This is a genomic window from Rhodococcus sp. MTM3W5.2 (assembly GCF_001984015.1).
In the GTDB taxonomy this organism is placed as follows: domain Bacteria; phylum Actinomycetota; class Actinomycetes; order Mycobacteriales; family Mycobacteriaceae; genus Rhodococcus_G; species Rhodococcus_G oryzae.
Window position 1 is genome coordinate 1 of record NZ_CP019572.1, and the last position, 461373, is coordinate 461373.

General features: G+C 68.8%; 393 protein-coding genes, 46 pseudogenes and 2 riboswitches (1 of these 441 only partly in view). Of the genes and pseudogenes, 224 read left to right on the forward strand and 215 right to left on the reverse strand.

Annotated features, from left to right (window positions below; genetic code table 11):
* Positions 1-1581, reverse strand: coding sequence for a chromosomal replication initiator protein DnaA (gene dnaA, locus BTZ20_RS00005; RefSeq protein ID WP_077044021.1), 1581 nt, complete (start codon positions 1579-1581; stop codon positions 1-3).
* Between the two features lie 591 nt (positions 1582-2172).
* On the opposite strand from dnaA, the gene rpmH reads away from it, so the two are divergent.
* The 5 genes from rpmH to BTZ20_RS00030 are packed head-to-tail and all read left to right on the forward strand — an operon-like array spanning position 2173 to position 4778.
* Positions 2173-2316 (forward strand): 50S ribosomal protein L34, encoded by a 144-nt coding sequence (gene rpmH / locus BTZ20_RS00010; RefSeq protein ID WP_077043345.1) that lies wholly within the window; start codon positions 2173-2175, stop codon positions 2314-2316.
* A 21-nt stretch (positions 2317-2337) separates the two neighbouring features.
* Positions 2338-2715, forward strand: a complete 378-nt coding sequence (rnpA, locus tag BTZ20_RS00015) for a ribonuclease P protein component (protein ID WP_077039933.1) — start codon at positions 2338-2340, stop codon at positions 2713-2715.
* The gene (gene yidD / locus BTZ20_RS00020; protein ID WP_077039934.1) at positions 2712-3089 is read left to right on the forward strand and encodes a membrane protein insertion efficiency factor YidD; all 378 of its coding nucleotides are present in this window, start codon (positions 2712-2714) and stop codon (positions 3087-3089) included. The genes rnpA and yidD overlap by 4 nt, the downstream gene beginning before the upstream one ends.
* A gap of 4 nt (positions 3090-3093) precedes the next feature.
* Positions 3094-4176 carry a membrane protein insertase YidC gene (yidC, locus tag BTZ20_RS00025; RefSeq protein WP_077039935.1) on the forward strand — a complete coding sequence of 361 codons (1083 nt, stop codon included), beginning with the start codon at positions 3094-3096 and terminating at the stop codon, positions 4174-4176.
* Between the two features lie 20 nt (positions 4177-4196).
* Positions 4197-4778 carry a protein jag gene (locus BTZ20_RS00030; protein WP_077039936.1) on the forward strand — a complete coding sequence of 194 codons (582 nt, stop codon included), beginning with the start codon at positions 4197-4199 and terminating at the stop codon, positions 4776-4778.
* A 107-nt stretch (positions 4779-4885) separates the two neighbouring features.
* Here BTZ20_RS00030 and BTZ20_RS00035 read toward each other — a convergent pair whose 3' ends face one another.
* Entirely contained in the window at positions 4886-5299 is a 414-nt protein-coding gene (locus BTZ20_RS00035) for a hypothetical protein (protein ID WP_077043346.1), read from the reverse strand.
* Positions 5300-8187: 2888 nt separating this feature from the next.
* Between BTZ20_RS00035 and rsmG the strand changes: the two genes are divergently transcribed.
* The 5 genes and pseudogenes from rsmG (at position 8188) to BTZ20_RS00060 (ending at position 11969) form a co-directional block, all read left to right on the forward strand.
* Complete coding sequence (gene rsmG, locus BTZ20_RS00045) at positions 8188-8859, forward strand: 16S rRNA (guanine(527)-N(7))-methyltransferase RsmG (RefSeq protein WP_077039938.1); 672 nt, start codon at positions 8188-8190, stop codon at positions 8857-8859.
* A gap of 67 nt (positions 8860-8926) precedes the next feature.
* The gene (locus BTZ20_RS00050) at positions 8927-9931 is read left to right on the forward strand and encodes a ParA family protein (RefSeq protein ID WP_077039939.1); all 1005 of its coding nucleotides are present in this window, start codon (positions 8927-8929) and stop codon (positions 9929-9931) included.
* A pseudogene (locus BTZ20_RS29600) lies at positions 9928-10044 on the forward strand (chromosome partitioning protein); the annotation flags it as partial. The gene BTZ20_RS00050 and the pseudogene BTZ20_RS29600, both read left to right, overlap by 4 nt.
* Before the next feature lie 71 nt (positions 10045-10115).
* Positions 10116-11057, forward strand: a complete 942-nt coding sequence (locus BTZ20_RS00055; RefSeq protein ID WP_083742437.1) for a ParB/RepB/Spo0J family partition protein — start codon at positions 10116-10118, stop codon at positions 11055-11057.
* Between the two features lie 234 nt (positions 11058-11291).
* Positions 11292-11969 carry a hypothetical protein gene (locus BTZ20_RS00060; protein ID WP_077039940.1) on the forward strand — a complete coding sequence of 226 codons (678 nt, stop codon included), beginning with the start codon at positions 11292-11294 and terminating at the stop codon, positions 11967-11969.
* 33 nt (positions 11970-12002) lie between these two features.
* Here the strand turns inward: BTZ20_RS00060 and BTZ20_RS00065 are convergent, their stop codons facing one another.
* The 5 genes and pseudogenes from BTZ20_RS00065 to nox form a co-directional block, all read right to left on the reverse strand.
* Positions 12003-13202 carry an N-acetylmuramoyl-L-alanine amidase gene (locus BTZ20_RS00065; protein ID WP_077039941.1) on the reverse strand — a complete coding sequence of 400 codons (1200 nt, stop codon included), beginning with the start codon at positions 13200-13202 and terminating at the stop codon, positions 12003-12005.
* 117 nt (positions 13203-13319) lie between these two features.
* Positions 13320-13643, reverse strand: a complete 324-nt coding sequence (trxA, locus tag BTZ20_RS00070; protein ID WP_072753054.1) for a thioredoxin — start codon at positions 13641-13643, stop codon at positions 13320-13322.
* A gap of 54 nt (positions 13644-13697) precedes the next feature.
* On the reverse strand, positions 13698-14687 hold the full coding sequence (gene trxB / locus BTZ20_RS00075; protein ID WP_077039942.1) for a thioredoxin-disulfide reductase: 990 nt from the start codon (positions 14685-14687) through the stop codon (positions 13698-13700).
* A gap of 44 nt (positions 14688-14731) precedes the next feature.
* The gene (locus BTZ20_RS00080; protein ID WP_077043347.1) at positions 14732-15352 is read right to left on the reverse strand and encodes a TetR/AcrR family transcriptional regulator; all 621 of its coding nucleotides are present in this window, start codon (positions 15350-15352) and stop codon (positions 14732-14734) included.
* A gap of 578 nt (positions 15353-15930) precedes the next feature.
* Positions 15931-17135 (reverse strand): annotated as a pseudogene (gene nox, locus BTZ20_RS00085) (4,4'-dithiodibutanoate disulfide reductase).
* A 94-nt stretch (positions 17136-17229) separates the two neighbouring features.
* Here nox and BTZ20_RS00090 point away from each other — a divergent pair.
* Positions 17230-17795 (forward strand): annotated as a pseudogene (locus BTZ20_RS00090) (helix-turn-helix domain-containing protein).
* 13 nt (positions 17796-17808) lie between these two features.
* Here BTZ20_RS00090 and BTZ20_RS00095 read toward each other — a convergent pair.
* From BTZ20_RS00095 to BTZ20_RS00115, 5 genes and pseudogenes are all read right to left on the reverse strand, one after another.
* Positions 17809-18558 (reverse strand): hypothetical protein, encoded by a 750-nt coding sequence (locus tag BTZ20_RS00095; RefSeq protein WP_077039943.1) that lies wholly within the window; start codon positions 18556-18558, stop codon positions 17809-17811.
* A 56-nt stretch (positions 18559-18614) separates the two neighbouring features.
* Entirely contained in the window at positions 18615-19166 is a 552-nt protein-coding gene (sigM, locus tag BTZ20_RS00100; protein ID WP_077039944.1) for an RNA polymerase sigma factor SigM, read from the reverse strand.
* Complete coding sequence (gene murJ, locus BTZ20_RS00105; protein WP_083742438.1) at positions 19100-23176, reverse strand: murein biosynthesis integral membrane protein MurJ; 4077 nt, start codon at positions 23174-23176, stop codon at positions 19100-19102. Before murJ ends, sigM begins: the two co-directional genes overlap by 67 nt.
* Before the next feature lie 206 nt (positions 23177-23382).
* Positions 23383-25772: pseudogene (locus BTZ20_RS00110) on the reverse strand (DUF6049 family protein).
* A 29-nt stretch (positions 25773-25801) separates the two neighbouring features.
* Positions 25802-26364: pseudogene (locus BTZ20_RS00115) on the reverse strand (NUDIX hydrolase); the annotation flags it as partial.
* A 54-nt stretch (positions 26365-26418) separates the two neighbouring features.
* Between BTZ20_RS00115 and BTZ20_RS00120 the strand changes: the two are divergent.
* Positions 26419-27866, forward strand: a pseudogene (locus tag BTZ20_RS00120) (CCA tRNA nucleotidyltransferase).
* Between the two features lie 3 nt (positions 27867-27869).
* Here BTZ20_RS00120 and BTZ20_RS00125 read toward each other — a convergent pair.
* Positions 27870-28592: a hypothetical protein gene (locus BTZ20_RS00125; protein ID WP_077039945.1), complete on the reverse strand. Its 723-nt coding sequence runs from the start codon at positions 28590-28592 to the stop codon at positions 27870-27872.
* 18 nt (positions 28593-28610) lie between these two features.
* Positions 28611-30128 (reverse strand): DUF4185 domain-containing protein, encoded by a 1518-nt coding sequence (locus tag BTZ20_RS00130; RefSeq protein WP_077039946.1) that lies wholly within the window; start codon positions 30126-30128, stop codon positions 28611-28613.
* 152 nt (positions 30129-30280) lie between these two features.
* Here BTZ20_RS00130 and BTZ20_RS00135 point away from each other — a divergent pair, with 152 nt between their 5' ends.
* The 3 genes and pseudogenes from BTZ20_RS00135 to BTZ20_RS29605 all read left to right on the forward strand — a co-directional run bounded on the left by BTZ20_RS00135 (position 30281) and on the right by BTZ20_RS29605 (position 33120).
* Entirely contained in the window at positions 30281-30883 is a 603-nt protein-coding gene (locus tag BTZ20_RS00135) for a TetR/AcrR family transcriptional regulator (RefSeq protein ID WP_077039947.1), read from the forward strand.
* Positions 30880-32082, forward strand: coding sequence for a DUF418 domain-containing protein (locus BTZ20_RS00140; protein ID WP_223263537.1), 1203 nt, complete (start codon positions 30880-30882; stop codon positions 32080-32082). Before BTZ20_RS00135 ends, BTZ20_RS00140 begins: the two co-directional genes overlap by 4 nt.
* A 40-nt stretch (positions 32083-32122) precedes the next feature.
* A pseudogene (locus tag BTZ20_RS29605) lies at positions 32123-33120 on the forward strand (alpha/beta hydrolase family protein).
* A gap of 7 nt (positions 33121-33127) precedes the next feature.
* On the opposite strand, the gene BTZ20_RS00150 reads toward BTZ20_RS29605, so the two are convergent.
* Positions 33128-33526, reverse strand: a complete 399-nt coding sequence (locus tag BTZ20_RS00150; RefSeq protein WP_223263540.1) for a nitroreductase family deazaflavin-dependent oxidoreductase — start codon at positions 33524-33526, stop codon at positions 33128-33130.
* A 141-nt stretch (positions 33527-33667) separates the two neighbouring features.
* On the opposite strand from BTZ20_RS00150, the gene BTZ20_RS00155 reads away from it, so the two are divergent.
* The 3 genes from BTZ20_RS00155 to BTZ20_RS27480 are packed head-to-tail and all read left to right on the forward strand — an operon-like array spanning position 33668 to position 34884.
* The gene (locus BTZ20_RS00155) at positions 33668-34279 is read left to right on the forward strand and encodes a TetR/AcrR family transcriptional regulator (RefSeq protein WP_223263860.1); all 612 of its coding nucleotides are present in this window, start codon (positions 33668-33670) and stop codon (positions 34277-34279) included.
* Positions 34280-34321: 42 nt separating this feature from the next.
* Entirely contained in the window at positions 34322-34714 is a 393-nt protein-coding gene (locus BTZ20_RS00160) for a hypothetical protein (protein WP_223263541.1), read from the forward strand.
* Positions 34669-34884, forward strand: a complete 216-nt coding sequence (locus BTZ20_RS27480; protein ID WP_223263542.1) for a hypothetical protein — start codon at positions 34669-34671, stop codon at positions 34882-34884. The genes BTZ20_RS00160 and BTZ20_RS27480 overlap by 46 nt, the downstream gene beginning before the upstream one ends.
* 19 nt (positions 34885-34903) lie before the next feature.
* Here the strand turns inward: BTZ20_RS27480 and BTZ20_RS00165 are convergent, their stop codons facing one another.
* Together BTZ20_RS00165 and BTZ20_RS00170 are read right to left on the reverse strand one after the other, a co-directional pair.
* Positions 34904-36208: an MFS transporter gene (locus BTZ20_RS00165; protein ID WP_145982422.1), complete on the reverse strand. Its 1305-nt coding sequence runs from the start codon at positions 36206-36208 to the stop codon at positions 34904-34906.
* A gap of 66 nt (positions 36209-36274) precedes the next feature.
* Positions 36275-37221 (reverse strand): annotated as a pseudogene (locus BTZ20_RS00170) (NAD-dependent epimerase/dehydratase family protein).
* A 137-nt stretch (positions 37222-37358) separates the two neighbouring features.
* Here BTZ20_RS00170 and BTZ20_RS00175 point away from each other — a divergent pair.
* Positions 37359-38063, forward strand: a complete 705-nt coding sequence (locus BTZ20_RS00175) for a TetR/AcrR family transcriptional regulator (RefSeq protein WP_077039949.1) — start codon at positions 37359-37361, stop codon at positions 38061-38063.
* 63 nt (positions 38064-38126) lie between these two features.
* Positions 38127-38732: a YqgE/AlgH family protein gene (locus BTZ20_RS00180; RefSeq protein ID WP_077039950.1), complete on the forward strand. Its 606-nt coding sequence runs from the start codon at positions 38127-38129 to the stop codon at positions 38730-38732.
* A 19-nt stretch (positions 38733-38751) separates the two neighbouring features.
* Here the strand turns inward: BTZ20_RS00180 and BTZ20_RS00185 are convergent, their stop codons facing one another.
* Positions 38752-39750, reverse strand: coding sequence for a bile acid:sodium symporter family protein (locus tag BTZ20_RS00185; protein ID WP_077039951.1), 999 nt, complete (start codon positions 39748-39750; stop codon positions 38752-38754).
* A gap of 85 nt (positions 39751-39835) precedes the next feature.
* Here BTZ20_RS00185 and BTZ20_RS00190 point away from each other — a divergent pair, with 85 nt between their 5' ends.
* Positions 39836-40687: a LysR substrate-binding domain-containing protein gene (locus tag BTZ20_RS00190; protein ID WP_077039952.1), complete on the forward strand. Its 852-nt coding sequence runs from the start codon at positions 39836-39838 to the stop codon at positions 40685-40687.
* 21 nt (positions 40688-40708) lie between these two features.
* On the opposite strand, the gene BTZ20_RS00195 is transcribed toward BTZ20_RS00190, so the two are convergent.
* Together BTZ20_RS00195 and BTZ20_RS00200 are read right to left on the reverse strand one after the other, a co-directional pair.
* Positions 40709-41677, reverse strand: coding sequence for a DUF1648 domain-containing protein (locus BTZ20_RS00195; protein ID WP_077039953.1), 969 nt, complete (start codon positions 41675-41677; stop codon positions 40709-40711).
* 38 nt (positions 41678-41715) lie between these two features.
* Entirely contained in the window at positions 41716-42192 is a 477-nt protein-coding gene (locus tag BTZ20_RS00200; RefSeq protein WP_077039954.1) for an SdpI family protein, read from the reverse strand.
* 129 nt (positions 42193-42321) lie between these two features.
* Between BTZ20_RS00200 and leuS the strand changes: the two are divergent.
* Positions 42322-45167: pseudogene (gene leuS / locus BTZ20_RS00205) on the forward strand (leucine--tRNA ligase).
* A 70-nt stretch (positions 45168-45237) separates the two neighbouring features.
* Here the strand turns inward: leuS and BTZ20_RS00210 are convergent.
* On the reverse strand, positions 45238-46707 hold the full coding sequence (locus tag BTZ20_RS00210; protein WP_223263543.1) for a lipase family protein: 1470 nt from the start codon (positions 46705-46707) through the stop codon (positions 45238-45240).
* A 201-nt stretch (positions 46708-46908) separates the two neighbouring features.
* Here BTZ20_RS00210 and BTZ20_RS00215 point away from each other — a divergent pair, with 201 nt between their 5' ends.
* Positions 46909-47283: a nuclear transport factor 2 family protein gene (locus BTZ20_RS00215; RefSeq protein ID WP_077039956.1), complete on the forward strand. Its 375-nt coding sequence runs from the start codon at positions 46909-46911 to the stop codon at positions 47281-47283.
* A 132-nt stretch (positions 47284-47415) separates the two neighbouring features.
* Positions 47416-48633 carry a heparan-alpha-glucosaminide N-acetyltransferase domain-containing protein gene (locus BTZ20_RS00220; RefSeq protein ID WP_077039957.1) on the forward strand — a complete coding sequence of 406 codons (1218 nt, stop codon included), beginning with the start codon at positions 47416-47418 and terminating at the stop codon, positions 48631-48633.
* Here BTZ20_RS00220 and BTZ20_RS00225 read toward each other — a convergent pair.
* Together BTZ20_RS00225 and BTZ20_RS00230 are read right to left on the reverse strand one after the other, a co-directional pair.
* Entirely contained in the window at positions 48626-48967 is a 342-nt protein-coding gene (locus BTZ20_RS00225) for a hypothetical protein (RefSeq protein WP_077039958.1), read from the reverse strand. The two genes, BTZ20_RS00220 and BTZ20_RS00225, sit on opposite strands and share 8 nt — an antisense overlap.
* Positions 48934-49236 carry a MaoC family dehydratase N-terminal domain-containing protein gene (locus BTZ20_RS00230; RefSeq protein ID WP_077039959.1) on the reverse strand — a complete coding sequence of 101 codons (303 nt, stop codon included), beginning with the start codon at positions 49234-49236 and terminating at the stop codon, positions 48934-48936. Before BTZ20_RS00230 ends, BTZ20_RS00225 begins: the two co-directional genes overlap by 34 nt.
* Before the next feature lie 241 nt (positions 49237-49477).
* Here BTZ20_RS00230 and BTZ20_RS00235 point away from each other — a divergent pair, with 241 nt between their 5' ends.
* From BTZ20_RS00235 to BTZ20_RS00260, 6 genes and pseudogenes are all read left to right on the forward strand, one after another.
* Entirely contained in the window at positions 49478-50641 is a 1164-nt protein-coding gene (locus tag BTZ20_RS00235; protein ID WP_077039960.1) for a Rieske 2Fe-2S domain-containing protein, read from the forward strand.
* A gap of 51 nt (positions 50642-50692) precedes the next feature.
* Positions 50693-51874: an acyl-CoA dehydrogenase family protein gene (locus BTZ20_RS00240; RefSeq protein WP_077039961.1), complete on the forward strand. Its 1182-nt coding sequence runs from the start codon at positions 50693-50695 to the stop codon at positions 51872-51874.
* A 41-nt stretch (positions 51875-51915) separates the two neighbouring features.
* Positions 51916-52821: a biphenyl-2,3-diol 1,2-dioxygenase gene (gene bphC / locus BTZ20_RS00245; RefSeq protein WP_077039962.1), complete on the forward strand. Its 906-nt coding sequence runs from the start codon at positions 51916-51918 to the stop codon at positions 52819-52821.
* A gap of 109 nt (positions 52822-52930) precedes the next feature.
* Positions 52931-54406 carry an FAD-dependent oxidoreductase gene (locus BTZ20_RS00250; RefSeq protein ID WP_077039963.1) on the forward strand — a complete coding sequence of 492 codons (1476 nt, stop codon included), beginning with the start codon at positions 52931-52933 and terminating at the stop codon, positions 54404-54406.
* 236 nt (positions 54407-54642) lie between these two features.
* Positions 54643-55455, forward strand: a pseudogene (locus BTZ20_RS00255) (IclR family transcriptional regulator); the annotation flags it as partial.
* Positions 55456-55501: 46 nt separating this feature from the next.
* The gene (locus BTZ20_RS00260; RefSeq protein WP_077039964.1) at positions 55502-56434 is read left to right on the forward strand and encodes an alpha/beta hydrolase; all 933 of its coding nucleotides are present in this window, start codon (positions 55502-55504) and stop codon (positions 56432-56434) included.
* A 3-nt stretch (positions 56435-56437) separates the two neighbouring features.
* Here BTZ20_RS00260 and BTZ20_RS00265 read toward each other — a convergent pair whose 3' ends face one another.
* Positions 56438-57055, reverse strand: coding sequence for a PadR family transcriptional regulator (locus BTZ20_RS00265; protein WP_083742861.1), 618 nt, complete (start codon positions 57053-57055; stop codon positions 56438-56440).
* A gap of 199 nt (positions 57056-57254) precedes the next feature.
* Here BTZ20_RS00265 and BTZ20_RS00270 point away from each other — a divergent pair, with 199 nt between their 5' ends.
* On the forward strand, positions 57255-57773 hold the full coding sequence (locus BTZ20_RS00270) for a flavin reductase family protein (RefSeq protein ID WP_077039966.1): 519 nt from the start codon (positions 57255-57257) through the stop codon (positions 57771-57773).
* Between the two features lie 9 nt (positions 57774-57782).
* On the opposite strand, the gene BTZ20_RS00275 is transcribed toward BTZ20_RS00270, so the two are convergent.
* Complete coding sequence (locus BTZ20_RS00275) at positions 57783-59378, reverse strand: AMP-binding protein (RefSeq protein WP_223263544.1); 1596 nt, start codon at positions 59376-59378, stop codon at positions 57783-57785.
* A gap of 182 nt (positions 59379-59560) precedes the next feature.
* Between BTZ20_RS00275 and BTZ20_RS00280 the strand changes: the two genes are divergently transcribed.
* Genes BTZ20_RS00280 through BTZ20_RS00290 form a run of 3 tightly spaced genes read left to right on the forward strand, consistent with a single transcriptional unit; the run spans position 59561 to position 61889 of the window.
* Positions 59561-59932 carry a nuclear transport factor 2 family protein gene (locus BTZ20_RS00280; RefSeq protein ID WP_077039968.1) on the forward strand — a complete coding sequence of 124 codons (372 nt, stop codon included), beginning with the start codon at positions 59561-59563 and terminating at the stop codon, positions 59930-59932.
* Between the two features lie 20 nt (positions 59933-59952).
* The gene (locus tag BTZ20_RS00285; RefSeq protein WP_077039969.1) at positions 59953-61617 is read left to right on the forward strand and encodes an FAD-binding protein; all 1665 of its coding nucleotides are present in this window, start codon (positions 59953-59955) and stop codon (positions 61615-61617) included.
* Positions 61618-61631: 14 nt separating this feature from the next.
* Positions 61632-61889, forward strand: coding sequence for a hypothetical protein (locus BTZ20_RS00290; protein WP_077039970.1), 258 nt, complete (start codon positions 61632-61634; stop codon positions 61887-61889).
* 85 nt (positions 61890-61974) lie between these two features.
* Here BTZ20_RS00290 and BTZ20_RS00295 read toward each other — a convergent pair whose 3' ends face one another.
* Positions 61975-62823: an alpha/beta fold hydrolase gene (locus BTZ20_RS00295; protein ID WP_077039971.1), complete on the reverse strand. Its 849-nt coding sequence runs from the start codon at positions 62821-62823 to the stop codon at positions 61975-61977.
* 425 nt (positions 62824-63248) lie between these two features.
* Here BTZ20_RS00295 and BTZ20_RS00300 point away from each other — a divergent pair, with 425 nt between their 5' ends.
* Positions 63249-64769: an MFS transporter gene (locus tag BTZ20_RS00300; RefSeq protein ID WP_077043351.1), complete on the forward strand. Its 1521-nt coding sequence runs from the start codon at positions 63249-63251 to the stop codon at positions 64767-64769.
* 192 nt (positions 64770-64961) lie between these two features.
* Complete coding sequence (locus BTZ20_RS00305; protein WP_077039972.1) at positions 64962-65840, forward strand: alpha/beta fold hydrolase; 879 nt, start codon at positions 64962-64964, stop codon at positions 65838-65840.
* Positions 65841-65985: 145 nt separating this feature from the next.
* Here the strand turns inward: BTZ20_RS00305 and dmpG are convergent, their stop codons facing one another.
* The 3 genes from dmpG to BTZ20_RS00320 are packed head-to-tail and all read right to left on the reverse strand — an operon-like array spanning position 65986 to position 68782.
* Complete coding sequence (gene dmpG / locus BTZ20_RS00310) at positions 65986-67020, reverse strand: 4-hydroxy-2-oxovalerate aldolase (RefSeq protein WP_077039973.1); 1035 nt, start codon at positions 67018-67020, stop codon at positions 65986-65988.
* Complete coding sequence (locus tag BTZ20_RS00315) at positions 67017-67961, reverse strand: acetaldehyde dehydrogenase (acetylating) (RefSeq protein WP_077039974.1); 945 nt, start codon at positions 67959-67961, stop codon at positions 67017-67019. The genes dmpG and BTZ20_RS00315 overlap by 4 nt, the downstream gene beginning before the upstream one ends.
* Positions 67958-68782 carry a 2-keto-4-pentenoate hydratase gene (locus BTZ20_RS00320; RefSeq protein WP_077039975.1) on the reverse strand — a complete coding sequence of 275 codons (825 nt, stop codon included), beginning with the start codon at positions 68780-68782 and terminating at the stop codon, positions 67958-67960. Before BTZ20_RS00320 ends, BTZ20_RS00315 begins: the two co-directional genes overlap by 4 nt.
* Before the next feature lie 69 nt (positions 68783-68851).
* Here BTZ20_RS00320 and BTZ20_RS00325 point away from each other — a divergent pair, with 69 nt between their 5' ends.
* A complete protein-coding gene (locus tag BTZ20_RS00325; protein WP_077043352.1) occupies positions 68852-69613 on the forward strand; it encodes an IclR family transcriptional regulator in 762 nt (253 codons plus the stop codon).
* Between the two features lie 115 nt (positions 69614-69728).
* Positions 69729-70406: a PaaI family thioesterase gene (locus tag BTZ20_RS00330; RefSeq protein ID WP_077039976.1), complete on the forward strand. Its 678-nt coding sequence runs from the start codon at positions 69729-69731 to the stop codon at positions 70404-70406.
* 32 nt (positions 70407-70438) lie between these two features.
* Here the strand turns inward: BTZ20_RS00330 and BTZ20_RS00335 are convergent, their stop codons facing one another.
* The 10 genes and pseudogenes from BTZ20_RS00335 to BTZ20_RS00380 all read right to left on the reverse strand — a co-directional run bounded on the left by BTZ20_RS00335 (position 70439) and on the right by BTZ20_RS00380 (position 82711).
* Positions 70439-71956, reverse strand: a complete 1518-nt coding sequence (locus BTZ20_RS00335) for an HNH endonuclease signature motif containing protein (protein WP_077039977.1) — start codon at positions 71954-71956, stop codon at positions 70439-70441.
* A gap of 118 nt (positions 71957-72074) precedes the next feature.
* Complete coding sequence (locus BTZ20_RS00340; RefSeq protein WP_077039978.1) at positions 72075-72752, reverse strand: SDR family oxidoreductase; 678 nt, start codon at positions 72750-72752, stop codon at positions 72075-72077.
* 32 nt (positions 72753-72784) lie between these two features.
* Positions 72785-73546: an ABC transporter permease gene (locus tag BTZ20_RS00345; RefSeq protein ID WP_077039979.1), complete on the reverse strand. Its 762-nt coding sequence runs from the start codon at positions 73544-73546 to the stop codon at positions 72785-72787.
* The gene (locus tag BTZ20_RS00350; RefSeq protein WP_223263545.1) at positions 73543-74511 is read right to left on the reverse strand and encodes an ATP-binding cassette domain-containing protein; all 969 of its coding nucleotides are present in this window, start codon (positions 74509-74511) and stop codon (positions 73543-73545) included. The genes BTZ20_RS00345 and BTZ20_RS00350 overlap by 4 nt, the downstream gene beginning before the upstream one ends.
* Before the next feature lie 39 nt (positions 74512-74550).
* Entirely contained in the window at positions 74551-75696 is a 1146-nt protein-coding gene (locus BTZ20_RS00355; protein WP_223263546.1) for a sulfate/molybdate ABC transporter ATP-binding protein, read from the reverse strand.
* Positions 75693-76505, reverse strand: coding sequence for an ABC transporter permease (locus tag BTZ20_RS00360; RefSeq protein ID WP_083742862.1), 813 nt, complete (start codon positions 76503-76505; stop codon positions 75693-75695). Before BTZ20_RS00360 ends, BTZ20_RS00355 begins: the two co-directional genes overlap by 4 nt.
* Before the next feature lie 23 nt (positions 76506-76528).
* The gene (gene modA / locus BTZ20_RS00365) at positions 76529-77329 is read right to left on the reverse strand and encodes a molybdate ABC transporter substrate-binding protein (protein ID WP_077043356.1); all 801 of its coding nucleotides are present in this window, start codon (positions 77327-77329) and stop codon (positions 76529-76531) included.
* A gap of 17 nt (positions 77330-77346) precedes the next feature.
* Positions 77347-77751, reverse strand: a complete 405-nt coding sequence (locus BTZ20_RS00370) for a molybdopterin-binding protein (RefSeq protein WP_077039980.1) — start codon at positions 77749-77751, stop codon at positions 77347-77349.
* A 59-nt stretch (positions 77752-77810) separates the two neighbouring features.
* Complete coding sequence (locus tag BTZ20_RS00375) at positions 77811-78392, reverse strand: hypothetical protein (protein WP_083742439.1); 582 nt, start codon at positions 78390-78392, stop codon at positions 77811-77813.
* Positions 78393-78479: 87 nt separating this feature from the next.
* A pseudogene (locus BTZ20_RS00380) lies at positions 78480-82711 on the reverse strand (molybdopterin-dependent oxidoreductase).
* 215 nt (positions 82712-82926) lie between these two features.
* Here BTZ20_RS00380 and BTZ20_RS00385 point away from each other — a divergent pair.
* From BTZ20_RS00385 to BTZ20_RS00395, 3 genes are all read left to right on the forward strand, one after another.
* Positions 82927-83139: a molybdopterin-binding protein gene (locus BTZ20_RS00385; RefSeq protein WP_027502128.1), complete on the forward strand. Its 213-nt coding sequence runs from the start codon at positions 82927-82929 to the stop codon at positions 83137-83139.
* 153 nt (positions 83140-83292) lie between these two features.
* Positions 83293-84819: a GMC family oxidoreductase gene (locus BTZ20_RS00390; RefSeq protein WP_223263547.1), complete on the forward strand. Its 1527-nt coding sequence runs from the start codon at positions 83293-83295 to the stop codon at positions 84817-84819.
* 99 nt (positions 84820-84918) lie between these two features.
* Positions 84919-86418, forward strand: a complete 1500-nt coding sequence (locus tag BTZ20_RS00395) for an aldehyde dehydrogenase family protein (RefSeq protein WP_077039981.1) — start codon at positions 84919-84921, stop codon at positions 86416-86418.
* A gap of 37 nt (positions 86419-86455) precedes the next feature.
* Here the strand turns inward: BTZ20_RS00395 and BTZ20_RS00400 are convergent, their stop codons facing one another.
* From BTZ20_RS00400 to BTZ20_RS00445, 7 genes and pseudogenes are all read right to left on the reverse strand, one after another.
* Positions 86456-87973 carry an MDR family MFS transporter gene (locus tag BTZ20_RS00400; RefSeq protein WP_077039982.1) on the reverse strand — a complete coding sequence of 506 codons (1518 nt, stop codon included), beginning with the start codon at positions 87971-87973 and terminating at the stop codon, positions 86456-86458.
* Between the two features lie 136 nt (positions 87974-88109).
* Positions 88110-88889 (reverse strand): thioesterase II family protein, encoded by a 780-nt coding sequence (locus tag BTZ20_RS00405; protein WP_077039983.1) that lies wholly within the window; start codon positions 88887-88889, stop codon positions 88110-88112.
* 2 nt (positions 88890-88891) lie between these two features.
* Positions 88892-89263, reverse strand: coding sequence for a hypothetical protein (locus tag BTZ20_RS28775; protein ID WP_262982524.1), 372 nt, complete (start codon positions 89261-89263; stop codon positions 88892-88894).
* On the reverse strand, positions 89260-92175 hold the full coding sequence (locus tag BTZ20_RS26020; protein ID WP_411269172.1) for an aminotransferase class I/II-fold pyridoxal phosphate-dependent enzyme: 2916 nt from the start codon (positions 92173-92175) through the stop codon (positions 89260-89262). The genes BTZ20_RS28775 and BTZ20_RS26020 overlap by 4 nt, the downstream gene beginning before the upstream one ends.
* Before the next feature lie 45 nt (positions 92176-92220).
* Positions 92221-93266, reverse strand: a pseudogene (locus BTZ20_RS29610) (polyketide synthase); the annotation flags it as partial.
* Positions 93263-93511: an acyl carrier protein gene (locus BTZ20_RS00440; RefSeq protein WP_077039985.1), complete on the reverse strand. Its 249-nt coding sequence runs from the start codon at positions 93509-93511 to the stop codon at positions 93263-93265. The pseudogene BTZ20_RS29610 and the gene BTZ20_RS00440, both read right to left, overlap by 4 nt.
* 83 nt (positions 93512-93594) lie before the next feature.
* Entirely contained in the window at positions 93595-95331 is a 1737-nt protein-coding gene (locus BTZ20_RS00445; RefSeq protein ID WP_077039986.1) for a fatty acyl-AMP ligase, read from the reverse strand.
* A gap of 210 nt (positions 95332-95541) precedes the next feature.
* On the opposite strand from BTZ20_RS00445, the gene ggh reads away from it, so the two are divergent.
* From ggh to BTZ20_RS00465, 4 genes and pseudogenes are all read left to right on the forward strand, one after another.
* Complete coding sequence (gene ggh / locus BTZ20_RS00450; protein ID WP_077039987.1) at positions 95542-96882, forward strand: glucosylglycerate hydrolase; 1341 nt, start codon at positions 95542-95544, stop codon at positions 96880-96882.
* A 106-nt stretch (positions 96883-96988) separates the two neighbouring features.
* Positions 96989-97863 (forward strand): annotated as a pseudogene (locus BTZ20_RS00455) (TIGR03619 family F420-dependent LLM class oxidoreductase).
* A 74-nt stretch (positions 97864-97937) separates the two neighbouring features.
* Positions 97938-98681: a glycoside hydrolase family 25 protein gene (locus BTZ20_RS00460; RefSeq protein ID WP_077039988.1), complete on the forward strand. Its 744-nt coding sequence runs from the start codon at positions 97938-97940 to the stop codon at positions 98679-98681.
* A gap of 90 nt (positions 98682-98771) precedes the next feature.
* Positions 98772-100076, forward strand: coding sequence for a DUF2254 domain-containing protein (locus tag BTZ20_RS00465; RefSeq protein WP_077039989.1), 1305 nt, complete (start codon positions 98772-98774; stop codon positions 100074-100076).
* Between the two features lie 9 nt (positions 100077-100085).
* Here BTZ20_RS00465 and BTZ20_RS00470 read toward each other — a convergent pair whose 3' ends face one another.
* A complete protein-coding gene (locus BTZ20_RS00470) occupies positions 100086-101198 on the reverse strand; it encodes a serine hydrolase domain-containing protein (protein WP_077039990.1) in 1113 nt (370 codons plus the stop codon).
* 168 nt (positions 101199-101366) lie between these two features.
* Positions 101367-103448, reverse strand: a complete 2082-nt coding sequence (locus BTZ20_RS00475; RefSeq protein ID WP_077039991.1) for a PhoX family protein — start codon at positions 103446-103448, stop codon at positions 101367-101369.
* Between the two features lie 203 nt (positions 103449-103651).
* Between BTZ20_RS00475 and BTZ20_RS00480 the strand changes: the two genes are divergently transcribed.
* On the forward strand, positions 103652-104809 hold the full coding sequence (locus BTZ20_RS00480) for a Rieske 2Fe-2S domain-containing protein (protein WP_077039992.1): 1158 nt from the start codon (positions 103652-103654) through the stop codon (positions 104807-104809).
* 72 nt (positions 104810-104881) lie between these two features.
* Here BTZ20_RS00480 and BTZ20_RS00485 read toward each other — a convergent pair whose 3' ends face one another.
* The 4 genes and pseudogenes from BTZ20_RS00485 to BTZ20_RS00500 all read right to left on the reverse strand — a co-directional run.
* Positions 104882-105622, reverse strand: coding sequence for an amino acid ABC transporter ATP-binding protein (locus BTZ20_RS00485; protein WP_189636555.1), 741 nt, complete (start codon positions 105620-105622; stop codon positions 104882-104884).
* Positions 105623-105625: 3 nt separating this feature from the next.
* On the reverse strand, positions 105626-107425 hold the full coding sequence (locus BTZ20_RS00490) for an ABC transporter substrate-binding protein/permease (RefSeq protein ID WP_077039993.1): 1800 nt from the start codon (positions 107423-107425) through the stop codon (positions 105626-105628).
* Positions 107426-107491: 66 nt separating this feature from the next.
* The gene (locus tag BTZ20_RS00495) at positions 107492-108286 is read right to left on the reverse strand and encodes an LLM class F420-dependent oxidoreductase (RefSeq protein WP_077039994.1); all 795 of its coding nucleotides are present in this window, start codon (positions 108284-108286) and stop codon (positions 107492-107494) included.
* 93 nt (positions 108287-108379) lie between these two features.
* A pseudogene (locus BTZ20_RS00500) lies at positions 108380-109510 on the reverse strand (low temperature requirement protein A); the annotation flags it as partial.
* A 249-nt stretch (positions 109511-109759) separates the two neighbouring features.
* Between BTZ20_RS00500 and BTZ20_RS00505 the strand changes: the two are divergent.
* Together BTZ20_RS00505 and BTZ20_RS00510 are read left to right on the forward strand one after the other, a co-directional pair.
* Positions 109760-110272, forward strand: a complete 513-nt coding sequence (locus tag BTZ20_RS00505) for an alpha/beta hydrolase (RefSeq protein WP_189636556.1) — start codon at positions 109760-109762, stop codon at positions 110270-110272.
* Positions 110269-110631: an alpha/beta hydrolase gene (locus BTZ20_RS00510; RefSeq protein WP_077039996.1), complete on the forward strand. Its 363-nt coding sequence runs from the start codon at positions 110269-110271 to the stop codon at positions 110629-110631. Before BTZ20_RS00505 ends, BTZ20_RS00510 begins: the two co-directional genes overlap by 4 nt.
* Positions 110632-110662: 31 nt before the next feature.
* Here BTZ20_RS00510 and BTZ20_RS00515 read toward each other — a convergent pair whose 3' ends face one another.
* Positions 110663-111082 (reverse strand): YybH family protein, encoded by a 420-nt coding sequence (locus BTZ20_RS00515; protein ID WP_189636557.1) that lies wholly within the window; start codon positions 111080-111082, stop codon positions 110663-110665.
* Positions 111072-111740: a maleylpyruvate isomerase family mycothiol-dependent enzyme gene (locus BTZ20_RS00520; protein WP_077039997.1), complete on the reverse strand. Its 669-nt coding sequence runs from the start codon at positions 111738-111740 to the stop codon at positions 111072-111074. Before BTZ20_RS00520 ends, BTZ20_RS00515 begins: the two co-directional genes overlap by 11 nt.
* A gap of 159 nt (positions 111741-111899) precedes the next feature.
* On the opposite strand from BTZ20_RS00520, the gene BTZ20_RS00525 reads away from it, so the two are divergent.
* The 6 genes and pseudogenes from BTZ20_RS00525 to BTZ20_RS00550 all read left to right on the forward strand — a co-directional run bounded on the left by BTZ20_RS00525 (position 111900) and on the right by BTZ20_RS00550 (position 119121).
* Positions 111900-112973: an ABC transporter ATP-binding protein gene (locus BTZ20_RS00525; protein ID WP_077039998.1), complete on the forward strand. Its 1074-nt coding sequence runs from the start codon at positions 111900-111902 to the stop codon at positions 112971-112973.
* Between the two features lie 146 nt (positions 112974-113119).
* Complete coding sequence (locus tag BTZ20_RS00530) at positions 113120-114397, forward strand: ABC transporter substrate-binding protein (RefSeq protein WP_077039999.1); 1278 nt, start codon at positions 113120-113122, stop codon at positions 114395-114397.
* Between the two features lie 68 nt (positions 114398-114465).
* Positions 114466-115551: a carbohydrate ABC transporter permease gene (locus BTZ20_RS00535; RefSeq protein ID WP_077040000.1), complete on the forward strand. Its 1086-nt coding sequence runs from the start codon at positions 114466-114468 to the stop codon at positions 115549-115551.
* A gap of 119 nt (positions 115552-115670) precedes the next feature.
* Positions 115671-116470: pseudogene (locus BTZ20_RS00540) on the forward strand (carbohydrate ABC transporter permease).
* Between the two features lie 10 nt (positions 116471-116480).
* Entirely contained in the window at positions 116481-116675 is a 195-nt protein-coding gene (locus BTZ20_RS00545) for a hypothetical protein (protein WP_077040001.1), read from the forward strand.
* Positions 116676-117153: 478 nt separating this feature from the next.
* Positions 117154-119121, forward strand: coding sequence for a transglycosylase domain-containing protein (locus BTZ20_RS00550; protein ID WP_411269173.1), 1968 nt, complete (start codon positions 117154-117156; stop codon positions 119119-119121).
* Here BTZ20_RS00550 and BTZ20_RS00555 read toward each other — a convergent pair.
* The 5 genes from BTZ20_RS00555 to BTZ20_RS00575 form a co-directional block, all read right to left on the reverse strand.
* Positions 119056-123396 carry a TIR domain-containing protein gene (locus BTZ20_RS00555; protein ID WP_077040002.1) on the reverse strand — a complete coding sequence of 1447 codons (4341 nt, stop codon included), beginning with the start codon at positions 123394-123396 and terminating at the stop codon, positions 119056-119058. The genes BTZ20_RS00550 and BTZ20_RS00555 overlap by 66 nt on opposite strands.
* 186 nt (positions 123397-123582) lie before the next feature.
* A complete protein-coding gene (locus BTZ20_RS00560) occupies positions 123583-124677 on the reverse strand; it encodes an inositol-3-phosphate synthase (protein ID WP_077040003.1) in 1095 nt (364 codons plus the stop codon).
* Positions 124670-125230, reverse strand: a complete 561-nt coding sequence (locus tag BTZ20_RS00565) for a PadR family transcriptional regulator (protein WP_027502104.1) — start codon at positions 125228-125230, stop codon at positions 124670-124672. The genes BTZ20_RS00560 and BTZ20_RS00565 overlap by 8 nt, the downstream gene beginning before the upstream one ends.
* A gap of 128 nt (positions 125231-125358) precedes the next feature.
* Positions 125359-126144, reverse strand: coding sequence for a DUF1707 domain-containing protein (locus tag BTZ20_RS00570; protein ID WP_077040004.1), 786 nt, complete (start codon positions 126142-126144; stop codon positions 125359-125361).
* 25 nt (positions 126145-126169) lie between these two features.
* A complete protein-coding gene (locus BTZ20_RS00575) occupies positions 126170-127033 on the reverse strand; it encodes a DUF1707 domain-containing protein (protein ID WP_077040005.1) in 864 nt (287 codons plus the stop codon).
* A 201-nt stretch (positions 127034-127234) separates the two neighbouring features.
* Here BTZ20_RS00575 and BTZ20_RS00580 point away from each other — a divergent pair, with 201 nt between their 5' ends.
* From BTZ20_RS00580 to BTZ20_RS00590, 3 genes are all read left to right on the forward strand, one after another.
* A complete protein-coding gene (locus BTZ20_RS00580; protein ID WP_027502101.1) occupies positions 127235-127663 on the forward strand; it encodes a DUF5318 domain-containing protein in 429 nt (142 codons plus the stop codon).
* Between the two features lie 518 nt (positions 127664-128181).
* Positions 128182-130368, forward strand: coding sequence for a transglycosylase domain-containing protein (locus BTZ20_RS00585; protein ID WP_411269098.1), 2187 nt, complete (start codon positions 128182-128184; stop codon positions 130366-130368).
* Between the two features lie 174 nt (positions 130369-130542).
* On the forward strand, positions 130543-132033 hold the full coding sequence (locus BTZ20_RS00590; RefSeq protein WP_223263862.1) for a glycosyltransferase family 87 protein: 1491 nt from the start codon (positions 130543-130545) through the stop codon (positions 132031-132033).
* On the opposite strand, the gene BTZ20_RS00595 is transcribed toward BTZ20_RS00590, so the two are convergent.
* Together BTZ20_RS00595 and BTZ20_RS00600 are read right to left on the reverse strand one after the other, a co-directional pair.
* Positions 132023-132607 carry a GNAT family N-acetyltransferase gene (locus BTZ20_RS00595; protein ID WP_077040006.1) on the reverse strand — a complete coding sequence of 195 codons (585 nt, stop codon included), beginning with the start codon at positions 132605-132607 and terminating at the stop codon, positions 132023-132025. The genes BTZ20_RS00590 and BTZ20_RS00595 overlap by 11 nt on opposite strands.
* A complete protein-coding gene (locus BTZ20_RS00600) occupies positions 132604-133986 on the reverse strand; it encodes a DUF2029 domain-containing protein (RefSeq protein ID WP_145982146.1) in 1383 nt (460 codons plus the stop codon). The genes BTZ20_RS00595 and BTZ20_RS00600 overlap by 4 nt, the downstream gene beginning before the upstream one ends.
* A gap of 187 nt (positions 133987-134173) precedes the next feature.
* Here BTZ20_RS00600 and rpsF point away from each other — a divergent pair, with 187 nt between their 5' ends.
* The 5 genes from rpsF to dnaB all read left to right on the forward strand — a co-directional run bounded on the left by rpsF (position 134174) and on the right by dnaB (position 137754).
* Positions 134174-134461 carry a 30S ribosomal protein S6 gene (gene rpsF, locus BTZ20_RS00605; protein ID WP_027502097.1) on the forward strand — a complete coding sequence of 96 codons (288 nt, stop codon included), beginning with the start codon at positions 134174-134176 and terminating at the stop codon, positions 134459-134461.
* Positions 134462-134526: 65 nt separating this feature from the next.
* A complete protein-coding gene (locus BTZ20_RS00610) occupies positions 134527-135051 on the forward strand; it encodes a single-stranded DNA-binding protein (RefSeq protein WP_077040007.1) in 525 nt (174 codons plus the stop codon).
* Between the two features lie 64 nt (positions 135052-135115).
* The gene (rpsR, locus tag BTZ20_RS00615; protein ID WP_027502095.1) at positions 135116-135358 is read left to right on the forward strand and encodes a 30S ribosomal protein S18; all 243 of its coding nucleotides are present in this window, start codon (positions 135116-135118) and stop codon (positions 135356-135358) included.
* 13 nt (positions 135359-135371) lie between these two features.
* Positions 135372-135827 carry a 50S ribosomal protein L9 gene (gene rplI / locus BTZ20_RS00620; protein WP_077040008.1) on the forward strand — a complete coding sequence of 152 codons (456 nt, stop codon included), beginning with the start codon at positions 135372-135374 and terminating at the stop codon, positions 135825-135827.
* A 538-nt stretch (positions 135828-136365) separates the two neighbouring features.
* Positions 136366-137754 (forward strand): replicative DNA helicase, encoded by a 1389-nt coding sequence (gene dnaB / locus BTZ20_RS00625; RefSeq protein WP_077043362.1) that lies wholly within the window; start codon positions 136366-136368, stop codon positions 137752-137754.
* A gap of 150 nt (positions 137755-137904) precedes the next feature.
* On the opposite strand, the gene BTZ20_RS00630 is transcribed toward dnaB, so the two are convergent.
* The gene (locus BTZ20_RS00630) at positions 137905-138138 is read right to left on the reverse strand and encodes a hypothetical protein (protein WP_145982147.1); all 234 of its coding nucleotides are present in this window, start codon (positions 138136-138138) and stop codon (positions 137905-137907) included.
* Between the two features lie 622 nt (positions 138139-138760).
* Between BTZ20_RS00630 and vanR-O the strand changes: the two genes are divergently transcribed.
* Entirely contained in the window at positions 138761-139453 is a 693-nt protein-coding gene (gene vanR-O / locus BTZ20_RS00635) for a vancomycin resistance response regulator transcription factor VanR-O (RefSeq protein WP_077043363.1), read from the forward strand.
* Positions 139446-140546 (forward strand): vancomycin resistance histidine kinase VanS-O, encoded by a 1101-nt coding sequence (vanS-O, locus tag BTZ20_RS00640; protein ID WP_077040010.1) that lies wholly within the window; start codon positions 139446-139448, stop codon positions 140544-140546. The genes vanR-O and vanS-O overlap by 8 nt, the downstream gene beginning before the upstream one ends.
* Here the strand turns inward: vanS-O and BTZ20_RS00645 are convergent.
* Genes BTZ20_RS00645 through vanH form a run of 5 tightly spaced genes read right to left on the reverse strand, consistent with a single transcriptional unit; the run spans position 140479 to position 144965 of the window.
* Positions 140479-141630 (reverse strand): UDP-N-acetylglucosamine--N-acetylmuramyl-(pentapeptide) pyrophosphoryl-undecaprenol N-acetylglucosamine transferase, encoded by a 1152-nt coding sequence (locus BTZ20_RS00645; protein ID WP_077040011.1) that lies wholly within the window; start codon positions 141628-141630, stop codon positions 140479-140481. The two genes, vanS-O and BTZ20_RS00645, sit on opposite strands and share 68 nt — an antisense overlap.
* The gene (locus tag BTZ20_RS00650; RefSeq protein ID WP_145982148.1) at positions 141630-142238 is read right to left on the reverse strand and encodes a hypothetical protein; all 609 of its coding nucleotides are present in this window, start codon (positions 142236-142238) and stop codon (positions 141630-141632) included. Before BTZ20_RS00650 ends, BTZ20_RS00645 begins: the two co-directional genes overlap by 1 nt.
* 32 nt (positions 142239-142270) lie before the next feature.
* The gene (gene vanX, locus BTZ20_RS00655; RefSeq protein WP_077040013.1) at positions 142271-142879 is read right to left on the reverse strand and encodes a D-Ala-D-Ala dipeptidase VanX; all 609 of its coding nucleotides are present in this window, start codon (positions 142877-142879) and stop codon (positions 142271-142273) included.
* Complete coding sequence (gene vanO / locus BTZ20_RS00660) at positions 142876-143916, reverse strand: D-alanine--(R)-lactate ligase VanO (protein WP_077040014.1); 1041 nt, start codon at positions 143914-143916, stop codon at positions 142876-142878. The genes vanX and vanO overlap by 4 nt, the downstream gene beginning before the upstream one ends.
* Positions 143913-144965, reverse strand: coding sequence for a D-lactate dehydrogenase VanH (gene vanH, locus BTZ20_RS00665; RefSeq protein ID WP_083742863.1), 1053 nt, complete (start codon positions 144963-144965; stop codon positions 143913-143915). The genes vanO and vanH overlap by 4 nt, the downstream gene beginning before the upstream one ends.
* A gap of 712 nt (positions 144966-145677) precedes the next feature.
* On the opposite strand from vanH, the gene BTZ20_RS00670 reads away from it, so the two are divergent.
* Positions 145678-146166 (forward strand): hypothetical protein, encoded by a 489-nt coding sequence (locus BTZ20_RS00670; RefSeq protein WP_077040015.1) that lies wholly within the window; start codon positions 145678-145680, stop codon positions 146164-146166.
* A gap of 3 nt (positions 146167-146169) precedes the next feature.
* On the opposite strand, the gene BTZ20_RS27030 is transcribed toward BTZ20_RS00670, so the two are convergent.
* Entirely contained in the window at positions 146170-146415 is a 246-nt protein-coding gene (locus BTZ20_RS27030; RefSeq protein ID WP_189636707.1) for a hypothetical protein, read from the reverse strand.
* On the opposite strand from BTZ20_RS27030, the gene BTZ20_RS00680 reads away from it, so the two are divergent.
* Positions 146402-147130, forward strand: coding sequence for a MerR family transcriptional regulator (locus BTZ20_RS00680; RefSeq protein WP_262982526.1), 729 nt, complete (start codon positions 146402-146404; stop codon positions 147128-147130). The genes BTZ20_RS27030 and BTZ20_RS00680 overlap by 14 nt on opposite strands.
* A 1293-nt stretch (positions 147131-148423) precedes the next feature.
* On the opposite strand, the gene BTZ20_RS00685 is transcribed toward BTZ20_RS00680, so the two are convergent.
* Entirely contained in the window at positions 148424-149080 is a 657-nt protein-coding gene (locus BTZ20_RS00685; RefSeq protein WP_077040017.1) for a hypothetical protein, read from the reverse strand.
* 776 nt (positions 149081-149856) lie between these two features.
* Here BTZ20_RS00685 and BTZ20_RS00690 point away from each other — a divergent pair.
* On the forward strand, positions 149857-150336 hold the full coding sequence (locus BTZ20_RS00690; protein ID WP_145982149.1) for a hypothetical protein: 480 nt from the start codon (positions 149857-149859) through the stop codon (positions 150334-150336).
* 651 nt (positions 150337-150987) lie between these two features.
* Here BTZ20_RS00690 and BTZ20_RS29615 read toward each other — a convergent pair.
* The 8 genes and pseudogenes from BTZ20_RS29615 to BTZ20_RS00720 all read right to left on the reverse strand — a co-directional run bounded on the left by BTZ20_RS29615 (position 150988) and on the right by BTZ20_RS00720 (position 156769).
* Positions 150988-151251: an alpha/beta hydrolase domain-containing protein gene (locus tag BTZ20_RS29615; protein ID WP_223263863.1), complete on the reverse strand. Its 264-nt coding sequence runs from the start codon at positions 151249-151251 to the stop codon at positions 150988-150990.
* Positions 151252-151282: 31 nt separating this feature from the next.
* Positions 151283-152235: pseudogene (locus tag BTZ20_RS00695) on the reverse strand (DUF808 domain-containing protein).
* Positions 152236-152341: 106 nt separating this feature from the next.
* Positions 152342-153202: a hypothetical protein gene (locus tag BTZ20_RS00700; RefSeq protein ID WP_077040019.1), complete on the reverse strand. Its 861-nt coding sequence runs from the start codon at positions 153200-153202 to the stop codon at positions 152342-152344.
* Positions 153195-154151: a YcxB family protein gene (locus BTZ20_RS00705; RefSeq protein ID WP_077040020.1), complete on the reverse strand. Its 957-nt coding sequence runs from the start codon at positions 154149-154151 to the stop codon at positions 153195-153197. The genes BTZ20_RS00700 and BTZ20_RS00705 overlap by 8 nt, the downstream gene beginning before the upstream one ends.
* Positions 154145-154717 (reverse strand): DUF4274 domain-containing protein, encoded by a 573-nt coding sequence (locus BTZ20_RS00710; protein WP_077040021.1) that lies wholly within the window; start codon positions 154715-154717, stop codon positions 154145-154147. Before BTZ20_RS00710 ends, BTZ20_RS00705 begins: the two co-directional genes overlap by 7 nt.
* The gene (locus BTZ20_RS00715; RefSeq protein ID WP_223263864.1) at positions 154707-155477 is read right to left on the reverse strand and encodes an ankyrin repeat domain-containing protein; all 771 of its coding nucleotides are present in this window, start codon (positions 155475-155477) and stop codon (positions 154707-154709) included. The genes BTZ20_RS00710 and BTZ20_RS00715 overlap by 11 nt, the downstream gene beginning before the upstream one ends.
* On the reverse strand, positions 155366-155764 hold the full coding sequence (locus BTZ20_RS27495; protein WP_223263548.1) for a hypothetical protein: 399 nt from the start codon (positions 155762-155764) through the stop codon (positions 155366-155368). The genes BTZ20_RS00715 and BTZ20_RS27495 overlap by 112 nt, the downstream gene beginning before the upstream one ends.
* A gap of 156 nt (positions 155765-155920) precedes the next feature.
* On the reverse strand, positions 155921-156769 hold the full coding sequence (locus BTZ20_RS00720; protein ID WP_083742442.1) for an alpha/beta fold hydrolase: 849 nt from the start codon (positions 156767-156769) through the stop codon (positions 155921-155923).
* Between the two features lie 107 nt (positions 156770-156876).
* Between BTZ20_RS00720 and BTZ20_RS00725 the strand changes: the two genes are divergently transcribed.
* From BTZ20_RS00725 to BTZ20_RS00735, 3 genes are all read left to right on the forward strand, one after another.
* Complete coding sequence (locus tag BTZ20_RS00725; RefSeq protein WP_189636558.1) at positions 156877-157362, forward strand: MarR family winged helix-turn-helix transcriptional regulator; 486 nt, start codon at positions 156877-156879, stop codon at positions 157360-157362.
* 192 nt (positions 157363-157554) lie between these two features.
* Positions 157555-158424, forward strand: coding sequence for a hypothetical protein (locus BTZ20_RS00730; protein ID WP_223263549.1), 870 nt, complete (start codon positions 157555-157557; stop codon positions 158422-158424).
* A gap of 395 nt (positions 158425-158819) precedes the next feature.
* The gene (locus BTZ20_RS00735) at positions 158820-159512 is read left to right on the forward strand and encodes a hypothetical protein (RefSeq protein ID WP_077040022.1); all 693 of its coding nucleotides are present in this window, start codon (positions 158820-158822) and stop codon (positions 159510-159512) included.
* Between the two features lie 460 nt (positions 159513-159972).
* Here BTZ20_RS00735 and helR read toward each other — a convergent pair whose 3' ends face one another.
* Entirely contained in the window at positions 159973-162252 is a 2280-nt protein-coding gene (helR, locus tag BTZ20_RS00745; protein ID WP_189636559.1) for an RNA polymerase recycling motor ATPase HelR, read from the reverse strand.
* Positions 162253-162511: 259 nt separating this feature from the next.
* Here helR and BTZ20_RS27035 point away from each other — a divergent pair, with 259 nt between their 5' ends.
* Complete coding sequence (locus BTZ20_RS27035; RefSeq protein ID WP_179800479.1) at positions 162512-162655, forward strand: hypothetical protein; 144 nt, start codon at positions 162512-162514, stop codon at positions 162653-162655.
* Between the two features lie 110 nt (positions 162656-162765).
* On the opposite strand, the gene BTZ20_RS00750 is transcribed toward BTZ20_RS27035, so the two are convergent.
* Positions 162766-163419, reverse strand: coding sequence for a TIGR03086 family metal-binding protein (locus BTZ20_RS00750; RefSeq protein ID WP_077040024.1), 654 nt, complete (start codon positions 163417-163419; stop codon positions 162766-162768).
* Between the two features lie 88 nt (positions 163420-163507).
* On the opposite strand from BTZ20_RS00750, the gene BTZ20_RS00755 reads away from it, so the two are divergent.
* Together BTZ20_RS00755 and BTZ20_RS28785 are read left to right on the forward strand one after the other, a co-directional pair.
* The gene (locus tag BTZ20_RS00755) at positions 163508-164476 is read left to right on the forward strand and encodes a helix-turn-helix transcriptional regulator (RefSeq protein ID WP_077043370.1); all 969 of its coding nucleotides are present in this window, start codon (positions 163508-163510) and stop codon (positions 164474-164476) included.
* A gap of 201 nt (positions 164477-164677) precedes the next feature.
* Positions 164678-164806, forward strand: coding sequence for a hypothetical protein (locus tag BTZ20_RS28785; protein ID WP_262982528.1), 129 nt, complete (start codon positions 164678-164680; stop codon positions 164804-164806).
* A 109-nt stretch (positions 164807-164915) separates the two neighbouring features.
* On the opposite strand, the gene BTZ20_RS00760 is transcribed toward BTZ20_RS28785, so the two are convergent.
* Positions 164916-166481 (reverse strand): FAD-dependent monooxygenase, encoded by a 1566-nt coding sequence (locus tag BTZ20_RS00760; RefSeq protein ID WP_077040025.1) that lies wholly within the window; start codon positions 166479-166481, stop codon positions 164916-164918.
* Between the two features lie 114 nt (positions 166482-166595).
* On the opposite strand from BTZ20_RS00760, the gene BTZ20_RS00765 reads away from it, so the two are divergent.
* Positions 166596-167039: a hypothetical protein gene (locus tag BTZ20_RS00765; protein ID WP_223263550.1), complete on the forward strand. Its 444-nt coding sequence runs from the start codon at positions 166596-166598 to the stop codon at positions 167037-167039.
* A gap of 50 nt (positions 167040-167089) precedes the next feature.
* Here the strand turns inward: BTZ20_RS00765 and BTZ20_RS29620 are convergent, their stop codons facing one another.
* Positions 167090-167212 (reverse strand): helix-turn-helix domain-containing protein, encoded by a 123-nt coding sequence (locus BTZ20_RS29620; protein WP_223263865.1) that lies wholly within the window; start codon positions 167210-167212, stop codon positions 167090-167092.
* A pseudogene (locus BTZ20_RS27505) lies at positions 167182-168107 on the reverse strand (AraC family transcriptional regulator ligand-binding domain-containing protein). The gene BTZ20_RS29620 and the pseudogene BTZ20_RS27505 overlap by 31 nt, the downstream one beginning before the upstream one ends.
* Before the next feature lie 220 nt (positions 168108-168327).
* Between BTZ20_RS27505 and BTZ20_RS00775 the strand changes: the two are divergent.
* The 5 genes from BTZ20_RS00775 to BTZ20_RS00795 all read left to right on the forward strand — a co-directional run bounded on the left by BTZ20_RS00775 (position 168328) and on the right by BTZ20_RS00795 (position 174072).
* A complete protein-coding gene (locus tag BTZ20_RS00775) occupies positions 168328-169752 on the forward strand; it encodes an MFS transporter (protein WP_077040027.1) in 1425 nt (474 codons plus the stop codon).
* Positions 169753-169766: 14 nt separating this feature from the next.
* Positions 169767-170594 (forward strand): SDR family NAD(P)-dependent oxidoreductase, encoded by an 828-nt coding sequence (locus tag BTZ20_RS00780; protein WP_077040028.1) that lies wholly within the window; start codon positions 169767-169769, stop codon positions 170592-170594.
* A gap of 73 nt (positions 170595-170667) precedes the next feature.
* Complete coding sequence (locus BTZ20_RS00785) at positions 170668-171720, forward strand: 3-keto-5-aminohexanoate cleavage protein (protein ID WP_077040029.1); 1053 nt, start codon at positions 170668-170670, stop codon at positions 171718-171720.
* 44 nt (positions 171721-171764) lie between these two features.
* A complete protein-coding gene (locus tag BTZ20_RS00790) occupies positions 171765-173387 on the forward strand; it encodes a long-chain fatty acid--CoA ligase (RefSeq protein WP_223263551.1) in 1623 nt (540 codons plus the stop codon).
* 64 nt (positions 173388-173451) lie between these two features.
* Positions 173452-174072, forward strand: coding sequence for a DUF4304 domain-containing protein (locus tag BTZ20_RS00795; RefSeq protein WP_077040030.1), 621 nt, complete (start codon positions 173452-173454; stop codon positions 174070-174072).
* An 80-nt stretch (positions 174073-174152) separates the two neighbouring features.
* Here the strand turns inward: BTZ20_RS00795 and BTZ20_RS00800 are convergent, their stop codons facing one another.
* From BTZ20_RS00800 to BTZ20_RS26460, 3 genes are all read right to left on the reverse strand, one after another.
* Complete coding sequence (locus tag BTZ20_RS00800; protein ID WP_077043372.1) at positions 174153-175535, reverse strand: MFS transporter; 1383 nt, start codon at positions 175533-175535, stop codon at positions 174153-174155.
* Positions 175536-175632: 97 nt separating this feature from the next.
* The gene (locus BTZ20_RS00805; RefSeq protein WP_077040031.1) at positions 175633-176520 is read right to left on the reverse strand and encodes a hypothetical protein; all 888 of its coding nucleotides are present in this window, start codon (positions 176518-176520) and stop codon (positions 175633-175635) included.
* A gap of 207 nt (positions 176521-176727) precedes the next feature.
* Entirely contained in the window at positions 176728-176934 is a 207-nt protein-coding gene (locus BTZ20_RS26460; protein WP_145982152.1) for a hypothetical protein, read from the reverse strand.
* Positions 176935-177235: 301 nt separating this feature from the next.
* A riboswitch (M-box (ykoK) riboswitch) is annotated at positions 177236-177409 on the reverse strand.
* A 247-nt stretch (positions 177410-177656) separates the two neighbouring features.
* Positions 177657-177830: riboswitch (M-box (ykoK) riboswitch) on the forward strand.
* A gap of 430 nt (positions 177831-178260) precedes the next feature.
* Between BTZ20_RS26460 and BTZ20_RS27510 the strand changes: the two genes are divergently transcribed.
* The 6 genes from BTZ20_RS27510 (at position 178261) to BTZ20_RS00825 (ending at position 183200) form a co-directional block, all read left to right on the forward strand.
* The gene (locus BTZ20_RS27510) at positions 178261-179025 is read left to right on the forward strand and encodes a cation-transporting P-type ATPase (protein WP_223263552.1); all 765 of its coding nucleotides are present in this window, start codon (positions 178261-178263) and stop codon (positions 179023-179025) included.
* A complete protein-coding gene (gene mgtA, locus BTZ20_RS27515) occupies positions 178983-180623 on the forward strand; it encodes a magnesium-translocating P-type ATPase (protein WP_223263553.1) in 1641 nt (546 codons plus the stop codon). Before BTZ20_RS27510 ends, mgtA begins: the two co-directional genes overlap by 43 nt.
* A 2-nt stretch (positions 180624-180625) precedes the next feature.
* Complete coding sequence (locus BTZ20_RS27520) at positions 180626-180874, forward strand: hypothetical protein (RefSeq protein ID WP_223263554.1); 249 nt, start codon at positions 180626-180628, stop codon at positions 180872-180874.
* Between the two features lie 80 nt (positions 180875-180954).
* The gene (locus BTZ20_RS00815) at positions 180955-181623 is read left to right on the forward strand and encodes an MspA family porin (RefSeq protein ID WP_077040032.1); all 669 of its coding nucleotides are present in this window, start codon (positions 180955-180957) and stop codon (positions 181621-181623) included.
* Positions 181624-181684: 61 nt separating this feature from the next.
* Positions 181685-182362, forward strand: a complete 678-nt coding sequence (locus tag BTZ20_RS00820) for an MspA family porin (RefSeq protein ID WP_077040033.1) — start codon at positions 181685-181687, stop codon at positions 182360-182362.
* A 169-nt stretch (positions 182363-182531) separates the two neighbouring features.
* Positions 182532-183200, forward strand: a complete 669-nt coding sequence (locus BTZ20_RS00825) for an AIM24 family protein (RefSeq protein WP_077040034.1) — start codon at positions 182532-182534, stop codon at positions 183198-183200.
* Positions 183201-183341: 141 nt separating this feature from the next.
* On the opposite strand, the gene BTZ20_RS00830 is transcribed toward BTZ20_RS00825, so the two are convergent.
* The gene (locus BTZ20_RS00830) at positions 183342-183599 is read right to left on the reverse strand and encodes a DoxX family protein (RefSeq protein WP_223263555.1); all 258 of its coding nucleotides are present in this window, start codon (positions 183597-183599) and stop codon (positions 183342-183344) included.
* Between the two features lie 111 nt (positions 183600-183710).
* Between BTZ20_RS00830 and BTZ20_RS00835 the strand changes: the two genes are divergently transcribed.
* Positions 183711-184343: a formylglycine-generating enzyme family protein gene (locus BTZ20_RS00835; protein WP_077043373.1), complete on the forward strand. Its 633-nt coding sequence runs from the start codon at positions 183711-183713 to the stop codon at positions 184341-184343.
* A 45-nt stretch (positions 184344-184388) separates the two neighbouring features.
* On the opposite strand, the pseudogene BTZ20_RS00840 reads toward BTZ20_RS00835, so the two are convergent.
* Both BTZ20_RS00840 and BTZ20_RS00845 read right to left on the reverse strand, forming a co-directional pair.
* Positions 184389-185062, reverse strand: a pseudogene (locus tag BTZ20_RS00840) (PaaI family thioesterase).
* Between the two features lie 47 nt (positions 185063-185109).
* Positions 185110-185703 carry a TetR/AcrR family transcriptional regulator gene (locus BTZ20_RS00845; RefSeq protein ID WP_077040035.1) on the reverse strand — a complete coding sequence of 198 codons (594 nt, stop codon included), beginning with the start codon at positions 185701-185703 and terminating at the stop codon, positions 185110-185112.
* Between the two features lie 20 nt (positions 185704-185723).
* Here BTZ20_RS00845 and BTZ20_RS00850 point away from each other — a divergent pair.
* Positions 185724-186088 (forward strand): annotated as a pseudogene (locus tag BTZ20_RS00850) (hypothetical protein).
* Positions 186089-186235: 147 nt separating this feature from the next.
* The gene (locus BTZ20_RS00855; protein ID WP_189636560.1) at positions 186236-186580 is read left to right on the forward strand and encodes a hypothetical protein; all 345 of its coding nucleotides are present in this window, start codon (positions 186236-186238) and stop codon (positions 186578-186580) included.
* A 48-nt stretch (positions 186581-186628) separates the two neighbouring features.
* On the opposite strand, the pseudogene BTZ20_RS00860 reads toward BTZ20_RS00855, so the two are convergent.
* Positions 186629-187449, reverse strand: a pseudogene (locus BTZ20_RS00860) (acyl-CoA thioesterase).
* Positions 187450-187553: 104 nt separating this feature from the next.
* On the opposite strand from BTZ20_RS00860, the gene pepN reads away from it, so the two are divergent.
* The 9 genes and pseudogenes from pepN (at position 187554) to BTZ20_RS00900 (ending at position 198208) form a co-directional block, all read left to right on the forward strand.
* Positions 187554-190043 (forward strand): aminopeptidase N, encoded by a 2490-nt coding sequence (gene pepN, locus BTZ20_RS00865; protein WP_077040036.1) that lies wholly within the window; start codon positions 187554-187556, stop codon positions 190041-190043.
* Between the two features lie 37 nt (positions 190044-190080).
* Positions 190081-191268, forward strand: a complete 1188-nt coding sequence (locus tag BTZ20_RS00870) for a winged helix DNA-binding domain-containing protein (protein ID WP_317616066.1) — start codon at positions 190081-190083, stop codon at positions 191266-191268.
* A 113-nt stretch (positions 191269-191381) separates the two neighbouring features.
* Positions 191382-191984 (forward strand): DUF1109 family protein, encoded by a 603-nt coding sequence (locus BTZ20_RS00875; RefSeq protein WP_077043374.1) that lies wholly within the window; start codon positions 191382-191384, stop codon positions 191982-191984.
* A gap of 3 nt (positions 191985-191987) precedes the next feature.
* A pseudogene (locus BTZ20_RS00880) lies at positions 191988-192245 on the forward strand (hypothetical protein); the annotation flags it as partial.
* A 184-nt stretch (positions 192246-192429) separates the two neighbouring features.
* Positions 192430-193800: a flavin monoamine oxidase family protein gene (locus tag BTZ20_RS00885; protein ID WP_077040038.1), complete on the forward strand. Its 1371-nt coding sequence runs from the start codon at positions 192430-192432 to the stop codon at positions 193798-193800.
* A 279-nt stretch (positions 193801-194079) separates the two neighbouring features.
* Positions 194080-195549, forward strand: a complete 1470-nt coding sequence (locus BTZ20_RS00890) for a DEAD/DEAH box helicase family protein (protein WP_223263556.1) — start codon at positions 194080-194082, stop codon at positions 195547-195549.
* Positions 195550-195755: 206 nt separating this feature from the next.
* On the forward strand, positions 195756-196319 hold the full coding sequence (locus BTZ20_RS00895; protein ID WP_223263557.1) for an SDR family NAD(P)-dependent oxidoreductase: 564 nt from the start codon (positions 195756-195758) through the stop codon (positions 196317-196319).
* A gap of 11 nt (positions 196320-196330) precedes the next feature.
* Positions 196331-196558, forward strand: coding sequence for an SDR family oxidoreductase (locus BTZ20_RS28790; RefSeq protein ID WP_262982530.1), 228 nt, complete (start codon positions 196331-196333; stop codon positions 196556-196558).
* A 157-nt stretch (positions 196559-196715) separates the two neighbouring features.
* Positions 196716-198208: pseudogene (locus BTZ20_RS00900) on the forward strand (stealth family protein).
* Between the two features lie 23 nt (positions 198209-198231).
* Here the strand turns inward: BTZ20_RS00900 and BTZ20_RS00905 are convergent.
* From BTZ20_RS00905 to BTZ20_RS00920, 4 genes are all read right to left on the reverse strand, one after another.
* Entirely contained in the window at positions 198232-199356 is a 1125-nt protein-coding gene (locus tag BTZ20_RS00905; RefSeq protein ID WP_077040039.1) for a hypothetical protein, read from the reverse strand.
* Between the two features lie 49 nt (positions 199357-199405).
* On the reverse strand, positions 199406-200320 hold the full coding sequence (locus BTZ20_RS00910) for a phosphodiesterase (RefSeq protein WP_077040040.1): 915 nt from the start codon (positions 200318-200320) through the stop codon (positions 199406-199408).
* 146 nt (positions 200321-200466) lie between these two features.
* A complete protein-coding gene (locus tag BTZ20_RS00915; protein ID WP_077040041.1) occupies positions 200467-201099 on the reverse strand; it encodes an MBL fold metallo-hydrolase in 633 nt (210 codons plus the stop codon).
* On the reverse strand, positions 201096-202184 hold the full coding sequence (locus BTZ20_RS00920) for an S-(hydroxymethyl)mycothiol dehydrogenase (RefSeq protein WP_077043375.1): 1089 nt from the start codon (positions 202182-202184) through the stop codon (positions 201096-201098). The genes BTZ20_RS00915 and BTZ20_RS00920 overlap by 4 nt, the downstream gene beginning before the upstream one ends.
* A 213-nt stretch (positions 202185-202397) precedes the next feature.
* On the opposite strand from BTZ20_RS00920, the gene BTZ20_RS00925 reads away from it, so the two are divergent.
* The 3 genes and pseudogenes from BTZ20_RS00925 to BTZ20_RS00930 all read left to right on the forward strand — a co-directional run bounded on the left by BTZ20_RS00925 (position 202398) and on the right by BTZ20_RS00930 (position 205113).
* Entirely contained in the window at positions 202398-202799 is a 402-nt protein-coding gene (locus tag BTZ20_RS00925) for a VOC family protein (RefSeq protein WP_077040042.1), read from the forward strand.
* A gap of 128 nt (positions 202800-202927) precedes the next feature.
* A pseudogene (locus BTZ20_RS29625) lies at positions 202928-203542 on the forward strand (thiamine pyrophosphate-dependent enzyme); the annotation flags it as partial.
* 74 nt (positions 203543-203616) lie between these two features.
* The gene (locus BTZ20_RS00930; RefSeq protein WP_411269099.1) at positions 203617-205113 is read left to right on the forward strand and encodes a transketolase C-terminal domain-containing protein; all 1497 of its coding nucleotides are present in this window, start codon (positions 203617-203619) and stop codon (positions 205111-205113) included.
* Positions 205114-205116: 3 nt separating this feature from the next.
* Here the strand turns inward: BTZ20_RS00930 and BTZ20_RS00935 are convergent, their stop codons facing one another.
* From BTZ20_RS00935 to BTZ20_RS00960, 5 genes are all read right to left on the reverse strand, one after another.
* Positions 205117-205776, reverse strand: coding sequence for a cyclase family protein (locus BTZ20_RS00935; RefSeq protein ID WP_077040043.1), 660 nt, complete (start codon positions 205774-205776; stop codon positions 205117-205119).
* A gap of 36 nt (positions 205777-205812) precedes the next feature.
* Entirely contained in the window at positions 205813-206310 is a 498-nt protein-coding gene (locus BTZ20_RS00940) for an HPP family protein (RefSeq protein ID WP_077040044.1), read from the reverse strand.
* A 27-nt stretch (positions 206311-206337) separates the two neighbouring features.
* The gene (locus BTZ20_RS00945) at positions 206338-207207 is read right to left on the reverse strand and encodes an alpha/beta fold hydrolase (protein WP_077040045.1); all 870 of its coding nucleotides are present in this window, start codon (positions 207205-207207) and stop codon (positions 206338-206340) included.
* Between the two features lie 662 nt (positions 207208-207869).
* The gene (locus BTZ20_RS00955; RefSeq protein ID WP_223263559.1) at positions 207870-208514 is read right to left on the reverse strand and encodes a rhomboid-like protein; all 645 of its coding nucleotides are present in this window, start codon (positions 208512-208514) and stop codon (positions 207870-207872) included.
* Between the two features lie 34 nt (positions 208515-208548).
* Positions 208549-208869 carry a GYD domain-containing protein gene (locus BTZ20_RS00960; protein ID WP_077043376.1) on the reverse strand — a complete coding sequence of 107 codons (321 nt, stop codon included), beginning with the start codon at positions 208867-208869 and terminating at the stop codon, positions 208549-208551.
* A 103-nt stretch (positions 208870-208972) separates the two neighbouring features.
* On the opposite strand from BTZ20_RS00960, the gene BTZ20_RS00965 reads away from it, so the two are divergent.
* Positions 208973-209794, forward strand: coding sequence for a DUF72 domain-containing protein (locus BTZ20_RS00965; protein WP_077040047.1), 822 nt, complete (start codon positions 208973-208975; stop codon positions 209792-209794).
* Between the two features lie 34 nt (positions 209795-209828).
* Here the strand turns inward: BTZ20_RS00965 and BTZ20_RS00970 are convergent, their stop codons facing one another.
* The gene (locus BTZ20_RS00970; RefSeq protein ID WP_083742864.1) at positions 209829-211163 is read right to left on the reverse strand and encodes an ABC1 kinase family protein; all 1335 of its coding nucleotides are present in this window, start codon (positions 211161-211163) and stop codon (positions 209829-209831) included.
* Positions 211164-211406: 243 nt separating this feature from the next.
* Here BTZ20_RS00970 and BTZ20_RS00975 point away from each other — a divergent pair.
* Together BTZ20_RS00975 and BTZ20_RS00980 are read left to right on the forward strand one after the other, a co-directional pair.
* A pseudogene (locus BTZ20_RS00975) lies at positions 211407-212884 on the forward strand (DUF4185 domain-containing protein).
* An 83-nt stretch (positions 212885-212967) separates the two neighbouring features.
* Positions 212968-213447 (forward strand): hypothetical protein, encoded by a 480-nt coding sequence (locus BTZ20_RS00980; RefSeq protein WP_077043377.1) that lies wholly within the window; start codon positions 212968-212970, stop codon positions 213445-213447.
* Positions 213448-213460: 13 nt separating this feature from the next.
* Here BTZ20_RS00980 and BTZ20_RS00985 read toward each other — a convergent pair whose 3' ends face one another.
* A complete protein-coding gene (locus BTZ20_RS00985; RefSeq protein WP_077040049.1) occupies positions 213461-213943 on the reverse strand; it encodes an alpha-isopropylmalate synthase regulatory domain-containing protein in 483 nt (160 codons plus the stop codon).
* 326 nt (positions 213944-214269) lie between these two features.
* Between BTZ20_RS00985 and BTZ20_RS00990 the strand changes: the two genes are divergently transcribed.
* Together BTZ20_RS00990 and BTZ20_RS00995 are read left to right on the forward strand one after the other, a co-directional pair.
* Complete coding sequence (locus tag BTZ20_RS00990) at positions 214270-214989, forward strand: hypothetical protein (RefSeq protein ID WP_223263561.1); 720 nt, start codon at positions 214270-214272, stop codon at positions 214987-214989.
* Positions 214990-215192: 203 nt separating this feature from the next.
* Positions 215193-215843 carry a hypothetical protein gene (locus BTZ20_RS00995; RefSeq protein ID WP_145982153.1) on the forward strand — a complete coding sequence of 217 codons (651 nt, stop codon included), beginning with the start codon at positions 215193-215195 and terminating at the stop codon, positions 215841-215843.
* 47 nt (positions 215844-215890) lie between these two features.
* On the opposite strand, the gene BTZ20_RS01000 is transcribed toward BTZ20_RS00995, so the two are convergent.
* The 3 genes from BTZ20_RS01000 to BTZ20_RS01010 form a co-directional block, all read right to left on the reverse strand.
* Positions 215891-216898, reverse strand: coding sequence for an NAD(P)H-dependent glycerol-3-phosphate dehydrogenase (locus BTZ20_RS01000; RefSeq protein ID WP_077043379.1), 1008 nt, complete (start codon positions 216896-216898; stop codon positions 215891-215893).
* A 99-nt stretch (positions 216899-216997) separates the two neighbouring features.
* A complete protein-coding gene (locus BTZ20_RS01005) occupies positions 216998-217636 on the reverse strand; it encodes a YdcF family protein (RefSeq protein WP_077040051.1) in 639 nt (212 codons plus the stop codon).
* A 164-nt stretch (positions 217637-217800) separates the two neighbouring features.
* The gene (locus BTZ20_RS01010; protein WP_077040052.1) at positions 217801-220023 is read right to left on the reverse strand and encodes an MMPL family transporter; all 2223 of its coding nucleotides are present in this window, start codon (positions 220021-220023) and stop codon (positions 217801-217803) included.
* A gap of 188 nt (positions 220024-220211) precedes the next feature.
* Between BTZ20_RS01010 and BTZ20_RS01015 the strand changes: the two genes are divergently transcribed.
* Positions 220212-221978 carry a cholesterol oxidase substrate-binding domain-containing protein gene (locus tag BTZ20_RS01015; protein ID WP_077040053.1) on the forward strand — a complete coding sequence of 589 codons (1767 nt, stop codon included), beginning with the start codon at positions 220212-220214 and terminating at the stop codon, positions 221976-221978.
* Positions 221979-222009: 31 nt separating this feature from the next.
* On the opposite strand, the gene BTZ20_RS01020 is transcribed toward BTZ20_RS01015, so the two are convergent.
* Positions 222010-222525: an Lrp/AsnC family transcriptional regulator gene (locus BTZ20_RS01020; RefSeq protein ID WP_077040054.1), complete on the reverse strand. Its 516-nt coding sequence runs from the start codon at positions 222523-222525 to the stop codon at positions 222010-222012.
* A gap of 121 nt (positions 222526-222646) precedes the next feature.
* Between BTZ20_RS01020 and ald the strand changes: the two genes are divergently transcribed.
* From ald to BTZ20_RS01065, 9 genes and pseudogenes are all read left to right on the forward strand, one after another.
* Positions 222647-223774 (forward strand): alanine dehydrogenase, encoded by a 1128-nt coding sequence (gene ald, locus BTZ20_RS01025; protein WP_077040055.1) that lies wholly within the window; start codon positions 222647-222649, stop codon positions 223772-223774.
* A 92-nt stretch (positions 223775-223866) separates the two neighbouring features.
* Positions 223867-224629 (forward strand): annotated as a pseudogene (locus BTZ20_RS01030) (crotonase/enoyl-CoA hydratase family protein).
* Positions 224630-224720: 91 nt separating this feature from the next.
* Positions 224721-225332 carry a ribonuclease H gene (locus tag BTZ20_RS01035; protein WP_077043380.1) on the forward strand — a complete coding sequence of 204 codons (612 nt, stop codon included), beginning with the start codon at positions 224721-224723 and terminating at the stop codon, positions 225330-225332.
* Between the two features lie 37 nt (positions 225333-225369).
* Positions 225370-226637, forward strand: a pseudogene (locus BTZ20_RS01040) (DUF6986 family protein).
* Between the two features lie 72 nt (positions 226638-226709).
* Positions 226710-227693, forward strand: a complete 984-nt coding sequence (alc, locus tag BTZ20_RS01045) for an allantoicase (protein ID WP_077040056.1) — start codon at positions 226710-226712, stop codon at positions 227691-227693.
* 32 nt (positions 227694-227725) lie between these two features.
* Complete coding sequence (gene puuE / locus BTZ20_RS01050) at positions 227726-228619, forward strand: allantoinase PuuE (RefSeq protein WP_077043381.1); 894 nt, start codon at positions 227726-227728, stop codon at positions 228617-228619.
* A gap of 10 nt (positions 228620-228629) precedes the next feature.
* Positions 228630-229349, forward strand: coding sequence for a GntR family transcriptional regulator (locus BTZ20_RS01055; RefSeq protein WP_077040057.1), 720 nt, complete (start codon positions 228630-228632; stop codon positions 229347-229349).
* A gap of 112 nt (positions 229350-229461) precedes the next feature.
* On the forward strand, positions 229462-231021 hold the full coding sequence (locus tag BTZ20_RS01060) for an NCS1 family nucleobase:cation symporter-1 (RefSeq protein ID WP_077043382.1): 1560 nt from the start codon (positions 229462-229464) through the stop codon (positions 231019-231021).
* A 9-nt stretch (positions 231022-231030) separates the two neighbouring features.
* A complete protein-coding gene (locus BTZ20_RS01065) occupies positions 231031-231765 on the forward strand; it encodes an aspartate/glutamate racemase family protein (protein ID WP_077040058.1) in 735 nt (244 codons plus the stop codon).
* Between the two features lie 14 nt (positions 231766-231779).
* On the opposite strand, the gene BTZ20_RS01070 is transcribed toward BTZ20_RS01065, so the two are convergent.
* The 3 genes from BTZ20_RS01070 to BTZ20_RS01080 form a co-directional block, all read right to left on the reverse strand.
* On the reverse strand, positions 231780-232646 hold the full coding sequence (locus tag BTZ20_RS01070) for an amidohydrolase family protein (RefSeq protein WP_077043383.1): 867 nt from the start codon (positions 232644-232646) through the stop codon (positions 231780-231782).
* A gap of 326 nt (positions 232647-232972) precedes the next feature.
* Positions 232973-233974 (reverse strand): oxidoreductase, encoded by a 1002-nt coding sequence (locus BTZ20_RS01075; RefSeq protein ID WP_077040059.1) that lies wholly within the window; start codon positions 233972-233974, stop codon positions 232973-232975.
* Positions 233971-234495 carry a MaoC family dehydratase gene (locus tag BTZ20_RS01080; RefSeq protein ID WP_077040060.1) on the reverse strand — a complete coding sequence of 175 codons (525 nt, stop codon included), beginning with the start codon at positions 234493-234495 and terminating at the stop codon, positions 233971-233973. Before BTZ20_RS01080 ends, BTZ20_RS01075 begins: the two co-directional genes overlap by 4 nt.
* A gap of 109 nt (positions 234496-234604) precedes the next feature.
* On the opposite strand from BTZ20_RS01080, the gene BTZ20_RS01085 reads away from it, so the two are divergent.
* The 6 genes from BTZ20_RS01085 to BTZ20_RS01110 all read left to right on the forward strand — a co-directional run bounded on the left by BTZ20_RS01085 (position 234605) and on the right by BTZ20_RS01110 (position 240016).
* Positions 234605-235345 (forward strand): TetR/AcrR family transcriptional regulator, encoded by a 741-nt coding sequence (locus BTZ20_RS01085; protein WP_077040061.1) that lies wholly within the window; start codon positions 234605-234607, stop codon positions 235343-235345.
* A 77-nt stretch (positions 235346-235422) separates the two neighbouring features.
* Positions 235423-236241, forward strand: coding sequence for an SDR family oxidoreductase (locus BTZ20_RS01090; protein WP_077040062.1), 819 nt, complete (start codon positions 235423-235425; stop codon positions 236239-236241).
* A gap of 44 nt (positions 236242-236285) precedes the next feature.
* On the forward strand, positions 236286-237512 hold the full coding sequence (locus BTZ20_RS01095; protein WP_077040063.1) for an acyl-CoA dehydrogenase family protein: 1227 nt from the start codon (positions 236286-236288) through the stop codon (positions 237510-237512).
* Between the two features lies 1 nt (position 237513).
* Positions 237514-238542 carry a phosphotransferase family protein gene (locus tag BTZ20_RS01100; RefSeq protein WP_077040064.1) on the forward strand — a complete coding sequence of 343 codons (1029 nt, stop codon included), beginning with the start codon at positions 237514-237516 and terminating at the stop codon, positions 238540-238542.
* A gap of 47 nt (positions 238543-238589) precedes the next feature.
* Positions 238590-239573, forward strand: coding sequence for an NADPH:quinone oxidoreductase family protein (locus tag BTZ20_RS01105; RefSeq protein ID WP_077040065.1), 984 nt, complete (start codon positions 238590-238592; stop codon positions 239571-239573).
* Positions 239574-239590: 17 nt separating this feature from the next.
* Complete coding sequence (locus BTZ20_RS01110; protein ID WP_077040066.1) at positions 239591-240016, forward strand: PaaI family thioesterase; 426 nt, start codon at positions 239591-239593, stop codon at positions 240014-240016.
* 224 nt (positions 240017-240240) lie between these two features.
* Here the strand turns inward: BTZ20_RS01110 and BTZ20_RS01115 are convergent, their stop codons facing one another.
* Positions 240241-243708 (reverse strand): indolepyruvate ferredoxin oxidoreductase family protein, encoded by a 3468-nt coding sequence (locus tag BTZ20_RS01115; RefSeq protein WP_077040067.1) that lies wholly within the window; start codon positions 243706-243708, stop codon positions 240241-240243.
* Between the two features lie 162 nt (positions 243709-243870).
* Between BTZ20_RS01115 and BTZ20_RS01120 the strand changes: the two genes are divergently transcribed.
* The 4 genes from BTZ20_RS01120 (at position 243871) to BTZ20_RS01135 (ending at position 247154) form a co-directional block, all read left to right on the forward strand.
* Entirely contained in the window at positions 243871-244383 is a 513-nt protein-coding gene (locus BTZ20_RS01120) for an Lrp/AsnC family transcriptional regulator (RefSeq protein WP_077040068.1), read from the forward strand.
* A gap of 102 nt (positions 244384-244485) precedes the next feature.
* Positions 244486-244860 carry a nuclear transport factor 2 family protein gene (locus tag BTZ20_RS01125; protein ID WP_077040069.1) on the forward strand — a complete coding sequence of 125 codons (375 nt, stop codon included), beginning with the start codon at positions 244486-244488 and terminating at the stop codon, positions 244858-244860.
* Positions 244861-244912: 52 nt separating this feature from the next.
* The gene (locus BTZ20_RS01130; RefSeq protein ID WP_077040070.1) at positions 244913-245848 is read left to right on the forward strand and encodes a DNA-3-methyladenine glycosylase family protein; all 936 of its coding nucleotides are present in this window, start codon (positions 244913-244915) and stop codon (positions 245846-245848) included.
* A 127-nt stretch (positions 245849-245975) separates the two neighbouring features.
* Complete coding sequence (locus BTZ20_RS01135) at positions 245976-247154, forward strand: hydroxylase (protein ID WP_077040071.1); 1179 nt, start codon at positions 245976-245978, stop codon at positions 247152-247154.
* Between the two features lie 70 nt (positions 247155-247224).
* On the opposite strand, the gene BTZ20_RS27040 is transcribed toward BTZ20_RS01135, so the two are convergent.
* The 3 genes from BTZ20_RS27040 to BTZ20_RS01145 form a co-directional block, all read right to left on the reverse strand.
* On the reverse strand, positions 247225-247398 hold the full coding sequence (locus BTZ20_RS27040; RefSeq protein ID WP_189636561.1) for a hypothetical protein: 174 nt from the start codon (positions 247396-247398) through the stop codon (positions 247225-247227).
* Positions 247395-247628 (reverse strand): hypothetical protein, encoded by a 234-nt coding sequence (locus BTZ20_RS01140; protein ID WP_077040072.1) that lies wholly within the window; start codon positions 247626-247628, stop codon positions 247395-247397. The genes BTZ20_RS27040 and BTZ20_RS01140 overlap by 4 nt, the downstream gene beginning before the upstream one ends.
* A 144-nt stretch (positions 247629-247772) precedes the next feature.
* The gene (locus BTZ20_RS01145) at positions 247773-248261 is read right to left on the reverse strand and encodes a nuclear transport factor 2 family protein (protein WP_077040073.1); all 489 of its coding nucleotides are present in this window, start codon (positions 248259-248261) and stop codon (positions 247773-247775) included.
* A 100-nt stretch (positions 248262-248361) separates the two neighbouring features.
* Here BTZ20_RS01145 and BTZ20_RS01150 point away from each other — a divergent pair, with 100 nt between their 5' ends.
* The 7 genes from BTZ20_RS01150 (at position 248362) to BTZ20_RS01180 (ending at position 254106) form a co-directional block, all read left to right on the forward strand.
* Complete coding sequence (locus tag BTZ20_RS01150) at positions 248362-249159, forward strand: IclR family transcriptional regulator (protein WP_083742446.1); 798 nt, start codon at positions 248362-248364, stop codon at positions 249157-249159.
* A 236-nt stretch (positions 249160-249395) separates the two neighbouring features.
* Positions 249396-250634 carry a hypothetical protein gene (locus BTZ20_RS01155; protein WP_145982154.1) on the forward strand — a complete coding sequence of 413 codons (1239 nt, stop codon included), beginning with the start codon at positions 249396-249398 and terminating at the stop codon, positions 250632-250634.
* Between the two features lie 204 nt (positions 250635-250838).
* On the forward strand, positions 250839-251759 hold the full coding sequence (bphC, locus tag BTZ20_RS01160; protein WP_077043384.1) for a biphenyl-2,3-diol 1,2-dioxygenase: 921 nt from the start codon (positions 250839-250841) through the stop codon (positions 251757-251759).
* Positions 251760-251829: 70 nt separating this feature from the next.
* Entirely contained in the window at positions 251830-252561 is a 732-nt protein-coding gene (locus BTZ20_RS01165; RefSeq protein WP_077040075.1) for a flavodoxin family protein, read from the forward strand.
* 44 nt (positions 252562-252605) lie between these two features.
* On the forward strand, positions 252606-253184 hold the full coding sequence (locus BTZ20_RS01170) for a hypothetical protein (RefSeq protein WP_077040076.1): 579 nt from the start codon (positions 252606-252608) through the stop codon (positions 253182-253184).
* Positions 253181-253582, forward strand: coding sequence for a hypothetical protein (locus BTZ20_RS01175; protein WP_223263562.1), 402 nt, complete (start codon positions 253181-253183; stop codon positions 253580-253582). Before BTZ20_RS01170 ends, BTZ20_RS01175 begins: the two co-directional genes overlap by 4 nt.
* A gap of 137 nt (positions 253583-253719) precedes the next feature.
* Positions 253720-254106 carry a VOC family protein gene (locus BTZ20_RS01180; RefSeq protein WP_077040077.1) on the forward strand — a complete coding sequence of 129 codons (387 nt, stop codon included), beginning with the start codon at positions 253720-253722 and terminating at the stop codon, positions 254104-254106.
* Between the two features lie 73 nt (positions 254107-254179).
* Here BTZ20_RS01180 and BTZ20_RS01185 read toward each other — a convergent pair whose 3' ends face one another.
* The 3 genes from BTZ20_RS01185 to BTZ20_RS28800 all read right to left on the reverse strand — a co-directional run bounded on the left by BTZ20_RS01185 (position 254180) and on the right by BTZ20_RS28800 (position 258207).
* Positions 254180-256165, reverse strand: coding sequence for an acyl-CoA dehydrogenase family protein (locus tag BTZ20_RS01185; protein WP_077040078.1), 1986 nt, complete (start codon positions 256163-256165; stop codon positions 254180-254182).
* 99 nt (positions 256166-256264) lie between these two features.
* Positions 256265-256738 carry an acetyl-CoA hydrolase/transferase C-terminal domain-containing protein gene (locus tag BTZ20_RS28795; protein ID WP_411269100.1) on the reverse strand — a complete coding sequence of 158 codons (474 nt, stop codon included), beginning with the start codon at positions 256736-256738 and terminating at the stop codon, positions 256265-256267.
* On the reverse strand, positions 256669-258207 hold the full coding sequence (locus BTZ20_RS28800; protein WP_262982532.1) for an acetyl-CoA hydrolase/transferase C-terminal domain-containing protein: 1539 nt from the start codon (positions 258205-258207) through the stop codon (positions 256669-256671). The genes BTZ20_RS28795 and BTZ20_RS28800 overlap by 70 nt, the downstream gene beginning before the upstream one ends.
* A gap of 183 nt (positions 258208-258390) precedes the next feature.
* Here BTZ20_RS28800 and BTZ20_RS01195 point away from each other — a divergent pair, with 183 nt between their 5' ends.
* The 4 genes from BTZ20_RS01195 (at position 258391) to BTZ20_RS26465 (ending at position 261971) form a co-directional block, all read left to right on the forward strand.
* The gene (locus BTZ20_RS01195; RefSeq protein ID WP_077040079.1) at positions 258391-259008 is read left to right on the forward strand and encodes a TetR family transcriptional regulator; all 618 of its coding nucleotides are present in this window, start codon (positions 258391-258393) and stop codon (positions 259006-259008) included.
* Positions 259009-259022: 14 nt separating this feature from the next.
* The gene (locus BTZ20_RS01200) at positions 259023-259910 is read left to right on the forward strand and encodes a hypothetical protein (protein WP_083742447.1); all 888 of its coding nucleotides are present in this window, start codon (positions 259023-259025) and stop codon (positions 259908-259910) included.
* A 208-nt stretch (positions 259911-260118) separates the two neighbouring features.
* Positions 260119-261321: a lipid-transfer protein gene (locus BTZ20_RS01205; protein WP_077040080.1), complete on the forward strand. Its 1203-nt coding sequence runs from the start codon at positions 260119-260121 to the stop codon at positions 261319-261321.
* Positions 261321-261971 (forward strand): PaaI family thioesterase, encoded by a 651-nt coding sequence (locus BTZ20_RS26465; protein WP_077043387.1) that lies wholly within the window; start codon positions 261321-261323, stop codon positions 261969-261971. The genes BTZ20_RS01205 and BTZ20_RS26465 overlap by 1 nt, the downstream gene beginning before the upstream one ends.
* 72 nt (positions 261972-262043) lie before the next feature.
* Here BTZ20_RS26465 and BTZ20_RS01215 read toward each other — a convergent pair.
* A pseudogene (locus BTZ20_RS01215) lies at positions 262044-264848 on the reverse strand (FAD-binding and (Fe-S)-binding domain-containing protein); the annotation flags it as partial.
* Between the two features lie 231 nt (positions 264849-265079).
* Between BTZ20_RS01215 and BTZ20_RS01220 the strand changes: the two are divergent.
* Positions 265080-265655: a hypothetical protein gene (locus BTZ20_RS01220; protein WP_077040081.1), complete on the forward strand. Its 576-nt coding sequence runs from the start codon at positions 265080-265082 to the stop codon at positions 265653-265655.
* 160 nt (positions 265656-265815) lie between these two features.
* The gene (locus BTZ20_RS01225; RefSeq protein WP_145982155.1) at positions 265816-266223 is read left to right on the forward strand and encodes a hypothetical protein; all 408 of its coding nucleotides are present in this window, start codon (positions 265816-265818) and stop codon (positions 266221-266223) included.
* A 16-nt stretch (positions 266224-266239) separates the two neighbouring features.
* Here BTZ20_RS01225 and BTZ20_RS01230 read toward each other — a convergent pair whose 3' ends face one another.
* Positions 266240-266743, reverse strand: coding sequence for a nuclear transport factor 2 family protein (locus tag BTZ20_RS01230; protein ID WP_223263563.1), 504 nt, complete (start codon positions 266741-266743; stop codon positions 266240-266242).
* Positions 266744-266974: 231 nt separating this feature from the next.
* Here BTZ20_RS01230 and BTZ20_RS01235 point away from each other — a divergent pair, with 231 nt between their 5' ends.
* Positions 266975-268606, forward strand: a complete 1632-nt coding sequence (locus BTZ20_RS01235) for an AMP-binding protein (RefSeq protein WP_223263866.1) — start codon at positions 266975-266977, stop codon at positions 268604-268606.
* A gap of 91 nt (positions 268607-268697) precedes the next feature.
* Positions 268698-269579 (forward strand): LLM class F420-dependent oxidoreductase, encoded by an 882-nt coding sequence (locus BTZ20_RS01240; protein ID WP_077040085.1) that lies wholly within the window; start codon positions 268698-268700, stop codon positions 269577-269579.
* A 31-nt stretch (positions 269580-269610) separates the two neighbouring features.
* On the opposite strand, the gene BTZ20_RS01245 is transcribed toward BTZ20_RS01240, so the two are convergent.
* Both BTZ20_RS01245 and BTZ20_RS29630 read right to left on the reverse strand, forming a co-directional pair.
* Complete coding sequence (locus BTZ20_RS01245) at positions 269611-270024, reverse strand: DUF1992 domain-containing protein (protein WP_077040086.1); 414 nt, start codon at positions 270022-270024, stop codon at positions 269611-269613.
* Between the two features lie 202 nt (positions 270025-270226).
* Positions 270227-270373: pseudogene (locus tag BTZ20_RS29630) on the reverse strand (DUF2628 domain-containing protein); the annotation flags it as partial.
* On the opposite strand from BTZ20_RS29630, the gene BTZ20_RS28805 reads away from it, so the two are divergent.
* A complete protein-coding gene (locus tag BTZ20_RS28805) occupies positions 270327-270452 on the forward strand; it encodes a hypothetical protein (protein ID WP_262982533.1) in 126 nt (41 codons plus the stop codon). The pseudogene BTZ20_RS29630 and the gene BTZ20_RS28805 overlap by 47 nt on opposite strands.
* Positions 270453-270515: 63 nt before the next feature.
* Here BTZ20_RS28805 and BTZ20_RS01255 read toward each other — a convergent pair whose 3' ends face one another.
* Positions 270516-271076 (reverse strand): helix-turn-helix domain-containing protein, encoded by a 561-nt coding sequence (locus tag BTZ20_RS01255; protein ID WP_077040087.1) that lies wholly within the window; start codon positions 271074-271076, stop codon positions 270516-270518.
* Positions 271077-271142: 66 nt separating this feature from the next.
* Here BTZ20_RS01255 and BTZ20_RS01260 point away from each other — a divergent pair, with 66 nt between their 5' ends.
* Together BTZ20_RS01260 and BTZ20_RS01265 are read left to right on the forward strand one after the other, a co-directional pair.
* A complete protein-coding gene (locus BTZ20_RS01260) occupies positions 271143-271820 on the forward strand; it encodes an AzlC family ABC transporter permease (protein WP_077040088.1) in 678 nt (225 codons plus the stop codon).
* The gene (locus BTZ20_RS01265; protein ID WP_392976582.1) at positions 271817-272140 is read left to right on the forward strand and encodes an AzlD domain-containing protein; all 324 of its coding nucleotides are present in this window, start codon (positions 271817-271819) and stop codon (positions 272138-272140) included. The genes BTZ20_RS01260 and BTZ20_RS01265 overlap by 4 nt, the downstream gene beginning before the upstream one ends.
* Before the next feature lie 12 nt (positions 272141-272152).
* Here BTZ20_RS01265 and BTZ20_RS01270 read toward each other — a convergent pair whose 3' ends face one another.
* Positions 272153-272611, reverse strand: coding sequence for a nuclear transport factor 2 family protein (locus BTZ20_RS01270; RefSeq protein ID WP_077040089.1), 459 nt, complete (start codon positions 272609-272611; stop codon positions 272153-272155).
* A 169-nt stretch (positions 272612-272780) separates the two neighbouring features.
* Here BTZ20_RS01270 and BTZ20_RS01275 point away from each other — a divergent pair, with 169 nt between their 5' ends.
* From BTZ20_RS01275 to BTZ20_RS01305, 8 genes are all read left to right on the forward strand, one after another.
* Positions 272781-274208, forward strand: coding sequence for an MFS transporter (locus BTZ20_RS01275; protein WP_223263564.1), 1428 nt, complete (start codon positions 272781-272783; stop codon positions 274206-274208).
* 61 nt (positions 274209-274269) lie between these two features.
* On the forward strand, positions 274270-275436 hold the full coding sequence (locus tag BTZ20_RS01280; RefSeq protein WP_077040091.1) for an acyl-CoA dehydrogenase family protein: 1167 nt from the start codon (positions 274270-274272) through the stop codon (positions 275434-275436).
* 13 nt (positions 275437-275449) lie between these two features.
* On the forward strand, positions 275450-276565 hold the full coding sequence (locus BTZ20_RS01285; protein ID WP_077040092.1) for an acyl-CoA dehydrogenase family protein: 1116 nt from the start codon (positions 275450-275452) through the stop codon (positions 276563-276565).
* Positions 276562-276711 (forward strand): hypothetical protein, encoded by a 150-nt coding sequence (locus BTZ20_RS27045; protein WP_189636708.1) that lies wholly within the window; start codon positions 276562-276564, stop codon positions 276709-276711. The genes BTZ20_RS01285 and BTZ20_RS27045 overlap by 4 nt, the downstream gene beginning before the upstream one ends.
* Positions 276711-277529 carry a MaoC/PaaZ C-terminal domain-containing protein gene (locus tag BTZ20_RS01290; protein WP_077040093.1) on the forward strand — a complete coding sequence of 273 codons (819 nt, stop codon included), beginning with the start codon at positions 276711-276713 and terminating at the stop codon, positions 277527-277529. Before BTZ20_RS27045 ends, BTZ20_RS01290 begins: the two co-directional genes overlap by 1 nt.
* A 5-nt stretch (positions 277530-277534) precedes the next feature.
* On the forward strand, positions 277535-278317 hold the full coding sequence (locus BTZ20_RS01295; protein ID WP_077040094.1) for an SDR family oxidoreductase: 783 nt from the start codon (positions 277535-277537) through the stop codon (positions 278315-278317).
* A 34-nt stretch (positions 278318-278351) separates the two neighbouring features.
* On the forward strand, positions 278352-279113 hold the full coding sequence (locus BTZ20_RS01300) for an SDR family NAD(P)-dependent oxidoreductase (RefSeq protein WP_077040095.1): 762 nt from the start codon (positions 278352-278354) through the stop codon (positions 279111-279113).
* A gap of 129 nt (positions 279114-279242) precedes the next feature.
* Positions 279243-279959, forward strand: coding sequence for a phosphatase PAP2 family protein (locus BTZ20_RS01305; RefSeq protein WP_077040096.1), 717 nt, complete (start codon positions 279243-279245; stop codon positions 279957-279959).
* A gap of 22 nt (positions 279960-279981) precedes the next feature.
* On the opposite strand, the gene BTZ20_RS01310 is transcribed toward BTZ20_RS01305, so the two are convergent.
* The gene (locus BTZ20_RS01310; RefSeq protein WP_077040097.1) at positions 279982-281685 is read right to left on the reverse strand and encodes an FAD-dependent oxidoreductase; all 1704 of its coding nucleotides are present in this window, start codon (positions 281683-281685) and stop codon (positions 279982-279984) included.
* 69 nt (positions 281686-281754) lie between these two features.
* A complete protein-coding gene (locus BTZ20_RS01315; protein WP_077040098.1) occupies positions 281755-282666 on the reverse strand; it encodes an AurF N-oxygenase family protein in 912 nt (303 codons plus the stop codon).
* A 149-nt stretch (positions 282667-282815) separates the two neighbouring features.
* Between BTZ20_RS01315 and BTZ20_RS01320 the strand changes: the two genes are divergently transcribed.
* Positions 282816-284111, forward strand: coding sequence for an Nramp family divalent metal transporter (locus BTZ20_RS01320; RefSeq protein WP_411269133.1), 1296 nt, complete (start codon positions 282816-282818; stop codon positions 284109-284111).
* A gap of 157 nt (positions 284112-284268) precedes the next feature.
* Positions 284269-285120, forward strand: coding sequence for a siderophore-interacting protein (locus BTZ20_RS01325; protein ID WP_077040100.1), 852 nt, complete (start codon positions 284269-284271; stop codon positions 285118-285120).
* A gap of 15 nt (positions 285121-285135) precedes the next feature.
* Here the strand turns inward: BTZ20_RS01325 and BTZ20_RS01330 are convergent, their stop codons facing one another.
* Positions 285136-286710, reverse strand: a complete 1575-nt coding sequence (locus tag BTZ20_RS01330) for an MFS transporter (protein WP_077040101.1) — start codon at positions 286708-286710, stop codon at positions 285136-285138.
* A gap of 91 nt (positions 286711-286801) precedes the next feature.
* Between BTZ20_RS01330 and BTZ20_RS01335 the strand changes: the two genes are divergently transcribed.
* The 4 genes from BTZ20_RS01335 (at position 286802) to BTZ20_RS01350 (ending at position 290340) form a co-directional block, all read left to right on the forward strand.
* Positions 286802-287524: a TetR/AcrR family transcriptional regulator gene (locus BTZ20_RS01335; RefSeq protein ID WP_077040102.1), complete on the forward strand. Its 723-nt coding sequence runs from the start codon at positions 286802-286804 to the stop codon at positions 287522-287524.
* 83 nt (positions 287525-287607) lie between these two features.
* Positions 287608-288261, forward strand: coding sequence for a peptidase S1 family protein (locus tag BTZ20_RS01340; protein ID WP_077043389.1), 654 nt, complete (start codon positions 287608-287610; stop codon positions 288259-288261).
* Positions 288262-288267: 6 nt separating this feature from the next.
* A complete protein-coding gene (locus tag BTZ20_RS01345) occupies positions 288268-289122 on the forward strand; it encodes a hypothetical protein (RefSeq protein ID WP_077040103.1) in 855 nt (284 codons plus the stop codon).
* 45 nt (positions 289123-289167) lie between these two features.
* Positions 289168-290340: an acyl-CoA dehydrogenase family protein gene (locus BTZ20_RS01350; RefSeq protein WP_077040104.1), complete on the forward strand. Its 1173-nt coding sequence runs from the start codon at positions 289168-289170 to the stop codon at positions 290338-290340.
* Between the two features lie 882 nt (positions 290341-291222).
* On the opposite strand, the gene BTZ20_RS01355 is transcribed toward BTZ20_RS01350, so the two are convergent.
* A complete protein-coding gene (locus BTZ20_RS01355; protein WP_223263565.1) occupies positions 291223-291768 on the reverse strand; it encodes a transposase in 546 nt (181 codons plus the stop codon).
* Positions 291769-292210: 442 nt separating this feature from the next.
* Here BTZ20_RS01355 and BTZ20_RS01360 point away from each other — a divergent pair, with 442 nt between their 5' ends.
* Positions 292211-294271, forward strand: coding sequence for a hypothetical protein (locus BTZ20_RS01360; RefSeq protein WP_145982156.1), 2061 nt, complete (start codon positions 292211-292213; stop codon positions 294269-294271).
* Positions 294272-294634: 363 nt separating this feature from the next.
* Positions 294635-295177, forward strand: coding sequence for a hypothetical protein (locus tag BTZ20_RS01365; protein WP_223263566.1), 543 nt, complete (start codon positions 294635-294637; stop codon positions 295175-295177).
* A 385-nt stretch (positions 295178-295562) separates the two neighbouring features.
* Here the strand turns inward: BTZ20_RS01365 and BTZ20_RS01375 are convergent, their stop codons facing one another.
* Positions 295563-296441 (reverse strand): nucleotidyl transferase AbiEii/AbiGii toxin family protein, encoded by an 879-nt coding sequence (locus BTZ20_RS01375; RefSeq protein WP_189636562.1) that lies wholly within the window; start codon positions 296439-296441, stop codon positions 295563-295565.
* 1553 nt (positions 296442-297994) lie between these two features.
* On the opposite strand from BTZ20_RS01375, the gene BTZ20_RS01385 reads away from it, so the two are divergent.
* Positions 297995-299101, forward strand: a complete 1107-nt coding sequence (locus tag BTZ20_RS01385; protein ID WP_189636563.1) for a nucleotide kinase domain-containing protein — start codon at positions 297995-297997, stop codon at positions 299099-299101.
* Here BTZ20_RS01385 and BTZ20_RS01390 read toward each other — a convergent pair.
* From BTZ20_RS01390 to BTZ20_RS01405, 4 genes are all read right to left on the reverse strand, one after another.
* A complete protein-coding gene (locus tag BTZ20_RS01390) occupies positions 299087-299884 on the reverse strand; it encodes a hypothetical protein (RefSeq protein WP_077040109.1) in 798 nt (265 codons plus the stop codon). The two genes, BTZ20_RS01385 and BTZ20_RS01390, sit on opposite strands and share 15 nt — an antisense overlap.
* A 56-nt stretch (positions 299885-299940) precedes the next feature.
* Entirely contained in the window at positions 299941-300864 is a 924-nt protein-coding gene (locus BTZ20_RS01395) for an ImmA/IrrE family metallo-endopeptidase (protein WP_189636564.1), read from the reverse strand.
* Positions 300865-300925: 61 nt separating this feature from the next.
* The gene (locus BTZ20_RS01400; protein WP_077040111.1) at positions 300926-301282 is read right to left on the reverse strand and encodes a helix-turn-helix domain-containing protein; all 357 of its coding nucleotides are present in this window, start codon (positions 301280-301282) and stop codon (positions 300926-300928) included.
* On the reverse strand, positions 301279-301557 hold the full coding sequence (locus BTZ20_RS01405; protein WP_223263867.1) for an acyl carrier protein: 279 nt from the start codon (positions 301555-301557) through the stop codon (positions 301279-301281). The genes BTZ20_RS01400 and BTZ20_RS01405 overlap by 4 nt, the downstream gene beginning before the upstream one ends.
* Before the next feature lie 73 nt (positions 301558-301630).
* Here BTZ20_RS01405 and BTZ20_RS01410 point away from each other — a divergent pair, with 73 nt between their 5' ends.
* Complete coding sequence (locus BTZ20_RS01410; protein WP_223263567.1) at positions 301631-302560, forward strand: nucleoside triphosphate pyrophosphohydrolase family protein; 930 nt, start codon at positions 301631-301633, stop codon at positions 302558-302560.
* A gap of 739 nt (positions 302561-303299) precedes the next feature.
* On the opposite strand, the gene BTZ20_RS01415 is transcribed toward BTZ20_RS01410, so the two are convergent.
* Genes BTZ20_RS01415 through BTZ20_RS27540 form a run of 7 tightly spaced genes read right to left on the reverse strand, consistent with a single transcriptional unit; the run spans position 303300 to position 307428 of the window.
* A complete protein-coding gene (locus BTZ20_RS01415) occupies positions 303300-303731 on the reverse strand; it encodes a helix-turn-helix domain-containing protein (protein WP_077040114.1) in 432 nt (143 codons plus the stop codon).
* A complete protein-coding gene (locus tag BTZ20_RS01420) occupies positions 303728-304126 on the reverse strand; it encodes a hypothetical protein (protein WP_077040115.1) in 399 nt (132 codons plus the stop codon). Before BTZ20_RS01420 ends, BTZ20_RS01415 begins: the two co-directional genes overlap by 4 nt.
* Positions 304123-305916, reverse strand: coding sequence for a hypothetical protein (locus BTZ20_RS01425; RefSeq protein WP_145982157.1), 1794 nt, complete (start codon positions 305914-305916; stop codon positions 304123-304125). The genes BTZ20_RS01420 and BTZ20_RS01425 overlap by 4 nt, the downstream gene beginning before the upstream one ends.
* 38 nt (positions 305917-305954) lie before the next feature.
* Positions 305955-306143 carry a hypothetical protein gene (locus BTZ20_RS26470; RefSeq protein ID WP_145982158.1) on the reverse strand — a complete coding sequence of 63 codons (189 nt, stop codon included), beginning with the start codon at positions 306141-306143 and terminating at the stop codon, positions 305955-305957.
* Positions 306143-306511 carry a hypothetical protein gene (locus tag BTZ20_RS29635; protein ID WP_411269101.1) on the reverse strand — a complete coding sequence of 123 codons (369 nt, stop codon included), beginning with the start codon at positions 306509-306511 and terminating at the stop codon, positions 306143-306145. Before BTZ20_RS29635 ends, BTZ20_RS26470 begins: the two co-directional genes overlap by 1 nt.
* 10 nt (positions 306512-306521) lie before the next feature.
* Positions 306522-307190, reverse strand: coding sequence for a site-specific integrase (locus tag BTZ20_RS29640; protein WP_411269102.1), 669 nt, complete (start codon positions 307188-307190; stop codon positions 306522-306524).
* Positions 307168-307428, reverse strand: a complete 261-nt coding sequence (locus tag BTZ20_RS27540; RefSeq protein ID WP_077040118.1) for a hypothetical protein — start codon at positions 307426-307428, stop codon at positions 307168-307170. The genes BTZ20_RS29640 and BTZ20_RS27540 overlap by 23 nt, the downstream gene beginning before the upstream one ends.
* Positions 307429-307480: 52 nt before the next feature.
* On the opposite strand from BTZ20_RS27540, the pseudogene BTZ20_RS01445 reads away from it, so the two are divergent.
* Positions 307481-308214, forward strand: a pseudogene (locus BTZ20_RS01445) (MBL fold metallo-hydrolase).
* 25 nt (positions 308215-308239) lie between these two features.
* On the opposite strand, the gene BTZ20_RS01450 reads toward BTZ20_RS01445, so the two are convergent.
* From BTZ20_RS01450 to BTZ20_RS29645, 6 genes and pseudogenes are all read right to left on the reverse strand, one after another.
* On the reverse strand, positions 308240-308785 hold the full coding sequence (locus tag BTZ20_RS01450) for a GNAT family N-acetyltransferase (RefSeq protein WP_223263568.1): 546 nt from the start codon (positions 308783-308785) through the stop codon (positions 308240-308242).
* Positions 308786-308964: 179 nt separating this feature from the next.
* Positions 308965-309993, reverse strand: coding sequence for an adenylate/guanylate cyclase domain-containing protein (locus BTZ20_RS01455; RefSeq protein ID WP_077043390.1), 1029 nt, complete (start codon positions 309991-309993; stop codon positions 308965-308967).
* 4 nt (positions 309994-309997) lie between these two features.
* Positions 309998-311709: pseudogene (ilvD, locus tag BTZ20_RS01460) on the reverse strand (dihydroxy-acid dehydratase).
* A complete protein-coding gene (locus BTZ20_RS01465; protein ID WP_077040119.1) occupies positions 311693-312298 on the reverse strand; it encodes a TIGR03086 family metal-binding protein in 606 nt (201 codons plus the stop codon). Before BTZ20_RS01465 ends, ilvD begins: the two are co-directional and overlap by 17 nt.
* 18 nt (positions 312299-312316) lie before the next feature.
* Entirely contained in the window at positions 312317-313096 is a 780-nt protein-coding gene (locus BTZ20_RS01470; RefSeq protein WP_077040120.1) for a VOC family protein, read from the reverse strand.
* A 273-nt stretch (positions 313097-313369) separates the two neighbouring features.
* Positions 313370-313585: a helix-turn-helix domain-containing protein gene (locus tag BTZ20_RS29645; protein WP_145982159.1), complete on the reverse strand. Its 216-nt coding sequence runs from the start codon at positions 313583-313585 to the stop codon at positions 313370-313372.
* 48 nt (positions 313586-313633) lie between these two features.
* Here BTZ20_RS29645 and cqsA point away from each other — a divergent pair, with 48 nt between their 5' ends.
* Positions 313634-314845, forward strand: coding sequence for an alpha-hydroxyketone-type quorum-sensing autoinducer synthase (gene cqsA, locus BTZ20_RS01475; protein ID WP_077040121.1), 1212 nt, complete (start codon positions 313634-313636; stop codon positions 314843-314845).
* Between the two features lie 164 nt (positions 314846-315009).
* Here cqsA and BTZ20_RS01480 read toward each other — a convergent pair whose 3' ends face one another.
* The 4 genes from BTZ20_RS01480 to BTZ20_RS01495 form a co-directional block, all read right to left on the reverse strand.
* Entirely contained in the window at positions 315010-316473 is a 1464-nt protein-coding gene (locus BTZ20_RS01480) for an MFS transporter (RefSeq protein ID WP_077040122.1), read from the reverse strand.
* A gap of 18 nt (positions 316474-316491) precedes the next feature.
* Positions 316492-317166, reverse strand: coding sequence for a hypothetical protein (locus BTZ20_RS01485; protein ID WP_077040123.1), 675 nt, complete (start codon positions 317164-317166; stop codon positions 316492-316494).
* Between the two features lie 84 nt (positions 317167-317250).
* The gene (locus BTZ20_RS01490; protein ID WP_077040124.1) at positions 317251-318099 is read right to left on the reverse strand and encodes a 3-hydroxybutyryl-CoA dehydrogenase; all 849 of its coding nucleotides are present in this window, start codon (positions 318097-318099) and stop codon (positions 317251-317253) included.
* Positions 318100-318147: 48 nt separating this feature from the next.
* Positions 318148-319767 (reverse strand): long-chain-fatty-acid--CoA ligase, encoded by a 1620-nt coding sequence (locus tag BTZ20_RS01495; RefSeq protein ID WP_077040125.1) that lies wholly within the window; start codon positions 319765-319767, stop codon positions 318148-318150.
* 272 nt (positions 319768-320039) lie between these two features.
* Here BTZ20_RS01495 and BTZ20_RS01500 point away from each other — a divergent pair, with 272 nt between their 5' ends.
* Both BTZ20_RS01500 and kstD read left to right on the forward strand, forming a co-directional pair.
* The gene (locus BTZ20_RS01500) at positions 320040-320660 is read left to right on the forward strand and encodes a TetR/AcrR family transcriptional regulator (RefSeq protein WP_077040126.1); all 621 of its coding nucleotides are present in this window, start codon (positions 320040-320042) and stop codon (positions 320658-320660) included.
* 46 nt (positions 320661-320706) lie between these two features.
* Complete coding sequence (gene kstD, locus BTZ20_RS01505; RefSeq protein WP_077040127.1) at positions 320707-322422, forward strand: 3-oxosteroid 1-dehydrogenase; 1716 nt, start codon at positions 320707-320709, stop codon at positions 322420-322422.
* An 8-nt stretch (positions 322423-322430) separates the two neighbouring features.
* On the opposite strand, the gene BTZ20_RS01510 is transcribed toward kstD, so the two are convergent.
* On the reverse strand, positions 322431-323111 hold the full coding sequence (locus BTZ20_RS01510; RefSeq protein WP_077040128.1) for a sterol desaturase family protein: 681 nt from the start codon (positions 323109-323111) through the stop codon (positions 322431-322433).
* Positions 323108-323830 carry a FadR/GntR family transcriptional regulator gene (locus BTZ20_RS01515; RefSeq protein WP_077040129.1) on the reverse strand — a complete coding sequence of 241 codons (723 nt, stop codon included), beginning with the start codon at positions 323828-323830 and terminating at the stop codon, positions 323108-323110. The genes BTZ20_RS01510 and BTZ20_RS01515 overlap by 4 nt, the downstream gene beginning before the upstream one ends.
* 169 nt (positions 323831-323999) lie before the next feature.
* Between BTZ20_RS01515 and BTZ20_RS01520 the strand changes: the two genes are divergently transcribed.
* Entirely contained in the window at positions 324000-324761 is a 762-nt protein-coding gene (locus tag BTZ20_RS01520) for an SDR family NAD(P)-dependent oxidoreductase (protein ID WP_077040130.1), read from the forward strand.
* 34 nt (positions 324762-324795) lie between these two features.
* On the opposite strand, the gene BTZ20_RS01525 is transcribed toward BTZ20_RS01520, so the two are convergent.
* The 6 genes from BTZ20_RS01525 to BTZ20_RS01550 all read right to left on the reverse strand — a co-directional run bounded on the left by BTZ20_RS01525 (position 324796) and on the right by BTZ20_RS01550 (position 330358).
* A complete protein-coding gene (locus BTZ20_RS01525) occupies positions 324796-325884 on the reverse strand; it encodes a hypothetical protein (RefSeq protein WP_077040131.1) in 1089 nt (362 codons plus the stop codon).
* Entirely contained in the window at positions 325869-327047 is a 1179-nt protein-coding gene (locus BTZ20_RS01530; protein WP_145982160.1) for a sensor histidine kinase, read from the reverse strand. The genes BTZ20_RS01525 and BTZ20_RS01530 overlap by 16 nt, the downstream gene beginning before the upstream one ends.
* A gap of 46 nt (positions 327048-327093) precedes the next feature.
* Positions 327094-327393 (reverse strand): LuxR C-terminal-related transcriptional regulator, encoded by a 300-nt coding sequence (locus tag BTZ20_RS01535; protein ID WP_083742451.1) that lies wholly within the window; start codon positions 327391-327393, stop codon positions 327094-327096.
* Positions 327394-327528: 135 nt separating this feature from the next.
* Entirely contained in the window at positions 327529-328569 is a 1041-nt protein-coding gene (locus tag BTZ20_RS01540; RefSeq protein ID WP_077040133.1) for a hypothetical protein, read from the reverse strand.
* Positions 328566-329753: a sensor histidine kinase gene (locus BTZ20_RS01545; protein ID WP_077043392.1), complete on the reverse strand. Its 1188-nt coding sequence runs from the start codon at positions 329751-329753 to the stop codon at positions 328566-328568. Before BTZ20_RS01545 ends, BTZ20_RS01540 begins: the two co-directional genes overlap by 4 nt.
* Positions 329750-330358, reverse strand: a complete 609-nt coding sequence (locus BTZ20_RS01550) for a response regulator transcription factor (RefSeq protein ID WP_223263871.1) — start codon at positions 330356-330358, stop codon at positions 329750-329752. The genes BTZ20_RS01545 and BTZ20_RS01550 overlap by 4 nt, the downstream gene beginning before the upstream one ends.
* Before the next feature lie 611 nt (positions 330359-330969).
* Here BTZ20_RS01550 and BTZ20_RS01555 point away from each other — a divergent pair.
* From BTZ20_RS01555 to BTZ20_RS01585, 7 genes are all read left to right on the forward strand, one after another.
* On the forward strand, positions 330970-331491 hold the full coding sequence (locus BTZ20_RS01555) for an alternate-type signal peptide domain-containing protein (protein WP_077040135.1): 522 nt from the start codon (positions 330970-330972) through the stop codon (positions 331489-331491).
* 252 nt (positions 331492-331743) lie between these two features.
* Positions 331744-332289: a SipW-dependent-type signal peptide-containing protein gene (locus BTZ20_RS01560; protein ID WP_077040136.1), complete on the forward strand. Its 546-nt coding sequence runs from the start codon at positions 331744-331746 to the stop codon at positions 332287-332289.
* 7 nt (positions 332290-332296) lie between these two features.
* A complete protein-coding gene (locus BTZ20_RS27050; RefSeq protein ID WP_077040137.1) occupies positions 332297-333775 on the forward strand; it encodes a signal peptidase I in 1479 nt (492 codons plus the stop codon).
* Positions 333739-334041, forward strand: coding sequence for a hypothetical protein (locus BTZ20_RS01570; RefSeq protein ID WP_077040138.1), 303 nt, complete (start codon positions 333739-333741; stop codon positions 334039-334041). Before BTZ20_RS27050 ends, BTZ20_RS01570 begins: the two co-directional genes overlap by 37 nt.
* 62 nt (positions 334042-334103) lie before the next feature.
* Positions 334104-334619, forward strand: a complete 516-nt coding sequence (locus tag BTZ20_RS01575) for an alternate-type signal peptide domain-containing protein (protein WP_077040139.1) — start codon at positions 334104-334106, stop codon at positions 334617-334619.
* A gap of 16 nt (positions 334620-334635) precedes the next feature.
* Positions 334636-335187: a hypothetical protein gene (locus BTZ20_RS01580; protein ID WP_077040140.1), complete on the forward strand. Its 552-nt coding sequence runs from the start codon at positions 334636-334638 to the stop codon at positions 335185-335187.
* Entirely contained in the window at positions 335184-335774 is a 591-nt protein-coding gene (locus BTZ20_RS01585; protein WP_077040141.1) for a signal peptidase I, read from the forward strand. Before BTZ20_RS01580 ends, BTZ20_RS01585 begins: the two co-directional genes overlap by 4 nt.
* 119 nt (positions 335775-335893) lie before the next feature.
* Here BTZ20_RS01585 and BTZ20_RS01590 read toward each other — a convergent pair whose 3' ends face one another.
* Entirely contained in the window at positions 335894-336250 is a 357-nt protein-coding gene (locus BTZ20_RS01590; protein ID WP_189636655.1) for an HNH endonuclease signature motif containing protein, read from the reverse strand.
* Positions 336224-337293 (reverse strand): annotated as a pseudogene (locus tag BTZ20_RS01595) (DUF222 domain-containing protein); the annotation flags it as partial. The gene BTZ20_RS01590 and the pseudogene BTZ20_RS01595, both read right to left, overlap by 27 nt.
* Positions 337294-337490: 197 nt before the next feature.
* Here BTZ20_RS01595 and BTZ20_RS01600 point away from each other — a divergent pair.
* Positions 337491-337892 (forward strand): hypothetical protein, encoded by a 402-nt coding sequence (locus tag BTZ20_RS01600; RefSeq protein ID WP_077040144.1) that lies wholly within the window; start codon positions 337491-337493, stop codon positions 337890-337892.
* 74 nt (positions 337893-337966) lie between these two features.
* Here BTZ20_RS01600 and BTZ20_RS01605 read toward each other — a convergent pair whose 3' ends face one another.
* Positions 337967-338860, reverse strand: coding sequence for an Ig-like domain-containing protein (locus tag BTZ20_RS01605; protein WP_077040145.1), 894 nt, complete (start codon positions 338858-338860; stop codon positions 337967-337969).
* A 344-nt stretch (positions 338861-339204) separates the two neighbouring features.
* Here BTZ20_RS01605 and BTZ20_RS01610 point away from each other — a divergent pair, with 344 nt between their 5' ends.
* Positions 339205-340353: a magnesium and cobalt transport protein CorA gene (locus BTZ20_RS01610; protein ID WP_077040146.1), complete on the forward strand. Its 1149-nt coding sequence runs from the start codon at positions 339205-339207 to the stop codon at positions 340351-340353.
* A 7-nt stretch (positions 340354-340360) separates the two neighbouring features.
* Here the strand turns inward: BTZ20_RS01610 and BTZ20_RS01615 are convergent, their stop codons facing one another.
* The gene (locus tag BTZ20_RS01615) at positions 340361-340933 is read right to left on the reverse strand and encodes a hypothetical protein (RefSeq protein WP_077040147.1); all 573 of its coding nucleotides are present in this window, start codon (positions 340931-340933) and stop codon (positions 340361-340363) included.
* Between the two features lie 132 nt (positions 340934-341065).
* On the opposite strand from BTZ20_RS01615, the gene BTZ20_RS01620 reads away from it, so the two are divergent.
* The 7 genes from BTZ20_RS01620 (at position 341066) to BTZ20_RS01650 (ending at position 347411) form a co-directional block, all read left to right on the forward strand.
* Complete coding sequence (locus BTZ20_RS01620) at positions 341066-341278, forward strand: dodecin (RefSeq protein ID WP_077040148.1); 213 nt, start codon at positions 341066-341068, stop codon at positions 341276-341278.
* Positions 341279-341371: 93 nt separating this feature from the next.
* Complete coding sequence (locus BTZ20_RS01625; RefSeq protein ID WP_083742454.1) at positions 341372-342139, forward strand: alpha/beta fold hydrolase; 768 nt, start codon at positions 341372-341374, stop codon at positions 342137-342139.
* Positions 342140-342216: 77 nt separating this feature from the next.
* Positions 342217-343263 (forward strand): ATP-dependent DNA ligase, encoded by a 1047-nt coding sequence (locus tag BTZ20_RS01630; RefSeq protein ID WP_077040149.1) that lies wholly within the window; start codon positions 342217-342219, stop codon positions 343261-343263.
* Positions 343263-344342: a DNA polymerase domain-containing protein gene (locus BTZ20_RS01635; protein WP_077040150.1), complete on the forward strand. Its 1080-nt coding sequence runs from the start codon at positions 343263-343265 to the stop codon at positions 344340-344342. Before BTZ20_RS01630 ends, BTZ20_RS01635 begins: the two co-directional genes overlap by 1 nt.
* Before the next feature lie 109 nt (positions 344343-344451).
* Positions 344452-345039: an HdeD family acid-resistance protein gene (locus BTZ20_RS01640; protein WP_077040151.1), complete on the forward strand. Its 588-nt coding sequence runs from the start codon at positions 344452-344454 to the stop codon at positions 345037-345039.
* A 5-nt stretch (positions 345040-345044) separates the two neighbouring features.
* Positions 345045-346256 (forward strand): serine hydrolase domain-containing protein, encoded by a 1212-nt coding sequence (locus tag BTZ20_RS01645; protein ID WP_077040152.1) that lies wholly within the window; start codon positions 345045-345047, stop codon positions 346254-346256.
* Positions 346257-346472: 216 nt separating this feature from the next.
* Positions 346473-347411 carry an Ig-like domain-containing protein gene (locus BTZ20_RS01650; RefSeq protein WP_077040153.1) on the forward strand — a complete coding sequence of 313 codons (939 nt, stop codon included), beginning with the start codon at positions 346473-346475 and terminating at the stop codon, positions 347409-347411.
* A 72-nt stretch (positions 347412-347483) separates the two neighbouring features.
* On the opposite strand, the gene BTZ20_RS01655 is transcribed toward BTZ20_RS01650, so the two are convergent.
* Positions 347484-347933 (reverse strand): TetR/AcrR family transcriptional regulator, encoded by a 450-nt coding sequence (locus tag BTZ20_RS01655; protein ID WP_083742455.1) that lies wholly within the window; start codon positions 347931-347933, stop codon positions 347484-347486.
* A 207-nt stretch (positions 347934-348140) separates the two neighbouring features.
* Between BTZ20_RS01655 and BTZ20_RS01660 the strand changes: the two genes are divergently transcribed.
* Positions 348141-349904, forward strand: a complete 1764-nt coding sequence (locus BTZ20_RS01660) for an ABC transporter ATP-binding protein (RefSeq protein ID WP_077043394.1) — start codon at positions 348141-348143, stop codon at positions 349902-349904.
* A 20-nt stretch (positions 349905-349924) separates the two neighbouring features.
* Entirely contained in the window at positions 349925-351304 is a 1380-nt protein-coding gene (locus BTZ20_RS01665) for a DUF2252 domain-containing protein (RefSeq protein WP_077040154.1), read from the forward strand.
* Positions 351305-351338: 34 nt separating this feature from the next.
* Here BTZ20_RS01665 and BTZ20_RS01670 read toward each other — a convergent pair whose 3' ends face one another.
* Positions 351339-353303 (reverse strand): M13 family metallopeptidase, encoded by a 1965-nt coding sequence (locus BTZ20_RS01670; RefSeq protein ID WP_077040155.1) that lies wholly within the window; start codon positions 353301-353303, stop codon positions 351339-351341.
* 82 nt (positions 353304-353385) lie between these two features.
* On the reverse strand, positions 353386-353994 hold the full coding sequence (locus BTZ20_RS29350; protein ID WP_317616067.1) for a hypothetical protein: 609 nt from the start codon (positions 353992-353994) through the stop codon (positions 353386-353388).
* A gap of 114 nt (positions 353995-354108) precedes the next feature.
* Between BTZ20_RS29350 and BTZ20_RS29355 the strand changes: the two genes are divergently transcribed.
* On the forward strand, positions 354109-354378 hold the full coding sequence (locus BTZ20_RS29355) for a hypothetical protein (protein WP_317616068.1): 270 nt from the start codon (positions 354109-354111) through the stop codon (positions 354376-354378).
* A gap of 50 nt (positions 354379-354428) precedes the next feature.
* Here BTZ20_RS29355 and BTZ20_RS26050 read toward each other — a convergent pair whose 3' ends face one another.
* The 7 genes and pseudogenes from BTZ20_RS26050 to BTZ20_RS01710 all read right to left on the reverse strand — a co-directional run bounded on the left by BTZ20_RS26050 (position 354429) and on the right by BTZ20_RS01710 (position 360133).
* Positions 354429-354773 (reverse strand): DUF4190 domain-containing protein, encoded by a 345-nt coding sequence (locus BTZ20_RS26050; protein ID WP_083742456.1) that lies wholly within the window; start codon positions 354771-354773, stop codon positions 354429-354431.
* 391 nt (positions 354774-355164) lie between these two features.
* On the reverse strand, positions 355165-356070 hold the full coding sequence (locus BTZ20_RS01685; RefSeq protein ID WP_077040156.1) for a PaaI family thioesterase: 906 nt from the start codon (positions 356068-356070) through the stop codon (positions 355165-355167).
* Positions 356071-356142: 72 nt separating this feature from the next.
* Positions 356143-356915, reverse strand: a pseudogene (locus tag BTZ20_RS01690) (pirin family protein).
* A gap of 194 nt (positions 356916-357109) precedes the next feature.
* On the reverse strand, positions 357110-357856 hold the full coding sequence (locus BTZ20_RS01695) for a pirin family protein (RefSeq protein ID WP_077040157.1): 747 nt from the start codon (positions 357854-357856) through the stop codon (positions 357110-357112).
* A 2-nt stretch (positions 357857-357858) separates the two neighbouring features.
* Positions 357859-358822: pseudogene (locus BTZ20_RS01700) on the reverse strand (pirin family protein).
* A 106-nt stretch (positions 358823-358928) separates the two neighbouring features.
* Positions 358929-359321, reverse strand: a complete 393-nt coding sequence (locus tag BTZ20_RS01705) for a Zn-ribbon domain-containing OB-fold protein (protein ID WP_317616069.1) — start codon at positions 359319-359321, stop codon at positions 358929-358931.
* Complete coding sequence (locus tag BTZ20_RS01710; protein WP_223263569.1) at positions 359297-360133, reverse strand: alpha/beta fold hydrolase; 837 nt, start codon at positions 360131-360133, stop codon at positions 359297-359299. Before BTZ20_RS01710 ends, BTZ20_RS01705 begins: the two co-directional genes overlap by 25 nt.
* Before the next feature lie 254 nt (positions 360134-360387).
* Here BTZ20_RS01710 and BTZ20_RS01715 point away from each other — a divergent pair, with 254 nt between their 5' ends.
* Together BTZ20_RS01715 and BTZ20_RS01720 are read left to right on the forward strand one after the other, a co-directional pair.
* Positions 360388-360933 (forward strand): SIMPL domain-containing protein, encoded by a 546-nt coding sequence (locus BTZ20_RS01715; protein WP_262982534.1) that lies wholly within the window; start codon positions 360388-360390, stop codon positions 360931-360933.
* Positions 360934-361009: 76 nt separating this feature from the next.
* Positions 361010-362347 carry a YhgE/Pip domain-containing protein gene (locus tag BTZ20_RS01720; protein WP_145982161.1) on the forward strand — a complete coding sequence of 446 codons (1338 nt, stop codon included), beginning with the start codon at positions 361010-361012 and terminating at the stop codon, positions 362345-362347.
* Between the two features lie 26 nt (positions 362348-362373).
* Here BTZ20_RS01720 and BTZ20_RS01725 read toward each other — a convergent pair whose 3' ends face one another.
* Both BTZ20_RS01725 and BTZ20_RS01730 read right to left on the reverse strand, forming a co-directional pair.
* Positions 362374-363234 carry a DUF6929 family protein gene (locus BTZ20_RS01725; protein ID WP_077040159.1) on the reverse strand — a complete coding sequence of 287 codons (861 nt, stop codon included), beginning with the start codon at positions 363232-363234 and terminating at the stop codon, positions 362374-362376.
* Between the two features lie 25 nt (positions 363235-363259).
* On the reverse strand, positions 363260-364198 hold the full coding sequence (locus tag BTZ20_RS01730; RefSeq protein WP_077040160.1) for a DUF5996 family protein: 939 nt from the start codon (positions 364196-364198) through the stop codon (positions 363260-363262).
* A gap of 71 nt (positions 364199-364269) precedes the next feature.
* Here BTZ20_RS01730 and BTZ20_RS01735 point away from each other — a divergent pair, with 71 nt between their 5' ends.
* The gene (locus BTZ20_RS01735; protein ID WP_077040161.1) at positions 364270-365109 is read left to right on the forward strand and encodes an alpha/beta hydrolase; all 840 of its coding nucleotides are present in this window, start codon (positions 364270-364272) and stop codon (positions 365107-365109) included.
* 8 nt (positions 365110-365117) lie between these two features.
* Here the strand turns inward: BTZ20_RS01735 and BTZ20_RS27545 are convergent, their stop codons facing one another.
* From BTZ20_RS27545 to BTZ20_RS01775, 3 genes and pseudogenes are all read right to left on the reverse strand, one after another.
* Positions 365118-368543 (reverse strand): GMC oxidoreductase, encoded by a 3426-nt coding sequence (locus BTZ20_RS27545; RefSeq protein ID WP_223263570.1) that lies wholly within the window; start codon positions 368541-368543, stop codon positions 365118-365120.
* Positions 368540-370086 (reverse strand): annotated as a pseudogene (locus tag BTZ20_RS01770) (APC family permease). Before BTZ20_RS01770 ends, BTZ20_RS27545 begins: the two are co-directional and overlap by 4 nt.
* A gap of 25 nt (positions 370087-370111) precedes the next feature.
* Positions 370112-371614 (reverse strand): aldehyde dehydrogenase family protein, encoded by a 1503-nt coding sequence (locus tag BTZ20_RS01775; protein ID WP_077043397.1) that lies wholly within the window; start codon positions 371612-371614, stop codon positions 370112-370114.
* 258 nt (positions 371615-371872) lie between these two features.
* Between BTZ20_RS01775 and BTZ20_RS01780 the strand changes: the two genes are divergently transcribed.
* The 4 genes from BTZ20_RS01780 to BTZ20_RS01795 all read left to right on the forward strand — a co-directional run bounded on the left by BTZ20_RS01780 (position 371873) and on the right by BTZ20_RS01795 (position 376142).
* Positions 371873-372529 (forward strand): TetR family transcriptional regulator, encoded by a 657-nt coding sequence (locus BTZ20_RS01780; RefSeq protein ID WP_077040162.1) that lies wholly within the window; start codon positions 371873-371875, stop codon positions 372527-372529.
* A 163-nt stretch (positions 372530-372692) separates the two neighbouring features.
* A complete protein-coding gene (locus BTZ20_RS01785; protein ID WP_077040163.1) occupies positions 372693-374084 on the forward strand; it encodes a lipase family protein in 1392 nt (463 codons plus the stop codon).
* Between the two features lie 55 nt (positions 374085-374139).
* Positions 374140-375081, forward strand: a complete 942-nt coding sequence (locus BTZ20_RS01790) for an SMP-30/gluconolactonase/LRE family protein (protein ID WP_077040164.1) — start codon at positions 374140-374142, stop codon at positions 375079-375081.
* Between the two features lie 92 nt (positions 375082-375173).
* Positions 375174-376142: an alpha/beta fold hydrolase gene (locus tag BTZ20_RS01795; protein ID WP_077040165.1), complete on the forward strand. Its 969-nt coding sequence runs from the start codon at positions 375174-375176 to the stop codon at positions 376140-376142.
* Here the strand turns inward: BTZ20_RS01795 and BTZ20_RS01800 are convergent.
* Positions 376135-376572, reverse strand: coding sequence for a 6,7-dimethyl-8-ribityllumazine synthase (locus tag BTZ20_RS01800; protein WP_077040166.1), 438 nt, complete (start codon positions 376570-376572; stop codon positions 376135-376137). The genes BTZ20_RS01795 and BTZ20_RS01800 overlap by 8 nt on opposite strands.
* Before the next feature lie 146 nt (positions 376573-376718).
* Between BTZ20_RS01800 and BTZ20_RS01805 the strand changes: the two genes are divergently transcribed.
* Positions 376719-377456: a lysophospholipid acyltransferase family protein gene (locus BTZ20_RS01805; protein ID WP_077040167.1), complete on the forward strand. Its 738-nt coding sequence runs from the start codon at positions 376719-376721 to the stop codon at positions 377454-377456.
* Positions 377457-377514: 58 nt separating this feature from the next.
* Positions 377515-377823, forward strand: a complete 309-nt coding sequence (locus BTZ20_RS01810; protein WP_077043398.1) for a rhodanese-like domain-containing protein — start codon at positions 377515-377517, stop codon at positions 377821-377823.
* Positions 377824-377835: 12 nt separating this feature from the next.
* Here BTZ20_RS01810 and BTZ20_RS01815 read toward each other — a convergent pair whose 3' ends face one another.
* The 7 genes and pseudogenes from BTZ20_RS01815 to BTZ20_RS01845 form a co-directional block, all read right to left on the reverse strand.
* Positions 377836-378210 (reverse strand): DUF5313 family protein, encoded by a 375-nt coding sequence (locus tag BTZ20_RS01815; protein WP_077040168.1) that lies wholly within the window; start codon positions 378208-378210, stop codon positions 377836-377838.
* Positions 378207-378674 (reverse strand): MarR family winged helix-turn-helix transcriptional regulator, encoded by a 468-nt coding sequence (locus BTZ20_RS01820; RefSeq protein WP_145982427.1) that lies wholly within the window; start codon positions 378672-378674, stop codon positions 378207-378209. Before BTZ20_RS01820 ends, BTZ20_RS01815 begins: the two co-directional genes overlap by 4 nt.
* A 43-nt stretch (positions 378675-378717) precedes the next feature.
* A pseudogene (locus BTZ20_RS01825) lies at positions 378718-379460 on the reverse strand (energy-coupling factor ABC transporter ATP-binding protein).
* Entirely contained in the window at positions 379457-380224 is a 768-nt protein-coding gene (gene cbiQ, locus BTZ20_RS01830) for a cobalt ECF transporter T component CbiQ (protein WP_077040170.1), read from the reverse strand. The pseudogene BTZ20_RS01825 and the gene cbiQ overlap by 4 nt, the downstream one beginning before the upstream one ends.
* Positions 380225-380226: 2 nt before the next feature.
* Positions 380227-380574 (reverse strand): PDGLE domain-containing protein, encoded by a 348-nt coding sequence (locus BTZ20_RS01835; RefSeq protein ID WP_077040171.1) that lies wholly within the window; start codon positions 380572-380574, stop codon positions 380227-380229.
* The gene (locus BTZ20_RS01840; protein WP_077043399.1) at positions 380571-381248 is read right to left on the reverse strand and encodes an energy-coupling factor ABC transporter permease; all 678 of its coding nucleotides are present in this window, start codon (positions 381246-381248) and stop codon (positions 380571-380573) included. The genes BTZ20_RS01835 and BTZ20_RS01840 overlap by 4 nt, the downstream gene beginning before the upstream one ends.
* Before the next feature lie 103 nt (positions 381249-381351).
* Positions 381352-382044: a TetR/AcrR family transcriptional regulator gene (locus BTZ20_RS01845; protein ID WP_077043400.1), complete on the reverse strand. Its 693-nt coding sequence runs from the start codon at positions 382042-382044 to the stop codon at positions 381352-381354.
* Positions 382045-382149: 105 nt separating this feature from the next.
* On the opposite strand from BTZ20_RS01845, the gene BTZ20_RS01850 reads away from it, so the two are divergent.
* From BTZ20_RS01850 to BTZ20_RS01870, 5 genes and pseudogenes are all read left to right on the forward strand, one after another.
* Entirely contained in the window at positions 382150-383352 is a 1203-nt protein-coding gene (locus BTZ20_RS01850; protein ID WP_077040172.1) for a lipid-transfer protein, read from the forward strand.
* Between the two features lie 53 nt (positions 383353-383405).
* Positions 383406-383837 carry an SRPBCC family protein gene (locus tag BTZ20_RS01855; RefSeq protein ID WP_077040173.1) on the forward strand — a complete coding sequence of 144 codons (432 nt, stop codon included), beginning with the start codon at positions 383406-383408 and terminating at the stop codon, positions 383835-383837.
* A gap of 5 nt (positions 383838-383842) precedes the next feature.
* A pseudogene (locus BTZ20_RS01860) lies at positions 383843-384740 on the forward strand (MaoC/PaaZ C-terminal domain-containing protein).
* A gap of 39 nt (positions 384741-384779) precedes the next feature.
* Positions 384780-385649 carry an SDR family oxidoreductase gene (locus tag BTZ20_RS01865; RefSeq protein WP_077040174.1) on the forward strand — a complete coding sequence of 290 codons (870 nt, stop codon included), beginning with the start codon at positions 384780-384782 and terminating at the stop codon, positions 385647-385649.
* Between the two features lie 14 nt (positions 385650-385663).
* Positions 385664-387895: an acyl-CoA dehydrogenase gene (locus BTZ20_RS01870; RefSeq protein WP_077040175.1), complete on the forward strand. Its 2232-nt coding sequence runs from the start codon at positions 385664-385666 to the stop codon at positions 387893-387895.
* Between the two features lie 4 nt (positions 387896-387899).
* On the opposite strand, the gene BTZ20_RS01875 is transcribed toward BTZ20_RS01870, so the two are convergent.
* Complete coding sequence (locus BTZ20_RS01875) at positions 387900-388469, reverse strand: TIGR03086 family metal-binding protein (protein WP_077040176.1); 570 nt, start codon at positions 388467-388469, stop codon at positions 387900-387902.
* A gap of 172 nt (positions 388470-388641) precedes the next feature.
* On the opposite strand from BTZ20_RS01875, the pseudogene BTZ20_RS01880 reads away from it, so the two are divergent.
* Positions 388642-390092, forward strand: a pseudogene (locus tag BTZ20_RS01880) (flavin-containing monooxygenase).
* Between the two features lie 97 nt (positions 390093-390189).
* Here BTZ20_RS01880 and BTZ20_RS01885 read toward each other — a convergent pair.
* Positions 390190-390846, reverse strand: coding sequence for a M50 family metallopeptidase (locus BTZ20_RS01885; RefSeq protein WP_077043401.1), 657 nt, complete (start codon positions 390844-390846; stop codon positions 390190-390192).
* Positions 390847-390921: 75 nt separating this feature from the next.
* Here BTZ20_RS01885 and BTZ20_RS01890 point away from each other — a divergent pair, with 75 nt between their 5' ends.
* Positions 390922-391932: a dimethylarginine dimethylaminohydrolase family protein gene (locus BTZ20_RS01890; RefSeq protein WP_077040177.1), complete on the forward strand. Its 1011-nt coding sequence runs from the start codon at positions 390922-390924 to the stop codon at positions 391930-391932.
* Positions 391933-391953: 21 nt separating this feature from the next.
* Here the strand turns inward: BTZ20_RS01890 and BTZ20_RS01895 are convergent, their stop codons facing one another.
* From BTZ20_RS01895 to BTZ20_RS01910, 4 genes are all read right to left on the reverse strand, one after another.
* Entirely contained in the window at positions 391954-393366 is a 1413-nt protein-coding gene (locus BTZ20_RS01895; protein WP_077040178.1) for an amidase, read from the reverse strand.
* Between the two features lie 59 nt (positions 393367-393425).
* On the reverse strand, positions 393426-395015 hold the full coding sequence (locus tag BTZ20_RS01900) for an ABC-F family ATP-binding cassette domain-containing protein (RefSeq protein ID WP_077040179.1): 1590 nt from the start codon (positions 395013-395015) through the stop codon (positions 393426-393428).
* Between the two features lie 165 nt (positions 395016-395180).
* On the reverse strand, positions 395181-395735 hold the full coding sequence (locus BTZ20_RS01905; RefSeq protein WP_077040180.1) for a hypothetical protein: 555 nt from the start codon (positions 395733-395735) through the stop codon (positions 395181-395183).
* A 147-nt stretch (positions 395736-395882) separates the two neighbouring features.
* Complete coding sequence (locus BTZ20_RS01910; protein ID WP_077040181.1) at positions 395883-396194, reverse strand: hypothetical protein; 312 nt, start codon at positions 396192-396194, stop codon at positions 395883-395885.
* 209 nt (positions 396195-396403) lie between these two features.
* Here BTZ20_RS01910 and BTZ20_RS01915 point away from each other — a divergent pair, with 209 nt between their 5' ends.
* Together BTZ20_RS01915 and BTZ20_RS01920 are read left to right on the forward strand one after the other, a co-directional pair.
* On the forward strand, positions 396404-398266 hold the full coding sequence (locus BTZ20_RS01915; RefSeq protein ID WP_077043402.1) for a penicillin-binding transpeptidase domain-containing protein: 1863 nt from the start codon (positions 396404-396406) through the stop codon (positions 398264-398266).
* A 144-nt stretch (positions 398267-398410) separates the two neighbouring features.
* Positions 398411-399682 carry a trypsin-like serine peptidase gene (locus BTZ20_RS01920; RefSeq protein ID WP_077040182.1) on the forward strand — a complete coding sequence of 424 codons (1272 nt, stop codon included), beginning with the start codon at positions 398411-398413 and terminating at the stop codon, positions 399680-399682.
* A 159-nt stretch (positions 399683-399841) separates the two neighbouring features.
* Here BTZ20_RS01920 and BTZ20_RS27055 read toward each other — a convergent pair whose 3' ends face one another.
* From BTZ20_RS27055 to BTZ20_RS01930, 3 genes and pseudogenes are all read right to left on the reverse strand, one after another.
* A complete protein-coding gene (locus BTZ20_RS27055; RefSeq protein ID WP_189636567.1) occupies positions 399842-400018 on the reverse strand; it encodes a hypothetical protein in 177 nt (58 codons plus the stop codon).
* Between the two features lie 113 nt (positions 400019-400131).
* Positions 400132-401600: pseudogene (locus BTZ20_RS01925) on the reverse strand (peptide MFS transporter).
* Between the two features lie 53 nt (positions 401601-401653).
* Positions 401654-402040 (reverse strand): DUF3054 domain-containing protein, encoded by a 387-nt coding sequence (locus BTZ20_RS01930; protein ID WP_223263571.1) that lies wholly within the window; start codon positions 402038-402040, stop codon positions 401654-401656.
* Between the two features lie 168 nt (positions 402041-402208).
* Here BTZ20_RS01930 and BTZ20_RS01935 point away from each other — a divergent pair, with 168 nt between their 5' ends.
* Complete coding sequence (locus BTZ20_RS01935; protein WP_077043404.1) at positions 402209-403753, forward strand: FAD-binding protein; 1545 nt, start codon at positions 402209-402211, stop codon at positions 403751-403753.
* A gap of 70 nt (positions 403754-403823) precedes the next feature.
* Here BTZ20_RS01935 and BTZ20_RS01940 read toward each other — a convergent pair whose 3' ends face one another.
* From BTZ20_RS01940 to BTZ20_RS01955, 4 genes are all read right to left on the reverse strand, one after another.
* Positions 403824-404375 (reverse strand): YceI family protein, encoded by a 552-nt coding sequence (locus BTZ20_RS01940; protein WP_077040183.1) that lies wholly within the window; start codon positions 404373-404375, stop codon positions 403824-403826.
* 162 nt (positions 404376-404537) lie between these two features.
* Positions 404538-406235: a 2-isopropylmalate synthase gene (locus tag BTZ20_RS01945; protein ID WP_077040184.1), complete on the reverse strand. Its 1698-nt coding sequence runs from the start codon at positions 406233-406235 to the stop codon at positions 404538-404540.
* A gap of 208 nt (positions 406236-406443) precedes the next feature.
* Entirely contained in the window at positions 406444-407655 is a 1212-nt protein-coding gene (locus BTZ20_RS01950; RefSeq protein ID WP_083742461.1) for a YbhN family protein, read from the reverse strand.
* Complete coding sequence (locus BTZ20_RS01955) at positions 407656-409110, reverse strand: adenylate/guanylate cyclase domain-containing protein (RefSeq protein ID WP_077040186.1); 1455 nt, start codon at positions 409108-409110, stop codon at positions 407656-407658.
* A gap of 195 nt (positions 409111-409305) precedes the next feature.
* Here BTZ20_RS01955 and BTZ20_RS01960 point away from each other — a divergent pair, with 195 nt between their 5' ends.
* The 5 genes and pseudogenes from BTZ20_RS01960 (at position 409306) to BTZ20_RS01980 (ending at position 415059) form a co-directional block, all read left to right on the forward strand.
* A complete protein-coding gene (locus BTZ20_RS01960) occupies positions 409306-410466 on the forward strand; it encodes an AI-2E family transporter (protein ID WP_077040187.1) in 1161 nt (386 codons plus the stop codon).
* Complete coding sequence (gene macS / locus BTZ20_RS01965; protein ID WP_077040188.1) at positions 410463-411656, forward strand: MacS family sensor histidine kinase; 1194 nt, start codon at positions 410463-410465, stop codon at positions 411654-411656. The genes BTZ20_RS01960 and macS overlap by 4 nt, the downstream gene beginning before the upstream one ends.
* Positions 411656-412303 carry a response regulator gene (locus BTZ20_RS01970; RefSeq protein WP_145982162.1) on the forward strand — a complete coding sequence of 216 codons (648 nt, stop codon included), beginning with the start codon at positions 411656-411658 and terminating at the stop codon, positions 412301-412303. Before macS ends, BTZ20_RS01970 begins: the two co-directional genes overlap by 1 nt.
* A gap of 42 nt (positions 412304-412345) precedes the next feature.
* Positions 412346-413052, forward strand: a pseudogene (locus BTZ20_RS01975) (DUF1707 domain-containing protein).
* Between the two features lie 96 nt (positions 413053-413148).
* Positions 413149-415059 carry a DUF2339 domain-containing protein gene (locus BTZ20_RS01980; protein ID WP_077040190.1) on the forward strand — a complete coding sequence of 637 codons (1911 nt, stop codon included), beginning with the start codon at positions 413149-413151 and terminating at the stop codon, positions 415057-415059.
* 30 nt (positions 415060-415089) lie between these two features.
* Here the strand turns inward: BTZ20_RS01980 and BTZ20_RS01985 are convergent.
* The 3 genes and pseudogenes from BTZ20_RS01985 to trmB all read right to left on the reverse strand — a co-directional run bounded on the left by BTZ20_RS01985 (position 415090) and on the right by trmB (position 419198).
* Positions 415090-417722, reverse strand: a pseudogene (locus tag BTZ20_RS01985) (MMPL family transporter).
* Positions 417722-418441, reverse strand: a complete 720-nt coding sequence (locus tag BTZ20_RS01990) for an NYN domain-containing protein (RefSeq protein ID WP_077040191.1) — start codon at positions 418439-418441, stop codon at positions 417722-417724. Before BTZ20_RS01990 ends, BTZ20_RS01985 begins: the two are co-directional and overlap by 1 nt.
* Positions 418438-419198, reverse strand: a pseudogene (gene trmB / locus BTZ20_RS01995) (tRNA (guanosine(46)-N7)-methyltransferase TrmB). The gene BTZ20_RS01990 and the pseudogene trmB overlap by 4 nt, the downstream one beginning before the upstream one ends.
* Before the next feature lie 366 nt (positions 419199-419564).
* On the opposite strand from trmB, the gene BTZ20_RS02000 reads away from it, so the two are divergent.
* From BTZ20_RS02000 to BTZ20_RS02020, 5 genes are all read left to right on the forward strand, one after another.
* Positions 419565-420233 (forward strand): hypothetical protein, encoded by a 669-nt coding sequence (locus BTZ20_RS02000; protein WP_145982163.1) that lies wholly within the window; start codon positions 419565-419567, stop codon positions 420231-420233.
* Positions 420230-421657 carry a hypothetical protein gene (locus tag BTZ20_RS02005; protein WP_145982164.1) on the forward strand — a complete coding sequence of 476 codons (1428 nt, stop codon included), beginning with the start codon at positions 420230-420232 and terminating at the stop codon, positions 421655-421657. The genes BTZ20_RS02000 and BTZ20_RS02005 overlap by 4 nt, the downstream gene beginning before the upstream one ends.
* Positions 421658-421730: 73 nt before the next feature.
* A complete protein-coding gene (locus BTZ20_RS02010; protein WP_077043405.1) occupies positions 421731-422030 on the forward strand; it encodes a DUF6802 family protein in 300 nt (99 codons plus the stop codon).
* Positions 422031-422250: 220 nt separating this feature from the next.
* Positions 422251-422967: a hypothetical protein gene (locus BTZ20_RS02015; RefSeq protein ID WP_077040195.1), complete on the forward strand. Its 717-nt coding sequence runs from the start codon at positions 422251-422253 to the stop codon at positions 422965-422967.
* 402 nt (positions 422968-423369) lie between these two features.
* Positions 423370-425199, forward strand: coding sequence for a phosphoenolpyruvate carboxykinase (GTP) (locus BTZ20_RS02020; RefSeq protein ID WP_077043406.1), 1830 nt, complete (start codon positions 423370-423372; stop codon positions 425197-425199).
* Between the two features lie 92 nt (positions 425200-425291).
* On the opposite strand, the gene BTZ20_RS02025 is transcribed toward BTZ20_RS02020, so the two are convergent.
* Complete coding sequence (locus tag BTZ20_RS02025; protein ID WP_077040196.1) at positions 425292-426269, reverse strand: cation diffusion facilitator family transporter; 978 nt, start codon at positions 426267-426269, stop codon at positions 425292-425294.
* A gap of 140 nt (positions 426270-426409) precedes the next feature.
* On the opposite strand from BTZ20_RS02025, the gene BTZ20_RS02030 reads away from it, so the two are divergent.
* Positions 426410-426922: a hypothetical protein gene (locus BTZ20_RS02030; RefSeq protein WP_077040197.1), complete on the forward strand. Its 513-nt coding sequence runs from the start codon at positions 426410-426412 to the stop codon at positions 426920-426922.
* Between the two features lie 64 nt (positions 426923-426986).
* Here BTZ20_RS02030 and BTZ20_RS02035 read toward each other — a convergent pair whose 3' ends face one another.
* The 4 genes from BTZ20_RS02035 to BTZ20_RS02050 all read right to left on the reverse strand — a co-directional run bounded on the left by BTZ20_RS02035 (position 426987) and on the right by BTZ20_RS02050 (position 431565).
* Positions 426987-428435 (reverse strand): aldehyde dehydrogenase, encoded by a 1449-nt coding sequence (locus tag BTZ20_RS02035; protein WP_077040198.1) that lies wholly within the window; start codon positions 428433-428435, stop codon positions 426987-426989.
* 87 nt (positions 428436-428522) lie between these two features.
* On the reverse strand, positions 428523-429725 hold the full coding sequence (locus BTZ20_RS02040) for a phosphotransferase family protein (protein ID WP_083742875.1): 1203 nt from the start codon (positions 429723-429725) through the stop codon (positions 428523-428525).
* A gap of 89 nt (positions 429726-429814) precedes the next feature.
* Entirely contained in the window at positions 429815-430726 is a 912-nt protein-coding gene (locus BTZ20_RS02045) for an ROK family protein (protein ID WP_077040199.1), read from the reverse strand.
* A gap of 83 nt (positions 430727-430809) precedes the next feature.
* On the reverse strand, positions 430810-431565 hold the full coding sequence (locus BTZ20_RS02050; protein ID WP_077043409.1) for a class I SAM-dependent methyltransferase: 756 nt from the start codon (positions 431563-431565) through the stop codon (positions 430810-430812).
* A gap of 153 nt (positions 431566-431718) precedes the next feature.
* Here BTZ20_RS02050 and BTZ20_RS02055 point away from each other — a divergent pair, with 153 nt between their 5' ends.
* Complete coding sequence (locus BTZ20_RS02055; protein ID WP_077043408.1) at positions 431719-432957, forward strand: glycosyltransferase family 4 protein; 1239 nt, start codon at positions 431719-431721, stop codon at positions 432955-432957.
* On the opposite strand, the pseudogene BTZ20_RS02060 reads toward BTZ20_RS02055, so the two are convergent.
* Positions 432880-434675, reverse strand: a pseudogene (locus BTZ20_RS02060) (hypothetical protein). The gene BTZ20_RS02055 and the pseudogene BTZ20_RS02060 sit on opposite strands and share 78 nt — an antisense overlap.
* A 33-nt stretch (positions 434676-434708) precedes the next feature.
* On the opposite strand from BTZ20_RS02060, the pseudogene BTZ20_RS02065 reads away from it, so the two are divergent.
* Positions 434709-435910: pseudogene (locus tag BTZ20_RS02065) on the forward strand (polysaccharide biosynthesis protein).
* On the opposite strand, the gene BTZ20_RS02070 reads toward BTZ20_RS02065, so the two are convergent.
* Positions 435907-436662: a Mut7-C RNAse domain-containing protein gene (locus tag BTZ20_RS02070; RefSeq protein ID WP_077040200.1), complete on the reverse strand. Its 756-nt coding sequence runs from the start codon at positions 436660-436662 to the stop codon at positions 435907-435909. The pseudogene BTZ20_RS02065 and the gene BTZ20_RS02070 sit on opposite strands and share 4 nt — an antisense overlap.
* A 101-nt stretch (positions 436663-436763) precedes the next feature.
* Positions 436764-437939 (reverse strand): DUF3068 domain-containing protein, encoded by a 1176-nt coding sequence (locus BTZ20_RS02075; RefSeq protein WP_077040201.1) that lies wholly within the window; start codon positions 437937-437939, stop codon positions 436764-436766.
* 273 nt (positions 437940-438212) lie between these two features.
* Here BTZ20_RS02075 and BTZ20_RS02080 point away from each other — a divergent pair, with 273 nt between their 5' ends.
* On the forward strand, positions 438213-439355 hold the full coding sequence (locus BTZ20_RS02080; protein ID WP_223263572.1) for an acyltransferase family protein: 1143 nt from the start codon (positions 438213-438215) through the stop codon (positions 439353-439355).
* Between the two features lie 2195 nt (positions 439356-441550).
* On the opposite strand, the pseudogene BTZ20_RS29650 reads toward BTZ20_RS02080, so the two are convergent.
* The 4 genes and pseudogenes from BTZ20_RS29650 to BTZ20_RS02100 all read right to left on the reverse strand — a co-directional run.
* Positions 441551-443700: pseudogene (locus BTZ20_RS29650) on the reverse strand (DUF3367 domain-containing protein); the annotation flags it as partial.
* Positions 443681-443851 carry a DUF2613 domain-containing protein gene (locus BTZ20_RS02090; RefSeq protein WP_077040203.1) on the reverse strand — a complete coding sequence of 57 codons (171 nt, stop codon included), beginning with the start codon at positions 443849-443851 and terminating at the stop codon, positions 443681-443683. The gene BTZ20_RS02090 and the pseudogene BTZ20_RS29650, both read right to left, overlap by 20 nt.
* A gap of 83 nt (positions 443852-443934) precedes the next feature.
* Positions 443935-445041: an isochorismate synthase MenF gene (locus tag BTZ20_RS02095; RefSeq protein ID WP_077040204.1), complete on the reverse strand. Its 1107-nt coding sequence runs from the start codon at positions 445039-445041 to the stop codon at positions 443935-443937.
* 67 nt (positions 445042-445108) lie between these two features.
* Positions 445109-445576 (reverse strand): universal stress protein, encoded by a 468-nt coding sequence (locus tag BTZ20_RS02100; RefSeq protein WP_077043410.1) that lies wholly within the window; start codon positions 445574-445576, stop codon positions 445109-445111.
* Between the two features lie 139 nt (positions 445577-445715).
* Here BTZ20_RS02100 and BTZ20_RS02105 point away from each other — a divergent pair, with 139 nt between their 5' ends.
* Positions 445716-446846: a glycoside hydrolase family 3 protein gene (locus tag BTZ20_RS02105; RefSeq protein WP_145982430.1), complete on the forward strand. Its 1131-nt coding sequence runs from the start codon at positions 445716-445718 to the stop codon at positions 446844-446846.
* A gap of 125 nt (positions 446847-446971) precedes the next feature.
* A complete protein-coding gene (locus tag BTZ20_RS02110; RefSeq protein ID WP_077040206.1) occupies positions 446972-447565 on the forward strand; it encodes a TetR/AcrR family transcriptional regulator in 594 nt (197 codons plus the stop codon).
* A 72-nt stretch (positions 447566-447637) separates the two neighbouring features.
* Here the strand turns inward: BTZ20_RS02110 and BTZ20_RS02115 are convergent, their stop codons facing one another.
* Positions 447638-448525, reverse strand: coding sequence for a MaoC/PaaZ C-terminal domain-containing protein (locus tag BTZ20_RS02115; protein ID WP_077040207.1), 888 nt, complete (start codon positions 448523-448525; stop codon positions 447638-447640).
* Entirely contained in the window at positions 448525-449871 is a 1347-nt protein-coding gene (locus BTZ20_RS02120; protein WP_077040208.1) for a 3-oxoacyl-ACP reductase, read from the reverse strand. The genes BTZ20_RS02115 and BTZ20_RS02120 overlap by 1 nt, the downstream gene beginning before the upstream one ends.
* Before the next feature lie 115 nt (positions 449872-449986).
* On the opposite strand from BTZ20_RS02120, the gene BTZ20_RS02125 reads away from it, so the two are divergent.
* From BTZ20_RS02125 to BTZ20_RS02140, 4 genes and pseudogenes are all read left to right on the forward strand, one after another.
* Positions 449987-451324, forward strand: coding sequence for an acetyl-CoA C-acetyltransferase (locus tag BTZ20_RS02125; protein ID WP_077043411.1), 1338 nt, complete (start codon positions 449987-449989; stop codon positions 451322-451324).
* Between the two features lie 102 nt (positions 451325-451426).
* Positions 451427-452422, forward strand: coding sequence for an aldo/keto reductase (locus tag BTZ20_RS02130; RefSeq protein ID WP_077040209.1), 996 nt, complete (start codon positions 451427-451429; stop codon positions 452420-452422).
* A gap of 784 nt (positions 452423-453206) precedes the next feature.
* A complete protein-coding gene (locus BTZ20_RS02135) occupies positions 453207-453809 on the forward strand; it encodes a glycoside hydrolase family 19 protein (RefSeq protein WP_223263573.1) in 603 nt (200 codons plus the stop codon).
* A 972-nt stretch (positions 453810-454781) separates the two neighbouring features.
* A pseudogene (locus BTZ20_RS02140) lies at positions 454782-456499 on the forward strand (VanW family protein).
* A 20-nt stretch (positions 456500-456519) separates the two neighbouring features.
* On the opposite strand, the gene BTZ20_RS02145 reads toward BTZ20_RS02140, so the two are convergent.
* The 4 genes and pseudogenes from BTZ20_RS02145 to BTZ20_RS02160 all read right to left on the reverse strand — a co-directional run.
* Positions 456520-457752, reverse strand: a complete 1233-nt coding sequence (locus tag BTZ20_RS02145; RefSeq protein ID WP_223263574.1) for an oxygenase MpaB family protein — start codon at positions 457750-457752, stop codon at positions 456520-456522.
* A gap of 216 nt (positions 457753-457968) precedes the next feature.
* A pseudogene (locus BTZ20_RS02150) lies at positions 457969-459803 on the reverse strand (acyl-CoA dehydrogenase).
* Positions 459804-459900: 97 nt separating this feature from the next.
* Positions 459901-460509 (reverse strand): class I SAM-dependent methyltransferase, encoded by a 609-nt coding sequence (locus tag BTZ20_RS02155; protein WP_077043413.1) that lies wholly within the window; start codon positions 460507-460509, stop codon positions 459901-459903.
* A 35-nt stretch (positions 460510-460544) separates the two neighbouring features.
* A protein-coding gene (locus BTZ20_RS02160) for a DUF4185 domain-containing protein (protein WP_411269134.1) crosses the window boundary here: on the reverse strand, positions 460545-461373 show its 3' portion. It continues 266 nt past the right edge of the window; 829 of the gene's 1095 nt are visible here — the last part of the coding sequence; the start codon falls outside the window, past its right edge; it ends in the stop codon at positions 460545-460547.

Consider the following 461373-nt stretch of genomic DNA (forward strand, 5'->3'; position numbering starts at 1 on the left):
TCAGCGCTTGGAACGCTGCTTGACCCGGGCCGTCAGCTCCTGGACCTGGTCGTATACCTTCCGGCGTTCGGTCATCTCCTTGCGGATCTTCTTGTCCGCGTACATCACCGTGGTGTGGTCACGGCCGAACGTCTGACCGATCTTCGGCAGCGAGAGGTCGGTCAGCTCGCGGCACAGGTACATCGCGATCTGCCGGGCCTGAGCGAGCGGGCGGGCCTTGCCGGGACCGCACAGGTCCTCGATGCTGATGGTGAAGTACTCGGCTGTCACCGCCATGATGGTCGCCGCGTTGATCTCGAGACTCGTCGAATCCGGCATCAGGTCGCGCAGGACCACCTCGGCCAGGGTCAGGTCGAGCGGTTGCCGGTTCAGCGACGCGAACGCGGTGACGCGGATGAGCGCGCCCTCGAGTTCGCGGATGTTGCGCTCGATCCGGCTGGCGATCAGCTCGAGGACGTCGTGCGGCACGTCGAGGCGGTCCATCCGCGCCTTCTTGCTGAGGATCGCGATGCGCGTCTCGAGCTCGGGCGGCTGGACATCGGTGATCAGGCCCCACTCGAACCGGGTCCGGAGCCGGTCTTCGAGGGTCGCCAGCTGCTTCGGCGGGCGGTCCGAGGAGACGACGATCTGCTTGTTCGCGTTGTGGAGGGTGTTGAAGGTGTGGAAGAACTCCTCCTGGATACCCTCCTTGCCCTCGATGAACTGGATGTCGTCGACGAGCAGTACGTCGGTCTCGCGGTACCGGCGCTTGAAGGCGACCTTGCGGTCGTCACGGAGGCTGTTGATGAAGTCGTTGGTGAATTCCTCGGTGGAGACGTACTTGACCCGCATCCCGGGGAACAGCCGCTGCGCGTAGTGACCGGCGGCGTGCAACAGGTGGGTCTTGCCCAGACCCGAGGCACCCCAGACGAACAGCGGGTTGTAGGCACGCGCGGGCGCCTCGGCGATGGCGACCGCGGCGGCGTGGGCGAATCGGTTCGACGCGCCGATGACGAAGGTGTCGAAGGTGTACTTCGCGTTGAGGCTGTTCCCGCCGGAGGCGGCGGGGGCGTCGGCGGGTGGCTTGGTGAAGTACGACGGCCACGACTCGTTCACACTGGCGATGGCCTCGCGGTCCTCGTCGAACTCCTCGTAGTCCAGCGTCTCGGAATCGGACGGGTCGGACTCGGCCGCGTTCATGCGCCTGCGGCGGAACGTCGGCACGCTCGGGGTGGAGTCCTCGCCCGACACCTCCTCGGCGACCGGTGGTGCCGGGGACGCGGACACGGGCGGACCCGATTCGACCGGGTCGGCGGACGGCGGCGCGATGCGGACACCGAGCCCCTCGACGCCCGCGACGATATGCCGGTTGAGTGCTTGCAGGATTGGTTCGCGCAGGTCCCGCTCGATCGCCTCCTGGACAAACGACGACGGGACCGAGAGCAACGCGAATCCCTGCGCCAGGGTCAGCGGGCGCACGAGCGCCAGCATGGCCTTCTGCGCCTTGGTCAGCTGTGGCCCGCCTTCGGGGGGTTCATCCGACGTCAACTCGGTGAGCACATCCACCCAGACCTGTTCCAGGGTGATTGCTTCCTCGGTCAACTCGTCCCTCCCCACATCGTGTGGGAGGGAGACGCACAGGGCTCATCACGATGTTGGCCGAGCTCTCCCACCCTGGGGATAACTTCCCCGCACAGTGATACGAATATGCCACCTGATCTGTAATTCCACACAATTATCCACAGATGTGGATAAAGCACAGGGCTGTGAGTAGAGGCCGCCCCTTGCGCGGTTGATCTTGATTTGCACGTACCTCACCTGCGACGATGGCGGCAGTCGGCCGATCCTGTCGTCCGGCCGAGGGTTGGCGTCCGGGCCGATTCGCGGGTTCGCTGGTGTTAGTTGCCTTACAGGGCCCGGTCGTCGTGGTTGTGGTTCGGGTGGGTGGGTCGACGGCACACTCGGGGGTCGAACACAAGCATCCTCGGGGGCGTGGCGTGTCCCTGGGCGTCCGGGTTTGACCTTGCGTCCGGCGCTGCGTACCCTCGTACAGTCACCCGAAGTCGAGGTGGCGGTTGCCTGCTGGCCATCTCGGTCTGCTGATCATCCGCCGGGATTTCGTCGCCGGGGACCACCAATTTTCAGTTACAGATGGCGTCGAACGGCGCCGATTATCTATGAGGAGTGTTCACCGTGGCCAAGGGCAAGCGGACGTTCCAGCCGAACAACCGACGCCGCGCGCGTGTTCACGGCTTCCGTCTCCGTATGCGTACCCGTGCCGGGCGCGCCATCGTTTCTGCGCGTCGCCAAAAGGGCCGCGCTACCCTCACCGCCTGATCCAGACTTCGGGAGCTCGGGGTGCTACCTGAGCCGCACCGGTTGCGTCGGAAGGCGGACTTCGCGTCCACCGTTCGGCGAGGTCAGCGGGCGGCCCGGCGAGATGTGGTTGTCCACGCTCTCGCCGGGGCGAATGCTGACGCACTGGTGAGTGACCCGGGTCCGCGATTCGGACTGGTGGTAAGCAAGGCTGTCGGGCCGGCGGTGATTCGACATCGAGTCGCACGCCGGCTTCGTCATATCTGTGCGGGCCTCGTGCACGAGATGCCCGAGGGTGTCAACGTGGTGATCCGTGCGCTTCCCGGCGCCGCGACCGCGTCCTCCGCGGACCTGGACCGGCAGCTGAGGTCCGGTCTTCGTAAACTCAACCTTCTTGTCAGCGTGGGTAATTCGGTATGACCGAAGCTTCTGGTGGCCCCCCGTCCTTGTGGACGGCGGTGCGGCGTGCCCCCGCGCGAACACTCATCTTCGTCATCGAGCTGTATCGCAGCTATGTGTCGCCCCTGCGCCTGCCGACCTGCCGGTTCACCCCCACCTGCAGCGAGTACGCGGTCGACGCCCTGCGTGAGCGCGGAGTCGTGATCGGCCTCGGACTGACCACGGTGCGCCTTCTCAAATGCGCGCCCTGGCACCCTGGAGGCTGGGATCCCGTTCCGCCACGCAGGCCCCGTCGTGAGGAAACCCTCGCGACCGTCGGAGCCGCGCGATCCGGTAGAGATACTGGCAAGCAACCCCACTGTCTGATCGAAGTGGACGAACAGAGGAGTACATAGAGCCGTGCTCGACTTCATCTACTATCCGGTGTCCGGGATCCTGTGGGTCTGGCACAAGGTGTTCGGCGCGATCCCGTTCCTGGGGCCGAACAGCGGCATCACGTGGGCGCTGTCCGTCATGTTCCTCGTGTTCACGCTGCGTGCCATCCTGTACAAGCCCTTCGTCAAGCAGGTGCGCACCACCCGCCAGATGCAGGAGTTGCAGCCCCAGATCAAGGCACTGCAGAAGAAGTACTCCAAGGATCGCCAGCGGATGGCGCTGGAGATGCAGAAGCTGCAGAAGGAACACGGCTTCAACCCGATCATGGGTTGCCTTCCGGTTCTGCTGCAGGCCCCCGTGTTCATCGGCCTGTTCCACGTGCTCCGTTCGTTCAACCGCACCGGCACCGGCTACGGCCAGCTCGGTATGTCGGTCGAGGAGAACGCCAACACCGCGAACTACTTCTTCAGCCCCGCAGACGTCCAGTCGTTCCTCGAGGCCCGACTGTTCGGCGCGCCGATCTCGGTGGCGATCACCACGCCCCAGGCACAGCTCGAGACGTTCGGTCAGTACGGCACCGTTCCGACTGTCCTCAACATCGCCGCCGTCGCGATCCCGCTGATGGTGATCGCGTCCATCGCCACGCACTTCAACTCGCGTGCCTCGGTTGCCCGGCAGAGCGAGGCGGCCGCGGCCAACCCGCAGTCCGCGATCATGAACAAGCTTGCGCTGTGGGTCTTCCCGCTCGGCGTGCTCGTCGGTGGCCCGTTCCTGATGATCGCCATCCTGCTGTACTGGGTGGCCAACAACATCTGGACCTACGCGCAGCAGCACCTGGTCTTCCGTCGCATCGATGCGGAGGAAGAGGAGAAGAAGAAGGCAGCGCTCGAACGTCGCGCCGACAACGCGCCGAAGCCCGGTGCACGACCGGACCAGGCGAAGAAGCGTAAGTCCGCGACCGTGGCCGAGTCCTCCCCCGACACCGAGCCGGCAGATGAGGCCGACGCGGGCAGCGGTACCGCCGCGGCCCCCGGCCAGGCCCCGAAGCCGGGGGCGCGCCCGCAAGGAAATCGCGGCAAGACCACCAAGCCCAAGCGCAAGCGCTGATTCAAGGAAAGTAGACGACGATGGCGAATGATCCGGAAATCGGACAGGACGGGGTAGACGAGGTCGTGTCGGACGTGGTGGTCGAGACCGAGCGCGAGGTCGTGGAGCCCGAGGTCGTGGAGTCGGAGGCAGTCGATGCCGAGGACGAGCTGATCGAGGAGGGTGAGATCGCGGGCGATTACCTCGAGCAGCTGCTCGATGTCCTCGACTTCGATGGCGACATCGATCTCGACGTCGAGGGTGATCGCGCGATGGTCAGCATCGACGGCGGTGACGACCTCTCGAAGCTGGTGGGGCGCAAGGGTGAGGTCCTCGACGCCCTGCAGGAACTGACCCGTCTGGCCGTGCAGCAGGTGACCGGTGAGCGCAGCCGGCTGATGCTCGACATCGCGGGCTGGCGTGCGGGCCGTCGGACCGAGCTCAGCGAGATCGGTGTCGCGGCGGCGAAGCGGGTGCTGGAGTCGGGTGAGCCGGAGTCGTTGACGCCGATGACCCCGTTCGAGCGCAAGATCGTGCACGACGCCATCGCCAAGATCGACGGCGTCTCCAGCGAGAGCGAGGGCGCCGAGCCCTCGCGCCGCGTGGTCGTTCTCAAGGATTGATCGGTCCGCATCGATGGATGCGGCCTGACGTTGGTGGGCCCCCGCTTCCGAGCGGGGGCCCACCGTCGTTTTGCGGCCTCCAGGTGTGGTCTGAGCGCACGAATTCCCTAGGGTGCCACCGGATCATCATCCGGGACGGCGGGCGGCATACCGGCCCCGTAGGGATCGAGAATCGCGGCGACGTGCCTCCCCCACCGCTCGTGCGCAGACTGGCGTGTCATCCCCGCCGCGCGCCCGATGGTGGCCCACGTCGCTCCGCAGCGCCGCAGGCTCATGACCGTCTCGACCGAATCGATCCCGGCGCCCAACTGGATGCGGAGACAGGCGAGTTGCCACGCGAGTTGCCTCTCGGCGGGGATGTCGGTCCCCTCTTCCGCCAGCCACTCATCGGATCCAGGAAGGGGTCCGGTCCCCACGATGAGGTCGGCCTGGCGACCGGCCTCCAAGATGCCGGCTGCGGCCACCGCCTCGGAGGCGCCCCCAACGTCTGCCGTGACCGCCCTGTCGATGAGATCGCTCATCCGTTTCCTCCCTCCCGAGTAGGTGCCTGATGTCAGGAATATCCTGACATCCATGCGGACAGCCTGTCAAGATCTACCTGACACCGTTGTGGCTCCGTGTGGCGCCCCTGTCGTGTACCAATCGGAGGCGAGCAATGTTTCGGCTCGCGCGGTCGATTTTCGGGTTCCCCTCCGACGCCTCGGCCATCGCGGCAATTTCGTCACACTGACGAATCTCGTCACGGCGGTACCATTCGCCGCTTCTCCCCTGCGGGGCATCCGGACCCGTTCGGTGCTGATCCGATCCTCGGCGAGGGTCCCACCGGTGACGCGGTGCCAGTGTCCTGCGGGGCGCGCCGGTGCACCCCACGGCCCTCGATGTGGGCGGACGATCGTCTGGTCATTTGGTCTGGCGGAGGCTCCGAGTAGAAGGTGTCACAAGTTATCCACACTCGGTGGATCAATCTGTTGGTGGATTGCGTTTCCCGTGGTCCAGGGCTCGCCTCGGATCGGGTGCGCGGTCACGAGATGCGTCGCTTGCGGTCCTTTCCGTGCATCGGGGGCGCCGTGTCCGTGGCCGGACCCGCCGACAGTTTCACGTGAAACCCGAGCGGCGCACGATCGGGGTTTCGGCCGCGGCGCCGCGCGTCGGTTCGGCAGCGGACCCCTCCCTCCCCCACCGGGAGGCGGGGCCTGGCTCCGCGGGCCCGCCGGTGTGGGGACCGCCGCCGGATGGCCGCTTCTTTCGGTCGGCCATCTCTTGGCCCCGAGTTCGACCCCGGCCGCACTCCGCCGCCCGCCGCGGGAACCACTCCCCTCCCCCGCGCTGCGGCTGCAGCTGTGCCGCTCGCGTCGCCGACCGGTCTTGCCCGACCGCAACCGTCTGTGGGCGAGCGACCCCGGTTCGTGTCCGGGACTCGTCGGGAATGGGAACCTCACCCTCCCCTCCGGGGATGTGGAGTGCATCCGATCGTGAGGTGAGGATCGCAGGACCGAAGGGCTGGATTGGATCGGGAGGCGGCGGAGCGCTCGTCGATCTCGGTCGGAGGCGGGCACCGGGCATCCGGCGCCATGCCGCGGTCGCACGGCGGCTGCCCCACGAGGAGACCTTGCGGCGCGGATCGAAAACCGCCTGCCGGCGCGATCGTTCCGACACGGCGGTGTATGGGCGACCGCGCATCGGATCAAACATCGGTCCTGCGGAGATCTCGACCGCTCGGGTTCACGTGAAACATCGGGATCGAACTCGCGGGGCAGATGGTGCGGGAGGCGGGCGTCGATCGCGGATCTAGGCCTGATGTGGCGACTCCGCGCGACGAACCGAGATGGGTCTCCCATGGACCCTTTCACCGGAGTGGCCATTCGGCGGACGGTCGGGTGGAGGTGAACTCCGCGCGGGCGTCCGGTGCGGGATGTCGTCGATACCGCGCCCGGCGTGCCACGGATGTTTCACGTGAATCCCTAAGTGCCGATTCGGAGGACGATCGGTCCCTGCACCCCATGACGAGTGATTCGTTCGCACGATGACGAGTGTCGATCGTGGAATGGCGCCGACCACTTGCGCGCGGCGCCCGAGCGCCAGGTACGTGCTCATCGTCTACAGGCCCGGCGAAGGCGGGCGTCATCATCCGCCGATGCGAACATGATCGTGCTCGGCCGGGGTGGATCGGGACGATCGCAGAATCGCGAGCGGGAGACGTTCGCCGAACGGAAACTGTGGCGTCCTAGCGCCCGGCTCGATGCGGTCGATCCGATGTTTCACGTGAATCCGGGCACGGCCGGCAATCTCAGCCGGTGGGTCGGGGCGCTGGCCGGTTCTGGACGCCCGGATCGGTCCCCGGAGTCCTCCGCGCCCGGGAGGTAGATCTCCCGGCGGATCGTGTTGGGCGCTACTGCGGGCGGTCGGGTGGATCGAATGGACCTCCCGCGCCCGGAGCTCGTGGATGGGACGGCCACCCGAGGCCGAAGTGCCGGCGGCGCAAGATGAATCCCGCACGCCTTCGCAGCCGCGTAGTCGAAGTCTGCCTCGAGCTGCGGGCGATCGCCCCGACGATCGAGGCGTCCAAGGCCGCCCGCACCGCCGGCTGCGCGTGTCGGGTGTCGCACACTCGAGTACTCGGATGTTTCACGTGAATCCACCGAAGGTCGGAATCCCCGGCCGAGGGTGAAGTGTGGGTGACAGACCAGACAGCTGTCTCCGCGACTCGGGCGGACCCGAGGCACCCAGGCAGCCGTTCACGGTTTGTCTGGCGGGCCCCTGAGGCGAACCCAGGATTCACGTGAAACATGTGAAGTGTCCAGTGGAGTGCAACGGAGGACGCGACATGACCCGCCCCACCCGGGTGAACGCCCGCGGGACACCATCGTCGGCACGCGACCAGCGATCGTGCCCGCCGCCTTCGAACCGCGATCGATTCGATCGCGGCATCTGACTTCGGTTCCGTGTCGACCGCCCGGTGTCGCGCGAGACGGCTGGCTCGTCCGTACCCGTGCCGCTGCCGGCACCGACCACCCAGTCTTACCCGGATTCCGATTCGGGGACGCGTGTGGATCAGCCCCTCCCGGAGGGATCGGCAAGCCTCCCCGTCTTGGCTGCTGTGTCGGCGGCGATCCCGGCCGGGCCAGATGACTCCAGACGCGTGATCGTCGGCGAGCGGGCCGGTCGCCCCTCCCCTCCCCCGGTCTCCGGGCGGGGTCGATCGTGGGCGGCTTGCCCGAGAATCCCGCCCGGCCCATCGGCGGCGCCGGATCCGGGGCGCCCTGGGCCGTCGCCCGAATCTCGATTCGGCGTCCGGACGGACCCGAGTGACTCACTCCCTTCTTCGGGCGGCGCGTACACCGGCCTTCGCGCCGGATGCGGTGCAGAATCACATCGTCAGGGTTTGGGGAATCGCGGGCGTCACGGGAGGATGTTTCACGTGGAACACATCGAGTCCGAGGACCTGCCTGACGCCGCTCGCACGATCTTCGGAGACCGCCTCGAACTCGCCGAGAAGTATCATCTTTCGCTCGCCACCGATGGCGTGGAGCGCGGCCTGATCGGTCCCCGGGAGGTCCCCCGGCTGTGGGAGCGACACCTTCTCAACTGCGCGGTGATCGGCGAGTTGATCGAGGAGGGTGAGTCGGTGGTGGACGTCGGCAGCGGCGCCGGGCTCCCCGGCATCCCCCTGGCAATTGCGCGTCCCGATCTCCGGATCACCCTCGTCGAGCCGCTCCTGCGACGATCGGTCTATCTCGCCGAGTTCGCCGAATCGGTGGGGTTGGACATCCTCGTCGTCCGCGGTCGCGCGGAGCAGCCGGGCGTGATCAAAGAGGTCGGGGGTGCCGATGTTGTCACCTCGCGCGCGGTCGCACCCCTGGAGAAGCTTGCGCGGTGGTCGATTCCGCTGATTCACGAGGGTGGTCGGATGCTCGCCATGAAGGGTTCCAGTGCGGCCGAGGAGATTTCCCGGGATCGCGCTTCCCTAACCCGCATGGGTGCTGGCAAGCTAGAGATCGTCGAGTGCGGTGTCGACCTTCTTCCCACTCCGACCACTGTGGTTCGGGCGGAGCGTGTCTCCCGGCGATCTCATCGCCGATGACAGAGTCACCGTGCGCTCGTGTGCGAATGCGACGATCCAGCAGGCAAGTCCAGTGAAGGAGCAATCTATGTCGGGTGGACCCGAATCAACTGTTTCACGTGAAACAGATCACGACGCCTCGAGTTCCACCACCGACAACCAAGAGAACCCGTACTCGGCCCCCGCCGCCGCGTACGCCGGCATCTCCCCGTTGGACACCCCGATCGGTGCCGCAGCACAACGGGCCAGCCAGGTTCTGCACCCGCACACGGTGACCCTCCCCCGGCCGAAGACCCGTCGGATGCTCACCATCGCGAATCAGAAGGGTGGGGTCGGCAAGACCACGTCGGCGGTGAACCTGGCGTCGGCCCTGGCCGTGCAGGGGCTGCGGGTTCTCGTCGTCGACCTCGACCCGCAGGGCAACGCCAGCACCGCGCTGGGCGTACCGCACCACTCGGGCACCCCGTCGAGTTACGAGCTGCTGATCGGTGAGGTCACCGCGGCCGAGGCCATCCAGCAGAGCCCGCACCACGAGGGCCTGTTCTGCATCCCCGCGACGATCGACCTTGCGGGCGCCGAGATCGAACTGGTCTCCATGGTCGCGCGCGAGGGTCGGCTGAAGAATGCGCTCTCCGAGAAGGCGCTCGCAGCGATCGATGCCGATTTCATCCTGATCGACTGCCCGCCCTCGCTCGGGCTGCTGACGGTCAACGCCCTCGTGGCTGCGAACGAGGTCCTGATCCCCATCCAGTGTGAGTACTACGCACTCGAGGGTGTCGGTCAGCTGCTCCGCAACATCGAGCTGGTGCAGTCCCACCTGAACCCCGATCTGCACGTGTCGACAGTGCTGCTGACCATGTACGACGGTCGCACCAAGCTGGCGGATCAGGTCGCCGAGGAGGTGCGCAGGCACTTTGGCGACCGGGTCCTGCGCGCCGTCATCCCTCGCAGCGTGAAGGTGTCGGAGGCGCCCGGATTCGGGATGACCGTCCTCGACTACGACCCGGGTTCGCGGGGTGCAATGAGCTATCTCGACGCCGGGCGGGAACTCGCAGCCCGGACCGCAACGATCAACTCGCAGGAGCAGCAGTGAGCCAGAGAAGCAAGGGCGGACTCGGGCGGGGCCTCGCCGCGCTGATTCCCACCGGTCCTGAGGCGGGACCTCGCCTCGGAAGCGCCGCCGCCGACGTCATCATCGGCAACGCGACCGCACCGATCGCGGTGAAGCCGGCGCCGGTCGTCGAGGCGCCCGAGGCCCCGGAGCCCCCGAGGCGCCGGTGAAGCAGGAGGCCCCCGCAAAACAGGAGAAGTCGGAGCCGCCCACCACGGCGACGCCGTCCACCGACGCCGCGATCACGCAGCCGGTCAACGGCGCGGAGGTGGCGGACGGACCCGACCTCTCCCCCGTCGGTGCCGTGTACCGCGAGATCGACGCGGCCCAGATCGAGCCGAACCCCAAGCAGCCCCGCCACGTCTTCGACGAGGAAGCCCTCGGCGAACTCGTCCACTCGATCCGCGAGTTCGGCCTGATGCAGCCGATCGTGGTCCGCCGGGTTGCGGCCGACCGCTACCAGCTCGTCATGGGCGAACGCCGGTGGCGGGCCAGCCAGGAGGCCGGGCTCGAGCGGATCCCCGCCATCGTGCGGGAGACGAACGACGGGTCGATGCTTCGCGACGCGCTGCTGGAGAACATCCACCGGGTGCAGCTGAACCCGCTCGAAGAGGCCGCTGCCTATCAGCAGCTCCTCGAGGAGTTCAACGTCACCCACGACGAGCTGGCCAGCCGGATCGGTCGCTCTCGACCGGTGGTGACGAACATGATCCGCCTCCTGAAGCTGCCGATCCCCGTGCAGCGCCGCGTCGCCGCCGGGGTGCTCTCGGCCGGCCACGCCCGGGCGTTGCTGTCGCTCGAGGCGGGTCCCGAAGCGCAGGAACAGCTGGCCGCCCGGATCGTGGCGGAGGGCCTGTCGGTGCGCGCCACCGAGGAGGCCGTCACGCTCGCCAACCGGGAGGGCGAGCCGGCACCGGCACCCGCCGCCAAGCGCAAGCCGATTCAGATGCCCGGCCTCCAGGACGTCGCGGAACGGCTCTCCTCCTCTTTCGACACCCGCGTGACGGTGAGCCTGGGCAAGCGAAAGGGCAAGATCGTCGTCGAATTCGGTTCGGTGGAGGATCTCCAGCGGATCGTCGAGATGATGGAGTCCCAGTCGCCCGGATAGGTCGGATTCTCCGGGTACAGACACCCGCGGTCGATACGTCACTGTGACAGTACGGTCGCCGGGCCGCGGGTGTCTGACTCCGGGTCCATCGAAATCCCTTGCGTGCAAATAGCTTTCGGATCTAGTCCCGTGAAGGACGCCGGCCGCACGCCGATCGCCTATCCTGGATGACAGAGAACGTGTCACGCGGGGGCTCACAGCCTCCGCAGTAGGTGTTTTGGAGGCGGAGTCAGGGTGTCGATGCGCATCAGCCCGCTCACCCTCGACGGTTTCGAACTACTCCCCCGTCATTCCCGGCGGTGCGTCTTCTGGGAGATGGATCCGGCCGCCGTTCGCAGCTCCCGCGACTTCTCCGATCCCGAGTTCGAGAAGGAAGCCTGGCTGTCGATGGTCATGCTGGAGTGGGGATCCTGCGGTCAGGTCGCCACTCTCGACGGCACCCCCGCCGGCTGCGCGCTCTACTCGCCGCCCGGTGTGGTGCCGCGCGCCAAGCTCTTCCCCACCTCCCCCGTCAGCCCGGACGCGGTCCTGCTGACGACGATGCGGCTCGAACCGGCCGCGGAGCTGGATGGGGTGGGCCCGAGTCTCATCCAGGCCGTGGTGGGCGATCTGGTTCGCCGTGGCGTGCGCGCCCTCGAGGCATTCGGGATCCGCGATGTGCAGGACGATCCGGTGGCCGGACGGCGCGGCCAGGAATGCACCCCTGCCGATTGCATGATCGATGCCGAGTTCCTCGCCGACATGGGATTCGAAGTGGTTGCCGCGCATCATCGCTACCCGCGGATGCGGCTGGAACTGGACCGGGATCACGGGTGGAAGGCTGACGTGGAGTCGGCACTGGAACGGCTGCTCGCGGTGGCATCGCTGACCATGACCGACATCGAACAGAAGTCGACCGTCGGAGTTCTCTGACCGCGTCGCTCACGAACGGCGACGGCGGGTTCCCTAGGCCTGGTCGGCCTTCGAGAGCTCCTCGGCCAGCAGTTCGGCGAAGGTGAATGTGCCGGTGGGCTGATCGTCCTGCCCGAGCAGGTAGAGGCGCTTCACCGCGATCAGGATGGACTCGGCGATGATGTCGCGGTTGCGCGGATTGGCGAGCACACCGACATCGGATTCGTTTGTGAGATAACCGATGTCGACCTGCACGGTCGGCATGTTGGTCAGCCGCAGCAGATCCCAGGTGCGGCCGTGGGTCCGGCAGTCCTGCAGCGAGGTCCGGGCCACGATCTCGCGCTGGATGAAGCTGGAGAGAACCTGTCCGATCCGCGAGGTGGCACCGTGCGAGTTCCCGAAGTGAAAGCTGGCAACGCCATTCGCGTGCGGGCTGGTGCTGGCCGAGCACCGCAGCGAGATCATCAGGTCCGCCTCGAACGTGTTGGACGTCTCGGCGCGCTGCGCCGGCGACGGGTTCTGATCGTGTGGGCGGGAGAGGAATGTCTCCATGCCGGTCGCCGCCATCCGGCCCTCGAGCCGGCTGGCCAGGTCCCAGAGGATGTCGGACTCGGTGATCGGACCGAACGCCGAGTCGAGCACGATGCCGGTCTCGCCGCCGCCGAGGTCGGGGTCGATCACGATGCGCTTGCCGCTGAGCTGCGGGCCGGAGCGGCGGACCAGCTCCTCCTCGGTGATGGCGTGCGGCGAGCCGCCCGTGACCCGGGTGCCGAGAAGATCGAGCGACCGCAGCGTCTGCGGGCCGCAGATGCCGTCGGAGGCGATGCCGATCTCACGCTGGAACGACGACAGGCCCTCGTGGGTCTGCGGGCCGAAGTAGCCGTCGACGCGGCCCGGGTAGAAGCCGAGGTCCTGCAGCTTGGTCTGCAGTGCCGCCACGTCGTCGCCGTAGAGCGGCGCGGACAGTTGGTAGATCAGCGTGCGAGCGCCGAGCCGGTACGAGGCCTCCTTGAGCGACCGGTAGGTCGCGGTGCCGACCACTCCGTCGACCAGCAGGCCTCGCTGCTGCTGGAAGGCCCGCACGGCGCTGTCGAGGTGGTGGTCGAACACCGCGTCGGGCGCGATCCACTGCGAACCGTTGATCGCCTCACGCGAGGTGATGGACACCCCGTTGTGCAGGAAGCCGAGCGTGGAAAGGGTGCCTCGAACCTCAGCAACGGCGGGACCGTGGTCGCCGTGACGGAGTCGATGCATTCTTCCCGGCCCTTTCGTCAGTTCCTGACGGCGCACCAAGGCGCCGCGCGTCGCACGTGTCGATCGATTGTCGCAGAAGCCCCGAGAAACAGTCAATCTCGGGGGCTGCGATGTGACCTACAGGACGTCGGACAGGTCCTTGAGCAGGGCGGCCTTGCCCTTGGCTCCGACGATCTGCTTCACCGGCTTGCCGCCCTGGAACAGGATCATCGTGGGGATCGACATGACCTGGAAGTCGCGCGCGGCGGCCGGGTTCGCGTCGATGTCGAGCTTGGCGACGGTGAGCTTGTCACCGTGCTCGCCCGCGATCTCCTCGAGGACGGGGGCGACCATCTTGCAGGGGCCGCACCAGGTCGCCCAGAAGTCGACGAGGACCGGCTTCTCGGAATCGAGGACGTCCTGCTTGAAGGAGTCGTCGGTGATGGTGATCGTGTTGGACATTGTCTGTCTCCTCGGGTGGCTGGTCGGGTACGCGGGCGAATCAGGCTCGGGACGTCACGCCTCGACGGCGACCGGTGCGCCGGCGGCCTCGAGGGTGTTCGCGGTGATGTCGCCGCGCTCGGCGAGCCAGCGCTCGGCGTCGATCGCCGCGGAGGCGCCGGTGCCCGCCGCGGTGATGGCCTGGCGGTAGGTGTGGTCGACCAGGTCGCCCGCCGCGAAGACACCCTCGAGCGAGGTCGCCGTGGTCGGCGACTGCACGCGGACGTAGCCCTCGTCGTCGATGTCGACCTGGCCCTTGACCAGCTCGCTGCGGGGGTCGTGACCGATCGCGACGAACAGGCCGGTCACGGGCAGCGTCGACTGTTCGCCGGTGACGGTGTCGCGGACGACCAGGCCGGTGACGCTGTTCTCGCCGACGACCTCGACCGGCTCCGCGTTGGTGACGAAGCGGATCTTCTCGTTGGCCTTGGCGCGCTCGAGCATGATGCGGGAGGCGCGGAACTCCTCGCGGCGGTGCACCAGGGTGACCGAGCGGGCGAACCGGGTCAGGAAGGTGGCCTCCTCCATCGCGGAGTCGCCGCCGCCGACGACCGCGATGTCCTGGTCCTTGAAGAAGAAGCCGTCGCAGGTCGCGCAGGCGCTCACACCGCGGCCGAGCAGCCGCTCCTCCCCCTCGATGCCGAGGTAGCGGGCCGCGGCGCCCATCGCGAGCACGACCGCGTGTGCGTAGTAGGTCTCGCCGTTCGCGACGACCTTCTTGACCGGACCGGCCAGGTCGATCTCGTCGACGTCCTCGGTGCGGATGTCCGCGCCGAAGCGCTTGGCCTGCTCACGCATCTCGTCCATCAGGTCCGGGCCCATGATGCCCTCGCGGAAGCCCGGGAAGTTCTCCACCTCGGTGGTGGTAATCAGGGCGCCACCGAACTGGGTGCCCTCGAAGAGAAGGGGTTCGAGCTCCGCTCGAGCGGCGTAGACGCCTGCCGTGTATCCGGCGGGTCCGGAGCCGACGATGATGAGGTCGCGGACGGAGGTCGGAGTAGTCATGCGGGCCTTCCGAGGTAGTGGACGTTATGTGCGTCAACAACAGCCTAAGGGGTGTTGTTCCCGCTGTTCGTGGGTATGCCGCGGGCGGCGGCACGCTCGACGTAGGGCGCGATCAGTTCCTCCGTGTGCTGGCGGACGGCCGCCACGTCGGCGCCCTTCTCCAGTTGACGGGTCGCGGCGTGCACCACCGCGTTGATCAGGTCCGCCATGGCGGCCGGGTCCTGCGCACCGAGTTCGGCGAGGGCGGCCGCCAGTGGGGCGATCAGCTGCCGGTGCATCGCGGCGCTGGACTCCGCGATCACATCACGGGGCGCGATCGAGGCGATGGCGGCGGCGATGGCGTGTTCGCCGTCCGCGACCAGATCGAGGTTCGCGCGCACATAGGCGAGCACCCGCTGGTCCGGGGCACCCGCCTCGGCCATCGCGGCCTCCACCCGCTCCGACCAGCGCGGGAAGGCGTCCTCGATCAGGGCGGTGAGCAGGTGCTGACGGGACCGGAAGTACTGGTACATGCTCGAGCGGGCCAGCCCGGCCCTGGCCGCGACCTCGGCAAACCCGGGGATCTCGGTGGCCCCCTCGGCGAGCACCGCCCGGGCAGCGTCGAGCAGCGCGCGCTCCTGGGCCTCGCGGTGTTCGGCGACGGTGGGCGCGGTGATCCGGGGCAACGGGTCTCCCTTCGCCCTGTGCGTCCGCTGCTGCGGGCCGTACATCAGCCGGTCACGATCTACGCCGGACATCGTAATCGTGCCGCCCCGGAGGCATGCGTCGACCGGCGACCCGGCCTCTCGCCGTCGCCTCCGTGCCCGCGCCCGCCCGTCGTCGTCGCGTCGATTTCCACCCTGTGATCTCTGTACAGGAGGCCCGGTTCGGGAGCATCCTGATCGTGAAGCCCGCTCGAAGGGTCACCGGAGGTCCGTCATTCCTTTCCACACCGCAGCTCGCGCAGTGCTCGTCTCCATCGCCGCGATCGTTCTCACCGTCGCAGGCAGCGGCGGGGCTGGGGCGGTTGTGTCCGGCACCGACCAGGCCCCGTCGACGCCTGCCCCCACCACCACCGAGAGGGCGCCAGGGACCGCCACTCGGTACGTGAGCAACCCCCGGACAACCCCGGCGATCAGGCCTACTGCAACCTGCAGGCCGACCGGGCGAACGCCATGGCCGACAGCGATCCGACGAGTGCGAGGTGGATCGTCGAGTCCGCCAACTCCAACGGTTGCAAGATCGCCGAGGCCTGACGGCCCGCTCAGCCGATCAGCTGTTGTGCCTCGCGCACCACGCAGCGGGTGCCCGAGTAGATGGTCGGCATGCACTTGTTGCAGTGGATGCAATGGCCCTCGGTGGCCGTCTCGTCACGAAACCTGTTGACCAGATCGGGTTCTCGTAGCAGTGCCCGTGCCATCGCGACGAACTCGAACCCCTCGTCGACGGCGCCGGCGATGGTGTCCATCCGATTGATGCCCCGAGCAGGATCAACGGCATCGACAGGATCTCTCGGAATTGCCGGGCGAACGGGAGGAAGAAGGCCTCCTCGAACGGGTAGGTGGGGAAGAGGTGGGGCCCGTATACCTTGAGCCCGAGTCCGACCAGCTTCGGTTGCGACGCAACGAATTCCGCCATCGGAACCTCACCACGGAAGAAGTACATGCCGTTGAGGAGGGAGCTACCGCCGGTCAGCTGCAACGCGTCGAGGTGACCGTCGGACTCGAGCAGCTTCGCGATCTGCATGCTCTGGTCGAGCCACAGTCCCTTCGGGACCCCGTCGGACATGTTGAACTTCGCGGTCACCGCGACCTTGTCCCCCGCGGCGGCCCGGACCCGTTCGAGCACCTCGCGCGGGAACCTTGCCCGGTTCGCGACGCTGCCACCGTAGCCGTCCTTGCGCTTGTTCAGATTGGGGCTCATGAAGGAGCTCAGCAGGTAGTTGTGGCCGAGGTGCACCTCGATGGCGTCGAACCCGGCCTCGACCGCAACCCTCGCCGAGCGCTCGAAGTCCGCGGTCACCTCCGCCAGCTGGTCCGATGTCGCGCCTCGCACCAGACCCATTGCGGGAGCACTGATCCGGGTGGACGGAGCCAGCGTGGGTCGCTTGTTCGACATCGTGTTGGCGACCAGGCCGGCGTGGCCGATCTGGGCGGCGGCCAACGCTCCCTCTGCGTGCACGGCGTCGGTGAGCCGGGTCAGGCCCGGCAGGCTCGACTCGTCGAGGACCAGGGTGTTGCGATGGACTCGGCCGCCCTCGGACACCGCGCAGTACGCCACCGTCGTGAGCGCCGCTCCCCCTGCGGCCACCGCTCGGTGGAACTCGATGAGCTCGTCGGAGACGGCCCCGCGTGGCATCACACCCTCGAATGTGGCGGCCTTGATGATCCGGTTGCGCAGGGTGAGCGGGCCGAGCCGGGCGGGTTCGAAGACGCGCGTCGCGCTTGGCGTCTCGTTCGGGGAGGTCATGTCGGATCCTTGCGTCGCGGAATTACGATGCCACCGGCCTCGTAATAGGACACGGTATAGCCCCGAGGCCGGAGATGGAAGAGAATTCGGGGCAATGACTAAAACCGGATCGGGTCGGCCGCGGGACCCACAGATCGATGCCGAGGTGCTCGCGGCCGCTCGCGAGCTGCTGGTCGACGTCGGATTCGACCAGCTCAGCATGCGCGCGATCGCCACGAGGGCCGGGGTGAGCCGGGCGGCGATCGACCGTCGATGGGACTCGAAGGCGCAACTCGTGCTCGACGCGGTACTGGGCGTGACCCCGGACCTGACCCCGTTCGCGGGGCCGATCGGGAGGGATGGATCAGGTGGGTGGTGACCGGGAGTTCGGAGCTGTTCCGCAGGCCTGAGGTGCGGGAGGCGGTGCCGGGACTGCTCGCCACGTTGCGCGATCAGGAGGATCTGCGTAACACGCTGTGGCGGGGTTTCAGCGGTCCGAGCAGTGCGCTGTACGCCGAGTCCTCCGGTCCGGGCGACCTGCTGGATGCGCGTGCCCTCCTGGTCCTCGGGGCCGGGGCGGCGCTGTTCCTGTCGTTGATCGCCGTCGAGGAGGACACCCCCGAGATGAGGGAGCGGGTGTTGCAGATCCTGCTGCCGGTCGCGCGGGGCGAGCAGGGGTGATCGGCGCGGCCCGTCAGCCGATGTCGCTGCGTGCCAAGGTTTCCGGGCGCGATTCCGCGCAGTCGGCACCGACCACCAGTGCGGTGATCTGCGGCGGTCGCGGGCCGGCGAACAACATCAGGATGCCGCGGATCCCCCGGATCCGCACCGGGCCGGACCCGAGCAACGGGGTGGCCGGATCGACGCCGTTGGCGCGCAGGCAACCGGCGAGTGCGTCGGGGTCGGACAGCGGGCCGAGCGACGACCGTCCCATCATGATGAGGGCGGCGCCGGGGGTCAGATCCGCACCCAGATCCGGCTCGTCGGCGCGGGGCAGGAACGGCTGGGCCATGGTCGGTGCCGGTGCTTCGGGATCCTCGTCGAGCACTCCTGCCCCGAGGACGATGCCGCCTGCCAGCAGCAGGATCGCGGCGGCCGCGGCGACGGGGATCCACGCTCGCCTGCGTCGGGGGTGGTCGGCGAGGGCCACCACAGGGATCGTGTCGACCGGGGCAGGGGCGCCCTCGGCTGCCAGCGCCGCGTGCATTCGGTCGAGAACCTCCGGGGGCGCCGGGGGTGCGGGGGTGTCGTCCGCACGGAGCTCGGCGAGCCGGGTGCTGACCGAATCGAGGGCGGCGAGGACTTGTCGGGCCTGCGGGTCGCTCGCCACCGCGGCGCCGAGGCGCGCCTCGAACGGTGGGTCGAACAGCCCTGCGTGCAGGTCGGCGATCAGTTCGGGGTCGAAAGGGGGCTGCAGGAGCGCTTCATCACCCTGACCGACCATGTCACCTCCCTGCTGAGTCCTCGAGCCTTACGGGCACGTCATTATGATTAGACCCCTCAAGGATGGATTTGGTTCCGCTCATTCTGCAAATATTTCAACTGCTGGGCCAGCTTCAGCCTGGCCCGGGCGCAGCGGCTCTTGACGGTGCCCTCCGGAACCCCGAGTAGTGCCGCCGCCTCCGTGACCGAATACCCCTCCAGGTCGACCGCCACCACGGCGGCCCGCTGCTCGGGCGACAGGGTGAACAGGGCGGCGTCGATGGCCATCGCGGTCTCGCAGTCGTCCATCGGGTCGCGGGGGCGCGCCGGCTCCTGGTGGTCGTCCTCCAGCGGCACGGTCGGTCGGGCCCGGTTGCGGCGGATCCGATCGAGACACGCATTCACCACGATTCGGTGCAACCAACTGCGCACGGCGGCATCCGCCCGGAACGACGCCGCCGTCCGATGGGCGGACAGCAACGCCTCTTGGAGCGCGTCAGCCGCGTCTTCCTGCGTGTAGCTGGTCCGCTTCGCCGTCTGCCACAAATGGTCCTGATGTCTGCTCAACAACTCCGCAAACGCGCGTGCGTCCCCCGACGCGTGCGCTGCCAGGAGCTCGGCATCAGACATGCCAGCCCCGGCGACCCCCTATAGATTCGCACGAGAAATGCTAACCGACCGTAAGGTCTGGAGTCACTCCGAGGGCTGAACCGGCGTTCAGGGGCCTTCGTGAAGCCGATCTCCGCGAGCGAGGACTGGTTCTTTCCGCCCTCGCTCGCCAGCTTGGTGATCCACACCAGGACCTTGCCGGTCTTGCCCTCGCCGGTCACCGGAATCGTGGTGACGCCCTTCCCGAGGACCGCCGAACCGATCACCTGGGTCTGGTCGAGGGTGGGGTTCGCCGTTGCGGCGGTGCGGATCTCGACGGAGGTGCCCGCGCTCGGCGAGTTGATCGAGACCTCGCGCAGCGCGCTCGGTTCGGCCAGGTCGACCATCAGGCCGACACCGTTCTTGAAGGTGGGGAACTGGTCGAAGTAGCCGTCCGTGGTCCACGCGGTTGCCGGGTTGCCGTCGATGGCCTGCTTCGCCGTTGCCGGGTTGTCCGGGGAGCCCTGCGGCGAGTACACGGCGGCGCCCGCGGGCACCACCGACGCCCCCGCCGGGACGGGCCCGGGTTCGGCGGTCGCCGACACGGAGGCCTCGGACGGGGCGGTCGTGAGGCCGAAGTTCTGGTCCGTCAGCGGTTCGCTGGAGCCGCCGCCCGCCAGGAAGTTGGCCAGCCACCAGCCGACCAGGGCCAACACGACGACGGTGAGGACACCGAGCGCGGACAGCGCGATGATCATCTTGTTGTCCTTGGCCCGCTTCGCCTCGGCCTCCTCCGGATCGAGAAGGGCGCGGCTGGTCGCCCCCGCGGGGCGCTGGCCGAGTCGCAGTGCGGGCATGAGGTCGGTCTTCTGGTCCACCACGGACGCCTGGTCCAGCACGTGCTGGACGGTCGCGGCCGTGCGGATCCCGCCACCCTGCTCGAGCGCGCGGACGGCGACGGCGGAGATCTCGAACGGCACCTCGGGCCGGAGGCGGCGCGGCTCGACCGGTAGGCCGTCGTCGCCGCGGTCCGCCAGCCGCATCCCGCCGACGGTGCCCGCCGCGTGCGGCGTGCGCGGGTCGGCGCCCGTCTGAGGGGCCGCCGCGGGGGTACCGGACTCGGGCGCCGGTGCCGGCTCGCCGAGCGGCCACCGCGCGGTGATCAACGCGTACAGCATCGCGCCGAGTCCGCGCACGTCCGAGCTGGGATCGGCGTCGGCCAGGGTGGCGGGGAAGGCCAGCACCGCGTCGCCGCCCGCGGAGATCCGGATCCGGTCCGGATGGTCGATCGACAGCGATCCGCCGCCGCGGTGGGCGGCCTCCGCCGCCGAGGCGAGCGCGCGGATCGCCCTTGCCGCGCCGATCGGAGACGGCTCGGTCTCGGCCATCTCCCGCAGCGACCGTCCTGGCGTCCACTCGGCGACGACGATGCCGCCCGAGCTGCCGCGGACCACGTCGAGGACCCGGGCGAGGCCGGGCGAGTTGATCCGACCGAGCCGCAGGGTGCGCGACAGGACCGCCTGCGGCCCCTCCGACTCGGAGGTCGAGGAACTCGCGCGCTGGTCGGCGTCGACGAAGGTCAGCGCGACCTCGCGATCGAGCTTGATGTCGTGGGCCTGCCAGAACTTGAGTCCGCGGGCACCGCCGTGCGGGGCGAGGAGGCGGTAGCGCCCGCCCGCCACCGAGGCGCCGGGGATCAGCTTGGGGCCGCGCGTGGGCTTGGCCGCCCCGGTGGAGTCGCCGCCAACCCGCAGCGGGGGCAATGTCGGCGAACCGATCGGGATGACGCCGGTGTCGACGGTCAGGTCGCGCTCGGGGCGCTCCAGGGCCGGCTTGTCGGCCTTGGCGGCAGCCTTGGCCCCGTCGCCGTCCGGGGTCACCGTGGTGGGCCCGTCGTCCGTTGCCTCGATCTTCCGCGGGGCCGATTCGGGCACGGACGCCTTAACAGCGGACACGCCGGTCTGGCCGTCGGCAACGTTCTCGTCGCTCACCCTCACTCCTTCGCGCATTTGTCCCGAAATCTCTCCTGTTGAGAACTGGTCCCCAGACCGCCGAGGATCAGCGTACGGGAGTGCAATCCCGCCGCTGAGGGGTATCTGAGCACCATCGATGACGGGGATCAACTCCGTCTCCGCCTCATAGAGTGGCACGACCTTCGGCGTATCGACGCGCGATTCCGGCGCCGACCGACCGAGAAGTCTGTTCACCACACGCCCCACCGCCACCGTGCCCGCGACCACCTCGGGCACCCGGGCGATACGCAGGAGCCCGAATGTCAGCCCGAGCATGATGACCGCGCCGATACCGACCTGGACGAAGGCACCCGGCCCGCCGAACCGGTCACCGAGACGGTCGAGACGCAGCAACTCCTCGGCCGTCAGCATCGTGATCCCGCCCGCCACCGAGGCGACGACGACCAGGAACGCGGTCTTGCCGACGTTCGCCATCCGTAGGTTACCGAGGCTCCGCCGGAGCAGGTATCCGCCGATCAGCGCGCCAACGGTGAAGCCGAGGCCGTTCGCGACACCGAGCAGGCTGACGACCTGCTCGTCGCTGGTGGCCACCACCGGCGCCAGCATCGAGAGCCCGACCTTCACCCCGGTGATGCCGAGGATGATCCAGGTCGGTGTCCATGCCTGCTCGCGGGCGTAGAACACCCGCAGGTGGATGAGCACGAGGGCGTAAGGGATCAGCGTGAACGCGGACCAGCTGACGGCGTGTCCGAGCCGCTCGGCGTCGGCCTCACCGAAGTTGCCGTATCCGAACAGGGCATGGCCGACCTGCGGGCCCGCGAAGGTGAGGAACACCACCACCGGCACCAGCGACACCATCGTCAACCGGGTCGAGACGGACAGGTCGTCGACGACCGCCGGGGTGTCCTCCGCGGCCGCGTTGCGACTGAGCCGCGGCATGATCGCGGTGAGCACCGTCACGCCGAGGATGCCGTACGGCAGCTGCAGCAAGAGCCAGGCCTGCTGGTAGATCACCGGGCCCGCCGCGTCCGCCGCGGCGGCGATCCGGGTGCCGATGCTGAAGCCGATCTGGCTGATCAGGACGTACAGGACGATGGCGACGCCCATCCCGGCGAACATCTTCAGCCTGGCGTCGATCCCCCACAGCGGCTTCAGGCTGATGCCCTCGCGCCGGATCGCGGGCAGCAGGGTCGCGGCCTGGGTCACCACGCCGAGCGTCACGCCCAGCCCGAGCAGCAGCACGCGCCCGGTGGTCATCTCGTCGGAACCGCGGGTGACCAGCCAGAAGACCGCGAGCACGCACAGCACCACGAGGTTGTTGAGCACCGGCGCCCACGCGCCGGGCTTGAACACGCCCCTCGTGTTGAGCAGCGCGGTCAACAGGGCCGACAGCCCGTAGAAGAGGATCGCGGGCAGCAGCAGGTAGGCGAATGAGGTGGACAGTTCGGCGTCGACCTTGCCGTCCTCCGGGAGGAAGATCCGGGTCAGCAGCGGGGCCGCAACGACCGCGACCACCGAGGCGACGCCGAGGATCAGGCAGGTGATGGTGAACAGCCTGCGCACGAAGGCCGCGCCGCCGTCGTCGTCTTCCTTCTCGGCACGCACCAGGACCGGCACCACGATCGCGGTCAGCACCGCGCCGAGGACCAGTTCCGAGATCATGGTCGGCAGCTGGCTGGCCACGGTGAACGAGCTGGCGGTGGCGGCGCCGAGCACGGTCAGCAGCAGCACCTGCTTGAGGAAGCCGGTGATCCGGCTGACCAGGGTGGCCACCGCGATGGAGCCGGTGGACGCGAGGAGACGGGAGTTCGAGTTCGAGCTCTGCTCCTGCGGCTCCTGCTCGGGTGTCGGATCCGGCTCAGGCGCGGGAGCCGCTGGCCTGTTGCCTGCCGGGCCGGGCACGGGCTGTGTTGGCGGTGCCCCGCGCTGATGCGAGGGCGGCGGCAGGTAGCGCTGCGGGGCGGCCCGCGGTGGCGCTGGCTGCGGTCGGTACGTCTGGGGCTGGGCGGGGCGGAACGGGCGCGGCTGGTCCGGCGGGAACGGCGGCTGCGGCCGGGGCGGGCCGGGGGGCGGCGGCATGCGTCCGGCCTGGTCGGGCAGCGGTACCGGTCGCGGGTCGGCGGGTCCGTGCGGTGTCGGGTTGGCCCGCTCCCACGGGGCAGGCGGCGCCGGTTCGGGATGCTGAGGGGCCGGATTCTGGGGTCGTTGCGCGGGCTCCGCGCCCGGATTCTGGGGTCGCCTGCTGGGGTCCGCTCCCGTGCCCGGTGGGCGACGCGTGCTCCCCGTCATCGAGCTTCGTACCCTTCATCCGCTGGGTCCGGCTGACCCCGGAACCGGTGCCACAGGCGCCGTCCCGCAAGTAGCAACAGTAGTGCGCCCGCGCAGGCGGTGATGATCGCCAGCGCCTTGCCGTACGCGTTCGTCCGGATCGACACCGAGGTGGGCTCGCCCAGTTCACGGCCGTTCGTGGTGGTCAGCGCGACATCGACCACCAGCTTGCCGGCGTTCTCGACGGTTGCGGGCACCTGGAGCGTCCGGCTGCCGCGCGGCGGCAGCTGCTGGTCGCCGATGTCGGTGACCGTCATCTCCTGTGGCGCCGAGATCTGCAGCCGCACGTTGATCCCCACCGGCAGGTCATTGCGCGCGACGAGCAGCAGCGGGCTCTGCTCCGACGCGAGGGTGTAGGCGCCGCCGGGGGAAGCACCGTCACCGACGCGTAGATCTCGGTCAGCGCCTTCTCGACGTCGCTGACCCGGGTCTCGGCGGCGGCCGTCGCGGCACCCCGGTCCCGGTCGCGTCTCCCGGACGTGCTCAGCGCCCGCAGCAGGTCCTCGCTCAGCGGCGCGGTGTAGCCGCGCGGGGTCAGCGCCGACTGCGGATCGTTCACCAGCGTCTCGGTAAGCGCATTGATCTCGGGGGCCACCGTGGCGGCTCCGGTCTGTACCCGATCGGGCGCGCCGTCCTTGGCGGCCTGCGCCGGATAGTCGAGGTCGACCGGCGGCTGTGCGGTCGGTCGATCGAGCAGGTCGGCGAGCGGGCGCGGGTTGGCCAGCCCCGAACGCATCAGCGTCGACACCGTCGAGAGAACGGCACGCGCCTCGTCACCGTCCACGGACCAGTTCTGCGGCGGCACCACGAGCAGGCCGTGGTCCGCGTTCGCGGTGGCCTTCGGCGGCGGCGTGAGTGCAGGCCAGGCGATCGCACCGAGTGCGTCCTGGAGTCGGGCGGTCCGCGAGTCGTCGGACAGGTCGTATCGAACATCCGCCGGGGTGTAGGTGGGGGTCTGCGGGGTGGCACCGACGGCGGCGAGGGCGGTGGCCGCGGGCACATCGAACAGCGCCGCGGAAAGCGGTCGATCGGCTGTCGTCCCTGCCAACGGCACCGTCGACCGTGTGGTCTCCTCGGCCACCGCGTTGTCGGCCAGCAGCGCGGTCGGACCGAGCCCCCGAAGACCCGCCGCCTCGGGGTTGAGCACACCCGCGTCCGGCCAGGTCAGGCCGCGGCGCGAGGTGATCCCCAATATGCCGTCGACGATCCCCGCCGGTGCGGACAGGGCTCGCTCCACCAGCGTCGGGTCGTCGGTCTTCTGCAACGCCGCGAGATCGACCTGCGCGAACGGCACGGCGGTCGTGCACAGTCGCGCCGTCAGCGACCGCAACCGTTCGAGCCACTCGGTGGCCGCGGTCTGTCCGGTCCCCTCGTGTGCGGGGCCGTTCGGATCCGAGGGATCGTCGACCACCAGGTATCCCCTGGTCATGTTGCTCACGGTGATCAGCAGATCCGGGTCGACGGCCAGGCACATGCTGTCGGCGAGCTTGTGGTCGCGGTCGATGCTGTCGCCGGTGGCGAACTCGGCGGCGGCGAGCAACTGCTCGAGCCGTCCCCCGTCCGCCAGCGAGTCCGCCAGCTCGTCGTCGACGAGTCGGACCTTCTCGTCCGAGGATCCCGGGATGCCGGACGCGAGCCGGGGCTTGTCGGCGAACGGCCACATCAGGGTGACGGCCACGGGGTCGGTGATGCTCGGCGGTACCGCCGCCGCGTCGGGGCGATCGGCGCCGCGGATGCTGGGGTCGCGCGGGAGCCCGAGCACCGGCAGCAGGAACCGGGCGTCGTCGAGCCGGGCCTGGCCGCCGTACTCGGGTGTGCCGTTGACGTTGACCAGCAGTGGGTACACCCCGGGCTCTTTGATGCCGAGCGACACCGAGGAGGCCGAGCGCAGCGGCATCGCCAGGGTGAACCGGCTGGACTGCCCCACCTGCAGCTTCTCGGTGACGGTGGTGAACTGCCCGACCGTGTCGTAGGCCTCCTGGTCGGCCGTGAGCATGGACCTGAGCTGCTCGGACTCGGAGATGGCCGGTGCGGCCTGGAGCCGGACCTTCACGTCGTGGACGGGACGGTCGCCGACGTTGCTGACGGACCCGGTGACCGTGACGAACGGTTCGCTGGAGGTGGTGACGGCGGTCGGGGTCACCTTGTCGATCGTCAGGCTCACGAACTCGCGCTCGTCGCTGTTCGACCGCATGCCCGAGGAGGCCGGGTCCGTTGCTGCGGACTCGGCGCCGCTGTCGGGTCCGTGTGTGGGCGCGGCGGCGGCCACCGCGGCACCCATCGGGGCGGCGGCCAACGCCAAGGCGGACAGGGTCGTCACGGCAAAGCGACGCAGGGTGGCCCTCATCCGTTCTCGCGGGACGCTTCGCCGGTGGCGGACGCCATCTGGGCGATCAGCTCCCCCGCGACTCCGGCGAGCCGGCGTTCGTCGGCGTAGGCGAGCCGGGACTCCAACTCGGCCAACGGAACCCACGCCACCTCGGTCACCTCGACGTCGGCGTCGGAGAGCTCGCCGCCCTGGAACCGGAGCAGATAGTGGTGCACGGTCTTGTGGACACGCCTGCCCTCGGTGACGAACCAGTAGTCGATGCTGCCCAGTTCGGCGAGCACCGTGCCCTGGATGCCGGTCTCCTCCGCCACCTCACGCATCGCCGTCTGCTCGGCGGTCTCGCCCTGCTCGATGTGCCCCTTGGGCAGTGACCAGAGCAGCCGTCCCCGCCGGTCGGTCCGACCGATCAGCGCGGCGCACTGCTCGTCGCGGGGCCGTCGAGGCCGTCGACCACGAGTCCGCCCGCCGACGTTTCGCGGACCGTACGCATGCGCGTGTTCGAGCGGTCGCCGTGCCCGCTTCGTCGCCGCGGGTTGCGGCGACTGCGATTCGCACGTTCGGCAGCAGACACCCAATCAATACTAGTTGCCCAGCGGGACCTGCCCCGAATCCCACACCGGCCGAGCGGCAAGCCGTCCCCCTCGCGTCGGTAAGCTGCGTACTCGTGGTTTCCCCTACTCCCGACGCCGATCGACGCGCCCGACTCCTCAAGGATGCCTCCGCGACCCTGCGGGGCCTCGCGGACGTGCTGACCCCTTGGGTGCGCGGTTCGCCGCCGCCGGGCACGAGCTGTACCTGGTTGGCGGCAGCGTGCGGGACGCGCTGCTCGGCAGACTGGGCACCGATCTGGACTTCACCACCGACGCGCGGCCGGAGCAGGTGCAGGCAATCCTCAAGGGCTGGGCCGACAACCAGTGGGACACCGGCATCGCTTTCGGGACGATCAGCGCCGCCAAGGGTGATCAGCAGATCGAGATCACCACCTTCCGCACCGACGCCTACGACGGGGTCACCAGGAACCCGGAGGTCGTGTACGGCACCAGCCTCGAGGAGGACCTGGTCCGCCGCGACTTCACGGTCAACGCGATGGCCGTCCGCATCGGCGCGGACGGATCGCAGGAATTCACCGATCCGCTCGGCGGCATGGACGCCCTGCTCAACGGGGTGCTCGACACCCCCGCCGCGCCGGAGATCTCGTTCAACGACGACCCCCTCCGCATGCTGCGGGCCGCCCGGTTCGTCTCGCAGCTCGGCTTCGCCCTTGCGCCCCGGGTCCATCAGGCGATCGTGGAGATGGCCAGACAGATCGACCGGATCACGGCCGAGCGGGTGCGCGCCGAACTCGACAAACTGATCCTCGGCGAGTTCGCGATCGACGGCATCAACGTGATGTGCGAGACGGGACTGGCGGCCCGGGTCATCCCCGAGATCCCGAAGATGAAGCTGGAGATCGACGAGCACCACCAGCACAAGGACGTCTATCAGCATTCGCTGACCGTGCTGCAGCAGGCGATCGACCTCGAGGACGGCGACCCGGACCTGGTGCTGCGCTGGGCCGCGCTGCTGCACGACATCGGCAAGCCGGACACCAAGCGCAACGAGCCGGCAGGCGGGGTCAGCTTCCACCACCACGAGGTGGTCGGGGCGAAGATGGTGCGCAAGCGGATGCGCGCGCTCAAGTACTCCAAGCAGATGATCGACGACGTCGGCCAGCTGGTGTTCCTGCACCTGCGTTTCCACGGCTACGGCGAGGGGCAGTGGACCGATTCCGCGGTCCGCCGCTACGTCACCGACGCAGGCGAACTGCTGCCGCGCCTGCACAAGCTCGTCCGCGCGGACTGCACAACCAGGAACAAGCGTCGGGCGGCGAAGCTGCAGGCCACCTACGACGACCTCGAGCAGCGGATCGCTCGGATCGCCGAGCAGGAGGACCTGGGCCGGGTCCGGCCCGACCTGGACGGCAACGCGATCATGAAGCTGCTCGGCATCCCCGCCGGGCCCGAGGTCGGCAAGGCGTGGACCTTCCTGAAGGAACTGCGTCTGGACCGCGGCCCGCTCAGTCCGGAAGAGGCCGAGGCCGAGCTGCTCGCGTGGTGGGCACAGCAGCAGTAACCGCTACCCGATCAGCCGGAGCAGCTGCGTCAGATCGAACGAGCTGCTCAGCATGGGGATCTCGAGGGTGAAGCGGACGACGTGGCCGTCGCGGGTGGCGCGGACGTTGCGGGCGTCGTTGGGCAGCGGCGGCAGCGGGATGACCGGCGCGGGCAGGTAGCGCCCCGGCACCGGGAGCCCACGCCAGCGGGCCCGGATCACCTCGATCCGCAGCACGTCGTCGGCGATCGAGGCGTCGACGACGGCCGTCAGTCGGCGGTGCCGGTGCTCGGCGCGGATCAGGCCGGATTCCTCGGCGAACAGCGTCCAGTCGAGGCCGTCCTGGAGATTGACCTGCGCCAACAGCGTCGACAGCGCGACGCGGCCCGCGACATCGATCTGTGCGGTCCTGACCCGGGTCGGCGCGCCCGGCACCAGCCGAACCCCGTTGGCGACCGCCGTCACCTCCTCCAGCGCGTGCCCGCCCCAGTCGATGCCGGTGAGCCGGGCCCGTGACTCGAAATGCGCGCCCTGACGTCGCACGCGAAACGAACCAAGCCGGGCCGTGACCGGCACGCCCTGCAGGGTGACGGTGACCTCCCGCCCGACGTACCTGCGCGCGATACCGAGGCTGAGGGCGGTCATCACGCTGTCGGGGACCAGGGCCGTCATCGTGCCCGCGCCGAGGGTCGCCACCGGGTCGACCCAGGAGGTGGTGATCGACGACAACGACCATCCGGTGCCCATGACAGGCAACGATAGGCCTCAGCGCAGCGTCGCGTGCATCAGATAGACGTTGTAGCTGTCCCACTCCGACATGGTGAAGTACACATCGTCGGCGGTGGACCACGGATGCAGGAAGCCGCCGTATAGGTCCGGGTAGTCGGCGCTGCTCACCATCGGGACGCCCGCCGACCACGCGCCCTGCGGGCTGTTCGCCTGGCGCAGCACGATGGTCTCGGCCGGTGCGTCCAGGTAGCTCATCTGCCACAGGTCGCGGGACCCGTCGTAACGCACCGACACCTCCGAGGCCACACCGTCGAGGATGGGCGTGGGTGAATGCTCGCCGACCGGGGTCCATGTCCCGTCGACCCAGTATTGGTAGGCCGACTTGTCGAGCACCTGGTCGGTGGCCACCCGGGCGAGGGCAATGGTGCCGAGCCGCCCGTTCGGGGTGCCGAACATGTAGACGTGCTCACCGGCAGGGACCATGCTCGTGACCTGGAACTGGTTCATTCCGAAAATGTTCTCCCACTTGGCATATGGGTCCTTGGTCCAGGTCTGGCCGCCGTCGTCCGAGTAGGCGATGCCGCCGTGGTTCGTGTACCACCTGCCTGGGACCATGCTCCAGCGTCGGACCGACATGTAGCTCATGTACTGCCGGTCGCCGATCGCGAAGCCGGAGGTCGGGATGGTCGTGGTCTCCCAGTTCTTGACCTTGCGGCTGCCGAGCAGTTCGGCGGCGTGGCATCGGCTGTCCTGCACCATGGAGTCGAGGGTCAGGCCGTCGGAGAGGTCGCGGTCGGTGCTGTGCCCCAACACATTCGAGCGCCAGTCCTGGCCGTTCGCGCCCGGCGGTGCCCAACCCCGGCCGAAGGTGTCGCCGAACGCGATGGCCACCTCGTCCGGCTTGCTCTCCCACATGATGCCGAGGTCGGTGCCGTTGACCTGCCACCGCTTGTCGGTGCGGTTGATCGAACCGGGGCCGGTCAGCTGGGCCACCAGGGTCACCTCGTCGACCGTCGGCGGCGCGGCGGGGGTGCCGACCGGTCCCGGCTCCCATGGTGGGAATCGAGGGACCGGCGGCGGAGGCAGCGGCAGGCCGGGCCCGGGGATCGGGATGGGGATCGGCTCGGGGTCGGGGGCGATGGAGAACCGCGGTATCGACGATCCCCAGGAGCCCGAACCCGAGGACGATGAACCGGACTCGGACGACGCGGATCCGGACGAGCCCGCGGAACCGCGCTGCTCGGGCTGTTCGGGCGCGGTATCGGTGATGTCCGGGCAGGGATCGGCGCACGGGTCGGCGGGCAGCGGGGCCTGCGGGATGCGGGTCGGGTCCTGCGGCGGGTCGGGCACCGGGACCGGGACTATCTGGGGCCAGGGCACCTTGATGTCGATGCCGGGCGGCTCCGCGGACTCGTCCTCAGCGGACGGGTCGAAACCGGTCTCCCCGCAGGCGTTGGTGGGCGCGGGCGTCGCCGTTGCGGTCGCCGGGGCGAGCACCGAGCCGGAGGCGGCAAGGGTGAGCACGAGCAGTGGTGCGCTCAGGCGACGGATCACAAAGCCCCCTTAGGCCTTCCCGATCGCCCACCGCCTCCGGACCGGCCACCGCGATCGTTGAGATGAATTTAGCAGTGGGCAACGACTCGCCGAGGAATTGATTAAGTGACCACTCAATGTATTATTGGCCACTCCGAGTACCAGGAGGACAGATGCGCACAGTCGACGTTGCCGCCAGGGCGGCCAAGCGGACCGCCCTGATGGACGCCGCGGCGCGGTGTTTCGCCGAGCGCGGCTACAGCGCCACCAGGACGGCGGACATCTGTTCGGGCGCGGGCATGAGCTCGGGCAATCTCTTCCACTACTTCCCCACCAAGCACGATGTGCTGCTCGCCCTCGTCGAACGCGACGGCGAGCAGACGAGCGAGGCGATGACCGATCTCGCGCAGGCCGGTGACCCCCTGGCCGCGCTGCTGTCGCTCCTCGACGAGATCTGCGGGCTCGCGGGCGATCCGGTGTACTCCGGTCTCGCGCTGGAGATCTCGGCCGTCGCGCATCGCGACGAGGAGGTCGCGGCCCGGTTCAAGGCGAACGACCTCACCTTCCGGTGCGGGCTGGCGACGCTGGTGGAGCGGGCAGGCGATGCCGGTCAGCTGTCCACCGATCTCACGCCGGAGCACGCCGCGACCTGGCTGGCCGCGCTCGTCGACGGCATGTTCGCCCGCGTGGCCGCCGACCCGGACTTCGACCCCTCGGCCCAGGCGCCGATCCTGCGCCGGATCGTCACCCAACTCCTCGTGGGTGGTACCGAGTGAGCCTGCGCGCCGGCACCGTGTCCGCACCGGTCGCTCCCGACCGGCTCCGCAATGTCGATGCGCTGCGCGGGTTCGCGCTGTTCGGCATCCTGGCCGTCAACATCTGGGCCTTCGCCGATCCCTACTACGCCTCGCCGGAATCGAACCCGGCGTTCGATTCCGGGCTCGATCACGTCGTCCGGTTCACGGTCTCGCTGCTCTTCGAGACCAAGTTCTACCTGCTATTCTCGTTCCTGTTCGGCTACAGCTTCACGCTGCAGATGGCGGCGGCCGAGCGGGCAGGAACGGCCTTCCTCCCGCGGATGCTGCGCAGGCAGAGCGGGCTGCTCGCCATCGGCCTCGTGCACGGGGCCGTCCTCTACTACGGCGAGATCCTGTCCACCTATGCGATCCTCGGCCTGATCCTGTTGGCCTGCAGGCACATATCGCCCCGCCGGGCCGTGCAGATCGGCGTCGGACTGGTGGCGGCGGTGGGCGTGGTGTGGATGCTCCTCGGGCTGCTGACGCTCGCGGAAGGCGGGGGCGCGGGCGTCGCCGCATCGGACGCGGCGGTCAAGCTGACGGCCTTCGGCGGTGACGCGGCCGCGACCCTCGGCTTCCATTCCGGGCACCTGCCGGAGACCATCTCGGCCCTGGTGGCCCTGCAGGCACCGAGCGCGATGGCCATGTTCTTCTTCGGATTCGCCGCAGGCCGGGTGCAGGCGTTCGCGGACCCGGACCGCTTTCGGCCGCTGGGCCGGCGGATCCTGGTCTTCGGGTTGCCGGTCGGGCTGATCGGTGCGCTCGCCTACGCGCTGGCCGCGGCCTACGCGCCAGGCGGCGGCGTGGAGACCTTCGCCTTCGGGCTCGGGCAGCTGACGGCGCCGCTGCTCACCGCGTCCTACGTCGTGGCAGGGGTGATGCTGTTCCGTACCGCCCCCGGCAGGCGGATCGAATCGGCACTGGCCCCGATGGGCACGATCGCGCTCACCAACTACCTGCTCCAGTCGCTGGTGCTGGGTGTGCTGTTCACCGGCTACGGGTTCGGCCTGATCGACCGGATGCCACCGCTCGCGGTCCTGGCGGCGGTGCCGGTGATCTTCGCGACCCAGCTCCTCCTCAGCCGCTGGTGGCTGCGCGGGCACCGGTACGGTCCGGCGGAGTGGGCGCTGCGCGCGATCACCATCGCGGGCATCCCGCCCTGGCGGCGTCGTGGCTAGCGGGTCGCCGTCGCCTCGGCGCCGATGGCTTCGACGCGGCGTGGGCGGACTCGCGGCGCTCCTGGTCCTCGTCTTGATCGGCGGGTCGGCGGTCGTCGCGGGCAACAGCTACGCACTCCGGGAGGAGCGGGTCACGATCACGACCGCCGCGGGCCCGCTCCGCGGCGTCCTCGCTCTCCCCCGCGATGCGAGAGGGCCGGTCGGACTCGTCGTCTTCGTGCACGGGGACGGGCCGGTGGAGGCGACCAGCGAGGGGTTCTATCGGCCCATCTGGGAGGCCCTGGCCGAGGCCGGCTATGCGTCGCTGTCCATGAGCAAGCCCGGAGTCAGTGGCTCCCAGGGTAATTGGCTCGACCAGTCCCTCCACGACCGTGCCGTCGAGGCCGAGACGATGATCGACTGGGCGCTCGACCGCCCCGAGATCGACGCGCGGCGCATCGGGCTCTGGGGAGCGAGTCAGGGCGGCTGGGTCCTGCCCGAGGTCGCGGTCGACCGGCCGGAGGTGTCCTTCGTCGTCGCCGTGTCACCGGCGGTCAACTGGCTCGACCAGGGCCGGTACAACCTGCTGGCCGAACTCGATGCCACCGGTGCGGGCGAGGCCGAACGTCAGGCCGCGATCGCCGAGAGCGACGCGGTCCGCGCCCTGCTCAATCGCGGCGCCCCCTACGAGGAGTATCTCGAGGCGTCGGCCGAGGCCGAGCCAATGGACCGCGACCGCTGGGGCTTCGTCCTGCGCAACCACACCGCCGACGCGACGGCCGCTCTCGGGAACTCGGGCGCAGGGACATCCCGGTGTTGCTCGTGCTCGGGGAGGACGATCGCAACGTCGACGTCGACGACACCCAGCGCGCCTACGAGCGTCTGCTCGGTGACCGGCTCACCACGGCGCGTTTTCCCGGTGCCGCGCATACCCTCGCCCGGTCAGGCGTCGAGGAATCGGAGCTGTGGGGAGTCCTGGTCGGCACGTTCGCGCCGCGCCACGTCTTCGTGCCCGGCTATCTCGACGCCCAACGCGACTTCCTCGCCGGCCTGCCCTGATCGATCGTCATTCCGCGACCAGGTCCATCCGGAGGAACTCGCTGATACGGAGCAGCCTCGGTGGGCGTGGCACGTCATCGGAGAGGGCCTGGAACGCCTCGGTTTCCCCGACGAGGCGTGGCGCGGTGAGTTCGAGCTCCCTCCCGTCGACTCGGAGCCGCGCACCGTCGGCCGCCAGGACGTTCCGCACCCAGTCCGAGCGCGATCCGTACACCAGAACGAACAGGTAGCCGCCGTCGACGGGATACGCGTCGAGCGGTGTGCGGTGGGTGGTGCCGGAGCTGCGACCCACGTGAGTCAGCACCGGCCACTTCCCGCCCGCGATCGCGCGAGGGTTGAACACCCGCTTGTTGATGTGCCCCCACCACCTCGGCATCGGCATCGGATGCTCCTTCTTCTCGTCCACTTGATCCCACCCGGGGACTCCTTACACCTGTAAGGCTGACTTACGCCTGTAAGCTTGTCAACATTTTCCGCACCCTGGAGTTGAGCCCTCGTGTCACCATCACCGCAGCAGCCACGGCAACCACTGAGCCGAGATCTCGTGTTGGAAGCCGCGATCCGGGTCGCGGATCGCGGTGGCGTGGAGGCGATCACGATGCGCCGGGTGGCGCAGGAACTCGGCGTGGAGGCGATGTCGCTCTACCACCACGTACCGAACAAGGACGCGATCCTCGATGGTGTGGTCGACGCGGTGTTCGAGGCGATCGAGCTACCCGGCGCCGCGTGCGACGACTGGCGCGACGCGATCCGCGCCCGCGCCTCCTCCGCGCGCACCGTCCTGTCACAGCACAGTTGGGCTCTCGGCCTCATGGACTCCCGTCGCAACCCGGGTCCGGCGACGCTACGCCACCACGACGCCGTCCTCGGTGTCCTCCGGGAGGCGGGTTTCGCGCTGCCGATGGCCGCGCACGCCGTCTCGCTCGTCGACAGCTATGTCGGCGGGTTCGTCCTCCAGGAGGCGAATCTGCCGGTGGCGACGCGCGGCGATGTGGAGGAAGTGGCGGGCAGCATCCTCGAGCAACTGCCTGCGGCCGAGCTGCCGTACCTCACCGAGATGATCGTCGACCACGCCCTGCAGCCGGGCTACGACCACACGAGCGAGTTCGGCTACGGCCTGGACCTCATCCTGGATGCGCTCGAAGCCCGCCGGGGGTAGGGCCCGTCGGAACCGGCGTCGCCGCTTGTGCGTCCAACACGTATGGGACTGGTGGAGTACTCGTTCGGTACCGGTGAGGGGGCGCCGCGGGACTGGGTATCCGAGGCGGACCTGGACCTCGGCGGCACCGGGGCAGCGGACGCGGTGAGCCTCGACTTCGACGGCGACGGCCTGCTCGACGACGCGATGTGGGACAGCGACGGGGACGGGGACGCGGATCGTTCGGTGCTGGACGTCGGCGACGAGGGCCGTTACTTCGAGGACGCCTCGGGTGCGGGGTCTGGGACCTCGAGGTCCCGCCGCCGCCCGCCGAGGCCGGGCACGAGCTGCGCTGGACGGACGCGCGGGGCGTGGACCGAAGGGTGCCGGGTGGCGAGGGCGCGCGACCGGTGGAGGTCGACCTCGACCTCGACGGCGCACCCGACGTCGCGGTGATCGACACCGACGGGGACTCGCTGGTCGACGTCACCCTGCTCCGGTCCGGCCCGGGCGGCCCCTACGCCGCGATCGAGGTCGACGAGCGGGCCGACGGGTCGGCCGACGTGACGCTGTCCGACACCGACGGCGACGGCCGGCTGGACACCGTCGCCCGCGGCCCCGGTTGATCGCCTGCGGGGTGGGCGCTCAGCGCGGCACCCGACGCAGCGAGTTCGCCGCCACCGCCGCGAGGCCGAGCCCGTACGCCGCGGCCCCCGCGAAGACGAGTCCCGGTGAGTGCCCGTCGGGGGCGACCACCGTCGCCGCGGCGGCCAGCGCGCCGATGAAGGCCATGTTGAACACGGTGTCCTGCAACGCGAACACCTGCCCACGCCGGGCGTCGTCGATGTCGATCTGCATCGCCGCGTCCCCGGTGAGCTTGATCGTCTGCCCGGCGAGGCCGAGCAGGAACGCGCCGACCAGCAGCATCGGCTGGGTGAGCACGGAGATCACCCCCAGTTGCACGGCGGTGGCGAACACCAGGGCGCCAACGACGGTCGGGGACCTGCCGATGCGCGGGATGAGAAACGGCGTGACGGCCGCGGCGACCAGCATGCCCGCCGCCGCGGCGCCGACCGCGACCCCGAACCCGGCGAACCCGCCCGGCAGCGCGCCTGCATACGAGGGATCCCGGAGGATCAGCACCATGATCAGCGTGTTGATCCCGAACACGATGCGGTGCACGCCGATTCCGATCATCGCGGTGGTGACGCCAGGGGCGCCCCACACGGCGGTGGCACCGGTGCGCAGGCCTGCCAGCACCGCCCGGACGGCATCGAGGCCGGTCGGACCGGCCTCGGTGAGGTCGCCGGTCGGTCCGAGGCGGTGCGCGGCGAAGCCGGCCGCGGCGAGGGCGCCGATCGCGGAACCGGCCGAGGCGAGGGCGACCGTGAGTCCGGAGCCCCGATCCCCCTCGCCGAGCACTCCGAGGAGCGCGACCGCCGCCCCTGCCCCCGCGGCGGAGACCCCGGCTCCCGCGGTCGCAAGCACGGAATTCGTTGACACCAGCCAGGATTGACGTACCACGTTCGGCAGTGACGCCGAGACCCCCGCCAGCACGAAGCGGCTGACCCCGACCGCGGCGAGGGCGAGCAGCAGCAACGGGGTCTGTGGTCCGCCGGTCAGGAGCACGGCCGCGGCCGCCAGGATCAGGCCGCCGCGCAGCAGGTTCGCCCACATCAGGACCGCGCGTCGGTCCCATCGGTCGAGCAGGGCGCCTGCGAAGGGGCCGACCAGCGAGTAGGGCAGCAGCAGCACCGCGAACCCCGCGGCGATCGCGATGGGATCGGTCTCCCGTTCGGGATTGAACAGGATGGCGCCGCCGAGCGCGGCCTGGAAGAGGCCGTCGCCGAACTGGCTCGCGAACCGGACGGTGGTGAGCCGGCCGAGTCCGGGTGACCGGCGCAGCACGGCGCGCAGGCCGCCGTGCCCAGGCGTCGGGTCGGTCGGGATCGGATCGGGTGGCGTCGGCTCCCCCGGCGTCGCGCTTCCCGGCGTCGAGTTCACCACCAGCTGACCCTATCGCGGCGCAGGCGCGAGCTCCCGTGTGCGCCACCACGCGACGGTGGCGGCCGCCGCATCGGCCAGCGGGGTCGGCGAAAGGCCCAGCAGCCGCTCGCTGCGGCCGGAGTCCAGCACGAACGGTCGCTCGAACTGGTACAGCATCTCCGCCAGTTCGCGGCTGTCGCGGTGCACGAGTCCGGCGCCGCGGAGCAGCCAGCCGGGCAGCACGCCGGTCTTCGGGTCCGGTACGCCCGCCGCCGAGGCGTAGGCGTGCACCATCGCGCGCTGGGTGATCGCGGGGCCGGTCGGCGCGTGCAGGACCGAGTTCCACAGCGAGGGGTCGGCGGCCGCGGCGATCATGGCCGCCGCGAGGTCCGGCACGTAGGTGAACGAGTGCGGGGTGTCGAGGCCGCCCATGACGCGAACGGTCTTGCCCGACAAAATGATCGGCACCATCCGTTCGCCCGCATGCGCCATCAGCACCCGCGGCCCGAAGAAGTCGGAGGCGGCCACACTGACGGTGGCGGTGTCGGAGGCCTCGCGTTGGCGCAGCAGCTGGGTACGGATGCCCAGCTTGCCGTCGCGGGCCTCGCGGGGGTGTCCTCGGTGATGGGTCCGTCGACCTGCCCGTAGGAGTACAGGCTCTCCGGGAACACCACGACGGCCCCGGCTCGGCCTGCGGCGGCGAGCACGGCCCGCTCGGTGGAGGGCAGCTCGCGGCGCCAGGCCTCGGCGGAGTACGCCGAGCCGTGGGTGCAGTGGAACACCGCCGCGGCGCCCTCGAACGCGGCGTCGAGCGCGCCGGGCACGGAGACGTCGACGCGGAGCCGCTCCACGTTGGGGCGCTCGGGTCCGGAGCCGGACCTGGTCAGCACGCGGACCCGGTGTCCCTGCGCCGCCAACTGGTCGGCGACCGTCCATCCGACGGGTCCCGCGCCGGTCACTACCTGCACTGTCGACATCGCAATCACTCCTGGGTGGTGGTTTCGGACTTTCGAGAGCACTGCTCTCGAAACAACAGTGCGCCGCCTCGGACGGAATGTCAAGAGCACTGCTCTCTTTTGTTGACAGTGCTCACGAAACCGGTCAGGCTGGGGCGGTGACCGGTACCCCGCGCGAACGCGCACGCGAGCAGACCCTGGCCGACATCACCCGGATCGGCCGGGAGCACCTGGCCAGGGAAGGGGCTGCGGCGCTCTCGCTCCGAGCGGTCGCCAGAGACCTCGGGGTGGTCTCCTCGGCCGTGTATCGGTACGTGGGCAGCCGCGACGAACTGCTCACCCTGCTCGTCGTCGAGGGGTATACCGAACTGGGTGACGCGGTGGACGCGGCGGTGGTCGCCGTGCCCGCAGGAGATCCGCGCGCCCGGTTCCATGCCCTCGGGCACGCGGTCAGGGACTGGGCGCTGGCGGAGCCGGCGTGCTACGGGCTGCTGTTCGGAAGTCCCGTGCCTGGTTACCGGGCCCCGGCCGAACGCACCACCGGGCCGGGCACCCGCGTCGTCGGCGTGCTGGTCCGAATCTTTGACGAGGCCAACCGATCCGGTGATCTCGCTGTCCCGCAGTCGATTCCGATTGATGAGTCGCTGCGCGAGAACCTGCGGGCGATCCGGGCGGAGCTGGGTCTCGACCTGTCCGAGGAGGCGCTGGCGCGCGGCGTCCTGGCCTGGTCCTCGCTGTTCGGCGCGGTGAACTTCGAGGTGTTCGGTCAGTACGGGGCGGACACCTTCGCGGACCCGCGGGCGCTGTTCGAGCACCACCTGTCGGTGCTGGACGAGTTGGTCGGGCTCGCCCGGCCGGAGTGAGGCGGCCGGCCGGGCGGCGCGTTACCCGGCACGCGTGTCGTCCGCCGGTGCGATGATTGTCCGGTGGACCACGCAGAAGAACCCGAGGACCGGATGGCGCCGACCGAACCGATCGTGCGCCCGGGCAGTCTGCTGATCTCCTCGACCGAGCTCACCGAGCCGGCCTTCCGCCGCACCGTGGTCTACGTCATCGAGCACAACGACGCGGGCAGCCTGGGTGTGGTGATCAACCGGCCGAGCGAGACCGCGGTGCAGGCGGTGCTGCCCCAGTGGACCGAGCTGTGCGCCAATCCGCGGGCGCTGTTCATCGGCGGCCCGGTGAAGCGGGACTCGGCGCTGTGCCTGGCCACGCTGCGTACCGGGGCGAACATCGACGGGGTGTCCGGGGTGCGCCGGGTGGACGGCCGGGTGGTCATGGTCGACCTCGACTCCGATCCGGAAACCGTCGGCCCGCTCATCGAGGGCGTGCGGGTCTTCGCGGGGTACTCGGGCTGGACCATGGGGCAGCTGGACTCGGAGTTGCAGCGCGACGACTGGACCGTGCTGTCCGCGCTGCCGTCCGACGTGATCGGACCGCCGCGGATCGATCTCTGGGCGCACGTCCTGCGCCGCCAGCCGCTCCCCCTCGCACTGCTCGCGACGCACCCGATCGACGTCGACCGGAACTGACGAGCCCGGCCCGAGCGGTTCACCGGCCCGGCGCCGAGGCCGCCGGTTCCTGGTCCTGGCGGCGGGCGAACCGCTGCGCCAGCGCGGCGCAGACGATCAGCTGGATCTGATGGAAGATCATCAGCGGCAACACGATCAGGCCGACCGGCTGCCCGGCGAAGAGCACCGAGGCCATCGGCAGCCCGGTCGCGAGCGACTTCTTGGACCCACAGAAGAGGATCACGATCTGGTCCGGCAGCGAGAACCCGAGCGCGCGCCCGGCGAAGGCCGTCACCCCGAGCACCGTCGCGAGGATCGCGCAGCAGACTGCGACCAGCGCCAGCACCCGCCAGGCGGAGAGCCCGCTCCATGCGTGCTCGTTCATACCCGCGCTGAACGCCGAGTACACCACCAGCAGGATCGAGCCGCGGTCGACGAGCTTGGTCGGTGCGGCGTGCCGCTGCAGCCAGCCGGTCACCCACGGCCGGATCAGCTGACCGATGACGAACGGCAGCAGCAGCTGCAGCACGATGTCGATGATCGAGGACGCGTCGACGGTCGCCTCGCCGGTGGTGTTCATCAGCAGGATCACCAGCATCGGGGTGATGAACACCCCGATGAGATTCGAGAACGAGGCGCTGACGACCGCCCCCGCGACGTTGCCGCGCGCGATCGAGGTGAACGCGATGGACGACTGGACCGTCGAGGGCACCAGGCACATGTAGAGCACGCCGGTGTACAGCTCGTCGGTGAGGACCGTCGGCGCCAGCACGCGCAGCGCGAGCCCGATCAGCGGGAACAGCAGGTAGGTCGATGCCAGCACCACCGAGTGCAGCCGCCAGTGCTTGAGCCCCTCGAGCGCCTCGCGCGGGTGCAGCCGGGCGCCGTAGAGCAGGAACAGCAGCGCGATCGCGATCTTGGTGGCCCAGTCCAGAGCCGTCTGCCCGGCACCGGATGCGGGGAAGATGCTGGCCACGACGGCCACCGCGATGATCGACAGGATGAACCCGTCGATGTAGAACCTGCTCAAGAACTTCACATCGGCAACGGTAATCGGCCACTCAGATATCGCGAAAGTCGATCGCAACGATAATTTGCATCGCAAATTGTGATAAATATGGCGGATGCTCGATCCGGTGCTGCTGCGCAGTTTTCTCGCGGTGGAGCGTTGCGGCGGGTTCACCGCCGCCGCGCATCAGCTCGGCCTGCGTCAGTCCACCGTCAGCGGACACGTGGCCCGGCTGGAGAAATCGATCGGCCGGGAGCTGTTCCGGCGCGATACCCGCAACCTGGAACTGACCGCGGACGGGTCGGCGATGCTGGGCTTCGCGCGCACGATCCTGGACGCGTCGCAGCAGGCCGAGAGCTATTTCGCAGAGTCCGAGCTGTCCGGGGTGCTGCGCTTCGGTGCCTCCGACGACCTGGTCGCGGCCGAGCTGCCGGAGGTGCTGCTGGAGTTCCGGCGCAGCCACCCGCGCATCGACCTGGAGCTGACCGTCGGTCTCAGCGAGAATCTCGGCGCCAAGCTGGCTGCGGGCGAGCTCGACATCGCGTTCGGGATGCGCAGACCGGGCGAGCAGCACGGCGAGCTGGTGTGGCGCGATCGCCTGGTGTGGGCCGGATCTCACGGCGCGGAGCCGGTGGAGGGGCCGGTGCCGCTCGTGACCTACCCGCCGCCGAGCATCACCCGCCGCGCCGCGATGGAGACGCTCGAGCGGGCGGGTCTTGTGTGGCGGACCACCTGTGTCACCGACAGCCTGCTGGGCCTGCGGGCGGCCGTGCTCGCCGGCCTGGGCTACATCGTGCACGCGGAGTCGCTGCTGCCGGACGGCCTGGCCCCGCTGGCCGATGGCGCCCTCCCCGACCCCGGTGACGCCGACTTCGTGCTGATGCGCCGGTCCCGACCGGCCTCCAAGCCGGAGGCCGCGTTGACCGCCGCGATCCTCGCCAACGAGCGTCGGCTGCGTCGGAGTTGAGCCGCCGACGCGACGCGGGCGTCAGCGGTCGGCCAGCCGCCGGTCCGCGAGGGCGTTCAGCGCGCCTGCCATCTCCTCGGCCCGCGGCGTGGTGACCGTCAGCCGCTGACCGTTCGCGGCCGTGAAGACGACCGCGGGCCCGGTCGTGGTGACCACCCCGTAGTTGCCGCGGCCCTTCAGACGCAGACCCCAGCCGCCGAAGTCCTTGGACGGGTTCACCTCCTCGACGGCGGCCCCGACCAGCTCCTCGACCCCGTACCCGACCGCGGTCATACCCAGGTTGCGCACCCACAGCCCCGTCTCGTCGAGGGTGACCCGGAAGCGCAGCAGCCCGACCATCAGCACCGAGACCGGCACGAAGACCGCCAGCGGCCACCACGAGCCCGCCCGCGCGCAGAGCGCGGCGGTGATCGCCGCGCCGATCCCGAGCAGCACCGCCGTTGCCGTGCGCCCGAGCCCGAGCCGCTGGGTGATCGGCAGGTCCAGCGGCCCGCGGGGCAGCCGCGGGTCCGGCGGCATGGTCGCCGCGGATCGTTCGCGATAGTCGCGGAGCGTCGACGCCCCGAGGATGCCGACCGCGGCGCCCGCCACGATCCCGAGCCCGATCCACGCCATCGGCAGCGTCACGTCCACGGCCGTCGCGAGATCCAGTTGCGCGGCGAGCAGCGCGATCCACAGGGTGAGCAGCAGGCCGACCACGGTCAGGCCGACGATCAGCATCGCGCGGCGCATCATCAGCAGCGCGCCCGCGAGGGCGGCGATCGCGCTGGCGCCGCATCCGACGAGGAGGATCACGATCACCATGGTCGAGGCCAGCGACCCGGGCGTGCTGAAGCCGTCGGGGCCGCTCCCGGACCAGTGCGTGGCGATGGTCTCGGGCAGGCGCGGGGACCAGAGCCGGGTGAGCGTCAGGCCCAGGGCAGCCGCGAGTACGGGCACACCGATGCCGAACAGGACGCCGGCCGGATCGAAGGTCCGGGAATTGCTCATGGGCGCCGATTCAACCAGGCGCCCGCGCGCGGACCCGTTCAGCTGGGCAGGCAGGCGCCCTTGAGGGCGCAGGATCCGCAGGAGTCCATGCCGCAGTCCGCGGCGGCCGCGGCGTCGGCGGGGTCTTCCGCGGCGGGCTCGGCGGGGCTGCCGCAGCCGCAGTCGTGGCCGCAGCCACCGGCGGGGGCGGCCGCGGCGGCGGCGCGGGCTCCCATGGATCCGCCGTACCCGGCGGTGACCAGGGCCGCGACCACGGCGACGGCGACGGCGAGAAGTCCCCCGGCCGTGCCGAAGGCGAGGGCACCGATACCGCCGATGACCAGCAACAACGCGGCCGCGGCCATGGTGGGCGCGGCGATGCGGTTGGCGAGGCGGAAGGCGTCGTCGCTGGCGAGGGCCTCGGGGGTGGTGACCCCGGCCCAGCGGTTGCGCGGCAGCCGGCCGGCGATCCCGGCGACCGCCACCACGCCGACGGCGAGGGCGACTACGAACAGCACGGTTGCGACGATGACCACGGGTCCAGGGTACGGCGGGGACCGATGACCGGGACTATTCGGGTGACACCTTAGGCTGGTCGACGGTAATCCATGCCCGAGAACCAGCGCCGAGACGCCGAGCTCAGCGCAGAGTAGATAGCGAAACACGTGACCGAGCCAGTGCAGCAGCCAGCGGACGACGCCACCCCTCAGCACCGATACACCGCGGAGCTCGCGGGTCGGATCGAGCGGCGGTGGCAGGAGCTGTGGAGTGAGCGCGGCACCTTCAACGCGCCGAACCCGGTCGGCGATCTCGTCGGGGAGCTGCCCGCGGACAAGCTCTTCGTCCAGGACATGTTCCCGTACCCGTCCGGCTCGGGCCTGCACGTCGGGCACCCGCTCGGCTACATCGCGACCGACGTGTTCGCGCGCTACCACCGCATGCACGGACACAACGTGCTGCACACCCTCGGCTACGACGCGTTCGGCCTGCCCGCCGAGCAGTACGCGGTGCAGACGGGAACCCACCCGCGCACCACCACCGAGTCGAACATCGAGAACATGAAGCGGCAGCTGCGCCGTCTCGGGCTCGGCCACGACGAGCGGCGCTCGCTGGCCACCACCGATGTGGACTTCTACCACTGGACGCAGTGGATCTTCCTGCAGATCTTCAACGCCTGGTATGACATCGACCTCAAGCGGGCCCGCCCCATCGCGGAGCTCGAGGCGGAGTTCGAGTCCGGCGCGCGCACCGCCCCGGACGGACGGTCCTGGACCGCGCTCGACGCGAGTGAGCGCCGCACGGTGATCGACTCGTATCGCCTTGTCTACCGGTCGGATTCGATGGTCAACTGGTGCCCCGGGCTCGGCACCGTTCTGGCCAACGAGGAGGTCACCGCGGACGGCCGCAGCGACCGCGGCAATTTCCCGGTGTTCCGTAAGCACCTGCAGCAGTGGATGATGCGCATCACCGCATACTCGGACCGCCTCGTCGACGATCTCGAGTTCCTGGACTGGCCGGACAAGGTCAAGGCCATGCAGCGCAACTGGATCGGGCGCTCTCACGGCGCCCAGGTCCGGTTCGGCGTGGACCCGGCGGTCGACGACGTCGCGATCGAGGTCTTCACCACCCGCCCCGACACCCTGTTCGGCGCCACCTACGTCACCCTCGCCCCGAGCACGAGCTGGTCGACCGGCTGGCCTCGGGCTCGTACGCCGACGACGTCGACCCCCGCTGGACCGGCGGCGCGGCCACCCCGGCCGAGGCCGTCGCCGCCTACCGCGCCTCCATCGCCGCGAAGACGGACCTGGAGCGGCAGGAGAACAAGGAGAAGACCGGCGTCTTCCTCGGCGAGTATGCGGTGAATCCCGTCAACGGCCACCGCCTTCCGATCTTCATTGCGGATTACGTGCTCACCGGCTACGGCACCGGCGCGATCATGGCGGTGCCCGGGCACGACCAGCGTGACTGGGAGTTCGCGACCACCTTCGGCCTCGACATCGTCGAGGTCATCGCGGGCGGGGACATCGCCGAGGCCGCCTTCACGGGCGACGGTCCGCTGGTGAACTCGGACTACCTGGACGGCCTCGGCGTCGCGGAGGCCAAGGCCGCCATCACCGCGCGTCTCGAGGCGGACGGCACCGGCAAGGGCACCATCCAGTACAAGCTGCGGGACTGGCTGTTCGCCCGTCAGCGGTACTGGGGCGAGCCCTTCCCGATCGTCTACGGCGCGGACGGCGTCGCGCACCCGCTGCCGGAATCGATGCTGCCGGTGGAACTCCCGGAGGTCGAGGACTATGCGCCGGTCTCCTTCGACCCGAACGACGAGAACTCCGAGCCGTCCCCGCCGCTGGCGAAGGCCACCGACTGGGTGAACGTCGAGCTCGATCTCGGCGACGGGCTGCAGAGCTACCACCGCGACACCAACGTGATGCCGCAGTGGGCGGGCAGCTCCTGGTACCAGCTGCGCTACATCGACCCGACCAACAACGACGAGTTCTGCGCCAAGGAGAACGAGCAGTACTGGATGGGTCCGCGGCCCGAGCTGCACGGCCCGAACGACCCGGGCGGCGTCGACCTGTACGTCGGCGGTGTCGAGCACGCGGTGCTGCACCTGCTGTACTCGCGGTTCTGGCACAAGGTCCTCTTCGACCTCGGCTACGTGAGCTCGAGCGAGCCGTACCGACGGCTCTACAACCAGGGCTACATCCAGGCCTACGCGTACACCGACTCGCGGGGTGTCTACGTGCCCGCGGAGGAGGTCACCGAGCGCGACGGCAAGTTCTTCCACGGCGACGAGCCGGTCCACCGCGAGCACGGCAAGATGGGCAAGTCCCTGAAGAATTCCGTTGCGCCGGATGAGATCTGCGAGGAGTACGGCGCGGACACCCTGCGCGTGTACGAGATGTCGATGGGGCCGCTGGACACCTCACGTCCGTGGGCGACCAAGGACGTCGTCGGGTCGCACCGGTTCCTGCAGCGCGTCTGGCGCACGGTCGTCGACGAGGAGACCGGCAAGCTCCGGGTCACCGACGCGGCGCCGTCCGACGACACCCTGCGTGTGCTGAACAAGACGATCGACGGCGTCAACGCGGATTACGCCGCGCTGCGGGACAACACCGCGGCGGCCAAGCTGATCGAGCTGAACAACCACCTGACCAAGGAGTACCCGAACGGGGCGCCGCGGTCGGCGGTCGAGCCGCTGGTGCTCATGCTCGGCCCGCTGGCACCGCACCTCGCCGAGGAGCTGTGGTCCCGGCTCGGGCACGAGACCTCGCTGGCCCACGGACCGTTCCCGCTGGCCGAGGACAAGTGGCTGGTCGACGACACCGTCGAGTACCCGATCCAGGTCAACGGCAAGCTGCGGAGCCGGCTCACCGTGGCCGCCGACGCCGACCCGAAGTCCATCGAGGCCGCGGCCCTGGCCGACGAGAAGATCGTCGCCCTCCTGGAGGGCAACGCACCCCGCAAGGTGATCGTGGTGCCGGGCAAGATGGTCAACATCGTCAAATAGGCGCTCCGCGCCCGTGCGCGGCTAGTGGGTCCAGAGACCCGCTAACCGCGCACAGGTGGCGAAGCCGCCTTCAGCACTCGGTCGGTGCCGGTTCCCCTCGCAGCCGGGCGTCGACCCAGTCGAACGCCCCGGAGTTCCCGGTGAGTTCGCCGAGGATGTGTTCCCCGGGCACCTGCCGGTACAGCGCGCGCACGCCGTATCCGCACTGCTCGTCGTACAGGTTGCGGGAGCCGAGCGCCGGGATCCAGAACTCCTGACCGCCGCTGTAGATGTACAGCGGCGTGCCGGACTTACGGTCCGCCATCTTCATCTTCGTGTAGATGTCATGTGCGACAGGTGAATCCAGCGCACTCTTGACATTCGCGAGCGCCTCGGCCGGTATGCCGAGGACGCCGGCCAGGGCGAGGGTGTTTGCGCACTGGTCCTTGATGGACGTGATGCTGAGCCGCTGACCGAGGGTGTTGATCAGCGGGAGGATCTCGGGGTTCTCCCTCGTGATCCCGAACAGCGCCGCGAGGAACAGCCCCCCGGCGAGGTTGCCGTTCATGGTGCGTCCGAGCATCTCGAAGTCCGCCGGTATCCCGCCCATCGCGGCGCCGACGATGTCGCCCGCCAGTTCGGGGGCGTAGGAATCGATCAGCTTGACCGCGCCGTGCGTCGCGATCGAACCGCCGGAGTAGCCCATCATGGCGAGCTTGCTGCTGCCGAACTCGGCGGGGAACACGGTCCGCATGCCGCGGATGGTGTCGAGGATCGCGTGCCCGGCGACGAAGGGTTCGGCGTACGCCATCCGGGGGCCCTCGTGGTCGGGGATGAGTACGGCGTAGCCGCGTTCCTCGGCCTTCGTGGTGACGGGCCGGACCAGCTCGAGGAAGTTCTCGGTCGGCGTGATCCCGTTACCGAGGGTGTGGCCTGGGGTGCAGCTCCGTCCGAGCCCGTTGATCGGGACGTTGTTGACCAGGACCGGCCGCGGACCGGGGCCGGGCCATGGCGTGGCGGGCACGACGAGAGTCGCGGTCGCGAACGACGGCGCGCCTGCCGAGTCGGTGCTCTTCACCTTGATCTGGCGCACCTCCCGCACAGGACCGCGCAGGAGCGCTCGGGCGGCAGGCGTCACATCGCGGGTCTCGATGACCTGGCCGTTGGTCATGCCGGGCAGGCCTGGCGGGTACACGTCGAAGAACGGGTCCCCGATCGGTTTGGGCAGCATCTCGGCGCGCAGCGTCTCCAGGGGTGGGGGGTCGAGATCGGGCCCCGGGATCACCGAGCCGACCACGCCCGGTATCGCGGACCCCAGCGGCGATCCGGCGGCGGAGCCGGTGCCGAGAGATCCGGTGATCAGCGTCGTCCCGTTCAAGGGCGTGCCGTCCGAGGCGGTGCCGTCCGTCAGGGACCCGGTGCCGATCGAGCCCTCACCTCCGGCGCTGCCGGAGGATTGGGCGACGGCGGTGCCGACCGACGTGCCACCCCCGATCGCGACGCTGACCGCCAAGGCGGCCACACCCATTCGTACCCAGAAACCCCCGTGCTGGATAGGCATGCGCGGCACCGTAACACCGGATTGCCGCGGCCCGAACGGCTTTCGGAGACCACGGTTATCACATCGTGAGCTGTGGTCTACCGAATCCGGACGAACCGGACTCGGGGCGGATCGATGCCGGCTCCTCGTTCCATGGAATCCCGCCGGCATCGCCGGTACCCTCGCAACTAGAACAGGTTCTAACAATGAAGGGGTACCGGCATGGCGGCATCACGCGAAGACATCCTGAACACCATCGAGAGCTACGTGAAGTCGGTGGCCGGCGGCACCGTCGACGACGTCCTGGCGCTGTACGCGCCCGGCGCCACCGTCGAGGATCCGGTCGGCACCGACCCGCGGACCACCGAGGAGTCGCTGCGCGAGTTCTACGGCATCATCGAGCCGCTCGAGCAGACCGCCGAGCTCGGCGTCGTCAAGATCGCGGCGGGCACGGCCGCCTTCAACTTCACCCTCACCACCATCATGGGTGATCAGAAGGTCGAGATCTCCGTCATCGACGTGATGACCTTCGACGACGACGCCAAGATCACCACCATGAAGGCGATCTGGGGTCCGGAGGACATGGTCGCCAGCTGACCGCTCGCCCTGGTCCCGCCTGCGGGTCATACCGCGGTCTGACCCGAGATCAGCTCCAGGCCTGACGACAACGGGTCGCCGCGGCAATACGTTCGGATCGCGACACAATCACCAGGCGACCGAAAGCGTGTGATGACCCAGATCTTGTCCCAGGCCGAGGCCCCGCCGACTCCCCGCTCACTGACCCGCATAGTGGGCGTGGACGTCGCGCGGGGCCTTGCTGTGCTCGGGATGATCGCCGTGCACACCGCCAGTGCCGAACAGATCGGCGAGTTCGCCTACTTCGCGCTCAGCGGCCGGTCCGCCATTCTCTTCGCGGTCCTCGCCGGGGTGTCGCTGGCCCTCACCACCGGCGGCACCCGCCCGCCCGCGGGGCCCGGGCTGGCCGCGGCGCGCAGGTCCATCGCCGCGCGGGCTCTCGCCCTCTTCGTCCTCGGCCTCGTCCTCACCCAGCTCGGTTCGCCTGCGATGGTCATCCTCGCGACGTACGCGGTCCTGTTCCTGATCGCGCTCCCGCTGCTGCGGCTGAGCTGGCAGTGGCTGACCGCCGCCGCGGCCGTCGCCGCCGTCGCGGGCCCGCTGCTCTCGTTCGCAATCCGTTCGCACGTGGCGGTGCCCGACACCTTCGGGGAGACCGCGCGATTCGACATGCTCACCTCGGTCGACGGGGTCCGGCACCTCGGTTCGGTGATCCTGCTGCAGGGCACCTACCCGGTGCTCACGTGGGTGCCGTTCCTGCTCGCCGGCATGGCCATCGGTCGCTGGGGTCTGCGGCGTGAGCGGGCGGGCCTAGTCCTGGTCGCGCTCGGCTCGGCGCTGGCCGTGCTCGGGCTCGGCGGGTCTTGGGTGGCGCTGAACCTGTTCGGCGGCAAGGACGCGCTGGTGGCCCACCTGGACGAGATGATGCCGGGCGAGGGCGCCCAGCTGCTCGCGGACCTGCTCCGCATGGGGAGCTTCGGCACCGTCGGCACCGATCCCTGGCAGTGGATGCTCACCAGCACCCCGCACAGCGGGACCATGTTCGAGGTCGTGGGGTCCGGCGGCGTCGCCGTCGCCGTTCTCGGCATGTGCCTGCTCGCGGCGAGGGTCGCCCCGCGCATCCTGGTGCCGCTGGCCGCGCTCGGCTCGATGCCGCTGACGATCTACGCCGGGCACATCGTCGCCCTGGCGCTCCTGCTGCGCACCGAGTCGTTCACCCCGTCGTGGGCGACCCTGCTCTGGTTCCTGGCCGTACCCCTGGTCTTCGCGACGCTGTGGCGGCGCTACCTCGGGCGGGGTCCGCTCGAGTGGGCGCTGGCCAAGATCGGTGCGGGCGCCGCCCGGCTCGGTTCCCGGCCCGCGGTCAGCTAGCGCGCGCGAACGTCGCCCAGGCCTTGGCGGCGACCGCGCCGCCGGGCCGGGTCGCGGTGAGCACCACGTCCACCCGCGGCTCGCCGTCCTGGACGTACTCCTGCAGCACCTCGCCGGCACAGGCAAGGGTGTCCCCGTCGGAAACCTGCTCGAGGAACCGGGTCCGGAACCGCCGCACCGACTCCGGGCCCAGCCAATCGGTGGCGAAGTTGGCCAGCAGGCCGGAGGCGACGGCATCGGTCGCCGAGCCGTGCGACCAGGAGTCGGCGATCAGCCTGCCCTCGGCGTCGCGGAACTCGGTCAGCTGCTCGGACTCGTTGCCGCGGGAGTGCACGTTGAGTCGATCGCCGGCCCGCGGCGGGGGCCGAAGAACCGGCAGTCCTGCTCGGCGGGCATGGCCTGCTGATCCGGCCGGGCCGATCCCGGCACGAACCCTTCGAAGCAGAGGTAGGTCGGCGGCACCACCGGGCGCTCGGCGTCGCGGTACGCGCCGTGGGTGGAGCGGATGGCCTCCGCGAACTCGAGGATCTTGCCGCGCTCCAGGTCGACGGTGATGCCGGTGAACGGCGCCCCCACCGGGCTCGCTGCGGTTGTGGTGATCATCGATCCGCACCTCCTTCGATCAGTTCGGATACCGCGACGTTAGGTCCGCGGGAGGGTTCCACGGCATCCCCTTCCCGCTGATCGGGAGACCCCGGGCACCGGCTTGCTGGGCGAGGGCGAAATCGTCCCGGTCAGCGGGAAGGCCCCATGAACTCGCATGCCGTCGCCCCGAAGTATGAGGCGCATCACATCAGTGCGTTTCTCGAGCGCGTTTGTCTCGAGAGTGAGAGAAGAGGTGGCAATGGCGCTGCAATCCAAGTCCGAAGCCGACGAGGTCAGGATGATCGAGGCGGCGGCGGCCCCTACCCGGTTTGCCCGCGGTTGGCACTGCCTTGGCCTGCTGAAGTCATTCCAGGATGGAAAGCCGCACGAGATCAAGGCCTTCGGCACCTCGCTGGTGGTGTTCCAGTCGGAGTCGGACGGCAAGATCAACGTGCTCGATGCGTTCTGCCGGCACATGGGCGGCAATCTCGCCCAGGGCACCGTCAAGGGTGACTCGATCGCCTGCCCCTTCCACGACTGGCGCTGGGGCGGCAACGGCAAGTGCACGGATATCCCCTACGCCCGCCGCGTGCCCCCGCTCGCGCGCACCCGGTCCTGGCCGACGCTCGAGCGCAACGGCCAGCTCTACGTGTGGCACGACCCGCAGGGCAGCAAGCCAACCGATGAGGTGACCATCCCCGAGATCGAGGGCTTCGGCTCCGACGAGTGGACCGCCTTGACCTGGAACTCCATGCTGATCGAGGGCTCGCACTGCCGCGAGATCGTCGACAACGTCGTGGACATGGCGCACTTCTTCTACGTGCACTACTCGTTCCCGCGATTCTTCAAGAACGTTTTCGAGGGCCACGTCGCCACCCAGTACATGCGGTCCACCCCGCGTCACGACATCTCGGTCGGCACCAGCTACGACGATCCGAACTCCACCCTCCGATCGGATGCCTCGTACTTCGGCCCGTCCTACATGATCGACTGGCTGTGGAGCGATGCCCAGGGCATGACGATCGAGACTGTGCTCGTCAACTGCCACTACCCGGTCGACGAGAACTCCTTCGTGCTGCAGTACGGCGCGATGGTGAAGAAGCCCAAGGGCATGTCGGACGAGGCGGCCGAGGGCATGGCGAAGCAGTTCGCCGAGGGTGTCGAGATGGGCTTCGAGCAGGACGTCAAGATCTGGAAGAACAAGGCGCCCATCGACAACCCGCTGCTGTCCGAGGAGGACGGCCCGGTGTACCAGCTGCGCCGCTGGTACAAGCAGTTCTACGTCGACGTCGAGGACGTCACCGAGGACATGACCAAGCGCTTCGAGTTCGAGATCGACACCGACCGCGCCGTGCAGAGCTGGGAGGCGGAGGTCGCCGAGAACCTCGCGAACGGCGTCGTCCCCATCCAGGCCAACGCCTGACCCATCCGCCCGACCTGCCCACGATCTACCGATAGACAAAGGAACACCACGATGACCAACAAGGCACTCGACAATCTCATCGAGATCGCGGATCAGATCCGCGACCAGGCGACCGAGGCGGAGCGGATCGGTCGGCTTCCCGACGAGACTGCGAAGCTGCTCAAGGCTGCCGGCCCGATCAAGCAGCTGCAGCCGAAGCAGTACGGCGGATTCGAGGCGCACCCGCGTGCCTTCTCCGAGACCGTGATGAAGGCTGCCTCGCTCGATCCGGCCACCGGCTGGGTGTGCGGCATCGTCGGCGTGCACCCGTGGCAGCTGGCCTTCGCGGACCCGAAGGTGCAGGAGGAGATCTGGGGCCAGGACGACAACACCTGGGTGGCCTCGCCGTACGCGCCCACCGGCATCGCCAAGCCGGTCGACGGCGGCTACATCTTCAACGGCCGCTGGCAGTTCTCCTCCGGCACCGATCACTGTGACTGGATCTTCCTCGGCGCCATGGAGGGCGACAAGGACGGCAACATGGCCCTGCCGCCGCGGATGCTGCACATGATCCTGCCGCGCAAGGACTACGAGATCGTCGAGGATTCCTGGAACGTCGTGGGCCTCAAGGGAACCGGGTCCAAGGACATCATCGTGCGGGATGCCTTCGTGCCCTCCTACCGGGTGATGGACGGCGACGAGGTGATCAACGGGACCGCGCAGAAGAACGCCGGAATGACCGAGACCCTCTACAAGATGCCCTGGTCCAACATGTTCCCGCTCGGCATCTCCTCCGCCGTCATCGGCATCGCCGAGGGCGCGCTGGCCGCGCACCTGGACTACCAGCGTGACCGGGTCGGAGCGCAGGGCACCGCGGTCAAGGACGATCCGTACGTGCTCTTCGCGATCGGCGAGGCCGCCGCGGACATCAACGCAGCCCGCCAGGAACTGCTCGCGAACGTCGACAAGATGTGGGACATCGTTGAATCCGGCAAGGAGGTCTCCTTCGCCGATCGCGCGGCCGGTCGTCGCACCCAGGTTCGAGCCGCCTGGCGCGCCGTCGGCGCCGTCGACCAGATCTTCGCCCGCTCCGGCGGCAACGCGCTGCGCATGGACAAGCCCTTGCAGCGGTACTGGCGTGACGCGCACGCCGGCCTGGCCCACGCCATCCACGTGCCCAGCACCGTCTACCACGCCTCTGCGGTGAGCTCGCTCGGTCTCGACCCGGCCGACAACCTCAAGTCGATGATCTGATCCGGTCCCGCACAGCATTGAAAACAGAAGAAGGACAACACATGACTGACATCAAGGGCTTGGGCTACATCAAGGTCCAGACCAACGACATGGAGCGTTGGCGCAAGTTCGCATTCGATGTGCTCGGCTTCGCCGAGGGCTCCGGTCCGGACGAGAACGCCATCTACCTGCGGATGGACGAGCGCGCCGCGCGCATCGTCATCGTGCCCGGTGACACCGACGAGGTCGTCACCATCGGCTGGGAGGTGCGCGACCACGCCGCCCTGGTCCGCGTGCAGGAGGCCGTCGAGGCCGCAGGCATCGCGGTCAAGCCGCTCTCGCTGGAGGAGGCCGACGCCCGCCGCGTCGAGGAGGTCATCACCTTCCAGGATCCGACCGGCGCCACCCTGGAGATCTTCCACGGGGCGGTCCTCGACCACAGCCCGGTCGTCACCCCGTTCGGTGCCAAGTTCGTCACCGGCGCACAGGGTCTCGGCCACGTGGTGCTGCCGGTGATGGACATCAACGGCGCGTTCGCCTTCTACACCGAGGTGCTCGGGTTCCTCCCGCGCGGCGCCTTCCGCATCCCGGCTCCGCCGGAGTTCGGCCCGATGCGGGTGCGCTTCATGGGCGTCAACGAGCGCCACCACAGCCTGGCGCTGTGCCCCGCCCCGCACGGCGGTGCGCCCGGCCTGGTGCACATCATGGTCGAGGTCGACACCCTCGACGCGGTCGGTCAGGCGCTCGACCGCGTCGTCAAGGACGGCTTCTCGGTCTCCTCGACCCTGGGCAGGCACACCAACGACAAGATGGTCTCGTTCTACGTTCGCGCTCCAGGAGGCTGGGACATCGAATTCGGAACCGAGGGCATGCGGGTAGACGAGAAGTACTACTCCGCGGAGGAGATCACCGCCGACAGCTACTGGGGCCACGACTGGTCCGGCAGCGAGCCCCTGGCGGCGATGTAGTCACACCCCCTCACTTCGCGCGCGGTTCCACCGCTCGTGTGCGCAGCAGCGCACGCGAGCACCGGAGTCGCGCGCGAGGTGTATCCAGACCCGTTCAGGAAGGAACCCGATGACGAGCAACACTGCGACTGTCCGGCCGAGGCCGGCCGTCGAGATCACGCACTGGGACCACGAGGCCGATGTGGTGGTGGCCGGCTACGGCGTCGCCGGCGCGTCCGCGGCCGTGGCCGCGGCGCAGGAGGGCGCCGACGTCCTGGTGCTCGAGCGCACAGGCGGCTGGGGTGGCGCGGCCGCGATGGCGGGCGGGTTCATCTACCTCGGCGGCGGCACCCCACTCCAAAAGGCTTGTGGCTTCGAGGATTCCGTCGAGAGTATGAAGTCCTTCATGACCGCGGCACTCGGCCCCGGCGTCGACGCCGAGAAGATCGACGCGTACTGCCAGGGCAGTGTCGACCACTACGGCTGGCTGGTCGAGTGCGGCGTGCCGTTCAAGGCGAGCTTCTGGGGCGAGCCCGGCTGGGAGCCGCCGGGCGACGACGGGCTGCAGTACACCGGCGGCGAGAACGCGGCACCGTTCGCCGCGACCATCCCGCCTGCCCCGCGCGGGCATGTGCCGCAGATGGCCGACAAGCAGTCCGGCGGCGAGCGGGGCGGCGGCTACATGCTGATGAAGCCGCTCACCGACACCGCGGCCGCTCTCGGTGTGCGCTCGGTCTACGACACCCGTGCACAGACGTTGGTCACCGACGAGTCCGGCCGAGTGGTCGGCCTGGTCGCCACTCAGTACGGGAAGGAGATCACCGTCCGGGCCCGCCGCGGTGTGGTGCTCGCAACCGGCAGCTTTGCGTACAACGACCGGATGGTGGAGGCGCACGCGCCCCGGCTGGTCGGCAGGCCGGCCGCCTCGATCGAGGAGCACGACGGCCGCGCGATCCAGATGGCGCAGGCGCTCGGCGCCGATCTGGCGCACATGGACGCCACCGAGGTCGCATTCTTCTGCGACCCGCAGCTGTTCATCCGCGGCATCCTGGTCAACGGCAGGGGGCAGCGCTTCATCAACGAGGACACCTACCCCGGCCGGGTCGGGCAGGCGACCCTGATCGAGAACCAGAACCAGGCATTCCTGGTGATCGACGAGGCCGCGTACGAGGAGGCGTTGACCACGCCAACCGCCACCCCATTCCTGCGGCATCAGCCGAAGTGGGTGTGCGAGACGGTCGAGGAGCTCGAGGCGGAGATGGGGTTGCCCGCGGGCACCCTGCAGTCCACCGTCGAGGTCTACAACAAGCACGCGGCGGACGGCCAGGACCCGGTGCTAGGCAAGAAGTCGGAATGGGTCAAGCCGATCGGGTCGCCGGTCGCGGCGATCGACCTGCGGGGCATGACCGGTGGCTTCACCCTCGGCGGCCTGCGCACCAGCGCCGATTCCGAGGTGCTGCACGTCTCCGGCGAGCCGATACCCGGCCTGTTCGGTGCAGGCCGCTGCACCGCAGGCGTGTCCGCGGGCGGCTACGCCAGCGGCGCATCACTGGGTGACGGCAGCTTTTTCGGCCGCCGCGCGGGTCGGTCCGCCGCCAAGGGCTGATCCCACTGAACGGACGATAACCGCTGGTCAACCGCAAGGGCCCCGGGTCGAGACATTCGACCCGGGGCCCTTTGCCGTCCCGTGACCGAAAACGAACCACTCGGTCGTGTGTGACAGCCGACACAAGCTCGTGCTATCAATAGTCATATTCCTAATCGAAACACCCCGGTCGGACCCCCAGCCGATCGTCGCACCAACCCGGCGCCCCCAGCCGCCAAGCACTCCCGGAGGACCCCATGACAACTTTGGTCGACGCCAGCACCCCGAGCGCCGTACTCGATCGCGTCTCGCTCGTTCTGGATGCCTTCGACGGACCGGGCCGGCTGACGCTCGCTCAGGTGGTTCGGCGCACCGGGCTGCCGCGCTCCTCGGCGCACCGGATGCTCGAGCGGCTCGTCCACCTCCGCTGGCTGCGCAGGCAGGGGCGCGACTACGAGCTGGGCATGCGCCTGGTGGAACTCGGCTCCCTCGCGGTGCACCAGGATCGGATGCACCGGGCCGCGCTGCCCTTCCTGCACGAGCTGCACCGGGTGACCGGCCACGTCGTCCACCTGGCGATCCTCGACGGTCCCGACGTCGTGTACCTCGAGAAGATCGGCGGCCGGATGGCCGCCGCCATCCCGACCCGCGTCGGCGGCCGCTACCCCGCGCACTGCACCGGGGTCGGCAAGGCGATCCTCGGGTTCGCGGGTGAGGCCCAGCTCGCGGCTCTCGACGGCGACCTTCTCAGCCGCAAGACCAAGTACTCCATCTCCACAGGGGCGCAGCTCCGCGCCGAGTTGGCCAAGGTGCGCGAGCAGGGCATCGCCTACGAGCGCGAGGAGTCCCTGCCCGGGTTCGGCTGTGTGGCTGCCCCGATCGGGAACATCGGCGAGGCCGTCGCCGCCGTCTCGATCTGCGGTCCGGTCTCGCAGATGAAGCTCGACCACCGGCTCGCCGCACCCGTCCGGATGACCGCGCTGGGCATCTGGCGCAACATCGAGGGCGGCCCGGTCCGGGTCCAGCCGACCCTGCAGCAGCAGCCGCGCCCCATCCTCGGTGGGCCGTCGGCCCACCGCCCCGCCCCGCGGCGGCGCCGACGGATCTGCAGTACGCATGAGCGTCGACGCCGAGGTGGCAGCGATTCTCGACGCGCTGGACGCCGGATTCCCGAAGGTCGAGACCATGACAGGCGCACAGGCGCGCGCCGCGATCCGGGCCAGGCTGGTGCGGCCCGATCAGCCGGAGCCGGTCGCCGAGGTCACCGAACGCGTGGTCCCCGGCCCCGGCTCTGACCTGACGGTCCGGATCTACCGGCCTGCGGTCACCGCAGGAGCGGAGATGCCGATCGTCGTGTTCGCGCACGGCGGCGGGTTCGTGTTCTGCGATCTGGACACCCACGACGGGATCTGTCGGGCGATGGCCAACGGTGTCGGGGCGATCGTGGTGTCGGTCGACTACCGGCTGGCCCCGGAGGCGCGGTGGCCCGCCGCCGCCGAGGACGTCTACGCCGTGGTGGCGTGGGCGGCCGAGCACGCGGCGGAACTCGGTGGTGACGCCGGCCGGGTCGTGGTCGCAGGGGACAGCGCCGGTGGCAACCTGGCCGCGGTGACCTCGCTCCTGGCCCGCGAGCGCGGCGGCCCTGCCCTCGCGGCGCAGCTGCTGCTCTACCCGGTGATCGCCGCGGACTTCGAGACCGATTCCTACCGGGAGTTCGCGACCGGTCACTTCAACACCCGTGCCGCGATGCAGTGGTACTGGGATCAGTACGTCGCGGTCGAGGACCGGGATCACCCCCACGCCTCTCCCCTGCGCGCGGAGCTCGCCGGCCTACCGCCGTCCGTGGTGGTGACCGCGGGCTGTGACCCGCTCTGCTCGGAGGGAGACGCCTATGCGAATGCCCTTGCCGCCGAGGGTGTTCAGGTCAACCATCGTCGATACGACGGGGCGATTCACGGGTTCATGACGATGGGCATGCTGGCCCTGGCGCGCACCGCGCAGAAGCAGGCGTGGGCGGACCTGAGGGAAATCCTCGACCCAGACCGCTAGAGCTCACTCGAGGTCGGGGTTCTCAGACTCGGTCTCGACCTCCACCTGGCGCCAGGCGCCGGGGGTCGGCTTCGGGAAGCCGGCGTCGTCGCCGTCCTTGACCTGTGCGAGGACGGCGTCGGCCTTGTCGATGTCGGCGATCAGCTGCTCGGCCAGGTCGCGCTCGGCGGCGTAGTACCGCTCGGCCCACCGCAGCACGATCTGGGAGTACGCCCATGCCGGTTCTTTGTCCGCGCCGGAGGCGTCGGCCGCGGCGCGTCGTTCCATCTTCGACACGTACTCGATGTGCTCGCGGAGGATCTCCTTGAGCCGTTCCGGCTTGTTCAGGTGTCCGAGCCAGATGCGAAGCATCACACCGTGTTTGAGGATGGGCGGGTCGATCGGAGCCTCGTTGGACCAGCGCCCGACCGCGGCGGTTCCCGACTCGGTGATCTTGTAGAGGCGGCGGCCGCGGACGCCGTTGTCGTGCTGCACCCGGGACGTGACGAAGCCGTGCTTCTCGAGCTTCTTCAGCTCCGTGTAGACCTGGCTGAAGGACGGGCTCCAGTAGAAGAACTTGATGCTCCAGTCGGCCCACTTCTTGAGCTCGTAGCCGGACAGCTCCTCGTCGAACGCGAGCATGCCGAGTACAGCCCAGCTGGTCGCGGGCAGGTTGGGTAGATCAGACTCGGAGGCCGGTTCGGTCGGTGCCACCTCGGGAGCCTAGCAACTGGACAGATGACCTGGACAAGGCAAGCTACCACTGACCGGGAACCTGGATGGCGCCACACACAGGGTGTGGCGATCCTGGTTGTTGCCCGTTTCATCAGGAGGAACCGCAATGAGCGCAGAGATCACAGCCGTCGCCGAGCAGGACGCTCTCTCGGCTCCCGACGCCGCCACACTGAGAAAGGTGATGGGGCACTTCTGCACCGGGGTCGCGGTGATCGCCGCCCACGACGGCGACCGGCCCCTCGGGTTCGCCTGCCAGTCGGTGGTGTCGGTGTCGCTGGATCCGCCGTACATCTCGTTCTGCCCCGCGAAGACCTCCACCAGCTGGCCGCTGCTGCGCGAGGCCGGGTCGCTGTGCATCAACATCCTCGCCCACGATCAGAAGGACGTCTGCTCGACCTTCGCGGTGAGCGGCGGCGACAAATTCGCCCAGGTCGATTGGAGCCCGGCGGGCAACGGTGCCCCTGCGCTCGGCGGCGCGCTGGCGAGGATCGAGGCCACGGTCGAACTCGAGCACGACGCGGGCGACCACACCATCGTGCTTGCCCGCATCACCGACCTGACCGCGGATGCCGACGGCAGGCCGCTGTTGTTCTTCAAGGGCGGATTCGGCGGGTTCTCGGAGTAGCCAAGCGCCTCAGGCGGTGCCGCGGTGCTCCGCGCGCCGCTGCAGGGCCAGCTCGCGCAGCGCCCGTCGGGACGGCTTGCCCGCGGCGATCCGCGGCATCTCGCTGAGCAGGATCACCTCGGCAGGCACCTTGTAGCCGGCGAGCGCATCGCGACAGTGCTCGATCAGCTGCCGTCCGGTCACGGTGTGGCCGGGGCGCGGGACCGCATATGCGATCCCGCGCTCCCCCAGCCGGTCGTCGGGTACCCCGACGACCGCGACCTCGCCGACCGCCGGGTGCCTGCTCAGCACCTGCTCCACCTCGGAGGGGTACACGTTGAAGCCGCCGACGATGAACATCTCGCCGATCCGGTCGACGATCCGCAGTTCCCCGGCCTCGAGCACCCCCACGTCGCCGGTGTGCAGCCAGCCGTCGCCGTCGAGGGTCTTCGCGGTGGCCGCCTCGTTCTCGAAATAGCCCGACATCACGTTGTATCCGCGGACCAGGACCTCGCCCGCGGTGCCATTCGCGACGGCGTTTCCCTCGGCGTCGACCACGCGCAGCTCCACTCCAGGTAGCGGCGGCGCGGCGAGTGAGACGGTCTGCGGTTCGGGGTGTCTCGCGGTCACGGTGCCGCTGGCCTCGGTGAGCCCGTAGCCGGTGACGATCAGCGGGATGCCAAGCACCAGGCGGATGCGGTCGAGCAGCGGGGCCGCAACCGTCGCCGCGCCGGTGACGGCGAGCCGCGGGGTGTGCGCCCGCGGGTCTCGCTCCGCGGGCGCCGCGGCGATCAGGTCGGCGAACAGCGTCGGCGGACCGGACAACACGGTGATCCGTTCGGTCGCGATCCGGGTGAGCGCGGCAACCGGGTCGAACACGTCCACGGCGACGTAGCAGCCGCCAGCGGCCAGCGCCGCCAGCAGGCCGGCGTTGAGGCCGAACGAATGCGACAGCGGGGTCACCCCCAGTACCCGGTCGCCGCGGCCGATCCCCAGCCGCTCGGACAGGGACCGGTACACGCGAACCAGTTGTCCGTGCCGGAGCACCACGCCCTTGGCCGGGCCGGTCGAGCCGGACGTCGACATGATGTAGGCGAGGTCGTCGGGCCCGGGCGGGCCAGCCCGATGGTTCGCCCGCAGGTCGACGGCGCGTGGCTTCGCCGCGCACCCGAGGAACTGCGCCCAGCTCGTGATGTGGAGGTCCGGCTCACGGTGGAAATCGACGATCCGCTCCAGATCCGGGAGGCCGAGCACCGGCCGGTCGGGTCCGGATTCGCCCGCGGCCGCCCGGAGCATCGCGGCGTAGCCGGTGCCGAGGAATCCGTCGTCCACGAAGAGCACCCGGCTGCGGGTCGTGCGCAGCTGGTGCGCGGCCTCGGCGCCTCGGGCCCTGGTGTTGACCGGCACCACCACCGCGCCGATGGAATGGGCGCCGAGAGCGACCACCGCCCAGCGAGCGGAGTTCGGCGCCCACAGGGCGATGCGGTCGCCGTGCCGGATCCCGCTGGCGGACATCGCCATCCCCGCACGGGAGGCGGCCGCCGCGAGCTGCTCGTAGGTGAGCCGCTCCCGTCCGTCCACGACGGCCTCGCGTTCGGGGTGGCGCCGCGCGGACTCGCTCAGCACCGCCCATATCGTGTCGGGGGAAATGTCGCCGACGGTCATAACCGAGGGACCGTACCGGACATCGTGGCACCTCTGTTCCGCTGGTCGGCGGCCTCCCGCTGGGCGGGAAGGCCGGGGGCACGGGCGGGCCGTTGTGGCTACCGTCACACGTACAGACCGTACCCATATGCCCGGGAGAGATCATGGCCTCAGCAGACGACATCCGTTCGACGGTGTCGAAGTACCTCGACGCGGTGGGGGGCGGAACGTCGGCCGACGTCGCCGCCCTGTACGCGGACGACGCCACCCTCGAGGACCCGGTTGGCACCGAGCCGCTGGTCGGCCGCGAGGCCATCGAGAAGTTCTACAGTGCGCTGGACGCGGTGCAGAACAAGACCGAACTGCTCTCCATCCGGGTCGCCGGCAATTCGGCCGCCTTCGCGTTCCGGGTGGTCACCGACACCGGCGAGCAGACCATCACGATCGAACCGATCGACGTCATGACCTTCGACGACCAGGCGCGGATCACCAGCATGCGCGCGTTCTGGTCGCAGGACGACATCAGCTTCGGCTGAGTATCACCAGAGAGAGAACTATGTCTGCAAGCGAACAATCCTGGGACCATGAGGTCGATTTCGTCGTGGTCGGCAGCGGTTGCGGCGGCCTGACCGGCGCCCTCTCCGCGGCCGACCGGGGCCTGGACACCCTCGTCATCGAGAAGGCCGCCGTGTACGGCGGCACGACCGCACTGTCCGGCGGCGGCATCTGGGTCCCCAACAACCCGCTGCTCGTCCGTGAGGGACTCGGCGACTCGCGCGCGGACGTGCGCACCTACCTCGACGCCGTCGTCGGGGATCGGGTGCCCTCGAAGAACCTCGACGCGTTCATCGACGAGGGCCCCCGCACCCTCGAGTTCCTGGAAACCTCGAGCCCGCACATGCGGTTCCAGTGGTGCACCGGCTACTCCGACTACCACCCCGAGCAGCCGGGCGGCCGCCCCAACGGCCGCACGATCGAGCCGCTCCCGGTCAACCTCAAGGAGCTCGGCGAGGACGAGGACCTGCTGCGTCCGGCCGCGCTGGCGACGCCCCCTGGGCTGTTCATCACCTCGAAGGACTTCGTGCAGCTCAACATGGTGACGCGGACATGGAAGGCCAAGTGGACCGCGCTGCTCACCGGGCTGCGGGCCGTCAAGGCCATCGTGCTGCGTCGGCACATGGACACCCTCGGCCGCGCGCTCATCGCCCGGCTGCGGCTGGCGCTCAAGGATGCCGGTGTCCCGCTGTGGCTGAACACCGCGCTGCAGTCCCTCGTCACCGACGAGTCCGGCGCCGTCACCGGCGTGGTCGCCGAGCGCAACGGCAAGCAGGTGCGGATCCGCGCCCGCCGCGGCGTGCTGCTGGCCAGCGGCGGCTTCGAGTACAACGAGGAGATGCGCAAGCGCTACCTCCGCGAGGGCGGCAAGGACAACTTCAGCGCCGCCGCGGTGGAGAACACCGGTGACGGCATCATCGCGGGCGAGAAGCTTGGTGCCGCTTTGGATCTCATGGACGACGCGTGGTGGATGCCGTCCTTCCGGCGCCCCGACGGCATCAACCAGGTGCTGGTCTCCGAGCGCTCGATCCCCCGCTCGATCATCGTCGACCAGCACGGCAAGCGCTTCACGAACGAGGCGTCGCCGTACGTGACGTTCGTGCACGATCAGCTCGCAGGCGGACACGAGCCCACCTGGTTCGTCTTCGACCACAAGGCCAAGGGCCGCTACCCGATCGGTGGCATCATGCCCGGGCAGAAGTTCCCCAAGGCCTGGCTGGAGAGCGGTCTCATCCAGACCGCCGAGACCGTCGAAGAGCTCGCGGAGAAGATCGACGTCCCCGTGGCCGCGCTCGCCGACACCGTCAAGCGGTACAACGGATTCGCCAGGGCCGGCCGGGACGAGGACTTCAACCGGGGCGCCAGCGCCTACGACAACTACTACGGCGACCCGACCCTGGCGCAGCCCACGCTGGACGTGCTGGACCAGGGGCCCTACTACGCGTTGCGTACCAGGGCAGGCGACCTCGGCACCAAGGGTGGACTGGTCTACAACGAGAAGGCGCAGGTGCTTCGCGCCGACGGTGAGCCCATCGCGGGCCTCTACGCCACCGGCAACACCTCGGCCGCGGTGATGGGCAACGACTACGCCGGTGCCGGCGCGACCATCGGTCCGGCAATGGTGTTCGGCTACATCGGCGCGCGGCACGCCGCCGGGGTCAACTAGGAGACGAGGCGACCATGCAGGAACTGAGCTGCACCAGCTGCGGGAACCGGGTGTTGGTGGAGAAGTACAGCCCCACCCACACCAGCATCCAGTGGCTGGCGGACGCGGAGGTGTCCTGCCCCGAGTTCGCGCGGCAGGCCGCGCTCGGCGTGGACAGCAAGTGGATCCCCACGTGCACCGCGCTGCGTGACTCCATCGAGGAGGCCGCGATGAAGGGTGTACTCGAGACCGATGCCCTCCGGAGCTATCCGGTTCCCGGTCGCCTGGACTGACCCGAGCCAAACCCGTTGACCCAATGTCACATTCGTTCAGTTCGACCGAACGAGTGTGACATTGGGTCACGGTCGTTTTCGGGGCCTAGCGCCCCAGGAACTCCAGGGTGAGGCGCTCGAAGTCCGTCTTGCGCTCGATCTGTGCCCAGTGCCCGCAGCGTGAGAACACGTGCAGTTCCGCGTTCGGCATCTGCCGGAACGGGAACAGGCTGCCCTCGTAGGGCAGCATCCGGTCGTCCCGGCCCCAGACGAGCAGCGTCTCCTGCTGCACCTGGGCCGCCCTGGCCCACAGCTGCGGCCGGTCCGCGAACCGCGGATCGGAGAACGTCTGAAAGATCTTGAAGGTGTTGGCGATCGCGCCCGGCGCCAGGGCGTTCGCCAGCCGCTGGTCGATCAGTTCGTCGGTGACCACCGCGGGGTTGCCCACCATTGTGTCCACCCACGCGACCATGCCCTCGCGCGTCGGGTTCGCCAGGAACTCGAACAGCCGGCGTGAGCCCTCGCTCACCGGCGGCGCGAAACTGTTGACCGCGAGCCCGCCGGGGCCCATCAGCACCATCCTGCGCACCCGCTCCGGGTGGGCCAGGGCGAATTCCGTACCGACGTTGCCGCCCATGGAGTTTCCGACGATGTCGACGCTCTCGATACCGAGCTCGTCGAGGAAGAAGCGGATCGCGTCGGCGGCCACCCGCGGGTACACGTCGTTCCACTCCAGTGCCGGGCTGCGCCCGAAGCCGGGCATGTCCAGGACGATCGTGCGGTGGTGCTCGGCGAAGACGGGGAGGTTCCCCGCGAAATTCGACCAGCCGCTCACCCCGGGACCGGAGCCGTGCAGCATCAGCAGCACCGGGCCGGTACCCGCCTCGTGATAGTGCAGCTCGTACTCGCCGGTGATGGTCCTGCTGGTGCTCTCGAAATCAAGGGCGGCCGTCATGGAACTCCTTCTGGTGGTCGACATCACATTCCCGGCTCCAAGGTAGCCAGCGCGCACGGCGTGCGCGGCGATCTCGTGCCGCTCATCGGGAGATACGGACGCGGGCGCGGGTGCCGCTGCCCTACGCTGCCCTGCCCCGCGGTCCTGGCTCGTGACGATCGTCTCGTGGCGGGAGTCGGCGGACAGTGCTACACGCCCGATTTGCCTATTTACCTCAGTATTTCGGCCCCAATCGGTGCGTAAAACGCGCGGATCTCCCGCTGGGCGGAACAACGGATGGTGCGGGACGGGCTCTGGGAACTGTGATGTCGATTACACATTCAGTCGGCAAGCACCTGGTGAATGTGAACACCCACCACATGCCCGGCTCGAATCCTCGTCGGTCTCCGACACCGAGTTCGCGGAACACCCGAAAGGACCCGATGATGGTCGCTCCAGCTCAACCCGGCGGATCTGTCCCGCCGCAGGTTCAGGACGCACTCCCGCAGCGGTGGACGCCGCGGCTGATCTTCTCCCTGGCCTCGATCGTGCTCGTGCTCGAGATGCTCGCGATCAGCTACATGATGATCTCGATGGCGATCCCGGCGATTGCCGGGCACTACCAGACCACCCAGGGCGCGTGGCTGCTCACGTCGTTCCTGCTCGTCGGCGCGATGACCGCGCCCCTGATCGGCAAGCTCGCCGACATGTACGGCAAGCGCAAGCTGCTGCTGGCGTGCATCGCGATCGCCGCACTGGGGTCGTTCGTCTCCGCGGTCGCGGGGAGCTACGCCGTGCTCATCGCCGGACGCGCGCTGTCCGGCCTGTTGGTGCCCTGCCTGTTCCTGAGCTACTCGCTGATCCGTGACGTGTTCCCGGCCAAGACGATCGCGCTCGCGGTGAGCATCGCGACCAGCGGCATGGGCCTGATCGCCATCCCCGCCCCGTTCATCACCGGCTGGCTGATCGACAACCACGGCTTCCGCAGCATCTTCTGGTTCTTCGTGATCGGCCTGGTGATCCTGGGCGGCATGATCTTCGTCAGCACCGACGAGTCCACGGTGCGGCTGCGCTCGCGCCTGGACTTCCTCGGCGCCCTGCTGCTCGGTGGCGGTATCGCCGGCATCCTCATCGCGATCAGCTTCGGCCCGACGTGGGGCTGGAAGGCGGGCTCGACGCTGGCGTACCTGTTCGGTGGCATCGCGCTGGTCGTGGCGTGGCTCGTCACCGCGGCCACCATGAAGGAGCCGCTGATCGACCTCAAGGTGCTGCGTCGCCGTCCGGTCATCCTGACCGCCACCGCGGCCGGGTTCATCTACGGCGTCAGCGGCCTGTACACGATGCTGCTGCCGATGATGGTCATGACACCGGCGATCATGGGTCTCGGCTACGGGTTCGGTGTCGACGCCGAGGGCTTCGCGATCTTCCAGGCTCCGATCGGCGCCATGACCGTGGTCGGCGGCCTGATCGTCGGCGTGCTGGTCGGTCGCCACGTCAAGCCGCGTCCGCTGCTGGCCATCGGCATGGTCTCGGCCGCCATCGGTTGCTCCCTGACCGCGTTCTCGCACGACTCCAAGGGCACGCTGATCGTGTTCGCGGGCCTGGTCGGTCTCGGTATGGGCATGGGCTACGCATCGATCCCCAACCTGCTGATCGAGGCGGTCCCGCCGCAGCTGCAGGCGTCCACCGCGAGCATCGTCGGCGTGTTCCAGAGCGTGTTCCCTGCCGCGCTGCCGGTGATCGCGTTCACCGTCATGAACAACTCGCACATCGCGCCGATCCCCCTGGAGATGACGCAGGGCATGGCGTTCTACACCGACAAGGGCTTCCAGATCGCCTTCCTCATCGCGGCGGCCGCCGCCGTGGCGGGCCTGGTCGCGGGTCTGCTGCTGCCGCGCCGCATCGAGCAGGTGGCGGTGCCCACCTCCGCGGCCGCGGGCGAGCCCGCGATGGCAACGGTCGACTAGTCGCCCGCAGGCGATACCTCGCCAGGTGAAGGGCATTCCTGTCCGGTCCGACCGGATGGGGGTGCCCTTCACCCGTGTCCGGGCTCGGGTTGCCCACTGACCGGAACGGCACCTGGGAGCGGGGCCGCGGCGGTGGCAGCGTGGCGGGTAATCGGCGGGCTGAGGCACCGCATCTTGAGACGGAGGTAGGCGATGACATCGGACCTGAGCTACGAGGGCACCCTGCGGGAGGTCACCACCGACGCGGGCGTCCTGCGCTATCACGAGGCGGGCGACGGTCCCCCGCTGTTGCTGCTGCACGGGTCGGGCCCCGGCGTCACCGGGTGGCGTAACTACAGGGGCAACCTCGGCTTCTTCGCCGAGCACTTCCGTTGTCTCGTATTGGAATTCCCGGGCTTCGGCGTCAGCGACGACTTCGGCGGCCACCCGATGGTCACCGCGCTGCAGTCGGTTGAGGTGTTCGTCGACGCGCTCGGGCTCGACAGCGTCGACATCATCGGCAACTCGATGGGCGGCGGCGTCGGTATCAGCTACGCGATCAACCACCCCGACAAGGTGCGCCGGCTCGTGACCATCGGCGGCATCGGTAAGAACATCTTCAGCCCCGGCCCGGGCGAGGGCATCAAGCTGCTCCAGGAGTTCACCGAGGCGCCGACCCGCGAGCGCCTCATCCAGTGGCTGCACTCGATGGTCTACGACCCGTCGATGGTGACCGAGGAACTCATCGAGGAGCGCTGGACCCAGGCCACCGATCCGGAGACCCTCGACAGCGCCCGCCGGATGTACGGCAAGGCCGCGTTCGCGCAGATGGTGAAGATGATGGAGGCCTCCGATGCGCCGCCGCCGTGGGCGATGATGCACAAGGTCAAGGCGCCGACGTTGCTGACGTGGGGCCGCGACGACCGGGTCAGCCCGCTGGACATGGCGCTGATCCCGATGCGCACCATCCCCAATGCCGAGCTGCACGTGTTCCCGAACTGTGGGCACTGGGCGATGATCGAGCAGAAGGAGGCGTTCGAATCCGCCGTCCTCGCCTTCCTGCTCCGCAAGGACGCGGCCGGCAGGCCCTGACCGTCACCATCGCGCGCAGCGCCGAGGCATCGAACGTGCCTCGGCGCTGCGCGCTTTCGCATAGCCGTCAGACACCACGCGTGAAAAACAACTCGGGCGCTGTGACCGAAACGGTCACAGCGCCCGAGGGTCGAGATGCCTGGGGTCAGGCGCTGGCGCCCTTGCCCTCGCGCTCCGCAACCAGGTTCAGAGCGATGTCGACGAGCATGTCCTCCTGGCCGCCGACCAGCTTGCGCTTGCCTGCCTCGAGCAGCAGGGTGCGGACGTCGATGCCGTAGCGGGCCGACGCCGTCTCCGCGTGCCGCAGGAAGCTCGAGTACACACCGGCGTAGCCGAGGGTCAGGGTCTCGCGGTCGACGCGCACCGGCCGGTCCTGCAGCGGACGGACGATGTCGTCGGCGGCGTCCTGCAGGGCGAACACATCGCAGCCGTGCTTCCACTCGTACAGGTCGGCGACCGCGATGAACGGCTCGATCGGGCAGTTGCCCGCGCCCGCACCGTGCCCGGCGAGGGACGCGTCGACGCGGTAGACACCCTCCTCGACGGCGACGACGCTGTTCGCCACCGACAGCGAGAGGTTCTCGTGGGCGTGGATGCCGATCTCGGTGCCCTCGTTGAGGACCTCGCGGTAGGCGCGGACCCGGTCGCGGACCCCACCCATGGTCAGGCGTCCACCCGAGTCGGTGACGTAGACGCAGTGCGCGCCATACGATTCCATCAGCTTGGCCTGCTTGGCGAGTTCCTCGGCGGGAGCCATGTGGCTCATCATCAGGAAGCCGGAGACGTCCATGCCGATTTCGCGGGCGGTCTCGATGTGCTGGGCGGAGACGTCGGCCTCGGTGCAGTGCGTCGCGATGCGCACCGACCGCACGCCCAGCTTGTAGGCGTGCTTGAGCTCCTCGATGGTGCCGACACCGGGCAGCAGCAGCGTGGTCAGCCGGGCGTTCTGGATGGACTCCGCCGCGGCCTCGATCCACTCCCAGTCGGTGTGCGAGCCGGGACCGTAGTTCACGGACCCGCCGGCGAGACCGTCACCGTGGGCGACCTCGATGGCGTCGACGCCTGCGGCGTCGAGGGCCGACACGATGCGCTTGACGTCCTCCGGCGAGATCCGGTGGCGCACCGCGTGCATGCCGTCCCGGAGGGTGACGTCCTGGACGAAGATGGTGGGGTTGCTCATCGGGTGGCTTCCTTCTTCTGTGCGATTCGCTCCGCGATCTGCTGTCCTGCGGAGGTCATGATGTCGAGGTTGCCGGCGTAAGCGGGCAGGTAGTGTCCGGCGCCCTCGACCTCGAGGAAGATCGACACCTGGTGGGTCGGGCGGTTGCCGTCGACGACCAGGGTCTCGACCGGCTGGTCGGCGGGGATCTCCGTGATCTGGACCTGCTGCTTGAGGCGGTATCCGGGGACGTAGGCCGAGACGTCGCCGACCATCTTCTCGATCGACTGGCGGATCTCGTCGTGGGTGGCCGGGTCCGGCGCGTCGACGAGGCAGAAGACCGTGTCGCGCATGATCAGCGGCGGCTCGGCGGGGTTGAGGATGATGATGGCCTTGCCGCGCTTGGCGCCGCCGACCGACACGATCGCCGCGGACGTGGTCTCGGTGAACTCGTCGATGTTGGCGCGGGTACCGGGGCCAGCCGACTTCGACGCGATCGACGCGACGATCTCGGCGTACGCCACAGGGACCACCCGGGAGACGGCCGCGACCATCGGGATGGTGGCCTGGCCACCACACGTCACCATGTTCACGTTCGGCGCGTCGAGGTGGTCGTCGCCGTTGACCGCGGGGATCACGTACGGCCCGATGGCGGCCGGGGTGAGGTCGATCATGCGCTTGCCGAGCGGGGCCAGGCGCGCGTTGTTCGCGACGTGCGCCTTCGCCGACGTCGCGTCGAAGACGATCTCGATCTCGTCGAAGTTCGGCAGGCCGACGAGGCCCTCGACGCCCTCAGCGGTGATCGGCACGCCGAGCTTCGCCGCCCGTGCCAGACCGTCGGAGGCGGGGTCGATACCGACCATCGCGCCCATTTCCAGGTGCTCCGAATGGTTGAGCACCTTGATCATCAGATCGGTGCCGATGTTGCCTGATCCGATGATCGCAACCTTGACTTTGCTCATGCTTCCTTCTCTCCCACGAAACGGGCGGTCACGGTGCCGAGACCGGACACAGTGACGGTGACGGTATTGCCGGCGGCGACGGTCGCCATCGGGCCGAGGGCACCGGACAGGATCACCTGACCGGCGAGCAGCGGCTGGCCGAGATCGCGCGCCGCGCGGGCGAGCCACACCACGGCCTCGATCGGGTCGCCGAGGCAGGCGGCGCCGTTTCCGGAGGAGACCTCCTGGCCGTCGACGGCCATCGACATGACGACGTCGACAGGCGCGACCTCGTCGAGGGTGCGGCGCTCGGTCCCGAGGACGTACACGCCGGACGACGCGTTGTCGGCGACGGTGTCGCCGAAGCGGATGTCCCAGTTCTCGATGCGGCTGTCGCAGATCTCCAGTGCGGCGACGGCGTACTCGATCGCGCCGCGGACCTGGGCTGCGTCCAGTGGGCCGTCGGCCAGGTCCGCGCCGAGCACGAACGCGACCTCGCCCTCGATCTTCGGCTGGATCAGCAGGCTCATCGGGATGTCGGCGCCATTGGCGTACGCCATGTTGTCGAAAAGGACGCCGAGGTCGGGCTGGTCGACGCCGAGCTGCTGCTGGACGGCCACCGAGGTCAGGCCGATCTTGCGTCCAACGACCTTGGCGCCTGCCTGCTGCCGGAGGTCGTTGACGCGCTGCTGGACGGCGTAGGCGGCGGCGAGGTCGTCGGCGCCGATCAGATCCCGCACCGGCGAGCAGGGCACACCGGCCGCGGCGGCGGACGCGAGGCGGTCCGCGGCGGTGGCGATGTCGGACTCGCTCGCCGCGATGGAGTTCGTGGGCTGGCTCATGGCCCCTACTGTTACGGGATCCGTGCGGCCGAACCAGCCCTTCGTCTCACTCAGCGATACGCTCGAATGATGACGGGCGCCGCGAACCTCGACACCGTGCTCGGCAAGGCGGTGACGATCCTGCGCGCCTTCCGGCCCGACGACAACGCCCTGGCCCTTGCCGAGCTGGTGCGCCGGACCGGACTGCACAAGGCGACAGTGCACCGTCTATCCGGCGAACTGGTCGCGAACCGGCTCCTCGACCGCGTCGACGGCGGCTACCGGCTCAGCGGCGGGCTCTTCGAACTGGGGATGCGGGCATCGCTCGAACGCAGCCTGCTCGAAGTCGCGATGCCGTTTCTGCAGGACCTGTACGAGCGGACCCACGAGACCGTGCACCTCGGCGTTCGGGAGGGTCACGACGTCGTGTACATCGCCAAGATCGGTGGTCACCGCCAGGCGAAATCCCCCTCCCGGGCTGGTGGTCGAAATCCGTTGCACTGCACCGCGATCGGCAAGGCCATGCTGGCGTATGCAGCTCCGGGGATCCAGCAAGAGGTGCTCTCGTCGCCGATGACCCGGCGCACGGCACACACCGTGGTGGCACCCGGATTGCTGCGCCGCCAGCTGACGCGAATCGTGGAGACCGGCGTGGCGTTCGAACACGAGGAATCCGCACTCGGCCTCAATTGTGTGGCCGCGCCGGTGCTCGGACAGGGTGAGGAGCCGCTCGCGGCCGTCAGCGTCACCGGGCCGACCGGACGGTTCCGGCCGGAGAGTCAGGTCGAAGCTGTACGCGCGGCGGCCGCAGGGCTGGGGAGTACCTTGGCGCGACGCGAGCGGCTCCGGTAGCGCGCCGAACGTCGTCCGCACCGTATGTAGAGTGCACATCGCACCGCATGACGCTCCGTGCACTAGGACCGTTGCCCTCGTGCCCGGTGTCGACTTACCGCATTAGTGAGGCACTGTGACTGACTCGATCGCTCACCAACAACAGCTCTATGTCGCCGACGGACTGTCCGACGACGAGATCGCGCAGCAGGCCGACCTGTACGGGCCGCTGACCGACAGCGTCCGAGAGCTGATCGAGATCGCGCTGCTGACCGAGGTCGACGACCAGGAGGTGCGCGCCGCGCAGGAGCACATCGAGTCCGCCAAGCGGTTGCTGCGCCAGCGGACGATCCCCGGACCGTACGGCGTGCGCTGGGGCGCCTCGGGTCAGAAGCGGGCCTGGGGCAACGCCGCGGCCGGGCTCCGCAACGCGATCGCGCCGCCGTTGTTCCTCGAGACCGATCCGGACGGGCGCGCGTGGGCCGACTTCCACCTCGGTGCCGCCTATGAGGGACCCGCCGGACTGACCCACGGCGGCGTGTCTGCCCTTGTGCTCGATCAGGTGCTCGGCGCGGCCGCCGAGGCGGGCGGTGCCCCCGGCATGACCGGGACGTTGACCCTGCGCTACCGCCGCCCCACCCCGCTCGGCGCCCTGCACGCCGAGGCGCGCATCGATCGCCTCGAGGGCGTCAAGACCATCGTCACCGGTCATCTCGCCGGGCCGGACGGGGTCTGCGTCGAGGCGGAGGGGGTTTTCATCCTGCCGCGTTGGGTTCGGGACAGGAACAGCGCCACGGTGTCCGATCCGGTCTGACCCTGCGGCGGTCGCCCCTGTCCCTCGCGCAGTTACGGCTCATCGTCGCCTGCCCTGCTGCCACCATGAGGTCTTCCACCCATTTGGCCGCGGCTGCGGGCGTGGGTTTCGTTGTGTTCCATCGCTGTTCGACCGGCGCGGTCGAGGAGTTCCCCGGGATGGTGGCGGTAGTTGACCCGCGGCCGCTGCCGCGGGTCGATGTGCGGGGGTGGGGTCCATTGGGCCTGGCCGGCGAAGGCTGTGCCGTCGGGGGCGATGCCGGTCTGCCAGCCGCCGGGCCCGTCGTGGATGAGGGCGTGGCAGGCGTCGCAGCCCAACGTCAGCTCGTCGATGTCGGTGTTGCCGCCCTTGCGCCAGTCGTGGACGTGATGGACCGCGGTCGTGGTGGCGGGGGCGTCGCAGCCAGGCCGGGTGCAACCGCCCTCGGCGGCGATCAACGCGAGGCGTTGGTCGGCGGAGGCGAGCCGTTTGACGCGCCCCAGGTGGAGCGGTCGGCCGTTGTGATCGAACAGCGCCAGCACAGGGTGGGAGCGTTCGGCCATCTTGAGTGCGTCCTTGATCGGGACCGCGCCGCCGGAGGCCGTGGTGACCACGCCGGCGGCGTGGTCCAACTGATCGAGGCGCATCGTGATGATCGTCGTGACCGGCAGCCCGCGGTGGGTGCCCAGCGCCCCGGACCCCAGTAGCCCGCGCAGGACCTGCTTGAGGGCGTCGTGATTCCGTTGTGCGGCGGTGCGGGTATCTCGGGCGGCCGCCCGACCGAGCTCGTTCCGATCGATGTTCGCGGATTCTGCGTCTCCACGGGGTGATTGGGGATCGTCGGGATTGTTCATCCCCGGTCGGGCGAGTTTGGCCAGCACCGGATCCAGCAGTGCCCTGGTTTCCGGATCCAGCCACCCGGACACGGGCGTCATGAGGTCGGAGTCCTGGCGCCCGAGGCGGAGCCCGCGGCGGCGGGCACGATCCTTGTCGTCGGTGAGCTTGCCGTCCGGGTTCAGGTACGCCAGTAGTCGTTGGCCTGCTCTCGCCACGTCCTCGGGCGTACCGTGCCGGGCCAACTCCGCCAGTACCCGCTCGGCGGTCTCGACCTCAGGAGTGGGGGTGGCGCTGGGAATCTTGTGGACCACCTCGCGCACTGCCGCGGCATGCTCGGCGCCGATGTCACCGTCGCGTTGTGCGGCGGCGGCCGCCGGGAGGGTCGCCGGTAGCTCCTCGCCGGACAGGGTGTGCCAGGTGCCGAGCTTCCTCGCGGCGGTCACTCTCCTGCTCGCGTCCCCCGCGGAGATCCGCAGCACGTCGATCAGGAGCTTGTTGACCGACGCGCAGCCGTTCTTTCCTGGGAGTCCACGCTCGACCGACTCGACGATCAGGCGGTGCCCGATCGCGGCGGCGGCGCGCAGAGTGGCCTCCATCCCGCGTAGCGCACCCAGGACGTCGGAGTCCGGTAGTCCGGTGAGATCATCCGCATCCAGTCCGTCGACAGCAGCGGCCAGTCCCGCCAGGTGCTCTGCGACCTGATCGGATCCCCCACCGCACGCGCTCGAACGCATGTGCTAATTCTAGCGAGGGGGTCCGACACGGATGTGTCGTCGACACAACGCGCGAAATTGATCCGAGCTGCCACCGGTGAAGCGACACCGGAGCCGCCGTGGCGTCCGGTAGTACGGACTACCGGACGATCGGACGAAGGATGACCTCGGTCGGGTGTGCGTCGCGCGGGGTCTCGATCGCACTCCTAACCGCGCCCGCGACCGTGCCGGCCTTGAGGAATTGGTCCGGGTCGTACTCGCCGCCCTCGGTCGTGATGATGTCGCGCTGCATGTCGGTGTCGATCCGGCCCGGGTGGATCGAGGTCACCCGCAGGGCGGGCTCCTCCAGCCGCAGCGCATCGCCGAACGCGCGTAGCGCGAACTTGCTGGCCGCGTAGGCGCCCCAGCCTGCGTTGACGCGGAGCCCGGCGCCCGAATTGATCAGCACCACATGCCCGTTCGCGGCGCGCAGTGCGGGCAGCAGCAGCCGGGTCAGCTCCGCGACGGCCACCACGTTCGTCTCGAACGTCCGGCGCCACGCCTCGACGGAGGTCTCGGCGACCGGACCGAGCTCGGCCACCCCCGCGTTGTGCACCAGGACGTCGAGGCGCTCGATTCCCGCGACCGCGGCGGCGACCGCGCCGTGGTCGGTGAGATCCGCCGGCCAGCCGACGGCACCGGGCAGCTCCGCGAGTATCGGCTGCAGGGACTCGGGGCGGCGCGCGCCGAGCAGCAGGTCGTGGGTGGGCGCGAGCTCGCGGGCGATGGCGGCGCCGAGCCCGCGGCTCGCCCCCGTGATCAGTGCAGTCGGACGCATGGGGTCGAGGCTAGCCGAACCGTCGGGGCGCCCTACGCGTTCTCCTTGGCGAAGGTGCGGGCCCCGATCAGGCCCAGCACCAGCGCGAGGCTGACGGTGACGAGGGTCCCGATGTAGACGTCGGAGGACCCGAAGTCGCCGCGGAACAGGGCACGGGCGGCATCGACGGTGTGCGAGAGCGGGTTGAGCCGCGCCAGCGTCTGCAGCCACCCGGGGCCGAGGGTCATCGGCAGCAGGATTCCCGAGAGCAGCAGCAGCGGAACCGAAACCATGTTCAGCACGGAGGCCAGCGAGTCCTCGGACCGTGTCGCCAACGCGAGCGCGTACGAGGCGGAGGACATCCCGGCCGCGATGATGGCGACCAGGATCAGCGTCAGCACGAAGCCGAGCGGGTTGGGCCGCAGGTCGAAGAGCAGCACCGCGACCAGGGTCAGGATGCTGGCCTGGACCATGAGCACCACCATGTCCTTGAGCACCCGGCCGAGCAGCAGTGCCCCGCGGCTGGCCGGGGTGACCCGCTGGCGCTCGATGATTCCGGCGCGCAGCTCGTAGACCATCGCGAAGCCCGCGAACATCGAGCCGAACAGTCCGATCTGCATGATCAGACCGGGCGTGAACACCAGCCAGGGGTCGGTGCCCGCGCCCATCGAGCCTGCGACGCCCTCGAGCAGCGGGCCGAACAGCACCAGGTAGAGGATCGGCTGGGTCAGCCCGATCAGGACCCACAGCGGGTTGCGCAGGTTCGCGCGCAGATGCGCCCAGAAGATCAGGCCGGTCTCGTTGAGGAAGCTCATGCTCGGTCTCCGTCCCGAAGGGATCGTCCTGTCACGGTCAGGAACACGTCGTCGAGGCTGGGCCGTTTGACGGTGAGCGAGCCCGGCACGATGCCGGCGCCCTGCAGCGCGTGCAGCAGCGGGATGACGGCCGCGTCGCCGTGCTCGACGGTCAGGTGCACGTGGTGGCCCTCGGTCAGCTGCGAGCGCAGGTCGAGGGCGTCGTCGGCGACCGCGATGGCGCGTGCCGCCAGCTCGGGCGCGATCTCGAGGCTGATCACGTCGCCCGAGATGCGCCGCTTGAGCTCGTCAGGGGTTCCCTCCGCGACGATCTCGCCGTGGTCCATCACCAGGATGCGGTCGCACAGCGCGTCGGCCTCGTCGAGATAGTGCGTGGTGAGCACGATGGTGGTGCCGCGGTCGCGCAGCGAGCGGATGTGGTCCCACAGGTTGGCGCGGCTCTGCGGGTCAAGGCCGGTGGTCGGCTCGTCGAGGTAGATGAGGTTCGGCTGGTGCACGAGTCCGAGCGCGATGTCCACCCGTCTGCGTTGACCGCCCGAGAGCTGCTTGCACTTTCGGCCTCCGAGGCCGTCCAGGTCGAGGGCGCCGAGCAGCGCCTCGGCGTTCGCGACGGCGGCCGCCTTGCTCAGTCCGAACAGCCTGGCCTGCAGGATCAGTTCGTCGAGGACCAGCTCCTCCTCGTTGGTGGACCCGCCCTGCGCGACGTATCCGATCCGGGAACGGACCCCGCGTGGATCCCGGCGCAGGTCCGCCCCGGAGACCGTGGCCTCGCCCGCGGTCGGGTTGATGAGGGTGCTGATCATGCGCAGCGTGGTCGTCTTGCCCGCACCGTTGGGACCGAGCAGTCCGAGGATCTCGCCCTCGTACACCTGGAAGTCGATGCCCTTGACGGCCTCGACGGGTCCTGTCTTGGTCGTGAACGTGCGCGCGAGCCCCGAGACGCTGATCATGGCTGGGATGCTCATGGGCTCACGATAAGCAGACCCACCGACATCCGCGACCGATCAAATGTCCGTCGGGCGCGCGGGCGCGGCCGGGGCCAGCGCCGGATGCAGCTCCATCTCCTGTGTCTTGACGACGAAGTAGACGTGCTGTCCCGGGGCGAGGTCGAGGTCGGCGACCGCGGCCGCCGTGACGTCCGCCGCGGGTCCGATGCTGCCGTCCGGGTGGTCCGCTCCCCTGACCCGGACGGTGGCCCCGTGTACGTCCAGTTCCGCGATGGTCACCGCGATCACGTTGCGCGGGCTGGCGTGCGGCGGCTCGAGGTGCACGGCGACCGCGCCCGGCCGGAACAGGGCGACGGCGTCGGATCCCACCGTCGCCTCTCCGATCCCGGACAGCGTTGTGCCCCAGGAGGTCCGGAGGAGTCCCGGCTCCTCGATCGTCCCGGACACCAGGTTGACCCCCGCCATCCGGGCGGCGAAGGCGCTGCGCGGCGAGGTCAGCACCTCGCGCACGCTCCCCCGTTCGACGATCCGCCCGGACTCGAGGACGATCACGCGGTCGGCGAGTGCGAGGGCGTCGAGCAGGTCGTGGGTGACGAGCACGGCGGTGCGCCGCTCCTCCCGCAGGATCCGGCGCAGCAGTCGGCGCACCGCAGGCGCCGAGCCGACATCGAGAGCCGCCATGGGTTCGTCCAGCAGCAGCAGTCGCGGGTCGGCGGCGAGGGCGCGGGCGATCGCGACGCGCTGGGCCTGGCCGCCGGACAGCTGCGACGGCCGCCTGTCCGCGAGCGGTTCGGCCTCCACCTCGCGGAGCCAGCGGTCGGCGATCCCGCGTGCCGCGGAACGGGTTTCGCCCCTGCTGCGCGGGGCGAACGCGACGTTCTCGGCGACGCTCAGGTGCGGGAACAGCAACGCCTGCTGCGACAGCATCGCCACGCCGCGCGCGTGGGCGGGTACGAACGCCCCCGACGTCGTGTCGGTGAGCACCCGCCCCTCGAGCTCGACGCGGCCCCGGTCGGGTCGGACCAGCCCGGCGATCAGCGAGAGCAGCGTCGACTTGCCTGCCCCGTTCGGGCCGAGGACGGCCAGCACCTGCCCCGGTTCGAGGTCGAGGTCGAGGTCGACGTCGCGATGGTCGAGTCGGGCATGGACCCGGAGCCCGTCGCGGCTCGCGGCCCGTGGCACGGTCTCGGTGGCTCGGTTCACAGCACACCGCCGGACCGGCGCCTGCTGGTGCCGATCACGATCAGCGCGGCGACCAGGACGAGCAGCAGCGACAGCGCCACCGCGGCCTCCGGATCGGTCTCGCGCTGCAGGTAGATCTCCAGGGGCAGGGTCCGGGTGACGCCCTGCAGCGAGCCCGCGAAGGTGAGGGTGGCGCCGAACTCGCCCAGCGAGCGTGCGAAGGCCAGCACGGCGCCGGAGATCAAACCGGGCAGCACGAGCGGGAGGGTGACCCGGCGCAGCACGGTGGTCGGCCGGGCGCCGAGGGTGGCGGCCACCGTCTCGTAGCGCTTGCCTGCCGTGCGCAGCGCGCCCTCGAGGCTGACGACGAGGAACGGCAGCGCGACGAAGGTCTGCGCGAGGACCACCGCAGTGGTGGTGAACGCGATCCGGATCCCGAAGGCCTCGAGCTGGTGCCCGAGCAGGCCCTGGCGGCCGAAGGTGTAGAGCAGCGCGATGCCGCCGACGACGGGCGGCAGCACGAGCGGCAGCAAGACCAACGATCGCAGCACCGACTGGCCGGGAAAGCTGCTGCGGGCCAGGACGAGCGCCATCGGGACCCCGATGAGCACGCACAGGACCGTGCTCGCGGTTGCCGTCTTCAGGCTCAGCAGCAGTGCGGCCCTGGATGATTCGGAGGTGACGAGCGGCACGAAGTGTGCCCAGTCGATCTCCAGCAGCATCGCCACCAGCGGCAGGATCACGAAGCAGGCGCCCAGCAGGGCCGGGAGGTACACCCATCGGGGCAGTCCCACCGCGACCTCGCCCCCGGGTCCCCGGGAGCGGGTCACGGTGCGGAGCACCCCGATGGGAGTCACGGTGCGGCGAATCCCGCCCCGGCGAGCACCTGACGGCCGGTGGGCCCGGTGACGAGTTCGACGAACTCTGCTGCGACGGGGCTGTTCTCGGAGCTCTTGAGCGCCGCGATCGGGTAGGTGTTCACGGCGCCCGCGGACTCGGGGAACGGGACCGTGGTGACGGCGGCACCGGCGCCAGCGGCGTCGGTGACGTAGACCAGCCCGGCATCCGCCTGGCCGGAGGTGACCTTCCCGAGCACGTCGGTGACGGATGACTCCTCGCTGACCGGCGTGATGTCGGTGCCGGTGGCCTCCTCGACCTTCTGGCTCGCCGCCCCGCACGGCACCTGCGGCGCGCACACGACCACCTGGTTGCCGGGGTTCGCGAGGTCGGCGAAGGTGGCGATGCGCTTCGGGTTGCCGGGCGGGGTCACGATCGTGAGCGTATTGGTGGCGAAGTTCACCGGGGCGGTGGCGGTGAGCCCGGCGTCGACGGCCTTGGTCATGTTCTTGGTGTCGGCGGAGGCGAACACGTCCGCGGGCGCGCCCTGCGTGAGCTGGGCGACCAGGTCGGAAGAGCCTGCGAAGCTGAACTCGACGTTGGTGCCGGGGTGCTCGGCCTCGAACTTCTCGCCGAGCTCGGTGAACGTCTTCTTCAGCGAGGCCGCCGCGAAGACGGTGATGTCGCCGCTGACCGGGGAGGCAGCCGCGGACGTGGTGGCCTGGCCGGCCGGCTCGGAGTCCGAGCTGGAGCAGCCGGCGACGAGTGCGGCGGCGGTCAACGCGGCGAGCGCCGCGGCCGTCGGGCCGATGCGCATCGCGCGGGAAGTGCGGGTCACGACATTCCTCCTGGGGTTTCGACGATCACGGTGGTCGCCTTGACCACCGCCACGGCAACCTTCCCGGGCTCGAGCCCGAGTTCGGCCGCGGATTCACTGCTCATCAGCGAGACCACCGTGAAGGGGCCGCACTGCATCTGCACCTCGGCCATCACCTTGTCGGCGGTCACCTTGGTGACCAGGCCGACCAGGCGGTTGCGGGCGGAGCTGCCCACCCCGAGCGGGTCCGGCGGGGGCGTCGCGTGCTCGCGCGCGAAATCGGCGAGGGCCTTGCCGTCGATGACCTTGCGGCCCGACTCGTCCTTGGTGGCGGCGAGGCTGCCGCCGTCGATCCAGCGACGGACGGTGTCATCGCTGACCCCGAGCAGTGCGGCCGCGTCCTTGATCCGTATCGACGACACGTGAATCCTTCCGTTGGAACGGCTTTCGGTGCCGTCGGTGTTCTAGAGCGTTGCGGTGGTCAGTTCACGCCGAGGTCGACCACCCGTAGCTCGGTCAGTCCGCCGACGTAGCGACCACCCTTTCCGTCACCGGGGACCACCAGTCGTGGCTGCTCCAGCGGCCGACCGTCCTCCGTGTAGGCCAGGAGTATCGGCGTTGCGGCGAACTCCGGGGCGAACTCGCCCCACGAGACGGCGGCGCGGTATCCGTCGGATCCCGTGGCCAGCACGGCCAGCCGCAGGGCCGGGTTCTTCGCGCTGCCGTCGGTGACGACGTCGAGGCCGCTGAGGACGTCTACGAGGGCGGCGCCTTCGTAGACGTGTGACTGCCTGCCCTTGCTGCTGTCGAACTCCACCGCCTGGGTCTGGGCGGGGAAGGACCGCAGCCGCTCGGCGGTCACCGTGACCGGTTCCTTGACGGCGCCGACGACCCTGACCCCGGCGGGCTGCTCGGCAGCTGCTTCCTGGGCGACGCCGGCGGAGGAAACCGGCCCCGCCGCGGACACGACGACCACGCCGTCGTCGGACGCGCAGGCGGAGCCGACGAGCGCGACGCCCACCAGGAGAATGGCAGAGCAGGCATTGTTCCGCGTTCGCGTCATGTAGTGAACTCTAGAACAGAATTTGCGCTGATTCGATACGTGATTCCCCGCAACTGCGGTTCTGTGAACCCCAGAATTGTCGATGGGTCAGTAGACATCGCGCACGTACCTCTTGTCGGCGGACAGGGATCGCACGTAGGCCTTCGCCTCATCGGGGTCGAGGCGCCCGTGCTCCCCCGCGATCTCGACGAGGGCCTGGTCCACATCCTTGGCCATCCGGCTCGCATCACCGCACACGTAGAAGTGGGCACCGCTGCGGAGCCAGTCCCACAGCTGCGCGCCGCGCTCGCGCATCCGGTCCTGGACATAGACCTTGTGCTCCTGATCGCGCGAGAACGCCAGATCGAGCTCGGTGAGGTGGCCGTCCCGGTGCATCGACTCGATCTCGTCGCGGTAGTAGAAGTCGGTCGCGGCGTGCTGCTCACCGAAGAAGAGCCAGTTCGGTCCGGAGTGCCCGAGCGCGCGGCGATCGTGCAGGAACCCACGGAACGGGGCGATGCCGGTACCGGGTCCAACCATGATCATCGGTGTATCGGAACCGCTCGGCGGTCGGAAGTGGCTCGACTTCTGCACGTAGATGCCGATCTGCCTGCCCCGCGCGTGATCGGCGAGGAACGTCGAGCACACCCCCGTGCGGGCGGCGCCCGCGACGTCGAAACGCACCGCGGAGACGGTCAGCTGGACCTCGTCGGGGTTGTGCTTGGCGCTCGACGAGATCGAATAGAGCCGTGGCTGAAGAGGTTTGAGTGCGCCCAGCCACTCGTTCGGGTCGGCGCGGGTGGGCAGCTCTGCGAGCACGTCGACCGATTGGCGCCGCCAGATCCAGCGCTCGAGATCGGCCTTGTTCTCGGGCTGGAGCAGGGCGCCCAGATTCTCGTCACCGGTTCGCTCGGACACGAAGCGGAGCAGATCCGGGGTGATCCGGGCAATCTCCAGACGTTCGGTCAGCGCCGTCCGCAACGACATCGATCCGTATCGGGGAACGTCCACCACGGACTCGCCGGTCGAACCGGTGACCGCCAGCCACTCGTCGACCAGCTGCTCGCTGTTGCGCGGCCACACCCCGAGAGCGTCGCCCGCATCGTAGGCGAAGTCGGGATCGGAGGTGTCAAAGGCGAACTGCCGCACATCCTTCGACGATCCGGCACCGCTGAGCGAGATGTTCTTGACCAGCGTCGTCAGCAGCGGGTTCTTCTTCCCGAAGGGGGCGATCTCGGGTTGCACTGCCGGTGCCGGTGCCGGAGCCGGTGCGGGTGCCGGCGCACCGACGGTGACCAGGTTTCGCTCGCGGACGGTCTCGACGGACAAGGCGGACAGGACGGTGTCGAGCCAGGCCGCGGCCGAATCCTCATAGTCGGGGTCGCAGTCCACCCGCGGGGCGATCCGGGTCGCGCCCAGCTCGGCCATCCTGGCATCGAGCTTGCGCCCGTGCCCGCAGAAGTCGTCGTAGCTCGGGTCCCCGAAGGCGAGCACCGAGAAGCGAGTCTGCGCCAGCGGTGCGGCGCCCTCGGCCGTGAGCATGGCCCACAGTCCGCTGCCGTTGTCCGGCGGATCCCCGTCGCCTGCCGTGCTGGTGATCAGCAGCAGCTCGCGGACCTCATGGAGGGCGCTGTGGTCGTACTCGTCCATGCCGTGCAGCGAGGCCGGATGGCCCGCCGCGGTCACCTGCGCGGCGCAGGCGGCGGCGAACTCCTCCGCCGTTCCGGTCTGGGAGGCCCAGAGGATCACAACCGGCGGACGCTCGGGCTCGGGGACGGCGGCCTCTTGCGGCATCAGTGCGGGTCGCGGCTCGGACCGGGGAAGCTCGGTGCCCAGGCCGCCGGAAACCGAACTGCGCGAGAACATCCCGGCCAGCAGCCCGTCGATCCACGCCCGGTTCTCCGGCTCGAACGGCGCACTGGCGGGCAGGGTCGGCACGCCGGGGGCGCTGCGTGCCCCGTCGGACCCCAGGGCCGTGAGCATGCCTGCGAGATACCGCCGTTCGAGGGCGCCGAACGCGGCTGCGGGCTCCGCGTCCAGCCCGAGGATGCGGGCGAGCGTGTCGACCTGGGGCAAGGTTGTTTCCTCCGTGCGGGGTGCCGCGGGCTCGGGGCTCGGATCCCCGGCGACCGCGAGCGGCGTTTCGTCGTCGGCGCTCGCGGACACTCGGGTGAGGGTCACGGCGCACGCCTTGAACTCGGGCTGCTGGGAGATGGGGTCGATCGCGTCGTTGGTGACCGCGTTGATGCTGAGGTATTCGCCGAACGCGTCGTTCCAGTGGAAGGGGGCGAAGCAGTTCCCCGGCCGGACCCGGTCGGTCACCACGGCGGGCAGCACGGCGCGGCCGCGCCGGGAGGCGACCTCGACCCGGTCGTCCTGCGCGATCCCGAGCCGGTCCGCGTCCTCGGGGTGGATCTCGACGAACGGCCCGGGGTTGAGCTTGTTCAGCTTGGCGACCTTGCCGGTCTTGGTCATCGTGTGCCACTGGTGCGGGAGCCTGCCGGTGTTCAGCAGGATCGGGTAGTCGTCGTCGGGCATCTCCGACGGCTCGATGTGCGGGCGGGCGAAGAACACCGCCCGGCCGGTCGCGGTCGGGAAGGCCAGCCGCGGCGTCGTCCCGTCCTCGCGCACCAACAGCGTCTGGCTGACTCCGTCGTTGAGGTAGCGGATGGGGTTGCGGTCCTCGTCGCGGCCCGGTGGAGCAGGCCACTGGACCGGGGTCTCGCGGAGCCGGTCGTAGCTGACGCCCCGCAGGTCGTAGCCGGTCTTGGGGTTCCAGAACCCCTTGATCTCCTCGAAGACCTCCTCGGCCGAGCCGTAGCCGAACGCCTCTGCGTAACCCATCTCGCAGGCCACCCTGGCGATGATCTGCCAGTCCGGCATGGACTGCCCGACGGGGTCGAGGGCCTGCCGGAACAGCGTCAGGTTGCGCTCGGAGTTGACCATCACGCCGTCGGACTCGGCCCACAGCGCCGCGGGCAGCGTGATGTCGGCGTAGTCGTTGGTCTCGGTTTCGAGGAAGGCGTCCTGCGTGATCACCAGTTCGGCGGCCTCGAGGCCCTCGATGACGGTCTTGCGGTTGGCCACCGTGGCAACGGGATTCGTGCAGATGATCCAGCACGCCTTGATCTCGCCCGCCGCCATCCGCCCGAACATCTCGATGGTGCCGCCGCCGGCCTCCGTGCGCAGTGATCCCCTCGGGATGCGCCAGCGGTCCTCGACGAACTCCCGGTCGGCGTCGGAGATCGCCGAGCGTTGCCCGGGCAGGCCGGGCCCCATGTATCCCATCTCGCGCCCGCCCATGGCGTTGGGCTGGCCGGTCAGTGAGAACGGTCCGCTGCCGGGCTCGCAGATCGCGCCGGTGGCCAGGTGCAGGTTGCAGAGCGCGTTGGTGTTCCAGGTGCCGTGGCTGCTCTGGTTCAGCCCCATCGTCCAGCAGCTCATCCAGTTCCGCGCGGATCCGATCCATTCGGCGGCCTGGCGGATCCGGTCCTCGGGGATGCCGGTGATCTCGCTGACCCGCCGCGGCGAGTAGTCGTCGAGGAAGCTCGGCATCACCTCCCAGCCCTCGGTGAACTCGTCGATGAACTCCTGGTCGGTGTGTCCGTTCGCGATGAGCAGGTGCAGCAGGCCGTTGAGCAGGGCGAGGTCGGTTCCCGGCTTGATCTGCATGAACAGATCGGACTTCTCGGCCGTGGTGGTGCGCCGCGGGTCGACGACGATGAGTTTCGCGCCGGCCTTCACCCGGTCCATCAGCCGGAGGAACAGGATCGGGTGGCAGTCGGCCATGTTGGCCCCGATCACGAAGAAGACGTCCGCGTGATCGAAATCCTGATAGGAGCCGGGCGGGCCGTCCGCGCCCAGCGACAGCTTGTAGCCGCTGCCCGCGCTCGCCATGCACAGCCGGGAGTTCGATTCGATCTGGTTGGTTCCGATGAAGCCCTTGGTGAGCTTGTTGGCCAAATACTGTGCCTCGAGCGACATCTGGCCGGAGACGTACAGCGCCATCGCGTCGGGGCCGTGCTCGTCGACGATCGACCGTAGGCGCGCCGCCGCCTCGCTGATCGCGTCGTCGACGTCGCGGGGCTGCGGAGGTTCGCCCCGTGATGGGCGTACCTGGGCGGTGTCCATGCGCCCCCGGCGGCGAGCATGTCGGCCGTGGTGGCGCCCTTGGTGCACAGGCGCCCGGAGTTGGTCGGATGCGCCTTGTCTCCTGCGGCCTTGGCGACGAGGCGCAGTCCGGTCGTGGCGTCGCGGCGGACGTCGAACGTCATGCCGCACCCGACTCCGCAGTACGCGCACACCGTCTTGACCACGGCGTCAGCCTGCTGCTCCGCCACCGCCCCTCCTTCCGGTCACAGTCGGTGCCAGGCACCCGTCAGGCGACCGCCGCGGGTCGCACACAAATCTTGATCCTCGGGTATTTCGCGGAATGGACTCCGCTGTTGCCGATACATGAACTAGTTCTCTCCGCCAATGCGGTTTCGTGTGTGCCCGGGCCCGTGCCGCCTTCGGTAGCGTGGCGTCCGTCATCCCATCGACCCGGAGGCTGTCCATGCGTCTGTCCACCCGCAACCAGCTGACCGGGGTCGTCACCGAGGTCACCGTCGGCGCCGTGATGGCGACCGTGAAGGTGCGCCTCGATGGGGGTGAGCAGATCGTGACCGCCTCCATCACCAAGGAGGCCGTCGAGGAGCTGGGTCTCGCGCCGGGGGTGCCGACGACCGTTCTCGTGAAGTCCACCGAGGTCATGCTTGCCGTCGAGTGAACGGCTGTGGCGGGGCCGAGGTGTTCCTAGACTGGGTGGTGCGATGAGACGCCCGTCACATCGCGGCGGCACGACCGAGGTCGAGGAGCATCCGTGGCTGGAGAAACCGCGTCGGAGCAGGCTGGGTTGAAACAGGCTGGGTTGGAACAAGACGTGTTCAACTACGTCATCGTCGGGGCGGGCAGCGCCGGATGCGTGCTGGCGGCCCGCCTGACGGAGGACCCGAGCGTCTCCGTGCTGCTGCTCGAGGCGGGTGGCGAGGACGACGCCGACGAGATCAAGATCCCGGCGGCCTTCCCGACCCTGTTCAAGACCAAGTGGGACTGGAACTACGAGACCACCCCGCAGAAGCACCTGGACGAGCGCCGCGCGTACTGGCCGCGGATGAAGGCGCTGGGCGGCTGCTCGTCGATGAACGCGATGATCTACATCCGGGGCAACCGCGCCGACTATGACGGCTGGCGAGACCAGCACGGTGCGCAGGGCTGGGGATACCAGGATGTGCTGCCCTACTTTGTTCGCGCGGAACACAATTCGCGCCTGACGGGCCCGTATCACGGCACCGACGGCCCACAGCGGGTGGAGGACCGCCGCTATACGCACGAGCTGACCGATGCCTGGGTCGCCGCCGCCGTGTCGGCGGGGATCAAGCCGACCGAGGACTTCAACGGCGCCGAACAGGAGGGGGCGGGCCGGTACCAGGTCACCTGCCACAAGGGCAGGCGCTGGTCCACCGCCGACGGCTACCTCAGGCCGGCGCTCGGGCGACCGAACCTCACCGTGCGTACCGGCGCCCACACGACGCGGGTGCTGCTGCGCGGGGACCGCGCCGTCGGCGTCCGCTATCTGCGCGGCGGTGTCGAGGGCACCGCCCATGCGTCCGTCGAGGTGATCCTGAGCGGCGGGGCCGTCAACAGCCCACAGCTGCTGATGCTCTCCGGCATCGGACCCGCCCGGCACCTGCGTGAGCTGGGCATCGACGTGGCGGTGGACCTGGCTGGGGTCGGCGAGAACCTGCGGGACCACCCGGTCACCCCGATGCTGTGGAACACCAGGAACACCACCGACCTGGCCGACTTCTCCACCCCGCTGCGGCTCGCGCAGTGGCAGGCCACCGGGCGCGGACCGCTGGCGTCCAACGTCGGCGAGGGCGGTGCCTTTTTCGCCAGCCGCGACGGCCTCCCGGCGCCGGACCTGCAGATCCTGGTGGCGGCCTCGGGGTTCTACGACAACGGCCTCCGGGAACCGGTGGGTAAGAGGTTCACGGCCGGGGTCACCCTGGTCGACGTCGCCAGCCGCGGCCGGCTGCGGCTACGGTCGGCGGACCCGCTGTGGCGGCCCGAGATGGACCCCGCGTACTTCGAGGAGCAGGTCGACATGGATGCGATGCTTGCCGGCTGCAGGCGCGCCGTCGACATCGCCGGTGAGTCCGCCATCGCGGCGTTTCTCGACGGGCCGAGTCTGCCGATCCGGATGGACAGCGACAGCGATCTCGCCGATCACATCCGGGCCTGGTGTCAGACCCTCTATCACCCCGTGGGCACCTGTGCGATGGGCGACGGCGAGGACTCCGTGGTGGATTCGCAGCTGCGCGTCCGCGGGGTCGAGGGACTACGGGTGGTCGATGCCTCCGTGATGCCGACCGTGCCCCGCGGGAACACCAACGCCCCACGATCATGATCGCCGAGAAGGCCGCGGACCTGATCCTCGGCAAGACGGCGATCGATAAACCGGGACCGCGATGACCATCTCTCCCACAACCAGATTCGAGGACATCACATGACCACGCTCGAGACCGACCCCACGACCGATGCGGGCGCCACCTTCGACTCGCTGGATCCCGGGACGGGTGAGGTCGTCGGCACCTATCCCGTGCAGGATGCGGAGGCGGTCGCCGCGACGGTCGAGCGCGCGCGGGCCGCGGCGAAGTGGTGGTCCGGGCTGAGCTTCGCGGAGCGCAGGACCCACCTGGACGCGTGGGCCGGAGTGCTCACCCGCCGGATCGCCCAGCTGGCCGAGGTGATGCACGCCGAGACCGGTAAGCCGCATTCCGATGCCCAGCTGGAGGCCGTGATGGCGATCGGCCATCTCGCCTGGGCGGCCAAGAACGCACCGAAGGTGCTGGGGCGCAAGCGTGTTCCCTCGGGCCTTGAGATGATCGACCACTCCGCGAGCGTGGAGTACCTCCCGCTCGGTGTGGTCGGCGTGATCGGGCCGTGGAACTATCCCGCGTTCACGCCGATGGGCTCGATCGCCTATGCACTCGCCGCGGGCAACGCGGTGGTCTTCAAGCCAAGCGAGTTCACCCCCGGCGTCGGGGCCTGGCTCGTCGACACCTTCGCACAGGTGGTTCCGGATCAGCCGGTGCTGCAGCTGGTCACCGGTCTCGGGCCGACAGGGGAGGCGCTGTGCCGCTCCGGGGTCGACAAGCTCGCCTTCACCGGATCGACCGCCACCGGTAAGAAGGTGATGGCCGCCTGCGCGGACACCCTCACGCCGGTGGTCATCGAGGCGGGCGGCAAGGACGCGCTGCTGGTGGACGCCGACGCGGATCTCGATGCCGCCGCCGACGCGGCGCTGTGGAGCGGGATGTCGAACGCGGGACAGACCTGCGTCGGCACCGAGCGGGTGTACGTGCACGAGCGGGTGTACGAGCCGTTCCTGGCCAAGCTCGTCGCGCTCGCCGATGGCGTGCGTGCGGGCACCGATCCCGAGGCGAAGATCGGCCCGATGACCATGCCGACCCAGTCCGCGGTGGTGCGCAGCCACGTGCTCGACGCCATCGAGCGGGGCGGCCGCGCGGTGGTCGGTGGCCCGGACTCGGTGGGAGACAGCCTGGTCCAGCCGACCATCCTCGTCGATGTCCCCGAGGACTCGATCGCGGTCACCGAGGAGACCTTCGGCCCGACGCTGACGGTCGCGAGGGTTCGCGACATGGACGAGGCGATCGAGCTCACCAACGCCTCGCGCTACGGCCTGGGGTCGGCGGTGTTCAGCAAGCGCCGCGGCACCGAGCTCGCCCGCCGGATCCGGTCGGGAATGACGGCGGTGAACTCGGTGATCGCGTTCGCGGCGATCCCCTCGCTGCCGTTCGGCGGGGTCGGCCAATCCGGCTTCGGTCGCATCCACGGCCCTGACGGGCTCAAGGAGTTCACCTACTCGAAGGCCGTCGCCCGCAGGCGGATGCCCGCGCTGATGGCCTTGACCAGCTTCACCCGCACGGCCAAGACCGACAAGATCCTCGCCACCATCGTGTCGCTGCGGCACGGCCGCGGGTGACATGATCCGCCGTTCGCGCCCCTGAAGGGTTACCCCTTCAGGGGCGCTGAGCGGGTACGTCCACAGGTGCGGCGGCTGTGGGGTCTACCGAGTCACCTGCCGGTTCCACCGAGTCCGCCGGCTTGCGAACGAAGAGGCATACCGCGATCAGCACGAACGACAGGATCCCGGCGACGAGAAAGACCGCCCGCACACCCTCGACGATGGCCTCGGGTGAATCGGCAGGGTCAACGGATCGCGAGGAAACCACCGTCATCACTGTGACGAACAATGCCGTACCTGCGGCACCGGCAACCTGCTGGAACGTGCCGACAACCGCCGAACCGTGCGCGTAGAGGTGCGGGGCCACCGATCCCAATCCCGATGTCATCAGCGGTGTGAACGTCGCCGACAGACCAAGGCACAGCGCCATGTTCGACAACAGCAGCCACCACAGCGAGGTCGACGTGCTCACCGCCGTCAGCATCCACACACCGATGCTGACGAGGATCGATCCGGGGATGACCAGCACGAGTGGACCCCGCCGGTCGTAGATGCGGCCCACGATCGGTCCGGCGAGACCCATGAGCAGGCCGCCGGGGAGTGTGATGAGACCCGTTTCGAACGGGTCGAGGTGAATCACCGACTGCGCGAAGTACGGGACGATGATGAAGGTGCCCATCATCGTTCCCATGCCGACCAGCATCGCGACAACGGAGATGGTGAACTGGCGGGATCCGAACACGCGCAGGTCCAGCAGGGCGCGATCTTCGCGTTGCAGCCTGGACTGTCGGGCGATGAAGCCGAACATCGCGGCCGCACCGATGAGGAACGGCAACCACACCGGGGTCGTCGAGGATCCTTGCGCCGATTCGCCGATGCTCACCAGGCCGTACACGAGTCCACCGAATCCGAGTACCGCGAGTGGGACCGACAAGAGGTCGATGCGTGCCTTCGATGTCTCGGACACCGACACGAGGAATCGTGCGCCGACGACCAGCGTCACCAACGCGAACGGGGCCACGAATCCGAAGATCCAGCGCCACCCGAAGTGGTCGAGGATGAAACCCGACACGGTGGGGCCGAGGGCGGGCGCCACCGCGATCACGATGGAGATGTTGCCCATCATCGCCCCCCGGCGAGCGGGCGGTACCAGCGTCATGATCGTCGTCATCAGCAGAGGCAGCATGATGGCGGTACCCGATGCCTGCACGATGCGGGCGATCAGCAGCACACCGAAGCCGGGTGCTGCGAAAGCGATGAGAGTTCCCGCCGTGAACAGCGACATGGCGAGCGTGAACAGGGTGCGGGTGGGGATGCGCTGGATCAGATAGCCGGTGAGCGGGATGATCACCGCCATCGTGAGCATGAACGCGGTCGTGAGCCACTGCCCCACGCTCGGAGGTACGCCCAATTCGACCTGCAGGACCGGGATGGCGATGGTCATCACCGTCTCGTTGAGGATCACCACGAAGGTGGCTACCAACAGGACACCGATCACCTGGAGGTGGCGCCGTTCGATTCGGTCGCCTGCGACGGCGACCCCGTCGTTCTCGAGACGAGTGGACTCGGTCACGGTGGACCTTTCGGATGTTGGGAACTGGGGTCACGCCGGCGGTCGACGAAGAGATTTGGGGTGGTAACCGAACTTACTGGTCCGTCGCGCTGCCTGCCACTCGTTTTTCGGCGCGTGGTTCGTGACCGTGATCCAATCACTCCTTGCTGTCGGTGGAGGCGGCGCGCGCGTAGCCGCGGAGCAGCGGCCTCAGCAGGCGGAACAGCTCGTCGGGTGACCCGTCGAGGTAGAAGTGATCGCCCTCGAGGATCTGCGGGTCGGTCGGGTGGGTGGTGTGTCGGCTCCAGGCACGGAGGTCGAGCTCGCCGACCAGTGGATCCGCATCGGCCCCGAACAGGTGCATCGGGCAGGCGAGCGGCGCCTCGCCGGGATCACGGTGGTCCGCGCACATCCGGACGTCGTCCCGGATCACCGGCAGCGCCGCGTCCAGCCAGGCCGGCCAGCCGAGGATCTCGGCGGGCAGCCCGCCGATGGCGGTGAGGAACCGCGCGAGCAGGGCGTCGTCCAGGTGGTCGATCGGCGGTAGCGGCGCAGGGAGGTGCGGGGCCGCGTACGCCGAGAGCAGCAGCGCCTCGGGCAGTCGGTGGCCGCCCGCATCGCGGCGGCGCGCCAGCCGGTACGCGACGAGTGCGCCCATGCTGTGCCCGAAGAACACGTGTGGGGCAGAGAGGTGTTCGGCGAGATGGTGTTCGAGATCGTCCAGGAGCAGGTCGAGGTCGACGAACCGCTCGTGTTCCGCCCGCCGGCCTCGTCCCGGCAGGTGCACGGGCACGACGGTGACGTGTGGGCCGAGGGCGCGATGCCACGCCCGGTACATCGACGATTCGCCGCCCGCGTGATGGAAGCAGAACATCCGCAGCGCCGTGTCGGATCCGACCCCGTCCTCGAGATAGGGCGTCAGGGGCGCGGTCTCCATGATCAGTGCCCCTCTTCCAGCAGGGCGAGCTCCTCGGCCGTGGTCTTCACGGTGTAGCGGATCTGATCCTCGGTGTGGCAGGACGTGACGAAGAAGCGCAGCCGGGCCTGGTCCTCCGGCACCGCCGGATACAGGATCGGGTTGACGTTGATCCCCCGGGCGAGCAGCGCGTTGGACAGCTTCAGTGTCTTGATCGAATCACCCACGATGCAGGGGATGACCGGGGTGTCGCAGCTGTCACCGGTGTCGAGCCCGGCCTCGACGGCCTGGGTCAGGAAGAATCGGGAGTGCCGGTGCAGGCGCTCGAAAAGCTCTGGCTCGGAACGCATCTGCCGCAGGGCGGCCAGCGAGGCGGCGGCGTTCGACGGTGTCATGCCGACGCTGTAGATGAACCCGGGGTGGTGTATTTGAGGTACTGGATCAACGCGCGGCTGCCGGCCACGTAACCCCCGCACCCCGCAAGGGCCTTCGACATCGTGCCGGACCACAGCTCGACGTCGGCACGGTCGACGGCGAAATGCTCGCCGATGCCGCCGCCGGTGGCCCCCAGCACCCCGATGCTGTGCGCCTCGTCGATCATCAGCAGGGCGTGATGCTTGCGCTTGACCGCGATCACGGCGGGCAGATCCGGGATGTCACCGTCCTGGCTGTACACGCCCTCGATGAGGATCAGCACCCGGCGGAATCGCGGCCGGATCTCGGTGAGGATGGCGTCGAGGGCAGCGTGATCGTTGTGCGGGAACGACCTTCGGGTGGCGCCGGAAAGCTTGCAGCCCTGCAGAATGCTGTCGTGGGCCAGGCTGTCGTGGATGACGAGGTCGCCCTCGCCGACGAGGTGACCGATCACGGTCACGTTGGTGGCGTGGCCGCTGACGAGCGCGATGGCGTCCTCCGTGCCGAGCAGCCCGGCGAGCTCCGCCTCGAGTTGCCCGTGCAGGGGCTTCTCCCCGGAGATCAGCCGGCTGGCCGAGCAGGAGCTGCCGTATTGGGCGACCGCGTCCTGCACCGCGGAGACGACGCGTGGGTGGCCGGACATGCCGAGGTAGTTGTAGCTGGAGAAGTTGAGGACCTCCTGCCCGTCGATGATCGAGGTGTCCCTGGTGATGCCGTCGTTGACCAGGAAGTACGGGTTGGACAGGCCGTTGGCCTCGCCGAGCGCCAATCGCTCGGCGATCTCCCTGACCTCGGGGAACTGCTCGATGAGGTAGGTCTCGGCCGCGATCTCGTCGGTTGCTGCGATCGGCGGGACGACGGGAGCCGCGGACCCGGTATCGGCGGCCCGGTCCGGCGCCGTCGGGGCGGGCGCGGCGCCGAGCTGCGCGGACACCAGGGCCACCAGGTCACCGATTGTGCTGGTCGGCGAGAACCAGGCGGGCTCTGCGGTGAGTTCGGGGAACCTGCGCGCCAGCCCGGACACTAGGTCGGCCACCATGATCGAGTCGAACCCGAGCTCACCGGACATCGTCTGGGAGGACCGCAGCGAGTCGGCGGAATAGCCTGCGATCCGGGCGATCTCGGCGCGAACCGCGGCTGTGACGGTGTCGGCGGTGACCTCGCGCACCGGGGGCACGGCGGTCGCCTGCGGCCGGATCGCCGCCGCGGCGGTCACGGTGTCGGGCCCGGCGCCCGCTGCAGCCGGGCCGGACCGGGCGGCGGCGAGCAGTGCGGTCTGTTCACGGAAGAGGGAGATCAGGTTGTCCATGGTGGTGTCCTCGGTGCGTGCGGGTATGGGGGCATCGTTGGGTGACTCTTGTTCCGGTGCTGCCGTTTTCGTCGATGGTGTGGACGCGCCGTGCGTCCAGTAGCGGTGGGTGGTGTCGAAGTCGTAGCCGCCGAGCGCCGTACGGACCCGCTGCGCCGGTTCGTACAGGGCGTCCCAGTGCGGGTTGTGGCCGTCCCGGTGCAGGGCGGCGATGACCTCCGTGAGCTCGTGCCCTGTTGCCGCCGGACCCGGGCAGGGAACGAGGCAGCTGAGTTCGGGGTTGGCGCGGGCGACCATCGGTGCGAGTACGCGCCTCGGCCCGAGCTCGATCAGGTGGGTTGGGCCGCTTTCCAGCCCGGCCGCCACCGCATCGCCGAACCGGACCGTCCCACGGATGTGCTCGGTCCAGTAGTCGGCGTCCATCGGATCGCCGAGGCCGAGGAGGCCCCCGCGCAGGGTCGAGTAGACCGGGATGCGGGGCGGCTCGAAGGTGCATTCCGCGGCGACGGCGCCGAACGCGGCCACCATCGGCTCCATCAACGGGGAATGGAACGCATGGGAGACGGACAGCGTCCGGACGGATACGGAGCGGGCAGTGAGTTCCTCGGCGATCCGCGCGAGGGTCTCGGCGGCGCCCGAGAGCACCAGCTCGCGTGGGCCGTTGACGGCGGCCACCGCCGCCATGGGCTCGTCCGCGAGGAGGTCGGTGACCTCCGTCGCGGCGGCGCGGACGGCGAGCATGGCGCCGCCGGCGGGGAGCTGCTGCATGAGCCGTCCCCGCGCGACGACCAGCCGGCAGGCGTCGTCGAGACCGAACACCCCGGCGAGCGTCGCGGCCGCGTACTCGCCGATGCTGTGGCCGGTGACCCACGACGGTTCGACGCCGGAATCGGTGAGTGTCCGTGCCAGCGCGTACTGCACCGCGAAGATGGCCGGCTGTGCGTACTCGGTCCGGTCGAGGTCCTCCCCGCCCAGCATCAGGTCCCGGATCGATCGGCCCAGGTGCACCGCCATCCGCTCGTCCACCTCGGCGAGCGCGCGCCGGTAGCTCCCGGACTCCGCGTGCAGCGCACCGGACATGCCCCGGTACTGGGATCCCTGGCCGGTGAACAGCCAGCCGGTGCTCACTCCCCCGGCCAGGCCCGCCGCGGCGGCGAACCGGCCGTCATCGGTGACCAACTCGCGTAGGTCCGAGACCGCCTGGTCGCGGTCCCGCACCGGCAGGGCCAGGCGATGGCGCCCGGACGACTTGACCTTGTTGCTGGACCAGCACATCTGCGCCAGCCGTCCCTCGGGCAGTCCGGCGAGATCGTCGGCTATACGGGTCACGTTGTGCCGCAACCCGTCCCGGCTCGCCGAGGAGATGGTGAGCACTCCACCGCCGGGGCATTCGGAGGCCGGTGCGCGTTCGGGTGCGCTACCGAGCACCAGGTGTGCGTTGGTGCCGCCGATGCCGAAGCTGCTCACACCGCCGTAGACCGCGCCCTCGGGCAGGGGCAGTGCCTCGGTGAGCAGGTGGAGTCCGTGGTCGGCGAGGCGAAGGCGCGGATTCTCCTGTGCGGCATATCGACTGGGTGGCACCATCCGACGGTGCAGGCTCAGTGCCGCCTTGATCAGTCCGGCGACACCGGCGGCGCCCTCGGTGTGGCCGAGGTTGCCCTTGATGGAGCCGATCGCGCAGGGCTGCGGCCGCGGCACCGCATGCAGATGGCCGAGTGCCTTGGCCTCGATCATGTCACCGAGCACGGTCCCCGTGCCGTGGGCCTCGACGAAGGTGACCTGCTCGGGGCGCACACCCGCGCGCCGGTACGCCTCGCCGACGACCTTCTGCTGCGCCCAGCGGTTCGGCGCGGTGATCCCGTTGCTGCGGCCGTCGGAGTTGACCGCGCTTCCCTTGATCACCGCATAGATCGGAAGTCCGTCGCGCTGAGCGTCATCCAGACGGCGCAGCGCGAGCACGGCGACGCCCTCACCGCGGCCGATGCCATCGGCATGCTCGCTGAAGGGCTTGCACCGCCCGTCGGGTGCGGACAGCCCGGCCTGGGCATAGAAGACGTTGAGGGTGGGCGTGAGGATGATGTTGACACCCCCGCGAGGGCCTGATCGCACTCGCCTGCTCGGAGGGCCGCGCAGGCCATGTGGACGGCTACCAGCGAGGACGAGCAGGCGGTGTCGACCGCCATGCTCGGGCCCCGCAGGTCCAGCTGGTAGGAGATCCGGTTCGCGGTCATGAAATATCCGTTGCCGGAACCGAGTTGGGGTGTGATCTTCGCATAGTCGCTCAGGTGCAGGTTCGCCCATTCGTTCGCCATCACACCGACGTAGACGCCGGTGTTCGAGCCGGCCTGGGCCCGCGGATCGAGCGTGGCGTCCTCGAACGCGTGCCAGGCGGCCTGCAGCAGCAGTCGCTGTTGTGGATCCATCGCCTCGGCCTCGCGCGGGGGGATGCCGAAGAACTCGGGGTCGAAGGCGTCGGCGTCGCTCAGGAAGCCGCCGCTGCGGTTGTTGACCGTGCCGGGGCCGCCTTCCGGGTCGTAGAAGTCGTCGGCGCGCCACCGCTGCGCGGGGACCTCGGTGATGCCGTCCCCGCCGTCCATCAGCAACGCCCACAACGCTTCCGCGTTCGGGGCCTGCGGGAATCGGCAGTCGAGTCCGACGATCGCGATGTCGGTCATGATGCTGCCGCCTGTGGCGCGAGCTCGCCCGCGAGGTATCCGGCAATCTCCGCGATCGTGGGGTAGTCGAAGACCAGGGTTGCATCCGCGGGGATCCGCCACCTCTCCTCGACCTCGCCGCACAGGCTCAGCGCGGATACCGAATCGATCCCGATCTCGGCGAGTGGGGTCGTCGGATCGATGTCCCGGGCGGGGACGTCGAGGTAGCAGGCGACTCGCTCGGTGAGCCAGTCCGTGATCGGCACGACAGCGCCGGCGGTGGGGTGGGGATTGCGTCGTACATGGGAGTGCTCCTCGTGATTCGGGTTGGGCCGCGACGGGACCGCGATTAGGAGACGCCGCGCAGCCGTTGCACAGTGGTGGCGATGTCTTCGTGCAGCAGCGCGTGGGTTCGGTTCTCCAGGAACGACGCGCGCATGGAGCGGCGCTGAACTTTGCCGCTGGTCGTGCGGTGCACCCCGCGGCGATCGACCAGGACCACATCGGGGGCGGGTACGTCGAAATGTCGGGACACCGCGACCTTGATCAGCGAGGTGACCTCGGCCAGGGAGGCGCCGTCGAGCAGGGCCGGCCTGACCTCCTGGATCACCAGCAGCCGTTCCTGCTGACCGGCATCGATCGAGAGCGCCACCCCGGCGGTTCCGGCGAGCGCGGGATGAACATCACGGACGACCTCTTCGATGTCCTGGGGATAGAGGTTGCGCCCGTTGATGATCAAGAGATCCTTCAGCCGGCCGGTGACGAAGATGTGGCAGTGGTGGCGCAGGCCGAGGTCCCCGGTGCGCAGGTACGTCCCCTCCCCCGCCAGCTTGGCGCCGAACCTCGCCTCGGTCTCGTCCGGGCGGTTCCAGTAACCGGCGGTGACGCTCGCGCCCCGAACCCAGATCTCGCCGACTCGATTGTCCGGCAGCGCTATTCCGGTGTCGGGGTCCACGATGCGGATGTCGAGATCCCGCGGGGGTCCGCTGCTGACCAGCCGGACGCCGGTGCCGTCGGTGGTCAGTACGGCCACGTTGCGTTCCAGGGCGGCCGCGTCGACGTCGATGCGGAACGGCGGTTCGCCTGCCCAGCTCGCGGTGGCGAGCAGCGTCACCTCGGCCATGCCGTACCCGGTGACGAACGCGTTCGGCGGGAAGCCCGCGGTCCCGAGCCGTTCGATCACGGCGTCGAGGGTGCGGGATCGGATCGGCTCCGCACCGTTGAGGGCAACCCGGAGCGAGGACAGGTCGAGGCCGGCCAACTGCTCGTCGGTCGCGCGCCGGGCGACCAGCTCGTATGCGAAGTTCGGCGCGACGGTGAACTCGGCGCGGTAGCGGTCGATCAACTCCAGCCAGCGGACCGGGCGCTTGAGGAAGGCCAGTGGGGACATCAACGCGGCATCGGCCCCGGCATAGAGGGGCAGCAGCATCGAGATCAGGCCCATGTCGTGGAAGTGCGGAAGCCAACTGACCCCGGACGAGGCGTCATCGAAGCCGACCGTCGCCGCGATGGTCGCCTCGTTGTGCAGCAGGTTGCCGTGGGTCACCATGACACCCTTGGGTTCGCTCGTCGAACCGGACGTGTACTGCAGGAAGGCCACCGTGTCTCCGTCGAGTTCTGGCATCCGCCATGCTTCGGCGTCGCCAAGGTCGTCGCCGTCGGTGCACACGCAGGACACCGCCTCGGCGTGCCCGTTGTCGGCGATCCACGCGGTCAGGAGCTCCGCGTAGGCGGAGGTGGTGAGGACGAGGCCGATGTCGGCGTCGTCGAGCATCCCGGCGACCCGCTGCGTGCTCTGCTGGTCGTGTGGCAGCGGGGCGGGCACGGCGATGACTCCCGCGTACAGGCAGCCGAGGAAGGCGGGCAGGAAATCGATGCTGTCCAGGTACAGCAGTAGGACCGGTCGGTCGGCCTCCGGACGCTGCGACAGCCAGGCGGCCATGGCCCTGGCCCTGCGGTCGATCTCGCGAAAGCTGAGAACCTCCTCGACCAGTTCGAGCCCGACCTCGCGGTGGTAGACGTAGGAACGGGTGTCGCCGTGAATGTCGGCCTGGGCGCGGACGTGTGAAACGAAATCGGGATACACGGGGGCTCTTTCCTCGGGGTGCACGATGCGGTCGAATGACGAGTTCGGGGTGCGCTGGGAACGTCCTCAACACTTGTTGGCCGCGGCCCCGGTGACTACGGACCCTTGGGGTGGTGCGACGGACCCCCTGGTGTGGGCATTTCTCACCAAGGAAGGCCCGAGACGTCACCCCGACGGGCGCAATCGGCGCGGCGGACGCAAACTAGGACGATGGCCGCCGATCCCGGATTCATCCCGACCCAGCTCGCGGCCCGGGCCGCGTACCTGCTGCGCGGCAACGACCTGGGCACCATGACCAGTGCGGCGCCGCGGCTGTACCCGCACATGTGGAGCTGGGACGCGGCGTTCGTCGCGGTCGGGCTGGCGCCGCTGAGCGTGGAGCGGGCCGTTGTCGAGCTGGACACGCTGCTGTCCGCGCAGTGGGGCAACGGGATGATCCCGCACATCGTGTTCGCGAACGGGGTCGACGGGTACTTCCCCGGACCCGCGCGCTGGGCCTGCGGCGATCTGGCGGCGACGGCCCCCGTCGTCCCGCAGACCTCCGGCATCACGCAGCCGCCGGTGCACGCGATCGCCGTCCAGCGCATCCTCGACCACTCCCGCAGACACGGTCGCAGCACCAGGGCGGTGGCCGAGGAGTTCCTCGACCGGCGCTGGGGTGATCTCGTGCGCTGGCACCGCTGGCTCGCGACCGCCCGGGATCCGAAGGACAACGGACGGATCAGCCTGTACCACGGCTGGGAGTCCGGCATGGACAACTCGCCACGCTGGGATGCCGCGTACGCCAACGTCATTCCCGGGCCGGTGCCGCCGTACCTGCGCGAGGACACCGCGATCATCTCCGACCCCACGCAGCGGCCGTCGAACGCCGAATACGACCGCTACCTGTGGCTGCTCGAGGAGATGAAGCTGGCACGCTACGACGACGCCGAGCTGGCGTCCACGATGAGCTTCGCCGTCGAGGACGTGTTCGTCAGCGCCGTGTTCTCGCTCGCCTGCGACGTTCTCGCCACCATCGGTGAGGAGCATTCGGCGCCGAAGTCCGACGTCCGGGACCTGCGGTACTGGGCCGAGAAGTTCCAGCGGGGCACCATCGCGACCACGGACCCGCGTTCGGGCGCCGCCCGCGACTTCGACCTGCGATCGGGGCGCTGGATCCCCACCGAGACGCTCGCGATGTTCGCCCCGCTGCTGTGCGGCGGGCTGGACCGCGACGCCGAGCGCGCGCTGGTGCGGATCTTCGAGGGACCGCGGTTCTGCGGTCACCCGGATCTTCGGTACGCGGTGCCGCCGTCGACCTCGCCGGTCTCGGGCGACTTCCGGCCGCGCGAGTACTGGCGCGGCCCGGTGTGGCCGGTGATGACCTGGCTGTTCTCCTGGGCGTTCGCCCGCCGCGGGTGGGCCGAGCGGGCCAGGCACCTACGGGCGGAGGGCCTGCGACAGGCCGCCGACGGCAGCTTCGCCGAGTACTACGAGCCGTTCACCGGTGCACCGCTGGGCAGCATGCAGCAGTCCTGGACCGCGGCCGCGGTGTTGGACTGGCTCGGCTGAACCCACTCGCCGATTTCGTCTCGCTGGGCGGGAGGTCGGGATTCGGTACCCCGGGTGCGTCGGGTCAGGTATGACGTAGACCACACCGGACCGAAGGAGCAGGGCTGTGCGATTCACCTATGCCGAGGCCATGACCGACCCGGCTTTCTATGTGCCGCTCGCGCAGGCGGCGGAGGAAGCCGGCTATCACGGGATGTCGATCGCGGACAGCCTCTGCTACCCGAAGGAATCCGACTCGGTCTATCCCTACACGCCCGACGGAAGCCGGGAGTTCCTCGAGAACAAGGCGTTCGTCGAGGCGTTCGTCCTCGCCACCGCGCTCGGAATGGCGACGACCACGCTGCGATTCACCACCTTCGTGCTGAAGCTGCCGATCCGTCCCCGGTCCTCGTCGCCAAGCAGGCCACCTCGGTGGCCTACATGATCAACAACCGGCTGAGCCTCGGCATCGGTCTGAGCCCGTGGCCGGACGACTTCGAGGTGCTCGGCGTGCCCTGGGAGCGGCGCGGCAAGCGGACGAACGAGGCGATCGACATCCTGCGCGGGCTGGTGAGCGGTGACTACTTCGAGTACCACGGCGAGATCTTCGACCTGCCCGCGATCAAGCTGAGCCCGGTGCCGAGCGAGCCCATCCCGATCCTCGTCGGCGGGCACAGCGACGCCGCGCTCCGGCGCGCGGTGGTCCGGGGCGACGGGTGGATGCACGCGGGCGGCGGCGACGAGGAACTCGACGTCCTGCTCGCGAAGCTGCAGCGGATTCGCCGGGAGGAGGGCACGGAGAACAGCCCGTTCGAGATCCACGTGATCTCGCCACAGGCCTACACGGTCGACGGGATCAGGCGACTCGAGGACAAGGGCGTGACCGATGTGATCGTCGGCTTCCGCGACCCCTACAGCGTCGCGCAGGACACGGAGCCGCTCGGCCAGAAGGTCGCCGCCCTGACGCACTACGCCGAGACCGTGATGTCGCACTGCGGTTGATTCGGGCGGGCCGACGCCAAAAGTTCATTCTCGGTTTCGTGGTCGTGCCCGAAATATCGGTTTAGTCTCGGGCGATGACGTCGTCGAGTCGTAAGCGTGTCCGAGCCGTCACCCGCCTGGTCCCGGTGCTGCTGGCCGGTGCCCTCGCCTTCGCCGTGCCTGGCACCGCGAGCGCCGAACCGTACAACGGTCCCGACGTCGCCTCGTGGCAACACCCAGGCGGGTCGGGCATCGACTGGTTCGCCGTCCGCGCCTCCGGCCACGAGTTCGCGATGGTCAAGGCCACCGAGGGACTCTGGTACGTCAACCCGTTCTTCGTGCAGGACGGGATCGGCATGCGCGCGGCCGGGATGTCCCGCGGCGCCTACCACTACGCCGACGTCCGGGAGTCGCCCGAGGCGCAGGCCGCGTTCTTCGCATCGACGTCGTTCCCGGTGATCGGGGGCGACGGACTGCCGCCGGTGCTCGACATCGAGGACGCCAAGGGCCTGCCGCCCGCCGCGGTGATCGACTGGACGCGCCGCTATCTCAACTCCGTCCAGGCGCTCACCGGCAAGCAGCCGATCATCTACACGTACCCGAACTTCTGGCGCACCGCGATGGCGAACACCACGGAGTTCTCCAACTACCCGCTCTGGATCGCCGACTACAACGGCAGGAACGAGCCCGGCCCGCTGCCCGGCGGCTGGCGGCACTGGACGTTCTGGCAGTACACCAGCACGGGCCGGATCCCCGGGGTGAACGGCAACGTGGACCTCAACATCTACGGCGGCGGCCTCGGCGACTTCGGCAGCTCCGCCAACCCGTTCGGTTCCTGAGGTCCCGTTCCGTTCTGAGGCCGTCGTTCGGCCCCCGAGGTCACGGATCGGCCATCCGCGTAGCGCGATCGGCGGGCGTACGCTTCGGGGGTGCGCAGGCGCGAGGCAGCCTGGGAGTATCTCCGCGGCGCGCTGTGGGTGCTACCCGCCATAGCCGTGGTGCTGGCGCTGGCCCTCGGGTCGATCCTGTCGACGGTGAACACCCGCCCCGGCACGTGGATGCACCGGTTGGCGTTCCAGGGCACCCCAGACGACGCCCGCACGCTGCTGATCGGCACGGCGGGCACGATGATCACCGTCATCGCGCTGACGCTCGGCCTCACGGTGGTGGCGCTGCAGCTCTCGTCCACCCAGTTCTCGCCGCGGATCCTGCGCAACTTCCTGCGTGACCGCCCGAATCAGGTGGTGCTCAGCGTCTTCGTCGCGACCTTCGCGTACAGCATCGCCGGGCTCTACACGGTGGGCGTGTCCGCGGGCAGCCGGACCGCGGACTATCCACGGTTCGCGGTGAGTTGGGCGATGGTGCTGCTGTTCCTCAGCCTGGGGGCGCTCGTCTACGAGATCCATCACCTGACCCATTCGCTGCAGATCGACGAGGTCATGCGCACGGTGGAGCGGAACACGCGCGAGGTGGTGCGGCACGGGCTGCCGGGCACCACGGCGCCCTCGGCGCTCCCGGACCCGCCGCCGTCGGCGACGGTGGTGCCCTCGAGCCGCACCGGATATGTGCAGGCGGTGCACCCGGACGAGCTGGTCGGTCACGCCACGCGGCACGGGGTGAGCATCAAGATCGCGCCCCGCGTCGGGGATCACATCGCCGCAGGCACCACCCCGCTTGCCTGGGTGTGGAGCGAGGCCGGTCGTCGTTTCGACCTGGTGGAGATCGGGCGCGCGGTCGAGCAGTCCGTCCGGATCGGGTTCGAGCGGACCCTCGAGCAGGACGCGGCACTCGGCATGCGGCAGCTCGTCGACGTCGCCTCGAAGGCGTTGTCCCCCGCCATCAACGACCCGTACACGGCGGTGCAGGCACTGGATCATCTCACCGCGATCATGTCCTCGCTCGCCCGCCGGGACCTCGGGTCGCTGGTCCTGACGGCCGGTCCGGCAGGCGGCATCGTCACTGTCCCCGCCTACACCTTTGTCGACTATCTCGATCTGGGGTGCGCCCAGATCCGGCGCTACGGCGCGCACGAACCCACTGTCGCGCTCGCGCTCATCCGGTTGCTGCGGGACAGCGCGGCCGCCACCACCGACGCCGGGCGCCTCACGGCGATCGGGCACCAACTCGGGCTGCTCGAAGAGGACGCGACCCGCGACATCGTGCAGCCGGCGGACCTGACCGCCGTCACGGCGGCCGCGGGCGAGCTCCGGGATCGGCTGGAGCGCGCCCGCTGACCGGGCGGGTCAGCCGCAGATGGCCGCGTCCACGATCCCGTACACGGCGTCCTCGGAGTCGGGGCCGAGACCATTGGTCACCGACGCCTCCATCCGCCTGCTGCCGTCGAGGGTGGTGAAGGCGAGGGTGGTGTAGCCGGGGATGCCGCCGCTGTGACCCCATGCCGTCACCCCGCACGGGGTATTCCTGGACTGGGCGCCCAGCCCATACCCGTGCCCGCCGGTGATGGACCGGGCCGAGGTCAGCTCGGCGAGCTGGGCGGGCCGCAGTAGACGGCCGTCGACCAGCGCGGTCAGGAAGAGGTCCAGGTCGGCGGTGGTGGAGATCATCTCGCCCGCGGCGCCGCCCCAGCTCGGGTCGAGTTCGGTGGTGTCCACGGGCACCCCCGCGACCGGGTGGTAGCCGCGCGCGTGCGGTGCGGGGATGAACACGCTGCCGCGCGGGGCGCTGGTCGCGAGCATCCCGAGCGGTGTGGTGATCCGAGCGGCGACCTCGGTGTCCCAGGATCGCCCGGTCACCTTCTCGATCAGCATGCCCGCCGCGATGTAGTTGGTGTTGGAGTAGGCCCAGTCGGTGCCCGGCGCGAAGTCCAGAGGCTTGCTCGTCGCCAGGTCCATCAGCTCTTGCGGGGTGTAGGGCCGGAACCGGATGCCGAGGAACTCGCCGTCGTCCAGCGGGAGGGAATCGGTGTAGTTGTACAGCCCGCTGGTGTGCTGCAACAGCATCCGGACGGTGATGGTGTCGCCGTCGGGCAACAGGCCGGGCAGGTACCGCGTCACCGGCGCGTCCAGCTCGACCCGTTCCTCCTCCACCAGCTGTAGCAGCACGGTGGCGACGAACATCTTGGTCACGCTGCCGATCCGGAACCGGCCGTCGTCGGGAACCGCCCACGGCGTGCCGAGCACGCTCGAACCGGCGGTGGCGGTCGCGGCCCGTCCGTCCCACGTCGTCCGGACCTGCACACCGACCGCGCCGTTCGCGAGGATGCGGTCCATCGCCTGCTGCACCGCCGCACCGGTGGCGGTGGCGGGTGCCTGCGGCTGCGCGAGCGCGGGCGTCGCGCCGACGAGCAGCGCGGTGACCGCGGCGGCGAGCCCGGAGGCTACGAGTCTGCTTCTCATGGTGGGGTTCTCCTCGATGGTCGCCCGATAACTCTCGGCACCGACGCTATTGACGCGCGACGGGTGCGACGATCCCCCTGACTACCGGATCTGAGGTACAGCCTGCCCCACCCCGGACACGAAAGGGCGCCCTCCGGAGAACCGGAGGGCGCCCAGGGTGCGTGCGGGTCAGACTCCGACCCGGCCGCCGCCCGACTTCCATGCCGCGACGACCGACGGCCGGGGCTGGCTGTCGCCGCCGTCGGGCCAGTGCGAGGCCGGCTTGTCGGCGCTGGCGCCGTCGAGCTCGCCCGGGTGCTGCACGCAGACCACGACGCGGGACTCGCCGACGATCGGTCCGCAGGTCTCACCGCCCTTCGGGACGGTGAGGAACTGCTTGGTCTCGCCGCGCCGGTCGCCGTCGAGCACCACGCTGAACAGGCCGTCGTTCGACTTCAGCGCGTTGCCGTCGGTCGAGATCCACAGGTTGCCGTGCGGGTCGAACGCCAGGTTGTCGGGGCAGGAGATCGGGCTGACCTGCGTCTTGTCGAACCCGCCGAAGTAGGTGTCGGCGGCCGCGGGATCCCCGCAGACCAGCAGCAGGTTCCACGTGAAACCGGTGCCTGCGTGCTCGTCCTCGATCTCGAGGACCTGCCCGTTCTTGTTGTTGTTGCGGGGGTTCGGCTCGTCGGCGGCGGGCTTGCCCTCCTCGCCGCGCTTGGTGTTGTTGGTCAGCGCGACGTACACCTTGCCGGTCTTCGGGTTCGGCTCGAAGTCTTCGGGGCGGTCCATCTTCGTGGCGCCCACCTTGTCGCCCGCGAGCCGGGTGAACACCGCGACCTCCTCCGCGCTCATCCCGTCGACCAGGGACTCGGCCTTGCCGTCCTCGCCGGTGCGCAGCAGCGGGATCCACTCGCCCTTGCCTGCGAAACGCCCGGAGGACGGCAGCTTGCCGGAGCCGTCGATCTGGTCCGGCTCGTCGCCGGTCAGCTTGGCGACGTACAGCGTGCCGGCGTCGAGGATGGTCAGGTTGTGCCGCATGCTGGACTGGCCGTTGCCGGGCATCATCTTTCGCGCGGACACGAACTTGTACATGTAGTCGAAACGCTCGTCGTCGCCGCTGTAGGCGACCACGGTGCCGTCATCGGTCACGTAGATGGTGGCGGCCTCGTGCTTGAACCGGCCCATGGCGGTGTGCTTGATCGGGGTGGACGCCGGATCCCACGGGTTCACCTCGACGACGTAACCGAAGCGGTTCGCCTCGTTCGGCTCCTGCACGAGGTCGAAGCGGGGATCGAAGCGCTCCCACTTCCGCTCGCTCGCCCCGCCCTCGATGCCGTATCGCTTCAGCCTGGCCGCGACGGTCGGGTCGGTGACCTGGTCGGCGTTGGCGAAGTACTGGTTGAAGTTCTCCTCGCCGGAGAGCACCGTGCCCCATGGTGTGACGCCACCGGAGCAGTTGTTGAGCGTCCCGGTCACCCGGGTGCCGGTGGGGTCGGCGGTGGTCTTGAGGAGGTCGCTGCCCGCGGCGGGCCCGGTCACCAGGAACTCCGAGTTCGCGGTGATGCGGCGGTTGTTCGGACCGAATTCCGGTGTGAGCCTACCTGTTCCGGCCTCGCCCTTGACCTGGACGACGGACAGGCCGTGCGCGGCGATCGCGGTCTGGAACTGCTGGAGGGTGGGGTTCGCGGGGTCGTAGCCGGTGAACATGAAGGGCTCGGTGGTGTACTCGTGGTTGACCACCAGCAGATAGGTGTTCGGCTGGCCCTCGACGGGGAGCAGGCCTGCGAAGTCGTTGTTGAAGCCGAACTGCATCTCCTGCGCCTGCGGCGTCTGGTTGGCGAAGTCGAACGCGGGCGCGCCGGGCAGCACCGGGTCGCCCCAGCGGATCACGACGGCCTGCTCGTAGCCCTCGGGTACCACGACGGCGTCCTCGGTGTTCGGCGCGACCGCGGTGAACGCGGTGCCGGCCGGGGCCTCGCCGCCGCCCGCCGCCGCCGTGGTGGAGCCCCCGGCCGAGCCGCTGCCGGAGTCGTCGGAGCACGCGACCAGCGCGCCGCCCGCACCGACCGCGAGCACCGCGACGGCGCCGGACTTGAGCAGCCCACGCCGCGACATCGCGGCGCGCACGATGTCGCCGAAGTACTCACCGCCGGAGGTGTTGGGCACCTCGTGCGAGCAGGCATTGCCGCACTTGTACTGGCAGGTGATCGATGCCCGCGATGATTTGCCGTCGTGATTGACAAACAGCGCGAGGGGCTTCAGCTTCACGTGGTTCTCCTGGTCGAAGGTTCAACTCGGGAGACCGTAGAAGCAGTAAGCGAGGGCAAAGGAACGGCAAAGTGAACGACCGGACAATGAGGCGACCCTAAGTCCAGTGTCTTTGCCGCCCACCGGGAAACGACCTTGTCGCGGTGTCGTAGGGGGTCGAGCATCGTTCGGATCGAAGCGAACTCAAGCCTGGAGGAACATCAATGACGCTGAACTCCACCACCGACCGCGGCGATGTCCGCGAGATCGAGGCCGTCGCGGCCCCCACCCGGTTCGCCCGCGGGTGGCACTGCCTGGGCCTGGCGCGGGACTTCCGCGACGGGAAGCCGCACTCGGTCGAGGTCTTCGGCACCAAGCTGGTCGTCTTCGCGGACAGCGCGGGCGAGCTCAAGGTGCTCGACGCCTACTGCAGGCACATGGGCGGGGACCTGAGTCAGGGCTCGGTCAAGGGCGACTCGATCGCCTGCCCGTTCCACGACTGGCGATGGGGCGGTGACGGCAAGTGCACCGGCATCCCCTACGCCCGCCGCGTCCCGCCGCTCGCCCGCACCAGGGGATGGCTCGCGATCGAGCGCAATGCGCAACTGTTCGTGTGGCACGACCCGCAGGGCAACCCGCCGCCTGCCGACGTGACGATCCCCGCGATCGACGGGGTCGGCAGCGACGAGTGGACCGATTGGACCTGGAATTCGGTGCTGATCGAGGGCTCGCACTGCCGTGAGCTCGTGGACAACGTCGTGGACATGGCGCACTTCTTCTACGTGCACTTCAACGTGCCGCGTTCGTTCAAGAACGTCTTCGAGGGCCACGTCGCCTCGCAGTACATGAGCTTCACCCCGCGTACCGACGTGAACGTGGATGTCGACTTCGGCGAGGACAGCATCACCCAGTCCGACGCGTCGTATCACGGTCCGTCTTACATGATCGACAGGTTCCACGCCGACATCGGTGCGCACGAGCCGCTCGAGGCCGTGCTGATCAACTGCCACTACCCGGTGACGTCGAATTCGTTTGTGCTGCAGTACGGGATCATGGTGAAGAAGATGGCCGGGATGTCCGCCGAGCAGGCCGACGAGATGGCCAAGGGCTTCGGGGACGGCACGATGGCGACCTTCGAGCAGGACATCGTGATCTGGAAGAACAAGGCGAAGATCGACAACCCGCTGCTGTGCGAGGAGGACGGCCCGGTCTACCAGCTGCGGCGTTGGTACAGCCAGTTCTACGTCGACGTCGAGGACATCACCCCGGACATGGTCACCCGGTTCGAGTTCGAGATCGACACCACCCGGTCCGGGAAGCACTGGGACGCGGAGATGGCCGCGAACCGGGCCGCCAGGGCGACGGAGCCGGCGAACGCGTAACGCCCGCGCCGGACCGTGCGCGAGTCTCACCCCAATGGGGGTGAGACTCGCGCACAGGCGGCGGAGCCGCTACTACAGCACCTGGGAGAGGAAGGCCTGCAGGCGCTCGGTCTGCGGGTCGTCGAAGAGCGCCTCCGGCTTGCCGGTCTCCACCACGACCCCGCGGTCCATGAAGAGCACGGTGTCGGAAACCGAACGGGCAAAACCCATCTCGTGCGTGACGACGACCATCGACATGCCGCCGGACGCGAGGTCCGTCATCAGCGCCAGCACGCCCTTGACGAGCTCCGGGTCCAGCGCGGAGGTGGCCTCGTCGAAGAACATGATCTCCGGCTTCATCGCAAGGGCCCTGGCGATCGCGACCCGCTGCTGCTGGCCGCCGGACAGGTTGCCCGGCCGGGACTGCGCCTTCGCCGCCAGCCCGACCAGCTCGAGCTGTTCGAGGGCGACCGCGCGCGCCTGCTCCTTCGACAGCCCGCGCAGCTTCCTGGGCCCGAGGGCGATGTTGTCGAGCACGGTGCGGTGCGGGAACAGGTTGAAGTGCTGGAACACCATGCCGATCCGCTGCCGCAGGGTGTCCGGGTTGTCGCCGAGCACCGACCGGCCGTCGAGCAGGATGTCGCCCTGTTCGGGCTCGTGCAGGCGGTTGAGCACCCGCAGCAGTGTCGACTTGCCGGAGCCGGACGGGCCGATGACCGAGGTGGTCTTGCCTGCGTCGACGTGGATGTCGACGCCGCGCAACACCTTGTTCGTGCCGAAGGACAAGTGCAGGTCGGTGCCGGTCAGCGAGACCGAATTGGTCGCGGTGGTCACGGGCTATCCCCTTTCCACGACGATGGCTTGTTCGAGCGGGTCGAGTGTGCCGGAGGTGTCGGCCCTGCCGGTCCGCAGGCGCCGGTCGATGTAGTTCACCAGGTGGGTGAGCGGGATTGTCAGCGCCAGGTAGAACAGGCCTGCGGCCACGAGCGGCGACAGGTTCCCGGTCTGCGCGTTGAGGTCGCGCCCGACCGCGAAGAGTTCCCGCTGGGTCGCCAACAGGCCGAGGAAGTAGATCAGCGAGGAGTCCTTGATCAGCGAGATGAACTGGTTCATCAGCGCGGGCAGCACCCGGCGGACGCCCTGCGGGATCACCACCAGGGTCATTGCCCGGCGGTAGCTGAAGCCGATCGCCCGGGCCGCCTCCAGCTGCCCCGGCTCGACGCTCTGGATGCCGGAGCGGAAGATCTCGCCGATATAGGCGGCGGCCAGCAGGGCCAGCGCGGCGGCGCCGAGCCAGTACGGGTTGTTACCGGTCAGGCCCTTGACCACCGGTCCGACGCCAAGGCCGATGATCAGGATGATCACGACCGCGGGCAGTCCGCGGAAGACGTCGGTGTACACCCGCGCAGGCCAGCGCAGCCAGCGGGTGCGCGAGATTCCTGCGACCGCGAGCAGCATGCCCGCCACGGTGCCGATCACGCCCGAGGTGACGGCGAGGATCACCGTGTTGGGCAGGCCGGTCTTGAGCAGGTCCGGAATGGCCTGGCGGTACAGATCCCAGTCGAAGAAGGTGGCGCCGAGCTGGGCGAGCGTCGACTGCTGGGCGGTCTGCGACTGCTCGGATCCCGGCGTCTCCGGCTTGGCGAGCGCGGCGAAGTCCGGCAGCTCCGGCTGCGGCGCCGCCTTGCTTCCCGGCTTCCAGCCCTCGGGCAGCTCACGGGGTACCCAGTCCGAGTACAGCGACGCCCAGGTGCCGTCGGCGATCACCGCGTCCAGCCCGGAGTTGAGCGCGTCGATCAGGGGCTGGTTGTCCTTGTTGACGGCCCAGCCGACGAAGTTGTTGAGGCTGAAGGTGTTCTGCACGATCGAGGTGGGGTCACCGGGCTTGATCGCGCCCTCCGCCTGCTGGGACGGGGCCACCCACGCGTCGATCTGGCCGGTCTTGAGGTTCGCGTAGGCGGTGTTGTAATCGGGGAACTTCACCGGGTCGAGCCCCAGCGTGTTCACGACGTAGTCGTCCTGGACGGTGCCCTGGACGACCCCGATCCGGGTGCCCGCGTTCAGGTCCGAGAACCCGTGGATGGCGCTGCCGTTCGGCACCACCAGCGAGAAGTAGCCGAAGTCGTAGCCATTGGTGAAGCCGACGGTTTTGCGACGCTCGTCGGTGGTGGTGATCGAGGACGACCCGACGTCGAATCGGTTCGTCGCGACCTGGGAGAGAAGTCCGGCGAACTCGGTACCGGAGAACTCGATCTGCAGGCCGAGCTTGGCGGCGACGGCCTTGAGCAGCTCGTTGTCGTAGCCGGTGAAGGTGCCCGAGGAGTCGACGCAGATGCTCGGCGGGGCGTCGGACAGGGTTCCGACGCTGAGCTTGCCGGGGGTGGCCAGGCCGAGCGCGCCGATGTCGATCTGGTCCAGCGGCTTGGTGCTCGGCGTGGTGTACCGATCCTCCGCGGCCGTCGCGGCGGCCGCGTCCAGGTTGGTGGGTGCGGCGGAGGCGCTGCCGACGCCGGGTGGGGCGCACAGGTCGGTGGCCGAGGTGGCCGAGTCGCCGCCGCCGCACCCGGTCAGCATCAATGCCAGCAGCGCCAGCAGGGCGATGAGCACCCGACTCTTCACGACATGTGGACGAACCATGCAGAGGAGCCTAGCGGCGCCGGGGTCCGGGACCCGGGAACCTTTCTGTTCGGTGAAGGAGGCCGCTCAGGCCAGGCCCTCGATCGGCTCGGGCAGCCGGTCGGAACGCCAGCGCAGCGCCTCCATGACCGTGGACAGGTCGTAGTCGGGTCCGCCGGTGCCGACGGTGAACAGGGTGACGCCCGCGTCGAGGAAATCCTGCGCGGCCTCCGGCCCGGGCCAGGCGACCGACCGCTCGATCCGCGCGGGTTCGCGGCCCACGGCCGCGCAGTGCTCGGCCAGCACCTGCGACTTGTGCCGCAACGCGTCGAGGTCGGCGAAGCTGTGCCACACGTCGGCGTACTCGGCGACCAGGCGCAGCGTTTTGCGCTCGCCGCCGCCGCCGATGAGGATCGGGATGTGCCGGGTGGGGGCCGGGTTGAGCTTGTCCAGTCGTGCCGAGATCCGCGACAGGGTCTCCCCGAGCAGTTTCAAGCGGTGCCCCGCGGTGCCGAACTCGTAGCCGTACTCGTCGTAGTCCTTCTCGAACCAGCCAGCCCCGATGCCGAGGATGAGCCGCCCGCCGCTGATGTGGTCGACCGTGCGGGCCATGTCCGCGAGCAGGTCCGGGTTCCGGTAGCCGCCGCCGCTGACCAGCGCGCCGATCTCCACCCGCTCGGTCTGCTCGGCAAAGGCGGCGAGCATCGTCCAGCACTCGAAGTGGGCGCCGTCGGGGTTGCCGTAGAGCGGATAGAAGTGGTCCCAGGTGAAGACGATGTCGACGCCCGCGTCCTCGGACCGCAGTACCGCGTCGCGGATCAGGCCGTAGTCGGGCGCGTGTTGCGGCTGGAGCTGGACGCCGATGCGAAATCCGTGGGTCATCTGCACTCCTGACTCGTCGAGGAAGGCCGGATCCCACGGTAGTCCGTGAGGGGCCGACCCCGCAGTCCTCCGCGACCGTTCGGGCGCAACGAGTCAGAGCTGCGTGTCGCGCCTCGCGATCCGTGGCAGGCGAAGCAGCGGGAGCGGCCGGTGGGTGGTGACGATCCAGGCCTCGTATCCGTTCAGCGCGAGCAGGACCGCGAGGACCAGCGCGGCGGTGGCGATGGCGGGCAGCAGCGGTGCCGCCCCCGCGATCACGCAGCAGGCGAGGGCCGCGGCGGACCGCTGTGCGGTGGCCGCCCCGAACATCCGCCACCGGGCGTAGCAGAACCCGAACAGGTACAGCGCCACGCCGGGAGCGAGCAGCAGCTCGGGGAACGAGTGCGGCACGGACAGCGGATAGGCGAGCAGCTTCTTCAGGCCAACGGCGATCGCGATGATCGCGGTGACGTAGATGAGGTGGGCGTAGCTGAAGACATCGGTGACGATGCGAGCCTGCTCGGGACTGTGCTCCAGGCTGTGGCGTACGGCGGGGGCGCCGTAGTGGAAGTACGTCCACCACAGCAGGACGATGATGAGGAACGCGAGCGCGAAGGCGGCGTAGGTGGGCCCGTCGAGGTCGATCCCGGCGGCCTGGCCGCCGACCGCGACCACCGTCTCGCCGAGCGCGATGATCAGGAACAGCCCGAACCGCTCCGGCAGGTGCGCGGTCTCGATGCGGACGTGGTTCAGGCCGGCTGGCAGCACCCGCGGGGCGATCAGCTCGATCAGGGCGGCCGCGGTCCACGCGGCGATCCGCCATGGCCCTTCGAGGAAGGCACCGAGCAGGAACAGCGGCGCGGCGACGAAAGCGGCTACGGCGAAGGGCTCCAACCGGAGTCGGGCGGATCCGCCGGGAAGTCGGCAGGAAAAGGCCCACAACAGGAGTCGGAGCACGACATAGCCGGCGGCGAAGACCAGGGCACGGTCGCCGAATGCTCCTCCCACGGCCACCGACATCAGGAGCCCGCAACCGGCGACGCTGAAGAGCGCCATCCGGCCCAGCGCCTGATCCACGAGGTCACCCGCCCGGTTCGCCAGCAGCGTTGCCCCCACCCACCCCCACCACAGCGGCATGAACAGCAGCATCAGGCGAGCCGCCTCGCCGATGTCGTGCGCGCCGGCCAGGGCCGTGGCGATCTGTGTGACCGCGAAGACCCAGATCAGGTCGAAGAACAGCTCGGCCCACGCGACCCGCTGCTCGTGTGGGGTTCGGTCGGAGCGTCGGCCACCGAATCGGCGCCGTCAAGTGCTGGCTGGTCCACGCGGTCTCCCCCATCGCCGACTGGTACGGCGACGAAGTTTAGGTGCCACACCTCCTGGGCGGCAACGGCAATCCGATTTGCGACGGGCGCCTACTGTGTCGGGATCAGGCCGTGCGCGAAGGGCACGGCGGGCGGATGATCGTGTCCGCAACCGATGGGGGAGGTCGCAGTGAACACGGAGCGTGTCGAGTTTCGCGCGGAGGACGGCACCAGCCTGGTGGGAATCCTGCGCCGCCCGGCCGCGGCGACCAGGGCGGTGACGTTCACCGGCCCGTTCACCGGGGTGAAGGAGCAGGTCGTCGGCACGTACGCCGAGGCCCTCGCGCGCGCCGGATTCGCCACGCTGGCCTTCGACCATCGGAACTACGGCGAGTCCGGTGGTGCGATCCGCAGGCACGAGGACGCCGCGGGCAAGGTGACCGACCTGCGCGCGGCCGTCGGCCATCTGGGCGCACTGGGATTCGGACGGATCGGCCTGACGGGCGTGTGCCTGGGTGGTGGGTACGCGCTCAAGGCCGCCGCCCAGGATCCCCGGGTGGCCGCGCTGGCCTGCGTGGCCGGTGCGTACCCCGGTGCCCCGGGCAGCTTCGCCCACCGTGGTGGGGACTACCGAGAAGCGTTGCGGGACATCTGGGATCACGCATGGACCGAGGACGGTCAGCCGGTCTATGAAAGGCGGTGACCGATGACGGCGGGCCGGCGGCGATGATGGGCGCCGAGCCGTTCGAGTACTACGGCACGGAGCGCTCCTACAGCCCCCACTGGGAGAACTCTGTCACCGTCGCGTCGGGGTATCAGACGATGACGGTCGACACCCTCGCCGCCGCCGACCTGATCTCCCCCACCCCGCTGCTCGTGGTGCACGGCACCACCGATGAGTTCTGCAGTCCCGAGGGCGCTCAGGCGGTGTACGACAGGGCCGGTGATCCGAAGAAGATCGTCTGGCTGCCGACCACGAACCACATCGACCTCTACGACGTCCCGGAATTCGTGAACCCGGCCGTCGACGAGCTCACCGCCTTTTTCTCCGAACACCTCTGACACCGGGGGTCAGCCGGTGGCGCCGTGATCGTCAGGTACCCGCGCCTTCCACCGCGTCGAAGTCGGGGAACGAGTGGTGTTCGTGGGCGATGACCCAGCCGCCGTTCTCGCGGCGCAGCCCCATCGTCACGCGCAGGCGGTTCTCGGGGCGTTCTGCGAGTTCCTGCGGTAATCCGCAGCGCAGCAGCGCGTGCGCGAACGCGACATCCTCTCCCGCGGTGACGTCGAGGGAGACGATCTCGAAAACCGCTCCCCTGGAATGCCACTCGAAGAACTGTGGCCAGGTCTCCCGGTAGGCGGGGAGGCCGCGGACGCCCTCGCACGGCGGCGGCACGTCGAACATGACGATGTCCTCGCTGTGGTCGGCGAGGACACCGCCGAGGTCCCCCTCGTGCACCGCGACGGCCCAGCGTTCGATCAGGCCTCGGATCTGTTCGGTGTCATCGGTCATGATCAGTCCTTCCGTTGAACCGCTGCGTGAACCGCGGTGCCTGCTCGCCCCGCAGCCGATCGTGTGGAAGCTTCCGTCCGCAGAGGGCGAGGAGGATGTCCTGCGCGCGTCCGGTGACGGGCTTCCCCGACCCGATGGCGAAGTCCAGGTCGGTTGCCCGCAGCTCGACACCGTGCAGGTCGGTGCCGAAGTACTTCAGGTTCTTGGTCGACAGGTCGCCCAGGACGACGCGCACACGGTCGGCGGGCACCGTGCGGTCGAGCCCGAGCCCGGTGGTGATGTCGAGGCCGTGGATCACGTCATGCGACAACGCCCCCTCGTAGCCGCCACCCGGTGGCTTCCACGGATGGTCCACGTTTTCGCGGAGCGACGCCACGAGTTGCCCTGAGGTCAGCTCCTCCGCGTCCTTCCTTGCCGCCCGGTCGGCCATCCGGTTGAAGTTGCCGCCCGCCTTGGCGATCCCGAACACCACCCGCAGCATCGAATACCGGTACGCCATGGTCATGTGCGAGACGACCTCGCGGACCCGCCAGCCCTCGCAGAGCGTCGGAGAGTCCCAGGCCGCCTCGGGCAGCCCCGCCAGCAGGTCCGCCAGCTCCATCCGCTCCGCCGCGATCATCGGGCGGATCTGCTCCTGCGTCAGGTCGCCACCGGTCATCGCACAATCTCCTGCCATCGGGCCCGGTCGGGGCGTGTGAACAGGTAGACCCGCCTCGACGGCGGAACTCATCGGCCCGCTCTGCGATACTGGCCGCGCACCACCCTCAACTCGGATCGTCCGGCACGTTCCTGCCGGTGAAGGGATCGATCGACACCCATGGCGACAGTCACCTACGACTCCACCAGCTGCGTGTTCCCCGGCTCCACCACGCCGGCCGTGGACAAGCTGAACCTGCACATCGAGGACGGCGAGTTCCTCGTCCTGGTCGGCCCGTCCGGCTGCGGCAAGTCCACCTCGCTGCGCATGCTCGCGGGACTGGAGGAGGTCGACTCCGGACGCATCCTGATCGGCAACAAGGACGTCACGGGCACCGAGCCGAAGGACCGGGACATCGCGATGGTGTTCCAGAACTACGCGCTGTACCCGCACATGTCGGTCGCCGAGAACATGGGCTTCGCGCTGAAGCTGGCTGGCACCCCGAAGGCGGAGATCCGCCAGCGGGTGGAGGAGACCGCGAAGCTCCTCGACCTGTCGCAGTACCTCGATCGCAAGCCCAAGGCGCTCTCCGGCGGCCAGCGTCAGCGCGTCGCGATGGGCCGCGCGATCGTGCGTCAGCCGCAGGTGTTCCTCATGGACGAGCCGCTCTCCAACCTGGACGCGAAGCTGCGCGTGCAGACCCGCACCCAGATCGCGCAGCTGCAGCGCCGGCTCGGCACCACCACCGTCTACGTCACCCACGATCAGGTCGAGGCGATGACGATGGGCGATCGGGTCGCGGTGCTCAAGGACGGACTGCTACAGCAGTGCGCCTCGCCCCGCGAGCTGTACTCCCGGCCCGCCAACATGTTCGTGGCCGGCTTCATGGGCTCGCCCTCGATGAACCTGTTCACCCTGCCCGTCACGGACGGCGGCGTGCTGTTCGGCGAGACCGTGATCCCGGTGCCGCGCGGCGCCCTCGCCCTTGCGCACGAGCCGGAGGTGGTCCTCGGCATCCGCCCCGAGCACCTGGAGCTCTCCGACCGGGGCATCCCGATGGAGGTGGACGTGGTCGAGGAGCTCGGCTCGGACGCCTACATCTACGGCCGCACCACCCTCGCGGGCGCCCCGCACGAGGTCGTCGCCCGCGCCGACTGGCGCAACCCGCCGCAGAAGGGCCAGCAGGTCCGGCTGCACGTCGACCCCTCCGAGCTGCACTTGTTCTCCGCTGCGGACGGCCGCAGGCTCGACTAGATTCCTGACCGATTCAGGTTCGACGTAATGTCTCGGTTCGGCGGTGTTCCGTGCCACAGTAGGCAACGACACGGGCATCGGCGTCGCGCGTTTCGTGCTGCGCCGGACCGACCGATCCGATCCACCGACTACCGGGGAGATACTCCATGGTTCTGAATACGAAGGCGGTCCGCCGTGCGGCGGTCGCGGCAACCGCCGCATCGCTGCTCGCGATCACCGGTTGTTCGAGCGACAGCGGCTCCGGCTCCGGCGACGCCTCGGCTGAGAACACCGGCGGCCGTGGTCCGATCTCGTTCGCGATGGGCAAGAACGACACGGACAAGCTCACCCCGGTCATCGCGAGCTGGAACGCCGCGCACCCGGACGAGAAGGTCGAGCTCAAGGAACTCCCCGGCGAGGCCGACGATCAGCGCGACAAGCTGGTCCAGTCGCTGCAGGCCGGCAACTCCGACTACGACGTGATGGCGCTCGACGTCACCTGGACCGCAGAGTTCGCCGCCAACGGCTGGCTGCAGCCGCTCGAGGGTGACCTGGCGATCGAGACGTCCGGCCTGCTGCCCGCCACCGTCGCCAGCGCGACCTACCGCGACAAGCTGTACGCGGCCCCGCAGAACACCAACGCGCAGCTGCTCTACTACCGCACCGATCTGATGCCGACGGCGCCGGCGAACTGGCAGGCGCTCACTGACAGCTGCGCCACGGCCACCGCCAAGTCCGTTGACTGCCTGGTCACCCAGCTCAAGCAGTACGAGGGCCTGACCGTGAACACCACCCAGGCGATCAACTCGTGGGGCGGCTCGGTCGTCGGCCCCGACGGCCAGACCCCCGAGGTCGAGTCGCCGCAGGCCAAGGCCGGCCTGCAGTCGCTGGTCGACGCCTACGCGAAGGGCCAGATCGCCAAGCGCTCCACCGGCTTCACCGAGGAGGAGACCAACCTCGCGTTCGTCGGTGGCGAGTCCATGTACGCCTACAACTGGCCGTACATGTACTCGAACGCCGAGAAGGACAGCTCCAAGGTCAAGGGCAACGTCGCGGTCGCGCCGATCGTCGGCCCCACCGGCCCCGGCGCGTCCACCCTGGGCGGCTACAACAACGGCATCAACGTGAACTCGAAGAGCAAGCAGACCGCTCGCGACTTCGTCGAGTTCGTGCAGAACCCGGCGAACCAGCAGTCCTTCGCGGACGCGTCGTTCCCGCCGGTGCTCGCGTCCGTGTACGACGACGCCGCTCTGATCGCCAAGTACCCGTACCTGCCCGCGCTCAAGGCCGCGCTGGAGAACGCCGTGCCGCGCCCGGTCACGCCGTTCTACAACGCCGTCACCAAGGCGATCCAGGACAACGCGTACGCCGCCATCACCGGCAAGATGAGCGTCGACCAGGCCACCGCGGACATGTCCGCAGCGATCTCGGCCGCGTCCAAGTAAGTCAGTAAGGCCAGGACCCGGCTCGGGCCCTGGCAGTTCGAACACGAAGAGAACCAGGTACACCAACGATGGCTGACTCTGCTGGGCCACGGCAGGCAGACGAGGCCCGCGCCGCGGCCGGAGTCCTCACCGACTCCGGCCGCGACGTCAGCGCCTCCGGGCGCGAGGTACCCGACAGCGGGTATCCGGGTCGCGACGACGTAGCACCCCCACCGCGCAAGCGAGACCTGCGGGCGGTGTGGCTGATCGCGCCGACGATGGTGATCCTGGCGATCGTCATCCTGTACCCGGTCCTGCGGGCCATCTGGCTCTCGTTCCAGGCCGACAAGGGCCTCGACCCGGTGACCGGCACGTTCACCAAGGGCGGCTTCGCCGGCTTCGACCACTACCTGATGTGGCTGACCCAGAACTGTGGTTCTGGGATGGGGTCCTGCCCGCCCGGCACCCTTGGCGCCGACTTCTGGCCGTCCGTCGGGATCACCTTCTTCTTCGCGGCCGTCACCGTCACCATCGAGGTCCTGCTGGGCCTGTGGATGGCGACGATCATGGGCCGCACCTTCTTCGGGCGTTCGCTGCTGCGGGCCGCGGTGCTGATCCCGTGGGCCATCCCGACGGCGGTCACCGCCAAGCTGTGGTTCTTCATCTTCGCGGAGAACGGCATCGCCAACAAGATCCTCGGGACCGACATCGCGTGGACGACCGATCCGTGGGCATCCCGGTTCGCGGTGATCGTCGCCGACGTCTGGAAGACCACGCCGTTCATGGCGCTGCTCATCCTGGCCGGTCTGCAGATGATCCCGCAGGACGTCTACGAGGCCGCCAAGGTGGACGGCGCCAGCGCCTGGCAGCGGTTCACCCAGATCACGCTGCCGCTGGTCAAGCCCGCGCTGATGGTGGCGGTCCTGTTCCGTACCCTCGACGTGCTGCGCATGTACGACCTGCCCGCGATCCTCAACGGCGACAGCGGCGCCACCCCGACCACCACGATGTCGATCCTGGTGGTCGCGGACATCCGCAACGGCAACTTCAACAGCGCGTCCGCGCTGTCGACGCTGGTGTTCCTGATGATCTTCGCGGTGGCCTTCATCATGGTGAAGTTCCTCGGCGCCAACGCGGTGCGCACGCAGGACGAACAGCGCAAGGGAGACAAGTAGTGATGGCGGGACGGCACCGCAGCGACGAGCTGGCGAAGTCGCCCTTCGGTCGCACGCCCGAGCAGGCCGCGCCGACCGAGCGTCGCCGGCGGTCCCCCTGGCCGAGCGTGCGCACCTACATGGGCGCGGCCATCATCCTGATCTGGGGGCTGGCCCCGTTCTACTGGATGGTCATCACCGCCTTCCGGGACGTCGACCACACCTTTGACACCACCCCGTGGCCGACCTACGTCACGCTCGACAACTTTCGGGACGCGCTGGCCACCGACAAGGGCAACGACTTCCTCGGCGCCATCGTCAACAGCCTCATCATCGGCGCCGCGACCACCGCGGTGGCGATGATGCTCGGCATCTTCACCGCGTACGCGCTGGCGCGGATCGAGTTTCGCGGCAAGTACGTCGTGACCGGCATCATCCTGGCTGCCTCGATGTTCCCCGGCGTCGCCCTGGTGACGCCGCTGTTCCAGCTGTTCGGTGACATCGGCTGGATCGGTCACTACCAGGCGCTGATCGTCCCGAACATCTCGTTCGTGCTGCCGCTGACCATCTACACGCTCACCTCCTTCCTCGGCGACCTGCCGTGGGAGCTCGAGGAGGCGGCCCGGGTCGACGGTGCCTCGCGGGGCAGGCCTTCCGGAAGGTGATCCTGCCGCTGGCCGCGCCTGCGTTGTTCACCACCGCGATCCTCGCCTTCATCGCGACGTGGAACGAGTACATGCTGGCGAACATGCTCTCCACCCGCGCGACCGAGCCGGTGACGGTGGCGATCGCCCGGTTCGAGGGCCCGGACTCCTTCTCGCAGCCGTACACCGCGGTGATGGCGGCGGGCACGCTGGTGACGGTCCCGCTTGTGATCATGGTGCTGATCTTCCAGCGCCGCATCGTGTCGGGTCTGACCGCGGGCGGCGTCAAGTCGTGAGCCGCGGCTCGTGAAGAACCGGGCGCGGCGCCGCCAGCAGGTCGAGATACTGATCGGGATCCTCGGGTTCTTCACGGTCATGGCGTTCATCACGGCGGTGGCCGGGATCGTGCGCGGAGAGGCCGGGGTCACCGAGTCGCTGGTGCTGGCCGGCTGTGCGGTGTTGCTCGGGTTGGCCGTCGCGGTGTGGCGACGGGTGCGCTGACCCTCATCCGTCGCGGGTGAATCTGGTGACCCGTCCAGTTCGGTGCGACGGAATTGTGGCGCGTCGATGGCCACGCCTGTTCACGAATGTCAGGATGCAGGGAAGACTCGGTCTCCCAGACAGGAATCCTGCATGTGAGCTCGCCTACCAGCACTGCCCCGACGACCCCGCCGCCGCCCGAAGAACCGGGTGGTGGCGACCCGCCGGGTGGTGAGCCCACTCCCCCGAAGCGGAGCAGGCGCCGCCTGTTCCTGTGGATCGCGGCCGGGCTGGCGACGCTGCTGGTGGTCGTGCCTGCCGCGGTGTTCGCGGTCGGCTACTGGCAGGCCGAGGTGCCGCATCCCTCGGACATGCGCACCAACCAGGTGGCGACGATCTTCGCCACCGACGGTTCGACCATCACGAAGGTCGTGCCGCCGGAGGGTAACCGCACCGATGTCGAGCTCGCGCAGATCCCGAGCACGTCCGGCAGGCGGTCCTGTCCGCCGAGGATCGGGACTTCTACACCAACCCAGGCTTCTCCGTCTCCGGCTTTGCCAGGGCCGCACGCGACAACATCCTCGGCAAGGCCAGCGCGGGCGGCGGTTCGACGATCACCCAGCAGTACGTCAAGAACACCCTCGTCGGCGCGGACCGGAACGTCGTCCGCAAGATGCGTGAGCTGGTCATCTCCTCGAAGATGGCCCGGCAGTGGTCCAAGGACGACATCCTCGCCGCCTACCTGAACACCATCTACTTCGGCCGCGGCGCGTACGGCATCGCGGCCGCATCGAAGGCCTACTTCAACAAGCCGGTCGAGGAGCTCACGGTCGAGGAGGGCGCCGTGCTCGCCTCCGTCATCCAGAGCCCGTCCAGCCTCGACCCCGAGACCAACCGCGCCAGGCTCGAGTCCCGCTGGCGGTACGTGCTCGACGGAATGGTCAGCCAGGGCCAGCTGTCGAAGGAGGAGCGGTCCGCGGCGCTGTTCCCGGCGGTGGTGCCGTCGAGTCAGCTGGTGGATGCGAACGCGGCGCGCGGACCGGAAGGCCTGATCCGGGCGCAGGTGCTCGCCGAGCTGGCCGCGGCCGGGATCAGCGAGCAGCAGCTGAACACCGAGGGGCTGCAGATCACCACCACCATCGACCCGAGGGCGCAGGACGCGGCGCTGCAGTCGGTGCGCGAGACGATGGCGGGCGAGCCCCCGGAGCTGCGCGCGGCGGTGGTGTCGATCGATCCGCGCAGCGGCGCGGTCCGCGCGTACTACGGCGGATCCGACGGGGCCGGTTTCGATTTCGCGCAGTCGCCGCTGCAGACCGGATCCGCATTCAAGGTGTTCGGGCTGGCCGCCCTGCTCAAGGAGGGCAAGGGCCTGCAGACGATGTTCAACAGTGCCCCGCTCACCGTCGGTCAGGTGGAGATCACGAACGTGGGCGGCGACGGCTGCGGGACCTGCACCATCGCGCAGGCGCTCAAGCAGTCGCTGAACACCAGCTTCTACCGGCTCACGCTGTCGATGGAGAACGGCTCGCAGAAGATCGCCGACGTCGCGCACGAGGCCGGCATCCCGAAGCAGATCCCCGGCGTCGAGGGCGAGAGCCTGACCCAGGACGGCGGCCCGCCGGAGAACGGAATCGTCTTGGGGCAGTACCAGTCCCGTCCGATCGACATGGCGTCCGCGTATGCGACGCTGGCCGCGTCCGGGATCTACCATCAGCCCTACTTCGTGCAGCGGGTGGTGACTGCGGACGGCGCGGTGTTGCTGGATCGTCCTGCGCCGCAGGGGGAACGGCGACTCGACGCGGCGGTGGCCGACAACGTCACCCAGGCGATGCTGCCGATCGCGGTCTACTCGAACGGGCACGCACTGTACGGAGGCAGGCCGTCGGCCGCCAAGACCGGGACCGCGCAGTTCGGCGACACCGGAATGAACAAGGATGCCTGGATGGTCGGCTACACGCCTTCGCTGTCCACCGCGGTCTGGATCGGTACCGAGCAGTCGCAGGCGATCGTGAACCAGTGGGGCGGATCGATTTACGGTTCCGGGCTGCCCTCGGACATCTGGAAGGGCACGATGGACGGCGCGCTGGAGGGCACCGACTTCGAGTCCTTCCCGTGGCCGCAGCCCATCGGCGGCCAGTCGGGTGTGCCCGCGTATTCGGGGGCGGCACCGGTGACGGTTCCCGCACCAACACGGGTGGCTCGGGGCAACAGGCGCCACTCCCGCAGGCCCCGGCGGCCCCGGCGGCCCCGCCTGTGCCGGATGGTGCACCCCGGCCGAGGCCCCGGCCCCGCCGGTGTTCGTGCCGCCCGCCCCGCTCCCACCGCCGCCCCCGCCGCGGAATGTGGAGATCCTGCCGGGAATCGTCATCCCGCTTCCGGGCTGACTCGGCCTGGCAGCGGGTCAGCCGGTTCTGTCGTCGGGGACCGGAAGATCGGGACAGGTCGCGGCGTAGTCGGCATCCGGTGAGACCCAGGCGTTCCATTCGGACTTGCTCATATTTCGAGTGAGCTTGTCGCACAGGGCTTTCGGCCACTCGGTGGGGTCGAGCGGCGGCACGGACCACAGTCGGACCGTATGGTCCGCGCCACCCGAGACGATCGACCGTCCGTCGGGGCTGAAGTCGACCGACAAGGCCTGGCCTATGTGCCCTCTCATCGGCTCGCCGATGGGTTCCCCGGTATCGGCGTTCCACAACCGGATGCCGTCGGCTCCGGCGGAGGCGAGGCGGCGGCTGTCTGGGCTGAAATCAATATTGGCGGTCCAGCCCTGGGTCGGCATCTCCCCCAGCAGCTCACCGGTCTGGGCGTCCCAGCGGCGCACTGTTGCGTCGAATCCGTACGAGGCGATCGTGCGGCCGTCGGGGCTGTACTCAACGTATATCGAACCCTTGTGCCCGGTCATGGGTTCGCCAAGGGCCTGGCCGCTCCCTGCATCCCACCTGCGGACGGTGCCGACATCGTCGCCGGTGGCGAGAGTCCGCCCGTCCGGGCTGAAGTCCGCCGATACCGCAGGTGCCTTGGGGTTCACCGTCATCGGTTCTCCGAGGCTCTTCCCTGTTGCCGCGTCCCAACGACGGAGCGTTCGATCGAGGCTGCCGGTGACGACCATTCGGCTGTCAGGGCTGAAGCCGACCAGGTTCACCCTGGCTGTGTGCGCGTCCAGTTGCTCGCTGACCTTCTTGCCGGTTCGAGCATCCCAACGTCGCACAGCGCCATCCTCGCCACCGGTGACGATCCACCTGCCGTCGTAACTGACGTCCAGGCTCGCCAGACCGGGGCTGGTGATCGGATCGCCGAGGGGGAGCCCAGAAGAATCCCAACGAAGGAGGGTCCCGTCCTTACCGCCGATCACGACCATCTGCCAATCGCGGCTCCAGGCAACCGCGACAGGGAAACCTTGGCCTGCCATGAACCCGGCTGACGTTCCGGTGTCCGCATCCCACAGCCGCGCCCCGTCCAGGCTCGCGCTGGAAATCCGGTTGCCGTCCTCATTGAATCGAACGCTGTATACGCCCAAACCCCCGCCGGAGTGGCCGGTCATCCCCACCGCTGTATTCGCATCCCAGATCCGCATGGTGGTGTCGGCGCTGGCAGAGAGTAACCGACTGCCGTCGCGGCTGAACCCGACGCTGGTCACCATTCCCCGGTGGCCGACCAGGGGGGTGCTGGCGGGATGACCGGTAGCTACGTCCCAGACGCGGATGGTGCCCGCGAGATCGCCGGAGATGATCCGTTGGCCGTCGGGGCTGAACGCCACGCTGGTGACCGGGGCCTCGTGGCCCTCCATCGGCGCGCCGATGGAGGTGTGACTGTGCGCATCCCACAACCGCACGGTCCCGTCCGCGCTCCCGGAGGCAATCTGACCGCTGTTGGGGCTGAAAGCGATGCTGTGGGCTACACCCTGGTGTCCTGCCAAGACCTCGTCTACCAGGGTGTATTCGGGCGTCGACAGGTCCGCCAGCCGAATACTGTTGTCCTCACTGCCCAGAGCGAGCCATCGTCCATCGGGGCTGAAGGCCACACTCATCACTCTTCCGCCGCGCAGTCTTTCGACGGGATCGCTGTCGAGCTTTCCGGTCGTGGTCTCCCACCACCGGAGAGTGCCGTCGAATGTCGCTGAGACGATTCGTCCGCCGTCGGCCTTGAACCCCATCCCCAGCACGGCGCTCGGATCTGTGATGTCCGGCGTATTCAGCGGCTTCTGGGTGGCCGTCTCCCAAAGCCGAACGACTCCATCGCTTCCGCCGGCTGCGATGGTCCCGCCGTCAGGGCTGAACGCCACGTTGCTCACGCCGCCGCGATCGGCCAGCATCGGTGCGCCCTCCGGTTGCCCCGTGTGCGCGTTCCACAGCCGCACCATTCCGTCGGAGCCGCCGGAGACGATCCGATTGCCGTCTCGATCGAACGCGGCACTCCCGACCAGATCAGGCGTGCCGATGATCTTGACGACATCGCGCCTCGCTACCAATGCACCGAGCATGGCATCGGCGTCGGTGTTGGGGGCGATGTGCGGCGCGGCGAGCAACTCACCGAGGGCGCGGAACTCGCCTTCCGGCCTCGCGCCCGCGAGCATTGCCTGGGCCTCCGAGTTCAGTTGCGCGGCCAGCGATTCGCGCGCGCTGTCCCTCTCCTGGAAGTAGTAGAAGACGGCAACCATCGCCGCGACCAGCGTCACCGCCAGCGCGGCCCGCAGCACTCGGGTCCGTTGGCGTAGCGCCGCCGTGTGCGCCTGCGCCTGCTCCTTGGCCTCCGTCTCCGCCTCGGCGAGGGCCTCAGCCGCCTGCTGCTTGTCCTTGGCGGCCTGCAGTTCTGCCTCCCGTCGACGCTTCTCCTCCTCGGTCCTTGCGGTCTCCCGCTCCCGCGAGGCCAACAGGAAACCCCGCGTCGGCTGCAGTCGATCGATGAAATCCGTTTTGGCCGAGAGGACCTCGGCGTCCTCCAGTCGCGTTCCCTGCAGGAGCCAGTCCTCGTCCCGGTCGCGGCGTTCCCATTCGGTGGCTGCACCCTCGAGGCGATCCGCGGCCTTGAGGTCCTCGGCCTCGGACCGCAGCCACTCGGCCAGCTCGTCCCACTGGCGCAGCAGGCTCTCCAAGGCCACCTCGACCACCGTCTCGCCGCCGCGCTCGTCCTTGACCAGCAGGCGCTTGGCCACCAGTACGTCGATCAGTGGTCGGCTCTCGGCCGGGATGTCGGACCAGCGCGCGACGCGGCGCATCGGCTGGTCGTTGTCCGGGTTGATCGTCGCCAGCCAGGGGATGAAGGCCCGGCGCAGCCGTTCGAGCTGTCGCTGCCGTTCGCCGGGGTCGGCGGAGAGCGCCGAGTCGATCTCGGTCTGCACCACGCGCGACATCCCGCCCATGGCCGTGTACTCGACCAGGGTCAGGTCGATGTCGCCGCCGTAGTCCCGGTACAGCCGCGAGAGGGTCAGCGACAGGAGCGGCAGCGTGTCCGCGCCCTGCCCGCATTCCTCCAGCAACCGGTCCACCAACGCAGGCTCCACCCGAAGCTGGCGGCCGGTCTCGCCTGCGCGCCGGACGGGACCGACGACGACCTCCTTGAACTGGGTCGGCGGCATCGGCTTCAGTTCGCCGAACACCGCGCTCTTCAGGCCGGCCAGTTCCGGCGCCGTCTGCCACGCCTCGTAGAGGTCGGCGCGGATCGTCAGCACGACGAACATCGACACCCGGTCGCCGTTCGCGTCCCGCATCAGGCGCGCGAGCAGCGAAAGAAGTTGGCGGGCTTGCGCTCCCGCATCGACGCCGAACAGTTCCTCGGCCTGGTCAACCGGCAGGACCAACGCGGGGGCGGGCGCATCGGGGGGCAGGTCCAGGACGCGCGCTCGGGCGGCCTGCTGCGCCTCGAGCAGCCACTCGCGGAGACGCTCGACGCCGTCGGGGCAGGCGGCCTTGATCTCCCCGAGTGTCGGCCGGGTGAGTCCCAGGCGCACGCGCATCGCGTGAATCGACTGGGCCAACCCGGAATCACCGGTGAGCGCGTTGCGCTCGGGCCGAACGATGTCGAGCGGTAGGTAGTTCCGGTCGTCGCGTCGCAGCCGTGGCAGGAGTCCGGCCCGCAGGAACGAGGACTTGCCGACCCCGGACGGTCCGAGAATCACGAACAGCGACTCCACACCGGTGTTGCGTATGCCACGCAGGCGGTCGAGCCCGTCGAGGATCTGCGCGTCCCGCCCGAAATAGACGGCGGCATCGACCTCTTCGAACGGCTCCCAGCCCCGATAGGGCGCCCGGTTCGGGTCACCCGGCGGCGGCCACGGGAAGTACTCCGCGCCGACCCCGGTCGCGCGCAACCCTGTGCGCAGCCGTTCAAGGCCGTCGGTGAGGAACACGACCGGCTCCGACCCGTCACCGAGCGACGCCTCCGTCTGTGGTCCGTCGCCGAACAGATCGCAGCGCTGCCATTCCCTGGTGATCTCGCCGCTCTCCATCGGCTCCAGCCGGACGACGAAGACCGGCTTGTTCAGGTCCTCCGCATGGCGGTACTCGAGCTTGCACTCGTGCGAGCTCTCCCAGGCCGAGGAGAGCAGGACGATGACCGCCTCGCACCGGTCCTTCGCCTTTCGCAGTGCGTCCTTCCACCGGATGCCCAGCGGGAGGCCGGTATCGGCGTCGACGTCGAGGAAGATCTCGCGGGCCAGGCCGGGCTCCCGCTCCGTCAGCCATCGCTTGAGTGCGATCGCCTGACGGCGGTCCCGGCTGGAGTAGGTGATGAACACCCGCGACATGACACTCCCATCGCAGGGTATGCGGCGTCCAGGTTCAGAATGAACCGGCTCGCGGTCGCGGGCACGCGTAGTCGACTACCCGATTGCTGTCGCTCGGCCCACCTGACCGTCGCCCGAAATGGCTGAAGGGCACGTTCGTTCGGATCAACCGAACAAACGTGCCCTTCACCGCATTTGGTGCGGGGACTATGCCTCGATGATGAACGCCTCGAGCTCGGCGCGGGCCTTGTCGTCGGCCATCTGGACCGGCGGGCTCTTCATCAGGTACGCCGACGCCGGGTAGACCGGTCCGCCGATGCCGCGGTCGAGCGCGATCTTGGCGGCGCGGACGGCGTCGATGATGATGCCTGCCGAGTTCGGCGAGTCCCAGACCTCGAGCTTGTACTCCAGGTTCAGCGGGGCGTCACCGAAGGCACGGCCCTCGAGACGGACGTACGCCCACTTGCGGTCGTCGAGCCACTCCACGTAGTCCGAGGGGCCGATGTGGACGTTGCGGTCGTGGACCTTGCCGGCGAGGGCACCGGTCAGGTTCGACGTCACGGCCTGGGTCTTGGAGACCTTCTTGGACTCCAGGCGCTCGCGCTCGAGCATGTTCTTGAAGTCCATGTTGCCACCGACGTTGAGCTGGTAGGTGCGGTCCAGCACGACACCGCGGTCCTCGAACAGCTTCGCCATCACGCGGTGGGTGATGGTGGCGCCGACCTGGCTCTTGATGTCGTCGCCGACGATCGGGATGCCGGCGTCCTTGAACTTGGCGGCCCACTCCGGGTCGGAGGCGATGAACACGGGCAGGGCGTTGACGAACGCGGCGCCCGCGTCGATCGCGCACTGGGCGTAGAACTTGTCGGCATCCTCGGAGCCCACCGGGAGGTAGGACACGACGACGTCGACCTTGGCCGCCTTGAGGGCCGCGACGACGTCGACCGGCTCGAGGTCGGAGACCTCGATGGTCTGGGCGTAGTACTTGCCGATGCCGTCGAGGGTCGGGCCCCGCTGCACGGTGACGTTGCTCGGCGGCACGTCGGCGATCTTGATGGTGTTGTTCTCGCTGGCGAGGATCGCCTCGGAGAGGTCGAAGCCGACCTTCTTGGCGTCCACGTCGAACGCGGCGACGAACTCGACGTCGCGGACGTGGTACTGACCGAACTTCACATGCATCAGGCCAGGCACGGTGGCCGTCTCGTCGGCGTCCTTGTAGTAGTGGACTCCCTGGACCAAGGACGAGGCACAGTTCCCCACGCCCACAATGGCCACGCGCACCGAGGTGCTGTTCTCACCCATGGTCGGGTTCTCCTTCTTTCTTGGGTACCGCTGTCGATGTTTGTTCGGCCACGATCAGCTCGTTGAGCCAGCGCACCTCGCGCTCGCTCGATTCGAGACCGAGCTGATGCAGCTGCCGGGTGTAGCGGTCGAGCGAACCGGTGGTCCGCCCGACGGCCTCACGGAGCCCCTCGCGGCGCTCCTCGACCTGACGTCGCCTGCCCTCGAGGATCCGCATCCGCGCCTCGGCGGGGGTGCGGCTGAAGAAGGCGAGGTGAACGCCGAAACCATCGTCCGTGTAGTTCTGCGGACCGGTGTCGGCGACCAGTTCGGCGAACCGCTGCCTGCCGGCAGGGGTCAGCTCGTATACGCGGCGGGCCCGTCGCATGGAGGCGCCCGTCGGCCCGGCGTCCTCGGCGATCAACCCGTCGGTCTGCATGCGGCGCAGTGTCGGGTAGAGCGAGCCGTAGGAGAAGGCGCGGAACGCGCCCAATAGGCCGGTCAGCCGCTTGCGCAGCTCGTATCCGTGCATGGGTGATTCGAGGAGCAGCCCGAGGATCGCGAGTTCGAGCATTACTGCACCTCCTGAGTCACCTATCGATTGATGCGACAGCAAACTATATCGCGCCGATATATAGGAGCGTACGGGAAGGCGCATTTGTGTGACAAGGCGTCACGTCTAGGCGTGCGGTCCGGGCTGGGCTAGTCCGTCGCGGGGTAGATCGAGAAGACCTCCCCGTCGAACCCCGCGGTTATGTGTCCGGACGTGCCCATCCGCCCGTCGGACAGGTACATCGACACCTCGGGGCCCTGGTCCCCGTTCTCGACGGACATGTGGATCGAATCCGGTGTGGCCACACCCAGCGTCTGCGGGGCGCCGAGCAGCAGCCCGACCACGGCCGGAATGTCGAGCCGGGCCAGATCGACTGGGACCGTCTTGGGATCCCGACCGGTGCGGGAATCGGGCTCCTGGAGTCCGTCCCGATAGTCGATGTCCTGGTACATGCCGGGTGCGCCCGGCTCGGCGCGCTTGATCCACGCGTACTCGGGATAGATCGTCGCCTCGTCGACCACCGCGTCGCCGTACCCGGCGCGCAGCTCGTCGATCATCTGGGCGAGCCCCGGCGCGGACAGCACGTTCTCGGGGCGGTCGGGAGCGTCCGCGTCGTCACCGCCGCCGATCGCGAAGTACACGACGGCGCCGAGCGCCGCGACGGCCCCGATGGCAATGGCGAGGCGCGGGCGGAGGCGAAGGCCGGGGCCGGTCGGCCGGATGGGCAGCGATCCCTTCAGCTTGTCCGGGATCTGCAGGTCCGACACCAGCGCGTCGAGCTCGGTGAGGGTCCGGGCGGACATCGCCGCCTTGGTGCGGTCGCGGTGCTCGAAGTCGGAGAGCTGGCCGTCGTCGTGGGCGGAGTCGAGGAGGCCGCACACGTCGACGCGGTCGGTGTCGCGGGCGCGCAGGCGCAGCGAGGAGTTGCTCGGCACCCGCCGAGCATACGAAGTGCCCCGTTTATCCGTGGGGTGAGTAGACGGACACGCGGGTTACCTCCCCCTTGGGACTCAGCTCCAGGGAGCCGCTCGCACCGGTCTCCTCGTTGTTCACGTTGATGGACACAGTCGGGTCGCCCCCATGGACCTGCATCCCGATGTAGCTGATCGTCCCGCCCGGCACCTGCACCGACTCGGCGGCGCCGAGGAGGTGGCCGGCCAGGGCGCCGAGGTCGACGCTCGCCAGGTCGAACGGCGGTTCGTCCCCGGAACGGCTGGACACGCTGTCGGGGTCGAAGCCGCCGCGGAAGGTGTAGTCCTGCTCGCTGCCCGGCTGGCCGGGCACCATCCGCGTGAGGTTGGTGTAGTCGCTGCGGAAGTACACGTCATAGACGAGGGTGTCACCGAACTTGTCCCGATAAATGCGGATGAAATCCTCGATGCCGGCCGCGGTGAGGGTGTCGATCGGCGCGACGACCCTCGGCGCGACATCGGCGTACTTGTCGGGAGCAGGCGGTGCGGGGTGATTCGGTGCCACCGGCGCGATTGGCGGGGCGGCCGCCGCGGGATCGGGGCCGTCCTGGTTGATCAGGACGAGCGTCACCGCAGCCGCGACCACGGCGGCGGCGACGCCTGCCAGCAGGACCCCACGGCGCGGCGGTGCGGGCCGGTCCGCCGCGGTGAGCGTGTCGGTCAGGGCCGTCGGCAGCTGCAGGTCGGTGACCAGTGACTCCAGCTCTCCGAGAGTTCTGGCGGACATGGCCGCGGCCGTGCGCGACTTGTGCTCGTCGAAATCGAGCTGGCCCTCGCCGTACCCGGCGTCGAGCAGCGTGCAGGTGTTCGAGCGGTCGATGTCCCGCGCTCGGGTCGTATTGCGGCTGGCCACGGTCGAAATGATAGGAGAAGCGGCGCGGCGGGGTCCGGCAGCCGGGTAGTGGCGCGATCGACAGTGCCGATTCGCGATCCGGCGCGGGCACGGCGCAGCCACTGGTGGGGCGGGGTGCGCCACGGGTGTCGGCCCGGCGTGTCGCAGCTCGCGCCGCCGCCAACCCGAGACCTCGCACGATTGCCCACGTACTCTGGTCACGTGCGATTGCAGCGGCAGGTGGTGGACTACGCGCTACAGCGGCGATCCCTGCTGGCCGAGGTCTACTCCGGCCGGACGGGTGTCGCCGAGGTGTGCGATGCCGGTCCCTACCTGCTGCGCGCGGCGAAGTTCCACGGCAGGGGCTCCGACGCGACCTGTCCGATCTGCAGGAAAGAACAGCTCACCCTCGTCTCGTGGGTGTTCGGCGACAGGCTGGGCCCGATCTCGGGCTCGGCGCGTACGTCGGAGGAGCTGGTTCGGCTGGCGACGACCCAGGAGGAGTTCTCCGTCCACGTCGTCGAGGTGTGCCGCACCTGCAGTTGGAACCACCTGGTGCAGTCGTATGTGCTCGGAGCGGCCCCCGCCCCGAAACGGGCTCGCCGCCCCTCGGGTGCGCGTGCGCCGAGTCGCCGCATTGCGAGTGAGTGAGCACCACCAACCCGCCGAACGATGTAACTGACACAGCCGTGTCTACGTGAGCACTGGAGATTCCTACGTGAGTTCCCCCTACGACAACATGCAGGGTGGTCGACCCGCCGGACAGCCGCGGCCGAGTGGCCCGCCACCGGGCGGCCGACCGCCGGGGTACTCACAGCCCAACGCTCAACCCGGATACCCGCAGGCCCGGCCCAACCAGGCGCCCGGGTACCCGCAGGGCGCGCCGCCGCGCCCCAACCAGGCCCCGGATATCCGCCGCCGAACCACGGGCAGGTCAACTATGCCGCGCGTGGTCAGGCGCCCCGTCCCGCGGCGCAGCGGCCGCCGGCCCAGCGCCCCCGGCGCAGCGGCCCGCCGCGCCCCGCACCGCGTCGGGTAGCGGCAACGGACCCGGCGGTCGTCCCCCGGCGGGCCCGCCGCCGAAGGGCAGGGGTGGCTCGTCCGGCGGTCAGCCGCCGAAGCCGCCGAAGAAGGGCGGCTCGAAGCGCTGGAAGATCATCCGCCGCACCGTGATCAGCCTTGTCGCCGTCGGACTGGTGGTGCCGTTGCTGGCGTTCATGGTCGCCTACACGGGCGCCGACGTGCCCAAGCCCGGCGACATCAAGACGAACCAGGTCGCCACGATCTACAACAGCGACGGCACCTCCGTGATCAGCACGATCGTCCCGCCGGAGGGCAACCGCACCGACGTCACCATCGATCAGATCCCGCCGCACGTGCGCAACGCCGTGCTCTCGGCCGAGGATCGGGACTTCTACACCAATCCCGGGTTCTCCGTCTCCGGCTTCGCCCGGGCCGCGCGAGACAATGTCCTCGGCAGGGAAGACGCGGGCGGTGGCTCGACCATCACCCAGCAGTACGTGAAGAACGCGCTGGTCGGTGACGAGCGCGCCCTCACCCGCAAGATGCGCGAGCTGGTCATCTCCTCGAAGATGGCCCGGCAGTGGTCCAAGGACGACATCCTTGTCGCCTACCTGAACACCATCTATTTCGGCCGCGGCGCATACGGCATCGCGGCGGCATCGAAGGCCTACTTCAACAAGCCGGTCGAGGAGCTCACGGTCGAGGAGGGCGCCGTGCTCGCGGCGAGCATCCAGCTGCCGTCGCTGCTCGACCCGGAGACGAACCCGACCGGCGCCGCAACCCGGTGGGGCTACGTCCTCGACGGCATGGTCAGTGCGAACACCCTCAGCGCCGGCGAGCGGGCGGGCGCCAAGTACCCGCACACGATCTCGCAGTCCGAGGTCGACAACGGCGTCTCGGCGAAGGGTCCTGACGGCCTGATCCGTAGCCAGGTGATCAAGGAACTCGCCGCGAACGGCATCAACGAGCAGGTCCTCAACACCGAGGGACTGCAGATCACCACGACCATCGACAAGCAGGCCCAGCAGGCCGCGGTCGACGCGGTCAACAACAACATGGAGGGCGAGAAGCCCGAGCTGCGCACTGCGGTCGTGTCGGTCGACCCGAAGACCGGCGGGGTGAAGGCCTACTACGGCGGCGCCGACGGCGCCGGCTTCGACTTCGCCCAGTCCGGGCTGCAGACCGGTTCGTCGTTCAAGGTGTTCGGTCTCGCGGCCGCGCTCGATGAGGGCATCCCCCTGTCGAAGATGTACGACAGCGGGCCGCTGACGATCGGCGGCATCACCATCACCAACGTCGAGGGCGAGTCCTGCGGCACCTGCACCATCGCCGAGGCGCTCAAGCGTTCGCTGAACACCAGCTTCTACCGGCAGATGATGTCCATCGAGAACGGCCCGGAGAAGATCGCGGACATCGCGCACAAGGCCGGTATCCCCGAGGAGATCCCCGGGGTGGTCGAGGGCATCACCCTGCAGGAGCCGAACGGGTCATCCGAGTACGGAATCGTGCTGGGCCAGTACCAGTCCCGGGTGATCGACATGGCATCCTCGTACGCGACCCTTGCCGCCTCCGGCGTCTACCGCGCGCCGCACTTCGTGCAGAAGGTCGTCACCGGCGACGGCACCGTGCTGCTCGATCGCGGGCCCGCGACCGCGGGCGAGGCCCGGCTCAAGCCCGCCGTCGCCGACAACGTCACCTCCGCCATGCAGCCGATCGCGGCCTACTCCCGCAACCACGGCCTGGCCGGTGGGCGTCCGTCCGCCGCGAAGACCGGCACCGCGCAGCTCGGCGACACCGGTGAGAACAAGGACGCGTGGATGGTCGGCTACACCCCGTCGCTGGCCACCGCCGTGTGGGTGGGCACCGAGCAGGGCCTGCCGCTGCAGAACAGCTACGGCGGACTGATGTACGGCTCGGGGCTCCCGTCCGACATCTGGAAGGCCACGATGGACGGCGCGCTCAAGGGCACCGACGTCGAGACCTTCCCGAAGCCCGAGGCGATCGCCGGTCAGGCAGGCGTGCCCGCGTACACAGCGCCGTACGTGCCGCCGAAGACCACGGCCGTCACGCCGAGCCCGACGCCTGCGCCGGGACTGACGCTGCCGCCGGTCATCATCACCCCGCGCCAGGTGGAGGTCCTGCCCGGCGTCACGATCCCGCTGCCGGGACTGGCACCGAAGCCGACCACACCGCCAGCGACGGTCGATCCGGGTCCGTCGCCGGGCCAGCCGACGCAGGAAGAGGTCGAGGCCGAGGAGGGTCTGAGCCCGGGAGCCAACGCGCAAGGGGCCGGGGGTAACCCGCAGGGAGCGCCGATCCGGCCGAACCGTTAGCCGATCGGTAACGTCACTGCGGTGGCCGAGCAACCTGACGACAGCACCGTGACGGTCGTGCCGCATGCTCCACCGCAGGAGCTTGCGGGCGGCGCGGTCATTGCCTCGCCGGGACCGTTGGCGGACGACTGCCGGTCCGTGGTGGACCGGGACCTGCCCGGGCGCACCGATCCGATGGTGGCCGAGCTCAGCGGCGTCATCGGCGGACCGGTCGGGCGGCACGCGCTCGTCGGCAGGACCCGCTTCCTCACCCCGCTGCGGGTGATCCTGCTGCTGGCGGTCGTCTTCCTCGCCCTCGGCTGGTCCACCAAGGCGGCGTGCCTCCAGCAGGCCCCGAACGGGCCAGGCGGTGCGCTCGGCCTGGACTGGAGCGGCAGCCGCCAGTACACCGCGCTGTGCTACTCGGACACGGTGCCGCTGTACGGCGCGGAACGGCTCGACGAGGGCGCCTTCCCGTACAAGAAGTCGTGGGAGGAGAAGTCCGGCGACGGGGCGACGCAGGTGCGGTACATGGAGTACCCGGTGCTCGCGGGGCTCTACCAATACGGCTCGATGAAGGTCGCCAAGGCCTGGGATGCGGTCTCCTGGTTGCCAGGGGCGCTGCAGGTGGTCCTCTACTTCAACGTGGTCGCGCTGGGATTGTCGCTGGCGTGGCTGGTCACGGTCTGGGCGACGGTGCTACTGGCAGGCAGGCGGGTCTGGGACGCCGCGCTGGTCGCGGTGTCCCCGCTGGTGGTGGTGCACGCGTTCACCAACTTCGACCCGCTGGCGACAGCCTTCGCGGCGGGCGGCCTGCTCGGTTGGGCGCGCAGGCGGCCGGTGCTGGCCGGCGTGCTGCTCGGGCTCGGCGGTGCCACCAAGATGTACCCGCTGCTGCTGCTCGGTCCGTTGCTGGTGCTGTGCCTGCGGACCGGCCGGATGCGGCCGTGGTGGCAGGCCGTGGCGGGCGCGGCCGCGGCCTGGCTGGTGGTGAATCTGCCCATCGCCCTGCTGTTCCCGGCCGGCTGGCGGGAGTTCTTCCGGCTCAACTCCGAGCGTGGCGCCGACCCGGACTCGATCTACAACGTGATCTCCTCGTTCACCGGCTGGACCGGTTTCGACGGTCCGCTGCCCGCCGGTGAGACGCCGACGAATCTGAACGCGGTGTCGCTGGTGCTGTTCGCCGCCGCCTGCGTTGGCATCGGATACCTGGCCCTGACCGCTGCCCGCAGGCCCCGCGTCGCGCAGCTGTGCTTCCTGGTGATCGCGGCCTTCCTGCTCACCAACAAGGTGTGGAGCCCGCAGTACTCGCTCTGGCTGGTTCCGCTCGCGGTGCTCGCGCTGCCGCATCGTCGAATCCTGTTGGCGTGGATGACGATCGATGCCCTCGTCTGGGTGCCGCGGATGTACTACTACCTGGGCGTCCAGAACAAGGGCCTGCCGGAGCAGTGGTTCACGGCGACGGTGATCGTCCGGGATGTAGCGGTCGTCGCGCTGTGCGTGCTGGTGATCCGGCAGATCCGCCGTCCCGAGCTGGACCTGGTGCGCGGCGGTGGGGTGGACGACCCGGTCGGCGGTGTCCTCGACGGCGCGCCGGACCGGCCGCCGGGATGGCTGCCGTCCTGGCTGTGCCCGCGGGAGCGACGCGGCACGCAGGCGTGGTCCGAGGCGCCGGCTATTCGCTGATCCGCGCCTCGAGTTGGGCGCGGGCGAGCGGCCAGTCGTCGTCGATCATCGAGAAAAGCGCTGTGTTCCGCCAACTTCCGTCCTGGCGGCGGCGGTGTTTGCGGAGCAGCCCCTCGAACTCGGCGCCGAGCTTGGCGATCGCGCCGCGCGAGTGCGCGTTGAGCTCGTCGGTGTGCCATTCGATTCGCACCGCGCCGAGGTCCTCGAAGGCCCGGCGCAGCAGCAGCAGCTTGGCCTCCGGGTTGATCCGGCCGCCCTGGGCGGAGCGGGAGAGCCAGGTGTAGCCGATCGCGAGCGACTGGTGCAGCGGGTCGATCTGGTAGTACGAGGTGGTGCCGACCACCACGCCGGTCGCGGTGTCGATCTGGACGTACGCCAGCCGCCGGGGGTCGTCGAGTGCGTGGGAGATGTATTCGGTTGCGTCCGAGACGCTTTCGATCGGTCGCCAGGTCCAGCGGAACAGCGTCGGGTCGTCCGCGGCCCGGTACAGGTCCTCGGCATGCGCGAGGGTCAGTGGCTCGAGGCGGACGTACTCGCCGGTGAGCGTGGGCTGTTCGAACCAGGGACCGGTCATGGTGCCGCCGTGAGGGCCGAATCCCGGTGACCGAGGCCGTGCCGCGGGCCCGCATCGGCGCCCGCGGCGTCCCATCGGGGGCGTGCCCGGAGGAAGACGAAGAACAGCACCACCAGCAGCGCCGCGCGGCCCCAGACGCCGAACTGCACGACGAACTCCATCACGGCCGCGTCCGATCCGGTCGCGAGCTCGTAGAAGTAGCGGAACACCCCGATCCCCATCGCCAGGTCGGCGAGCAGGTAGCCCCCGATCAGCGCCCACGGCACCCGCAGCAGCACCAGGAAGGGGATCAGCCACAGCGTGTACTGCGGCGAATGCACCTTGTGCAGCAGCATGAAGCCGCACAGCATCGCCGCGCTCACCGCGATCCACGGGTAGCTGCCCTCGCGGCGATACCGGCGCCAGCCGAGCCAGAGCGCCAGCGCGAACGACGCGGCGATGAGCAGCGGTGAGGCCACCGCGACGAAGGACGCGTAGGCGCTGTCCGGGCCCTCGACGCCGCCGAACAGCTGCCGCACACCCCAGTACCAGATCGAGTTGGTGGTGATGTCGGCCTGGCGATCGGACTGGAAGGTGAACGAGGCGAGCCACCCGGGGTAGCCGGCGAGCGCGAACGGCAGGTTGATCGCGATCACCGTGCCCGCCGCCGCGGCGGCCACCATCAGCGCGCCCTTGGGGTCGAACCGGCCCCGCACCGAGGCGGGCAGCTCGGCGCCACCGGCGCCACCGGTGAACACGAAGGCCATCAGCGGCAGCACGAACGCGCCCGGGTAGATCTTCAGGCACAGGCCGATCGCCAGCAGGACGGCGGCGCCGATCGCCCTGGTGCGCAGCGGGATCCGCTGGTAGTACACGACCACGAAGACCGCCGCTGTTGCGGCCGCGACGACCGGCAGCTCCCAGTTGTGGAAGGCGTACAGCACCAGGGGCGGGGCGGCCGCCCACAGCAGCGCAGGCCAGCCCGCGAGGCGGCCGAGCATCCACGCGGTTGCGAGGCCGAACGGCACCAGGATCAGCGCAGAGTTCAGCAGGAACTCGGCGTCGTTGTGTGCTCCGATCCCGCCGAGCCACATCAGCAGCCCGCTGAGCACGGGGTACTCGACGGTGCCGCCGGTCAGGAATCCGTCGGGCGTGATGCCGCCCGTGAGGTAGGGGAAGACGTGGTTGTCGATGTCGCGGCCGAGCCAGAGGAACTGGATGTCGGAGTAGCAGAAGTTGCTGTCCTTGATCCGGTCGAAGACGAGGCTGCGACCGTTCTCGGCGAACGGGGCGCCCGCGCACCTGGCCTTGTTCAGATAGCCGAGGGCGAGGGTGAGCCCGCACAGCAGCGTCACGGTGACCGCCACCGCCGGTGTCCCTGCCTGGGCGCGCGTCCGCATGGTTGTCAGCCTAGGTGGTCCCGGCCGCGGGAGGGATCCCTCCGCCCTCGCGGCCGTCGCCCGGACGGACGCGATTTCGCAGGTCAGGGGCCGCTCGTGTAACCTGCATGGGTTGCTGACGCAACGACCCTCCTGTCACGGATAGTCCGTGGCCGTTTCACTAGTCCATAGGAGGTGATGAGGTCTTATGCGTCATTACGAATTGATGGTCATCCTTGACCCCAGCCTGGACGAGCGCACCGTCGCTCCGTCGCTGGATACGTTCCTCAATGTTGTTCGCCAGGACGGCGGCAGTGTCGACAAGGTCGACGTTTGGGGTAAGCGCCGTCTCGCCTACGAGATCGCCAAGCACAGCGAAGGCATCTACGCGGTGATCGACATCAACGCGACCCCTGCCACCGTGAACGAGCTGGATCGTCAGCTCGGCCTGAACGAGTCGGTGCTCCGCACCAAGGTTCTGCGCCACAACAAGTGATTTCTGTCTGCGCGTGGCCCTAGGCTCGGCGCAACAGGATTCCACACACTGCAGGAGGAACCCACATGGCAGGCGACACCGTGATCACCGTCATCGGAAACTTGACGGCTGATCCCGAGCTTCGATTCACCCCCGCGGGGGCAGCGGTTGCGAACTTCACCGTCGCATCGACGCCCCGCACCTTCGACCGTCAGTCCAATGAATGGAAAGACGGCGAGGCGCTCTTCATGCGCTGCAACATCTGGCGTGAGGCCGCAGAGAACGTTGCCGAGTCCCTGACTCGCGGTTCTCGGGTGATCGTGAGCGGACGGCTCAAGCAGCGGTCCTACGAGACTCGCGAGGGCGAGAAGCGCACTGTCATGGAACTCGAGGTCGACGAGATCGGCCCCTCGCTCAAGTACGCCACGGCCAAGGTCAACAAGGCCAACCGCGGTGGCGGCGGAGGCGGCGGAGGGTTCAGTTCCTCGGGCGGTTCGGGCGGCGGACGCCCGGCTGCCAACTCCGGCGGCGACGACCCGTGGGGCAGCGCCCCGCAGGCGTCCGGCTCGTTCGGTGGCTCCGGTGGTGGAAACGACGAACCCCCGTTCTGATCCCCGCTCTGGCGACAGCGCCGGGATCTGATGCGAACGAACATTGAAAGTACGGAGAAAGACAATGCCGAAGCCGCCGTTGCGCGACAAGGTGATGAAGAAGAAGGTCTGCTCCTTCTGTAAAGAGAAGAACACGCAGATCAACTACAAGGACACGACGCTGCTGCGTAAGTACGTCAGCGACCGCGGCAAGATCCGCGCGCGCCGTGTCACCGGCAACTGCGTCCAGCACCAGCGGGACGTGGCCGTTGCCGTGAAGAACTCGCGTGAGGTCGCTCTGCTTCCTTACGTCTCGACGGCTCGCTAAGGAAAGGGAAGACATGAAGCTGATCCTCACTGCAGACGTGGACAACCTCGGTGCGCCCGGCGACACCGTTGAGGTCAAGGACGGTTACGGCCGTAACTACCTGCTGCCCCGCGGTCTCGCGATCGTCGCCACCCGTGGCGCCGAGAAGCAGGTCGAAGGCATCCGCCGTGCGCAGGAAGCCCGCGCCGTGCGCGGACTCGACCACGCCAAGGAGATCAAGGCCGCGATCGAGGGCCTCGAGAGCGTCTCGCTGACCGTCAAGACGGCCGGCGACTCGGGCAAGCTGTTCGGCTCGGTCACCGCCGCCGACGTTGCCGGCGCCATCAAGGCCGCCGGTGGCCCTGTCGTCGACAAGCGCAGCCTCGAGCTGCCGAAGGCGCACATCAAGGCGACCGGCAAGCACGCCGTGGTTGTGAACCTGCACCCCGACGTCGTTGCCAAGTTCCACCTGAACGTGGTCGCCGGCTAGTCCGACCCACGTTCGCCCTCGGGGCCCCGCGGACCTATGGTCTGCGGGGCCCCGAGTCGTTTGTGGATAACTTTCCGCCCGTTGTGACCTGGTCCCAAGACAAGCGTCCAGTTCGTGTGATCGATCACTGTGATGGAACTCATATTGCGAGGTCAGCGTGTTTCGGCAACACGCCCGGATGCCCAACCCGTGGGACACGCCGAAAGTATTTTCATCCACAGGTGTGTGAATAGGAAAAGGTACGATCACCTGCGCAGATGGAAGGTGGTCACACAGTTATCCTCAGGTTGTCCCCAGGGCGCTAACACTGGTCAACTGCGGTTTCCACAATTCATCCACAGTTGTGTACACAGTCCGTGTTGAACGAGCCGGTCCGGATGCCTAACGTCGTGCGCGCGCGTCCTGCGGCGGCGGTGCCGGACCCGATTTCTGGGGTCGGGATCAGCCTGTCGGTCCGGGCGCGTATGTATTGCGTGTGGACGCACCGGACGGCGTGGCCGACCGGGCGTCGAGGTTTGCGGGAGAGGACGGTTATCGCGTGGCGGTTGTCGATGATCGGGGTCACTCGGACTACTCGGAGCCGGCTGAGCCGCCCCGTGAGGATTTCGGGCGCCAGCCGCCACAGGACATGGCGGCCGAGCAGTCCGTGCTCGGCGGCATGCTGCTGAGCAAGGACGCGATCGCGGACGTGCTCGAGCGGCTGCGGCCCGGCGACTTCTACCGGCCCGCCCACCAGAACGTCTACGACGCGATCCTGGACCTGTATGCCCGCGGCGAGCCCGCCGACCCGGTGACTGTGTCGGCCGAGCTGGAGCGGCGTGGCGACCTGCGCCGGGTGGGTGGCGCACCGTATCTGGTGACGCTCACCCAGACGGTGCCGACCGCCGCGAACGCCGGCTACTACGCCGAGATCGTCGCGGAGAAGTCGATCCTGCGCCGCCTGGTCGAGGCAGGCACCCGGATCGTGCAGTACGGCTACGCCGGGTCCGAGGGCCAGGACGTGGCCGAGGTGGTCGACCGCGCGCAGGCCGAGGTCTACGACGTCACCGAGCGCCGCACCAACGACGACTTCGTTGCGCTCGAGGAGCTGCTCCAGCCGACGATGGACGAGATCGACTCCATCGCCAGCCGCGGCGGCCTCTCGCTCGGCGTGCCCACCGGGTTCACCGAGCTCGACGAGGTCACCAACGGCTTGCACCCCGGGCAGATGATCATCGTCGCGGCCCGCCCCGGTGTTGGTAAGTCGACCATCGGGATGGACTTCCTGCGGTCCTGCTCGATCAAGCACGGCATGGCCAGCGTCATCTTCTCCCTCGAGATGGGAAAGACCGAGATCGTCATGCGCCTGCTGTCGGCGGAGGCGAAGATCAAGCTCGCCGACATGAAGTCCGGCAAGATGAACGACGAGGACTGGACCAAGCTGGCGCGCCGGATGAGCGAGATCAGCGAGGCGCCGTTGTTCATCGACGACTCCCCCAACCTGACCATGATGGAGATCCGCGCGAAGGCGCGCCGTCTCAAGCAGAAGCACGACATCAAGCTGATCGTGCTCGACTACCTGCAGCTGATGTCGTCCGGCAAGAAGGTCGAATCGCGTCAGCAGGAGGTCTCCGAGTTCTCCCGAAGCCTCAAGCTGCTGGCCAAGGAGCTCGAGGTTCCGGTGGTCGCGATCTGTCAGCTCAACCGTGGTCCCGAGCAGCGAACCGACAAGCGCCCCATGGTGTCCGACCTCCGTGAGTCCGGCTCGCTCGAGCAGGACGCCGACATGGTCATGCTGCTGCACCGGCCCGACGCCTTCGAGCGGGACGACCCGCGTGGCGGCGAGGCCGACATCATCCTCGGCAAGCACCGTGGTGGCCCCACCGCCACGATCACGGTCGCGCACCAGTTGCACCTGTCGCGGTTCGTGGACATGGCGCGGGGCTAGCACAGACACCGAATATTGAGACAGAATTCGGACATGTTGAGATGTTGAGACAAGAACCTGAGGTTTTGTGATCCGATGAGACGGACGTGTCCCGAATGACCAGCAGGTGAGGTTGTCTCCGGTCCAGTTGCGTTGACTCGCTGATACCGGTTACGGCTGGCCGGGTGCGATCCCGAGTGCCGCCCGGAGCTGGCCATGCAGTTCGCGTGCATCTTCCTGGTATGTAACCGAGGCGCCGTAGAGCACCTCGAACGCGGCCTGCCTCGGGTCCGGCTTTGCGGCCGCGAAGATCGTGGGGAGCGCAAACGCGGGACGGCTGATCGGACCCATGTCGAACGGGTCGAACTCCCCGATGGAGTAGATCACGCCCTGTCTGTTACTCACACGGTCCGGCGCTTCTCGTCGGCGCTCGGCCTCGAAGTGTGCGGATGTTTGCCACCTTCGCCGGCGACCTCCGTTCTCCGCGATGCAGGAATCCACCCCGACGAACTGATCTCATGGCAGGCCGCACCGTTGTCTGTGAACCTCAAGCGACGTGCTCGTACACAGCTTGCTCAGTGGCCAGCATTCGCGAAGGTGTGCGCCTCGCTAGAGCTGGATGCCGTCGTTCGCGGCTGCGAGCATGGCCTGGAGTAGTGCTGGCTGAGGTTCGCTATGCCAGGGTGCTGGCCATCGAAGACTGTCGCGCCGTCGGGGAGGGCTCCGTCAGATTCAGTCATGTCGCCATCGGCATCGGTCCGCGTATCTCTGGTGCCGCCTACCTCAGACCCGCACTGCACCAGGTCCAGTCGTCCCCGATGGCGATGCCGACCGGTCGACGACGATCCCGACGGTTACAGCGAAGATGACGAGGACCAGGCCGACAATGGTCGGTCTGGGAGTCCTGCGGGTCTTCGGTCGTGCTGCGGTCTGGCCCATACTGCTCAATCAAGGTAATGCGCTGTTGCCAGCCCGAAGGCGATTTTTGATACGCCGGCGATATACGCGGCCGCCTAACATGTCGAGCATGCGTGTGTTGGTCGTCGAGGACGAGCGGTTCATGGCGGAAGCCATCCGCGATGGGCTGCGCCTGGAAGCGATCGCGGCCGACATCGCAGGTGATGGGGACACTGCCTTGGATCTGTTGGGCGTCAACGCCTACGACATCGCCGTCCTCGACCGTGATATCCCCGGCCCCTCCGGTGACGAGATCGCCCAGCGCATCGTCGCTTCCGGTGGCGGCATACCAATCCTGATGCTCACTGCCGCGGACCGGATGGACGACAAGGCCTCCGGGTTCGAGCTCGGTGCCGACGACTACCTCACCAAGCCGTTCGAGCTGCAAGAGCTCGTGCTCCGTCTCCGGGCACTCGACCGCAGGCGCGCGCACAGCAGGCCGCCCGTGCGGGAGATCGCTGGTCTGCAGCTGGACCCGTTCCGTCGCGAGGTCTACCGGGACGGCCGGTACGTCGCGCTGACCCGGAAGCAGTTCGCGGTGCTCGAAGTTCTCGTCGCTGCCGAGGGCGGTGTGATCAGCGCCGAGGAGTTGCTGGAGCGGGCGTGGGACGAGAACGCCGATCCGTTCACGAATGCCGTGCGCATCACGGTCTCGACGTTGCGCAAGCGGCTCGGCGAACCGTGGCTGATCGCCACGGTGCCGGGGGTCGGGTACCGCATCGATACCGAACCGGACGCCAGGGGCGGCGGCGACGGTGGATAGAGCGCCTGGGTTGGGCGTTCGCCTCAAACTCACTCTCAGTTATGCCGGGTTCCTCATGCTCGCTGGTGTCTTGCTCCTTGCAGCGGTTTGGGTCTTCCTGCTGAGAGGGCGGTCCACGAATTTCCAATTCCCTGATCTGGCCGACTTTGCCCGGGTCTTCGACCCGAGCAACTTCGGTCCCGTGGTGTTTGTCCCAGCAGCGATCTTGGCGCTCGGGTTCTTGCTGGTGTTCGGCCTTGTGGGTGGTTGGATTCTCGCAGGCCGAATGCTTGCCCCGTTGACGCGCATTACGCGCGCCGCGCGGGAGGCGGGGAGTGGCTCGCTGTCGTACCGGATCGAACTGGAGGGACGCAACGACGAGTTCCGTGAACTTGCCGATGCCTTCGACGCCATGCTCGCACAGCTCGAAGCACGAGACGCCGCGCAGCAGCGATTCGCCGCCAACGCCTCCCACGAGCTGCGCACCCCGCTGGCGATCACAAAAACCCTTCTCGATGTCGCCCGCAACGATCCGAACCGCGACGGCGGCGAGCTCGACGAACGCCTCCGCGCTGTCAATGCACGAGCGATCGAGCTCACCGAGGCATTGCTCCTGCTCAGCCGTACCGACCAACGGTCCTTCAGCAGAGAAGACGTCGATCTGTCGCTCATCGCGGAAGAAGCCGCCGAGACGCTCCTCCCGTTCGCGGAGAAGCACGGCGTCAGCATCGAGACCTCCGGGGACATCGCGCCGGTCATCGGCTCACACGCACTCTTGCTGCAGTTGACTACGAACCTTCTGCACAATGCGATCGTCCACAACGTCCCCGAGCACGGCAGGGTGCAGATCAGCACCGCCATCGGCCCCGAGTCCGTCATGCTCACGGTCGAGAACACCGGCGACAAGCTCAGTCCACAGTTGGTCTCGACACTCACCGAGCCGTTTCAGCGCGGCACTGCTCGCACCCGCGGGGACGATGCGAGGGTGGGCCTTGGCCTGGCGATCGTCAAGAGCATCACTCAGGCACACGACGGATCCCTCACGCTCAGCCCCCGAGCTGCCGGCGGGCTCTCCGTCGCAGTGCGACTGCCCGCCGCTCAGCGACGACCGTAAGCACGTGCCGGGCCAGCAGCGAACCCACGTCGGGTGCGCCGGCTGCCAACGCATGAGCCGACATCACCGCTCTCCGCTCGGTATCGGCGAGCAGCGGGATCAGAGTGGTTTCGATCCATCCGGCGTTGAGATCGGAATCGTCGACGATCACTGCCCCGCCGGCAGCAACGACCGCCTCGGCGTTCAAGCGCTGCTCACCGCCGCGCAGCGGCAGCGGCACATAGGCGGCCGGTAAGCCGACAGCGGCGAGTTCGGCGCACGTCATCGCCCCCGAGCGGCAGATCGCGAAGTCGGCTGCGGCGTAGGCGTACTGCATCTCATCGACGTACGGGACGACGACGTAGGGCGGGTCGCCGGGGTCGCCGTCGGGCGGCTCGACTATGCGCTGTGGCCCGGTGATGTGCAGCACCTGCACGCCGGCCGCCCGCAACGCTGTTACAGCGCCGGCCACGGCGGCGTTGATCGCTTGAGCTCCCTGCGAACCGCCAGTGACCATCAGTACCGGCTCGTCCAGGCGCAGGCCGAACCGTTGCCGAGCCGCCTCGCGCAGCGCGGCCCGGTCGAGCCTGGTGATCGCCGGCCGCAGCGGGATGCCGATCGCGCTGGCGTGAGCCAGGTGGACACGGGGCGCGGCGGTAAATACGTGGGTCGTCATCCGGGCCGCCAGTCGGTTCGCCACTCCAGGCCGGGCATTCGCCTCATGGACGACGATCGGCATTCCTCGTTGGCGTGCGGCAATATAAGCGGGCATGGCCACGTAGCCCCCGAAGCCCACCACGACCTCGGCCCGCACGCGGTCGAGTACGGCTCCGGTCGCCCGGACGGAGTCGCGCAGTCTGCCCGGCGTGTGCAGCAGGTCGCGGCTCAGCTTGCGCGGCAGTGGCACAGGCGGGATAAGTTCGAGCGAATAGCCGCGGGCAGGGATGAGCGTGGTGTCCAGGCCACGGACAGTGCCGAGCGCGGTGATCTCGGCCGTGGGCTCCAGCAGGCTCAGCGCGTCGGCGAAGTTCATCGTGGGCTCTATGTGCCCGGCCGAATGGCCGCCCGCGACAACGACGCGCGGTGCGGGTTCGCCAGCCAGCATCACGATGCCCCTCTGACCAAGATTCCTCGGTTGGCATGAAACCGCTCGAACACATGCATGGGCAGCGATGCAGAGTCTGAATTGTGGGAGTAGCCCGACGGATTATGAAACCGCACCACTCCATCATCGACTGCATAGATCAGCACAAGATGGCCTCCTCGTCGCGGCTCGTAGGTGTTGGGATCGCGAATCTCGGGTGATACCGAAGCGATCATGACCTGGCCGGGCCGCAGCTCTCGGGCCGATACCTGAATCGGGGTGTGCTCGACCAGTTGGCAGTCGAATCCGAATTGTGTGCTGACCCACGCCATGAATGGCCTGTAGAGCAGGCCGTGGACCTTGCCCGAAGGCTCCACCACATAGCAACCCCACTCGACGGCCAGCGCAAGGAGTTCGCCTATCGACAGTCGGACGTCAGTCCAGCCGTGGAGCAGCGACTGGAGACACGCCAAGCCGCAGACCTTGCGAGACCAGAACAGGTACTCCTCACGCGAGGGATATCCGTCGGAGGCCCAGTCGTGCAGTTTCGATGGATCGGTGTGTCGCAAGAAGACCTCCAGCCCCGATGGGCCAGTGCGCCGCATCACGACCTCGTCGTTGTTCGCCAAACGCCCCCACTGCGAGACACAATGGAGACCCATCACGTGATCGGAAAGTCGAAGTAGACATCTGGATATGGTTCGCGTTTCAGCGTGTAGTGCCACCACTCGCAGTCGTACCGATCAAATCCGCAGTCCTCCATGATGGAACGAAGAAGCTCACGATTCTTGGACTCGATTGGCTTGATTCCTCGCGCTCGATGACCTGAGATCGGGTCCATGAGGTCGTGGTCGCCACCCATAGGAGCAAGTTCACCGGTCGCAAGGTGATAGAGCGTCAGGTCAACGGCGCCGCCCCTACTGTGGCCCGACTGGGTTGCCACGTATCCCTTTTCGAGCATCTCGGGTCTGTCGATATTGGGATAATGCCGCTGCTTCGTCTGGCCATCCTCCGGCTGTTCTGACCAGCGTAGGAAGCTGTCGACGGCGCGTCGAGGACGGTAGCCGTCCCAGAGAAGCAATCCGAAGCCGAGGGAAGCTGCCTTCTCGCGTACTTGCGCGAGGGCCGCGCACAAAGCCCGGGTGCCGACGATCCGATTCGCGAGGTAGCCGTCTACCGGTTTGCCGGTGAAGTTGTCCCACGTGGCGTACTTGGCATCCCAGCGGACTCCGGGCACCCAGTCGTCGACGTAGACGAAGTCGTCGTTCATCGCTTCTTCCCGTGCATTGTCATCGAGATGAGCCGGTCGATCATGTCGGAGATCGGCAGTCCCGCGGCGGCCATCATCCGCGGGTACCGGCTGTACGACGTCATACCGGGCATGGTGTTGACCTCGTTGAGGACCACCCGCCCGTCGTCGGTGAGGAACATGTCAACACGGGCAAGTCCCTTACAGCCCAGGGTGCGGTAGATGACCTTTGCGGTCTCTTGGACGAGTCGGCGCGATTCGTCGGAGATGTCGGCGGGAACGATGAACGTCGAGTTCTCCGATCCGGTTTCGGGTGAGTCCTCCTGGTGGATCCTGAAGAATCCGTGCGAGAGGTCGACGCGGTCCACCTCCCCAGTGATCAGGCCGAATAGTTCACCCATGACCGCGCAGCCGATCTCGCTGCCGGCCACGGCTTCTTCGATCAGGACCTTCGAGTCGTACTGTCGCGCCGCGCTCAGCGCGTTCGGCAGCTCGTCTTCACGGGTGACCTTGCTGACGCCGAAAGATGAACCCGAACGGGCCGGCTTCACGAAGACCGGATAGCGAAGATGATCGGCGTCGACCTTCTCGTTCTCCGCGACAACCCAAAAGGTCGGCGTGGCGATTCCCGCGCTCTTGGCCACGGTGTAGGCCAGGGCCTTGTCCATGCACACAGCCGAGCCCTGGATGTCGCAGCCGACGTAGGGGATGCCGGCGAGCTCCAACAGGCCTTGGATCGCGCCGTCTTCGCCGAGCTTGCCGTGAAGTACGGGGAAGACGAGGTCGAGGCGCACGGTTTCGTAGCCCCCCTGCTCCATGACCAGCAGGCCGTGCACACTTCGATCGGGTGACAGCACGGCGGGACGGGCGCTGCGATTCTCCCAATCCGCGTCGGGGCCGTCACAGAGCTTCCACTCGCCGCCGGTCGTGATGCCGATCCAGAACGGTTCGTACTTCTCCGTGTCGAGATTTCTTGCCACCTCTCGCGCCGACTTGATGGAGACGGGATGTTCTTCGGAAGCCCCTCCGAAGATGACCCCGACCTTCAATCTGCTCATGCTGTTCTCCCACTTTCGAAGTTGAGGCAGTTGACGAGGCTGTTTTCGACGGTGTCGTTCAGGGCGTGGTCTGTGTAGTAGGCGGAGTGCGGACTGATCAGCACATTCGGCAGGCGCTGTAGCCGCACCAGGGCCTTGTTCTCGATGAGCCTTCTTCTGCAGTCGGCGTAGAAGATCCCTTCCTCTCCTTCGACGACATCGAGCGCCGCGCCGCCCAACCGGCCGCTCTCCAATGCGGAGAGGAGGGCCTCGGTATCGAGCAGCGGTCCGCGACCCGTGTTGACGATGTACGCGCCGTACTTCATCTGGTCGATGCGTTGGCGATCGAGGAGATGGTGTGTGTCCGCGGTGAGTGGAGTGTGGAGCGTGACAATGTCGCTCTGCCGCAGCAGTTCATCGAGCGGAACGTAGTCGGCGGAGGCGTGAGGCCTGCTGTCATGTGCCAGCACGTGGCAGCCAAATCCCTGCAGCCGGTCGATGACTGCTGTGCCGATACGCCCTGTTCCGATCACCCCGACGGTCAAGTCGCGCAGCTCCCTGCCGCGCGTGTCATTCAGCCGGTAATCATGCGTATCGGCGCGGCGGACAATTGATTTCGCGTGGCGTACGGTCATCAGCATCAACATCAGTGTGTAGTCGCCCACGCTGTCGGGCGAGTAGTCGACGTTGCCGACCGAGATGCCGATGCTCGCCGCGAATTCCACGTCGATGTGGTTGTACCCGACGCTTCTGGTGGAGATGTACTCCACTCCTACTCGGCTCAGCGCCAGCAGCGTGGAATTGTCGATCTGCGTCTTGTGGCTCACGCTGATGCATCGGTTGCCACGCGCCAGTTCAGCGTTGGTTTCACTGACCGCTTCCTCGGTGATGCTTGGCGTTAGCCCGAGACGGGTTCCCATCTCGCGGAACAAAACGGCTTCGTCGTGACCGCATCCGAAAACTCTGACCCCAGTGGTCGGGACGGCCGAGGGTGACGAATCGTCGAGCGCTCGGATGCGCCGCTCCGCGATCACTTCGCTGTTGATCAAACCCAGGTCGCTGTAGGACATGCCGAAAGTCAAGACAACGCGGTGTTGCCAGCGCGTATGCAATTTTCGATATGCGGACGATATGCCGCCCGTGGGGTTGCGTTCGGAAGCGGCATGCGCGGAACAAAACAGCGGCAAGATGTCCGCGCTGGCGCCGTAGCCTGAAGGAGCTCGCGCTCACGAGTTACGCTCACGAGTTTATGTGAGCGCGGCGGCGACCTCGTCAAGGCGGGCCCCGCGGGAGGCCTTGACGAGCACTACGTCTGCGCGGGCTGCGGCGTACTCCCCGACGGCGTGGTGTTCGGCCCGTGTAGACCGCGATGAATCCGCCGGCGACGAGTCCAAACGCAACCCAGCCTCACCCTGGAACGCAAGCTGTATGCCTGCTGGCGACGACGTCACCGTTTCAGCGCGCCCGCCCGCCAACTGCTCGACATCGCCACCACCAACGAACAGGCCAATAGCTAAGTCGCTCAGCCTGTTCCGGGAACGCCGAACTGACAGGTCTATGCGCTCAGATGAGCCGCGTCGGTGCATGACTATGTCGGCAGCGGTCTCGCACGGGTTTGATGCGGGGCGGTCCGGCGCTCGCCGGCAAGTTCGACGACTTCCGCGAATGGCGTGACCGCGTGGTCGCGCAGTACGCGGACGGGCGGACGGCGAGTAGCCCGCGCCAACCCGGCGGCTTCTCGATCCGGGGAACCGCCGTCCCCGGGTCGCTAGGCTGTCGCAAATGTCGATGAACTTCATGCTGGGCTTCGTGCCGAACACCGACCTCTCGGCCTTCGGAGCGGGCGCCGAATCGATCATCGATTTCGACGACGCGAGCCGCAGCACCGCGGCAGGTCCGTCGGCCGCGCAGGTCGGCGCGCACGTGGTGCTCGTGGATCCCGGTCTCGATCTCCAGCAGCTTCCGCAGCTCTCCGAGCCGCCCGCGGGAACGGTGCTCGTCACCCTCGGTGGCACGAGCGACGTCTACGTGATCCAGTCGTTCGGCGACGACCCCCGCCTCCGAGTGCTCGCCGAGCGCGAGGTCGCCGAAGACCTCGGCGCCCCGATCGACGCCGAGGCGGTGTTCGAGACCGAGGACGACCCGGAGGACGCGCACCTGGAGTTCGTCTGCCGCCTCGCCCGGATCACGGTCGATGAGCTGTGGAACCTCGAGTGGGCGCCGCTCGCGTCGGGCAGGGGCGGGTTCTTCGGTCGTCTCTTCGGTCGCTGAGGCTCAGCTCGGATCGCGCTCAGGCACGCGGCCGGCGGCTGCCCGCGGTAGTCGGCGCGAGGCGGCGATCACCTCCCGGATGACGCGGTGATGAGTCGAATTCCCGGTTGATTCGGCGCATTCCGGCTTGACCTTCACGTAGCGGCAACTTCTACGGTCGAAGACGAGGCCGGACGGACCGGCCTCACGGAAGATGGGAAGCGCCATGAGCTGGTCGATCGCGGATGTTGCGAGGATGTCGGGCGTCACCGCCCGCACCTTGCGGCACTACGACGACATCGGACTGCTCGAGCCCGCCTACGTGGGCACCAACGGCTACCGCTACTACGAGGATGAGCAACTGCTGCGCTTGCAGCAGATCCTCGTCCTGCGCGAACTCGGCCTGGGCCTTGCCGAGATCGCCGAGGCGGTCGACTCCGAGCCGGACACACTCGCCGCCCTCAAACGGCAGCACATCCGCATACTCGGAGAGCGCAACCGCCTGACGCGGATGGCCGACACCGTGGCGCGCACCATCGCCGAACTCGAAGGGAAGACCGAGATGACAGTCAAGATCAACCGCCCGGAGAACCTGTTCGAGGGCTTCGACAACACGCAGTACGACGACGAGGCCCGCGAACGCTGGCCGGAGGAGTTCGAACAGTCTCAGCGCAACGCCGCGACGATGACTGCCGAGGACGTCGAGCGCATGCAGCGTGAGATGACCGCGGCGATGATCCGTATGGCCGAGTTCATGGCCGCCGGCATCCCGGTCGTCGACGTGGCGGTCCAAACGGAGATCCACACGCAGTACCAGGGCATCTGCCGTTTCTGGACCCCGAACCGGGACGCGTACAAGTGTATGGGGCAGATGTACGTGGACGACGAGCGGTTCAAGGCGAACTACGAGAAGATTGCCGAGGGCCTGGCCGAGTACCAGCGGGACGCGATGGCTGTCTACGCGGACGAGCGGCTCGGCGAGTAGTCCTCGGCCCGGCAGCCCGGGGTATCCCGGAGATGCAGCGTTCCCTCCGCGGCCAGTGCGGAGGGGACGCTCCCATTGTCTCGGCAATCAGGCCGGAACCGACGGCGGGGGCCGTCGACATCTGGAAACCCATCCTCCCCCATCCTGCAGAACCTCCACTCTGTCCGTAACGCCAAGGCGCTCAGCAGAATCGACAAACACGCCCCCGAACTTTGTCGCCGTCAACTGAGGCGGCCAGTTGTCATCGGGTGCGTCGGAATCGCGCACCGTATAGCCCTGTTCGCGCAAGATCTTGATGACCTCGGCGAACGACGAGATCCAGTGGTGTAAGGGCGGAGGCAGCGGCAGCGCCGGTGCTGGCCGCCTCGGATTCTGACCGCCTAGGCCGTGAACAGGAGCAGCACATGAGCACAAGCGGTATTGCCCGCCGAATCGGCCGGGGCACAGCCTGTTTGAGGGCGGTGGCCGCCATGGCCGGGCTCACGGCGGCAACCACGTCGGCGGATGCGATCATGACTATCAGCACCCCCGCCGGTGGCTTCGTGGTGGGTACCGGCGTGTACATCGACGGGACGGTTTCCCCACGGTGCTGTATCTCCCGTGGGATCGGGTGACCTTCCGTGACAACGGGACCTAGTCCGGGAGCCCATACCGACCGTGTGCCTCGGCAGCGAGGGCCGGCGCCCCTCCGCCCCAGAACCATGCGGGTGGAGGGACGGCAACGATCGCTGCTCAGGTGCCCGAGAGTGTGATCCTTGGATGCTCAGTACCCGAGGGCCTGCGGTAGGACATCTACAGCCGGAATTTCTAGGGCTCTTGCCGTGGAAGATCTTGAAAACCGCAGGCCGATCGGACAAGTAGATCCGGAACCTACAATGATGCCGCGGACACCGAAACTTGAGACAAAAATCGGACATTCGACGGATTGTTGAGACGGGCGTCATGTGACAAGTCGTAGGTCTGGCTCGTTGGCCCGTGCGACCTCTCGCGCGGATCCGCATGCGCTGCAATCCCTGGCCGCACCTGGCGAGCGTTGTTCAACACGCACCGGCACCCGAAGGTCTCATCGAGCGTCCACCTCGCCTTCTGTCCTGCATGACGATCGTCAAACAGGACGCACGTTGAGGCCGCGAATCCGGGGCGTGAACAGGTGGAACCGCTACTGGTATGCGAGGCGGAGTACCGCGAGCATGCCGGCGGAGCCTTCGTCATCCGAGCTGGAAGGGACTGCGCGACAAGGCGCCCGGCGAGGTCAAAGTGTGCCATGACCGGGCATGCCCGGGGCGTCCATGGTCAGCCGACGCTCGCATAGAAGGGCTCGAGTCCCGTCAGTAAATCGTCGATCAACGCGGCAACAGCATCCACCTCGTTCAGGTGGATCACCTTTCGCGTCGTCGTCGGCTTGTCGAGCTTGTAGGTGAGTTCGGTGTAGGGATGCTTCGACATCCCCATGTAGACGCAGTACGGCCGATCTTCGATCCGGGTGTAGGTGACGTCGATGAAGAGCTTCCCACGAGTCGCCGAGAAGACCAGTTCCACGTCGTGGTGCGCAGCTTCTGTTTCAGTCAGATTGTTGACGACAACCGTCCAACTGGAGAGCCGGAGAGGAATCAGGTCCTTGTTGAGTGGGTTGAGGAACCGGGGGAGCAGGCCATAGATGGCCTCGATGTCGTGGCCGGCTGCGATCGTCGTGTGGACACTCCTGTCTTCGTCGTACATCCATCGGCCCAACGATCTCGACAGCAGAATCTGCTCGAGCGAGTAGCCGATGGCTGCGTTCTCATAGGAGAGGGAAACCGTCTCGCCGGTGATGCTGTTCACCGCGGTGAACAGCACGGTGTCATCGAACGGCACCTCCTGTGCGTTGTAGCGCTCGTCGACGAACGCATTGGAGTCGACACTCCACCCGCCGTCGACCTGGATCCCTCTTGTCCTGCTGATCTTCGTCACCGAGCTCCCTTGAGTCCGTCCTGCGTCCGCGAGCGTAGCGGCGCCCGGCGCTCTCCACGGCTGCATCGACGGTCCCACGCCTAGGGCATGCGGCGGGCGGCCTGCTCAGCGATCGTCAAACAGGACACCGCTGGGCAGTGCAGTCAGGGATCTGTGACCTTGGAGTCGGGGACCGTCCAGGCGGATCGGACGCTACCCGCACCGTGGTGACACCACCGCGTGAAGGGCACCCGGCTAGCGGTGCGACACGAAGAACGAGACATCTCCCGCGCACCGTCGACAGCTCAAAGACACGCATGACCCCAGTTCAGGGGAACGTCGGTTCGAGTACGCGCCGCCACGCCATATATGCCGGAAGTCGGCGCGTTTGCGTCGATCGCCGGGCTGCTTGAGACACGGATCAGGTGGCAGGAACCGGCACCGAGTGCCGGCGCGTCCGCGGGGTGGTTTCGTGGGGCTGCGGAACGGTGACGGTGGAGACTGAGAGTAGGCGTGGCTGTGATGATCTGCCATCGACTCAGAGCAGAGCTCTGGAAAAGGACATCTTCGCGCGGAGTTTCGTGAGACAAGTGTCGTGGAAGATCTTGAAAAACCCAGGTGGCTCGGACAAGTGGGCCCGGAACCTACATCTCGATCAGCCCCCGGTGATAGCGGATCCGATCGCCTCTGCTGCCCCGGAAATCTGGGGCAACCCGAACCAGTGGAATCTCCTCATGTCACACACTGTGAACGCTAGTGTGCCTAACGCCCCAACGGGGGCCCGAACAGGAGTTCAGATGACTGCGAGCAGGACATTCCTTCACCGGATCGGCTGGAGTGCATCGGGTTTGATGATGGTGGCCGCGGCGGTCGGCATGTCCGTCCCGTCCGCGTCGGCGGATACGTCCCCCGACGGCTGGCTGGCATTGGATGTCTCCCCGCCGCCCGGCGGATACGTCGTGGGTGTGAAGGCGAACATCACAGTGGAGGGGATCGGCGGCGCGATGTTCCCCGTCCCCCAGTCACGGGTGACCCTCAGCGACAACGGAACCTGCGTCTACTCCTTCTACCCGGGCCAGGCTCCCCCGGGATTCAGCTACATGTCGTGGGTGCCGACCACGGCCGGTACCCACACGATCAGTATCACCCAGTACGGCGCAACGGTGTCGGAGACCGTCACGGTCAACCCGGCCCCCGACGGCACCCCGGTGCCGACTCCGGAGACCCCGGGATGCTCGGGCGGCGGCAGCATCGATACCGGCAGCCTCGGATTCTGATCGCCCGGTCCTCGAACAGGGGCAGCGCATGAGCACAAGCAGCATGGCTGCGCGCTGACTCGGCGGGGGTGCGGTGGTTGATCGATGGAGGCGGCCGCCACGGCCGGGCTCACGTCGGCGACAACGTCGCGGATTCGGTCATGACCATCAACACCCCCGCCGGTGGCTTCGTGGTGGGTACCCGCGTGTACATCGACGGGTCGGTTTCCCCACGGTGCCGCATCTCCCGCGGGAGCGGGTGACCCTCCGTGACAACGGGACCCAGTCCGGGATCCCATACCGACCGTGTGCCTCGGCATCGAGTGCCAGCACCGCTCCGAGCCAGAATCCATGTGGGTCAGGGGCGGCAACGATCGCGCTCAGCTGCCAGAGATGTGAACCTCGGATCCCAGTACCCGATGGCCCGCGGAAAAGGACATCTACGCCGGAATCTTTGGGGAAGCCGTGGAAGATAGTGAAACCGCAGGCAGATCGGACAAGTAGATCCGGAACCTAGAACCACAACCACCATCATCTCCCTTAAAGAGGAGAGTTGATTTGTGCTCTTCAAAATGCACCACGTCGGGGAGTGTTTTCGTCGAGCACCAGGCGCGCAGTCACCGCCGGGCCGCCTGCCTGCGCTGAGATATCAATGCGATCATTCCTGCGTAGTTACCTCGACGATGTGAATTGAGCAGTATGGGTGGCTGCGATCTCACCGAGTCTGGCGTCGTCAGGAAGGAGGACGCCGGCGTCGACCGCTGTGGTGGTGGCGTTCTCGAAGCGCGTCAGGTAGTCGACCGGAGCGGGATAGAGCGATCGCAGTTGTTCGTCGGTGAAGGGGGCAGAGCGACCCAACAGGGTGGCGCAGACATCCGGGCCGCTGTTGTCCCGGCTGTTGGTTGCAGTCGGGACGGCGAACTCGGGCAGACGAATGTGAGGTCCTCGGGAGCGCGACTGGGACCCGTCAGTGCGCTCCGTCTGCCTTCTTCCGCTTCGGAATCAGGTGCATGACCAGCACGACGATCGCGCCGGCGACCAGTCCGACGAGGGCGGACGCCACGGTCCCCCGGTCCAGGACAGAACCCCGCCGAGGCCGCCGTGCACGAGTTCGCCGAACCAGTGCTCGAGGTCGTGGAGGCGATCGGCCGGCCAGTGGAATCCTGCCTCGCCGACGTTGACGATGAGGATGTGGCCGCCGACCCACAGCATCGCGGCGATCCCGACCACGGTGAGGAACGCCATCACCTTCGGCATCGCGGCCACCAGGCCGCGGCCGATCCGCTGACTGAACGACGACTTGCGCTGGGCGAGCGCAAGGCCCACGTCGTCCATCTTCACGATCAGGGCGACCACGCCGTACACGAGGATGGTGATGAGGATCGCGACGACGATGAGCACCGCCAGCCGGGTGAGGAACGGTTCGTCCTCGACCGACGACAGGGAGATCACCATGATCTCGGCGGACAGGATCAGGTCGGTGCGGATCGCGCCGCTGACCATCATCTTCTCGTGCTCGGGGCTGCCCAGCACCGCGTCCGAGGCCTCGTCCTCATGATGACCGCCGGTGAGCGCCTCGTAGACCTTCTCGGCACCTTCGTAACACAGGAACAAGCCGCCGGCGATCAGCAGGTACGGCAGGGCCTGCGGCAGGAACTGGCTCAGGATCATCGCCACGGGCAGGATGATCAGGAGCTTGTTGCGAATCGACCCGATCGCGATCTTGCGGATGATCGGCAGCTCCCGCTTCGGCGAGAAGCCGTGCACGTAGCGGGGGGTGACGGCGGTGTCGTCGACAACCACGCCCGCCGCCTTGATGCTGGCCTTGCCGGCCGCCGCTCCGATGTCGTCGATGGACGCCGCGGCCACTTTTGCGATCGCTGCGACGTCGTCCAACAGGGCGACGAGACCACCAGCCACGGGAACCTCCCAGTTCGGATGTGCACACCCGGTCGAACGACACGCGGTCGCGCGTCGACTGAGAACGGTACCGAACCGGTGGGCACCGCTGCCCAGCTGACGCCGCTCAGTGTTGTTCCAGGAGCCCGCGCAGGTACTCGGCGGTGTCCGGGCGCGCGGCCTTGACGGCCATGACGATGCGTTCGCGGCGATCGTCGGCGAGCGCGGCGAGCGCACCGATGAACTTCGGGAGTTCGTTCCTCCGACGCATGAGCAGCGGGTTGACGAAGTCGGGCACCTCCCGCCAGCGCGCGCCGTGGCCGAGCTCCATGATCGCGAACACGCGGTCGAAGTTGCTCGGGAAGTCCTTCTCGTTCGTCCAGGCGCGATCGACCCGACCGCTCTCGCGGAAGGCCTCGGCCGCGGATCTCCAGTCCTCGGGCCAGTCGTCCGGGATCGGATCGAGCACCGGCTTCCTGTTCGTGCCGCCGAGCGCCTCGTGGATCGGTTCCCACTGCTCGTCTTCACGGACCCAGCGGCCGAGCGTTCCGCGCACGAGCGCGCGCTGCGCATCGCTCCAGGTATCGGTCACCGTGAGGAACGCGCGGCTCGCGTCCTCGCTACCTGTGACGAACATCGAGCCGGTGCGGATGCTGTCGTGGTCCCCGCGCGACTCCAGCCAGTTCGGCAGTACCCGGGCGGTGGCGGCTCCGCTCGTTGCCGGATCAGCTTGCGAGAGCACGCCGTAGGCGGCCTCGTAGATGCCGTAGTCGTCGAGCGGGTGCAACGACCACAGGACCGCCCAGATGGTTTCCGCCCCGATGGCCTGCCCGTCGAGGGCATCGAGCATCGCGAGGTACCGATCGATGCCTGCCTGCTGGACAGCGTCCTCCTCGTCGCTGAGCGGCTCCGCGTCGTCCTGATGGATGCTGCCGCCCAGGCGGATCAGCTCGTCCCGCCACGCCTGATCGCGCCCCTGGTCACTCATCTCCGGTCCTTGTCCGATCCCGATCGATGTAGTTCTCGACCAGTGCAAGTGCGGTGTCGTCGAGCGCGCGGCCCGGCACGAAGAACGCCGCCTTCCCCGCCATGTTCCGAAACACGATGGTGTCCTTCATGCGCACCGCGCTGGAGAGCGAATCCCACGGCGCGCGCGATGATCCGAACCTGCCATCCAACCCCAGCCCGTCCGCATCGATCCGCACCGTGAGTCGCGATCCGACACTCATGCCATCTTCGACTGCCTTCGTGGCAACGCGACGAAGGATGACCCCGAAGACGACAAGCAGCAGCATGAGGGCGGCGATCACCCCGAATGCGAACACCCCGATGGGGCGACCGGACACCGCCGACACAATGCCGACGACCAGCGCGATCGGGAGCGCGATCGTGCCCGTGATCCGCAGGCGACGCGACACCGCCGCATCGACGAACGCCCGCCGGACAACCGCCTTGTCCGCAGCATCGATCGTGATGCTGTTCTCGAAAGCGGTCTGCGGTTCTCTTCCATGCATTGCCGGCCCGGTGAGCGCCGCGCGAATCCACTCGAACGCCTGCCGCGTCTCCTGCGGCGCGAGGAAGTCATCCAACGGCGCCCCACTCGCCTGGAAGTCCGCCTGCTCGAGCAGCGCGATGCCGAGTGCGGCGATCCGCTCCGGCGATCGTTCCTCCAGATGGGCGGCCCACGCCTCCAGCGCGGTGATCGCGCGCAGGAGATCCGGATCCATGTCGCCATCCGACAGATCGCCCTCGTCGATCTCCTCGATCCATACCCGAATCTGCTCGGCAGAGGCCGTACCCGCTCCGTCGGCCGCCGCGCCATCCGCTGTGAGGAGTTCCCGCGTGGCCGCGAGCCCGAACTCGGCCTGCGCCTCGGCCGTGGCGTGGGTTGCATACTCACGGACGGCGTTCTCGACTTCCTCGTAGCAGGTCACCATTCGTCGTCCTCACCTTCGGCTTGCCATGCGGATTCGAGTACATCGAGTACGGAAGGCGGCATCCCCTCGTTCCATCCGTTGGACTCCACGTATCCGCGGATGTCGACGTCGTCTCCGGTGACGGACTCGAACATCACCGGCGGGATCAACCACGCCGGGTCGTCGTCGGCGGTGAACGACTCCGCCGTCCAGTCCTCGCCGGGATGCTTCGGATTCCCGGTCGGAGTCGAGAGATCGTTCGCCGGGTCGAACGACGCACCGGCCGCTGCCGCCGTGCCGGAGGCGACACGGTCCTGCAGCGCATGCACATTCGCCCATCCCGCGCGATTGACCGACGGGACATCTGCCTCGCTGCGAAACTTCTGGTAGTAGCCGGGCTGGGAGTACCAGTACAGGGCCGCCGCGGTGGCACGATCGAGCTTCGGATGCGTGGCCATCCATGCGATCAGGTCGGACTTGCCGTCGTGGTTCATCGTGAGCGCCGTCGCCAGCCACTCGGTCGCGGACGCGCTCTCGAGGAACTCGCGCATCAGACGCAGCTCCAGCTCGTCGAAGTCAACGCCCATAGTTCACCTCCCCCAGCGGGACCGGTGTCGGGTTCGATGCGACCCACGCGACCGCGAGTTCGCCCAGGCGAAACACCTGCGCGTCATCCCCGTTGCCGGATTTCAAGTCCCGCGCGAGGCTTCGGGCCTTCTGCAGCTCGCCGGTCGGGAGCGGGGTGCCGCTCGCGTAGTGCTCGGGCAGCGCGGCGAGCATGTTCCTGAAGTCGCGGCCCCAGTTCGGGCTTCCGTTGTCGAGGATTTCCCTGGCGATTCGTCCGGTGAGGCGGACCACCTCGCCCTGCACCGTCGCCGCAGGGCCGTTCGACGGCACCAGCAACTCCCAGAGCGCCTGATGCCGGTCCTGCCACGTACCCACGGGGACCGTGATCGGCGAGATGCCGTCATGCCGCCGGCGCGGGGCAACGGGTGTGACGCCGAACAACCGGTAGAGCGTCGTGAGGCCGGCGACGGTCTCGTCGAGGAAGTCGGGGTTGAAGTTGTCCCGGTGGAATTCGAAATCGGTGCCGATCCGGGTCACCGCGGCCCGCATCTCCTCGGTCACCGTATCCCCGGCGTCGAGGAGTAGTTTCGCGACCCGCGCCATGCCCGGGATGAAGAAGTTCTGCGTGCGTCGGAGGCCGGAGAGCATCGGCGTCTCGCCCCTGCCGTTCAGGGCTTGGGCATCGGCGCCGTGTTCGAGCAGCACCCTCGTCGCGTCGGGGCGTTGGCCTCCCGTGGCTGCGTGCAGGGGCGACTCGCCATACCGGTTCGGTCGTTGGATGTCCGCCCCAGCGACAGCAGGAGTGGGATCTGCACCGCACGACCCCTCGACGCTCTCGTCCAGAGTGGGGTGTCCTCATAGAGGTCAGAGGCGTCGACGTCGAGTCCCTGCTCGACCAGCCAGATGATCAGCTCGTCCGGGCACTCGACGAATCCGATGGCGGTCTGCTTGCTGGATCCGCCGCGAGCATCGAGCATCGTCCTGTCGAACACCGCCTTCAGCTCATCAAGCGATGCGGTCTTCAGCATCGCGTCGAATTCCTTCGGCAGGGTCTTGCGCCTCGCCACCGGGGTCTCCTTGCATCGGGTCCATCTGCCGGACGGCCTGAGCGAACAGAACTTCCGTGTTCGCCGTGCCAAGAGCTTTCCAGCGTAAGGGAACTCGTGAGTCCTGAAAGGGCAGGGCCCGTGCTTGATGGGGGCTACTCCTATTGGGCTGGAAGCTCATAGGGCGTTGAGTGCGGTGCGCAGGGCGGCGGCATAAGCGCGGGGGTGCGTGGTGTTGCCGTTGTGGCCGCCGGGGAACTCGTGCAGTTCGCTGCCGACCAGGTCGGCCAGCGCGAAGGCGCACTTGTTGTCGAAGACCGTGCGTGGGGTCGTGCGCCCAACGGCCGCAACGATCCGGGTCGGGGTGTCGGCGAGCGCGGCGACGTCGAGGGTGTCGCCGATGACCGCGGTGAAGTCGTGCTCGACGAAGAAGTCGAAGTTGCGCGCCCGCTGAGGTGTCATCGGCTGCGGGGTGAGGCCGGGCTCGGCGTCGGGGTTGGCGGGGTCGATGCCGAGCACCTCGGCGACCACCTTGAAGGTGGTGGCCAGTCCGTCGCGGCGGTGGACCCGCTGGATGTGCGCCAGTTCCTGCTCGTGGTGGGCGCGCTGGTCGGCGGGCAGCAGTCGCGGGGTTACGGGCTCGTGGGCGACGAGCGTGCTGATCTGCCCGGGGTGGTCTACAGCCACGTGGAACCCGATGGAGGCGCCAAGGCTGCAGCCGAGCATGAGCACCGGCCCATCGCTCAGGTGGGACAGCAGGCGGTGCACGTCGTCGGCGTGCTCGGCCAGGCTCACGCCCTGCGCGGGGTCGTCCAGCGCGCTGCGGGACAGGCCGCGGCGGTCGTAGGTCACCACGGTGTGATCTGCGACGAGGTGGTCGACCAGGTCCTTGCTGCGCGCGGCGTCTCCCTCGCCACTCTGGGAGATCAGCAACATCGGTCCGGTGCCGCGCACCTCGTAGTAGAGCGTGGCGTCGGCAGCCCGGAGCATGCCGACCGTCGGGCCCGGGGCCGTGGTGGTGTCCATCGAAGGTCCTCTCGATTGGGGCCGACTCGGCCAGTTCGAGAACCACCGTAAAGCATCAGTTTTGATGAATCAACATTGATACATCAAAACTGATGTAGATTGTGGGCATGGATGGAGTCGAACTGTTCCTGCTGGGAAGGACCTTGATGAAGATCGGCGAGGAGGCCCTGCCCACCGACGGCATCGGGCCGCACTCCACCAGCGTTCGGTCCGTGCTGATCGTGGTCAGTGACGTGCGCGCACATCCGGGCAGTGCGGTCGGAGAAATCGCACAACGCACCGGCCTTCCCCAGAGCGCGGTCTCGGCAGCGATCGCCCGGCTCCGCGACGCGGGCGCCGTCGTCACCGCGCCCGACCCCCGCGACCGACGACGACTCCTCATCCACCCCGCACCCCAGCCCTCCGGCAGGGTGGAGGAGGTCAGGTCGAGCTCCATCGACGCCGCCCTCGCGACTGCCATCGACACCGACGACCCGCAACGGGTAGCCGAGATCGCCGGCCTCCTCGAAGAGCTCGCGCAGCACCTGACCCCACAAGCGATCACCCGCCTGCGGGGCCAGACCGGAACGAACACCCAGATGCGAGAAGAGTGAACTGAGAACAACTTCGAAGATTCCCACCGGCGAGTGGGTGGGCTCCCGAGCCAAGGGCAGTGGGGCTGGCACCACCCCCAAGTGTGCGGTGAACCCCCGTGACCGGGCGGTCGTCGGTGCGGAATGGTGATCGGGTGTCGACAGCGTCGCGGCCCACCTGCGCGCACCCTCGATCGAGCTGAAGGAGCCTCCTTGCACCGCCACGCCGCCCCGCCGAGACCCGCAGGAGTCTCCGGTCGCGCCCTCGCCCTGCTCGTCGCGCTCGCCGCGGCGCTCGTTGCCGCCTTCGTCGTCGCCCCGCGCAGCCTGGCGGCGATCGGGCCCGGCGAGGGGTTCTCCGACCAGAGCAGCCTCGTCGGCGCCGTCCGAGAGACGTTCATTGCGTATTGGAGTACCGGCCACCGGGACTTCTCCCCTGGCATGGAGGGGGTTGTCGACTACTGGGTCCGCTACCACGTGGCCAAGGGTGTGATCGCTGCGATCCTGCTGGTCGCGCTCATTGCGCTCGGCGTTCTTCTCTGGAGGGCGTTCGCGATGGCCGGCGGCACCGGGGCGGTGAGGCGTGCCGCGCTCGCGGTGGGCGGCGTTCTGGTCACCATGCTGGCGCTGTTCTCGATGGTTGTGGTGATGGCCAACGTCCAGGGCGCCCTGGCGCCCTTCTCCTCGCTGATGTCGATGTTGCCGATCGGCGAAACCGACGGAGAGCTCGCCGATACTCTCGGCCAGGTCAGGCAGCAACTGGCCGACTCCCCGAGTGCGGGTGGTGACTGGACCCCGCCTGCCCTCGACGTGATGATCAGCGACTTTTCTCGATATCACGCGGTGATGGCCGTTATCGCCGCGATGGCGGCCGCCGTCCTCATCGGCCTGAGCGTGGTGTTGTGGAAGTGGTTTGCGAGCACGGAGTCGTCGGCCAGCGGAACGAGGCGCGTGTTGGGGTCGTTCGCTGTTCTCTCGGCGGTGGTGTCGCTGGGCATGATCGTTGTCGCTTTGGCGAACACGACCACCGCGGCAGATCCGACGCCGGCACTCTTGGCGTTCTTCGATGGCGGATTCGTCTGAGCGCCAGCCAATTACCGGGTCAGTAGATCCCGGCCGAGCGTAGGCATCAGATTGCACCCGCTCGGCGGACTCTCCAGATCCCGCACGGGTATTCGACCAAACGCGCACCTTTGGTCGAATCAGGTGTGGGCCTGGTCATCCGATACCGTTTCACTTGGTACGTATGGAGGGCCGCGTTGTTCTCGCGAGCACCCGAGCGGGATCTGTCTGTGTGGGGGTGGTTAGCAATGCAAGCCGGTCAGCTCCGCAGTCGCGCAACCGAGGTCGTAAGCCGTGCACCGATCGGATATTCGCCACATCGAGTGGTCCGGTCGGCGGGATCTGTTCTCGGAGGTGGTCGTTACCGTCTACTCCGGCGTTGGGGTGTAACCGCCGATTTCGAGTTCTGGCATGCGATGGATCGGGTCCTGGATCGCGAGGTCGCGCTGACCATCATCGATGGTGTCAGTACGCAACTCGGCCGCTCGTCCGTCAACGAGGTCTTTGCGCGGACGGTGGCGCTGGGCCAGGTCAGGACTGCCGCTGTCGCTTCCGTTCTCGACATGGTCGACGGGGCTTCGTTCAGCGCGGTGGTCGCAGAGTGGATACCCAGCGTGTCAGTCGATGAGGCGTCCGCCGGCTCGACGTCGGTCCTGGGTGTGGCCCGCGCGGTCGTCGAGCTTGCCGCCGCCATGCGCGGGTTCCACGAGTCCGGGTCGGTACTGGCGATCGGAGATTCCGGGCGCGTGCGGGTGAGTCTGGATGGCATCGCGTACGTCGCCTTTCCGGGAACGCCCGCGTCCAGCGAGCGCGACAGTGACATTCGGGGCTTCTGCAGCGTGGTCCGAACGTTGGCCGCGGGAGTCCAGAGTCCCGACGCCTTGGGTCTCATGACAGGGCGGGACGGCCAGGAGGTGACTGCGGTCGCCATTACCGACACGCTGCAGGGGATCGTCGATCAGCCACTCCCCCGGAGGATCCCGTTCCCGCACCCATCACCGATGCAGAGCCTGCGACGCAGGGTGACCCGACGCGACCGGGCGCTCTGGCCGCGTTTGCCGGCATCGCAGCGGTCGCCGTGGTGCTGCTCGGCGCGATCGGGTGGCTGATCGGGACGTCCGTTGCCGATCCGCCCACGTTCGAGGCCGTTGCCTCGGCCGATGAAACGAACGGAGATGGCGCCCCGCCACCGCCGCCTCCACTGATCCCGGTCGCTCCGGGTGGAGCGGCCGTGTACTCGCCCCAGCAGTACCCGGACAACGCGCTCGCGAGCGGCCTGGCCATCGACGGGAATCTGGAGACGGCCTGGTCGACGGACACGTACATGCAGCAGTTCCCGCAATTCAAGAACGGTGTCGGGCTGACGGTGGCGCTTCCCCCGGACACCGCGCTGCGGGGGTGTGGATCGCGTCGCCCTCCGCGGGAGCCCGCGTCGAGATACGAACCCTCCCCCCGGTCGGCGGAGCCCTCGAAGAGACCGCGGTGTTGGGGGCAGCGACCCTGCAACCGGGAGTGACGCCCATTGCCCTCGTCGCTTCGGCGCCGTATTCCGGTTTGACCGTCTGGATCTCAGCTCAGGCCGGCAGCGAGGGAGGATTCCGGACTGAGCTGTCGGAGGTCGGGTTCCTGAGCTGAGGGCGCGGATGTCCCGGTTTCGTCGAGCCCGGCCAGGGCCCGCGGCAACGGGCCGTGGTGCAGGACGCCGAGACGTTGGGTTGCCCGGGTGAGGGCGACGTAGAGCTCGGCCGCACCACGCGGGCCGTCGGCGAGGATCCGTTCCGGCTCCACGACAAGGACGGCGTCGAACTCCAGGCCCTTCGTCTCCGACGCCGCCACCGTGCCCGGCATGCCCGCCGGTCCGATCACGATGCTGGTGCCCTCACGCCCGGCTTCGTCCCGAATGAATTCCTCTATGGCAGAACCCATTTGGTCCGTGGAGACCCGCCTGGACCACGGCAGGACGCCGCAGGCGCGGACGGATTCCGGGGCGTCGACTCCGGGTGCGAACTCCGCGAGCAGCGCGGCGGCCACGGTCATGATCTCCGCAGGGGTGCGGTAGTTCACCGACAGTGACCGGTAGACCCAGCGGCCGGGCACGTACGGCTCGAACATCGTGTCCCACGAGGTCGCGCCTGCCGCCGACCGGCGTTGGGCGAGATCGCCCACCACCGTGAAGGATCGGTCCGGGCAGCGCCGCATCAGCACCCGCCAGTCCATCTCGGACAGCTCCTGGGCCTCGTCGACAACGACGTGTCGGTACGTCCAGCCCCGGTCCGCCGCAGCGCGTTCAGCGAGCTCCCTGGTGTCGCGCTCCACGAATCGTTCGGCGAGGTCCTCGGCATAGAGCAGATCCGTCGCGAACAGATGGTCGTCGTCGTCCATGTGGTCCGCGCGACCGACCATGAGGTCGAGCACGCCTGCGGCGTATGCCGCCTCGGCCTCGGCCTCGGCTTTTCGTTCCCGCGCGGCGGCCTGCTCGGCCGACGGGTCCGGGCCAAGCAGGTCGACCAGTTCGTCGAGCAGCGGCACGTCCGACACTGTCCACGCGTCGCCGTCGGCGCGCAGTAGCGCCTGGTCCGCGCCGGCCGCACGCAGCCGTTCGGGGGACGTGTACAGCTGTGCCAGTAGCGTTTCCGGCGTCAGGATCGGCCACAGGTCGCCGAGCGCGGCGGCGAACGCATCGTTGTCGGCGAGCTCGGCGACCAGGTCCGCCCGCAGCTCCTCCCACGCCTGCCCGTCCTGCCGGGTCAGCCAGCCGCGGCCGATCCGGGTTATCGCCCGTTCGGTGAGTACGTAGGTCACGATCTCGCGAAACACCGCGCGGGCCTCGTTGTGCGGCAGCCCACTCGCGCGCGCCTCCTCCCTGGCCCACTCCGCGGTCTCGGCGTCGATCCGCACCGTGGCGTCCGAGAGTTCGATCGGTAGCGGATCTTCGGGAAGTCGCTGACGATCGGCGATCGCCGCGGCGATCACGTCCAGGATCTTCAGCGATCCCTTGAGCCGCGCGGCTTCCGGGGTGTCCTCGGCGGTGACGCGCAGACCGGGCACGAGATCGCCCGTGGTCATGAACACCACGTCGGACTCGCCCAGCGACGGCAGAACGCGGCCGATGTGGTTCAGGAATGCCGGGTTCGGCCCGACCACGAGCACCCCGTGGCGTTCCATCCGCTCCCGCTGCGTGTAGAGCAGGTACGCGACGCGATGCAGCGCCACCACGGTCTTCCCGGTGCCAGGGCCGCCCTCGATCACCAGCACCCCGGGATGGTCGAGCCGGATGATCCTGTCCTGTTCGGCCTGGATCGTCGCCACGATGTCACGCATCCCCTCACCGCGCGGCGCATTGACCGCCGCGAGCAGGGCGGAGTCCCCTCGGCCATCATCGTCGGCACCATCCGGGCGGCCGAGCACCTCGTCGGTGAAATCGACCACCTGACGCCCGCGGCCGTGGAACTGGCGGCGCCGGCGCATGCCTTCCGGGCTGGCGGCGGTGGCGACATAGAACGCACGCGATGCGGGTGCCCGCCAATCGAGCAGCAGCGGTTCGAACTCGTTCTCCTCGTCGAATATGCCGATCCGGCCGATGTACGACTGTTCGCCCGACAGGGCGTCCAATCGGCCGAAACACAGACCGTTGTCGGCCACCTCCAGCCGATTCACCTCCCTGGCCAGCGCGCGGACCTCGGCGTCCCGGTCCACGAGTGTCCCGCGGTTCTCGGCGTCGATCGGGCCCCGCAAAGCCGCGTTGTGCCGACCCTTCACCCGCGCGCGCTCGGTATCGAGCCGCGCGTAGAGCCCCGCCACGTGGCACCGTTCGGACCGCAACTCGTCCTCATATCCCTGAGTTGACATGTGCCCCCATTTCCGCAGTTCCTGGCTTCGGCCAGCGATTCTGCGGCACCACCCGGGTCTTGCCGCAAGCCCCCTGGTGCGCTATATATTGAAAGTGGAAAGGGGTACGGACTCCTTTCCATTCTTCGTCCGGACGGACAAATCCCCTCGAAAAGTGGCGTCGCGGTATGCGCCTGGCACGAGCAGTTTCGTGCTGTAACGGAACTCGCTTTGCTGCCGACAGTTCTGATGTATTGCAAACAAACAGGGAGGGAAGCTCATGGGTTCGGCGACTGATGCTCTGGAATGGATCCGCGAGGGATACCTGGCCGGTGATCCGCTCCGATCGGCGCTCTTCGTCGGCGCGTCGTTCATCACGATGCCGCTGCAGCTGATCGCGACGATGCTGGGCCGGCCCTTCTGACCCGCGTCAGCACCAGATCTCACAGCCGCCCCTCCCATCGCGGGAGGGGCGGCTGTTTTGACGCAGCACACTCGGCAGCCGAGTTCGGTACACGCCTGCGCCGCCTCGGGTCAGGCGCGCGGGTCGCGCCCGAGGTAACGCAGCAGCTCGGCGACCGTCGAATCGCCTGACTCGCCCTCGACCACCGCGGCATACGCGCCCCACTGACGCAGCGGCTCCACGATCTCGGCCTCGACACCACTGCCGGGCGCCGGATGCGCGGTGCGTGCCGCGGTGAGCAGGTGGCCGGCGAGTTCCTCGGTCAGCGGCGACGGCTGGCCGGTCGCGATCGCGATATCCCAGGCATGCACGGCGGCGTCCAGCGCGGCCATGACCGCGGCGACCGGGGTCGCGAGCGCGCCGTGCGGAAGCGGGGTCGGGACGGAATCGGTGTCGTCGGCGACAGTCGCCCACGCGGCGGCGGTCTGTTCGATCGCCTCGTGCACCAGTGTCGCGGCCGAGCCGTCGATGGCGCCGGAGGGGTCGAAGGGGTTGTAGGCGGGTCCGACCCCGACGCCGAGGGCCTGGGCGAAGGCGAGCTGGTCACCTGCGGCGTGCTGGATCACCTGTGTGACGGTCCATTCCGAGCACGGGGTCGGCAGCTGCCACTGCTGGTCGCCGACCCCTGCGACGACGTCTTCCAGCGCCGAGTAGGAGGTCGAGAGCACGTCGCGCCACACGGGGCGCAGGGTCGCGGTGGCGTCGGCGGCGGTGGTGAGGTTCATGGCGGACCTTTCGTCGTGCTTCCTTGGTGTGACCTGAGCCTATGGGGCCATTAGGCTGAATTCGTTCCTAATAATTTCGGAGGTGAATGTGGCGCCCACCACAACGCGCGTCCTGCGCCTGCTCTCACTGCTGCAGGACCGCGCGCACACCGGCAGGGAGCTGGCCGAGCGACTCGACATCACCGACCGCACCCTGCGCAACGACATCCAGCGACTGCGCGAGCTCGGCTATCCGGTTCACGCCGAACGCGGCGCCATCGGCGGCTACCGGCTCGGCCGCGGCTCGACGATGCCGCCGCTGCTGCTCGATGACGACGAGGCGGTGGCGGTCGCCGTCGCGATCGACCTCGCGGCGGACGGCTCCACCGGTATCGCGGACATCGCAGAAAGCGTCGCGCGGGCCCTGGCGAAGCTGGAACAGATCCTGCCGAAGCGGCTGCAGCGTCAGGTGACAGCACTGCGGAACGCCACCGCCCTCGGGCCGGCGACCACCGGTTCGCGAGAACCGGACGCCCCGGTGCCCGCCGCGGTGCTCACCGCCCTTGCGGGGGCGATCCGCGACACGACCGCGGTGTCCATCGAGAGCGAGAGCGACACCGTAGAAGTCGAGCCGTACCGCCTGATCAACTGGCAGCGACGCTGGTATCTGGTCGCCTACGACATCGGAACCCATTCCTGGCGAGCGATTCCCGTCGCGCAGGTGCGCCAGGCGACCGCGGGCCGCCGCCGCTTCGGGCCCCGCGCGCTGCCCGACGAGGACCTGGTCGCCTTCGTCATGCGCCACATCGCGAGCACCGGCTGGAAGGTGCACGCCCGCGTCACCGTGCTCGCGCCCGCCGAAACGGTGATCGCCCGCATCAATCCCGCCGTCGGCGTGGTGGAGGCCGTCGACGCGGACACCTGCGTCCTGCTGACCGGCGCGGACGCCCTGGAGACCATCGCCATCTACCTCAGCATGCTGATGTTGGATTTCCGCGTCGACGGCCCGCCGGAACTGGTCGCGCATCTGCGCACGCTCGCCCGGCGGTACTCCGCCTCGGTGGAATCGGCACCCTAGCGGGGGCCTGCGATCACAGGATGGACCGAGTCGATACGTGGCAACGTGGTCGTACGTCCAGCACATCGATGCTGCAGTGATCCTCGTAATCTCTTCCCGCTCAGTGAAATTAACGATTCCAGACTCGCCAAGAACCCAGTTCACTATCGGTGCACTGTAAGTGCACTGAAAGGCTCACTCACATCGAACAAGGAGACATCCGTGGGATCTTCCGAAGCTGACCTTGCAATGCTCGGCACCATCGCCAAGTTCGCCGGATTCGGCGCCGGCCTCCTCAGCGGCGCGGGCGCCCTGCTTGGGCTCGGCCTCTTCCTCAACTCGCAGTCCTAGCCTCCGCGCGCCGGGCCCACGCGGTGATGTGTGGGCCCGGCGAGCCGGAGCCGTCGATGGCATCTCCGGAGTTCGCGACTCCAGTTCTTGCCAATGTCTGGTCGGGCGATCAGGAGGGCCGACCGATGATCGGGACTGCCTCCTCGAGGGGTGCGCCGAACCAGGACGACAGCGCTTCCCGCAGCGCGGGTGCGGCGGCATCGGCGGATCCGTCGGCGGTCGCCGCCCAGGCGACGTGTGCGTCCGGGCGGATCAGCAGGGCGTCGGCCGGTCGATCGCCGGTCTTGGCGGTGTGGATGTCGATGCGGTGCTCCCAGTCCCGCGCGACCTCGCGGAGATCGGAGCGGTCGGCGAGGTCGAGGAGGATGGGCCGACCGGAGTGCATGAGCTCCGTGACGCTGGTGATGCCCTGGTCGGTGTGCAGGGTGAGGTTCGGAGCGAAGGTGCCTGCCAGGGCGTGGTGGTCGGAGCCCGGCATCGGGTAACGAATGTCGGTGTGGCCGACGAGGGATCCCATGCGGCGCAGTGCCGGCTCGTCGGCGACCAGTTCCTGGAAGACCTGCCGAAGCGCGTCCGCGGCTGCGTCGTGTCCGCGCCGCAGCGCCACCTGGGCTCGGGTCTGTAGTTGCGCACGTCCGCCGGCGTAGTGCCGCTCGTCGTGATATGTGTCCAGCAGGCCGGCCGGTGCCCAGCCGTGGATGTCGGCACCCAGCTTCCAGGCAAGGTTGACCGTGTCGAGCATGCCGACGTTGAGTGCCGTGCCCGTGGCGGGGAACAGGTGGGCTGCATCGCCGGCCAGCATGATCCGGCCGGAGCGATACCGTTCCGCCTGCCGATCCGTGAAGGTGTAGCGCGACAGCCGAATCGGATCTCCCAAGGGGAGATCCGCACCGAGCACTCGGCGGACGCTGTCGCCGAGCTCGGCCAAGGTCAGTGGCTCGTCATCGTCGTACTCGCTGGACTCGTCTTCGGTGGTTTGGAAGGACAGAACCCCGGATCCGACCGCGAAAGCGAACACGCCGCGGTCGGTTCGGGTGAAACCGGCATGGATCCTGCCGAGCCCGGGGACGTCGATATCGCCGTTTCCCTGCACGGTCACCGAATCGTGCACGGTGACCTGAGCGAGCCGGTTGACCTCTGGATAGGTGGTGCCGGGGAACGGGATACCGGCCATGTCGCGGATCCGGCTGCGGCCGCCGTCGCAGCCGACCAGGTAGCGGGCGGTCACCCGGAACGGCCCGTCCGGCCCGCGCACGTCCGCGGTTACCGTCGCGTCGTCCTGACTCACTCCGACCACCTCGTGTCCGCGGCGGATGTTCGCGCCGAGTTCGCGGGCGTGCTCGTCGAGCAGTTGCTCGATCTCCATCTGTGGGATCGGCAGCGCCCGCATCGGCGGATCGATCAGGTGCGTGAAGTCCAAATACATACCGCCGAAGGGGAATCGGGGTGCAATATTGGGGTCGCTACTGGCTGTTTCGAACCGTTCCAGCAGACCTCGGTATCGCAGCAGGTCCAGGATCTGCCCGCCGATGCCGCTGGCCTTCGGGATGTCGCGAATCTGTGGCTGTCGCTCCAGCACCAGAGCTCGCACTCCGGCCAGGCGCAGCTCACCGGCCAGCATCAGGCCCGCCGGGCCTGCGCCCACGATGATCACGTCGGTGTCCGTCACTGGCATTTCGTTGACTCCCGTTTCCTCAGTTCTGACTCAGGCCAGCGATTCTGCGGCATTACCCGGGTCTTGCGGCAAGCCCCCCGGTGCGCTATATCTTGAAAAGGGGAAAAGCCATGAGTGATTGTTTCCTCCTCCTTGGGGCAAAATAGGCCGGTGTTCCGCTTTGCTCGGCCCAGACGATCCGGTGGCGCTCATGCGCCCTATGAACCGCGAGACCTGTTGCGCGCCTATGAGCGTCATGCGACACGAGAGGTTCGGGCGAGCTCCGGCGAGCTGCTGATCGTGATCCCGCTCGGCGATGAGGACACCCTGGAGATCACCGTCGTCGATCCCGCCGCGGATTGGATCGAGTCGCGAATCCGCGGGCTCTGCGCCTCGCTGGCCGAGATCGACCGCCGCGCCCAACGCATTCTGCGCGGCGAGTTCCGGATCGGCTGGATCGAACTCGACTCGGCGCACCACGGTCTCATCGACTACTGGGCTACCGGGGTGAACAGTGAGTATGCCGTCGACATCTCGTGGACCGGGGATACCTGGGAGGAACTGTCGGCCGACCGCTGACCTGGCATCTGATCGTCTAGCCGACCCGAGCTCTACATGGCCGGAGGGTCCTATCTCGGCCTCGGGCCGAGTTCGCGTTCCCTGGCGGACCACGCCGTCGGACTCAGGCCGAACTGTCGACGGAACCAGCGCGAGAAGGCGCTCAGATCCGAGAATCCGAGTTCGCCTGCGATGTCGGTGAGGTTCCTGTCCCTCGCGTGATGTACCGCCGCGCGAGATCTGCGCGTACCGAATCGACTACGGACGAGTAGGTTTCGCCCGCCTGGGACAGGTGTCGATGCAGGGTCCGCCTGTCCATTCCGAGACTGCGCGCGATACGGGCCGCAGTGCACCTTCCGCCCGGCAGGAGGGCTTCGATGATGTCGCGGACACGTCCGACGGCGGAGATATCCTCCGGTGGCGCGAGGAGATCTAGGTACTGCCGTGCGTAGGGCTGGAACATCGGGTCCGACAGCGGGTTGACGGAGTCGAGATCGCTCGAATAGAGCACGAAGCCGTTGAAGTCTTGTTCGAACGCGATGTCCGTCCCGAACGCGCGGTGATGGACGTCGAGTGTGGGCGGTGCGTCGTGGACGAAGCACGTGGACAGTGGTCGCCAGTCCTCCGGAAGGAAAGCGCTGAGGATCCGGGCCAACGATGCGATGACCAGTTCGATGGACTGGCGACCGAGTGTCATCCCTGGCGCGGGCTCGATCCGCAGGGAGGCAAGCCCGTTCAACTCGGCGAGCCGAATCCGAATCGCCTCGTTGTGTACCCGCATGTGGCGCAGGATGAGCGCGATCGCGCTCCGGACGTCTGGCTCTTCCCTGGCGGCCAACCCACAGCTCCGAGAATCGACACGCCCCTTCCGTCCGCCATCATGACCGCGAAGGCCGCGCAGGACGTTGCAAGAGCAGTGCGCTCCAACAGTTCGTCAACGCGCTCCGCGGGAAGCCACGTGTTCGGCAGGGCCAAGGCCGTCGGGTCGATGCCAACCGCACGCATGAACGGATCGGGGTCCGAGCCGAGGGACTGCGTCAACTCGACGTACCCGGTCAGAGCCGAACTCCGCACCTTCAGCACCGTCATCGATTTCCCCTGTCCCAAACTGCCAAAGAATGTGTCCCAATGGGTCAAGTGATGTCGACCCAATCCGTATAGCGTGACCTGAGTCACCCGCACTTGTCGAATCCGTCACACGGTCGCTTCTCGCGGGCAGACCCCCTGGTTCGGGACCGCAGCGAGCTCTCCGAACCGGCCATATCCGAGACGCGTCGCCCCAACGCGATCTTCACGAACAGGAGCACGCATGGAACTGGAGCCCCAGGAGTCCACGCCGTCCCGAGAGGTTCCCGGCGCAGGCAACCGCTCGAAGATCTATCCATGGGTGGTCTTCGCCCTGATCCTCGGCCTGATGATGTCGGACTACATGTCCCGCCAGGTTCTCAGCTCGGTCTTCCCGGTGCTGAAGGCCGAGTGGCACCTGTCGGACTCGCAACTTGCGGGCCTGACCAGTGTCGTGGCCCTGACCGTCGGTGTGTTGGCGCTGCCGATTTCGCTTGTAGCAGACCGTTGGGGTCGCGTCAGGAGCGTGGTGGTCATGGCCGGCATGTGGAGCGTTGCCACGATCCTGTGCGCCGCGGCGGGAAACTATGCGCAGTTGTTCGGCGCACGATTTCTGATCGGGTTCGGTGAGGCCGCCTACGCGAGCGTGGGCATGGCTGTGATTCTGGGAGTCTTCTCCCCACGACTGCATGCCTCGCTCAGTGGCTCCGTCATCGGCGCAGGGTTTCTCGGCTCGGTCGTTGGTGTCGCGCTCGGCGGCATCCTCGCGGATCGGATCGGCTGGCGAGGGGCGTTCGTGATCATGGCGGCCTTCGGCCTGTGCCTGGTCGTCCTGTTCCGGATCCTCGTCAACGAGCAGCGACTGGCGCGTCATGCCGCTGATCAGCAGATTCCCGGGACGCGCGCTCCAGGGATTGGACGCGCGCCCATCTCGAGTCTGTTCACCAACGCGTCTCTGGCCTGTGCATATGTCGGTGCGGGAATGCAATTCTTCGTCGCGGGTGTGCTGCTTGCCTGGCTTCCCAGCTACTTCAACCGCTACCACGACATGGCGGCCGCGGATGCCGGCTTGACGGCCTCGGCCTTCGTGCTCTTGATCGGTGCGGGAACGGTCGCCTGTGGTATCGCTGCCGACAGGATCGGGCGACGGCGACCCGAACGCAGGTGGAGTGCCGCGATTGCGTACGGCGCCATCTCGATGGTGTGTCTGATGATCGGCTTCCAGCTCGACAACGGGCCGGCGCAGCTGACGTTGATCGGCATCGGGGCATTCTTCTGTTCCGGATTCACCGGTGCCACAACGGCGGTCGTGGCCAGCCTGTCCCACCCGTCGATCCAGGCTTCGGCTTTCGGCGTCGGAACCCTCGCGAACAACGTCTTCGGACTGGCTCTGGGCCCGCTCGTCGTCGGGCTGATGTCCGATCGACTGGGTCTGCTCGGCGCGTTGCAGTGGGTTCCGCTCGCCTCCGTCCTGTCGATCGTGGTCTTGGTCCTCGGTGTGCGGCTCTATCCCGCCGGTCTCCGCAAGCTTGCTTCGGTGGAGTTGAAGACCTCCGGCGAGATATCGGAAGCCTCGACTGACGCGCTCGCATCCCCCGTATCGATCCCACGCTCATCCGAGCCTGTCATCGCCAGGAGCGTCGAGACGGCTCGTCCATCCATCCACTGAAGGAGAGCAGAAAGTTGCAGCAGCTACTCGACAAGGTTGCCGTCGTCACCGGAGCAGCACAGGGCCTGGGCAGGTCGATTGCCCTGGCCATGGCGCAAGAAGGCGCAGACCTGGTGCTCTGCGATGTACAGGAGGACAGGCTGAACGAGGTCTCCGCGGAGATCGAGGCCCTCGGCCGCAAGAGTCTGCCCATCCGGTGCGACGTCTCCTCGCGGGAGGAGGTCTCGGAGATGTTCGCCCGCGCAGGCGAGCAGTTCGGAACCGTCCACATCCTCGTCAACAACGCCGCCCGCGTGCCGAACTCCCCGGCCGATGAGGTTCGCCGAAACAAGCACTACGCCTATGTCACCACGCCGATGGAACGCCAGTCCCTCGGTATCACCAGCAGCCTCACCGACGACGACTGGCTCAAGTGGTGGGGCGTCAACGTGCATGGCGTCTTCTACTGCACCCGTGAAGCATTGAAGTTCATGGAGCCGCAGCACTACGGGCGCATCGTCAACATCACGTCGATCGCCGGTACCTCCGCGGCCAGCACTCACAGCCCGGGCTACTCCGCCAGCAAGGCCGCCGTGGCAAGCCTCACCAAGACGGTCGCGCTCGACGTCGCAGGCGCAGGTATCTACGTCAACGCCATCGCCTGCGGAGGGGTCCTGACGCCTCCATTCCAGGAGTACCTCGACGGGGCCACCGAAGAGCAAAAGCGCAGCCTCTACCAGATCGTTCCCGTGGGCAGACTCGGTACTCCCGAGGAGTACGCCTCCCTCGCCGTCTACCTCGCAGGCGAAACCCACTACCTCGTCGGCCAGGTCATCAGTCCCAACGGAGGCGCCGTCATCTGACATTGCCGCCCGGCGGTTCTATCGAACACCCAACCCCGACAACTCTTTCCAGAGTCACCGATAGGAGCAACACATGCATTTCCACGACGACGCCCTCTTCCCGGAGAACCAGGAGAAGCTGGTCATCACGGCTGCGCCGTATGGGCCAGAGTGGGAGCCGGGCGACTTCCGTGAGGACCTTCCGCTGACCATGGATGAGCACGTCCAACAGGCCGTCGACTGCTACGAGGCCGGCGCGGCGGTGCTGCACATCCACGTGCGTGAGCTCGACGGCAAGGGCAGCAAGCGGCTGTCGAAGTTCAACGAGCTGCTCGGTCGGCTGCGCGAGGCCGTCCCGGAGATGGTCCTACAGGTCGGCGGCTCGATCTCATTCGCGCCGGAAGGTGAAGGCGCCGAAGCCAAGTGGCTCTCCGATGACACCCGGCACATGCTCGCCGAGCTCGACCCCAAGCCGGACCAGGTCACGATCGCGATCAATACCAGCCAGATGAACATCGCGGAGCTGTTGACCGCGGACGACATCGCGGGCACGTCTCTGGCGCGTCCGGAACTGCAGGAGACGTATCGGGAGATGACGATCCCGGCCGGACCGGCCTGGGTCGAGGAGCACCTGCGTCGCCTGCAGGCCGCCGGCATCCAGCCCCTGTTCGCGCTGACCGGCATCACCGGCCTCGAGAGCGTCGAGCGGCTCATCCGCCGCGGGGTCTACACCGGCCCGCTGAATGTGACGTGGACCGGCATCGGCGGCGGCATGGAGGGGCCGAACCCGTACAACATCATGAACTTCGTCCAGCGTGTCCCGGACGGAGCGGCCCTGACGCTGGAGTCCCTCATGCGCAGCGTGCTGCCCGTCAACACGATGGCGATCGCGATGGGCCTGCACACCCGCTGCGGCAACGAGGACACCATCTGGGGCCGCAAGGGCGAGAAGAAGACCTCGGTCCAGCAGATCCAGCAGTTGGTCCGCATCGCCGGTGAGCTCGGTCGCGATGTCGCCACCGGCAAGGACGCCCGCGACATCTACAAGATCGGCACCACCTATGCCGACGCCGACGAGACCCTCGCCAAGCTCGGCTACGCGCCGAACCGCCGCCCGGGCCAGGTCGGGTTCACCCACCACGCCTGATCCCAGCACGTTCGCCGAATTCTGTCCCCATCTAGGAGTGTTACGTGATCAACGGCCTGACCATGGATGACTACCCGCTGTCGCTGACCGCGGTGGTCGAGCGAGCCGAGCGATTCCACAGTGGAAAGGATGTCGTCTCACGCCGCCCCGACGGCAGCATCGCCCGGACCACTCTCGGGGCGTGTGCCCGGCGGGCGCGCCGGCTCGCCACCGCGCTGGCCGGACTTGGCGTCGGTGACGGTGACCGGGTTGCCACGCTGCTGTGGAATCAGGCGGAGCACCTCGAGCTGTACTTTGCGGTCCCGACGATGGGGGCGGTCGTGCACACGCTGAACCCGCGACTGCACGCCGACGAGCTCGCGTTCATCGTAGGTGACGCGCAGGACCGGGTGATCGTGGTCGACGAATCCCTGCTCGAGGTGCTCGAGGTGCTCGAGGGCTTCCGCGATGCTCACCACTTCGAGCACGTCATCGTCGTCGCGCACGGCGAGTCCGCGCCGGAGTGGATGCTCGACTACGAGGCCCTGATCGACGGGGCCGAGTCGATGGTGTGGCCGGTTCTCGACGAACAGCGTGCTGGCGCAATGTGTTACACGTCCGGCACCACGGGACGCCCGAAGGGCGTGGTGTACTCACACCGAGCGCTGGTGCTCCATTCGCTGACCGCGGCCCTGCCCGATGCGTTGGGGGTGTCGACGCAGGACACGCTGCTGCCGGTGGTGCCCATGTTCCACGCCAACGCCTGGGGCCTTCCATACGCCGCCGCACTCCTCGGCGCGCGGCTGGTCCTGCCCGGGTCGAAGCTGGACCCGGTCAGCGTGCTCGACCTGATCGCGCATGAGAAAGTCACCATGACGGCGGGGGTGCCGACGGTGTGGATGGCGATGCTCGACGCTCTCGATGCGCAGCCGCAGCGCTGGGACCTGCGCCACCTCGACCGGCTGATCGTCGGAGGGGCGGCGGTGCCGCGCAGCCTGCTCGAGGGATACGACCGCCACGGTCTGACGGTGGTCCAGGCCTGGGGAATGACAGAGACCGCACCGCTGGGCACCGTCAGCCGACTCCCCGCGGACCTTTACGAGAGCGAGAATGACGACCAGTACGCGTTCCGAGCCAGGCAGGGCGTTGCGATGCCGTTCGTCGACATCAGAGCCCGCAGCGAGGACGACGGGTTCATCGAGTGGGATGACCGCGCCATGGGCGAGCTCGAGGTGCGCGGACCGTGGGTGGCGGCCGCCTACCACAACGGTAAGGGCGCAGACAGTTTCACCGAGGACGGCTGGTTCCGGACGGGCGATATCGTCCGCATCGACCACCGCGGCTGCATCCGGATCTGCGATCGCTCCAAGGATCTGGTCAAGTCCGGGGGCGAATGGATCTCGTCGGTCGATCTCGAGAACCACCTCATGGCGCACCCCTCGGTGGCGGAGGCCGCGGTGATCGCCGTACCCGACCCGCGTTGGGGCGAGCGTCCCCTGGCGGTGGTGGTTCTCCGGGACGGCATGACGGTGGACCCGGAGCCGCTGCGTGAGCATTTGTCGACCGAGTTTGCGCGGTGGCAGCTGCCCGAGCGATTCGAGTTCGTCTCCGCCATTCCGAGAACGGCCACCGGCAAGTTCAAGAAGCTTACTCTGCGCGAGCGCTTCGCTACGGCTGACGTAAGCTGACAGGTCAGGCGTACCGCCGGTGGTCGACGGACCCGCCGGCCGCCGGGTCTGCGAACATGGTCGGATGGAGCATCCGTCGGCCGAAGAAGCATTCGTCACTCTCCTCGGCGCGAGTGTCGTTCCGCTCTTGAAGGAGCATGGCTTCCGGAAGCGAAAGCTGACTTTCACGCGGGAGCGGGATGGTCTGGTCGACGTCATCAACCTCCAACGGTCGGCGGGGAACAGCCACGAGTCGATCCGGTTCTACGTCAACTGCGGCGTTTACTCGGTGGAGTTCGACAGGGTCATCGGACGGACACCCCAACATCGCCCAGCCGAGGTCGACTGCCAGTACCGGCGCCGGATCGAGAGCATCGCGTCCGGGATCGGGCCGCATGTGACCGTGCACGCCGACAGTGACGTTCCCGCGGCCGCCGACGAGCTCCGCGCGGCACTCACCAGTGCGTTGGCGGTGATGGGTCAGCTTCGCGGCCCCGACGATATCGCTCAGTCCGTGGGGTCGGACATCGACTTCGACGTCCTCCGCTATCGGCTCGCCACGCGCGACGAGTCCGGTGCACGCGAGCAGTACACCAGAGCGCGGTCCCGGTTTGGTGCGGAGGACCGCTGGCCGCGCCTCGAGGAGCAGTTCCGAAAGGCGGCGGACTTCTACGACGTAGCCATCCTCGACTGCAAACTAGGGTAGAGAGCGGTCGAGGCCCGGCCCGGATCGAATGATCGTGGGCCGGGCCGGGATTCGCAGACAGGCCGGCGGATCCGGAATGGTCACGCGACCAGAGCATGCTCCCGCGCACCCTGGGTAGGCCAGCGCCGGTGCTCGGCGTCGATGACGTACACGTGGGTGTGCCGGTAGAGACGATCGCCCACGCGGTCGGCGTCGGCCAGTCGGGCGGGGTCGATGGTCCCGGCCTCGTGCAGGTGCGTGATCTCCGCCGGGTCGTGCCGCGGCCACATCCGCACGGCCACGGTGATCCCGATGCCTGCGATCACGGCCAGCGTCATCCAGGTGGTGGTGAGGCCGGCGGCGGTCAGCCACCCCGCGATCGGGTAGGTGAGCAGCCAGGCAAGGTGCGACAGCGAGAACTGGGCGGCGAAGAGCGCCGGCCGGTCGGCGGGCTGCGACGAGCGCCGCAGTACCTGCCCGGTCGGGGTGAGCACCGCCGCGGTACCCGCGCCGACCACGGCCCACACAGCGATCGCCGCGCCCCAGCGCCAGTCGCCCGCATCGGTGGCCGACAGGGCGACAGCTCCTCCGAGGCCAACGATCAGGGTGGCACCGCCGGCCAACATCACCGGCCGGGCGCCGAGGCGGTCGAGGAATCGCGGTAGCGACAACGCGACGAGCATCGTGCCGAACCCATTGGCAGACAGGAGCATTGCCACTCCCGACTGGGTACCGCCGAGCGTGTCACGGACGTAGTTGACGGTGTTGACCATGATCACCGAACCCGCGGCGGCAACCACCAGGTTCAGGCCGAGTAGACCGCGTAGCCGCGGCGTGGCGGCGAAGATCCGCATGCCCACCGCGATCCGGTCCCGGAAGGTGTCCGCCGTGGCGGAACGGGCATTCGGGATGCGGGTCGCAATCACCAGGACGGCCGATACCGCGAATCCGATTGCGGTGCCGACGAACAACCAGTGGAAGCTGATGAGGGTCAGGACCGCGGCGGCCAGCATCGGGCTCAGCAGGGTCTCCATCGTCGCGGCGAGCTGCGCGGCCGAGAGCGCTCGGGTGTACTCGCGCTCGTCCGGCAGGATGTCGGGGATGATCGCCTGGTAGGTGGGGGTGTACGCGGCCGAGGCGGTTTGCAGCACCGGGATCAGCACGTAGATCTGCCAGATCTGGTCGATGAACGGCAGTGCCAGCACGACGGCGGCGCGAACAAGGTTGAGCCCGACCAGGAAGCGCCGGCGGGGAAAGCGGTCGGCGTAGGCGGCGACTATCGGCGCGACCGTGACGTACACAAACATCTTGATTGTCAGCGCGGTGCCCAGCACGGCGGCCGCGTCGGCACCGGCGAGCTCATAGGAGAGCAGTCCCAGTGCGACGGTGGTCAAACCGGTACCGAACAGTGACGACACCTGGGCGATGAACAGTCGCAGGTAGTCGCGGTTGGTGAACAGAGACGTGATCAACGGCTTTCGCATCGCGAACACTTTCTTCGAATGTCTGAAATGGGCGGGGTGGGTCACGGGTTCGTCGACAACTGCAGGTGCACATGGGTCCTCCTCCGGGGATGGTGCTTCAGTGCTGGTGGGCGGTGGCCACGAGGGTGAACGCCGCGGTGCGGACGGTGTCGCCGTGCTTGAAATCGAGGAAGAGTCGGTAGGTACCGGGGCCGGGTACCGCGGTGTGGAAGGTGATGTCGGGGCCGGAAGCAGTGACCCCATCGCCGGGTACGCCGTTCGGGTGAACGTGGATGTAGGCCAGGTCACCGGCCCGGAGCACCACCAGGTGGCCAAAGGCGGCCAGGTAGGGCTGCAGATCGGTGACCGGCCGGCCGTCCTTGCGCACGGTGAGTGTCAGCAGTTCGCCGTCTCCGGGAGCGAGATTTCCGTCGAGGATGACCTCGTAGCCGTCGACGACCGCGGTGCGAGTCTCGCTCGGGGTCGGTCGCGGATCGTAGGCGCCCGCGACGGCGAGATCCGCGCCCAGCGTGATCGTCCGCCCGAGCAGCGTGGGCGAGATGTCGGTGAACACGCGGTAGGACCCCGCCTCCGGCAGGTTCAGTCGAACCGACCAGGTGCCGTCGGCCGCGAGTTCGGGGTGCACGTGCCAGAACCCGGTCAGCTCGCGCTGCACCACGATCAGGTGCAGGTCACGGTCGTGGATCGGGGTGTAGCCGGTGACCGGTCGGCCGTCCGGGCCGAGGACGCGGAACCGGAAGTCGACGTCGCCCCGGCCGACGATGGTCTCGGCGAGGTCGAGTGTGTATCCGTCCTGCGTGATCTGGAGACCTCCGGGCGCGCTCGCGCCGTGACCGTGGTGGTCGGCCGGGGTGTGGTGTGCGTGGGCGGTGTGGTCGCGCACACCGTGGCCTGCGTGCGCCGGGGCCGCCGGATGCCCATGGTGGTGGTGAGCAGTGTGATCGGCGTGCGCAGCCTGGTGGTCGCCGTGCGTGTTGGTGCTCATGTCTCGGCCTCTCGTCGTGTGGTGTTCCCGCCGACCAAGTTAGTACCCCCGGGGGTATGCGCAAGGAGGCAAAGTATGGCGCGGGTCACGCGGGAAGCCCTGCTGGATCGCGGATCGGAGCCGGCCGGACGGGGTCAGCCCGCTTGGCGGCCAACTCCGCTCCGCCCTGAATCGGGGCGGAGGAGCCTTCGGGCGCGATCGGCAGTGTCACCAGCTACGCGCCTCGCCCGGGTGCGGGTGCCCGCCCATCGAGGCGGTGATCACCGCGACCGGCGTTCGCGACGCGTACAGGTTGGCGCGTTCCTGCGGGGTCAGATTGCGGTGCCCCCACAGCCGGTTCGCCGCGCGTCGAATCGTGTGCAGCGCCACGGACTCGCGTGCCGACGAAATAGGTTGCGTGATAACAAAAGCCACGGTCTTCTCCTGTCGGAGGAGCCGGTCCCATGGCAGAGACGATGCAGATCCGTCGAGTTGACGCCGCGCCGGAACTCAGCCGAGGCACTGGAGTGCTCACGACGAGGCCGGGATCGGGCTACCGAGGCGTCAGGTCGCAGAATGCTGATGCTGCGCCGGGGCCGGTTCGGAACGAAATGAAAGTCGTATACGGATACGGACTATCGCTGATACTCACTCGTTCCTCACCTCCTCGCAGACAAGACGCACGCGGGCGTCGACTCACACACGGGGAGGGCGCCAGGACGGCAAATGTCCTGGTCGGGCACCCCTCTCGTCAGAGCTTCGGCACTGCACGACGTGTCTCGAGGGGATCGAGAAGCCACTTTGGATAGACCCTTAATCCGGGAATACCTGTCCTAACCTTGGGCGTCTGTCGACGTCGTCAGATCAGTGGCCTGTGTTCATGCAGGAGCCTCGCCTAGCGAGGTGCTTACGCCGACCATGGTGCCGACACCCGCGATATATGTCAAACCGCAAGCGCGGTGGCGCATCAAGATCATTCCAACGACAGAAAAGGTTGCTGCGAAATGTTTTTCGCTGACAAGATGCCTGATTGTGCAGTTACACAACCAGTTTAGATCACTTGCTCGGCTTGACACCGTGACGCCGGTGCATCGCGGAGGTCGGTGATCAGTGGATGCAGGTTGACATCCGGCCGACCGCAATGGTTGCCTGTCGGCGCAGCACCTCGTTAGGTGAGGCGTCTGCACGAACACAGGCCACTGATCTCACGACGTCGAGAGACGCCCAAGGTCAGGACAGGTCTCCCCGGCTTAAGGGGTGACCCAAAGTGGCTTCCCACAGTGGTGTGGGACACGTCGTGCAGTGCCAAAACTCGTACGTGGGGGTGTCGAATTCGGCAGGGCGACTCGTTCGTGTCGGTATTCACACGCGGTCGCGTCGCGGCCTCGATCCTGCCCTTCTGTGCTGTGGACACACCGTCGCGGAGCTTCGTCCCCCTGGACGTGCCCGCATTCGAACCCGGGAGGTGACCACCGTGGACGAACCGCCGAGTCGATATCCGGCCTCGCCTGGATTCCTCACCGCCGGTGTCCATCGCGCCCGCTAGTCGCGGACACCGTCGGACCCTTCGCGCGCGGCAACTCGCCGCGATCATTCTCGCGACAGTCACAGTCGCAGAGCTTATTTCGTCGTGCCCGGACATTAGCGAGTTCGTGTGCGACCGAGAGATCTGTCATGTCGAAAACAAGTGTCGCGGCACCCCCGGGGCGTCCGGGCAAGGCCGCCAAACGAAATAGTCAGTCTGTTCTCCCAGACCGTCAGATGGCGGAGCTCGCCGGATTCACCCGGCTGCGTCACCCGGGCGTCTACGCCGAACTGCACACCACTCCAAAGGGATTGAGATCAGACCAGATCGACCCGCTGCGCCGCAGGCACGGCAGCAACGAGGTCCGCCATGACCGACCGGCACCCGCAATTGTGCAGTTCCTCGCCACCTTCAAGAATCCGTTCATCTTGATCCTGCTGTTCATCGGCGTGATCATGTACATCACCGAGGTCTATCTGGCCGACCCAGAAGAGGGTCCCGACTACATGGGGATCAGCACGGTCGGCGTGATGATCCTGATCAGCGTCTCGTTGCGGTTCTGGCAGGAGTACCGGTCGGGACGGGCCTCGGAGGCGCTCAAGGCGATGGTGAGCACCACGGTCTCGACCACTCGCCAGATGGGCGACACTGTGGTGACCGCCGAGCTCCCCATCGAGCAGTTGGTGCCCGGAGACGTCGTCCAGCTCGCTGCCGGCGACATGATCCCCGCGGACATGCGGGTCGTGCGCGCCAAGGACCTGCAGGTCAACCAGGCGATGCTCACCGGCGAGTCGATGTCAGCGGAGAAGACGGGCGATCCGGTCGCCGGCCTCGAACCCGATCGGATCCTCGAGGCCGGGAACCTCGCGTTCATGGGCACCTCGGTGGTGTCCGGATCGGGGACCGCCGTCGTGATCCACACCGGGGACGACACCTACTTCGGTGCGATGACCGAGGGTTGGGTACGTCTCGTCCCGAGACCAGCTTCGACATCGGGGTGAAGAAGGTCAGCTTCTTGTTGATCCGCTTCATGGTCATCATGGTGCCTGCGGTGTTCATCATCAACGGACTCACCAAGGACTGGAGCCAGGCGCTGCTGTTCGGCGTCGCGACCGCGGTCGGGCTGACGCCGGAGATGCTTCCGCTGATCGTCACCGCCAATCTTGCCAAGGGCGCGCTGTACATGTCCCGGCACAAGGTGATCATCAAGCAGCTCAATGCTATTCAGAACTTCGGTGCGATGGACGTGCTGTGCACGGACAAGACGGGAACACTCACCGAGGACCGAATCGTGCTGGAGGAGCACCTGGACACGGCCGGCAGGCTCAGTACCGACACGCTGCGTCTGGCCACGATGAACTCGGTGTTCCAGACCGGGCTGCGCAACCTCCTCGATGGCGCCGTCGTCGAGGCCGCGGGCCCGGACCTGGTCGAGCGGATCCGCCGCGAGCACGGCCTGGTCGACGAGATCCCTTTCGACTTCGCTCGCCGGCGGATGTCCGTGGTCGTCAACGACGGCGACGCCGACCTGATCATCATGAAGGGCGCCGTCGAGGAGGTGCTCTCCGTGTGCACCTCGGTCGAGATGAACGGCGTAACCCGCCAGCTGACGCCGGGCCTGCTCTCGGCCCTCGACCGGCTCGTCGCCGAGCAGAACGGGCTCGGCAAGCGGGTCCTGGCTCTCGCCACCCGGCGTCTGCCGGCTGCCCCGGGCGGTACCGGGCGCGACTACTCGACGGCGGACGAGACCGAGATGACGATCGTCGGTTTCCTGACGTTCCTCGACCCGCCGAAGGAGTCGGCCGCCGCTGCGATCGAAGCGCTTCGAGCCCACGGGACCGCGGTGAAGGTGATCACCGGCGACAACGAGCTGGTCGCCGAGACCGTCTGCGGGAAGGTAGGTCTCGATGTCGGATCCATCGTCACCGGTGCTGAGATCGACCGATTGGACGATGACGGCCTCGACGCGATCGTCGGAGAGACAACGGTCTTCGCGAAGACCGATCCGCTGCAGAAGGCCCGGATCGTCGACGCGCTCAAGCGGAACGGGCACACGGTCGGATTCCTCGGTGACGGGGTCAACGACGCACCGGCCCTGCGTACCGCGGACGTCGGGATCTCGGTGGACACCGCCGCCGACATCGCCCGCGAGTCGGCCGACATCATCCTGCTGGAGAAGGACCTCGGTGTCCTCGAGCGCGGTGTGGTCGAGGGGCGCCGCACCTTCGGCAACATCCTCAAGTACATCAAGATGACCGCCAGCTCGAACTTCGGCAACATGTTCTCGGTCCTCGTCGCGAGCGCACTGCTTCCGTTCATCCCGATGATCCCGGCGGTGCTGCTGGTGCAGAACCTCGTCTACGACATGGCGATGCTGACGATCCCGTGGGACAAGGTGGACCGCGAGTTCGTCGAGAAGCCGCGCAAGTGGGAGACCCGCAGCCTGACCCGGTTCATGGTCTTCATCGGACCCATCAGCTCGATCTTCGACATCACCACGTTCGCACTGATGTGGTTCGTCTTCGCCGCGAACACCCCGAGCAGGCCGCACTGTTCCAGTCCGGGTGGTTCATCGAATCCATCATCTCGCAGACGTTGATCGTGCACATCATCCGGACGGGACGCATCCCGTTCATCCAGTCCAGGGCCTCCCTGCCGGTCCTGATCTCGACCGGGCTCGTCTGCGTCTTCGGATTGGTGTTCCCGTTCATCGGGTGGGGTCAGGCGCTGGGCCTGGTTCCGCTGCCGTGGTCCTACTTCCCGTGGCTGATTCTGACGCTGACGGCGTACTGCGTGCTCACCCAGGGCGTCAAAGTCTGGTTCATCCGTCGCTTCGGCGGTTGGCTATGAGCCGCAACGGCCGTCGTGCCCACGCGACGCCCACGACTGTCCCACCAATGTCCGTTTTGCGGACCGTCAAGAGGAAATCCATGAACACGAACAACACTCGAGCGCGCCTTCTCGCCCACCGGGCGGGGGTTGGTGCCACCGCAGCCGTCGCGATCGGACTGATGTCCACCGGTGCCGCCCATGCCGACACCTTCGTGCCGCTGCCCGACGGGCAGAAGGCAGGTCCGGGAGCGGTGCTGACCCGGACCGAGGAGAGCGCCCTGATCTCCCCGTCGCTGGCCGCCAATGGCGCGGGCCGCACCGCGTGGGTCTCGGGCACCGTCACCGCCGATGTCACCGGCGCCCCGGATGACGGCGAGGCCGGACCCTCGAACGGGGCGACCAACGACAAGGGCACCAACAACTCGTCCACGCACGGTGTCTCCCGTGTCAGCACCGGCTACATCGTCGGATGCCAGGTCGACATCACCGGCCTCGGCGGCTCCATCGGCGCAGGCGTCGACCTCTCTGGGCCGTCCGTCTCCGGGTCGCTGACCGTCCCGGTCTCCGCCGGCCAGGTCAAGTTCGTGAACGTCGCGGGCAAGGACATCACGGGCAACGGCACCTACTCGGTGCAGTACCAGGACACCCAGCTCGAGATCCAGAACTGCGGCGGCTACGCCCAGGCCCGTTCCTACACCGTGGTCGAGATCGTCGGCAACGACTATTCCAAGACCACCCTGTACGGCCAGCCCTTCAGCATCGGCTAACGAGGCGGCCACGCACAGTCCACACCCGAAATCTGAAACATTCACCTGCAAAAAGGAATTCATGATGCACACCAAGGCCAGCCCGCGGCGCGGGCTGCGGATCGTCACGACCGGAGCGGCCGCAGCCGTAGCGCTGGGCTTCTGCTCCGTCGGAGCCGCCAATGCCGACACCATCGTCCCGTTGCCGGGCGGCGCCATCACCAAGACCCTCGCGGACGGCACCGTGGTGACCGTCTCCATGACTGATGAGTCCGCGACGGTGTCGCCGTCGATGGGGGCGACTCCCCTGCACCGCAACGTGTGGGTCTCCGGCTCGGCGAAGGTCGAGATCTCCGGCGGATCCGGCGCCGAGGGCGGCTCAATCGAGCCCGGCTACATCGTGGGATGCCAGCTCACCCTCGGCGGCGAGACCGGTGCGGATGCGGGCATCGGGGCCGAGTGGAAGGGCGCAGCCGAACCCACCGCAGGCGGGGCGGGCACCGTCTCGATCGGTCCAGGCGAGGCCGCGAGCTTCCCGATCCTCGACCTCGAGTCCGCCGACGACTTCGGCGGCGAGTCGCACACCGGCGAGCACTCCTTCGAGGGCGCCACCGGCAGCGTCACCTGGGCCGACTCCACCATGGGCGTCGAGGGCTGCGCCGGCTACGCGCAGGCCCGCTCCTACGTCAACGTCACCATCGACACCGACAACGTGACGAGCACGGTCACCCTCTGGGGACAGCCCTTCAGCATCGGCTGACCGAACGGCGGGTTGCGAACACGACCCAGGGGCGGGAGGCGATACCGCTCTTCCCCGGGGTCGTGTTTTCAACTAAATAGAAAGTGCTCCAACGATTCTGGAGCGCGTTGGGTCGCCGCATCGAGTTGGCCTGGCCCGGACGGGATCGTATTCGGCTAGCATCGGGAGCATGCGTAGCGACCTGATGAAGAACGCGGAACGTAGTGGTGAGCCTGGGACTTTCGTGCTCCAGAACTCGCGAATGCTCAAGGTGGACCTGGCCGGAACCGGTGGGCACTTCCTTGCCCGTCAGGGGTCGATGGTCGCTTACCAGGGTGATGTCGACTTCGCCTATCAGGGCAGCGGCGGCCTCGGCAAACTGTTCAAGAAGGCACTCACCGGCGAGGGCATGTCGCTGATGAAGGTGTCCGGCAGCGGCGACGTCTTCCTCGCCCGAGACGCCGACGAGATTTTCCTGCTCGAACTCGAGGACGAGTCGGTGACCGTCAACGGGACGAACGTTCTCGCTTTCGAGAGCTCGCTGAGCTGGGACATCAATCGGGTCGAGGGTGCGTCGATGCTCAGCGGCGGGTTGTTCAACACCACCTTCAGTGGGCGCGGTGTGCTGGCGATCAACGTCTACGGCACGCCCGTGGTGCTGAACGTGGACACCCCCACGTTTGTCGACATGCAGAGCGCGGTGGTGTGGTCGACCGGGCTGCAGTCGACGATCCGCAAGACCGCGAAGATGTCCGCGGCGATCGGACGCGGTTCGGGTGAGGCATACCAGTTGTGTCTCACCGGCAACGGATTCGTCGTCGTTCAGGCGTCCGAGGGTCACCCCATCCCGCAGCACTGAACCAGACCTCCCGGTCGGCCGTGGCTCCGCCGTACCGACCGGGAGATCGTGCTCAGGCCGCATATCCCAGCCCGGCGGCGACGAGCACCGGCGCCAGGTACAGCAGCGGGAACGGGATGTGCGCGTACGAGCGGGCACGGATCACGGTGATGACCGCCCCGTGAAGTACAGGAACAGGCCGATGGTGGCCAGGACGCCGATCGCCGGCACGAACAGGCCGACCAGCAGGCCCGCAGCCCCGGCTGCCTTGGCGGCACCGAGCCACGGCCACCACGACTGGGGGACGCCGTAGTCGGTCAGGGCTTCCACGACCCATCCGGCGCGGAAGAAGACGGCGGCGGCCGAGTAGCCGACCCACGCTGCGGCCAGGATGGTGACGATGACATAGGCGGTGTTCATCGGAATTGTCTCCTCATCGGGTTCGAACGGACTCACCACCATGACGGCCGCCACCCCGAGAATGTGACAGCGCGCGATGAACGAATATGCAGGAGTCGACCAGCCATGAAGATGATCGCCGTCCCCGCGGGGGACGTCACCCTCTCGGATCGGCGGACAAGTCGTAGCTGGCGTATCGATGTCGGCGCCTTCGAGATCGCCGCTACTCCCGTGACCCAGGGCGAGTACGCCGAGATCACCGGCGAGTGGCCAGGGGCGACCCGGGGTGCGCACCTGCCGGTCGAGGGTGTGTCCTGGTGGGACGCGATCGCGTTCTGCAACAACATGTCCGAGCAGTCCGGCCTCGCCGCCGCCTACCGCGTTGTCGGTGACGACGTCACCTGGGACACAACTGTCGACGGGTACCGGCTGCCGACCGAGGCCGAGTGGGAACGCGCCTGCCGGGCCGGGACGACCGGTCCGCGGCACGGCCCCCTCGACGAGATCGCCTGGTATCGAGAGAATTCCGACGGCGGGCCGCACGAGGTGGGCAGGAAGCAGCCGAACGCCTGGGGACTGCACGACACCCTGGGCAATGTCTGGGAATGGTGCTGGGACCTCTACGACCCCGAGGTGTACGGCACGTATCGGGTTCTGCGCGGGGGCGGCTGGTTCGACGAGCACTGGAGCTGCCGGGCGTCAGCCCGACGGCGCAGCCACCCGACCTACCGGATCGACGATGTCGGGTTCCGCGTCGCTCGCTGATAGCCGTCACGGCCCGCCGGGAGGATCCCCGACGGAACCGGCGACTTACGCCTGCCCGGGCTTGAGAACGATGAACAGGCCGTGTGCCTCGGCGCAGAGCCGGTCGCCGTCGTGCATCGTGGCGCGCACGTAGACCTTGCGACCGTCCTGGCGCTCGGCCCAGGCGCGGACCGTCAACTCGGTGTTGAGCGGGGTGACGGATCGGTAGTCCACGGTGAGGGACGCGGTCCTGGTCACCGACCCGGCGTGCATCGCGGCGGCCATGCCGAGCAGGTCGTCGAAACCGACGGCCACCTGCCCGCCGTGGGCGGCATTGTTGCCGCCGAGGTGGTAGGTGCGGAAGGTGATGCGGGCGTCGACACCGGTCGAGTCGGCGTGGTCGATCATGAAGGGCGGGAGGGTGATGTTCCCGCGACCGGGCAGATCGAACCGGGTCCACGTCGGCGCGGACCATTCGTTCACAACGGCCGCGTCCAGCTTGTCGTTGAGTTGCTTGAGCACGCCGATCGTCTCCAGCGCCAGCTCGTCGGAGGGCTGGCCAGCCGCGCGCGATCCATCAGGCCGCGCACCTGCTCGATGAACTCGCCGTAGTGCGGTCCACCCCGGGTGATGTCGGCGCCGTGTTCCTCGCGGGCATTGATCAGCTCGGACATCGGCCGGAACCCGCCCTCGTGATGCTCTTGATCGGGTAGCGAGTCGCCGACCTGCTGTTCGTTCATGAGAACACGTTATCGGTTGCCGGCGGAATGCCCGCCCAGCGGGTGCGTCAGCCTCGGTACGAGGTCAACAGCGTGCGTGCCGTGGTGGCCAGGTCGGCGTCGAGCCAGTCGGGCAGCTCGGCGGCGTGGGCGTGGCGGCGCAGCGCGGCGTACGGGAGGTCGACGACGGCGCGGCTGACGGCGTCGAGCTCCCGGTCGCCGTCCGCGCCGAGGAGGTCGCGCGCCAGGCGCCGCAGGTGCTCGAACAGCGGCGCGTTCATCCGGTCGAGGCGACCGCGGAACTCCGCGTCGGGGCCGCCGTCCAGCAGATCGCTCGGACGCAGGTTGAGCAGGAGCTTTGCGTCGTCTGGCAACTCGCGACCGAACCGCACGGCTGCCACCGCCATCGCGACGCCCGCCTCGACCGGGTCCGGGTCGTCCGCGACACCCATCACGCGGTCCTGGAAGCGGGCGAGCGCGCGCAACCACGCCTCGGTGAGGACGCCGTTGCGACTGCCGAAGCGGTGGTACAGCGTGCCGACGGGTGCACCACTCGCCGCGGCGATCGCTGCGACGCCTGCCGCGCGGGGGCCGTCGGCGAGCACGAGCGTGCGTGCAGCGTCGAGGATCACATCGGTGTCGTGCTTGCGGGGTGGTGCCACTACTAGTACGTTCCTTCTATATGGAGCGATTGCCCTACATCGACCAGCATGCCAGAACGATCGACGCGAATCGGGATCGGGCTTGGCAGGCGTTGCTCACGGTCATGTGCAAGGACCCGGACGACCCATCCGCGCCGAGGGGCTTCCTGCTCGATTCCGCCGAAGTGCCTGCCCGGTTGGCGCTGTCGGGCAGGCACTGGTTCTCGCGTTACGCGCTGATCTTCGAACTCGACGAAGAGGGCCCGAGTCGCACTCGAGTCCGGGCGCAGTCGTGGGAGAGTTCCCCGGCCTGCACGGCAAGATCTACCGGGCGCTGGTGATCGGCAGCGGCGGTCACCAGGTGGTCGTGCGTCGGCTGCTGCGCCGGATAGCAGCCGCGGCATGATCCCCGGGCTCGTCTGGGGTGCCACCGAGGCCGAGCGCGGGCAACCCCTGCCGTGCGACGAGCTGGGCTTCGGCGGGGTGCAGGCGGATCGGGCCATCAGCATCGACGCATCACCTCAGGTGGTCTACGCCTGGTTGTGTCAGCTGCGTGTCGCGCCCTACAGCTACGACCTGCTCGACCGATTCGGCCGCCGCAGCCCGCGCCGCCGCGACCCCGGAGCTGACCGAACTCGAAGTGGGGCAGCGCTTCATGTCCCAGTTCGATCTGGTGTCCTTCGTTCCCGATGGGCACATCACGCTGGTCACCGGCAAGATATGCGTCACCTACGCGGTCCGGCCCGAGGGAAGCGGAACCCGTCTCGTGGTCCGGATGCACTGCGGTGCACCGTGGATCGTCGCGCGGGCGCTGGCGCTCGGCGACCTGGTCATGATGCGAAAGCAGCTGCTGACGCTGAAGAACCTGGCCGAGGCGGAGCAGCGCACCCGTGCGTGATGCGCGGAGAATCGGACGGACGCCGGACCGGGTCCGGCGTCCGTCGCCTCAGTCCTTGAAGTAGACCAACTGATGGGTCGTCGCCAGCAGCTCGCCGTCGCGTCCCCACAGCTCCGCGGACTGGTCGAAATAGCCCCTGCGGATCTGCTGGGCACGGGCCGTGCCGAGCAGGACATCCTCCCCTGCTCGGCGAGCACCTCCGCGTCGGCGTGGAAGTACACGGTCATCGAGACGGTGCCGGCAGGCATGAACTGTCCGCGGCGCAGGAAGATCCGGGGGAAGAACACGTCGCTCATGGCGGTCAGGGCCGCGAAGTCGAGCGGACGGGCGGGTGCGTCGCGCACCCAGAGCGTCGAGACCGTGTCGGGGTGCTCGACGGCCTCGGTTGCGGGAATGCCGCCCTCGACGAATCGCATCTCGTAGTTGCGGGACCAGGCAATGAACTCGGGGAAGGCGCCTGCCTCGACGTCATCGACCGCCGGAACGTCCGGGCGGGCGATCTCAGTGGAGGACCAGGTCTCGCGGCGGGTGCCGAACACCGCGGTCGCGGTCGTCGCGACGACCCCGTCCTGAGACAGCTCGAGGGCCCAGTGCTGGGTACTGCGGTTGGTTCGGACCGGTCGGGCGGAGATCTCGAACGCGCCCTCGGCGATGGGGCCGGCGTAGTTGACGGTCAGCGAGAGCGGATCGCCGAGCCGGTCCTGGTGCTGCTGCACCGCCCGCAGCAGGGTCGCGGCGGTGATCCCGCCGAACGGGCCGACCATGTTGGCGTAGGCCGGGGAGGTGTGACCGCTGAAACGTCCGTCGCCTGCGGGAGTGAGCTCGACGGCGGCGTCGAAGGGATGCGGCGGGGCGATGGTCCGGGTCACGGTGGCTCCTCGTAGGTGATGACGGATCGACCCCAAGTATGACGCTTGGCATAGAAGCCGTCGGTACCGCCCTGGCGCTCGGCCCGCCTGGCAGGATCGACCCCGTGACCATCGCGAACCTGACCCGCACCGAAACCGCCGCCCGATCGGCCGTGGTCACCGTCCGCGGTTACCGCGTCGAACTCGACCTCCTGGCCGCGCCCGAACACTCCCGGCCGGGCTTCTCGACGACCACCACCCTCGAGTTCGACGCCACCGTCGCCGAGACGTGGATCGATTTCATCGGGCAGTCGGTCGAGTCGGTGACGGTCAACGGGACGGCTGCCCCCGTCGAGTACGACGGCGCCCGCATCCGGGTCAGGGATCTGCGTGCGTCGAACCGGGTCGTCGTCGAGGCGACCGGCGAGTACAGCCGTTCCGGCGAGGGACTGCACCGCTTCCTCGACCCCGTCGACGGCCAGACCTACCTCTACACCCAATACGAGCCGTCGGACGCGCGCCGGGTGTTCGCGTGCTTCGAGCAGCCGGACATGAAGGCGCCGTTCACCTTTGCTGTCACCGCACCCGCTGGGTGGGAGCTGGTGTCCAATCGCCCGATAGCCACCCGCGAGGCTGATGACTCCCGGCAGACGGTGGAGTTCTCCCCCACCCTGCCCATCTCCACCTACCTCACGGCCGTGGTTGCCGGGCCCTATGCTCGGGTCGAATCAACTTGGAGCCGTGGCGATCTCACGGTGCCGCTCGGCCTGCTGTGCCGCGCCTCGCTCGCGCAGTACCTCGATTCCGACACCCTCTTCGAGGTGACCGGGCAGGGCCTCGACTTTTTCGCCGAGCACTTCGAGTACCCCTATCCATGGGGCAAGTACGACCAGGTGTTCGTGCCGGAATACAACCTCGGCGCGATGGAGAACCCCGGCTGCGTGACGTTCACCGAGGCCTACGTCTTCCGGGGCGCGGCGACCGCCGCGCAGTACGAGGGCCGAACCAACACTGTCCTGCACGAGATGGCCCATATGTGGTTCGGGGACCTCGTCACGATGGTGTGGTGGGACGACCTGTGGCTCAAGGAGTCGTTCGCCGACTACGTGGGCGCGCTTGCCAGCGCTGAGGCCACGCAGTGGACCGACGCGTGGGTGGCGTTCGCGAACCGGCGAAAGGCCTGGGCGTACTCGCAGGACCAGCTGCCCACCACGCACCCGATCGTCGCGGACATCGTCGATCTGGAGGCGGCCAAGCTCAACTTCGACGGCATCACCTACGCGAAGGGCGCGAGCGTACTCAAGCAGTTGGTCGCGTACGTGGGGCGCGATGCCTTCTTCGAGGGCTCCCGCCGCTATTTCCGGGCGCACGCCTTCGGGAACACCACCCTGGCGGATCTCCTGGCGGAGTTGTCGGCGGCGTCGGGCCGCGACCTCACGGAGTGGGCGCGTGCCTGGCTGCAGACCTCGGGGATGTCGACGCTGACGCTCGAGGAGAACGGCGGCGCCCACGAGATCGTCCAGACGCACCCGCGTCCGCACCGCCTGGCGGTCGGGCTCTACGACTTCGACGACTCCGGCGATTTGGTCCGCCGTGAGCGGGTGGAGGCGGACGTCGCCTCCGATCGCACGCCGATCGCACTCGATCCCGCTCCGCTTCGTCTGTTGAACGATGGCGACCTCACCTATGCGAAGGTGCGTCTGGACCCCGGATCGCTTGCCACCGTAGAGCGTTCACTCGACCGTGTCACCGACCCGCTCGCACGCGGGCTGATCTGGTCTGCGCTGTGGAACGCGACTCGCGACGGTGAACTGGCCGCCGACCGCTATCTCACGATGGCCCGAGCGTTCGCGCCCGCGGAGTCGAACACGGCGCTGCTGGCCGCGGTGCTGTCGAATGCGTCCTACGCGATCGGGCACTACCTGCCGATCGCGGATCGGGAGCGGTGGCGCGGCGACTGGCTCGACGCGACCTGGGCGGCAACGCAATCCGCCGAACCCGGCTCCGGCGCCCAGCTCGCCTTGGCACGCGCGGCGGCGGCCGCGGCCACGGTCGACGACCGCCTGGCCGCCGACATCGGGGCCGTCCTGGACGGCCTGGCGCCCGCACCCGACGGCTTGGCGCTCGACCCCGACCTGCGTTGGGCGCTGTGGACCGCGCTGGCCGCCACCGGACACGCCGGCGCGGCGGGGCTGGACGCCGAGCTCGCCGGCGACGACACCGCCTCCGGCCGGACCGCCCACCTGCGGGCGCTGGCGGCGCGGCCGGATGCGGCCGTGAAGGCGAGCGCCTGGGCGTCCGCGCTCAGTGACACGTCGTTGACCAACGAGCACCTCGACGCCGTCATCGCCGGCTTCCGGGCCGGTGACCGCCGCGACCTCATCGCCCGTTACGACGACGAGTACTTCGCGGCGATCGGCGACGTGTGGGCGCGGCGGAGCATCGAGATCGCGCGGCGCATCGTGCTGGGGCTCTTCCCCGCGGCCGACTCGCTCGGCCCGGTCGATGCTTGGCTGGCCGCGAACCCGCACGTACCGAACGCGCTGCGCAGGCTGGTGATCGAGCAACGCGACCACCTGGCACGGGACCTGCGGGTGCGGGCCGCGTTCGGGTAGCCCTGCGCGCCGGCCGCGAGCGGGCACAATGACACCCGTGCCCACCGATCACGCAATGCCCTTCGACCCGGCGCAGCGCCGCGCCCGACTGGCCCGACGCCACCGTCTCGCACCCGAGTCCCGTGCGGCGAGCGTGGTGGAGGCGGCGAAGAGCATGGTGTGCCTGCACGGCACGGATCCCGCGACGATCTTCCTGTCCGCCCGGGCCAGGGTCGACGGCATGGTGGTGGCCGACCTGGAGCGCGCCCTGTACGAGGAGCGGTCATTGGTCAAGCACCTCGCGATGCGGCGCACCCTGTTCGTGTTCCCCAGCGAATCGCTGCCGTTCGTCCAGGCCGGTGCCAGTAACCGGGTCGGCGACACGGAGCGGCGGCGCCTGATCCGGGAGGTGGAGAAGGCCGGTCTGTTCGATGACGGGGCGGGCTGGCTCGGGGCGGCCGGGGACGCGGTGCTCGATGCGCTCGAGGGCAGTGTCCCGATGTCGTACACGGCGCTGCGCGAGCAGCTCCCGTTGTTGCAGGGCTCGATGGCCTACGGCGAGGGCAGGAGTTGGGGCGGGCAGGTGTCCGTCGGGCCGCGGGTACTGACCGTGCTGTCGGCCGAGGGCCGGATAGTGCGTGCGACCAACGACGGACCCTGGCGGGCGTCGCGGAACCGCTGGGCGACAAGCGAATCCTGGCTGGGCATGCCGATCGATCGTCGCACCGAGACGGAAGGCGCGGCCTGGCTGATCGAGGCGTGGTTGCGCGCGTTCGGCCCCGGCACCGAGTCCGACCTCAAGTGGTGGCTCGGGTCGACGGTGTCCACGGTGCGGAAGGCGTTGTCCACCTTGGACACCGTCACGGTCGACCTGGACGGCCAGACCGGCTATCTGATGGCCGACGACCAGGAAGACGACGATCCCGTCGGGCCGTGGGCGGCACTGCTGCCCGCGCTCGACCCCACCACGATGGGCTGGCGGGACCGGGACTGGTACCTCGGGCCACACAAGGACCTGCTGTTCGACACCAGCGGGAACGCCGGTCCGACGGCGTGGTGGGACGGCCGGATAGTCGGGGGCTGGTGGCAGGACGAGGACGGCCAGGTGGTGGTGCACCTGCTCGAGGACGTCGGTGCCGAGGCGCGACGCGCGTTCGACCACGAAGCGGCGAAGCTGTCGGCCTGGCTCGAGGGCGACAAGGTGCTCCCCCGGTTTCCCTCGCCACTGGCGAAGCTGCGCGCCTGACAGCGAGTCCTGATTGCCGAACGGGCCGTTATCGGAACATTGGCCGAGTGGGTCGCCCGAAAACCGCCGGTTCGTGCCCCGGCGTGGAGCCCGCCGGCCGCTACGGTGACTGGGTGACGAGAGCCGACGACGTCGAGCGGGATCAGCGGAACAAGCCGCCGGGCCCGATCGTGCTGGCCATGACAGTTCTCTCGATTGTGGTGCTGCTCTGCATCCAATACGACTGGCAGCCCGCCCGCTACGGGAATCTGACCGGTGCTGACGCCTTCTTCTACGGCGTCCCGGCGCTGCTGGTCCTCGCGCTGACGGGACTGGTCTGGGCGATCCGCAGCCTCTACGTCGTCGGGGAGGACCGGCGGTGGTCTTGGTGGATCGTGGCGGCGCCGAGCGTAGTGGTCGCGGCCGTCGCCGTCGGGATGATCTGGCCACCAACGACGTTCGACGAGGCGCGCCCCGAGTTCGAACGCATCGCACGTCAGGTACTCGCCGAACCCGATACCCGGCTCGCGGACATCGAGATCGACGGCTTCGAGATCAGCTACGTTCGGAAGATCGCTGCGGATGAGGTCCAGTTCATCGACGCCGACGGGTACTTGTTCACGACGGTCAGCGGGTGGGTTTATTCTCCGAACCGGACGCCCAACGGATCTGATAGCAGGGAATTCTCCTCGACCCATCTCGACGGCCCCTGGTACGAGTTCACCTCCACCTGGTGAGTCGACACCAAGGACTTCTTGACCCCGACCGACCCCGACTACTGGAACCCGTTTGTCAGCAAGGACCGCCTCACCTCGCCGTTCGGGCCCAGTACCCGCAACGTCTGCACCGCTTTCCACGGCGTCCTGACGGGCTGCTGGCAGGCCGACCAGAACGGACAGCCGCACAAGCTCGTGCCGTTGCCGCTGGACTTCCCGGGATCCACGTTGCCGGGTGGCGGCCCGTCTCACTTCGTCTACCCGATCTTTCCCGGAATGTAGTGGATCACGCAGTTTCGTATCTGCAACAACGGGTTTCGGGATTCAGCTGACCGCCCTTGACCTGCACGTGCACTGCGAGTACGCATAGATGCGAGGCGTTTTCGACCCCCGCTACGCGAGTGCAGCCGAGTGGTGCACCCGGCGACGGGTGTGCGCGCAGATCTGGTGAACGCAGGGTGCTGTCATGGCTGACGTCGACGTCGACTATTGCGTTGTCGGTGCGGGATTCGCGGGGCTGACGGCGGCGCTGCGGCTCAAACAGGCAGGCCACTCGGTGGCGCTGCTCGAGGCGAGGGACCGGGTCGGCGGGCGAACCTTCACGGAAGTGCGCGAGGACGGGTCGTGGATCGACCGTGGCGGCGCCTGGGTAGGGCCAGGTCAGGACCGGATCTACGCATTGATGGACGAGTTCGGTGTGCCGAGCTACAAGCAGTACACCGACGGCGAGGCCATGATGGTGGTCGGCGGCAAGCAGCACCGATACGAGGGCACCATTCCGTTGACGATGAGCCCGTGGGTGACGGCGAATCTCGGTGCTGTGTTCCTGGAACTGGGTTCGATGTGTAAGACGATCCCGCTCAACGCCCCGTGGGAGGCGAAGAAGGCCGCCGAATGGGACCGGATCAGCCTGGCCAAATGGCTGGACGACAACGTCCACTCAAGGCCGGCACACGATCTCCTCGAGACGGCGATCGCCGGCTGCTACACCTCCGCGGCCTCGGAGGTCTCGCTGCTCTTCGTTCTGTACCAGATGGCGACGGGTGGAGGTCCGAGCTTCGTCCTGGGGGTCAAGGACGCGGCCGAGGACGAGCGACCGGTCGGCGGCATGGGTGCCGTCTACCGGCCGATGGCGGCCGAGATCGGGGACGCCCTCCATCTCGGGCAGCCTGTTCGCGATATCGAGCAGGACGGGAACGGCGTGACGGTTCGCTCCCAGAACATGACCGTGCGTGCCCGGCGGGCGATCGTCGCGGTGCCGCTCGCGATCGCGAGCCAGATCCTCTACGAGCCGATGCTGCCCGTCGACCGCTCCTTCCTGCACCAGCGGATGCCGAGCGGCGCGATCTTCAAGATCGCGGTCGTGTACGACGAGCCGTTCTGGCGGGCCGACGGGCTGTCAGGTCAGTCGGCGGCACCGGGCTCCCCCGCCACCATCACCATCGACGCGTGCACGGACGCCGCCACGCCAGGGGTGCTGTGCGTCATCGTCGAGGGCCCGATTGCCCGCGAGATCGGGCGCCTCGGCGAGGCCGAACGTCGCAAGTCGGTCCTCGGCGAGCTCACCGGGCGTTTCGGCGACAAGGCCGGCGCACCGATCGACTACATCGAGCAGAACTGGTCCGTGGAGCGCTACTCCGGCGGTGCCATGCTCAGCCACGCGCCGACCGGGGTGCTGACGGAGTTCGGTCACGCGATCCGTGAGCCCTGCGGTCGCATCCACTGGGCGGGTACGGAGAGCTCGGCGCAGATGTGCGGCTGGGTGGACGGTGCCGTCCGGTCCGGTGAACGGGCCGCGCGCGAGGTGACCGAGCACGACGGGCTGATCCGGGGCTGAAGTCTGCCGGCCGCCGTGCCCGCTCCGCCGGCATGTCGCAGGGCGTGGCTACGGTTGACCGGTGACCGCCAAGGCCCGCCGCAAGACCAGCCGCAAGTCGACGAAGGTCGACTCCCCCGTTGCCGGTGCGGGGGAACGTATCTGGGTGCTCGAGGTGCCGTTCCGGGCGCCCGCGCCCGGTGCGAAGTACTACGGCGGAATCAAGGCACACGCCTACGTCGGGTCGAGCCTGCCCGAGGAGCTCCGCCCCTACGCGGCGAAGCCGTACTCGTACCAGCAGTGGGTCGAGGACGAGCTGAACGGCACCAGGGGTCCGTCCGCCGAGGCCGCTCGGAAGGAATTGCGACCCGAACAGCTCGAGGGGCCGCCGCGATCGCCCGGGCGGCCGAGGCGACCTTCCGGGGCTTCTGCCTCTCCGACGACCCGGGCCTGGGCAAGACGCTCACAGCGATCGCGGGCGCGAAGGCCGTCGCTCAGCAGCGCGGCGGCGAGGCGATTCTCGTCACGGTCGATCGCCCCACCTCGATCACCATCCCGCACTGGCGGGCGTCGATCGCGGCGGTAGGGGACGGCGGGTACCGGTGGCTGATCATCTCCCCCGACCAACTCAAGAAGCTCATCGCCCGCAACGGCAGGCCGAGGTACCGATTCGACGTCGTCGTCAACGACGAGGCACACAACTTCCGGCACGATTCGCAGCGCACTGACTACCAGCGACGGGTGACCCGGCACCTCGACCCGCCCGAGAAGGCGCCGTTCGTGATTGCGCTGACCGCGACCCTCGGGCACCACCCCGGCGAGTGGCGGTACCTGTCGTCGCTGCTGGCGCAGGTGCACCGCGAGCCGCCGCAGCGGTGGGACGAACTCGGCGCCCGACTGGTCGAGCTCGGGGTGCCGCTGGAGCGGTACATGGGCCGCTGGCAGTGGACGACGGAGGCGAAGGCGTCCGGCCGGATCCAGGCCGATGCCGTCGCCCGGGTGCGCGACGCGATGACCACCGCCGAACCGCCGGTGATGCTGCACCGCGACGCGCCATGGGGCCAGGCCCCGATCGACGGGCTCGGCGTCGACCTGACCTTCGAGCAGCGGCGGCAGTACGAGATGGAGTGGGGCGACTACCGGCGCGAGATGCAGCTCGCGCGAACAGGTTCCGACACCGCGCGCGGGCGGGCGGCGCTGATCCGGTTCCGGCAGAAGGCCGGGATGATCCGTGCGCCGCACACCGCGGAACTGGTGGCGGCGACCGCGGAACGCGGTTACCAGTGCCTGGTCGCGACGGAGATGGTGAGCACCGGCGCGGAGCCGGTGGCCGACCTGCTCGAGGATCGCGGCATCGCGGTGTCCCGGATCTTCGGCGGCCGCCGCGACGCCGAGAACGAGCGGCTGCGGTTCCAGCGCGGCGAGACCCGGGTCGTCGTGTTCAACACGACCTCCGCCATCAGCCTGCACGCCGCCGAGCACCTCGCCGACGGAAGCCGCGCCACCGCCACCCCGCGAATCGGGTTCTTCCACCAGCCCCGGTATTCCGGCATCGCCGCCCGTCAGACCATCGGTCGCGGGCACCGCGACTATCAGGTCTGCCCGTGGTCGCTGCTCTACGCCACCGAGACCATCGAGGAGTCCGCGGCCACCACGATGGTCGACCGGCTGATGGTCACCTCAGCCAGCGTCGACGGCGACACCAGCGCGTTGGCATCGATCGCCCGGATGTTCAACGCCGACTGGATCGACGAACGGGCCTTCGACTGAGTTGAGGTGCGCGATCCGGGTCCCGCTCAGCGGGACAAATCGGTTCGGTGGTCGGGGCACGGCACCTAACCTCCGATTCGGACGAACCTGGACGCAGCCATCGGCTCGGGGATATCTTCGGCAACTGGGTGTCGCTCGGTGCATACCCATTGACCGATTCGGCATCTGGCCGCATCGCATCGGATCTTCTGTTCGAAGGGAATTTCATGGCGACCTACGTCATCACTGGCGCGGCCTCCGGCATCGGCGCGGCCACCAAGGCGCGGCTGGAGTCCGACGGCCACCGCGTCATCGGCGTCGACTTGCACAACGCCGACGTCAACGTCGACCTGAGCACCGCCGACGGGCGCAGGGACGCGATCGCGCAGGTGACCGCGCTGGCCGACGGCAGCATCGACGGATTCGCCCCGTTCGCCGGCTTGGCCGCTGCCGCGGGCCGCCCCGCGAATCTGCTGATCGCGGTCAACTACTTCGGCGCCATCGAACTCCTCGAGGGCCTCCGCCCGCTGCTGGCCGCGGGTGAGAACCCGTCCGTGGTGCTGATCAGCTCCAATTCCACCACCAGCCAACCGAACTGGCCGACCGACCTCGCCGACGCTTGCCTGGCGGGCGACGAGTCGGGCGCCAATGCGGTCGCCGCCACGTTCGGTGAATGGGGCGCCATCCAGGCCTACCCGGCCACCAAGGCCGCGTTGGCCTACTACGCCAGGACGAAGTCCGCCGAGTACATCGCGGAGGGCATCCGCCTCAACGCGATCGCCCCGGCCTGATCGACACCCCGATGACCCAGGAGGGGCGCAAGGACCCGCTGGTCGGCGCGGGCATGGAGCACTTCCTGTCCACCATCCCCGCCGGGCGCGGCGGCACGCCCGAGGAGGTGGCCGCACTGGTGGCGTTCCTGCTCGGCCCCGAGGCCAGCTACTTCGTCGGGTCCGTCGTCTTCGTCGACGGTGGCACCGACGCCGCCAACCGCGGCAAGGACTGGCCGAAGGTGTGGGACCTGAGCTAGGACCTGCCACTAGACTGGTGGGCGCCGCCCTGTCGCGGTCGCCACCGGAAGGACCACAATCACACACTCTGCTGCCCCGAATGACATCTACTTCGTTCCCCCGGAGCAGGAGACGAGCGACGCCGTGCGGGACGCGTCGGCGGCAGCCGAGGCGAGGCTGCGCGATCGCCCCGAGGTCGTCCGGTTCAAGGGCCGCTTCGCGCTCTCGATCACCACGACGACCCCACACGAGGCCGTGGTCGAGGACCTGCTGTTCATCCGCGACACCCTCGACGCCGCCGGCATCGAATACCTGCTGGTGCGGGGAAACGACGAGCGACCGGTGATCGCCGTCAACTGGGCCGACCGCAAGATCCTGCGCGCGGCTCTCGTCGCGGCGTGCGAGGACCTCCCGTTCTACTCGAAGACCGTCGATGCCAAACGCGGCCCGGCGGTCCTTGTGGCCGACGGCACGCTGTCGACCACGTCGAAGGCCCGCATCTTCCGGTTGTTCCGGCCGCGGGTCGAGGTGGCGAGCGGACTGAACTACGGGGCGTCGACGGGCGTGCAGATCGAGCTGTGGTCGATGTCGGACGACGAGATCGTGCTGCCGATCGAGAATTCGCTGACCCGGCGAACAGTGCGCCCCGAAGAGGCCGTGCGGGGCACGGTCGAACGGTTCGGCAAGGTGTGGCCGACCATCGAGAACATGTTTGCCGACCACGCGTCGGACATCAACTTCGATGTGGACCTGGTGTTCTCGTGGGTGGACGGCTCATCCAAGGAATGGCAGGTGCAGCGCGCCAAGCGCATGCAGAACTACGTGGTCGGGGAGGGCGACGACTCCGAGGCCCGTTTCCGTCAGATCGACGAGTTGAAGTACGCGCTGCGGTCCGTCCACATGTATGCGCCGTGGATCCGGCGCATCTTCGTCGCAACCGATTCCGCGCGGCCTGCGTGGCTGGCCGACGACCCCCGGGTGACCTTCATGCCGAGCGAAGAGTTCTTCGCCGACACGTCGGTGCTGCCCACCCACAACTCGCAAGCCGTGGAATGCCAGCTGCACCACATCCCCGGCCTTGCCGAGCACTTCCTGTACTCCAACGACGACATGTTCTTCGGCCGGCCGGTCGGACCCCAGATGTTCTTCTCCCCGGCGGCGTCAGCATGTTCATCGAGGCGACAACGCGAATCGGATTGGGCCACAACGACGGGGAGCGAAGCGGGTTCGAGAACGCGGCGCGGGTCAACCGTCGGTTGCTGCAGGACCGCTTCGGTCTGATGACCACCCGGCACCTCGAGCATGCCGCCACCCCGCTGCGCAAGAGCGTGATGGCCGAGATGGAGAAGGAGTTCCCCGATGAGTTCGCGGCCACGGCCGCAAGTGTCTTCCGGGCGAGTTCCAACATTTCGGTCACCAACTCGCTGTATCACTACTACGCGTTGATGAGCGGACGCGCGGTGGCGCAGACGGCGGCGCGAGTGAAGTACGTGGACACCACGATGAAATCCGGTCTCAAGGACATGGATTCGCTGCTCGCGAAGCGGTCGATGGACTTCTTCTGCCTCAACGACGGCAGCGCGCCCGAGATCGATCTCGAGTTGCGTACCGCGAAGGTGACGCAGTTCCTGGAAAACTACTTCCCCATCCCTGCACCCTGGGAGTCCTGAAACGCTCTAGAGCCCTGGCTGTCTCACCGACCCGGACGCGCGTGCGTCAGGTGGGACACCGATCCGTTCGTCGGCCACTTCTTGAGTCCCACGCGATCGGGCGTGACTCTCTTCTTTACGAACTGAGCCTCGAGTTCCGGGTCGGCGGTGCCCGTGAACCGCCACAGCGTGGTGTCGGTCGTGCGTGACGCCATCGCCCACGACTCCGCGCGGTACACGGCCCGAACGATGTTGTCCGCAAACACGATTACCGGAATCTTGGCCGTCTCGCGAACAGCGTTCCCGGCAGCCCATGACTGCCGTGCCATCGCATAGATCTCATCCGGCGTCGCTCCCCGCTTCGCCGCGCCCTTCACCTCGACCAGGAAGCACGGTGTGGGCAGGTTCGGCACGGGTTCTGCCTCATACTGCAGCACCAGGTCGTCGACCGGCGCAGCCCTGAGTTCGAGTGCGTCGCCGGCAAGGTTCGTGAGGCCGGGAGTGTCGGTCTCCGCCTCGATCAGGCCGAGTACGCCGACGAGCGCCCCGGCGATGCCCTCCGCAGTCCGATCGTCGTCCGCGGCACTGACCTGGTGCTGCACAATGTAGTGCTCCACTTCGTGGCCGGAGTCGTAGATGTCGCGAATGCGCCTGATGGTCGCGGCGGTGACCTCGGGGTGGTCCGTCTCCTTGTCCTCGAGCAACCGGAGACTCTCGGTCTCCTCGAGCGCGGCCCACACGTGGCCGAAGACGCGGTTGCCGCGTCCACTCCCCGCGTAGAAGACCGACCGGTTGCGTGGATCGAGCAGCGCGTACACGTATACGCCCAGCTGTTCGGCCACCCGCGCGGGCAATGGTTTCGGGGCGGGACGCGTCTGATGAACCGTCGTCACGATCAGTCGCAGCGCGGCGAGCCGCAACGCCACCGGGACACCGTGGCCGCCGCCATCGGTCCGATCGAACAGCGCCGCCGATGCCGACTGCACCGACGTGAACGTCCGGCCCACGTGGTGCCCGAGTGACGCGGTCACCTCGGCGAATTGCGCCAGCCGCACCCGCGGATCCGGCGATGCGTCGGCAAGGTCGTTGGACGCGAGGAAGGTCTGGACCTCTGGCGAGGCAAGCCAGCGCGGTGTGATGTCGATCGGAACTGTCCAGACGGTAGCCATGCCCCGACTCTAGTGAACGTCGCCGTGAAAGTAGCTGGTCGCGCGCCGGCTACACCCGGTCGGCCCTCACCGGAACCACCGGGCGTTCGCTGTCTGCGATCCGAACCCGGGCCGCGTCCAGGCGCCGCGCGGTCTCCTCCGCGGTGACGTACTCGCCGACGATGTCCTGGCCGCCCATCGGGACGACGGAATGAACGATGGTGCCCGGGTAGACGTGCACCATGTTGTGGCCCTGGGCGCCGTCGCGTCCGCGCTGGGCTCCGGGCGGCACGGTGAGATCCTGCGTGTAGCAGGTGGCGGAGGCGACCGAGACGGGGATGCCTGCGAACGTCGCGGTGGTCGAGTAGTGCAGATGGCCGGCCAGGATGGCCCGCACATCGCTGCCGCGCAGTACCTCGGCGAGCCCCGTCTGGTCGCGCAACTCCACGAGCACCGCGAGATCCTGCACGCACGGAACCGGCGGGTGGTGCAGCGCCAGGATGGTGCCGTGTGGCGCAGGCGTCGCGAGTTCGGCTGCAAGCCAGCGCAGTTGGGCCTCACCTATCTCGCCGTAGTGGTGCCCGGGCACGGTCGAGTCGAGAGTGACGATGCGCAGGCCGTCGATGTCGTAGGTGCGATCGACTGGCCCGGTTTGCGAATCCTCGTCGAACAGTACGGCGCGGAAGTGGGCGCGGTCGTCGTGATTGCCCATGGCCCAGATGACCTGCGCGCCGAGCGAGTCCGCGACGGGGTCGACGAGGGCGCGAAGCTTCGCATAGGCGCCGGGTTCGCCCTTGTCGGCCAGGTCGCCGGTGAACACCAGCGCATCGGGCCTCGCGTGTGACGCCTCGATCTCGGCGAAGATCTGCCGAAGCCGGGCCTCGCTGTCGACCCCGCCGTAGAGCGCACCGGGGCGATCGATCAGGTGGGTATCGCTCAGGTGGAGCAGGACGTGCGATGGGCGCGGGTACTCGGCCGTGCGCATGTTGCTGATCGGTCTCTCGCTTCCGCTCGCCCGATGTGCAGAGAGGCCAGTTGTGGTCTCCACCGTCACACCACAGTAGCCACGCGGATGCCGACGGCGCCGCGTTGCCCACCCGCCGCGAGCCGGTGAGCAACGCGGGCCCGCTGCTAGGAACCCGCCCGGATCCACTCCTCCAGATGCGGCGACTCGGTGCCGATCGTGGTGCCGTCGCCGTGCCCGGTGTGCACCCGGGTCTCCGCGGGCAGCGCGAACAGTCGGTCGCGGATCGACCCGATGATCGTCGGGAAGTCGGAGAAGGAGCGCCCCGTCGCCCCCGGTCCACCGGAGAACAGGGTGTCGCCGCTGAACAGCTCGCCCGCCTCGGGCAGGTACAGGCAGGTCGAGCCCGGCGAGTGGCCGGGCGTGTGGATGGCCTGGATCTCCGTGCCCGCCACCGCGATCCGCTGACCGTCCTCGAGCGGCAGGTGCGCGACATCGGGGTGGGTCATCCGCCACAGCACGTCATCGGCGGGGTGCAGCAGGATCGGCGCGTCGAGGCGCTCCGACAGCTCCGGTGCCACCGTCACGTGGTCGTTGTGTCCGTGGGTGAGCACGATCGCCTTCACCCGCCGACCGGCGACCGCATCGATGATCGGCTGCGCGGTGTGTGCGGCGTCGACGACCACCACCTCGGAGTCGTCGCCGATCAGCCAGATGTTGTTGTCGACGTCCCAGGTGCCGCCGTCGAGGCTGAACGTCCCCGACGTGACGACCCGGTCGACCCTCAGCGCGCCGCTCACAGCACGACCACCGAACGCAGCACCTCGCCGCGGTGCATGGACTCGAAGGCCTGCTCCACCTCGTCGAGCGCGATCCGCTCGGTCACGAACTTCTCCAGCGGCAGCCGACCCTGCTGGTACAGGTCCACGAGCATCGGGAAGTCGCGCTCGGGCAGGCAGTCGCCGTACCAGGACGACTTCAGCGCCCCGCCGCGGGAGAAGAAGTCGATGAGCGGCATCTCGAGCGTCATGTCCGGGGTCGGCACGCCGACCAGGACCACGGTGCCTGCCAGGTCGCGCGCGTAGAACGCCTGCTTCCACGTCTCCGGGCGGCCGACCGCGTCGACGACGACGTCGGCACCGAATCCGCCGGTCAGCTCCTGCACGGCCTCGACCACGTCGTCGACCTCGGACGCGTTGATCGTGTGGGTGGCGCCCAGTTCGACGGCCCACTCGAGCTTGCGGGGGTCGCGGTCGATCGCGATGATCGTGCCCGCGCCCGCCAGCCGGGACCCCATGATCGCGGCGTCACCGACGCCGCCGCAGCCGATGACGGCGACGGAGTCGCCGCGGCCGACGTTGCCGGTGTTCATGGCCGCGCCCATGCCCGCCATGACGCCGCAGCCGAGCAGACCCACCACCGCGGGATCCGCGGACGGGTCCACCTTTGTGCACTGACCGGCGTGTACCAGGGTCTTGTCCGCGAACGCACCGATACCGAGGGCGGGACTGAGCTCGGTGCCGTCCTCGAGGGTCATCTTCTGGGTCGCGTTGAAGGTGTCGAAACAGTACTGGGGGCGTCCGCGCTTGCAGGCGCGGCACTGACCGCAGACCGCCCGCCAGTTCAGCACCACGAAGTCGCCCACCTCGACCGAATCGACGCCGTCGCCGACGCTCTCGACGATGCCGGCCGCCTCGTGCCCGAGCAGGAACGGGTACTCGTCGTTGATGCCCCCGTCGCGGTAGGTGAGGTCCGTGTGGCAGACCCCGCAGGTCGAGACGGCGACGACGACCTCGCCGGGCCCGGGGTCGGGGATGGTGATCGTCGCGATCTCGACCGGCGCTCCCTTGGAGCGGGCGATGACACCCCGAACCTGCTGCGACATGGCGTTGTCTCCTTCGAACTCGTGTGGATTCATGGCGATACGAGCGCCGGGTTCGACGGTAGTCCAACCGGTGTCCGCGGTGCCCGGACCGTGTCGAACGGAGATGGTTTGCGGGGACCGATGAGTTTTCGGATCGGGGATGGTCTACCCCTTCGACGACCTCGAAGGCCGAGGACGCAGCGACGCGTACACACCCGATGACAGGAGCAGACAATGTCCCGCATGCTTTTCGTGAACCTGGCAGTGAAGAACATCGAGGCGACCCGGAAGTTCTTCAACGGTCTCGGATTCGGGTTCAACGAGACCTTCAGCGACGAGAACTGTGCCTCGATGGTGATCAACGACCTGACCACGGTGATGCTGCTGCAGGAGGCACGGTTCCGCGACTTCATCTCCGACGACATCTGCGACACCTCGAAGTCTCGTGAGGCCCTGCTGTGCATCTCCGCGGACAGCCGCGAGGAGGTCGACTCGCTGGTCGACACCGCCATCGGCGCGGGCGGCTCGGCCTGGATGGAGGCGCAGGACCAGGGCTTCATGTACGGCCGCGCGTTCCGTGACCTGGACGGGCACGTCTGGGAGGTCATGTGGATGGACCCCGCTGCCATCGGCTGAGAGCGCCTGTGCCGCCCGTGCGCGTGTCGCACCCCAATCGGGGTACAACACGCGCACGGGCGCCGAAGGCGCATAGTTTTCGTATGGCCGAACCGATCGACCAGCTGTTCATCGAGACCGTCGCGGCGATGGCGAGCCCGACCCACCGGCGCTCGCCGGCCCCGGCGGAACCCGTCCGCGAAGGTTCGGTGCTCACCGTGGCCCGTTGTCTGGAGCTTTTCGACGCCCAGCTCGGCAGCAGACACCTCGATCTCGCCGCCCGCGTGCTGCGGGCCGATGGCGCGGGCTTCTACACGATCGGTTCGTCGGGTCACGAGGGCAACGCGGCCGTGGCGGGTGCGTTGCGGCCGACCGATCCGGCGTTGTTGCACTATCGGTCCTGCGGGTTCTTCCTCGAACGCGCGCGCCAGGTCGGCGGCGGCGATCCGCTGCGGGACGTGCTGCTCGGGGTGGTCGCGGCCGCCGCCGACCCGATCTCCGGCGGGCGGCACAAGGTGTTCGGCCGCCACGACCTCGCGGTGATCCCGCAGACGTCCACGATCGCCTCACATCTGCCGCGCGCGGTGGGCGTCGCGTTCGCGATCGGCAGGGCCCGCAGGCTGGGTGTCGATTCGCCCTGGCCCGCGGATGCGGTGGCGGTGTGCAGCTTCGGGGACGCCTCCGCCAATCACTCGACCGCGGTCGGAGCGATCAATGCGGCGGCGTTGGGCGCCTACCAAGGGCTGCCGGTGCCTTTGCTGTTGGTCTGCGAGGACAACGGCATCGGCGTCAGCGTGCCGACCCCCGGGGCTGGATCGAGTCCGCCTACTCGGGCCGGGTGGGGCTCGAGTACTTCGCCGCGGACGGCTGCGACCTCGCCGCCGCCGTCGACGCGGCAACGCGCGCCGCGCACTGGGTGCGCGAGCACCGGCGGCCGGCGTTCCTGCACCTGCGCACGGTCCGGCTGATGGGGCACGCGGGCTCCGACGTGGAATCGGCCTACCGACCTCCCGCGGTGATCGCCGCCGAACAGCGCCGTGACCCGCTGCTCGGCACCGCCCGGTTGCTCGTCGAGTCGGGGGCCCTGACGCCCGCCGAGGTGCTCGCCCGGTATCAGCGCAAGCGCGACGACCTGCTCGCGCTCGCCCGTGAGGTCGCCCTACTCCCCCGGCTGACCACCGCGGCCGCTGTGATGTCGCCGCTGCGCGGACCGAGCCCCGGGTCGGTGGCCGCAGAGGTCGGCACTCCGGCCGGGATACGTACTCGAGCAGAGGTTTTCGACGGCGCGCTGCCGGAGGAGGCGGGTCCCCTCACCCTGGCGCAGTCGATCAACCGTGCCCTGCTCGACCTTCTCGCCGCCCACCCCGAGGCGATGGTCTTCGGTGAGGACGTTGCCCGCAAGGGCGGGGTCTACGGCGTCACCCGGGGGCTCGCGAACCGGGTGGGTGCGGCCCGGGTCTTCGACACCCCGCTCGACGAACAGACCGTGCTCGGGCTCGCGCTCGGCGCGGGCATCTCGGGGCTGCTGCCCATCCCGGAGATCCAATACCTCGCCTATCTGCACAACGCTGAGGACCAGATCCGCGGTGAGGCAGCGACATTGGGCTTCTTCTCGTCCGGGCGCTACCGCAACCCGATGGTGGTGCGGGTCGCCGGTTACGGCTACCAGAAGGGTTTCGGGGGGCACTTCCACAACGACGACGCGATCGCCGTGCTGCGCGACATCCCTGGCCTTGTGGTCGCCTCCCCCGCCCGACCAGAGGACGCCGCCGCAATGCTTCGTACCTGTGTCGCCGCCGCGAAAACCGAAGGCGCGGTGAGCGTTTTCCTCGAACCGATCGCGCTGTACCACGAGCGGGACCTGCACGAGCCCGGGGACGAGGGCTGGCTGGCGCCGTACGAGGGGTCGGACCGCTGGGGCGCGACCCACGTGCCGATCGGGAGCGGACGCACCCACGGGGACGGAACGGACCTGACCATCGTGACGTTCGGCAACGGACTCCGGATGAGCCTGCGGGTCGCCCGGCGGCTGCGCATGCGCGGTCTCGACGCGCGGGTGTTCGACCTACGCTGGCTGACGCCGCTGCCGGTGGCGGACCTGCTCCGCGAGGCGCGTGTCACCGGGCGGGTGCTGGTGGTCGACGAGACCCGGCGGTCGGGCGGCGTCTCGGAGGGGGTGATCGCGGCGCTCGTCGACGCGGGTTTCGAGGGCGCGATCGCGCGGGTCACGAGCGAGGACAGCTTCGTCCCGCTCGGCGAGGCCGCGCGCCTCGTGCTGGTCTCCGAGGAGCAGATCGAGGAGGCGGCGGTGCGACTGGTCGGCCGCCGCCGGTGATGGTCAGGGCCGGTCGAGCTCCATCGCGACCGCCCGCACGGGCGCACCGTCGCCGCCAGCCAGCTTCAGCGGCAGGATGCTGATCAGCGGGTCCGGGAAGTCGACGAGTTCGAGGTTGCAGAGGTTCTCGGCGATCACGCCGCCCGCGTTCGCGATCAGGTGGTGCGCCGGATAGTCCGTGTCCTCGTCGCCGGACGGGTCGACGCTCGGCGCGTCGAGGCAGAACGCCCGCACCCCGCGTTCGAGCAGCAGCACGCAGGCGTCGGCGCCGAGGAACGGGTGGTCGTAGTAGGCATCGGTGCCGTAGTGCCGGTCCCACCCGGTATGGATGAGCGCGAGGTCGCCGGGCCGCACCGATTCGGCGCGCCCGGCGATCATCGTCGCGGTGATCGGCTGCCGAGGGGCGAGGCCGCGCAGGTCGAAGACGACGCCGCGGCCGACGAAGAGCGACAGGTCCATTCGGTCGATCGGGGTGTCGCCGTCCCGCAGGTGCACCGGCGCGTCCACGTGGGTGCCGGACTGCGATCCCATCTCCACGCGCAGCACGTTGTAGCCGTCGCGGGCCACGGTGCAGTGCGGTGTCAGCCTCGCTGCCGGGTCGCCGGGGTACACCGGCATGCCGGTGTCGATCGGGTGTGAGAGATCCACGATCCTGCGCACCATGCTCACGGCCTCACCTCCATCGTGTGTCGACCAGTATCACCCGCGCAACGGGTACTCGAAGCCCGGCACGAGCCGCCCGGCGACCCATGCTGCCACCAGCACGATCGCCACCGCGGGTATCAGGGTGTGGGGGAGGTAGCCGAGGCCGGGGCCGGTGAGCCCGATACCGCCCGCGCACAGCGCCGCGGGGATGTGTGGTGCGCGCAGGATGGCCATCAGCGCGACCGTGGCGACCACCGAGGCCGCGACGGCGGCCTCCGACGGTCCGAGGACCGCGGTGATCGGCAGCGCCGTCGCCGCGGCGGCCGGGTAGGCCCGCAGGATCGCCCCCGGTCTCGCGGGCGGTCCGGAGGGGGCGAGCGCGATCAGGGCGGCCGACGCCACGAACGGCAGCGCGAAGACCGCGAGGCCGAGCAGGTGTTCGGCCGTGGCCAGGGACGCGATGATGATCAGCGCCGCCGCGGCCGCGCTGAGGGCCGAGGCGGTGGTGCCCCGGCGGGCGATCGCGGCGGAGGCGCTGGTGAGGACGGACATGGGGCTCCTTCTGGCAGGCGTTGGGGATCAGGGGTTTCGACGGAGGAAGTCACGGATCAGGTCGGCGATCTCCTGTCCGTGGGTCTCCAGCGCGAAGTGGCCCGCGTCGAGCAGGTGGATCTCCGCGTCCGGGAGATCGGTCGCGAACGCCTCGGCGCCGGCGGGGCCGAAGATCTCGTCGCCGCGGCCCCAGGCGACCAGCGTCGGCGGCCGATGGGTCCGGAAGTACTCATGGAAGGCGGGGTACCCGTCGAGGTTGAACTGGTAGTCCCAGAACAACTGGAGCTGAATCTCCTTGTTGCCCGGCCGGTCCAGGCCTGCCTGGTCCGTCAGCCAGGTCTCGGGCGCGATCCGGTCCAGCCGGTCGGCGGGGACGCCGTGGGTGTACTGCCATCGCGTCGCGTCGAGCTCGAGGAGTTCGCGGACCGCGGGCTCGTGCTCCGCGCGGTTCTGCGCGTGCGCGAACAGTACGTCCCAGAACGGGGTGAATCCCTCCCGGTAGGCATTGCCGCTCTGAGTGATCAGCGCGGTGACGCGTTCCGGGTGTTTGGCGGCGATCCGCAACCCGATCGGCGCGCCGTAGTCCTGGATGTAGAGCGCGAAGGTGTCGACGCCGAGCCGGTCGAGCAGCTGCTCGGTGATCTCGGCGAGGCGGTCGAAGCTGTAGTCGAATTCGTCGACCGCGGGCATCGAGGAGCGCCCGAAGCCGATGTGGTCGGGCGCGATCACGTGGAACTCGTCCGCGAGTTCGGCGATCAGGTTCCGGAACATATGTGAGCTGCTCGGAAACCCGTGCAGGAGAACGAGGGTCGGGTTGTCCGGCTGGCCGGACTCCCGATAGAAGACCTCGAGTCCGTCGATGGTCGCGGTGCGGTGGCGGGTGTCGAAGCTGGACATGGTGGCTCCTGACTCTCGGGAGAACGATCGTTCTCCGCCATGACGTGTAGAGTAGAGAACGATGGTTCTCCGCGCAAGTGTCGAGGTGAGAGATGGATCCGGATACCGCTGACACCCAGCTGCTCGACGCAGCCGAGGCACTGTTCAACGAGCGCGGCGTGCAGGCCGTCGGGATGGACGAGATCCGCACGAGGTCCGGGGTCTCCCTCAAGCGCCTCTACCGGCTGTATCCGGCCAAGGACCGGCTGGTCGAGGCGGTGCTGCGCAGACGCGACCTCGTCGTGCGGGAGGAGCTGGCGCGGTTCCTGGGCCCGATCGACGACCCCCGTGACCGGGTTCTCGGCGTTTTCGACTACCTGGACGACTGGTTTCGCCGGGAGGACTTCCGGGGCTGCACCTTCATCAACACCTTCGGCGAGCTGGGCGGGGGAACCAGGCCGTCGCCGACATCGCCAAGGCGAACAAGGCGGCACTGCTCGAGTGCCTGCGCGAACTGGTCTCCGCCGCGGGCCTACCGGGGCCGCTGGCCGACCAGCTGGCGATCCTCGCGAACGGCGCGATGGCGACCGCGGCGATCGCGGGCTCACCGCTGCCCGCCCGGCAGGCCCGCGACGCCGCTCGCGTGCTGCTGGACGCGGCGCGCTGACGACCACGCGAGGGCGTCACCCTCGCCGGCGGATCTTCCGGTCGACCGCCCGCGCGGCCGCGATCGGGTCCCACACCCCGGGGCGGGCCCGGACCAGGGGGTAGCAAGCGAGTCCGAGGAGTGCGGCGGTGAGGTGACCGACGTCAGTGAAGGTGACGCCGCCGAGCAGCGGCAGGGCATAGAAGACGAGCACGCCGGCCAGGTAGACGTATCGCCAGGGCGGGGCGATCCGATACGTCAGTACTGCAACCACACCCGCGAGGGCATAGCTGACTCCGTAGTCAAGGGTGTCGACTGCGGACTCCGGGGCGCGACCGTGCTGGATCGCCCAGTACAGGACGCCCTCGCTGATGTAGGTGGCGCCGACATGCGCGATCACCACGACGACGAGCCACCGAAGCGTGCCGAGCCAGCGTTCGGCCGGCACATGGAAGACGTTGTAGACGACGAAGTAGGTGATCCAGCCGCCGCCCGCGAGCCAGAACGCGCTGGTGATCAGCACCCGTATCGGGTCCTCGGCCAGGTGGTGCAGGTTGGTCGACCGATTGCCGAGCACGTCGGTCAGGAGATCCGGCGCGAGGTGGCGGCCCACCACGGTCGTCGCGAGCAGGATCGCCAGCCAGACGAACGTGCCCGGTGCGCGCCGGACGTACGCCCACACCGAACGCGGGACGGCGGTCAGCCGCCCGTGGCCGTCAGCGGCCGGGCGGACGGTAGTTCGCCGGGCGCTTGGCCGCGTCGTCGATCTGCTCGGGGGTGAGCAGGGCGACGGTCACGGTCCGGGCCGCACCGCTCGCCGCGGTGCGGATGCTCAGCGCCGCTGCGGCTACCTCGTCGGGCACCTCTCCGATGACGTAGAGGTCGTGGCCGCCGAACGCGAAGTGGCAGCTCTCGACGGTCCCGCCGACGCTCTCGACCGCCGCGACGATCGCATCGCGGCGTCCCGATCCGCCTTCGGTGAGGAGGCCTTGTGCGCCGTCGTGCGTGTAGCCGACCTGCCACAGGTACTTGGGCATGATCATGTCCCTCGGCTCGGTTTCTGGGGTGCATCCATCGTCCTCCTCCCGGCCCGGGACCGGTGCGGTATCGCGGAAACGAGGACGGATCTACGCTCGGCTCATGGCGGAAGTCCGCATCGGGATCTCCGGATGGACGTATCCCGGCTGGCGTGGCGATTTCTATCCCGCCGGCCTCGAGCACCGGCGGGAGCTGGCGTATGCCGCGTCGCGTATGGGGTCGATCGAGATCAACGGATCCTTCTACGCGCTCCAGACCCCCGATTCCTTCGCCCGGTGGCGGGACGAGACCCCCGATGGATTCGTGTTCGCGGTCAAGGGTGGCCGCTACATCACGCATATGAAGCGCCTGCGCGACGCGGACACCGCACTGGCCAACTTCTTCGCATCCGGCCCGCTGGCGCTGGACGCCAAGCTCGGCCCGATCCTGTGGCAGCTTCCGCCAACGCTCGCGTTCGACCCCGACCGCCTCGCCTCGTTCCTCGCCGCGCTGCCGCGGACCACGACCGCGGCAGCCGCGCTCGCGGCGCGCCACGACGACAAGGTTTCCGAGGAGGGTGCGCTCACCGTCACCGATGCGCCGAGGCCGGTCCGGCACGCTCTTGAGGCGCGCCACAGCAGCTTCGGTGAGCCGGAGGCGGTGGCGCTGATCGAGCAGAACGGGGTCGCCCTCGTGGTCGCGGACTCGGCGGGCAAGTACCCGATGTTCGACGGGTGCACAAGCGATTTCATGTACGTACGGCTGCACGGCGACACCGAGCTCTATGCCAGCGGCTACGGCGACCATGTCCTCGACACATGGGCGGCGCGGATCGGGGGTTGGTACGCGGACGGGCTCGATGTGTACGTCTACTTCGACAACGACGCGCGCGGCCGCGCACCCTTCGACGCGATCGCGCTCGGGCGGCGACTCGGCGGGGCCTGACGAACCGGGGACGGGTTCCGCGTGGCCCCGCGGCTCACACCTCGGGCAACTCGATGCCCAGTGTCGCGGCGCGCTCGGCCACCGCCTCGGGGAAGACGTTCCGGAACAGGTACGGGTCCTTGCCGATCACCCATCCGGGGGCGAGCCTGGTGGCATACCGCTCGAAGTAGCCGAGCTGCTTGCCGAACAGGACCAGCTCCTCCGGGCTGGCGACTCCCCACTGCTTGCCGAGCTGGACCAGCGCCATGATGAGCGTGCCCAGGTTCAGCTCGGCCAGGTCGTTGGTGAACACCGGGGCCAGGACGGCGGCCACCTGCATGCCGATCTCGGCGTCGCCTGCCTCGATATCCGCGGTGTAGCCGAGGTCGCGGATACCGCGCGCCACCCGGGCAAAATCGCCGTCGATGAGGTTGGCGTAGAACATGTCCCGCAGGATCGACCGCCAGACCTCGGGCAACTCGCCGACGATGCCGAAGTCGAGGAAGGCGATGCGTCCGTCGTCGAGCGCCCAGAGGTTTCCCGCGTGCACGTCGCCGTGGAACGGGCCGTGGACGGTGATCGACTCGATCCACGCCTTGACGCCGCGCCGGATCAGCATCGTGGTGTCGTGGTCGGCGTCGGGGACGAACCGGTCGAGGGGCACACCGTGCAGCCGTTCCATGCAGATCACGTGCGGGCCGCAGTAGTCCCAGTACACCTCGGGCGCCGTCACGCCCTTGTTGTCGCCGAATGACCAGATGGCGTCACGAAACCGGGTCTGCCGGTCGGCCTCGACGGCGCTGTTGAGTTCCGTCATGGTTGCGGTGTGCAGGTCCCGGATGATGGCGGTCGCATTCGCGATCCGGAAGAACTCGAAGAGTCGCTCGAGCAGTTTGGCGCCGCCGTACGCGGTGCGCAGGTCGACGAGCATGCGGTGATAGATGCCCGGCCTCTGTACCTTGATCACGGCCTCACGGCCGTCGGGGAGCACACAGGCATGCACCTGCGCGACGGACGCCGCGGCAAGGGGCTCGTCGTCGAAGCTCGCGAAGATCTCGTCGACGCGACCGCCAAGGTCGCCCTCGATGACCTCCCTGGCCTTCTGTGCGGACACCGGCGGCACGTCGTCGAGACAGCGCAGGCAGGCGTTAGCGAGCGGGGCCGGGAACACCCCGGACGAGGAGGCCATCAGCTGCCCGAGTTTGACGAAGGTCGGGCCCAGCGCCTCGAAGGCGTTGACCACACCCTCCGATGCGGCGTCGGCCCAGGTCTCGCCGCGCCGCAGGAACGGCTTGGTGAGCACCGCGTACCCCGCGCAGGCGATGATCACCACCCCGACCACAAGGGCGCGCCACAGCTGGGCCGGGCCGAACTTGTTGAGGTCGGGCATGTGGACCGACAGCGCGGCCGTGGGCGGTCCCGACGCGTAGGGGCCGACGGGACTCAAATGGTTGGACTGTGACACCGTTCACCTCGATTCGGGTCCAGCCAGCGTAGGGGTGGCTGCCTATTCCGTCGACACCCGGCCCGGGAGACGCGGAGTTCCCGCACGTCGATGTTAGATTCCGATCGCAACGTGGTCAGCCCGGTTGCGGGTCTGCGGGCCCGAGCAGAGCTCAACGCGGAGGTGCCTTTGACACGCAGGCTTGCCGTCCTGGTCGCGGCCGTGGTGATCGGTTCCTGTGCCGTGGTCTACGCGGAGAAACCGGATGCCGTCGCCGCTCCGCTCGGCTCGGACCGAGCGGGGGCGCAGGGGAGCGGGTCCTGTGCCGCCGACCTGGTGACCACCACGGCGGCGCTGCTGCCGGAGAAGCTCGAGATCCCGGTGCCGTTGCCGGTCGTCACCGCGGTGCCGTTTCCGGCGCCGACGACCACCCCGACCCGGATTCCCGCGCAGGCGCTGCCGCCGGATCCCTGTGCGGATCCCTGCCCGGACCTGACCGACGAGGGGCCCGCCGGCCCGGACTCGCTGCTGAAGGCCCTGCGGATTCCCGAGATCGGCCTCAAGTTTCAGCCTTTTCACCTGGGCATCCCGGTGCCAGGGCCGGATCCCGGGCAGCAGGCGGCCGCCCCGGCTCCGGTGGTCCCACCGACGGAGGCGGCGACGCATTCGGCCCCGCGCCCCATTCCAGGGGTCGGCGCGGTCACCCGGGTCGCGAAGCTGACGGGTGCCGGCTCGATCAACCGCACGGACAAGCGCTGGCAGGTCAACGGCACCGATCTGGGCATCATGTGGGAGAGCGCGCCCGGCGAGGTCGCCGTCGCGTTCGGCGACACCGTCGGCCGGGGCTTCCACCCGCCGGGCGGCCAGGGCGAGGACTGGCGCAGCAATGTGCTGGCCTTCAGCAGCGACGAGAACCTTTCGGACGGTATGAGTTTCGACTCCATGGTGCAGGACGATCGGTGCCACGCGGCGGAGCTGCTCAGCAGCCGGAAGCTGGACAACGTGGAGATCACCACCATCCCCACCTCGGGCTTCGCGATCGGCGAGCGGCAGTACATGAGCTATATGTCCATCCGCACGTGGAACAGCATCCCCGGCACCTGGTTCACCAATCACGGCGGCATCGCCTACTCCGACGACCACGGCCAGACCTGGGTCAAGGATCCGTATGCGAGGTGGGACAACATATTCGGGCTCTCCAACTTCCAGGTGAGCGCGATGGTCCCGCAGGGCGAGTACGTCTACATGTTCGGCACCCCCAACACCCGGCTCGGCGACCTGGGGCTGGCCCGGGTGCCGGTCGGGGAGGTGCTCAACACGTCGGCGTACCAGTACTGGCAGAACGGGGTCTGGACACCGGTCGGTGGACAGGCGGCCGCGACGCCGGTGGTACGCGGCCCGGTGGCCGAGGTGTCGGTCCGGTACGACGAGGTCCGGCGGGTTTGGCAGATGGTCTATCTGGACACCGCCAGGACCGCGATCGTCCTGCGTGAATCCGACTCACCGCAGGGGAGTGGTCGGAGCCGGCGCCGCTGGTCAGCGTCACCGAGTACCCCGAGCTGTACGGTGGCTTCATCCACCCCTGGTCGACAGGTGACGACCTGTACTTCACCATCTCGACGTGGTCCGACTACAACGTCTTCCTCATGCGCGCCGAGCTGAACTGAGTCGGATCGCTCCGGATGCCAGGAGCGTAGCGGTATCGGAACATGGTGCCGCAATAATGAATTCGAAGGAGCAGAACCACCCGATGTGGCCCACCGAATGGCCGTCCGCCGCCCGTGAGATCGCCGATGCGACCGACGCTGCCGTCGCCGCGGCACGCACCGCCGAACCCGAGCCGTTCGCGGAGGCGTCCGCCCGGCTCGCCGCCCTCGATCAGGAGCAGGTCACCGTGGTGCACGCGTCGATCGTGCGCGAGTTGCTCGAGGAATTGCATCCCGACGGCCTGACCGGTGACGACGTGCAGGCCGTGCTCGAGCGCTGCGCCCGGTCCGCCGCGTCGTGGGTGCCCGATCTGGACGTGTCGGTGCTCGTCGTGGTTCTGACCGGTGCGCTGGGGCTGACCGACCAGGACGAGGACCCGCGCCCGCTCGCCCGCGCGGACCTGCCCCGGTACGCGACCCTGGTGATCGCGGACCTGCTCGCGGCCGCGGACGCGCCCGGGTCGGGCTACATCCGGCGGGCGATCGGCGAGGTCGCCCGCGCGCAGACCGTGGAGATGCCCTGACTGCCTTGTCCTGCTAGCCGTGCAGGATGTTCGCGGCCGCGATCATCGCCTCGACGGACGACTCCGTCGTGGTGTCCGCGAGGCCTGCCGCCCAATGCCTGCGCCCGTCGTGCTCGCACAGCAGGAAGGTAGCGGTGCGGCCGTCTCCGACCTTCAGCTGGTGGAAGGAGAGGATCTCCATCGGCAGGCCTGCGTCGTAGAGCATCGAGGTGAGCGCCGCGATCGGCCCGGCCGCGGTGGCCTCGGCCTGGTGGATGGTGTCGCCGAGGGCGAGGGTGGCCCGGAACTCGGAGCGGCCGGCGCCGAGGGCATGCGCGGACCATCGGCCGAAGCGGATCGGGCCGCCGGACGGCGAGTAGGTGGCGAGGAACGTGCGCCAGCTCATGTCCGCGGCCTCGGTGCGCAGCGCGCGGGGGAGCGGGATGCCGAAACGCAGCGCGAACGGGTCAGACGCAGGGGTTGCGGTGTGCGAGGCGAATGCCTGAAGAGAGTTCATTGAAGCGGTCTTCCTGGATGGAGAGGAAGGACCAACAGATAGCTCGACGACCCGCAGCGAGGGGTCGGTCCGAATCAGACCCCGCTACGGGCGGAATACGAGCTTCATGCGCTTCATGGGGACCGAATGTAGAGGCGAAACCGCGATGACGCAACTGTGGCGAAGAATCGCCCCGCAAAGTTGAACGCTTGTCCACATATAGTTAAATAGTTGGACGTTTGTTCATATAAGTATCTACGCGCGAACCGGCCGCCCTGTGCTGGGCCCGGTCGACGCCCTTCGGCGTCGCCTCTCGTGTCCCTGTTTCACTCGATCGGAGGATCTCAATGTCCCGTCCCATGATGCGTCGGATCGCGTCTGTGGTTGCCGCCACGGCACTGATCGCCGGTGGTCTCGCGATCGGCGCGGGTACCGCTGCGGCTGCCCAGGCGCCCTACTCGGCCACCAAGACCACGAGCAACATCAAGGTGACCAAGAGCGTCGTCGGTGACGGCACGGTCGCGCCGGGGCAGAAGGTGACCTACCGGACCACCATCGCGACCACCGCCCATCCCGATCGGTTCATCAACCGGGTCACCGACTTCCACCCGGCCGGCTTCAAGTACGTCAACGGGAGCGCGAAGCTCACCGCCTGGCACCTCGTCGGCGGCGTGAAGACCGAAAACGTGACGCCCGAGGTCGATGTCAACAACAACACGGTCTCGGTGCCCAGCACCGGGATGGCGATCTCCCAGACCGACAGCAAGACCGTCACTTTCGAGGTGACCTACCTGGTGCCGCAGAATGCGCAGATCGGCAGCGCGTCCGACAGCGGCGTGTCCTTTGACGTGTCGGGCTTCGCGACCACCCAGACCTTCAATCCGATGGGTGTGAGCGCCACCATCCGTGGTCTCAACCCGGGTGAGGCGGTCGCCACCGGTTCTTCGGAGCTCGGCTTCGGCTCGTCCGACGGCGAGGGTGGCACCAGCGGCTCCGCGGGATCCGCGATCGTCGAGAACCCGACGGGCTTCGTCGTCGACGTGCTGCGCGGGGTTGTCGGCAGCTAGTCCCACGCACCTGAGCCAAGGGCCGTCCGGATACTCCGGACGGCCCTTGTTTTGTCTAACGATTCATCAAGTGCGACAGGAGTTTTCGAAATCCTGCACGAGCACGGGTGTCGGTCCATACGATGGCGCGACGCACGTTCGGATCCGGGGTCTCAGCGGTACCGAGGTGTCGTGAATCTGTCCCCAACGAACGGAGATCCCGCATGTCCCGTCCCATGATGCGCCGCCTCGTATCCGCCGTCGCCGTCTCGGCCCTGCTCTCAAGCGGCGGCCTGGCCCTCGGTGCGGGCGCCGCTTCGGCCGCACCGAGCCTGTTCGACTTCGGCTCCACGGCGGGGGGACCGGCTCAGCTGGATCTCGGCTCCAGCTCGAACGGTCAGGAGCTGCCCGCCTCCGCCACGGTGACCGCGGACAATCTCGCGGTGACCAAGGCCGTCGTCGGCAGCAACAAGATCGCGACCACCGGTCAGGTCACCTATCGGACCACCATCGCGGCCACCGGCGGCCCAGACCGGCTCGTCAACAAGATCGCCGACATCTTCCCGTTCGCCCTCAGTTACGTGTCGGGGAGCGCCACCGTCACCTCGTGGCAGGACGGCCAGATGAAGACCGAGGGTGTCGTCCCCGCCGAGGTCAACGGACGCCTCGCCGTGTCCAAGGATGTCGGCTGGGTCGTCTCGGCGACGGGCAACAAGACCGTCACCTTCGAGGTGACCTACCGCGTGCGCACCGACATCTCGTTCGACATCGACGTCTTCGACAGCGGCACCGCGATCGAGGTCAGTGGGCAGGCTGCCCAGGAATGGCCCGATATGGGTGTGAAGATCGGGCTGCTCGGGCCGAGCGGCTCCTAGTCGATCGCGGCCTGAGCGGCAATGGCCCCACCCGGAGCCCTTGCCGCTCAGGCCATGTCGTCCTCGTCGCCGGGGGTCACCCGCCGCAACCCGCGGTACGCCTCCGCGGGGGTGCGGCGGCCTGCGACCACCGCCTCCACCTCCGCGGCGATCGGCATCTCGACGTCGAAGTCGCGGGCCAGTTCCATCACCGTCGGCGCGGTCTTGACGCCCTCGGCGACCTGACCGAGTTCGGCGAGGGTCTGCTCGATCGTGAGCCCACGGGCCAGCGCCTCGCCGACCCGGCGATTGCGGGAGGCCGGGCTGATGCAGGTCGCGATCAGGTCGCCGACGCCGGTGAGCCCGGCGAACGTGCGCGGGTTGGCCCCCATCGCCTCGCCGAGTCGGGTCATCTCGGCGAGCCCGCGGGCGAGCACCATCGCCCGGGTGTTGTCGCCGACCCCGAGGCCGTCGGCCATGCCGGCGGCGATCGCGACGATGTTCTTGAGGATGCCGCCGAGCTCGCAGCCCAGCACATCGGTGTTGCGGTAGACGCGGAACACCGGCGAGGCGAACAGCGGCTGCAGCGCGGTGGCCACCCGGTCGTCCTGGGTCGCGACCACCGAGGCGGCGGCCAGGCCGTCGACGATCTCCCTTGCGATGTTCGGTCCTGCCAGCAGCCCGACCGGATGGCCGGGCAGGCACTCGGCGATCACCTCGGTGGGCCGCTGCCTGGTGCCGGGCTCGAGTCCCTTCGCCAGCGACAGCACCGGCACCCACGCGCGCACGCCGTTGGAGATCTCGCTCAGCGTCGAGCGCACCGCGTGCGAGGGCACCCCGACCACCAGGACGTCGGCCTCGTTGGCGGCCTCCGCGATATCGGAGGTGGCGCGCAGGTCCGGGGCGAGGGCCCGGTCGCCTAGGTAACGGGAGTTGCGATGCTCGGAATTGATCTCATCGGCGGTGTCCGGATCGCGGGCCCACAGCAACGTCGGGGTGTTCCGTGCGGCGAGGCCCGCGACCGTGGTTCCCCACGAGCCGGCCCCCAGCACCACCACCCGTACCGGCCGCGCCATCACCGATCACCCAGTCCGCCATCGACAATTGCGATCATCGATTCAGGTTCCCACCCGCGCCGAGGGCGCGTTGCGGAAACCTGGAAACTCGTTGGACGGTCAGGGAGCGACGACGCCCGCGATCGGGATGCGGCCGCCGACCGCGACGCGGAAGTCGACCATCGCGCGCTGCAGATGGTCCGGCGAGGTGACCACGACGGCGCTGGTGGCGCCGCGCTGAGCGAGGATCGCGTTGGTGTTCCGCGCGTTCTCGACCGTGGAGCGCGAGGTGTATTCCTCGGTGATCCGGAATGCGGGGATGCCGTGCCCGATCAGCCAATCCCGCATCGCGCGGGACTCGGTGATCCCGTTCTGCGGTACGCCGCCGCTGACGATGATCGGGGACAGCGGGTAGCGGTGGGCGACCTGCAGGGTCGCCTGCATCCGGGACTCGAGCACCGGCCGCATCGTGCCGTTGGGGAACAGTCCCGCGCCGAGCGCGACGATGTTGGTGCCGAACGGATTCAGGTCGAGGACCACCGGGAACTGGGTGGTCAGGGTCTCGAACCTGGTGCAGGCGAGGATCGCATCGCGGGAGGGTGTTTGGCAGCCGCCGACGGTCGAGAGCACGCCGTTCACGAGCGTGGTCGGTGTCACGTCGGCATTCGCCGTGGCGGGCAGGACGGCGCCCGCCGCCGCGGCGATGGCGGTGGCGGCGAGGATCCTGCGGGCGAGCAGAGACGGCGAACGAAACGACATGACACTCCTTTTGGACGAACGGCTCCTCCCCGCAGGAGGTGGCGAACGGGGTTCAGTCTGGACTAGGACCCGTATCCGTGGTGGGGCTTTCGGAAATCTGCACTCTCCGACCGCCATTCAAACACGCGATACCGGGAGATGTCGGTTAGAACGTCTTCGGCGTTTCAGTCCTCGGCCTTCGCCAGCGCCGACGGCCACCAGATTCGCTTGCCGATGTCATAGGAGAGAGCGGGCACCAGGACGCTGCGCACGATGATGGTGTCGAGCAGAACGCCGAAGGCCACCGCGAATCCGATCTCCGCGAGGAACACCAGCGGCAGCACACCCAGCACCGCGAATGTCGCGGCGAGGACCACACCAGCGGAGGTGATCACGCCACCGGTGACGGCCAGCCCGCGCAGCACCCCGGAGCGGGTTCCATGGGAGAGCGACTCCTCCCGCACCCGGGTCATCAGGAAGATGTTGTAGTCGATGCCGAGCGCGACCAGGAACACGAAGGCGAACAGCGGGAAGGCCTGGTCGGCACCGGCGAAATGGAACACGTGGGTGAAGAAGAACCCGCACACGCCGAGCGTGGCTGCGAACGAGAGCACCACGGTGGCGATCAGGATCAGCGGCGCGAGCAGCGCCCGGAGCAGGATGGCGAGCACCAGGAAGATCACCACGAGCACGATCGGGATGATCAGGTTCCTGTCGTGCACCGAGGCGGTCTGCACGTCAAGGGTGGCTGCGGAGTTCCCGCCGACCAGGGCGTCGGCGCCGGGGACGGCGTGCACCGCGGTGCGCAGCCGCTCGATGGTCTCCAACGCCTCCGGCGAGTCGTAGGAGTCGGCGAGCGTGGCGGTGACGACGGTGCGGCCGTCGATCGGCTGCACCGTCAGCTGTGGCGGCGGGCAGCCGGTCGCTGCGCCCGCGGGGGCGCCGGTGCCCAGGTTCAGCCCCGCCACCTTGGCGTAGTCGATCTGCAGGCACACCGAACCGGGGGCCGTCGCGACACCCTCGACCCCGCCCGCGACGGCGATCACCTGTTCGGCGGCGTCGGCGTTGGTCATGATGACGGCAGGCGCGCCGGTGCCCTGCGGGAACTTGGCGTCGTAGATCGCCTGCCCCTGGGCGGCCTCGGGGTTGTTGGTGAAGTTCTCGGTTGAGGTGAGCCCATCCGTCTGCAGGCTGCCGATCCCGATGGCGCACAGCGCGATCAACAGCGCAGTGGTGCCGATCCACGCCGGCCGGGCCCGGTTGCCGACAGCGGTGGCGATCCGGCCCCACATGCCATGCGCGGTGAGATCTGCGGCGTGGTCGACCTGCGGGACGCGCGGCCAGAACACCCAACGGCCCGCGGTTGCCAGCGCCACGGGTAGGAACGTCATCATCACCAGGTAGGTGCAGGCGATGCCGATGGCGGTGACCGGACCGAGGCTCTTGTTCGAGTTCAGTTCGGAGAAGGTCAGACACAGTAGGCCGAGGATGACGGTCACCGCGGAGGCGGTGATCGCGGGGGCCGATTCGCGCCAGGCCCGGATCATCGCGTCGAACCGGTTGGGGTACGCGTGCAGTTCCTCCCGGTACCGCGCGATGAGCAGCAGCGCGTAGTCGGTACCAGCACCGAGCACGAGGACCATCAGGATGCCTTGGCTCTGGCCGGTCAGCGTCAGGACGTCCTGCTTGGCGAGGAAGTAGATGACCATCGAGGAGAGGCCGAGCGCCAGCATCGCGGACAGCAGCGGGAAGATCCAGAGGACCGGGGAGCGGTAGACGACCAGCAGGATCAGGATCACCACGAGGAGGGCTGCGCCGAGCAGCGCGCCGTCGAGTCCCTGGAAGGCGTCGATGAACGCCACGAGCAGCCCGCCTGGGCCCGCGGGCAGCACCTCGAGTTCGGCGGCGGCGGCCGATCTGGCCGCGTCCATCACGTGCTGTTCGGTCTCGGCGAGGACGTCGCCCTGGACCTGCGTGCCGTCGGACTTGGCCACCAGCGGCACGAACAGGGCCGCGGTGGTGCCGTCCTGGGAGTACTGGACCGGGGCCATGCCGGTCTTGTCGACACCAGGAACCTGCGTCACCGCCGTCGCGGCGTCGGCGATCGACTCCTTGTCCTGCTCGGTCAACGGCCCATCGCGGTGGAAGACGACGAATCCCGGGATGGTCTCGACCGTGACGAACTTCGCGGATTCGTCGGCGACGATGGTCGATTCGGCGGAGGCGGACAGATAGCTGGCGTTGTCGTTCTTCTGGACCTCGGCGAGCTTGCCCTGGAAGGAGCCGCCGACGCCGCCGGCCAGGAAGGCGATCAGCGCGATCGCGATCACGGTGAAGACCGGCCAGCCGCGCCGTGGCTTCCGGGGCGTCACCGTCGAAGGCTCGTCGCTGATGTCGAGTTCGGCCATCGATTCTCCTCGGAAATGCCCGTCACCGCAGGTCTCCAACGGGTTCAAGTAGACCACGGGGTGGGCCGGGGGATCCGGGATTCTCCGGACCAATTCGCATGTTCCCGACACGGTGACGGGAACATGTTCTAACTTTGTCCTCGCTCCGGCGCGCCGGAGCGCCACCACCGTGAGAGGGGACAAAGTCGATGACCTCATGTCGTTCGGATCAGCAGCCGGGAGGCGTCTCGCGCAGAGGCTTCTTGACCGCCGCGGCGGGGGCCGCCGCCCTCGCCGGGCTCGGCTGGACGCCCGCGCAGGCGATCCCGTTCGGCGACGCCAGGGCGACCCTGCCCACACCGCCCGCCTTCCCCGACGGCATCGCCCTCGTTCAGCAGGGCTACGAGAACTGGGCGCGGGAGATCCGCTTCGACCAGGTCTGGACCTGCACGCCCAGGGACGCGCAGGACGTGGTCCGGCTCGCGAACTGGGCGCACGCCAACGGCTACCGACTACGGCCGCGCGGGACCATGCACGGGTGGAGCCCGCTGACCCTGGAGGCAGGCCAGAACGTCGACCGGGTGCTGCTGGTGGACACCATGGCCAGACTGAACGCCGTCGCGGTCGACGCCTCGGGCGCCGCCGAGGGCCGCGCCACGGTCACCGCGGGCGCGGGCGCCACCGTGGAGGCCATCCTCACCGAGCTGCAGGCGCACGGGCTCGGTTGGGCCAACGCCCCCACGATCGGCGTACTCACCATCGCCGGGGTGCTCGCGATCGACGCACACGGCGCCACTTTGCCCGCCGACGGTGAATCCGCACTCCCGGGAGCGTCTTTCGGCTCGCTGAGCAACCTGGTGACCGCGATGACGGCGGTGGTCTGGGACGAGGCTGCCGGGCGGTACGAGCTGCGGGAGTTCAGCAGGGCCGACGCGGCCATCCGGCCGCTGCTCACCCACCTCGGCCGGTCCTTCGTCACCTCGGTGACGCTCCAGGCCGGACCCAACTACCGGCTCCGCTGCGAGTCCGTCACCGACATCCCGTGGCGCGAACTGTTCGCCCCGGCAGGGTCGCCGGGCCGGACCTTCGAGAGCTACGTGGCACGCTCGGGTCGCGTCGAGGCGATCTGGTTCCCCTTCACCGAGACGCCGTGGCTCAAGGTGTGGACGCCCACCCCGGTCAAGCCGCCGCAGTCCCGGGAGGTGACGGGGCCCTACAACTACTGGTACTCGGACAACCTCCCGCAGGCGGTCACCGATCCGCTCGGGCTGATCACGAGGGGGATCGGCAGCGCCACACCGCTGTTCGGGCAGGCGCAGTTCGCGACCATCGCGTCCGGTCTCGCCACCACCGGGACCGCCGACCTGTGGGGCTGGTCCAAGGACGTGCTGTTCTACCTCCGCGCGACGACCCTGCGGATGAACGCGGGCGGTGGTGTGGTGATCACCCGCAGGTCCAACATCGCGCGGGTGATCAACGAGTTCACCGGCTGGCATCACCGGCGTCAGCAGGAACTGCGGGCCGCAGGCCGGTATCCGATCAACGGGCCCTTCGAGGTGCGGCTGTGTGGGCTCGACGACCAAGGCGAGGTGACGGTGGAAAGTGCTGGTGCGCCGACCATCTCGGCGCTGCGTCCCCGCCCCGATCACCCCGAGTGGGACACCGCCATCTGGATGAATGTGGTCGGGGTGCCCGGCACGCCGGGCCAGGCCGCGTACTTCCGCGAGATGGAGCTGTTCATGAGGGAGAACTACAGCGGCGACTACGCCACGTTCCGGCCGGAATGGGCAAAGGGCTGGGCGTTCACCGACCGGGCAGGGCACTCCGACGGGCCGTCCATCGACTCCGTCATCCCCGACATCTACCGGGACGGGGTGCCCTCCGGCGACAACTGGGACACGGCATGCGCCGCGTACAACGCCAACGACCCGCACCGGATCTTCAGCAACGGCTTCCTGGACAGGCTGCTGCCATGAGATGTGGCGTCACGGTCCGTCCGGTGCCGCGCTAGCGGCCCGACCTGGGCCGGATGTGCTCGAAGATGAGGATCGTCTCGGTCGCCGCGACCTCCGGCCGCGCGGACAGGTGGTCGAGCACGAAGTCGCGCAACGCGCCGGTGTCGCGCATCGCGACGTGGAGCAGGTAGTCGTCGGCGCCCGCGATGAAGTAGACGTCGAGCACCTCGGGCGTCGCGGACATCCGTTCCGCGAACTGCGCCATGTGCGGGCGTGCGTCGGCGCGCAGCCGGACCGAGATCATCGCCTCGAGGTCCCGTCCGAGGGCCGCAGGGTCGATGTCGGCGTGGAATCCCCGGATGACGCCCTTCTCGACCAGCGCGCGCACCCGGGCCAGGCAGGTGGAGGGCGCGATCCCGGCCAGCTCAGCGAGCGCGTTGTTCGGGGTGCGGGCGTCGCGGGTGAGCTGGGCGAGCAGGACGTGATCGATCTCGTCGAGCCTGACTGCCCGAACATCGTTCGGGCGGGTACCCCCCGCGCGCCCTTGTGCCGAAGATTCCGCAATCATGTGCCGATTCTAGAGAATTATCAGCACAAATCTGTGCATGGAATCGAGGAAAATTCATACTTGACCCAGCGTCGATCACGCTCACCCACACCGAACCGCCCCCGAAACCCGAGGAAGTGTCATGAGGATCGGAATCCCCCGCGAGGTCAAGAACCACGAGTACCGGGTCGCCATCACGCCCGCAGGCGTCCACGAACTCGTCTCCCGCGGCCACCAGGTGTTCGTCGAGCAGGAGGCCGGTGCCGGTTCCTCCTTCGCCGACGCCGACTACCGCGCGGCAGGAGCGCAGATCCTGGCCGACGCCGACGATGTGTGGGCATCCGCGGAGCTGCTCCTGAAGGTGAAAGAGCCTATTGCGGAAGAGTATTCGCGATTGCGTCCGGACCTGGTGCTGTTCACCTACCTGCACCTGGCGGCTTCGAGGGAGTGCACGGACGCGCTGATCGCGGCGAAGACGACCGCGATCGCCTACGAGACCGTGCAGGCCCCCGACGGTTCCCTGCCCCTGCTCGCGCCGATGAGCGAGGTCGCCGGGCGGCTCGCGCCCCAGGCCGGCGCCTACCACCTGATGGCCAGCTCCGGCGGCCGCGGCGTCCTGATGGGCGGCGTGCCAGGGGTGCGCCCGGCCAACGTGGTGATCCTCGGTGGCGGGGTGGCCGGCCAGAACGCGGCGGCGATGGCCGTCGGCATGCACGCCGATGTCACCGTCCTGGACCTGAACGTCGCGCGGCTTCGCGAGCTCGACGACCGTTACCGCGGACGGCTGCGGACCGTGGTGTCCAACGCCTTCGAGGTGGAGCAGGCGGTGCTCGGCGCGGACCTGGTGATCGGCGCGGTGCTGGTGCCGGGGGCGAGGGCGCCGAAGCTGGTGTCCAACGAACTGGTGTCCCGGATGAAGCCGGGTTCGGTGCTGGTCGACGTCGCGATCGACCAGGGCGGGTGCTTCGAGGACTCGCGTCCGACCACCCACGCCGACCCCACCTACCGGGTGCACAACTCCGTCTTCTACTGCGTGGCGAACATGCCGGGCGCGGTGCCCCGCACGTCCACCTTCGGGCTGACCAATGCCACCCTCCCGTACGTCCTCGAGATCGCGGAACTGGGCTGGCGCCGGGCCACCGCCGCCGACCGGGCGCTGGCCGCCGGGCTGAGTACCCACGACGGCGAGGTGCTCTCCACCGCGGTGGCGGACGCGCACGGCTATCGCGGCTTCGCCAACGGCGCGCGGGTCACACCCGACCTGGGGTAGGACACGCGCACGGTCGCGCACCGCCTACCCTTGGCCGCGACCGGAAGGAGTGCGCAGTGACCGAGGCAATCGTGGTGGCGCGGGACGGGGACATCGTCACGTGGACGCTGAACCGTCCGGAGACCCGCAACGTCATCTCCGAGCCCGACATGATCGAGGCCTTCGAGGCGGCGATCGCGGACGTCAATCGGGACGTGACGGTGCGCGCGGTGGTGTTGACCGCGGCCGGGCCGTCGTTCTCCTCGGGGGCAACGTCAAGCACATGCGCGACCGCGAGGGCATGTTCGGCGGCTCGCCCGTGGAACTGCGCGGCGGCTACCGGCACGGCATCCAGCGGATCCCCGGGCGCTCTATCACTGCGAGGCGCCGGTGATCGCCGCGGTGAACGGCCCGGCCATCGGGGCGGGCTGTGACCTTGCACTCATGTGCGACATGCGGATCGCGGCGACCACGGCCACCTTCGCGGAGAGCTTCGTCAAGCTCGGCATCATCCCGGGTGACGGCGGTGCCTGGTTCCTGCCGCGCGCGGTCGGGCAGGCGCGGGCCGCCGAGATGGCCTTCACCGGCGACGCGATCGACGCCGCGACCGCTCTCGAGTGGGGCCTGGTCTCCCGGGTGGTGGAGCCCGATGAGCTGGTGTCGACCGCCCTTGCGCTGGCAGAACGGGTCGCGGCGAACCCGCCGCAGGCCCTGCGGATGACCAAGAAGCTGCTACGCGAGGGGCAGCACCAGAGCCTGGAGAGCCTGCTCGAGCTGTCCGCCTCGATGCAGGCGTTGGCGCACCACACGCAGGATCACCAGGAGGCGGTTGCCGCGATGCTCGAGCGCAGGCCGCCGCGGTTCACCGGGGCGTAGCCGGGCTGGGGGCGGGGTGCCCGCCGCGAGCCCGGCGCGGGCCCGGCGCGGGCCCTTCGCAATGTCGGGGGGCCACCGTAAGGTGTCGGACGTGATCATCGTCAGCACGGACGGCTCCTGCCTTCGCAACCCCGGCGGCGCGATCGGCTGGGCGTGGGTCAACCACATGGGGCCGAGCCGCTCCGGCGGCGAGCGGTCGGGCACCAACCAAATCGCCGAGCTGCGTGCGCTTTTGGAGGCCATCCGGGCGCATCCGGGTGACGAGCCGATGCTGATCGAGTCCGATTCCCAGTACGCGATCAAGTGTGCCTCGGAGTGGGTGTCCGGTTGGAAGCGCAAGGGCTGGCGTACGGCCTCCGGCGAACCGGTGAAGAACCTGGACCTCGTGCGCTCCATCGACGAGGCGATCGCCGAGCGGACCGGCCCGGTGCGCTTCCGTTGGGTCCGCGGTCACGTCGGCAACCACTACAACGAGGAGGCGGACAAGCTGGCCGGTGAGGCCGCTCGTGCCGTCGCCGCCACCGCCGCCTCCGCCGCTGCGCCCGCTCCGCGGGCGAAGGCCACGACACACTCCGCACCGGTGTCGCCTGCGAAGAAGGTCTCGCGAGCCAAGTCGGTGGCGGCGCACACCGTCGTCCCGAACGAGTTGGAGCCGACGCTGTTCGAGGTCTCAGACTCGGACGAGTCGCTCACCCTGTTCTGATCGGTCGTTCCCGGCGCAGGTCTGCGAGGATCGTCGGGTGACGCACTCCGACGCTGCTGCCCGCCTGTCCGGGGACTCGCTCGCCCGTATCGACGACCTGCTCGAGCCGGTGGATCGTGTCCTGGAACGGGCGTTCCCCGGCGACCGCGCGCAGGCGCAGCCGATACACACGGTCTACGTGAGCGCGGCCGACGCGGACACCCGCACCCCGCGGCGTGGGGCGCCGCCGCGGTCGCACTCCTCGATCGGCACGCCGAGGTACTCGGCGGACTCGATCACGCGAACGCGTTGCCCGCGGTGCGTGCGGTGCTCGCCCGCCGCCCGATCGTGGACCTGCGGATCGACTTCGAGGACGGCTACGGCTGGCGCGGCGACCAGAGCGAGGATGCCGCAGCGCGTGCGGCCGGCCGGACCCTGCGGGCACTCTCGCTCGACGAGAACGGGCCGCGGTGGCTAGGCATCCGAGCAAAGGGACTCGCCCCGCACGAGCGTCGCCGGGGCATTCGCACCGTGGAACTGGTGCTCGACGGCGCCGGCGGGGTGCCCGAAGGGTTCGTCTTCACGGTGCCGAAACTTCGTGCGGTGCAGCAGGTCACGGCTGTTGTCGCACTGTGCGAGGAAATCGAGCGCGCACACGGGCTGCCGGACCGCTCGCTGCGGTTCGAGCTGCAGATCGAGAGCCCGCAGGCGGTGATCGGCCCGGACGGCAGGATCACCGTCGCCGAGGCCATCCATGCCGCGGACGGCCGATGCACCGGATTGCATTACGGTACTTACGATTACAGCGCCGCCTGCGGAATCGCGTCGAAGTTCCAGTCGCTGGAGCATCCGGTGGCCGATCACGCGAAGTCGGTGATGCTGGTCGCGGCCGCCCAGACCGGGGTGTGGGTGTGCGACGGCTCCACGCAGGTGATCCCGGAGGGCACAGACGAACAGATCGCGGCGGCGCTCGCCCGTCACCACCGGCTGGTCACCCGGTCCCTTGAGCGCGGCTACTACCAGGGCTGGGACATGCACCCGGGTCACCTGGTCACCCGGTGGCTGGCGACTTTCGGCTTCTTTCGGAGCGCCCTGCCGGAGGCGGCCGGGCGTCTCCAGGCGTACCTCGACCGCCATAGCGCCGGGGTGATGGACGAACCGGCGACCGCACAGGCCCTCGCGACGGTGGTGCTCAGAGGACTGGCGTGCGGGGCGTTCGACGAGGCCGAGGTGCTCACATCGGCTCCTGGATGCTCGGTGCCCGTGTTGCGGAACCTGCTCGCCCGCACGGCGGCCCCGGCCGATCTGGGTGCAATGCACACGTAACCAGCGCGCCCTACACTGTCGCCGAATACCCGCCCGGGGCCGCCGGGCCGCGACGAGGAGGTACCGAACACCGTGACCGAACACAGCTTTCGCGCCCTCCCCGATCTTGCGGTGCGCACTCTCGGTGGCGCCGTGCTCTGGGCCAACGACGAACTGTTCGCGGAACGGGAGAACCTGATCCGGCCGACGTCCGCCGCCTATCAGCCGGCGACGTTCGGTCACAAGGGCCAGGTCTACGACGGCTGGGAGACGCGGCGGCGGCGGGTCGCCGGTGTGGACCAGGCCGTCATTCGGCTCGGGGTGCCGGGGATCGTGCGCGGGGTTGTCGTGGACACCGCGTGGTTCAAGGGCAACTTCCCGCCGGAGATCTCGGTGGAAGCGGCGGTGATCGACGGGTACCCCGCCGCGGACGAGATCATCGACGGCACCGAGTGGACCACGATCGTCGAGTGCAGCTCGGTCAGGGGCGATTCGGAGAACCCGTTCGAGGTCGTCTCCGACCGCCGGTGGACACACGTCAAGCTGACCATGTACCCCGACGGCGGGGTTGCGCGTCTGCGGGTGCACGGCGAAGGCAGACCCGACGTCCGCTTCCTCGACGTGGGGCCGGTGGATCTGGCCGCGCTGGAGAACGGCGCCCGTGTCACCGGCTGTTCGGACATGTTCTACGGATCGCCGCAGAACATGCTGCTCCCCGGGCTGGCGCGGGTGATGGGCGACGGCTGGGAGACCGCCCGCCGCCGGGACGACGGCAACGACTGGGTGGAGGTCCGGCTCGCCGGGGAGGGCGTGGTCTCGCTGGCCGAGCTCGACACCTCGTACTTCCTCGGCAACGCACCGGGCGAGGCGAGCCTGCGCGGCCGCGGCGGCGAAGGCGAGTGGGTCGAGCTGCTGCCGAGGACCCGGTTGCAGCCGGACACCCGGCACCGATTCGTGATCGAGCACCCGACGCCGATCACCGAGGCCCGGCTCGACATCTTCCCGGACGGTGGCATGGCGCGGCTGCGGCTGTGGGGCGCGCTGACCGAAACGGGCCGCGCCGGGCTGCTGTCGTGACTGCCGACCTCGGGGCGGGCTATCCCCGCGACATGGTGGGCTACGGGCCGACCCCACCCGATCCACGGTGGCCGGGTGGCGCCCGGATCGCGGTCCAGTTCGTGCTCAACTACGAGGAGGGCGCGGAGAACTGTGTCCTCGACGGCGACGAGGCCTCGGAGACCTTCCTGTCCGAGATCGTCGGCGCGCAGGCCTTCCCGAACCGGCACATGAGCATGGAATCGCTCTATGAGTACGGTTCCCGCGCCGGCCTGTGGCGGGTACTGCGGGTCTTCGAGCGCCGCGGGCTGCCGCTGACGATCTTCGCGGTGGCGCGGGCCATGCAGCGGAACCCCGAGGCGGTCAGCGCTTTTCGTGATCTCGGCCACGAGATCGCGTGTCACGGTCTGCGGTGGAAGTCGTATCAGCTCGCCGACGAGCAGACCGAGCGCGAGCACATGGCCGAGGCCGTGGAGATTCTGCGCGAGCTCACCGGTGAGGCGCCGCTCGGCTGGTACACGGGGCGCGACTCACCCCGGACCCGCGAGCTGGTGGTCGAGCACGGAGGTTTCGAATACGACTCGGACTCGTACGCGGACGACCTGCCGTACTGGGTGAAGGTGCCGCGCGACGGAAACCTGGTCGACCACCTCGTGGTGCCGTACACCCTGGACACCAACGACATGCGGTTCGCCTCGCCGGGTGGCTTCCCGAGCGGCGAGCAGTTCTTCGCGCACCTGCGGGACGCCTTCGACGTGCTGTACGAGGAGGGCACGGCGGGGGCGCCGAAGATGCTGTCGGTGGGCCTGCACTGCCGGATCGTCGGGCGACCCGCCCGCACCGCGGCACTCGAGCGGTTTCTCGACCACGTGCAGTCCCACGACAAGGTCTGGGTCGCCCGGCGGATCGAGATCGCCCGGCACTGGCGCGCCGTCCACCCGGCCTGAGGGAGGACCGATGCCGCGTCGCCCGTCGCTGCTGGTCGCGAACCTGTCCGGCCGGGACCCCGGCAGCTCGCAGACCGTGATCCTGGAGGAGCTGCGCCGGGTGATCCTCAGCGGTGGGGCGCCCCCTGGCACCCCGATCCCCGTGGACGAGGTGGCCGATCACTTCGGCGTCAGCCGCATCCCGATCCGGGAATCGCTCAAGACGCTGATCGGCGAGGGCCTGGTCGACCACCGCGCCAATGCCGGCTACTCGGTCGCCCGGCTCACCGTCGGGGAGCTGGAGGAGCTCTACCTCGTCCGGGCAGCACTGGAATCCGCCGCGCACGAGGTGGCAATCGGCCTCGCCGAGGAGGCCGACCACGACCGTGCCAGGAGGGCGTACGCGGCGCTCGACCGGTCCGTGCTCGAGGACGACCGGGCCGCCTACCATCGGGAGAGCCGAAACTTCCACCTCGCCCTCGCCGCGCCGTGTCGCATGCAGCGGGTGCTGCACATGTTCGAGTCCGCGTGGAACATCACCGAGCCGTTGCGGCCGATGGCCCAGGTGGCGACGCCCGCGAGGATCCAGCTGCACCACGACCACCGAGAGATGCTCGAGGCCTTCCTCAGCCGGGACGCCGGGCGACTCAAGACGGTCACCGATCGGCACAACGACAGGCTCGGGAAGGTCATCGCGGCCCTGCCGACGGACACCGGGCTCTTCCGGGACACTCCCGGCGGAGCGCCCTGAGGAAGATATATCTTCGGTGTCACGGCCAGGAAATATCCGAATTCTACGTTTGCTCCATCCCTTCGGCGCTTCGCTGAATCAGCGATATCCGGACTGGCAACAGGAGCAATTGATGACTCAGACAATGCCTTCCACGCCCGGCGGCCCCGGGACCGCCTGCGCCGCGCCTGATGCCGCCGCGGACCCGATCGGCACCGGGCTGATCAAACCCGGGTACCACCCGCGGCTGACCAACGACGATCTCGCGCCGCTGAGGAAGCAGTCCTGGTCGTCGTACAACATCTTCGCCTTCTGGATGTCGGACGTGCACAGCGTCGGTGGCTACGTCACCGCAGGCAGCCTGTTCGCGCTGGGCCTGACGAGCTGGCAGGTGCTGGTCGCGCTGATCGTCGGCATCGCGATCGTGAACGTCTTCGCCAACCTGGTGGCGAAGCCGAGCCAGGTCACAGGTGTCCCGTATCCAGTCATGTGCCGCAGCGCATTCGGAGTGCTCGGTGCCAACATTCCCGCCACCATCCGCGGCCTGATCGCGGTGGCCTGGTACGGAATCCAGACCTACCTGGCCTCGCACGCCTTCGTGATCCTTGGCCTGAAGATCTGGCCCGGTCTCGCCGACTGGGCCGACGTCGACCAGCACGGATTCGTCGGGTTGTCCGCGCTCGGCTGGGCCGGGTTCATGGCGATGTGGGTGCTGCAGGCGCTGGTCTTCTGGCGTGGAATGGAGAGCATCCGCCGATTCATCGATTTCTGCGGTCCCGCGGTCTACGTCGTGATGCTGGTGCTCGCGATCTATCTGATCAGCAAGGCCGGATGGTCGAACATCAGCCTCAATCTCGGCGAGGTCAGCTACACCGGATGGTCGGCGGTTCCGGTGGTACTCGGTGCGATAGCGCTTGTGGTGTCGTACTTTTCGGGTCCGATGCTCAACTTCGGAGACTTCTCGCGATACGGTAAGAGCTTCGCGGCAGTCAAGCGAGGCAACTTCCTGGGCCTGCCGGTGAACTTCCTGTTCTTCTCGGTGCTCACCGTCGTGACGGCCTCCGCGACCCTGCCGGTGTACGGACGTCTGATCACCGATCCGGTCGAGACCGTCGCCCAGATGGACAGCATGTTCGCCGTCGTCCTCGGCCTGCTCACCTTCATCGTCGCGACGATCGGCATCAACATCGTCGCGAACTTCGTCTCGCCGGCATTCGACTTCTCCCATGTCAGCCCGCAGCGCATCAGTTGGCGCACGGGAGGAATGATCGCGGCGATCGGTTCGGTGCTGATCACCCCGTGGAACCTGTACAACAACCCGGAGGTCATCCACTACACCCTGGAGACCCTGGGAGCCTTCATCGGGCCGCTGTTCGGCATCCTCATCGCGGACTACTATCTGGTGCGCAAGCAACAGACCGTGGTCGACGACATGTTCACCATGTCCGAGAGCGGAACCTATTGGTACCGAGGTGGATACAATCCGCGTGCGATCATCGCCACCGTCGTGGGCGCCCTCGCCGCGGTGACCCCCGTGATGCTCAAGGCGCAGCCGTTCGGACTCGAGGTGTGGGGCATGGCGGGTGCCGCCCAGTACTCCTGGTTCATCGGGATGGGCGTCGGCTTCGCGCTGTACCTCCTGTTCTCGCGGGATGCACGCCGACGGATCAGCCCGGAACCCGTTCGGGCATAGGGTCGCAGCGTGCACATCAAGGTCATCAACCCGAACACCACGCTGTCGATGACCGCCAAGATCGAGGGGTGTGCCCGGGCCGTCGCGGGCCCGGGCACGCTCGTCGAGGCGGTCAGCCCCCGGATGGGCCCGGCGTCCATCGAGAGTCACTACGACGAGGCGCTGAGCGTGCCCGGCCTGCTGGAGGAGATCGCGCTCGGCGAGGCGGCAGGGGTGGATGGCTATGTGATCGCCTGCTTCGGCGACCCGGGCCTTCAGGCGGCGCGGGAGCTGGCGTCGGGCCCGGTACTCGGCATCGCGGAGGCGGCCATGCATGCCGCGAGCTTCCTCGGTCGTGGTTTCAGCGTGGTCACCACGCTTGGCCGTACGGCGGGGCGGGCCCGGGACCTCGCCGAGCAGTACGGGATGAGCCGGTTCTGCCGCGGTGTGCACGCGTGCGAGATCGCAGTGCTCGATCTCGAGACCGATCCGGCTGCCCGCGAGGTGATCACCGAGGCGTGCCGGGCTGCGCTGGAACGGGACGGCTCCGACGCGATCGTGCTCGGCTGCGCGGGGATGGCGGACCTGTGCGGGAGCGTCTCCGCTGAGATCGGTGCGCCGGTCGTCGATGGGGTGGCCGCCGCGACCGTGTTGGTGCAATCGCTGGTCACGCTGGGTTTGCGGACGGGGCCACGCGGCGAGTTCGCGCGCCCGCTGCCGAAGGCGTACACGGGACTGCTGGCGGGGTTCGGGACCGCCGGCTGAGCGGTGACCGCCGCTCAGCCGAGATCGAACAGGCGCACTCCGTTGCCGTGGCACACCGCGCTGACCCACTCCTCGCCCAGGTCGAGCCGAGAAACCGCCTCAAGGGCGTGGGCGTACGGGTATGGGATGTTCGGGAAATCGCTGCCGAAGAGGATTCGCTCCTGCAGGTCGAGCAGGCGTGGCAGGTCGGCAGGCAGCAGCGGCGCGGCATCGTTGATGAAGTCGGTGAACGCCATCGTGGTGTCGAGCAGCACCCGGTCGTGGCGCTCGGCGAGTTCGAGGAATTCCGCGTACTCGGGCATGCCCATGTGCGCGATGACCAGACGCAGCCGGGGGTATCGGGTCAGCAGTTCCGCGATCGGTCCAGGGCCCGTGAAGCGTCCGGGCGCGGGCCCGGACCCGCAGTGGATCACGATGGGGGTGCCGGCGTCCTCGAGGACGCCCCACACGCCGTCGAGCAGAGGATCGTTCGGGGCGTAGTCGCCGACCTGGATGTGCGACTTGAACACCCGGGTGCCGTTCTCGAGCGCAGCGGTCACGTACTCGACGGCGCCGGGCTCGGGATAGAAGGTGGAGGTGTGCAGGCAGTCGGGGTTGCGGGCCGCGAACTCGACCGCCCATTCGTTCAGCCAGGCCGCCATGTGCGGCTTGTGCGGATAGATCATCGAGGTGAACGCCCGGACCCCGTAGGAACGCAGCCGGTCGAGCCGGACGTCCTCCTCGTGCCGGTAGGCGATCGGCCACTCCATGCCGGTCAGCGGTCCGGCCGAGTCGAAGTACCTCCACACCTTGTCCATCACGTTCTTGGGCATGAAATGCGTGTGCACGTCGACGATTCCGGGCAGGTTCCACTGCTCGCGGAACGCGGTCACCGCGTCGATGTCGGCCTGCCGGGATTCGGGTTCGTCGATCACGGGACCCACCCTGTCATGCCCGGTATCGCTTCCGCCAGACCGGTCGACAAGGTCAGGGCGGATCGTTACCGTAGCTGAGGATCGCGGTCCCGCGGTCCTCATCGGAGTGTTCTCGAGGAGAAGTTCAAGCATGCTGACCAACGTGATCAACGGATTCCTGGGCGCCGTCGGCGGAAGCTCGGCGGGCAGCAGTGGATACGAGATCGCCCCGGGCACACTGCCGTTCGGTAGCTGAGTCCAGCGTTCGGCGCTGATCGGGTGAACGGAAGCTTCTCACCCGATCAGCGCGACGCTCAGAATCCGCCGTCGACACGGACGACGGCGCGCCCGGTGTAGGTCCCGGCCCGTACCCGGTCCAGCACCAGGGCAACGTCCTTGATCGGCACCTCGTGCGCGATCGAGGTCAGGTGCCGTGGACGCAGATCGCTCGCGAGGCGAGCCCACAGCGCGCGGCGTTTGTCGATCGGCAGCTGCACGGAGTCGATGCCCAGCAGGGAGACGCCGCGCAGGATGAACGGCAGCACGGTGGTCGGCAGCGCCGATCCGCCGGTCAGTCCGCTCGCCGCGACCACCCCGCCGTACTTGACGGTGCTGAGCACGTGCGCGAGCGTCTTGCCGCCAACACAGTCGACCGCGGCCGCCCACTCCGCCCTGCCGAGCGGGCGGGGTTTCGCGTCCGGGTCCTCGGGCAGCCGACCGATCACAGACGCCGCGCCGAGCGAGGTCAGCAGGTCCGCGGCCGCAGGCTTGCCGGTCGACGCGACCACCTCGAACCCGGCCGCGGCGAGCAGGTCGACGCTCACGCTGCCGACGCCGCCGCTGGCGCCGGTGACCAGGACCGGCCCGTCGGCCGGGGTGATGCCGCGATCGAGGATGGCCTGCACGCTCATTGCCGCGGTGAAGCCCGCGGTGCCGATGATCGCCGCATCGCGGGGGGAGAGGTCAGAGAGCCGGACCACCCAGTCGGCGGGGACCCGGGCGAGTTCGGCGTAGCCACCGTGACGCCCGGTGCCGATCTCGTATCCGTGCGCGAGGACCAGGTCGCCGGGCGTGAACGAGTCGTCGTCGGAGGCGATGACCTCGCCTGCGAGGTCGATGCCGGGGACGATCGGGTACTCCCGCACCACCCCACCCCGTGGCGTCACGGCGAGGGCATCCTTGTAGTTCACGCTCGAGAAGTGCACCTTGATGGTGACCTCGCCCGGCGGCAGCGCGCCGGTGTCGAGGGTGTCGGGGGCGAGCGTGATCTCCCCGTCCTGGTCGCGTGCGATGTAGGCCGAGAACGTCGTCGTCACCGTTCCGAGCCTAGGGCGTCCGCCACCTCACGGCCAGGCTTCTCCTTGCGCTCGGCGAGGAATCCCACCGCCTCCACGACAAGGACCGGTTTGGCCGCGCCCTCGCGCTCGAAGGTCAGTTTGTTCAGAACCTGCGCGCCCCCCGCGATCTCGTGCACCGCGGTGATGGTGGCACGCATGCGAATTCGGGACCCCACCGGAAGCGGCGCGGTGAACCTGACCTTGTTGTAGCCGTAGTTGAGCGCGTGCGCGAAGCCGTCGAAGGCGATCAGCTGCCCGGTGAAGAACGGGCCAAGCGAGAGGCTGTAGTTCCCGTGCGCGATGGTGGTGCCGAAGGGGCCGTTCGCGGCCCGCTCGGGGTCGACATGGATCCACTGGTGGTCTCCGGTGGCGTCGGCGAAGGCGTCGATCCGCTGCTGGGTCACCTCGTGCCAGTCGGTGGGGCCGAGCACGGTCCCGACCAGCGCGGCGAGCTGGGCGAGGGTGCTCGGCCGGACCGGGTCGGCGCTGGAGTTCGTCATGTCTGTCGCTCCCATGCTTCGCGTGGCATCACGCCTTCCACTCAGTATGGGCCGCAGGAGGGGAGCAGGCCACGCACGCCGATGACCCGCGTTGCCGTATAAATACGGCATGTCAGGATCGGTTTCCGGGGATGATCGCGACGACGCGCCACCGTCGATGGCGCGGTCGGGTCTGCTTCGTGACCTACCCGTCACCGAGCGCGGACTGCGGACTCGGGCGGCGCTGATCGCGGCCGCAAGAAGGGTGTTCGAACGCTCGGGCTACCTCGACACCCGCTTGATCGACATCACCAAGGCGGCCAAGTGCTCGGCCGGGACGTTCTACACCTACTTCGCGAGTAAGGAAGAGATCTTCGCCGCGGTTCTCGAGCTGGCGCAAGAGGACATGATGCATCCCGGCATGCCGCACGTGGCGGCCGAGGACGATCCCGCCGCGATCATCGCGGCCAGCAATCGGGCGTACTTCGAGGCCTACAAGCGCAACGCGAAGCTGATGGGCCTGCTCGAACAGGTCGCCAGCATCGATCCCGAGTTCCGGGTGCTGCGCCAGCAGCGCGCCGACGCGTTCATCCGCCGCAACGCGCGCAGCATCGCGAACCTGCAGCAACGCGGACTCGCGGACCCGGATCTCGATCCGCTGCTGGCGTCGTCGGCGCTCTCGGGCATGATCAGCCGCCTTGCGTTCGGGTACTTCGTCACCGGTGGAGGCACGACCGGTGGGGCGACCGAGTCTGTCGAGGCCATCATCAACACCGCAACTCGCCTGTGGGTGAACGCGCTCCGCATCGCCCCCGCGGCTGACGCCGCACCACGCTTCTCTACTGGTCAAAGGCTAAAACCGGCGTCGTAGTTGAATCTGACTCCGGATTCAACTATACAGTTCGACAACGCTCGGATCAGGTCTCACCGCGAGGAAGAGGAATCGTTGTGAAGGTTGCGCAGAGGGTCGCCATCGTGACGGGCGGCGGGGGCGGTATCGGCGGCGCGCTCGCCGCACGGCTCGCCTCCGAGGGCGCGAAGGTCGTCGTCGCGGACCTCGACGAGGCCGCCGCGCGCGCCGTCGCCGCGAGCGTCAACGCCGAGCATCCCGGTTCCGCGGTCGGCTCGGGCGCAGACGTCTCCGACACGTCCGCGATCCAGCGACTCATCTCGCTCGCCGAGTCCGAATTCGGGCCGGTTGACCTGTATTTCGCGAACGCGGGCATCAGCGGCGCGCCGGGGTTGGAGGCGACCGAGGGTGACTGGGACCTGTCGATCGACGTCAACCTGCGGGCCCACATCCGCGCCGCGCAGCTGTTGGTCCCGCAATGGCTCGAACGGGGCGAGGGCTACTTCGTCAGCACCGCGTCGGCGGCAGGCCTGCTGACCCAGATCGGTTCCGCCACCTACTCGGTGACCAAGCACGCCGCGGTCGGCTTCGCCGAGTGGCTCAACGTGACCTACGGCGATCGCGGGATCCGGGTCAGCTGCCTGTGCCCGATGGGCGTGAACACGAAGCTGCTCTACGAGGGGGAGGAATCCGGGGATGCCCGCGGCGTCGCGGCGACGCGGGCCGTGACCTCGGCCGGCGACGTGCTCGAACCAGCCCAGGTCGCCGACGACGTGCTCGCCGCGATGGACGAGGAGCGCTTCCTGATCCTCCCGCACGCGGAGGTGCTCGAGATGTACCGCCGCAAGGGGGCCGACTACGACCGGTGGCTGCGCGGGATGCGGCGCTTCCAGGCCGGGCTGCTGCCGGGCGCCTGATCGCCCCTCCACCATTCCTTCCGCCCCACCTGTCAGGAGTTCACATGTCCCTGTTCGATGTCTCGGACCGCGCTTTGAAGTATCAGGCGGACCTGCTCGAGTTCATGGACTCGCACGTCTACCCGGCGGAAGCCGTCTACGAGGAGCAGATGCGGGCTGCGGGAGATCCCCACTTCCAGCCGCCGATCATCGAGGAGTTGAAGGTCGAGGCGCGGAGGCGGGGCCTGTGGAATCTCTTCCATCCGCATCCCGGGACCGGGGCGGGCCTGACCAATCTGGAGTACGCGCCGCTGGCGGAGATCATGGGTCGCAGTCACCTCGCTTCCGAGGCATGCAACTGCAACGCACCGGACACCGGCAACATGGAGGTCTTCGAGGTCTTCGGTAGCGATGAGCACCGCGAGAAGTACCTGAAGCCGCTGCTGGACGGGAAGATCCGCTCGGCCTTCGCGATGACGGAGCCCGACGTAGCCAGCTCCGATGCCACCAACGTCGAGATGCGGATGGAGCGCGACGGCGACGAGTTCGTCCTCAATGGCCGTAAGTGGTTCGCTTCCAACGCAATGCATCAGAACTGCCGGGTGCTGATCGTGATGGGCAAGACCGACCCGACGGCCGAGATCCACCGCCAGCAGTCGATGCTCGTGGTGCCGATCGATGCGCCCGGTGTCACCGTCGTGCGCAATCTGCCGGTCTTCGGATACCACGATCGGGAGGGCCACGCGGAGATCACCTTCGAGGACGTGCGGGTCCCGGTCAAGGACGTGCTCAAGGGCGAGGGCGAGGGCTTCGCCATCAGCCAGGCCCGACTCGGCCCCGGCCGCATCCATCACTGCATGCGGGCGATCGGCATGGCCGAGCGGGCGTTGGAGCTGATGTGCACGCGCGCGCAGTCGCGGGTCACGTTTGGTCGCCCGATCGCGGATCGTTCCAACATCCAGGACTGGATTGCGGAGGCGCGCATCGAGATCGAGATGACCCGATTGCTCACGCTCAAGGCTGCCTATCTGATGGACACGGTGGGCAACAAGGAGGCGCGCACCGAGATCGCCGCGATCAAGGTGGCAGCGCCGCAGATGGCCCTGAAGATTGTCGACCGGGCCATCCAGGTGCACGGCGGGGCGGGCGTCACCGACGACTTCCCGCTGGCGATGGCGTACGCGCACCTGCGGACCCTGCGCCTGGCCGACGGGCCCGACGAGGTGCACAAGCGCGCCATCGCGAAGCAGGAACTGCGCAAGTACCGGGCCCACCGGCCCGCCGGGGCCTGAGATGGGCGAGATCGTCGGACTCGACCCGGCCGCGGTGACGCGGTGGTTCGGCTCGCTCGGGGTGGGGTTCACGGCCCCGCTGCGCTTCGACCGGATCGGGCTGGGCCAGTCGAATCTGACCTTCCTGGTCCGGGATGCGGAGGACCGCAGGTGGGTCCTGCGGCGCCCGCCGCTGGGGCACCTGCTCGCCTCGGCGCACGACGTGGCACGCGAGGCGCGGATCATGGCCGCGCTCGCCGAGACCGAGGTGCCCGCGCCCCGGATCTTCGGGGTCGCACAGGACCCATCGATATCCGAGGTGCCGCTGGTGTTGATGGAGTTCCTCGACGGCCAGGTCGTCGACACGATGCCGATCGTGGAATCGATTGCTCCGCAGCGTCGCAGGGACATCGCGGTCGCGCTGCCGCGGGCCCTGGCCAAGATCCACGCCGTGGACCTCGAGGCGACCGGCCTGACCGACCTCGCCAGCCACAAGCCGTATGCCCAGCGCCAGCTCAAGCGGTGGGCCGGTCAGTGGGAGGTCACCAAGACCCGCGAGTTGCCCGAGCTCGACGACCTGACCAGGCGGCTGGCCGCCGCGGTCCCGGAGCAACGCGAGGTCGCGCTGGTGCACGGAGACTTCCACCTGCGCAACGTGATCGTCTCGCACGAGACCGGCGAGGTGATCGGGGCACTGGACTGGGAGCTGTCCACGCTCGGCGACCCGCTTGCAGATATGGGCAGCATGCTCGCCTACTGGCCGGAGCCGGGGGAGGACGCGATCGGCGACTTCCCGGCATCGACGCTGGCGGGCTTCCCCACCCGCGCGGAGCTCGCAGAGCTCTACCTGGCCGAGACCGGTCGCGACGCCGAGGCGCTGAAGTTCTGGCATGTGCTGGGCCTGTGGAAGATCGCCGTCATCGCCGAGGGCGTCATGCGCCGGGCCATGGAGAACCCACAGAACAGGGCGGCTGCGGGCACGCCCACCGCCGAACAGATCGAAGCGCTCGTCCGCAAGGCCCGCGACGTCGCGGCGAACGCCGGGATCTGATCGATTCCCACCCATCATCCATCGACGTAGTTCTCAGGAGAGGCATCATGAAGGCTTGGCGCGTCAACGAACTCGGCGAACCCCGCGACGTACTGAGGCTCGAGGAGGTCGCCGACCTCGCGCCCGGCCCCGGCCAGCTCATGGTCCGGGTGCTGGCGGCGCCCGCGAACTTCCCCGACGTGCTGCTGTGCCGCGGCGAGTACCAGATCAAGCCGCCACTGCCGTTCACCCCCGGCGTCGAGTTGTGCGGTGAGGTGGTCGCGGTGGGCGAGGGTGTCACCCGGTTCGCGGTCGGGGACCGGGTGATCGGCAACCCGAGCCTGCCGGGCGGCGGGTTCGCGGAGCTGGCGGTCATGGAGGAGTCGAACACCTTCCCCGCACCCGCCGCTCTCGATGATGCCGAGGCGTCCGCGCTGAGCATTGGATACCAGACGGGCTGGTTCGCGCTGCACCGCCGAACCCAGCTGCAGCCCGGCGAGACCCTGCTGGTCCACGCCGCCGCGGGCGGGGTGGGGAGCGCGGCCGTGCAGTTGGGGAAGGCCGCTGGCGCGAAGGTGATCGGTGTGGTCGGCGGGCCCCACAAGGCCGAGTACTGCCGCCGGCTCGGGGCGGACCTGGTGATCGACCGTCACACCGAGGACATCGTCGCCGCGGTCAAGGACTTCACCGGCGGCCGCGGCGCGGACGTGGTGTTCGACCCGGTCGGCGGCGATGCGTACACGAAGTCCACGAAGTGCATCGCGTTCGAGGGCCGGATCATCGTGATCGGGTTCGCGGGCGGCACCATCCCGCAGCCTGCCCTCAATCACGCGCTGATCAAGAACTACTCGATCATCGGGCTGCACTGGGGCCTGTACAAGGCGTACAACCAGCAGGCCATCGACGACTGCCACATCGAGCTGACCCGGCTCGCCGACGAGGGGGCGATCAAGCCACTGATCAGCGAGCGGCTCTCGCTCACCGAGGTGGCCGATGGCATCGGCAGGCTCGGCGACGGCACCACTGTCGGACGGATCGTGTTCCAGCCCTGAATCGGAAGGAACGGCTGATGGCTGACGGTGACCCCGAAGCGATCGACTTCTTGACGCTGCTGCGCGGTGTCAACGAGACCGCCCCGTTCAATCGTTGGGCGGGGTTCGTGGTGAGTGCGGCGGGCGACGGTACAGCCGAGCTCTGGCTGCCGTGGCGTGCGGAGCTCGGGCAGTACTCCGGGTTCCTCCACGCGGCGTTGGTGGCCGGGATGATCGACACGGCTTGCGGGTTCGCGGCGGCCACCGTCGTCGGGCAGGTGCTCGCCGCACAGTGTTCGGTGAACTTCCTGTCCCCGGCCGTCGGCGACGAGTTCGTCGCGCGGGCCGTGGTGGTGAAGGCGGGCAAGCGGCAGGTGTTCACAACGGCGGAGCTGTTCGCGGAGCGCGACGGAGCGAGCAAGCTCGTGGCGACTGGCACAACAATACTGGCGGTACCCGCCTGAATTTCTGGAGCGCACCGGGATTCACGTGCAGGATCGGTGCGACCTCTACGTGTGCGAATTCGCCCTGGTGAGCCTCGTTCTTGCCGCGGCAGGCGTCTTCCTCGCAGCGGGTGAGGTAGCGAGTGTTGTCGACAGAATCCAGAGGTGTAGCAGAAAGAGGGCATCCGGTGGTCGGTCGGGGAAGTCGACCACCGGATGCCCTCTGTTGGAGCGGAACTCCGTTGTTACCGCTCGATTCCCAGCTCTCGCAGCTGCTCCCAGTAGAGCTCCACATTGCCGAGCTTGACGTCCTCGTAGCCGCGGACGACGTCGGGCAGTGCGGCGATCGTGGTGGCCCTGTCGTAGTTGCCCGAGTCCAGTTCGTCCGCTAGCCGCAGCACCATTGCGGTGTAGTGCGTCAGCAGTTCGCGCTCGACCTTGCGGACGTGGGCGTAGCCGAACGGGTCGAGCTTGGTCCCGCGAAGCACCTTGCCCTTGGCCAGCATCTTCAGTGCCACATGCGACTTCGGTCGGAGTCCGATCTTCTTCTTGCGGCCCAGTGCTCGCAGCGCGGGCGGGTGCAGCTTGTAGGTGAGGTTCTCGCCGCCGGGGACCTGGGACGCGACATCCTCGAGGAAGGCGGGATCGACCAGCATCCGCGCCACCTCGTACTCGTCCTTGTATGCGGTGAACTTGAACAGTCCGCGGGCCACGGCCTCGCTGAACTCCGTTCGGTCGGTGACCGTGCGCTCTGCGGCCCAGATGGACTGCACCGCATCGATGTACCGGCGCGCGACCTTCGCGTTCTGGAACTCGACCAGCTCGCCGGCGCGGAGCTCCACGAGTCTGCGGACCTCACCGTCAAAGGTGGAGTCGGCGAGCAGGTGTGCCGGTGCGACGGCGGGGGTGCGGGCGACCCGCGAGGTGACCGCGGCGAACGCATCCGGATCGGCGAGCGCGACTCGACCCCAGCGGAAGGCGTCGATGTTCGCGGAGACCGCGATGCCGTTGATGCCGATGGCCTCCTCGATGGCCTCTGCGGGCAGCCGCAGGCCACCGCTCTGGAAGGCCGCGCCGATCAGCAGGAAGTTCGCGGCGGCGGTGTTGCCGAACAACTCCTGCGCGGCAGCCAACGCATCGAAGGCGTTGAGTGACTTGGATGCCGAGCCGAGGCGGTCGAGCAGCCCCTGCTCATCCGGGTACCGGACGGACTTGTCGTAGACCATGTCGCCGGTGGGCGTCTGGCTGGTCGACGCGACCGCGACCGTGGTGGCCGCGCTGCCGTAGCCCAGGTTCTTGTTGTCGGTGGCGGTGAGCAGGTCGAAGGCGACGATGCAGTCGGCGCTGCCCGGCGTCAGCCGGTTCGAGGGCTCGAGCGCGTCAGGGGAGAAGCGCAGGTGTGAGACCACCGGGCCGGCCTTCTGGCTGAGGCCGATCTGGTCCAGGGACTCCACCTCGTAGCCGGCGCGCAGCGCGGCGGTGGCGAGCACCTGGTTGACCGTGACGATGCCGGTGCCGCCGATGCCCGCGAGGAAGACGTTCTGCGTCGAGGTCAGCTCGCCGAGATCCGGCTCGGCCGCGAGCGGCGGTACCGGACGCTCGGCCCGGGCGGACTTCTTCTTGCCAGGCACCACCTCGACCGTGACGAACGACGGGCAGTCGCCGTCCAGGCAGGAATAGTCTGTGTTGCAGGAGGTCTGGTCGATTCGGGTCTTGCGGCCGAACTCGGTGTCCACCGGCTGTACGGACAGGCAGTTGCTCTTGGTCCCGCAGTCGCCGCAGCCCTCGCAGACGGCCTCGTTGATGATCACGCGGGTGTTGCGGGTCGGCAGGGTGCCGCGCTTGCGCTGACGGCGTGCGTCGGCAGCGCAGTGCTGGTCGTAGATCAGCACGGTGACGCCCTCGACCTCGCGGAGTTCCTTCTGCGCCTCGTCGAGGCGGTCGCGGTGCCACAGCTTGACGCCCTTGGCGAGCTGTCTCTTGTTGTGCCGCTTGGGATCGTCCGCACAGATGATGATCCGCTTGACGCCCTCGGTGGTGAGCTTGTGGGTGAGTTTCGCGACGGACAGCGCGCCCTCGGCGTCCTGGGCGCCGGTCATCGCGACGACGTCGTTGTAGAGCAGCTTGTAGGTGATGTTCACCCCGGCCGCGACGCAGGCCTGCACGGCGAGCTGGCCGGAGTGGAAGAAGGTGCCGTCGCCGACGTTCTGGAACAGGTGCTTGACGTCGGTGAAGGGCGCCTGGCCGATCCACTGGCTGCCCTCGCCGCCCATCTGGGTCAGCCCGGTGACGGCGCTGTCCTCGCGATTGGAAATGGTGACCATGGTGTGGCAGCCGATGCCGCCGCCACCGATCGAACCCTCGGGCAGAGCCGTGGATCGGTTGTGCGGGCACCCGCTGCAGAAGTACGGGGTGCGGGTGGCGGAGAGCACCTCGAGCGAGAGTTGCGGGGGCAGAGCCTTCTTCAGTTCCACCCGGTTCTTGAGCACCCGGCGGAGGGGGCCGAGCAGCCGACCCGCGGTCAGCTCGCCGTCGACGGGCATCAGCGGCCTGCCCGCGGCATCGCGCTTTCCGAGGATCTGCGGGGTGTGCTCGCTGCCGTAGAGGATCTCGCGGATCTGCGTCTCGATGAAGGCCGTCTTGTCCTCGACCACGATCAGCTGCTCGAGGCCCGCGGCGAACTCGAGGACCTTCTTCGCGCCGAGCGGGGTTGGCATGCCGATGCGCAGCAGCCGGATCCCGGCGTGGTGCAGCGCGGCCTCGTCGACACCGAGGTCGAGCAGGCCCTGGCGCAGCGAGTCGAAGGTGGTGCCGGTGGCTGCGAAGCCGATCGTCGCGCCGGTGGGGTCGACCTCGATCACATCGAGATCGTTGGCCTCGCCGTATGCGCGCACGATCTCCCAGCGGGGCCCGTACAGGTCGGCCTCGGCGATGACACTGTCCGTCGGCACTGCCATCGGGCGCTGCTTGTAGACGAACGGCTTACCTTCCCATTCGATCTCGGGGACGGTGATGTCGATGTTCGACACCCGGCCGTCGACCGTCCAGGCGCCGTCGGCGACGTCCGCGACGACCTTGAGAGCGACCAGGCAGCCGGAGGCGCGCGACAGCGCGACGCCGTGCATGCCCATCGTGATCATCTCTTCGGCGTTGCGGGGGAACAACACAGGAATCCCCAGCGCGGCGAGGGACCGTTCGCTGACCGCGGGGACGGTGGAGGACTTGGAGGCGGGGTCGTCGCCGACGAGCAGCAGCACGCCGCCGTTGGGGTTGACCCCGTACATGTTCGCGTGCCGAAGGGCATCGGTCGCGCGATCGACGCCGGGGCCCTTGCCGTACCAGACACCGATGACGCCGTCGTGCGTCGCCTGCCCAGCGGGAAGGTCAGCCTGGCTGCCCCAGACGGCGGTGGCGGCGAGCTCCTCGTTGAAGCCGGGCACAAAGGTGATGTCGTGCTCGGCGAGCACCTGAGGCATCCCGTGCAGCATCTTGTCGACGCCGCCGAGCGGGCTGCCCTGGTAGCCGGAGACGAAGGTCGCGACCCGTCGGCCCGCGCGGATGTCGTGGACGTGCTGCTCGACGAACTGGCGCGCGATCGCCTGGACGCCGGTCAGCAGCACCGGGCCCGACCCGGACCGGTAACGGTCGTCGAGGTCGTAGGGAGCGGGCAGCGCCGTCGTCGGGGTGACGGGACGATCGGCCAGTTCAGTCATCGCGGTCCACCGTTTCTTCGCCGCATCGGATCACGTTGCGCGCATAAATCGGGCATCAGGTGTAGCAATGATTTGCCCAGGTGGTGTGACCGTCAACACCCGCTGATTGAGCTGAAAGATATGATCAGTTGTGACCCACAACACTGGAATGAGGTCGACATTGTGATCAGCATCGATCGACTCGACGCGTCGCTGCTCAAACTGCTCACCGACGATCCGCGCGCCGGGGTGATGGAGCTGGCCGCCCGCCTTGGCGTCGCCAGGAACACCATCGCCTCTCGGATGCGGCGCCTGGAGGAGACCGGAGTGGTCACCGGATATCGCCCGGACGTCGACCTGCCCACCCTCGGGTTGCCGGTGCAGGCCTTCGTCGGTGCCGAGCTGGAACAGGGCCGCATCAAGGACGTCATCGAGGACCTGCGCGGGGTACCGGAGGTGTTGGAGGTGCACACCACGACGGGTCGGGAGGACCTGCTGATCCGCATCGCGGCGCCCTCGCACGAGGAGTTGCTGCATGTGCTCGAGAGCATTCTCGGTCTCGACGGTGTCGCACACACCACCACCACCCTCGCCCTGACGACGCCGGTGAAATACCGGACGCAGCCGCTGGTCGATCACATCACCCGCGAGGCGGGCCACGGGCGGTCGGCGGCGTCGTACCGAGGCGACGGCTGACGGATACGACCAATCGGTGGGTGACATGTACATGCCAGGTGCCCGTTGTTTGACTGGACCTGTCGGTCTCATCTGAGGACGACAGGACACGGGAGGTGTCTCATGTCAGCTGAGCAGAACATCGAGATCACGAAGAAGGGGTACGCGGCCTTCTCCGCCGGGGACGCTGAGGCGGCGATGGAAGCCCTCGCGGACGACATCGAGTGGATAATTCCCGGTGACAGCGCGGTCAGTGGCAGTTACCACGGCAAGGCCGAGGTCGGCGGACTGTGGATGAAGATGGCCGAGAAGGCACTGGCGACCTCGCCGCAACACTTTCTCGGCGATGACGAGAGGGTCGTGGTCCTGACCCATGTGACCGCGGGCGGGGAGGGTTGGGATTCCGCCGACGTCATGACCTTCCGGGACGGGAAGGTCGTCAAGATCCAGACCGCGGGCGACACGGCCAAGTTCGAGAAGGTGTTCGGCTCCCGCTAGCGGGCTCGGGTCGAGAGGTCACGCGCGTCAATCGGCGGCCTATCGTCAGAGGATGACCATCCCCGCCGCGCACTCCGATGTGGTGGAGACGACGCTGGTCAGCGCTCGACCGCTGGCGCTGGCCGGCACCCTCGCCCCGCTCGGCCGCGGCCCATGCGACCCCTGCCACCGGACCACCGCCGACGGCGCGCTCTGGCGGACGTCGCTGATGCCGACCGGCGCGGTGACCTACCGGCTGATCCAGGCAGGCGCGACGTCGGTCTCCTGCCGCGCCTGGGGTCCGGGCGCGGCGGAGTTCGAGACCACGCTTGCCGGCCTGCTGGGGGAGTTGGACGATACCGCCGACTTCGCGCCCGAGCACCCCAAGGTGGCCGAGGCCCATCGGCGCTTCCCCGGGCTCCGGATCCCCCGCACCGGCCGGGTCTTCGAGGCCTTGGTTCCCGCGATCCTGGAACAGCGGGTGCACACCGTCGCGGCCCGCGCGTCATGGAGGCGGCTGGTCACCCACTACGGCGCGCCGGCGCCGGGCCCCGCGCCGGCGGGAATGCGGGTGCCACCTCCGGCCGAGGTGTGGCGCCGGATCCCGTCCTGGGAGTTCCATCGGGCCGGAGTGGATCCGCGCCGCTCCCGCGCGATCGTCACGGCGGCGGCCGTGGCGAACCGGTTGGAGGAGACCGCCGCGATGCCGGCTCCGGACGCCGCGGCCCGGCTCCTGGTGGTCCCGGGGATCGGGGAGTGGACGGCGGCGGAGGTCGCCCAGCGGGCCCTCGGCGACGCCGACGCGCTCTCGGTGGGGGACTTCCATCTGTCCGCGATCGTCGGGTGGTCGCTGCTCGGTCGCCCGCTGGACGATGCGGAGATGGTCGAGTACCTCGAATCGGTGCGGCCACACCGGCATCGGGTGGTCCGGCTGCTCCAGGTCAGCGGCCAGGCGGTCAAGCCCAAGTTCGGGCCGCGCACCCCGATCACCGATCACCGCGGGCGCTGAGTTCGCGGCACGGGGAGATTCTTTCCCATGGGGCGGTTTCGTCTCGCGGAACCGGCCCGGCCGGGTGCACGATGGTGTTCGATTGACGACGGCGCGCTACCGACGCCACGGCAGTGGGAGGCAATCAATGGGTCAGGTCCAGGAACGCATCGAGCAGTTCGCGGAGGAGATCCGCGCCGAGGGTGTGGAGGGCGACCGGCTCATGCGGCTCACCGACACCTCCGCGAAGCGGCTGCGTGAATCGGGCGCGATCCGCATGCTGCAGCCGAAGCAGCACGGTGGGCTCGAGGTCCACCCGCGCGAGTTCGCCGAGACGGTCATGAGCATCGCCGCGATGGACGGCGCGGCCGGATGGGTCACCGGCATCGTCGGCGTCCACCCGTGGGAGCTGGCCTTCGCCGACCCGAAGGTGCAGGAAGAGATCTGGGGCGCGGATCAGGACACCTGGGTGGCGTCCCCGTACGCGCCGATGGGCGTCGCCAAGGCCGTCGACGGGGGCTACGTCCTCAACGGTCGCTGGTCGTTCTCCTCGGGCACCGATCACTGTCAGTGGGCATTCCTCGGCGCCCTGCTCGGCGACGAGAACGGCGCGCCGGTGATGCCGCCGGTCCCGCTGCACGTGATTCTGCCGCGGTCGGACTACCAGATCGTCGCCGACTCGTGGGATGTCATCGGACTCCGCGGCACCGGGTCCAAGGACCTGATCGTCAAGGACGCCTTCATCCCGAGCTACCGCACGATGCTGGCGTCGGAGGTGATGGACGGCACCGCGGTGAAGAAGGCGGGCCGCACCGAGACGCTGTACAACATGCCGTTCTCCTGCATGTTCCCGCTCGGCATCACCTCGGCGGTCGTCGGCATCGCCGAGGGCGCGCTGGCCTGCCACATCGCCGCGCAGAAGGATCGCGTCGCGATCACCGGCACCAGGATCAAGGAGGATCCGTACGTCCTCTACGCGATCGGCGAGGCCGCGGCCGAGATCGCCGCGTCCCGCGCCGCGTTGCTCGAGACAGTCGACAGGTTCTGGGACATGACCGAGGCCGGCAAGGAGGTCGACTTCGAGACGCGTGCCATCGGGCGTCGCACCCAGACCGCGGCGGCCTGGCGCGCGGTGCGCGCGGTGGACGAGATCTTCGCGCGTTCGGGCGGAGGTGCCCTGCACTACAAGTTCCCGATGCAGCGCTTTTTCCGGGATGCGCACGCGGGCATCGCCCACGCGATTCACGTGCCTGGCTCGATCTTCCACTCGTCGGCGCTCACCCAGCTCGGCGGCGAGCCGCAGGGGATCCACCGCGCGATGATCTAGGCGGCTCCGCCGCCCGTGCGCGGTTGACGAGTCCTGGGACTCCTCAACCGCGCACGGGCGCGCAGCGCCTTCACTCGACGATCAGGATGCTGTGCATCTCGGGGTGATAGACGCAGTGGAAGGTGTACCCGCCTGCGGTGGTGGGCGCCGTGAAGGTGGCGGACTCGTTGCCGTCGACGTGGACGTCGAACAAGCCCTCGGTGTCGGAGGTGACCGAATGCTCCGGTCCGGAACCGTTCCTCACCACGATCTCCTCGCCCGGACGGACCGACGGCGGGGTATGAAGGTGGAGTTCTCGATGGCGATCACCGGCGCCCCGGAGTCCGGCGCGACGGCCGTGGTGTCCGGGTGATGCTCGGATCCGTCGTCGGAGGAACACGCGGCCGCGAGCCCGGCCGCGACGGCGAGCGCGGCGAGTCCCGCCCGCCGATGTGCCGCCCGTCTGGGGGTGAACGGGGGTGTGGATCCGGGCATGTCGGGCCTCCGTCGGTCGATCGCGTGACGACGCACTGAGCAACGTTGCTGGAGTGTGTCCAGCCTAGGCCCGACCCCCACGCCCGCGGTACCCGCGAAGCCCCCTCGGCCATCGGTTCGGCGAGAACGAGGGTAGAGCCGATTTCAGTTCTTGACGCCCGCGGCCAGGATTTCCCGCGCCTCCGCCCACCCGTCGAGGAGCCGGCTGGTGCGCACCGTGACCTTCCACTGCCCATCGACGCGGGCGAACTCCCAGCGGTTCGCGGTGATCCGGGCGACCCGGTAGGTCCCGCTTTCCGGCTCGTGCAGGACCAGCTGTGAGTGGCAGGTGGCGACCGCGGTGTCGCCGTCGATGTCGATGTGCGGCGGGCCGACCAGGTGACCGCTGCCCGCCTGGATGTAGGACTGGTGAGGCTTGGACAGCACCATGGCCTCGATCTCGACATGCCCGCGCAGGGAACCGGTGTCCACGTCGTAGACGCCGTCCTCGGTCCACATCCCTGCGACGGCCGCGCTCTCGCCGCTGTCCACCGCGGGCCCGTACGCGCTGATGATGCGCATCAGGTCGAGCTGGTCCTCGAGGAGCTGAACCCGGGCGGCGAGGGCGATGAGCAGGGTTTCGGTGTCGGTCATGGATAAATCATGCCTCGGTACGGGATCGGTTGCTACAGTCAGAATTGATTTCAGTTATGGCGATCGGGCGGCCCCCCGATCAGGGCCGGAGGAGAACCCCATGACGGTCGTCACCGAATACGCGGTGCGCAACGACACCGATGAGGCGCCGCCCTCGATGATCGAACGGATGACCCTGATCCTCGATGCGTTCGACGGGCGGTCGGCGCGGTTGACGTTGGCGGAGGTGGCCAGCCGGGCTCGGCTGCCGCGATCGACGGTGCATCGGATCCTCGATTCGCTGGTGAAGCTGAACTGGGTGGAGCACGCATCGTTCGGGTACCGGTTGGGCCGCCGCGCGCTCGGGATCGGCGGCGGGGACGGCGGGCACGCAGAGGTCAGGGAGGCAGCAGCGCCGCTGCTGCACGAGCTGCACTTGCAGACCCGGATGGTGGTGCACCTGTCGGTGCTCGACGGGCACGAGGCCGTATACCTCGACAAGATCGGCGGCCCGCTCGCCTCGTCCGTTCCCTCCCGGGTGGGCGGACGGGTGCCTGCGCACTCCAGCGCGGGCGGGAAGGCGATGCTCGCCTGGCTCGCCCCCGAACGGGTCGACGCGCTGTTCGAAGGTCGGATGAATGGCTGCACCGACCAGACCATCTCGGATCTCGGTGTCCTGCATCAGGAGCTCAACCGGATCCGGCAGCGCCGGGGGCTGGCGTTCGAACGCGGCGAGTCCGCGCGGGGGATGGCCTGCGTCGGCGTCGGCATCCGCGGTCACGATGGCCCCGTGGCCGGACTCTCGCTGTGTGGGGATGCGCGCACGGCGCCGCTGGAGCGGGTCGCGCCGCTGGTGGTCGAGGCCGCCCGAGAGATCACCCGGACGCTGTTTCCCGAGCTCGGTCGCGGCTGGAACTAGCGCGTCCGGTATCGCTCGGGGCGGTATCGAATGTCCGGTGAGTGAACCCTTCGTTAATGTTGCGAAGCACCCCCTCCTTGAGTTGAACACCCGTTCATGAACGGGTGTGATTACCCCGGCCGAGCGGCATCGTCGCTGGCAGCAGGCTGCCCACGCACTCGCACGCAGTCCTCCACGTCGATCAGTCGGGAACGAGCATGAGCCGGGTTTCACGTCATAGAGGGTTTCGGTCCGCGGTGGCCGCTGGGGTTGTCGCGGTGGCGCTGGTGGGTGGACCGCTCTCGCAGCTCGCCCTCGCCTCGCCCGCGAACGCCGCCGAGACCGTTCGCCAGGATGATCCGGTCTGTGTGGGATCCAAGCAGGCCACGATGAGTGCGGTCTTCGACGCTGTCCTGCAGGCCTCGAAGCCGATCCTGCCCCAGCCGTACCTCGACAACTACGAGGGCATCCGCGCGGAGGGGCAGGCGCGGCTGAAATCGGTCGGCATCAGCACCCTCAGCGTGTCGAACCCCGCATCCGTCTACTCGACCGACGACGAGGCGGGGATCCACAAGTACGGCGATCCGATCACCCAGTACATCGTCACGCAGCTCATGAACGTCAAGGCCGGGCGCGAAGGCGCCGTCATCCGCGCCGAGAACCTCACCCTCGGTCAGGCGATCGAGACGGCCTACGCGGTCATCTACACCACCGCCGTCATCCCGGCGAACATCGTCGCCGGCATGATCCCGTCGATGTTCGCGGTCGGGCCGGTCAGCGCCGGGACGCTGATCAGCCTCCCGCTGAAGCTGGGCACGAAGGGCTTCACCGCCATCTACGAAGCGGCCCGCGAGCAGCTCGAGACGAGCTGCGTGGTCTGGACGACCAAGGCCGTCGCCGAACGAGCGGGCGAGCCGGACCCGGCACTCGACTACGGCTTCCAGGCCCCCGCATTCGTCGAGGCGCTGGCGAGCGAGCTGGACATCGCAGGCCCCGACTGCCTGGCCGTGTCCGGCATGCCGCTCTCGCGGGTGCTGTCGCGGACCACGAGCCACCTGACCTCCGTCGAAGCCGATCCCGCCCGCCGCGCGCAGATCGAGGATCAGCGCTCGCGGCTGGAGTGGATCATGGGCAATGCGATGGTGCCTGCGGGCCTCATCCCCGCGCACCCCGACGACTTCTCGTCGATCGAGAAGTTCCTCTCCATGGGGCTCGGATTGGTCCCGAAGGTCGGCGGCGCGGCGACGGACGCCCTGGTCGGGTTGGGCCACAACGTCTTTGCCGGGAAGGACTTCAGCAAGCTGGTGCCGCTCGGCACGCTCACCGTCGGGGATTCGCTGACCGCCGCGTACTTCTCGTACGCACTGACCAGCCAGGTGATGGAACTCGTCTTCGACGAATCCATGAACGCGATGTCTGCCGCCTGGACCGGTGCCTCCGGTGGTGTCGGCGCGCTCGTCAACCCCTTCGAGTGGATTCCCTCGCCGTTCCCCTGATCAATGCGCCGAACGTCTATGGGCTGGTGACCTACCACCACGTCTTGAACTCGGTCTGCATCGCCTCCGAGGCCGACAAGTAGTCCCGAACGGCACCTGTTCCGCAATCGCGGCCATCGGACGATGATCGAGGCCACGTAGGAGTGGATGCCGGCGGTGTCGTCGTCCGCGCTCACCCGCCCAGCAGAGGGATTGGTGGAGAAGATGTCTGACATCCGTTCGCTCGGCTACCTCAAGGTGCAGACGCAGGACGTCGATCGCTGGCGCGAACTCGTGGTCGACGGCCTCGGCATGGCCGTCGGGACCGGCCCCGACGAGGACGGGCTGTACCTGCGGATCGACGAGCGCCGGTCGCGGCTGCAGGTGTTGCCGGGCGAGGTGGACAAGGTGCTCGCGGTCGGCTGGGAGGTGCGTGACCAGTTCGCGCTGCGAGCCGTCCACGATGAGTTGGAGAAGGCAGGCGTGGAGGTCCGCGAGCTGTCGCAGGGGGAGGCGGACCAGCGAGACGTGGAGCGCGCGATCACCTTCGCCGATCCGGCCGGTACGACTGTCGAGGTGTTCTTCGGTCCGGTGCTCGACCACAGCCCGGTGGTCACCCCGCACGGCGGCAGGTTCGTGACCGGGCCCGCGGGCCTCGGCCACGTGGTGCTGCCGACCCCGCACTTCCAGGAGACCTACGACTTCTACACCGAGGTCCTCGGCTTCCTGCCCCGCGGTGCCATGCGCCTCGGTGGGCCGGGCGCACCCGGCCCGGCCCTGCGGGTGCGGTTCCTGGGCGTCAACCAGCGGCACCACAGCCTGGCAATCTGTCCGGCGCCGCCGTCGGAGGCCCCCGGGATGGTGCACCTGATGATGGAGGTCGACACCCTCGACGCGGTGGGCCAGGCACTGGACCGGGTCGGCAAGCTCGGGTTCTCGATCTCGTCCACCCTCGGTCGGCACACCAACGACAAGATGGTCTCCTTCTACGTTCGTGCGCCCGGCGGCTGGGACCTCGAGTTCGGCACCGAGGGCATGCTGGTGGACGAGGCCCACTACACCGCGGAGGAGATCACCGCGGACAGCTATTGGGGTCACGACTGGTCCGGCTCGGAGCCCCTCGCGGCGTTCACCCCCGAGTCGTAGCGTTCGGTGCCATGGGGGCCGGGCGGGCGCATATCGTGGACTGCCGGGGGCACTCGCGGAGGAGTCCGGGATGACAATTCCATCGGCACAGGGCATGGCGCCCAGGTTCGACGGCCTGCTGGCCGCCGTCGTCAACTGCACGCTGAAACGGTCGCCGGAGGTCAGCAACACCCAGGGACTGATCGACCGCAGCGTGGGGCTGATGCGCGACGCGGGCGTCGCGGTGGACGAGATCCGCGCCGTCGATCACGACATCGCCACCGGCGTGTACCCCGACATGACCGAACACGGCTGGCCGACCGACGAGTGGCCGCAGCTGTACGGGCGGATCATCGCGGCGGACATCCTGGTGCTGGCAGGCCCGATCTGGCTCGGCGACAACAGTTCGGTGATGAAGAAGGTCATCGAGCGGCTGTACGGCTGTTCCTCGATCCTCAACGATCGGGGCCAGTACGCCTTCTATGGACGGGTCGGTGGCTGCCTGATCACGGGCAACGAGGACGGCGTCAAGCACTGCGCGATGAACATCCTCTACAGCCTCCAGCACCTGGGCTATGTGATCCCGCCGCAGGCCGACGCCGGCTGGATCGGCGAGGCGGGTCCGGGTCCCTCCTACCTGGACGAGGGGTCGGGCGGGCCGGGGAACGACTTCACCAACCGCAACACCACCTTCATGACCTACAACCTGATGCACGCGGCGGCGATGCTGAAGGAGGCCGGCGGGTTCCCCGCCTACGGGAACCAGCGGTCCGAGTGGGACGCCGGTTGCCGGCCCGACTTCGCGAACCCCGACTACCGCTGACAACGTCCGCTGCGTCCGGGGTGACGCTGGGATAGCCTCTCGCCATGGCGTCAGCGGCCTCGGTGGGGCGATCGGCCGCGTGGACCGTTACGGCCATCGCGGTGACCTTCGGTGCCACGGCTTGTATCGGAGCAGTGGACCGCGCCGACTTCGACGCGGCAATGCGAGCGCGCGGCGGGGGGATGACCACGGCCGTGGTCCGGGACGCGATGGCCGCCCTCGCGCTCGAGTACGGCGTCACCGAGTTGCAGGTCACCTCGGTGAACATCGGGCCGGTCGAGACGGTCGATGTGACCGTACGGAACCCTGCGCGACCCGATCAGCTGGACAGTTACACCTTCGACGGCCGATATCTGAGTGAACCGACCCCGGTACTGGTCAGTGCCCACGACGATCTCGACGCGCAATCCTTCAGCCTCGGAGAGGTTCCCGCGCTCGGCCGCGTCGAGAGCCTGGTCGATGACGCCCTTGCGGACACCGCCTTCGACGACGGCCAGGTCACCGGCATCTCGGTCAACAGAACCGAGGCGATACGGCCGACGGTCATGGTCGAGTCGCCGCGGTCCCGGGCACTTGTCGTGTTCGATGCCGACGGGGCGATCTCGGGGGTACATCCGCTGTGACCGAACCCGTGGAACTCGGCGTGAACGCCGAGCGCGCGCGACGACCGGCTGTCGCGCGGGCGTTGATCTGGGGAATGGTGATCGTCTTCGGCGCAGGCTTCCTCACATTGACCTCCTCGGTGATCTGGCCGGGGCAGGCGCTCTACCTGGCCCCGTTGTTCTGCGAACAACCCACCGCCGAGGCCGTCATCGTCTCGGACACCTACGCGTCGGGGGACGGCATCTCGACGGACTTCACGCTCTACTGCGTCGGCGATCGCGGTCAGACGATCGATGAGGGCTGGCTGCGGCCCTTTCTGATGCTCTGGGGTTGCTACGCCGTCGCGATCGTCGTGTTGGTGGTTGTGGTGGCGATCATCTCGCGGAAAACGACTACACCGGAGCAACACTCGCTGTAGCCGACCGTCCATGCATTCGGTGTGGCAGCGGTGCCGGACTTGCGCGGGCGACGCGGTCGAGGTATTCCTGGATACAGCGTCGCGTGTCGATGACGGACTGCGTCAGGCATGGAGGCGTCGGACCGCAAGGGGTTTCCTTGACCATCTCGTTCAACCACACCATCGTCGCTGCGAAAGACAAGCAGCTCTCGGCGTACTTCTTCACCACGCTGTTCGGCCTCCCGGATCCGGTTCCGGCCGGCTTCTTTCTCGCCGTCCAGCTCGACAACGGAGTCACCCTGGACTTCGCCGAACCACCACCCCACCTCGACGTGACCCCACAGCACTACGCGTTCCTGGTCTCGGAGGATGACTTCGACAGCATCTACGGTCGAATCCTCGAGCGAAAAATGGAGCACTGGGCGGATCCCCGGCAATCGGCCACGGGAATCAACACGAACGACGGCGGACGTGGGACCTACTTCCTCGACCCCGCCGGGCACTTTCTCGAGATCATCACTCGGCCATACGGTTCGGGTAGATAAGGTCCGCTGACACGGTGGTGGCCGCACCCCGGGTCGCGGGGTGTGGCCACCACCGGCCACAGGATCGTGCTTCCTAGCCGCTCGGCGTCGACGAGCCACCGCTTTGGGTCGGCGGCAGGAACCTGCGCGCGACGTTCTCCTCGCTGGACGCGCCAGGCGACCACTGCGAGATCCACGGGCCGGTGCCCTCGCTCTGGTCGAGCACCCCGGCCTCCAACCAGGTGTACCGGCCGTCGAGGACGGCGCCCGCGAGCCGGTGGTCCACCTCGTCGCTGTTGTCCCACAGCGCCGCGAACAGCCGATCGATCCGGATCCGGGACTGCTGGCAGAACGCGTCGGCCAGCTCGTAGGCGGCGTCACCCTGGCCGGGGTCCTGCCCGCGCAGCATCTCGGCTCGCACGCAGCTCGCCGACATCGCGAACAGTTCGGCGCCGATGTCCACGACTCGGCCGAGGAACGCCTGGTGCTTCTCCATCCCGGCCTGCCAGCGGGCCATGCCGTAGAAGGTGGAGCGGGCCAGCTTGCGTGCGTTGCGCTCCACGAAGCGCAGATGCGTTGCGTTCCCGCCGAATTCACCGTATGACGTCGGGAGCTGACCCTTGCCGGAGACCAGGTGCGGCAGCCACTTGGCATAGAAGCCGCTGGCGCCGAGCGCCGCCTTGGCCTTGTGCTGCAGGTCCGCCTTGGGGTCCGCGAGGTCCCCCGCCGCGGCCAGGTGGGCGTCGACAGCCTCGCGGGCCACCAGCAGCCGCATGATCTCGCTCGACCCCTCGAAGATGCGGTTGATCCGCAGGTCGCGAAGCTGCTGCTCGGCGGGCACCGCCCGCTCGCCCCGCGCGGCCAGCGACTCGGCGGTCTCGTAGCCGCGACCACCGCGGATCTGGATCAGGTCGTCGGCGATCAGGCAGGCCATCTCGCTCGACCACAGCTTGGCGAGCGCGGCCTCGATCCGGATGTCGTTGCGGCCCTCGTCGGCCATCTGTCCGGACAGCTCGAGCACCGCCTCCAGCGCGAACGTGGTGGCGGCGATGAAAGAGAGCTTGGCGGCGACCGCCCCGTGCTTGCCGACCTGCCTGCCCCACTGCACCCGTTCCGCGGACCACTGGCGCGCGATGAGCAGCGACCACTTGCCCGCTCCCGTGCACATCGCGGGGAGGGCGAGCCGACCGGCGTTGAGGGTGGTCAGCGCGATCTTGAGGCCGTCACCCTCGCGCCCGATCAGATTCGCGGCCGGCACCCGCACCTGGTGCAGACGGGTGACGCCGTTCTCGATCCCGCGCAGGCCCATGAACGAGTTGCGTCGCTCGACGGTGATGCCTGGCGAATTCGCTTCGACCACGAACGCCGTGATCCCGCCGCGGTGCGCACTGCCCGGCTCGCCGGGGCGCCCCTCGCTGCGGGGCACTCGCGCCATCACCACGAGCAACTCGGCGACCACGCCGTTGGTGGTCCACAGCTTCACGCCGTCGAGGAGATAGGCGGAGCCGTCCTCGGTCGGGGTCGCGGTGGAGGCCATCCGGGCCGGGTCCGATCCGACGTCGGGCTCGGTCAGCAGGAACGCGGACACCGCGCCCTTCGCGCAGCGGGGCAGGAACTCCCGCTTCTGCTCCGGGGTGCCCGCGAGCTTGAGCGGCTCCGGCACGCCGATGGACTGATGTGCCGACAGGAGCGCGGCGATGCTCGGGTGCACCGTCGCGACGAGCATCAATGCCCGGTTGTAGGCGACCTGCGACAGGCCGAGCCCGCCGTACTCCTCGGCGACCTTGAGGCCGAAGCAGCCGAGCTCGGCGAAGCCCTTGACGTAGTCGTCGGGGATCAGGGACTCCCGCTCGATCACCGTCCCGTCCAGGGTGGCGCAGTACTTCTCGAGCTCGGCGAGGAACCGGTCGGTCTTGGCCGCCTCCGCGGGCGGCGGCTGGGGGAAGGGGTGCACGAGGTCGAGTCGAAGCCGCCCGAGGAAGAGTTCCTTCGCGAACGAGGGCTTGTCCCACCCGCTCTCCCTGGCTTCCTCGGCGACCGCTCTCGCCTGTTCCTCGCTGACCTGGGCCGGTGCAACCATGATCCGCCTCCTGGAAGGACGTGCCAGTTGTTACTGGCGAGTATCCTCCCGCGGCACCGGTTTGGGAACCCTGCGACCGGGCGAGAATCGCGCGTGCGGTCAGCCCCGCGTCTCGCGCAAAGCCAATGCGAGCAGGCGCGACTCGACGATCTCGCGCAGGCCGCGCGGGTTCTGCAGCGACATCCGCTCGGCCGCCTCGTGGTCGTTCGTGGCCCCGCCGGGCAACGCGCGCAGCACCGTCCGCAGCCGTCCGGATCGGTCGGCGGTCCTGCCCTTGAGCCAGCCGAGGGCCCGCGCCAGGCGCTGCTCGACGGGGGTGAAGTCGCTGCCGAGCGGGTACTCCGGCAGTGTGCCGTCCCGGCGCAGGGGCGCCAGCGCGGATCGCAGTTGCGCGGGGGTGTTCCCCGCGGTGCCCGCGGGCAGGGCGAAGTCCCGCGGCAGTTTGCCGCCGCGGGTGGCCGCCGCGATCAGCGCTGTCTGGAACCGGGCGTCGGTGATCGCGGTCATCGCCGCGATGCAGTCCTCGTCGGTGCGGCCGCGCACGTCGGCGACCCCGTACTCGGTGACGTACACGTCGCACAGGTGCCGGGGGACGGTGGTGTGGCCGTAGTTCCAGAGCACGTTCGAGCCGGCCTTGTCGCCCGCCCTCGGGTCGAGCGCAGCATGAGTACCGAGCGCGCCTGCGGCAGCGCGTGCGCCATCGCGACGAAGTTGTACTGGCCGCCGACGCCCGATACCAGCCGGCCGTCGTCCAGCGCGTCGGACACGGCGGCGCCGAGCGCGGTGGCCATCATGCAGGTGTTGAAGAACCGCGCGTGGCGGCGCTGCAGCCGTTCGAGCGTTTCGTTGCCGCCGTACAGCTCGTTGACCTCGCTGACGCGCTTCATGCCGATGCCGTCCCGGTCCGGGTCCGGGAGATCGCGCAGCCAGTCGTAGAACTCCGGCGAGCCGAGATAGAAAGCGCCGTGCAGGAATTCGCCGTCACGCGCCACGACAGCGCAGTCGTCCTCGGTGGCGGTGCCCGCGTTGATGCGGGACATCACCTCGGCGTCGTCGACCACCCTGCGCTTGACGACACCGACCTCGACCAGCCGCTTGAAGCCCTCGTTGATCATCTCGGTACACCCGTACAGGCCGTCGGTGAACGGTGCCAGCGCCGGGTCGTCCGCGTGGGGAGAACCGAGGGCGTGCAGCACCCGACGGTAGGTGGCATTGTCGTTGTGCCGCAACGCCAGCGCGTGGCACAGTGCGTCGGCCAGGGCGCCGATGCCGATCTGCAGGGTGCCGCCGTCGAGCACCAGGGTGCTGGCGTGGAAGCCGATCGCGTAGTCGGCGTCGGAGACCGGTTCGCGGGGCAGGCCGAACAGCTTCGGGTGCGGGCCAGGCGGGGTCAGCACCGCGTCGAAGAAGTCGGGATCGACGACCGCGGTGCCGCCGAGCCACGGCAGTTCGGGGTCCACCTCGGCGATCAGCACCGGCCGTGGCAGTCCGCGCTCGGCGATCTCGTCGAGGGTGTCGAAGGTCAGATCGGTGTTGCAGGACAGCGAGAGTCGGGTCCCGCCTGGCTCGCGGGCGACCTTCTGCAGCACCGCGTTCACGCCGCGGTCGGCGAGTGCCCGCGCGACGTGCGTGTAGTTGAGGCTCGCGTAGCGCTGCTGCGCCTGGGGCGAGCCCAGCAACGCCCCCGATTGCAGGTAGAACTCCTCCACCTCGATGTGCGCGGGCAACGCGTTGCGCTTGAGAGCCCGCACGTACGCCAGCCGCGGGAAGTCGTCGCCGAAATGCCGCTGCAGGAACGGTCCGAGGAAGCGCGCCTGCAGGCCCTCGCCTGCGGCGGGCGGGTCCAGAGACAGCGCGGTGTAGAGGTGCAGCGGTCGAGACGGGTCTGCCTCGATCCGCTCGTACAGTGCGTTGAGGAGGCGGTGCGGCTTGCCGAGCCCGAGCGGACCCGCCACGTGCAGTGGGCCGTCGGTGTGGGTCAGCAGCCATTCCGTGGCGTCATCGAGCGAATCGAACTGCACAGGCTCCCGGCGTGTCGGCATGGGACACACCCTAGGAGGCGCTCCGCGCCTGTGCGCGGTTGATGAGTCCCTGCCCTCGCCAACCGCGCCCGGGCGGCGCAGCCGCCTACTTGTCCCACTGAGCGGAGCCGCCCGGACGGTGGTCCGCACTTGATGTCAGGATCTATCCTGCGGGGACGGAATGCGGACAGAAGGCGGGGAGACATGCCCAGGCTTGCGGAGGCGCGCGACGCGGCCGAGCCCAGTTCGGTCGAACAGCGGGCGCGGTACGGCCGCATCCTGGACGCGGCCGCCGTGTTGGCCTCCGAAAAGGAGCTCGAGCGCGTCCAGATGCACGAGGTCGCCAAGTCGGCAGGCGTGGCCATCGGCACCCTCTACCGCTACTTCCCGTCGAAGACCCACCTGTTCGTCGCGGTGATGGTCGACCAGATCGACCAGATGGGCGTCGGCCTGACCAAGCGCCCGAAGGGCACCGGGTCGCCCGCGGACGCGGTCTACGAGATCCTGCTGCGCGCGACCAGGGCGCTGCTGCGCAGGCCCATGCTGGCGACGGCGATGATCCAGTCCGCGGCCACCTCCAACGCGGCCACGATTCCCGACGTCGCCAAGATCGACCAGCATTTCGACGCCCAGCTGCTCGACGCCGCGGGAATCGCGAACCCCTCCGTCCGCGACACCACGGTGATCCGGTTGATCGTCTCCCTGTGGTTCGGGCTGATCCAGTCCAGCCTCAACGGACGGGCGTCGATCCCCGAGATCGAATCCGACCTGCGGATCGCGTGCGACCTGCTGCTGGCGGAACTCACCGGCACGGTCCGGTAGCGGACCCCCTCCGCATGCCTCACATTCGTCCGTTCCGCCGCTCCGACCGCCACCAGGTCACCGACCTGGTGAACGCCCACATCTCGGCGGTCGTGCCCGGATGGGCCGTCCCGACCGCCACCGTGCTCTCCCAGCTCGAGGCCGATCCAGGTCAGTACGGGGCCGACCCCTGGGTGCGGACCCGCGAGACCCTGGTGGTCGTGGTCGACTCCCGGGTGGTCGGCGCGGCGCACCTGCGGTGCTATCGGAATTCCCCGGACGTGGAGCCGGACCGCCGCGGCTCGGGCGAGGTCGCCTGGATGGTCTGTCTGCCGAATCAGGTAGATCCCGCTGCGGAGCTGCTGGGCGCCGCGCTGCGTGTGTTCGAGTCTTGGGGCGCAAGAAGAATTTTCGCCGAGGGCGACCTTCCGACGCCCGCCACCTTCGGAATCCCGGACTGCTGGCCGCACCTAGAGGAGTTGCTGCTCGGCGCGGGGTTCCGGCCTGCCGAGGGCGCCGTCGAGTTGCTCCTCGCGGGCGGGATCGAGACCCTCCCGGTATCGGATGATTCTGTGTTCGAACAGATTCGGCGATCGGTGGGGGAACGCGGGGTTCGATTCACGCTCGGCGACGGCGGGACGGAGCAGGGCCGCGTCGAGACGATCGATGACTGCACCAGCGGTGGGACACTGCTGCGGCTCGCCGGATGGGCGGAGGTGGCCGACCTGTTGCTGCCCCCCGGACCCCGGGGCAAGGCGTGCGCTCCTGGGACCGTCGCGGACTGGCTCCGGATGGGCGGCGTCGAGAACCTCTTCATCGCTCTCGCGCGTGGGGACGTCGAGGAGGCGGAGTACCTCGAGGGCCTTGGGTGGCGGCAACTGGCGACGGTCCGGCGCGGGTGGGAACGTACGACGCGGCCGTAGCCGGGCATGCCGTTGCCAGGCCCGAGGAAATGGAATACATTCCAAAAAGTGGTCCCGCCACCCTCCGGGTGCTGGTAACCCTCCCTGATGTTCGTGAACTCGCAGTGCGTGTCCGTTGCGGGTGATACCACCAATGTGCAGCCGACCACCATCGGCGAGCGCATCCCGGGTCTCCCCGAGACCCCGAGCCCGGAAAGTAGCAACAGTTATGAATCGCACCTTCGTTGTCGGCGTCGGCATGACCAAGTTCGAGAAGATCGAGTCTCGTGACTGGGAGTACCCGGACATGGTGTCCGAGGCCGTCGGCGCCGCGCTCGAGGATGCGGGCATCTCGTACGAGCAGGTGCAGCGCGCAGCGGTCGGCTACGTGTTCCAGCCGTCGGCCGCGGGCCAGCGCGCGCTGTACGAGACGGGCCTGACCGGCATCCCGATCGTCAACGTCAACAACAACTGCGCCACCGGTTCGTCGGCGCTGATGATGGCCCGCGAGTGGGTGCAGGGCGGCATCGTCGACGTCGCGCTGGCAGTGGGCTTCGAGAAGATGACCAAGACCGCCCTCTCCGGCACAGGGGAGATGCCCAAGGTCTCCACGCTCGACGATCATTTGAAGGTCATGAAGGCGAAGCACGACTGGGGTCGCGGCCCCATGACGGCGCAACTGTTCGGCAACGCCGCGCTCGAGCACATGGAGCGCTACGGCACCACCGCCGAGCAGATCGCATCCGTCGCGGTGAAGAATCACAAGCACTCGGTGAACAACCCGTACGCGCAGTTCCGTGACGAGTACACGCTGCAGCAGGTGTTGGACGACAAGATGATCCACGCGCCGCTCACCCGCTCGCAGTGCTCGCCCACCTCGGATGGCGCGGGAGCCGCGATCGTCGTCAGCGAGCGCTTCGTCCGCGAGCACGGACTCGAGGACCAGGCGATCGAGATCGTCGCGCAGGCGCTCACCACGGACACCGAGGCGGCCTTCGCCGACCAGTCGATGATTGACGTGGTCGGTGCCCCGATGACGCGGGCGGCCGCCGCGCAGGTGTTCGCCGAGTCCGGGCTCACGATCGAGGACGTGGACGTGATCGAGCTACACGACTGCTTCGCGATCAACGAGATCATCACGTACGAGGGCCTCGGCCTGTGCGAGGCGGGCGAGGGCGGCAAGCTGGTCGAGTCCGGTGCCACCACCTACGGCGGTCAGTGGGTGGTCAACCCGTCCGGCGGCCTGATCTCGAAGGGCCACCCGCTGGGTGCGACCGGCCTTGCGCAGTGCGCCGAGCTGACCTGGCAGCTGCGCGGCAAGGCGGACGCCCGTCAGGTCGACGGTGCCCGTGTGGGTCTGCAGCACAACCTCGGCCTCGGCGGTGCGTGCGTGGTCACGCTGTACCGGGCCGGGACCCTGGAGCTGAACTGATGGACCTCGGCAACCACCCCACCTTCGAGAGTCATGAGGACGGAACGGTTCTCACTTCCGCCCCGCAGGACGCCCCTGTGGACCGGGCCACCGCCGCCGCCCGCCGGGTCGTCGACGCGATGTTGCGCACCGACCGGGCCAACGCGAACCTCGACCGGGTGGCCGAGGAGCTGAACAGCATCGCCGATCACCTCGAGGAGCACGCTCCCGCCGTGGCGGAACGTCTGATCGACATGTGGAACGGCGAGGGCGTGACCCGGCACGATCCCGTCACCGGCCCGGAGAACGCCATCGCGCCGCCGATCGTGCTCGAGGGTCTGAGTGATGGCTCGGTGCGGGGCGAGGTCACCCTGACCATGCCCTATCAGGGTCCGCCGGGGTGTGTGCACGGCGGCGTCTCGGCGCTGATCCTGGACCACGTGCTCGGCGTCGCGAACGCATGGGGCGGCCAGGCGGGGATGACCGCGCAGCTGAATGTGCGGTACCACCGCCCTACCCCGCTGTTCGAGCCGCTCACGGTCACCGGTAGGCAGATGTCCGTGGAGGGTCGCAAGATCAACACCGTCGGCAGCATCACCACCGCGGACGGCGAGGTGTGCGTTTCGGTGGAGGGACTGTTCATCGACGCCGCGGTGCCGCGCCCCCGGTAGGCGGCTGCGCCACCCGTGAGTCCTTCTAGCCCCTGGCGGACCAGAAGGACTCACGGGCGCCGGAGGTGCCTGCAGCAGTTGCGCGAGGTGGACGCCCGCGCGGCCGGCGAGCTGATCGGCCTGGGTCCGGCAGGAGAAGCCGTCCGCCAGCAGCACGGCATCGGGTCCCTCCTCCCGGAGCGCGGGCAGGATCCCGTTCTCGGCCACCGCGGCCGAGACGTCGTAGTGGCCGCGTTCCATCCCGAAGTTCCCGGCCAGGCCGCAGCACCCGGCGATCTCCCGGACCTCGGCGCCCGCCCGCGCCAGCAGCGCCCGATCGGGGGCGAAGCCCATCACCGCGTGCTGGTGGCAGTGCGGCTGCACGACGACCCGGACCCCGTCGAGCCGAGTTGGCGACCACGGCTTGCCGTCGGCATCGGTTGCGGTGATGAGGAATTCGGCCAACGTGCGTGTGGACGCGGCGACGAGGGCAGACCGGGGATCGTCCGGGAGCAGCTCGGGCAGGTCGGACCGCAGCACCGCGGTGCAGGACGGCTCGAGGCCGATGATGGGGCGCCCCGCCTCGAGGTGGGGTTGCAACTGATCCAGGGTCCCGAGCAATTGCCTTCGCGCACCGTCCAATTGACCGGTGCTGATCCACGTGAGTCCGCAGCAGGCCGACCGCCGCGTGATCAGGACCCGATAGCCGGCGTCCTCGAGCAGGGCGACCGCCGCACGGCCCACCGCGGGGGAGAAGGTCTCGGTGAAGGTGTCGATCCACAGCAGCACCTCACGGCCGGGCTCCTCGGGGGCGGGCCTGCGCCGCCACCATCGGCGGAAGGTCTGGTCGGCGAACCGGGGGACCCCGCGTCGCGGGTCGAGTCCGGCCACGCGCAGTCCCGTTCGGCGCAGCGGCCCGATTGAGCTCGCCGCGTTGATGATCGACGGCAGCCGTCCGCCGATTCGCGACCACCGCGGCAGCATCCCGAGCGCGTAGTGGGTGCGCGGACGCGGCCGCCGTCGATACCGCCGATACAGCACCTCTGACTTGTAGGCGGCCATGTCCACCCCGGCGGGGCAGTCCGAGCCGCACGCCTTGCAGGACAGGCACAGGTCGAGCGATTCCTCCAGTTCCGGCGAGTCGAAGCCGCCCGTCACCAGCGACCCGTTGATCGTCTCCTGGAGCACCCGGGCACGGCCGCGGGTGCTGTCCTTCTCGTCGCCGGTCGCGAGGTACGACGGGCACATGAAACCGCCCGCGCCCGAGGTGTCCGCGCGGCACTTGCCGATGCCGACGCAGCGGTGCGCCGCCATGCTCAGGTCGCCGCGGTCCGCGGCCAGCGCCAGGCCGCCTGCGAAGGGGACCGGCGGCGCCTGCGCCACCCGCAGACCGGCGTCCACGGGCGCCGGGTCGACCAGCACGCCCGGGTTCAGGACATTGCTCGGGTCGAAGACCGCCTTGAAGCCGGCGAACGCGGCCAGGGCCGACTCCGAGTACATCAGCGGGAGCAGTTCGGAGCGGGCACGACCGTCGCCGTGCTCGCCGGACAGCGATCCGCCGTGGCCGGCGACCAGCGCGGCGGCGTCGACCAGGAAGGCCCGGAAGCGTTGCGGGGCATCGGCGATGGGCAGGTCGAGTCGCACGTGTACACAGCCGTCGCCGAAATGCCCGTACAGCAGGCCGTCCACCCCGTGCCTGCCGGTCAGCTCCGCGAAATCGCGCAGGTACGCGCCGAGGCGCTCCCGGGGGACCGCGGCGTCCTCCCAGCCGGGCCAGGCGGGCTGCCCGTCGACGGTGCGGCCGGCCAACCCCACGCCGTCCGCTCGGATCCGCCACAGCGCGGCCGATTCCGGGCCAGTCGGCACGACGCGGCTGTCCAGTGCGCCCGCGCCGCGACAGATCTCGGCGGCCCTGGCCATCGCGTCGGCCGGCGTCGAGCCGTCGACCTCGACGAACAGCCAGCCGGCGCCGCGAGGCAGGTCCGGGACCGCGCCCGCACCCTTGTGCCTGCGAACCACATCGACCAACCGGGCATCGATGCCCTCGATCGCCAGCGGGCGACCGGTCAGCACCATGGCGGCACCGTCCGCCGCGGCCGGCATGTCGGGGTAGCCGAGGACCGCGAGGGCGGTGGCGGCCGGGACCGGCACCAGCCCGACCGTCGCATCGAGGATCAGGCCGCAGGTGCCCTCGGAGCCGACGAGGGCACGGGCCACGTGGTGCCCGCGCTCGGGGAGCAGGTGCTCGAGCCCGTACCCCGACCCCTGCCGTTCGAAGCGGCCCAGTTCGGTGCGGATCACCGCGAGGTTGTCGGCCACCAGACGGTCGAGTCCGGGCGCGGCCGAGAGGTCGTCGGCCAGGCGCCGCTCGGCCCCGGTGCCGTCGAGAATCCGCAGGGCGTGGACGTTGTCGGCGGTGCGGCCCCAGGCGACGGCCCTGGGTCCGCATGCATTGTTGCCGATCATCCCGCCGAGGGTGCAGCGGTCCTGTGTGGACGGATCCGGGCCGAACCGCAACCCGTGCGCCGCGGCCGCCCGCTGGAGGGTGCTCAGCACAACGCCGGGCTGCACAACGGCGGTCCGGCGGTCGGGATCGAGCGCCACGATGCGGTCGAGGTGTCTGCTGAAGTCGAGGACCAATCCGGACCCGATCGCGTTGCCCGCCACGGAGGTTCCGGCCCCACGGGCGGTCACAGGAAGGTTGTGGGTGCGGCCGACCTCCATGACCGCCGCCACGTCCTCGTCGGAGCGCGGGAACACCACCACATCGGGCACGACGCGGTAGTTGGAGGCGTCGGTGCTGTACTCGGCCCGGCGTCGGGTGCTGTCGTCCACCTCGCCCGCGACCCGCGCGTGCAGCGCGGCGATCGCCGAGGTCAGATCGTCGGTACCGCTGATCTGCGACACCCTGCCGATACTACGGCCCCCGCGACGGCTCCTGCCAGCGTCGGGCGCTCGCCGCCGAATGATCGAGGTAGGCACACTAATTCGATGGATCACCGCAGGTGCCGAAAATGCGGGAAGTCCGGATGAGGCCCCGAGAGCCCATGCATGATGGCAGCCGCAGTTCGACTATCCCCGTTTGTCCAGGTCGGAGATCCCGGACAAACCGACATGAAAGGTCATGCAGTGAGGACATCCCGTAAGAGCATCGCCCGTGCCGGCGCCGTCACCGGACTCGCCGCCATCGCCCTGCTCGCGAACCCCGCGCTCGGTTCCGCCGCCGTCGCCGGTTCCGCCGCCGTGCACACCGAGGGGCAGCGAGTCGTCGTCGACTTCACCGGCGTCAGCTCGCCGAGCCTGCTGGTGTGCTGGGTTCAGGTCAAGGACCCCTTTGGGAACCTGCTGGAAGGCAATCCGGTCTCCTTGACCGGAGATCCGGGCGCGGGCACCTATCGGTCGCCTGCGCTCGAGGACGGGACGTATCGGGTCGAGGCGCTCTGCGCAGACGGGGACGGGCTGACCTTCCTCACCCCGTTCGGGGGGAGCGGGTCGTCCTCGGCGAGGCCTCGGGCAGCAGCGGCAGCGCCTCGGGCAGCGCGGACTCCCCGACCGGCAGCTGACCCCGGGGCGCCGGGAGCGCGCTATCGCGCGGTCAGTCGCGACTGTAGGTCGACCAGCGGGTCGGCGCCGTCGCGGCTGCCGCGCGGTCCCACGGCCCCCTCTGGCGTCGGAGCGGACGCATCGTGCGCCGGGAGGGTATGACCGGGTATTGCATTGAAATATGTTGTTAAACAGTATATTTGGACAAATAGTTCCGATCTTCGAGAATGAGCCATCGGATGGCTCGAGGCGTGCATCATGGCGGTTGTCATGCCTCAGGATGCTCCGTCGGAGCACTCCACTCGTCGAGATTGGACACACCGTGAAGACAACCCGTAAGAGCACTGCCCGCGTGGGCGCCGTCGCCGGATTCGCCGCGCTGGCTCTGTTGGCCAATCCTGCGGTCGGCTCCGCAGCAGTCGCCGGTTCTTTCCACGCAACCACGTCGGACGGTGTCATCGAGGTGACATTCACGGGCATCAGTTCTCCGACCCTGGTCGGATGCTACGTGGACGTGGTCGAGACATACGGAAGGTTCGAAACCCGTGGCGACGTGGCGCTGACTGGTGATCCGGGCTCAGGCACCTACCGCCTGACCGTGCCCAACAAGTCCTGGACCTATTTTGTAGAGCCGACGTGCGTCGATGCAGACGGTGTGACCTCCCTTTCCGGCACGGATCACCCGCCCCTGGATCTTGCCGGCAGCGCCGCGATGCTGTTCTCCAGCTGATAGGCGCCGAGCGTCGCTATCGCGCGGTCAGTCGCGACCGCAGCTCGACCAGCGGGTCGGCGCCGTCGCGACGGCCGCGCGGTCCGTCGGCCTCCGGCGTGATCATCCGCCCCCCGTCGGAACGGGTCCACTCGCGCACGGCCCAGCGCTCCGCGATCGCCCACCGGCCTGCGCGACGCTCCATCAGGTCGACATAGCGGGCGCCGCTGGTGAAGTCGCCCCCGGCGGGATGGCCCCAATGTGTTGCCGTGGAATATGACTCGCTGATCGCGAGGTCGCCGTGCAACTCGACGAGGTGGTTCCCGATGTGGTGCATGGTGCCGCCGAGCAGCTCCAGCTTGGGGCGTACCCAGGCGATGTACTCCTCGACGCCGCCGTCGAATCCGGTGTGGTGATCGATGCCGTCCGGGTGATAGGCGCCGCGTACCAGGTCGAAGTCGAGTCGGTCGATGCCGCGGCAGTAGCGCATCACCACCTCGTAGATGGCCTGTTTGTCGAGGAGTTCATCGAGCGCCGTCACCGCCGTCCCCTTCCTGTAGCCCGTCACATTGCGCTCACGAGTTCTACCGCAGGGTCAGGCCGTGGGTCAGGACCTTCCCGGTCACCGGGAGAAGGAAAGGGTGGTCGCACCGCTGACCGGGACTTCGGACACCGAGCGGCGGCAGTATGGCTAGTGTCGAACCCGCCGAAGCTGTGAACACCGAGACACCCAGTTACAGGAGTCGAGTTGGAACGCGCCACGATCGCCGAGATGCTGCTGGATCGCGTCGGTGACGAGCACCTGGGCGTGCGCACCCGTGAGCGGGACTGGACCTGGGACGAGACCGTCCGCGAGAGCGCGGCCCGCGGCGCTCTTGCCGCCGCGCTGCGCGTCGACGGTCCGTTCCACATCGGCGTGCTGCTCGAGAACACCCCGGAGTTCCTTTTCTGGCTCGGCGGCGCCGCGCTGAGCGGGGCCGCGATCGTCGGGATCAATCCGACGCGGCGCGGCGCCGAACTGGAGGCCGAGGTTCGCTACGTCGACTGCCAGCTCATCGTGACCGACGCGGCGGGCATGGCACAGCTGCGCGGGCTCGATCTCGGGCTGACCGAGGACCGGTTCCTCCTCGTCGACGATCCCGCGTACGCGGAACGCGTTGCGGCGCATCGGGTCGCGGACGTCGCCACGGATCCGGAGGTCTCCGAGTCGACGCTGTTCCTGTTGCTGTTCACCTCCGGCACCACCGGCATGTCCAAGGCGGTGCGATGCAGCCAGGGCAGGCTCGCGCGCCTCGCGCACGCGAACACCACGAAGTACGGTCACGTCCGAGAGGACGTGGACTATTGCTGCATGCCGCTGTTCCACGGCAACGCCCTGATGGCTCTCTGGGCGCCGGCCCTGGCCAACGGCGCGACGGTCTGCCTGACGCGGAAGTTCTCCGCGTCCGGGTTCCTGCCGGACGTGCGGTTCTTCGGCGCCACCTACTTCACCTACGTGGGCAAGGCGCTGGCGTACCTGATGGCCACGCCGGAGCAGCCGGACGACCACGACAACACGCTGGTCCGCGGCTTCGGCACGGAGGCCTCCCCGGAGGACAAGGCGGAGTTCGTCCGCCGGTTCGGTGCCGAACTGTTCGAGGGCTACGGGTCGAGCGAGGGCGCGGGCTCGGTTCGCCTCGACCCGGCCGCGCCCGACGGCGCGCTCGGGCGTCCCGCGCACGCGGAGATCGCGGTGGTGAATCCCGACAGCTTGGTGGAGTGCGAGCGGGCCCGCCTCGACGAGCACGGCCGGGTGCTGAACCCGGACGCGGCGATCGGGGAGATGGTCGACAGGGGCGGTGCCAAGCGGTTCGAGGGGTACTACAAGAACGAAAAGGCCGTGGCGGACCGGATCAGGCACGGTTGGTACTGGACAGGCGATCTCGGCTACGTGGACGAGGCCGGGTTCATCTACTTCGCCGGGCGCAAGGGCGACTGGATCCGCGTCGACGGCGAGAACACCTCGGCGCTGATGATCGAGCGGATCGTGCGCAGGCACCCGAAGGTCATCGCGACCGGGGTGTATGCGGTGCCGGATCCGCGCTCGGGCGACCAGGTGATGGCGGCGATCGAGGTGGCCGACGCCTCGGACTTCGATCCGCTCGAGTTCGCCGCCTTCCTCGCGGCCCAGGACGACCTGGGCACCAAGGCGGCCCCGCGTTTCGTCCGGGTGTCGACGAACCTGCCGGTGACCGGGTCGAACAAGGTGCTCAAACGCGAGCTGCAGTCCGAGCTCTGGCGGTGTGTCGACCCGGTGTTCCGCTGGGAGGGACGCGGGGAACCGGTGTACCGGGTGATGTCCGAGGATGACAAGGTCGCCCTTGAGGCGGAGTTCGCCTCGCACGGGCGCCAACGCTACGTATAGGCGGCTGCGCCGCCCGTGCGCGATTTGTACCCCAACCGGGGTACAAATCGCGCACAGCGGCGAAGCCGCCTCGCCGTCGAAAGGATGTTCCATGAAGCTGGGAGTCGTGATCCCGGTCGAGCTCGGTGTCACCGGGGAGCCCGACAGGATCCTCGAGTTCGCCAGGGCCGCCGAGTCTCTCGGATTCGACGAGATCTCCGCAGTGGAGCACTCCGTTGTCATCGGGGACACCGACAGTGCGTACCCGTACTCGCCGACGGGCAAGTCCCACCTGCCCGACGACTGCGACATCCCGGACCCGCTGGAGCTGCTGTCTTTCGTTGCGGGGGCCACGACCACACTCGGCCTCGCGACCGGGGTGCTGGTGCTGCCGAACCACAATCCGGTGGTGCTGGCAAAGCGGCTGGCGACCCTCGACCGGCTCTCCGGCGGGCGGCTGCGGATCTGCCTTGGGGTCGGCTGGATGCGCGAAGAGATCGAGGCCTGCGGGGGCCAGTTCGACCGCCGCGGGAAGGTCGCCGACGAGGCCATCGCGGTGATGCGCGCGCTGTGGGCCGGTGGGTCCGAGGGCGTCGACCACGCGGGCGAGCACTATCGGTTCGAGCGGGCCTATTCGTTCCCGAAGCCGGCGCGCCCGTCCGGCGTGCCGCTGTACATCGGCGGCCACAGCAAGGCGGCGGCGCGGCGGGCGGGGCGGTTGGGCAACGGTTTTCAGCCGCTCGGTCTCGGCGGCGAGGACCTCGACGCGGCGGTCGCGCTGATGCGCTCGTCCGCAGTCGAGGCGGGACGAGACCCGTCCGAGGTCGCGCTGGTGCTCGGCCACCTGCTGACGAGGGTGGACGAGTCGAAGATCGACTGGGCGACGTCGCTCGGGTCCGATCGGATCCTGCTGTCCGCGTCGCGCCACGCGACCACCTTCGATGCGGTGCTCGACGAGATGGCCGAGTGCTCGACGCGGCTGGGCCTGGCCTGACCGGTCGTCCGGAGCCGGGTGACGGCAGCCGTCACCGGGTTCGGGGGCGGCGGCCGGTCCGCCACCCGGCCACCGCCGCCTCGGCGTCCACCCGGTGCACCGGCACCCGCGGCGCGCTTGGGGCGCGCAGGTAGTCGGCGATGCGACGGTTCAGTTCCGCGACAGCCTCTCGCACGTCGGCCTCCGTCGGCAGGTCCGCGACCGTCTCGGGCAGTCGCGCGACCTCGCGCCGCAGCTGCAGCGACGGCGGCAGCAGCGCCTCGGTGGACAGCCCCTCTGCCCGCAGCTTGTTCTTCACCCACCACAGCTCGTCGTCGTCGGCGAGGTGCGGGATGGGCTTGCCCGCGCCGGGCAAGTTGTCGAAGTCGCCCCGTTCCTGGGCGACCCGGATCTGACGCTCGACCCACGACTCGAACGGGACGTCCCACGGCTTGCGCTCGGTCATGTCTCCAGGATGCGCCGACCCCGTAGGTCCTGCTACAGCGACCAGGTGTGCTTGCCGAGGACCTTCTTCTCGTAGACGTACACGTTCGCCCGGGTCGCGCAGAAGACGATGAGGCCGATTCCGACGCCCCGGTCCAGCCACACGGGGTGTCGGCGAACATCGCGACCACGCCATAGGCGACGCCGAGTGCGATGAACACCACGGCCTTCCTCCACAGGCCCTTGGCGAACAGGTAGAAGACGCCGAAAAGCGCGGCAAGCCAGTTGAACTGGATGGTCATTCGTCGACCGAAGGGCAGTGCCTTGAATGCGGCGACCCACTCGGGGCTGTTCTTCCAGAACCCGGGCAGTCCGTGCTGGGCAAAGAAGTCGAACCGGAGCATCCACCGCTGGCTCAGTCCGGAGACGGCGGCGGTGGAGTTCATGTGAGTCTGCGTCATGACCAGTTGGACGCACGCCGACGGTATTCGGTTCCTGGCGAGGTGCCGGTGCTCAGGTGTGCTCGGAGATCATCACCGCACGGGTGCCGGGCTCGAGCGCCTGGAACACGTGCGCGACATCGCCCGGGTACGCGATGTAGTCGCCGGGGCCGAGCTCGACGGGATCCTGGGTCACCCCGACCAGGGCCCGCCCTGCGCTGAGCACGACGTGCTCGATGACGCCGGGCGGGTGCGGCTGCGACTCGCGGGCGGGACCGGGTTCGGCCGCGATCCGGTAGACGTCGCGGCGCGCATTCGGCGGGCAGGAGGCGACCAGCGTGGCCTGGTAGTCGGCCCGATCCGAGTGCAGCGCCGGGCCCTCGTCTGCGCGGATCACCTGGACCCGCGGTCGCGGCGGGTCCAGTAGTCGCGATATCTGGATGTCGAGCGCGGTGCACAGTGCCCACAGCGTCTCCACGCTGGGATTACCCGTGCCCGCCTCGAGTTGGGACAGCGTCGACTTGGCCACCCCGGCGCGCCGGGCGACCTCGGTGAGCGAGAGCCCGGCCCGTTCGCGTTCCTGCCGCAGCGCGGACGCGATCGCGTCCAGCGGTGCCTTCCCCTCCGATGCCATGCGTTCACTGTATCGGTCGTATTGTTCGACTTGACGAACACTTGTCATCTGTTCATTATAAAAGTCATGCGTTCGACATGGCGAACACTTGATCGCGGGCTCCGGGCAGATATCGCCCTGGTGTGCCTCGCCGACGGGATCGTCGGCGTGTCCTACGGCGCCATCGCGGTCGGTCTCGGGTTCGCGCCGTGGCTGCCCGTGCTGATGGCCGGGCTCGTCCTCGCAGGCGCCTCGGAATTCCTGTTCGTCGGCATCGTCGCGGCAGGCGGGAGCCCGCTCGCGGCGCTCGCCGCGGGCTTGCTCGTCAACGCGCGGCACATGCCGTTCGGCCTCGCGGTCGGCGGCGTGACCGGCAACGGCTGGCGGCGGCTGCTGGGCAGCCACATCCTCAACGACGAGAGCGCGGTCTTCGCGCTCGGTCAGGACGACGCGGCGCGCAGGCGCGCCGCCTACTGGCTGTGCGGCATCGGAATCCTGGTCTGCTGGCCCGCCGGGGCGCTGATCGGCGCGACCGCGGGCAGCGTCATCGGCGACACCGACCTCCTCGGGCTCGACGCGATGTTCCCCACTGTGCTTCTGGCGCTGGTGATTCCGGCGTTGCGGGATCTGGCCACCGCTCGAGCGGCACTGGTCGGCGCCGGCGTGGCGCTGGCCGCGACACCGTTCCTGCCCGCGGGCATCCCGGTGTTGCTGGCGCTCGTTGGGCTCTGCGCAGGCGGCGTGCGAAGGGCGGCCGTTCGGTGAACGTGACTGCGGTACTGATGGTTTCGATACTCGTGTTGGCGGCGGGAACGTTCGCCTTCCGATTCGCAGGCCCCGCGCTGCGGACCCGGGTGGTCGTTCCGGATCGGGTGGAGAAGCTGATGGGGACGGCGGCGGTGGTGTTGCTGGTCGCGGTCGCCGCCACCACGGCGCTGACCCAGGACCAGGGCGCGGCAGGCATCGCACGACCGCTGGGCGTGCTGGTCGGCGGGGTGCTCGCCTGGCGCAAGGCGCCCTTCCTCGTGGCGGTGCTCGCCGCCGCGGCAACGGCAGCAGGACTGCGCCTGCTCGGCGTCCCCTGATCGAGGTGGCGGTCAGGCGCCCGGCACCGTCACCGGGCGGTCCTCGGCGAAGTCGACGGTCAGCTCCCGGCGCGCGACCAGCCATCGACCGTCCACGCGCCGGTAGCTGTCCCGATAGCGGATGGCGAGGCTGTTGTCGCGGAACCCGTCCTCGACCCGGTAGATGTGGTGCGCCTGGCAATAGACCAGGCCGTCGGCGGCGTCGCCGTCCACGGTGAGCACCTGCTGTCCGACCGCGTGGTGCGTCGAGTGCAGGTGCCCGACCGCCCCGAGTACCGTCGCGGCGATCTGCTCGGGGCCCGCGACGGTCGGGCTCTGGCCGCGCCGGACCAGCGTGGCGGGCTGAACGAACTCGGCGTCCGTGGTGAAGAGAGCGGCGAGAGCGGCGGTGTCACGGCCGTCCACCGCCGCCGCGTATCGTCCGACCAGATCGGCGAGATCGAGTCGGTCGGCGTGGTCTTGAGTGCTCATGCCCCGAGTATGCGACGCCGGCAGCGGGTGCGGACCGCGCCCGCGCCCGCTGAGCGGGAAAAGTGCTCCGGGATTCGGCTGCGCGGGCGCATGATCGGGGTCGAGAACTCTGTCTGGAGGAATGTTGGCCGCACAACCGATTGTCGGGAGGCCGACTTCCGCCCGACTCGTGGTCATCGCCCTGGCCTCCTGCGGCATCGCGGTCTCGCTGATGCAGACGATCGTGATGCCGCTGCTGCCCGAGTTCCCACGGCTGCTGAACACCTCCGCCTCGAACGCGGCCTGGCTGGTGACCGCGACCCTGATCGCGGGCGCGGTCTGCGCTCCCGTGCTCGGCCGGCTCGGCGACATGTTCGGCAAGCGCCGTATGCTGCTGATCGCGCTGGCCGTGATGGTGCTGGGCAGCGCCCTCGGTGCCGTCTCCGACGAGTTCGCGGTGGTGCTCGGCGCCCGGGCGCTGCAGGGCGCCGCGATGGGCGTCATCCCACTGGGCATCAGCATCATGCGCGACGAGCTGCCCGAGGATCGGGTCGGCTCGGGCATCGCGTTGATGAGCTCGACCCTCGGCGCCGGTGGCGCCATCGGGCTGCCGCTGACCGGTGTGGTCGCGGAGCACCTGAGCTGGCATTGGCTCTTCGGCGGCGCCGCCGTGCTCGGCATCGTCGAGATCGTCACCGTCTGGACCCTGGTGCCCGAGTCGCCGGTGCGGACCGGCGGGAGGTTCGACCTGGCGGGGGCGGCGGGGCTGTCCGCGGCGCTGATCTGCCTGTTACTCGCGGTGACGCAGGGCAACAACTGGGGCTGGTCCACCCCGGTGATCCTCGGGCTGTTCGCGGGGTCGACCGCGCTGTTCCTGCTCTGGGGCGTCTACGAGCTGCGGCTCTCCTCGATCGGGGCCAAGCGGCCGCTGGTGGACCTGCGCGTCTCCGCCCGGCGGCAGGTGCTGCTGACGAACATCGCCTCGATCCTGATCGGCTTCGCCATGTTCACCTCGTTCATGGTGAGCGCGCAGATCTTCCAGGCGCCGGCCGCGACGGGGTACGGATACGGGATGTCGCTGACGCTCAGCGGGATCGCGCTGCTGCCCGGCGGCCTGATGATGATCGCCTTCTCGCCGGTGTCTGCGCACATCTCGCGGCGCAGGGGGCCGCGGACGACGTTCATGCTCGGCGCCGTCATCCTGCTGGTCGCCAATCTCACCCGCGCACTGGTGCCGCACCAGCTGGGCGTGATCGTCGCGTGCATCGCGGTGACCGCGATCGGCGCCGCCTTCGCCTACGGGGCGGTCCCGGCGATGATCATGCGTGCCGTGCCGGTGTCGGAGACCGCGGCCGCGAACAGCCTCAACTCGCTGGCCCGATCCATCGGCACCTCCGCGTGCAGTGCGGTCGTGGCGGCGGTCACCACCGCGTCGATGATGCAGGTCGCGGGTGTGCAGTTCCCGACGGCGGGCGCGTACGCGCTGGTGTTCGGGATCGGATCGGCCGCGGCGCTGGTCGCGTTGGTCGTTGCGGTGTTCATCCCGGGCGACGAAGTCCGCCCGCAGGACCAACCGCTGAGTGAGACTGAACCGGATCGGATACGCGCCGCTCCGTAGCGGCCCACTCGCGCGAGCGCACGTGATCTGCTCGAGTGCCGCGAGACAGGGGAGAACATCGATGGATCTGAGGGAGTCGGCCGCGCAGACCGAGCTGCGCCGCGAACTGCGCGCGTACTTCGCCACGCTGCTGCCGGATCAGAAGCGCCGCACGGCCGGTGAGCAGGGCGTCGGCGGCGAGCACTTCCGCGAGATCGTCAGGCTGCTCGGGCGCGACGGTTGGCTCGGCATCGGTTGGCCGGTCGAGTACGGCGGTCAGGGCCGCTCCATCGAGGAGCAGTTCGTGTTCTTCGACGAGGTCCAGCGCGCCGGTCTGCCCTTCCCGTTCGTCACGGTGAACACCGTCGGCCCGACCCTGATGAAGTACGGCACGCAGGAGCAGAAGGACAGATTCCTGCCCGGCATCCTCGCCGGGGACATCGTCTTCGCGATCGGGTACACCGAACCCGAGGCCGGCACCGACCTCGCCTCGCTCACCACCCGTGCGGTCCGCGACGGCGACGGCTGGGTGATCGACGGCAACAAGATCTTCACCTCGGGCGCGAACACCGCCGACTACGTGTGGTTGGCCTGCCGCACCGATCCCGAGGCGCCCAAGCACAGGGGCATCTCCATCCTGATCGTCCCGACCGACGACCCGGGCTTCTCCTGGTCGCCGATCAACACGGTGGGCGGCCTGATGGTCACCTCCACCTACTACACCGGTATCCGCGTCACCGACCAGGACGTCGTCGGTGAGGTCAACGGCGGCTGGCAGCTGATCACCGCGCAGCTCAATCACGAGCGGATCGGTCTGGCAGCCCTCGGTGGCAGGACCTACGGGCTGTGGAACCAGGTGCTGGACTGGTCTCGCGCGAACGGGACCATCGAGATTCCCTGGGTACAGCAGGATTTCGCGCGCACCCACGCCAAGCTCGAGGCGATGCGGCTGCTGAACTGGAAGATGACCTCGGCGGTCGCTCGGGACGCCCTCTCCGGTGCCGACGCCGGTGCGACCAAGGCGTACGGCACCGAGACGCACGTCGACGTGTACCGCACCCTGCTCGGCATCCTCGGTGCCGCGGGCCGGATCCGGCCGGACTCGCCGGGCGCGATCCTGGCCGGCCAGATCGAGCAGATCTCCCGCCAGGGCGTGGTGAACACCTTCGGTGGGGGAGTGAACGAGGTGCTGCGCGACATGGTCGGCACCATCGGTTTGGGGCTGGTCCGCGAAAAGCGGGTCAGATGAGCGAGGAGCACTGATGGACTTCGGCTTCAGCGAAGAGCAAGAGGCGATCCGCGCCCTCGCCGACGAGGTTTTCACGAGCAAGGCGGGCATCGACCGGGTCAAGGAGGTGGAGGGCAGCGAAGACCGCGTGGACCGCGACCTCTGGCGTGAGCTGGCGGTCACCGGACTGCTCGGCATCGCCCTGCCCGAGGATCTCGGCGGCGGGGGAATGGGGGTCACCGAGCTGTATGTACTGCTCGAACAGCAGGGTCGCCACGTCGCGCCCGTGCCGATCTGGCCGACCGCCATTGCGGCGCTGGCTGTTTCCGAGTTCGGGACCGTGGATCAGCGCACCGCGCTTGTGCCAGGCGTCGCGGATGGCAGCACCTTCCTCACCGTCGGTCTCGAGGAGTTCGGGCCCTACGTCGCGGGCGACCCCGAGACCACTGCCGCTTCGTCCGCCGACGGGGTGTGGCGGCTGGACGGCGCGAAGGCCGCCGTACCGGTGGCGCACCTCGCGCACCGGGCGGTCGTGTCGGCGACGACCGGATCCGGTGCCGCCCTCTTTCTCGTCGACCTCTCCGGCGACGGCGTGAGCGTCGTGCGGACGCAGTCCACCACCCACGAGATCTGCGCCAACATCGAGTTCTCGGGTGCCACGGCGGAGTTGCTCGGCCCGGCCGACGGCACCGCCGTCTCCTGGCTGCTGGACCGCACCGAGCTCGCGCTGGCCGCGATCCAGCTCGGTGTCGGCTCCGGCGCGGTGTCCCAGGCCGTCGCCTACCTCAACGAGCGCAAGCAGTTCGGGCGTCCGCTGGCGACCTTTCAGGCCGTGAGCCACCAGCTCGCGGACTGCTACATCGACCTCGAGGCCATGCGGGTCACCCTGTGGCAGGCGGCGGTGCTGCTCGCCGCGGGCGCGGATCCCGGTACCTCGGTGCTGGTCGCGAAGTGGTGGGCGACCGACGGCGGTCAGCGCGTGGTGCACCGGACCACCCACGTACACGGCGGCATGGGGGTGGACACCGACTATCCGGTACACCGGCACCTGTTGTGGGGCAAACAGATCGCGGCCACCCTCGGCGGCGCGAGCTCGGACCTTGCTCGTCTGGGCGCACTCCTCGCATCGGGCATCGAGGTGGGGGCATGACCGCGGTGAGGGTGGTTCCCGCCCAGTGGGTCGCGATGTTCGCCCGGCACCACATCCATCAGTACGGTGCGACGAGAGTGGACAACGTGCTGGTGACGGCTGGAACAGCTGTGCCGACCAGCGGACTGATACTGGGAGCAGCCTGATGAGCACCACCGAGACCGACACCTCGAACGCGGGCCGCTGGCGCGGCGCGGACCTGGGCACCAGGACCGTCGGCTACACCGAGCGGGACGCGATCGTCTACGCGCTCGCAGTCGGTGCTGCCGCGAGCGAGCTGGACCTGGTGTTCGAGGACCGGCTGCGCGTGCTGCCGACCTTCGCGCTGACCCTGGCGCAGTGGGCCCCCGACGAGCTGGGCTCACGGGGCGCCTTCGACACCAAGACCGCGCTGCACGGGTCGCAGGACCTGAAGGTGCTCAGGCCGCTGCCGCGCAGCGGTGAGCTGACCCTGACCGCCTCCGTGGGCGAGGTCTGGGACAAGGGCGCCGCCGCGGTGTTCGAGGTGCGCGTCGAGTGCGAGTACTTCGTGGCGACCTGGTCGCTGTTCGCGCCCGGTTACGGCGGCTTCGGCGGCGAGCGTGGCCCGTCCAAGCCCCCGGCGCCGGAGGGCGTGCCGAACCTGTCGACGGAGCTGGCGACCTTCGAGAACCAGGCCGCGCTCTACCGGCTGACCGGCGACCTCCACCACATTCACATCGACCCGGCGGCCGCCGAGCGCATCGGCCAGCCGCGTCCGATCCTGCAGGGGCTGTGCACCCTGGCCGCGAGCACGTTGCCGCTGGCGCGCGCCCTCGGTGCGCACCCCGCCGACCTGGTGGAGCTGTCGGGGCGGTTCTCGGCCCCGGTGTTCCCCGGACAGGTCCTGCCCGTGCGCGGTTGGCGCGACGGCCACGCTGTCGAATTCGAGGTCGGCGCGGACACCGTGGCGATCGCGGGGGCGCGCGCCCGGTTCGCGGGCTGACCGCGATGGGTCTCGCCAACCCCGCCGACTTCACCGGCCGCGCCGTCCTGGTGACCGGCGGTACCAAGGGCATCGGGCGCGTGGTCGCCGAGACGTTCCTGGCCGCAGGTGCGCGGGTGCTGGTGTGCGCCCGTACCGAACCGGATGCGCTACCGGAGGCGGATGGTCGCCGGGCCGAGTTCAGGTCCGTCGATGTGCGCGACCCGGATGCGGTCCGGGCGATGGTCGAGGACGCGCATCTGGCGATGGGCAGGCTGGACGTACTGGTCAACAACGCCGGAGGCTCGCCCGATGCGGACGCGGCCGAGGTCTCGCCCCGGTTCGTGGAGAAGATCGTCGCGTTGAACCTGTTGGCGCCCTTCTACGTTGCGCAGGCCGCGAACCGGCTGATGCAGGCGCAGGAGGAGGGCGGGTCGATCATCAACATCGGCTCGGTCTCCGCGCACGACCCGCAGCCCGGCACCGCCGCGTACTCGGCTGCCAAGGGCGGACTGTTGGTGCTGACCAGGGCCCTGGCGCTCGAGTGGGCGCCGAAGGTCCGGGTCAACCACATCACCACCGGGCTGATCCGCACGGAGGCCGCCGCGTCGGTGTACGGCGAGGACGGGGGAGCCGCGGTCACCCGGACGCTGCCGATCGGCCGGATGGCGGTGCCCGCAGACATCGCAGGCGCCTGCCTGTTCCTCGGCGGTCCGCTGTCGTCCTATGTGAACGGGGCCGACATCGCCGTTCACGGGGGCGGCGAGTACCCGGCGCGCTACATTGCAACCCATCCCGAGCTCGGCTGAGCCACACGCACTCTCAACGATCGGAGCACAGCACATGGGGACTCTCGAGGGAAAGGTCGCGCTGATCACGGGTGCGGGCCAGGGGATCGGTCAGGGCATCTCGTTCGCCCTCGCCAAGGAGGGCGTCGCGATCGCAGTGGCCGGACGGACCGAATCCAAGCTCGACACCACGGTCGCGGCGATCCGTGAGTTCGGCGGCACCGCGATCCCCGTGCGCTGCGACGTCTCCGACAGCGACGACATCGCGGCAGCGGTGGACAGGACCGTCACCGAACTCGGCGGCGTCGACATCCTGGTGAACAACGCCAACGACGCCATGCCCGGCAAGCTGCTCGACGTCAAGGACGGGGAGTTCGAGCGGGCGTTTGCCTCCGGACCGCTCGCGACGCTGCGGCTGATGCAGGCCTGTCATCCGCACATGGTCGCGCGCGGCGGCGGCTCGATCATCAACCTGGTGACCTCCGCGGCGGTCCGATGGGACGCGGGCGGTTACGGCGTGTACGGCTCCATCAAGGAGGGCATGCGGGTGCTGACCCGCGCCGCCGCGTCCGAGTGGGGCCGCGACGGCATCCGGGTGAACAACGTTGCCCCGCATGCGCTCACGCCCGCGCTGAAGTGGTGGATGAACAAGAACCCGGAGGAGGCCGCCGAGTTCGTCGCCGGCATCCCGCTCGGCCGCGTCGGCGAGCCGGAGGCCGACATCGGCAGGGCCGTGGTGTTCCTGGTGGGCGAGGACGCGCGCTACCTCACCGGCGCCACCATCCCGCTCGACGGTGGTCAGTCCCGCTGGGGGTAGGCGCCGCGTCATCCGCGCGGGTCGCCACGGCACCAAGGCCTGCCGATCCCGTTGGGGTGTTGTTCACATATCCGTCGCCCAGCAGCCGTTCTCAGTTTCCTGCCAGTTTCGCTCAGTAGATTCGCGCGGATGCGCGATCGATTCCATCCACCGCGGCACTGGCCGCTCGCCGTTGCCGCCCTGATCCTCGCCGCCGGGATCCTCGCGGTGTTCGGCCCGTCCGAGGTAGCCACCAACCCGGTATTCGGCGCCTCGACGTCGCTGTACCGACAGGTCGATGCCGTCACCAGCACGTGGCCGAGCGAGATGGGCACGCTCACCGAACTGGCGGCGGAGGCGCTGCTGTTCGCGCTCGCGGCGATGCTCGCGGCGGCGCTGTGGTGGGGTCGCGGCGACACCAACACCCTCGCGGTCGGGCTCGCGGGCGGCGCGGGCGCGGCGGCGTCGGCACTCGCGACACTCGCGGTGAAGTCGGTCGTCACCGAGGAGCGGCCGTGCACGGCGGTCCCCGGGGTGCACGCGCTCGCCGAGTGCCCGCCGATGGGGGACTGGTCGTTCCCGAGCAACCACTCGGGTATCGCCGCCGCGCTGGCGACCGCGGTGGTGCTCGCCTCCTACGCCGCGCGCCGGGTGTGGCTGTGCGTGCTCGCCGCCGCGTCGGCGGTCGTGGTCGCGATGCTGCGCGTCGTCAGCGGCGTGCACTACCCGCACGACGTGGCGGCGGGACTGGTGTTCGGCGCGTCGATCGCGGTGGCGGTCGCGATCGCGCTGACCCCGGTGACCGCGCACCTGTTGCGGAGGGTCGGCGTCGGCGGCCGGGTCCCGGCGGGCGAGCCCCGGTACTGAGGGCCCGTGGCGCCCCTGCGGGTCAGCGCCGGATCAGCGGGAGGCGGCGGCGGGCCCTGGCCACACCGAGCATCTCGTCGACATCGGTGATCTTGACGCGCGGCCGACCGGACGCGGCGCCGCCTGCGCGCTCGGCGGCGTCGATCGCCTGCCAACCGCGGTAGTCGATCCGGGCGGGCTGGCGCTGCGCGACCAGCTTGGTCAGGTCCTTGCGGCTGCCGACCGGTCGGCTGAGGCTTCCGGACTGGAAGTCCTCGAGCAGCCCGCGGACCGTCTCCTTGGCGCAGGCCTTGTTGGTCCCGATCACGCCCGACGGTCCACGCTTGATCCAGCCGGTGACGTAGACGCCGTCGACGGGCGCACCGCCTGCGGACTCGAGCACCCGGCCGTTGTCGTTGGGGATCGTCCCTCGGCGCTCGTCGAACGGGACGCCCGCGAGCGGCCGCCCGCGGTAGCCGATCGAGCGCAGCACCAGGGAGGCCTCCAGCGCCTCGGAGTCCGCGGTCGGCCGGGCACTCGGCGAACCGTCGGTCCCTGCGACCAGCTCGTTGCGTGCGACGGTGACGGCCTCGACACGGTCGGTGCCGAGCAGCGCCGTCGGCGAGGCCAGGTAGCGGAACACGATCCGCTTGCGGCCGGGGGTGCTCGCGCGTTCGGCGAACTCGCGGGCGAGCTGCACCTTGAACTCGGTGGACGGTTCGTACTCGCCGCTCTCGAGCAGGCGGGCGCTGAGCTCGTCGAGCTCGAGCTCGGCAGGGTCGATCACCACGTCGACGTTCTCGAGCTCACCGAGGGCGAGGAACTCGGGGGTGGAATACGCGGCCTGGGCGGGCCCGCGACGCCCGAGCAGCACCACCTCGCGGATGTTGCTGTGGCGCAGGGCCTCCAGCGCGTGATCGGCGACATCGGTCGTGGCGAGCTCGGCGATATCCATGGTGAGCACGCGGGCCACGTCGATCGCGACGTTGCCGTTGCCGACGATGACGGCGCGCTCGCCGGACAGGTCGAACTCGCGATCGGCGTAGTCCGGGTGGCCGTTGTACCAGGCCACGAACTCGGTGGCGGCGTGGCTGCCGGGCAGGTCCTCGCCCGGGATGTCGAGTCTGCGGTCGCTGGAGGCGCCAACTGCGTAGATCACCGCGTGGTGGTTGGCCATCAACTCGTCGTGGCTCAGGTGCTTGCCCACCTCGACGTTGAGGTGGAACTGGAAGCCGTCCTTGGCTGCCGTCCACTCGAACGCGTCGGTGATGACCTTGGTGCCGGGGTGGTCGGGCGCGACACCCGCGCGGATCAGCCCCCACGGGGTCGGCAGCTTCTCGAACACCTCGACCTCGACGTCCGAGTGCACCAGGAGTTGCTCGGCGGCATACGACGCGGCAGGCCCGGCACCGACGATGGCGACGCGCAGGGTGCCCAGATCGACGCGCTTGGCCTCGGTCGCCTCGAGGGGCCTCCAGCCCTCCTGCAGCGGGTACTTCTCGTAGTAGTTCGCGTTGATCTCCGCGTACCGCGCATCCGCCTCGGACAACTGGTCCGCGGGGAAGATCGCGGCGACCGGGCAGGCGTCAACGCAGGCCCCGCAGTCGATGCAGGTGTCCGGCTCGATGTACAGCATCTCGGTGGTCCTGAACTGCGCCTCGTCCGGCGTCGGGTGAATGCAGTTCACCGGACAGGTCGCAACGCAGGAGGCGTCGTTGCAGCACGCCTGGGTGATCACGTATGCCATGAGAGTCGTTCCTAGGTGCGGGAGCTGGGCTGCGGGGTGGGTCGCCTGTCGGGTTCGGCCGACCGGCGATCAGAGCAGGTTGACCCTCTTGTAGAGGCGCTTGGACGGGCCGCCGACGAGGCCGGAGCTGTCGAGGAACTGCATGAGCTTGGTGCCCGACGTGCGGACCTTGTCCTTGTAGTGCGGATTGGTCTTGGCGGCGGCGATGGCGCGCTCGGGGTCGAGGCCCGCGTTCGCGTAGACGTCCTTGCGGATCATCGACTTCATCACGAAGTAGACGACGACGGCGGTGTTGAGCCGCTCGATCTGCAGGCGGGTCCAGCTCGCGCCCTGTAGGCGGCGGCCGACCTCCTCGCGGGCGAAGCGGATGTGCCGGGCCTCCTCGAGGACGTGGATCTTGCTGACCGTGCGGGTGACGGGCTGCACCCGCTCGTCCTTCATGAAGTCGCGCTGCATCATGTCGAGGATCTCCTCGGCGGCCATCACGCTGGCATACGCGTTGGCGCCCTTGAAGAATCCGCCCCAGATCCGGCCGAGCTTGTGAATGACGGGGTGCGGGCCGTAGCTGGGCATGCCGAAGCGCTCGCCCGCCCTGGCGAACATCACCGAGTGGCGGCACTCGTCGGCGACCTCGGTGAGGGCGAACTGCACGTGCCGGGAGTGCTTGTCGCGGCCGTAGACGTCGCGCAGAAGCATCTGCATGAGCAGGATCTCGAACCACAGGCCGACGCTGGAGACGCTGGCCGCCTCGTGCTTGGTGAGCTCGACCTTCTGCTCGAGGGTCATCTCGTCCCACAGCGCGGTGCCGTAGAGGGTGCTCCATTCGGGGGTGAGGCCGTACTTGTCGTCCGGTACCGGGGCTTCCCAGTCGACCTCGATCATCGGGTCGTAGGACTTGCGGGCGGAGGACGCCAGCAACCGCTTCGCCGTCTCTTCGCGGTCGGAGATCGCGGGGCGCTGCAGCGGCATCGCGGTTGTCATTGGCAGTCCTCCATTTGTGTGACACCGAGTAACAGGTACTGCGACTGTACATCTACCCCCGTGGTGTGACAACTGTCACCGGACGGCCGTCCAGGGAGATCAGAGTTTGGCTCGCCAAACTTCCTGATATGGTCTAGCGAACTAGAGTGGTGGATGCACGGATCGACAGGGGGACGGCGTTGTCAGTGGAGGAGCTCGGCGTCACGACTCCGGAGCGCGCGCCCAGGGCTACCGGCTCCGCCAAGGGCCGCCTCATCGCTCTGGCCGGGCCGGCATTCGTCGCCGCGATCGCGTACGTCGATCCGGGCAACGTCGCCTCGAACCTGACCGCGGGCGCCAAGTACGGCTACCTGCTGGTGTGGGTGCTGGTGCTGGCCAACGCGATGGCCGTGCTGGTGCAATACCTCTCCGCGAAACTGGGCTTGGTCACCGGGCGCTCGCTCCCGGAGCTGCTCGGCGACCGACTCCGCCCTGCCCAGCGCAAGGCATTCTGGGTCCAGGCCGAACTGGCCGCGGTCGCCACCGACCTCGCCGAGGTGATCGGCGGCGCCATCGCCCTCAACCTGCTGTTCGGGGTGCCGCTGCCGCTCGGCGGCCTCATCACCGGCGTCGTGTCGATGGCGATCCTCGCCACCCAGAGTCGCGGCCAGCGGACCTTCGAGTTCGTCGTGATCAGCATGCTCGCGATCATCACGCTCGGCTTCGTCAGCGGACTTGCGTTCACCGACGTGTCGGGCGGCGAGGCGCTGGCCGGGTTGGTGCCGCGCTTCGAGGGCACCGAGACCGTGCTGCTGGCGGCGAGCATGCTCGGCGCCACCGTGATGCCGCACGCGATCTACCTGCACTCGGCGCTCGCGCGCGACCGGCACGGACGCGACATCGAGCCGGGCAGGCTGCCTCGGTTGCTCAAGGCCACCAAGATCGACGTCGTGGGCGCGCTGATCGTCGCCGGCTCGGTCAACATCGCCATGCTGTTGCTGGCCGCGTCCGCGCTGCGCGGGATCGAGGGCACCGACACGATCGCGGGCGCGCACGCCGCCATCTCCAGCGCCCTCGGCCCCGCGGTCGCGGTGATCTTCGCGATCGGCCTGCTTGCCTCGGGTCTCGCGTCCACCTCGGTCGGTTGTGCTGCCGGTGCCGAGATCATGTCGGGCCTGCTGCACTTCCGGATCCCGATGCTGCTGCGCCGGACCCTGGTGCTCATCCCGGCACTGGTCGTGCTCGCGATGGGCGCCGATCCGACACTGTCGTTGGTGATCAGTCAGGTGGTGCTGAGCTTCTGCATCCCGTTCGCGCTCGTGCCGTTGGTGCGGATGACATCCGAGCGCGGGCTGATGGGCGAGCACCTCAACCGGCGCGGAACCACCGTCGCGGCCTGGGCGGCGACGGCCGTCATCGTCGCGCTGAACCTCGCGCTGCTGGTTCTCACCGTCACCGGCGCCTGACGCACCCGCCCGAAACGTAGGTCCACCACGGCCCGCGGGGGTCTGATTTGATTAGCCTAACCAAACAAATCGGACGCATCGGGAGAGTCATGAGTAGCTATCGGCCCGACTGCGACGGCGTGATGGCCACGCTCGACGTGATCGAGAAGAGCTTCGGATGAACCGGGGTGCTCACCTCGAGCAGATAGCCGTCGTGCTCGCAGGGGCGAGCGGGGCGAAGGTGCGCTACCCGATCGGACTGCGCGAGCTCGAAGTGCTCAGCTCACGGATGATCGGGTCCGGGCTCCTGCGCCTGACCCTGGGCGGACCGGACCTGGACGGCTTCGAGACCCACGTGCCCGATGAGCACGTTCGGCTGATCTTCCCGGACGCCGACGGCGCGCTGCGGCTGCCCGAGCGCGACGGGCTGAGCCTGAAATGGCCTCGACCGCTGCCCATCTCGCGGGAGTACACCGTCCGCAGGCACGATCCGGTCGTGGGTGAGCTCGACATCGACTTCGCCATGCACCCGGGCGGATTCGCCTCGACGTGGGCGGCGGCGGCAACGCCGGGAACCCGGGTGCACGTCGCGGGCCCGCCCGGAGGGCTGGTGGTCCCGCCGAGCTACGACCGCTACCTCCTCGCGGGCGACATCACCGCGTTGCCCGCGATCGCGCGCTGGCTCGAGGCGCTGCCGAGGGACGCGGCCGGCTGGGCCTTCGTCGAGGTGGCGGACGCGTCCGAGGAGATCGAACTGGCGGCGCCCGCCGACGTCGAGGTGCGGTGGCTGCACCGGGGGCCCGTCCCCGCAGGCCATGCGGACGTACTCGAGAGGGCGCTGCGCACGGTCACCGTCCCGCCGGGCGAGCGGGCCTACGCCTGGATCGCCGGTGAGGCCACCACGCTGCGACCTCTGCGGGCTTGGGCGCGTGACGAATTGGGGCTCGGGCCGTCGGACTGCCTGATCACCGGCTACTGGAAGCGCGGGGTCGCGGACTTCGACGAGGACGACGACGAGCACGCCCACTAGGGCGTCCGCGCCCGATCACTCGGGTTCGGCCGCCGCGACCAGGCTGGGGGCGGTTGCCTCGGCGTCGGTTGCGGCGGGCCGCACGCGCCCCGGCGCCCAGACGCCGACGAGCGCCGCCGACACCAGCATCACCGCGGCCAGCACATACGACGAGTGCGACATCCCCGCCATGAAGGCATCGCGAGCGAACTCGGCGAGCTGCTCGCCTTGCGGGCCTGCACGTTTCGCGACCTCGAGCGCCGACGCGAGCGACGCCCCGACCGGATCCTTGGCGACCTCGGGCACCGCGGCGACGGCGGGCGCGATCTCGCGGGCGTAGGTGGCGGCGAGCAGGCTGCCCGCCACCGCGATGCCGATCGCCGCGCCGACCTCGCGCGCGGTGTCGTTGACCGCGGACGCGACGCCCTGCTTGTCGTCCGGGGTGTTCTCCATGATCGAGGTGGTGGCCGGCGCCGAGCACAGGCCGAGGCCGGTGCTGAACATCAGCAACGCCACCACCGCCTGGCCGTACCCGCCGTCGACGTCCAGTCCGCCGAGCAGGATCAGGCCCACGCCGGCCAGCCCCAGTCCGCTCATGGCCAGCGCACGCTGGCCAACCCTCGGGATCAGCCACGGCGTGATCGCGGAGACCGCGACCATCGGAACGACCATGGGCGCCAGGGCGATTCCGGCCTGCAGCGGGCTGTAGCCGAGCACGAGCTGCATGTACTGGATGACCAGGAAGAACAGCCCGAAGGAGGCCAGGAACTGCAGCGTCAGCGAGGCCGCACCCGCGCCGAACCCGCGCACGCCGAACAGTCGGACGTCGAGCAGCGGATGCGCGCGCCGCATCTCGACGACCGCGAACGCGACCGCCGCGAGCAGTCCGCCGACTACCGCGAGCAGAACCAGGGGGTCGAGCCAGCCGCGGGCCGGACCCTCGAGCAGGCCGAGCACGACCAGTCCGACGGCCGCGACGGCGAGTACCGCGCCGAGGAGGTCGAACGGGGGCGAGTCCTCTTCCCGCGACGACGGCACCGTCCACGCGATCGCGAACAGGGCTACCGCGGCCGCGGCGAACCCGACGAAGATCGACTGCCACTGCCATTTCTCGAGCAGCAGGCCGGAGACCAACAGTCCGGCGATCCCGCCCGACGCCGCGACACCCGCCCAGATCGCGACGCCGCGGGAACGCTGCTCGGGCGGGAAGCTCGCGGTCAGCAGGGACAGGGTCGAGGGCATCACCAGCGCCGCGCCGATTCCCGCGATCGCCCGCGAGCCGATCAGCCATTGCGGGGAGTCGAGCCAGATCGGCAGCGCGGAGGCCGCCGCGAAGATCAGCAGCCCGACCAGCAACACCCCGCGACGGCCGTACCGGTCACCGAGTGCCCCTGCCGGCAGCAGCAGCGCGGCCAGCGTCAGGGTGTAGCCGTCGACGATCCAGGTCAGTTCGCTCTGGGTGGCGCCGGTGTCCAGCGCGAGGGCGGGCAGCGCCGAGTTCAGCCCGGCGGCCGCGGCGATGACCATCGCCACCGCCGAGCACACCACCGTCAGCGTCCATACTTCTCGTAAGGACATCTTGGCCTTGGCGGACTCGGTCGGACGGTTCATCAGCGCCTCCGGGGGAGAAAACAAGACTGTCAGTATCGTTTGAAGACCGATGGTTCCACAACCCCGCATACCTGCGGTCAATGGAGGTGACATGGGCGACGAGCCCGCCGAGGCGGCCGAAACCGATTCCCGCGAGGACCCGCGCAAGGTCCGCTCGCGGGCGCGACTGCTCGACGCGGCCACCGCGTTGTTGGCCAAGGGTGGCACCGAGGCAGTCACCATCGACGCGGTGACCAGGGCGGCGAGGGTGGCCCGCGCGACGCTGTACCGGCACTTCGACAGCGGAACCGAACTGGTCGCGGCCGCGTTCGGTCGGCTGATCCCACCGGCCGCGACGGTGCCGGAGGACGGTGACCTGCGGGGGCAGCTCATCGCACTGCTCACGGACCAGGCGCGGCTGATCGAGGCCGCACCGATGCAGCTGACCGCGCTGTGCTGGCTGGGAATGGGGCCCGGCCTCGACGAACGTGCCGCTCGGGAGGGCGGGGGCGCTGCCGATCGCCCGGAGCTGCGGTCGCTGCGCAGCCAGATCGCCGAGCAGTACCGGACGCCGTTCGACCGGATCTTCGCGAGTGCGGAGGCCAGGATGCTGCTCGGGGACACCGACTACGAGTTGGCCCTGGCGCAGCTCCTCGGGCCGTTGGTGTTCACCAAACTCGCGACGCTGCGACCGTTAGGTCCGGAGGCCTGCGCGCGGATCGTCGACGACTTCCTGGCGGCCCGCGCATCGGCTGGGCAATCCTCCCCCTCTAAAGGCTGGGTGCCGACGCTGTCGCGGATCTATGATCGAAGGCACCCCACGGTTCGATCGTGAGGCCCAGCCGACAAACCAGTCGATCATCAATGGTGAGATGGGGCCGAGACATGACGACGACAGACGTCCGGAGGGGACAGACGATGTTGAAAAGACTCGCAGTGCTATTCGCCATGGCAGCGGCCATGGTTGCCCTCGTCGGTGTCGGTCCCGCGGCGGCCGCCGGTCCAGCGGTGCTGGGAGGTGGATCCGGGATCATCGTGGGCGGTGAGGCCATGTGCACGCTGACCACCATCGGGCACGACGGAGCGGGTCGACTGGTCGGTATCACGGCAGGCCACTGTGGTGAGCCGGGCATGGCAATCACGTCCTCGCACAACGAGGAAGCCGGCATCGTCGGCCACATGGTCAGCAAGAGCACCCAGTGGGACTACGCGGTGATCGAGTTCAACCCGGCCAAGGTGACCCCGGTCAACCGGGTCGGTGGCGTCACCATCACCGGCATCGGCGCACCGGCCAACTTCCCGGACATCGTGTGCAAGGAAGGCCTGCGCACCGGCAACACCTGCGGTATCACGTGGGGTGACCTGGTCCAGACGAACGAGACGTGGACCCAGATGTGCGTTATCGAGGGTGACTCCGGAAGCCCGGTTGTGCGTGGCACTACCCTGGTCGGCATGGTCAACGCCTACGTGGGATTCGCATGCATCGGACCGGAACTCGGCACCAATATCGATGTGGTCATGGCCGACATCAACGCCAAGGGTGGCGTTGGCGCGGGCTTCCGCCCGATCTAACCCGGAATGCCACCACGTAAGCGAAGCGGCGACGGCCTCACCGCACAGAACCTGATCGAGCTGACCGAGGCACTCGCCGAGGGTAAGCGCGCCACCGTCTATCTGATCGAACCCACGCCGAGCCTGAACCTGGCCGCGGGCTGTTCCGCTCGGGTGCTCTCCGTACAGGGCACCACGCTGATGTTGCGGCCGAAGGGCGTCAACGACGAGTTGCCGTTCGAGGCCGACGAGCTCCGGTTCACCCGGATTCCGCCGGTACAGGCAAAGGCGAAGGGCGCCAAGGCTGTACCGGCCAAGGCTGCTTCCGCGAAGACCGCACCGGCGAAGACCGCACCGGCGAAGGTCGCGCCCGCCAAGGCCGCACCGGCGACAGCGCGGCCTGTGAAGGCCGTAGTCCCGGCGAAGGCCGCCGTCGAGTCGACCCCGGCCGGGCCCGCGGCACCCGCAACCACCCCGACCCGACCGAAGGCACCCGTGACCGCACCGAAGACCCCCGCATCGATGACGCTGGTGCCGAAGCCGGAGACGGCGCACACGGACGGACCGGCCGCCGCACAGGCGAAACGTGCACGCAGGCCGAAGGATCCGGCGAGCGTGAGCGTCACCCTGCACGCCGAGGCGGGCAACGAGTGGACGGTCACCGTGACCCACGGTGAGCGTCGCCCTGGCCGCGCGGCACCCGTGTCGGCCGACGCGGTGGAGCGCGCGGTGCGCGAGCTCGGTGATCCCGCAGCGGAACAGGCGGTCGCGTCCGTGCTCAGCGCGGCCCGCGATGCCGCCGCCAAGCGGGTGGAGGAACTGAGCAGGCAGCTCGCCGAGGCGCAGAGCACGCTGGCCGCGCTCGGCGCCGACGGCGCCTGATCGAACCAGCGCCGTCGGGCGCCTGATCGCAGCGGAGGTAACTCGATGCCCGTGCCCCAGAGCGTCTCCCAGCTGTTCTCGCTCGACTCGCTGCTCGACGAGGAGGAGCTGGCGGTCCGGGACACCACCCGCCGGTTCGCCGCGGAACGGATCCGGCCGCACGTCGCGGGATGGTTCGAGGCGGGTACGCTGCCCGCGCGTGAGCTCGCGGCCGAGCTCGGCGGGATGGGGCTGCTCGGCATGCACCTCGAGGGGTACGGCTGTGCAGGGATGAGTGCGACGGCCTATGGGCTGGCCTGCCTGGAGCTCGAGGCGGTCGACTCGGGGATCCGGAGCCTGGTGTCCGTGCAGGGGTCGCTGGCGATGTTCGCCATCCACCGCTTCGGCTCGGAGGAGCAGAAGCAGCAGTGGTTGCCCAGGATGGCTGCGGGCGAGGCCCTCGGTTGCTTCGGGCTGACCGAACCCGACTTCGGCTCCAACCCAGCCGGAATGCGTACTTCCGCCCGGCGGGACCGCGGCGACTGGGTGCTCAGCGGCACCAAGATGTGGATCACGAACGGATCGGTCGCCGATGTCGCCGTGGTGTGGGCGCGCACCGACGACGGCATCCGTGGGTTCCTGGTCCCCGCCGACAGCCCCGGATTCTCCGCGCCCGAGATCAAACACAAGCTGTCGCTGCGGGCCTCGGTCACCGCGGAGCTCGTGCTGGAGGACGTGCGGCTGCCCGAATCGGCGATGCTGCCCGAGGCACGTGGGTTGTCGGGACCGTTGAGCTGCCTCGGCGAGGCCCGGTTCGGCATCGTCTTCGGTGCGCTCGGCGCGGCTCGCGACTGTCTGGAGACCGCGATCGACTACGCCCGCAGCCGCGAGGTCTTCGACAAGCCGCTGGCCGCGTTCCAGCTGACCCAGGCGAAGCTCGCCGACATGGCGCTCGAGCTCGGGAAGGGCCAGCTGCTGGCGCTGCACCTGGGGCGGCTCAAGGATCGCCACGAGTTGAGGGCGGAGCAGGTGAGCCTCGGCAAGCTCAACAGCGTCCGCGAGGCCCTCGCCATCGCCCGCGAATGCCGGACCATCCTCGGCGCCAACGGCATCACCCTCGAGTACCCGGTGCTGCGGCACGCCAACAACCTGGAGTCGGTGCTCACCTACGAGGGCACGTCCGAGATGCACCAACTGGTGATCGGTCAGGCCTTGACGGGCGAGTCGGCGTTCCGATAGCCGCGGCGCCTTGTGCTCGCCCTCGTGGACGCGCACGCTGATTCAGGGGGCCGTGAGGCGAGCGGAGCCGGACATGGACACCGTTATCCGCGCTGGATGGTGTCTCAGCCCATCTCCATGGCCTTCCCGGCTCAGATTGCCCAAGGTGCGATGACCCGAGGGGATTGGTCTTAGCGCCATCTCGCGATCTCCCACGCATCGTGGCGCACATCCACCGTGCGCGAAGAAGTTCGAGGCCTGCTTTCAAACTCTCGTGGTTTTCCTGACGCGAGTCGTGTGGGTGGCGAGCAACGCGACGTCTCGCCTGACCGCCCGATAGATGCACCCACCGCGCGCCTTTGTCGAGGATGGCGGCGGCAGAATATGAACCTCCCCGAGCCGCACGCAGAACGGAAGCCCGTGGAGGCATGTCCACGGCAACGGGATTCGCGGGACCCCGCGAGTTTTGCACAGCTAGTGCGCACTCACCGGATGTGCCGGCAACCGCGTCGCCCACCACAACCCACGCGGAACAGCACCACGCCCAACGACTAGTGCTGATCTCACGCCGAGCGCATCGACCTCCACACCTTCCGTGCCGGCCACGAGCTGGATTCTCGATCGAATGACTCCCCGGGATGAAGTCGTTTCGCTCGTTCCAATCGGTTGCGCCTGCTATGTACGCATACGCCATCCGGCCAGTTTGTCGACCACAACTGGGATAGACGGTGTGTCCTGGCGGAGCATCGCGGAAGCGAATAGTCGAATCATTCATCCAGGCGTGCAGTGGAAGCAGATTGCATTTCCCCAAATGAGTTTCACGCTGGGGCGTGTTTCATAAGTCGGTGACCCGAAGCCATTGGTTGATGGCTGCAATACAGACGGCGGCGGTGTGGCGGACGGCTAGTTTGTCGTATCTGGTCGCCACAGAACGGTTTTGCTTGAGCTGGTTGATGCCTCACTCGACGGTGTGGCGCTGCTTGTAGTGCTCGGTGTCGACGCTGGCGGCCGACCACCGGATGAGCCTCTCCTCTTCCGGTTGACAGCCTGGTCGGTCTTGCCTGAGATGGTCGCGCGGATTCCGCGTGTGCGGAGGTAGGCGCGGTTCGCGGCGGAACTGTATGCCTTGTCAGCGAGCACCGCATCTGGTCGGGTCTGGGGCCGGCCTGGGCCAGGTCGGGGCACGCAGATCACGTCGAGAACCGCGACGAACTGCGCACTGTCACCACGCTGACCTGCGGTGACCACAATCGACAGTGGCTTGCGGCCTTGTTCGCAGGCCAGATGGGTCTCAGTGGTCCACCCTCCGTGGGAGCGTCCCAACTCGTGGTCTGCGGGCTCGGTCTCAACCCCGCCGGGCGGTTCGGACTGTGACATGTCATCGCGGCGGGCACCGGCGGCGTGCTGGTGAGCCCACGCGATGGTGGAGTCGACGCTAACGTCCCACATGATCGCGCCCGCGGCGTCGGCGAGGACCCGCGGCCGAATGGGCAGCTCATCAAACGATTCCAGGTACTTTCAAACGGTCAAACGTACAGTTGTGGACTGTGCGTTGCTGTTTCAGTGCAACTCGGACTAACTTCGTGCCAGTAGCCGTCGTGTTGGTACGCAACACACTGGTGATGCGGTGATCGTGTGTGGTGGATAAGGGGGCGTCATACCTATGGCTGCACAGTACGAGACGTACAGCTACCTAGTTCAGTATCTAGACTGCCAGTTCCGTGGATCGGTTGCGGGGCGCCAAGCGGTAGAGCTGCTCGGCTGGCTCGACGAGCTCAGTAACGCGTCTCAATTCGAAGAGCTCTCGTCTCGGATCCGTGAGCGGAAAGGTTCGGAGATTCTCTCGGCGGTCGAGTCAGAGCACTTGAGACTCGCAACCGCGATTGAGATAGTGCTGCAGAAGATCAATCCGGCAACGGTTGATGAATTTCAGCGGTGCTGCGATACTGCCTTTGCGATTCGTGGATCCGCCATGCTCAAGCAGGTCGGCCTCGAGCGAGTGTTGTGGATCGTCGGAGTCTCAGGGGGCGACCCGAGTGCCCCAAAGGGCGCCTTCTTTGCGAGATTCTGCGCTCTCGTCGTGCAATGGTTGGCGGTCGAGGAGCTGCGAGGCCTGTTGAACAGCGGTGGCGCAGGCAGCGGTGCGCTGAGCTTTCAGTACTACCCGCAATCATCGATGACGTCGCGGATGATGCCGATAATCACGCACTTCCGATGGGCGACGCTCGCTGCCACCAGCGCAATCCTCGAGTGTGCAGACGTCTGCGCCAGTCCGCCGCGACTGGTCGAGGAGTTCGCCCACTATCTCCAACATTTTGACGCCGCAGGATACTGTTCCGAACTGTCAACGTGCAGCCCTCCTATGTCGCCGGCATTGCGGGAGATCGCCCGCGACTGTTCGGTCACCGCAGGAGAGCTGGCAGGGAAGCCGTTCATTGAGCTGATGGCAACCCTCGATCTCACTATGCGGCCATTCGTTCGCATCGGTGAGTCCGTGATACCCGCAGGCCTGCAATCGTTGAACACCCGTTTCCACATCACAGTGTTCGCGCATCTCGTCAGGCGACTAGGGCAACAACGGATGTCGGCCGCCTTTGAGTGCGCATGTGCACGACTGCTCACGGACCTCGCGGGCGCTGGATTTCAAGCAATCGACGGGGGAGTAACGGTGTACGTCGAGGACGGGAACCCCGGCGAGATTGACTTCGCGGTAACAGATTCATCGACCCTATTCGTGGGAGAAGCGAAGTCCCGGTCCGATTCCCGTGACCCCCACACTGCCGAACGAAACTTCGTCGCGCAGATCGCCGAGGCGATTGATCAGGCAGACAAGCGAGTCTGGGCTCTCAATTCCGGGACTCCGCTGATCTCGGATGGAAAAGAACTACAGCTGCAGTCCGACCGCCGCGTCTACGGACTCGTTGTCACATTGCACGACTATAGCGGCGGTATCCGAAATGCGGCCGCTCTCGACATGATCCGCGCAGGGCGGTCCCACGCGCCGGCTTTCTCCGTGATGGACCTCATTCTCCTAGCCAAGACCCTGCGTGGAGCGGACGAGTTCGTTGACTATATGAGGTTTCGGCAAGATCTGCTGTACGACGGCATCCATTTTTCCGATGAACTTGATGCGATCGCAGCCTTCCTCGAGGGCGCCGAGGGGTACCGATCAACGATCGATCAGATGCGCGGCGTTCTCCTCGGGGCGGCGATCTTGCCACCGCGAGACGTCACCAAAGAGCTACTGCTCGAGACCTATCCGCCGAATCGTCTGGAGCAGTGGCGTACCAGTGTGGCGACTTTGCCGAAGTTGCACGTCCCCGGCGCTCGCCGTCCGACCAGTAGCAACCAAGGCTCGACGATTAAGGGGCGCGCAACGGTCCGTGGAGGCGGCCAGGCGGCCGACACTGTCGGCGGCGCACTGAAGTCCGTTCTCGATGCGGATGTTGCCGCAGTCAACGCACTGGCAAACATCCGTGAGATTGTTGAGTTTGCTGGGCGGCCTCGACTTCGACTCGGCACGATTGTGGACTTGCCCGCGCTGATAGTCGATCTCAAATCCCCGCGGCCACCGAACATGTCGGGCCGTGTTGATCAGCAACGCACTGATGCCGTGCTTCGAAAGCTCACTGCGGAAGGATTCTGCAACTTTCGGAGTTTCGAGCAGGGACCGCTCCCGCTGCTCGAGGACTGGGGATACGTTCTGTGGCCAACACGTGCGTTGATCTACGCCGGACGTGACCAGTCGGGACGCAACCGCAAACTGCTGTTTCAGTCATTCTTACCGAACGACGAGTGGCACCAAGGGGTCCGCCAACATCGAAGTGGGGTGTTGGCGCTGGTAGTAGGCAGTTTCACTGACGCACCGTCGATGAAACCAGTTGATCTCGAAGCGGCGATGGCGCGAGGCGAAGTACTTGCCGCAGCAGTGACGGGGCTCTGGGCACCGTAGAAGCAGCTTGTCGGTGTGACGGAGCCGTCCATCCTGCTCGACCAATCGAGACGATGAACGAACCCACCGACGGGCAACGGTCCTGCGCCGTTGGCTAGGACAAGCGGTACGGCGGAAGCCGTAGCGCGCGGGGACATAGTTGCCGATCGTTTTTCGGGGGCCGGTTGAACGGAGCCTGATTGGTCGGTACCCGGAGTGGACTGCGTTAGGTATAGCTGCTGCCCACTCCGCTGCAGGCTAGCATCGAATTGCGCACGAGGATGAGCGCAAGAACGTGACGGTTGGGGGAATCGATGAGGAGCGTGGAAGACCGCTACCTGCACGGTGACCTGGACTTTGAGGCGGCGGTCCGGGAGGTGACCGGTGCCAACCTCGACCCGCGAGTTCTTCGCGCAGATCGTCCACAGACTCTCCGTGAAGGACCCGGCGGGGCTAGCCCTGTCGGAGCACGACGCCGCAATGCTCACCGAGGCCGGATTCGTCACCGACCCCGCCGCCGCGACCGCAGCGCGAGTGGACCGCGACATCCGCATGCAGGACCTGGTCCACAGCTCCCTGTCGGTCGCCGACGCCGCCGAGCGCCTCGGGGTCACCACCGCCCGCGTCCGCCAACGCCTGACCGAGGGCAGCCTGTGGGCGTTCACGTCGGGCCGTCACCGGCTGCTGCCGCCCGCCCAGTTCACCGCGTCCGGCGGGGTCCCGTACCTCGATCAGGTGCTGCCGCCGCTGGGCAAGGAGCTGCATCCGCTGACTGTGCAGGCGCTGCTCACCGAGCCGCAGCCGTCCCTGACCGTAGAGGGCCGCCCGGTGTCGATCGTGGCGTGGCTGACGAGAAGTGCAGGGTCCGCCTCGGACATCGTGGCCGCCGCCGACGTGATCACCGCCGCAGGCTGGGAATCGGCGTAGGCGGTGCCAGCGCCAAGGGCGGTCACTGCCCTCGCACTGCGGGATACCGCACCGGGCGTCTTGAGGCAGGGCATTCCAACGAACCCGCGTGACGTGTTCATCGCACCGGCGACCCTTACCTGACCGGGCTGCGCTTCCAGCGGCTAGTCCGGTTGCTCGACGTCTCCGGCATCGGTGGCCGCGCGTGAACGACCCGCGTCGGCGGCAACCACGCCCTCGACTTGGCCGCCCATGGCCGCACCCTGCCACTTGGCACGGACCGTCCACCGCGTCCACGATAACCTCGACGGCATCATCTACCGGGGCCGGTTCGCTGGCAGCATGTGCATCGCGCTGGTTGAATGCGCCACCGACGCCTTCCCTGCACGACCCGAGTTGCGAGGGGCTACAGCAGGTGCCGTTGCTCACGGATGGCGTTGAGGCATTGCTCAAGACTTGGTATCGACCCATACACCAGAGCGGCGGCCCCGGCATACGACTGATGGAGGTCCGCCTCGAGGTCACCGCTCGGTGTGACGAATGGACTTTCGCCGAACCCTGCACCGGGCCTCGGTGTGTAGGAGAAGTCGGATTGTTTGCTGTGCTCGTCGATGTCCTTCATCAGGGCGGAGATTCCGGAGGGCCCTTGGCTCCTCAGAGCGGTGAGGACGCCTTCGTTGGTGAGTAGTTGATGGATGTCGTAGAGATGCCGCCCGCCGGTGAGGATGCGACTACGTGCCTTGTCATCCGGGAATCGGGTGGAGGCGTCATGGAGCAGTGCCAGCTTTTCAAGCAAAGTCCGCTCCGGGCGGAGCACCATCACGGGAAATCCGCTGAACTCCTCCCATTGGTCGGTGGCCTCGCCAAGGGTGTCTGTCGCGTGTTCGGCAACCATCGACCGAAGGGTGTACTCGGCGATGGGATGGTTGCCGCCGCGACACCCCATTTCCAACACCACACCCTCCTTGAGATGCGCGGAGTTGCGTCGTGATGGGTAGAGGTAGCGGACGTTGCGCTTGACGCCTGTTGTTGAGGTGATCGCTTCGACGTGCGTTTTTGACAGATTCAGGTGCGCTGCGACCACGTCACGCACGCGTTTGAGGGTTCGATCTCTCTGCCCATTCGAAGTGCCCGTAGGGAAGTGCAGCAGGAGGTCCACGTCTTCCGAGAACCGTTCGATGATTCCGAAAACGCGGCTCAGGCTGGTGCCGCCTTTGAAGACGAGTTCAACGGGTACCGCGTTCTCCCCGCCTGCGGCGACGGCCGCACGCAGGACTTCCGTCACCCAGAAGTCCTTTTCCACGAAGGCCTGGCTTATTCCGCGTGCGTCCGCTGTTAGGGCCACAAGCCCATCCAGGTCGTCGGGCGACTCACGTAGCCGCCGCGCGCTCACGTTCTCGCCGATGGGGTTGCGCGCGAACCAATGGTCGACTGTTGCCGTGTACCTGACGGCTCGAGGCTGGATTGGAGACGCGAGAGGTTCGTGCGCGCCGATGGAGACTTCTCTCCAGCGACCACCTTCGCCACACGGTCCATCCGGACTCGCCTCTCGATATTTGCCCTGCGCACGACCGACTCCAATTGTGGCCAGCCGCCTTCGACGTAGGGCTCCCAGCTGCGGAGGAGTTCGACGAGGGCAATCTCGAGCGAGTTGAGCTGCCGTCGCAGTGTGTTGTTGCGCTGTGACAGTCGCACTCCGGGGACAGCGGTGGGCGGCGGCCCAGCCACGACCAGGCTCGGCTTAGCCGGGACCTGCGTCGTCAGGCCGAACGCTCGCGCGGCACTGTGCCCTGTGGGGCCTACGCCAGCGTATCGACGCAGGACTTCCGTCGCGATGGCCTCGTTGGTTGGGGGACAACCCCGTACCGCGATCGCCGACCTTTGAAGTAGAGGCCCTTCCGGACCGCGATCAGTTCACCACGCTTGTGCGCTCGAGATGCGGCGCTGCTAGCAGCTGCGGGAGTTCCGGGTAGCTTGTCGACATGCACAAACTTCCCGGTCGGCATTCTCTCCAGGTATGCCCCTGGTGTCGTCTTACTCCCGCTCATGCCAAGAAATCGTACTGAGATTCTGTCACGCTGGCAATCTCTCGCTACGATTGGCAGTCATTGAGAAGGGGCTTTAGCTGCTAGAATGCGGTCCAGTCGTGCGAGTCGGTCCTCCAGCTCACGGGACTCATTGCGATCTCCCTTCGGTTTTCAATTGTCGCGTTGGGCTTACGGGGGGCCGGCGGCGCGTGACTGTCGGCGACGGTTCAGGTCGTGGTGAAGGCGCCGTGGTCGCGACTTGATCGCTTGCTCGATGCTGCGCACCCGTTCAGTCCGCGACGTCGCCGAAAGCGCGTCTGTCAATGACCGCTCGAAACCCTCGGTAGCGGGCACGACCAGCTTGTTCGTTGACCCTATGGGTCTATCGAATGCCGGGCCTAAAGTTCTTAGCGTTGGTCACTGGGGCGCAGCCACCTGGTCGGAGACCAGGTCTACGCAAGCTTCGATGATTCCCCACAGCGGACTAGTAGTCCTCAAGTAGTAGACGCGGTGCTCCGAGCCTGAACGTTCCTCGTGCAGAAGCCCCAACTCGACAAATCTGGACAACTCTTGCGTGATCGCCGTCTGTGGAGCGATCGACCGGGGCGGCTCGGACTGGTAGAAGCGGCCACCCTCGAGATGCAAGATCCAGATCGCGAGTGGTAGCCGACACGCCCGCCCGAAAAACAATCGGCTGATCAAGTTCGCGTCCACACTGGAGTCCTCTACTCAACTATCATGTTTCATGTTTCATGATTCTTGATGTATGTTATAACGAGACGGCAAGTCGTAGATTTCGCGGGAGGCTCCAATGCGTTCGCAGTGCGTCGCAGTGAATCCGAAAGGCGTCGCCCGGAGCCAACGGGTACAGGCCAGGGTTCGAGGCGGCCTGGCAGACGCGTCTGATCCATTGGCGGATCTCGGGCTCGAACCGACACCAGTGTTCGACACCTACTGGCGGTTCGCGGCGAAACGGCACGCGATCTATGAAGCTCGCCAATCGAGGTTGCAAGGGCCGTGGACGTCAGACGCCATCTTGCGTGATCACAGGTTCACGAACTGCTATCGCGCCGCAGATCGAGTGAGCCAGTACTTGATCCGCAATGTCGCATATCGGGGTAGCCAGGAGCCTCGCGAGGTCGTGTTCCGAGTGCTGCTGTTTAAGTTCTTCAACCGAATCTCCACCTGGGAACTGCTCGAAGGAACTGTCGGAGAGATCGCGTGGTCATCGTTTGACGTCACGTTGTACGACAAGGTCCTCACCGAGGCATTCAACAACAAGACCCGCCTGTACTCGGCGGCCTACGTGGTGCCTCCTCCAGCCCTGGGTGCCACGAGGAAGCACACCAATCACCTTCGCCTTCTCCAGAAGATGATGAACTCCGAGATTGTCGAGAAACTCCAGGCCGCAGCCACAATGGAGGAGGCGTACCGGGTGATCCGCGCCTACCCGGCGATTGGGGATTTCCTTGCATATCAGTACTTGATCGACGTCAACTACTCGACCGTGACCGACTTCGACGAAATGGACTTCGTTGTTCCCGGGCCGGGTGCGCGGGACGGGATCCGCAAGTGTTTCGGGCCGCGCTCCCGAGGGTTAGAGGCAGAGATCATCCGGTACATGGCCGATACTCAAGAAGCGCAATTTCGCAGGCTCGGACTACGTTTCGACGGCCTCGCTGGCCGTCCGCTGCAACTCATCGACTGCCAAAATCTGTTCTGCGAAGTTGACAAGTACGCACGCGTTGCGCACCCGGACATCACGGGAGTCAGTGGCCGTACCAAAATCAAGCAGAAGTTCGCTCCCCTTGCCGAGCCCGTGGAACCGTGGTTCCCACCTAAGTGGGGCCTGCTGACTGAGACGGCGATCTCGAGTGGTCGAATCGCCAGCGATCAGCCTTTGCTACCACAGTCCTGATTCGAACCGGCGAAGGAAGTCCGTGATCTTGCGCTTTCCTTCGTCGAGGGTGGCCAGGCCTGCAACGACGGTGAGTTGTCCTGGCTGTGTTCCTGTCTGCTGCGCCAGGTACGCCTGGAGGCGCGCTAACCCGAGGTAGTTTCCGTAGCCGCGCTGGATGAGGTATTGGCTGCGGTAGTGGGCGACGAGGTGCAGCGAGTCGCCGTCGAGTTGAAACGAACAGAACGACAGGCACGGAAAACCCATCAGTGCCTTGCTGTCTGAGTCGGGGTCGTAGACGTCGACACTTCCATGGTCGGTGCCGGCATCGGATGGACCGGCAACAGACAGCTCGTACCGTGCCTTCATGGGGCCGGTTTTTGCCCGCTCGGTCTGAATTTTGGCGGCCAGTTGGCCGAGCTGATCGACGGGTGTCTTCCGGCCAGGGTGGGCGACGAGTCGACCGAAGTATGTGCCGCGGCGGTTGTCGTTGCTCAGTTTTGTGATGGTCGGGTACATCCGTCGGTAGCGCGTGACTAGTGCCCCGATGTCGCCGGAGGCTTGGGCCAACTGTTGGGGGAAGATCGTGTTGGCGACTGTCTCGACCGGGTCGCGGCCCAGCGCCTCGAGGAATGAGTCGATCTCTCGACGGATCGCGGGGACTTCGACATGCGGCGCGCGGATCCGGGTGATCAGCTGAAGCATCTTGTGGTCGGATTGCTCGTGGACTGCTTGCACTGCCCCCAGCCATCCTTCCGACACAGAGTCAGCGACGACCAGGCCATCGTCTACCTTCGTTGCCATTGTTCTCCTACCAGGTGATGCGGACGTTGGCGCGGCTCATTCGAGCCACCTGCGGTCTAGCCCGAGAGGTGGGTTGGGCGCATCCAGCTGAACGGTGTACCCGGACCTCGGATCTGACGAACCATCAGACACGGTGACCGAACCGATTCCGCTGACCTTGCCGTCGCGCTCGAGGACATGGAAGGTCCCCCATCGCCGGCGGCGGTGGCGGCGACTTCGGGCAACCAGTCAGGCGCGGTCACGTCATACCCGGCGGCGACGCGGACACACAGTCGGTCGCCGTCGTGGACTGTGATCGTTCGTCCGTCGAACGCGGGGGTGAGGGTCCACACATCGGGCCACCTACTCGCGGGCATGCCTAGGTTGTTGTCGAGGCGGCGCTTAATCTGTCCGGGAGATTCGCGACTCCATCGGCGGACTTGGTCGCTCGTTGCCAGGCGCAGGTTCATCAGGTGACGCAGGATGGCCGCGTGGGGAACGCCGAGCATCAGCGAGAGCCGATAGACATCGGTGGCATCGCGTGGACGGTCAAGGGCGAGTACCCGCAGTGCGGAGGACACTGCGCGGCGGGGCATCAAGAACCACGCCGCGAAAGCTTCGGCCATCTTCTCCGTAGGAGTCCACCCCCGTCGCTCGCGAAGTGAATAGATAGAATCGTCGCCAGTCGGCATTGTGGACGGGCAGTCCGCCTCATCCGTGCATGTCGTGTGCTCGAGAAAATGGTGCCCTAGCTCGTGAGCCGCGGTGAAGCGTCGAGCACCCGGGGTCAAGTCGGAGTTGACGAGTATCCCGGGGCTTGACCCCGGGTCGTTGATGTAGACGCCGAAAAGGCGAGGCATCGGACGCCACATCAAGATGGCGCCAGAAGCCATGATCGCCTCGGCCACGTCGATCGGAAGCTTGCCTGGGTCGATGCCGAGTTGGGCATGAGCCTTGGCTGCAGCGATGTTCGCGAGCCTGTGGGCATCCGCCCATGTCATCCCCATTTGCCTGCCCTTGTTGCAAGGTTCACGTGGTTCTCGACGTCAACAGCTGGGGACATCAGCGTTCACCCGGACGTTTCGATGCGGCATTGAACTTCAGGAACTGGACGAACTTGAGGACCTCATCCTGGTCATCCTCGGTCAGGTCGACCATGGCACGGGCCAATGCCGCGCCTGGAGGTTCGACGGCCTCCAGATCGTCCTCCGCGAGAAAGTGGCTGACGGGGTAGCCGTACAACCGTGCGAGCTTCCGAAGCTCGAGGCTGTCAACCTTCCGTTGGCCTCGCTCAACATCACTGATCGCGCTGCGTTGCATCCCGATGGCCGCGGAAACGTACTGCTGGGAGAAGTTCAGGTACTCGCGCACCTCACGCAACCTCGACCCCAGCGTGACCCACTCGTCGTTCTCGCTCACGCGCTCTCCTCAGAATTCCGCTGCGCCGGGATGAGTTCGCCCACCAACTGAGCGAAAAGCCTCACCGACCGAAGCGCATCTGCGGTGTCTTCGTTGATCGGGATCGTGATGCCGTAACGCATCTCCAACTCGACGATCAACTCGACCGACAGGAGGGAGTCCACTGGCATCTCCTGCCCCAGTGCCCGTAGCTCGGCATCGAGTTCATCCGCGTTGCGACTCATATTCGCCGCGAGCAGCCCGACAATCTCGTTCTCCAACGCATCCTGGTTCATCGCCACACAACCTCCCTGTCGTCCTTGCCGACATCGCTGTCTGATGATAGAACAGTGTCGGACAATCCGACAAGTGACGTTCGAAAATCAATCAGGGGGATTTATGGAGTTCGCGGAGTACCAGGACAAGACCAGAGCAACCGACCAGCGTCCGGACCGAGAACTCGCCGACATCGCCGTGCACCTCCTCGGGCTCGGCGGCGAGGCCGGGTCGGTTCTCGCCCAGTACAAGAAGCACCTGAGAGACAAGGGCTCCCATCTCACGTGGAAGCTCAAGATGCGCGAAGAAATGGGCGACGTCCTCTGGTACCTGGCGACGCTGGCCAACAAGCTCGACCTCGACCTCAATGAGGTCGCCGAAGCCAACCTCGAAAAGACCCGCAGTCGCTGGCTGAGGTCGCCCATTGATCAGCTCGACGCATCGATGAAGCCTGAGGAGCGGCTGCCGCGCCGAGGGACCTACGAATTCGAGCCGGGCCGCAACGAGCACGGGCGACCTACCGTACGGGTGCGGTTTGACGGCCAGCAGTGCGGTGACGTTCTCACCGACTCGTCAGGGACGGAAGATGGATATCGCTTCCACGACGTCTTCCACCTCGCGTTTGCAGTCCACCTGGGGTGGTCGCCCGTGACACGGGCCCTGCTCAAACGCAAGCGCAAGAGCAACCTCGACATCGACGAAGCGGAGGACGGCGGACGCGCCATCGTCATCGAAGAAGGTGTCTCCGCGCTGGTGTTCGCGTACGCAACAGACCACAACTACCTAGATGAAATCGAGCATCTCGACCAGCAACTGCTCGATATGATCAAACTTCTCGTCGCACGGACTGAAGCAGGAGTCAGGTCGGCGGCCGACTGGGAGGCCGCAATCCTCGACGGCTACGAAGTCTTTCGTCAACTCGTAGAACATGACGGAGGATCTGTCGAATTCGACTCCGCCACACAAAGTTTGACCTACACCCAGCCGCGAACTCTCACGGAAGGAGCGTTTGATGCCCGATGACCTTGTGATCAGTGTCGAGGACCTAACTAGGGGGACTGCGCGGACGGACGGGTACCCGTCCGCCTAGCAACTTTCAGGGGATCAAGTTGGTTCCGCTCAAGGTACGGAGGTTCCTCAGGTTCATTGCCGCGAGCGCGAACCCGACGAGACGATGCCTGGACATCGGTGCGTTCCGGATCCGAACATTTCGCGTTTTGCTGGTGGATTGCCGCCCGGCCTGATCAGCAACGTGAGGATCTTCAACACGTCTGGAGCCCCCTGGTCCCGAAGTCGATGCGACAGGCTAAGAGAAGCCGACTGTGTATTGCGACCAACTCTGCCCCCGTCAGGAGTGCGGCTGCGCCAAGACCGTGACCCTCTGCGACGAGGATCTGCCGAACATTCGGATGCCGTTCCAGCACGGTTACGAGGAGTGGGCCAACTCGTACCGCCGGAGAGTGGGAATCGAATCACTGTTCGGAGATCTCAAGTCGAACCGGCTGCACCTGCGTCGCGGGTACGCATTTTCCGGCCTCCCGGAATCGGCGCATTCCGGTGACCTTCGACCTGTGACTTGGGATATCCGACTATATCCCGCGACCACAGGCACGATCGGCCCACCAAGGGAGCGGTATTCGACTTGTCGCCTGGCCTCCGCCACGACTTACAGCGACTGACGGTCCGATTCCAGGAAATTTCGTTCGACATCGGGGCCTGCTGAGGCAATAGGTGAACCCAACAGCGCTGATGGGTGAACACCCTATGGAGGTGCTTGACGTACATCGGGCATCCGGAGGAGAACATTCTGGTTGGCGAGGGCTTTGCGTAGTGCGTCGTTGTCGAGGGTGAGGGCCTGGACGTGCTGCGCGAGGATGTGTGCTCTGCGGCGTAGTTCGAGGATGTCCTGGTTCTCGTCGCGTTTGCGTTGGGCGAGTTCGGCTTCGAGTTGTTTGATTCGCTCCCGCATTATGGTGGGTGCGCTGGTATTGTCCGGTTCGGCGCGGGCGGCCAGTGCAACTCGGAGCCGCGCCAGGGTGTCGGTGGCGCGGTTGGCGGTGGCGCGGGAGACACCGGCCTCACGGGCAAGGTTGGTGACGGTAAGCGCCCCATCGGTGCGCAGAGGTTGTCCGCCGAGCAGCCGTTGGAGGGCGTTGTCGAGTGCGGCCGCGCTGTCGGCGCTGACGCCGCTCACGCATCATCCTGCGCGGTGAGTGGTTTGAGCAGAGCAGTCATGGTGGCGATCTCCTGGTGTAGCGCTGCGCGTTGCGGCGAAGAGAGCCGTTGGATTGTCAGCAGGTCGCGGGCGTTGTCGACGACGGTGCGGATGGCGGGTGCGTGCCGGTCGGTGACACAGGAGTTGCGGCACACTCCGGGCTGGCAGTGGTTTGCGCCGGGCTTTGCCTTCGTGTCGGCGGTGGTGGTCGATTGTTGCAGGCATAGCGCGGCGGCCGGGTCGAAGTAGCAATCGTTGAGTACGCCCGGGTAGTAGGTGCGGGCGCTGTTGGCGAGCATCGCCCGCCGGGTCGTGTCCGTGACGTGCTCCGAACGCAGAAGCTGTCCATGTTCGGGCGGCAGCGGTGTGCTCACTCGCGGGCCCCGATTCCGCCGGCCCGCGGAGGCAGGTGGCGCAGCGGTGCCTCGGACTCGGCGATCGCCTTGGCCATCGTGACAACGTCTGCGGGAAACGCGGGCAGGATCTGGGTGTGGATCCGTCTCCAGGTGCCGCCGTGCACCGCTTCCCATGCATCGGCGGGCATCTGCTCGCGCTGCGCATGCAGGTGGTCGAGAAAGGCAAGAATGGCGGGCAGCGTGCGGCTGGTGACGATCGCATTGGAGCAGTCCAGGCATGTCCAGAACGGCACCGGGCAAGGGGTGCCCTTGGCTGCAAACGGTGAGTCGGTGAAGTCGCGGCACGCCGAGAGCCACAAGTCCTTCTCACCCGCGAGCAGCGAGCCGAGTTGCCCCGCGTCGACGCCTGCAACCTGGGGCGCCTGCTCAGGATGCGCGGTCAGATGCTGTTCGTCGTCGGCCGTGAGCACCCGCAGTTGCACCGCATCGGTGAGGGCCTCGGTAAGCCCGTCGACGATCGCGCCTTCGTGAATGTCCCGCAGCGCCGGGATGTCGGCATAGCGGGCGGCCGCCACCTCGTTCGAGTGCCCGCGGGCAAGCAACGGCAGCTGCCCGCCGGTCGCGCGGTAGAACTCCGCCTTGTAGCTCTTGCGGAGCCGCCGGAAGTCGATCGACAGCGGGCGCCCGTTCTCGATCAGACCGGATCGTTGCGCCAGCGTGGCGGCCCCACTGTAGTCACGTACTGGTACCTTGCTGACCGCCAGCCGACCGTTTCCTTTGCCTTGGTAGCTGATCCACAGCGCCGCCGAACCGGCCACGTGGACGCGGGCGCGACGGGTCAACCGCAGCACCAGCCGCACCAACCCTCCAGGGATGGTTGCATTTCCGTCGCGCACCCGCAACCGGTTGTGTTCCTCGCTGTGGCGGCGTCGCTTGAGGTAGTCGATCTCGACAAAGCTGTGTGCCGGGTTGCGCAGGCAGTCCGCACGCAGGGCCCGCACCGCTTCGGGCTCGAGTCCGGTGTCGAGGATCAGCAGGATCGCGGCCGCGGCGAGATCCATCTCGGTGGGGTAGAGCAGCTCGTGCAGACGCATCAGTGAAACCCCGCGCCGGACGGTCCGGCCCGCCGCGCGAGTGAATTCGGCGTCGCTGAGCGCACCGCACCGTTCGATCTCCCACAGCAGGTTCGCCTCCACATCCCAGCCGCCGACCCGCGGGTCGACACCGGCGGCCAGGAGCCGCTCACCGGTGACCGTGATGCGGGTGACCGCCGCCCGCAGATGTTCGCGGCACGCCGCCCGCAGCGCCGCCACAACCTCCGGCGGATAGGCGTCGAGACCGGGTCGAGGCCGCGGGTAGCGGCGGTGGCCGATGAACCGCAATCGCAGCGGCATCTGAGGGTGTAGCCGGTCCGGGTCGGTGTCTCGCACGTGACGCAGCATCGCGACCAGCGCGCCAAGGAACCCGTAGGCGGTCCGATCGACGGGTATTTCCGTGTACAGGTGTTCCTCGAACGCATCGAGCAGGCTCGGGGCCAACTCGCTCAGCTCGAGCTGGTCGGGCTGAGCGTTTCGTGCGGCCACGAACGCGTCAAGCTTCTTGAGCGCGTTCACATACACGTAGACCGTGGGGCGTGCCGAAATCCGGCCGCCGACCTGCGCCAGCTGTCGTAGAGCGGTCGCCAGGTCCCGAATCAGCCTCGCACACGCCACCTCGGTCAAGTCCACCTCGCAGCCCGGGCTGTCGGGAAATCGGATCTCGAACACCAACGGCGGTATGTCCTCCTCCGGCATCGGTGCCGTGGGCACATTCGGAGCCGAAGGGAAGCGAACGCGGCGGCGGCCGGTCATGAGGCGAACGCCCCAGTCTCGGCGACCAATTCGGGTAGCTCGGTGTCAGCGGCTCGGTCGGCGAGGTCTGAGACGGCCTCATCGATCAATTCCTGGGCCTCGCCGATCGAATCGAGATAGACATGAGTGGTGGTCACCGAAGCGTGACCGAGCAGTTTTTGTAAGTGCGCCAATGGATCTCCCATTACCTCCGATAGGCGCCGAGCCGCAGATCATTTGCTCCGGCGTGCATCGCGGAAATTTGTTGACGCACCAATTGGGTGAGCAGATGGACAGCGAAGGTGTGCCGCAGGGTGTGCGGGCTCGCCTCGATGTCCAGGCCAAGACCCCGGCAGCGGAGGCCGGCCCGCTCGAACACCGACTCCCACGACCGTGCCGCCATCGGCGCCCCTCGCTCGCTCAACCACAACGCAAGCGGCCCCACCATCTTTCCGGCGCAGTCGACCTCCATCAGCCGCGCACGCTCATCCGGTCCGAGGTCCGCCCAACGCACCGTCGCCCAGCAGTCCTCGCCCTGCCATAGCTGGCCGCCGCGGCGATCCGGGCTGCGCACCAGCAACCACCTACGCCCCGCCGGCCACCCGCGCGCGTCCGCGCGTTGAACGGCGACTGCGCGTTCGGCATCGATATAGCCGCGCACTCTCTGCAACACCCGGTGCGGGATACGGATTGCTCGGCCGCGGTCTCCCTTCGTCGTCAGCGCGGCCAGCTCGAACCGGGCTGACTGGGCACCCCTCGCTCGTGTCGATAGGCGGCAGTTCGCACGCGAGCAGGCTGTTGGCTTCCTCTGGCCGCAACCCGGTTGCGACGCACAGGTCAGCGAAAGCCGCGTTGCGCCCGCCACAGCGGCTGACAAACTCGGCGTCCTCGGCTCCGGTCGGCAACAATCCACGTAGGCCGACATCCCGGAACCCGGTATAGCGGGGTAGTGACAGGAACCGTACGTCGCCGTGGTGCCGGGTGGCCTTTTCCCGCGCCTTCACCACCGCCACCGACCCGGACGGCTGCTGCTGTGTGAACCCAAACGGGGGAGCAGGAAGTAGTCCCTCCGCCAGCGCCCACCGATAGAACTTCTCCAGCGCAGCCGTACATCGGTTCCACGCCTCACCCGAACACCGATACGGTGGCTCCGATAGCCGACGGGCGGCGTGAAACGCCTCCAGATCAGCACGATCAGCCTCCAGCAGCCCGCGTCCGTCCCGGCACTCCTCAAGGAACCGGGCCCACGTCACCAGATCTAGCGCATAGGCCCGCCAGCTTCGCCGCGAAACGTACCGCCGATGTCGGCAAAGACCGGAAGAAGCTGTTGAGCGCCGAATGATACGAGCCGTTGCCGTTGAGCACGAACGGCATCTGCTCCGGCACGAAGCGCCCTGCAAACACCCCGGCGCGTTGCCGGGCGAGCTCGTCCTCGACCATGCCCGGAACCGGGTCCGCAAGCGATACCGAGTCGGTGAAGAAGATTTCCATGCGCCGAACCGTACGGTCCACTGACACAGTGAGACGCAATCACCCTGCACGGATAAACACTGAGACGACCGAGATTGCACCGGATGTCTACCGATTCTCGACCTACGTCAGCGACGCCAACCTGGTCATGAACGAGTACCTGATCGACGGCGACGAACCCCTGCTGTTCCACATGGGCCAGCGCGCGCTGTTCCCGTTCACCTCCGCGGCGGTCGGCCGGGTGCTCCCGCTCGACCGGCTGCGGTGGATCGCGTTCGGCCACGTCGAGGCCGACGAGTGCGGGTCGATGAACTCGTGGCTGGCGGCCGCGCCGCACGCGGAGGTGGCCCACGGCGCGCTGAGTTGTTTTGTTCAGGTGGACGATCTGGCGGACCGGCGGCCCCGGCCGCTGCAGGACGGCGAGGTGATCGAGGTGGGCGCTCGGCGCGTGCGCCACATCGACACCCCGCACGTGCCGCACGGGTGGGACGCCTGCCTGGTGTACGAGGAGACGACGTCGACGCTGCTGTGCGGAGACCTGTTCACGGCGTTCGGCCGCCACCCCGCCGTCACCGACAGCGAGATCGTCGGCCCCGCGCTGGCGGGGAGGAGATGGGCCACGCGACGGCGCTGACCCCCACCCTCGGCCCGACCATCCGGGGGCTGGCCGACCTCGCGCCCCGGACACTCGGGCTCATGCACGGACCCGCGTACACCGGCGACTGCGCAGGCGCGCTGCGCGAGCTGGCGGCGGCCTACGAGGAGCGCCTCGAGGCAGAGGGGGAGCGACTGCGCGGGCAGGGGTGAACGCGGCGGCCCGCTGACCGGTCGATCAGGCGGTGAGCGCTTCGTCGACGGTCCGGTATCCGATGGGTTCGCCCCCGCGCGCATCGAGCCTCGCGTGCAGTGCGGACCGCACGGCGGGCCATTCCGCGTGCAGCACCGAGTAGATGGCGGTGTCGCGCCACGCGCCGTCCGCTCTCCGCTTGTCCCGCCTGTGCACTCCCTCGAGCACGGCGCCGAGCCGCTCGATGGCCGAGCGCGAGCGGACGTTCGCGGCATCTGCCTGGATCTTGACTCTGCCGAAGCCGCTCTCGAAGGCGAGCCCGAACAGCAGGAGCTTCGCCTCGGGATTGACCGCGCTGCCCCAGACCCGGGGGTCGTAGGCGGTCCAGCCGATGTGGGCGGATTCGGTGGCCTCGTCGAAGTCGCCGAGGGAGGTGGTACCGACGAGGGCGCCGTCGTGCGCGCCACCACGGATCCGGACGCCGTAGACGTTGCAGCGGTCGAACTGCAGGTACTCCCTCGCCCAGGCCAGGAAGTCGTCCCGGTCGGCCCGGTAGCCCGCGCTGCCTCCGCCGAAGCCGCCCGCGAACACGCGGGGTCTGCTATCGCCGTGCAGAGCTCGGGAAGGTCTGCGGGAGAAAGGGGTTCGAGACAAATGTACCGGCCGCGAAGGGGTGCAACCGGGGGTCGTACTGCTGGCATGGGCCGCAGTGTGCAGGTCGGAGGTGACGGGCCGGTGAATACAGATTTGACGCTCGGCGACGGTCCGGTTCAGGCGTCGCGCGCCCGCCGCAGCGCGTACGCCTTGAGGCGGCTGAACCCACGCACGCGCAGCGATCGCAGCGACCTGAGCTGGAGGTCGTCGTCGCCCTCCAGTGCGGTCGCGAGCGTGGCGTCGACGAGCACGGCGCCGGGCCGGGCCGAACTCGTCAGGCGCGCAGCGATGTTCACCACGGACCCGTACACATCGCCGAATCTCAGCAGCACCGGGCCCATGGCCAGGCCCACCCGCAGGGCGGGCAGGTCCACGGTGGCGAGGGCGGCATCCTGCAGCGCGAGCGCGATCCGCGCAGCGTCTGCGGGGTCCTCGACCGCGAACATCACCTCGTCGCCGAGGTTCTTGATCACCCAGCCGCGGCCCTGATTGATCACTGTCATCGCGGTCGACTCGAAGTCCTCGAGCAGGCGGGTCAGTTCGTCGATGTCGATGCGCCGGGTCAGGCTGGTGTAGCCGACCATGTCCGCGAATCCGACAACCAGGGTGCGGCTGTCGGAGCCGTCGCCCGCGCTGTCGAGGAACCGCGCAGCATTGGAGGCGAGGTGCCTGCGCCACACGTACGACTGAAGTTTCTCCAGCGCAGGCAGCATCTGCTCGGCGACCAGGGTCGCCTGCGCCGCGACCGCGAGCACGTCGGCCTGCTCGGATCCGCCCGACTGCTTCACTCGGTCGAGGATGTGGCTGTTGAGCAGCCCGAGCTGCCATTCGGCCAGCCGCGCGAAGGACTGGCCGAGCGCGCGGGTCACCGGCACCTCCAGCTCCTCGTCGATGATCCCCATGTCGACGAGCGAGGTGATGGTGCGCAGGGCGTCGACGTCCGCATCGGTGAACATCGGCGTGTCCGGGTTCGAGTCCACCGCGAAACCCATCGCCACCCACAGCCGTTGCGCGCGTTCGAGGGGCACACCGGCCACCGCGGTGGCCTGCCCGCGCGTGTATTTGACCGCGCCGCCGAGCAGGTTCCGCTCCACCTCGGCCTGGATCAGTGCGTATTCGTTGGGGGTGGGGTGGCCACCAGGCATGTCCTCAGCCACACACGGCTCCGCGCGACGCCGAACCGACCAGCTTCGAGTACTTGGCCAGCACGCCCCTGGTGTAGCGAGGCGGCAGCGGCGCCCAGCCCTCCGCCCGCCGTGTCAGCTCGGTCTCCTCGACCATCACGTCCAGCCGTCCGGACGCCACATCGAGCCGGATCTGGTCGCCGTCGCGCACGAACGCGATCGGGCCGCCGTCGACGGCCTCGGGTGCCACGTGCCCGACGCACAGCCCGGTGGTGCCGCCGGAGAAGCGGCCGTCGGTGAGCAGCAGCACGTCCTTGCCAAGGCCCGCGCCCTTGATGGCCGCGGTGATCGCGAGCATCTCGCGCATGCCGGGCCCGCCCTTGGGTCCCTCGTACCTGATCACGACGGCGTCGCCCGCGGTGATGGTGCCGTCCTCGAGGGCGTCGAGGGCGGCCCGTTCACGATCGAAAACCCTTGCCGTGCCTGTGAACACGTCGGACTCGAAACCGGCCGACTTGACGACCGCGCCGCCAGGGGCCAGCGACCCGCTCAGGATCGTGATGCCGCCGGTCGGGTGGATCGGCGCGCTCATCGCCCGAATCACCTTGCCGTCGGGGTCGGGCGGGGTGATGTCGGCGAGGTTCTGCGCCACGGTGCGCCCGGTGACGGTCAGGCAGTCGCCGTTCAGCAGACCCGCGTCGAGCAGGGCCTTCATCATCACCGGCACGCCGCCGATGCGATCGATGTCCGTCATCACGTGCTTGCCGAAGGGTTTCACATCGGCCAGGTGCGGGACGCGGGCGCCGACGCGGGCGAAATCGTCCAGGCTCAGGTCGACATTCGCCTCGTGGGCGATCGCGAGCAGGTGCAGCACCGCGTTGGTGGACCCACCGAAGGCCATCACCACCGCGATCGCGTTCTCCAGCGACTCCTTCGTGATGATGTCCGAGGTGGTGATCCCGCGTCGGAGCAGTTCCACCACGGCCTCGCCGCTGCGCCGGGCGTAGCCGTCGCGACGCCGATCGGTGGCGGGGGTGCCGCGCTGCCGGGCAGCGACATGCCCATCGCCTCGGCCGCGCTTGCCATCGTGTTGGCCGTGTACATCCCGCCGCAGGCGCCCTCGCCGGGACAGATGGCCCGCTCGATGGCGTCCACGTCCTCGCGGCTCATCAGGCCGCGCGAGCACGCGCCGACCGCCTCGAACGCGTCGATGATCGTCACCTCACGCTCGCTGCCGTCGGACAGCTTTGCGATGCCGGGCAGGATCGAGCCGGCGTACAGGAACACGCTGGCCAGGTCGAGGCGTGCGGCGGCCATCAGCATCCCCGGCAGCGACTTGTCGCAGCCGGCGAGCAGGACCGAGCCGTCGAGCCGCTCGGCCTGCATCACCGTTTCCACGCTGTCGGCGATGACCTCGCGGGAGACCAGCGAGAAGTGCATGCCCTCGTGCCCCATCGAGATGCCGTCCGAGACCGAGATGGTGCCGAACTCGAGCGGATAGCCACCGCCCGCGAACACGCCGTCCTTGCAGGCCTTGGCGAGCCGGTCGAGCGAGAGGTTGCACGGGGTGATCTCGTTCCAGGAGGACGCCACCCCGATCTGCGACTTGCCCCAGTCGTCGTCGCCCATGCCGACCGCTCGCAGCATGCCGCGCGCGGCGGTCTTCTCGAGGCCGTCGGTGACGTCGCGGCTGCGGGGCTTGATGTCGGGGGCGTTCGGGTCAGTGGGCACGGTCATCATCATCCTCCGGTCGGTCCGGTGTGGGCGCGGAACGGGCGTCGCGTCCCGTCAGGGCCAGCAGGCGCACCTGCAGCGGGGCGTCGTCCGGCACGGTGACGGGAGGTGCGAACAGTCCACTGGCACTCAACATCTCGCGCTGCGCGTCGGCCTCCTCCCAGACGGCGGCGACCAGTTCGGGGTCGAGGCTCTCGTCGAGGCCTGCCGCCCGGGCCAGGTCCCAGCTGTGCACGGTCACGTCGAACACCTGCTCCCGTAGGTACCGCTCGAGCGGCACGGTGCCGTACGAGAGGTGCACGAGGGTGGCGGGCGGCGCCACGGCCCACGCCGCGGTCGCCAGTCCCGAGTAGCGTCGCCATTCCTCGACGAGATCGTCCCCGAGTGGGTGCACGTGCGCCTGCGCCTTCGCGACGGTGAGCCCGCCGACCAGTGGCAGCACCCACTGCTGCTCGGTGATCACGTGCCGCACCAATTGCTCGGTGTCCCAGTCGGTGTCGGGGGTGGGGGCGGACCAGTCGGTGACCGCCTCGATGCGGGTCCCGAACTCGACGTGGGAGCGGCGTTGCAGCTCCAGCCATCCCAGCGCCATGTCAGGCTCCTCGGGTTCTCACTGCCCGGCCGGCGGCTGGATCACGCTGAAGACCGCGCCCTGCGGGTCCGCGACCACGGCCATCCGGCCGACCTCGGGCACGTCGAACGGCTCGGCCACCACCTTGCCGCCGGCCGCCTTGATCGCCGCGACGGTGTCATCGGCGTTCTCGGTGGCGAAGTACACGTGCCAGTGGGCGGGGACGCCGGGCATCCGCGGCCGGGCACAGCCGCCGACCTGATCCTCGCCGACCTGGAGGACCGTGTACTGCCCGCCCTCCATGTCCGTGGTGGTCCCGGTGAGGCCGAGCACGGCCTCGTAGAACGGGAGCGCCTTTTCCGGTGCGGCGGTGATCAGCTCGTTCCAGATCAACGTGCCCGCCTCGTTGACCAGTCCCGCGCCGATGTGGGTGCCTGCCTGCCACAGGCCGACCGCGGCGCCGACCGGGTCGACGACATACGCCATCCGGCCCGACGGGTCGATGTCGAAGGGGCCTGCCAGTACCGTGCCGCCTGCGGCGGTCGCCCGTGCGGTGGCCGCGTCGACGTCGTCGACCGCGAGGTAGGTGTTCCAGACCGGCGGCAGGTCCTCGGGGACATCGGGCGGCATCGCGGAGGCCGCGGCGACGTACTCGCCGCGCAGCTTCGCCATCGAGTAGATACCGCCGTCGGCGGTCGGCATGTCCTCGAACTCCCAGCCGAAGAGCCCGGCGTAGAACGCCTTCGCGGCCTCGGGATCGGTGGTGGACAGGTCGACCCAGCTCGGGGTTCCCTGCTTGTAGCTCGAACGGGTGGGCATTGCTGCTCCTCTCGGTCGGTGCGGGCGCGACGCCCCACGGACCACGGTTCCAGCACCCGCGACGTTTGGGAAGGGGCAACACGATCCGAATCGGGGCCGGTGCCAGCGCGGACCGCACGTCGGCCTCCAGGCCTTCCCAGCCCGCGTAGAGCCGGCAGGCCGCCGCTGCGGCGATCCCGTTGTTCGCCTCGAGCAGGTCGCGGGCGGCGGAGTCCTCCAGTGCCCGCTGTGCGCTCGCCGACAGCGCCGACACCGAACCCGCGAGGTCCGATTTCATGGCCTTCCGCGACGACCACGACGATCATTCGCTTTTCCCCCGAGACGACCCTCCGCAGCCGTCATGAGGACGGTGGGCGTCGTATCCACAGCTCGGATGAGGGCGCAAAGCTCTGCCAGATCAATCGCGCGGATACCGGCCAGAATTTTGCCGATTGTCGATCGTGGGATCCCGGATCGCTCTGGCACAGCTGCTGCTGTGTTGTGCTTCACTTCCTATAGATTTGAAAACTGATAGCCATTTCTGCCGAGGGGACATCAATGGCTTCATCGATCGGAGAACGGATCAGGACTAGGGTCAATCGCTTCACGCACGGCCGGGTGGGCGGGGAGTGGGGTGGGCGTCATCTCTTGCACAGCCGTCCGTCTGCATCCGGCGATATGCTGTTGACCAGCAATGATTATCTTGCTCTCGCACGCGATTCGCGGATCACGGCAGCTATGACCGCTGCGCTGGAAGGGCAGGGCGGTCCCCTGGCCTCGGGAGTGTTCGTGCATGGTGAGCATCCGCAGATCCGGTTCGAACAGAAGCTGGCGGATCACATGCTGGCACCCGCGGGCATCCTCTGCCAATCGGGCTGGGACGCGAATGCTGGTCTGCTGCAGTCCATCGCGGATGCCGACACGCCGGTCTATGTCGACAATATCGCGCATATGTCGCTGTGGGCGGGGGCCAAGAACGCCGGTGCGCCCGTCTATCCGTTCCGGCACAATTCGTCGGAGAATCTACGCGAGCGCATTGCTGAACACGGTCCGGGAATCATTGCAGTGGATTCCATCTACAGCACGAACGGCAGTCGCTGTCCGCTCGAGAGTATGTGCGACATCGCCGATGAGACCGGCAGCGTCCTGGTGGTCGACGAATCTCATTCCCTTGGTACCGACGGACCGGACGGCGCGGGAATGGTGGTCGAGTTCGGTCTCACCGACCGGGTCCATTTCCGGATTGCGAGCTTGTCCAGGGCCTTCGCCGGTCGCGCGGGATTCGTGACCGCGCCCGACTCCGACTTCGCCGAGTACTTCAAGATGGAGTCGTACCCTGCGGTGTTCTCCACCAGACTGCTCCCGCACGATATTGCCGGGCTCACGGCGACGTTGGATATCATCCGGCAAGACGGATGGCGGCGCGAGCGGTTGATCGAGGTTTCCGCGAAGATTCGTCGTGAACTCACTGCGCTGGGCTTCGACCTGGAGGACTCGGCCAGCCAGATCGTGGCGGTCCAGACCGGCCCCGACCTTCACACCTTCGCAGTTCGCGACTTCCTCGAGGAGCGCGGCATTTTCGGATCGGTGTTCTGCCCGCCCGCCACGTCTCGACAGCGCACCCTCATCCGCTTCTCATTGCACGCCGCCCTGACCGATTCGGATGTGGATCGAATCATCGGGGCATGCACGGCGGTTCGCGACCGGTTCGGCGCCGAAGCGCCGAAACCTAGGGGCCTGGACGAGTCTGCGCAATCGATCGCCAACTGAGATGACGGCATCTCGAAGGTGCTGATCGCGACCCGGCTGGGCCCTGCCCTTGAGGCCAAGCCGGAGTGCCATGGCCCCTGCGTACGCACTCTGTCACTCTCTTCTGGCGCAGGGTGGCCTGAATCGGCTGACTGACATCCAGGCACGCACCCGTCGGGGATCGTTCAGCGCCCCGACGCCGCCTCCGGCTGCACCGCGGGGGCCGAGATGTCACAGTGCGGTCGGCAGGCCACGGATTCCTCGTCGACCACCGCGGGGATCCCCGCCGGGATCATCGCCGCGGCCAGGACCCCGCCGAGCACCAGCAGGCCCGCGCAGATCAGCATCGCGACGTCGAACCCGTGCGAGAAGACCTCCGGATCGGCGTAGTCCGCGCCCGCGATCCCGGCCAGTCCCGGCAGCGCGGCGACGGCGAGCAGCTGGCTGCTGCGCGCGACGGCGTTGTTCACCCCGGACGCGATCCCGGCCCGGTCGGTCGAGACCGAGGTGAGCACCGCGGCGGTCAGCGGCGCCACCAGCGCCGACAGCCCGAGCCCGAACACGAGGACGCCGGGCAGCACGTCGGTCAGGTACGAGGCTCCGGGGCCGATCCGCAGCATCAGCAGCAGGCCAGCCGCGGCGAGCAGCGGCCCGACCGTCATCAGCAGGCGCGGCCCGTGGTGCTGGGCGAAGCGGCCCGCTCGTGACGAGAGCACCAGCATCAGGCCGGTGATGGGCAGCGTGGCTAGGCCTGCGGCCAGCGGCGAGTAGCCGGCCGCCAGCTGTAGTTGCAGCACCAGGAGGAAGAACACCCCGCCGAGTGCGGCGTACACCGCCAGGGTCACCAGATTCGCGGCGACGAACACCCGCGAGCGGAACAGGAAAGGCGGGACAAGCGGATTGTCGGAGCGCCGCTCGACAACGACGAACGCCGCGAACAGCAGCAGCCCGAGGACGACAGGCGCCCACCGCCCGCCGATCAGGCCGTAGGTCAGTGCGCCGAGGGCGAGTGCGGCGAGCGCGGCGCCGAGCACGTCGAGCCGGCCGTGGGCGTGGGGGTCGCGGCTCTCCGGGACGTGCCGTGCGGCCACCCACACCACCGCGACCGCGAGCGGGAGGTTGATCAGGAACACCATCCGCCAGCTCGACACCTCGACGATCCAGCCACCGAGCAGCGGACCGATCGCGCCTGCGACCCCGCCGAGGCCGGACCACAGCCCGATCGCGGCGCCGCGGTCGTCTGGGTCGATGGCGGCGGACAGCAGTGCCAGGCTGCCGGGAGTCAGCAGGGCGGCCCCGATGCCCTGCAGAATCCGGGCCAGCACCAGCAGCTCGATGCTGGGCGCCAGCCCGCACAGCAGGGAGGAGGCGGCGAACCAGACGGTGCCCCAGATGAACACCTTGCGCCTGCCGAGGCGGTCGCCGAGAGCGCCCGCCAACAGGATCAGGGAGGCCAGGGTGAGGGTGTATCCGCTCAGCACCCACTGCAGGCCCGCGACGTCGGTGTCGAGGTCTTCGCCGATCCGGGGAAGCGCGATGTTGACGACGGTCGCGTCGAGCATGGCCAGCGCGGAGCCGAGGACCGTCGCGAGCACCACCCAGCGGCCCTTGGTCGAGCGCAGGCGGACCGTCGCACCCAGCGCGTCCATGCGCCGAACGCTACGCCGCTAGATCGTGATCCACGTGGCGTGCGCGCGGCCGAGTTCGCGGCCGTCCGACCCATACGCGGTGGTCGCGGTCCACACCTTGCGACGTTCGGTGCCGAGGAACTCGCCGAGCACGATGCAATCCTCGTCGGGTTCGGGCAGCGCCGAGACCAGTCCGGTGATCGAACCGAGCACCATCGGCATCTTGTCGTGCGCGGTCCACGCCCCGGGGCAGTCGAGGGCGGCCCAGACGAACTCCGCCTGCCCGGCGACGTCGGGTTCGACGTGCCAGACGCACGCGGAGCGCCCGTCGTCGAGCGGCCCCGAGAACAGCCGCAGGCCGTCGCCGCGGTCGCGGGCGTTGCCGCACACGAAGCAGTGCGGGAACGGGTGACCGACGTGGCCGGGGAACCGCTCGGCCGCCGCTCGTGCGGCAGGCAGATCGACCGCGAGCACCCGCGGCAGCTCCTCATCGGCGGCGGCGAGCCGGGCCTCGGCGATGGCACCGTCGCCGTCCTGCGCAACGGATCGACCGTCCGCGGTGGCCACATCCATCGGGATGTCGAGCGGCGGCGGGCGGCGCAGCGAGACGGTGACCGGTCCCGGGTCGAGGGTCGAGGCGAGCAGGCCTGCGACGTAGCCCCCGTTGCCGGAGTTGTCCGGGCCGTTGAATCGGCCGGGTATCAGCAGAGTCATCTTGCCTCCCTCGTGCGGCCGCGCCGCCCGTGAGTCCTTCTGGTCCCCATACGGGGCAGAAGGACTCACAGGCAGCGGAGCTGCCTAGCTGTAATCGTAGAAGCCGCGGCCCGACTTCTTGCCGAGGCGACCGGCCTCGACCATCCGGCGCAGCAGCGCAGGCGGGGCGTAGTGCGGCTCGGCGAACTCGGCGTACAGCGACTCCGCCGCGGCCAGCGTGACGTCGAGGCCGACGGTGTCGAGCAGCGTGAGCGGGCCCATAGGGTAGCCGCAGCCGCCCTTCATGGCCGCGTCGATGTCCTCGGCGGTGGCGTAGCCGGACTCGAGCATCCGGATCGCCGACGTGAGGTACGGGATGAGCAGCGCGTTGACGATGAAGCCCGAGCGGTCCCCGGCCTGCACGGTGGTCTTGCGCAGGGTGTTCTTGGCGTAGTCCGTGACGGCCTTGGCGGCCTCGGGGGAGGTCACCAGCGTGGAGATGATCTCCACCAGCGGCATCACCGGCACCGGGTTGAAGAAGTGCACGCCGACGACCTGCTCGGGGCGCTGGGTGGCGCCCGCGACCTTGATGACGGGGATCGAGGAGGTGTTGGTCGCCAGGATGCCGGACGGCTTGACGATCTTGTCGAGCTTGCCGAAGATCTCGTACTTCAGCGACTCGATCTCCGGGGCGGCCTCGATGACCAGGTCGCGGTCTGCGAACTCCTCGATGTCGAGGGTCACGCGCACCCGCGCGATCGCGGCGTCCGCCTCTTCCTGGGTGATCTTGCCCTTGGCGACGCCACGGCCGATCGAGGTCGCGATCCTGGCCTGGGCGGCGTCCGCGAACTCCTGCTTGGTCTCCAGGACGAGAACCGAGCTCCCGGCCTTGGCACACACCTCTGCGATGCCGGCACCCATCGTGCCGCCACCGATCACTCCGACTAGCTCCACTGTCATCTCCAAACGCGTGTCGGTCGTCTTGTCTCGGGGGTCATTCTGCTACCCGTGGGTAGCGGCCTCGGCGCCGGACCGCAGCTGGTACTTGAGGATCTTGCCGGTGGGGGTGCGCGGCAGGTCCGTGGCGAAGGCGATGTCCCTTGGCACTTTGTAGCCGGCGAGCAGGCCACGGGTGTGCGCGACGAGCTGGTCCACCGTCGCCTCCGCGCCCGGCCTGAGCAGCACGAATGCCTTCGGTCGCTCACCCCACTTCTTGTCGGGCACGCCCACGACCGCGACGTCGGCGACCGCCGGGTGCGAGACGATGGCCTGCTCCACCTCGACGGTCGAGATGTTCTCGCCGCCGGAGATGATGATGTCCTTCGCCCGGTCCTTGAGCTGGATGTAGCCGTCCGGGTGCATGACGCCGAGGTCCCCGGTGTGGAACCAGCCGCCCGCGAAGGCCTCCGCGGTGGCCTCGGGATCCCGGTAGTAGCCGAGCATCACGTTGTTGCCGCGCAGCACGATCTCGCCCATCGTCTCGCCGTCGGCGGGCACGTCGCGCATCTGCTGATCGACGATGCGCGCCGTCTCGGCCTGCAGCATGCCGACGCCCTGCCGCGAGATCAGCACCGCGCGTTCCTCGGCCGAGCACTCGTCCCAGGACTCCTGGTACTCGCAGATCGTGTACGGCCCGTACACCTCGGTGAGGCCGTAGACGTGCACGACCGTCGCGCAGAGGGTCTCGAGCTGCCCGATGACCGTCGGGGACGGGGGAGCCCCCGCGGTGGTGATCCGCAGCGGGGTCGCGAGGGGGTGCGCCTGCGGCGCGTCCGCGATGGTCGAGCACACGGTCGGCGCGCCGCACAGGTTGGTGATGCCGAGCGTGTCGATGGCATCCCAGATGGCGTCGGCCCGGACCGCGCGCAGGCACACGTGGGTGCCACCCGCGGCGGTGACGGCCCAGGGCGTGCACCATCCGTTGCAGTGGAACATCGGCAGGGTCCACAGGTACTTGGTGTTCCCCGTGAAACCGTTGTGGAAGGTCTCGCCGAAGGAGTTCAGGTACGCCCCGCGGTGGGAGTACATGACGCCCTTGGGCTTTCCGGTGGTTCCCGAGGTGTAGTTGATCGCGATGGTCCGCTGCTCGTCATCGACGCCCCACACAAGGGGCTCGGCCTGCGCCGCGTCGACCGTGCGCAGGAAGTCGTCGTAGACGGCGGTCGCGACGCCGGTCACCGGGTCGGCGAGTGTGATGGTCGAGTCGGGGATCTCGATGATCTCGTGCACCGACGGGACCCGGTCGCGGACGGTCGTGACCGAGCCGAGGAACTCCGAGTCGACGAACAGGACGCGGGTGCCCGAGTGCTCGAGGATGTATTCGAGCTCGGGACCCGCCAGCCGCGAGTTCAGCGCGATCAGCACGCCCCCTGCCAGCGGCACCGCGAAATGCGCCATCAACAGTTCCGGGGTGTTCGGCGAGAGGTAGGCGACCCGGTCGCCTGGCTCGATCCGCCCGCGCAGCGCGTGTGCGAGCTGCTCGACCTCCGCCGCGAACTCCCGGTAGGTGTAGTGCCGGTGGCCGTGGATGATCGCGGTGCGCTCGGGGAAGACGGCCGCCGATCGTTCCAGGAAGCGCAGCGGGCTGAGCTCGGAGTGATGGGCGGTCGGGGTGGTGGGCATGCGGCTACCTCGAGTGACGGGCGTATGGGCGGTTGCCGCGACGCTATGGTCCTGTCGCTGGCGGCCGCTACCCACAAAAGTGGGTATGCGCTGATGAACGCCGTGATGACACCGATTCGCGGTCGAGACCTACGCCCCTCCGCGTAACTCCACACTTCGCGGTCTTGACAGAGACTGTCATATTTAGAGATGCTGTCAATTAGCGATTTCATCGCAGATGGCATCGCTGGTGAGCTCGGTACCCGGTTTCTTCGTAAAGGAAGGCATTGACGATGTCGCTACGTGAGAGGCAGCGCCTCCAGGTTCGTGCGGACCTGCAGCGCGCCGCGTTCGAGTTGTTCGCCCGGGACGGCTTCGATGCCGTGACGACCGAACAGATCGCGGCGGCAGCGGGAGTGTCGCCGAGCACGTACTTCCGTCACGTGCGCAGCAAGGAGGACCTGCTGCTGGAGCCGGTGCACGAGGGTGGAGCCGGAATCGTGGCGCTCGTGGAACAGCGCCCGGAATCCGAGCCTGCCGACGAGGCGCTCGCGCGGGCGATCCTGGCCCGCTCGACCACCCTCACCGCGGCGGAGCTCGATCCGTGGCGTGCCGCCTTCCGGACCGCGCCCCACCTGATGGACCGCGTCACGCTGATCGCACCCGAGCACCGGGCAAGGCTCGTTGAGCTCACTGCACAGCGAATGGGGTGCGATCCCGAGATCGACAGTCACCCCGGCCTTCTCGTGCACCTGATGCTCGCCGCCGCGGAGTTCGGCTACCGCCAGTGGATACGCAGCCCGCAGAACCGTGGGGCGTCGCTTCCCGTCTGCGTCGAGGGGGCACTCACCGCGGTCCTCCATCCCCGATGGGCAGCGGCAGACGGCACAGAGGGTGAAGGGGTCGAAAGCTGATGATTTGCAAGCTTATTCCGGTGAACGGACACACGGAGGTTTCGAAATGACAGAGTCGACTGTCGCCGCGCGAGACGGCGCGGACAGCATCGTCGATCTGGTCGTGGTGGGGTCGGGCGCAGCGGGGATGGCTGCGGCCATCACCGCCGCAAGGCACGGTCTCAGCACGGTGATCGTCGAGAAGTCGGAGTTCTGGGGCGGCTCGTCCGCGCGGTCGGGTGGCGGGGTGTGGATCCCGGGTAACTCGGTGTTGCGCAGCCAAGCGCCCTCGGACGATCGCGAGGCGGCGAGCGACTACCTCACCAGCATTGTCGGGGAGGGCGCCGACGCGGATCGCATTGCCGCGTATGTGGATCGGGGGCCCGAGGCCCTCGACTTCCTGATCGACAACTCGGCGCTGAAGCTCCAATGGGTGCAGGACTACTCCGACTATTTCCCGGAAGCACCCGGCGGGCGGGCCACCGGGCGTTCGTGTGAACCGGCACCGTTCGATGCGCGCGCCCTTGCGGATGAGGATCTGGCCACGCTGCATCCGCCCTATATGAAGGCGCCACTCAATGTCGTGGTCCAGCAGTCCGACTATCGGTGGCTCAGCACCGGGCTGCGGAGCTGGCGCGGCCCTGCGCGCATGCTGAAGGTGGGTGCTCGGTCGATGCTGGCCAAGGCGCGCCGACAGAAGCTGCTCGGTCTGGGCCCGGCACTGATGTCGCAGTTGATGATCGGTGTGCGCGCCGCGGGCGTGCCCGTGCGGCTCAACACGGCGATGACGGATCTGATCACCGACGGAGCTCGGGTGGCCGGTGTGGTCATCGAGAGCGACGGAACCCGATCGCGCCTGCTCGCTCGGCGCGGGGTGGTGCTCGCGTGCGGCGGGTTCGACAACAACGGTGCGATGCGGGAGAGGTACCACCGCGCGCCAAGCAGCGCAGAATGGACTCTTGGTGCTCCCACCAACACGGGCGACGGGATCAATGCCGCGCTGCAGTCGGGCGCGGCGATCTCCTACATGGACGACGCCTGGTGGGCCCCGTCGATCCCGTTGCCGAAGGGGCCGTGGTTTGCCCTCGCGGAGCGGTCGCTGCCCCGCAGCCTGATGGTCAACGATCGGGGGCAGCGCTTCATGAACGAGTCGCTGCCGTATGTCGAAGCGACCCATGCGATGTTCGGCGGACCGTACGGGCAGGGCGACGGCCCGGCCGAGAACCTCCCGGCGTGGCTGATCTTCGACCAGACCTACCGGAATCGGTATCTGTTCGCCGGTGTCCCCGCCCGGAGGCCGCTGCCGCGATCCTGGCTGCGATCGGGAGCGATCGTCACCGCCGGGACGATAGCCGAGCTGGCTCTCGAGATCGGTGTGCCCGAGCACTCCCTCACGGGGACGATCGAGCGGTTCAACGCCCACGCGCGCACCGGCACCGACCCCGACTTCCACCGCGGGGAAAGCAAATACGACCACTACTACGGCGACATCACCAACAAGCCCAATCCCAGCCTCGGCGAGCTGACCAAGGCGCCGTTCTACGCCGCGAAGATGGTGCCGGGAGACCTGGGAACAAAGGGTGGCGTGAACACCGACAGCGCAGGCCGGGCGCTGCGCGAGGACGGGTCGATCATCGAGGGGCTCTACGCCGCTGGCAACACCAGCTCGCCCGTCATGGGCCACACCTACGCCGGTCCCGGCGCGACCATCGGACCCGCGATCGTGTTCGGCTACCTCGCGGCGCTCGACGCCGCCGGCCACTCGTCCGGACACACGCCCTAGGCGCAGGCTCAGGCGCCGCGCGCCGCGCCCGCGTGTAGGTTCTTCGCCGTCGGCGATGTCGGCACCTGCTTGGCATCCGGGTACGTGTGCAGCACCCGGTCGGCGGTGCCGGCGGTGGTGACGGTGAACCAGTAGTGCTCGTTCTTGTAGTGGTGCTGGCGATGGTTGAGCCAGATCGCATGGTAAATACGGGATTTCGGGCGGTAGTCGCTGTGGATCAGGTAATGCGTCCACTCGTACACGAGTCCGATCGCGCCGATGACGGTGAGGAAGGTGAGGGCGAGGCCCGGTCGGGGGAAGGCGAGCATCGCGAGCACGGCCAGGGTCGGGATCAGCCAGACCAGGGTCTGCCACGGAATGAAGATCAGCGGCACGTCGCGCGGGTCCGCGTGGTGTTCGCGGTGACTCCGGGCGAGCAGGGAATCGAGCGTCACGCCCGCGACGGTCTTCGGTCGCCAGTGCAGGATGCAGACGTGGATGGTCCACTCGACGAACGGGAACGCGGCCAGCATGACGACCGGCAGTATGGCGTCGCTCAGCTGCCAGTCGCCGACGACGAGGCGGCCGGCCAGCGCGGTCACCAGGATCGCCGAGATCATCCATGGGGAGGGATGTCGCCAGAATTCCGTTGCGGCGGTGCGCAGATCGACGGGCTTCCTGCCGCGCGCGGGCCGGGTATCCGTGCTCATCTCGTTCCCTCCGTGCTGTCGATGATGGTGCTGATCGCGGTGGTGCCCAGCTCCAGGAGCTCGACGGCCAGGCGCTCCGCGGCGTCCTCGTCCCGTTCGGCGATGGCGTCGGCGAGGCGGATGTACGCGTCCGTTCGGCCCACTTCGGCCTTCATCACCTCACCGAGGGCAGCCATCGTGGGTTCGTAGGCCTGACGCAGGCTGTTGAAGATCAGGCGGAAGGCGATGGAGTCGGCGCCGTCGACGACGCATTCCCAGAAGGCCAGCGCGTGCCGTTGCAGGGCGACGGGGTCGTCGTCCGTGCCGAGCGCGTGGACCGCGTCCCGCAGCTGGGTGGCGAGTTCGGTCCCCGACCGGGCGGCCGCCAGCCGGGCGACCTGAGAGCCGATCATGGTGCGGGCCTCGAGGACGCTGCGCACCACGGTCCAGTCGGGCTGCCCGTCACGGATGAGGAGTCGCGGCAGCAGCTCGGGGCCGCCGTGGCGCCGGAAGTCCTTGACCGACGTCGAATCCCCCTGCCGCACCTCGACCAGGCCGGAGTGCGCCAGCTTCTGCAGCGCCTCCCGGACGGCGGGGCGGGAGACCCCGAGCGCTTCCGCCAGGTGGCGCTCGCTCGGGAGCGAATCGCCCGCGGCGAGCTCGCCGCCGAGGACGCGGGCGGTGATCTGTTCGAACACGGCGCCTGACGCGGACTGCCGCACGATCGGCTCGAAGGTCATGTGACCGACGCTAGGCCCGATGTGGTCAGTGGTCAAGTGGTAAGACCAGTTGAACCTGCGCTGCCCGTGCGCGGTTGGCGAGTGTCTGGACTCATCAACCGCGCACGGGCGCGCGGCGCCGATGCCCTAAACTAAGCGCACGCTTAGAAGCCTTCGGAAGGAGAACGCGATGGGGATCCTGGACAGTTTCCGGCTGGACAACAAGGTCGTCGTCGTGACCGGCGCCTCGTCGGGTCTGGGGGTGGCCTTCGCGGTCGCCTGTGCGGAGGCGGGCGCCGACATCGTGCTCGCGGCCCGTCGCGTCGACAAGCTCGAGCGGACAGCCGAGCTCGTGCGCAACACCGGCCGAGAGGCGCTGTGCGTGTCGACCGACATCGCCGATCCGGGCCAGGCCCAGCACATGATCGATGCCGCCATGGAGCGCTTCGGCCGGGTGGACGTGTTGGTCAACAACGCCGGGATCGGCACGGCGCATCCTGCGACGCGGGAGACGCCGGAACAGTTCCGGCAGGTGATCGACATCAACCTGAACGGTGCCTACTGGGCCGCGCAGGCCTGTGGCCGGGTGATGGCGCCGGGTTCGGCGATCGTCAACATCTCCAGCGTCCTCGGCCTGACCACCGCGGGGTTGCCCCAGGCCGCCTACGCCGCCAGCAAGGCCGGGCTGATCGGACTGACCCGCGACCTGGCCCAGCAGTGGGGCACCAGAAGGGGTATCCGGGTGAACGCGATCGCGCCCGGTTTCTTCAAGTCCGAGATGACCGATTCCTACCAGGACGGCTACCTCGACAGCATGGCGCCGCGGTTGGTCCTCGGCCGGATCGGCGACCCGGAGGAACTCGCCGCCACCCTCGTCTGGCTCGCCTCGGATGCGGCCGCCTATGTCACCGGGCAGACCATCCCGGTCGACGGCGGACTCACGATCACCTGATCGTGCCGCTGTGCGGTGCCGGGAACACGCCGCATCAGCGCTGAGGAACGATCTCGCGCATGCCGCCGTGGCGTACCTCGGTGTGCACCCTGCCGTCGTGACCGAGCTCGACGCGACCGACCCGCGCGCCGTTCTCGGACAGGATGGTTGCCGCGGTCGCCCGCCCCGCGGGCAGGACGCGGGCGGTCAACGTCCCGCCCTCGATCTCGTGCAGGGCGTCGATCAGCGCGGAGTGCAGTTGCGACACCAGGGCTTCCGGTCCGTCGCGGAGTCCGCCGTCGTCGAGGAGGATCACCCTGGCCCCGCGCTTCCTGGCCGATTCCACGGCGCGGCTGACCCCCTCGTCGGACGCGAGCACGGGAGCACGGAGGGTATCGCGCAAGCGCTCCTCCAGTAGTCCGCATTCCTCGCGGCATCTGTCGCCGAACTCGTCCCCGGTCGCGGACCGCTCGAGGAGCGGCCGGGCAAGCAGGTCCAGCCGGGTGAGCTGGGAGTCGCGTTCGCGCAGCACGGCCTGGGTCATCGCCTCGTCGGCGGCCCGCTCGGACTCCTGCTCGCGCAGCCTGAACACCGCGGGGCCAACCGGTCGGATGCTGAACGCGAAGAACACCGACATCAGCACGGGTGCGAGATTGATTGAAGCCAAACGGATTCCGGTGCCCCAGCCCTGGCCCGTCGCGTCGGACCAGGCCCCGCTGGTGAGGACCATCAGCGCGGCGCCGGCAAAGGCGTACGGCGCACGGCCGCGCACCGACATGTACACCAGCACAGCGGTCACCGCGCGAATCTGCCAGGCGGAGTCCAGAGTCCAGCCCGGCACGGGCAGCTGCCACAGGACCAGTGCGCACGCGACCGGTCCGAGAGCGGCGAGTGCGAGCGTGTAGGCCATCGGCAGCGGGTCCCCGGGGACGGCGATGATCACCACAGCCGCGGCGGTGACCAGCACGGCTGCCAGGACGATCGGCCAGACGTGCTGCACCCCGTCGAGATTGGCGAGGGCCGCCACGGTGAAGCTCAGGCAGAACAGTGCGGTGAGCACCTTCGCCGCCGGACGGTCCATGCCGAGCAGCACGCGCACGTCGCGCACGTCGCGCGGCGGGATCCCGCTCACGGCGCCGCCCATCGGAGCGTGACCTGGGTGCCGCGGTCCGGGATCGAGTGGATCTCCGAGGTGCAGCCGGCCGCTGTCATGCGTGCACTGATGCTCACGCTGATCCCCAAGCGGTACTGCGGGACCCGGGCCGGATCGAAGCCGCGGCCGTTGTCGGCGACAAGCACCCGCAGGCCCTCGGTGTCCACATCGATGACCACCAGTCGGTCGGCCTCCACCTCCGGGTGGTCGGCGTGCCGCAGGCTGTTCCGCAGCGCCTCGGCAGCGGCGGAGGCCATCGCGCGCGCGACCTCCCTGGGAACGGTCAGCGCCGCGTCCCGGACCTCGAGGTCGACTGACGCGTTCTCGTCGACCTCGACCAGCGCGGTGCGGATCAGCGCCACCGCGGCGTCCACGTCGAGGTCCTCGGTGGCGACGTCGCTGGCGCGTAGCCGATCGAGTTCAGCCAGCGCGACGGCCGACTGCCCGCTGAGATGATCGGTGTTGCCATGCCGGTAGATGCCGAGCATCGTCGACATGATGCGGTCGTGGATGAGCCCGTCGAACCGTTTGCGTTCCACGTTCCGCGCGGAGGCGGCGGCGGTCGCCGCGGACTGGCGCTCGGCTGCGGCGAGGGTGCGGTCGAGGGTGCGTCCGGATTGGACCGCGGCGATGGTCGCGACGACGAACAGGCTGTTGGTCATCACGACGTTGAAGGTCTCCGCCAGCAGTGGACTCTGTGAGTCACCGCGGGTGACGTGACGGATCACTTCTGCAGTGCTGGCGCTGACCACGAGGTACAGCACGCTCGGCGCCGGCCGCCAGCTCAACGCCGCCGCCATCGCCACCAGGCCAGGGATCGCGGACATCCACACCTCGCGGGTCGGCGAGATCTGTCCCTGCAGCGCGACCAGCCAGCCGGCTGCCGCGAGGAGGTAGGTCGCGGCGCAGAGCGGGCCGAGTCCGCGAACCCAACGGAGGTCCTTGGCGAAGCTTGCGGGCCACAGGGCGAGCAGGGGAGCGAAGACGACAACCGCGGCCACCGGGGTGTACCACGGTGCGAGCTCACGGGACTGGATGATGAGGATGGGAATCAGCACCACGCAAAAGACCAGCGCTCCGGCGCCGATCACGCGGGCAAAGGTGCGGATGATCTTCTCTTCGGCGGTGCCGATCCGATTGGCGCGTCTCGTCATCCGCGTCGGCGGTCCGTCATTCACGCGGGCACGGCGGAAGGCCGATTCACAGCTCGTCGAGCGAGATCAACTCGTCCTGGACGGCGCGTGCGACGAGTGCCGCCTTCGTCGGGGCCGAGCGGCCGACCTGGTTGTACTTGGCGCGGATGCGTGCGAGATGGGTGTTCACAGTGCCGACGGACAGGTACAGGTCGGCGGCGACGGTGTTCTTGGAATCGCAGCGCAGCCACTGGAGCAGCACCTCGACCTCGCGCGGCGACAGCGACGGCCGGCGCAGGCTGCGCGGTTCCGGTCGCGCCGCGAGGGCGTGCGCATGGTGGTGCTGTTCGTCGACTGCGGTTCTCATGTCACGACCCCCGGACGTACGCGGCTGGCCGAGGGCACGACCCCTCGTCGCGGGCCCTCCTTGCGGATCGAGGCTATGGGGTGGGACGCGATCTGCCGAGACGGCAGTTTCCTGCCCATGAAACCAGGGGCACGGTTAGCTGAGCGAAGCTTCGGCGTCCGTGGGGTGGCCGTCGTGGTCGAACTCGGTGCGTCGAACCCGGTCGGCGCTGCTGGCGAGCACCGTTGCCATCGTGGCGCGGCCGGGGGGTAGGACGCGCACCGTGATCGCCCCGTCGGTCGCCGCGGCGAGCTCGGCCGCCACCATGCCGAGGAATCGGTCGGGCGCCCCGCCCCCGTCGTCCACGGCACGGTCGTCGAGCAGGACGACCTCGACTCCCCTGCCCCGGGCGGCGCGAGCGGCGGCGGACACGACAGGTCCGGAAAGGCCAGGGGCACGCAGGATGTCGCGCAGGTGCGCCTCGAGTAGTCCGCAGGCGATCCGCTCGTCCTCATCGAGTTCGACGCCGGTGGCGATCCGGTCGAGCAGCGGCCTGGCCAGCTCGTCGAGGCGCCGCAGTTGCCGGTCGCGTTCCTCGAGCACCGCGGAGTCGGCGGCCTCGGCGGCGACGCGCCGGACGGTCTGCTCGCGGAGCTCGAAGATCTCTCTCGCGGCGGGCCGGACGGTGTAGGCGACGAAGGTGGCCATCAGCAGTGGCGCCATGTTGATCGCCGACATGCCGAGGCCGTAGCCGGCACCCTGCCCGGTACGCATCGCCCACAGCACGCAGCTGGCGAGCATCGCCGTCATGCCGAGCCAGCCGAGCGCGATCCGGCCGCGCACGCACATGTACGCCAGGATCGCGGTTCCCGCGCCAAGCGGCCAGGTCTGCAGCAGCCCGTCGACCGGGACGGGGACCACGGACAGCACCAGGTTGAGCGCGATCGGGCCCGCGAGTGCCATTGCCACCGCCGGACGGAATGGCAACGGGTCTCCCGCGATCCGGACGAGGGTGATCGCGCCGGCGCTGACGACGAGCCAGGCCGCCAGCTCAGCCCACACCGCGCCGGGTCCTGGGCTCGAGCTGAGGGAGAGCAGCAGGAAGGTCAGCACATAGGCCGCGACGAGGGCCTTCGCTCCGCGCGTGTGCAACCCGAGCAGCTCACGGACGTCCCGCGTTCCGCCCGCGGTGCTCATGACGAGCTCCAGGCCAGGTGGACCCGGGTGCCTGCCCCCGGCGCGGTCTCGATCCGGGCGGACCCGCCGTGGAGCTGTCGCATCCGCCCGTGGATGCTCACGGACACCCCGAGTCGGTGTGCGGGGACCGCGGCGGGGTCGAAGCCCCGCCCGTCGTCCGCGACGATGACGGCGATCCCCTCCCGTGCCACCGCGACCTCCACCGAGCGGGTCGCCGCCTCGCCCGCGTGGCGACTGCTGTTGCGCAGTGCCTCCGCCAGGGCCGCGGCCAGGGCCCGGGCCGTCTCGGCCGGGACGGTGAGAGTCTCTGCGCTGTCGTGCCTTTCGACGCGCAACGCGACTCCCTCGTCCACATCGGTCGCCGCAGCGCGGAGGAGGGAGAGCGCCTCCTCACAGCCGAAATGCTCCTGCGCGCCCCGACCGTCGCGCAGGGCATCGAGCTGGCGGAGGGTCGTGGTCGCGAGACGGCTGACCGCGGGCGTCGCACCCAACCGGGACGCGGCCAGCAGGGTGGACATCACGCCGTCGTGGATCAGTGCGTCGAAGCGTTCCCGTTCGACGGTGCGGGCGCGACGTGCGGCTGCGGCGGCCGCCGCGGCGTGGGTGGCGTCGGTGGTGGCATCGAGGACCCGGCCGGTGCGCAGCGCCATCACCGCCGCGCCGACGAAGAGCGTGCAGAACATGATGGCAAAGGTGATCTCCGGGAGCAGCAGCTCCCTTGGGGCGTCCTCGTGTGCGGCGAAATTGACGATCTGGACCGCGACGCACCCGATCATCAAGTGCGCGAACATCACCCATGTCGGCCATGTCGAAACGACCGCGAGGCTCGCCAGGCCAGGGAAGGTGGCCAACCACAGGAGCTCGCCACTGGGGAGTGGGGGGCCGTTCCAGGCCAGGGGCCAGCTGAACACCGCCAGCAGGAACGCCGTCGCAGCGACCCCGGAGGCGATTCGCATGGGCCGGGTGTCGCGGCGGAACGACAGCGCGCCGGGTAGCAGCCCCGACCCGTACACGGCGGCCACGATGACGGGGGTCCACCAGGCGTCCATCCGCGGTGCCATGGATATCGCGGCAGGCAACAGCAGGATCAGGTAGGCCGCGTAGCCGGCGCTGATCAACCGCGCGACCATCCGTGAGATGTGATCGGAGGACTCGTCGCGCCGACTGTTCGCCGGTGTGGTCACGGCCGGCCGGGGTGCAGCAGCGGTGGCGGCAGCCACCCGTCCTCCACCGCCCGCTTGTACAGATCGGTTTTGGTCCGGGCGGGCCTGCCGGCTTCGGCGTACTTGGCCCGGATCCTGGCCAGGTAGTCGTTGACGGTGTGCGGGGCGAGGCCGGTGAGGCTGGCGACGCGGGCGGCTTTCTCGCCGGAGGCATAGAGCGCGAGCACATCTCGTTGGCGAGGGCTGAGGCCGACGTCGTGCAGGCCGGGGTCGCCGTCGATCGCGGCGGCCCATTCGGTGGTCACCACCTGCTCGCCGTTCGCGGCCGCGGTGATAGCGGCGACGACGGTGGCGGTGGGCTCGGACTTACGCAGCACGCCGAGTACCCCGGCCTTGGCGGCGAGCCGCACCAGGTAGGGATTCTCCGCCCCCGTGAACACGAGCGTCTCGAGTCCTGCGGCCCGTAGTTGCTCGACATTCGTCTTGGGGGAGGAGCCGTCGGAGAGTCGAAGGTCGAGGATCACGAGATCCAGATCGACTCCGAGCGTGAGCAGTTCGGGCACGGTGGGGGCCGACGCCACGATCACCAGATCCGGTTGGTCGGCCAGCATCGCCTCGAGGCCCATTGCGACGGATTCGTGGTCCTCGACGATGCCGACGCGTCGTGGGCCCACTTCGGCCAAGGGGAGATGGTCTGCGTTCGACGAATTCTCGGTCAATCTGCTCCTCGCACCGGGGGTTCTCGGCACCGTGCCCATCGCGTTATCGGGCGGGCTGCGGATGACGTTAACAGCCGGCCTCGACGCTCGAGGGCTCGACCGGCATTCACCATTCCATGCGAAGTGTAATTACGTTACGTAATCGATTTCGGGCGCGGTATCCGCCGAATGAGGGACAGTCGATTCAGGGGCATGTGTAACGGATAGTCACTGGTAGGCGATGGATCTGGCTCGCTCTATCGGGAAATGAAATGGTTCTGGACAGATGTTCAAGATCATTTGGACAGTTGCCCTGAAAGCCCGGAAATTCGATACGGCGTTGTGATAAACACATGCAATCGCAAACCGGTTACCGGAGTCAGGCACCGCCTCACCTGCGAACCGGCCGCGATGTCGAGACCCTCTGAACGAGCACGGATGTCCGAAACCGAGCCCACCCGACCGGGCGCACGTAACCAGATCCGATCACCGACTCTCCCTGACCCCCGACGGGGGTCCGACGAAAGCTGAGCTCATACATGAACAAGCAGACCAAGGGCGCCATCGCCGCCGGCGCGGCCGCACTCCTCCTCGCAGGTGGCGCGGGCACCATGGCCGCATGGAACTCCTCGCAGACTGTCGGTGGCGGCGCCGTGAACTCCGGCACCTTGTCGCTGACGCAGACGGGTTCTACGGGATGGACCGAAGGCAACGGCACCGCCATCGCCGACATCTCCCAGTTCAAGGCCGTGCCCGGCGACGTCGTCGTCTACAACGCCAGCTTCAACGTCGGCGCGAAGGGTAAGAACCTGCACGCGACCCTGACGGCCGACCCCGCCACGATCACCGGTGGCGCCGAGCTCCTCGCGGCTCTGGGGCAGGAGACCGTCGCGACCATCGGCGGCGCACCGCTGGCCGGTGGGGCCATCACCGAGGCCAACGACAACAGCACGGTTGACGTGAAGGTGAAGTTCACCTTCAACAACGCCACCACCGGCACCACCGCACAGGGGCAGAGCGTCAACCTGTCGAACTTCGCCGTCAAGCTGCAGCAGAACTAGCTCGAATCCGCCTGGCCGTCATCCGGCGAGCACCCGCAGGCATCGGTAGTCGGCCCGGCCCGATCCCGGGCCGACGACCGATGCGGGGATCGCGGGTCGGGTGATCAATCGCTTCCCGCGTCGGCATCGCCACGCACACATCGACTTTCGGCGCCGCGGCGCCCCGTAGGACTGAGCAGGAAAGGCACATCAATGTCTCGTCAAGAGGTTTCGAGTTCGGTGTCGGGGCTGGGCGCCCGGGCGCGTTCTGTGATGTCGGGGCGAAAGCCGCGGGCGATTGCGTCGTTGGGGATCGTGCTGGGTCTCGGAGCGATCGGGACGCTGGCGGCATGGAGTGACACGGCGACGGCGACCTCCGGTGTGTTCAGCACGGGTTCGATCGATCTGCAGCTCAACGGGGATTCCGGGTCGACTGTCGGGTTCACGACCCTGACCAAGACCGGGATGATGCCGGGCAACAGTGTGGCGGCGACGCTGCCGGTGAAGAACAACGGTTCGGGCCCGTTCTCGTACACGATGGCGGCGTCGTCGACGTCCTCGGCGTTGGCGCAGTACCTGAAGGTGACGGTGTCCACCGGGACGTCGAACGGTACGGCGTGCAGCGGTGGCACGGTGATCGCGAACAGCATCGCCCTGGTGTCGGGCGGATCGGCCAACCTGATCGGGACGGGTCGTTCGCTGGCCAACGGCGTGAGCGAGACCCTCTGCTTCCAGGTGGTGTTGGACTCGACGGCGCCGACGGCCGCGCAGAACCAGACGGTCAACACCTCGTTCAACTTCAACGCGACGACGGCCTGAGCGCGCCATGACCGACCACCAGAATCCAGTGGATTCCACGAGTTCTCGCTCCGGGCGTGACATCGCCCTGAATGTGGGCGCCATCGCGGGCCTGATCTGCGTCCTGGCCGCCGCGGCGTCGTTCTTCTTCGGCATCAAGCCGCTGATCTTCCGCTCCGGGTCGATGTCTCCCGAGATCTCCACCGGGGCCCTCGCGCTCTCGAAGCCCGTGCCGGCCTCCGAGCTGAGCGTCGGCGACATCGTCAGCGTCCAGAACGAGCAGGGCACGCGGATCACCCACCGCGTGCACGAGATCGTCTCCGCCGACGGCGACAGCTCCGTGCTGATCCTCAAGGGCGACGCGAACCAGGACGCCGACATCTCCCCGTACACGGTCACCGAGGCCGATCGGGTGTTCTTCAGCCTTCCCGGACTGGGATACGTGGTGGCCTGGCTGTCCTCGCCGATCGCGATCTTCCTCGGCGGCGCCTTTGTCGGCGGCCTGATGGTCATCGCTTTCCGTCCCACCTCGGGCCGCAAGGGCGATGACAATGGGGATGCCGGAACCGGTGGCGCCCCGGCCGAACAGGACCAGACAGTGTCGATGCAGGATCAGGTGATGTCGCAGCCGAGCCAGGACGCGGCGGCCGGAACCGACGCTCCGACACAGCGTTTCGCGGTGCCGGCTCGGTCGCTGATGGCCCTCGGTGCGGCGTCGTTGGCGGTGCTCGGCATGACGCAGGTCGCCGGCACCAGCGCCGCGTGGACCAAGACGTCCGCCGCGACAAGCTCGTTCGGATCGGCGATCGACTTCCTGCCCGCTCCGAAGTGGCTGGGCTGCGAGAGCAACAGCAGCTACGTCCGAATGAAGTGGGAGCATCTCGGGCCTGGCTACACGTACGACATCAAGCTTTATGACGCCTGGGGTGGCAGCTGGAATCCCACGATTCCGCCGAACAAGGGTGACCAGGTCTACATCGATGTGAACGCCTACAACAACGTCTACGAGACGGCCTCGTCGTCCCGTATCGAGGTGAAAGCGGTGCGGAACGGGCAGGTCGGAACCGGCATGGTCGGCGAGAAGATCTGGGCCTTCACGCTCTGGAACATCAAGTGCGACGGCAAGATCTCCAGCGGATCCCAGGCGCTGATGGCTCCCGGTGGGGCCGAGGCGATGATGGCCCGAGCGGCTGCGCCTGAGTCCACGACGACCGCGCCGTCCACGACGTCTGCGCCGCCGTCCACGACGACGACCGCGCCGTCCACGACGTCTGCGCCGCCGTCCACGACGACGACCACGACGACCGCGCCGACCACGACGACTGCGCCGCCGTCCACGACGACGACCGCGCCGACCACGACGACTGCACCGTCGACCACGACGACCGTGCCGACGACCACCACGACCACCACGACGACCGCGCCGCCGACCACGACGACGACCGAGCCCCCGCCGCGGCGGAGGCCGTTGTGGCACAGGAGTCCTCGCCGACGCTCGGCGGTCTGACTCTGAGCAATCCGTCGCCGTCGGGAACGTACAAGGCCGGAGTGTCCGGTTCGAACGCGGTGGTGACCGATGCCTCGGGTGCCGAGGTGTTCAGCACCCCGGCGGGTGCGAACGCGATGGTGAAGTGGCAGGACGGGGCCGACCGGCTGTGGATCATCGACGCCGACGCGCTGTACGTGGTTGATGGTTCGTCGGGCTGGAAGAAGACGAAGGTCGACCCGAAGACCGGTGACGTGCCGGCCGCGATCGCGGAACTCGTCAAGTAGCAGCCCGCTTCGGCGCCGAATTATCCAACCCCGACGGGGTTCCGACGAAAGCTGATCATCAGATGAACAACAAGATGAAGGGCGCGATCGCGGCTGGGGCCGCGACCGTCCTGCTGGCCGGCGGTGCAGGCACCTTGGCGGCGTGGAACTCGGGTGCCAGCATCGGCGGCGGTGGGGTGGGTGCCGGTGCGCTCGCCCTCACGCAGAGCGGCGCGCCGAACTGGAAAGACCAGAACGGCGCCGTCTCCATCACCGGTTTCCGGGCGGTGCCGGGTGACGTCGTCACCTATACCGCGAGCTTTACGGTGACCGCACAGGGCACCAACCTTCGGGCGAACCTCGCCGTCGACGGCGCCACCATCACCGGCGACCCGGCGCTCAAGGCCGCGATGACGACCGCCGTCACCGCGACCGTCAACGGGGCACCGCTCCCGTCGGGCGCTGGGGGTGCCGTGATCACGCCCGCGCAGAACGGAAAGGTTGTCGACGTGAAGGTGACCTTCAACTTCGCGCAGGGAACCCGGGCGTCACGGCGCAGACCGCCCAGATCGATCTGTCCAACTTCAACGTCACTCTGAAGCAGGTGTAGGCACCATGTCGAACAAGACTCGTTGGTTGGCGATCGGTGGCGCCGCGGTCGTCGGAGTGGCGCTGATGTCGGCCCAGCAGACCGGCGCGCTGTGGAGCAAGTCCGTGGCCGTCGATGCAGGCGCGATCCACGCGGGCATCCTGGATCTGTCTGTGGGACAGGGCGGCACCACGAACTACCCCTTCTCTGCGCTGGCGGGGGCGAACCTGATGCCAGGGGCGTATGCCCAGGCGCCGGTGACCATCTACAACTCGGGCAACGTGCTGATGAAGTACCGGCTGCAGAATGCCGCGCAGTCCAATGCCGCTGTGCCGCTGGAGCTGACGGTCTCGATGGTGGGCTCCGAGTCCGCGTGTCCCGCGCAGGGTGACCCTGCAGGCGCGACGCAGCTCTACGCCGGCGCGATGATCGGTGCGCAGGCCCCGGCCGCGCCGGAGTGGCGCACGGTGCAGCCGGGCGCGAGTGAAGTGCTGTGCCTGCGGGGCACGGTGGGGGCCGCGGCGGCGCCGAGCGCAAGCACCACCGCGACGTTCACGTTCGCGGCCGAATCCCGATGAGCCACGCGGTGCAGGACGCCGGTCCGGACACCAGTGCGTGGGGTTGGGTCAAGAGCATCGTCTCGTGGCTGCTGCTCTTGGTGCTGGTGGCGATCCTCGCGCTGACGATCGTCATCCCGCGGCTCACCGGGTCGACGCCCTACACCGTGCTCACGGGCTCGATGGTGCCCACCTATCCGCCCGGAACCCTGATCGTGGTGAAGCCCCAGGATCCGGCAGCGCTGATCGCGGGTGACGCGATCACATTCCAGAAGGAATCGGGAAAGCCCGAGGTGGTCACCCATCGCATCACCATGGTGCGCAAGAACTCGCAGGGCGAGACCACCTTCGTCACCCAGGGTGACGCGAACCCATCGCCGGACACCAATCCGGTTGTTCCCGAGCAGGTTCGAGGCAAGGTCTGGTACAGCGTGCCCTACATGGGATACGTCAACAGCCTGATCACCGGCAAGCAGCGGGCGCTGATGATCACGGTTGTGGTCGGTGGGCTGTTCCTCTACGCCGGGTGGATGTTCGTCGGCGCGTTCCGGGAACGGTCGCGCGACAAGTCCAAGCCCACCGACGACTTCAAGCCCGCTGACGCCTAAACCGAACCCGCTCACCGTTCCGCCGATGTGCCGCAGGGCGCGAAGACCGACAGCGCAGGGCACCGCGCCGGCGCCTCCCGTTTCTGGGTGGTGTCGGGCGGTGCCCTGTGGTTTCGCTGTTAGGCGGCGAAGGTGAGTTGGTTGCGCCGGTTGTGTGCCGGCAGTGGTTTTCGTTGGGGGTCGATCCAGGCGGGTGGGGTGAACCAGGGGTGGCCGTCGTCTTTGCTGATGTGAACGGTCCAGTCGCCGCGGTGGATGGTGGTGTGGTGGAAGCGGCAGAGCAGTACCAGGTTTGACAGGTTGGTGGGTCCGCCGTTCGACCAGTGGATTATGTGGTGGCCTTCGGTCCAGGCGGCGGGTCGTCCGCAGCCGGGGAAGGCGCAGCCGCAGTCTCGCGCGGCCAGGGCGCGGCGGAGTTTGCGGGGGATCAGGCGGGTGGTGCGTCCGACGTCGATGGGGTTGCCGTCGGAGTCCATGGTGATGGGGGTGATGTCGGCGTCGCAGGAGATTCGGGCGGCGAGGTCGAGCGAGATCGGCCCCAACCAGGGCATCCAGGCCGGTCCGCGCCGGCGCCCCTTGTGGTGGTGGCGGCGAGGTCGTCGGCGTCGACGAAGACGTTGATGTGCGGTCGTTCGCCACCCTCGATGGACGCCTGCCCGGAGTCCAGATATGAGCGGACGATGTGGGTGAGGGCGTCGGCTCGGCGTTGGGCTGGGGTGCGTTGGTCTTTGCTGTGTTGTCCGTCGCGGTTGTCGGCTCCGGGGCGCGGCTTGGACAGTGCCGAGAGTGCTGTGAGGAGGGCTTCGCCGGAGGCGGCGTCGAGGTGTCCTTTGAGGTGGACGCGGCCGCCGAGTCCGGGTGAGGCGTGGAATTCGTTGAGTTCGGTGTTCTCGGAGTCGGGGTTCTTCTTGTCCCCGTTGAGGATCAGCTCGAGTGCCTTCGCGCGCCGGGCGAGGGTGGTGGAGTCTTCGGTGCGGGCGGCGTAGAGGAGGTAGCGGGCGCAGGCCTCGGTTCGGGTGGCGTCGGTTCCGACGATGTCGAACACATTCTCGCCGTCGCCGTCGCCGTCGCCGTCGCCGTCGCCGTCGCCGTCGCCGTCACCGGAAGCGTCGCTGTCGGTCTCGGTTGCGGCGTTGTCGTCGGAGCGGGCCGGGGCATCAGGGTCGGGCACCTTGTTCAGGAGTTCGACGATCACCCGGATCTGGTCGTAATCGGTGTCGCCGGCGTCGAATGCGGCGGCGACCTCCGGATGATTGGCCAGTTCCCGCCCGAGTTTGACGATCTTGTTCGCCTGGCCGGGGGTCATGGTGGCCGCGCCGGCGAGCCAGTTGCCGGGGGAGGAGGCCCCGACCTGTTCGGCCACGCACCGCTGATCGACCTGGTGCATCAGACGCACCCGCAGCGCCTCGAGCTGCCGCATCCGCAACGAAAGCTCGGGAATCAACCTGAGGAGTTCGGCCTCCGCGAGCTGCCACGCGGCCACATCCGGTGGCGCGGTGAGCATCTCGTCGAGATCCATGTTCGAAGCTTACTCGCACATATGTTCGATTACAAGGCCGCGTTGATTGACCCCGCGGAGATCCTCGCAATCGATCAACCCCAGACGCTGATCCCGACCGTGACTGCCGAACCGGGTAGCTTCGGCTCGTGGTTTCTGTCCCAGACGCGTACTCCGGTCGTCCCCTTCGGCTCCCCGCGCCCCCGACCGTGGAAAACATGCCCCTTATCGCGCATGCATGCTCGGACTCCGTTCGCGCCAACACCGGACACAACCTTCCCTTCACGATCGCATCGACCCGCGACATCGACATGTACCTCGGGGAGATTCGTGATCAAGAGGGCGGAAGCAACGACCTCGCAGAGCTCGTCTTCAAGTTCGGCAGCTACCTCGGCGAACTCCTGGTTCGCCACGCTGGAGCGCGATGGGTTGAGCCGCCCGCCGAACTCGGTGGTTGGCCCGGTGTCGAACTCCCCGGCGGAACATTCGGAGACCCCATCGGCAAAGCGTTCAAGCGTGTGGACAACGGCCCAGAGGACAGCGTGGTGTCCTTCATTGACGTGACGATGGAACTGGCTCGGGGTACTCCGAAGCGGCGCTGGTTCAAGAAGGACAAATAGCCTGGATTGATCACAAAACGCCCCCACCGTGGCGGTGAGGGGCGTTTTGCGGTGAAGCCCTGGGGCTCGGCCGATTACGAGCCGAAGATGCTGCCCAAATCGCCGAGCGAGCCGGAGGAGGATCCGGCGGAGCCGGCGCCCGGCTCGACCGGGGTGGTGGTGACGGTGACGGTGAGGACCTCGGAGGTGGAGACGATGAAGCCGTCGGCACCGTTGTAGACGGCGGTGATGCTGTGCGCGCCTGCGGTGGTGAGGATCTGCGTACGCTTCGCGACGCCGTTGGTCAGCGGCACCGGCTGACCGATGCTGGCGCCGTTGTCCTTGAACTGGACGGTGCCCGTGGCGCCGGCAGGGGCCACGGTCGCGGTCAGCTCGAAGGCGGTGGTGGAGTTGGCGGTGGCCGGTCCGGTCAGCGTGGTGGTGGTTGCGACCGCGGCGGCGTCCTGCTCGAAGTCGAGCGCGAAGTCCGGGTTGACCGACTGGTTCTGGGACTCGTTGCCTGCATCGGCGGGCATGCCGACCACCAGCATCACCTTGGCGGTCTGCCCGGCGCCGAGGTGGGTCGACTGGAGCTCGGTGCCCGGCGCGGCCAGGTTGTTGGTGAGGTCCACGATGGCGCCCGAGGCGTCGTTGACCTCCACGCGCACGTACGCCTGCATGTCCGGAGCGGTCTTCGTCCAGTTCCCGAGGTACACCTGCAGGGTGCCGCCCTGGCTGGTCGGGTTCTTGGCGTAGAACGTGGTGGTGAGTTCTCCGCCGGGGATCAGCTCGCCCTGGAAGTCGGGGATCTGGGACATGTCGCCCCAGACCGAGTTGTCCGCGGAGTACTGAAGGGAAGCGGGGTCGGCCTGCGCGGCCGCGGGCAGCACCAGTGCACCGAACGCTGCCAGGAACAGTGCAAGAATCGCGCCGCCAAAGGCAGTGGTCAGCCGCTTGCGGCCGCCGGGTGCGCTGATGGTTGTCTTCATGGCGCGGAGCCTAATCGGGCGAGTGACCCAAGCGTTCAGTTTCGGTTAAACAATCTTGTCGGCTGAACGCAGGACAATTGTGCACGCTGTGTCGTCCCCGGCGGGGTGAAATGCGCACGTGTGCCGAGGGCGTGTTCGGGGGAGTAAGGTATCGGGGTCCGAAAGAGTCGAGGGAAGAGGAGGTGTGGCTTGCCGTGAAGAGCCAACCTCCGAGTACCTACCGAAGTCGCCGTTAGCCCCGTCGGGCACCCCTGCCCCACATCAGGCGACTTCTCCGATCACACCCGCGCCGCTCCAATCCGCGGCACGCGCCAGTGCATCCGACTCATGCGAAAGCCGCCCTCATGCGTGAAAAGCGACCCTTCCGTCCGCTGCTTCCCAGCCGATCCGCCAACCCCTCGAGCGATCTGATCGTCCCCGAGCACTCGATGGCTCCGCACCCGACACCGCCCACCCCGGCGGTGGTGCCGGTGGAGGCAAGCGTGGTCAACAGTGCGGTCTACCGCGACGGCGCCCGGATCGAGACGCCCGCCAGCCTGGCCGAGGCACTGCGCAGCCTGCCGGACGAGTCGTCCATGGCGTGGATCGGGATGTACCGGCCGGACGAGGAGCAGCTGCAGGCCGCAGCCAAGCAGTTCGGGCTGCACGAGCTGGCGGTCGAGGACGCCATCGTCGCGCATCAGCGACCCAAGCTCGAGCGCTACGGTGACACGCTGTTCGTGGTGCTGCGGGCCGCCCGCTACCTGGACGAGACCGAGCGGGTCGACTTCGGCGAGCTGCACGTCTTCTGTGGTCCGACGTTCGTGATCACGGTGCGGCACAGCGAATCCCCTGACCTGTCCGCGGTGCGCAGACGAATGGAGAACGACCCGGAGCTGCTCAAGCTCGGTCCGGAGGCGGTGCTCTACGCGATCCTGGACGCGGTGGTCGACGGGTACGCCCCGGTTGTCGCCGGACTACAGAACGACATCGACGAGATCGAGACCGAGGTCTTCAGCGGTGACCCGAAGGTGTCGCGGCGCATCTACGAACTCTCCCGCGAGGTCATCGAGTTCCAGCGCGCCACCAAGCCGCTGCTCGACATGCTGCGTGGGCTGTCCGCGGGTTTCGAGAAGTACAACACCGACGAGGAACTGCAGAAGTACCTGCGCGACGTCACCGACCACGCCACCACGGTGGTCGAGCGGGCGGACGGGTTCCGGCAGCTGCTCGGCAACATCCTCACGGTGAACGCGACCCTGGTGTCGCAGACCCAGAACGAGGAGATGTCGGCGCTCACCCAGGCCAGTTACGCACAGAACGAGGAGATCAAGAAGGTCTCCGCGTGGGCGGCAATTCTGTTCGCCCCCACACTGATCGGCACCGTCTACGGCATGAACTTCGACAGCATGCCGGAACTGCACTGGGTGGGCGGTTACCCGATGGCGCTGCTGATGATGGCGCTCACGTGTATCACCCTGTACACGATCTTCAAACGCCGCGGCTGGCTGTAGGGAGCGGCTACAGGTCGTCCGTGCAGACGGCGAACCTGCGCTCGTCGTAGACGAATCCGCTAGGGGTGGAGCACTTCTCGACGTCCGTGACGTCGGTGATGATCTCCGCCACCCGGACGCCCTCGCGGGTGGGGGTCGCACAGTCGATGTGGATGGGCTGATCGTCGGCCAGATCCATGCATCCGCCGACCACCCAGTCGATGTCGAGGCAGAGTGCGCCCTGCTCGTCGCCCATCAGGGTCTCGTAGTAGTACGAATCGGCATCGCTCACGCACTGCGCGTTGGTCGGCGCCTTCCCGATCACCTTGTAGTTCGCCGGGGCGCTGCCGCATGGGGCCTTCGCCACGTTCGCATCGTCGACCGTGCCGGTCAGCTCGACGCACTCGCCGATCTCGACGTCGATCTCCACGGTGCCCCCTGCGTCCGCTTCCGGTACCTCAGGCAACAGGGTGTCGGCCACGACGCCGCCTGCTTCGGGCACCGCCCGGCCGGTGATGTCGCTGCCGCAGGCGCCGAGCGTGAGGGCAGCGAGCATCAGGCTCGCGGCGGCGAGTCCACGCTGGAGGCGGTTGAGCGTCATAGTGCAATTGAATCACCCGGCTCCGGCCCGGCCGCCGCTCGTCCCGTCCGCACCGGGAAACCCCTCCCGTCGACGGCGGGGCCGCCATACGCTGGTCGGGGAGTTTCCGTCACCGACGAGTGAGGAAGACCGATGAGCGATCACGTCTACAGCGTCACCGAGGTCGTGGGTTCCTCGAGCAAGGGGATCGACGACGCCATCGCGCAGGCGGTGGCCCGGGCGAGTTCGACCGTCCGCAATCTCGAGTGGTTCGAGGTGGTGGGCACCAGGGGGCACATCCAGGACGGCGCCATCGGGCACGTCCAGGTGACCCTCAAACTGGGGTTCCGGCTCGACGCCGAATGAGCGCGTTCCCACGCGCCGACCGATGAGTTCCTGCTCCCCGCGGGGTCATAGTTACGGCAATGCCGTTGACGACGATGCAGAGGGAGGCCGGCGGTGGCGGGCTATGTGCGGCTGGGGGACCTGAACACCTGGTACGACGAGCACGGTGAGGGCGAGCCGCTCGTCTTGCTGCACCCGGGCGGCGTCGACGCGCGCGCCTTCGGCCCGAACATCGACGGGTTGGCCCGCCGGTTTCGGCTGTTCACCCCCGAGCGTCGCGGTCACGGACACACGCCGGACGCGCCCGGCCCCATCACCTACGACCTGATGGCCCGGGACACCATCGCGTTCCTCGAATCGGTCCCACGCGCGCCTGTCCACCTGCTCGGCTGCAGTGACGGCGCCACCGTGGCCCTGCTGGTAGCACTCCGCAGGCCCGATCTGGTCCGGCGGCTGGTCTGCGTCGCGGGCGTCTTTCACAGGGATGGCTGGGAACCGGGGGTCGTGGATGCGGACCAGCCGCCGCCCGCCTTCCTCGCGGACATGTACGCCGAGGTGTCACCGGACGGTGCCGGGCACCACCCGGTCGTGGCCGCGAAGCTGAACCGGATGCACCTCGAGGAGCCGACGCTGACCGTGGACGACCTGCGACGGGCCACCGGCCGGACGCTCGTGATGGTCGGTGACGACGACGAGGTGACCCTCGAGCACGCGCTCGCGCTGTACCGCGGCCTGCCGAATGCCGAGCTCGCGGTGGTACCGGGTACCTCGCACGGCCTGCTGGTGGAGAAGCCCGAACTCTGCAACCGGATCATCCTGGACTTCTTGACCACCGAACCGGTGCCGACGATGGCGCCGATCCGACGGGCGCGCGGCGCGTGACCGCGCCTGTTGGAGGATCGGCAGCGGCAAGGGCGCGTTCCCTCGCCAATACCGGCCCGGTGCGCAAGTATGGGTGCGTGGAGCTGCCGCTGACACCGCCCCTGCAACCGATGCTGGCGAAGGCCGCGCCTGCGGTCCCGACTCAGCCCGACGGCGAGGAGCCGGTGTGGTCGTACGAGCCGAAGTGGGACGGATTCCGCGCCATCGTCTTTCGTGACGGTGACGAGGTGGTCCTGAGCTCCCGGAGCGGAAAGGACCTGGGCCGCTACTTTCCCGAGATGATCGCGGCGGTTCGGGCCGAACTGCCCGTCCGGTGTGTGCTCGACGGTGAGCTGGTGGTGCCGCGCGAGATCGACGGCCGCACCCGGCTGGACTGGGAGGCGTTGTCGGAGCGGATCCACCCTGCCGAGAGCCGGGTCACCCTGCTGGCCGAGCAGACTCCGTCGCAGCTGATCGGGTTCGACATGCTCGCGCTGGGGGACGAGGACCTGACGAAGCGGCCGTTCGGCGAGCGTCGCGACATCCTGCTCGACTACGTCGGCGGCGGCCCGTCCTGCCACGTCACCACCGCCACCACCGACGCCGCGCTCGCCCAGGAGTGGTTCCACGCCTTCGAGGGCGCCGGGCTCGACGGTGTGGTCGCGAAGAAGCTTGCGGGGCACTATCTTCCGAACAAGCGCGAGATGATCAAGGTCAAGCACGCACGGACCGCGGACTGCGTGGTGATCGGCTACCGGCCGCACAAGAGCCAGCCGGGTATCGGATCCATGCTGCTGGGCCTCTACAACGGCGACGAGCTGCACATGATCGGCGGGGCCTCCGCGTTCACCGCGGCCAAGCGGATCGAGATGCTCGAGTTGCTGCAGCCCTACCGCGAGGGTGAGGACGTGGTGTACGACGGCGAGGCCAGCCGGTGGTCGGCGGGCAAGGATCGCCAGTGGGTGCCGCTGCGTCCGGAGTTGGTGGTGGAGGTCGCGTACGACCAGATGGAGGGGGACCGGCTGCGGCACGCCGCGCGGTTCTTGCGCTGGCGGCCCGACCGCGAGGCGCGTGAATGCACCTACGAGCAACTGGAGGTCCCGGTGCGCTACGACCTGAGCGATGTGTTGGCGGGGGAGGACTGATGGCAGTGGCCGCCGATGGAGCGGAGCGACCGACGAGAAAGAAGGCTCCGGCACTGGAGCTCGACGTGGACGGCATCGCCGTCCGGCTCTCGAGTCCCGACAAGATCTACTTCCCGCAGCTCGGCGCCGACGGCGGCAGCAAGCGTGACCTGGTCGAGTACTACCGGACCATGGCCCTCTTCGACGAGGGTCGGTCCGGGATCATGACCGCCCTGCGGGACCGGCCCACCCACCTACAGCGCTTCCCGGACGGCATCGAGGGCGAGGAGATCTACCAGAAGCGACTGCCCGCCAAGCGCCCCGAGTACCTGGACACCTGCACGGTCACCAACCCCAACGGCCGCACGGCCGACGCGCTGCGGGTGCGGCACGCCGCCGACATCGTCTGGGCGGCGCAGATGGGCAACGTCACCTTCCATCCGTGGCCGGTGCGGTGTACCGACCCGGACCGGCCCGACGAGCTGCGCATCGACCTGGATCCGCAGCCGGGCACCGGGTTCGAGGAGGCTAGGGCGGTCGCGGTGGACATCGTCGCACCGCTGCTCGACGAGCTGGGGCTGGTCGGGTTCCCGAAGACCTCCGGCGGCCGCGGGATCCACGTCTACGTCCGGATCGAACCGCGCTGGGACTTCATCGAGGTGCGTCGCGCGGCCATCGCGATGGCCAGGGAGATCGAGCGCCGCGACCCGACGCGCGTGACCACCGCGTGGTGGAAAGAGGAACGCGGCGAACGGATCTTCATCGACTTCAACCAAACGGCCAGGGACAAGACGGTGGCGTCGGCCTACTCGGTCCGCAAGACCCCGCGTGCGACGGTATCGACCCCTGTCACCTGGGCGGAACTGCCGGACGTCGAGCCGGACGACTTCACCATCGCCACCGTGCCCGAGTTGGTGGCCAGGCGCGGCGACCCGGCCGCCCGGATCGACGACGTCGCGTACTCGCTGGACGCGCTGCTGGAAATGGCAGAGCGGGACGCGGCGAACGGGTTGGGCGACATGCCGTATCCGCCGCAGTACCCGAAGATGCCGGGCGAACCGAAGCGAGTGCAGCCGAGCAAGGACAGGGACAGGAAATAGTGTCACGCCTGCGCCGCGAGGATCCGGCGTGAATCGTCGAGAGACTTCGAGCTCGAGGTACTAGGCTCCGAATCAGCTGTTCAGGCACGCACGAGCATCGGAGGATGCGATGACGGAGAACCCTATCGTTGACAGCAACGAGGCAATGCTGCAGATCGGCAAGGACATCTGGTGGCTGCTGCTGATCCGCGGCATCTTCGCCGTCATCTTCGGCATCGTTGCGTTGGTCTGGCCGGGCGTCACCGTGTGGGCGATGGTGGTCGTGTTCGGCGTGTACGCGATCGTCGACGGCCTCGTCGAGGTGGTCCGGTCGATCCAGGCGCGCAAGATCGTCACCGGTTGGGTGTGGTGGCTGATCGGCGGCATCGTGTCCGTGCTCGCCGGAATCGTGGCCTTCGCGTGGCCCGAGGTCACCGTGCTGGTGGCCGTGTACGTGATCGGATTCTGGGCGATCCTGGTCGGCATCCTCGAGATCATGGGCTCGTTCAAGGTGAAATCCGTTGGCGGACAGTGGGTGTGGCTCCTGATCGCGGGCATCCTCGCGGTCCTGTTCGGGTTGCTGCTGGTCATCTTCCCGGTCGAGGGCGTCAGTAGCCTCGTCTGGCTGGTCGGCTTCTTCGCCATCATCTTCGGAATCGTGTTCGTGGCCGGGGCATTCCAGCTCCGCTCCGCAGCCAAGCGCGCGGGAGTGGTCTGACCGGCATGAGTAGGCGAGGCGGTCACTCCCGCCCGCCCGCGGGCGGCGGGAGCGCACCGACCGAGATGCACGTCGACGCGCAATTCCTGCCGTTGGCCGATCGGTTCTTCGCGATGTACCGGCATCCGAAGAACGGCGGCGGAGCCCTGACCGCCTACGTGAACGGCGAACTGGTGCTCGACATCTGGGCAGGTTGGGCGGACCGCGACCGACGCTGGCGGCGCGACAACGTCGCCTTGTCCTTCTCCACGGGCAAGGGTGTGGCCAGCACGGTGCTACACCGGCTGGCCGACCGAGGTGTCGTCGACTACGACGAACCGGTGGCGACCTACTGGCCGGAGTTCGCCTCGGCGGGCAAGGAACGGATCACGATCCGGGACATGCTCACCCACCGGGCGGGCCTGCACCGGATCCGGGGCCTGGTCCCGGGCAAGACCGGGCTCCTCGACTACGACCGTGTGGTCGCCGCGCTCGCCGCGGCGCGGCCGGACCCGCGCCGGCTCAGCGGTCCGGGGTACCACGCGGTCACGTACGGATGGATCGTCGCGGAGACGGTGGCGCGGGCGACCGGACGCAGCTTCACCGATGTGGTGCGCACCGAGATCGCGGAGCCGCTCGGCGTCGAGGAGTTCTGGTACCGGGTGCCGCCCGAGCAGCGGCACCGGATCGCGAAGCTGTTCCCGCACCTCAGCCCCGGCGCGGTGTCCTGGGGCGCGGCCTCCTCGGTGATGACGCGGCTGCGCCCGTTCAACGGTCTCGCTGAGGCCGGCATGCCGGAGGGGTTCGACGAGCTGGTCCGCGACCCGATTGTGCACGACGCGGTGATGCCGGGCTGGAACGGCGTGTTCACCTCGCGTGCACTCGCGAAGATGTATGCGGCGATCGCGAACGACGGCGTCATCGACGGTAGGCGCTTCCTCTCCTCCGACACCATCGAGCGGATGGGCGAGGTGCAGACCTTCGGGCGCGACTATGTCCTCGGGGCCCGGGTGAACTGGCGGCTCGGCTATCACCCGGTGTTCGTCGCGAACCGGGCCCAGCCAAGGGCCGCGTTCGGCCATTACGGGGTCGGGGGGTCGGGGGCGTACGCGGACCCGGAGACCGGCCTCGCGCTCGGTTTCGTCACCAATCGGATGGGCAATGCGCTGACCGCGCTCGGCGACCTGCGCTTGGCCCGGCTCGGCGCGGTGGCGCAGAAAACGGTGCGTGGGCACTAGTACCCGGCCGGGCCGCTGGTGCGGTGGTCCGCCGGCTGAGAGGCGTATCACCTACCGGGGTCCGCACCGGCGCGACCTGGGCCGGAGCCGTCGGACCAGGCCGTCTGCGCGGAGTGCCTCCTGGCCAATGGCGAACCTGTTGTGTCTACTGGAATCGGCGACGCCTGCGAAGGCGGGATACGCCGAGCTCTTCTGCAGTCGGATGATGGGACGTGAATGCGCAAGATCGAGACCGGGACCACAAGTCGTCGGCGCTGGACGAATCGGGTCGCCACGACCCTGATCGGTGCCGCGGCCGCAGGCATGGCGCTGGTCGTTCCCGCGCAGGCGGTACCGCTGTTTCCCGGTGGTCCCGACATCGCGCTGCCCACCCTGCCGACACTGCCCGGACTGCCTGCGCCCGCGGCGCCCCTCGCGCCGCTGCCTCCTGTGGAGCCGCAGGTCGGGCCCGCCAACTTCTCCGCGCCCAGCCTGAACCCGTCGGAGGGCGAGGTGGTCGGCGTCGCGCAGCCCATCATCATCCGGTTCGACGAGGCCATCGACGACCGCGCAACCGCGGAGCGGGCCATCAAGATCAGCAGCAGCCCGAAGGTCGACGGCTCCTTCTACTGGATCAACGACAGCCAGGTGCGCTGGCGGCCTGCCGAGTTCTGGCCGGCAGGTACCGACGTCGTGGTCGAGGCGGGCGGGGCGCGCTCGGCCTTCCACATCGGCGATGCGCTGGTGGCCACCGCCGACGACAACACCAAGCAGATCACCATCACCCGCAACGGTGAGGTGGTCAAGACCATGCCGACCTCGATGGGCAAGACCGGGCACGAGACCCCGAACGGCACCTACATCGTCGGCGAGCAGCTTCGCGACATGTACATGGACTCGTCGACCTACGGCGTCCCGATCGACGCGCCGGAGGGCTACCGCACCTACGTCGAGTACGCGACCCGCATCTCCAACAGCGGGATCTTCGTGCATGCCGCGCCGTGGTCGGTGAACCAGCAGGGCAGCACCAACACGAGCCATGGCTGCCTGAACGTGAGCACCGAGGACGGCAAGTGGTTCTTCGAGAACGCGAAGAAGGGCGACCCGGTGATCGTGGCGAACACCAGTGGCGGGACGCTCAACGGCTCCGACGGCCTGGGGGACTGGAACCGGTAGCGGAGTCTTCAACTGCGCGAGATGCGCGCACGATCACCCGGTGATCGTGCGCGCATCTTCCGTATGGCGCGGCTACAGATCGGGATTGGTGATACGGGCGACCGTCAGGTCGATGGACTCGATCGCGTCGATACGCGAGTAGCCCTCCTTGTTGAAGCTCTCCCACCCGGTCAGCAGGCACCACCACAGCATCCGGCGGATCCACCGGACCTTGAGCTCCGACGAGAAGGTGCCATCGGCCTGACCGCGTTCGATCAGGGCGAGCAGCGGCGCGTCGACCGCGCCGAGTCCCTCCCAGAACGCCGCGTTCGACAGTGCTTGCGGGTCGCCGAAGATGAGCGAGAGCAGGGGGCCGAGGTCGAAGCACTCGTGGCTCATCCGGCGCAGCGCCGCGTCCGCGGGGCCCTCGGTTGGCCGGGACCGCTCGAGTGCCAGGCGGAGCTTGTCGATGGCGTCCTCGCCGAGGGCGCGAACCAGATCGATGCGTTCCGGGTAGTAACGGTGCAGGGTGCTGCGACCCACCTCCGCCTCCGCCGCGATCTCGCTGAGGGGGCGGCCGAGTTCTTGCCGAGCACGTCGACGGCCGCGTCGAGGATGGCGCGACGGGTGCGTGCTTTGGTGCCCGATTCGGGGACGGTCACGGTCGACATGTCCTCACGGTAGCAGTGGGTTGTTCCCAAATGGAACTTTCATTGACAGAAATGGGACGTGAATGTTCCACTGGTGGACATGAGTGATTCCCCGGCGTCTGTGAGCTGGCCGAACGTGCGGCTGTTGTGGTCCTTCATTCGCCCGCACCGGAAGGTCCTCGGCCTGGGCTTGGTGCTGGGGATCATCGTCACCGCCTTGGGGCTGGCGACGCCGATGATCATCAAGCAGATCCTGGACACGCTCAGCAGCAGCGGCTCGATGCTCACGCCCGTTCTCACGCTCCTCGGCGTGCTTGTGCTCACCGGTGTCGTCGGGTACTTCCAGTGGATCCTGCTCGGCACGCTGGCCGCGCGCGTGGTCTACGACGCGCGAGAATCCATCGTGCGCAGGTACTTCCGTTCCACGGTCGGCAGCCTGACGGCGCGGCCGTCGGGCGAACTGGTCACCCGGGTCACCTCGGATACCGTTCTGCTGCGTGAGGCGACCTCGTCCAGCCTGGTCGAGCTGTTCAACGGCGCCGTCAGCGTCATCGGCACCCTCGTCCTGATGGCGATGCTCGACCTCGTCCTGTTCGGGGCGACCGTGGCCTCGCTCCTGGTCGTCGGTGCCCTCGCCCTCGTTCTCATGCCGCAGGTCGCGAAGTCGCAGCGGCAGGCGCAGGAGTCGGTGGGGCGGCTGGGCGGTGTGCTCGAGGGCGCGCTGCGCGCCATCCGGACGGTCAAGTCCAGCCGCGCGGAGGCTCGCGAGGCGGAGCGGATCATCATCGACGCGAAGGACTCACAGCTGCACAGCGTCCGGGCGGTTCGGGTCACTGCTCTCGTCTGGATCATCGCGGGCGGCGGAATGCAGCTCGCGATCATCGGGATCCTCGCCTTCGGTGCGTACCGGGTGAGCACGGGCGCGCTCGCGGTCTCCGGGCTGGTGGCGTTCCTGCTGTACGCCTTCCTGCTGACCGCACCGGTGACCGCGATGGCGCAGAACATCTCGCTCGTCCAGTCCGGGATCGCCGCGGCGAGCCGGATCCGCGAGGTGCAGGACATGGAGGTCGAGGAGCACGCGGCCGTCGAGGTCCAGCCGCTGCGGCCGTCCCCCGACGTGCCGGTGCTCGAGCTGGTCGACGTTGTCGCCCGGTATGCCCCCGGTACCGAGCCGTCTGTGCGCGGGGTCAGCGCGCAGATCCCGGCACGCGGACACACCGCGATCGTCGGGCCGTCGGGGGCCGGCAAGACCACCCTGTTCTCGTTGTTGCTGCGATTCCTGCACCCGGAGAGCGGTGAGATCCTGCTCGACGGCGTGCCCTACTCGGAGCTGCCGTTCGACCAGGTTCGCTCCCGGCTGGCGTATGTGGAGCAGGAGACGCCCATCGTGCCGGGCACGATTCGGTCGAACCTGCTGTTCACCCACCCCGAGGCGACCGAGGAGGAGGTGTGGGACGCGCTGCGTGCGGTGCACCTCGACGAGACCGTGCGTGAGCTCGAGGACGGACTCGACAGCGACCTGTCCTCCACCAACGTCTCCGGTGGGCAGCGGCAGCGAATCGCTCTGGCGCGGGCCATCGTTCGCCGCCCGGACGTGCTGCTCCTCGATGAAGCCACCGCGCAGGTGGACGGGCGGACCGAGGCCGCCATCCACGACATGATCCGGGAGCTGTCGCAGACGGGTTCCGTGGTGACCATCGCGCACCGGCTCTCGACCGTCATCGACGCCGACACCATCCTGGTGATGGAGCACGGCCGGGTGCGGGCACGCGGCACCCATCTCGAGCTGATGGAGTCGGACCAGCTCTACCGGGAACTGGTCACCGCGTTGCGAATCGGGGTCGACCTCAGGGTCGCCGTGTAGGGCGGCGGTAGGCTCGGACGGTGGCCGTCGCAGCCTTCGAAACGTCTGAGCCCGCCGCCGAACGCCGGCGGCGAGGCAAGCATCTGCGTGCCCGGATCCCGCGCGGGGCCCACGGTTCGTGGGAGCCGTCCTCGTGTCGACCCGATCCGGTGTCGATCCTCGACCGGCAGAACGCGAATCGGATTCCGGAACTGGTTCCGCTCAGATTCGAGCGAATGTTGGTCTCGCCGTTCACCTTCCTGCGTGGCTCTGCCGCCATCATGGCGTGGGATCTGGCGCACAGCGCGCGAACGGACCTGACGGTGATGGCGAGCGGGGATGCCCACCTCGCGAACTTCGGGCTGTTCGCCGGTCCGGACCGGCGGCTCGTGTTCGACCTCAACGATTTCGACGAGGTGCATCGTGGGCCTTTCGAATGGGACGTCAAGCGGCTGGCGACCTCGGTGCTGGTGTCGGCGACCACGAACGGTCACAGTGCTTCGGACGCGCGTGCCGCGGCACTGATCGTGGGTACCTCATACCGGGAGACGATCCGTCACGCGGCGCAGATGCCCGCGCTGGACGTCTGGTACCTCCGGATCGAGGCGGACGCGATGCTGGCCGGGCTGCGGGATCAGATCACCGCTCGTCAGGTCGGGGCGGCCGAGGCCGTGATGGCCAAGGCGGAGCGGCGAACTCAGCTCGGCTCGCTCAAGCGGTTCGCAAAGTACGAGAACGGCCGGTTCCTCATCAAGGACGAGCCACCCCTGATCACCCGGCTCCCGCACGAGCGGCATGCGGAGGTGACGGATCTGCTCCGGGCCTCCTTCGAGCGCTATCTCGGGACCCTGGCGGGGGACCGGCGGGAACTGGTGGAGCGCTACCGATTCCAGGACATCGCCAGCAAGGTCGTCGGGGTCGGATCGGTTGGCATGCTCGGCTTCATGGCGCTGTTCGTGGGCGAGAGCGCCCAGGACCCACTGTTCCTGCAGATCAAGGAGGCACAGCCGTCGGTGCTGGCGCCGTACGTTCCCGGTTCGCCGCACCGTGACCAGGGCAGGCGGGTGGTCGAGGGGCAGCGGCTGATCCAGAGCGTGAGCGATCCGTTCCTCGGATGGTTTCCCGGGTCGGGTACATGTGGCCGCGACTTCTACGTCCGACAGTTGCGGGACAAGAAGGGCTCCTTCAGCATCGCAGCGATGGACCCGTCCGGGCTGCGGGCGTACGCGCGGCTGTGTGCGATTGCGCTGGCCAGAGCCCACGCCCGCACCGGTGATCCGGCCGCGATTGCCGGATACCTGGGCAACGGAACCGTTTTCGATGAAGCCATCGCGGAGTTCGCGGTGGTCTACGGCGAGCAGAACCGGCTGGACTACGAGGAAGTGCGGCGTTGCCGCAGTAGTGCGGTCACGGAGACCTGAGGCTCCGTGACCGCACCACCGCGCCGCAGGCGCATCACCAGATGCGGACGCGGCGCTCGGGTTCGAGGTAGAGCGCGTCTCCGGGCGTGACCTCGAACGCCTCGTGGAAGCTGTCGAGGTTGCGCACCACACCGTTGCAGCGGAACTCCGGCGGCGAGTGCGGGTCGACGGCGAGGCGGCGGATGGCCTCCTCGTTCCTGGCCTTGGTTCGCCACACCTGCGCCCAGCCGAAGAAGACGCGCTGGAGGCCGGTCAGCCCGTCGAGGGTGGGAGAGTCCTTGCCGTCCATCGCGATCCGGTACGCCTCGACCGCGATGGACAGGCCGCCTAGGTCGCCGATGTTCTCGCCGATGGTGAACTCGCCGTTGACCTTGTGGCCCGGCAACGCCTTCGGCTCGAACTCGTTGTACTGCTCGATCAGCGCCGTGGTGCGCTTGCCGAACTCGGTGCGGTCGCTGTCCGTCCACCAGTCGATCATGTTGCCGTCACCGTCGTACTTGGCGCCCTGGTCGTCGAAGCCGTGCCCGATCTCGTGTCCGATGACCGCGCCGATTCCGCCGTAGTTCGCCGCGTCGTCCGCGGCGGCGTCGAAGAACGGCGGCTGCAGAATCGCTGCGGGGAAGACGATCTCGTTCATTCCCGGGTTGTAGTAGGCGTTGACCGTCTGCGGGGTCATGAACCACTCGTCGCGATCCACAGGTCCGCCGAGCTTGGCCAGGTCGCGGTCGTGATCGGCGGCGTACCCGCGACGGTAGTTGCCGACCAGGTCGTCCGCGGTGATGACCAACCCGGAGTAGTCCCGCCACTTGTCGGGGTAGCCGATCTTCGGGGTGAACTTCTCCAGCTTGGCCAGCGCCGCGCTCCTGGTGTCCGGGCTCATCCACTCCAGTTCGGAGATGTTGCGGCGGTACGCCTCCTGCAGGTTCGCGACCAGCTCCTGCATCCTGGCCTTTGCCTCGGCGGGGAAATGTCGCTCGACGTAGAGCTTGCCGACGGACTCGCCGAGCAGGTCCTGCACCAGGGAGACGCCGCGCTTCCAGCGTTCACGGTTCTCCTCGGTGCCGGACAGGGTGGTGCCGTAGAACGCGAAGTCCTCCGCGACCAGGTCGGAGGTCAGGTATTCGGCCCGCGAGTGGATCACCTTCCAGGCCGCCCATGCCTTCCAATCGGAGAGGGGACGCTGCGTCCAGAGTGCGGTCAGCGCGGTCAGGAAGCTGGGCTGGCGGACCACCAGTTCCGCGAAGGTCTCAGGTGTGCCACCGAGGCCGGATACCCAAGCGGCCCAGTCGAATCCGTCATTCTCGGTGGACAGGTCGGACAGAGTGACCAGGTTGTAGCTGAGTTCGGCGTCGCGCCTGCGCACCACGTCCCAGTGGCCGGCGGCGATCTGGGTCTCCAGGTCGAGGATCGTCTGCGCGTCGGTGACCGGGTCGGGCCTGCCTGCGAGGGTGAGCATCTTCCGCACGTGGTCGAGGTAGGCCGCGCGGGTCTCGGCGTAGGAATCCTCGCGGTAGTAGGACTCGTCGGGCAGCCCGATCCCGGACTGGGTCAGGTGCACGAGGTAGCGCGTGGAGTCCTTGGCGTCGGTGTCGACGTAGTTTCCGATCGCCCCGGAGACGCCGGTGCGCTGCAGCTCACCGAGAAGTCCCGCGAGCGCAGACAGATCGCTCACCGCGTCGACCGCGGCGAGCTCGCCCGCGATCGGCTCCAGCCCGGCCCGCTCGACGGCGTCGGCGTCCATGAACGAGCTGTAGAGGTCGCCGATCCGCTGCGAGTCGGTGCCCGCCGCGCCGCGGGCCTCCGCGGACTCGGTGATGATCGCCCGCACGTCGACCTCGGCCTGGTCGTAGAGCGTGCGGAAGGCACCGTCCACCGCTCGGTCGGCGGGGATCACGTAGTCGTCCAACCATTTGCCGTTGACGTGGACGAACAGGTCGTCCTGCGCGCGGATGCCCTGGTCGAGGTGGGTGAGGTCGATTCCGGAAGCGGGCGTCGTCATGCCTCTATTTCTACCGCGACGCCGCCGACCGTGCGTGGGTTGTACCCCGGTAGGGGTGAAACACGCGCACGGGCGCGCAGCGCTACACCCCGATGTTGATGGCGCCGAGATATCCGTCCCCGTCCCGGACGGTCGTGACCATGCCGGACTCATCGAAGATGCCGTCGCCTGCGTTGTCGACGTTGTTCTCCCGCCCGGTGTGCTCGTTGTAGGGCGCCGACGCGTACACCTCGTCGATGAGCGCCTCCTCGAAGTAGAGCTGCGAGGTGAGCACGGTGGCTTTGTCCACGTGCACCTTGAGGTGGATGTGCGTGGTGCGGCCCTGGTACCAGCCGGGGAAGATCGTGGTGAACCTCGCGATGCCGTCGGCGGCGGTGGTCTGCGCTCCGCGCAGGTAGGTGCCGTCGTCGGTGGTGGCCGCCTCGCTGTCACCCTTGCTGTACGAGCCGTCGGAGTAGTCCGTCGTGTTGCCGCCGGGACTGCCGGGAACACTCCCACCCGCACCGCCGGGCCCACCCTCGGGAGGCAGGCCAGGGCCACCGTCGGGAGGCCCACCGGGGCCGCCCTCGGGGGAGCGCCGTCGGCGCCCTGCGAACCGGACTCGAAGCCGGAGTACACGCCGCCCGCGTCGCAGTGCCAGATCTCCACGACGGCATTGGCTACCTCGCCTCCCGAGCCGTCGGGGGTGCACTTCTGCAGATCCTGCACCCGGATGGCCAGGTCGAGGGTGGCGCCGGGCCGGTCCTCACGCAGGTCGTTGCGGATCGAGTCGACGTCGAACCAATACGGGCCCTGGGTCTCTTCGGTGGTCATGACGCATTGCGGGGCCCGGGCGAGCAGGGCGGTCACGTCGCCGCTCGCGGCGACCGCCGCGCCGGTGGCGGGTGCGGAGGCGCTCGTCGCGGTCCCGCCGGAGCCGTTGCCCGTGCAGGCCGCGATCAGCCCGCTGAGTCCGACTGTCCCGCCAAGGGCCAGCGCTCGGCGTCGGCTGACGCGGGCGCGGCTGCGCTCGATGTCCTCGTTCACGTTGATCTCCGCTCGGTGTAGATGGTGTTCACCATCGTCGAGCGGGTAGCTGTGAGCACCCTGCCAGCGGGCTGCCAGGTGCCTGGGCGTCGGGTGTGGTCAGCGCGGCGGGACCATGGGCGGGGCCTCGAACGTCACCGAGAACCGGTCCTCGATGTTGCTCTCGAACTCGTCCTCGCACCGCTGCTGAGCGGCCCGGTTGCTGCCCGCGTCCCGGAGGCAGTCGACGAAGTCCTGGCCGCCGACCTTGTGGAACAGACCGATCCCGACCACGACGAGCACGATCGAGATGATCAGCCCGGCGAGGCCGAGCAGGATGCCCGCGAGGGACACCCCACCGTTGGTGGCCTGCCCCTTCTTGTACAGCGATCGGCCAACCAGGCCGACGATGATCGCGACGGCCCCGAGCAGGATGCCGCCGATGATGGTCCACACGGTCAGCACCGAGAAGATGCCGAGGACGAGCGCGGTGATGCCCGCGCCGTTGCGAGGCTGCGCGGGCGGCTGGGGTATGGCTGCGCCGCATACGGCTGGCCTGGGTAGGGCTGACCGGGGTAGGGCTGACCGGGGTAGGGCTGACCGGGATACGACGGCTGGCCCGGGTACTGGGGTCCACCGCCCTGCGGCGGACCGGGGTACGGCGGCTGCTGGCCTTCCGGCGGCGAGGTTCCCGCCGGCGGGTTCGGCGGCTGCTGGTCTTCCGGCGGCGGAGTTCCGTTCGGCGGCTGATTCGTCATCGTCTCTCCTCGGATTCACCCATGGGCACCGGAAAAGCCAAGTCACCCGCAGACTAGTCGCGTCGGAGGTCCGATAGACCGTATTGCCGCGACCCCGGTCAGCGCAGCTGGACGCTGGCAGCCGCCCGCGCGAGCAGGCGTCCGGAGGGATCGACGAGTCGCGACTCGATCAGGGCCAGCCGCCGCCCGGCCCGAAGCACCTCGGCCTCGGCGCGGATCGGGGGGCCGTCGGCCGCGGGGGAACGGACGAAGTCGATCCTGAGGTCGAGCGGCTCGTAGCCCTGACCGGGGGCGGTGAGGGTCTGTGCGGCCAGGCCCGTGATGAGGTCGGCCGCGGAGATCAGCACCCCGCCCTGAATGGATCCGAGCGGGTTGCTCATCCAGCCCCGCGGCGCGAACTCGCCGACCACCCGCCCCCGGGTGACCTCGGTCAGCCCCATGCCCAGCAGCCCGGCGAGCGGGCCCCGTGCCAGCGCGCCGCGCTCGATGCTCTCCACGATCTCCAGCCCGGCGCGATCGGCGAGCTCGGCGGCATCCGCGACCGGCTCGGCGGCCTCGACGGGCAGGGCGTCGCCCCTGAGTACCGCCTCGGCGTTGGCGGCCTCCCGGGTGACCACCATGCCGCGGGTCTGCAGCGCGACGAGCACCTCGCCGTCCGGTCCGCGCATGTCACCGGTGGCAAGTCCGGTGCCGGCCGCGGTGTCGATCCGGACTGCCTTCCCCGTTGCCTCGATGGTGCCGGTTGCGGGTAGGGGGCCGGCGAGCGCGGCCACCACCTGCGACAACACGACCTGGGTTCCCTCGGGGACCGCGTTACCGATCGCGCGGCCCGGCACGTTGTCGGCGAGCACCCCGATCGATCCGAGGACCGTCCGACCGCGATGGTCGTGGAACCGGGGGCCGACCTCCTGTCGGAACCGGATCAGGCCGGGGGCGAGTTCGACGGCCTGCACGCCCATCAGCTCGTTGAGCCGGTCGAGGCGCTGGTTCTCCGTGGTGGTCATCCGTCTTCTCTATCACCGCGGCCGCGGCGTTCGGCCGCGCGGTCCCGGTCAACGGTCGAGCCCCGGCGCCGATCAGCCGCCGAGGCGGCCGTGCATCTCCCAGACCAGCACCTCGGCCGGGGCGTCGGCGGACAATCGCTGACCGCCCGACGCGGTGAGCCGGACCGCGTCACCCTCGGAGAGGATCCCCGCTCCCTCCAGCGACACTTCGCCCTGTGCGACGAAAAGATGCAGGTAGGGGGCCTCGGGAGCTGTACCGAGCCGCCCGGCTGCAGGCGCGCCACATGCAGCGCAGCGCCCCGGTTCGCGATCGTGATGGCCGACTGGTTCCGGTGTGCGGGCATGCCGGAGGCCACCGGCACCAGCCCGCCGCGCATCAGCTCGTCGTCGATCTCGAGCTGCTCGTAGCCGGGGCTGATGCCCGGCTCGTCGGGCAGCACCCACATCTGGATGAATCGAACCGGCTCGGCGTGCTCGTCGTGCTGGGATCCGGCCAGACGCCAGGAGTCGTTCTTCTCCGAGTGCAGGATGCCGGTGCCGGCGCTCATCCGCTGGGCCAGGCCCGGATAGATGACGCCGGAATGTCCGATCGAGTCCTGATGCACCAGCGATCCCCTCAGCACCCAGGTGACGATCTCCATGTCCCTGTGTGGATGGGTGTCGAAGCCCTGGCCCGGCATCACGATGTCGTCGTTGTTGACCATCAGTACGCCGTGATGGGTGTTGTCCGGGTCGTAGTGCTGCCCGAACGAGAAGGAGTGCTTCGAGTCGAGCCAGGAGATCCGGGTCTTCATCCGATCGCCCGCGCGGTGGATGTCGACGTGCGGTGTGGTGGGTGCCGTCATGGGCGTCCTCCTTTGTGGTGCTTCGGGTTTCCAGAGTACGAGGGCGTCAAGGACTCGGTGCACAGATGTCGGCTCCGATGCGGGACCGTTGCACGACGGACCCGGTTCGGTGTGTGCGGACCCGGTCGTCGATCATGATCGATCTCCTCGAAAAGTGTTGCTGTCAAACCTGATCCGCGCGCTTGGTCGCGGACTCACCTGAGTGCGGCATGCATCTCCCAGATCAGCAGTTCCGTGGGTTCGGCCGCGGTGTACTGCTGGCCACCGATCCCGGTGAGCCGCAATGAATCCCCTTGGTCGAGGCGTCCGAACCCCTCGACCTCGCCGGATCCGCGCGCAATGAACACGTGGGCGTACGGCGCGTCCGGCATTGTTACCGACTGTCCAGTTTGCAATCTGGCGGCGTGCAGCCCCGCGTGCCGGTTGTTCAGTCCGATCGCGGCGTGATCGCGGTGCCGGGGCAGGCCCGACGCCACCGTGACCAGCCTGCCGCTGTCGAGCTCCTCGTCGATCGGTAGTTCCTGGTAGCTCGGCTCGATACCGAACTCGTCCGGCGGGATCCACATCTGCACCACGTGCACCGGCTCGGTGCCCCGGGTCCCGTCCGCCCGCCAGCGGTCGTTGCGCTCGGAGTGCATGATGCCGCGGCCCGCGCTCATCCGCTGCGCGAGTCCGGGGTGGACCACCCCCGAGTGTCCCTCGGAGTCCTGGTGGACGAGGGATCCGCTGAGCACCCAGGTGACGATCTCCGCGTCCCGGTGCTGGTGCATGTCGAATCCGGACCCGGCATCGACGATGTCCTCGTTGTTGACCACCAGTAGCCCGTGTGCGTTCGCGGCCAGGTCGAAGTTGCCCGCGAAGGGGAAACTCTGCCACGACTCGAGCCAGCCGTAGCGCTGGTGCGCGCGGTCGCCCGCGCGCTGGACCGACATCGACGGCATCGCTACGCCAGCGTCTCGTGGGCGGCGGGGATCGAGCCCAGCCGTCCGGCCTGGAAGTCCTCGAACGCCTGGATGACCTCCGCCTTGGTGTTCATCACGAACGGCCCGGCCATCGCGACGGGCTCGCGGATCGGCTTGCCGCCGAGGATGAAGACCTCGAGGGACTCGGTCCGGGAGTCCTGGGTGTCCGCGGCCCCGACGGTCAGCATGTCGCCGCTCCCGAACACGGTGGTCTGGCCCATCCGGACCGGCTTGCGCTCGGCGCCGACCGTGCCCTCGCCCGCGAGGACGTACGCGAGCGCGTTGAACTCGGGGTTCCACGGCAGGGTCAGTCGGGCCCCCGGTGCGATGGTCGCGTGCACCAGGCTGATCGGGGTGTAGGTGGAGCCGGGGCCCTTGTGGCCGTCGACCTCGCCCGCGATGACGCGGATCAGGGCGCCGCCGTCCGGCGAGGACAGCAGCGCGACCTTGTTGCCGGTGATGTCCTGGTAGCGGGGGCCGCCATCTTGTTGTCGCGGGGCAGGTTCACCCACAGCTGCACGCCGTGGAACAGGCCCCCGCTGACCACGAGGTGCTCGGGAGGGGTCTCGATGTGCAGGATGCCGCCACCAGCGGTCATCCACTGGGTGTCGCCGCCGCCGATCGTGCCGCCACCACCGTTGGAGTCCTGGTGTTCCATGATCCCGTCGATCATGTAGGTGACGGTCTCGAAGCCGCGGTGCGGATGCCACGGGGTGCCCTTGGGCTCGCCCGGCGCGTAGTTCACCTCGCCCATCTGGTCCATGTGGATGAACGGGTCGAGGTACTTCAGGTCGACGCCCGCGAACGCGCGGCGCACAGGGAACCCCTCGCCCTCGTAGCCAACGGGGCGGTGGTCACTGCCAGCACCGGCCGCGCCGCGGAGTCCGGCGCGGTCTCGGTGATGCGCGGCAGGGCGAGGATGTTGTCGACGGTCACGGCAGGCATGGGGTGCTCCTCCGACTCAGTTAGTTGATTGTTCAACTAGTGCATCTGACTCAACACCCGCGGGGTGGAGGTATTCCCGACGCGGCCGTCCGCAGGCGCGAGCCGGTCAGGAGGCCTGTCGGACGGCAAACACCGGGAACCGGCCGTCCTCGGCTGTGGGCCGGAACTCGACGCGGACGTCCCGGTCGGTTGCATCCGGGACCTCGCCGTCGATCCACGTGTAGATCCGCGGGCCGTCGTCGAGCTCGACGATCCCGACGGCCGAGGGTGCGGAGTCCCCGCGCGCCTCGTCCGGCCGATCATCGGCCACCTTCCACGACACGATCGACCCGGCGCCGGAGGACGGCACCGAGCGGAGTTCGGCGCCCTGGCAGGACGGGCAGGATGCCGTCAGCGGCGCGAGCAGTGCTGCGCAGCGCACGCAGCGATTGATCATCAGCGACGAGGGGTGGACCCGCTCCGTGTCCTGCGCGGTCATGCCGCGACCCTCGGTGGCCACGCCAGCACGGTCCTCATGGCGTGCCCGAAGCCGTGCGGGTCACCGACCGGCCATTCGTGGGAGCCCGCGACCGTGAACACCGGCGGACGACGAAGCGCCGTGCGCAGCGACTCGAGGCCTGCCCTCGGGATCACCTGATCACCGCGAGCCCAGAGCAGCGTCACCGGGAGGCCACGGTCCGCCAGGCGGTCGAGTTGGCGTGTCTGGTCGCCGCCGCCGGTCGTGGCGCGCCATTCGTGCGGCAGTACCGCCCGGATCGGGTGCCCGTTAGCCGCGGCACGAGGACCGATGCCGCCGCCGATCGAGTTGACGAGAACGAGCCGGGCCACGTGGTCGGGGAGGTCGTGGGCGGTCTGGATGGCGACGCCGCCGCCGAAGGAGTGCCCGACGAGCGTGACCGGTTCGGTGACGCAGGCGGAGTCGATGAATCGCCCCAGCCACCGCGCGTAGCCGGCGGGATGCCGCTCGCCGCGAGGGAGCTCGGCCGTCCCGCCGAACCCCGGGAGCGAGGGCGCGAGCACCCGCGCGCCGTTGCGGGCGAGCCGCACCAGTGACTGCTGGTACGTGCGATGGCTCGAGCCCCATCCGTGCAGGAAGACCAGCGGCGGGCCCTCGCCCGCGACGCCGTAGGCGATGGAACGCCCGTCGAGTTCGGAGTCCAGCGAGGTCAGCGCGGGGCGCGGATCGGGATGGAGGATGCGCGGGGGTGGGGACTGGTGGTGCGTCATCGGAACCTCGACGTGCTCGGCAGTGGTGTGGATCACACTGTTCTCTCGGGTGGCCCGCGGGACCACGGTGGAAACACGGGGCACGTACCTGTTTCTCGCGGGCACGGCGCGGCGCGGCGACGCGAAACCCGACGGTTCCCCGCGGTGATCGGCCATAGTGGGTGCGTGGCCGCCAAACGAACACGCACCGCCGCCGCCGCACTGGCGGTGTCCGCCGTCGGACTGTTCGCCGCCGGCTGCACAGATGGGTCTGACGCGCAGGCGGGGCCGGTGCTCCCCCGGGGATCAGCACCCAGGCCACCGGGAAGGTCAGCGGAACGCCGGACACCCTGACGGTGGTGCTCGGCGTGCAGACGCAGGCGCCTGACGCGGCCGGCGCCCTCGAGGACAACGCGAACAGGGCGACCGCCCTCATCGACACCCTGAAGGAGAAGGGGGTGCGGGCGGAGGACATCCAGACCAGCGGGCTGTCCGTGCAGCCGACGTACGACCCGAACTCCTCGGCGATCACCGGCTATCAGGTGACGAACCAGGTGACGGCGACCGTGCACGATGTCAGCGCGGCGGGCGGGCTGATCGATGCCGCTGCGGCCGCGGCGGGCGATGCCGTCCGGGTCCAGCAGACGTCCTTCTCCATCGCCGACGACAGCGACCTGCGCGCGCAGGCAAGGGCCGACGCGGTGCGGCAGGCGCAGGCCCAGGCGAGGCAGATCGCGGAGGCCGCCGGGGTCGGTCTCGGCGAGGTCCGCTCGATCACCGAGGTGCCCGCCACCGCGCCGACCCCGTACCCCGGCGGCGCGCTCGACCGGGCCCCCTCGACGCCGATCGAGCCGGGCAGCCAGGAGCTGACGGTGGCGGTCGCGGTCGTCTACGACATCGACTGAGCGCGCGCCCTTTTCCTCACAGTCTTCTCACACTGGCGCCACCCTGGTGCCAGAGATTGCCTGTACGGTCCGGCCTATGGTTGCCGCACATGTGAGTTCGAGGCGTGGGCCGTGGGTGATCGCCGCGGTGACGGCGCTCCTCGCCGCCGCCGTCGGGGTCTATTTCCTGGTCTCACCGGAGGGGGAGTCGACGAGGACCGTCGCGATCGTCAACGAGGACGCGGGCGCCGTGGTCGACGGCAAGCCGATGAATGCGGGCGACCAGGTCATCGCGGCGCTGCAGGAATCGGGTGACTTCGAGTGGGCGACGGTATCGGCCGATGAGGGGTCGGCCGACACGTACCTGGCCTCCGTCACGATTCCTGCGGATTTCTCCGACTCGGTGAACTCGCTCTCCACCAATGCGCCCCGGCAGGCGGAACTCGCGGTGCACTACAACGGTGACGGCTCGCCCGCGGACACGGAGTCGATGTCGGCGTTGATGGCGACCGTCTCGGATCAGACCGGGGCGCAGGGCATCAAGGACGTCCTGGCCGGGATCGCCTCGGCGCGGGCGCAGTTGCAGCAGACGCTCTTGCCGTCCCAGCTACTGACGGCCGCGACGACCGCCGCGGACGCGCAGGTCCAGCAGCTGCTCGGTCAGGCCGACCAGGTGTTGCCGCTCCTGGCCACGGCGAACGACGGCGCGAACCAGCTCGTCGACGTCGCCGGGCAGGTGTCGGCGATGGTGGACGGCGCGGTGGGCCCCGCGACGGAGGTGTCCGGCCGACTGACCGAGCTCGGCGTCACCCTCGGCGACGTCACCCGCTCCACCGAGCAGCTGCAAGGCGGTCTCGACGCCGCGGCCGCGGCCCTGCGTGCCACCGGGCTCCAGCCCGATATGGTGCGGACGCTGGAGCAGACCAAGACCGATCTCGCGCTGGTGTCCGGTCAGCTCACGGCGATCACCGGGCTGCTGAGCGCCGACGCCGGGCCCGACACCGACCTGGGCGGCGCGCTGCGCAGCGGTCTCGGCCAGCTGCAGGACGTGTCCGCGCAGCTCACCGACGCGGGTAACCAGCTCCAGGCCGGGATCGGCCCCATCGCGGAGCAGGCGCCAGCGCTGCTTGGTACCACCAAGGACCAGATCCTCACCGGCGTCAGCCAGCTCAAGTCCGTTTCGACGCAGATCGGGGAGCAGCTGACGAAGGGGGTCAACGCGATTCCCGCCCGCAATGCCAAGCAGCAGGATCAGATCTCGACCGTGCTCAGCGCGCCGGTCGCGGTGGTCCAGACCGGCGGATCCGACGGCGGGGTCGAGCTGTTCACCGCCAGGAACCTCGCGATCGTGTTCGCGGCGACCACCGCGGCGCTCGCGGGCGCGCTGGTGTGGTCGCTGCGGCGGCGCCCGTCGGGTCCGCCGGCGACCCCCTGACGTCGGAGGCGGGATCGCGTCGACCGTCAGGCGATCCCGCCGAGCTCCACTCGGCACAGCTCGGCGGACCGGGTCGGATCATCCGGGTCGGTGATCAGCCAGCCGCCGCGCAGATCGTCGTCCACGGCCAGGCCCTCCACCTTGCGCACGCTTGGCCTGCCGTCGGATTCGAGCAGCCGGGTCCAGCGCACCGAGAGTTGGTCCCCCGCACCGTCGATCAGGCCGACCGCCGCACCCGCGACCGGACCGTCGGCGATGGCATCGTCCGTCTGCTCGGCGGCGGCGAGGAACATCGTGCGGTCATGGGAGAGGACGGCCGCGTCGGTGACGCCGAGGCCGACCCCGTCCAGCGTGCCGAGCTCGAACCAGGTGAATCCGAGCACCTCCGGACGGTCGCCGTCGAGGACACCCAGCGGCAGATCCACGCTCGCACTCGCCGCGGGGCCGGCGCCACGATGGAACAGCCGCAGCCGCGATCCGTCTACCGCGGCCCCCTCGATGTTGGGCCGATCGGCGAGACCGAGCGCGAGCCGGACGCTGTCATAGATGGCCGGGAACTCGTGCAGGGTGACGGAGCCGTCGTCGGGGTCGACGCGCGCGAGCGTGCAGCGGTTCTCCAGTGATCCGGAGCCCAGCAGGTGGATGCTGCCGTCCGGGGCGCGCAGCGCCGACTCGAAATCGGGCTTGTCCTTCTTGGCGAGCGCCGCGCCGTCGCCACTGAGTGGCAGCTGGGTGACACCGAGTCCTGGCAGGTCGATCCAGGCGGCACAGAAGGCGTCGTCCTGAACCGCCAGCAGGCGGTCGCCGACACGCACCAGCGCCGAGCCCGCGCGCACACCGGGCAGGGGATGTGCCGCGACGAGGCGGGCGCTGAGTTCCGATCGCACCGTCAAAACAATAGGGGAGCGCGGTTCAGGCGTTCCGATCCCAGCGGGCCGGGTCGGATTCGAGCGCGGACCGGTCCCAGTCACCGAGCGACGCGGCGGCCTCGTAGGTGCTCTGCAGGAACTCCATCAGCGCGGCGTCCGGGTCGGCGGCGGTGCGCACGGCCTCGTACGGCAGCACGAACTCGCCCAGCTCGGCGCTGTAGTGCGCCTGAGCGGGCCCGATCGGATGGTCGGCGAAACCGTCCGGTGCCGGGTAGGCGTAGGAGTAGAAGCCGCCCTCCTCGCCGCCGCCGGGCCAGAACCCGCAGCTGCTCAGCTCGCGGGAATAGCCCTCGACCATCACCCAGTCCGCGCAGTTCGGGGCACCGCCGGGGTGGACGGGCGCGCCGCGCCCGGAGAACCGGGTACAGGCCAGATCCATCGCGCCCCAGAAGAAATGTACCGGCGAGCACTTGCCGACGAAGTGCGAGCGGAACCGGGCCAGCACCCGGTCGGCCTGGACCAGCTGACGCCAGAACAGGTTCGCGGCCGCGGCGTCGTACGAGGCGTGGACCTCGTCCTCCGCGAAGGGGATCGCCGTCACGACCTCGTTGGGGGCGGCCTGGATCCGCACCTCGACGCCCAGTTCGCCGAGCGCCGCCACGGTCTGGGCGTAGAACTCGGCAACCGACTTCGGCTCGAGGGCGATCCGGCGCGCGCCACCGTCACTGGTGCGCATGCGCAGCTCGTGGTCGCAGAAGTCGAACTCGATCTCGAGGAGCCGGGAGCCGCACGGGATTGCCGAGGTGGTCAGCCCCCTGGCGGTGACGTACAGCGTCACCTGCCACCAGTGGTTGAGCAGCGGCGCGTGCTGTAGCCGGATCTTCCCGACGATCTGCATCCACATGTGCAGGGTGTCGCGGGTATCGGTCCAGTCGTCGAGGCGCAGCGCGGGCCACGCGTCGGTCGCCGTCGTCTCGGTCATCGTGGCTCCCTCGGTGAATGCTCCCCGGAATCGTCGATGCCCATCCGAGTCTGCCACCTAGACTCGGAAACGTGGCACACACAGAGTCCTCGTTCACCGGCAAATACGGCACCCGGATCGACTACGACGTCTGGACGCCGGACGGCGAACCGCGCGCGGTCCTGGTTCTCGCGCACGGCTTCGGTGAGCACGCCCGCCGCTACGACCATGTCGTCGAACGCCTCCTAGGCCTTGGCCTCGTGGTGTACGCACCCGACCATCGCGGCCACGGTCGCTCGGGCGGCAAGCGCGTCGAGCTCAAGGACTGGTCGGACTTCACCGACGACCTGCGGCGGCTCTTCGGGATCGCCGCCGCCGAGCATCCCGGGCTCGATCGGTACCTGCTCGGCCACAGCATGGGTGGCGCGATGTCGCTGTCCTACGCGCTCGATCACCCTGGCGACCTGGCCGGGCTGATCCTGTCCGCCCCTGCGGTGGACGTGACGACCGGGGTGCCCCGAGTGGTGGTCGAGGTCGGTAAGGTCCTCGGCCGGTTCGCGCCCCGGGTGCCCGTCGAGTCGCTGGACGCAAATCTCGTCTCCCGCGACCCGGCTGTGGTTGCCGCATACAACTCCGACCCGCTGGTGCACCACGGCAGGGTTCCCGCCGGTATCGCCCGCGGGATGATCGTCAACGCCGAGTCGCTGCCCAACAGGCTGCCGACACTGCAGGTTCCGTTGCTGCTGCTACACGGCAGCGAGGACGGGCTGGCGAACGTGAACGGCAGCCGGATGATCGCCGACATCGTGGGCTCCCCGGATCTGACGTACACCGAGTACGACGGCCTGTTCCACGAGGTGTTCAACGAGCCGGAGCGTGAGCAGGTGCTCGACGACGTGGTCGAGTGGCTGGAGTCGCGCCTCAAGGGATGAGGCCGTGGTCACCGGCGCAGGGGCACCCCGGAGTCGGATGCCAGGTACCCCACCCTCCGCTGCACGGCCGCGATCTCGCGTACGCCGTCGCCCAGCAGGCTCCGGTTCAGGGGCGACAGCTCCGGCATGGTGACGATGTCGCCGGGGGCGAGACCCGCGGTGATCTGATCCACCTGGTGGGTCAACCGCAGCCGCTGGAGCAGTGTGAACACCTCGGTGAGGATCGTCGTATCCCGTTCTGTGAGTAGGCCGTTCCCCGCCGCGGCCCGCAAGCGACCCGGCGTCGAGGCGGCGGTGGCCCCCACCGTCATGCCACCCCACCGGGCGAGGTTGACGATCGGTGTCAGTGCGTGCGTCTTGAGGTCGAAGGTGCCCCCGCGTCGCGAGAGCACGTCCCGCAGCGAGCGGGTGCGCGCGCGCCCGGCCAACGCATCACGCAGCTGCAGTCGCAGGGCATCGGGATGGTCGGCCCGCATGTTCCGGTAGGCGGTCGGGATGGTGTGCAGCGACCGCTCACCCCACACCACACGCCCGTCCAGGAGCAGCGACGACATGACGAGCCCGCGGTCCTGCAGCGGATCGTCCAACCAACGTGCCGCGGTGCGGCGCCATCCGGAGACCGACCGCGCGAACCTCGGTGTGCTCGCGACCGCACCGTTCGCGTCGGCGGGAAGCCCACAGTCGTCGAGGGTGACATGCACGGTCGCCGCCATCCTCATGAGACGTCCCGACTCGGGAGACAACTCGGGCACCCAGGACAGTGCGCTCTCGATATCGGATGAGGGCATCGCCTCGCGGCGCGCGATGCTGCCGAGCGAGAGCCAGGCGAATCCCGTCCGCGGCAGGTCCTCGTCGTCCGTCAACGCGAACTCCACAGCGCGCCGAACGACGCTGTCGATGACCACCGAGAGGATCCCGCTGGTCGCCGATGCCTCGGTGCCGCCGCGGAACAGGTCCACCACCAGATCGGGGATCCCAGAGCAGACTTCCTGTAGCGCAGCGGGGCTCGGCGACAGCGCGATCGATCTGCGCAGCACAAAACTCTTGCGGGTGGCCGCGGCGAGCAGGTCCGCCTCCTCGAGGACACCCAGCACCGCGCCACGGATCGTGAGTACCGGCATGTGCCGTAGGCCGCTCTCGAGCATGTCCATCAACACGGTGGCGGCCAACCTGTCCTCCGTGACGGTCTGGGCAGGCGTACTCATCACCGCCGCCACCGGGGTGCTCAGGTCCACCCCGGCGGCCACCACCCTGGTCCTCAGGTCCCGGTCCGTGAAGATCCCGAGGTCGCCACCCGGCAACGGGATCAGAATGTAGGAGCTGCGGCGTTCGCTCATCTGCCGGACAGCGTCGCGCACGGAGGTCCCCGGCGTGGTGAGGACCGGTTCGCCTCGCACCAGATCGCCCACGGCGCGTCGGGACGGGATCTGTTCGACCGGTACGGGAGTTGCGCCGGTGGCCTTCGCCGCAGCCTCCGCGAGGAAGGCCAGGCCGGCCGGCCTGGCGAACAGCGGCCGCACGAGTTCCCCTGGCAGGCGGTACACCGTGGTGGGTTGGCTCGCCCTGGCGGTGAAGCCCAGGTCGGAGCCGGTCAACAGCGCCGAGTAGCCGAACACGCCACCCGGATAGACGGTGTCAATGGGGACACCGGTGATCCCGTCGTCGTGCGGGTGCAGGAGCGTGACCTGTCCGCTCCGCACCACCCAGATCACATCGGCAGGCCGCTGCGTGGAGTCCAGAATCACTGCACCCGTTTGGTATTCATCCGTGACCGCCGCGCCTGCCAACTCGGTGAGCTCACCCGGCGTCAGGTATTGGAACGGTGGGTGCTTCGAGAGGAAGGTCGCGGTGTCGAGCTCGAGGTCCACGTTGTCATCCTGGGGGTTGCGGATGAGATCCGCGCACTTCTCCGCCATGGTCATGACCGTGATGTTCGGGTTGACGGCAGGCAGTTTCGGCATCGCCGACGCGTCCACCACCCGCAGGCGCTGTATGCCTTTCACCCGCAGCTGCGGATCCAGCACGGCGAGCGGGTCCTCGAACGACCCCATTCGTGCGGTTCCCGCGGGGTGGTAGACGGTGTTGTGCGTCTTGTGGACGTAGTCGAGCAGTTCCTCGTCGCTCACCGCCGCAGGCCCGGGCGCCAGTTCCCGTGCCACCCAGCTTTGCAGGGGATCTTGCTCGGCGATCTTGCGCGCCAGTCGAATACCCGCCAGCATCACGGTCTCGTCGTGGCCCTCGGGATCGGTGAAGTATCGCGGATCCACCTTCGGCCGGTCCCGGAAGTCGCGTGAACGGAGCCGCACCGTCCCGCGTGATCGTCCTTGCGTCACGTTCGGCGTGAGACAGAATCCGTTGTCGGTGGTGGGATATCCCCACCTCAGCGTGTTCATGTCGAAGGGCACGCTGCCGTAGTGCATCATCAGGTCCGGCTGCGTCAGCCCCGGGGCCGTTGTGGCGAAGAGGCCGATCTCCCACCACTGCGACGAGGTCGTCACCATGGGCCTCGACGCCTCCCAGAACACCAGACCCTCGACGTGGTCATCGAGGTTGCCGCCAACCCCTGGCGAGTCGACCCGCACGTCGATCCCGATCTCGCGCAAATGCACGGAGGGCCCGATTCCCGAGAGCATCAACAGCTTCGGCGTATCGATCGCACCGGCAGTGACGATCACCTCGCGGCGGGCGGTGGCGGTGTCATAGCCCGTGAGATCCGGACGTTGGTACCGCACCCCGGTGGCTGTCAGACTGTCGTCGATCAGTAGTTCGCTGACCCAGCAGTTGGTTCTGACCTCGAGATTGTTCCGCGTCCCCAGGATGGGATGGAGATAGGCATGCGAGCTCGACATGCGATTGCCGTTCTCGCCTGCGTTGATCTGGAACCAGCCCGCACCGTTGAGTACCGTTGCGCCCCTGTTGAATTGGACAGTGGGCAGTCCGGCCTTGGCTGCCGACTCCAGCACGGCGGCGCCGCACGGATCGTTCGGCGGGACATCGCGTAGCCGTACCGGGCCGCTGTGACCGTGTTGCCCGCCGGGGACATCGCTGTTCTCCACCCGGGCCACGAACGGCAATGTGCCCTCGGCGCCCCATCCGGTGGCGCCCATCGCCTCCCACTCGTCGAGGCCCTCCGCCGGCGGCCAGAACGCGATGCACGAATTGTGTGACGAGCACCCGCCGAGGACACGGGCCCTTGCGTGCCGCATGAAGCTGTTGCCCTTCTCCTGCGGCTCGACCGGGTAGTCCCAGTCGTACCCGGAGTCGAGGAGATGCATCCATTGCGAGAGCTCGAGGATGTTGCGGTCGTTCACGTCCGACGGGCCGGCCTCGAGAAGGCAGACCGTCACGGACGGATCCTCGCTGAGCCTGGCGGCGAGCACGCATCCCGCGGTGCCTCCACCCGCGATCACATAGTCGAAGACGGTGTCTGTCACGTTGGTTCGCCCTCCGGTGCCGCGGTGCGCGAGGTGGCCGCGTGCGAGGCCAGGGTGCCGAGGTGGTGCCGTCCCTTCATGCCGTACCAGAGCAGGCCGAGGCACAGGATCGCGCCGATGTAGACGAAGGCGCCCCAGGTGTTGTACCAGGGCGTCCCGTACACCTCGGGGCGCGGCCAGGCCAGGTTCAGTGCCATCCCCACGCCCCAGACCACGGCGAGGATGTTCACGGGCAGGCCCCACCTGCCCATGGTGAAGTAGCCGCCCTCCTTCAGATCGGGTGGCGGCCATTCGCCCTTCAGTCGCTTCTTCAGCAGCGGTCCGGTGACCATGAGATACGCGAGATAGATCATGATGATGGCGATCGAGGTCAGCACGGTGAAGATCTGCGGCTGGCCGATGTTCACCACGAGGATCAGGGCCGCGAGGACGCCGATCGCGATCGCGGGGACCACGGGCGTCTGGTGCTTGGGATGCACCCGGGCCAGCTTCTCCCCGAACGGCAGCGCGTTGTCGCGGGCCATGGCGAATGTCAGACGGATCGCGGCGGCGTGCACGGCGAGGGAGCACACGGTTATCGCGATCACGATGCAGATGAGGAATATCGTGCCCAGCGGACCCCACATCACCTGCTCGACGATGTACTGGAGGCTGCCCTCGGGGCTGCCGAGCAGCGGATCGTCGAGATCGGGCGCCGCCATGACGGCGAAGACCAGGATCGCTCCACCGATCACGAACGAAGCCAGGATCGCGCGGAAGATCGCCTTGGGCGCGGTCCGGCGCGGTTCGACGGTCTCCTCGCCAAGGGAACTGGCGGTGTCGAAGCCGTACATCACGTAGCCGGAGGCCAGGGAGGCGACGAGGAAGGCCCCGAGATAGCCGCCGCTCTCGCCCGCGCCGTATCCGTGGGTGGAGAAGAACACCTCAGGGCCCTGGTGATGTTCGCCGCCAGGATCACGGCGATGAGGACGGCGGCGATCAGCTCGATGAAGACGCCCGCGCTGTTGATCCTCGCCATCAACCTGACGCCGTAGGCGTTGACGAAGGTGGTGAACGCGATCATGACGGTGCCGAGAATGACCGCGTTCGTGGCGAAGTCGTACTCGCCGGTGCCGTCGCCGACGATCTGGAAGCCGCTCCATATTCTCGGCAGGTTGAGCTGCAACGCGAGGACCACGGCCGAGAGCGTCACGATCGAGGCGGTGAGCATCAGCCAGCCGGACGTCCATCCCACGATCCGGCTGCCCAGGATCTTCGCCCAGTTGTACACCGAACCCGCCACCGGGTACTTGGCCGCCAGTTCCATGAAGCACAGCGCGACGGCCAGCTGGCCGATGAAGACCATCGGCCACGACCACAGATACGCGGGTCCCGCATTTCCGAACCCGAAATAGAACAGTTGGAAGGTGCCGGTGAGGATGGAGATGTAGCTGACCCCGGCGGCGAAGCTGGCGAACTTGCCGAGGCTCCGGTCCAGGGACTCCTTGTAACCGAAATCGCCGAGTCCGCTGTCTCCAACCGCGATGTCGCGCTGAGTGGTCATGTCCGTGCGCCCTCCCCGGGTTCGGTCAGTCGTTGTCGAACCAACCCGCCGCAGTCGGCGCGGTGTTGTGCCAGATGTGCTTGATCTCCTGGTACTCGGACAGGCCGGCGGGGCCCAGTTCGCGCCCGTTTCCCGATCTCTTGAAGCCGCCCCATTCGGCGGCGGCGGTGTAGTAGCCGAAGTCGTTGAGCCACACCGTGCCGTGGCGCAGACCGCGAACCATGCGTTCGCCCCGTGCACTGTCGGCGGTCCGGACACCCGCGGCCAGTCCGTACTCGGTGTCGTTGCCGAGCCGGAGGGCCTCCTCCTCCGTGGTGAACCGCTCGACGGTGAGGATGGGGCCGAAGGTCTCCTCCCGCACGATGCGCATGTTCCGGTTGCAGCGGTCGAAGATGGTGGGCAGGTAGAAGCTGCCCCGTTCCAGGTCCGGGTCCGAAGGGCGGGATCCGCCGGTCACCAGTTCGGCGCCTTCGGAGACGCCAAGGGCCACATAGCGTTCGATCTTCTCCCGATGCGCCATGGACACCAGCGGCCCGGTTCGGCTGGCGGGATCGAGGCCGTCACCCATCCGGATCTTCTCGGCTCGCGCGGCGAGAGCGGCTACGAAGCGGTCGGCAATCGAGTCCTCGACGATGAGGCGGGTACCCGCGGAGCAGACCTGCCCGGAGTGGAGGAAGACCCCGGTGAGCACCTGGTCGACGGAGTCGTCACCGTCGGCGTCGGCGAAGACGATGTGTGGGTTCTTCCCGCCGAGCTCCACCGCGACCTTGGTGACATGCTTGGCGGCTGTCTCGAGAATGATCCGTCCCGTGACCAGTCCGCCAGTGAACGAGATGAAATCGACGTCCGGGGTGTCGGTCAGCGCGCTGCCGAGGACAGCGCCGCTGCCCTGCACCAGGTTCACCACGCCCCTTGGCACCCCTGCCTCCTCGATGAGCTTGACGAAGGCGATGGTGCTGAGCGGGGTGACCTCGCTCGGCTTGACGACCATCGTGCAGCCGGCGGCCAGTGCGGGCGCGATCTTCCACGAGATCTGTAGCAGCGGGTAATTCCAGGGCGCGATCAAGACGCAGACGCCGATCGGCTCGTGCACCACCCGGCTGATCACGTCGGGCCGACCGACATCCACCAACCGATCCGACTCGATCGCGGCGAGTCGCGCGTAGTACCGGCAGACCGACACGACATCGTCGATGTCGATCCTGCTCTCCGCCAGGGTCTTCCCGGTGTCGAGGGTTTCGATCCGTGCCAACTTCTCCTTGTCGCGCTCGAGCAGGTCGGCGATGGTGGCGAGCAACGCGGTGCGCTCCGCGACGGGCGTCCGGGGCCAGGTTCCCTCGTCGAAGGCTGCGCGCGCCGCCGCGATGGCGCGGGTGGCGTCGTCCGGGGCGGCCTCGTCGACCGTGGCGACCACCGAACCGTCGGCCGGATTGAGGCAATCGCGGGTGTCGCCCGAACTGGAGCGGACCCAGGTCCCGTCGATGAACAGGCCCGTATCGAACAGGTCGCCGATCGATTCGTCCTGCACCTTCACGCTCAACTCCGGGCCTCGCTTCCTCTCCCGGTTGCGGAGCAACCGGTCTTGGAACTCATCGATGTGACGCTCTGCCGGGACAAGCACGCCCTTCTACCGTAGGCCGGTGGAGGCGGTGTGGGCCGAGTTCACCGGGATTTCTTTCGAACCCTCACTCGGGCAAAGTTGTTGTCGGCGGTGTCGTCGATGCTCGGCACCGGTCCGGCGTAGCTCGGGAATCGGGGCCGGCGCCTTCGGTCCTAGTCTGGTGGGGTGGAAACGGTGAGTGAGGTGGAGCGACACTACGGCGGACGGCCAGTGACGGCCCGCAAGGCGGAACGGCGGTCGCAGTTCCTCGGTGCCGCCCTCACCGTCTTCACCGAGAAGGGTTATGCGCGAAGCTCGGTCGCCGACATCTGTGCGGCCGCGGGGCTCGCCCGAAGCCAGTTCTATGCCGAGTTCGCCAGCCGCGAGGATCTTCTCCTCGCGCTCTACGACCAGATCCAGTCCGATGCCAGGGACGCCATGGTCGCCGCGCTCGCGGAGGTGGACTCTGAGGACGTGCGCGAACACGCGGCCGCAGCGATGGCTGCCTTCGTGGAATCGATCGGCCAGGACCTGCGCCGAGCGCAGATCTCCTACGTCGACATCGTCGGCGTCAGCCCCCGGGTCGAGCAGCACCGGCTCGATCAGCGCGCGGTGTGGCGCGGCTTCTTCGAGTCGACCCTCAGGGGTGTCGCAGGCGCCGGGTTCGTCCCGCCCGGCGGGTACGCGATGGCCTCGACGGCCTTCATCGGCGCGTTGACCGCGTTGGTACATCAGTGGAGCACCACGGATCCCCGGCCGCCCGTCGCCGGCCTGATCGACGTGATGACCACCCTCCTCAACGCGTTGGTGAGCGGCGCATCCGAGGATTCCGCCGAGACCTGAGTGGCTCGAGGCGCCCCATTGTTATCCACGACACAACCCCCTACAGTCGTGCGAGCAAAGTTAGACACGAGTATCTAAATTTCCGTGATCTGCTCGCGGGACAGGGGAGGACACCGATATGGCAGGGCGAGGACTGATCGATCGAGGGGGCCGACGGCGCCGGATGTGCCTGATGGCCGCGGCCGCGGTGGCGGGGCAGTTCGCCCTGTCCGTGCCCGCGTTTGCCGCGCCCGCACCTGCAGGAGGGGCGGGATCGCCGCAGGTGGAGGTGCAGCAGGCGGAGCCACCGAAGCTCCCCGACGTCGACAGGGAGTTCTACCTCCCACCCACGGAGATCGTGGCCTCGAAGGCGCCCGGCGAGATCATCGCAGCGCGACGGGTCGACCTGGCGACCCTCAACGTCATTCCGACCAACGTCGATGCCTGGCAGCTCTCCTACCGCTCGAACAACGGCCGCGGCGAGCCGATCCCCGCGGTGACGACGGTCATCAAGCCCCGCGGCGACGTCCAGGATGGAACGCCGAGACCCCTGCTGTCCTTCCAGATGGCAGAGGATTCGCTGGGGAATCACTGCGCTCCGTCGTATGTCATGCGGCAGGGTGCGCTGCCGTGGCTGCTCACGGGCGCCGCCACCTCGGGCGCGCAGTTCCTCGAGGTGCAGGCCGCGCTCGCCCAGGGCTGGGCGGTGTCGGTTCCGGACCATCAGGGCCAGAACTCCTCGTTCGCCTCGGGACCCGTTGCCGGACGGATCACCCTCGACGGGATCCGGGCGGCGGAGAACTTCGCGCCGATGGGGCTGGACGGCCGGTCGACGAGGGTCGGGATGATCGGCTACTCCGGTGGATCGATGCCCACAGGCCATGCGGCGGAGCTGCGCAAGTCCTATGCGCCGGAACTCGACATCGTGGGTGTTGCCATGGGCGGTGTCGCCGCCGACCTCGGCGCCCTTGTCGAGAACGCCAACAACGCGGCCGGGGCGGGCATCGTCCTCGCGGGGGTGATCGGTGTCAGCCGCGAGGATCCGGAGCTGGCGGCGTTCATCGAGGAGCGGATCAATCCGGTCGGCCGCGTCCTTCTCGACGCGAAGGACAATCTCTGCGTGGTGTGGAACTCCGCCCTGGCTCCGTTCCTCGACAACAAGGGCTTTCTCGACGGTGGGGATCCGCTGCAGAACCCGATCGTCAAGGGCGCCCTCGCACGGACGGCCATGGGCCGGTCGGTCCCCGACATGCCCCTGTACATCTACCAATCCAACCCCGATTGGCTCGTGCCCGTTCCACCGGTGAACAAGCTGGTCGACACGTACTGCAAGGACCCGTCCGCGAACGTGGCCTACACGCGCGATCACTTCAGCGAGCACCTGAGCCTGGAGGTGGCCGCCGTGCCGAGCGCGCTCCTCTGGCTGCGGGACCGGTTCGCCGGTGTGCCTGTCCAGAAGGGGTGCAGCACCACCGACGTCGGATCGATCGCGCTTGACCCGAGGACGTGGCCGGTCTGGCAGCAGGTCGTCGGCGAGGAGGTCGCAGGCCTGTTCGGAAAGCCACTCGGCGCCTAGGGTTCGTCACGGGCCGTCGGTCCACCGCAGCTGGCTTCGAGACGGGGGAGATCGGATGAAGGTTGCAGGAATCGCCGCGCGGTTGGCCGCGGCAGCGGGAACCGGAGTCGCCGCGGTTCTGTTCGCGGTCTCCGGTCCCGGCGTCGCCGCTGCGGCACCCGGCTGCATCCCGTGGACGACCGAGCGGGTGGCCGAGGGGTACGGGACGCTCGAGAACCTCGCGTTCGACGGCCGCGGCGGAATGCTGTTGTCCGAGACGTCGCTGACCGGGGCGGTCGGCGCGATCAGGCGACTCGAGGCGACCGGATCCCGCACCACCGCGGTGCCCGAGGTGAAGGCGCCGGGCGCGATCGTGGTCGTGGGCGACACCGCCTACTTCACCACCGGGAACGGGCTCGCCTCGGGACTTCTCGGCCGTAGCGACGGCACGATCGACGCGCTCGACCTGGACTCGGGCGCCGTCACCACGGTCGAGACCGGGCTGACCATGCCCAACGGGCTCGCACGGCTCCCCAACGGGGACTTCGTGGTCAGCCGGGACATCGGGCAGTCGACGGGACTCACCCGCGTGCCCAGGAGTGCCGAGCTCCCGTCCGGGTTCGCGCCCAGCCTGAGTTCGACCAACGGGCTGGCCTACGACGAGGCCACCCGCCGACTGTATGTCGCAACGACCTTCAACCCGGTCACCACCATCGCCGCCGTCGACATCGACCACCCGGACGCCCCGCCGCGCCGGTTCGACCTGCCGGGGGCAGGCCCGATCAACTCCGCCGACGATCTCACGGTCGGGCCGGACGGAGCGGTCTACGTCGCCATGAACGTGGCGGGGACGGTCGTGCGGCTCGACCCGGCCACCGGCGCGCAGTGCACCGTCGCCGCCGGCCTGCCGCTGATCTCGTCGGTCCGGTTCGGTTCGGGGCCGGGCTGGGACCCGAACGCGCTGTACGCCACCAGCTTTCTCGGCACCGTCGTCAAGCTGACGCCGCCCGCACCGTAACCGCGTGACCGGCGAACCCCTTCGATCGCCACTGTCGAGGGGAGCCGCCCGCTAGGGTGGCGAATTGCCGACGACGGCGAGGAGGAGTGAGCATGGGGCAGCCGACGCACCGGACCGTCGCGGTCAACGGGATCGACCTGCATTTCGCCGAGCAGGGCGAGGGCCAGCCGGTGGTGCTCTGCCACGGGTTCCCTGGACTCTGGTTCAGCTGGCGTCACCAGCTCGCGGCGCTGTCCGCTGCGGGCTACCGCGTCATCGCCCCGGACATGCGCGGGTACGGACGGACGAGCGCGCCCATGCAGGTTTCCGAGTACGACCGGCCGCACACGGTCGGTGACCTGGTCGGCCTCCTCGATGCGCTCGGCATCGAGCGGGCGGTCTTCGCCGGCCACGATTTCGGCGCCCACCTGACCTGGGACCTGCCGGCCTGGGCGCCCGATCGGGTGTCCGCACTGATGCAGCTGAGCGTCCCCCGCGCGCCTCGACTGCCGGTACAGCCGAGTGTCGGGTTCAAGTACCTGGCGTCCAAGCACTTTGCGCACGTGCACTACTTCCAGGAGTCGGGCGTCGCGGACCGGGAACTCGGCGACAACACCAGGGCGTTCCTGGCCAAGATCTTCCATGCGCTCAGCGGTGCGAACCGCTACCTCGACTGCTGGGAGTTCCCCTCCGAGGGCAACGGCTACCTCGATGTGCTCCCTGATCCACCCGCCTTGCCGTGGAGCTGGCTCGATGTGGGCGAATTCGACTATTACGTCACGGAATTCGAGCGGACCGGGTTCACCGGCGGCCTCAACTGGTACCGCGCCGAGGATGCCGTCTGGGCGCAGAACGAGTCGCTGCACGCGAAGCCGGTGGAGGTCCCGGTCACCTTCATCGCCGGTGCCAAGGACCCGGTGCTCGAGATGATGGGCAGCGACCCGTTCGCGACCATGGGTCGGCTGGTGCCGGGTCTGGTCTCCACCCACGTGATCCCGGACGCCGGGCACTTCGTGCAGATGGAAAAGCCCGCCGAGGTGAACGCGGCGATGCTCGAGTTCCTCGGCGGACTGACTACTTGATCGTGTCCAGCGAGGCGAGGGTGAGGGAGCAGGCCTGAGCTACCTCCGCGCCCTTCTTGTCGAAGTGGTTCGCGAAGAAGACGGCGTGATCCTCGTGCTCGTGGAAGTGGTGCGGGGTGAGCACGGCGGAGAAGACCGGGACGTCGGTGTCGAGCTGGACTCGCATCAGTCCGTCGATGACCGCGGAGGCCACGAACTCGTGCCGGTAGATGCCGCCGTCGACGACCAGTCCTGCGGCGACGATGGCCTGGAACCGGCCGGTACGGGCGAGCCGCAGCGCGTGCAGGGGGATCTCGAAGGCGCCGGGGGTCTCGAAGAACTCGATCTCGCCGGAGGTGTGGCCCAGTGTCCGCCACTGCGCGACGAAGGCGTCTCGTGCTCGGTCGACGATGGGTCGGTGCCACGTGGACTGAACGAAGGCGATGCTCATTCCATGATGCTAGTTCGGCGCACCCCGGCGTGGCCATCCGGACATGCGTTCAGTTCAATTCTCCTCAAGTCGGGGCTGAATTCTCTTGTCATGCAAGGGAATCACTGTATCGGGCGCGGTACGTGTTATCTCCGTACAGTGTGGACATGGACAAGCCCGAGGTTGCCCTTGACAACTGCGATGAGGTCTACGACTTCTACCTGCGTCACCAGCAGAACCGCCTGGCCGCGAAGGCCGCCTACGGGCTCCTCGCGCTGAAGTTCCGGCCGAGGGTGACCTACGCGGATGGGGCGAAGGAGCAGGTCCGGGCCCTGGTGCGGTCGGATTCCCGGCTGGTTCTCGCGGTCAATCACCTGAGTCAGCGCGATCCGTACACGGTGGCCGCCGCGGCGTCGGCCAGCGCGCTGCGCCCGGCGATAGGCCGCACCCGGGTGCTGGCGAAGGACGAGCTGTTCCTGGAGCCGAAGCGGCGCGAGCGGGTGGATCTGATGGGCGGGATCCCCGTCTTCCGCGGCAAGAACCACGGGATGCGCGCGGTCAACGCGGCCGGGCAGCGGATGATGGATGTCTGCGCCGAGCGGATGCGGCGGGGCGATGACCTGGCCATCTTCCCGGAGGGGACCTGCAACTTGGAGGATCCGACCCGGCTGCAGAAGATCGGAAGCGGGATCGGCCACATCATGAGCCGGGCGGTGAAGCTCGGGGTTCGGCCGGTGCTGCTCTATATGGGGATCAGCTACGGTCCTGTGCCCGGCAAGGAGACGCGGGCCAGCGTGTACCTCGACAATCCGGTCACCGAGATCCCGGAGAAGCCGGCCGACATCGCGCGACTGGTTGCGGCCGGACTTCAGCGCGCGGTGGACGGGGCGGTCGCGCGCTACTGACCTCTCCCTAAATACCCCCTTGGGTATGATCTGGGTATTCGACGAGGAGAGGAACCTCATGCAGGAAGTGGATCTGGTGGCGCTCGACGCCGCCCTGGCCGCGGGCGCGCCCGTGATCGACGTGCGCGAAGCCGATGAGTACGCCCGCGGGCACGTGCCGGGGGTCCGGCTGATCCCGCTCGGCGAGCTGGTGTCCCGCATCGACGAGGTGCCCGCCGCGCCGACCGTCTACGTGATCTGCGCGATGGGCGGCCGGAGTGCGCACGGCGCCTCTCTGCTGGGGGCCGCGGGTATCAACGCGGTGAACGTCGCGGGTGGCACGGACGCGTGGATCAGCTCCGGCCGATCGGTTGAGTCGGGCGCGTGACCCGTCGGGCGCCTACCGAGCCCACAGGCGGCGGTAGGCGTCCTCCTCCGCCTCGCGGGCGGCCTTGCGTCTCGGGTTGTCGAGGTCCATGGGCAGGCCGTTCTTCTGCAAGCGCCGCGCGCGGTTCTGGTGGATGTAGACGACCGAGTAGAACAGGGCAAGCAGGATCCCGAGCAGGACCATCGACCCCCGCAGCCACAGCGGCCCAGGGAAGAGCATGAAGATCACGAACAGCGGGATGAACGGCACCATTGCGCGGACGAGGTGCCGGGCGACGTAGTGGTCGCCCGTGATGTCGTTGAGCACCCAGTCGTTCATGGATGCGGGCAGCTTGGCGCCGCAGGCGTAGGCGATCCACTGAATCGGGTTCGGTCGGGTGGCGCTCATTCGTTCAGTGCTCCTGCCTTGAGTGCGGCCCGGTTGATCCGGGTGAGAACGTCGTGCAGTTCCTCGAGCTCGGGTAGGCCGACGCCGAGGCGCTCGACCACCGCGGGCGGAATCAGCTCGGCCTGGGCGCGCATGGCCCGTCCGGCCTCGGTCAGGTCGACGACCAGCTGCCGCTCGTCCTCGCTGCTGCGGGACCTGGTGATCAGGCCCGACGCCTCGAGCCGCTTGAGCAGTGGCGAGAGGGTCGGGGAATCGAGCTGCAGGGCGCTGCCGATCGCCTTCACCGACATCGGCGCCTCGCCCCAGAGGGCGAGCATCACCAGGTACTGCGGGTGCGTCAGGCCCATCGGCTCGAGCAGCGGGCGGTACACCGAGAGCACCGCGCGATTGGCGACCGCAAGCGCGAAGCAGACCTGGCGGTCGAGGGCGAGCGGGTCGACCCCGGGTGCCTGCGACTGTTCCATGATGGACATGCAGTAGAGCGTACACGAATAGATCGTGCACTAACTAACTTCGCGGGACCGCGAAGCCCCACGGCAACTCCAGCCGGTGTCGGCCCAGCAGCTCCGCGTCCGCGAGCAGCTCGAGCACCGGGCCGTCCGCCACCAGCCTGCCGTCGTCGATGATCACCGCGCGGTCGCACAGCTGCGCGGCGTAGGGCAGGTCGTGGGTGACCAGCATCAGGGTGGTGTCCAGCCCGAGCAGCACCTCGGCCAGCTCGCGGCGGGCCACCGGGTCGAGGTTCGCGGACGGCTCGTCGAGTACCAGCACGTCCGGCCTGCACGCCAGCACCGTGGCCAGCGCGACCCGCCGGCGCTGCCCGCCGGACAGGTGCGACGGTGACCGTTCGGCGTGCTCGCTCATGCCGACAGCGGCCAGCGCATCGGACACCCGCGCCCGCAGCTCGTCGCCGGTGACGCCGAAGTTCGCCGGGCCGAACGCGACGTCCTGCGCGACCGTCGGCATGAACAGCTGATCGTCCGGGTCCTGGAAGACGATCCCGACCCGGCGCCTGGCCTCGCGCAGGGTGCCCCGCTCGACCCGGGTGCCGCCGATCTCGACGTGGCCCGCGGTGGGGAGAGCACCCCGTTCAGCTGCAGCATCAGGGTGGTCTTGCCGGCGCCGTTGGGGCCGAGCAGCGCAATCCGCTCGCCGACACCGACTTCCAGGTCGACGCCGCGCAGCGCGACCCGGCCGTCGGGGTAGGCGAAGCCCAGGTCACGCACCCGCACCGCGGCGGTCGGGCTCATCCGGCCACCGCCAGCGCCGTCAGGCAGACGGCGACCGCGCCGACGGCGGGGGTGAGGCCGAGCAGCCAGCCGCGCGCGGTGGCCGCGGGTGCGCCGAGATCGGGCATGGCGCCGGTGAACCCTCGCGATGCCATGGCCAGGTGGACCCGCTCGCCGCGCTCGTAGGTCCGGAGGAACAGCCCGCCCACCCCGCGTGCGGTGGCGCCGATCTGTCGCAGGGTGCGGGGATCGTCACCGCGGGAGATCCGCGCGATCCGCATCCGGTTCGCCTCCGCGGCAAGTAGATCCACGTAGCGCAGCATCAGGACGACGACGGTGGTGACGAGGGCGGGCACCCGCAGTCGGGTCAGCCCCAGCGGCAGGTCCGCGGTCCGGGTGGTGGCCGCGAGGGTCAGCGAGGTGAGAACCCCGAGGGTGCCCTTGATCAGGATGCCCCAGGCCGCGTACAGGCCGGCGACGGACAGCGACAGTCCCGCCCATCGCACCCGCTCGCCACCCTCGCCGAACGGGAGCAGCACCGCGAGCACGACGAACGGTGCCTCGATCAGCATCCGTGGCGCGATCCAGCGCAGCGGGATCCGGGCGATCTGCCACACTGACAGCAGGACAATGGCATACAGGCCGAAGGCCCACATCTGTTCGCGCGGCGTCGCGACCACCGCGAAGACCCCCACCGTCGCCGCGACGATCTTCACCTCGACCGGCAACCGGTGCACCGGGGAGTCGTCCGCGCGGTACAGCGGGTGGGCGTGACCGGCGCCCATCGTCAGGTCCTGCGGGTGCGGCCCGCGCGGGCGATCAGCCAGAAGAGGCCGCCCGCAACCGCGAATGTCGCAGTAGCGCCGAGGATCCCGGCGATTCCGGACAGGTTGTCATTGCCCGCGACGGTGTAGTCCGCGAGTGGGCCGCCTGCGAGGTGGTGCTCCCCGGCGTTCTGCGCGATGCAGTTGCCGGTCAACTCCTCGCCCGCCGCCGTCTCGATGACGGTGCAGCCGCGCAGGGTGGCGGAGTCCAGGCCGTCGGGACTCGAGCTGGCGAGGTAGCTGACGACGCCCGCGACGAACAGGGCGACGACGGCGAAACCCGCAAGGAACCAGGACCTTCGGGAGGTCATGCCGGTACCTCCGTGGTCGGTCGGGGCGCGGTGCGCAGCAGGTACACCAGGTCGGGTCGGGCCCTGGCGACGGCGACCACTGTGAGCGCGGTGATCAGCCCTTCGCCGACCCCGATCAGGGTGTGGGTGCCGAGCATGTACCAGACGACGGTGTCGAGCGTCGTCTCTCCGGCGCCGCCGAGCGCGTACTCGAGCAGGAACCCGGACGCGGCCGCCAGCGTGTTCGCCAGCGCGGCAACGAAAGCCAGTGCGGCGAGGCCGGCATCACCGAACCTGCGGCGCAGGGGCCGCAGGGCGACGGCCACCGCATAGCCGACCCCGACGCCGATCAGTGCCATGTTCGTGATGTTGGTGCCGAGCGCGGTGATGCCGCCGTCCGCGAAGAGCAGCGCCTGCACCACGAGCACGATGGTCACGCACAGCGCGCCGGTGTAGGGGCCGACCAGGATGGCCGCGAGGGCGCCGCCGAGCAGGTGGCCGCTGGCGCCCGGCAGGATCGGGAAGTTCACCATCTGCACCGCGAAAATGAACGCGGCCACCAGGCCGGCCATCGGCGCGGTCCGTTCATCGAGTTCGGTTCGGGCCTTCCACGCGGCCACGGCGATGCCCGCGACCGCGACGACCCCGAACAGCAGCGAGGTCGGCGCGTCCACAAGGCCGTCGCTCATGTGCATCGCGAGGACGGCGTCGTTCGGGCTGTTCACGAGCGGAGCATAACCAGTCATCTCAACAATTGCTCAGTTGTTCAAATGAATGTAACAAGGGCTCGAGGCCTGCTCACTGCAGGTCGATCACCGGCGTGGACGGCTCGAGCTCGATGCCGAGCCGGCGGAGATTGCCATCGAGTACCTGCCAGATGGACACCTCGAGGAAGTCAGCGAGCTGCGCCGCGGTCAACGCGTGTTGCGGGTTGCTCAGCCACCGGTTGACGCTGACATCGACCAGGCCGATCAGGCCGAAGGCGAGGGTCTCGGACAGCTCCGTCCCCTTGCCAAGCTTGGTCAGGACGGTCTCGAGCAACGCGGTGAGCCGCAGCGCGATGGCGGTCTTGGTGCCGGTGACCACCCGGGAGCCGGTGGTGCGGTGACTGGGGGACCCGGTGCCGAGGAACTGGTGCAGTCGCGGGAAATCGACGATCCAGCGGAGGTAGGTCTCGACGGCGTGCGAGATGGTCTCGCCGACGGTGCCCTCGGGGAGCAGGGCGGGCGCCACGTACTGCATGAGTCGCTCGATGATCCGCGCCCGCAGCTGTTCGTCGAGATCGCCGCGGTCCTTGAAGATCCGGTACACCACCGAGCGCGGTACCCCGGCTCGCTCGGCGATCTGCTTGACCCCGACGTCGGAGCCGCCCTCGTTGATGGCGTCCATGGCTGCCTCGAGGATCCGGTCGCGGCGATCCGCCTTGTGGTCGTCCCACCGGGTGGCGCGACCGTCCGGTTCGGGCGTCACGGCGTCGACTCGTTCTGGCATCGGCCCCACGATACCCATCGGACGATTGACGGGACAGCGTGTCTCACTTACTTTAGTGAGACAGCGTGTCGCAGACAGATTTGTCACACTCACTCAGGAGTTCAGATGGGCAACAGGGTTTTCGTCGTCGGAGTCGGCATGACGAAGTTCGAGAAGCCGGGGGCGCGCGAGTGGGACTACCCGGACATGGCGCGCGAGGCCGGAACCAAGGCTCTCGAGGACGCGGGTATCGACTACCGCCAGGTGGAGCAGGCCTACGTCGGTTACGTCTACGGCGAGTCCACCTCCGGCCAGCGCGCCGTCTACGAGCTGGGCCTGACCGGTATCCCGATCGTCAACGTGAACAACAACTGTTCGACGGGCTCGACGGCGCTGTACCTGGCCACACAGGCCGTCAAGAGCGGGCAGGTCGACTGCGCGCTCGCGCTCGGCTTCGAGAAGATGCAGGCGGGCTCGCTCGGCACCACCTATGACGATCGCGAGCAGCCGATGATGCGGCACCTGCTCGCGCTGGCGGAGCTGCAGGAGTTCGCGATGCCACCCGCGCCGTACATGTTCGGCGCCGCGGGCAAGGAGCACATGGAGCGGTTCGGCACCACCGAGGAGCATTTCGCCAAGATCGGCGTCAAGAACCACAGGCATTCGATGAACAACCCGTACGCCCAGTTCCAGGACGAGTACACGCTCGAGGAGATCCTCGCCTCGAAGCGGATCTACGGCCCGTTGACCAAGCTGCAGTGCTCGCCGACCTCGGACGGCTCCGGCGCGGTGATCGTGGCGGGCGAGGCGTTCGTGGACGAGCACGATCTCGCAGGCCAGGCCGTCGAGATCGTCGGCCAGGCGATGGTGACCGACATGGAGTCCACCTTCGCCGACAGGAGCGCGATCAGCCTCGTCGGCGCCGACATGACCCGCGTGGCAGCCCGAAAGGTTTACGAGCAGGCCGGTATCGACGCCTCGGACGTGGACGTCATCGAGCTGCACGACTGCTTCTCGACCAACGAGCTGCTCACCTACGAGGCGCTCGGTCTGTGCCAGGAGGGCGACGGCGGGAAGCTGGTCGATGCCGGTGCCACGACCTACGGCGGCCAGTGGGTCGTCAACCCGTCCGGTGGCCTGATCTCCAAGGGGCACCCCCTCGGCGCCACCGGCCTGGCCCAGTGCAGCGAGCTCACCTGGCAGCTGCGCGGCGCCGCGGACAAGCGTCAGGTATCGGCCGCCGCCACCAAGGGCGGGGTCGCGCTGCAGCACAACATCGGCCTCGGCGGCGCCGTCGTCGTCACCGCGTACAAGCCTGCCGACCGCTGACGCCTTCGTTTCCCCCTCAGGGACAAACCCACTCACCCGCAAGGAGTTTCGCCATGGCTTCCGTTTCCGTCTCCGCCGATCTGCCCGCCGCCCCGGAGAAGACCTGGTCCACCCTCTCCGACCTGTCGCGTTGGGAGGAGTGGCTGACCATCCACCAGGGCTGGAAGAGCGAGCTTCCGACCGAGGTCGCCCTCGGGGCCCGCTTCACCGAGGTCGTCTCCGTGATGGGGATGGCCAACAAGATCGAGTGGACCGTCACCGAGGTCGACGCGCCGAACCTGGTGAGGATCGCCGGTACCGGCATGGCGGGCGTGACCGTCGAGTTCACCCTCAAGGTCGAGCCGGCCGGTTCGGGCTCGAAGGCCGTCATCGACGCCAGCTTCAAGGGCGCCATGATCGTCGGCCCGATCGGTAAGGCCGTCGCCAAGAACGCCGCCGCGGACCTCGAGGCCTCCCTCGCGAAGTTCGCCGAGCTGGTCGGCTGAACCCGATGACGAAGCCCGTCGACAGAGACAACGCAGTCGAATTCGACTCCTCGGGCCTCGGCGTCTGGACCGACGAGGAGCGGTTCGAGGTGACCGCCGAGCGGATCGCCGAGTACGCGGCGGCCACCAATGACCCGATCGAGCGGCACCTGCGCGGCGAGATCGCCCCGCCGGTGTTCGCTGTGGTGCCCGCCTTCTTCTCGATGGCGCCCGCGGCGCTGTCGGTGGCGCCGGTGGAGCTGCTGATGAAGCTGGTGCACGGCGAGCAGGACTTCCATTTCCACCGCCCGATCTACCCCGGCGACACCCTCGCGGTCCGCGCCAAGCCGATCGGGTTCGAGGGCAGGGAGAACGGGTCGACCGTGGTCGTTTATGTCGAGACCCGCACGGACACCGGCGAACTGGTGAACGAGCAGTGGATGACCGCGTTCTTCCGGAAGGTCGACGCGGGTCCCGGTCTCGGGGAAACGGCGCCCGGCCACCGGTTCGACGAGGCGCTGCGCAAGCGGACCCCGGCGGCCCGGGTTCTCCAGCACATCGACAAGGACCAGACGTTCCGGTACTCGCCTGCCTCGGGCGACCCGATGCCGATCCACCTGGACGACGAGATCGCCAGGATGTCCGGTCTGCCCGGGATCATCAACCACGGGCTGTGCACGATGGCCTTCACCTCGTGGGCCGCGCTCACGGAGCTGGCCGACGGCAGGGCCGAACGGCTCAAGCGGCTCGCCGTCCGATTCGCCAAGCCGGTGCTGCCCGAGCAGGACATCGTCACCCGGTTCTGGGCCGTGAGTCCTTCTGGTCCCGCTGGGGCCAAAAGACTCACGAGCGTATGCCTACGAGACGACCGTCGGCGACGACCTGGTGATCAAGGACGGCCTGGCCACCATCTCCGACAACTGAGTCGGCACAAGCACTTTCATCGATATAGGAGAAGCACTGATGGGAACCCTGGACGGACGCGTCGCGATCATCACCGGCGCGGGACGCGGCATCGGCCGCGAACACGCCCTGCTCTTCGCTGCCGAGGGCGCGAGTGTCGTGGTGAACGATCTCGGCGGCGCCAACGACGGATCCGGCTCGGACGCCGGTCCCGCGCAGCAGGTCGTCGACGAGATCGTCGCGGCAGGCGGCAAGGCCGTCGCAAACACCGACAACGTGGCGAGCTGGGAGGGCGCCAAGGCGTTGGTCGACCAGGCCGTGAGCGAGTTCGGCGGCCTCGACGTACTCGTGAACAACGCGGGCATCCTGCGCGACGCGTTCATCGCGGGCATGGAGGAGGGCCAGTGGGACGCGGTGATCGCCGTGCACCTCAAGGGTCATGCCGCGACGCTGCATCACGCCGCCGCCTTCTGGAAGGCGCGGACCAAGGCGGGCGAGACCGTCAACGCTTCGGTCATCAACACCGCCTCGGCGTCGGGTACGTTCATGCCCAACGCCGGGCAGGGCAACTATGGCGCGGCCAAGGCCGGCATCGCCGCGCTGACGCTGGTCGCCGCGGACGAGCTCGAACGTTATGGGGTGCGGGTCAACGCGATCGCTCCGATCGCGCGTACCCGGCTGACGCTGGCCACCCCCGGGATGGGTGCGCTGTTCGCCGCCGAGGTTCCCGATGGCGAGTTCGACGCGTTCTCTCCCGCCAACATCTCCCCGCTGGTAGCTCGGCTCGCATCGGGTGACTGCAAGCTCACCGGCAAGGTGTACGCGGTCCAGGGCGGCGCCGTCACCGAGCTGATCAACTGGCAGGGCGGCGAGACCATCGAGTCCGAGGGGCCCTGGACCGTCGACGATCTCGCGAACCGACTCGGCTGAGGGCGGGAACATCCATGGTGCGCAACAGTTATGAGCTGGGCCTCGGTCTGAGCGAGGAGCATGCGGCGCTGGCCGATTCGGTGAGCGCTTTCGCCGAACGGACCATCACCGCCGAGCAGGTCCGTGCCGCGGTCGAGGCGAAGTCCGAGGCCGAGTTCCCGGAGTTCTGGCAGGCACTGGTCGGCCAGGACCTGCTGGGGCTGCACGTGCCGGAAGATCGAGGTGGCCAGGGAGCCGGCCTGCTCACCCTTGCGGTGGCACTGGAGGCGTTGGGCCGCAATATTTCTCCCGGCCCGTTCGTGCCCACCGCACTCGCCTGCGCGGTACTCGCGGCTGCGGATTCGAAAGTCGGGATCGAGGTGCTGCCCGGCCTGATCGATGGCTCCCGCACCGCGGCGCTCGCGCTCGGCTCGGCGTTTCACGTGGAACCCGAGCACGTGGAACCGAAGCCTGGCGGCTACCGGCTGACCGGCAGCACCGATGCGGTGCTCGGCGGGCAGCTCGCCGACGTGCTCCTGCTGCCGGCCGAGATGGGCGACGAGATCCGCTGGGTGGTCGTCGATTCAGCGGAACTGACCGTCACCGGGCAGGACAGCATCGATGTGCTCCGAGGATCGGCGCGGGTCGAGGCGGATGGCGTGCTGGTCGCGGCCGAGCGGGTGCTCGACGGGCTGAGCGAGCAGCGGGTGCGGGCCATCGCGGCGGTGGTGCTCGGCGCGGAGGCCGTCGGGATCATGTCCTGGTGCGTGTCGACCGCGGCCGAATACGCCAAGACCCGGGTGCAGTTCGGCAGGCCGATCGGCCAGTTCCAGGGCGTCAAGCACAAGTGCGCGCACATGGGCATCGCTCTGGAGAAGGCCCGCGCGGTGGTGTGGGATGCGGCGTCGGCGCTCGACAAGGCTTCCAACGAGATTGATGCTGCCGAAGCCGACTTCGCGGCCGATGTCGCGGCCGTGATCGTGCCCGACGCCGCCGTGCAGGTGGCACAGGACTGCATCCAGGTGCACGGCGGCATCGGGTTCACCTGGGAGCACGACGCGCACCTGTACTACCGGCGCGCGCTGGCGCTGCGGGGCGTGCTCGGCACCCGCGAGCAGCGGGCGAACCGGGTGGCGGAGCAGGCCCTTGCCGGGGTGTCCCGGACGTCGGTGCTCGAGCTGCCGGAGGAAGCCGACGCCATCAGGGCCGCGGTGCGGGACGAACTGGCGCCGATCGCGGCCATCGAGGACGAGGACGATCAGCTGATCGCGCTCGGCGACGGCGGCTGGGTGCAGCCGCACCTGCCGAGGCCGTACGGCCGCGGCGCAGGCCCGCTGGAGCAGATCGTCATCTCGCAGGAGGTCAAGGCCGCCGGGATCGCGATGCCACAGCTGCTGATGGGTGGCTGGGCGGTCTCGGCGGTGGTCGGACACGGAAGCGAGCAGCAGAAGCGGGACCTGGTGGTCCCGACGCTGCGCGGCGACCTGGTGTGGTGCCAGCTGTTCTCCGAGCCGGGCGCCGGTTCGGATCTGGCGTCGCTGTCGACCAGGGCCGAGAAGGTCGAGGGCGGGTGGACGGTCACCGGTCAGAAGATCTGGACCACGGTGGCGCAGTTCGCGGACTGGGCGATGCTCATCGCCAGGACCGACCCGTCCAGGCCGAAGCACGAGGGGATCACGTACTTCGTGCTGGACATGTCGAGCCAGGGCGTGACGGTGCGGCCGCTGCGCGAGATGACCGGTTCGGCGCTGTTCAACGAGGTGTTCCTGGACGGGGTCTTCATCCCGGACGCGAACGTGGTTGGGCAGGTGAACGACGGCTGGCACGTCGCAAGGACCACCCTCGCGGGCGAGCGGGTGGCGCTGAGCCAGAAGATGGAGGCCTACGCCAGCGATGCCGACCTGATGCAGTTCGTGCGCGGTCGGGAGCTGGGCCCGGTCGGGAAGTACCACTTCGGGGAGCTGATCGCCGAGAGCCAGGCCATCGACCTGATCGGCTCGCGCGTGGTGCTGGGGCAGTTGTCGGGCGCCGACGTGAGCACCACCTCGTCGGTCGGAAAGCTGCTGGGCATGGGGCTCGGTCAGGCGATCTCGGAGTTCGTGGTCGCCGAGTTGGGTGCGGCGGGCACGGTCGCGGTGCCGGGGGAGCCGAGCGACAAGGCGATGGAGCAGCTCATCGCCGGCCGCGCGACGACCATCTACGGCGGCACCACCGAGGTGCAGCTGAACGTGATCGGCGAGCGGATGCTGGGGCTACCGAGGGACTGACGGGTCAGGGCGTCCGGCCGAGGAGCGCGGCCAGTCGGTCGAGGGGCGGGGCGTCCTCGGGCACCGGCCGTGACGGTGCGAACGGGGTACGTCCTGCCGGGAGGTTCGGCAGCAGCACTCGGCTGAACGAGATCTGGTCCTCGACCACCGAGTCGGGGTAGCGCGGTGTCTGCCCCGACGCGCGGGCGATGTCCCAGCCGTGCGCAAGCATCTCGGTGATGCGCATGTTCAAGGCCTGCAGGCCCGGAACCTGGCCCATCGGCAGGGTGATCTCCCGGTCCAGCGCGCCCGGCAGGGCGAATGCCTGCACCAGCGCGTCGGCCGAGGCATGAAAGGAGCCCGCGGGGTCGGGGCCGAGCAGGTCGGGCGGCGCGCCAACGACGGTGACGGGCAGCGGGTTGCCCCGCAGGGACGAGGCGAACAGGTGGTTGCCTGCCGTCACGTGGTTGACGACGTCGCGGACGGACCACCCGGTGCACGGGGTGGGTGCGGACCATTGGTCGTCGGCGACGCCTGCTACCAGCGCGCCAGTCGCGTCGAGTGCCCGGCTGAGGTCGTCGATCGTCGCGGTCATGGTTCTGCCTACCACCGTGAGGACGGTTTCGGAACCCGTGTTCAGCCGAAGGGGGTGTTGCCGCGGCGGAAAGTGCGTGATACTGCCTGTAACGCACATCGGCGAAGGGGTTGGACCTGTGGACCAGAACGTGCAGCACGACGCGGTGATCGTCGGTGCCGGATTCGGCGGCATGGGTGCCGCCATCCAGCTCAAACGGCTCGGTCTGACCAACCTCGTGATCCTCGAACGCGAGGACGACCTCGGTGGCACCTGGCACGTGAACCGCTATCCGGGTCTCGCCGTCGACATCGCCTCCGTGACGTACTCCTACTCCTTCGAGCCGAACCCGTACTGGTCGCGGCTGTTCGCGCCGGGCGCCGAGCTCAAGCGGTACGCCGAGCACGTCGCGGACCAGTACGACCTGCGCCGCCACATGCGCTTCGGTGCGGTCGTCGAGGGTGCCCGTTGGGACGAGGACGCGCAGCGGTGGGAGGTCGCGATCGAGGGCGGCGAACTGGTCACCGCGAAGTACCTGCTCACCGCGACGGGGTTCCTGTCGCAGCCGCACAAGCCCGATATCCCCGGCATCGATTCGTTCGAGGGCAAGGTCATCCACACGACGGCGTGGGACGACGCCTACGACCTGAGGGTACGCGCACCGCGATCATCGGCACCGGGGCGACCGCGGTCCAGCTCATCCCAGAGGTGGCCCGCAAGGCCGCCGCCCTGACGGTGTACCAGCGGACCCCGATCTGGGTGCTGCCGAAGGTCGACACCCCCATCCCGGGTCCGGTGCAGCGGCTGTTCGCGCGGGTGCCCGCGGTCCAGCGCGCGGCCCGCGGAGTGAGCTCGGGGATCCTCGAAGCCGTGATGGTGAGCGCCGTACTGCACTACCGGCAGACCAAGCTGCTGAACAAGGGCGCCGCCGCCCTCTCGCGAATCTTCCTGCGCGCGAAGGTCCGTGACCCGAAGCTGCGTCGTCAGCTGACCCCGGACTACGACTTCGGCTGCAAGCGGCCGACCTTCTCCAACAGCTACTACAGCACCTTCACCAAACCGCACGTGCACCTCGAGACGGACTCGATCGACCGCATCGAGCCCGACGGCATCGTCACCGCGGACGGGCGCAAGACCGAGATCGACACTCTGGTCCTGGCCACCGGCTTCAACCTGTGGGACGTGAACTTCCCTGCCATCGAGGTGATCGGTCGGGAGGAGCGCAACCTCGGTAAGTGGTGGCGGGACAACCGGTTCCAGGCGTACGAGGGGGTGGCCGTGCCGTACTTCCCGAACTTCCTGACCCTGGCGAGCCCGTACTCGTACAGCGGGCTGTCGTACTTCACCACCATCGAGTCGCAGATGGCGCACATGAACAGGCTGTTCGGTGAGTTGCGACGGCGCGGCGCCGATGTCTTCGAGGTGACCGAGCAGGCGAATGCCGGTTTCCTGGACCGGATGACCGAGAAGCTGGACGACTCGGTGTTCTACGGGGGCAGCTGCCAGACCGCGCGCAGCTACTACTTCAACCAGCACGGCGAGGCGGCGATCCTGCGGCCGACCTCGACGGTCAATGCGTTCCGGGAGGCGAAGAGCTTCCCGTTGGACGACTACACGATGCGGCCCTACGCGGCGGCGGAGTGAGCGCGGGGTCGGCGTCGCACACCCCTTGGCAAGGTCGCACACCTTGTGGGCGTACAAGGCGTGTGCGTTCTCGCCAGAAGGTGTGCGGGGACGGCTGCTAGCCGAGATACTGCGCCCGCCACGCCAGCGCCCCGGTCCCGACCGCGACGGCCACCAGCAGGAGCACCCACACGAACCGCGGCAGGTGGCTCAGTGACCGCAGCTGGTCGAGGTCCGAACGGCCGGACCGGGTGCGGGCGGCCTCGACGATGGTGTGCAGGTTGCCGAACAGCAGCAGCCAGATCGCGGTGTACGCGAAATGCAGCTGCAGCGTGGGGGATCCGTAGTACGCGACGACGCCGATCGCAGATCCGCAGACGACCAGCACCAGCAGCCCGAAGATGTTGCGGATGAACGGCACCATCGCGACGATCAGCGCGACCGCGCCCCACAGCAGCACCGGGAGCTGGCCCGCCGCGATAAGGAGCGCGCCTGCCAGGCCGAGCAGCGAGGGCGCCAGGAAGCCTGCCGCCGCGGTGAGCACCATGCCGGGGCCGCGGGGCTTGCCGCGCGAGAGCGTGAGGCCCGAGGTGTCCGAGTGCAGCCGGATCCCGGTGAGCCGTCGGCCCGTCACGACCGCGGCGATCGCGTGCCCGGCCTCGTGCACGAGCGTCACCGCGTGCCTGGTCAACGACCACAGCGGACCGAAAAGGACCATGGCGGCGGCGATGGCGATGGGGAGGTAGGCCGACCACTGCGCCCAGTACGAGTTCACCTGACCAGGGTGCCAGGCCGCCGCGGCCAACTAGCATCGGTACCGGGTCACGATGTCTGAGGGTGGAGGGACTCGATGGAAGCCGTCACGGATTCGACCGCAGCAGTACCCGACCGGGGCCGTGTCATGGTGCGCAGTGAGTTCGCGCCGCTCCGGACGGTCGCGGTCGCCCGGTCGCAGTTCCGTGCTCCGGACGAGATGTCGGACAGCGAGGCGTCGTTCCTGGCGCCCGAGGCGTTGCCAATCCTCGAGCGCATGCTCGGACGCGATCACGGCGATGTCTATCCCGACCGCCAGCGGCTCTGGGAATCCGAACGCGAGAACCTGTGCTCGGTGTTCGAACGCCACGGCGTGGAGGTCCTGCGGCCGCGGATGCTGACCGACGCGGAGAAGGCGGCAGGGGGCTCCAATGGCTACGCGAACTTCTTCGTCCGCGACCCCTGGTTCACCATCGGTGACATCGTCGTCGAGGGGAACCTGAGGCTGCCCCACCGCCGACGCGAGGTGCTGCCCAGCCGCGACCTCCTCACCGCCAGGGCGCTCGAGGGGCACTGTTCCTACCTGGCGCTGCCGCAGCCTGCGGTTCCCGACGGGGCGCCGGGCGACCTGGGCGCCGGGCCCTTCCTCGAGGGTGGCGACGTGCTCGTGTACGAGAAGCGCGTCTTCGTCGGCAACTCCGGGCTGGCGTCCAACGCCATGGGGATCCGCTGGCTGGAGAAGCTGCTCACCCCACTGGGCTACACCGTGGAAACCGTCCGCCTCGCGCCGAATTTCCTGCACCTCGACTGTGCCCTCGGCCTGATTCGGGAGGGTTTGCTGGTCGCGTGCCCGGACGCACTCCTCGACGGTCTGCCCGCCGCGCTACGCGGCTGGGAGCGGATCGAGATCAGCGAGAGAGACGGTGTCGACCTCGGCACCAACGGTCTGCCCATCAGTCCGGAGGTCTACGTCACCGATCCGGCCTTCCGTCACATCGGTGACCGGATCGCCGCGCACGGCGTCACCGTCGAATACGTGGACTTCGCGATCACCCGCGGCTTCGGCGGCTCGTTCCGGTGCACCACACAGCCGCTGCGGCGGGAGTGAGCCGCGCCCCGTCTGTCGCTGTCAGTCCTGGATCCGCCGCCACGGACGGGCCTCCTCCAGCTCGAACGCGAGCTCGAGCAGGGTCCGCTCGTCGCCGTGGTCGGCCGAGAAGTGTGAGGCCAGCGGCAGCCCCGCGGCGGTCTCGTGCAGCGGCAGCGAGATGGCGGGCCCGCCGGACGCGTTGTTCAGCGGGGTGAATGCGGTGTAGTTCACCAGCCTGGTGAACAGCTCCTCGAAACTCTGTGCCGGAGAGAGGTATCCGAGCTTCGGGGTGGTGTGTGCGAGGACGGGCGAGAGCAGCACGTCGTACTTCTGGAACACCTCCGCGTACTGCCGATGGGTACGCCGCAGCCGGTACAGCACCTGCGGCGTCTTCGCGATGTTCTTGCGGTACATCGCATCCAGCCCGCGGGTGAGGTTGTCGGTCTTGGTCTTGTCGAAGTCCGGTCCGAGCATTCGCTTTCCGCCCGCACAGATCGCAAACGACAGGAACCCCCAGTAGTTCGAGAAGTCCTCGACGAACGATCGATCGACCGGCAGTGGCGCTTCCTCGACATGGTGGCCGAGCTCGTCGAGCAGATTCGCGGTCGCGGTGACAGAGGCGCGGGTCTCGTCGTCTGTCGGGATGCCGGTGATCGAATCGATGATCACGCCGACCCGCAGGCGGGTGCGCCCCGGGCCCTCGACGAGCCGGATAGGCGGGAGTTTCGGGTTGCGATAGTAGCTTTCGGCCGCGGCATAGAACCGCGCGGTGTCTCGGACCGACCGCGACAACACGCCCTGGGCGACGATCCGGATCGGCATCGCCCGGTCCGCCGGATCCGCGACCGTGCGCCCCCTGGTCGGCTTGAGGCCGACGAGACCGCACGCCGCCGCGGGGATCCGGATCGAACCGCCGCCGTCGTTGGCGTGCGCGAACGGGAGTACCCCGGACGCGACCAACGCCGCTGACCCGCCGGAGGAGGCTCCGGAGGAGTACACCGGATTCCACGGGTTGTGCACGGGCTCGGCCGTCGCGTACTCGTTCGAGGCGCTGAATCCGAACTCCGGCAGCCTGCTCTTGCCGATCGGGACCGCGCCGGTGGACAGGAACTGCCTGGCGAAGTCGCTGTCCGCGCGGGCGGGCCGCGCCACGAAAGCCGCGCTGCCGTGATTGGTCGGCAGGCCCGCGACATCGACGTTGTCCTTGACTATCGTCGGGACACCCGCGAAGACGCCCGTGTGCGGCCCCGCTGAACGGGTCAGGGCGCGATCGAAGTCGGGGAAGGCGATCGCGTTGAGCGAGTCCCTGACCGACTCGGCGCGTTCGACGGACGCCAGCACCGCCTCGTGGGAGGACAACTGCCCGGAGGCGATCAGCTCCGCGATGCCGGTGGCGTCGAGGTCGCCGAGGGCGTCGTCGCGGAAGGCGTGGATGCGTGCGTCGTCGGTCATCGGGTGTCCTCGGATCGGGGTTGCCTGCCGGCCGGCGGTGTGGCCTGCCGACTCCGAGATTAACGCGGATCCACCTCGTGCAGCCCGTCCTCGGTGAGTTCGAGCCATCGGGTCGCCCCGATCTCCCGGAGGAAGGGCAGGTCGTGGCTGGCGACCACGAGCGCGCCGCGGAACTCGGCCAGCGCCGACGTGAGGTGCGCGAGGCTGGGCAGGTCGAGGTTGTTGGTCGGCTCGTCGAGCATCAGCAGTCGCGGCGCAGGCTCGGCGAGCAGGATCATCGCCAGCGCCGCGCGCAGCTGTTCCCCGCCGGACAGGGCCGAGGCCTGCGTGTCGGCCGCGTCGCCGCGAAACAGGAACCGGGCCAGCCGCGCCCGGATCTGCTCCGGCGTCGCGTGCGGTGCAGCATCGGCGACGTTCTGCGCAACCGTGCGGTCGCCGTCGAAGATGTCGAGCCGCTGCGGAAGGGACCGCCAGGGCACCCGCGGGCCCGCATCGGTGATCGCGCGCAGCAGGGTGGTCTTGCCAATCCCGTTCCGTCCGACCAACGCGATTCGCTCCGGCCCGGACACGGTGAGCGACACCGTCGGACCGCAGGCCAGCGTGACGTCCTCGAGCTCGATCACCTGCTGGCCCGGGTGGACGGCGGTGTCCGGCAGGTCGATTCGGATCTCGCGGTCGTCGCGGATCAGGTCCTCTGCCTCGGTGAGCGTCTGCCTGGCCTCCTCCAGCTTGTCGATGTGGCTGCCGCGGAGCTTGCCAGCCGACACCTGGGCCTGACGCTTGCGCTCGCCTGCCAGAATTCGGGGGACACTGCCCTCCATCTTCTTCCCGTACCGCACCCTGCGTGCGATCTTCGTCTGCGCCTCGACGAGCTCGCGGCCCTGCTTGCGCACGTCGCTGCGGGCGTCGCGGACTGCCGCCCGTGCCGCCTCCTGCTCGGCGTCGACGACGGCCCGGTAGGCACTGAAGTTGCCGCCGAACATCCGCACCTCCCCGCGGCGCAGCTCGGCGATGGAGTCCATCCGCTCGAGCATCTCGCGGTCGTGGCTGACCACGATCGCGGTGCCGGGGAACTGTCCGACCGCCGCATACAACCGGGCCTTGGCGGCCAGGTCGAGGTTGTTGGTCGGCTCGTCGAGCAGCAGTACCTGCGGGTCGCCGAGCAGCGCGGTGGTGAGGCCGAGCAGCATCGTCTCCCCGCCCGACAGCGTGCCGACGGTCCGGCCGAGCGCCTCCGTCGAGGGGGCGATGTGCGCGAGCCCCAGTCGGTCCAGGGTGGCGACGGCGCGTTCCTCGATGTCCCAGTGTCCGGCGGCGACCGCGAAGTCCTCGTCCGTTCCCGCGCCGGATTCGATGCGGTGCAGGGCCTTTCGCGCGGACTCGATGCCGAGAATGGCGTCCACCCGGCGGTGTGGGTCGAGGGCCAGGTCCTGGCGCAGGTATGCCAGCGACCCGTGCACGGTCACCGAACCGCGGTCGGGGGTCAGCTCGCAGGCGATCAGCCGCAGCAGCGTGGATTTGCCTGCGCCGTTCAGGCCGACAAGTCCGGTTGCGCCGCTGCCGAACACGGCGTCGAGGCCATCGAAGACGGGGTCGCCGTCGGGCCAACTGAAGGTGAGATCGGAAAGGGCGAGATAGGGCTGGGCCATGGGTGCTCCTAGAGGTGGGTGCGGGGCGACGGCATGCACGAGCACGCGACGCGATGCGTTCACTACCTCTGAATGAGCAAGGGCCCTTCTCCGATCGTCGACAACAAGACGGCCACCACGATAGGACGGCCCCCGTCGTTCGGCAAGGGAATTATGGGAGGCGCCTCAGATGTTCGGCCCCTCGGAGCGCAGTTCGTCGACCCGGCCCATCGCCTCACGCAGCTCGGAGAGCCATTGCTCGCTGTGCTCGCCCGCGAGCTTGACCGCCCAGGTCAGCGCGTCCGCCCTCGACCGGGCCACTCCGGCATCGACCAGGGTGTCGAGCACCCGGCGCTCGGGCTGGCGCAATCGGGTCATCACGGGCACCGCCAGATGGGTGAACAGCACATGCCGCTCGCCCACGGTGACGCCCCAGGCCACCTTGCGCCCGTAGCGGGCCTCGGCCTCGTCGGCGATCCGCATCCGGTCCGGCCTTGTGGTCTCCCGGAACCGGGAGATCCGGCCGTCGACGGCGGCCTGGGAGTTCTCCTCCGGTGCGGGCAGCTCGCCGGTGACGACGATCTCCTCGCGATCCACCACCACCGTGGCCGGTCCGGTGAACCAGTCCTCGGGTAGTCGTCCGGCGAACCACTCGCTCGCGTCGCTCGCGTCGGGGGTGTCCGCCTGCTGCCAGCCGCCGGGCCGCCCGAACCTGCGGCCGCCGTGTCCCGTGTATCCCATCGAGCTCACCTCTAAGGTTGCGATGATTACTTGATTACAGTCATACGCCTGTTTCGGTCAATGCGCTACAAGTCGCCCGAATGGCAAAGACCCCGCATCGGTATCGATGCGGGGTCCTGCCAGATCGGCGCGGGGGCGAACGATCTCCTAGCCCTGCGACAGCCCCGGCTGCGTCTGGATCTTCCCGGGACCACCGGCGCCGCCGCCTGCCTTCGCAGGCATGTGCCATTCGCCGTCTGCGCCGCAGACCAGGCCGTGACTGACATCGCCCGGCTTCTTGTTGATCACCGTTTCATTGCCCTGGTCGTCGGTGTTCACGATCGGGCACGGCCCCGTCGGACCGTTGGGACCGATGGGGGTGCTGGGCTCGGCATTGGCGACGGACGCCGCCCCGAAGGCGCTCAGGATCGGAAGGGCTGCGATGGCGACGACGGCAAAGGTGCGACGGGCGTTGAACATTCAGTATCTCCTGGGGTGATGGTGCGTGAGTGTGTCGGTGACAGGGACAACTCTGCCCAGTCCGGACACCACTCAGAAGCGACCCAAGGGTGCGGCGCAGCCACCCCGGGAATGGATCCTCGCCACCCCAGGATCGGTGCCGCTTGGGCCGCGCGAGGTGCGAAAACTGCGCGCCGGCGGCGGGGCCGCCTAACCTCGAGGCCATGCGGATGAGGCTGAGTGTGGCGGGGATCGCGGTGTCGGCGCTGGTGCTGGGTGGATGCACCATCGGGCAGACCGAGTCGGAAACGGAGATCGCGGCCCAGCAGTTCGCCGACGCGCTCACCCAGCGGAACGCGCAGGCGGCCGCGGACCTCACCAGCGACCCAGCGGCCGCGGCGGCCGCGATCACCCAGATGTTCGACGGCCTCGCCGCCAGGGATGCCACCTTCGTGGTCGCGGGCACCGACAGCGACGCGGGCACCTTCACCCTCGACGCGGACTGGACCTTCGGCGCCGAACCCGCGGCCGAATCCACGACGACCGCCACCGCCGGTGCGACGACCACGGCGGCGGCCACCGAGTCCGACTCGGCACAGACCTGGAGCTACACCACGACCGGCGGCGGCAAGGCCGTCGCCGACGGCGGCAAGATCCCATGGGACCCGCAACTGCTGGCCCCGGGGCTGACGTCGGACAGCACGCTGCGCTACACCACCCTCGCAGGTGGCTCCCCGCAGGTGCTCGACGCCGCCGGTCGCCCGCTGATGACCGAGCAGACCGTGACCCTGGTCAATCTCGACCCGGCGACGATCGCCGACCCGGCCGGTACCGCCACCGCGGTCGCGCAGTTGGTCGGCCCGGTGGCGCCCACGGTCACTGCGGCCTCGCTGCAGGCGGACCTGGCCGGATCCCAGGGCAAGTCCGTCACCGCGATCACGCTGCGGGACGCGGACTTCCAGCCGATCGCCGATCGGCTCGCCGCGATCCCCGGTGTGCAGTTGGTGAAGCAGGCCCGGCTGCTGACCGCGGACAAGGCCATGACCTCACCGACCCTCGACGGGCTCCGGGAGCTGTGGCAGCAGGGCCAGGATGCCTCCGCAGGCTGGGCTGTACAGCTGGTGTCCGCCAACGGATCCGCGCAGCGGCTGGCCGGTGAGGACGGCACGGTTCAGCCTGATGTCGCCACCACCCTCGACCCCGCGATCCAGGGCGCCGCCCAGGCGGCCATCGCCGATCTCCCGCAGCAGTCCGCGATCGTGGCACTGCGGCCGTCCACAGGGGCCGTGCTCGCGGTGGCACAGAACCCGGCCGCCAGCGCGCAGGGCCCGATCGCGCTGACCGGTCTGTACCCGCCGGGGTCGACCTTCAAGACGGTCACCACTTCCGCAGCGCTGCAATCGGGTTCGGTCACCCCGGACACCGTGCTGCCGTGCCCGGGCAGCGCGAACATCGAGGGCCGCACCATCCCCAACGACGACAACTTCGACCTCGGTTCGGTGCCGCTGCACACCGCGTTCGCCCGTTCCTGCAACACCACCATGGGCGCGCTCGCGGTCGCGCTGCCGCCGACCGCGCTGCCCCACGCCGCCCTGCAGTTCGGTCTCGGGGTGGACTACGTGACGCCGGGGCTGACCACGGTCACCGGCAGCGTGCCGCCCGCGGACACCCCGGCTCAGCGTGTCGAATCCGCGATCGGACAGGGGCAGGTGACGGCGACGCCGTTCGGTATGGCGCTCGTCGCGGCCTCCATCGCCAAGGGCTCCACGCCCGCGCCGATGCTGGTCGCGGGGATGCCGGGCGTCGCGAACACGACACCCGCCCCTGCGCCCCCGCAGGTCACCGAGCAGCTGCGGACCATGATGCGGGAGACGGTCACGGCGGGTACCGCCACCCAGCTCGCGGACATCGCCGACCTGCGGGGCAAGACCGGCACCGCCGAGGTCGGTGACGCCCCCGCGCACGGCTGGTTCGTCGGCATCGACGGCGATGTGGCCTTCGCGGTGTTCGTCGCGGGGGCGGACAGCTCGGCCCCCGCGGTCGACGCGGCAGGCCGGTTCCTGCGGCCGATCCAGGCCCAGCTCCCGCGGTGACCCTCGGGCAATACTCTCGCTGCTCGCCCATCGGTGAATCCGGAAGTCGGCTGGGCCGGGCCTGACCTGTTGCCCGAAATCCGAGACAGAATGACACCGAGTGCCATATCTTCACAGATCATTCACGTTTTGGGGTTGGGGAAAATGCGCACATCGACAGGCGTCAGCTGGGCTGTTGCGGCGGCCACCGCGGCGGTGCTGCTGGCCACCTCTGCGCCCGCAAGCGCGGGGTCCGCAAACACTGGGTCGGCAGGCACCGGATCGGCGAGCGCAGAGTCCACCACGCCCCACGAGCTGCCGCCCATGGTTGCTGCCGGTAGTGGCTACGCCGCGGAGCTGCAGGCGGCTGTCAATTTTTGGACCGTCGACCGGCTCGCGCAGGGCGGTCTCACCGACGACGATCCCGCCGGGGGGCTCGACGGTCAGGGCAGCGACGTCATCGTCGAGCCGACGGCTGGAGGCGACGCCCTCAGCGCTACTTTCACGGGACCCGGCCAGGTCCGCAAGACTGCCGGGAAGTTGTTCCTCAAGCGCACCAAGCCGAGAAGCACCGACTTTCTTCTGACCAGCTGCTCGGCGAACGTCGTCAGCAGTGCCAACCAGAGCGTCGTGCTCACCGCTGCCCACTGCTTCCTGATGGACTCCTCCAATTGGGACTTCGGCACGGGGATCGAGACCACGCAGACGGTCGGTGCGGTCTTCATCCCCGGCTTCGACGGTGCCGCTCTTGCCCGTCACGTCCCTGGCAGCGACGGTGGGACCACGATGCCCGGCACCGACATCGCGCCCTACGGCGTCTGGGGGGTGACCCGGCACTGGATCACCAACGAATGGTCTGTTGACCCCAGTCAGTTCGGTGAAGGCCCCGGGCACGATATGGCCGCGTTCCTGGTCGACAGCCCCACCGACAGTCGGCCGATCCAGCAGGTCACCGGCGGCCAGCAGGTCGGCTTCAACCTGCCCCAGGGCAAGACGCTGACCGGCTTCGGCTACCCCGCCGACAACATCAAGAGCTGGTACGGGCCGCCGATCGTGAACGGCGTCCCGACCCGCACCGGCGCGGCCAACCGCAACGGGGTGCCGTCCGAACTCCAGCGCTCCTTCGACGGCCGCACCCTCAAGGTCAGCTCCGGGCAGTCAACGGGCATCGTCGGCAGGTACCTCGACGTGCTGCCAGCGGCCATCAGCCCCGGCGCAAGCGGCGGTCCCTGGTTCGAGCAGTACGACCCGGCTACTGGCACCGGCATCCAGGTCGCCGTCACCTCCCATTTCGTCAACGCCGATGGTGGCCTCCCGGTCCTCGAGACCGTCCTCGCGAATATGAACAGCGCTCGTCCCTACATGTCGGCCACCCACTTCGTGGATCAGGAGAAGGCCGTCTACGACCTCGCCCAGGCTCAGGTCGCACCGAACTGACGCGTCGACGGGCCCCGGGCGCGGACGAGGTCCGTACCCGAGGCTCGTTTCATAGACTGAACGTGGTCGCGGGAGTTGCGCCCGGATTCCTACCGTGCGTTGGTTGTTCGGCAGTGGTGTCAGTCCACAGCCGTGTTCACGGACTGACTGTCGTCGGGCTCAGATGCACCAGACGAGTGCGGCGGACCCGAGCGGGAGGCTGAAGCAGAGGGCAACCGAGCCAAGGGCGGGCGTAGCGGCCACGGTGTCGCTCGCGGAGGCGGCAGGGGCCGCGAAGACTCCGACTGTCAGGGCGATTGCGGTCGCAGCGAGGGTTTTCGTGAACTTGGTGGACATTGTGCTCACACCTTTTGATTGGGACGAACCTGCGGTCGAGCCACCCCTCATGGCTCCCAACCATCGTCCGCCCGATGCGACGCCACGCACAAGGGCGTGGCCGACGGCGGTTGCTAGTGCACCCCGCGCATCATCCGGCTGATCCACGGCGAGAGCAGGATCATCACGACGCCGACCGCGATCGAGGCCGCGCCGACCCAGGTGAAGTACGGCACCTCGTCGTTCTCGTTGTAGTACTTCGCCAGGGTGCCGGCCATCGACGAGCCCAGCGCAACGGACAGGAAGAACAGCGCGACCATCTGGGTGTGGAATGCCTTGGGCGCCAACTTGGTCGACAGCGAGAGCCCGACGGGGGAGAGGAACAGCTCGGCGAAGGTGAACAGCAGCAGGATGAACATCAGGCCCAACAGGGGGTGCTGTTCGGCCCGCCGCCCGCGAACGGCAGGAACGCGAGGAAGGCCAGGCCCATGATGATGGTGCCCGCCGCGAACTTGAGCGGTGAGGACGGCTGGCGGGGGCCGAGCTTCGTCCAGATCGCCGCGAACACGCCCGCGAAGATGATGATGAAGACCGGGTTGATGGACTGCACCCACGAGGCGGGGAAGTCCCAGCCGAACAGGTTGCGGTCCAGGCGCTTGTCGGAGTAGATCGCGACGACGGTGAACTGCTGCTGGAACAGGGACCAGAACGCGGCGCTGGCCAGGAACATCGGGATGAACGCGATGACGCGGCTGCGCTCGGTGCTCGTGATCTTCTTGCTGGTCAGGATCACCAGGAAATAGGTGATCGACGCTACGATCGTCAGGCCCACGACCACGTCGGAGAGGTTGTCGGTGGTGATGAGCCCGATCAGGCAGAGCACGAGGATCGCCAGGATCGCGACGGTGCCGAGGGCCGCGTACCGCAGCCGCTGCGCGTGTGGCATCGGGTTCAGCGGCCGCTCGCCGATCCCGGCGAGCCGCTTGCGGCCGAGCGTGTACTGGATCAGGCCAAGCGCCATGCCGATCGCCGCGAGCGCGAAGCCGACATGGAATCCCCACTCCTTCTGTGCCCACCCGGTCAGCAGCGGGCCGATCAGCGCGCCCAGATTGATACCCATGTAGAAGATCGAGAACCCGGCGTCGCGGCGGTCGTCGTTCTCCGCGTACAGGTCGCCGACCAGGGAGGTGGCGTTCGCCTTGAGTCCACCGCTGCCGACGGCGATCGCGATCAGGCCCACCCCGACGCCCGCCAGTCCAGGGATCACGGCAAGGGCGATGTGGCCGCACATGACCAGGATCGCGCTGTAGAAGAGGGTGCGCTCGGATCCCAGGATGCGGTCGGCGATCCAGCCACCGAGGATGGTGGAGAGGTAGACGGTGCCGCCGTACGCGCCGACGATGCTGGTCGCGGCGGCCTGGGAGATGCCGAGCCCGCCGTCGGCCACCGAGTAGTACAGGTAGTAGATGAGGATGCCCTGCATCCCGTAGAACGAGAACCGCTCCCACATCTCGACGCCGAACAGGTTCGCGAGCGCCACTGGCTGGCCGAAGAAGCCGTGGTCGGCCTTGGGATCACGGGGTGGCGAAGTGGTTTCGCTCATCGCCAAACTTTCTCATGACTGGGTGGTGAGGGGTGGGACTCGACGCCAACTTGTTAGGCGGCGGTCGAGCGCTTCCGGACGGCGGCGTAGATCGCGCGCCAGCCCAGCAGGAAAACCGCCAACACACTGGTCGCGACGATGATGAAGCTGAAGGCGGTGCCCTGACCGCCGATGACGCGCAGGATCATCCCGACCACCACCGTGCTCAGCCAGATGATCACCCCGGCAGGAACCACCGAGGCCGGGAGCGACTTGTTGCGATACAGCGCCGCGTTGGCCAGCCAGCCGGCCGCCAGCCCGCCGAGGAATGGCCACGCCGTGGTCGCCAGCCCGGCGAGGGCGTTCGCCTCGTCGTGGCTCCGTCGGCCGATCGCGCAGAACACGACCACCAGGACGATGTCGACGGCCAGGACGGCCAGGACGGGCGGGCGCTTGTTCACCGGTCCAGGGTAAGCCGCGGATCCCTTGGCGCCGAACCGGGATGTTCCCTCTGACTGGGACGTTGATGTGATGCAGGTCTCGCAGCCGCCTACCTTGGGCATACCAAGACGGTCCGGTCGAGCCGACGAATGCCGCCCTGGCGGGCGGCGGTGTGAGAGGTGCAGAGAATGGTGCAGTGGAACGAGACGTGTGACGTGCTGGTGGTCGGGTCGGGTGGCGGCGGCGTCACCGGCGCCTACACCGCGGCCCGCGAGGGTATGGACGTGATCCTGGTGGAGGCCACCGACAAGTTCGGCGGCACCACCGCGTACTCCGGCGGCGGCGGGGTGTGGTTCCCGTGCAACCCGGTGCTCACGCGCGCGGGCACCGACGACACCATCGACGACGCCCTCGAGTACTACCACGCCGTCGTCGGCGATCGCACCCCTCGTGACCTGCAGGACGCGTACGTCCGCGGCGGTGCCCCGCTGATCGAGTACCTGGAGCAGGACGAGAACCTCAAGTTCGAGATGCTGCCGTGGCCCGACTACTTCGGCAAGGCCCCCAAGGCCCGCCTCGACGGCCAGCGGCACACCATGCCGACGCCGCTGCCCGTCGCGGAGGCGAGCGAGCTGCGCGAGGTCGTGCGCGGGCCGCTCGACGTCGACCGGCTCGGCGCGCCCGCGCCCGACGACTACTTCATCGGCGGCCGGGCCCTGATCGCCCGGTTCCTCAAGGCGATCGCCAAGTACCCGAACGCCACACTGCACCTGAACACCACGCTGGTCGAGCTGGTGGTCGAGGACGGCACCGTGGTCGGCGGCGTTGTCGAGCGGGATGGCGAGCGCATCGCGATCCGCGCGCGCAAGGGCGTGGTGCTCGCGGCGGGCGGCTTCGAGGGCAACGACGAGCTGCGGCAGAAGTTCGGCGTGCCGGGCGAGGCCCGCGACACCATGGGCCCGTGGGCCAACCTCGGCAAGGCGCACGAGGCAGGCATTGCGGCAGGCGCCGACATCGACCTGATGGGCGAGGCCTGGTGGTCGCCCGGTATGACCCACCCGGACGGACGCTCCGCGTTCGCGCTGTGGTTCACCGGCGGCATCTTCGTCAACCAGGACGGCCAGCGGTTCGTCAACGAGTCCGCGCCGTACGACCGCCTCGGTCGCGACGTGATCCGTCAGCTCGAGGAGGGCACGGTCACCCTCCCGTACTGGATGATCTACGACAACAAGGAGGGCGAGGTGCCGCCGGTCAAGGCCACCAACGTCTCCATGGTCGAGACGGAGAAGTACCAGGCGGCAGGCCTGTGGCACACCGCGGACACCCTCGAGGAGCTCGCCGCGAAGATCGGCGTCCCTGCCGAGAACCTGGCCGCCACAGTCGCGCGGTTCAACGAGTTCGTACCCAAGGGCGTCGACGAGGACTTCGGCCGCGGCGACGAGGCCTACGACCGGGCGTTCTCGGGCGGCGAGCCGCCGCTGGTCACGATCGATCAGGGACCGTTCCACGCGGCCGCGTTCGGCATCTCCGACCTCGGCACCAAGGGCGGGCTGCGCACCGACACCGCGGCGCGGGTGCTCGACCAGTCGGGCAACGCGATCCCGGGCCTGTACGCCGCGGGCAACACGATGGCCGCGCCGAGCGGCACCGTGTACCCCGGCGGCGGCAACCCGATCGGTACCAGCATGCTGTTCAGCCACCTCGCCGTGCTCGACATGGCAGCGGGCAGCTAGCGACGCGAGAACGCCCCCGTCGCGCCCCAAGGAGGTGGGTCGCGACGGGGGCGTTGTTGCGCGTGGGGGATCAGGCCTGCAGGCCGGCCTCGATCTCCAGGGTGATGGTGATCTTGTCGCCCACCACCGCGCCGCCGCCCTCGAGCGGCATGTCGATGCTGATGCCGAAGTCCCTGCGGTTGATCACGGTGCTGGCCTCGAAGCCGGCAACCGGGCCGTGGCCCATGCCCGGGTTGACGCCGTTGAACTCGAGCTTGAGCTCGACCGGGCGGGTCACGCCGTGCAGGGTGAAGTCGCCGTCGACCACGAAGTCTTCGCCCTTGGCGCGCACGCCGGTGGAGGTGAAGGTGGCGGTCGGGAACTGCTCGGCGTCGAAGAAGTCGGCCGCGCGCAGGTGGTTGTCGCGCTGCTCGTTGTCGGTGGTGATGGAGGCGACCTGGATCTCGGCGGTGACCGACGGGGTGCCGTCCTCGGCGACGGTGATGGCGCCGGAGAACTCCTGGAAGCGTCCGCGGACCTTGCTGACCATCAGGTGCCGGACGGAGAAGCCGACGGTGGAGTGGCTCGGGTCGATGGCCCAGGTGCCGGTGGTCAGGGTGGGGAGGGCGATGGCGGTGGTCATGTGGACTCCTCGTAAGTAGTTCAAATTTCAAGCATGTGCTCCGTCCAACTGCGCCGCAGCCGTGGATATTTCCCCAAGGCGATGTGACCTGTAACACACAGAACCGCCGGCCGAGGGAATCGGCCGGCGGTCCTCCTGGGATCACCCGATGAGCACCAGGGATCAGTCGAGCGTTGCCGCGGCCAGCACCGCCCGCAGTGCCGACGCCGTGACCGACGACTCGATGCCCATACCCCACTGCGTCTTGCCGTTCATCCGGCACTGGGCGAAGGTGATGGCCTGCCCGCCCGCGCCCTCGGCGACCGACTGCAGCGACATCGCGAGCACCTCCACCGGGCAGCCGTGGTCGGCCAGGATCAGGGTGAGCGCCTCGACCGGCCCACTTGCCGAGGCCTCTCCGTTCACCTGCACGTCGCCGAGCGTCGCGCGGACGGTCAGGTGGTCGCCGTTCCCGAGGTGTTCGAGCGACCACTTGTCGAGGGCGCCGTGGTGGGCGTACTCGGCCGTCAGCAGCTTCCACAGTTCCTCCGCCGTCACCTCACCGCCGCCGTCGTCGGTGGTGTGCTGCACCCGTCGCGCGAAGTCGATCTGCAGGGCGCGCGGCAGGTCGAGCCCGTAACCGGTCTGCAGCAGGTACGCGACGCCGCCCTTGCCGGACTGGCTGTTCACCCGGATGATCGCCTCGTAGTCGCGGCCGATGTCGGCGGGATCGATTGGCAGGTAGGGCATCTCCCACGGCTGCTGTACTGGCTCCACTCCTGCCGCCTTCGCCGTCGCATTGTGCTTGGTGAACCCCTTCTTGATCGCGTCCTGATGGGTACCCGAAAACGCCGTGAACACCAGGTCGCCCACGTACGGGTGGCGCGGGTGGACATCGATCCTGTTGCAGTGCTCTGCCGTCCGCCGCACCGCGTCGAGATCGGAGAAGTCGATCATCGGGTCGATGCCCTGCGAATGCAGGTTCAGCCCGAGCGTCACGAGGTCCACGTTCCCGGTCCGCTCGCCGTTGCCGAACAGACAGCCCTCCACGCGCTGTGCGCCCGCGAGCATCGCCAACTCCGATGACGCGACGCCGGTGCCCCGGTCGTTGTGCGTGTGGACCGACAGGATCACCGACTCGCGGCGGTCGAGGTGCCGGTGCATGTACTCGATCTGATCGGCGAAGACGTTCGGCGTTGCCGTCTCGACGGTGGTCGGGAAGTTGTGGGAGACCGGCCGGTCCGGGCTGGCATCCCAGACTTCGGTGATGCTGTTGCAGATCTCGAGTACGAAGTCCGGCTCGGTCAGGTTGAACACCTCGGGGGCGAACTGGTACCGCATGCCAGGAATGGTGTCGCCGATGCGGGCCACGTACTCCACCGACTTCAGGATGTGGGCCAGCAACTCCTTCCGGTCCTGGCCCAGCACCATGGACCGCCACATCGGGGCCGTGGGGACGTAAACGTGGAGCACCACGTTGGCCAGGCCGCGCACCGACTCGAAGGTCCGATCGATCAGGTCGGGCCGCGCGGCGGTGAACGCCACGACCGTGACATCGTCCGGCACCAGGTCGAAGGTCACCAGGTCGCGGGTGAAGTCGAACTCGGCCTGGCTGGACGCCGGGTAGCCGCACTCGATCTCCTTGTATCCCATCCGGACCAGCTGTTCGAACATCAACCGCTTGCGGGCGGTGTCCATCGGTTCGGGGAGGGCCTGGTTGCCGTCGCGTAGGTCGACGGGCGCCCACAGCGGGGCTTCGGTGAGGCGATTGGACGGCCACTGACGCCCGATGCCGTCGTCCGGTGGCGTCGGCACCCGGTCGTAATGCGACCGGTAACGGTGCGAGGGCATACCGGACGGGACTTGGCGATTCCACTTCATGTCGGCTCCTTGGGTGAGAGGAGGCGGTCGACATACTCGAATCCCGCGGTGGAGAGGGGCCTGATCAATTCTTTCCGCGGCTCACGGCGTGTCGCCCGTACATGGCATGAGAGTTAGGCTATGTGAGATCGGCCACGGCGGAGAAGGCAATTGCCCGATTCGGGTAATGGGCACCCCGCAGGATGAGTGCGCTCGATCTACCCTCTGATCAGCTGTTTTCCCGGCGCTGTCGCTCGCCCTTCGGGCTCTCGAGTCCCTCGATCTCGACGGCAGGGGGCTCGTGCAGCGCCCGCTGTTCGCTGCGTTCGAGCTCGACATCGAACTCCAGATCCTCGTGCTGATGGCGACGGAAGAGGAAGAGGAAAACGATCCAGCCGACGATCGCGACCAGGATGAAGCTCACCCCGCGGTAGACGAAGGCGGCCGCAACGGCCTGCGAGGCGCTGATGCTGGCGGCGGTGGTGAGGGTGGCGATCAGGGTGGCGTCGACGAACACCAGGCCGCCCGGCGCGAGTGGGATGGTCGCGACTGCCTTGCCCGCCGCGAAGGCGATCAGCAGCCCGGACAGAGCGGGGTCGGCACCGATCGCGTAGCAGGCCGCGGCGAGACAGGCGATGTCCGCGACGCGGTGCACCGCGGACCAGCCGAGGGTGATCGCGCCGTCCCGCTTGCCCAACTGCACCGACTCGAGCTGCTGGAGCATCTCCCGCACCGTTGACATCCCGGTGTCGGCCGGCTTGTTGCGCATCGCGTTCACGCGCACGAGCGCCCAGCGGACTGCCGCCTCGATGGAGTTCGGATGCGCGGAGACGTAGCGGACGGCGAAGATCAGCGCGATCAGGCCGGCGATGGAGAAGGTCAGCGTGAAGGGGCTGACCGACCCGCCGACCAGCAGCGCGCCCCCGACCCCGATCAGCGCCAGCCCGATCCCCGCGATCACCCCGGAGATCGCCAGTTGCCAGGACGCGACGACGGGGCTTGCGCCCCACCGCCGGGTTTCCCGGTAGGTGAAGGCCGTCGAGAAGACCTGACCGGCGGGCAGCGTCACCGCCATCGCCGTGGACGCGTAGACCACCGAGACCGACTTGCGCTGGCTGACGGCCACCCCACCTGCCCGGAGCAGCTGCTTCTGAACGCGTCCGTAGCCACTGAGCGAGACGGCCTGCGCGACGATGCACGCGGCCAGCCAGCCCCAGTGGATCTCGGAGAGCGCGATCCAGGATTCGTGCAGTCGCGGCCACAGGTACACGCCCTCGGCGACGAGCAGAGCGATGAGAAGCACGCCAGCCACCCACTTGAGCCACCAGAACCGCCCGCGCGGGCGATCGGGTGCCGACCCCTCCGATGCGTGGGGGACGACCTCGCTCCGGTCGGGCTGCGGCGTTACCACCTGCCCAGCGTAACCAAGCACTTCACTCATCTAGGGATACTGGACCGGCCAGGCGAGGTGAGTGATCCGGTTGCGGCCACGCAGCTGCACCTGATCGCCCAGCTCCCACTCGGCCTGTTCCTCGTCGTCGGCGAAATACAGCGCACTGGTCGAGGCCAATACCCGGCTCGGCCGCAGTTTGGCCAGCTCGGTCAGCCGCGACGCCTCGTTGACCGGGTCGCCGATCACGGTGTATTCGAAACGCTCGGCGGCGCCGATGTTCCCGGCCACCGCCAGGCCCGCCGACACACCGATGCCGATGTCGAGCCCGGTGATGTCGTTGAGTGCGAACCGCAACTCCCTCGCCGCGGCCAGCGCCGCGGACGGTGCGTCCGGCCGGTCCAGAGGCGCCCCGAAGATGGCCAGCGCGGCGTCGCCCATGAACTTGTTGACGAATCCGTTGTGCTGGTCGACGACGTCGACGACGACCCGGAAGAACTCGTTGAGAAGCCGGACCACTTCGCCGGGGGGCTGTTCGGCCGCCGCGCCCGTCGAGCCGACCATGTCCACGAACAGCACGGCCACGAACCGGGTCTCGCCGCCCAGTTCGGTACCGAACTGCAGGGCCCGGCGCGCCACGTCCTCCCCGACGTGCTGGCCGAACAGCTCGCGGAGCAGCTTGCGCTCACCGGCGTCCTTCATCATCCGGTTGAACCCGACCTGCAGCCGGCCGATCTCGCTGCCGTCGAACACCTCCACCTGGACATCGGTTGCCCCGCGCTGCACCCGCTCGATGGCCCTGCGGAGCTGCCGGATCGGATCCGAGATCTGGCTGGCGGTGAGCATCGAGAGGGAGAACGCGGTGGTGATGGCCAGCCCGGACAGCAAGATGATCGCGATGGCCAGCGCGTTGGTCGAGAACTGCAGGTCGGTGCTCAGCTGGGTGGCGCACAGCAGGATGATCCCGATCACCGGCATCAGGGTGCCCAGCCCCCAGGTCATCGCCATCCTGGGCCCGACGCCCGGTGCCAGGAGGCGGTCGAACTGCCCCTCGCTCAGGGCCTTTGCCGCGACCGGCCGGAGGATCCGCTCGCCGAGCATGTAGGTGAATCCGAAGGTGGTGGTCGCCGCCATGCACACCGTCACGATCACGGCGACGGCGAGCTCCGGCATCTCCCAGACGGTGAGGAAGACGAACAGCACGCCACCGATTACCCAGAGGATCAGGTGCACGATCGCCTGGCGGAGTGGCGCGTGCAGCGCGGACATCTGCTCGCCGCGGGTCGGCGGGCCTCCGCGCAGCTGCCAGCGGATCACCGACCGCAGCATCATCGCTGCCGCGCCGAGGCTGACGATCCCGGCGAAGAACAGGTAGATGCCGAAGATGACGACGTTGCGGACGCGATCCGCGATGATCGCCTGCGACTCCGAGATGGGCAGGCCGTACCGGATGAAGGCCAGCACGAGGACCGCGCCGAAGAAGTTGGCCAGGATCATCGAGCCCATGTAGAGCGGCCATCGACTACGCATGGTCAGCGCGACCGCTCGATAGGAGGATGCCAGCACAGGACCAACTTAGTCGTGCGGTGCCTGTGTCGAGCGCACCGCGTCGACGCGGCGTGACCTGGACCTCATCGCCCGCCCTGCCGCGCCGATCTCCGCCTCCCGCACAACGACCCATCGGCCGATAGGCTCGCCGGGGTGAGCGCGAACGAGCCGCGATCGGATCTGCCGCCCTACGGTGATGCCAGGGCGGTGCACCCCATCGTGCGGGTGGGCGCCGAATGGACGTGGCGACTGCTCGTCCTCTTCGCAGGGCTGGTCACCCTCGGCTACCTGATCAGCAAACTGGACACGGTGCTCATCCCCGTCGGCCTGGCGCTGCTTGCCGCCGCCCTGCTCTACCCGCTGGTGGACTGGATGCAGCGCAGGGGAGTGCCGCGATCGGCGGGCGTGGTTGTGGTGCTCGTCGTCGCGATCGGTGTCGTCGCCGGGATCATGACCTTCGTCGTCGAGCAGTTCATCGCAGGCCTGCCGGAGCTGACCGACCAGTTCACCCAGTCCATCGATCAGATCCAGGATTGGCTGACCGCGGGCCCGTTCCACTTCTCCGAGGACCAGATCCGGCAGGCCGGCGATTCGGTGGTCAAGTCGATCCAGGACAACAAGGAGGCGGTGACCAGCGGCGCGCTGACCACCGGCAAGGTGATCGGGGAGCTGTTCACCGGCGCCGCGCTGACGCTGTTCACGGTCATCTTCTTCCTGTACGGCGGCGAACAGATCTGGGAGTTCGTCACCCGGGTGGTCCCCACGGCCTCGCGCGAGCGGGTCCGGCTGGCGGGTAGCCAGGGCTTCGGCTCCCTCGTCGGGTACGTCCGGGCCACCGTCGTGGTCGCGGCGGCCGACGCGGTGGGGATCGGGGTCGGGCTGGCCATCCTCGGTGTGCCGCTGGCGCTGCCGCTGGCCTCGCTGGTCTTCGTCGGCGCGTTCATCCCGATCGTCGGTGCCTTCGTGACGGGTTTCGTCGCGGTGCTCGTCGCGCTGGTCACCAAGGGACTGATCACCGCCCTGATCACCCTCGGCATCATCATCGGGATCATGCAGCTCGAGGGTCACGTGTTGCAGCCGTTGCTGCTCGGGCGCGCTGTCCGGCTGCACCCGCTCGCGGTGGTGCTGGCGATCACCACCGGCATCGTGCTCGCCGGGATCGTCGGCGGGCTGCTCGCGGTGCCGATCGTCGCGGTGCTCAACACCGCGATCCGGTCGCTGCTCTCCTCCGATCAGGAGGAGGTGCCGGACGAGGTGGAGGTCGCCGACCCGCGGATACCGCTCTTCCCGGCGACCCCCGACGACGTGCCGTGAGTTCTTTCGGCCCGCAGGAGGACCGGAAAGACTCACGGGCCACCGAGCCGCTGTGGCGGGCCGCGCAGGTCTTCCGGTTGGCCACGCTGGTGTACGCGGTCAGCTATCAGGTGGCGTCGGTGTCCGACTACACGCGGCCGACGCTGAGCTGGGTCATGGTCGCGCTGATGGCGGTGTGGTCAGGCCTCGCGGCGGTCGGGCTGTCCAGGAACACGGCGGCGCGTCGGTGGTTGGTCGCCGCCGACCAGGTGGTGGTCGTGGCGCTGATGGCCTCGACCCGGCTGGTGTCCGATCAGGACTGGTACTCCACGCATCAGACCCTGCCCACCACGCTGTGGGCCACGAACGCGGTGATCTCCGCGGCGATCCTCGGCGGGCCGTGGCTCGGGGTCGCGTCCGGGGCGGCGATCTCGGTGGCCAGCGCGCTGGTCCGGGGCCAGATCGATCTCGACCTGTGGCGCGACGCCACCGCGCCGATCCTGATCTCGGTGGGGCTCGCGCTCGGGCTGGCGGCCAACACCGCGCGGCGTTCGCACGCGCAGCTCGAGCAGGCCGCGCGACTGACCGCCGCAGCGGAGGCGCGCGAGCGGCTCGGACGCGAGGTCCACGACGGGGTGTTGCAGGTGCTTGCGTATGTCCGCCGCCGCGGCACCGAGATCGGTGGCCCGACATTGGAATTGGCGACGCTGGCGGGCGAGCAGGAGGTTGCGCTGCGGGAGCTGATCTCGGAGCAGGCGGCACCGTCCCCCGCAAGCGGGAGGTACCCCGAGCACGGCGCCGGTGACGTGGACCTGGGGCCGCTGCTGCGCGGCGAGGCGAGCACCACGGTGTCGGTGTCGGCGCCTGCCGTCCCCGTCTTGATGGCGCGGGAGCGGGCCGCGGAGGTCGCGGCCGTGGTGCGGACGGCCCTGTCGAACGTCGAGCTCCACGCGGGCGGGGGTGCGAAAGCCTATGTGCTGCTGGAGGACCTCGGCGAGGAGGTCGTCGTCTCCGTGCGCGACGACGGCGTCGGGTTCGCCCCCGGCCGACTCGCCGAGGCCGAGGCAGAGGGGCGAATGGGGGTGTCGCGCTCCATCCTCGGCCGGGTCGCGGACCTCGACGGCACCGTGACGCTGGAAAACGCCCCCGGCGAGGGTGTCGAATGGGAGATCAGGGTGCGCAAGCAGGCGTCGGGGAAGGGGAGAGCGTGATGGAGCCGCTGACGGTCATGGTGGTCGACGACCACCCCATCTGGCGGGAGGGGGTGGCCCGCGACCTCGAGGCGGCCGGCTTCGCGGTGGTGGCCACCGCGGACGGTGTGACGGCGGCGCGCACGCGCGCCGCGGCGGTGCGGCCCGCCGTGGTCCTGATGGACATGCAGTTGCCCGACGGCAACGGGGCGCAGGCGACGGCCGCGGTGCTGGCGGCATCGCCGGACTCGACCGTGTTGGTGTTGTCGGCGTCGGCTGAGCGTGAGGACGTGCTCGAGGCGATCAAGGCCGGGGCCACCGGATACCTGGTCAAGAGCGCCTCGGCCGCCGAATTGGTGGACGCCGTGCGGGCCACCGCCGCGGGCCAGGCGGTGTTCACCCCCGGCCTGGCGGGGCTGGTGCTCGGCGAGTACCGGCGCATCGCGTCCGGCCCCTCCGATGATCGCGCCCCCGAGGTGCCCCGGCTCACCGAGCGCGAGACGGAGGTGTTGCGGTTGGTGGCAAAGGGGCTGAGCGCCAAGCAGATCGCCACCCGGCTCACGCTCAGTCACCGGACGGTCGAGAACCACGTCCAGGCCACGCTCCGCAAGCTCCAACTCGCGAACCGCGTCGAGCTGACCCGGTACGCCATCGAACGCGGGCTGTAGAGCCGCTTCACGCCGGGCGGCGGAGCCGCATATCCTGGCGGCATGGATGCGAGGAATCTGCGGGTATCCGATGCGGAACGCGAGCACGTCGGGCAGCTGCTCCAGCGTGCGGTCGGGCAGGGGATGCTCTCGCTCGGCGAGTTCAGCGAACGCATGGACACCACGCTCGCCGCGAAGACTCGGGGCGAACTGAACGCGGTGCTCGTCGACCTGCCCGGGATACAGCTCGTCGGGGAGCACGCGCCGCAGGCCGCGCCCTACCCCCAGCTCGCCCCGTACCCCCAGCCCGCCCCGTACCCCCAGCCCGCCCCGTACGCGCAGCCGCATCCCCAGCCTCAGCCGCACTTCGCCCCCGCCGAGCCGTACCGGGGAACGGTCGGGCATCCGGGCGGCGTGGTGCGCGGACGGATGTCGACGGTGAAACGCCAGGGACCGTGGCAGGTGTCCCCGACGCTGCACGTGGACAGCATGATGTCCGACGTCACCCTTGACTTCACCGAGGCGATCATGACGAGCCAGGTCGTGGAGATCGTCGTGTCGGACTACTTCAGCTCCATCTCGATCGTCGTCCCGCCGGAGGCGACCGTCGACCTCAATGCCGTCGAGACGGTCGCGGGCAGCGCCACCAACAAGGTCCGCACCGGCCCCCGATCGGCCCGCTGCACGTCGTGGTGCGGGGGAAGGTGCGGTTCGGATCGCTGACCGCCAAGCACCCGTTCGGCACCACCTGGAAGCGGATGCTGGGCTGACCCAGGAGGGGTCCGTGTGGATCTCGCGCAAAACCCCCATTCCGATTGGGTAGGACTACTCATGTGATCGACGGCCCGTGCGCCGATCGTTGACGCATGGTCAATCTCGAAGGCAATTCTGTCGTAAGCCCCCAGATCGATCCGCAGTTGGTCGCGCGGCTGGCCGGCGAGTTCGACGCGCTCGGGCTGCACATGCGTGGTGTCGCCGAGGATCTGACGCGGCTGAGGTCGCAGCTCGAGGTCTCCGCGCCCCAGGCGGTGCAGGCGTCCGCGCAGCAGCCGGTCTACGCGGCGCAGCCCCCGGTTCCGCAGCCGCAGGTCCAGCGGCCGATGACACCGGCTCCGCCTGCGCCGCAGGCCGTTCCGCCGGTCTTCGCGCAACCCGACCAGTGGCCGCCGGTTCGCCCGCAGGCCGCCCGGCGAGAGCCCCGCGAGCCGTGGTGGCAGCGTGACGGCATGGTCAGCCGCGTGCTCGCCGTCGCGGGCGCGGCGGTGACCCTGATCGGCGTGTTGATGCTGCTGGTGCTGGCTGCGCAGGCCGGGTTCTTCGGCCCGGTGGCCCGGGTGAGCGCAGGCGCGGTGTTCGCTGTGGCCCTGGTCGCGGCGGGCATCCGCGTGTTCGGGCGCCCCGGCGGACGGGTCGGTGGCCTCGCCCTTGTCGGCACCGGCGTCGCGGGTGGGTACCTGGACGTGGTCGCCGCGACCTCGTACTACGGCTGGCTGCCGCCCGTCGTCGGCCTCGCGGTCGCCTTCGGGATCGCGGCGGGCGGAATGACGCTTGCGACGCGCTGGCAGTCGCAACCACTGGCTGCGCTCACCGTGGTCGCGGTGGCGGTGCTCGCCCCGGCCCTTGCGGACGGACTCACTGTCACCCTGCTCGTCTTCCTGGTTCTGCTCCAGGTCGCCGCGTTCCCGCCCCAGCTCGGCCGGGACTGGCCGTATCTGCATGCGGCACGGACGATTCCGGCGGTACTCGCAATGCTGATCGCGCTCGCCGACGCCACCTGGAACGGGGCCTCGCCGTGGACCGGTTGGCATCGCCCGGTCGCGGTGGCGCTGCTGGCCCTTGCGGTGGTGGTCGCCGTGGTCGGTGTCGGATCGGCGGTGGTGCTGGTGCGTCGGAACGCGTCTGACGTCACCGCGACGGTGATGCTCGCGCTCTCGATGCTGCCGCTGTTGTTCTCGGGCGGCGTCGCGGGCCGATGGACGGAGGTGGCGCTGCAGTGCGGGCTCGCGGCCGGGCTGCTCACCGTGCTGGCGTTGGTGCGCCCGCTGCCCGGGCACACCCGGGTCGCCGCCGCGGCGGTCGCGTCCCTTGCGGTGCTGCAGGCGAGCGCCGGTGCCAGCCCGCGGGACGCGCTCCCGGTGGTGCTGCTCGCGTTGGCGCTCGGACTGGTCGCGGTCGCCGGTCAGACCCGTTCCCGGATTGCCTACTGCGCCGGGATCGGGTTCGGGTCGATCGGTGCGCTGCTGTTCCTCGACGCCGCGCCGCCGGAGTCACTGGTGAACCAGGCCGACGCGGTCGGCTCGCTCGCCGTCATCGCGTCCGGCTCGATGCTGGCCACCCTGATGGTTCTCGTTGTCGGGCAGGCGCATTCCATGGGTCTACTCGACGATCGCCGGGCCGATGTTGCCTGGGTCGCGGCCGGAATCGGCGCCCTCTACGCGGGCACTGCGGCGGTGGTGGCCGCCGGTGTCGCGGCGCTGGGTGCCGACAGGGGCTTCATCGCCGGGCACTGCGCGGCCACCCTGATCGCGATGGTGCTCGCGACGGTGTCGCTGCGGTGGGGGCTCGCGCACCCGGAGCGGGCTCATCTCGCGCTCGGCGCGGGCCTCACCCTGACCTTCGCGGCCCTTGCCAAGCTCTTCCTGTTCGACCTGGCGACGCTGGACGGGATGTTCCGCGTGCTGGCGTTCATCGGGGCCGGGCTGTTGCTGCTGGCAGCGGGGACCCGGTACGCCCGGGCCTTCGCCGAGGGCGCACAGCGCGGTCGGGTGCAGACATAGCCACCCGACCGGCGGCTGCTCGCCCCGACCTCAGTCCTCCTGGTGGCGGGCGAGCAGCTCGCTCACGCTCACTGTCGGCGAGCCGGCCGAGTGCCGGTGCCTGCCCTGATCCTCGGGCGCGCCCGCGGACTGCTCCGAGCCGTTGGTCTGCGGGGGAGCCGCCTGCGGGGGAGCCGCCTTGGGCGGCCGCGGCACCTTCAGATCGGCCAACCAGCTCTCGATCGGACGGGAGTCTCGCTCCGCCTGCGCCGGGGCGGGTGCAACCCTGCTCGACGGTGGCGGGGCGGGAGCCCGACGCGGGGCCTGCTCCGGCGCGACGACGGGCGGGTGTGCCCGGGGAATCGGCTCGGTCAGCGGTTCCGGCAGCGGCTCCTCGTGCTCGGCGATCGCGGTGGCTGCCGCGGTGCGCGCGGGCAGGACCTGCTCGACCGCGGCCCTGGTGAGCGGGACGGGATTCGCGGGCCTCGGTTCGACCGGGACGGGCATCGGGGGCGTCACGATCACCGGCACGTCGGACGGCATCCGCTCGTCCTCGAGGACCGGCTCGCCCAGGCCCAGCTTCTCCTGGATGCGCTTCATCCATGCGGGCGCCCACCAGCAGTCGTCGCCGAGCAGCTTCATCGTCGCGGGCACCAGGAACATCCGGATCAGGGTGGCATCGATGACGAGCGCGGCGATCATGCCGTAGGCGATGTACTTCATCATCACCAGCTCGGAGAACGCGAACGCGCCGGTGACGACGATGAGGATCAACGCGGCCGCGGAGATGATGCGCCCGGTGTGCGCGGTGCCGACCCGGACGGACTCGGTGGTGCTGGCGCCCTGCGCCCGCGCCTCCACCATCCGGGACAGCAGGAACACCTCGTAGTCGGTGGACAGGCCGTAGATGATGGCCATGATCAGCACCAGGACCGGCGACATGATCGGTCCAGGCGTGAAGTTGAGCAGCCCTGCGCCGTTGCCGTCGATGAAGATCCACGTCAGGATGCCGAGGGTTGCGCCGAGGCCCAGCGCGGTCATCAGCACGGCCTTGATCGGCAGCACCAGCGATCCGAAGGCCAGGAACATCAGCAGCGTGGTCAGCAGCACGACCATGGTGATCATCAGCGGCAGGTTGTCCAGCAGCGCGGCGATCGAGTCCTGCTCGATCGCCGGGGTCCCGCCGACCAGCATGGTCACCCCGTCGGGCACGTCCATCGCGCGGAGGTAGTCGATCGTCGCCTCGGAGTCGTTGCGGTCGACCAGGCCGGCCTTGAAGACCGTCACTCCGTCCTTGGTCGGGTTGTTGATCGTGAACTTCTCGACCAGACCGGGCGCCCCGTTGGCCTCCTTGACGATCTGGGTGATCTGCGCGCCCTGGGCGCCGTCGAGCACCAGCTTGACCGGCTCGGACCGGGAGTTGGGGAACAGCTCGTTGAACTCGCCCTGCGCGACGCGGGTCGGGTTGTCCGGGGCAGGTAGGTCTCGTTGATGCCGCCGAACTTGATGTTCGAGATCGGGATGGTGAGCAGCAGCAGGCCGATCACGATCGGGATGGTCACCTTGAGCGGGTGCTTCATCACCCACTGGGTCAGCCGGCCCCAGACGCTGTTCTCGATCTCGTCGGTGGTCTTGGTCTTGCGCATGAAACTCAGTCCGAGCGCGTCCACCCGGCGGCCGAGAATGGCGAGGATCGCGGGCAGCACCGTCACCGAGATCACCGCGGCCAGGATGACGGCCGCGATGGCGCCGTAGGCGACCGACTTGAGGAAGCCCTGCGGGAAGATCAGCAGGCCGCCGAGGCTGGCGACGATCATCGTCGCCGAGAAGATCACGGTGCGCCCGGCGGTCATGACGGTTCGGCGGACGGCGTCGCCGGTGCTGTAGCCCTCGGCGATCTCCTCGCGGAAGCGGCTGACCATGAACAGGCCGTAGTCGATCGCCAGGCCGAGGCCGATCAGGGAGACCACCGGCACAACGAAGGCGTTGACCTCGGTGAAGTGGGTGATCAGTTTGACCACGCCGTTGGCGGCGATGATGGTCAGGCCGCCGACGATCAGTGGCAGGGCTGCGGCGACGACGCCGCCGAAGATGAAGAACAGCAGGACGCCGACGGCCGGGATGGCCAGGATCTCCATGCGGTGCACGTCGTTGGCCATGGTGTCGTTGAGCGTGCCGGTGACCGGCTGCAGTCCGGTGAGCTGGACGTCGACCCCGTCGATGTAGAACTCGTCGCGGACCTTCTTGAAGTTCGCGGCGACCTCGGTGTCGTTGTCGCCCTTGATGGCGACGCTGGCGAACGCGTGTTCCTTCGAGGGATCGGCCATCAGGGCGATCTTGGTCGACCAGTAGCTGGCGTTGATCTTGAGAATCTCGTCCGGGTTGTTCGCAGCCAGCTCGTCGAGGCTCTTGGTGATCTTCGCGCCGAACGCCGGGTCGTCGACCGTTTTGCCCTCGGGCGCGGTGTACACGGGGATCACGTCGGCGACGGTGTCGCGTCCGAAGGTGCCGTCGGCCAGCTTGGCCGCCGCCACCGATTCGGAACCGGGGTCGTCCCAGCCGCTCTGGCTGAGATTGTTCTCCAACCCGAGGCCGTACGCGCCGAGGGCGAGCATCAGCCCGACCATCGCTCCGATCACGGCGAATCGGAGGCGGTAGACGAGTCGGCCCCAGGTGGCGAACACTATTGAACTCCTTGACGCCCGATGAGCAGGGCCGACAGCGGTCTGAACGGCTGCAACCAGGCACCCTCGTCGGGCAGGGACTCCAGGCTCACCCGCGGCAGCGGCTCGCGGAACACCCCGGGGATGTCCTCGAGGTCTACGAACTCGAGGGTCTCCGAGGCGACCGCCCAGCTCGCGTGTTCGCGGAAGCCAAGAACCTGCACCGGAACACCGGTTGCAGCGATGTCCTCCAACGGTTCGCGAAAAGCCTGACCGTCGGCGGAGGCGACCATGATCCCGGCCAGCCCGCCGTCCCGAGCGCGAAGGGCGATGTGGTCGAGCATGTCGGCGTCGACATCGCTGTCCTCATCGATCTTCGGCTTGGCGAACACCGCGAAACCCACATTACGCAAGGCCTCGACCCACGGGCGGACGACATCTGCGCTGCCCGAGGCGATGTTCGTGAACACCGTCGCCTCCGGCTCGAGGCGCACCGCGCTGGTGCCGGACAGCTCGGCGGTCCGGCCGAGGAGCCAGCGTCCCAGGGCGTCGAATCGTGGCCGGTAGGCGGCGGTGGGGCGGCCACCGAGGATCGCGCCGAGGCCCATGTCCAGGTTCGGCGCGTCCCACACCAGCAGCACCCGCTTCTGGTGCCGCACCTCACGAGTCTCGTCCGCGAGTGAGTTTGCCCCCACGGCGTCGGTCGGTGTCGTGTCCGGTAACCGCTCGCTCACACTCATGCTCGAACCTTTCCCCAGATCAGCTCTGTGATGGGTCGGCCAACCTGCTGCGCCTTGTTCTCGAATTTGGTGACCGGTCGTTCGTGGGTCATCGGCGAATCGGCCGGACCCTGCGCGAGATCTTCCCAGTCGAGCGGCGTCAGCAGCGGTTCGGCATTGCCTGCCTCGGCGATCCACTCGGCGTACTCGGCGTGATCGGTGGCGACGTGCAGCACGCCGCCCGGCATCAGCCGCTCCGCGATCAGCTTGAACGTCGGCCCCTGCAGCAGCCGGCGCTTGTGGTGGCGGGCCTTGGGCCAGGGGTCGGGGAAGAACACCCGGACGCCGGTCAGCGACTCCGGTCCCAGCATGTTCTCGAGCACGTCGACGGCGTCGCCCCGCAGCACCCGGATGTTGGGGATCGAGTCCCGCTCGATCGCCTGCAGCAACTGGGCGAGGCCGGGCCGGTAGACCTCGATCGCGATCAGGTTCGCGTGCGGCTCGGCCTTGGCCATCGCCGCGGTCGCGGTGCCGGTGCCGCTGCCGATCTCCACGATGGTCGGGGCCTCGCGGCCGAACCACCCGGCGACGTCCAGCGGAGCGTCGGAGACATCGGCGCCGATCGTGGGCCACAGCCGGTCCCAGGTCTGCTGCTGAGGGTCGGTCAGGGCGCCGCGGCGCGAGCGGAAACTGGTCACCCGGGGTACAGGCGGGAACCCTGTTCGGTGGCCCCTGCCACCCGGGATTTCGCGTCATTCACCCGACCATTGTCACGCATGACGGAGGGTTGTGGCAGGTGGGTCTGAAGTGAAAGTTGAGACTTTCCCGGGCGGGTGCCGCCGAGCGGGGGTCAGGAAGCGGGCCGCGCCGCCGCGGCAGCCGCCCCGTGGACAGGTCGCGACCTGCCGTTTCGGTGATGCGATCGACGAATTCCTGGCCTCGTGGTGCGTCGGGCCGCGGAGGCTGCGATCATTCGGGGCGCGCCGGGGGGCGCGTTCTTTTCTTTGGGGGTGGCGCGATGGCGTCGATGGAATTCGATGCGACGGTCGACGGGTTACGACGATCGGCGACGGAGGCGGATCCGGCGGCCGGGGCTCTGGTGAGCCGGGCTGTGCGGCGGTATCGCGCTCCGGTGCGGATAGAGGTGACTGGGCGTGCTGGCGTCGGTCGGTCCGCGGTCATCACGGCGCTCGGTCCGATGCAGGCGGCCGAGGTCGTCGAGACCCCCGCCTGGGACGTGCCGGGCGCCGAGGACCCGGATCTGACCGCGGAACTGATCGTGCTCGTGGTGTGCGACCCGCCGCGCCGCGCCGACGTGGCCGCGGCGGGCATCGCGGGGGATCGGGGGCTGGCCGTCCTGCACAAGGCGGACACGCTGGCCGACTCCGCTGTCGCCGCCGAGCGCGCCGCGGCGGTCCTCGGTGTGCCCTGCCTGCCCGTGGACAGTCGGTCGCAGTTCGGGGTGGCCGATCTGCGGATCGCGGTCACCGAGCGGCTCGAGGCCTGCCTGGCTGCCAGGGCAGCGGCGCTGTCGGCGGAGCTGCGGGCGCTGATCGGGACCGCGAGCCTCCGCGACGCGGTGGAGGAGTACCTGGCGGGCGACGAGGCGCTGACGGTCGCGGTCGCGGCGATCCTCCCGCAAGAAGGGGAGCTGCCGGCGGAGCCGCCGCCGGACGATCCCGCTCTCGCGCTGCGTCGGGCCCGGACGTGGCGGGGCCGGATGAACGGCGGCTTCGACGCGCGCGGCACCAGGGCGGCTCTGACGCTGCACCGGAGCGCGGTTCGGCAGTGGGCCCGCGGGGAGGTCCGGTGAACGACACGGTGCCGCCGGAGTTGGCCGCGGTCCTGCGACGGTGGAACCCCGGCGCGCTGGCCGGTCTGGAACGGCCCGCGCCCCCCGAGCCGGATCCGGACGGCGCGGTGACCGTTGTGGTCCTCGGCGTGCCCGGCAGGGGTCGCGGCGATCTGATCGCTGCGCTCGCGGAGGCCGGGGCCGGGAGCCGCGAGCTGCGGTTCGCCGAGGCGCCCGATCCCGCGGCAGGCGTGGCCCTGATGGTGCTCGACGCCGCGGCGCCGCTCGGTCGGGAGGAACTCGAACTGTTGCGAGGCGGCGCCGAGTCCGCACACACGGTGCTCTTCGCGCTCACCGACGTCGACGCGCACCACGACTGGGCGGCGGTCGCTCGGCGGAACACCGAGCTGCTCACCGAGCACCTGCCCCGGTTCGCGGGTGCCGTGATCCATCCGGTCTCCGTGCCGGACGGTCACGGTATCGAGGAGTTGCATGCGGCGATGCTCGAGGCGACCACCGCCGTCCCCGAGCGACGGGCACGGCTGCGCATGCGGGCCGCGGGCGCGGCCGAACAGGCCGGGGCCCTGATCCGGGCCTCCGCCGAATCGCTGCGCGCGACCGACGACACCGCGGCGCTGCGGGCAGAGCGGTCCGCGCTGGTGGCAGACCGGGACGGGTGGCGCGGCGATCGGGCCGCGGTCCTGCGCAGGCTCACCGCGCTGGCCCGGGTGGAGCTGGCGCACGAGGTGAGCGACCAGGTGCGGGCGGAGTCCGCCGCCGCACGGGAGGCCATCGACCGAGCCGACCGCACCGCACTGGCGGCATACCCGCAACACCTGCGGGACGCGATCGCGGCGCTCACCGCGAGGGTGGACGCGGCTGCGGATGTGCGCCTGGCCGAGGTCAGCGCGCAGGTGCTCGGTGCGTCGCTGCCCGACGAGAACCGAACGCCGACGGTGCCTGCGATCGAGCCGCCCACGCCGCGGCACCGCGGGCTCGAGGACCGGATGATGATCGTGTTCGGGGCGTCCGCCGGGCTGGGGCTCGGCCGGATGGTGATGGCTCCGCTGTCGACCGTGCCCGCGCTCGACCTCGCCAGCATCCCGGTGACCCTGCTTCTCGGCGGCGGCGCCGCGTGGTGGCTGACCCGGGCCCGCGGGCACCTCGCCGATCGCGCACACCTCCGCCAGTGGGCGGTGGAGACGCTTGCGGCGGTGCGGTCGGTGTTGGAGCAGCGGGTGCTTGGTCGGCTGGTCGACACCGAGGCCCGGTGCGCGGAGGCGGTCCTGGCGAGGCATCGCGAGCGCACACGCGAGTCCGAGGACCGGCTGGCCTCGCTCGATCGGCAGCTGCGGGAGCGCGCGGGCAGCAGGGCCGGGAAACTGGCCGCCTGCGACCGTGACCTCGCCGTGCTGGAGGCCTTTGCGAGCGTCACCGTTCGGTAACGGCGGAACCGCCAGTGGCGGCGCTGCGTCCAATCAGTAGCGACCAGTCCAGCCAACGGAAGGAGTCGTGGTGATGATGCACGACGACATGCTGCTGCTCGGCACGCTCGGCCCCGCCCAGCACCCGATGGGCCCCGACGCCGGCGACATGGAGCTGCACGCTCCCACCGTGGACCTCGACGGCGACGGGATCCTCGACACCAGGACCTACTCGACGGGCGGGACCCTGTATGTGGCCTCTGACCTGGACGAAGACGGGTTCGCCGATCACATCACCGCCGTCGAGGGCGACGGCGGGTACGAGTCGTGGCAGGCCAACCGCGGGGCCGACGGCGAGGTCCGGTGGGCCAGGACCGACCACGGCAGCCTGTAGGCACCAGGCGTCGGATCCGCGGCCTGGGTGTAGCGGATCATGAGGGGGCGGGGCTGTGCGGTGGGCGATTTTTCGCAATTGCCTGTGGGGTTGGACACTTGTCCGTATAAAGGTCACGGTGCGATGACCTCGCCCACCCCTTGCAAATCCGGCGCCCGTCGGCCGTGACAGTCCGGCACTACGTGGTTGGCGCTGTAACTGATCGAATGGAGATCTCCACATGTCTCACACCCCGATGCGCCGCGCTGCGGCAGTGGCCGCGTCTGCTGCCCTCGTTGCGGCCGGCCTGACGGTCGGCCTCGGCGCCGGCACCGCCAGCGCCGCCGCGTGCAACCAGTCCAGCACGCACAGCAAGAACGACATCTCGACGTGGGGGATCACCCACAACTACTCCAAGACGGTCTCGGCCACCCAGGCCGCCCCGGGCACCCTCGTCACGTACACGACGGTCGTCTCCACCACCGGCATCGGTAACCCGTATGTCAACACCATCAACGACATCCCGCCGGTGGGCTTCGGCGCGCCCGTCAAGGCAACGGTGACGGCGTTCTCGGTTGGCATCCCGACCGGCCAGCACGAGGCCGACGTCACCCCCTCGGCGAACGGTGAGGGCTGGAAGGTGACCAGCACCGGTTGGTTCGTCAACTCCGGCAACCCGGTCACCCTGAAGATGACCTACAAGGTCCCGGACAACTCCGTCCCGGGCTCGCAGATCACCAGCCGGGGCACCGGCGTCGCCGGCACCGTCGGCGTCGGCGAGGAAATGCCGAACCTGACCGCCTGCTTCACCGTGCGTATCCCGAACCCGGGTGAGGCCCTGCTCAGCGTCGCGGACGGCACCGGCACCGGTTCCGCCGAGGGCCAGCTCAGCTCCACCGGCTCGATCAGCGACGTTCTCGGCGACACCATCAGCAACGTCATCAAGAACGGCAGCTAGTCCTTTCTGAACAGCTAGACCACGAACACCTCCGGAGATGACAGGAGGGGGCCGTCGGGGACCCCTCCGAGGACGAGCGCTCGGTCCTCAGTCACCTCCGGGGTGTTCGGCTGTCTCCGGCCGTCTCAGGCCCGCGCGCGGCACGGAACGCCCCGCGTGAGATCACTGAATCGGTCTTGTGACTCATCGGACAAGACCCGATTCCCTACGGGGGACACTCAGCGTTAACCTCGTAGCAGGACACCCGGCGCCCGTGTCCTCCGTTTGCCGTCTGCGTTCGCACGCATGCGTCGACGGAGCAGCGGGATGCGCCCCGCCGAGAGGGGAAAACCGACTACATCGTCAAGTGCATTCGTGCAGCTGACGGTGGTTGGACGGTACCGGCACACCCAGGAGAGTTTGATGACCTCAGCGACCATTCCCGGTCTGAACGGAACTGACGGCACCGCACCCACCTCGCACAGCGAGCTGCTCGCCTGGGTGCAAGAGGTTGCCGAGCTCACCCAGCCCGACCGCGTCGTGTTCGCCGACGGCTCCGACGAGGAGTGGGAGCGGCTCACCGACAAGCTGGTCGAGGCGGGCACCTTCACGCGCCTCAACGCGGAGAAGAAGCCGAACTCGTTCCTCGGCAATTCGGATCCCTCCGATGTGGCCCGCGTCGAGTCGCGGACCTACATCTGCTCCCGCGAGGAGATCGACGCCGGCCCCACCAACAACTGGATGGACCCGGTCGAGATGCGCGGCCTCATGACCGACCTCTACCGCGGCAGCATGCGCGGACGCACCATGTACGTGGTGCCGTTCTGCATGGGCCCGCTCGGTGCCGACGACCCGAAGCTGGGCGTGGAGATCACCGACTCCGAGTACGTCGTCGTCTCGATGCGCATCATGACCCGGATGGGCCAGGCCGCGCTCGACAAGCTGGGCTCCGACAAGCCGTTCGTGAAGGCGCTGCACTCCGTCGGCGCGCCGCTGGCCGACGGCCAGGCCGATGTGCCGTGGCCCTGCAACGACACCAAGTACATCACCCACTTCCCCGAGGACCGCGAGATCTGGAGCTACGGCTCCGGCTACGGCGGCAACGCCCTCCTGGGCAAGAAGTGCTACTCGCTGCGCATCGCGTCGGCCATGGCCCACGACGAGGGCTGGCTGGCCGAGCACATGCTGATCCTCAAGCTGATCTCGCCCGAGGACAAGGCGTACTACGTCGCGGCGGCGTTCCCCTCCGCGTGTGGCAAGACCAACCTCGCGATGATCCAGCCGACCATCCCCGGGTGGCGCGCCGAGACCCTTGGCGACGACATCGCGTGGATGCGCTTCGGTGAGGACGGCCGCCTGTACGCCGTCAACCCGGAGTTCGGCTTCTTCGGCGTCGCGCCGGGCACCAACTACGGCTCGAACCCCAACGCGATGAAGACGCTCGAGGCGGGCAACTCGCTGTACACGAACGTCGGACTCACCGACGACGGCGACGTGTGGTGGGAGGGCCTCGAGGGCGATCCGCAGCACCTGGTCGACTGGAAGGGCAACGACTGGACCCCCGAGTCCGGCGAGAAGGCCGCCCACCCGAACTCGCGCTACTGCACCCCGATGTCGCAGTGCCCGATCCTGGCCCCCGAGTGGGACGACCCGCAGGGTGTGCCGATCTCGGCGATCCTGTTCGGCGGCCGTCGCAAGACGACCGTCCCGCTGGTCAGCGAGTCCTTCGACTGGCAGCACGGCACCTTCCTGGGCGCGACGCTCTCCTCCGAGCAGACCGCCGCGGCCGAGGGTGCGGTTGGCACCGTTCGCCGCGACCCGATGGCGATGATCCCGTTCATCGGCTACAACGCCGGTGACTACCTGAACCACTGGATCACCCTCGGCAAGAACGCCGACTCGGAGAAGCTGCCGAAGATCTTCTACGTCAACTGGTTCCGTCGCGGCGACGACGGCCGGTTCCTGTGGCCCGGGTTCGGCGAGAACTCCCGCGTGCTCAAGTGGATCATCGACCGCATCGAGCACAAGGCCGGCGCGCAGGCGACCCCGATCGGCTACGTGCCGACCGCGGCCGACCTCGAGCTGACCGGGCTCGACGTCGAGGCCGCTGACGTCGACGAGGCGCTGGCCGTCAACGTCGACGAGTGGAAGCAGGAGATCCCGCTCATCACCGAGTGGTTCGAGTTCCTCGGCGAGAAGGTGCCCTCCGGCATCCGCGACGAGTTCGAGGCGCTCAAGCAGCGTCTGGGCTAGTCCGACCCAGTTCTCCACCGATGCCACATCGGTTCACCCCGCGTGAACCGGTGTGGCATCGGGTCGTTCAGGGGGAGGGTGCGGTCCCTGTGTCAGGCGAGCAGGCTCGGCTCGTCCTCGTTCGACAGCGTGAGCACGGCCTTGACGATGTGCGGGTGCGCCTCGAGCTGACCCTCCAGGTCTCGCAGGATGCCTGCGACCGTGTGCTCGGCCAGGTCGCCCACCAGGTCGACGCCCGCGACCAGGTACACCTGCCGGGGGCCCAGGTACTCCATCCGCAGGAACGTCACCCGGCTCACCTCGGGAAGCGACAGCAGCGTCTCGAGACCCGCGCCGCGCAGCTGCGGCGACGCCTCCTCGCCGACCAGGAACCGCCGGTTGCGGTCGATGAGGATCAGCGCGATCACGCCGAGCAGCACGCCGACCGCGATGGAGCCGATGGCGTCCGGGATCGGGGACCCGGTCAGCTGGTGCGCCAGCACGCCCGCGAACGCGATCACCAGACCGATCAGCGCGGCGGCATCCTCGGCGAACACGGCGCGGACCGTCGGGTCGGACGTCTTGAGCGCGTGCTCGAGCAGATCCCGGTCGGCGTCGGAGGCCTCCGTGCGCAGCTGCCGGAACGCCTGCCGGAAGGAGATGGCCTCCAGCACGAACGAGATCCCGAGGACCGCATAGGCCACCCCGAAATCGCTGGCCGGTTCCGGATTGAACAGTTCCTGGACACCGTGGGTGATCGAGACGCCCGCGCCGAGGGCGAACAGGCCGAGTGCCGCGAACATCGACCAGATGTAGGCCTCGCGGCCGAAACCGAGCGGGTGTGCCTTGTCGGCCGCGTGCCTGGATCGCCGGTTGGCGATCAGCAGCAGCACCTCGTTTCCGGTATCCGCCCAGGAATGGGTCGCCTCGGCGACCATGGAGGCGGAACCCGTCATCGCGGCGGCGAACGACTTCGCCACTGCGATAGCGAGATTCGCACCGAACGCGAGAAGCACGGTGAGGGTGCTCTCGTCGCCTGCGTCGGGCTTCTGCCCCGGACCGGAGTCGGGCTGTGCATCGGACTGGCTCACTCCCGAACAATAGGCGCCGCGCCCGAGTCGTGTGAATTGTCCAACCGTTGCGCGGATCGTCCACGCGAGACCCCCGGACGCCTTACCCTTTCGGTTTGTCAGTGTTCATGTGGACATACGTTCAGTTGAGAGGGTCGAATATGCAGGCAGCAACCCGGGGCGGTCTCAAGCGTCTCGCCGGCGGTGCGGCGATCGCCGTCGCCACCGTCGCCACCGTCACGATGACCATGCCGGCCACGGCATCCGCGGCGTCGATCCTGCCGCCCGAGGTCAACGCCTCGTCGTCGGGCAACAGCATCACCATGTCCATCAAGAACCCGAACCCCATCCTGAGCCTGACCGGATGCCAGGCCTTCGTGGTCAACGCGGCGGACGTGCCCGCGGTGGTCGAGAACCCGGTCAAGCTCCTCGATCCGGGCGTGGTCGTGTACCCGAACGTGGCGAACCCGCTGACGCTGTTCGGCGCCCTCCCCGGCATGACCGTCAACAGCACCACCAACGAGATCCCGACCGGCGTGTACGGCGTCATCGGCGGGTGCGTGAGCCTGCTCGATCTCATGAACCCCGTCATCGACAGCCCCAAGATCATGCAGGTGGGGCTCCTGCCCGGCGGCAGCTCCGACGGCAGCTCCGCCCTTCCGTTCGGCAGCTAGTCCACACAGGCGAACGGCCCCGCGAACCGAGTGGTTCGCGGGGCCGTTCTGCGCTGTCTGTCTATCAGGCGCCGTAGCCGGGGGGCATCAGCACCGACTTGAGCTCGCAGTACTCGTCAAGGCCCTCGGGTCCGTTCTCGCGGCCGATGCCGGAGTTCTTGTAGCCGCCGAACGGGGAACCCGGATCGAATGCGTACCAGTTGATCCCGAAGGTGCCGGTGCGGATCTGCTTGGCTACCTCGAGGCCCTTCTCGATGTCGGTGGTGTAGACCGAGCCGGCCAGACCGTAGTCGGAGTCGTTGGCGATCTTGATGGCCTCCTCGACGCTGTCGTAGGGGATCACCGACAGGACCGGTCCGAAGATCTCCTCGCGCGCGATCGTCATCGAGTTGTCGACGTCCGCGAAGATGGTCGGCTCGACGAAGTAGCCCGTCTCCAGGCCGGCGGGCACGCCGCCGCCCACGACGAGGCGAGCGCCCTCCTCCTTGCCCTTCTCGATGTAGCCGAGGACCTTGTCACGCTGCTTGGCGGTGATGATCGGGCCGAGCTGCGCGGCCGGATCGTCCGGCATCCCCATCGGCATGAACCCGACGAAATTGGCCATGGCCTCGACGATCTCGTCGTAGCGCGACCGCGGCGCCAGGATGCGGGTCTGGCCGACGCACGCCTGGCCGGAGTTCATCAGGCCCGACAGCACCAGCATCGGCATGGTCGCCGGGACGTCCATGTCCTCGAGGAGGATCGCGGCGGACTTGCCACCGAGCTCGAGCGAACAACGCTTGAGGTTCTGCGCGGCGATCGCGCCGATCTTGCGGCCGACGGCGCTGCTGCCGGTGAAGGTGATCTTGTCGACGTCGGGGTGTGAGACCAGGTACTCGCCGGTCTCCGCGCCGCCGGGGACGATGGACAGCACGCCCGCGGGCAGACCGGCCTCGGCAAAGATCTCCGCGACGAGATTGGCGTTCATCGGGGTTTCCGGCGCGGGCTTGATCACGATGGTGCAACCGGAGATGATGGCGGGCGCCAGCTTGTTGACCAGAAGGAACAGTGGGACGTTCCAGGCGATGACGGCGGCGACGACACCGACCGGCTCGCGCAGGACCTTGCAGACGCCGAAGGGTCCGGTGCGCTCCTCCTCCCAGGAGAACGACTCGGCCAGCGCCGCGTAGCTGTTGATTGTGGCCAGCGTCGGTGTCTTCTGCATGAGTTCGACGCTCGCGCGCGGCGCGCCCATCTCGGCCGAGATCAGTGTGCACAGCTCGTCGGCGCGCTCCTCGATCAGCTTCGCGGCCTTGACGAGGATCTCGGCACGCTGCGCCGGGGTGGTCTGCGGCCACGGGCCGGTCTCGAGTGCGGTGCGCGCGGCGGCGATCGCGGCGTCGATGTCGGCCGGGGCGGCGACCGGGACGCTGCCCACCCGCTCCTCGGTCGCGGGCGAGAACACCTCGAGGCGCTCGTCGGTGGCGGGCGCCACCCACTCCCCGCCGATGTAGAGCTTGTCGTAATCAGTCATGAGTGCTTCCTTGCTGGTCTGTTCGGGGGTCCGTCGTGAAGGGCAACGCGGGTTACGTCGGGGGTCCTCCTCGGTGAAGGTCGTCCATCAGCGCACCTGCGCCCAGTACGTGTCGTCGAGCATGGCCTCGAGTGCCTTGCGGTGCAGGATCATGTCGTCCGGATCGGCAGGGCGCTCGGACTGGCCGAACGCGATCGCGCGGCTCTGCACCCGGAACATGACGATGGCGTGCCGGAGGGCGGCGTAGAGGCTGTAGTAGTCCAGGTTCTCCGGCTGGTGCCCGGTGAGTTCCCGGTACCGCGCGGCCATGTCGTCGCGGCGCATGAAGTCGGGCAGGCCCGGCAGCCCCGCCAGCGTGGTGAGGTCCTCGAAGAAGCGGTGCAGGAAGATCATCCACGCGAGGTCCATCTCGCGCGGGCCGATCGCGGCCATCTCCCAGTCGAGCACCGCCACCGGCGTGAAGTCGCGGTACATGACGTTGCCGATCCGGGAATCGCCCCAGCAGAGCACGGCGGGGGAGTCGTCGGCTGGCACGTTCGCCTCGAGCCGGTCGAGGCAGCGTTCGATCAGCGGCGAGCGCGGCCCGTCCGCCGTCGCCCACTCGTAGTAGCCGCGCTGACGGGCCAGGTGCGCCCGGAACGACTGCTCGGCGGTGGGCCCCGCGTCGTGCAGTCGCAGGAACGGGAAGTGCTCCAGCGGATCCGGGATCGCGTGCAGCCCGGCCAGGATCCCGACGGACGAGTCCTGCAGGGCGCGGCGCTGCTCCTCGGTGGCCTCGGTGACCCAGGAGCCGAAGTTGTAGGGCATCACGTCGGGCGGAACGTCGCCGTCGATCCGCTGCATGACGAAGAACGGGGCGCCGAGCGGCCCGGCATCCGGCTCGGACCAGTAGGCGGCGGGGACGGGGACGTCGGACAGCTCGCGGACGGTCTTCATGACCGCGAACTGGGTGCCCATCTCGTAGCTCGGGAAGATCGGCATCGAGGAGGCGCCCGGCTCGACGCGTGCGACCAGTTGGTGGGTGCGGCGGGTACCCGGCTCCGCACCGGCAAGCGGGTCCGTGGCGGATTCGGTCCAGGTCGCGTCGAACAGGATGGTCTCGCTGGACATGCCGTTCGCGGCGGGGAGCCGCACGTCGGAGACCACGGGATCGGCGCCGTCGGGCAGCCTGCCCGTCAGCCATTCCTGGAGCTCGCGGCCCAGTTCGGCGGTGTCGCGTTGCGATCCGGTTGGGCGGGCGACCTCGGCAAAGTTCTCGCCGTTGTCCTGGGTGATGTTGGCTGTACTCACGGTGCCCTCATTCGTCGTCAGAGGTGTGGTGAGAAGCACACTAGAACACGTTACAGAACTTCCGGGCGCAAATCAGCCCCCTTTTCGTGTCAGGCTTGAACGAAACCGGATCGCGGCTGATCGCCGAGGGTCAGGGCGCCCGCGCCGATCAGGGTGGCGCGCCCGCCGAGCTCCGCGGGCACGATCCGGAGTCCCCGGGTGAAGGACAGGCCGGCGCGGGCCGCGGCGGCCTGCCGCATGGCTTCCCACATCGGCGGGCCGGACTGCGCGAAACCGCCCCCGACCACCGCAAGGTCCAGGTCCAGCAGCGCGGACGCGGAGGCGATCGCCACCCCGACCGCGGTCCCGGACCTGCGCAGCGCGGCCAGCGCGATCGCGTCGCCCGCCTGCGCGGACTCCGAGAGCTCGAGCCCGGTCGTACCCGCCCAGCCCCGCGCGTTCGCCCACCGCACCGACGAGGGTCCGCTCGCCACCGCCTCGAGGCAGCCGACGCCGCCGCACGCGCAGGCGATGTCCTCGGCGCCCGGCACCACGACGTGCCCGATGTGCCCGGCGTTCCCGGTGCGGCCGCCGACGGGCCTCCCACCGAGCAGCACCCCGCCGCCCACCCCGGTGGAGACGATCATCCCGAGCATGTCGGGGGTGCCGCGGCCGGCACCGAAGCGGTACTCACCGAGCGCGGTGCAGGTCCCGTCCATCGCCATCCGCACCGGCACCCCGGGGAACAGCTCGCGGACCGCGTCGACGATCGGGAAGTCGCGCCAGTCGGGGATGTTCAGCGGGCTGACCGTGCCCGCCTCGATGTTCACCGGCCCCGCGGAGGCGATCCCGACACCGGTGATGGTGTGCCCGTCGGCGACCGAGCGCAGCAGCGTCGCGGCGGCGTCCCACACCCCGGCGGTCGGGGTCGGGCTGCGCTTCTCGGCGAGCAGCTCACCGTCGGCGGAGATCAGTCCCGCCGCGAGCTTGGTGCCGCCGATGTCCAGGGCCAGTCCGGTCATGGCCAAGAAGCGTAGGCGGCTGCGCCGCCCGCGCGCGGTTGACGAGTCCAGACACTCGTCAACCGCGCACGGGCGCGAAGCGCCTATTTCTTGCGCAGCACCACGACGAGGTTGCTCACCAGCAGTTCGCGCAGGCCGGGGATGCGGACCATCCACCAGGCCCAGCGCGGGTGGTACCGCGGGAACGCCGCGAGCAGCTCGCCGTCCGCAGTCGTGCGCGCCCAACGCAATCCGTCGGCCGCCCCGACGTCGAAGAGCGACACCCCGAACCGGTTCTTGGGCTCGCGGCCGTTCTTGCGCGCGTAGCGGCGGGCGGCGTACTCACCCCCGAACACGTGCCATGGCCCGGTCTCGTGCCCGCCGAACGGTCCCCACCAGAGCGTGTACGAGAGCACCATCAGCCCGCCCGGCTTGGTGACCCGCAGCATCTCGTCGGCCATCGTCCATGGCTCGGGCACGTGCTCGGCGACGTTGGAGGAGAAGCAGATGTCGACGCTGTCGTCGCGGAACGGCAGTGCCATCCCGGAACCCCTGATCGCGCCGCCGACCGTCAGCCCCGCCGCGTGCATCTCGGTCGGGTCCGGCTCGACCGGTATGTAGCGCGCGCCTGCCCGGTGGAAGGCCTCCGCGAAGTAGCCGGGACCGCCGCCGACGTCGAGCACGGTCCGACCGGTCAGGTCCTTGCCGGTCATCCCGGCGTACAGGTCCTCGATCAGCTCCAGCGAATCTCGTGCCAACGCGCCGTAGAAGAGGTCCGGGTCGTCCTGTTCGTGGCGGAAGTCGCCGAGCAGTCCGACGGACCGGCGGAGGGTGGCCCGGCGGGCGAAAATGCGGGTCACGGGAAGGGCGGTCACGGGTAGGAACCATAGCGGCCGCGCCGAGGCACACGGATCGACGGATCACCGTAGCGGACACGATCGCGCTGCGCAGCGGTTATTGTGTCCTCTTGACCGCCACCGCGGCCGTAGCCATCCGAAACAGGAGTTGTGACCGTGCGCGAGGTTCTGCTGTTGTGCTGGCGTGACAGCGGGCACCCGCAGGGCGGCGGCAGCGAGCGGTACCTGGAGCAGGTCGGGGCCGGACTCGCAGAGCAGGGCGTCAAGGTCACCCTGCGCACCGCCCGCTATCGGGGCGCGCCGCGCACGGACACCCTCGACGGCATCGCGATCAGCCGCGGCGGCGGGCGACTGACCGTCTACCCGCGGGCGCTGGTCGCCATCGCGCTCGGTCGCCTCGGCATCGGCCCGCTCAAGGGTGTGCGCCCGGACGCGGTGATCGACACCCAGAACGGCATCCCCTTCTTCGCGCGCGCGGTCGCGGGCGCCCCGGTTACGGTCCTCGTGCACCACTGCCACCGCGAGCAGTGGCCGGTGGCCGGACGGCTGATGGCCCGCGTCGGCTGGTGGGTCGAGTCCACCCTGTCGCCGCGGGTACACCGCCGTAACCAGTACCTGACGGTGTCGCTGCCCTCCGCGGAGGAGCTCACCGCGCTCGGCGTCGACCGGGAACGGATCGCGGTCGTGCGCAACGGCGCCGACTCGGTCCCGCCCGCCGTGCGGATCGGGTCCGACGACACCCGCACCGAACACCCGAGCGTGTGCGTGCTCTCGCGGCTGGTGCCGCACAAGCAGATCGAGGACGCCCTCTCCGCCGTCGCGACGCTGCGCCGCGACACCCCCGAACTGCGCCTGGACGTGATCGGCGGCGGCTGGTGGGAGGAGAACCTCAGGGACCGCGCGCACGAACTCGGCATAGCCGACGCCGTCACCTTCCACGGGCACGTCCCCGAGGATCGCAAGCACGAGCTGCTCTCCCGGGCCTGGGTGCACGTGATGCCCTCACGTAAGGAGGGCTGGGGTCTCGCCGTGATCGAGGCCGCCCTGCACGGCGTCCCGACCGTCGGCTACCGCAGCTCGCGGGGACTGACCGACTCGATCATCGACGGGGTCACCGGGTCACTGGTCGGTGGCGACGAGGTCGCGGACAGCGACGTCGCGGACCTGACCGAGGCGGTGGAATCCCTCCTGGTGGACGCCGAGCAGCGCACCGAGCTCGGCGAGAAGGCCCGCGCGCGGGCCGCGGAGTTCTCCTGGGCGCAGACCGCGTCCGGGGTGCGCTCCGTGCTCTCCGCGTCGGCCGCCGGGCGGCCCGTGTCAGGACTGATCGGTGCGGCCCCAGCCGCGGCGGCCGCGGGCCCGGTGGGCCAGAAGTCCCAGCGCGCTGCCGGCTAGCAGCGCCGCCCACACCAGGTGGGCCGCGACGGAGGCCGCGCGGCGCGCGGGGTCGGCGGCGGTGACCTCGACGGGCCCGGCCACCCGGTACAGCGCCAACTCCTCGTCGGCGTACACCTCGTCGAGCTGATCGAGGGTGCGGCGCGACTGCCCCAGCGGGCCGGGGGTGCTGCGTTCGACCAGCACCCACCGCACCCCCAGGTTCGCCAGGCCGTCCGCGTCTTCGCCTGCGAGCAGTAGCCGTTCGACGTCGCGGGCCCTGCTGCCCTCGCCCTCGACGGTGCCCTCCGCGACGATCAGCTCGCCGGTCTGCAAGACGTCCTCGGGCAGCATCCGTGGCGCCGGGTCGAGGACGGGTGCGTCGCCGCCGTAGGGGAAGAGCCGGAACATCCCGGCGGGCAGCACCGCGACGTCGCCGTCCTCGTCGGCGGTCCGCAGCTGCGAGGCGACGCGCTCCCACGACGCCGGATAGTGCACCGGGCGCAGCGCCCCGCCCACCCCCAGGCCAGGTCGGGCAGCGCGATCAGCACCGCGACGATCCCGACCGCCGCGGCGACCCCCGTTCGATTCCGTCCTGTTGTCGCGGTGCCGAACACCCGGCCGCCGAGCCTGGCCAGCGCCCCGGCCCCGGCCGCCGCGGCCAGCGCGTAGAACGGCGCCGCCAGCGCCACCCACTTCTGGGCGTCGCGCAGCAGCCCGGCGCCGGGCACCCGGGTCGCCGCCCATTCGCCCGCGGTCAGGCCCCAACCGGTGGCGGCCAGCGCGGGCAGCAGGACCGCCCCGGCCGCGACAACGGCCAGCGCCGCGATCACCGGGTTGCCGCGGCGCCGCCACAGCGCGGGCAGCCCGCACGCGACCACCGCCAGCAGCACCGCCGTCCCGACCAGGGCGAAGATCCCGGTCCTGGTCGCGGGCACCGCCGTGGAGTTCCAGATCCCGCCGAGGCCGGCCAGGCTGCCGAGCGTCCCCAGTCCGGGCTCGGCGCGCGCGGCGAACGCCGCCACCCCGGCCGGGTCCGATCCCTGTGCCCCGGCGCCGGAGAGCGCCGTCGCGATCAGCCACGGCGCCGACGCCGCAACCGCCAGCGCGGCGGTCACCGCCAGCCGCGACCACCGCGCGCCCGCGCCGCCGGGCAGGGCCAGCAGCACCGCGGCCAGCGCGGTGGCCAGCAGCGCGCCGGTCGGGGTGAGCCCGGCGGCCGCCAGCGTCAGGCCGAGCGGGCACCACGACCGCGGGGACCACGGGGCGGGCGAGCGCCGCAGGCGCAGCGCGGCGAGCACCGTCCACGGCAGCGCCGCGTACCCGGTCAGCAGGCTCCAGTGCCCCTGCAACAGCCGCTCGGCCACGTACGGGTTCCACAGCAGCACCGTCGATGCCAATAGCTGTGGACCGAGTCCGGTCGTCGGGAGCAGCGCGGCGACCATCCGGGCCGCACCCCACCCCGCGAGCCACAGCGCCGACAGCAGGATCGCCTTCACCACCAGGCCGCCGTCCACGACCGACGTCAGCGCGGCGATCAGGGCGTCCTGCGGGACCGCGCGCGCGGCGGCGTCGGTCAGCCCCAGCGCCGAATCGGTCAGGTACGAGCGCGGGGTGCTCACCGCGTCGCGCAGCAACAGGTAGCCGGGGCCGAGCAGTGGCCCGAGGACGAGCGCCGCGAGCGCCAACGAATACAGCGCGGGAACGGCCCGGGTGAGCCCCGCGGGCCGCGCGATCATGGTCCCGACGATAACGGGTGCGATCATGGGCGGATGACACCTCGCCCCGCCGCCACCTCCGCGGTGGCCGGGATGACGATGGTGACGGCCGGCTCGATGACCGCGAATCTGGCCTCGTATGTGCTGGCCCTGCTCGCCAGCCGCTGGCTGGGGCCGGCCGGCTACAGCGAGTTCGCGAGCCTGCTGGCCGCCCAGCTGGTCCTCGCGGTGCCCGCGCTGGCCCTGCAGACGGTGGTCGCCCGCGAGGTGGTGCTCGGCGGCGGTGATGCCGCGCTGCGTGGCCTCGGCCGCCGGTGCGCGGTGATCGTCGCGGTGATCGCCGCGGCGCTCGTGGTCCCGGTTGCGGCGGTGCTGGACACCGGGGTCGGTGCGACGGCCGCCGCGCTGCTGACGGCGCCGCTGCTGGTCCTGCTGGCCACCGAACAGGGACTCCTGCAGGGACGCGGCCGCTTCGGTGAGCTGAGCGTGATCCTGGCCGCAACGGGCATCGCCAAGGTGGTGCCCGCGGTCGCGGCCCTGGCGCTCGGTTGGGGGCGGGCGCTGCGCTGACGGTGGCGGCGATCGGGACCGGCGCGGTGGCGGCGGGCGCCCGGGTGCTGGTCGGCCGCCAGGGCGCAATCGCCGGTACCGAGGGGACCGTCCCCGTCGGGGTCGCGGCGGTGCTGCGTGCCTCGCAGGTCCAGCTGGCGCTGATCGCGCTGTCCTCGGCGGACCTGCTGTTGACCCGGGTGGTGCTCGACGAGTCGCAGGCCGGGCAGTACGCGCTTGGCGCGGTGGCGACGAAGGCGGCCTTCTGGCTGCCCGCCGCGGTCGGGGTGGTGCTGTACCCGCGGATGGCCAGCCCGACGCACTCGGCGCGCGCGGTGCGCTCGGCGCTCGGCGTGCTGGTTGGGCTCGGCGCGGTCACTGTCGCGGGCGTCGCGCTGGTCGCGCCGCTGGCGCCGCTGCTGGTCGGGCAGGCCTACGCGCCGGTGCAGGGCCTGCTGTGGTTGTTCGCGCTCGACGGGGCGTGCCTCGCGGTGCTGCAGGGGGCACTGCTGTCGGCGATCGCCCGCGAGCGCACCCGGCTGGCGCTGGCCGCATGGGCGGCGCTGGCGGTGGAGGTCGTCCTGATCCTGGCCTTCGCCTCGACGATCGAACAGTTGATCTCGATCGCGGTGGGCACGGCCGCGCTGGCGGCGGCGGTGGTGAGCGTCGCGGCCCTGCGCGGCGCCGCCGGCGCCCCTGAGAGCTAGAGCCGCACCCCGACCGCGGCCAGGCGCCGACGCAGCCGCACCAGATGACTGCCCGGCCAGTACAGCCGGCCGCAGGAACCGCAGCGGCTGAACTCGCGCTGTTCGCGGGCGACGCCTGCCGGTACCAGTCCGGCCGCGACCCACCTCGGCACCGGGGCGACGGGCCCGTTGCAGCGGGCGCACCGGGTCAGCGGTGCGATCCGCGCATCGAGCTGGAAGCGGTCCAGTACCTCGCGGAGCTGTAGGCGCGGGTCGGTCTCGTGCAGGAAGGCGCCGCGGCGCAGGGCCGCGCGTTTGAGCAGACCGATGTCGCGGGTCAGTACCGTCCGGTGCTCGCTCAGCGAGAGCGCGAGCAACTCCTCGTCCGCGAAGTCGTTGCGGTACAGGCAGTCGAAGCCGAGCAGGCGGAGGTAGGAGGCGAGCCTGCCCAGGTGCACGTCGGCCGCGAACCGCGGCTCCCGCAGCGGCAGCGGGCGCAGTCGGGTGAGGCCGTTCAGATCGAACCGCTCGAACACCGGGTAGACCGATACCCGTTCGCCGCCGCGCAGCCGGTGCCCGAATCCGACGGAGTCGCCGTCGACCAGGATCAGGTCGACCTCGGTGTGCGGCACCCCCAGCGACTCGATCCGGTCCTTCACCGTCGGGGTGCCGTCGAAGTCGTGCGCGACGTCGCGCTTGCGCAGCGCGGGCGGCAGGAAGTCGTTCAGCTCCTCGTAGAAGCGGAACTCGCAGCGGTGACGGGACGGACTCATGTGCGCGCTCTCGACTACCGCCCAACCTACGCCCGGCAACGCGAAGGGCCCGCACTCGAGATGAGTGCGGGCCCTTCGCGTTGCGTGCTGAGGCGTGGTGCCTACAGGCGGGTGGTCGGCGGTTCCTGGTCGCGGGTGTCGACGGCCGGGAACTCTTCGGTCTTGTCCGAGGTCCAGTCGTGGCGCGGGAACTGCTCGGTCTCCGCGTTGCCGGAGTCGTACGACTCGTGCGCGGGGCCGCTCGGGGTGGTGTCTGCACCGTTCGCGGTGGCGGGGGTCTTCGGTCCGCTGCCTCCGCGGACGCCGAGGAAGATGCCGGCGATCAGGGAGATCAGGCCGAGGATGCCGAGGATGATCGGCAGGGTGCGGCCGAACATGGACAGCTTGTCCGCGCCGTCCTTGGCCTGGCCGATCTGGTACTCGATGGTGTCCTCGTTGAACGGCAGCGTGGCCTTGATGACCGTCACCTCGGGCTTGTCAGCCGAGCGGGCGTAGTACTGGTACAGCTTCTCCTGGCCCTTGACGACGACGCCGGTGACCGGGTCGGCCCAGATGTCGCGCTCGTTGGCGTACCAGCGGGTCATGGTGACCGGCGCGTCGCCGCCCTCGACGCCCCAGACGGCGGCGGGCAGGGTCAGCTTGTTCGTCGGCGAGGCGACGACCTTGGACAGGTCGACCGGCTCCACCGTCTGGTTGTAGTGGTACACCTTCATCCCGTTGATCTCCGTCTCCTCGACGAAGTTGATGTCCTGGGTGGCACGGGCGTTGAGGTCGAAGTACGGGTACGCCTGCTGCTCGGCGTCGAACGGCCACTTGTACTGCAGGCCGGTGTGCTCGACCTCGTCGGCCGGCTTGTCGGGCTGCGTCTGGATCGACCCGATCGGGTCCTGGATCGGCATCGAGCTGACCCGGTCAAGGGTGACGGTGTCGACGCTCGCGGTCAGCAGGCCGGTGTCGCCCTGCTTGTCGGTGCGTCGCAGCGTCTGGCCGGCCTGGACGGTGATCTTCTCGGCGTCGGACGGGTCGACGACGGTGACGTAACGCTGGGCGACCAGCGGCACATTGTTGTTGACGACCGCCTTGCCCGCGGTGAGGGACTTCGAGTCGAGGACGTCGCCGATGCCCTCGGCCACCGTGGTGACCTCGAGATCGAGCGGTGTCTTCTTCAGCTTGCCGACGGTGTACGTCGGGATGAGGAGAGCGGCCGCCAATAGGAAAGCGCCGAGCCCCACCAGGATGCAGGCAAGTGTCCTGCTCGGCCCTGAGCGTCCCGCCATGCTGAATCTCCTTCGTCAATCATTGTCAGCCCGAGGTGCTGCCGTGGGCGGCACCGATCGCAGAGCGTCCGGGTTGCGACACTCAGTGAGCCAGACAGTAACAGTGTCCAGTGTCCGATTGCGCTGGCACGCCGTATTTCCGTGTCATGGCATACGGGTGTCCTCCTCGGACACGCCGAGGCTGGGGCACACTGGTCGGCAAATGAGTACCGAGGCTTCCCACCCGCAGCAGGTCGTGTCAGCACCGCGCGGGTTCATCCCGCGTTGGAGGGCATGCGGGGATTCGCCGCGCTCGGTGTGCTGGTCACCCACGTCGCCTTCCAGACAGGGGCGACGGGTGATCCGGTGCTCGGCCGCATCTGGGGCCGATTCGACATGGCGGTGGCGTTGTTCTTCGCGCTGTCCGGGTTCCTGCTGTGGCGCCCGCACGCGGCGGCGGCCCGCGGATTGGGCTCGACCCCGCCGGTCGGGCGGTACCTGCTGCACCGTGCCGCCCGCATCCTGCCCGCCTACTGGGTGGCGGTCGTGCTGATCCTGCTGTTCCTCCCGGAGGCGGGCGGCGGGCTGCAGGTGTGGCTGGCGAATCTGGGCCTTGCCCAGGTGTTCGTGCCGCTGACGCTGACCGGCGGGTTGACCCAGATGTGGAGCCTGTCGGTGGAGGTGGCGTTCTACGCGCTGCTCCCGCTGATCGCGCTGGCGTTCGTCGGCCTGCGCGGCGCGACCGCGCGCCTGCGGGTCCCGGTGCTGCTCGGCGTGGCGGCGCTCTGCCTCGGCTGGGTGTTCGTGCCGGTGCCGACGCCGGACGCGATCCACTCCGACAACTGGCTGCCCGGATACCTGCCGTGGTTCGCGGCGGGCATGGTGCTGGCCGAACTCGCGCTGCTGGTCGACGGCCCGGTGCACCGGCTGGCGCGGCGGCGCGTGCTGATGGCGGCCATCGCAGTGGTCGCGTTCGCACTCTCGTGTACGGATCTCGCTGGGCCGGAAGGGCTCACGCGCGCCGAGCCGTGGCAGTACTCGGTGAAGATCGCGCTGGGTGCGGTGCTCGCGTTCGCGCTGCTGGCGCCGCTGGTGCTCGGCGACACCGAGAAGCACCGGATCCTGGCGAGCCCGCTCTCGCTGACGATCGGACGGTGGTCCTACGGGCTGTTCATCTGGCACCTCGCGGTGCTGTCGATCATCTTCCCGGTGTTCGGCATCGTGCCGTTCAGCGGGAGTTTCGTGTTCGTGCTCGTGGTGACGACCTGCCTGAGTCTGGCCGTCGCCTCCGCGAGCTACGCGCTGGTCGAGGAACCGACCCGTCTCGCGTTGAAGAAGTGGGAGAGCCGTCGCAAGGCCCGGGCGGCGCGGGGCGAGGCGGCCAGCGGCAACGCGGCCAGCCCCACCGCGACCACCGCGATCAGCGCCGGGAGCTGAACGAGCACCGAGTGGCCGACGTAGCCGTCGAGCGCCCGCCACGGCCCGGTGGACAGCAGGGCGGCGCTGAGCATGCTGCCCGCCCCGGCGATTCCGACCAGGATGCGCGCGGCACTGGCGGGCCCGCGTCGGACGCGCAGGATCAGTGCCAGGCCGGTCACCAGCGCCGCGACGATCGTGCCCGGCAGTCCGGCGATCACCGTCGCCAGCGCGAGTAGCCCGAGGTAGCCGACCGTGACGGCGTGCCAGGTCCGCGGCGCCGGGCCTGCCGCCACGCGTCGCCGGGCGGGGAGAACCGCCAGCAGCAGCAGCGGGATGAGCAGCAGGAGGCCACCGAAGATACCGAGCCGGTACCAGCGGTCGGTCGGGAACTCGAGGACGACGGTGCCGTCGGTGCCCGCGGGCACGATCCAGCCCTGCTGCCAGCCGTTGACGACGACCGGCGTCAGCTCGGCGCCATCGGGTGCGGTGGCGACCCAGCCGATGTTGTGGGACTCCGGCACCACCAGCAGCCGGTCGCCCTCGGGGGCGGCCACCCGCACTGCCCGCTGGTTGGGGGTCCATCCGTCGGTGGGCACGCGGACGGCGTCCTGCGCCACCGGCGCGGCGGCGGTTCCTGCCGCGGGGGTGGCGGCGAGCTGCAGTCCGTCGACGAAGAAGGCGGCGCCGGGCGCGACGGTGACGTCCTGACGTCCGGCGGGCAGCGAGATCACGGTTGTCGCGAGTGCATCGGGATCGACCGCGGTGCTCTCGGTTTCGTCAAAGGCGCCGGCATCGTCCGCGCACACGGTCGCGGGCACCGGCGCGCCGGAGCGCAACTGCCCCACCGTTGCGGTGACCGAGGCGCGCAGGGTCCGCCCGGCGAGCGAGAGTGTCGGCCCGTCGGCGCAGCCGACGGTGACGGTCCGGTCGGTGGGCTGTTCCTCCACCCCGGTGCCTGCCACCACCAGGTCGGTTCCGTCCTCGGCGGTGGTGAGGACACCGATCTCCGCGAGCCCGGCCGGCTGCACCTTCGCGAAGCCGAGGGCAGTCTGGTCGAGGACGTCCTCCCAGTCGACCAGGCTGAGCACGATGCGGTCGGTGACGGCGGGTTCGAGGCGGATCGGTTCGTCGTCGGTCAGCTCCCTGACCTGGGGGCCGGTGCCGAGGTCGACCGCGACGGTGGTCGGGGCCGCGGGGAGGGCGCCGAGGCTCGGCGTCAGGTTCAGCCCCGTCACCAGTGTCGGCTCCGGAAGATTCACCGTCAGAGTCGGTTTCGCATCCTTGCCGCTGGTGGTGTCCTCGGATGCGGTCCACGCCGTGCGGGGGTCACCGTCGGTGGCGGCGAAGGCGGACCCGCGCAGGTCGCCCACGGCGGCCTGCCCGACGGCCTGCGCGCGGCCGGGCTCGGCGAGCAGCGCGTCGAGCGCAGGGCCCTGCCGGGAGCGGAGGACCAGCTGCGGTGTCACCGCGGTGGCGGCCGGTAGGGACAGGGTGCGCTGGAAGGTGCCCGGCTCCTCCGGGGCGAGGCCGAGTCCCCGGCTGCACCGCACCCGATCCGGCGCCTCGACGCAGCCGGTCCGGCCGGGCAGTTCCTGACCGAGGTCCCAGCCGGCGACGGTCGCGCCCACCGGGGTGGGCGGCAGCACCGTGCGGAACCGGATCGGCACCGGTACCGGGGCGTCGCGATCGGAGAAGTCCTCGACGGAGATCTCGCTGACACCGAACTGGGTGCCCACCGAGCCGTCCTCGGTCTTGGTCGCGGTGACCTTGAGCCAGTCCGTCTTACCGGTCGGCAGGGACACCGTGATCACCTCGCCCGGCTTGCCGACGCGGACGGCGGTGCTGCCGTTGGGTGTGGTCACCTCGAGCTGCTTGACGGGCACGCCGAGCGCCCCGGGGCTGGTCCGCAGCTTCAGCAGGCCGCTGGTGACGGGTGCGTCGAAGTCCAAGCGGATCCACTGTCCGAGAGCGCTTTCCAGGCCGTTGCTGAACCAGCCGGTCGCCGGGTCGCCGTCCACGGTTGCCGCCGGACCGCTACCGGGCGAAGTGCCTCCGAGCTGGGTGGCGTCGGAGGCCGAGCTGGACACCGTGATCCGCGCGCCGTCCCATTCGCCGGTGACGAGCGGCGCTCCCGGGACCGGATAGTCCGGCACCAGGTTGTGGGTGCGACGCGGGTCGTCGGGGGTTCGCAGCGCCGAGCTGTGGTTGTCGACCTGGCCGTAGTCGGTCTCGCGGTCGGTCGGGGTGTCGGTCACGACCACCGAGTCCACCGGCAGTCCGGCTCGCTCGGCGTCGGCTGCCAGCAGCACCGGGCCTGCGGGCAGGTCCAGTCCGGAGTCGCCCAGGTCGCGTCGTGCGGCCAAGCGCTGCAACGACTCCGGACCGCCCTGCACCTTCGGGGTCCCGTTCAGGTCCACGGTGTACGGGCCGGAGCCGATGGTGCCGAGCTGAGTCGGGACGGTGACCCGGTAGATCTCGACGGCCGGGTACCGAGGCCGCAGGTCGCTGTCGGTGACCAGTCCGTCGGCCTCGCCCGCGCCGATGTCCTCACCGAATTGCGCGACCTTCTCCAGTCCAGGCGATCCGTCGATCGCCTGGTGGACCAGCGCCGGACGGGTCGAGCGGGACGTCTCGGGGTCCAGGTCGTTGCGCACCACGACGTAGCCGATGCCCTGTCCCAGCAGGGTTTCCGCCAGACCTGCCGATGGGCTGCCGTCCGCGACGAGGCGCTGCACGGAGTCCAGCGCGCGGATGGCGCCGGGCGGCACCAGCGGCACCGCGTCGCGCACCGCCCATGGGGTGTTGGCAAGTGCCTGCATCGGCTCGTCGCGGGTCAGCCCCCACACCTGGCTGGCGAACGGGGCGCCGGGCACCAGCAGTGCGCGCTGCGCGTCGGACCCGTCGGGGGAGGTGCCCGCCGCGTGTTCGCCGAGCCAGTCCGCGGCCTCGTGCCAGTACGCAGGCACCTCCGGGTAGGCGCCGCGGGGCGCGAGCTTGCCGGTCCAGGCCAGCGAGGTCGCCAGGGTGAGCGCGACCAGGATCAGGCTGGTCATCGCGACCATCGGCTGGCGTTCGGGGTGCGCGAGCGCGGTCCGCCAGCGGGCGCGGGGGACCGACCCCGGCAGCGGGACCTTCCCGAGCAGGTGCGCGAGCCCGAGGACCAGCGGCAGCCGGACCAGCGGCTCGAGCTTGTGCACATTGCGCAGCGGGGCGCCGCCGGAGTCGAGGAACACCCGGACCTGCTCGGCGATGGGGGAGCCGAGGTCGCCGACGTAGCCCGCGGCCAGGCCCGCCAGCCCGACGAACAGGATCAGCGCCAGCCTGCCCTTGGCAGGCATCGAACGCATCGCCAGCCCGGCCATGCCCGCGGCGGCGATCAGTCCGGTCGCGAGGACCGCGGCCGGCTGGGTGACCAGCACCGCGCCCGCGATCCGCTCGGGGGAGACGAATGGCGTCCAGCTGTCGGTGCCGCGCAGCACCTCCGCCAGGTTCGTCCACTGGGTGGTGACCCCGGACGACTCGATGTAGTCCAGGAACGGGGGCTGACCTTGCCGAGCAGCAGCAGCGGCACCATCCACCATGCCGTCGCGACCACGCAGAGCGGGATCCACCACGCGGTGAAGATCCACCAGCGCCGGTTCGGGCGGTGCGCGGCCCACCACAGGGCTGCGACCAGGCACGCGGCCGCGGTGGCGACGGCGTTCACCGAGCCCATCAGCGCGACGGCGAGCGCCGACTGGGCGGCGAGCCGCGCCGGTGAGTACTTCTGGTCCGCGTGGGGGCCGGAAGTACTCACGAGCGACGACGTCGCCAGGATGACCGGCAGCAGCACCCACGGCGCCAGCATCATCGGCAGGGTCTCGGAGGAGATCGACCCGAGGGTGGTCAGGACCCGCGGCGACAGCGCGAACGCCACGGCCGCGATGATCCGGGAGCTGCGACTGCCGATGCCGAGGGCCTCGGCGACCCGGATGATGCCCCAGAACCCGGCGATGAGCAGCAGTGCCCACCAGATTCGCTGGGTGATCCACGGCGGGATGTGCGCGAGCTCGCCGAGGCTGAAGAAGGCACCGTGCGGGAAGAAATAGCCGTAGGCCTGGTTCTGCACCTGGCCAAGAGGCGCCTGGCTACTCCACTGGTGCGACGCGCGCTCGAGAAACCCGAGTGGGTTCTGGGTGAGGTCGAACTTGGTGTCGGCGACCAGCTGGCCGGGGGCCTGCAGGAACGCCAGAAGAAACGCTATGGCAGAGGCGCCGAACAGCCACTGACGGGTCAGTGGGGCGTTGTTCGGCGCCTCGGACGCCAAGACAGAAGGAGTGCGGGAACTCGCGCTTCCAGCGTTCTTAACGGCTGCCGTACTCAACCTGGTTCAGCAGGGAGGAATCGGCGTTGCCGCTGCGATCGATGTCCGGACGAGTGTTGTCCGACGCGGCCGCAGTAACCCCGAAGACGGCGCCCAGACCGAGCACCGCACCGATCACTGCGCTTGCCACACCGGGGACAAGGAACTTCATCTCGGATCTCCCATTTGCTACTGACCGGAAACGTCTCGCGTCAAGGTATCACCTGGGACCCGACGGTCGGGTTCGCTTACCGGTTACGCGCCGAGGCCGGCCGGTTCGGGGTCGACGCCGAGCGCCCCGAGCAGCGTGCGGAGCTTCGCGGACGTCTCGGCCAGCTCGGAGTCGGGGTCGGAGGCGGCCACGATGCCCCCGCCCGCCCACGCCCGCGCGCGCAGTCCGTCCGCGTCGATCTCGGCGCACCGGATGGCCACCACCCATTCGCCGTCGCCGTCGTGGTCGCACCAGCCGGCCGCGCCGCCGTAGAACCGGCGCGGCTCCTCGCACTCGCGGATCGCGACGATCGCGCCGTCGGTGGGGGTGCCGCCGACGGCGGGCGTCGGGTGCAGCAGGCGGGCCAGCTCGAGCGCCGACGGACCCGGGTCGCGCAGCACGCCCGCGATCGGGGTGCCGAGGTGCCACACCGCGGGCGTGCCGATCAGCCGGGGCGACTGCGGCACGGTCAGTTCGGTGCAGACCGGGTCGAGGACGGAGCGGATCCACTCGGTCACGAAGGCGTGTTCGGACCGGTTCTTCGCCGAGGCCAGCAGCCGCTGTCCCTCGGCGCGGTCCTCGTCGGGGTCGGCGCGGCGCGGGGCGGTGCCTGCCAGCGGGAAGCACTCGACCTCGCGGCCGGTGCGGCGGAGCAGCAGCTCGGGGCTGGCCCCGACGAGAGCGTGCCCGGCATAGCCGTCGCCGGCGGGCGACAGGTCGACGCCGAAGCCGTTGCCCGCGTGGTCCCGCGACACCAGCCGGGCCAGCAGCGACCACGGGTCGATGGGCGCGGCGGCCGAGAGCACCACCGAGCGGGCCGCGACCACCTTCTGCAGGTCGCCGTCGCGGAGCCGGTCGATCAGGCGGGCCACCCGGCGCAGGTGCTCCGCGGGCGCGGGCAGTTCCTCGGTCAAGCGCACGGTGGGCAGCGTGGGCAGCGATTCCGGCCGCCACGGGCCGTCGGTGAAACGCGCGGTCTCCGGCGCGGTCAGCGCGGCGGGCCCGGCTGGGTCGAACGGCAGCGCGCCGACCACGAGCGGTATGTCACGCCGGCCGAGAGCCTCGGCGGCGGCGTCGATCTCGTGGAACCGTTCCCGGCTCCCGGAGGTGCGCAGGGTCCGGTCGGCGCGGGAGAGCAGGAAACCGTCCATCGGTTCACGACGATAGTCCCGCGCCCGCGCGGCGGCCTGCCCGGCCGGTGGCTCGGTGCCCGGTGGCCTATGCGCCAGGAGGGACGATCAGCACGGGCCGGTGACTGTGCCGCAGGACGTGGTCGGCAACCGAGGACTGCAGAAGGGACCGCAGCCCGGTGGTGCCGCGGGTGCCGGTGACGATGATGTCCGCGTTCAGTTCGTCGGCTGCTTCGACGATGGTGGTCCAGATGGTGGTGACACACTCCACGGTCCTGCCCTCGGCGTTGAGGCCCGCGTCCCGCGCCAGATCCAGGCCCTCGATGTTGATGGCCTTGGCGTCGGTCAGCGCGATGTCCTCGGACTCCTCGTCCGGAACCCATTCCGGCTGCATCACGCCGGACAGCCCGGACATCCGGGCGGCCTGGCGGACCATCGGTTCCCATGCGGTCATCACCACTGCCCGCTCGGCGCTGAGAAAGCGGCCGGCGTATTCGATTGCGCGCTTGGCATTGTCGGAGCCGTCGTAGGCGATGAGCATCAGATCTGCAGGCATCGAGACCTCCTCGTTTCGGGGGCGATCCACCTCTCACGCTACCCGTTGGAGGGTGTGGCGGACGGGCGATCTGTCCTACCCTCGAACGGTGAAGATCACTCGAGTGCCCCGCGCCGTTGCCCTCGTCCTCGGTCTCGGGATGCTCGTGTCCTGCGGCAACACCGCGACCGACACCACGCCGTCTCCCTCCGTCTCGCCTTCCCCGTCGGCGACGCCCGAGCGCGATCTCGTCACCGGCGCCAGGGACCAGACGCTGCCTGCGCACTGCGGCGCGGACTTCCTCGCGTCCCTGACGGGGCGGCAGAAGCTGGCGCAGCTGCTCAACGTGGGGGTGACCGGGACCGCCGACGCGGTGGAGGTGGTGCGGAAGGAGCAGATCGGCGGCATCTTCATCGGCAGCTGGACCGACGAGTCGATGCTGGCGGGCAAGCAGGTGCCGCAGGTCGAGGCCGTGGCGAAGGTGCCGCTGATGGTCACCATCGACGAGGAGGGCGGCCGCGTGTCTCGGGTCGCGGACCTCCTCGGTGAGGATCCGCCGCCGCGCACCGTTGCCGAGACGATGACGCCCGAGCAGACCTACGAGATGGCGCTGGAACGCGGGCGGGGCCTTCGGGGTCTCGGCATCACCGTCAACTACGCCCCCGTCGTGGACGTCAGCAGCCAGCCTGCGAACTCGGTGATCGGGGACCGTTCGTTCAGCGACGACCCGGACGTCGTCACCGAGTACGCCGGGGAGTACGCCCGCGGCCTGCGTGACACGGGTGTGCTGCCGGTCATCAAGCATTTCCCGGGACATGGTGCGGCATCAGGTGATTCGCACACCGGTGCCGTCACCACGCCGCCGCTGGACCAGCTGCAGACCCGCGACCTGGTGCCGTTCCGAGAGCTGGTGGACACCGGCGTCGGGGTGATGGTCGGGCATCTGGAGGTGCCAGGGCTGACCGCGCCAGGCGTGCCCGCGAGCATCAGCCCCGCCGCGATGACCCTGCTGCGGACGGGGACCGGGTACGGCGCGCCTGCCTTCGACGGACCGATCTTCACCGACGACCTCAGCGGCATGCGCGCGATCACCGACAAGCTCGACACCCCGCAGGCGGTGGCGGCGGCGCTGACGGCTGGCGCTGATGTCGCGCTGTGGCTGACCACCGACGAGGTACCCGAGGTCCTCGACCACCTCGAGGCGCTGGTGGCCTCCGGCAAACTCAGCCAGCAGCAGGTGGACGATTCCGTGCTGCGGGTGGCGCGGGCCAAGGGCGTCGTCACCTGCTAGCGGCGGCTTTTCCCGGGGCGTAACCGGCCGCGTGCGGGCGCAACGGGCGGATCCGGCAGAATGTAGGACGTCAATCGATCTACTTACTCTAGAGTAAGATAAAGGGTCTTACCTCTGGAGGACACATGGCTGGCGGGACCAAACGGCTACCTCGGGCGGTTCGCGAGCAGCAGATGCTCGACGCCGCTGTCGAGGTGTTTTCCGTCAATGGGTTTCACGACACGTCGATGGACGCCATCGCCGCTGCCGCGCAGATCTCCAAGCCGATGCTCTACCTGTATTACGGCTCCAAGGAGGAGCTGTTCGCGGCCTGCATCCACCGCGAGGGCCTGCGGTTCGTCGAGGCGATCACGCCAGCGGGCGACCCGAGCCTGTCCCCGCGCGAGCAGCTGCGGGCCGCCCTGGTCGGGTTCCTCGGCTTCGTCGATCAGAATCGCTCGTCCTGGATGGTGCTCTATAGGCAGGCGATCGGTCAGCAGGCGTTCGCAGGCCAGGTGCGCGGCTCCCGCGACCGGCTGATCGAGCTCACCGCCAAGCTCCTCGAGTCGAGCACCAAGGATCCCGACGAGGGGACCGACTTCTCCATCATGGCCGTCGCGCTGGTCGGCGCGGGCGAGGCCGTCGCGGACCGGATCGCGGGCGGGGAGATCGCCGTGGACGCCGCGGCCGACCTGCTCGAGCGCCTGGCCTGGCGCGGTCTGTCCGGCAAGAAGAAGTAGCAGGCGCTGCGCGCCTGTGAGTACTTCTGGCCCAGACGGGGACCAGAAGTACTCACAGGCGGCGGAGCCGCCTTACCGCAGGGTCGCGGTCAGGTGCGGATAGCCCTTCTTCGGGTGGCGCAGCGCCAGGTCCCAGCCGGCGCCGTCCGGTCCGGGCACCTGATCGGCGTAGACGTTCACCGTGGCGGGCAGCACGATCGGCTTGCCGAACTTGACGCTGTAGGTGACCCGGTCCGGGATCCGGCCCTCGATCGCGCTGAGCACCGCGGCCGCGCTCCACATCCCGTGCGCGATGGTGCGCGGGAACCCGAACGCCTTGGCGCCGAGGGAGGAGACGTGGATCGGGTTCCGGTCCCCGGACACCGCGGCGTAGCGGCTGATGGTCGACTGATCGACCCGCAGCGTCCGCATCGGGCGCGGCGGCACCTCGTCCGCGTGCACCTGCTTCGGTTCCTTCGGCTCGCCGGTCGGGTGCATCTTCAGGAAGCTGCTGACCTGTCGCCAGACCAGCTCGCGGCCGACGGACACCTCGCTGACGAGGTCCACCTGGGTGCCCTTGGGGTGCCTGCGGATGTTCTCCGCGTGCACCTTCAGGTCCAGCGGCTCGCTGACGGAGATCGGGCGCAGCTGCTCGATCACGTTGTCAGTGTGGACGGAACCGATTGCCGGGAACGGGAACTCGGCCGAGACCATCAGCTTCATCACGGTCGGGAAGACCAGGGTGAAGGGGTAGGTGATCGGCAGGGTGTCGCCGAACCGCAGCCCGCACACCCGTGCGTACGCGGCGAGGTTGTCCGGGTTCACCCGCAGTCCCTCGAGGGCGAGGGTCTGCTTCGGCAGGCTGCGCCTGGTGCCGGACTTGCCGACGACGGGCAGCGCGCCGAGCGCCGCGCGGGCGTAGATCTCGAGTGTCTTGGGCTGTTCCGTCAGCTGCACGAGACCGCCCTTCCTCGCGGACATCAGGCGCCGATCAGCGACTGGCCGCACACCCGGACGACCTGGCCGGTCACGGCATTGGACGCGGGGCTGGCGAAGTACGAGACCAGCTCGGCGACATCGACGGTCTGGCCGCCCTGCAGCAGCGAGCTCATCCGGCGGCCTGCCTCGCGGGTGGCGAACGGGATGGCCGCGGTCATCGCGGTCTCGATGAAGCCGGGCGCGACGGCGTTGATGGTGATGTCCTTCTCGGCCAGCACCGGGGCGGTGGCCTGCACCAGGCCGATGACGCCCGCCTTGGAGGTGCCGTAGTTGGTCTGGCCGCGGTTGCCCGCGATGCCGGCGATGGAGGACACGTCCACCACGCGGCCACCGCTGCGGAGCGCGCCCTTGGCGAGCAGGGTGTCGGTGATCCGCTGCGGGGCAGCCAGGTTCACGGCGATCACCATGTTCCAGCGGGCGTCGTCCATGTTCGCGAGCGTCTTGTCGCGGGTGATGCCTGCGTTGTGCACGATGATGTCGGCGCCGCCGTGGCGCTCGAGCAGGTGCTCGGCCAGCTTCTCGCCCGCGTCGTCGGCGGTGACATCGAGGGCAAGCGCGGTGCCGCCGACCTTGTTCGCCGTCTCCGACAGCGCCTCGCCCGCGGCCGGGATGTCGGCGCAGATGACCTTCGCGCCGTCGCGCGAGAGCACCTCGGCGATGGTCGCGCCGATGCCGCGGGCGGCACCGGTCACCACGGCGACCTTGCCCTCGAGCGGGCGGTCCCAGGAGGCCGGGGCCACGGAGTCGGCGGCGCCGACGCGGATGACCTGGCCGTCGACGAACGCGGACTTGGCGGAGAGCAGGAAGCGCAGGGTGGACTCGACGCCGGACAGCCCGGTCGACGCGTTCGGCGAGACGTAGACCAGCTGCGCCGTCGCGCCGCGCTTGACCTCCTTGCCGACGCTGCGGGTGAAGCCCTCGAGCGCGCGCTGGGCGATCTGCTCGTCGACGCCCGAGGTCTCCTCGGGGGTGGTGCCGAGGACCACGACCCTGGCGCTGGGCGCGAGGTTGCGGATCACCGGCTGGAAGAACTCGAAGAGCTGGACCAGCTCGCTGACCTGGCCGATGCCGGTGGCGTCGAAGACGAGCGCGCCGAGGCGGTCGTCGTGGGGTGCGGCGGCGGGGTAGTCGGAGAGCAGGTTCCGCAGCGGCTCGACCAGGCGGCCCTTGCCGCCGATCAGCACCGGGCCTGCCAGCGCCGGCTCGCCTGCCTTGTACCGGCGCAGCTTCTCGGGCTGCGGCAGTCCGGCCTGCTTGGCGATGAACGCGCCCGGCGCGGAGGAGAGGAACTGGGAGTAGAGGTCGGGAGCGCCCTTGCTGGCTGCCACGGTCCACCTTCTTTGTCGCAATCGGGCACCCGGATTTCGGGTGCGGTGTCGACATTGAACTTACTCTGGAGTAAGTTCGATGTCGAGGCAGGATCCCACATACATGGAGACCGACGTGACCACCAGAGCCCGAACCGCCAAGAAGCCGGCCGCAGCAGCCCCGAGCGCGGGCGGCAAGCAGCTTCGCCCCGTCGCCATCGTCGGCGGCAACCGCATCCCCTTCGCGCGCTCCGACAAGGCGTACGCGCAGGCATCGAACCAGGACATGTTCACCTCGACGCTGGACGGCCTGGTGAGCCGCTTCAACCTGCAGGGTGAGCAGCTCGGCATGGTGGTCGGCGGCGCGGTGCTCAAGCACAGCCGCGACTTCAACCTGATGCGCGAGAGCGTCCTCGGCAGCGCGCTGAGCCCGTACACCCCGGCCTACGACCTGCAGCAGGCCTGCGGCACCGGCCTGCAGTCGATCATCGCGGTCGGCGATGCGATCGCCTCCGGCCGGATCGAGGCCGGGATCGGCGGCGGCGTCGACACCACCTCCGACGCCCCGATCGGCGTCAACGACGCGCTGCGCGAGTTCCTGCTCTCGATCAATCGGGCCAAGACCACCGGTGACCGGATCAAGCTGCTCGGCAACGTGCGGCCCTCCATGCTCGGCCTCGAGATCCCGCGCAACGGCGAGCCCCGCACCGGGATGTCGATGGGCGACCACGCGGCGATCACCGCCAAGGAGTTCGGCGTCCGCCGGGAGGACCAGGACGAGCTCGCCGCGGCCAGCCACAAGAACATGGCGGCGGCCTACGACCGCGGGTTCTTCGACGACCTGGTCACCCCGTTCCTCGGGCTGACCCGCGACGACAACCTTCGGCCCGGCTCGACGGTGGAGAAGCTGGCCACCCTCAAGCCGGTGTTCGGCACCAAGCTCGGCGACGCGACGATGACCGCGGGCAACTCCACCCCGCTCACCGACGGTGCCTCGGCGGCGCTGCTGTCCACCGACGAGTGGGCGGCCGAGCGGAATCTGCCGGTGCTCGCGCATCTGGTCGACTCGGAGACCGCGGCGGTCGACTACGTGCACGGTGGCGACGGGCTGCTCATGGCGCCGACCTACGCGATCCCGCGCCTGCTGGCACGCAACGGGCTCACCCTGCAGGACTTCGACTACTACGAGATCCACGAGGCGTTCGCCTCGGTGGTCCTGGCGACGCTGCAGGCCTTCGAGTCGGACGAGTACTGCAAGGAGCGGCTCGGCCTCGACGGCGCGCTCGGCTCCATCGACCGCAGCAAGCTCAACGTCAACGGTTCGTCGCTCGCGGCCGGGCATCCGTTCGCGGCGACCGGCGGCCGCATCGTGGCCTCGTTGGCAAAGATGCTCGCGGAGAAGGGATCCGGCCGCGGCCTGATCTCCATCTGTGCTGCGGGCGGCCAGGGAGTCACGGCGATCATCGAGCGGTAACCGAACGGCAGGCCGCCGAGCCTGCTGCTGTCGACGCACGGTCTGGAATCACGGTGATCCCAGACCGTGCGTTTCTCTTTGTGGTGCGTGAAGATACGAGCCATGACTGTTCGCACCGTTGCGCTCGCCGAAGGACTCGACGTCAGTGCCATGGGATACGGGGCCATGTCGGTGGCCCCCGTCTACGGACCGGTCGACCCGGCCGAGGCCCTCGCCACGCTGCACCACTCGATCGACATCGGCGTCACCTTCCTCGACACGGCCAACGTGTACGGGAACGGTGCCAGTGAGAAGGCCGTCGGCGAGGTGCTGCGCACCCGGCGCGGCGAGGTGCAGCTGGCCACCAAGTTCGGTCTGGTCGGCAACATCGCCGCGGGGCAGCGGGGCATCGACGGCCGGCCCGAGCACGTCGCGGGCTACCTGGAGGAATCGCTCGGTCGTCTCGGCGCCGACAGCGTCGACCTCTATTACCTGCACCGGGTCGATCCGAATGTCCCGATCGAGGAGACGGTCGGCGCGATGGCCGAGCTGGTGACCGCGGGCAAGGTGCGACACCTCGGCCTGTCCGAGGCCACCGGCGACGAGCTGCGCCGGGCCCACGCGGTTCACCCGATCGCCGCGATCCAGAGCGAGTGGAGCGTGTGGAGCCGCGACGTCGAGCGCAACGTCGTCCCCACCGCCGCCGAACTCGGCGTCGGTTTCGTGCCGTACTCGCCGGTCGGTCGGGGTTTTCTCACCGGCACCTACGACCCGGCCGCGCTCGGTGAGTCAGACCTGCGCAGGCGGTTCCCCCGGTTCGACGCCGAGGCGCTGCCCGGCAACGCGAAGGTGCTCGAGGTGATCGAAGCGGTCGCCCGCGAGTCCGATGCGACGGCGGCCCAGGTCGCGCTGGCCTGGCTGTACGCCAAGGGTCGTGAGTTCTCGTTGCCGGTGGTGCCGATCCCGGGGACGCGTTTCGCCGCGCGGGTCACCGAGAACGCGGAGGCGTTGGCGCTCGAGCTGCACGCCGACTTCATCTCCCGGCTCGACGAGCTGGCCGCGATCACGGTCGGGGCGCGGTCGGCGGATCCGACCTGGGTGTCCTCCGGCCGGGAGTAGGACCACACCGCCGAGGGAGCCCGCTCGATGGCGCGAGCCGCCCGTCCGGAGTCCGGTCTCGGATATGTCACGGAGTTGGCTCGAGTACTCCGTTTTGTGTCGAACCGAGGTCTGGCCAGGCCCGGTTGCGGGTGTTGGGTAGAACACCAACCGACCGCCCTGTTTGGCTTGTGAGGTCGCGAGAGCGATGTCTGCAGGTCACCGGAGCGCTCCGGAAATGACATCACCGATCCGATACCAGCCCGGCCCCGCGGTGCCGATTCATCGCGATGCGGCGGATGAATCCCATTGGAATGCAACGACACTGGCAGGCCGGTGGCGCGTCGACCCGTCCATTCGGGGCGAATCCTGCCGCGGTGGCCGTGATGGAGGGCTGCCGCGCTGAGCGCGTCGCCAACCTCCGATGGGCGCCAAATGTCAACCCGACACGCCAAAGCACTATTTGTGACCCTCGTCGCAATTGGTTGAAATCTGGGTCGCCTGCGACGTTATCTGGTTGTGACCTAATTGCTGCTTGACGGTGACTTGACAGGGATGGCGACATCCTCGTTCAGGCGCCCGCGGCACCGTTCGGAGGCCGAGACATCATTCGGTCGAATCTTGGAGCCCGACCCTTGAATGTTTCACGCTCGCGCCATTTCGGTGTCGCCCTCGCCGCCGCCACCCTGATCGCCACCGGCGCCGCAGTCATCGGGCCCGGTGGTTCCGCCGCCGCCACCCCTGTACCTGTGGGGTTCTACGGCCCCCTCGACGCCTCCGCGCCCCCTCGGGCCGAGGCTCCCCCGTGGCGGAACCGGCACCCGCCGAGCCGGCCGCCGCGGCCGAGCCCGCGCCGCAGCCGCCTGCCCCGGCGCCTGCCGCGGTCACCCCCGACGAGCTGGCACGCATCGTGCCCGGCATGCCCGCGGAGAAGATTGCGGAGTATGTCGCTCCCCTGAACGCGGCGATGGAGCGCGGCGGAATCGACAACCCCGTCCGCCAGGCGGCGTTCATCGCGCAGCTCGCCGTCGAATCCGACTCGTTCCGGACGTTCGAGGAGTACGCATCCGGCCGTGCCTACGAGGGCCGGGCCGACCTCGGGAACACCCAGGCGGGCGACGGTGAGCGCTACAAGGGGCGCGGCGCCATCCAGATCACCGGCCGTCACAACTACGAGAGTCTGAGCCAGTTCACGGGCATCGACTTCGTCGCGCACCCCGAGCTCGTCGAGGCGCCGGAGAACGCGTTCACCACCGCGGTCTGGTACTGGCAGTCGAGGGACCTCAACCAGGTCGCCGATTCCGCGGGAATCGTCCGGGTGTCCGAGCTCGTCAACGGTGGTCACCACGCCCTCGAGCGGCGGGTGGCGGACTTCCAGCGTGGTCTGGACGTGCTGATCCGCCCGTAGTTCCGGTGGCCGTGCGGTTTCGTCGGCAAAGATGCTCGCGGAGAAGGGATCCGGCCGTGGCCCGATCTTCTTCTGTGTGGCGGTTGGCACAGTCTCGAGCGTGTTTGCGCAGGTGACGTGGCTCCATCCCGAATTTTGGGACGGCCGAGAGGGATTCTGGTCTCGGTGTGTAACGGGATCTCGACATCGGTCGATACCCGTGTAGTCCCGCGTTGCAGCCTGACCCCCGACCCGGTTGCAATGCGGGACTACCCATATCCGCGTGCTGGCGTCCGCCTGACTGGACGCCCGACCAACATTTTTCGCCAAAGTTCCCGAGGGCTGAATCATTCGTGATGGCGCCGCCTCGCTGTCCGGCGGTGACCACGGATCGAATCCGTCGGTTCCCTTCTCTGGCGACGCGACGAATCTGCAGCCCCATGAGCGTCGCGTTACGCTGGACCTCGGAAAACAGGCGGTTGGCCCAGCGGCAATTCGGTAGGAGGGGCCAGGGTGACGGACGGTAACGGCGGGAGCGGGAGGCATGCGAACGGGCATGTCGCACCCCCGACCGAGGATGGCGGGAAGGTGCCCGGCCATGCCGTCGGCGACGCCGACGGCGCCAAGACGGTTCGCATCGTCCTCGACTCGGGCCAGGAAGCCGAGGCTCCGACCGCGCGGATCGAGCGTCCGGAGCAGGCCGAGGTAGACCAGGGCCGCGACGCCAGGCCAGACGAAGAGGCCAGGCCAGACGAAGCCGAGACGACGATCATCCCCGTCGTGCGTCCCGATCAGCCTGCGGATGCGCCGTCCGAGGTCTTCCAGGCGCCTGTGCAGGCCTACAGCGACGTGCCGGGGGCAGCTGCAGCGGCTGCCGGACCCTCGGATCCGATCGACCCCGACACCGTGCTCATGGCCGGGGAGGCCGCCGCGCCGCGGTCCGGTCCGCCCGCAGACCCCGGACCTCCGCCCGTCCCGCCGGTCGGCCCGCCGATGGGACCGCAGGACGGCTCCGGGTCGCCGCAGCCCGGGTCGCCGGGCCGATCCCCGCTCGCCAAGATCGCGATCGGCGCCGCGGCGCTCGCCGCGGTCGGGCTCGTCGCTTACGGGGCGGACTACGCCCTGTCCGGCGATTCGGTCCCGCGGGGCGTCACGGTGGAGGGAGTCGACGTCGGTGGGTTGCGCACCGCCGACGCGGAGGCGAAGCTGCGCGCACAGATCGGGCCGAGGGTCGACCAGCCGGTCCCGGTGCAGGCGGGCGAGGTGCAGACCGAGATCGTGCCGAGCGAGGCTGGCCTCGCCGTCGACTGGTCGGCCACGCTGGACCGGGCCGGCTCCCAGCCGTTGAACCCCGTCACGCGGCTGACGTCACTGTTCTCCGACCGTGAGATCGGCGTCGTCACCACCACTGACCCGGTGAAGCTGACCGAGGCGATCGACGGGATCCGGCTGCAGACCGACCGCGCACCGCTCGAGGGCAACGTCGTGTTCGAGGGGCGACGCCGATCGCCGTCACGCCCCGACAGGGCCAGAATCTCGACGGACAGGCCGCGGAGACCGCCTTCGCCGAGGACTGGGCGAACGGGGAGAGCGTGGACCTGCCCGTCAGCGTGGTGCCCGTCTCGGTGGGGCAGGACGGCGTGGATCGGGCGATGAGCGAGGTCGCGGTCCCGGCCGTGGCGACGGATCTCGTGGTGACCGGCCGGGACAACAAGTCCGCGGTGCTGCGTCGGGACCAGGTCGGCGGCGTTCTCACCTTTGCGCCCGACGGGAACGGTGGACTCACCCCGCAGTACAACGTCGACGCGGCGATCGGTGTGCTCGCGCCGCAACTCGCGGGCACCGAGGTCCAGCCAAAGGATGCGACGTTCAGCCTGACCGGGGGCGCGCCGACGGTGGTGCCCGCGGTGACCGGCGACATGATCGAGTGGCGCAAGACCCTCGAGCAGTTGCCCACGCTGCTCGCGCAGCCGGGGCCGCGCACCACTGCCGCGGTCTACGAGCAGAAGCCGCCGGCACTGACCACGGCCGCTGCGGACAAGCTCGGCATCCGGCAGGTCATCGGAGAGTTCACCAGCGGTGGCTTCGAGTACGCCTCTGGCGTCAACATCCGTTTGGCGGCGAGCGAGATCAACGGCGCCGTGGTCAAGCCGGGGGAGACGTTCTCGCTCAACGGGTATACCGGTCCGCGTGGATCGGCGGAGGGGTACGTCGAGTCCGGGGTGATCAACAACGGCCGCCCGGCCAAGGCGGTCGGCGGTGGCATCAGCCAGCTCGCCACCACGCTCTACAACGCCGCCTACTTCGCGGGCATGGAGGACGCGGGCCACACCGAGCACAGTTACTACATCTCCCGGTACCCCGCGGCCAGGGAGGCGACCGTGTTCGAGGGTGCGATCGACCTGAAGTTCAAGAACGACTCGCCGACCGGCGTGCTGATCCAGGCCTTCGGGACCGGATCCGATGTGACGGTGCGGCTCTGGGGCACCAAGACCGTGGACGTGCAGTCCATCCCGGGGGAGCGGTACGCGCCAACCGACCCGAACACCGTGACCCTGCCCAAGGGGCCGGGCTGCATCGCGTCCAGCGGCGCGAAGGGCTTCACCACCAGTGACACCAGGGTGATCACCGATCACGCCACCGGGCAGGAGATCTCGCGCGACACCCGGACGGTCAAGTACGACCCGGTGCCCATCGTCAAATGTGAGTAGCGGCCGCGGGGAGCGGCGGCTCAGCCGGCATGGGTGATCTGCCCGATCGGGGGCCGCTCGCCGCCGAGCAGGCGGCGGTGGGCGTCGTCCAGCTGTCGTTCTGCGCGGGCATCGACCCAGCGCTGCCCGCCGGGCAGTCGGGCGATGACGCGATGCTTGACGGTGTTCGCGGCGGCCCGCCACACCGGGTACCACGGCGGGCGCATCGGCACCCGGAGCGCACGCACTCCCGAGGGGCCGAGCAGCGTGGTGGCCAGGCTCAGCCCGCGCTCGTAGTCGTAGGTGCGGCGGATCCGCTGGAAGTTCTTGTGGTGGATCAGCTTCGGCGAATCGATCAGCGACTTGGCCAGGGCGAGGCTGTTCGCGTCTGCCGCCGGTGACGCGGTCCCGATGTGGTAGATCATCCGGCGGCCGCCTGCCTCGGTGAACGGCAGCCAGTGCTCGTCCACGCCCATCAGCCAGCCGACATAACACCACAGGTGCATCGCGGCGTCGGCGTCCGCCTTGGTGTAGCGCAGGCCGAGGACCCGGGTGTGGATCAGGAAGGTGGTCGAGAACAGTCCGAGGGTGCCCGCCTGGTCGAACTGGTTGATCGGCAGCCCGCGCACGTCGCTGCGCCAGGCGGGGTCGTGCTCGTGCTGGTAGTTGAGGAACGCGTGCATCGCCCGCACGTGCACCGTGAGTTTCCAGCCCTCGCCGAAGCGCTCGAGTCCGTCCGGCGCGGTGACCGCGCGCCACCACACGCTGGTCTCGGAGACCCGGCGCAGCGTCTGCTCGCCGGTGAGTTTGCCCGATGCCATCAGCAGCGGCAGCGGCCCGGAATTGTTGTAGCCGCCCAGAAGTGAGCCGTAGCCGAGGACCAGGGAGGCATCAAGGCCCACTCGGCGCAGCACCCGTGCGCCACGCGCCAACTTCGCCTCGTCCACCCAGTCGGGGGTCCGGGCCAGCGTCCCGAAGAACTCCCGCAGCGGGTCCGGCGGATCGGGGATCGAGTCGATGCCGTGTTCGAGGGCCTGACGGAACATCGGCATGGACACGATGTGGTCCTCGCGGATGGCCCGGACCAGGGCGTCGGCCGGTTCGTCGCGTTCCATCAGCGCCCGGCCGAGCCGGTCGCGTTCGTCGCCGGTGGGGTCAGGCGCGGCACCGACGAGCAGGCGCAGGGGTGCCGCGACCCGGCGCGCGGCGATCGGATCCCGCATGAACCGCTGCGGCGCCCTTGCTCCGGTCGTATCCGACAGGCTCTTGGTCACGGTGTGCCCTTCGCTCGGGGGATCCGGCGCCCGCGGATCTGCGTGCGGGCCCATGGTCAACATGCAGGATGACAACACCCGTTGTCAATACCCGATCCGGGCCCCGGGCGCCCGCGGCCCATCCGGTACGGAAACGGCGATGCCGCACACCGTGTCGGTGTGCGGCATCGCCGTTGATCCGGATCGGGCCCGTTGGCCCGGTCGAGCTCGTGCCGTTTAGAACGCGGCTTCGTCGAGCTCCATGATGTCGTTGTCCGTGTTCGCGATGATGGCGCGGTTCGCGGTCAGCTCGGGCAGCACGTTCTTCGCGAAGAAGGACGCGGTGGCGACCTTGCCCTCGTAGAACGACTTGTCCTTGTCGGCGGCACCGGCGTCGAGCGCCTTGATGGCGATCTCGGCCTGCTCCAGCAGACGCCAGCCGATGAGCAGGTCGCCGACGGACATCAGGAAGCGCACGGAACCGAGGCCGACCTTGTACAGCTCGGTGGTCTGCTCCTGGGCGCCCATCAGGAAGCCGGTCAGGGTCGCGGCCATCGTCTGGACGTCCTCGAGCGCGGTGGCGAGCAGGGCGCGCTCCGACTTGAGACGGTTGTCGGCGTCCTCGCGCTCGATGAACTTCTTGACCTCGCCCGCCACGTGGGCCAGGGCGACACCACGGTCGCGAGCGATCTTGCGGAAGAAGAAGTCCTGCGCCTGGATGGCGGTGGTGCCCTCGTACAGCGAGTCGATCTTCGCGTCGCGGATGTACTGCTCGATCGGGTAGTCCTGCAGGAAGCCCGAGCCGCCGAGGGTCTGCAGGCTCTCCGTCAGGTACTGGTAGGCCCGCTCGGAGCCGACGCCCTTGACGATCGGGAGCAGCAGGTCGTTGACGCGGAACGCCAGGTCCTTGTCGGCGCCGGAGACCAGCTGGGCCAGCACCTCGTCCTGGTGCGCTGCGGTGTAGAGGTACACCGAGCGCAGGCCCTCCGCGTACGACTTCTGCATCGCCAGCGCCCGGCGGACGTCCGGGTGGTGGGTGATGGTCACGCGCGGCGCGGCCTTGTCGGTCATCTGGGTCAGGTCGGCACCCTGCACGCGCTCCTTGGCGTACGCCAGCGCGTTGAGGTAGCCGGTCGACAGGGTGGAGATGGCCTTGGTGCCGACCATCATGCGGGCGTGCTCGATGACGTCGAACATCTGGGCGATGCCGTTGTGGACCTCGCCGACCAGCCAGCCCTTGGCGGGGATGCCGTGGCCGCCGAAGGTGAGCTCACAGGTCGCGGAGGCCTTGAGGCCCATCTTGTGCTCGACACCGGTGACGAAGACGCCGTTGCGCTCGCCCAGCTCGTTCTTCTCGAAGTCGAAGTGGGTGTTCGGCACGAAGAACAGGCTCAGGCCCTTGGTGCCCGGCCCCGCGCCCTCGGGCGGGCCAGCACCAGGTGGAAGATGTTCTCGAACAGGTCGTCGGAGACCGCCGAGGTGATGAACCGCTTGACGCCCTCGATGTGCCAGCTGCCGTCGTCCTGCTTGATGGCCTTGGTGCGGCCGGCACCGACGTCAGAGCCGGCGTCCGGCTCGGTCAGCACCATGGTGGCGCCCCAGCCGCGCTCGACGCAGGTCTCGGCCCACTTCTTCTGCTCTTCGGTGCCGTTCTCGAACAGCACACCCGCGAACGACGGGCCCGCGGCGTACATGAAGGCGGCAGGCTGCGCGCCGAGCAGCATCTCGGCGATGGACCAGACCAGGGCGCGGGGAGCGGCGACGCCGCCGATCTCCTCCTGCAGGCCCATCCGGTACCACTCGCCGTCCCACATGGCCTTGAACGAGGCCTTGAACGACTCGGGCAGCGCCAGCGTGTGGGTCTCGGGATCGAAGACGGGCGGGTTGCGGTCCGCGTCGGCGAACGCCTCGCCGAGCGGGCCCTCGGCCAGCTTGGCGACCTCGCTGAGCATGGTGCGGATCGTGTCCGCGTCCAGGTCGCCCCAGGCGCCCTCGCTCAGCGGCTTCTCGAGACCGAGTACCTCGAAGAGGTTGAACTCCAGGTCACGGACGTTGCTCTTGTAATGGCCCATGTCTTTTTCTCCCGGTGAGACGGTGCGGTCATGCTGTGTCAAGTACCGCCCAAGTAGCTACTCGTCGGTAACTTAGCCGATATTACTCGGCATTCAGTTAGCTGCCAAGATAGGGGCGCCTTCCCACGACCAGCGCATCGATCGCGGTGCCGGTCTCGGTGTGCCGGTACCGCCGTTCCGCGACGGTGGGGACCACCGCGTCGCCGAGCTCGCCGACCAGCTCCGTTGGGGTGTAGAGGATCTCGATGTCCTGTGGCCCGCCCACGCCCTCGGCGATATTGGTGGCGTCGTGCCCGAGGGCCAGCAGCGTGCCGCCTGGCCGGAGTGCGGCCGCGGCCCGGCGCAGCAGTTCTGGCCGCTCTTTCGGCGAAAGATGCAGGTAAACGACGAGAACCAGGTCATACTCCTGCCGGAATTCGATCTTCGTCACATCGGAATGCAGCCACTCGAGTCGTTCGCGCACCGACCGGGGCAGTGGCGCGGCGGCCCTCGCCCCCTTCTCGAGTGCCACCGAGGAGAAGTCCACCGCGGTGACCTGCCAGCCACGAGTGGCCAGCCACAACGCATTTCGGCCCTCGCCGCAGGCGAGATCCAGTGCCCGTCCCGCGGGCAGGGAGGTCGCGAACTCCATCACCACGGCGTTGGCGGGCGCACCCCAGACCAGGTCGGTGCCCGCGTACTTATCGTCCCAGTCCTGTGCGTCCATCGCCGTGACGGTAGCCGTGCGCTGCCGGCGGGCGTTCACGGATGGAGAGTGGTGCGCATCAACAGGACGTTGTAGTTGGAGTGCACGGTGGTGAGGAAGTACAGATCGGGCCCGGTGGACCAGGGATGGATGTACGCACCGTAGGCGGTCGGCAGCTCCCTGGCCTCGAGCAGCACCTCCGGCGGGCTCCAGGGGCCGGTGGGCGACGGCGAGCGGCGCATGACCACGGAGTTGAAGTTGTCGGTGGTGAGCATCAGGTACTGGCCGAGGAACTGGTTGTACTGCACCGACAGCTCGGCGACACCGCCGAACACGATGGGCGCGGCCGCGTTCGGGTCGCCCTTCTTCCATTCGTGGCCGTTCCAGTACTCGTAGGCGCCGAGGTCGCGGATCTGCTTCTCCGGCACCCGGGCCAGGTGCACGAGTCCGCCGCGGCCCGGCGGGGTGCCGTACTGGTAGACGAAGCCGCCGTCCTTGACGAACGCGCTCATCTGGAAGTTCCGGTTACCGGCGGTGGCGGGACGGTTGGTCTCGGGGGCGACGGTCCAGTTCTCCCCGTTGTCCGTGGAGAACGCGAGCCCGGAGTAGTTGGTGTCCCACTGGCCCGGCTCGCCCCAGTTCTTGACCGACATCAGCGACATGTACTGGATGCCGTCCACCGCGACGCCTGCGGTCGGGATCCTGCTGATCTCCACGTACGGGATCTTCGGGCTGGGGATCAGTTCCTTGGCCTGGCCGAGGAAGTCGCGCGGTGAGCTGTCAAAGCTCATGCCGTCGGCGAGGTTTCGATCGGCGCTGCGGAAGAGAGTGTTGCTCCGCCACGACCAGAGGCTTCCGTTCAGGAGGTTCGGGATGCCGAGCCCG

Coding starts and splice junctions, on each gene's coding strand:
- yidD (WP_077039934.1), top strand. CDS start 2,712: ATGACCGAAGCTTCTGGTGGCCCCCCGTCCTTGTGGACGGCGGTGCGG.
- BTZ20_RS00030 (WP_077039936.1), top strand. CDS start 4,197: ATGGCGAATGATCCGGAAATCGGACAGGACGGGGTAGACGAGGTCGTG.
- BTZ20_RS00035 (WP_077043346.1), bottom strand. CDS start 5,299: ATGAGCGATCTCATCGACAGGGCGGTCACGGCAGACGTTGGGGGCGCC.
- rsmG (WP_077039938.1), top strand. CDS start 8,188: ATGTTTCACGTGGAACACATCGAGTCCGAGGACCTGCCTGACGCCGCT.
- BTZ20_RS00050 (WP_077039939.1), top strand. CDS start 8,927: ATGTCGGGTGGACCCGAATCAACTGTTTCACGTGAAACAGATCACGAC.
- BTZ20_RS00065 (WP_077039941.1), bottom strand. CDS start 13,202: ATGCATCGACTCCGTCACGGCGACCACGGTCCCGCCGTTGCTGAGGTT.
- trxA (WP_072753054.1), bottom strand. CDS start 13,643: ATGTCCAACACGATCACCATCACCGACGACTCCTTCAAGCAGGACGTC.
- trxB (WP_077039942.1), bottom strand. CDS start 14,687: ATGACTACTCCGACCTCCGTCCGCGACCTCATCATCGTCGGCTCCGGA.
- BTZ20_RS00095 (WP_077039943.1), bottom strand. CDS start 18,558: ATGGTCGGTCAGGGTGATGAAGCGCTCCTGCAGCCCCCTTTCGACCCC.
- sigM (WP_077039944.1), bottom strand. CDS start 19,166: ATGTCTGATGCCGAGCTCCTGGCAGCGCACGCGTCGGGGGACGCACGC.
- murJ (WP_083742438.1), bottom strand. CDS start 23,176: ATGCCGCCGCCCCCCGGCCCGCCCCGGCCGCAGCCGCCGTTCCCGCCG.
- BTZ20_RS00125 (WP_077039945.1), bottom strand. CDS start 28,592: ATGGGCACCGGATGGTCGTTGTCGTCGATCACCACCTCCTGGGTCGAC.
- BTZ20_RS00135 (WP_077039947.1), top strand. CDS start 30,281: ATGCGCACAGTCGACGTTGCCGCCAGGGCGGCCAAGCGGACCGCCCTG.
- BTZ20_RS00160 (WP_223263541.1), top strand. CDS start 34,322: ATGGGACTGGTGGAGTACTCGTTCGGTACCGGTGAGGGGGCGCCGCGG.
- BTZ20_RS00190 (WP_077039952.1), top strand. CDS start 39,836: ATGCTCGATCCGGTGCTGCTGCGCAGTTTTCTCGCGGTGGAGCGTTGC.
- BTZ20_RS00195 (WP_077039953.1), bottom strand. CDS start 41,677: ATGAGCAATTCCCGGACCTTCGATCCGGCCGGCGTCCTGTTCGGCATC.
- BTZ20_RS00210 (WP_223263543.1), bottom strand. CDS start 46,707: ATGCCTATCCAGCACGGGGGTTTCTGGGTACGAATGGGTGTGGCCGCC.
- BTZ20_RS00215 (WP_077039956.1), top strand. CDS start 46,909: ATGGCGGCATCACGCGAAGACATCCTGAACACCATCGAGAGCTACGTG.
- BTZ20_RS00220 (WP_077039957.1), top strand. CDS start 47,416: ATGACCCAGATCTTGTCCCAGGCCGAGGCCCCGCCGACTCCCCGCTCA.
- BTZ20_RS00230 (WP_077039959.1), bottom strand. CDS start 49,236: ATGATCACCACAACCGCAGCGAGCCCGGTGGGGGCGCCGTTCACCGGC.
- BTZ20_RS00235 (WP_077039960.1), top strand. CDS start 49,478: ATGGCGCTGCAATCCAAGTCCGAAGCCGACGAGGTCAGGATGATCGAG.
- BTZ20_RS00240 (WP_077039961.1), top strand. CDS start 50,693: ATGACCAACAAGGCACTCGACAATCTCATCGAGATCGCGGATCAGATC.
- bphC (WP_077039962.1), top strand. CDS start 51,916: ATGACTGACATCAAGGGCTTGGGCTACATCAAGGTCCAGACCAACGAC.
- BTZ20_RS00250 (WP_077039963.1), top strand. CDS start 52,931: ATGACGAGCAACACTGCGACTGTCCGGCCGAGGCCGGCCGTCGAGATC.
- BTZ20_RS00260 (WP_077039964.1), top strand. CDS start 55,502: ATGAGCGTCGACGCCGAGGTGGCAGCGATTCTCGACGCGCTGGACGCC.
- BTZ20_RS00265 (WP_083742861.1), bottom strand. CDS start 57,055: ATGCTCGCGTTCGACGAGGAGCTGTCCGGCTACGAGCTCAAGAAGTGG.
- BTZ20_RS00270 (WP_077039966.1), top strand. CDS start 57,255: ATGAGCGCAGAGATCACAGCCGTCGCCGAGCAGGACGCTCTCTCGGCT.
- BTZ20_RS00280 (WP_077039968.1), top strand. CDS start 59,561: ATGGCCTCAGCAGACGACATCCGTTCGACGGTGTCGAAGTACCTCGAC.
- BTZ20_RS00285 (WP_077039969.1), top strand. CDS start 59,953: ATGTCTGCAAGCGAACAATCCTGGGACCATGAGGTCGATTTCGTCGTG.
- BTZ20_RS00290 (WP_077039970.1), top strand. CDS start 61,632: ATGCAGGAACTGAGCTGCACCAGCTGCGGGAACCGGGTGTTGGTGGAG.
- BTZ20_RS00295 (WP_077039971.1), bottom strand. CDS start 62,823: ATGACGGCCGCCCTTGATTTCGAGAGCACCAGCAGGACCATCACCGGC.
- BTZ20_RS00300 (WP_077043351.1), top strand. CDS start 63,249: ATGGTCGCTCCAGCTCAACCCGGCGGATCTGTCCCGCCGCAGGTTCAG.
- BTZ20_RS00305 (WP_077039972.1), top strand. CDS start 64,962: ATGACATCGGACCTGAGCTACGAGGGCACCCTGCGGGAGGTCACCACC.
- dmpG (WP_077039973.1), bottom strand. CDS start 67,020: ATGAGCAACCCCACCATCTTCGTCCAGGACGTCACCCTCCGGGACGGC.
- BTZ20_RS00315 (WP_077039974.1), bottom strand. CDS start 67,961: ATGAGCAAAGTCAAGGTTGCGATCATCGGATCAGGCAACATCGGCACC.
- BTZ20_RS00320 (WP_077039975.1), bottom strand. CDS start 68,782: ATGAGCCAGCCCACGAACTCCATCGCGGCGAGCGAGTCCGACATCGCC.
- BTZ20_RS00325 (WP_077043352.1), top strand. CDS start 68,852: ATGACGGGCGCCGCGAACCTCGACACCGTGCTCGGCAAGGCGGTGACG.
- BTZ20_RS00335 (WP_077039977.1), bottom strand. CDS start 71,956: ATGCGTTCGAGCGCGTGCGGTGGGGGATCCGATCAGGTCGCAGAGCAC.
- BTZ20_RS00340 (WP_077039978.1), bottom strand. CDS start 72,752: ATGCGTCCGACTGCACTGATCACGGGGGCGAGCCGCGGGCTCGGCGCC.
- BTZ20_RS00345 (WP_077039979.1), bottom strand. CDS start 73,546: ATGAGCTTCCTCAACGAGACCGGCCTGATCTTCTGGGCGCATCTGCGC.
- BTZ20_RS00350 (WP_223263545.1), bottom strand. CDS start 74,511: ATGAGCATCCCAGCCATGATCAGCGTCTCGGGGCTCGCGCGCACGTTC.
- modA (WP_077043356.1), bottom strand. CDS start 77,329: ATGCGCATCGGCCCGACGGCCGCGGCGCTCGCCGCGTTGACCGCCGCC.
- BTZ20_RS00375 (WP_083742439.1), bottom strand. CDS start 78,392: ATGACGCGAACGCGGAACAATGCCTGCTCTGCCATTCTCCTGGTGGGC.
- BTZ20_RS00385 (WP_027502128.1), top strand. CDS start 82,927: ATGCGTCTGTCCACCCGCAACCAGCTGACCGGGGTCGTCACCGAGGTC.
- BTZ20_RS00395 (WP_077039981.1), top strand. CDS start 84,919: ATGACCACGCTCGAGACCGACCCCACGACCGATGCGGGCGCCACCTTC.
- BTZ20_RS00405 (WP_077039983.1), bottom strand. CDS start 88,889: ATGGAGACCGCGCCCCTGACGCCCTATCTCGAGGACGGGGTCGGATCC.
- BTZ20_RS28775 (WP_262982524.1), bottom strand. CDS start 89,263: ATGACACCGTCGAACGCCGCCGCCTCGCTGGCCGCCCTGCGGCAGATG.
- BTZ20_RS26020 (WP_411269172.1), bottom strand. CDS start 92,175: ATGGTGCCACCCAGTCGATATGCCGCACAGGAGAATCCGCGCCTTCGC.
- ggh (WP_077039987.1), top strand. CDS start 95,542: ATGGCCGCCGATCCCGGATTCATCCCGACCCAGCTCGCGGCCCGGGCC.
- BTZ20_RS00460 (WP_077039988.1), top strand. CDS start 97,938: ATGACGTCGTCGAGTCGTAAGCGTGTCCGAGCCGTCACCCGCCTGGTC.
- BTZ20_RS00470 (WP_077039990.1), bottom strand. CDS start 101,198: ATGAGAAGCAGACTCGTAGCCTCCGGGCTCGCCGCCGCGGTCACCGCG.
- BTZ20_RS00480 (WP_077039992.1), top strand. CDS start 103,652: ATGACGCTGAACTCCACCACCGACCGCGGCGATGTCCGCGAGATCGAG.
- BTZ20_RS00490 (WP_077039993.1), bottom strand. CDS start 107,425: ATGGTTCGTCCACATGTCGTGAAGAGTCGGGTGCTCATCGCCCTGCTG.
- BTZ20_RS00495 (WP_077039994.1), bottom strand. CDS start 108,286: ATGACCCACGGATTTCGCATCGGCGTCCAGCTCCAGCCGCAACACGCG.
- BTZ20_RS00515 (WP_189636557.1), bottom strand. CDS start 111,082: ATGACCGATGACACCGAACAGATCCGAGGCCTGATCGAACGCTGGGCC.
- BTZ20_RS00520 (WP_077039997.1), bottom strand. CDS start 111,740: ATGACCGGTGGCGACCTGACGCAGGAGCAGATCCGCCCGATGATCGCG.
- BTZ20_RS00525 (WP_077039998.1), top strand. CDS start 111,900: ATGGCGACAGTCACCTACGACTCCACCAGCTGCGTGTTCCCCGGCTCC.
- BTZ20_RS00530 (WP_077039999.1), top strand. CDS start 113,120: ATGGTTCTGAATACGAAGGCGGTCCGCCGTGCGGCGGTCGCGGCAACC.
- BTZ20_RS00535 (WP_077040000.1), top strand. CDS start 114,466: ATGGCTGACTCTGCTGGGCCACGGCAGGCAGACGAGGCCCGCGCCGCG.
- BTZ20_RS00555 (WP_077040002.1), bottom strand. CDS start 123,396: ATGTCGCGGGTGTTCATCACCTACTCCAGCCGGGACCGCCGTCAGGCG.
- BTZ20_RS00560 (WP_077040003.1), bottom strand. CDS start 124,677: ATGGGTGAGAACAGCACCTCGGTGCGCGTGGCCATTGTGGGCGTGGGG.
- BTZ20_RS00565 (WP_027502104.1), bottom strand. CDS start 125,230: ATGCTCGAACTCGCGATCCTCGGGCTGCTCCTCGAATCACCCATGCAC.
- BTZ20_RS00590 (WP_223263862.1), top strand. CDS start 130,543: ATGGTGGCCGAGCTCAGCGGCGTCATCGGCGGACCGGTCGGGCGGCAC.
- BTZ20_RS00595 (WP_077040006.1), bottom strand. CDS start 132,607: ATGACCGGTCCCTGGTTCGAACAGCCCACGCTCACCGGCGAGTACGTC.
- BTZ20_RS00600 (WP_145982146.1), bottom strand. CDS start 133,986: ATGCGGACGCGCGCCCAGGCAGGGACACCGGCGGTGGCGGTCACCGTG.
- rpsF (WP_027502097.1), top strand. CDS start 134,174: ATGCGTCATTACGAATTGATGGTCATCCTTGACCCCAGCCTGGACGAG.
- BTZ20_RS00610 (WP_077040007.1), top strand. CDS start 134,527: ATGGCAGGCGACACCGTGATCACCGTCATCGGAAACTTGACGGCTGAT.
- rpsR (WP_027502095.1), top strand. CDS start 135,116: ATGCCGAAGCCGCCGTTGCGCGACAAGGTGATGAAGAAGAAGGTCTGC.
- rplI (WP_077040008.1), top strand. CDS start 135,372: ATGAAGCTGATCCTCACTGCAGACGTGGACAACCTCGGTGCGCCCGGC.
- vanR-O (WP_077043363.1), top strand. CDS start 138,761: ATGCGTGTGTTGGTCGTCGAGGACGAGCGGTTCATGGCGGAAGCCATC.
- BTZ20_RS00645 (WP_077040011.1), bottom strand. CDS start 141,630: ATGCTGGCTGGCGAACCCGCACCGCGCGTCGTTGTCGCGGGCGGCCAT.
- vanX (WP_077040013.1), bottom strand. CDS start 142,879: ATGAACGACGACTTCGTCTACGTCGACGACTGGGTGCCCGGAGTCCGC.
- vanO (WP_077040014.1), bottom strand. CDS start 143,916: ATGAGCAGATTGAAGGTCGGGGTCATCTTCGGAGGGGCTTCCGAAGAA.
- vanH (WP_083742863.1), bottom strand. CDS start 144,965: ATGTCCTACAGCGACCTGGGTTTGATCAACAGCGAAGTGATCGCGGAG.
- BTZ20_RS00670 (WP_077040015.1), top strand. CDS start 145,678: ATGTCGATGAACTTCATGCTGGGCTTCGTGCCGAACACCGACCTCTCG.
- BTZ20_RS00680 (WP_262982526.1), top strand. CDS start 146,402: ATGTCGGGCGTCACCGCCCGCACCTTGCGGCACTACGACGACATCGGA.
- BTZ20_RS00690 (WP_145982149.1), top strand. CDS start 149,857: ATGACTGCGAGCAGGACATTCCTTCACCGGATCGGCTGGAGTGCATCG.
- BTZ20_RS00700 (WP_077040019.1), bottom strand. CDS start 153,202: ATGAGTGACCAGGGGCGCGATCAGGCGTGGCGGGACGAGCTGATCCGC.
- BTZ20_RS00705 (WP_077040020.1), bottom strand. CDS start 154,151: ATGGTGACCTGCTACGAGGAAGTCGAGAACGCCGTCCGTGAGTATGCA.
- BTZ20_RS00710 (WP_077040021.1), bottom strand. CDS start 154,717: ATGGGCGTTGACTTCGACGAGCTGGAGCTGCGTCTGATGCGCGAGTTC.
- BTZ20_RS00720 (WP_083742442.1), bottom strand. CDS start 156,769: ATGGACACCACCACGGCCCCGGGCCCGACGGTCGGCATGCTCCGGGCT.
- BTZ20_RS00725 (WP_189636558.1), top strand. CDS start 156,877: ATGGATGGAGTCGAACTGTTCCTGCTGGGAAGGACCTTGATGAAGATC.
- BTZ20_RS00735 (WP_077040022.1), top strand. CDS start 158,820: ATGGATCGGGTCCTGGATCGCGAGGTCGCGCTGACCATCATCGATGGT.
- helR (WP_189636559.1), bottom strand. CDS start 162,252: ATGTCAACTCAGGGATATGAGGACGAGTTGCGGTCCGAACGGTGCCAC.
- BTZ20_RS27035 (WP_179800479.1), top strand. CDS start 162,512: ATGGGTTCGGCGACTGATGCTCTGGAATGGATCCGCGAGGGATACCTG.
- BTZ20_RS00750 (WP_077040024.1), bottom strand. CDS start 163,419: ATGAACCTCACCACCGCCGCCGACGCCACCGCGACCCTGCGCCCCGTG.
- BTZ20_RS00760 (WP_077040025.1), bottom strand. CDS start 166,481: ATGCCAGTGACGGACACCGACGTGATCATCGTGGGCGCAGGCCCGGCG.
- BTZ20_RS00775 (WP_077040027.1), top strand. CDS start 168,328: ATGGAACTGGAGCCCCAGGAGTCCACGCCGTCCCGAGAGGTTCCCGGC.
- BTZ20_RS00785 (WP_077040029.1), top strand. CDS start 170,668: ATGCATTTCCACGACGACGCCCTCTTCCCGGAGAACCAGGAGAAGCTG.
- BTZ20_RS00795 (WP_077040030.1), top strand. CDS start 173,452: ATGGAGCATCCGTCGGCCGAAGAAGCATTCGTCACTCTCCTCGGCGCG.
- BTZ20_RS00800 (WP_077043372.1), bottom strand. CDS start 175,535: ATGCGAAAGCCGTTGATCACGTCTCTGTTCACCAACCGCGACTACCTG.
- BTZ20_RS00805 (WP_077040031.1), bottom strand. CDS start 176,520: ATGAGCACCAACACGCACGGCGACCACCAGGCTGCGCACGCCGATCAC.
- BTZ20_RS27510 (WP_223263552.1), top strand. CDS start 178,261: ATGGCGGAGCTCGCCGGATTCACCCGGCTGCGTCACCCGGGCGTCTAC.
- BTZ20_RS00815 (WP_077040032.1), top strand. CDS start 180,955: ATGAACACGAACAACACTCGAGCGCGCCTTCTCGCCCACCGGGCGGGG.
- BTZ20_RS00820 (WP_077040033.1), top strand. CDS start 181,685: ATGATGCACACCAAGGCCAGCCCGCGGCGCGGGCTGCGGATCGTCACG.
- BTZ20_RS00825 (WP_077040034.1), top strand. CDS start 182,532: ATGCGTAGCGACCTGATGAAGAACGCGGAACGTAGTGGTGAGCCTGGG.
- BTZ20_RS00830 (WP_223263555.1), bottom strand. CDS start 183,599: ATGAACACCGCCTATGTCATCGTCACCATCCTGGCCGCAGCGTGGGTC.
- BTZ20_RS00835 (WP_077043373.1), top strand. CDS start 183,711: ATGATCGCCGTCCCCGCGGGGGACGTCACCCTCTCGGATCGGCGGACA.
- BTZ20_RS00885 (WP_077040038.1), top strand. CDS start 192,430: ATGGCTGACGTCGACGTCGACTATTGCGTTGTCGGTGCGGGATTCGCG.
- BTZ20_RS00895 (WP_223263557.1), top strand. CDS start 195,756: ATGGCGACCTACGTCATCACTGGCGCGGCCTCCGGCATCGGCGCGGCC.
- BTZ20_RS28790 (WP_262982530.1), top strand. CDS start 196,331: ATGACCCAGGAGGGGCGCAAGGACCCGCTGGTCGGCGCGGGCATGGAG.
- BTZ20_RS00905 (WP_077040039.1), bottom strand. CDS start 199,356: ATGGCTACCGTCTGGACAGTTCCGATCGACATCACACCGCGCTGGCTT.
- BTZ20_RS00910 (WP_077040040.1), bottom strand. CDS start 200,320: ATGCGCACGGCCGAGTACCCGCGCCCATCGCACGTCCTGCTCCACCTG.
- BTZ20_RS00920 (WP_077043375.1), bottom strand. CDS start 202,184: ATGTCGCAGCAGGTTCGGGGTGTCATCGCCCGCTCCAAGGGAGCGCCG.
- BTZ20_RS00925 (WP_077040042.1), top strand. CDS start 202,398: ATGTCCCGCATGCTTTTCGTGAACCTGGCAGTGAAGAACATCGAGGCG.
- BTZ20_RS00935 (WP_077040043.1), bottom strand. CDS start 205,776: ATGGTGCGCAGGATCGTGGATCTCTCACACCCGATCGACACCGGCATG.
- BTZ20_RS00940 (WP_077040044.1), bottom strand. CDS start 206,310: ATGTCCGTCCTCACCAGCGCCTCCGCCGCGATCGCCCGCCGGGGCACC.
- BTZ20_RS00945 (WP_077040045.1), bottom strand. CDS start 207,207: ATGTCCAGCTTCGACACCCGCCACCGCACCGCGACCATCGACGGACTC.
- BTZ20_RS00960 (WP_077043376.1), bottom strand. CDS start 208,869: ATGCCCAAGTACCTGTGGCAGGTCGGCTACACGCACGACGGCGCACAA.
- BTZ20_RS00965 (WP_077040047.1), top strand. CDS start 208,973: ATGGCGGAAGTCCGCATCGGGATCTCCGGATGGACGTATCCCGGCTGG.
- BTZ20_RS00970 (WP_083742864.1), bottom strand. CDS start 211,163: ATGCCCGACCTCAACAAGTTCGGCCCGGCCCAGCTGTGGCGCGCCCTT.
- BTZ20_RS00980 (WP_077043377.1), top strand. CDS start 212,968: ATGTGGCCCACCGAATGGCCGTCCGCCGCCCGTGAGATCGCCGATGCG.
- BTZ20_RS00985 (WP_077040049.1), bottom strand. CDS start 213,943: ATGAACTCTCTTCAGGCATTCGCCTCGCACACCGCAACCCCTGCGTCT.
- BTZ20_RS00990 (WP_223263561.1), top strand. CDS start 214,270: ATGTCCCGTCCCATGATGCGTCGGATCGCGTCTGTGGTTGCCGCCACG.
- BTZ20_RS00995 (WP_145982153.1), top strand. CDS start 215,193: ATGTCCCGTCCCATGATGCGCCGCCTCGTATCCGCCGTCGCCGTCTCG.
- BTZ20_RS01000 (WP_077043379.1), bottom strand. CDS start 216,898: ATGGCGCGGCCGGTACGGGTGGTGGTGCTGGGGGCCGGCTCGTGGGGA.
- BTZ20_RS01005 (WP_077040051.1), bottom strand. CDS start 217,636: ATGTCGTTTCGTTCGCCGTCTCTGCTCGCCCGCAGGATCCTCGCCGCC.
- BTZ20_RS01010 (WP_077040052.1), bottom strand. CDS start 220,023: ATGGCCGAACTCGACATCAGCGACGAGCCTTCGACGGTGACGCCCCGG.
- BTZ20_RS01015 (WP_077040053.1), top strand. CDS start 220,212: ATGACCTCATGTCGTTCGGATCAGCAGCCGGGAGGCGTCTCGCGCAGA.
- BTZ20_RS01020 (WP_077040054.1), bottom strand. CDS start 222,525: ATGATTGCGGAATCTTCGGCACAAGGGCGCGCGGGGGGTACCCGCCCG.
- ald (WP_077040055.1), top strand. CDS start 222,647: ATGAGGATCGGAATCCCCCGCGAGGTCAAGAACCACGAGTACCGGGTC.
- puuE (WP_077043381.1), top strand. CDS start 227,726: ATGGTGGGCTACGGGCCGACCCCACCCGATCCACGGTGGCCGGGTGGC.
- BTZ20_RS01055 (WP_077040057.1), top strand. CDS start 228,630: ATGCCGCGTCGCCCGTCGCTGCTGGTCGCGAACCTGTCCGGCCGGGAC.
- BTZ20_RS01060 (WP_077043382.1), top strand. CDS start 229,462: ATGACTCAGACAATGCCTTCCACGCCCGGCGGCCCCGGGACCGCCTGC.
- BTZ20_RS01080 (WP_077040060.1), bottom strand. CDS start 234,495: ATGACGAACTCCAGCGCCGACCCGGTCCGGCCGAGCACCCTCGCCCAG.
- BTZ20_RS01085 (WP_077040061.1), top strand. CDS start 234,605: ATGTCAGGATCGGTTTCCGGGGATGATCGCGACGACGCGCCACCGTCG.
- BTZ20_RS01095 (WP_077040063.1), top strand. CDS start 236,286: ATGTCCCTGTTCGATGTCTCGGACCGCGCTTTGAAGTATCAGGCGGAC.
- BTZ20_RS01100 (WP_077040064.1), top strand. CDS start 237,514: ATGGGCGAGATCGTCGGACTCGACCCGGCCGCGGTGACGCGGTGGTTC.
- BTZ20_RS01105 (WP_077040065.1), top strand. CDS start 238,590: ATGAAGGCTTGGCGCGTCAACGAACTCGGCGAACCCCGCGACGTACTG.
- BTZ20_RS01110 (WP_077040066.1), top strand. CDS start 239,591: ATGGCTGACGGTGACCCCGAAGCGATCGACTTCTTGACGCTGCTGCGC.
- BTZ20_RS01115 (WP_077040067.1), bottom strand. CDS start 243,708: ATGACTGAACTGGCCGATCGTCCCGTCACCCCGACGACGGCGCTGCCC.
- BTZ20_RS01125 (WP_077040069.1), top strand. CDS start 244,486: ATGTCAGCTGAGCAGAACATCGAGATCACGAAGAAGGGGTACGCGGCC.
- BTZ20_RS01130 (WP_077040070.1), top strand. CDS start 244,913: ATGACCATCCCCGCCGCGCACTCCGATGTGGTGGAGACGACGCTGGTC.
- BTZ20_RS01135 (WP_077040071.1), top strand. CDS start 245,976: ATGGGTCAGGTCCAGGAACGCATCGAGCAGTTCGCGGAGGAGATCCGC.
- BTZ20_RS01140 (WP_077040072.1), bottom strand. CDS start 247,628: ATGCCCGGATCCACACCCCCGTTCACCCCCAGACGGGCGGCACATCGG.
- BTZ20_RS01145 (WP_077040073.1), bottom strand. CDS start 248,261: ATGACCGACACCGAAACCCTGCTCATCGCCCTCGCCGCCCGGGTTCAG.
- BTZ20_RS01150 (WP_083742446.1), top strand. CDS start 248,362: ATGACGGTCGTCACCGAATACGCGGTGCGCAACGACACCGATGAGGCG.
- bphC (WP_077043384.1), top strand. CDS start 250,839: ATGTCTGACATCCGTTCGCTCGGCTACCTCAAGGTGCAGACGCAGGAC.
- BTZ20_RS01165 (WP_077040075.1), top strand. CDS start 251,830: ATGACAATTCCATCGGCACAGGGCATGGCGCCCAGGTTCGACGGCCTG.
- BTZ20_RS01170 (WP_077040076.1), top strand. CDS start 252,606: ATGGCGTCAGCGGCCTCGGTGGGGCGATCGGCCGCGTGGACCGTTACG.
- BTZ20_RS01185 (WP_077040078.1), bottom strand. CDS start 256,165: ATGGTTGCACCGGCCCAGGTCAGCGAGGAACAGGCGAGAGCGGTCGCC.
- BTZ20_RS28800 (WP_262982532.1), bottom strand. CDS start 258,207: ATGCCGACACGCCGGGAGCCTGTGCAGTTCGATTCGCTCGATGACGCC.
- BTZ20_RS01195 (WP_077040079.1), top strand. CDS start 258,391: ATGCCCAGGCTTGCGGAGGCGCGCGACGCGGCCGAGCCCAGTTCGGTC.
- BTZ20_RS01200 (WP_083742447.1), top strand. CDS start 259,023: ATGCCTCACATTCGTCCGTTCCGCCGCTCCGACCGCCACCAGGTCACC.
- BTZ20_RS01205 (WP_077040080.1), top strand. CDS start 260,119: ATGAATCGCACCTTCGTTGTCGGCGTCGGCATGACCAAGTTCGAGAAG.
- BTZ20_RS26465 (WP_077043387.1), top strand. CDS start 261,321: ATGGACCTCGGCAACCACCCCACCTTCGAGAGTCATGAGGACGGAACG.
- BTZ20_RS01235 (WP_223263866.1), top strand. CDS start 266,975: ATGCTGCTGGATCGCGTCGGTGACGAGCACCTGGGCGTGCGCACCCGT.
- BTZ20_RS01240 (WP_077040085.1), top strand. CDS start 268,698: ATGAAGCTGGGAGTCGTGATCCCGGTCGAGCTCGGTGTCACCGGGGAG.
- BTZ20_RS01245 (WP_077040086.1), bottom strand. CDS start 270,024: ATGACCGAGCGCAAGCCGTGGGACGTCCCGTTCGAGTCGTGGGTCGAG.
- BTZ20_RS01255 (WP_077040087.1), bottom strand. CDS start 271,076: ATGGCATCGGAGGGGAAGGCACCGCTGGACGCGATCGCGTCCGCGCTG.
- BTZ20_RS01260 (WP_077040088.1), top strand. CDS start 271,143: ATGCGTTCGACATGGCGAACACTTGATCGCGGGCTCCGGGCAGATATC.
- BTZ20_RS01270 (WP_077040089.1), bottom strand. CDS start 272,611: ATGAGCACTCAAGACCACGCCGACCGACTCGATCTCGCCGATCTGGTC.
- BTZ20_RS01280 (WP_077040091.1), top strand. CDS start 274,270: ATGGATCTGAGGGAGTCGGCCGCGCAGACCGAGCTGCGCCGCGAACTG.
- BTZ20_RS01285 (WP_077040092.1), top strand. CDS start 275,450: ATGGACTTCGGCTTCAGCGAAGAGCAAGAGGCGATCCGCGCCCTCGCC.
- BTZ20_RS27045 (WP_189636708.1), top strand. CDS start 276,562: ATGACCGCGGTGAGGGTGGTTCCCGCCCAGTGGGTCGCGATGTTCGCC.
- BTZ20_RS01290 (WP_077040093.1), top strand. CDS start 276,711: ATGAGCACCACCGAGACCGACACCTCGAACGCGGGCCGCTGGCGCGGC.
- BTZ20_RS01295 (WP_077040094.1), top strand. CDS start 277,535: ATGGGTCTCGCCAACCCCGCCGACTTCACCGGCCGCGCCGTCCTGGTG.
- BTZ20_RS01300 (WP_077040095.1), top strand. CDS start 278,352: ATGGGGACTCTCGAGGGAAAGGTCGCGCTGATCACGGGTGCGGGCCAG.
- BTZ20_RS01305 (WP_077040096.1), top strand. CDS start 279,243: ATGCGCGATCGATTCCATCCACCGCGGCACTGGCCGCTCGCCGTTGCC.
- BTZ20_RS01310 (WP_077040097.1), bottom strand. CDS start 281,685: ATGGCATACGTGATCACCCAGGCGTGCTGCAACGACGCCTCCTGCGTT.
- BTZ20_RS01315 (WP_077040098.1), bottom strand. CDS start 282,666: ATGACAACCGCGATGCCGCTGCAGCGCCCCGCGATCTCCGACCGCGAA.
- BTZ20_RS01325 (WP_077040100.1), top strand. CDS start 284,269: ATGAACCGGGGTGCTCACCTCGAGCAGATAGCCGTCGTGCTCGCAGGG.
- BTZ20_RS01330 (WP_077040101.1), bottom strand. CDS start 286,710: ATGAACCGTCCGACCGAGTCCGCCAAGGCCAAGATGTCCTTACGAGAA.
- BTZ20_RS01335 (WP_077040102.1), top strand. CDS start 286,802: ATGGGCGACGAGCCCGCCGAGGCGGCCGAAACCGATTCCCGCGAGGAC.
- BTZ20_RS01340 (WP_077043389.1), top strand. CDS start 287,608: ATGTTGAAAAGACTCGCAGTGCTATTCGCCATGGCAGCGGCCATGGTT.
- BTZ20_RS01345 (WP_077040103.1), top strand. CDS start 288,268: ATGCCACCACGTAAGCGAAGCGGCGACGGCCTCACCGCACAGAACCTG.
- BTZ20_RS01350 (WP_077040104.1), top strand. CDS start 289,168: ATGCCCGTGCCCCAGAGCGTCTCCCAGCTGTTCTCGCTCGACTCGCTG.
- BTZ20_RS01355 (WP_223263565.1), bottom strand. CDS start 291,768: ATGTGGGACGTTAGCGTCGACTCCACCATCGCGTGGGCTCACCAGCAC.
- BTZ20_RS01385 (WP_189636563.1), top strand. CDS start 297,995: ATGCGTTCGCAGTGCGTCGCAGTGAATCCGAAAGGCGTCGCCCGGAGC.
- BTZ20_RS01390 (WP_077040109.1), bottom strand. CDS start 299,884: ATGGCAACGAAGGTAGACGATGGCCTGGTCGTCGCTGACTCTGTGTCG.
- BTZ20_RS01395 (WP_189636564.1), bottom strand. CDS start 300,864: ATGACATGGGCGGATGCCCACAGGCTCGCGAACATCGCTGCAGCCAAG.
- BTZ20_RS01405 (WP_223263867.1), bottom strand. CDS start 301,557: ATGAACCAGGATGCGTTGGAGAACGAGATTGTCGGGCTGCTCGCGGCG.
- BTZ20_RS26470 (WP_145982158.1), bottom strand. CDS start 306,143: ATGGGAGATCCATTGGCGCACTTACAAAAACTGCTCGGTCACGCTTCG.
- BTZ20_RS27540 (WP_077040118.1), bottom strand. CDS start 307,428: ATGGAAATCTTCTTCACCGACTCGGTATCGCTTGCGGACCCGGTTCCG.
- BTZ20_RS01455 (WP_077043390.1), bottom strand. CDS start 309,993: ATGCCTGGTGGCCACCCCACCCCCAACGAATACGCACTGATCCAGGCC.
- BTZ20_RS01465 (WP_077040119.1), bottom strand. CDS start 312,298: ATGGCGCTGGGATGGCTGGAGCTGCAACGCCGCTCCCACGTCGAGTTC.
- BTZ20_RS01470 (WP_077040120.1), bottom strand. CDS start 313,096: ATGCCCACCCGTTCGAGCTACAAGCAGGGAACCCCGAGCTGGGTCGAC.
- cqsA (WP_077040121.1), top strand. CDS start 313,634: ATGGCTTCATCGATCGGAGAACGGATCAGGACTAGGGTCAATCGCTTC.
- BTZ20_RS01480 (WP_077040122.1), bottom strand. CDS start 316,473: ATGGACGCGCTGGGTGCGACGGTCCGCCTGCGCTCGACCAAGGGCCGC.
- BTZ20_RS01485 (WP_077040123.1), bottom strand. CDS start 317,166: ATGACTCTGCTGATACCCGGCCGATTCAACGGCCCGGACAACTCCGGC.
- BTZ20_RS01495 (WP_077040125.1), bottom strand. CDS start 319,767: ATGCCCACCACCCCGACCGCCCATCACTCCGAGCTCAGCCCGCTGCGC.
- BTZ20_RS01500 (WP_077040126.1), top strand. CDS start 320,040: ATGTCGCTACGTGAGAGGCAGCGCCTCCAGGTTCGTGCGGACCTGCAG.
- kstD (WP_077040127.1), top strand. CDS start 320,707: ATGACAGAGTCGACTGTCGCCGCGCGAGACGGCGCGGACAGCATCGTC.
- BTZ20_RS01510 (WP_077040128.1), bottom strand. CDS start 323,111: ATGAGCACGGATACCCGGCCCGCGCGCGGCAGGAAGCCCGTCGATCTG.
- BTZ20_RS01515 (WP_077040129.1), bottom strand. CDS start 323,830: ATGACCTTCGAGCCGATCGTGCGGCAGTCCGCGTCAGGCGCCGTGTTC.
- BTZ20_RS01520 (WP_077040130.1), top strand. CDS start 324,000: ATGGGGATCCTGGACAGTTTCCGGCTGGACAACAAGGTCGTCGTCGTG.
- BTZ20_RS01525 (WP_077040131.1), bottom strand. CDS start 325,884: ATGGGCGGCGCCGTGAGCGGGATCCCGCCGCGCGACGTGCGCGACGTG.
- BTZ20_RS01530 (WP_145982160.1), bottom strand. CDS start 327,047: ATGACGAGACGCGCCAATCGGATCGGCACCGCCGAAGAGAAGATCATC.
- BTZ20_RS01535 (WP_083742451.1), bottom strand. CDS start 327,393: ATGAGAACCGCAGTCGACGAACAGCACCACCATGCGCACGCCCTCGCG.
- BTZ20_RS01540 (WP_077040133.1), bottom strand. CDS start 328,569: ATGAGCACCGCGGGCGGAACGCGGGACGTCCGTGAGCTGCTCGGGTTG.
- BTZ20_RS01550 (WP_223263871.1), bottom strand. CDS start 330,358: ATGGGCCTCGAGGCGATGCTGGCCGACCAACCGGATCTGGTGATCGTG.
- BTZ20_RS01555 (WP_077040135.1), top strand. CDS start 330,970: ATGAACAAGCAGACCAAGGGCGCCATCGCCGCCGGCGCGGCCGCACTC.
- BTZ20_RS01560 (WP_077040136.1), top strand. CDS start 331,744: ATGTCGGGGCGAAAGCCGCGGGCGATTGCGTCGTTGGGGATCGTGCTG.
- BTZ20_RS27050 (WP_077040137.1), top strand. CDS start 332,297: ATGACCGACCACCAGAATCCAGTGGATTCCACGAGTTCTCGCTCCGGG.
- BTZ20_RS01575 (WP_077040139.1), top strand. CDS start 334,104: ATGAACAACAAGATGAAGGGCGCGATCGCGGCTGGGGCCGCGACCGTC.
- BTZ20_RS01580 (WP_077040140.1), top strand. CDS start 334,636: ATGTCGAACAAGACTCGTTGGTTGGCGATCGGTGGCGCCGCGGTCGTC.
- BTZ20_RS01585 (WP_077040141.1), top strand. CDS start 335,184: ATGAGCCACGCGGTGCAGGACGCCGGTCCGGACACCAGTGCGTGGGGT.
- BTZ20_RS01590 (WP_189636655.1), bottom strand. CDS start 336,250: ATGGACTCCGACGGCAACCCCATCGACGTCGGACGCACCACCCGCCTG.
- BTZ20_RS01600 (WP_077040144.1), top strand. CDS start 337,491: ATGCCCCTTATCGCGCATGCATGCTCGGACTCCGTTCGCGCCAACACC.
- BTZ20_RS01605 (WP_077040145.1), bottom strand. CDS start 338,860: ATGAAGACAACCATCAGCGCACCCGGCGGCCGCAAGCGGCTGACCACT.
- BTZ20_RS01610 (WP_077040146.1), top strand. CDS start 339,205: ATGCGTGAAAAGCGACCCTTCCGTCCGCTGCTTCCCAGCCGATCCGCC.
- BTZ20_RS01615 (WP_077040147.1), bottom strand. CDS start 340,933: ATGACGCTCAACCGCCTCCAGCGTGGACTCGCCGCCGCGAGCCTGATG.
- BTZ20_RS01620 (WP_077040148.1), top strand. CDS start 341,066: ATGAGCGATCACGTCTACAGCGTCACCGAGGTCGTGGGTTCCTCGAGC.
- BTZ20_RS01635 (WP_077040150.1), top strand. CDS start 343,263: ATGGCAGTGGCCGCCGATGGAGCGGAGCGACCGACGAGAAAGAAGGCT.
- BTZ20_RS01640 (WP_077040151.1), top strand. CDS start 344,452: ATGACGGAGAACCCTATCGTTGACAGCAACGAGGCAATGCTGCAGATC.
- BTZ20_RS01645 (WP_077040152.1), top strand. CDS start 345,045: ATGAGTAGGCGAGGCGGTCACTCCCGCCCGCCCGCGGGCGGCGGGAGC.
- BTZ20_RS01650 (WP_077040153.1), top strand. CDS start 346,473: ATGCGCAAGATCGAGACCGGGACCACAAGTCGTCGGCGCTGGACGAAT.
- BTZ20_RS01660 (WP_077043394.1), top strand. CDS start 348,141: ATGAGTGATTCCCCGGCGTCTGTGAGCTGGCCGAACGTGCGGCTGTTG.
- BTZ20_RS01670 (WP_077040155.1), bottom strand. CDS start 353,303: ATGACGACGCCCGCTTCCGGAATCGACCTCACCCACCTCGACCAGGGC.
- BTZ20_RS01685 (WP_077040156.1), bottom strand. CDS start 356,070: ATGACCACCACGGAGAACCAGCGCCTCGACCGGCTCAACGAGCTGATG.
- BTZ20_RS01695 (WP_077040157.1), bottom strand. CDS start 357,856: ATGCCGTCGATGTCGGTCCAGCGCGCGGGCGACCGCGCGCACCAGCGC.
- BTZ20_RS01720 (WP_145982161.1), top strand. CDS start 361,010: ATGGTTGCCGCACATGTGAGTTCGAGGCGTGGGCCGTGGGTGATCGCC.
- BTZ20_RS01730 (WP_077040160.1), bottom strand. CDS start 364,198: ATGACCGAGACGACGGCGACCGACGCGTGGCCCGCGCTGCGCCTCGAC.
- BTZ20_RS01785 (WP_077040163.1), top strand. CDS start 372,693: ATGTGCCTGATGGCCGCGGCCGCGGTGGCGGGGCAGTTCGCCCTGTCC.
- BTZ20_RS01790 (WP_077040164.1), top strand. CDS start 374,140: ATGAAGGTTGCAGGAATCGCCGCGCGGTTGGCCGCGGCAGCGGGAACC.
- BTZ20_RS01795 (WP_077040165.1), top strand. CDS start 375,174: ATGGGGCAGCCGACGCACCGGACCGTCGCGGTCAACGGGATCGACCTG.
- BTZ20_RS01800 (WP_077040166.1), bottom strand. CDS start 376,572: ATGAGCATCGCCTTCGTTCAGTCCACGTGGCACCGACCCATCGTCGAC.
- BTZ20_RS01805 (WP_077040167.1), top strand. CDS start 376,719: ATGGACAAGCCCGAGGTTGCCCTTGACAACTGCGATGAGGTCTACGAC.
- BTZ20_RS01810 (WP_077043398.1), top strand. CDS start 377,515: ATGCAGGAAGTGGATCTGGTGGCGCTCGACGCCGCCCTGGCCGCGGGC.
- BTZ20_RS01815 (WP_077040168.1), bottom strand. CDS start 378,210: ATGAGCGCCACCCGACCGAACCCGATTCAGTGGATCGCCTACGCCTGC.
- BTZ20_RS01820 (WP_145982427.1), bottom strand. CDS start 378,674: ATGGAACAGTCGCAGGCACCCGGGGTCGACCCGCTCGCCCTCGACCGC.
- cbiQ (WP_077040170.1), bottom strand. CDS start 380,224: ATGGGCGCCGGTCACGCCCACCCGCTGTACCGCGCGGACGACTCCCCG.
- BTZ20_RS01835 (WP_077040171.1), bottom strand. CDS start 380,574: ATGACCTCCCGAAGGTCCTGGTTCCTTGCGGGTTTCGCCGTCGTCGCC.
- BTZ20_RS01840 (WP_077043399.1), bottom strand. CDS start 381,248: ATGCACATGAGCGACGGCCTTGTGGACGCGCCGACCTCGCTGCTGTTC.
- BTZ20_RS01845 (WP_077043400.1), bottom strand. CDS start 382,044: ATGCCAGAACGAGTCGACGCCGTGACGCCCGAACCGGACGGTCGCGCC.
- BTZ20_RS01850 (WP_077040172.1), top strand. CDS start 382,150: ATGGGCAACAGGGTTTTCGTCGTCGGAGTCGGCATGACGAAGTTCGAG.
- BTZ20_RS01855 (WP_077040173.1), top strand. CDS start 383,406: ATGGCTTCCGTTTCCGTCTCCGCCGATCTGCCCGCCGCCCCGGAGAAG.
- BTZ20_RS01865 (WP_077040174.1), top strand. CDS start 384,780: ATGGGAACCCTGGACGGACGCGTCGCGATCATCACCGGCGCGGGACGC.
- BTZ20_RS01870 (WP_077040175.1), top strand. CDS start 385,664: ATGGTGCGCAACAGTTATGAGCTGGGCCTCGGTCTGAGCGAGGAGCAT.
- BTZ20_RS01875 (WP_077040176.1), bottom strand. CDS start 388,469: ATGACCGCGACGATCGACGACCTCAGCCGGGCACTCGACGCGACTGGC.
- BTZ20_RS01890 (WP_077040177.1), top strand. CDS start 390,922: ATGGAAGCCGTCACGGATTCGACCGCAGCAGTACCCGACCGGGGCCGT.
- BTZ20_RS01895 (WP_077040178.1), bottom strand. CDS start 393,366: ATGACCGACGACGCACGCATCCACGCCTTCCGCGACGACGCCCTCGGC.
- BTZ20_RS01900 (WP_077040179.1), bottom strand. CDS start 395,015: ATGGCCCAGCCCTATCTCGCCCTTTCCGATCTCACCTTCAGTTGGCCC.
- BTZ20_RS01905 (WP_077040180.1), bottom strand. CDS start 395,735: ATGGGATACACGGGACACGGCGGCCGCAGGTTCGGGCGGCCCGGCGGC.
- BTZ20_RS01910 (WP_077040181.1), bottom strand. CDS start 396,194: ATGTTCAACGCCCGTCGCACCTTTGCCGTCGTCGCCATCGCAGCCCTT.
- BTZ20_RS01915 (WP_077043402.1), top strand. CDS start 396,404: ATGAGGCTGAGTGTGGCGGGGATCGCGGTGTCGGCGCTGGTGCTGGGT.
- BTZ20_RS01920 (WP_077040182.1), top strand. CDS start 398,411: ATGCGCACATCGACAGGCGTCAGCTGGGCTGTTGCGGCGGCCACCGCG.
- BTZ20_RS27055 (WP_189636567.1), bottom strand. CDS start 400,018: ATGTCCACCAAGTTCACGAAAACCCTCGCTGCGACCGCAATCGCCCTG.
- BTZ20_RS01935 (WP_077043404.1), top strand. CDS start 402,209: ATGGTGCAGTGGAACGAGACGTGTGACGTGCTGGTGGTCGGGTCGGGT.
- BTZ20_RS01940 (WP_077040183.1), bottom strand. CDS start 404,375: ATGACCACCGCCATCGCCCTCCCCACCCTGACCACCGGCACCTGGGCC.
- BTZ20_RS01945 (WP_077040184.1), bottom strand. CDS start 406,235: ATGAAGTGGAATCGCCAAGTCCCGTCCGGTATGCCCTCGCACCGTTAC.
- BTZ20_RS01950 (WP_083742461.1), bottom strand. CDS start 407,655: ATGAGTGAAGTGCTTGGTTACGCTGGGCAGGTGGTAACGCCGCAGCCC.
- BTZ20_RS01955 (WP_077040186.1), bottom strand. CDS start 409,110: ATGGGCTCGATGATCCTGGCCAACTTCTTCGGCGCGGTCCTCGTGCTG.
- BTZ20_RS01970 (WP_145982162.1), top strand. CDS start 411,656: ATGGAGCCGCTGACGGTCATGGTGGTCGACGACCACCCCATCTGGCGG.
- BTZ20_RS01980 (WP_077040190.1), top strand. CDS start 413,149: ATGGTCAATCTCGAAGGCAATTCTGTCGTAAGCCCCCAGATCGATCCG.
- BTZ20_RS01990 (WP_077040191.1), bottom strand. CDS start 418,441: ATGAGTGTGAGCGAGCGGTTACCGGACACGACACCGACCGACGCCGTG.
- BTZ20_RS02010 (WP_077043405.1), top strand. CDS start 421,731: ATGATGCACGACGACATGCTGCTGCTCGGCACGCTCGGCCCCGCCCAG.
- BTZ20_RS02015 (WP_077040195.1), top strand. CDS start 422,251: ATGTCTCACACCCCGATGCGCCGCGCTGCGGCAGTGGCCGCGTCTGCT.
- BTZ20_RS02020 (WP_077043406.1), top strand. CDS start 423,370: ATGACCTCAGCGACCATTCCCGGTCTGAACGGAACTGACGGCACCGCA.
- BTZ20_RS02030 (WP_077040197.1), top strand. CDS start 426,410: ATGCAGGCAGCAACCCGGGGCGGTCTCAAGCGTCTCGCCGGCGGTGCG.
- BTZ20_RS02035 (WP_077040198.1), bottom strand. CDS start 428,435: ATGACTGATTACGACAAGCTCTACATCGGCGGGGAGTGGGTGGCGCCC.
- BTZ20_RS02045 (WP_077040199.1), bottom strand. CDS start 430,726: ATGACCGGACTGGCCCTGGACATCGGCGGCACCAAGCTCGCGGCGGGA.
- BTZ20_RS02070 (WP_077040200.1), bottom strand. CDS start 436,662: ATGAGTCCGTCCCGTCACCGCTGCGAGTTCCGCTTCTACGAGGAGCTG.
- BTZ20_RS02075 (WP_077040201.1), bottom strand. CDS start 437,939: ATGGCGGGACGCTCAGGGCCGAGCAGGACACTTGCCTGCATCCTGGTG.
- BTZ20_RS02080 (WP_223263572.1), top strand. CDS start 438,213: ATGCGGGGATTCGCCGCGCTCGGTGTGCTGGTCACCCACGTCGCCTTC.
- BTZ20_RS02090 (WP_077040203.1), bottom strand. CDS start 443,851: ATGAAGTTCCTTGTCCCCGGTGTGGCAAGCGCAGTGATCGGTGCGGTG.
- BTZ20_RS02095 (WP_077040204.1), bottom strand. CDS start 445,041: ATGGACGGTTTCCTGCTCTCCCGCGCCGACCGGACCCTGCGCACCTCC.
- BTZ20_RS02100 (WP_077043410.1), bottom strand. CDS start 445,576: ATGCCTGCAGATCTGATGCTCATCGCCTACGACGGCTCCGACAATGCC.
- BTZ20_RS02105 (WP_145982430.1), top strand. CDS start 445,716: ATGCTCGTGTCCTGCGGCAACACCGCGACCGACACCACGCCGTCTCCC.
- BTZ20_RS02110 (WP_077040206.1), top strand. CDS start 446,972: ATGGCTGGCGGGACCAAACGGCTACCTCGGGCGGTTCGCGAGCAGCAG.
- BTZ20_RS02115 (WP_077040207.1), bottom strand. CDS start 448,525: ATGTCCGCGAGGAAGGGCGGTCTCGTGCAGCTGACGGAACAGCCCAAG.
- BTZ20_RS02130 (WP_077040209.1), top strand. CDS start 451,427: ATGACTGTTCGCACCGTTGCGCTCGCCGAAGGACTCGACGTCAGTGCC.
- BTZ20_RS02155 (WP_077043413.1), bottom strand. CDS start 460,509: ATGGACGCACAGGACTGGGACGATAAGTACGCGGGCACCGACCTGGTC.